472 protein-coding genes, 12 tRNA genes, 3 pseudogenes, 4 riboswitches and 3 other annotated features (2 of these 494 only partly in view) are annotated in these 454047 nt (G+C 55.8%); of the genes and pseudogenes, 257 read left to right on the top strand and 230 right to left on the bottom strand.

The window, feature by feature from the left end:
* Window positions 1–89 carry the 5' end (the start) of a ribonuclease III gene (gene rnc / locus DEALK_RS04270; protein WP_058439032.1) on the bottom strand. Its footprint begins 640 nt before the window's first position, so the window shows 89 of its 729 coding nt (coding positions 1–89); it begins with the start codon at window positions 87–89; its stop codon lies beyond the left edge, outside the window.
* 347 nt (window positions 90–436) lie between these two features.
* Here rnc and DEALK_RS04275 point away from each other — a divergent pair.
* From DEALK_RS04275 to DEALK_RS04295, 6 genes are all read left to right on the top strand, one after another.
* A tRNA-Gln gene (locus tag DEALK_RS04275) sits at window positions 437–510 on the top strand.
* Between the two features lie 8 nt (window positions 511–518).
* Window positions 519–595, top strand: a tRNA-Glu gene (locus DEALK_RS04280).
* A complete protein-coding gene (locus DEALK_RS10120) occupies window positions 585–752 on the top strand; it encodes a hypothetical protein (RefSeq protein ID WP_186007576.1) in 168 nt (55 codons plus the stop codon). Before DEALK_RS04280 ends, DEALK_RS10120 begins: the two co-directional genes overlap by 11 nt.
* A gap of 17 nt (window positions 753–769) precedes the next feature.
* The gene (locus tag DEALK_RS04285; protein ID WP_058439033.1) at window positions 770–1153 is read left to right on the top strand and encodes a DUF302 domain-containing protein; all 384 of its coding nucleotides are present in this window, start codon (window positions 770–772) and stop codon (window positions 1151–1153) included.
* A gap of 40 nt (window positions 1154–1193) precedes the next feature.
* The gene (locus tag DEALK_RS04290) at window positions 1194–3203 is read left to right on the top strand and encodes a thioredoxin domain-containing protein (protein ID WP_058439034.1); all 2010 of its coding nucleotides are present in this window, start codon (window positions 1194–1196) and stop codon (window positions 3201–3203) included.
* Window positions 3204–3306: 103 nt separating this feature from the next.
* A tRNA-Thr gene (locus DEALK_RS04295) sits at window positions 3307–3381 on the top strand.
* A gap of 462 nt (window positions 3382–3843) precedes the next feature.
* Here DEALK_RS04295 and DEALK_RS04300 read toward each other — a convergent pair.
* The 14 genes and pseudogenes from DEALK_RS04300 to DEALK_RS04355 all read right to left on the bottom strand — a co-directional run bounded on the left by DEALK_RS04300 (window position 3844) and on the right by DEALK_RS04355 (window position 12763).
* The gene (locus tag DEALK_RS04300; RefSeq protein ID WP_058439035.1) at window positions 3844–4089 is read right to left on the bottom strand and encodes a thioredoxin family protein; all 246 of its coding nucleotides are present in this window, start codon (window positions 4087–4089) and stop codon (window positions 3844–3846) included.
* A gap of 22 nt (window positions 4090–4111) precedes the next feature.
* Window positions 4112–5140 (bottom strand): permease, encoded by a 1029-nt coding sequence (locus DEALK_RS04305; protein WP_058439037.1) that lies wholly within the window; start codon window positions 5138–5140, stop codon window positions 4112–4114.
* 149 nt (window positions 5141–5289) lie between these two features.
* Window positions 5290–7050, bottom strand: coding sequence for an arsenical pump-driving ATPase (gene arsA / locus DEALK_RS04310; RefSeq protein WP_058440033.1), 1761 nt, complete (start codon window positions 7048–7050; stop codon window positions 5290–5292).
* A 22-nt stretch (window positions 7051–7072) separates the two neighbouring features.
* The gene (gene arsD, locus DEALK_RS10465) at window positions 7073–7420 is read right to left on the bottom strand and encodes an arsenite efflux transporter metallochaperone ArsD (RefSeq protein WP_058440034.1); all 348 of its coding nucleotides are present in this window, start codon (window positions 7418–7420) and stop codon (window positions 7073–7075) included.
* A gap of 120 nt (window positions 7421–7540) precedes the next feature.
* Window positions 7541–7894 (bottom strand): annotated as a pseudogene (locus DEALK_RS10470) (DUF2703 domain-containing protein); the annotation flags it as partial.
* Between the two features lie 226 nt (window positions 7895–8120).
* Window positions 8121–8264 (bottom strand): FmdB family zinc ribbon protein, encoded by a 144-nt coding sequence (locus DEALK_RS10125; protein WP_165802728.1) that lies wholly within the window; start codon window positions 8262–8264, stop codon window positions 8121–8123.
* Window position 8265: 1 nt separating this feature from the next.
* Window positions 8266–8490: a hypothetical protein gene (locus DEALK_RS04320; protein WP_058439039.1), complete on the bottom strand. Its 225-nt coding sequence runs from the start codon at window positions 8488–8490 to the stop codon at window positions 8266–8268.
* Window positions 8491–8622: 132 nt separating this feature from the next.
* Window positions 8623–9699 (bottom strand): ACR3 family arsenite efflux transporter, encoded by a 1077-nt coding sequence (gene arsB, locus DEALK_RS04325; RefSeq protein ID WP_058439041.1) that lies wholly within the window; start codon window positions 9697–9699, stop codon window positions 8623–8625.
* A complete protein-coding gene (locus tag DEALK_RS04330) occupies window positions 9699–10175 on the bottom strand; it encodes a universal stress protein (RefSeq protein WP_058439043.1) in 477 nt (158 codons plus the stop codon). Before DEALK_RS04330 ends, arsB begins: the two co-directional genes overlap by 1 nt.
* Before the next feature lie 19 nt (window positions 10176–10194).
* Window positions 10195–10887, bottom strand: coding sequence for a cytochrome c biogenesis CcdA family protein (locus tag DEALK_RS04335; protein WP_058439045.1), 693 nt, complete (start codon window positions 10885–10887; stop codon window positions 10195–10197).
* Window positions 10887–11279 carry a thioredoxin family protein gene (locus DEALK_RS04340; protein WP_065128820.1) on the bottom strand — a complete coding sequence of 131 codons (393 nt, stop codon included), beginning with the start codon at window positions 11277–11279 and terminating at the stop codon, window positions 10887–10889. The genes DEALK_RS04335 and DEALK_RS04340 overlap by 1 nt, the downstream gene beginning before the upstream one ends.
* Window positions 11280–11290: 11 nt before the next feature.
* On the bottom strand, window positions 11291–11860 hold the full coding sequence (locus DEALK_RS04345) for a permease (RefSeq protein ID WP_058439049.1): 570 nt from the start codon (window positions 11858–11860) through the stop codon (window positions 11291–11293).
* Window positions 11857–12339, bottom strand: a complete 483-nt coding sequence (locus DEALK_RS04350; protein WP_058439051.1) for a permease — start codon at window positions 12337–12339, stop codon at window positions 11857–11859. The genes DEALK_RS04345 and DEALK_RS04350 overlap by 4 nt, the downstream gene beginning before the upstream one ends.
* 19 nt (window positions 12340–12358) lie before the next feature.
* A complete protein-coding gene (locus DEALK_RS04355; RefSeq protein WP_058439054.1) occupies window positions 12359–12763 on the bottom strand; it encodes an ArsR/SmtB family transcription factor in 405 nt (134 codons plus the stop codon).
* 414 nt (window positions 12764–13177) lie between these two features.
* Here DEALK_RS04355 and DEALK_RS04360 point away from each other — a divergent pair, with 414 nt between their 5' ends.
* From DEALK_RS04360 to DEALK_RS04385, 6 genes are read left to right on the top strand one after another with little or no spacing between them, the layout of a single operon-like run.
* A complete protein-coding gene (locus tag DEALK_RS04360; RefSeq protein WP_058439055.1) occupies window positions 13178–13573 on the top strand; it encodes a Rieske (2Fe-2S) protein in 396 nt (131 codons plus the stop codon).
* Between the two features lie 9 nt (window positions 13574–13582).
* On the top strand, window positions 13583–14296 hold the full coding sequence (locus tag DEALK_RS04365) for a hypothetical protein (protein ID WP_133240204.1): 714 nt from the start codon (window positions 13583–13585) through the stop codon (window positions 14294–14296).
* Between the two features lie 42 nt (window positions 14297–14338).
* Window positions 14339–15157: a 16S rRNA (cytidine(1402)-2'-O)-methyltransferase gene (gene rsmI / locus DEALK_RS04370; RefSeq protein WP_083496344.1), complete on the top strand. Its 819-nt coding sequence runs from the start codon at window positions 14339–14341 to the stop codon at window positions 15155–15157.
* A 35-nt stretch (window positions 15158–15192) separates the two neighbouring features.
* Window positions 15193–15408: a hypothetical protein gene (locus DEALK_RS04375; RefSeq protein WP_058439059.1), complete on the top strand. Its 216-nt coding sequence runs from the start codon at window positions 15193–15195 to the stop codon at window positions 15406–15408.
* Window positions 15409–15411: 3 nt separating this feature from the next.
* A complete protein-coding gene (metG, locus tag DEALK_RS04380; protein ID WP_058439061.1) occupies window positions 15412–17088 on the top strand; it encodes a methionine--tRNA ligase in 1677 nt (558 codons plus the stop codon).
* Window positions 17089–17099: 11 nt separating this feature from the next.
* Window positions 17100–18071, top strand: coding sequence for a polyprenyl synthetase family protein (locus tag DEALK_RS04385; protein WP_058439063.1), 972 nt, complete (start codon window positions 17100–17102; stop codon window positions 18069–18071).
* A gap of 152 nt (window positions 18072–18223) precedes the next feature.
* Here DEALK_RS04385 and ftsH read toward each other — a convergent pair whose 3' ends face one another.
* The 3 genes from ftsH to DEALK_RS09935 form a co-directional block, all read right to left on the bottom strand.
* Complete coding sequence (gene ftsH, locus DEALK_RS04390) at window positions 18224–20176, bottom strand: ATP-dependent zinc metalloprotease FtsH (RefSeq protein WP_058439065.1); 1953 nt, start codon at window positions 20174–20176, stop codon at window positions 18224–18226.
* Between the two features lie 59 nt (window positions 20177–20235).
* Window positions 20236–21072 carry a TIM barrel protein gene (locus tag DEALK_RS04395; protein ID WP_058439067.1) on the bottom strand — a complete coding sequence of 279 codons (837 nt, stop codon included), beginning with the start codon at window positions 21070–21072 and terminating at the stop codon, window positions 20236–20238.
* 499 nt (window positions 21073–21571) lie between these two features.
* Window positions 21572–21907 (bottom strand): hypothetical protein, encoded by a 336-nt coding sequence (locus DEALK_RS09935; RefSeq protein ID WP_133240205.1) that lies wholly within the window; start codon window positions 21905–21907, stop codon window positions 21572–21574.
* Between the two features lie 530 nt (window positions 21908–22437).
* On the opposite strand from DEALK_RS09935, the gene DEALK_RS04410 reads away from it, so the two are divergent.
* The 7 genes from DEALK_RS04410 to DEALK_RS04440 all read left to right on the top strand — a co-directional run bounded on the left by DEALK_RS04410 (window position 22438) and on the right by DEALK_RS04440 (window position 28299).
* Window positions 22438–23088: a PD-(D/E)XK nuclease family protein gene (locus tag DEALK_RS04410; RefSeq protein ID WP_058439073.1), complete on the top strand. Its 651-nt coding sequence runs from the start codon at window positions 22438–22440 to the stop codon at window positions 23086–23088.
* 205 nt (window positions 23089–23293) lie between these two features.
* Complete coding sequence (gene thiL / locus DEALK_RS04415) at window positions 23294–24283, top strand: thiamine-phosphate kinase (RefSeq protein WP_058439075.1); 990 nt, start codon at window positions 23294–23296, stop codon at window positions 24281–24283.
* Between the two features lie 74 nt (window positions 24284–24357).
* Entirely contained in the window at window positions 24358–24840 is a 483-nt protein-coding gene (gene tsaE, locus DEALK_RS04420) for a tRNA (adenosine(37)-N6)-threonylcarbamoyltransferase complex ATPase subunit type 1 TsaE (RefSeq protein ID WP_058439077.1), read from the top strand.
* A complete protein-coding gene (tsaB, locus tag DEALK_RS04425) occupies window positions 24837–26201 on the top strand; it encodes a tRNA (adenosine(37)-N6)-threonylcarbamoyltransferase complex dimerization subunit type 1 TsaB (protein WP_058439079.1) in 1365 nt (454 codons plus the stop codon). Before tsaE ends, tsaB begins: the two co-directional genes overlap by 4 nt.
* A gap of 76 nt (window positions 26202–26277) precedes the next feature.
* Window positions 26278–26697: a nucleoside-diphosphate kinase gene (gene ndk / locus DEALK_RS04430; RefSeq protein WP_058439081.1), complete on the top strand. Its 420-nt coding sequence runs from the start codon at window positions 26278–26280 to the stop codon at window positions 26695–26697.
* A 95-nt stretch (window positions 26698–26792) separates the two neighbouring features.
* A complete protein-coding gene (locus DEALK_RS04435; RefSeq protein WP_058439083.1) occupies window positions 26793–27677 on the top strand; it encodes a diacylglycerol/lipid kinase family protein in 885 nt (294 codons plus the stop codon).
* 37 nt (window positions 27678–27714) lie between these two features.
* The gene (locus tag DEALK_RS04440; RefSeq protein WP_058439085.1) at window positions 27715–28299 is read left to right on the top strand and encodes a YkgJ family cysteine cluster protein; all 585 of its coding nucleotides are present in this window, start codon (window positions 27715–27717) and stop codon (window positions 28297–28299) included.
* Window positions 28300–28311: 12 nt separating this feature from the next.
* Here the strand turns inward: DEALK_RS04440 and rsfS are convergent, their stop codons facing one another.
* The gene (rsfS, locus tag DEALK_RS04445) at window positions 28312–28686 is read right to left on the bottom strand and encodes a ribosome silencing factor (protein WP_058439087.1); all 375 of its coding nucleotides are present in this window, start codon (window positions 28684–28686) and stop codon (window positions 28312–28314) included.
* A gap of 75 nt (window positions 28687–28761) precedes the next feature.
* On the opposite strand from rsfS, the gene DEALK_RS04450 reads away from it, so the two are divergent.
* From DEALK_RS04450 to nadC, 7 genes are all read left to right on the top strand, one after another.
* A complete protein-coding gene (locus DEALK_RS04450) occupies window positions 28762–28959 on the top strand; it encodes a hypothetical protein (RefSeq protein WP_058439089.1) in 198 nt (65 codons plus the stop codon).
* Window positions 28960–29049: 90 nt separating this feature from the next.
* A tRNA-Ser gene (locus DEALK_RS04455) sits at window positions 29050–29141 on the top strand.
* 199 nt (window positions 29142–29340) lie between these two features.
* Window positions 29341–30081 (top strand): hypothetical protein, encoded by a 741-nt coding sequence (locus DEALK_RS04460; protein ID WP_058439091.1) that lies wholly within the window; start codon window positions 29341–29343, stop codon window positions 30079–30081.
* A gap of 253 nt (window positions 30082–30334) precedes the next feature.
* Complete coding sequence (gene miaB, locus DEALK_RS04465; RefSeq protein WP_058439093.1) at window positions 30335–31597, top strand: tRNA (N6-isopentenyl adenosine(37)-C2)-methylthiotransferase MiaB; 1263 nt, start codon at window positions 30335–30337, stop codon at window positions 31595–31597.
* 17 nt (window positions 31598–31614) lie between these two features.
* On the top strand, window positions 31615–31899 hold the full coding sequence (gene yajC, locus DEALK_RS04470) for a preprotein translocase subunit YajC (protein ID WP_058439095.1): 285 nt from the start codon (window positions 31615–31617) through the stop codon (window positions 31897–31899).
* A gap of 34 nt (window positions 31900–31933) precedes the next feature.
* Window positions 31934–33466 (top strand): L-aspartate oxidase, encoded by a 1533-nt coding sequence (nadB, locus tag DEALK_RS04475; protein ID WP_083496345.1) that lies wholly within the window; start codon window positions 31934–31936, stop codon window positions 33464–33466.
* 10 nt (window positions 33467–33476) lie between these two features.
* Complete coding sequence (gene nadC / locus DEALK_RS04480) at window positions 33477–34337, top strand: carboxylating nicotinate-nucleotide diphosphorylase (RefSeq protein WP_058439099.1); 861 nt, start codon at window positions 33477–33479, stop codon at window positions 34335–34337.
* Window positions 34338–34391: 54 nt separating this feature from the next.
* Here the strand turns inward: nadC and DEALK_RS04485 are convergent, their stop codons facing one another.
* Both DEALK_RS04485 and DEALK_RS04490 read right to left on the bottom strand, forming a co-directional pair.
* Entirely contained in the window at window positions 34392–37730 is a 3339-nt protein-coding gene (locus DEALK_RS04485) for a diguanylate cyclase (protein WP_065128693.1), read from the bottom strand.
* Window positions 37731–37925: 195 nt separating this feature from the next.
* Window positions 37926–39023, bottom strand: coding sequence for a type IV pilus twitching motility protein PilT (locus tag DEALK_RS04490; protein ID WP_058439101.1), 1098 nt, complete (start codon window positions 39021–39023; stop codon window positions 37926–37928).
* A 141-nt stretch (window positions 39024–39164) separates the two neighbouring features.
* On the opposite strand from DEALK_RS04490, the gene sso10a reads away from it, so the two are divergent.
* The 4 genes from sso10a to DEALK_RS04510 all read left to right on the top strand — a co-directional run bounded on the left by sso10a (window position 39165) and on the right by DEALK_RS04510 (window position 42272).
* On the top strand, window positions 39165–39446 hold the full coding sequence (sso10a, locus tag DEALK_RS04495) for an Sso10a family chromatin protein (RefSeq protein WP_058439102.1): 282 nt from the start codon (window positions 39165–39167) through the stop codon (window positions 39444–39446).
* A 12-nt stretch (window positions 39447–39458) separates the two neighbouring features.
* Entirely contained in the window at window positions 39459–39881 is a 423-nt protein-coding gene (locus tag DEALK_RS04500; RefSeq protein ID WP_058439104.1) for a hypothetical protein, read from the top strand.
* A 167-nt stretch (window positions 39882–40048) separates the two neighbouring features.
* On the top strand, window positions 40049–40630 hold the full coding sequence (locus DEALK_RS04505; RefSeq protein WP_058439106.1) for a methyltransferase family protein: 582 nt from the start codon (window positions 40049–40051) through the stop codon (window positions 40628–40630).
* Window positions 40631–40634: 4 nt separating this feature from the next.
* A complete protein-coding gene (locus tag DEALK_RS04510) occupies window positions 40635–42272 on the top strand; it encodes a GH3 family acyl-acid amido synthetase (protein WP_058439108.1) in 1638 nt (545 codons plus the stop codon).
* A gap of 48 nt (window positions 42273–42320) precedes the next feature.
* Here the strand turns inward: DEALK_RS04510 and DEALK_RS04515 are convergent, their stop codons facing one another.
* The 7 genes from DEALK_RS04515 to DEALK_RS04545 all read right to left on the bottom strand — a co-directional run bounded on the left by DEALK_RS04515 (window position 42321) and on the right by DEALK_RS04545 (window position 49711).
* Window positions 42321–42620, bottom strand: a complete 300-nt coding sequence (locus DEALK_RS04515; protein ID WP_058439110.1) for a Smr/MutS family protein — start codon at window positions 42618–42620, stop codon at window positions 42321–42323.
* The gene (locus DEALK_RS04520; RefSeq protein WP_240608211.1) at window positions 42613–44091 is read right to left on the bottom strand and encodes a DUF2779 domain-containing protein; all 1479 of its coding nucleotides are present in this window, start codon (window positions 44089–44091) and stop codon (window positions 42613–42615) included. The genes DEALK_RS04515 and DEALK_RS04520 overlap by 8 nt, the downstream gene beginning before the upstream one ends.
* 98 nt (window positions 44092–44189) lie before the next feature.
* Window positions 44190–44963 (bottom strand): ADP-ribosylglycohydrolase family protein, encoded by a 774-nt coding sequence (locus tag DEALK_RS04525; RefSeq protein ID WP_058439112.1) that lies wholly within the window; start codon window positions 44961–44963, stop codon window positions 44190–44192.
* A 15-nt stretch (window positions 44964–44978) separates the two neighbouring features.
* A complete protein-coding gene (locus DEALK_RS04530) occupies window positions 44979–45962 on the bottom strand; it encodes an HNH endonuclease (protein WP_058439114.1) in 984 nt (327 codons plus the stop codon).
* A gap of 53 nt (window positions 45963–46015) precedes the next feature.
* Window positions 46016–46843, bottom strand: a complete 828-nt coding sequence (locus DEALK_RS04535) for an adenosylcobinamide amidohydrolase (protein WP_058439116.1) — start codon at window positions 46841–46843, stop codon at window positions 46016–46018.
* Window positions 46844–46860: 17 nt separating this feature from the next.
* A complete protein-coding gene (locus DEALK_RS04540) occupies window positions 46861–48279 on the bottom strand; it encodes a B12-binding domain-containing radical SAM protein (protein ID WP_058439118.1) in 1419 nt (472 codons plus the stop codon).
* 16 nt (window positions 48280–48295) lie between these two features.
* Window positions 48296–49711 (bottom strand): B12-binding domain-containing radical SAM protein, encoded by a 1416-nt coding sequence (locus tag DEALK_RS04545; RefSeq protein WP_058439119.1) that lies wholly within the window; start codon window positions 49709–49711, stop codon window positions 48296–48298.
* Window positions 49712–49933: 222 nt separating this feature from the next.
* On the opposite strand from DEALK_RS04545, the gene DEALK_RS04550 reads away from it, so the two are divergent.
* From DEALK_RS04550 to DEALK_RS04565, 4 genes are read left to right on the top strand one after another with little or no spacing between them, the layout of a single operon-like run.
* A complete protein-coding gene (locus DEALK_RS04550; protein ID WP_058439120.1) occupies window positions 49934–50701 on the top strand; it encodes a basic amino acid ABC transporter substrate-binding protein in 768 nt (255 codons plus the stop codon).
* Between the two features lie 52 nt (window positions 50702–50753).
* On the top strand, window positions 50754–51578 hold the full coding sequence (locus DEALK_RS04555; RefSeq protein ID WP_058439121.1) for an amino acid ABC transporter permease: 825 nt from the start codon (window positions 50754–50756) through the stop codon (window positions 51576–51578).
* Window positions 51579–52319 (top strand): amino acid ABC transporter ATP-binding protein, encoded by a 741-nt coding sequence (locus DEALK_RS04560; protein WP_058439122.1) that lies wholly within the window; start codon window positions 51579–51581, stop codon window positions 52317–52319.
* Window positions 52320–52331: 12 nt separating this feature from the next.
* The gene (locus tag DEALK_RS04565) at window positions 52332–52868 is read left to right on the top strand and encodes a DUF6512 family protein (protein ID WP_058439123.1); all 537 of its coding nucleotides are present in this window, start codon (window positions 52332–52334) and stop codon (window positions 52866–52868) included.
* Here DEALK_RS04565 and DEALK_RS04570 read toward each other — a convergent pair.
* Together DEALK_RS04570 and DEALK_RS04575 are read right to left on the bottom strand one after the other, a co-directional pair.
* Window positions 52865–53065 (bottom strand): helix-turn-helix transcriptional regulator, encoded by a 201-nt coding sequence (locus DEALK_RS04570; RefSeq protein WP_058439124.1) that lies wholly within the window; start codon window positions 53063–53065, stop codon window positions 52865–52867. The genes DEALK_RS04565 and DEALK_RS04570 overlap by 4 nt on opposite strands.
* 4 nt (window positions 53066–53069) lie before the next feature.
* Window positions 53070–53453, bottom strand: coding sequence for a DUF2178 domain-containing protein (locus DEALK_RS04575; RefSeq protein ID WP_133240206.1), 384 nt, complete (start codon window positions 53451–53453; stop codon window positions 53070–53072).
* Window positions 53454–53581: 128 nt separating this feature from the next.
* Here DEALK_RS04575 and DEALK_RS09775 point away from each other — a divergent pair, with 128 nt between their 5' ends.
* Together DEALK_RS09775 and DEALK_RS04580 are read left to right on the top strand one after the other, a co-directional pair.
* Window positions 53582–53812 (top strand): MerR family transcriptional regulator, encoded by a 231-nt coding sequence (locus DEALK_RS09775; RefSeq protein WP_165802729.1) that lies wholly within the window; start codon window positions 53582–53584, stop codon window positions 53810–53812.
* A 33-nt stretch (window positions 53813–53845) separates the two neighbouring features.
* Window positions 53846–54532 carry a DUF998 domain-containing protein gene (locus tag DEALK_RS04580; protein ID WP_058439126.1) on the top strand — a complete coding sequence of 229 codons (687 nt, stop codon included), beginning with the start codon at window positions 53846–53848 and terminating at the stop codon, window positions 54530–54532.
* Here DEALK_RS04580 and DEALK_RS04585 read toward each other — a convergent pair.
* Window positions 54505–54963, bottom strand: a complete 459-nt coding sequence (locus tag DEALK_RS04585) for a GNAT family N-acetyltransferase (RefSeq protein ID WP_116632781.1) — start codon at window positions 54961–54963, stop codon at window positions 54505–54507. The two genes, DEALK_RS04580 and DEALK_RS04585, sit on opposite strands and share 28 nt — an antisense overlap.
* Before the next feature lie 128 nt (window positions 54964–55091).
* Window positions 55092–55356, top strand: a binding site (T-box leader).
* Window positions 55357–55388: 32 nt separating this feature from the next.
* On the opposite strand from DEALK_RS04585, the gene trpE reads away from it, so the two are divergent.
* The 7 genes from trpE to trpA are packed head-to-tail and all read left to right on the top strand — an operon-like array spanning window position 55389 to window position 61809.
* On the top strand, window positions 55389–56819 hold the full coding sequence (trpE, locus tag DEALK_RS04590) for an anthranilate synthase component I (protein WP_058439127.1): 1431 nt from the start codon (window positions 55389–55391) through the stop codon (window positions 56817–56819).
* Between the two features lie 11 nt (window positions 56820–56830).
* Window positions 56831–57403 carry an anthranilate synthase component II gene (locus DEALK_RS04595; RefSeq protein WP_058439128.1) on the top strand — a complete coding sequence of 191 codons (573 nt, stop codon included), beginning with the start codon at window positions 56831–56833 and terminating at the stop codon, window positions 57401–57403.
* On the top strand, window positions 57400–58425 hold the full coding sequence (trpD, locus tag DEALK_RS04600) for an anthranilate phosphoribosyltransferase (protein WP_058439129.1): 1026 nt from the start codon (window positions 57400–57402) through the stop codon (window positions 58423–58425). The genes DEALK_RS04595 and trpD overlap by 4 nt, the downstream gene beginning before the upstream one ends.
* Entirely contained in the window at window positions 58415–59194 is a 780-nt protein-coding gene (gene trpC / locus DEALK_RS04605) for an indole-3-glycerol phosphate synthase TrpC (RefSeq protein ID WP_058439130.1), read from the top strand. The genes trpD and trpC overlap by 11 nt, the downstream gene beginning before the upstream one ends.
* Window positions 59191–59853 carry a phosphoribosylanthranilate isomerase gene (locus DEALK_RS04610; protein ID WP_058439131.1) on the top strand — a complete coding sequence of 221 codons (663 nt, stop codon included), beginning with the start codon at window positions 59191–59193 and terminating at the stop codon, window positions 59851–59853. Before trpC ends, DEALK_RS04610 begins: the two co-directional genes overlap by 4 nt.
* Entirely contained in the window at window positions 59843–61027 is a 1185-nt protein-coding gene (gene trpB / locus DEALK_RS04615) for a tryptophan synthase subunit beta (protein ID WP_058439132.1), read from the top strand. Before DEALK_RS04610 ends, trpB begins: the two co-directional genes overlap by 11 nt.
* Complete coding sequence (gene trpA / locus DEALK_RS04620; RefSeq protein ID WP_058439133.1) at window positions 61027–61809, top strand: tryptophan synthase subunit alpha; 783 nt, start codon at window positions 61027–61029, stop codon at window positions 61807–61809. The genes trpB and trpA overlap by 1 nt, the downstream gene beginning before the upstream one ends.
* 9 nt (window positions 61810–61818) lie before the next feature.
* Here the strand turns inward: trpA and DEALK_RS04625 are convergent, their stop codons facing one another.
* From DEALK_RS04625 to DEALK_RS04665, 9 genes are all read right to left on the bottom strand, one after another.
* Window positions 61819–63930 (bottom strand): DUF4129 domain-containing transglutaminase family protein, encoded by a 2112-nt coding sequence (locus tag DEALK_RS04625; RefSeq protein ID WP_133240208.1) that lies wholly within the window; start codon window positions 63928–63930, stop codon window positions 61819–61821.
* Complete coding sequence (locus tag DEALK_RS04630) at window positions 63927–65156, bottom strand: DUF58 domain-containing protein (RefSeq protein ID WP_058439135.1); 1230 nt, start codon at window positions 65154–65156, stop codon at window positions 63927–63929. The genes DEALK_RS04625 and DEALK_RS04630 overlap by 4 nt, the downstream gene beginning before the upstream one ends.
* A gap of 24 nt (window positions 65157–65180) precedes the next feature.
* Window positions 65181–66176 carry an AAA family ATPase gene (locus tag DEALK_RS04635; RefSeq protein ID WP_083496348.1) on the bottom strand — a complete coding sequence of 332 codons (996 nt, stop codon included), beginning with the start codon at window positions 66174–66176 and terminating at the stop codon, window positions 65181–65183.
* 110 nt (window positions 66177–66286) lie between these two features.
* The gene (locus DEALK_RS04640) at window positions 66287–66691 is read right to left on the bottom strand and encodes an SRPBCC family protein (RefSeq protein WP_058439136.1); all 405 of its coding nucleotides are present in this window, start codon (window positions 66689–66691) and stop codon (window positions 66287–66289) included.
* A gap of 29 nt (window positions 66692–66720) precedes the next feature.
* A complete protein-coding gene (locus DEALK_RS04645) occupies window positions 66721–67263 on the bottom strand; it encodes a peptidylprolyl isomerase (RefSeq protein WP_058439137.1) in 543 nt (180 codons plus the stop codon).
* Window positions 67264–67298: 35 nt separating this feature from the next.
* Window positions 67299–67877 (bottom strand): peptidylprolyl isomerase, encoded by a 579-nt coding sequence (locus tag DEALK_RS04650; RefSeq protein WP_058439138.1) that lies wholly within the window; start codon window positions 67875–67877, stop codon window positions 67299–67301.
* A gap of 126 nt (window positions 67878–68003) precedes the next feature.
* Window positions 68004–68744: a DUF502 domain-containing protein gene (locus DEALK_RS04655; protein WP_065128695.1), complete on the bottom strand. Its 741-nt coding sequence runs from the start codon at window positions 68742–68744 to the stop codon at window positions 68004–68006.
* A 122-nt stretch (window positions 68745–68866) separates the two neighbouring features.
* On the bottom strand, window positions 68867–69112 hold the full coding sequence (locus DEALK_RS04660) for a glutaredoxin family protein (RefSeq protein WP_058439139.1): 246 nt from the start codon (window positions 69110–69112) through the stop codon (window positions 68867–68869).
* Between the two features lie 169 nt (window positions 69113–69281).
* Complete coding sequence (locus DEALK_RS04665; protein WP_058439140.1) at window positions 69282–69536, bottom strand: Smr/MutS family protein; 255 nt, start codon at window positions 69534–69536, stop codon at window positions 69282–69284.
* Window positions 69537–69643: 107 nt separating this feature from the next.
* Between DEALK_RS04665 and DEALK_RS04670 the strand changes: the two genes are divergently transcribed.
* The 3 genes from DEALK_RS04670 (at window position 69644) to DEALK_RS04680 (ending at window position 70772) form a co-directional block, all read left to right on the top strand.
* Complete coding sequence (locus DEALK_RS04670) at window positions 69644–69907, top strand: SemiSWEET family sugar transporter (protein ID WP_058439141.1); 264 nt, start codon at window positions 69644–69646, stop codon at window positions 69905–69907.
* Between the two features lie 67 nt (window positions 69908–69974).
* Window positions 69975–70199: a hypothetical protein gene (locus tag DEALK_RS04675; RefSeq protein WP_058439142.1), complete on the top strand. Its 225-nt coding sequence runs from the start codon at window positions 69975–69977 to the stop codon at window positions 70197–70199.
* A 69-nt stretch (window positions 70200–70268) separates the two neighbouring features.
* A complete protein-coding gene (locus DEALK_RS04680) occupies window positions 70269–70772 on the top strand; it encodes a hypothetical protein (RefSeq protein WP_058439143.1) in 504 nt (167 codons plus the stop codon).
* Between the two features lie 197 nt (window positions 70773–70969).
* On the opposite strand, the gene DEALK_RS04685 is transcribed toward DEALK_RS04680, so the two are convergent.
* The 4 genes from DEALK_RS04685 to DEALK_RS04700 all read right to left on the bottom strand — a co-directional run bounded on the left by DEALK_RS04685 (window position 70970) and on the right by DEALK_RS04700 (window position 74051).
* Window positions 70970–72052, bottom strand: coding sequence for a D-alanine--D-alanine ligase family protein (locus DEALK_RS04685; RefSeq protein ID WP_058439144.1), 1083 nt, complete (start codon window positions 72050–72052; stop codon window positions 70970–70972).
* A complete protein-coding gene (locus tag DEALK_RS04690; RefSeq protein ID WP_058439145.1) occupies window positions 72045–73061 on the bottom strand; it encodes a putative zinc-binding metallopeptidase in 1017 nt (338 codons plus the stop codon). The genes DEALK_RS04685 and DEALK_RS04690 overlap by 8 nt, the downstream gene beginning before the upstream one ends.
* Before the next feature lie 79 nt (window positions 73062–73140).
* Window positions 73141–73554 carry a hypothetical protein gene (locus tag DEALK_RS04695; protein ID WP_058439146.1) on the bottom strand — a complete coding sequence of 138 codons (414 nt, stop codon included), beginning with the start codon at window positions 73552–73554 and terminating at the stop codon, window positions 73141–73143.
* 17 nt (window positions 73555–73571) lie between these two features.
* A complete protein-coding gene (locus DEALK_RS04700) occupies window positions 73572–74051 on the bottom strand; it encodes a hypothetical protein (protein WP_058439147.1) in 480 nt (159 codons plus the stop codon).
* A 178-nt stretch (window positions 74052–74229) separates the two neighbouring features.
* On the opposite strand from DEALK_RS04700, the gene DEALK_RS04710 reads away from it, so the two are divergent.
* Window positions 74230–74508 (top strand): hypothetical protein, encoded by a 279-nt coding sequence (locus DEALK_RS04710; RefSeq protein WP_058439149.1) that lies wholly within the window; start codon window positions 74230–74232, stop codon window positions 74506–74508.
* A 44-nt stretch (window positions 74509–74552) separates the two neighbouring features.
* On the opposite strand, the gene DEALK_RS04715 is transcribed toward DEALK_RS04710, so the two are convergent.
* From DEALK_RS04715 to DEALK_RS04725, 3 genes are read right to left on the bottom strand one after another with little or no spacing between them, the layout of a single operon-like run.
* Window positions 74553–74906, bottom strand: a complete 354-nt coding sequence (locus DEALK_RS04715; protein ID WP_058439150.1) for a c-type cytochrome — start codon at window positions 74904–74906, stop codon at window positions 74553–74555.
* A gap of 30 nt (window positions 74907–74936) precedes the next feature.
* A complete protein-coding gene (locus tag DEALK_RS04720) occupies window positions 74937–75323 on the bottom strand; it encodes a c-type cytochrome (RefSeq protein ID WP_058439151.1) in 387 nt (128 codons plus the stop codon).
* Entirely contained in the window at window positions 75320–76093 is a 774-nt protein-coding gene (locus DEALK_RS04725) for a nitroreductase family protein (RefSeq protein ID WP_058439152.1), read from the bottom strand. Before DEALK_RS04725 ends, DEALK_RS04720 begins: the two co-directional genes overlap by 4 nt.
* 90 nt (window positions 76094–76183) lie before the next feature.
* Here DEALK_RS04725 and DEALK_RS04730 point away from each other — a divergent pair, with 90 nt between their 5' ends.
* Window positions 76184–76435 carry a hypothetical protein gene (locus DEALK_RS04730; protein WP_058439153.1) on the top strand — a complete coding sequence of 84 codons (252 nt, stop codon included), beginning with the start codon at window positions 76184–76186 and terminating at the stop codon, window positions 76433–76435.
* Between the two features lie 244 nt (window positions 76436–76679).
* Entirely contained in the window at window positions 76680–78704 is a 2025-nt protein-coding gene (locus tag DEALK_RS04735; protein ID WP_058439154.1) for an immune inhibitor A domain-containing protein, read from the top strand.
* Window positions 78705–78774: 70 nt separating this feature from the next.
* Here DEALK_RS04735 and DEALK_RS04740 read toward each other — a convergent pair whose 3' ends face one another.
* Window positions 78775–79368: a zf-TFIIB domain-containing protein gene (locus DEALK_RS04740; protein ID WP_144437075.1), complete on the bottom strand. Its 594-nt coding sequence runs from the start codon at window positions 79366–79368 to the stop codon at window positions 78775–78777.
* Window positions 79369–79479: 111 nt separating this feature from the next.
* Between DEALK_RS04740 and DEALK_RS09780 the strand changes: the two genes are divergently transcribed.
* From DEALK_RS09780 to DEALK_RS04755, 3 genes are read left to right on the top strand one after another with little or no spacing between them, the layout of a single operon-like run.
* A complete protein-coding gene (locus tag DEALK_RS09780; protein ID WP_058439156.1) occupies window positions 79480–80013 on the top strand; it encodes a ferritin family protein in 534 nt (177 codons plus the stop codon).
* Between the two features lie 28 nt (window positions 80014–80041).
* Complete coding sequence (locus DEALK_RS04750; protein WP_058439157.1) at window positions 80042–80371, top strand: pyrimidine dimer DNA glycosylase/endonuclease V; 330 nt, start codon at window positions 80042–80044, stop codon at window positions 80369–80371.
* A gap of 11 nt (window positions 80372–80382) precedes the next feature.
* Window positions 80383–80703, top strand: coding sequence for a hypothetical protein (locus DEALK_RS04755; protein ID WP_058439158.1), 321 nt, complete (start codon window positions 80383–80385; stop codon window positions 80701–80703).
* Between the two features lie 34 nt (window positions 80704–80737).
* Here DEALK_RS04755 and DEALK_RS04760 read toward each other — a convergent pair whose 3' ends face one another.
* On the bottom strand, window positions 80738–81103 hold the full coding sequence (locus DEALK_RS04760) for a PAS domain-containing protein (protein ID WP_058439159.1): 366 nt from the start codon (window positions 81101–81103) through the stop codon (window positions 80738–80740).
* A gap of 167 nt (window positions 81104–81270) precedes the next feature.
* Here DEALK_RS04760 and DEALK_RS04765 point away from each other — a divergent pair, with 167 nt between their 5' ends.
* Complete coding sequence (locus tag DEALK_RS04765) at window positions 81271–81753, top strand: hypothetical protein (protein ID WP_116632792.1); 483 nt, start codon at window positions 81271–81273, stop codon at window positions 81751–81753.
* A 97-nt stretch (window positions 81754–81850) separates the two neighbouring features.
* Here DEALK_RS04765 and DEALK_RS09940 read toward each other — a convergent pair whose 3' ends face one another.
* The 6 genes from DEALK_RS09940 to DEALK_RS10130 all read right to left on the bottom strand — a co-directional run bounded on the left by DEALK_RS09940 (window position 81851) and on the right by DEALK_RS10130 (window position 85658).
* Entirely contained in the window at window positions 81851–82255 is a 405-nt protein-coding gene (locus DEALK_RS09940; protein WP_133240211.1) for a hypothetical protein, read from the bottom strand.
* Between the two features lie 412 nt (window positions 82256–82667).
* Window positions 82668–82928, bottom strand: coding sequence for a type II toxin-antitoxin system HicA family toxin (locus DEALK_RS04775; protein WP_058439162.1), 261 nt, complete (start codon window positions 82926–82928; stop codon window positions 82668–82670).
* 17 nt (window positions 82929–82945) lie between these two features.
* Entirely contained in the window at window positions 82946–83275 is a 330-nt protein-coding gene (locus DEALK_RS04780; RefSeq protein ID WP_058439163.1) for a type II toxin-antitoxin system HicB family antitoxin, read from the bottom strand.
* Between the two features lie 454 nt (window positions 83276–83729).
* Window positions 83730–84020, bottom strand: a complete 291-nt coding sequence (locus DEALK_RS04785) for a hypothetical protein (RefSeq protein ID WP_058439164.1) — start codon at window positions 84018–84020, stop codon at window positions 83730–83732.
* A 500-nt stretch (window positions 84021–84520) separates the two neighbouring features.
* Window positions 84521–85315: a phage replisome organizer N-terminal domain-containing protein gene (locus tag DEALK_RS04795; RefSeq protein WP_058439166.1), complete on the bottom strand. Its 795-nt coding sequence runs from the start codon at window positions 85313–85315 to the stop codon at window positions 84521–84523.
* A gap of 187 nt (window positions 85316–85502) precedes the next feature.
* Window positions 85503–85658 carry a hypothetical protein gene (locus DEALK_RS10130; RefSeq protein WP_186007577.1) on the bottom strand — a complete coding sequence of 52 codons (156 nt, stop codon included), beginning with the start codon at window positions 85656–85658 and terminating at the stop codon, window positions 85503–85505.
* Between the two features lie 403 nt (window positions 85659–86061).
* Between DEALK_RS10130 and DEALK_RS04800 the strand changes: the two genes are divergently transcribed.
* Window positions 86062–87342 (top strand): tyrosine-type recombinase/integrase, encoded by a 1281-nt coding sequence (locus DEALK_RS04800; protein WP_058439167.1) that lies wholly within the window; start codon window positions 86062–86064, stop codon window positions 87340–87342.
* Entirely contained in the window at window positions 87339–88910 is a 1572-nt protein-coding gene (locus DEALK_RS04805; RefSeq protein WP_058439168.1) for a recombinase family protein, read from the top strand. Before DEALK_RS04800 ends, DEALK_RS04805 begins: the two co-directional genes overlap by 4 nt.
* Here the strand turns inward: DEALK_RS04805 and dnaN are convergent.
* From dnaN to DEALK_RS04840, 7 genes are all read right to left on the bottom strand, one after another.
* The gene (gene dnaN, locus DEALK_RS04810) at window positions 88877–90007 is read right to left on the bottom strand and encodes a DNA polymerase III subunit beta (RefSeq protein WP_058440039.1); all 1131 of its coding nucleotides are present in this window, start codon (window positions 90005–90007) and stop codon (window positions 88877–88879) included. The two genes, DEALK_RS04805 and dnaN, sit on opposite strands and share 34 nt — an antisense overlap.
* Before the next feature lie 491 nt (window positions 90008–90498).
* Entirely contained in the window at window positions 90499–91776 is a 1278-nt protein-coding gene (locus DEALK_RS04815) for an ABC transporter permease (RefSeq protein WP_058439169.1), read from the bottom strand.
* Window positions 91766–92455 carry an ABC transporter ATP-binding protein gene (locus tag DEALK_RS04820; protein ID WP_240608217.1) on the bottom strand — a complete coding sequence of 230 codons (690 nt, stop codon included), beginning with the start codon at window positions 92453–92455 and terminating at the stop codon, window positions 91766–91768. Before DEALK_RS04820 ends, DEALK_RS04815 begins: the two co-directional genes overlap by 11 nt.
* Window position 92456: 1 nt before the next feature.
* Window positions 92457–93896 (bottom strand): pyruvate kinase, encoded by a 1440-nt coding sequence (gene pyk / locus DEALK_RS04825; protein WP_058439170.1) that lies wholly within the window; start codon window positions 93894–93896, stop codon window positions 92457–92459.
* Between the two features lie 63 nt (window positions 93897–93959).
* On the bottom strand, window positions 93960–96503 hold the full coding sequence (gene mutS / locus DEALK_RS04830; RefSeq protein WP_058439171.1) for a DNA mismatch repair protein MutS: 2544 nt from the start codon (window positions 96501–96503) through the stop codon (window positions 93960–93962).
* A gap of 106 nt (window positions 96504–96609) precedes the next feature.
* Window positions 96610–97266 carry a thiamine phosphate synthase gene (thiE, locus tag DEALK_RS04835; RefSeq protein ID WP_058439172.1) on the bottom strand — a complete coding sequence of 219 codons (657 nt, stop codon included), beginning with the start codon at window positions 97264–97266 and terminating at the stop codon, window positions 96610–96612.
* Window positions 97238–98299, bottom strand: coding sequence for an AIR synthase family protein (locus DEALK_RS04840; RefSeq protein WP_058439173.1), 1062 nt, complete (start codon window positions 98297–98299; stop codon window positions 97238–97240). The genes thiE and DEALK_RS04840 overlap by 29 nt, the downstream gene beginning before the upstream one ends.
* 54 nt (window positions 98300–98353) lie before the next feature.
* Window positions 98354–98460, bottom strand: a riboswitch (TPP riboswitch).
* 200 nt (window positions 98461–98660) lie between these two features.
* On the opposite strand from DEALK_RS04840, the gene DEALK_RS04845 reads away from it, so the two are divergent.
* The 3 genes from DEALK_RS04845 (at window position 98661) to DEALK_RS04855 (ending at window position 99719) form a co-directional block, all read left to right on the top strand.
* Window positions 98661–98930: a YtxH domain-containing protein gene (locus DEALK_RS04845; protein ID WP_165802731.1), complete on the top strand. Its 270-nt coding sequence runs from the start codon at window positions 98661–98663 to the stop codon at window positions 98928–98930.
* A gap of 31 nt (window positions 98931–98961) precedes the next feature.
* Window positions 98962–99282, top strand: coding sequence for a YtxH domain-containing protein (locus DEALK_RS04850; RefSeq protein ID WP_058439175.1), 321 nt, complete (start codon window positions 98962–98964; stop codon window positions 99280–99282).
* Window positions 99283–99356: 74 nt separating this feature from the next.
* Window positions 99357–99719, top strand: a complete 363-nt coding sequence (locus DEALK_RS04855) for a nitrous oxide-stimulated promoter family protein (RefSeq protein ID WP_058439176.1) — start codon at window positions 99357–99359, stop codon at window positions 99717–99719.
* Here DEALK_RS04855 and DEALK_RS04860 read toward each other — a convergent pair.
* The 5 genes and pseudogenes from DEALK_RS04860 to DEALK_RS04875 all read right to left on the bottom strand — a co-directional run bounded on the left by DEALK_RS04860 (window position 99716) and on the right by DEALK_RS04875 (window position 103257).
* Window positions 99716–100243: a GNAT family N-acetyltransferase gene (locus tag DEALK_RS04860; RefSeq protein WP_058439177.1), complete on the bottom strand. Its 528-nt coding sequence runs from the start codon at window positions 100241–100243 to the stop codon at window positions 99716–99718. The genes DEALK_RS04855 and DEALK_RS04860 overlap by 4 nt on opposite strands.
* A 32-nt stretch (window positions 100244–100275) precedes the next feature.
* Entirely contained in the window at window positions 100276–100644 is a 369-nt protein-coding gene (locus DEALK_RS10235; RefSeq protein WP_338032945.1) for a PDZ domain-containing protein, read from the bottom strand.
* Window positions 100624–100752: pseudogene (locus tag DEALK_RS10370) on the bottom strand (glutaredoxin family protein); the annotation flags it as partial. The gene DEALK_RS10235 and the pseudogene DEALK_RS10370, both read right to left, overlap by 21 nt.
* A 118-nt stretch (window positions 100753–100870) precedes the next feature.
* Window positions 100871–101458, bottom strand: a complete 588-nt coding sequence (locus DEALK_RS04870) for an indolepyruvate oxidoreductase subunit beta (RefSeq protein ID WP_058439178.1) — start codon at window positions 101456–101458, stop codon at window positions 100871–100873.
* Window positions 101455–103257 carry a thiamine pyrophosphate-dependent enzyme gene (locus DEALK_RS04875; protein ID WP_058439179.1) on the bottom strand — a complete coding sequence of 601 codons (1803 nt, stop codon included), beginning with the start codon at window positions 103255–103257 and terminating at the stop codon, window positions 101455–101457. Before DEALK_RS04875 ends, DEALK_RS04870 begins: the two co-directional genes overlap by 4 nt.
* Before the next feature lie 125 nt (window positions 103258–103382).
* Here DEALK_RS04875 and mobA point away from each other — a divergent pair, with 125 nt between their 5' ends.
* From mobA to DEALK_RS04900, 5 genes are all read left to right on the top strand, one after another.
* Window positions 103383–104060, top strand: coding sequence for a molybdenum cofactor guanylyltransferase (gene mobA, locus DEALK_RS04880; RefSeq protein WP_058439180.1), 678 nt, complete (start codon window positions 103383–103385; stop codon window positions 104058–104060).
* A complete protein-coding gene (locus DEALK_RS04885; RefSeq protein ID WP_058439181.1) occupies window positions 104057–104785 on the top strand; it encodes a DUF362 domain-containing protein in 729 nt (242 codons plus the stop codon). Before mobA ends, DEALK_RS04885 begins: the two co-directional genes overlap by 4 nt.
* 217 nt (window positions 104786–105002) lie before the next feature.
* Window positions 105003–105542: an ECF subfamily RNA polymerase sigma factor, BldN family gene (locus tag DEALK_RS04890; RefSeq protein WP_058439182.1), complete on the top strand. Its 540-nt coding sequence runs from the start codon at window positions 105003–105005 to the stop codon at window positions 105540–105542.
* Window positions 105539–106393 (top strand): DUF5667 domain-containing protein, encoded by an 855-nt coding sequence (locus DEALK_RS04895; protein WP_058439183.1) that lies wholly within the window; start codon window positions 105539–105541, stop codon window positions 106391–106393. The genes DEALK_RS04890 and DEALK_RS04895 overlap by 4 nt, the downstream gene beginning before the upstream one ends.
* Before the next feature lie 141 nt (window positions 106394–106534).
* A complete protein-coding gene (locus DEALK_RS04900) occupies window positions 106535–107668 on the top strand; it encodes a coiled-coil domain-containing protein (RefSeq protein ID WP_058439184.1) in 1134 nt (377 codons plus the stop codon).
* Here DEALK_RS04900 and DEALK_RS04905 read toward each other — a convergent pair.
* The gene (locus DEALK_RS04905) at window positions 107662–108651 is read right to left on the bottom strand and encodes a tagatose 1,6-diphosphate aldolase (protein ID WP_058439185.1); all 990 of its coding nucleotides are present in this window, start codon (window positions 108649–108651) and stop codon (window positions 107662–107664) included. The two genes, DEALK_RS04900 and DEALK_RS04905, sit on opposite strands and share 7 nt — an antisense overlap.
* Before the next feature lie 147 nt (window positions 108652–108798).
* On the opposite strand from DEALK_RS04905, the gene DEALK_RS04910 reads away from it, so the two are divergent.
* The 10 genes from DEALK_RS04910 to DEALK_RS04955 all read left to right on the top strand — a co-directional run bounded on the left by DEALK_RS04910 (window position 108799) and on the right by DEALK_RS04955 (window position 119156).
* Window positions 108799–109050, top strand: a complete 252-nt coding sequence (locus DEALK_RS04910; protein ID WP_058439186.1) for a helix-turn-helix domain-containing protein — start codon at window positions 108799–108801, stop codon at window positions 109048–109050.
* Window positions 109037–109726: a response regulator transcription factor gene (locus DEALK_RS04915; RefSeq protein ID WP_058439187.1), complete on the top strand. Its 690-nt coding sequence runs from the start codon at window positions 109037–109039 to the stop codon at window positions 109724–109726. Before DEALK_RS04910 ends, DEALK_RS04915 begins: the two co-directional genes overlap by 14 nt.
* Window positions 109727–109798: 72 nt before the next feature.
* A complete protein-coding gene (locus DEALK_RS04920; RefSeq protein WP_058439188.1) occupies window positions 109799–112258 on the top strand; it encodes a GspE/PulE family protein in 2460 nt (819 codons plus the stop codon).
* Window positions 112259–112383: 125 nt separating this feature from the next.
* On the top strand, window positions 112384–113589 hold the full coding sequence (locus DEALK_RS04925; RefSeq protein ID WP_058439189.1) for a type II secretion system F family protein: 1206 nt from the start codon (window positions 112384–112386) through the stop codon (window positions 113587–113589).
* Between the two features lie 23 nt (window positions 113590–113612).
* The gene (locus DEALK_RS04930) at window positions 113613–114098 is read left to right on the top strand and encodes a type IV pilus modification PilV family protein (protein ID WP_058439190.1); all 486 of its coding nucleotides are present in this window, start codon (window positions 113613–113615) and stop codon (window positions 114096–114098) included.
* Window positions 114098–114655 carry a PulJ/GspJ family protein gene (locus tag DEALK_RS04935; protein ID WP_058439191.1) on the top strand — a complete coding sequence of 186 codons (558 nt, stop codon included), beginning with the start codon at window positions 114098–114100 and terminating at the stop codon, window positions 114653–114655. The genes DEALK_RS04930 and DEALK_RS04935 overlap by 1 nt, the downstream gene beginning before the upstream one ends.
* A gap of 17 nt (window positions 114656–114672) precedes the next feature.
* Window positions 114673–115839 carry a DUF7305 domain-containing protein gene (locus tag DEALK_RS04940; RefSeq protein ID WP_058439192.1) on the top strand — a complete coding sequence of 389 codons (1167 nt, stop codon included), beginning with the start codon at window positions 114673–114675 and terminating at the stop codon, window positions 115837–115839.
* A 28-nt stretch (window positions 115840–115867) separates the two neighbouring features.
* Window positions 115868–116464, top strand: coding sequence for a hypothetical protein (locus tag DEALK_RS04945; protein ID WP_058439193.1), 597 nt, complete (start codon window positions 115868–115870; stop codon window positions 116462–116464).
* Between the two features lie 4 nt (window positions 116465–116468).
* Window positions 116469–117929: a pilus assembly protein PilM gene (gene pilM, locus DEALK_RS04950; RefSeq protein ID WP_058439194.1), complete on the top strand. Its 1461-nt coding sequence runs from the start codon at window positions 116469–116471 to the stop codon at window positions 117927–117929.
* A 102-nt stretch (window positions 117930–118031) separates the two neighbouring features.
* A complete protein-coding gene (locus tag DEALK_RS04955; RefSeq protein WP_244881579.1) occupies window positions 118032–119156 on the top strand; it encodes a type IV pilus twitching motility protein PilT in 1125 nt (374 codons plus the stop codon).
* Window positions 119157–119253: 97 nt separating this feature from the next.
* Here DEALK_RS04955 and DEALK_RS04960 read toward each other — a convergent pair.
* The 4 genes from DEALK_RS04960 to DEALK_RS04980 form a co-directional block, all read right to left on the bottom strand.
* Window positions 119254–120368, bottom strand: a protein-coding gene (locus DEALK_RS04960; RefSeq protein ID WP_099092355.1) for an IS3 family transposase whose coding sequence is annotated in 2 segments (ribosomal slippage) — window positions 119254–120104 and window positions 120104–120368 — 1116 coding nt in all. Because the reading frame shifts where the segments join, the coding sequence is not laid out codon by codon here.
* 123 nt (window positions 120369–120491) lie between these two features.
* Window positions 120492–120830, bottom strand: a complete 339-nt coding sequence (locus DEALK_RS04970; protein ID WP_058439195.1) for a DUF190 domain-containing protein — start codon at window positions 120828–120830, stop codon at window positions 120492–120494.
* A complete protein-coding gene (crcB, locus tag DEALK_RS04975) occupies window positions 120830–121216 on the bottom strand; it encodes a fluoride efflux transporter CrcB (RefSeq protein ID WP_058439196.1) in 387 nt (128 codons plus the stop codon). Before crcB ends, DEALK_RS04970 begins: the two co-directional genes overlap by 1 nt.
* A gap of 90 nt (window positions 121217–121306) precedes the next feature.
* A complete protein-coding gene (locus DEALK_RS04980) occupies window positions 121307–121609 on the bottom strand; it encodes a zinc-ribbon domain containing protein (protein WP_058439197.1) in 303 nt (100 codons plus the stop codon).
* Window positions 121610–121858: 249 nt separating this feature from the next.
* Here DEALK_RS04980 and DEALK_RS04985 point away from each other — a divergent pair, with 249 nt between their 5' ends.
* The 3 genes from DEALK_RS04985 (at window position 121859) to DEALK_RS04995 (ending at window position 124719) form a co-directional block, all read left to right on the top strand.
* The gene (locus DEALK_RS04985; protein WP_083496358.1) at window positions 121859–122485 is read left to right on the top strand and encodes an adenylate kinase family protein; all 627 of its coding nucleotides are present in this window, start codon (window positions 121859–121861) and stop codon (window positions 122483–122485) included.
* A gap of 121 nt (window positions 122486–122606) precedes the next feature.
* A complete protein-coding gene (locus DEALK_RS04990; RefSeq protein ID WP_058439199.1) occupies window positions 122607–123146 on the top strand; it encodes a response regulator in 540 nt (179 codons plus the stop codon).
* Between the two features lie 49 nt (window positions 123147–123195).
* The gene (locus tag DEALK_RS04995) at window positions 123196–124719 is read left to right on the top strand and encodes a PAS domain-containing sensor histidine kinase (protein WP_058439200.1); all 1524 of its coding nucleotides are present in this window, start codon (window positions 123196–123198) and stop codon (window positions 124717–124719) included.
* A gap of 3 nt (window positions 124720–124722) precedes the next feature.
* On the opposite strand, the gene DEALK_RS05000 is transcribed toward DEALK_RS04995, so the two are convergent.
* The gene (locus DEALK_RS05000; RefSeq protein ID WP_058439201.1) at window positions 124723–124989 is read right to left on the bottom strand and encodes a DUF167 domain-containing protein; all 267 of its coding nucleotides are present in this window, start codon (window positions 124987–124989) and stop codon (window positions 124723–124725) included.
* Window positions 124986–126278 (bottom strand): hypothetical protein, encoded by a 1293-nt coding sequence (locus DEALK_RS05005; protein ID WP_144437077.1) that lies wholly within the window; start codon window positions 126276–126278, stop codon window positions 124986–124988. Before DEALK_RS05005 ends, DEALK_RS05000 begins: the two co-directional genes overlap by 4 nt.
* A 208-nt stretch (window positions 126279–126486) precedes the next feature.
* Between DEALK_RS05005 and DEALK_RS05010 the strand changes: the two genes are divergently transcribed.
* On the top strand, window positions 126487–126972 hold the full coding sequence (locus tag DEALK_RS05010; RefSeq protein ID WP_058439203.1) for a CinA family protein: 486 nt from the start codon (window positions 126487–126489) through the stop codon (window positions 126970–126972).
* Here DEALK_RS05010 and rph read toward each other — a convergent pair.
* Together rph and DEALK_RS05020 are read right to left on the bottom strand one after the other, a co-directional pair.
* Complete coding sequence (gene rph / locus DEALK_RS05015; RefSeq protein WP_058439204.1) at window positions 126959–127681, bottom strand: ribonuclease PH; 723 nt, start codon at window positions 127679–127681, stop codon at window positions 126959–126961. The two genes, DEALK_RS05010 and rph, sit on opposite strands and share 14 nt — an antisense overlap.
* Window positions 127682–127723: 42 nt before the next feature.
* Entirely contained in the window at window positions 127724–128995 is a 1272-nt protein-coding gene (locus tag DEALK_RS05020; protein ID WP_058439205.1) for a glutamate-5-semialdehyde dehydrogenase, read from the bottom strand.
* A 152-nt stretch (window positions 128996–129147) separates the two neighbouring features.
* Between DEALK_RS05020 and DEALK_RS05025 the strand changes: the two genes are divergently transcribed.
* Window positions 129148–129756 carry a YkgJ family cysteine cluster protein gene (locus tag DEALK_RS05025; protein WP_058439206.1) on the top strand — a complete coding sequence of 203 codons (609 nt, stop codon included), beginning with the start codon at window positions 129148–129150 and terminating at the stop codon, window positions 129754–129756.
* Between the two features lie 125 nt (window positions 129757–129881).
* A complete protein-coding gene (locus DEALK_RS05030; RefSeq protein ID WP_058439207.1) occupies window positions 129882–130721 on the top strand; it encodes a prephenate dehydratase in 840 nt (279 codons plus the stop codon).
* A 30-nt stretch (window positions 130722–130751) separates the two neighbouring features.
* Here the strand turns inward: DEALK_RS05030 and nhaA are convergent, their stop codons facing one another.
* Window positions 130752–132104 (bottom strand): Na+/H+ antiporter NhaA, encoded by a 1353-nt coding sequence (nhaA, locus tag DEALK_RS05035; protein WP_058439208.1) that lies wholly within the window; start codon window positions 132102–132104, stop codon window positions 130752–130754.
* A gap of 148 nt (window positions 132105–132252) precedes the next feature.
* Between nhaA and DEALK_RS05040 the strand changes: the two genes are divergently transcribed.
* Genes DEALK_RS05040 through acpP form a run of 6 tightly spaced genes read left to right on the top strand, consistent with a single transcriptional unit; the run spans window position 132253 to window position 135498 of the window.
* The gene (locus DEALK_RS05040) at window positions 132253–132678 is read left to right on the top strand and encodes a YceD family protein (RefSeq protein WP_065128699.1); all 426 of its coding nucleotides are present in this window, start codon (window positions 132253–132255) and stop codon (window positions 132676–132678) included.
* A gap of 27 nt (window positions 132679–132705) precedes the next feature.
* Window positions 132706–133089: a 50S ribosomal protein L32 gene (rpmF, locus tag DEALK_RS10430; protein WP_065128701.1), complete on the top strand. Its 384-nt coding sequence runs from the start codon at window positions 132706–132708 to the stop codon at window positions 133087–133089.
* Between the two features lie 48 nt (window positions 133090–133137).
* Window positions 133138–134070, top strand: coding sequence for an ACP S-malonyltransferase (gene fabD / locus DEALK_RS05050; protein WP_425479144.1), 933 nt, complete (start codon window positions 133138–133140; stop codon window positions 134068–134070).
* Window positions 134061–134810 carry a 3-oxoacyl-[acyl-carrier-protein] reductase gene (gene fabG / locus DEALK_RS05055; RefSeq protein WP_058439211.1) on the top strand — a complete coding sequence of 250 codons (750 nt, stop codon included), beginning with the start codon at window positions 134061–134063 and terminating at the stop codon, window positions 134808–134810. The genes fabD and fabG overlap by 10 nt, the downstream gene beginning before the upstream one ends.
* A gap of 4 nt (window positions 134811–134814) precedes the next feature.
* Window positions 134815–135225 (top strand): transcription antitermination factor NusB, encoded by a 411-nt coding sequence (gene nusB / locus DEALK_RS05060; RefSeq protein ID WP_058439212.1) that lies wholly within the window; start codon window positions 134815–134817, stop codon window positions 135223–135225.
* Between the two features lie 15 nt (window positions 135226–135240).
* Window positions 135241–135498: an acyl carrier protein gene (gene acpP / locus DEALK_RS05065; protein ID WP_058439213.1), complete on the top strand. Its 258-nt coding sequence runs from the start codon at window positions 135241–135243 to the stop codon at window positions 135496–135498.
* A gap of 67 nt (window positions 135499–135565) precedes the next feature.
* Here the strand turns inward: acpP and DEALK_RS05070 are convergent, their stop codons facing one another.
* Both DEALK_RS05070 and proB read right to left on the bottom strand, forming a co-directional pair.
* Window positions 135566–135892, bottom strand: coding sequence for a hypothetical protein (locus DEALK_RS05070; RefSeq protein ID WP_058439214.1), 327 nt, complete (start codon window positions 135890–135892; stop codon window positions 135566–135568).
* Between the two features lie 49 nt (window positions 135893–135941).
* Entirely contained in the window at window positions 135942–137060 is a 1119-nt protein-coding gene (gene proB / locus DEALK_RS05075) for a glutamate 5-kinase (RefSeq protein WP_058439215.1), read from the bottom strand.
* Between the two features lie 118 nt (window positions 137061–137178).
* On the opposite strand from proB, the gene mfd reads away from it, so the two are divergent.
* Window positions 137179–140613, top strand: a complete 3435-nt coding sequence (mfd, locus tag DEALK_RS05080) for a transcription-repair coupling factor (protein WP_058439216.1) — start codon at window positions 137179–137181, stop codon at window positions 140611–140613.
* A gap of 409 nt (window positions 140614–141022) precedes the next feature.
* On the opposite strand, the gene DEALK_RS05090 is transcribed toward mfd, so the two are convergent.
* The 4 genes from DEALK_RS05090 to DEALK_RS05105 are packed head-to-tail and all read right to left on the bottom strand — an operon-like array spanning window position 141023 to window position 143032.
* Entirely contained in the window at window positions 141023–141592 is a 570-nt protein-coding gene (locus DEALK_RS05090) for a DNA-3-methyladenine glycosylase I (protein ID WP_058440042.1), read from the bottom strand.
* 11 nt (window positions 141593–141603) lie between these two features.
* Window positions 141604–142422 carry an AAC(3) family N-acetyltransferase gene (locus tag DEALK_RS05095; RefSeq protein ID WP_058439218.1) on the bottom strand — a complete coding sequence of 273 codons (819 nt, stop codon included), beginning with the start codon at window positions 142420–142422 and terminating at the stop codon, window positions 141604–141606.
* Window positions 142423–142426: 4 nt separating this feature from the next.
* Window positions 142427–142807, bottom strand: a complete 381-nt coding sequence (locus DEALK_RS05100) for a metallopeptidase family protein (RefSeq protein ID WP_058439219.1) — start codon at window positions 142805–142807, stop codon at window positions 142427–142429.
* A 6-nt stretch (window positions 142808–142813) separates the two neighbouring features.
* Window positions 142814–143032 carry a hypothetical protein gene (locus DEALK_RS05105; RefSeq protein ID WP_133240214.1) on the bottom strand — a complete coding sequence of 73 codons (219 nt, stop codon included), beginning with the start codon at window positions 143030–143032 and terminating at the stop codon, window positions 142814–142816.
* Window positions 143033–143153: 121 nt separating this feature from the next.
* Between DEALK_RS05105 and DEALK_RS05110 the strand changes: the two genes are divergently transcribed.
* Entirely contained in the window at window positions 143154–143948 is a 795-nt protein-coding gene (locus DEALK_RS05110) for a hypothetical protein (RefSeq protein WP_058439221.1), read from the top strand.
* A gap of 69 nt (window positions 143949–144017) precedes the next feature.
* Here the strand turns inward: DEALK_RS05110 and DEALK_RS05115 are convergent, their stop codons facing one another.
* Together DEALK_RS05115 and DEALK_RS05120 are read right to left on the bottom strand one after the other, a co-directional pair.
* A complete protein-coding gene (locus DEALK_RS05115; RefSeq protein WP_244881580.1) occupies window positions 144018–144281 on the bottom strand; it encodes a TfoX/Sxy family protein in 264 nt (87 codons plus the stop codon).
* A 3-nt stretch (window positions 144282–144284) separates the two neighbouring features.
* On the bottom strand, window positions 144285–145277 hold the full coding sequence (locus DEALK_RS05120) for a TerC family protein (RefSeq protein ID WP_058439222.1): 993 nt from the start codon (window positions 145275–145277) through the stop codon (window positions 144285–144287).
* Between the two features lie 135 nt (window positions 145278–145412).
* On the opposite strand from DEALK_RS05120, the gene DEALK_RS05125 reads away from it, so the two are divergent.
* The gene (locus DEALK_RS05125; protein WP_058439223.1) at window positions 145413–145742 is read left to right on the top strand and encodes a cupin domain-containing protein; all 330 of its coding nucleotides are present in this window, start codon (window positions 145413–145415) and stop codon (window positions 145740–145742) included.
* A 21-nt stretch (window positions 145743–145763) separates the two neighbouring features.
* Here DEALK_RS05125 and DEALK_RS05130 read toward each other — a convergent pair whose 3' ends face one another.
* The 3 genes from DEALK_RS05130 to DEALK_RS05140 form a co-directional block, all read right to left on the bottom strand.
* The gene (locus DEALK_RS05130) at window positions 145764–147134 is read right to left on the bottom strand and encodes a sensor histidine kinase (protein WP_058439224.1); all 1371 of its coding nucleotides are present in this window, start codon (window positions 147132–147134) and stop codon (window positions 145764–145766) included.
* Entirely contained in the window at window positions 147131–147820 is a 690-nt protein-coding gene (locus DEALK_RS05135; protein ID WP_065128703.1) for a response regulator transcription factor, read from the bottom strand. Before DEALK_RS05135 ends, DEALK_RS05130 begins: the two co-directional genes overlap by 4 nt.
* A 100-nt stretch (window positions 147821–147920) precedes the next feature.
* On the bottom strand, window positions 147921–148415 hold the full coding sequence (locus tag DEALK_RS05140; protein WP_058439225.1) for a hypothetical protein: 495 nt from the start codon (window positions 148413–148415) through the stop codon (window positions 147921–147923).
* Between the two features lie 233 nt (window positions 148416–148648).
* Here DEALK_RS05140 and DEALK_RS09955 point away from each other — a divergent pair, with 233 nt between their 5' ends.
* Window positions 148649–148846: a hypothetical protein gene (locus DEALK_RS09955; protein WP_144437078.1), complete on the top strand. Its 198-nt coding sequence runs from the start codon at window positions 148649–148651 to the stop codon at window positions 148844–148846.
* A 67-nt stretch (window positions 148847–148913) separates the two neighbouring features.
* Here DEALK_RS09955 and DEALK_RS05150 read toward each other — a convergent pair whose 3' ends face one another.
* Entirely contained in the window at window positions 148914–150020 is a 1107-nt protein-coding gene (locus DEALK_RS05150) for an aminopeptidase (RefSeq protein ID WP_058439227.1), read from the bottom strand.
* Window positions 150021–150401: 381 nt separating this feature from the next.
* Between DEALK_RS05150 and DEALK_RS05155 the strand changes: the two genes are divergently transcribed.
* The 3 genes from DEALK_RS05155 (at window position 150402) to DEALK_RS05165 (ending at window position 156329) form a co-directional block, all read left to right on the top strand.
* A complete protein-coding gene (locus tag DEALK_RS05155; protein WP_058439228.1) occupies window positions 150402–151172 on the top strand; it encodes a prepilin peptidase in 771 nt (256 codons plus the stop codon).
* 149 nt (window positions 151173–151321) lie between these two features.
* Window positions 151322–155074 carry a PAS domain S-box protein gene (locus DEALK_RS05160; RefSeq protein WP_058439229.1) on the top strand — a complete coding sequence of 1251 codons (3753 nt, stop codon included), beginning with the start codon at window positions 151322–151324 and terminating at the stop codon, window positions 155072–155074.
* A gap of 112 nt (window positions 155075–155186) precedes the next feature.
* Window positions 155187–156329 carry a GuaB3 family IMP dehydrogenase-related protein gene (locus DEALK_RS05165; protein ID WP_058439230.1) on the top strand — a complete coding sequence of 381 codons (1143 nt, stop codon included), beginning with the start codon at window positions 155187–155189 and terminating at the stop codon, window positions 156327–156329.
* A gap of 49 nt (window positions 156330–156378) precedes the next feature.
* Here DEALK_RS05165 and DEALK_RS05170 read toward each other — a convergent pair whose 3' ends face one another.
* From DEALK_RS05170 to pdxS, 5 genes are all read right to left on the bottom strand, one after another.
* Complete coding sequence (locus DEALK_RS05170) at window positions 156379–156729, bottom strand: c-type cytochrome (RefSeq protein WP_058439231.1); 351 nt, start codon at window positions 156727–156729, stop codon at window positions 156379–156381.
* A 108-nt stretch (window positions 156730–156837) separates the two neighbouring features.
* Window positions 156838–157305, bottom strand: a complete 468-nt coding sequence (locus DEALK_RS05175; RefSeq protein WP_058439232.1) for a c-type cytochrome — start codon at window positions 157303–157305, stop codon at window positions 156838–156840.
* A 67-nt stretch (window positions 157306–157372) separates the two neighbouring features.
* Window positions 157373–158146, bottom strand: a complete 774-nt coding sequence (gene purQ / locus DEALK_RS05180) for a phosphoribosylformylglycinamidine synthase I (protein WP_058439233.1) — start codon at window positions 158144–158146, stop codon at window positions 157373–157375.
* Entirely contained in the window at window positions 158140–160983 is a 2844-nt protein-coding gene (gene purL, locus DEALK_RS05185; RefSeq protein WP_058440044.1) for a phosphoribosylformylglycinamidine synthase subunit PurL, read from the bottom strand. The genes purQ and purL overlap by 7 nt, the downstream gene beginning before the upstream one ends.
* 156 nt (window positions 160984–161139) lie before the next feature.
* Window positions 161140–162033, bottom strand: coding sequence for a pyridoxal 5'-phosphate synthase lyase subunit PdxS (pdxS, locus tag DEALK_RS05190; protein ID WP_058439234.1), 894 nt, complete (start codon window positions 162031–162033; stop codon window positions 161140–161142).
* A 146-nt stretch (window positions 162034–162179) separates the two neighbouring features.
* Between pdxS and DEALK_RS05195 the strand changes: the two genes are divergently transcribed.
* A complete protein-coding gene (locus DEALK_RS05195; protein ID WP_240608224.1) occupies window positions 162180–162887 on the top strand; it encodes a CDGSH iron-sulfur domain-containing protein in 708 nt (235 codons plus the stop codon).
* A gap of 51 nt (window positions 162888–162938) precedes the next feature.
* On the opposite strand, the gene frr is transcribed toward DEALK_RS05195, so the two are convergent.
* The 6 genes from frr to DEALK_RS05225 all read right to left on the bottom strand — a co-directional run bounded on the left by frr (window position 162939) and on the right by DEALK_RS05225 (window position 166997).
* Window positions 162939–163499, bottom strand: a complete 561-nt coding sequence (gene frr, locus DEALK_RS05200) for a ribosome recycling factor (RefSeq protein ID WP_058439235.1) — start codon at window positions 163497–163499, stop codon at window positions 162939–162941.
* Between the two features lie 4 nt (window positions 163500–163503).
* Window positions 163504–164229, bottom strand: coding sequence for a UMP kinase (pyrH, locus tag DEALK_RS05205; protein WP_058439236.1), 726 nt, complete (start codon window positions 164227–164229; stop codon window positions 163504–163506).
* Between the two features lie 69 nt (window positions 164230–164298).
* Window positions 164299–164802, bottom strand: a complete 504-nt coding sequence (locus DEALK_RS05210; RefSeq protein WP_083496361.1) for a translation elongation factor Ts — start codon at window positions 164800–164802, stop codon at window positions 164299–164301.
* 25 nt (window positions 164803–164827) lie between these two features.
* Complete coding sequence (gene rpsB / locus DEALK_RS05215) at window positions 164828–165598, bottom strand: 30S ribosomal protein S2 (RefSeq protein WP_058439237.1); 771 nt, start codon at window positions 165596–165598, stop codon at window positions 164828–164830.
* 141 nt (window positions 165599–165739) lie between these two features.
* Window positions 165740–166150, bottom strand: coding sequence for a DUF4064 domain-containing protein (locus tag DEALK_RS05220; protein ID WP_058439238.1), 411 nt, complete (start codon window positions 166148–166150; stop codon window positions 165740–165742).
* A gap of 55 nt (window positions 166151–166205) precedes the next feature.
* Window positions 166206–166997 carry a CPBP family intramembrane glutamic endopeptidase gene (locus tag DEALK_RS05225; protein WP_058439239.1) on the bottom strand — a complete coding sequence of 264 codons (792 nt, stop codon included), beginning with the start codon at window positions 166995–166997 and terminating at the stop codon, window positions 166206–166208.
* A gap of 82 nt (window positions 166998–167079) precedes the next feature.
* Between DEALK_RS05225 and coaE the strand changes: the two genes are divergently transcribed.
* A complete protein-coding gene (coaE, locus tag DEALK_RS05230) occupies window positions 167080–167673 on the top strand; it encodes a dephospho-CoA kinase (protein ID WP_058439240.1) in 594 nt (197 codons plus the stop codon).
* Here coaE and DEALK_RS05235 read toward each other — a convergent pair.
* Complete coding sequence (locus tag DEALK_RS05235) at window positions 167663–168553, bottom strand: complex I NDUFA9 subunit family protein (protein WP_058439241.1); 891 nt, start codon at window positions 168551–168553, stop codon at window positions 167663–167665. The genes coaE and DEALK_RS05235 overlap by 11 nt on opposite strands.
* Window positions 168554–168698: 145 nt before the next feature.
* On the opposite strand from DEALK_RS05235, the gene amrS reads away from it, so the two are divergent.
* The 20 genes from amrS to DEALK_RS05330 all read left to right on the top strand — a co-directional run bounded on the left by amrS (window position 168699) and on the right by DEALK_RS05330 (window position 186233).
* Window positions 168699–169715 (top strand): AmmeMemoRadiSam system radical SAM enzyme, encoded by a 1017-nt coding sequence (gene amrS, locus DEALK_RS05240; protein ID WP_058439242.1) that lies wholly within the window; start codon window positions 168699–168701, stop codon window positions 169713–169715.
* 59 nt (window positions 169716–169774) lie between these two features.
* The gene (amrB, locus tag DEALK_RS05245) at window positions 169775–171097 is read left to right on the top strand and encodes an AmmeMemoRadiSam system protein B (protein ID WP_240608226.1); all 1323 of its coding nucleotides are present in this window, start codon (window positions 169775–169777) and stop codon (window positions 171095–171097) included.
* A 2-nt stretch (window positions 171098–171099) separates the two neighbouring features.
* Entirely contained in the window at window positions 171100–171651 is a 552-nt protein-coding gene (locus DEALK_RS05250; protein ID WP_058439243.1) for a hypothetical protein, read from the top strand.
* Window positions 171620–172966 carry a replication-associated recombination protein A gene (locus DEALK_RS05255; RefSeq protein WP_058439244.1) on the top strand — a complete coding sequence of 449 codons (1347 nt, stop codon included), beginning with the start codon at window positions 171620–171622 and terminating at the stop codon, window positions 172964–172966. Before DEALK_RS05250 ends, DEALK_RS05255 begins: the two co-directional genes overlap by 32 nt.
* 326 nt (window positions 172967–173292) lie before the next feature.
* On the top strand, window positions 173293–173475 hold the full coding sequence (locus DEALK_RS05260; protein ID WP_058439245.1) for a hypothetical protein: 183 nt from the start codon (window positions 173293–173295) through the stop codon (window positions 173473–173475).
* Window positions 173476–173625: 150 nt separating this feature from the next.
* Window positions 173626–175173 carry an acyl-CoA carboxylase subunit beta gene (locus DEALK_RS05265; protein ID WP_058439246.1) on the top strand — a complete coding sequence of 516 codons (1548 nt, stop codon included), beginning with the start codon at window positions 173626–173628 and terminating at the stop codon, window positions 175171–175173.
* 45 nt (window positions 175174–175218) lie between these two features.
* Window positions 175219–175509 carry a GIY-YIG nuclease family protein gene (locus DEALK_RS05270; protein WP_058439247.1) on the top strand — a complete coding sequence of 97 codons (291 nt, stop codon included), beginning with the start codon at window positions 175219–175221 and terminating at the stop codon, window positions 175507–175509.
* Window positions 175510–175600: 91 nt separating this feature from the next.
* Window positions 175601–175777, top strand: a complete 177-nt coding sequence (locus DEALK_RS10140; protein ID WP_186007579.1) for a hypothetical protein — start codon at window positions 175601–175603, stop codon at window positions 175775–175777.
* Between the two features lie 12 nt (window positions 175778–175789).
* Window positions 175790–177793, top strand: coding sequence for a pyruvate carboxylase subunit B (locus tag DEALK_RS05275; RefSeq protein WP_058439248.1), 2004 nt, complete (start codon window positions 175790–175792; stop codon window positions 177791–177793).
* Window positions 177794–177909: 116 nt separating this feature from the next.
* Entirely contained in the window at window positions 177910–179160 is a 1251-nt protein-coding gene (locus DEALK_RS05280) for a 3-isopropylmalate dehydratase large subunit (RefSeq protein WP_058439249.1), read from the top strand.
* A 60-nt stretch (window positions 179161–179220) separates the two neighbouring features.
* A complete protein-coding gene (locus DEALK_RS05285; RefSeq protein ID WP_058439250.1) occupies window positions 179221–179730 on the top strand; it encodes a 3-isopropylmalate dehydratase small subunit in 510 nt (169 codons plus the stop codon).
* Between the two features lie 62 nt (window positions 179731–179792).
* Entirely contained in the window at window positions 179793–180866 is a 1074-nt protein-coding gene (locus DEALK_RS05290) for an isocitrate/isopropylmalate dehydrogenase family protein (protein WP_058439251.1), read from the top strand.
* A 66-nt stretch (window positions 180867–180932) separates the two neighbouring features.
* Complete coding sequence (gene mdh, locus DEALK_RS05295; RefSeq protein WP_058439252.1) at window positions 180933–181853, top strand: malate dehydrogenase; 921 nt, start codon at window positions 180933–180935, stop codon at window positions 181851–181853.
* A gap of 128 nt (window positions 181854–181981) precedes the next feature.
* On the top strand, window positions 181982–182830 hold the full coding sequence (locus DEALK_RS05300; RefSeq protein WP_058439253.1) for a hypothetical protein: 849 nt from the start codon (window positions 181982–181984) through the stop codon (window positions 182828–182830).
* Between the two features lie 58 nt (window positions 182831–182888).
* Complete coding sequence (locus DEALK_RS05305) at window positions 182889–183734, top strand: fumarate hydratase (protein WP_058439254.1); 846 nt, start codon at window positions 182889–182891, stop codon at window positions 183732–183734.
* On the top strand, window positions 183731–184288 hold the full coding sequence (locus DEALK_RS05310; protein WP_083496362.1) for a Fe-S-containing hydro-lyase: 558 nt from the start codon (window positions 183731–183733) through the stop codon (window positions 184286–184288). Before DEALK_RS05305 ends, DEALK_RS05310 begins: the two co-directional genes overlap by 4 nt.
* A gap of 69 nt (window positions 184289–184357) precedes the next feature.
* Window positions 184358–184699, top strand: a complete 342-nt coding sequence (locus DEALK_RS05315) for a histidine triad nucleotide-binding protein (protein ID WP_058439255.1) — start codon at window positions 184358–184360, stop codon at window positions 184697–184699.
* Between the two features lie 20 nt (window positions 184700–184719).
* The gene (locus tag DEALK_RS05320; protein WP_058439256.1) at window positions 184720–185214 is read left to right on the top strand and encodes a GNAT family N-acetyltransferase; all 495 of its coding nucleotides are present in this window, start codon (window positions 184720–184722) and stop codon (window positions 185212–185214) included.
* Window positions 185207–185917 (top strand): AzlC family ABC transporter permease, encoded by a 711-nt coding sequence (locus tag DEALK_RS05325; protein WP_058439257.1) that lies wholly within the window; start codon window positions 185207–185209, stop codon window positions 185915–185917. The genes DEALK_RS05320 and DEALK_RS05325 overlap by 8 nt, the downstream gene beginning before the upstream one ends.
* Entirely contained in the window at window positions 185907–186233 is a 327-nt protein-coding gene (locus DEALK_RS05330; RefSeq protein ID WP_058439258.1) for an AzlD domain-containing protein, read from the top strand. The genes DEALK_RS05325 and DEALK_RS05330 overlap by 11 nt, the downstream gene beginning before the upstream one ends.
* A gap of 27 nt (window positions 186234–186260) precedes the next feature.
* Here the strand turns inward: DEALK_RS05330 and DEALK_RS05335 are convergent, their stop codons facing one another.
* From DEALK_RS05335 to DEALK_RS05350, 4 genes are read right to left on the bottom strand one after another with little or no spacing between them, the layout of a single operon-like run.
* Window positions 186261–186779 (bottom strand): NUDIX hydrolase, encoded by a 519-nt coding sequence (locus tag DEALK_RS05335; RefSeq protein ID WP_058439259.1) that lies wholly within the window; start codon window positions 186777–186779, stop codon window positions 186261–186263.
* The gene (locus DEALK_RS05340) at window positions 186772–187242 is read right to left on the bottom strand and encodes an N-acetyltransferase (protein ID WP_058439260.1); all 471 of its coding nucleotides are present in this window, start codon (window positions 187240–187242) and stop codon (window positions 186772–186774) included. Before DEALK_RS05340 ends, DEALK_RS05335 begins: the two co-directional genes overlap by 8 nt.
* Entirely contained in the window at window positions 187239–188081 is an 843-nt protein-coding gene (locus tag DEALK_RS05345; protein WP_244881582.1) for an NAD(+)/NADH kinase, read from the bottom strand. The genes DEALK_RS05340 and DEALK_RS05345 overlap by 4 nt, the downstream gene beginning before the upstream one ends.
* A 39-nt stretch (window positions 188082–188120) precedes the next feature.
* Window positions 188121–188441, bottom strand: a complete 321-nt coding sequence (locus DEALK_RS05350; protein ID WP_058439261.1) for a hypothetical protein — start codon at window positions 188439–188441, stop codon at window positions 188121–188123.
* A 176-nt stretch (window positions 188442–188617) separates the two neighbouring features.
* Between DEALK_RS05350 and DEALK_RS05355 the strand changes: the two genes are divergently transcribed.
* A complete protein-coding gene (locus DEALK_RS05355; protein ID WP_058439262.1) occupies window positions 188618–188836 on the top strand; it encodes a hypothetical protein in 219 nt (72 codons plus the stop codon).
* 20 nt (window positions 188837–188856) lie between these two features.
* Here DEALK_RS05355 and DEALK_RS05360 read toward each other — a convergent pair whose 3' ends face one another.
* From DEALK_RS05360 to DEALK_RS05375, 4 genes are read right to left on the bottom strand one after another with little or no spacing between them, the layout of a single operon-like run.
* Window positions 188857–189591 carry a GNAT family N-acetyltransferase gene (locus DEALK_RS05360; protein WP_186007580.1) on the bottom strand — a complete coding sequence of 245 codons (735 nt, stop codon included), beginning with the start codon at window positions 189589–189591 and terminating at the stop codon, window positions 188857–188859.
* The gene (locus DEALK_RS05365; protein ID WP_058439264.1) at window positions 189536–189874 is read right to left on the bottom strand and encodes an FmdB family zinc ribbon protein; all 339 of its coding nucleotides are present in this window, start codon (window positions 189872–189874) and stop codon (window positions 189536–189538) included. Before DEALK_RS05365 ends, DEALK_RS05360 begins: the two co-directional genes overlap by 56 nt.
* A 2-nt stretch (window positions 189875–189876) precedes the next feature.
* Window positions 189877–190266, bottom strand: coding sequence for a RidA family protein (locus DEALK_RS05370; protein ID WP_058439265.1), 390 nt, complete (start codon window positions 190264–190266; stop codon window positions 189877–189879).
* 9 nt (window positions 190267–190275) lie between these two features.
* Entirely contained in the window at window positions 190276–190626 is a 351-nt protein-coding gene (locus DEALK_RS05375; RefSeq protein ID WP_058439266.1) for a hypothetical protein, read from the bottom strand.
* A 70-nt stretch (window positions 190627–190696) separates the two neighbouring features.
* On the opposite strand from DEALK_RS05375, the gene DEALK_RS05380 reads away from it, so the two are divergent.
* The 4 genes from DEALK_RS05380 to DEALK_RS05395 all read left to right on the top strand — a co-directional run bounded on the left by DEALK_RS05380 (window position 190697) and on the right by DEALK_RS05395 (window position 195191).
* Window positions 190697–191065: a zinc ribbon domain-containing protein gene (locus DEALK_RS05380; protein ID WP_058439267.1), complete on the top strand. Its 369-nt coding sequence runs from the start codon at window positions 190697–190699 to the stop codon at window positions 191063–191065.
* Between the two features lie 295 nt (window positions 191066–191360).
* A complete protein-coding gene (locus DEALK_RS05385) occupies window positions 191361–191813 on the top strand; it encodes a GIY-YIG nuclease family protein (RefSeq protein WP_058439268.1) in 453 nt (150 codons plus the stop codon).
* An 18-nt stretch (window positions 191814–191831) separates the two neighbouring features.
* Complete coding sequence (locus DEALK_RS05390) at window positions 191832–192074, top strand: hypothetical protein (RefSeq protein ID WP_058439269.1); 243 nt, start codon at window positions 191832–191834, stop codon at window positions 192072–192074.
* A 474-nt stretch (window positions 192075–192548) separates the two neighbouring features.
* On the top strand, window positions 192549–195191 hold the full coding sequence (locus tag DEALK_RS05395) for a valine--tRNA ligase (RefSeq protein ID WP_058439270.1): 2643 nt from the start codon (window positions 192549–192551) through the stop codon (window positions 195189–195191).
* Here the strand turns inward: DEALK_RS05395 and DEALK_RS05400 are convergent.
* From DEALK_RS05400 to ruvA, 5 genes are all read right to left on the bottom strand, one after another.
* Window positions 195188–196297 carry a sensor histidine kinase gene (locus DEALK_RS05400; protein WP_065128705.1) on the bottom strand — a complete coding sequence of 370 codons (1110 nt, stop codon included), beginning with the start codon at window positions 196295–196297 and terminating at the stop codon, window positions 195188–195190. The genes DEALK_RS05395 and DEALK_RS05400 overlap by 4 nt on opposite strands.
* Window positions 196278–196976 carry a response regulator transcription factor gene (locus tag DEALK_RS05405; protein ID WP_058439271.1) on the bottom strand — a complete coding sequence of 233 codons (699 nt, stop codon included), beginning with the start codon at window positions 196974–196976 and terminating at the stop codon, window positions 196278–196280. The genes DEALK_RS05400 and DEALK_RS05405 overlap by 20 nt, the downstream gene beginning before the upstream one ends.
* Window positions 196977–197098: 122 nt before the next feature.
* Window positions 197099–197710 carry a GyrI-like domain-containing protein gene (locus DEALK_RS05410; protein WP_058439272.1) on the bottom strand — a complete coding sequence of 204 codons (612 nt, stop codon included), beginning with the start codon at window positions 197708–197710 and terminating at the stop codon, window positions 197099–197101.
* Between the two features lie 81 nt (window positions 197711–197791).
* The gene (locus DEALK_RS05415; RefSeq protein ID WP_058439273.1) at window positions 197792–197986 is read right to left on the bottom strand and encodes a zinc finger domain-containing protein; all 195 of its coding nucleotides are present in this window, start codon (window positions 197984–197986) and stop codon (window positions 197792–197794) included.
* A 17-nt stretch (window positions 197987–198003) separates the two neighbouring features.
* The gene (ruvA, locus tag DEALK_RS05420) at window positions 198004–198585 is read right to left on the bottom strand and encodes a Holliday junction branch migration protein RuvA (protein WP_058439274.1); all 582 of its coding nucleotides are present in this window, start codon (window positions 198583–198585) and stop codon (window positions 198004–198006) included.
* A 578-nt stretch (window positions 198586–199163) separates the two neighbouring features.
* On the opposite strand from ruvA, the gene DEALK_RS05425 reads away from it, so the two are divergent.
* On the top strand, window positions 199164–201113 hold the full coding sequence (locus DEALK_RS05425) for an ABC transporter ATP-binding protein (protein WP_058439275.1): 1950 nt from the start codon (window positions 199164–199166) through the stop codon (window positions 201111–201113).
* Between the two features lie 70 nt (window positions 201114–201183).
* Here the strand turns inward: DEALK_RS05425 and DEALK_RS05430 are convergent, their stop codons facing one another.
* The 7 genes from DEALK_RS05430 to DEALK_RS05460 all read right to left on the bottom strand — a co-directional run bounded on the left by DEALK_RS05430 (window position 201184) and on the right by DEALK_RS05460 (window position 206752).
* Window positions 201184–201396, bottom strand: a complete 213-nt coding sequence (locus DEALK_RS05430) for a hypothetical protein (protein ID WP_058439276.1) — start codon at window positions 201394–201396, stop codon at window positions 201184–201186.
* Between the two features lie 132 nt (window positions 201397–201528).
* Window positions 201529–202830 (bottom strand): APC family permease, encoded by a 1302-nt coding sequence (locus DEALK_RS05435; protein ID WP_058439277.1) that lies wholly within the window; start codon window positions 202828–202830, stop codon window positions 201529–201531.
* Window positions 202831–202929: 99 nt separating this feature from the next.
* Window positions 202930–203619: a cysteine hydrolase family protein gene (locus DEALK_RS05440; protein ID WP_058439278.1), complete on the bottom strand. Its 690-nt coding sequence runs from the start codon at window positions 203617–203619 to the stop codon at window positions 202930–202932.
* Between the two features lie 36 nt (window positions 203620–203655).
* Window positions 203656–204087: a Fe-S cluster assembly scaffold protein NifU gene (gene nifU / locus DEALK_RS05445; RefSeq protein WP_058439279.1), complete on the bottom strand. Its 432-nt coding sequence runs from the start codon at window positions 204085–204087 to the stop codon at window positions 203656–203658.
* Between the two features lie 9 nt (window positions 204088–204096).
* A complete protein-coding gene (gene nifS / locus DEALK_RS05450; RefSeq protein WP_058439280.1) occupies window positions 204097–205269 on the bottom strand; it encodes a cysteine desulfurase NifS in 1173 nt (390 codons plus the stop codon).
* 12 nt (window positions 205270–205281) lie between these two features.
* Complete coding sequence (gene cysK, locus DEALK_RS05455; protein ID WP_058439281.1) at window positions 205282–206292, bottom strand: cysteine synthase A; 1011 nt, start codon at window positions 206290–206292, stop codon at window positions 205282–205284.
* 16 nt (window positions 206293–206308) lie between these two features.
* Window positions 206309–206752, bottom strand: a complete 444-nt coding sequence (locus tag DEALK_RS05460) for an RrF2 family transcriptional regulator (protein WP_058439282.1) — start codon at window positions 206750–206752, stop codon at window positions 206309–206311.
* Window positions 206753–207069: 317 nt separating this feature from the next.
* Here DEALK_RS05460 and DEALK_RS05470 point away from each other — a divergent pair, with 317 nt between their 5' ends.
* Window positions 207070–208347, top strand: a complete 1278-nt coding sequence (locus DEALK_RS05470) for a 4Fe-4S binding protein (RefSeq protein ID WP_165802741.1) — start codon at window positions 207070–207072, stop codon at window positions 208345–208347.
* A gap of 58 nt (window positions 208348–208405) precedes the next feature.
* Here DEALK_RS05470 and DEALK_RS05475 read toward each other — a convergent pair whose 3' ends face one another.
* From DEALK_RS05475 to DEALK_RS09785, 4 genes are all read right to left on the bottom strand, one after another.
* Window positions 208406–209350 carry a hypothetical protein gene (locus DEALK_RS05475; protein WP_058439285.1) on the bottom strand — a complete coding sequence of 315 codons (945 nt, stop codon included), beginning with the start codon at window positions 209348–209350 and terminating at the stop codon, window positions 208406–208408.
* A gap of 541 nt (window positions 209351–209891) precedes the next feature.
* The gene (locus DEALK_RS05485; protein WP_058439287.1) at window positions 209892–210086 is read right to left on the bottom strand and encodes a hypothetical protein; all 195 of its coding nucleotides are present in this window, start codon (window positions 210084–210086) and stop codon (window positions 209892–209894) included.
* A gap of 246 nt (window positions 210087–210332) precedes the next feature.
* The gene (locus DEALK_RS05490; RefSeq protein WP_058439288.1) at window positions 210333–210647 is read right to left on the bottom strand and encodes an RNA recognition motif domain-containing protein; all 315 of its coding nucleotides are present in this window, start codon (window positions 210645–210647) and stop codon (window positions 210333–210335) included.
* A 92-nt stretch (window positions 210648–210739) separates the two neighbouring features.
* A complete protein-coding gene (locus tag DEALK_RS09785; RefSeq protein ID WP_083496364.1) occupies window positions 210740–211048 on the bottom strand; it encodes a CxxC-x17-CxxC domain-containing protein in 309 nt (102 codons plus the stop codon).
* A gap of 366 nt (window positions 211049–211414) precedes the next feature.
* On the opposite strand from DEALK_RS09785, the gene DEALK_RS05495 reads away from it, so the two are divergent.
* The 3 genes from DEALK_RS05495 to DEALK_RS05505 all read left to right on the top strand — a co-directional run bounded on the left by DEALK_RS05495 (window position 211415) and on the right by DEALK_RS05505 (window position 215213).
* Complete coding sequence (locus tag DEALK_RS05495) at window positions 211415–212818, top strand: reductive dehalogenase (protein ID WP_058439289.1); 1404 nt, start codon at window positions 211415–211417, stop codon at window positions 212816–212818.
* A 124-nt stretch (window positions 212819–212942) separates the two neighbouring features.
* Window positions 212943–213974, top strand: a complete 1032-nt coding sequence (locus DEALK_RS05500) for a methyltransferase (protein WP_058439290.1) — start codon at window positions 212943–212945, stop codon at window positions 213972–213974.
* Between the two features lie 24 nt (window positions 213975–213998).
* Entirely contained in the window at window positions 213999–215213 is a 1215-nt protein-coding gene (locus DEALK_RS05505; protein ID WP_058439291.1) for a hypothetical protein, read from the top strand.
* Between the two features lie 77 nt (window positions 215214–215290).
* Here DEALK_RS05505 and DEALK_RS05510 read toward each other — a convergent pair whose 3' ends face one another.
* The 15 genes from DEALK_RS05510 to DEALK_RS05575 form a co-directional block, all read right to left on the bottom strand.
* Window positions 215291–216778, bottom strand: coding sequence for a B12-binding domain-containing radical SAM protein (locus tag DEALK_RS05510; RefSeq protein ID WP_058439292.1), 1488 nt, complete (start codon window positions 216776–216778; stop codon window positions 215291–215293).
* Window positions 216775–217644: a radical SAM protein gene (locus DEALK_RS05515; protein WP_058439293.1), complete on the bottom strand. Its 870-nt coding sequence runs from the start codon at window positions 217642–217644 to the stop codon at window positions 216775–216777. Before DEALK_RS05515 ends, DEALK_RS05510 begins: the two co-directional genes overlap by 4 nt.
* Window positions 217641–217808 carry a hypothetical protein gene (locus tag DEALK_RS10145; RefSeq protein ID WP_165802744.1) on the bottom strand — a complete coding sequence of 56 codons (168 nt, stop codon included), beginning with the start codon at window positions 217806–217808 and terminating at the stop codon, window positions 217641–217643. The genes DEALK_RS05515 and DEALK_RS10145 overlap by 4 nt, the downstream gene beginning before the upstream one ends.
* Window positions 217809–217822: 14 nt before the next feature.
* Window positions 217823–218956, bottom strand: a complete 1134-nt coding sequence (locus tag DEALK_RS05520) for a radical SAM protein (protein WP_065128707.1) — start codon at window positions 218954–218956, stop codon at window positions 217823–217825.
* Window positions 218957–219034: 78 nt separating this feature from the next.
* Window positions 219035–219328 (bottom strand): hypothetical protein, encoded by a 294-nt coding sequence (locus tag DEALK_RS05525; RefSeq protein WP_058439294.1) that lies wholly within the window; start codon window positions 219326–219328, stop codon window positions 219035–219037.
* Between the two features lie 24 nt (window positions 219329–219352).
* Complete coding sequence (locus tag DEALK_RS05530; protein ID WP_058439295.1) at window positions 219353–220879, bottom strand: reductive dehalogenase; 1527 nt, start codon at window positions 220877–220879, stop codon at window positions 219353–219355.
* A gap of 173 nt (window positions 220880–221052) precedes the next feature.
* Window positions 221053–222468 carry a reductive dehalogenase gene (locus DEALK_RS05535; protein WP_058439296.1) on the bottom strand — a complete coding sequence of 472 codons (1416 nt, stop codon included), beginning with the start codon at window positions 222466–222468 and terminating at the stop codon, window positions 221053–221055.
* A gap of 170 nt (window positions 222469–222638) precedes the next feature.
* Window positions 222639–222899, bottom strand: a complete 261-nt coding sequence (locus DEALK_RS05540; RefSeq protein WP_058439297.1) for a DUF2795 domain-containing protein — start codon at window positions 222897–222899, stop codon at window positions 222639–222641.
* Between the two features lie 12 nt (window positions 222900–222911).
* On the bottom strand, window positions 222912–224690 hold the full coding sequence (locus DEALK_RS05545; protein WP_058439298.1) for an adenosylcobalamin-dependent ribonucleoside-diphosphate reductase: 1779 nt from the start codon (window positions 224688–224690) through the stop codon (window positions 222912–222914).
* Between the two features lie 191 nt (window positions 224691–224881).
* A complete protein-coding gene (locus DEALK_RS05550) occupies window positions 224882–226282 on the bottom strand; it encodes a reductive dehalogenase (protein WP_058439299.1) in 1401 nt (466 codons plus the stop codon).
* Between the two features lie 269 nt (window positions 226283–226551).
* Window positions 226552–226821, bottom strand: coding sequence for a DUF2795 domain-containing protein (locus DEALK_RS05555; RefSeq protein WP_165802800.1), 270 nt, complete (start codon window positions 226819–226821; stop codon window positions 226552–226554).
* Between the two features lie 151 nt (window positions 226822–226972).
* On the bottom strand, window positions 226973–227353 hold the full coding sequence (locus tag DEALK_RS05560; RefSeq protein WP_058439301.1) for a response regulator: 381 nt from the start codon (window positions 227351–227353) through the stop codon (window positions 226973–226975).
* Between the two features lie 220 nt (window positions 227354–227573).
* Window positions 227574–228257: a winged helix-turn-helix domain-containing protein gene (locus DEALK_RS05565; protein WP_058439302.1), complete on the bottom strand. Its 684-nt coding sequence runs from the start codon at window positions 228255–228257 to the stop codon at window positions 227574–227576.
* Between the two features lie 188 nt (window positions 228258–228445).
* On the bottom strand, window positions 228446–229129 hold the full coding sequence (locus DEALK_RS05570) for a response regulator transcription factor (RefSeq protein WP_058439303.1): 684 nt from the start codon (window positions 229127–229129) through the stop codon (window positions 228446–228448).
* Entirely contained in the window at window positions 229126–231924 is a 2799-nt protein-coding gene (locus DEALK_RS05575) for a sensor histidine kinase (protein ID WP_058439304.1), read from the bottom strand. Before DEALK_RS05575 ends, DEALK_RS05570 begins: the two co-directional genes overlap by 4 nt.
* Window positions 231925–232188: 264 nt before the next feature.
* Here DEALK_RS05575 and DEALK_RS05580 point away from each other — a divergent pair, with 264 nt between their 5' ends.
* Window positions 232189–232377 (top strand): CsbD family protein, encoded by a 189-nt coding sequence (locus DEALK_RS05580; protein ID WP_058440050.1) that lies wholly within the window; start codon window positions 232189–232191, stop codon window positions 232375–232377.
* A 198-nt stretch (window positions 232378–232575) separates the two neighbouring features.
* Here DEALK_RS05580 and DEALK_RS05585 read toward each other — a convergent pair whose 3' ends face one another.
* Both DEALK_RS05585 and DEALK_RS05590 read right to left on the bottom strand, forming a co-directional pair.
* Window positions 232576–233043 carry a HEAT repeat domain-containing protein gene (locus tag DEALK_RS05585; protein WP_133240245.1) on the bottom strand — a complete coding sequence of 156 codons (468 nt, stop codon included), beginning with the start codon at window positions 233041–233043 and terminating at the stop codon, window positions 232576–232578.
* 366 nt (window positions 233044–233409) lie between these two features.
* On the bottom strand, window positions 233410–234807 hold the full coding sequence (locus DEALK_RS05590; protein WP_058439306.1) for an MATE family efflux transporter: 1398 nt from the start codon (window positions 234805–234807) through the stop codon (window positions 233410–233412).
* Here DEALK_RS05590 and DEALK_RS05595 point away from each other — a divergent pair.
* The 3 genes from DEALK_RS05595 to DEALK_RS05605 all read left to right on the top strand — a co-directional run bounded on the left by DEALK_RS05595 (window position 234796) and on the right by DEALK_RS05605 (window position 238080).
* Window positions 234796–235038: a hypothetical protein gene (locus tag DEALK_RS05595; RefSeq protein ID WP_133240244.1), complete on the top strand. Its 243-nt coding sequence runs from the start codon at window positions 234796–234798 to the stop codon at window positions 235036–235038. The two genes, DEALK_RS05590 and DEALK_RS05595, sit on opposite strands and share 12 nt — an antisense overlap.
* Complete coding sequence (locus tag DEALK_RS09790) at window positions 235025–235843, top strand: SDR family NAD(P)-dependent oxidoreductase (protein WP_083496366.1); 819 nt, start codon at window positions 235025–235027, stop codon at window positions 235841–235843. Before DEALK_RS05595 ends, DEALK_RS09790 begins: the two co-directional genes overlap by 14 nt.
* Before the next feature lie 662 nt (window positions 235844–236505).
* Window positions 236506–238080: a reductive dehalogenase gene (locus tag DEALK_RS05605; protein ID WP_058439309.1), complete on the top strand. Its 1575-nt coding sequence runs from the start codon at window positions 236506–236508 to the stop codon at window positions 238078–238080.
* Window positions 238081–238554: 474 nt separating this feature from the next.
* Here DEALK_RS05605 and DEALK_RS05610 read toward each other — a convergent pair whose 3' ends face one another.
* The 6 genes from DEALK_RS05610 to DEALK_RS09795 form a co-directional block, all read right to left on the bottom strand.
* A complete protein-coding gene (locus tag DEALK_RS05610; RefSeq protein ID WP_083496367.1) occupies window positions 238555–239520 on the bottom strand; it encodes a TerC family protein in 966 nt (321 codons plus the stop codon).
* An 84-nt stretch (window positions 239521–239604) separates the two neighbouring features.
* The gene (locus DEALK_RS05615) at window positions 239605–240279 is read right to left on the bottom strand and encodes an LOG family protein (RefSeq protein ID WP_058439310.1); all 675 of its coding nucleotides are present in this window, start codon (window positions 240277–240279) and stop codon (window positions 239605–239607) included.
* Between the two features lie 218 nt (window positions 240280–240497).
* Window positions 240498–240815, bottom strand: coding sequence for a type II toxin-antitoxin system HicB family antitoxin (locus DEALK_RS05620; protein WP_186007582.1), 318 nt, complete (start codon window positions 240813–240815; stop codon window positions 240498–240500).
* A 5-nt stretch (window positions 240816–240820) separates the two neighbouring features.
* Entirely contained in the window at window positions 240821–241057 is a 237-nt protein-coding gene (locus tag DEALK_RS05625; RefSeq protein ID WP_144437081.1) for a toxin HicA, read from the bottom strand.
* Window positions 241058–241231: 174 nt separating this feature from the next.
* Entirely contained in the window at window positions 241232–242557 is a 1326-nt protein-coding gene (locus DEALK_RS05630) for a radical SAM protein (protein WP_058439313.1), read from the bottom strand.
* A 732-nt stretch (window positions 242558–243289) separates the two neighbouring features.
* Window positions 243290–243994 (bottom strand): peptide arginase family protein, encoded by a 705-nt coding sequence (locus DEALK_RS09795; protein ID WP_083496368.1) that lies wholly within the window; start codon window positions 243992–243994, stop codon window positions 243290–243292.
* 296 nt (window positions 243995–244290) lie between these two features.
* On the opposite strand from DEALK_RS09795, the gene DEALK_RS05635 reads away from it, so the two are divergent.
* From DEALK_RS05635 to DEALK_RS10150, 3 genes are read left to right on the top strand one after another with little or no spacing between them, the layout of a single operon-like run.
* Window positions 244291–244539 (top strand): hypothetical protein, encoded by a 249-nt coding sequence (locus tag DEALK_RS05635; protein ID WP_058439314.1) that lies wholly within the window; start codon window positions 244291–244293, stop codon window positions 244537–244539.
* Between the two features lie 58 nt (window positions 244540–244597).
* Window positions 244598–245041, top strand: coding sequence for a ferritin family protein (locus tag DEALK_RS05640; RefSeq protein WP_058439315.1), 444 nt, complete (start codon window positions 244598–244600; stop codon window positions 245039–245041).
* Between the two features lie 24 nt (window positions 245042–245065).
* Entirely contained in the window at window positions 245066–245242 is a 177-nt protein-coding gene (locus tag DEALK_RS10150; protein WP_186007583.1) for a hypothetical protein, read from the top strand.
* A gap of 179 nt (window positions 245243–245421) precedes the next feature.
* On the opposite strand, the gene DEALK_RS10435 is transcribed toward DEALK_RS10150, so the two are convergent.
* Both DEALK_RS10435 and DEALK_RS05645 read right to left on the bottom strand, forming a co-directional pair.
* On the bottom strand, window positions 245422–245880 hold the full coding sequence (locus DEALK_RS10435) for a c-type cytochrome (RefSeq protein ID WP_083496369.1): 459 nt from the start codon (window positions 245878–245880) through the stop codon (window positions 245422–245424).
* 215 nt (window positions 245881–246095) lie between these two features.
* Window positions 246096–246467, bottom strand: a complete 372-nt coding sequence (locus DEALK_RS05645; protein ID WP_058439316.1) for a PAS domain S-box protein — start codon at window positions 246465–246467, stop codon at window positions 246096–246098.
* A 191-nt stretch (window positions 246468–246658) separates the two neighbouring features.
* Here DEALK_RS05645 and DEALK_RS05650 point away from each other — a divergent pair, with 191 nt between their 5' ends.
* From DEALK_RS05650 to DEALK_RS05665, 3 genes are all read left to right on the top strand, one after another.
* Complete coding sequence (locus tag DEALK_RS05650) at window positions 246659–248767, top strand: BTAD domain-containing putative transcriptional regulator (protein ID WP_186007584.1); 2109 nt, start codon at window positions 246659–246661, stop codon at window positions 248765–248767.
* A gap of 675 nt (window positions 248768–249442) precedes the next feature.
* Window positions 249443–250180: a hypothetical protein gene (locus tag DEALK_RS05660; RefSeq protein ID WP_144437082.1), complete on the top strand. Its 738-nt coding sequence runs from the start codon at window positions 249443–249445 to the stop codon at window positions 250178–250180.
* A 183-nt stretch (window positions 250181–250363) separates the two neighbouring features.
* A complete protein-coding gene (locus tag DEALK_RS05665) occupies window positions 250364–250576 on the top strand; it encodes a superinfection immunity protein (RefSeq protein WP_244881583.1) in 213 nt (70 codons plus the stop codon).
* A 242-nt stretch (window positions 250577–250818) separates the two neighbouring features.
* Here the strand turns inward: DEALK_RS05665 and DEALK_RS05670 are convergent, their stop codons facing one another.
* Window positions 250819–251901 carry a hypothetical protein gene (locus DEALK_RS05670; RefSeq protein WP_144437083.1) on the bottom strand — a complete coding sequence of 361 codons (1083 nt, stop codon included), beginning with the start codon at window positions 251899–251901 and terminating at the stop codon, window positions 250819–250821.
* Window positions 251902–252409: 508 nt separating this feature from the next.
* On the opposite strand from DEALK_RS05670, the gene DEALK_RS05675 reads away from it, so the two are divergent.
* The 5 genes and pseudogenes from DEALK_RS05675 to DEALK_RS09805 all read left to right on the top strand — a co-directional run bounded on the left by DEALK_RS05675 (window position 252410) and on the right by DEALK_RS09805 (window position 262757).
* Entirely contained in the window at window positions 252410–253198 is a 789-nt protein-coding gene (locus DEALK_RS05675; RefSeq protein WP_058439321.1) for a zinc metalloprotease, read from the top strand.
* A 384-nt stretch (window positions 253199–253582) separates the two neighbouring features.
* Window positions 253583–255262 (top strand): histidine kinase N-terminal 7TM domain-containing protein, encoded by a 1680-nt coding sequence (locus tag DEALK_RS05680; protein WP_058439322.1) that lies wholly within the window; start codon window positions 253583–253585, stop codon window positions 255260–255262.
* Window positions 255263–255276: 14 nt separating this feature from the next.
* Window positions 255277–255960 carry a response regulator transcription factor gene (locus DEALK_RS05685; RefSeq protein ID WP_058439323.1) on the top strand — a complete coding sequence of 228 codons (684 nt, stop codon included), beginning with the start codon at window positions 255277–255279 and terminating at the stop codon, window positions 255958–255960.
* A gap of 1181 nt (window positions 255961–257141) precedes the next feature.
* Window positions 257142–257408: pseudogene (locus DEALK_RS10440) on the top strand (Ig-like domain-containing protein); the annotation flags it as partial.
* Between the two features lie 51 nt (window positions 257409–257459).
* Window positions 257460–262757, top strand: coding sequence for a beta strand repeat-containing protein (locus DEALK_RS09805; protein WP_244881584.1), 5298 nt, complete (start codon window positions 257460–257462; stop codon window positions 262755–262757).
* An 828-nt stretch (window positions 262758–263585) separates the two neighbouring features.
* Here the strand turns inward: DEALK_RS09805 and DEALK_RS09620 are convergent.
* The 9 genes from DEALK_RS09620 to DEALK_RS05730 all read right to left on the bottom strand — a co-directional run bounded on the left by DEALK_RS09620 (window position 263586) and on the right by DEALK_RS05730 (window position 270305).
* Window positions 263586–264527, bottom strand: coding sequence for a tyrosine-type recombinase/integrase (locus DEALK_RS09620; RefSeq protein WP_065128709.1), 942 nt, complete (start codon window positions 264525–264527; stop codon window positions 263586–263588).
* Between the two features lie 62 nt (window positions 264528–264589).
* A tRNA-Val gene (locus DEALK_RS05695) sits at window positions 264590–264666 on the bottom strand.
* 22 nt (window positions 264667–264688) lie between these two features.
* Complete coding sequence (locus DEALK_RS05700) at window positions 264689–265321, bottom strand: biotin transporter BioY (RefSeq protein ID WP_058439325.1); 633 nt, start codon at window positions 265319–265321, stop codon at window positions 264689–264691.
* A 16-nt stretch (window positions 265322–265337) separates the two neighbouring features.
* Window positions 265338–265571, bottom strand: coding sequence for a hypothetical protein (locus DEALK_RS05705; RefSeq protein ID WP_058439326.1), 234 nt, complete (start codon window positions 265569–265571; stop codon window positions 265338–265340).
* Between the two features lie 120 nt (window positions 265572–265691).
* The gene (gene ribH / locus DEALK_RS05710) at window positions 265692–266132 is read right to left on the bottom strand and encodes a 6,7-dimethyl-8-ribityllumazine synthase (protein ID WP_058439327.1); all 441 of its coding nucleotides are present in this window, start codon (window positions 266130–266132) and stop codon (window positions 265692–265694) included.
* 16 nt (window positions 266133–266148) lie between these two features.
* Complete coding sequence (locus DEALK_RS05715) at window positions 266149–267390, bottom strand: bifunctional 3,4-dihydroxy-2-butanone-4-phosphate synthase/GTP cyclohydrolase II (RefSeq protein WP_058439328.1); 1242 nt, start codon at window positions 267388–267390, stop codon at window positions 266149–266151.
* Window positions 267391–267402: 12 nt separating this feature from the next.
* Window positions 267403–268026 carry a riboflavin synthase gene (locus DEALK_RS05720; protein ID WP_058439329.1) on the bottom strand — a complete coding sequence of 208 codons (624 nt, stop codon included), beginning with the start codon at window positions 268024–268026 and terminating at the stop codon, window positions 267403–267405.
* Window positions 268027–268029: 3 nt separating this feature from the next.
* On the bottom strand, window positions 268030–269127 hold the full coding sequence (ribD, locus tag DEALK_RS05725) for a bifunctional diaminohydroxyphosphoribosylaminopyrimidine deaminase/5-amino-6-(5-phosphoribosylamino)uracil reductase RibD (protein ID WP_058439330.1): 1098 nt from the start codon (window positions 269125–269127) through the stop codon (window positions 268030–268032).
* 98 nt (window positions 269128–269225) lie between these two features.
* Entirely contained in the window at window positions 269226–270305 is a 1080-nt protein-coding gene (locus DEALK_RS05730; RefSeq protein ID WP_058439331.1) for a type IV pilus twitching motility protein PilT, read from the bottom strand.
* A 228-nt stretch (window positions 270306–270533) separates the two neighbouring features.
* On the opposite strand from DEALK_RS05730, the gene DEALK_RS05735 reads away from it, so the two are divergent.
* Window positions 270534–271082, top strand: coding sequence for a hypothetical protein (locus DEALK_RS05735; protein ID WP_058439332.1), 549 nt, complete (start codon window positions 270534–270536; stop codon window positions 271080–271082).
* A 4-nt stretch (window positions 271083–271086) separates the two neighbouring features.
* On the opposite strand, the gene DEALK_RS05740 is transcribed toward DEALK_RS05735, so the two are convergent.
* Window positions 271087–271932 carry an ATP-binding protein gene (locus DEALK_RS05740; RefSeq protein ID WP_058439333.1) on the bottom strand — a complete coding sequence of 282 codons (846 nt, stop codon included), beginning with the start codon at window positions 271930–271932 and terminating at the stop codon, window positions 271087–271089.
* 153 nt (window positions 271933–272085) lie between these two features.
* Between DEALK_RS05740 and DEALK_RS05745 the strand changes: the two genes are divergently transcribed.
* The 6 genes from DEALK_RS05745 (at window position 272086) to DEALK_RS05765 (ending at window position 277660) form a co-directional block, all read left to right on the top strand.
* Window positions 272086–273756, top strand: a complete 1671-nt coding sequence (locus DEALK_RS05745; protein ID WP_058439334.1) for an ABC transporter substrate-binding protein — start codon at window positions 272086–272088, stop codon at window positions 273754–273756.
* A gap of 90 nt (window positions 273757–273846) precedes the next feature.
* Window positions 273847–274764: an ABC transporter permease gene (locus DEALK_RS05750; protein WP_058439335.1), complete on the top strand. Its 918-nt coding sequence runs from the start codon at window positions 273847–273849 to the stop codon at window positions 274762–274764.
* A complete protein-coding gene (locus DEALK_RS10250; protein ID WP_244881585.1) occupies window positions 274757–274978 on the top strand; it encodes a hypothetical protein in 222 nt (73 codons plus the stop codon). Before DEALK_RS05750 ends, DEALK_RS10250 begins: the two co-directional genes overlap by 8 nt.
* Before the next feature lie 60 nt (window positions 274979–275038).
* Window positions 275039–275686, top strand: a complete 648-nt coding sequence (locus DEALK_RS05755; RefSeq protein ID WP_244881586.1) for an ABC transporter permease — start codon at window positions 275039–275041, stop codon at window positions 275684–275686.
* A 1-nt stretch (window position 275687) separates the two neighbouring features.
* Window positions 275688–276689, top strand: coding sequence for an ABC transporter ATP-binding protein (locus DEALK_RS05760; protein ID WP_058439336.1), 1002 nt, complete (start codon window positions 275688–275690; stop codon window positions 276687–276689).
* Window positions 276668–277660, top strand: a complete 993-nt coding sequence (locus DEALK_RS05765; protein ID WP_058439337.1) for an ABC transporter ATP-binding protein — start codon at window positions 276668–276670, stop codon at window positions 277658–277660. The genes DEALK_RS05760 and DEALK_RS05765 overlap by 22 nt, the downstream gene beginning before the upstream one ends.
* Before the next feature lie 32 nt (window positions 277661–277692).
* Here DEALK_RS05765 and DEALK_RS10380 read toward each other — a convergent pair whose 3' ends face one another.
* Window positions 277693–277806 carry a hypothetical protein gene (locus DEALK_RS10380; protein WP_338032941.1) on the bottom strand — a complete coding sequence of 38 codons (114 nt, stop codon included), beginning with the start codon at window positions 277804–277806 and terminating at the stop codon, window positions 277693–277695.
* Between the two features lie 44 nt (window positions 277807–277850).
* On the opposite strand from DEALK_RS10380, the gene DEALK_RS05770 reads away from it, so the two are divergent.
* The 15 genes from DEALK_RS05770 (at window position 277851) to DEALK_RS05835 (ending at window position 286206) form a co-directional block, all read left to right on the top strand.
* The gene (locus tag DEALK_RS05770) at window positions 277851–278852 is read left to right on the top strand and encodes a GNAT family N-acetyltransferase (RefSeq protein ID WP_186007586.1); all 1002 of its coding nucleotides are present in this window, start codon (window positions 277851–277853) and stop codon (window positions 278850–278852) included.
* Window positions 278849–280060 (top strand): glycosyltransferase, encoded by a 1212-nt coding sequence (locus tag DEALK_RS05775; protein WP_058439339.1) that lies wholly within the window; start codon window positions 278849–278851, stop codon window positions 280058–280060. Before DEALK_RS05770 ends, DEALK_RS05775 begins: the two co-directional genes overlap by 4 nt.
* A gap of 7 nt (window positions 280061–280067) precedes the next feature.
* A complete protein-coding gene (locus tag DEALK_RS05780) occupies window positions 280068–280760 on the top strand; it encodes a PIG-L deacetylase family protein (protein WP_058439340.1) in 693 nt (230 codons plus the stop codon).
* 178 nt (window positions 280761–280938) lie between these two features.
* Window positions 280939–281011: transfer RNA gene (locus DEALK_RS05785), tRNA-Thr, on the top strand.
* 12 nt (window positions 281012–281023) lie between these two features.
* A tRNA-Tyr gene (locus DEALK_RS05790) sits at window positions 281024–281108 on the top strand.
* Between the two features lie 52 nt (window positions 281109–281160).
* Window positions 281161–281236 (top strand) — tRNA-Thr (locus tag DEALK_RS05795).
* 33 nt (window positions 281237–281269) lie between these two features.
* Window positions 281270–282472 carry an elongation factor Tu gene (tuf, locus tag DEALK_RS05800; protein WP_058439341.1) on the top strand — a complete coding sequence of 401 codons (1203 nt, stop codon included), beginning with the start codon at window positions 281270–281272 and terminating at the stop codon, window positions 282470–282472.
* A gap of 3 nt (window positions 282473–282475) precedes the next feature.
* Window positions 282476–282640 carry a 50S ribosomal protein L33 gene (rpmG, locus tag DEALK_RS09810; protein ID WP_083496372.1) on the top strand — a complete coding sequence of 55 codons (165 nt, stop codon included), beginning with the start codon at window positions 282476–282478 and terminating at the stop codon, window positions 282638–282640.
* A gap of 17 nt (window positions 282641–282657) precedes the next feature.
* Complete coding sequence (gene secE, locus DEALK_RS05805) at window positions 282658–282909, top strand: preprotein translocase subunit SecE (RefSeq protein ID WP_058439342.1); 252 nt, start codon at window positions 282658–282660, stop codon at window positions 282907–282909.
* Window positions 282910–282938: 29 nt separating this feature from the next.
* Window positions 282939–283472 carry a transcription termination/antitermination protein NusG gene (nusG, locus tag DEALK_RS05810; protein WP_083496373.1) on the top strand — a complete coding sequence of 178 codons (534 nt, stop codon included), beginning with the start codon at window positions 282939–282941 and terminating at the stop codon, window positions 283470–283472.
* Between the two features lie 22 nt (window positions 283473–283494).
* Window positions 283495–283917 (top strand): 50S ribosomal protein L11, encoded by a 423-nt coding sequence (rplK, locus tag DEALK_RS05815; protein WP_058439344.1) that lies wholly within the window; start codon window positions 283495–283497, stop codon window positions 283915–283917.
* A 1-nt stretch (window position 283918) separates the two neighbouring features.
* Window positions 283919–284632, top strand: coding sequence for a 50S ribosomal protein L1 (gene rplA / locus DEALK_RS05820; protein ID WP_058439345.1), 714 nt, complete (start codon window positions 283919–283921; stop codon window positions 284630–284632).
* Window positions 284633–284833: 201 nt separating this feature from the next.
* Complete coding sequence (gene rplJ, locus DEALK_RS05825; RefSeq protein ID WP_058439346.1) at window positions 284834–285373, top strand: 50S ribosomal protein L10; 540 nt, start codon at window positions 284834–284836, stop codon at window positions 285371–285373.
* A gap of 30 nt (window positions 285374–285403) precedes the next feature.
* Window positions 285404–285784: a 50S ribosomal protein L7/L12 gene (gene rplL / locus DEALK_RS05830; RefSeq protein WP_083496374.1), complete on the top strand. Its 381-nt coding sequence runs from the start codon at window positions 285404–285406 to the stop codon at window positions 285782–285784.
* 173 nt (window positions 285785–285957) lie between these two features.
* Window positions 285958–286206 (top strand): hypothetical protein, encoded by a 249-nt coding sequence (locus DEALK_RS05835; protein ID WP_058439347.1) that lies wholly within the window; start codon window positions 285958–285960, stop codon window positions 286204–286206.
* A gap of 2 nt (window positions 286207–286208) precedes the next feature.
* Here DEALK_RS05835 and DEALK_RS05840 read toward each other — a convergent pair whose 3' ends face one another.
* A complete protein-coding gene (locus DEALK_RS05840) occupies window positions 286209–286877 on the bottom strand; it encodes a DUF502 domain-containing protein (protein WP_058439348.1) in 669 nt (222 codons plus the stop codon).
* A complete protein-coding gene (locus DEALK_RS05845) occupies window positions 286874–288400 on the bottom strand; it encodes a YifB family Mg chelatase-like AAA ATPase (RefSeq protein WP_058439349.1) in 1527 nt (508 codons plus the stop codon). Before DEALK_RS05845 ends, DEALK_RS05840 begins: the two co-directional genes overlap by 4 nt.
* Before the next feature lie 243 nt (window positions 288401–288643).
* Here DEALK_RS05845 and nusA point away from each other — a divergent pair, with 243 nt between their 5' ends.
* From nusA to DEALK_RS05910, 14 genes are all read left to right on the top strand, one after another.
* Window positions 288644–290125: a transcription termination factor NusA gene (gene nusA, locus DEALK_RS05850; protein ID WP_058439350.1), complete on the top strand. Its 1482-nt coding sequence runs from the start codon at window positions 288644–288646 to the stop codon at window positions 290123–290125.
* Window positions 290112–290402: an RNase P modulator RnpM gene (rnpM, locus tag DEALK_RS09625; RefSeq protein ID WP_065128713.1), complete on the top strand. Its 291-nt coding sequence runs from the start codon at window positions 290112–290114 to the stop codon at window positions 290400–290402. Before nusA ends, rnpM begins: the two co-directional genes overlap by 14 nt.
* Window positions 290395–292173: a translation initiation factor IF-2 gene (infB, locus tag DEALK_RS05855; protein WP_058439351.1), complete on the top strand. Its 1779-nt coding sequence runs from the start codon at window positions 290395–290397 to the stop codon at window positions 292171–292173. Before rnpM ends, infB begins: the two co-directional genes overlap by 8 nt.
* A complete protein-coding gene (rbfA, locus tag DEALK_RS05860; RefSeq protein ID WP_058439352.1) occupies window positions 292170–292532 on the top strand; it encodes a 30S ribosome-binding factor RbfA in 363 nt (120 codons plus the stop codon). The genes infB and rbfA overlap by 4 nt, the downstream gene beginning before the upstream one ends.
* 17 nt (window positions 292533–292549) lie before the next feature.
* A complete protein-coding gene (truB, locus tag DEALK_RS05865; RefSeq protein ID WP_058439353.1) occupies window positions 292550–293494 on the top strand; it encodes a tRNA pseudouridine(55) synthase TruB in 945 nt (314 codons plus the stop codon).
* 160 nt (window positions 293495–293654) lie between these two features.
* Window positions 293655–294773 (top strand): inositol-3-phosphate synthase, encoded by a 1119-nt coding sequence (locus DEALK_RS05870; protein ID WP_058439354.1) that lies wholly within the window; start codon window positions 293655–293657, stop codon window positions 294771–294773.
* Window positions 294774–294814: 41 nt separating this feature from the next.
* Window positions 294815–295966 (top strand): glycosyltransferase family 4 protein, encoded by a 1152-nt coding sequence (locus DEALK_RS05875; RefSeq protein WP_058439355.1) that lies wholly within the window; start codon window positions 294815–294817, stop codon window positions 295964–295966.
* Window positions 295963–296547 (top strand): CDP-alcohol phosphatidyltransferase family protein, encoded by a 585-nt coding sequence (locus DEALK_RS05880; protein WP_058439356.1) that lies wholly within the window; start codon window positions 295963–295965, stop codon window positions 296545–296547. The genes DEALK_RS05875 and DEALK_RS05880 overlap by 4 nt, the downstream gene beginning before the upstream one ends.
* A 95-nt stretch (window positions 296548–296642) precedes the next feature.
* A complete protein-coding gene (locus tag DEALK_RS05885; protein WP_058439357.1) occupies window positions 296643–297929 on the top strand; it encodes an adenylosuccinate synthase in 1287 nt (428 codons plus the stop codon).
* A gap of 112 nt (window positions 297930–298041) precedes the next feature.
* Window positions 298042–299400, top strand: coding sequence for a dihydrolipoyl dehydrogenase family protein (locus DEALK_RS05890; RefSeq protein ID WP_058439358.1), 1359 nt, complete (start codon window positions 298042–298044; stop codon window positions 299398–299400).
* 74 nt (window positions 299401–299474) lie between these two features.
* Window positions 299475–300263, top strand: a complete 789-nt coding sequence (locus DEALK_RS05895; RefSeq protein ID WP_083496375.1) for a sensor histidine kinase — start codon at window positions 299475–299477, stop codon at window positions 300261–300263.
* On the top strand, window positions 300260–300958 hold the full coding sequence (locus tag DEALK_RS05900; RefSeq protein ID WP_058439360.1) for a response regulator transcription factor: 699 nt from the start codon (window positions 300260–300262) through the stop codon (window positions 300956–300958). Before DEALK_RS05895 ends, DEALK_RS05900 begins: the two co-directional genes overlap by 4 nt.
* An 86-nt stretch (window positions 300959–301044) precedes the next feature.
* Window positions 301045–302253 carry an NAD(P)H-dependent flavin oxidoreductase gene (locus tag DEALK_RS05905; protein WP_065128715.1) on the top strand — a complete coding sequence of 403 codons (1209 nt, stop codon included), beginning with the start codon at window positions 301045–301047 and terminating at the stop codon, window positions 302251–302253.
* On the top strand, window positions 302253–302972 hold the full coding sequence (locus tag DEALK_RS05910) for a carbon-nitrogen hydrolase family protein (protein WP_058439361.1): 720 nt from the start codon (window positions 302253–302255) through the stop codon (window positions 302970–302972). The genes DEALK_RS05905 and DEALK_RS05910 overlap by 1 nt, the downstream gene beginning before the upstream one ends.
* On the opposite strand, the gene DEALK_RS05915 is transcribed toward DEALK_RS05910, so the two are convergent.
* A complete protein-coding gene (locus DEALK_RS05915; protein ID WP_058439362.1) occupies window positions 302969–303868 on the bottom strand; it encodes an amino acid--tRNA ligase-related protein in 900 nt (299 codons plus the stop codon). The two genes, DEALK_RS05910 and DEALK_RS05915, sit on opposite strands and share 4 nt — an antisense overlap.
* A 5-nt stretch (window positions 303869–303873) precedes the next feature.
* Window positions 303874–304431 carry an elongation factor P gene (gene efp / locus DEALK_RS05920; RefSeq protein WP_058439363.1) on the bottom strand — a complete coding sequence of 186 codons (558 nt, stop codon included), beginning with the start codon at window positions 304429–304431 and terminating at the stop codon, window positions 303874–303876.
* 137 nt (window positions 304432–304568) lie between these two features.
* On the opposite strand from efp, the gene DEALK_RS05925 reads away from it, so the two are divergent.
* Window positions 304569–305333, top strand: coding sequence for a fumarylacetoacetate hydrolase family protein (locus DEALK_RS05925; protein ID WP_058439364.1), 765 nt, complete (start codon window positions 304569–304571; stop codon window positions 305331–305333).
* 42 nt (window positions 305334–305375) lie between these two features.
* Here the strand turns inward: DEALK_RS05925 and DEALK_RS05930 are convergent, their stop codons facing one another.
* Window positions 305376–305750, bottom strand: coding sequence for a hypothetical protein (locus DEALK_RS05930; protein ID WP_058439365.1), 375 nt, complete (start codon window positions 305748–305750; stop codon window positions 305376–305378).
* A gap of 171 nt (window positions 305751–305921) precedes the next feature.
* Between DEALK_RS05930 and DEALK_RS05935 the strand changes: the two genes are divergently transcribed.
* The 5 genes from DEALK_RS05935 to acs all read left to right on the top strand — a co-directional run bounded on the left by DEALK_RS05935 (window position 305922) and on the right by acs (window position 311533).
* Window positions 305922–306485: a cob(I)yrinic acid a,c-diamide adenosyltransferase gene (locus DEALK_RS05935; protein WP_240608179.1), complete on the top strand. Its 564-nt coding sequence runs from the start codon at window positions 305922–305924 to the stop codon at window positions 306483–306485.
* 18 nt (window positions 306486–306503) lie between these two features.
* On the top strand, window positions 306504–307595 hold the full coding sequence (fbp, locus tag DEALK_RS05940; RefSeq protein ID WP_058439366.1) for a fructose-1,6-bisphosphate aldolase/phosphatase: 1092 nt from the start codon (window positions 306504–306506) through the stop codon (window positions 307593–307595).
* Between the two features lie 91 nt (window positions 307596–307686).
* Window positions 307687–308301, top strand: coding sequence for an RdgB/HAM1 family non-canonical purine NTP pyrophosphatase (rdgB, locus tag DEALK_RS05945; RefSeq protein ID WP_058439367.1), 615 nt, complete (start codon window positions 307687–307689; stop codon window positions 308299–308301).
* Window positions 308302–308441: 140 nt separating this feature from the next.
* Window positions 308442–309530, top strand: coding sequence for a nucleotidyltransferase family protein (locus DEALK_RS05950; RefSeq protein ID WP_058439368.1), 1089 nt, complete (start codon window positions 308442–308444; stop codon window positions 309528–309530).
* Window positions 309531–309547: 17 nt separating this feature from the next.
* Entirely contained in the window at window positions 309548–311533 is a 1986-nt protein-coding gene (gene acs, locus DEALK_RS05955) for an acetate--CoA ligase (protein ID WP_058439369.1), read from the top strand.
* An 80-nt stretch (window positions 311534–311613) separates the two neighbouring features.
* Here acs and DEALK_RS05960 read toward each other — a convergent pair whose 3' ends face one another.
* The 7 genes from DEALK_RS05960 to DEALK_RS10155 form a co-directional block, all read right to left on the bottom strand.
* Window positions 311614–312240, bottom strand: coding sequence for a GNAT family N-acetyltransferase (locus DEALK_RS05960; RefSeq protein ID WP_058439370.1), 627 nt, complete (start codon window positions 312238–312240; stop codon window positions 311614–311616).
* 45 nt (window positions 312241–312285) lie between these two features.
* Window positions 312286–313188, bottom strand: coding sequence for a 4-hydroxy-tetrahydrodipicolinate synthase (gene dapA, locus DEALK_RS05965; RefSeq protein ID WP_058439371.1), 903 nt, complete (start codon window positions 313186–313188; stop codon window positions 312286–312288).
* A 1-nt stretch (window position 313189) separates the two neighbouring features.
* Window positions 313190–314209, bottom strand: coding sequence for an aspartate-semialdehyde dehydrogenase (locus DEALK_RS05970; RefSeq protein WP_083496458.1), 1020 nt, complete (start codon window positions 314207–314209; stop codon window positions 313190–313192).
* 130 nt (window positions 314210–314339) lie between these two features.
* Window positions 314340–315125: a 4-hydroxy-tetrahydrodipicolinate reductase gene (gene dapB, locus DEALK_RS05975; protein WP_058439372.1), complete on the bottom strand. Its 786-nt coding sequence runs from the start codon at window positions 315123–315125 to the stop codon at window positions 314340–314342.
* Between the two features lie 157 nt (window positions 315126–315282).
* Window positions 315283–317478, bottom strand: a complete 2196-nt coding sequence (locus tag DEALK_RS05980; RefSeq protein ID WP_083496377.1) for a polyribonucleotide nucleotidyltransferase — start codon at window positions 317476–317478, stop codon at window positions 315283–315285.
* A 73-nt stretch (window positions 317479–317551) separates the two neighbouring features.
* Complete coding sequence (gene rpsO / locus DEALK_RS05985; RefSeq protein ID WP_058440058.1) at window positions 317552–317815, bottom strand: 30S ribosomal protein S15; 264 nt, start codon at window positions 317813–317815, stop codon at window positions 317552–317554.
* Between the two features lie 489 nt (window positions 317816–318304).
* Entirely contained in the window at window positions 318305–318451 is a 147-nt protein-coding gene (locus DEALK_RS10155; RefSeq protein ID WP_165802719.1) for a hypothetical protein, read from the bottom strand.
* A 198-nt stretch (window positions 318452–318649) separates the two neighbouring features.
* Between DEALK_RS10155 and fabF the strand changes: the two genes are divergently transcribed.
* Genes fabF through DEALK_RS06000 form a run of 3 tightly spaced genes read left to right on the top strand, consistent with a single transcriptional unit; the run spans window position 318650 to window position 322242 of the window.
* The gene (fabF, locus tag DEALK_RS05990) at window positions 318650–319912 is read left to right on the top strand and encodes a beta-ketoacyl-ACP synthase II (protein WP_058440059.1); all 1263 of its coding nucleotides are present in this window, start codon (window positions 318650–318652) and stop codon (window positions 319910–319912) included.
* A 9-nt stretch (window positions 319913–319921) separates the two neighbouring features.
* Window positions 319922–321601 carry a single-stranded-DNA-specific exonuclease RecJ gene (gene recJ / locus DEALK_RS05995; RefSeq protein WP_058439373.1) on the top strand — a complete coding sequence of 560 codons (1680 nt, stop codon included), beginning with the start codon at window positions 319922–319924 and terminating at the stop codon, window positions 321599–321601.
* A gap of 14 nt (window positions 321602–321615) precedes the next feature.
* The gene (locus DEALK_RS06000) at window positions 321616–322242 is read left to right on the top strand and encodes a glycerol-3-phosphate acyltransferase (protein ID WP_058439374.1); all 627 of its coding nucleotides are present in this window, start codon (window positions 321616–321618) and stop codon (window positions 322240–322242) included.
* A gap of 36 nt (window positions 322243–322278) precedes the next feature.
* Here DEALK_RS06000 and DEALK_RS06005 read toward each other — a convergent pair whose 3' ends face one another.
* The 4 genes from DEALK_RS06005 to DEALK_RS06020 all read right to left on the bottom strand — a co-directional run bounded on the left by DEALK_RS06005 (window position 322279) and on the right by DEALK_RS06020 (window position 326534).
* Entirely contained in the window at window positions 322279–322974 is a 696-nt protein-coding gene (locus tag DEALK_RS06005; RefSeq protein WP_058439375.1) for a hypothetical protein, read from the bottom strand.
* 141 nt (window positions 322975–323115) lie between these two features.
* On the bottom strand, window positions 323116–325422 hold the full coding sequence (locus tag DEALK_RS06010; protein WP_058439376.1) for a DEAD/DEAH box helicase: 2307 nt from the start codon (window positions 325420–325422) through the stop codon (window positions 323116–323118).
* A 1-nt stretch (window position 325423) separates the two neighbouring features.
* Window positions 325424–325708, bottom strand: a complete 285-nt coding sequence (locus DEALK_RS06015; protein ID WP_058439377.1) for a DUF503 domain-containing protein — start codon at window positions 325706–325708, stop codon at window positions 325424–325426.
* Window positions 325709–326273: 565 nt separating this feature from the next.
* On the bottom strand, window positions 326274–326534 hold the full coding sequence (locus DEALK_RS06020) for a hypothetical protein (protein WP_058439378.1): 261 nt from the start codon (window positions 326532–326534) through the stop codon (window positions 326274–326276).
* Window positions 326535–326697: 163 nt separating this feature from the next.
* On the opposite strand from DEALK_RS06020, the gene mobB reads away from it, so the two are divergent.
* The 7 genes from mobB (at window position 326698) to DEALK_RS06055 (ending at window position 333119) form a co-directional block, all read left to right on the top strand.
* Window positions 326698–327360 carry a molybdopterin-guanine dinucleotide biosynthesis protein B gene (gene mobB / locus DEALK_RS06025; protein WP_165802718.1) on the top strand — a complete coding sequence of 221 codons (663 nt, stop codon included), beginning with the start codon at window positions 326698–326700 and terminating at the stop codon, window positions 327358–327360.
* Window positions 327361–327420: 60 nt separating this feature from the next.
* A complete protein-coding gene (locus tag DEALK_RS10335) occupies window positions 327421–328707 on the top strand; it encodes a peptidylprolyl isomerase (protein WP_058439380.1) in 1287 nt (428 codons plus the stop codon).
* Between the two features lie 111 nt (window positions 328708–328818).
* A complete protein-coding gene (locus DEALK_RS06035) occupies window positions 328819–330120 on the top strand; it encodes a homoserine dehydrogenase (RefSeq protein WP_058439381.1) in 1302 nt (433 codons plus the stop codon).
* A gap of 64 nt (window positions 330121–330184) precedes the next feature.
* On the top strand, window positions 330185–331240 hold the full coding sequence (thrC, locus tag DEALK_RS06040; RefSeq protein WP_058440060.1) for a threonine synthase: 1056 nt from the start codon (window positions 330185–330187) through the stop codon (window positions 331238–331240).
* A gap of 129 nt (window positions 331241–331369) precedes the next feature.
* On the top strand, window positions 331370–331933 hold the full coding sequence (locus tag DEALK_RS06045; RefSeq protein ID WP_058439382.1) for a flavin reductase family protein: 564 nt from the start codon (window positions 331370–331372) through the stop codon (window positions 331931–331933).
* Window positions 331934–332033: 100 nt separating this feature from the next.
* Window positions 332034–332597 carry a GTP cyclohydrolase I FolE gene (gene folE / locus DEALK_RS06050; RefSeq protein WP_058440061.1) on the top strand — a complete coding sequence of 188 codons (564 nt, stop codon included), beginning with the start codon at window positions 332034–332036 and terminating at the stop codon, window positions 332595–332597.
* Window positions 332598–332696: 99 nt separating this feature from the next.
* The gene (locus DEALK_RS06055) at window positions 332697–333119 is read left to right on the top strand and encodes a rhodanese-like domain-containing protein (protein WP_240608177.1); all 423 of its coding nucleotides are present in this window, start codon (window positions 332697–332699) and stop codon (window positions 333117–333119) included.
* Between the two features lie 52 nt (window positions 333120–333171).
* Here DEALK_RS06055 and DEALK_RS06060 read toward each other — a convergent pair whose 3' ends face one another.
* From DEALK_RS06060 to DEALK_RS06070, 3 genes are all read right to left on the bottom strand, one after another.
* Window positions 333172–333951: a carbon-nitrogen hydrolase family protein gene (locus DEALK_RS06060; protein ID WP_065128830.1), complete on the bottom strand. Its 780-nt coding sequence runs from the start codon at window positions 333949–333951 to the stop codon at window positions 333172–333174.
* A gap of 77 nt (window positions 333952–334028) precedes the next feature.
* The gene (locus tag DEALK_RS06065) at window positions 334029–334730 is read right to left on the bottom strand and encodes a response regulator transcription factor (RefSeq protein WP_186007587.1); all 702 of its coding nucleotides are present in this window, start codon (window positions 334728–334730) and stop codon (window positions 334029–334031) included.
* 2 nt (window positions 334731–334732) lie between these two features.
* Window positions 334733–335923 carry a PAS domain-containing sensor histidine kinase gene (locus DEALK_RS06070; RefSeq protein WP_058439384.1) on the bottom strand — a complete coding sequence of 397 codons (1191 nt, stop codon included), beginning with the start codon at window positions 335921–335923 and terminating at the stop codon, window positions 334733–334735.
* Between the two features lie 62 nt (window positions 335924–335985).
* Between DEALK_RS06070 and DEALK_RS06075 the strand changes: the two genes are divergently transcribed.
* Window positions 335986–336267, top strand: a complete 282-nt coding sequence (locus tag DEALK_RS06075) for a hypothetical protein (protein WP_058439385.1) — start codon at window positions 335986–335988, stop codon at window positions 336265–336267.
* Here the strand turns inward: DEALK_RS06075 and DEALK_RS06080 are convergent.
* The 6 genes from DEALK_RS06080 to DEALK_RS06105 all read right to left on the bottom strand — a co-directional run bounded on the left by DEALK_RS06080 (window position 336264) and on the right by DEALK_RS06105 (window position 342810).
* Window positions 336264–336740, bottom strand: a complete 477-nt coding sequence (locus DEALK_RS06080; RefSeq protein ID WP_058439386.1) for a GNAT family N-acetyltransferase — start codon at window positions 336738–336740, stop codon at window positions 336264–336266. The genes DEALK_RS06075 and DEALK_RS06080 overlap by 4 nt on opposite strands.
* Complete coding sequence (locus DEALK_RS06085; protein ID WP_058439387.1) at window positions 336737–337750, bottom strand: D-alanine--D-alanine ligase family protein; 1014 nt, start codon at window positions 337748–337750, stop codon at window positions 336737–336739. Before DEALK_RS06085 ends, DEALK_RS06080 begins: the two co-directional genes overlap by 4 nt.
* Window positions 337747–338754, bottom strand: a complete 1008-nt coding sequence (locus tag DEALK_RS06090; protein WP_058439388.1) for a D-alanine--D-alanine ligase family protein — start codon at window positions 338752–338754, stop codon at window positions 337747–337749. Before DEALK_RS06090 ends, DEALK_RS06085 begins: the two co-directional genes overlap by 4 nt.
* A complete protein-coding gene (locus DEALK_RS06095) occupies window positions 338726–340024 on the bottom strand; it encodes a KamA family radical SAM protein (protein WP_240608175.1) in 1299 nt (432 codons plus the stop codon). Before DEALK_RS06095 ends, DEALK_RS06090 begins: the two co-directional genes overlap by 29 nt.
* Window positions 340025–340127: 103 nt before the next feature.
* A complete protein-coding gene (locus DEALK_RS06100; RefSeq protein ID WP_058439390.1) occupies window positions 340128–341555 on the bottom strand; it encodes an MFS transporter in 1428 nt (475 codons plus the stop codon).
* 1 nt (window position 341556) lies between these two features.
* Window positions 341557–342810 carry an ArsB/NhaD family transporter gene (locus tag DEALK_RS06105; RefSeq protein ID WP_058439391.1) on the bottom strand — a complete coding sequence of 418 codons (1254 nt, stop codon included), beginning with the start codon at window positions 342808–342810 and terminating at the stop codon, window positions 341557–341559.
* A gap of 309 nt (window positions 342811–343119) precedes the next feature.
* On the opposite strand from DEALK_RS06105, the gene DEALK_RS06110 reads away from it, so the two are divergent.
* The 11 genes from DEALK_RS06110 (at window position 343120) to DEALK_RS06160 (ending at window position 353147) form a co-directional block, all read left to right on the top strand.
* Entirely contained in the window at window positions 343120–343680 is a 561-nt protein-coding gene (locus DEALK_RS06110; RefSeq protein WP_058439392.1) for a manganese efflux pump MntP, read from the top strand.
* Between the two features lie 296 nt (window positions 343681–343976).
* Window positions 343977–344441: a 4Fe-4S dicluster domain-containing protein gene (locus DEALK_RS06115; protein ID WP_058439393.1), complete on the top strand. Its 465-nt coding sequence runs from the start codon at window positions 343977–343979 to the stop codon at window positions 344439–344441.
* 7 nt (window positions 344442–344448) lie between these two features.
* A complete protein-coding gene (hisH, locus tag DEALK_RS06120) occupies window positions 344449–345063 on the top strand; it encodes an imidazole glycerol phosphate synthase subunit HisH (protein ID WP_058439394.1) in 615 nt (204 codons plus the stop codon).
* Window positions 345063–346355, top strand: coding sequence for an NAD(P)/FAD-dependent oxidoreductase (locus DEALK_RS06125; RefSeq protein WP_058439395.1), 1293 nt, complete (start codon window positions 345063–345065; stop codon window positions 346353–346355). The genes hisH and DEALK_RS06125 overlap by 1 nt, the downstream gene beginning before the upstream one ends.
* A gap of 69 nt (window positions 346356–346424) precedes the next feature.
* Window positions 346425–347567: a class II glutamine amidotransferase gene (locus tag DEALK_RS06130; protein ID WP_058439396.1), complete on the top strand. Its 1143-nt coding sequence runs from the start codon at window positions 346425–346427 to the stop codon at window positions 347565–347567.
* Between the two features lies 1 nt (window position 347568).
* Window positions 347569–348327, top strand: a complete 759-nt coding sequence (gene hisF / locus DEALK_RS06135) for an imidazole glycerol phosphate synthase subunit HisF (RefSeq protein WP_058439397.1) — start codon at window positions 347569–347571, stop codon at window positions 348325–348327.
* 10 nt (window positions 348328–348337) lie between these two features.
* Complete coding sequence (locus DEALK_RS06140) at window positions 348338–349843, top strand: glutamate synthase-related protein (RefSeq protein ID WP_058439398.1); 1506 nt, start codon at window positions 348338–348340, stop codon at window positions 349841–349843.
* 1 nt (window position 349844) lies between these two features.
* Window positions 349845–350609 (top strand): GltB/FmdC/FwdC-like GXGXG domain-containing protein, encoded by a 765-nt coding sequence (locus DEALK_RS06145; protein WP_058439399.1) that lies wholly within the window; start codon window positions 349845–349847, stop codon window positions 350607–350609.
* Between the two features lie 127 nt (window positions 350610–350736).
* Window positions 350737–351399: a response regulator transcription factor gene (locus DEALK_RS10340; RefSeq protein WP_058439400.1), complete on the top strand. Its 663-nt coding sequence runs from the start codon at window positions 350737–350739 to the stop codon at window positions 351397–351399.
* 203 nt (window positions 351400–351602) lie between these two features.
* Complete coding sequence (locus tag DEALK_RS06155; protein WP_058440064.1) at window positions 351603–352808, top strand: ammonium transporter; 1206 nt, start codon at window positions 351603–351605, stop codon at window positions 352806–352808.
* Entirely contained in the window at window positions 352809–353147 is a 339-nt protein-coding gene (locus tag DEALK_RS06160; RefSeq protein WP_058439401.1) for a P-II family nitrogen regulator, read from the top strand.
* Window positions 353148–353215: 68 nt separating this feature from the next.
* On the opposite strand, the gene DEALK_RS06165 is transcribed toward DEALK_RS06160, so the two are convergent.
* Window positions 353216–354094: a PrsW family intramembrane metalloprotease gene (locus DEALK_RS06165; RefSeq protein ID WP_065128718.1), complete on the bottom strand. Its 879-nt coding sequence runs from the start codon at window positions 354092–354094 to the stop codon at window positions 353216–353218.
* A gap of 173 nt (window positions 354095–354267) precedes the next feature.
* Between DEALK_RS06165 and DEALK_RS06170 the strand changes: the two genes are divergently transcribed.
* From DEALK_RS06170 to glnA (DEALK_RS06180), 3 genes are all read left to right on the top strand, one after another.
* The gene (locus DEALK_RS06170) at window positions 354268–355494 is read left to right on the top strand and encodes an ammonium transporter (protein ID WP_058440065.1); all 1227 of its coding nucleotides are present in this window, start codon (window positions 354268–354270) and stop codon (window positions 355492–355494) included.
* The gene (locus DEALK_RS06175) at window positions 355494–355832 is read left to right on the top strand and encodes a P-II family nitrogen regulator (RefSeq protein WP_058439402.1); all 339 of its coding nucleotides are present in this window, start codon (window positions 355494–355496) and stop codon (window positions 355830–355832) included. The genes DEALK_RS06170 and DEALK_RS06175 overlap by 1 nt, the downstream gene beginning before the upstream one ends.
* 107 nt (window positions 355833–355939) lie before the next feature.
* Window positions 355940–357376 carry a type I glutamate--ammonia ligase gene (gene glnA / locus DEALK_RS06180; RefSeq protein ID WP_058439403.1) on the top strand — a complete coding sequence of 479 codons (1437 nt, stop codon included), beginning with the start codon at window positions 355940–355942 and terminating at the stop codon, window positions 357374–357376.
* 83 nt (window positions 357377–357459) lie between these two features.
* On the opposite strand, the gene DEALK_RS06185 is transcribed toward glnA (DEALK_RS06180), so the two are convergent.
* The gene (locus DEALK_RS06185) at window positions 357460–359523 is read right to left on the bottom strand and encodes a bifunctional mannosyl-3-phosphoglycerate synthase/mannosyl-3 phosphoglycerate phosphatase (RefSeq protein ID WP_058439404.1); all 2064 of its coding nucleotides are present in this window, start codon (window positions 359521–359523) and stop codon (window positions 357460–357462) included.
* Between the two features lie 211 nt (window positions 359524–359734).
* On the opposite strand from DEALK_RS06185, the gene glnA (DEALK_RS06190) reads away from it, so the two are divergent.
* The 3 genes from glnA (DEALK_RS06190) to DEALK_RS06200 all read left to right on the top strand — a co-directional run bounded on the left by glnA (DEALK_RS06190) (window position 359735) and on the right by DEALK_RS06200 (window position 363950).
* Window positions 359735–361087 (top strand): type I glutamate--ammonia ligase, encoded by a 1353-nt coding sequence (gene glnA, locus DEALK_RS06190; RefSeq protein ID WP_058439405.1) that lies wholly within the window; start codon window positions 359735–359737, stop codon window positions 361085–361087.
* A 163-nt stretch (window positions 361088–361250) separates the two neighbouring features.
* Complete coding sequence (locus tag DEALK_RS06195) at window positions 361251–362150, top strand: Hint domain-containing protein (protein ID WP_116632730.1); 900 nt, start codon at window positions 361251–361253, stop codon at window positions 362148–362150.
* A gap of 33 nt (window positions 362151–362183) precedes the next feature.
* Window positions 362184–363950 carry an NAD+ synthase gene (locus DEALK_RS06200; protein ID WP_058439407.1) on the top strand — a complete coding sequence of 589 codons (1767 nt, stop codon included), beginning with the start codon at window positions 362184–362186 and terminating at the stop codon, window positions 363948–363950.
* Between the two features lie 75 nt (window positions 363951–364025).
* Here the strand turns inward: DEALK_RS06200 and DEALK_RS09975 are convergent, their stop codons facing one another.
* On the bottom strand, window positions 364026–364337 hold the full coding sequence (locus tag DEALK_RS09975; protein ID WP_144437088.1) for a hypothetical protein: 312 nt from the start codon (window positions 364335–364337) through the stop codon (window positions 364026–364028).
* A gap of 44 nt (window positions 364338–364381) precedes the next feature.
* On the opposite strand from DEALK_RS09975, the gene DEALK_RS06205 reads away from it, so the two are divergent.
* On the top strand, window positions 364382–365464 hold the full coding sequence (locus DEALK_RS06205) for a prenyltransferase/squalene oxidase repeat-containing protein (protein ID WP_144437089.1): 1083 nt from the start codon (window positions 364382–364384) through the stop codon (window positions 365462–365464).
* Here the strand turns inward: DEALK_RS06205 and DEALK_RS06210 are convergent.
* The 5 genes from DEALK_RS06210 to DEALK_RS06230 all read right to left on the bottom strand — a co-directional run bounded on the left by DEALK_RS06210 (window position 365461) and on the right by DEALK_RS06230 (window position 375678).
* Window positions 365461–367299: a Maf family nucleotide pyrophosphatase gene (locus DEALK_RS06210; RefSeq protein ID WP_058439409.1), complete on the bottom strand. Its 1839-nt coding sequence runs from the start codon at window positions 367297–367299 to the stop codon at window positions 365461–365463. The genes DEALK_RS06205 and DEALK_RS06210 overlap by 4 nt on opposite strands.
* 12 nt (window positions 367300–367311) lie before the next feature.
* Window positions 367312–369147: a translational GTPase TypA gene (typA, locus tag DEALK_RS06215; RefSeq protein ID WP_058439410.1), complete on the bottom strand. Its 1836-nt coding sequence runs from the start codon at window positions 369145–369147 to the stop codon at window positions 367312–367314.
* Between the two features lie 249 nt (window positions 369148–369396).
* Complete coding sequence (locus tag DEALK_RS06220; RefSeq protein ID WP_058439411.1) at window positions 369397–370032, bottom strand: response regulator; 636 nt, start codon at window positions 370030–370032, stop codon at window positions 369397–369399.
* A complete protein-coding gene (locus DEALK_RS06225; protein WP_058439412.1) occupies window positions 370025–373210 on the bottom strand; it encodes a histidine kinase N-terminal 7TM domain-containing protein in 3186 nt (1061 codons plus the stop codon). Before DEALK_RS06225 ends, DEALK_RS06220 begins: the two co-directional genes overlap by 8 nt.
* 116 nt (window positions 373211–373326) lie before the next feature.
* A complete protein-coding gene (locus DEALK_RS06230) occupies window positions 373327–375678 on the bottom strand; it encodes an endonuclease MutS2 (RefSeq protein ID WP_058439413.1) in 2352 nt (783 codons plus the stop codon).
* Window positions 375679–375884: 206 nt separating this feature from the next.
* Between DEALK_RS06230 and DEALK_RS06235 the strand changes: the two genes are divergently transcribed.
* Window positions 375885–377534 (top strand): S8 family serine peptidase, encoded by a 1650-nt coding sequence (locus DEALK_RS06235; RefSeq protein ID WP_058439414.1) that lies wholly within the window; start codon window positions 375885–375887, stop codon window positions 377532–377534.
* Window positions 377535–377617: 83 nt separating this feature from the next.
* Here DEALK_RS06235 and DEALK_RS06240 read toward each other — a convergent pair whose 3' ends face one another.
* Both DEALK_RS06240 and DEALK_RS06245 read right to left on the bottom strand, forming a co-directional pair.
* Window positions 377618–379087, bottom strand: coding sequence for a hypothetical protein (locus DEALK_RS06240; RefSeq protein ID WP_058439415.1), 1470 nt, complete (start codon window positions 379085–379087; stop codon window positions 377618–377620).
* Window positions 379088–379124: 37 nt separating this feature from the next.
* A riboswitch (cyclic di-GMP riboswitch) is annotated at window positions 379125–379207 on the bottom strand.
* A 274-nt stretch (window positions 379208–379481) separates the two neighbouring features.
* Window positions 379482–379558 (bottom strand) — tRNA-Asp (locus DEALK_RS06245).
* On the opposite strand from DEALK_RS06245, the gene rpsF reads away from it, so the two are divergent.
* The 10 genes from rpsF to ileS all read left to right on the top strand — a co-directional run bounded on the left by rpsF (window position 379520) and on the right by ileS (window position 387728).
* A complete protein-coding gene (gene rpsF / locus DEALK_RS10445; protein WP_425479162.1) occupies window positions 379520–380071 on the top strand; it encodes a 30S ribosomal protein S6 in 552 nt (183 codons plus the stop codon). The two genes, DEALK_RS06245 and rpsF, sit on opposite strands and share 39 nt — an antisense overlap.
* A gap of 33 nt (window positions 380072–380104) precedes the next feature.
* Window positions 380105–380506 carry a single-stranded DNA-binding protein gene (locus tag DEALK_RS06255; RefSeq protein WP_058439416.1) on the top strand — a complete coding sequence of 134 codons (402 nt, stop codon included), beginning with the start codon at window positions 380105–380107 and terminating at the stop codon, window positions 380504–380506.
* Window positions 380507–380541: 35 nt separating this feature from the next.
* Window positions 380542–380958, top strand: coding sequence for a 30S ribosomal protein S18 (rpsR, locus tag DEALK_RS06260; RefSeq protein ID WP_058439417.1), 417 nt, complete (start codon window positions 380542–380544; stop codon window positions 380956–380958).
* 31 nt (window positions 380959–380989) lie between these two features.
* Window positions 380990–381130, top strand: a complete 141-nt coding sequence (gene rpmH, locus DEALK_RS06265) for a 50S ribosomal protein L34 (RefSeq protein ID WP_058439418.1) — start codon at window positions 380990–380992, stop codon at window positions 381128–381130.
* A 37-nt stretch (window positions 381131–381167) separates the two neighbouring features.
* On the top strand, window positions 381168–381500 hold the full coding sequence (gene rnpA, locus DEALK_RS06270; RefSeq protein ID WP_065128722.1) for a ribonuclease P protein component: 333 nt from the start codon (window positions 381168–381170) through the stop codon (window positions 381498–381500).
* Window positions 381501–381502: 2 nt separating this feature from the next.
* Window positions 381503–381721, top strand: a complete 219-nt coding sequence (gene yidD / locus DEALK_RS06275; protein ID WP_058439420.1) for a membrane protein insertion efficiency factor YidD — start codon at window positions 381503–381505, stop codon at window positions 381719–381721.
* An 11-nt stretch (window positions 381722–381732) separates the two neighbouring features.
* Window positions 381733–382812 (top strand): beta-alanine-activating enzyme beta-propeller domain-containing protein, encoded by a 1080-nt coding sequence (locus DEALK_RS06280; RefSeq protein WP_058439421.1) that lies wholly within the window; start codon window positions 381733–381735, stop codon window positions 382810–382812.
* A 66-nt stretch (window positions 382813–382878) separates the two neighbouring features.
* On the top strand, window positions 382879–383778 hold the full coding sequence (locus DEALK_RS06285) for a YidC/Oxa1 family membrane protein insertase (protein WP_275477474.1): 900 nt from the start codon (window positions 382879–382881) through the stop codon (window positions 383776–383778).
* Complete coding sequence (gene jag, locus DEALK_RS06290; protein ID WP_058439423.1) at window positions 383666–384355, top strand: RNA-binding cell elongation regulator Jag/EloR; 690 nt, start codon at window positions 383666–383668, stop codon at window positions 384353–384355. The genes DEALK_RS06285 and jag overlap by 113 nt, the downstream gene beginning before the upstream one ends.
* A gap of 60 nt (window positions 384356–384415) precedes the next feature.
* Window positions 384416–384658 (top strand) — a binding site (T-box leader).
* A 31-nt stretch (window positions 384659–384689) separates the two neighbouring features.
* Window positions 384690–387728: an isoleucine--tRNA ligase gene (gene ileS / locus DEALK_RS06295; RefSeq protein ID WP_058439424.1), complete on the top strand. Its 3039-nt coding sequence runs from the start codon at window positions 384690–384692 to the stop codon at window positions 387726–387728.
* A 51-nt stretch (window positions 387729–387779) separates the two neighbouring features.
* On the opposite strand, the gene DEALK_RS06300 is transcribed toward ileS, so the two are convergent.
* On the bottom strand, window positions 387780–389144 hold the full coding sequence (locus DEALK_RS06300; RefSeq protein WP_058439425.1) for a TrpB-like pyridoxal phosphate-dependent enzyme: 1365 nt from the start codon (window positions 389142–389144) through the stop codon (window positions 387780–387782).
* A gap of 107 nt (window positions 389145–389251) precedes the next feature.
* Window positions 389252–389515 (bottom strand) — a binding site (T-box leader).
* Between the two features lie 133 nt (window positions 389516–389648).
* Between DEALK_RS06300 and DEALK_RS06305 the strand changes: the two genes are divergently transcribed.
* The 10 genes from DEALK_RS06305 to DEALK_RS06350 all read left to right on the top strand — a co-directional run bounded on the left by DEALK_RS06305 (window position 389649) and on the right by DEALK_RS06350 (window position 401789).
* A complete protein-coding gene (locus DEALK_RS06305) occupies window positions 389649–391157 on the top strand; it encodes a class I adenylate-forming enzyme family protein (RefSeq protein ID WP_058439426.1) in 1509 nt (502 codons plus the stop codon).
* Between the two features lie 75 nt (window positions 391158–391232).
* On the top strand, window positions 391233–391844 hold the full coding sequence (locus DEALK_RS06310) for a P-loop nucleotide/nucleoside kinase family protein (RefSeq protein WP_133240196.1): 612 nt from the start codon (window positions 391233–391235) through the stop codon (window positions 391842–391844).
* A gap of 9 nt (window positions 391845–391853) precedes the next feature.
* Complete coding sequence (locus DEALK_RS06315) at window positions 391854–393353, top strand: leucyl aminopeptidase (RefSeq protein WP_058439428.1); 1500 nt, start codon at window positions 391854–391856, stop codon at window positions 393351–393353.
* A gap of 188 nt (window positions 393354–393541) precedes the next feature.
* Entirely contained in the window at window positions 393542–395464 is a 1923-nt protein-coding gene (locus DEALK_RS06320; protein ID WP_275477472.1) for an AMP-binding protein, read from the top strand.
* The gene (locus tag DEALK_RS06325; RefSeq protein ID WP_058439429.1) at window positions 395464–396348 is read left to right on the top strand and encodes a branched-chain amino acid ABC transporter permease; all 885 of its coding nucleotides are present in this window, start codon (window positions 395464–395466) and stop codon (window positions 396346–396348) included. Before DEALK_RS06320 ends, DEALK_RS06325 begins: the two co-directional genes overlap by 1 nt.
* Window positions 396349–396384: 36 nt before the next feature.
* Window positions 396385–397437, top strand: coding sequence for a branched-chain amino acid ABC transporter permease (locus DEALK_RS06330; RefSeq protein WP_058439430.1), 1053 nt, complete (start codon window positions 396385–396387; stop codon window positions 397435–397437).
* A 69-nt stretch (window positions 397438–397506) separates the two neighbouring features.
* Window positions 397507–398784 (top strand): ABC transporter substrate-binding protein, encoded by a 1278-nt coding sequence (locus DEALK_RS06335; RefSeq protein WP_058439431.1) that lies wholly within the window; start codon window positions 397507–397509, stop codon window positions 398782–398784.
* Between the two features lie 49 nt (window positions 398785–398833).
* Window positions 398834–399625 carry an ABC transporter ATP-binding protein gene (locus tag DEALK_RS06340; RefSeq protein WP_058439432.1) on the top strand — a complete coding sequence of 264 codons (792 nt, stop codon included), beginning with the start codon at window positions 398834–398836 and terminating at the stop codon, window positions 399623–399625.
* A gap of 15 nt (window positions 399626–399640) precedes the next feature.
* Complete coding sequence (locus DEALK_RS06345; protein ID WP_058439433.1) at window positions 399641–400924, top strand: phenylacetate--CoA ligase family protein; 1284 nt, start codon at window positions 399641–399643, stop codon at window positions 400922–400924.
* 1 nt (window position 400925) lies between these two features.
* The gene (locus tag DEALK_RS06350) at window positions 400926–401789 is read left to right on the top strand and encodes an ABC transporter ATP-binding protein (protein ID WP_083496381.1); all 864 of its coding nucleotides are present in this window, start codon (window positions 400926–400928) and stop codon (window positions 401787–401789) included.
* Window positions 401790–401803: 14 nt separating this feature from the next.
* On the opposite strand, the gene DEALK_RS06355 is transcribed toward DEALK_RS06350, so the two are convergent.
* Window positions 401804–402064 carry a hypothetical protein gene (locus DEALK_RS06355; RefSeq protein ID WP_058440069.1) on the bottom strand — a complete coding sequence of 87 codons (261 nt, stop codon included), beginning with the start codon at window positions 402062–402064 and terminating at the stop codon, window positions 401804–401806.
* Between the two features lie 117 nt (window positions 402065–402181).
* On the opposite strand from DEALK_RS06355, the gene DEALK_RS06360 reads away from it, so the two are divergent.
* Window positions 402182–402415, top strand: a complete 234-nt coding sequence (locus DEALK_RS06360; protein ID WP_133240195.1) for a hypothetical protein — start codon at window positions 402182–402184, stop codon at window positions 402413–402415.
* 5 nt (window positions 402416–402420) lie between these two features.
* On the opposite strand, the gene DEALK_RS06365 is transcribed toward DEALK_RS06360, so the two are convergent.
* Together DEALK_RS06365 and DEALK_RS06370 are read right to left on the bottom strand one after the other, a co-directional pair.
* Window positions 402421–402831, bottom strand: coding sequence for a PaaI family thioesterase (locus DEALK_RS06365; RefSeq protein ID WP_244881588.1), 411 nt, complete (start codon window positions 402829–402831; stop codon window positions 402421–402423).
* Window positions 402828–404363, bottom strand: a complete 1536-nt coding sequence (locus DEALK_RS06370; RefSeq protein ID WP_058439435.1) for a cobyric acid synthase — start codon at window positions 404361–404363, stop codon at window positions 402828–402830. Before DEALK_RS06370 ends, DEALK_RS06365 begins: the two co-directional genes overlap by 4 nt.
* A 103-nt stretch (window positions 404364–404466) precedes the next feature.
* Here DEALK_RS06370 and DEALK_RS06375 point away from each other — a divergent pair.
* The 4 genes from DEALK_RS06375 to DEALK_RS06390 all read left to right on the top strand — a co-directional run bounded on the left by DEALK_RS06375 (window position 404467) and on the right by DEALK_RS06390 (window position 408126).
* Window positions 404467–404539: transfer RNA gene (locus DEALK_RS06375), tRNA-Gly, on the top strand.
* Window positions 404540–404661: 122 nt separating this feature from the next.
* Complete coding sequence (locus DEALK_RS06380; RefSeq protein ID WP_058439436.1) at window positions 404662–406560, top strand: PAS domain-containing sensor histidine kinase; 1899 nt, start codon at window positions 404662–404664, stop codon at window positions 406558–406560.
* Between the two features lie 106 nt (window positions 406561–406666).
* Window positions 406667–407026 (top strand): response regulator, encoded by a 360-nt coding sequence (locus tag DEALK_RS06385; RefSeq protein WP_058439437.1) that lies wholly within the window; start codon window positions 406667–406669, stop codon window positions 407024–407026.
* Between the two features lie 95 nt (window positions 407027–407121).
* Window positions 407122–408126, top strand: a complete 1005-nt coding sequence (locus tag DEALK_RS06390) for a uroporphyrinogen decarboxylase family protein (protein WP_058439438.1) — start codon at window positions 407122–407124, stop codon at window positions 408124–408126.
* Here DEALK_RS06390 and rsmG read toward each other — a convergent pair.
* Window positions 408118–408834: a 16S rRNA (guanine(527)-N(7))-methyltransferase RsmG gene (gene rsmG / locus DEALK_RS06395; protein WP_065128836.1), complete on the bottom strand. Its 717-nt coding sequence runs from the start codon at window positions 408832–408834 to the stop codon at window positions 408118–408120. The two genes, DEALK_RS06390 and rsmG, sit on opposite strands and share 9 nt — an antisense overlap.
* Before the next feature lie 56 nt (window positions 408835–408890).
* A riboswitch (TPP riboswitch) is annotated at window positions 408891–408994 on the top strand.
* On the opposite strand from rsmG, the gene thiC reads away from it, so the two are divergent.
* The 5 genes from thiC (at window position 408989) to DEALK_RS06420 (ending at window position 413858) form a co-directional block, all read left to right on the top strand.
* On the top strand, window positions 408989–410290 hold the full coding sequence (thiC, locus tag DEALK_RS06400; protein ID WP_058439439.1) for a phosphomethylpyrimidine synthase ThiC: 1302 nt from the start codon (window positions 408989–408991) through the stop codon (window positions 410288–410290). It overlaps the preceding riboswitch by 6 nt.
* Window positions 410291–410310: 20 nt before the next feature.
* Complete coding sequence (locus DEALK_RS06405) at window positions 410311–411408, top strand: site-2 protease family protein (protein ID WP_058439440.1); 1098 nt, start codon at window positions 410311–410313, stop codon at window positions 411406–411408.
* Between the two features lie 103 nt (window positions 411409–411511).
* The gene (gene greA, locus DEALK_RS09815) at window positions 411512–412318 is read left to right on the top strand and encodes a transcription elongation factor GreA (protein WP_058439441.1); all 807 of its coding nucleotides are present in this window, start codon (window positions 411512–411514) and stop codon (window positions 412316–412318) included.
* A 26-nt stretch (window positions 412319–412344) separates the two neighbouring features.
* Window positions 412345–413457, top strand: coding sequence for a site-2 protease family protein (locus DEALK_RS06415; protein ID WP_058439442.1), 1113 nt, complete (start codon window positions 412345–412347; stop codon window positions 413455–413457).
* A 65-nt stretch (window positions 413458–413522) separates the two neighbouring features.
* On the top strand, window positions 413523–413858 hold the full coding sequence (locus DEALK_RS06420; RefSeq protein ID WP_058439443.1) for a DUF4870 domain-containing protein: 336 nt from the start codon (window positions 413523–413525) through the stop codon (window positions 413856–413858).
* Window positions 413859–413936: 78 nt separating this feature from the next.
* Here the strand turns inward: DEALK_RS06420 and DEALK_RS06425 are convergent, their stop codons facing one another.
* The 6 genes from DEALK_RS06425 to DEALK_RS06450 form a co-directional block, all read right to left on the bottom strand.
* Entirely contained in the window at window positions 413937–414497 is a 561-nt protein-coding gene (locus DEALK_RS06425) for a DUF6812 domain-containing protein (RefSeq protein WP_133240193.1), read from the bottom strand.
* 16 nt (window positions 414498–414513) lie between these two features.
* Complete coding sequence (locus tag DEALK_RS06430; protein ID WP_133240192.1) at window positions 414514–414756, bottom strand: hypothetical protein; 243 nt, start codon at window positions 414754–414756, stop codon at window positions 414514–414516.
* A 63-nt stretch (window positions 414757–414819) separates the two neighbouring features.
* On the bottom strand, window positions 414820–415506 hold the full coding sequence (locus tag DEALK_RS06435) for a response regulator transcription factor (protein WP_058439446.1): 687 nt from the start codon (window positions 415504–415506) through the stop codon (window positions 414820–414822).
* The gene (locus DEALK_RS06440) at window positions 415503–416552 is read right to left on the bottom strand and encodes a sensor histidine kinase (RefSeq protein ID WP_083496383.1); all 1050 of its coding nucleotides are present in this window, start codon (window positions 416550–416552) and stop codon (window positions 415503–415505) included. The genes DEALK_RS06435 and DEALK_RS06440 overlap by 4 nt, the downstream gene beginning before the upstream one ends.
* 89 nt (window positions 416553–416641) lie before the next feature.
* Window positions 416642–417658: a type I glyceraldehyde-3-phosphate dehydrogenase gene (gene gap / locus DEALK_RS06445; protein ID WP_058439448.1), complete on the bottom strand. Its 1017-nt coding sequence runs from the start codon at window positions 417656–417658 to the stop codon at window positions 416642–416644.
* Between the two features lie 55 nt (window positions 417659–417713).
* Window positions 417714–418709, bottom strand: a complete 996-nt coding sequence (locus DEALK_RS06450) for a 2-hydroxyacyl-CoA dehydratase family protein (protein ID WP_065128724.1) — start codon at window positions 418707–418709, stop codon at window positions 417714–417716.
* 170 nt (window positions 418710–418879) lie between these two features.
* Here DEALK_RS06450 and DEALK_RS06455 point away from each other — a divergent pair, with 170 nt between their 5' ends.
* A complete protein-coding gene (locus DEALK_RS06455) occupies window positions 418880–419395 on the top strand; it encodes a nitroreductase family protein (RefSeq protein ID WP_058439450.1) in 516 nt (171 codons plus the stop codon).
* 70 nt (window positions 419396–419465) lie between these two features.
* The gene (locus DEALK_RS06460; protein WP_058439451.1) at window positions 419466–419906 is read left to right on the top strand and encodes an META domain-containing protein; all 441 of its coding nucleotides are present in this window, start codon (window positions 419466–419468) and stop codon (window positions 419904–419906) included.
* 4 nt (window positions 419907–419910) lie between these two features.
* Here DEALK_RS06460 and eno read toward each other — a convergent pair whose 3' ends face one another.
* On the bottom strand, window positions 419911–421191 hold the full coding sequence (gene eno / locus DEALK_RS06465; RefSeq protein ID WP_058440072.1) for a phosphopyruvate hydratase: 1281 nt from the start codon (window positions 421189–421191) through the stop codon (window positions 419911–419913).
* A 91-nt stretch (window positions 421192–421282) separates the two neighbouring features.
* Complete coding sequence (locus tag DEALK_RS06470) at window positions 421283–421771, bottom strand: TIGR00725 family protein (protein ID WP_058439452.1); 489 nt, start codon at window positions 421769–421771, stop codon at window positions 421283–421285.
* A 637-nt stretch (window positions 421772–422408) separates the two neighbouring features.
* On the opposite strand from DEALK_RS06470, the gene ligA reads away from it, so the two are divergent.
* Genes ligA through DEALK_RS06485 form a run of 3 tightly spaced genes read left to right on the top strand, consistent with a single transcriptional unit; the run spans window position 422409 to window position 426410 of the window.
* Window positions 422409–424475 (top strand): NAD-dependent DNA ligase LigA, encoded by a 2067-nt coding sequence (gene ligA, locus DEALK_RS06475; protein ID WP_058439453.1) that lies wholly within the window; start codon window positions 422409–422411, stop codon window positions 424473–424475.
* Window positions 424472–425068 (top strand): aminoacyl-tRNA hydrolase, encoded by a 597-nt coding sequence (gene pth / locus DEALK_RS06480; protein ID WP_058439454.1) that lies wholly within the window; start codon window positions 424472–424474, stop codon window positions 425066–425068. Before ligA ends, pth begins: the two co-directional genes overlap by 4 nt.
* 40 nt (window positions 425069–425108) lie before the next feature.
* Window positions 425109–426410 (top strand): DUF1015 domain-containing protein, encoded by a 1302-nt coding sequence (locus DEALK_RS06485; protein WP_058439455.1) that lies wholly within the window; start codon window positions 425109–425111, stop codon window positions 426408–426410.
* A gap of 87 nt (window positions 426411–426497) precedes the next feature.
* On the opposite strand, the gene pdxT is transcribed toward DEALK_RS06485, so the two are convergent.
* From pdxT to DEALK_RS06515, 6 genes are read right to left on the bottom strand one after another with little or no spacing between them, the layout of a single operon-like run.
* Window positions 426498–427106 carry a pyridoxal 5'-phosphate synthase glutaminase subunit PdxT gene (gene pdxT, locus DEALK_RS06490; protein ID WP_058439456.1) on the bottom strand — a complete coding sequence of 203 codons (609 nt, stop codon included), beginning with the start codon at window positions 427104–427106 and terminating at the stop codon, window positions 426498–426500.
* Entirely contained in the window at window positions 427103–427606 is a 504-nt protein-coding gene (locus DEALK_RS06495; protein ID WP_058439457.1) for a GNAT family N-acetyltransferase, read from the bottom strand. The genes pdxT and DEALK_RS06495 overlap by 4 nt, the downstream gene beginning before the upstream one ends.
* A gap of 11 nt (window positions 427607–427617) precedes the next feature.
* Complete coding sequence (gene serA, locus DEALK_RS06500; protein WP_058439458.1) at window positions 427618–429195, bottom strand: phosphoglycerate dehydrogenase; 1578 nt, start codon at window positions 429193–429195, stop codon at window positions 427618–427620.
* 19 nt (window positions 429196–429214) lie between these two features.
* Window positions 429215–430306: a pyridoxal-phosphate-dependent aminotransferase family protein gene (locus DEALK_RS06505; RefSeq protein ID WP_058439459.1), complete on the bottom strand. Its 1092-nt coding sequence runs from the start codon at window positions 430304–430306 to the stop codon at window positions 429215–429217.
* A gap of 25 nt (window positions 430307–430331) precedes the next feature.
* Window positions 430332–431564, bottom strand: coding sequence for a tyrosine--tRNA ligase (tyrS, locus tag DEALK_RS06510; RefSeq protein WP_058439460.1), 1233 nt, complete (start codon window positions 431562–431564; stop codon window positions 430332–430334).
* Window positions 431555–432490 (bottom strand): bifunctional riboflavin kinase/FAD synthetase, encoded by a 936-nt coding sequence (locus tag DEALK_RS06515; protein WP_083496384.1) that lies wholly within the window; start codon window positions 432488–432490, stop codon window positions 431555–431557. Before DEALK_RS06515 ends, tyrS begins: the two co-directional genes overlap by 10 nt.
* A gap of 173 nt (window positions 432491–432663) precedes the next feature.
* Between DEALK_RS06515 and DEALK_RS06520 the strand changes: the two genes are divergently transcribed.
* The gene (locus tag DEALK_RS06520; RefSeq protein WP_058439462.1) at window positions 432664–433641 is read left to right on the top strand and encodes a sodium:calcium antiporter; all 978 of its coding nucleotides are present in this window, start codon (window positions 432664–432666) and stop codon (window positions 433639–433641) included.
* 33 nt (window positions 433642–433674) lie between these two features.
* Here the strand turns inward: DEALK_RS06520 and purN are convergent, their stop codons facing one another.
* The 7 genes from purN to DEALK_RS06555 form a co-directional block, all read right to left on the bottom strand.
* Window positions 433675–434508, bottom strand: coding sequence for a phosphoribosylglycinamide formyltransferase (purN, locus tag DEALK_RS06525; protein ID WP_058439463.1), 834 nt, complete (start codon window positions 434506–434508; stop codon window positions 433675–433677).
* Between the two features lies 1 nt (window position 434509).
* Window positions 434510–435166 (bottom strand): PHP-associated domain-containing protein, encoded by a 657-nt coding sequence (locus DEALK_RS06530; RefSeq protein ID WP_058439464.1) that lies wholly within the window; start codon window positions 435164–435166, stop codon window positions 434510–434512.
* A 13-nt stretch (window positions 435167–435179) separates the two neighbouring features.
* Entirely contained in the window at window positions 435180–436250 is a 1071-nt protein-coding gene (locus DEALK_RS06535) for a M24 family metallopeptidase (protein ID WP_083496385.1), read from the bottom strand.
* Window position 436251: 1 nt separating this feature from the next.
* Window positions 436252–437223: a tyrosine recombinase XerC gene (locus DEALK_RS06540; protein ID WP_065128726.1), complete on the bottom strand. Its 972-nt coding sequence runs from the start codon at window positions 437221–437223 to the stop codon at window positions 436252–436254.
* Between the two features lie 5 nt (window positions 437224–437228).
* Window positions 437229–439436 carry a type I DNA topoisomerase gene (gene topA / locus DEALK_RS06545; protein WP_065128728.1) on the bottom strand — a complete coding sequence of 736 codons (2208 nt, stop codon included), beginning with the start codon at window positions 439434–439436 and terminating at the stop codon, window positions 437229–437231.
* Between the two features lie 11 nt (window positions 439437–439447).
* Window positions 439448–440554: a DNA-processing protein DprA gene (gene dprA, locus DEALK_RS06550; protein ID WP_058439465.1), complete on the bottom strand. Its 1107-nt coding sequence runs from the start codon at window positions 440552–440554 to the stop codon at window positions 439448–439450.
* 71 nt (window positions 440555–440625) lie between these two features.
* Window positions 440626–440715: transfer RNA gene (locus tag DEALK_RS06555), tRNA-Ser, on the bottom strand.
* 146 nt (window positions 440716–440861) lie between these two features.
* Window positions 440862–440986: riboswitch (molybdenum cofactor riboswitch) on the top strand.
* Between the two features lie 32 nt (window positions 440987–441018).
* Between DEALK_RS06555 and moaA the strand changes: the two genes are divergently transcribed.
* From moaA to DEALK_RS06570, 3 genes are read left to right on the top strand one after another with little or no spacing between them, the layout of a single operon-like run.
* Window positions 441019–442008 carry a GTP 3',8-cyclase MoaA gene (gene moaA / locus DEALK_RS06560; protein WP_058440075.1) on the top strand — a complete coding sequence of 330 codons (990 nt, stop codon included), beginning with the start codon at window positions 441019–441021 and terminating at the stop codon, window positions 442006–442008.
* Window positions 442009–442011: 3 nt separating this feature from the next.
* Window positions 442012–442488, top strand: a complete 477-nt coding sequence (moaC, locus tag DEALK_RS06565) for a cyclic pyranopterin monophosphate synthase MoaC (RefSeq protein ID WP_058439466.1) — start codon at window positions 442012–442014, stop codon at window positions 442486–442488.
* Entirely contained in the window at window positions 442481–442921 is a 441-nt protein-coding gene (locus DEALK_RS06570; RefSeq protein ID WP_058439467.1) for an MOSC domain-containing protein, read from the top strand. The genes moaC and DEALK_RS06570 overlap by 8 nt, the downstream gene beginning before the upstream one ends.
* Window positions 442922–442949: 28 nt before the next feature.
* On the opposite strand, the gene DEALK_RS06575 is transcribed toward DEALK_RS06570, so the two are convergent.
* From DEALK_RS06575 to DEALK_RS06605, 7 genes are all read right to left on the bottom strand, one after another.
* Window positions 442950–444161: a molybdenum cofactor synthesis domain-containing protein gene (locus tag DEALK_RS06575; RefSeq protein ID WP_058439468.1), complete on the bottom strand. Its 1212-nt coding sequence runs from the start codon at window positions 444159–444161 to the stop codon at window positions 442950–442952.
* Window positions 444158–444661 carry a MogA/MoaB family molybdenum cofactor biosynthesis protein gene (locus DEALK_RS06580; RefSeq protein WP_058440076.1) on the bottom strand — a complete coding sequence of 168 codons (504 nt, stop codon included), beginning with the start codon at window positions 444659–444661 and terminating at the stop codon, window positions 444158–444160. Before DEALK_RS06580 ends, DEALK_RS06575 begins: the two co-directional genes overlap by 4 nt.
* Before the next feature lie 45 nt (window positions 444662–444706).
* Window positions 444707–445789 (bottom strand): type IV pilus twitching motility protein PilT, encoded by a 1083-nt coding sequence (locus DEALK_RS06585; protein ID WP_058439469.1) that lies wholly within the window; start codon window positions 445787–445789, stop codon window positions 444707–444709.
* A 1-nt stretch (window position 445790) separates the two neighbouring features.
* Window positions 445791–446033 (bottom strand): MerR family transcriptional regulator, encoded by a 243-nt coding sequence (locus tag DEALK_RS06590; protein ID WP_058439470.1) that lies wholly within the window; start codon window positions 446031–446033, stop codon window positions 445791–445793.
* Window positions 446034–446156: 123 nt separating this feature from the next.
* Entirely contained in the window at window positions 446157–446888 is a 732-nt protein-coding gene (locus tag DEALK_RS06595) for a UPF0280 family protein (protein WP_058439471.1), read from the bottom strand.
* A 41-nt stretch (window positions 446889–446929) separates the two neighbouring features.
* Entirely contained in the window at window positions 446930–447352 is a 423-nt protein-coding gene (locus DEALK_RS06600) for an NIL domain-containing protein (RefSeq protein WP_240608168.1), read from the bottom strand.
* A complete protein-coding gene (locus tag DEALK_RS06605; RefSeq protein WP_058439472.1) occupies window positions 447339–448553 on the bottom strand; it encodes a homocysteine biosynthesis protein in 1215 nt (404 codons plus the stop codon). Before DEALK_RS06605 ends, DEALK_RS06600 begins: the two co-directional genes overlap by 14 nt.
* 243 nt (window positions 448554–448796) lie before the next feature.
* Here DEALK_RS06605 and DEALK_RS06610 point away from each other — a divergent pair.
* The 7 genes from DEALK_RS06610 to DEALK_RS06640 form a co-directional block, all read left to right on the top strand.
* A tRNA-Arg gene (locus DEALK_RS06610) sits at window positions 448797–448869 on the top strand.
* Between the two features lie 54 nt (window positions 448870–448923).
* Window positions 448924–449487: a 2-oxoacid:acceptor oxidoreductase subunit gamma family protein gene (locus DEALK_RS06615; RefSeq protein ID WP_058440078.1), complete on the top strand. Its 564-nt coding sequence runs from the start codon at window positions 448924–448926 to the stop codon at window positions 449485–449487.
* Window positions 449480–449776 carry a 4Fe-4S binding protein gene (locus tag DEALK_RS06620; protein WP_058439473.1) on the top strand — a complete coding sequence of 99 codons (297 nt, stop codon included), beginning with the start codon at window positions 449480–449482 and terminating at the stop codon, window positions 449774–449776. The genes DEALK_RS06615 and DEALK_RS06620 overlap by 8 nt, the downstream gene beginning before the upstream one ends.
* The gene (locus DEALK_RS06625; RefSeq protein WP_058439474.1) at window positions 449776–450954 is read left to right on the top strand and encodes a transketolase C-terminal domain-containing protein; all 1179 of its coding nucleotides are present in this window, start codon (window positions 449776–449778) and stop codon (window positions 450952–450954) included. Before DEALK_RS06620 ends, DEALK_RS06625 begins: the two co-directional genes overlap by 1 nt.
* Window positions 450954–451874: a pyruvate synthase subunit PorB gene (gene porB, locus DEALK_RS06630; RefSeq protein WP_058439475.1), complete on the top strand. Its 921-nt coding sequence runs from the start codon at window positions 450954–450956 to the stop codon at window positions 451872–451874. Before DEALK_RS06625 ends, porB begins: the two co-directional genes overlap by 1 nt.
* A complete protein-coding gene (locus DEALK_RS06635) occupies window positions 451871–452341 on the top strand; it encodes an NADH-quinone oxidoreductase subunit NuoE family protein (RefSeq protein ID WP_058439476.1) in 471 nt (156 codons plus the stop codon). The genes porB and DEALK_RS06635 overlap by 4 nt, the downstream gene beginning before the upstream one ends.
* On the top strand, window positions 452342–454047 hold the 5' portion of the coding sequence (locus tag DEALK_RS06640; protein WP_058439477.1) for an NADH-ubiquinone oxidoreductase-F iron-sulfur binding region domain-containing protein. Its footprint extends 169 nt past the window's final position; the window shows 1706 of its 1875 coding nt (coding positions 1–1706); its start codon is at window positions 452342–452344; its stop codon lies beyond the right edge, outside the window. It begins immediately after the preceding gene.

The following is a 454047-nucleotide window of genomic DNA, read 5'->3' on the forward strand; positions in this document are numbered from 1 at the left end:
AAGGAGCTGTGGATCAGGGCCAGTTCCAGAAGTGCCGGGTCCTTGAATTTGATGCCAAGGGTGGATTGAACTTGTTCCAGGTCGGCCATTCAACTAGGATAGACGGGCGCCGCGCCGTTGTCAATTGAAAAAGGTATTAATTCTTTAGGTCTAAAACCCTTGACGATAACGGCTGATGCGGGTATTATATAGGCATTAACGTCTCGGAGGCGGACCTTGCGAAGCTTGATTGATAACCTGGTAGCGCTTGCCGTCATAGCCGGCATGGCTTTCGTAGCCTTCGGCATCTCCTATGTCCTGTTCTGGGGTTTCATGAATCATAACCCCGCCTAAAGGCACCAATCTAATCGGGTCTACACCACCGGTCGACCGTATTGGCGGTTGCGGTGGTGTAGCTATTTGGGCTATAATCTCCTCCGCTCGTCACGGAACCCGCTGGGGATTCGTCTAGCGGTAGGACAGCAGACTCTGGATCTGCTTGGCCAGGTTCGAATCCTGGATCCCCAGCCAGTTTTCAGGGCGCATTCGTCTAGCGGCCTAGGACGCTGCCCTCTCAAGGCAGAGACCACGGGTTCGAATCCCGTATGCGCTACCAAATGATAAGACAAGAACCGGTTGATACCGGTTCTTTTTTTTACCGAATCGAAGCCGGTATTCAAATCAGGTTCCACCGGCGCATCGAACTGGACCTTCGGTTCCCTTCTTTCGACGTTTATGATTTCTTGAAACAGCCGCCGCCGCTGTATTATTGAACTTGAGGAGGGTTCAAATGGAATACGGATATAAAAGACAGGCATCCGGTAAATTTGACGATATCGTCTTAAAAGTCAGGGCGGAACTCAAGAAAGAAGGCTTCGGGGTCATAACTGAGATCGATGTTAAAAAAACGGTTAAAGAAAAGCTCGGGGCTGATTTCGAGAACTACCTCATCCTGGGCGCCTGCAACCCGCCGTTCGCCCACAAAGCGCTTCTGGCCGAGCGTGACATAGGGTTGTTCATGCCGTGCAACGTCATTGTCTACGAGGACGGCGGGGCGGTTTTTGTGTCGGCCATACGGCCAACACTGGCGATGAGCATGACCGGCAACCCGGCCTTGAAACCGCTGGCCGATGAAGTTGAAAACAGACTTAAAAAAGCCGTGGACAGTATCTAGGCGATCCGGGACCGTCTAAATTCAGCATCGGGAGGCAGCAATGCCAAACCGTCTGGCCTCATCATTCAGCCCTTATCTCAGGCAGCATGCCGAGAATCCGGTCGACTGGTATCCGTGGGGAGACGAGGCGCTCAACCGGGCGCGTTCCGAAAATAAACCGATACTCTTAAGCATCGGCTACTCGGCTTGTCACTGGTGTCATGTGATGGCTCATGAAAGCTTCGAAAATCCTGAAACCGCCCGGTTGATGAACCAACATTTCGTGAATATCAAAGTTGACCGCGAGGAACGGCCGGACCTGGACAGCGTGTATATGGCAGCTGTCCAGACCATGACAGGCCACGGCGGCTGGCCGATGACGGTCTTTTTGACCCCTGACGGACGGCCTTTTTATGGCGGTACTTATTTCCCGCCGGAGGACCGCCATGGCTTACCAGCCTTTCCGAGGGTCCTTGAGGCGGTTGCGGATACCTTCCGCAGCCAGCCGGCCCGGATCGCCCAAACCGCCGGTCGGCTGGAATCGGCACTGAAACGCAGCGAACCCTGCGGCTCAGGTTTAATTGCGCTGGCTCCGGACATACTGCACCGGGCTTATCAGGCGCTGGCCCAGGATTTTGACGTTAATCATGGTGGCTTCGGGGACGCGCCCAAATTCCCTCAGCCCCTGGCCCTGGAATTCCTGCTGCGCTACTTCCATAACACGAGATCGCCCGGGGCGCTTGGCATGGTTGAACGGACTCTAGCCGAAATGTACCGCGGCGGCGTTTATGACCACCTGGGCGGAGGTTTTCACCGCTATGCCACCGACGCCGCCTGGCAGGTACCCCATTTTGAAAAAATGCTTTACGACAACGCGCTGCTCAGCCGGGTCTACCTTCACGCTTTCCAGGTCACCGGCAATACCGCATACCGCAGCGTTGCCGAAGAAGTGTTCGCCTACGTCCTCCGGGAAATGACCGACCCTGCCACAGGCGGCTTTTTTAGCTCACAGGATGCCGACAGCGACGGCGAGGAGGGGAAATACTATACCTGGACCGCTGATGAAATTGACGAGGTCCTCGGGCCGGCTGGAGAGACTTTCCGAGAGCGCTTCGGCGTCACCCGTGGCGGCAATTTCGAGGGCAGAAATATTCTTCACCTGACCGATGAATTTTCGGAGGCTGCCATCGCTCAGGATCGGGAGGCGCGGGAGGCATTGTGGCGCCGCCGCCAGTGGCGCAATGCCCCGGGCAAAGACACGAAAATCATCGCTTCCTGGAACGGCATGATGGCCGGGAGCCTGGCCGAGGCTGCCTGTGTTCTGGGGCGGCCGGACTACCTGTCCGCCGCTGCGAGGGCGATGGAATACGTCTTGAATGAAATGGGTAACGGAGACCTGTTGCGGCATACCATTTCTGCCGAGATAGGCTTTTTAGAGGATTATGCCCAGATCATCGACGCTTCGCTCTGGTTGCACCAGGCATCCCTGTCTCCGCGGTGGCTCCGCAGCGCGCTCAAGCTGTCAGAACGTATGGTTGCCGAGTTCTGGGACGAGAGCGACGGGGGATTTTACGATGCCCCAACGGATACAAAGGGACTGTTCATACGGCCGAGGAACCTCCAGGACGGCGCCGTGCCTTCAGGCGGCAGCACAGCCGCGATAGCGCTCCTGAAACTCGCCCGCATTACCGATGACCAGAGGTACCATCAGATCGGCAGCCAGGCTTTAAAAACAATAGGAGACATAATGGGCAGGCATCCGCTGGGGTTTACCAACTGGCTTGCCGGTCTTGACATGTACCTTGGATCTGCAGAGGAAATAACTATTATTGGCGGCAAGGATGACCCCGCCGCAATGGCGTTAGCTCGGGCTGCCTGCCAAAGGTTCAGACCAAACAGGCTGGTTGTCGGCTTAGACCCGGAGGAACCTGGAACAATTTCAAACCTGCCGATTTTTACCGATCGCCCCCAGCGTAACGGTATGGCCACAGCCTACGTTTGCCGCGACTTCAGCTGCCGGCCGCCGGTAACCAGTCCTGAAGACCTGGAACAACTGTCGGCTGCCGAATAAAGAATCCCGATATCCGGAAATCCCAGAGTGGAGCGATTCGCGAAAGTGCAGGCGCCGTTGCTGAGCTGAGAGGCTGTGGTCTATAATTACACTTCATTAAAGCGCCAGCGTAGCTCAGTGGTAGAGCAGCGGTTTCGTAAACCGCTGGCCGGAGGTTCGAATCCTCTCGCTGGCTCCAGAAAATAAAGCTAAAAGCCCCCAAAATGGGGGCTTTTCTATTTACCATAATCCGTGACTGCTAACAAAACTTTAACGATTCCTCAAAGGCAAAGCCTGCCATTTTTCCGGTTGTTTCATTGGATTTGTACCCGTGTTCAGTGTTGTTTTTCAGAATGGCCTCGAATGCGTTAGAAACATCTCGGTCACCAGAGCTTAAACGCGACAGCCCGATTCTGGAAGGTTGCTGACGAGGAACTCGTCGTTGGGGTGAGGATCTCCGGAAGCGTAACGGTTTAACAAAACCTGAGTCGGGCGACTTGATTCAACTGTCGGCTGACGGCGGTGAATAAGAGCAGATTCAGTTAACCTTACTCTGGTTGATTAGAATTTGAGAGGAATCAATACTCACCGACATATCGGTAACATCAAGCATTGTGATGATTCTTTGGTATTCCCCCGGCACCCTTTTGAAGTAAAGCCACTATCTCGCGGAGGCGTTTTTCAACAAGGTCGAGACTTCAGTTTTAGTTGGCACTTTGCCCGAGAGGACCACTTTTTCATCGATTACTAACGCAGGCGTCATCATCACCGGGTAGGCCATGATTTTGGCGATATCCTTAACTTTTTCGATCTCGGCATCAATGCCCATTTCTTTTACCGCATCGCGAGTGATGGCTTCCAGTTGCTGACATTTAGGGCACCCCGTGCCCAGAATTTTGATTTTCATCGATCAATAACTCCCTGTCCGTTTAAAGCATTCCAAATATCAGTCCCGCTAACGTAGATGATACTACTACGAGGCAAATATAGGTAAAAGCCCGTTTATTGCCCATGATCTTGCGAATGACCAGCATGCTGGGCAGCGATAACGCGGGTCCGGCCAGCAACAGCGCCAGCGCAGGGCCTTTGTCCATGCCCAGTTCTAAAAAGGCCTTGAGAATCGGCACTTCGGTCAGGGTGGCGAAGTACATCAACGCGCCGAAAACCGAGGCGAGCGCATTCGATATAATATTGCTGCTGCCTACGGCGCCGGTGATGATGTCCGCGGGAATGACCTCCTTGATGACCCCGGCCAGGAAGACGCCGCCGATCAGCCACGGGAAGATGAGTTTTACGAAAGCCCAGGTTTCCCGAAGCCAGTGTTTGATCTCATCAACATTGAAAAAGCGCCAAAGCACGACTCCCAGCGTGGCCAATAAGATGACAGTTGCCGGCCAGTTTGCCGTGGAGGCGAAGATGAGTATACCGACCAGTGTGCCGAAAAAGAGAAGCGTCTGCCACAAAGGCCTGGAATCTCCGCCATCGGCGGTAAAAAGTTCGGGATTCGGTTGGGATTCATGGTCCTTGCGGAAAAAGTAGGCCATGATCAACCCGATGACGATAGCCAGCGATACCGCGGCGACAGCCCTGGCTAAGCCGATATCCCAGCCAAGTAGGCGGGCTGAATAGACGATCGCCAGAATGTTGATGGCCGGGCCTGAGAACAGGAAGGTGGTTGCCGGACCGATGCCGCCGCCGCGTTTGTAGATGCCGGCAAATAACGGCAATACGGTACAGGAACAAACGGCCAGGATGCTGCCTGAAACTGAGGCGACGCCGTAGCTTAGAAACTTGTTGGCTTGCGGTCCGAAATACTTGAGAACGGCCGGCGCCGAGATGAACACTGCGACGCCACCAGCGATGAAGAAGGCGGGTACCAAACAGGTGAGCACGTGCGCCGACAGATAGTCAAAGAGAGCGGCGACACCGCTGGAGAACAGGTTTAATACGAAATCCACTTATATTTTCCTTTACCGGCAGCCAATAGAATATATGCATATATGCGCATATTCTATATTCTATTGGAAAGCCTGTCAACACCACATATCATGGTCTTGCGCCAATTGGCTCACAAGGAAGCACCAGTATGGTTAACTGGAGGTCAGGGTTATTCCACCATATCCGCATATTTCCCTATGTTTTGGATCGACGAGTCTTGAAGCCAGGGGATCACCACAAAATTTTCACTGCTTATCTCTTTGACCCTATCGATCCAAGGTTTTTCAGCTTCAGCCCGGGCGACGAGCATCGGATCGAGCGTATCGGTCAACGACAAGCTTTGGTTGATCACCCACCATCGGTTAGTGATACCGGCGCGGCACAGATCCTCCCGCAGGCGCTGCGCTTCAAAGACCGGGGTCGCCTCGGGCAGGGTGACGATGATGATTTCCGTCTGTTTTTCATCACGCAACCTGGGCAGCAGCCTTCGGACTGAAACGGGGACTTCTCCTTTGGTTCGCTGCACCTCGCGGTGGTAGCTCTGGGTAGAGTCCAGAAGTAAAAGGGTATGCCCCGTCGGCGCGGTGTCGATAATCACTACTTCGTTCTCGGCCCGGTCGACGATCTCGGCAAAAGCCCGGAACACGGCGATTTCCTGAGTGCAGGGGGAACGCAGGTCCTCCTCAACGTATGCTATATCTGCCTCACACATGGTTTCGCGGGCTTTAGTCAAGACCTCGGTCTGGTAGTTCAATAATTCTCGCTGCTCATCGATCCGGCTTAAGGTAATGTTTTCGGTCTTTGCGATGACGTGCCTCAGGTTGTCAGCCGGGTCGGTCGAAGTCAGGTGCACCTTCACCCCTTTTTCGGCTAACGCCAGGGCGACAGCGGCGGCGACCGCCGTTTTACCTACGCCGCCTTTACCCATGGTGAAAATGACCCTCTTACTAGTCCGATGCAGGTCGTCGACTAAGTCGGCCAGGGGTCTCAATGCCGGAAGTTGGTTTTTTGGCTGGCTGCTGCGATAGGCATCATCCTGGAAAAAAGCCCTGATTCGATCGAGACCGATGATATTATAAGACCGGAGCGGTACGGTGAAGGTGCGGAAATCCCGCAGCTGCAGCGACATTTCGTCGAGTGCTCGCCGTTGCTTGGCAAGAATACTCTGGGACACCGTGTCCGAGGCTGTACTCAATACGCCGTTAATAATCAGTATCTGATTATTGATACCCAGATCACGGAGTTCAAGGCTGGTACGCCCGACTTCGATCAAGGGGAGTTCTTCCGGCCGAGACACCAGCACCAGGGTCGTTTTGGCTCCATCGGCAAGATTTAATACGGTGTCTTTGTATATCCCTTTTTTGGCTTCAAGTCCTGCAAGTTGACCTAAGCAAGATGCGCCATGGGTGCTTTCACTGATGAAATTACTCCAGGCAGAAGGCAGTTGCAGCATGCGAAGGGTATGACCGGTAGGTGCGGTGTCGAAGATGATGTGGTCGTACCGGGCGCCGATCTCCCGATCGGTGATGAACTTTGAGAACTGATCGAATGCGGCGATCTCTACGGTGCAGGAGCCGGAAAGTTGCTCCTCCATGTTGGCGATGACGCTTTCCGGCAACTTGCCACGATACGGCGCGACGACCGATTCCCTGTAGTGGCGGGCGGCCTCCACCGGGTCAAGATTGGCCGCTACCAGTCCCGGTACGCCTTCGATGGATACGCCTTTGCCATCGAGGGCGGTATCGAAGACATCCTGCAGATTGGATGCCGGGTCGGTACTTATTAAAAGTACCTTTTTGCCCCTGTCAGCCAAGTTCACGGCAACGGCGCAAGCGATTGAAGTTTTACCCACTCCGCCTTTACCTGTGAAGAACAGGTACTTGGTTGGATTGAGTTTGTCCAGGGTGAATGGTTCCGACCCGGTCGTGATCACTTTAAAACTCCCCTTTTTGTCAGCAACATCCGCTGCGTTTCGGCGGTTTAACGGTCTCCAATTTCGTCTTCAGCCAACCCGTGAACTCTTGGTCGGTGGGGTAGGATTTTGTTTTTACCACTTCGCCATTAAGCAGGGTGACAGGCAAGACCCCGGCCCCCTCTTTTTCCAGAAGGTCGCTGACCACCGGGTTGGAGATGAAGCGCTGGGTATCGGTTGAAAGACCGTACCTCTGGACGATGATCCCCTTCTCTTTAAAGCTATTGATAGTTGTTGCCACTCTCATCAGTTCCGGGTCAATTGACGGGCCGCAAACTCCGGTTGAGCAGCACATAGCGGGGTCATAAATCTCAATTTCCTTCGCCATGAGGCCTTGTTTCTTGTTATCGAAGTACCGCTGCAAATTGACCGGCAGTTCTTCAAGGGGAGCCGGAACAAGCGGTGGCATCTGATCAATATTCAACATTGCTTCCATGATTGCTTCGATCAACAATGGAAGCGGAACGGAAGAGAAAACCTGGCCACGGTAATGCCACTCACGACAATCAACAATGGTTTCATTTTCAGTAAGATCTCCACAAGACTCACAAACAGATTCATGAATATCCTGATCGATATCCCGACCGTTGAGCCTGATGGTCGGCGAGCTTACCAAAGCATTCAACTTTGCTTCGGCCGCAGTTTGTACAACAATCTCATGGTGACGTAATTCAATCCCCAGGGCATCGGCCGCTGGCTCAAGGATTTGGACCGCCGTTTTGAGTTCGTCTCCGGTCGGCACGCATCGTTTACAGGTTTCCAGGTCGATGACCAACAGATCGATGTTTAATACCTTCTCCATCTGCTGTTTTCCCTTGTTCCCTTTCGGACCAGCTTCAGGTTTGGTACCACATCCGCAATTTATTCCATTCACCGGTTTACAACAGTCCAATTATTCTTTCTCCCGTTTTAGATTTAGCGCTAGCCAATGGCAATCAATTCATTCAATTTACGCCAGCAGCTTCCATCATGAAAACATTTCAACCGCAGCAACCAGCCTCGCCGTCCACCGGACGGCAGGATAACGATCAGACTGGCCCGTCGGTATTTGCCAGGGCCCCAAAGACCTGTACCAGGTTGACACTGCCGCAGACCAGGCAGGTCGCTTCGACTTCTTCGTCAGCGTCTGTTTCGACCTGTTCGCCGCAGTCTAAACACTTGTAGGTATCCAATCTACTTTGCCTCTGTTCTTTTCCTGAGCTCCCGCTCCAGGACCGTCACTATCTGGGAAGGATAGATGGTAGCCATGCATACGGGCTTACCATTCAAGGTGATTATGGGTAACGCGCCGATACCGTAGGTATTGAAAGCCTTGATGACCGGGGCGAATTTCTCGTCTTCGGTGTCGATCTCCTGGATGTCGACAACTTCCGCTGGCTCCTTCAGTACTTTCTCCACGGCCGCTTTGATCGCTTCAATCGTCTCCGACGATTGCCCCTTGGGCCCTCAGCAGCTTGACTGGGGACCGCAGGGATTGCTTTCAGGGAATACGACGATGGCGGCTTTAAGATTGTCCATGTTTTCTCCTTTCTATTTGTACACAATTTCGAAGGGTTTATCGAAATAGCGCCGCTTGAAGTAGAGCGCTACGTTGACCAGGATGATAAGCGCCGGCACTTCGATCAGAGGCCCGATTACAGTGGCGAAGGCTTCGCCGGAATGCAGGCCGAAGATGGCGATAGCCACAGCGATAGCTAGCTCGAAATCATTGGAGGCCGCGGTGAATGATACGGCAGTCGTCTGTGGGTAGGTCGCCCCCATCTTGCGGGCGATGAAAAAGGTTGCGAACCACATGATGCCGAAATATAGCGCTAACGGCAAGGCGATACGGGCCACATCCAGCGGCAATGCGATGATGTTCTCGCCTTTGAGCGAGAACATGACGATGATCGTGAATAGAAGAGCCGCCGGAGTGATGTAGCTGATTTTGGGCAGATACGATTTTTCCAGCCACTCTTTGCCTTTAACTTTGATCAGGGCGTACCGGCTTATAACACCGGCGATCAACGGTATGCCAAGAAAGATGAATACCACTCGGGCGGACTCAGCGATCGAGATTGACGCCGATATCTCTTCAACCAAGCCTAATTTGGGCAGGAGGAACGAAATAAAGATGAAGATATAGACGGCATACAGAAGCATTTGGAACAGGGCGTTGAAAGCCACCATGCCTACCGCTAACTCCCGGTCGCCTTTGGCCAGGTCGTTCCAGACGATGACCATAGCGATGCACCGGGCCAGCCCGACCAGGATGAGGCCTACCATATACTCCGGCATATCGCGTAAGAACAGGATAGCCAGGCCGAACATCACCAAAGGGCCAATAATCCAGTTCTGTACAAGTGAAAAAGCCAGCAGTTTCAGGTTTTTGAGCACTTTTGGCAGCTGATCGTAATTAACTTTGGTCAGCGGCGGATACATCATCAGGATGAGACCTATGGCGATGGGAATGGATATGGCCCCAGCCTGGAGGGAAGTGATGGCCTCGGTGACGCCGGGGGCTATCTGCCCCATCAGAATACCGAAACCCATAGCTAGGAATATCCATAACGTTAGGAACCGCTCCAGAATGGGAAGCTTGGCGGCGATGGATTTTCCTTGGTTCATCAAACGTGTCCTCCCTGACGGGTGTCCCTTTTGATTATCAGCACCGGCTGACAACTACGCTTGATGACTCCTTCCGATACGGAGCCTAAGATGGTCTCCTGCAGATTGCTTTTACCCGTCGAACCGATCACGATTACCGAGACCGCTTCGTCTTCGGCCGTTTTCAGTATTTCGGCTAAAGGATTGCCTTCACGTACAATACCTTTGGCGCTGAAACCGGCTGTCTTCAATTCATTGACAATATTCCGTACGTTCTCCAGGTGTTCATTCTCGAGGCGCTTGAACTCCGTGTTGAGGTCGATAGGGTAGTTTCCGGTCACTCCGCCGAGAAGTGCTAAATTTCGGAGTTCTTTCCGGTCGAGAATATGCAATATCACCACCTCCTGCGCGCCGGCTGGTTTTAATTGTTTAATATATTCCAGTGCCCTCGTCGCAACCTCGGAGAAATCCGTTGGGTATAGAACCTTTCTGAACATCGATTTTCTCCTTCCAGCCCTAAATCCAAAACGTCAAAGCAAAATATATCCCGGCTCCGATCATGAGGACTCCCGCCGCTTTTTTGAAGTAAAGAGATATGTTCCCGATTCCTTTTGAAGCAAGAACTCTTTGAGCAAATCCCACCGAGATTCCAGCGCCAAGCACCAGCATCCAGTGTCCGAGCGCGTATGTTAGAAGAAGACCACTGCTGAAGGCAATATTGTCTTGAGCCGCCGCCATGACCAGGATCACCGCCAGTACCGGCGTAGCGCATGGCGAGGCAATAATGCCGAAGAAAAGGCCCATGAGCAACGCTCCCCACAGCGCTTTCTGTTCAGGCACTATCCTCTGGGGGATATTGATTGAGAAATTGAATACACCGAGAAGAAGCAGTCCCAGGACGATAGCCGCCGGCGGCAGCAGGTATTTCCAAAAGCCGCCGACATCGCCAAACAAACGCCCCAATGTCCCTGCCACGACTCCCAGTAGGGTGAAGGTGATGGTTAGACCAAGAACAAAAACCACAGAGTACTGCACGGCCTTGGTCCTGGAACCTTCGGCATAGCCGCCAACGTAACCGATGATAAGGGGTATCGTCGGTAGAACGCAGGGGCTGGCACTGGAAGCAATCCCTCCGGCGAAAGCAGCGGGAAATGCCAGCCAGCTTTGAGCCTGGATAGTCTCGCCAAGCCCGCTTAGTAATCCTTCCATCAGGTCAGCCCCAAACTCCTCAGTTGCACTAATATCGAACTCAGCGACCAGACCCCGACATGACGGGTGACTTCCTTGCCGCTCGAATCGAAGACGATCTGGGTCGGGATTCCCAGGATACCGTATTGTTGAGTCAGCGCTTTTTGCTCGTATACATCGATAATGACCACGTTGAGTTGGCTATCGTACATGTTAGCCAGGTCTTCCAGTATCGGTTTCATCTCCCTGCAAGGTATACAACTATTCGATCCGAATTCAGCCAGGGTTATTTTTCCGTTTGACAGCGCCGCTGGTAATGCGATTGTGATCGGTGCCGGCTCAGGGGTCTTTTGGCAGGCAACGGGTAAAGCCAGGATTCCAAGGGCAAGCAATACTGCCAACAGGTGTCTCATCTTAAGCAGCCTCACGCCCTATTTGGCACTTTCGCCCCGGCTGGAACAGCCTCGCCCGGGTTCAACACCTCGAAGTTCTTGCTTTCGAGGTATTTTTCCATGAGCAGGCCGATGCCGATGAACAAAGGCAGGGAGATGAGCGTTCTCGCCAGTGTGAATTCCAATCCGAGGTAACCGATCTCAATGCCCAGCATGGGCAACTTCATCGAAGAGAAAGCCCCTAGGTAGATAAAGATGTTGCGGACGCTGGTGCCCTTTTTATAAAGGACATAGGCCACGGGGAAGGCGCCGTACAGTGGCCCGGCTTGGAGCATGGCCAATAGTACAACAAGGAACATCCCCTTGATCCCTGACTCCTTGCCGAGGTGCTTCTGGATCTGTTCCTTAGGCACCCAGACATCGAACAAGCCAACAATGATAAACAGGAAGGGTACGAACGATAGTAGTTCGAAGACCGACACTCGGAAATTGGTGAACACCGTCTTGCCCGGGTCAAAGCCGATGGCGAAAGATAATAAGGTGGCGACAGCAAAGGCGGCTAACCATACGTACGGCTGATACCTTTTGGCGAACTTTTTCACAGAATGACTCCGATCGCCAGGCCGATGATGATGGCGGCGAAGAAATTGAGGACATTTCGGGCGATGGCGGCCCGGCGGCCGAGATACTGGATCTCCAATGGCAGGGTAACGATTCCGACCATGATCAGCGTGGTCATCAACGTAGCAACCACGGCATAGCTAGCCCCCTGCTGGAGCAAGCCGGCGGCAATCGGGTAGGAGATGAACGGCGGGATAAAGGCGATTGAACCGACGATCGCGGCGATGAAGAAGCCGCCAACGCCTGATCCTGCGCCGAGGTATTCCTCGATGGCGCTGGGCGGAATGGCGAACAAGGCAATGCTGACGATGATCAGGATATTCAGAAGAGGCAAGAGAATCCGCTTGAACATCTGCCAGCCCCTCTTGAAGCCAGCCATAGTTTTCTCTTTGTCGAGAAAAAAGGAAACTGCCGACACTGCGACGGCCACGGAAATGAAGATGAGAGCGTTACTGCTCAAGCGGGCTCCTTAAGTTTGTTTAATTTCGGGAGTCGATAACCTGAGATTCGGGGCGAGAGACAGCGCTGGTTACAACAGCTTTACTTCCCTGAGGGCAAAGCCGGGAGCTTTCTCTAAGTCGCCGGCGATCTTCGACGGCCAATGTAGTGCCCGAAAGAGACGCTTCGGCGGCGGATATTATTAGCCGGCGAAAGTCGTTATTGATCATCGGTGAAAGATAATATATCGTCCAAAGTCCTTCACGCCGCTGTTCGAGCAGTCCCGCTTCATAGAGTTGCGATAGATTTCGTGAGGCTCTCGTCTGTGAGATGCCTAACGCCTGCATCACCTCGCATACGCAACACTCGCGTTCAATAATCAAATTGAGGATGCGCAGCCTGGTCTCATCAGACAGCGCCTTGAAAATCCTGATTAGCTCCTTCATATATCACCTGCTTATATGCGAATGTATGCATATTAACAGGTAGATAAGTATACGTCAAATAAAAACTGATATAAGGTACAACCACTCCCATTGGCTCCGGGCCTCGTCGGAAAGTTGCGTTACGAAATCCGTGGAGGTTGTCGATACCAGAGAATGCCCGGAGATCGAAGTGGATACATCAATCGGCGGCGCCAGGATGGTGAGCGTCCCCAGCACTACCAATAGTTTTATTCTGAGCTTATGCTGAGCATGGCGGCAATCATACCGCTATGATAAGATAATGCGCGAGAGATGTTGCGCGAGCCATTCAGATAAACCGCTAACAATCCTGCTAACCAATTTTCAAACGGGCAGCGTTTTTACGATTGCAGGAGGTTCGAATCCTGTCGCTGGCTCCACCGGTCAGGAGGTCATATGAGTATCTTTAAAGCTATTCTGGGTATCTGTGAAACCAAACCGCTGGCCGAGGCGGCCTGGGAGAGAAGAGACGGCAAGGTCACGATAGATCTCAAGGCGGCGCCGCAGCTAGCGGCCAAAGGCGGGGGAGTCTATTTGAGAGGCAAGGGACTGACTAAACCGGTCTTGGTGGTCCGCGGAGACGACAACAAGCTTTACGCCTACGAAAACAGCTGTACTCATGGCCACCGTAAGATAGACCCGGTGCCCGGGGAAGGCAAACTTAAGTGCTGCAGCGTCAACCATTCCACTTTCAGCTACGACGGCAAGCCGCTGTCCGGCCCGGCGAAACATGACATCAAGCGCTATGAGGTCAGGGAGAACGGCGGCCGGCTCGAGATTAAGATCGTATAGGATAAGATGATGGCTAACCGATTCAGCGAGGAACTTGATAAGATCGCCCGCGGCAGCCGGCCGCAGATGGGTTTCGGCAAGTACGCACAGGCCGCCAAACCTCGCCTCTTCATCATGGCTGAGGCCTCGGGCATGGTCAAGGGCACCGTTGTGCCCGGCGTGGATGCCGTGGTCGTGGCGGCGCCCTGCCGCTGCGAGTTTGACAAATCCGCCATTCTTCGCGGGTGCGCCGTCGGCCGGGAGACGGAGCATACCGGCTGCGACTTCATCGTTCTCGACCTCGACGGATCAATCGTCGACACCGCTGATGATATGGCGCGGCTGTTTCGGATCTGCGGCGACCTCTCCGACGGCCAACTACGAGCGCTGGGCGGCCTTGACGCCGCGGCTTTCATCGCCGAAGCCGAGCTGGGCGAGAGCCTGGTCTACCGCGATCTTCTCTTCGTCCAGCGTCTGACCGACCTGTGCGGCAAGCCGCTTCTGCTGCGGTTGCCGGTAATATATAATAAGGCTGAACTCCAGGCGCTGTGGGATCGAGGCATCACCGGCATCGTCGTTGACGCCAACAAGATCGATACCGCCGCCCTCAGGAATGTTGTCGACGAACTTGAGCCAAAAAAACGGGGCAAGGAACGGGCGGCGGCTATCGTGTCCAACCCGCCGCCTGCCGCAGCCCAGTCAACTGAAGCCGAACCGGATTTAGAGCCCGACGAAGCCGAATAATTTGCCCGCCGTATCTCCCTGCTGCCCGGGCCGGAGGTAACCGTGCCGACGCTCTACGTGGTGGCCACGCCTATCGGCAACCTCGAAGATATCACCGTCCGCGCCATGCGGGTGCTCAAAGATGCCAGCCTCATCGCCGCCGAGGACACCCGCCACACCCTGAAGCTTCTAAACGCATTGGGCATCAAAACAGCGCTGACCAGCTATTACGAGCATAACAAGCTGTCCAAGCTGGATTACATCCTCGGCCAGCTCGAAAAAGGTGATGTGGCGCTGGTATCGGACGCCGGCACGCCAGGTATCGCCGATCCGGGGGCCGAGCTGATCGCCGCGGCTATCGGCCGAGGTTTCCGGGTAGAAGCGGTGCCGGGCCCTTCGGCGGTCATGGCGGCGCTTTCGGTATCCGGCCTGCCCACTGCGGAGTTCAGGTTCGTCGCCTTCCTGCCGAGAAAGGCCGGAGAGCGCTTAGCAGTGCTGGCAAGGCTGGTGTCTGATCCGGCGACGCTGATCCTTCTGGAGGCGCCGCACCGGCTGCGGGCGACGCTCGCAGCCCTGATCGAGTCGCTAGGCGACCGCAAAGCGGCCGTCTGCCGCGAGCTGACCAAGCTTCACGAGGAGGTCTTCCGCGGCCGGTTGTCGGAAGCACTCGGACATTTCACCGAGCCTCGAGGAGAGTTTGTCCTGGTGATCGAAGGCGCGAAAGCTGCCGAGCGACAGCCGGTACTCGACGAGGCCGTCATTGACCGGCTGCGGCTGATGAAAGGGAGTGGAATTACCGCCAGGGACGCGGTCGACGAAGTGGCATCGGACACGGGCCTGCCGCGCAAGCAAATCTACGGTGCTTGGCTTAAATTGGGCTAAACGTTTATAATACAGGGATATTTTCGGAGGACATAATGCGACGCGGATGTATTTCATTGGGCAATATCAAATGTGACGTTTGCGGCCGGATCGTCGGCTACCCCGAACGCTACCTGGTGGTGGATGAGAAGGACGGCGAGGAAGTGCCCAAGGGTAACTCGGTGCGCTACTGCGTGGAGTGCGCTCTGACCAAGGGCTACGCCCACTACCGGGATGAGAAGGGCGAACGTACGCTAACTTTCCTGCCGTAAGATATGTCGGAACGCATCTTTATCGGCGTGGCCTGGCCTTACGCCAACAACCGCCTGCACCTGGGGCACGTGGCCGGGGCTTACCTGCCCCCGGACATTTTCGCCCGGTATCATCGGACCAAGGGCAACGAAGTGCTGATGGTCTCCGGATCCGATCAGCACGGCACGCCGGTAACCATCAGGGCCGAGGCCGAGGGCAAGTCCCCGGCTGAGGTGGCGGCCTTCTTTCACCAGAAATTCGTGGATAGCTGGGCAGCCCTGGGCATCACCTTCGACCTTTACACCAACACCGGCACAGCCAACCACGCCGCGGTGGTCCAGGATATTTTTCTGAGGCTGCTCGACAAAGACTATCTCTACAAGGATACCGTATCGCAGCCGTACTGCACCAAGTGCAAGCGGTTCCTGCCCGACCGATATGTCGAAGGTGTCTGCCCGTCGTGCAAGCTGCCCGGCGCCCGAGGCGACCAGTGCGATGCCTGCGGCAAGCCGATGAACCCGGCCGACCTGCTGAATGCCTGTTGCAAGCTGTGCGGCACGCCGCCGGAATTCCGGCAGACGGAGCATTTCTTTCTGAGGCTATCGGCCTTCCAGCAACCGCTGCTTGAGTGGGTCAATCAAAATGTTGACCACTGGCGACCCAACGTCCAGCGTTTCACCCGGCGCTACCTCGAAGAGGGCTTACGCGACCGGGCCATCACCCGGGACATCACCTGGGGCATCCCGGTGCCGCTGCCGGGTTATGAAGATAAGCGCATCTATGTCTGGTTCGAGGCGGTCATCGGCTATCTTTCAGCCAGTAAGGAATGGGCCCAGGGAACGGGCGACCCAGAGGCGTGGCGGAAGTTCTGGCAGGAAGAGTGCAGGAGCTATTACTTCATCGGCAAGGATAACATTCCCTTCCATACCATCATCTGGCCGGCCATGCTCATGGGCTACGGAGGATTGAACCTGCCTTACGACGTGCCATCGAACGAGTTTTTGACTGTCGAAGCGCAGAAGTTATCCAAGAGCAAGAATATCGCCATCTGGCTGGAAGACTTCCTCTCCCGCTACCGGCCCGACGCGTTACGCTACGTTCTATCGGTCAACATGCCTGATACGTCGGATACAGATTTCTCCTGGCGCGAGTTCGTCCGGCGCAACAACGATGAGCTGGTGGCTACCTACGGCAACCTGGTCAACCGGGTGCTTTCCATGCTCCAGCGCCATTTCGAGGGAAAAGCGCCGCAGCCAGGCGATCTCGATGAACGGTCGGCGGGTATCATCGACCGGACTGAAGAAACGCTCCGGACAATGGACGAACTGCTCTATGCCTGCCGTTTCAAGGAAGCTATCAAGACGGCTATGGCCCTGGCCGCCGAGGCCAACCGCTACCTTGATGAGAAATCACCCTGGAAGGCGGTCAAGACTGAAAAGAACGCTGCGGCTGCGGCGCTGTATACCGCGCTCTGTGTCATCTCCGGCCTGCGTACCGCTTTCTATCCCTTCTTGCCATTCAGTTCGGAGAAGCTGCATCGGTTTCTGGGCTTTGACGGCAGCGTCGAGGCCGACGGCTGGAAGCTGCGGCGTCCGGCCCCGGGCGCACAGCTGAATCCGCCGGAAGCTCTCTTCATCAAACTTGATGATTCGATCGTTGACGAAGAGATGTCACGCCTCGGCCTGATGCCGCCTAAGTAGCGAGTGACGATTTGGATCTGAAGACACTTTATGCTCCGGTTGCCCGAGACCTGGCCGATGTCGAGACCAACTTCAACGAGCTGGCCGACTACTGGAAAGCCGAGTTTCCCGAGCTTCACGATATGCTGCGCCATATCCTGGTCGGCGGCAAAATTCTCCGGCCGGCACTGACCTTCATGGCCGGACGCTGCATTGACGGGCAGTCGAAAAAGATACTCAATATGGCCACCGCCAACGAACTGATGCACATAGCAACGCTGGTCCACGATGACGCCATAGACCGGGCCGACACCCGGCGGGGGCGGCTGACAGTGAACAAGCTTTGGGGGACCGAAAAAGCCATCCTGTTGGGCGACTTTCTTTTCGCCCGGGCCAGCGAGTTCGCCGCCTCGACCGACAACCTGCGGGTTACCAAACTCTTTTCCCAGACGCTGGGCATCATCGCCGTGGGAGAGCTGCGGCAGGCGCGCGATATCTATTCATCGGACCAGGGAATGGAGAAATACCTGCAGCGCATCGCCGGCAAGACAGCGGCTCTCCTCAAAATGTCAGCGGAGTCAGGCGCCATACTGGCCGGCGGAAATGAGGCGCAGATTGAGGCTCTGGCCGGATACGGTTACAACTTAGGCATGGCTTTCCAGATCGTCGACGACATCCTGGATTTCATCGGCACCGAGGCCGAACTTGGCAAGCCGGTGGGCTCCGACTTGCGGCAGGGCACGGTGACGCTGCCGGCACTGCTTTTAATCCAAAAACACCCGAGCGACAATCCGGTATCAGACTTTTTAGCCGGCAAAGACCGGGAAGGCAATATCGCCCGGGCAATCAAATTGATAAAATCCGAAGGTTTGATCGAAGAGAGCTACAAGCTGGCGGAGAGCTTCTCCGGCAAGGCGATCAGCCTTCTCGAAGGCCTGCCCGACAACGCCTGCCGCCGCGGCCTCTCGGCGCTGGCTGATTATCTGGTGCGGCGGCGGAATTAGACCGCTGCCCAGGGGGAGATTAGCCGTTCTTTCACCGGGCACGGCCCAGTTCTCTACCAGGCAGGACTGAACGACCGGTGGCGTATCGGTAGAACGTTATTTGAAAAAAGGCGCCCCTTCGGAAAGGGGCGCCTTTTTTACTTACGGACCGGTCAGGCGGGGGCGAAACCGGGGGCGGCGGTACCGGGTTCGGCTGGTTTCTCCTTCGCCTTAAGTGTCGGTTCGGCCTGTTTTTCCACCGCAGGTTCGATTGTTTTCACCGCGGCTGGAGCGGCGGGTGGCGGCGAGCCGGGCGGCGGCAGAGGCTCGGTGAATAGTTTTTCCAGGCCGTCGCCTTCCAGGGTTTCCTCGGCCATCAGGTGTTCGGCGATGTATTGCAAACGGGCTTTGTTATCCACCAGAATGGTGCGCGCGGTCTGGTAAGCGGTTTGAATGATGGATTCGACTTCCTGGTCAATGAGATCGGCGGTTTTTTCACCGTAGTCGCGCTGTTCGTGAATTTCCTTGCCCAGGAAGACCATCTCTTCCTTGCTGCCGAAGGTGCGCGGCCCGAGTTTTTCGCTCATGCCGTAGGAGGTGACCATCTTCTTGGCCAGGTTGGTGGCTTCTTTGAAATCCTGGGAAGCGCCGGTGGACATCTCGCCGAACATGATCTCCTCGGCAATGCGGCCACCCATGGAGATGGCGATCTTGGCCTTGAACTGGGAATCGGTGGCGATATAGCGGTCCTCGGCGGGCAGCTGCTTGGTGTAGCCGCCGGCCATGCCGCGGGCAACGATGGTGATTTTGTGCACCGGGTCGGCGTGGGGCAGCATCCGGGCTACCAGGGCGTGACCGGCCTCATGATAGGCGGTGATCTCTTTCTCATGCGCCGAGACTTTACGGCTTTTACGCTCCGGTCCGGCGATGACCCGGTCGATCGACTCCTCGAGGTCTGACATCTCGACGGCTTTTTTATCGGCGCGGGCGGCTAAAATGGCGGCCTCGTTCATCAGGTTGGAAAGATCGGCGCCGGAGAAACCGATGGTTTGCTTGGCCAGGTTCTCCAGGTTGACATCGTCCGCCAGGGGTTTGCCCTTGGCGTGGATCTTGAGGATGGCCAGGCGCCCGTTCAGGTCAGGCATGTCCAGCACCACCCGCCGGTCGAAGCGGCCGGGCCGCAGCAACGCCGGGTCGAGGACATCCGGGCGGTTGGTGGCGGCGATGACGATGATGGTGGTATTAGCCTCAAAGCCGTCCATTTCCACCAGGATCTGGTTAAGTGTTTGTTCGCGCTCATCGTGACTGCCGCCCAAGCCGGCGCCGCGCTGGCGGCCGACGGCGTCGATCTCATCGATGAAAATAATGCACGGGGCGTTGCGTTTGGCCTGCTCGAACAGGTCGCGGACGCGGGAGGCGCCGACGCCGACGAACATCTCCACGAACTCCGAACCGGAAATGGAGAAGAAGGGCACGCCGGCCTCGCCGGCGATGGCCCGGGCGAGCAGCGTCTTGCCGGTGCCGGGGTAGCCGATTAAAAGGACGCCCTTGGGAATGCGGGCGCCGAGGGCCTGGAACTTCTCGCGTGATTTCAAAAACTCGACGATTTCCTGGACTTCCTGCTTGGCTTCGTCAACGCCGGCCACGTTTTCGAAGGTGGTCGTCGGCTTATCCACGTTGAAGAGCTTGGCCCGGGAGCGGCCGAAGCTCATAGCCTGGTTATTGGCGCCGCGCGCCTGGCTGAACAGGAAGATTATCATGCCGCCGATGAATAGTATCGGGATGAGGTTGATCAGGATCGAACCCCAGTCGAAGCCGGAGGAACCCTTGATATTAACCTCAGCGACGCTGCTTAGGTCGATGCCGGGGATGTCGTAGATCGAGGTCAATTGCTCCTTATAGGTGAAAAGTTCCCTGGGCGGGTTGTCCCGGGTGATGAAGTCTATGCGTTCACCTTCGACGGTGATCTCAGAGACGTTATTTGCCTGGGTTTCGGCGACGAGGACGCTCTGCGCCACCTCCTCGGGCTGGTCCTGGGTATTGGGGAGGAGGATGGCGAAGATAATGATGCTGGCGACCAGCATGACGACATAGGCAATGGTGGTGCGCTTCCAGTTAAATTTCATGTTGCCTCAAACCGGAATCTAAACTTTGAAAAAAGTTTACAGAATATTATACCAAAGCATTATACTTTTGGCGACAAATCACGGAAAACGCTTTGCAGCAGCAGGGCGTCTTCCTCGATATTGGGGCTTTCACAGATGAGCAAGCCGCCGGCTTTGACGTCGGCGAGAGCTTGCAGCAGTTCTTCGTAGCGAAAGTCCGACTCCTGGAGGTTGAGATGCCGCCGCTCGCCGCTGCCGCGGTATTCGATCCCAGAGACGTGAAGGTGGAGATCGTCAAGGGATTCCCTGCCCAGCGCCTCCCCAAGCCGCTCCAGCACCTCCGCGAATTCGGCGTAGGAGTTGTACCGGCCGGTGGCGGCGTGGAGGTGGGCGAAATCCACCGCCGGGGCGACGCCTGACAGTTCCTTAGACAGGCGGATGATCTCGGCCAGATTCCCAAACTGGGAGGTCTTGCCCGCCAGTTCCGGCCGCAGGGTAATTTTCACCGCCTCGTCGCGCAACTTGCCCAGGACTGTTTCGATTTCGGCCTTGATGGCGTCGTAAACCGTCTCCGGGGAGTCCTTCAAATAGTAGCCGGCATGAAAAACGATAGTCTCGGCTCCGGCGGCGGCGGCCATCCGGGCGGCATGGTGCAGCACGCCCCCGGCCTGGCGCCGGCGCGTTTCATCGGCGTGGTTCAGGTTCAGGTAGTAGGGCGCGTGGCAGGACAGCCTCAGGCCGAGTTTCCTGGCGACATAGGCCACCGGCGCGGCGGTTTTGTCCTTCAGGTAGACACCTCGGACAAACTCGATCTCCATACTCGAGAGACCAAGTTCAGCGACGCGCTTGAGGCCGGCCACGGTGTCGCCGGTGGCTTTGGTGGAGGCCGGGATACCGGCGGTGCCGAAGCGAAGCATATCCAAGTATATCAGCTTTCAGATGTATCCTATCAGGCAAGTCCCAGCATTCCGCCGGAAAGACCATATTCGAAAACGACTGGAACGACTCCTGTCGCCCTGGTGGAGACTTCGATGATTTGATTTTTGTTTCGTCCAATATACAAAAAGTGTGAAACGATTCTTCTCCGAAGACGTTCAGTTTCAACGTAAGATTCGTTTTTGGAAACGAATGATACCCGAGAGCGATTCAGCCCGCTAAGAAGCCAATATCTGGAAGCGATGCATTCCATGGTAGCCTAACCTTCACCACGCTGACACTTCCGGCACAGGCCTGAGACCTGACTTGGGAGGCAATGAATATAGCACAAAAGTTCATATCACTGTCAAGCGTTTCGTGTCGTTTTTGGTGGGGGAAGAAAAATATTTCCTGTCAAGTGGTCTTGCCATAGCCCATTACTAAACATGTTTGAAAGGAGGGGGAGCTTGAGCTTACACATGTGCATTGAGATGTTAATGGCTAAAAGGGTTTTCTGTGAGTTGATATATACAACGTGAAGCTGCCAAAAAAATATAACGCAGCTAAGACGACAAGTGTAAATTTGAACGAACGAGCAAAATCGAAAGGAGCGAACGCGATAAACACCAATACAGCTAAAATAATGGCAGATAACGCAACTGCCGGTTCACTCAAATCCCGGGGGTGGCGAAATACCCCGACAAAGAAAGTCACGCTGATCAAAAAGAATGACAGAGCCAAGGGAAAACCTATTGCCATCAATACTACGGACGTTATGAGGCTGGAGGTTGCCATCAACACATATCCAACGGCTGATAAACTTTTAGAGTACTTCATTTTACTTTCGCTAACCACTGGATTGCTGAACTTCCATTGTCGGGTCAACGCACAATGTATTGTACACTAACGATCAAGACCATGATTTCATCCAAGATGCACAGCAAGAGATCATGACGATTTCATTCGAGGATTAACCAACAATCCTTGCGGAGTATGCCATTGAGGCACGCAGTTTTCAGTGTTACAATTTGTCGGCAATGTCCGAGATCGTAGTCATCATCGTCGGTGAAGTTCTGATAATCGGGATATCGGCCGTTATGGTATTCCGCAACGGGAAAGCGATAACGGGGGTCCAGCGGCTCGGCAGATTTATTATTTACTTCCTCACGATTAACGTAATGCTAATCGTTATAATGTTCACAGTAGACAAAATCGCTCTTCAATTAAACTAAGGCAAAGGCTTTATTTGTCGGGATGAATGACTCCCGATGGCGAGGCATACCTTGCCCACAACGCTTACCCTCACCGTCTTATCCCTCTCCCACTCGGGGAGAGGGAGGTTGGAGAGTTAGTGATATAATCCGGCTATGACCGTCGCCCGTCCCGGTTTGTACGTCTGGGTGACCTGGCTTGCCAAGCTGATGGCCGGCGAGGTCCAGTGCCACTGGGCGGCTTATTTCCGCGCCCGGTACATGGGCTACGCTAAGGCGCCGTCCGATTTCCAGGCGGCGGCCTGGATGGTGGCCCACAACCAGTGCCTTGACGAATTGTGCCGGGAATACTCAGAGGCGGCGGCGGTATTCAGGGAAGACCAGAACCAGTTTCGCGTTACCCGCAAAAGCGGTACCGTCGTTTCCGGCAAACCGGACGTTATCGCCCTCGATGCCGGCGGCGGGGCGACGGTGTACGACATCAAAACCGGCGCGCCGAGGCATTCAGACATTATCCAGGTGATGCTCTACATGCTGATGCTGCCTTACGGCTCTCCGGTATACAAGGGCAAGAAGATCTCCGGCTGCGTGGTCTACCATGACTCCAGGACGCCGATTCCGGCATCGGCAATCGATAAAGAGTTTCAGGATCGGGTGACCTATTTCCTCAACATCCTGGAGGCTCAAGAGCCGCCGCGGCGAACGCCATCCGCCGCGGAGTGCCGGTATTGCGACCTGACGAGGGGCGACTGCCCTGAGAAAATCGAGCGGGAGGATGAGAGGGAGGGCGGGGAGTTGCCGTTTTAGACGAGCGACGGTGCCTGTTAAAGCCCGGAGATTATCGCCGTGCTCAGGATGATACCGAGGGGCCTGCACGATTTATCACGCCCAATATAGCCCAAACAGTAGATTACCGCGCCTTTCTTTCAGGGAAAGTCTCTTCGCAACGACCGAAGGCGATGGCATGCGTACGACACTTCCGGTAACGAACGATATGATATAATCCGGTGGTATGAAAGCTTCCAAAACGGGCGAATTCGGGTTGATCGACCGGATTATCGAAGAGATCAAAAAGGTCGAACCGGGGGACTGGGACAGCCTGATATCAGGTATCGGCGACGACGCCGCGCTCATTGAATTCAAGAGCAAATACCAGCTGGCGACGACTGACAGCCTGATCGAAGATATCCACTTTGAGATGAACTTCCTGGACTGGGAGGCGCTGGGCTGGAAGGCGCTGGCGGTCAATCTTTCCGACATCGCCGCCATGGGCGGGACGCCTAAATACGCGCTGGTATCGCTGAATCTGCCGGCCTCGACTGACTTCGACGACGTGGTCAGGCTTTACCGGGGGATGCTGCAACTGGCCAAAGCTTCAGGCACGATTATCTCCGGGGGCAACATCTCCCGCGCCGAAAAACTGGCGGTGCACGTCACCGCGGTGGGCGAGGCGGCCGGCAAATCCAAAACGCTGCTCCGCGGCGGGGCGCGGAACGGCGACCTGATCGCCGTCACCGGCATCCTAGGCGGGGCGGCGGCGGCGCTGGAGACGCCTTACCGATCGATTAACATCGACCGGCAGGATGCCGAGGCGCTTAAGAAAGCCTTCTGGCGGCCGCAGCCGCGGCTACAGGCAGGCAAAGTCATGGTCAAACACGGCATCCGCTGCGCCATCGATATCTCCGACGGGCTGCTGGCTGACCTGAGCCACATACTTGAGGCCAGCGGGACGGGGGCGAGGATTGAAGCCTCGAAGATTCCGGTTAACCCAGCCGCCGCCGCGACCTGCGGCACAAAGTCGCTGGAGTTGGCGCTTACCGGCGGCGAAGACTATGAACTACTCTTCACCGGCAAGTCTGGAGCTATAAAAAAGGTGGCCATTGACGCCGGCTGCCCGGTGACGGTCATCGGCAAGATGACCCGCCATGCCGGCAAACTGGAAGTGATAGACGGCCGAGGCCGCAGGATGAACTTCGAAGGCGGCGGGTGGCGGCATTTTTAGACCAGAACCACAGATTCTGAAGCATTTGGGCGGGTTTTTGACCCGCCCTTAGGATGTAAACGGGCGAATCAGGAATGAAATCGATCAGCATTGAATCGAAGACGGCAGCGGTGACGCGGAAGATCGGGCAGGCTATCGGCCAGGGGCTGCGGCCGGGAGACGTCATTCTTTTAGCCGGGCCTTTGGGCGCGGGCAAGACGACGCTGGTGCAAGGAATTGCCAAAGGGCTTGGGGTCATGGGCAGCGTCATGAGCCCGACCTTTGTGTTGATGCGGGAATTGGATGGACGCCTGAAGCTTTACCACCTGGACCTCTACCGCCTCGAAAAGATGCCCGAGATCGCCGACCTGGGGCTCGATGATTATCTCTTCGGCGAAGGGGTGACGGTGGTCGAGTGGGCCGACCGGGCGACGGCGCTGTGGCCGGAAGCCCATTTGCGCATCGACCTGGAATACGGGGAAGGCGCCAGGGGGCGGAGGCTGCGGGCTGAGGCGCATGGGGAACGATACCGCAAACTACTCGACAATTTGGCGGCCAAGTTCGGGGACTGGCGATGACGACGATTTTGGCCATAGACTGCGCCACCAGCCGCTCCGGGCTAGCCCTGGTTAAGGGCGGCGAGGTTATCGCTGAGACGTGCTGGTTGACCAGGCACAACCAGACGGTCGAGATGTACCCGAGGCTCGATGCCCTCCTGAAGGATGCGGGAATCGGCTTGAAAGAAATTGATGCCCTGGCCGTGACCAGGGGACCGGGCAGCTACAACGGGGTGCGGGTAGGGATGGCGGCGGCCAAAGGGTTTGCTTTCGCCCTGGGCAAGCCGCTGATCGGCGTGTCAACGCTGGAGGCTGAGGCGCGGCGGTTCATGGGCACGAACCGGCCGGTTACCGCAGTCCTGCCGCTCGGACACGATTATGCCGTCGCTGTTTTCGAGGAAATCGATGGTACCTGGAATAAAAGTATCGGCGAACAGGCGATGACAGCCGGCGGACTCATTGCCGCGCTTAAACCCCTAACTATTTTGACCGGGGATATCCCCGAACGCCTGATCTCAGCGCTGCGCGAGTCAGGAAACGATGCGGATATCGTCTGTGAGGCAGAGGTATCCCGGGCGGCGGCGCTGGGGCGGATAGCGAAAGAACGATTAGAAAGGGGCGAAACTGGCAGCGCCGCCTCGCTTCAGGCGCTGTACCTGCGGCGGCCGCAGGTAACGCCTCCCAGGACACCCAGGGACATGACCGGGGTGCCGGGCCGCGGTGTCATCTGGGATATGGACGGTGTTATAATCGACTCCGCCGACCTGCACTACCGGTCATGGAAGGACGCCCTGGAAAAGCGAGGCATCCAGATGAGCCGGGCGCAGTTCGACGAGACCTTCGGGCGGCGCAATGACGACATCATCGAACATGTCACCGGGAAGCGGCCGGCGGGCTCTGAAGTTGCGAGGATAGGCGGCGAAAAAGAAGACGCCTACCGGAAAATGGTGCGCGGCGGCGCCCGGTTTTTCCCGGGGGTGCTGGAACTGATGCGCTCTCTTAAAGAGGGCGGTTTCAGGCAGGCGATCGCCTCTTCGGCGCCGGCGGCCAACGTGGCGCTGATCATCGAAGAGATGAAACTCAGCCCGTTTATCGAAGCCGCCGTCGACGGATCACAGGTTTCCACGGGGAAGCCGGACCCGGAGGTCTTTATCAGGGCGGCATCAAAGCTGGGGCTGGAGGCCGGGGCTTGCCTGGTCATCGAAGACGCAGCGGCCGGAGTCGAGGCGGCGCGCCGGGCCGGCATGGCAGTCATTGCCGTATCCAATACGCTGCCGGCGGCGCGGCTGATGGCAGCCGATCTGGTGGTCGGTTCGCTCGAAGAAGTCGAAGCGGCGAGAGTGCTGGAACTGATCAATTCAAGAGCGGAAAGGCCAGCCTGAGAAAGTCGCCCCTGGAAAAAAGCCTTCGCCGTTCATCCGAAGGCTTCAGAATGACAGTATAATTTAAGGAGCATAGATGGAAAGAACCCTGGTACTGGTCAAACCCGACGCCGTGGCTAAAGGCTGTTCCGGCGCCATCCTGGCGAGGCTGGAGGCTACCGGCGCCAAGCTGGTGGCAGCCAAGATGCTGCAGATACCCAGAGCTTTAGCGGAAAAGCACTACGAGGCGCACCGGGCCAAGCCCTTTTTTGCCGGCGTGGTGGGTTTCATCACCTCCGGGCCGGTGGTGGCCGCGGTCTTTGAAGGCGAAGGCGCGGTGGCCAAAGTGCGCAAGGCTATGGGCGCCACCAACCCGGCCAACGCCGAGCCGGGCACTATCCGCAGGGATTTTGCCGAAAGCATCGAGCGGAACGCCGTTCACGGCTCTGATTCCCCGGAATCGGCGGCGATCGAGATCAGCCTGTATTTCAAACCCGAAGAAATTATCTCCCGCTGAAAGAAACGGGATAAAAACGGTTTCGGCGGAGGAAGCCCGCAGCTTCCTCCGCTTTTTAGCCGGAGACCGGAACGCTGCTATAATCATCCACAGAGATGAACGGTAAAGGCTACCTGGCGCTGGTGTCCAAAAAAGCCGGCGGCTTCCGCCCCGGGGTCTGCCGCCAGTTGACCCGCACCTTCAGCAGGGCGGGCATCCCGCTGCGGTTTCATTTTATCGAAGACGCGGCGCAGCTGGCGGCGGAGATGGACTGGGCCCTCGGCTCCGGCTACCGCGACTTCATAGCGGTGGGCGGCGACGGCACGGTCAGCCGGGTAGCCTCTTTTTTGTACGGCCATCCGCACCGGTTGGCTATCATTCCGGCCGGTACGGCCAACACCCTGGCGCGGTTGCTCAGAGTGCCGCTGACCACCGGCCGGGCGGTCAGGCTGGCCGCCTCATCGAACCGGACGAAAGCGGTTGACGGCATGGACGTCGGCGGCAGATTGTACCTCTTAAATGTCTCGACAGGGCTGTCTTCGGCATCGCTGGACTGTCTGGATGATAAAGAAAAGGCGGCGCTGGGCATGGCTTCTTACGTTGTCGGTGTGGCCAGGGCGACGCTGAAGACGTCGCCTCAGGACTACGAGGTCAGCATCGACGGGCGGCCTTCGGCTACCCGGGCGGTCGAGATCCATGTTACCAACAACGGCGTGCTGGCGACGCCGCAGTACCACCTCCACGAAGGCTCGCGCATCGACGACGGCAAGGTGGAGGTGCTGGGGTTGTCCCGGCTGTCTCCGACCACTGTCGCCGGGGCTGTCCTGGACGTGCTGCTGCGCCGGAAAAAGCGTGCCATCAGGCTTCTCGGCGAGGGGAGGGCAATCCGGATCTCCAGCGAGCCGAGGATGGCGGTCCAGGGCGACGGCGATATTATCGGCCCGACTCCGGTCACCATCCTGGTGCGGCCGCAGGCCATTAACTTTATCGTACCCGAATGAATACGCGAATTAACACCCGGTCGGAAGGCATCGCCGCATGAGTCCTGAAGATAAGGCAAGCGAATTTAATCTGGCTCCGGTGCTGGCGCTCATCGAGCAGAAGCGCAAGCGCCACGGGGAAAAATATCAGCGGTTTATCGGCGCAGTGGCGGCGCTGCTGCGGGCCGAGTTTCCGGAAGCATTTGGTAAAATGCCCGATGACCGGCTGAGTGAGATGATCGCATTTGTCGATGTCGTCGGCGAGGATTCCAAGGCGATGATGAAGCGCCTCAAGGAGGGTTGTGCCGGCTGCGGCTGGTGCTGCTCCCAGACCTCGGGCATTATTGTCTCCGCGGAGGACGCCGAGCGTATCAGCCGAGAGTTGAAGCAGAAGAAAGCCGACCTCTTTGTCTTCAGGGAGGGCGTCTGGTGGATCAAAGAAGCTCATCCGTGCCGCTGGTGGAATCCACGCAACGGGCGGTGCCGGATCTATAATATCAGACCGCAGACCTGCCGCAACTGGCCGACTATAGACAACCATGACGGCGTGGCTTGCCTGCAGCCGGTAGCTGAATGTGCCTACGCCGTCAGAGTGACGGCGGTCAAGGTGCTGGATCTGCTGGATCCGGCGAAACCGCGTTAGCGCTAGGAGCGGTTATTGAAGAGCCAGGACGGTTTTCGCCTGCGGCCACAGCCGGTCGAAATCGTATAGGGCGCGCTTCTCCGGAGTGAAGACATGCATCATCACCGGGCCGTAGTCAACGATCAGCCAGTCCTGGTCAGGTCCGAGACCTTCGGTATGCAGCGGGCGGACGCTTTCCTTCTTGAGCTTGTCCGAGACTTCATCCAGGATGGCTCGCGCCAGGCGGGTATTGTCTGCAGAGAGCACTACCTGGTAGTCGGTGATGGACGACAGGCCGCGTACGTCGGTGACGACGATATCGGCCCCCTGTTTTTCAGAGGCGATATCGGCGATGCGGCGGGCGATCTCAATAGTTTCCAGCGGGGTACCTCCAGCGTGGTCAGTCAACGTTCGTTTATTATATCATAGGGTACCCGGGACGAAGTACTGCGGTACACCCGCCCCGGAGAGGAGGCACTTCCTATGGTTTTTATGAGGGTTTGTGGCTTGATCCTGATAGTGGCGGCGATTATCTGCATGTTTGCCGCGGTTATCGCCGGCGATTCTGTGGCTTTATTCGTGGCAGCGCTGGTGAGCGGCGTAATCGGCAATATCCTGTTCTGGATGGCCAAACAGCGGCAAGGCCGAGATGAGTCCGACTCCGAAAGCGAGGCGCCGTAGGTGCGCTCCGGCGGCCCCTGGCGCCAACCCTAAAGCCCGCCGGTTGAGGCGCCCCGCCCTGTGTGGTATATTACAATCCTTGCCTTTCCCGGAGGGATCGCATAGTGGTCTAGTGCGGGCGCCTGCTAAGCGCTTGCCTCGGGTAACCGGGGTCGGGAGTTCGAATCTCCCTCCCTCCGCCAGCACATCCCGCTGCCATCAGCCTCTCCAATAAGTGCCAGGGTTGGCGTATCCATACTTCGCCCAGCTTTTTCACAGGAATCATAACCAGCCCGTTTCACGGTACTATTTTCTGCCGGATTCGGTACTAAAGGGGGATTGTGGCATTTCCGGTTGGGGGCTAGGATAGAGACGGTGACAGAAAGTTTGTTGGAGTAAGGTATGGTTAAGAAAAATGCTGAAAAAGTCGAAGACGCCAAAGAGGAAGAACTCGAGGCTGTTGAAGTGGTCCGGCCTCCGGCCAAGATAGATGTAACCGAGCTGATGAAGGCATCTACCGAAACGGGGCCTAAGCAAACTGAAGAAAAGACCGAACAGATCAATGTTGATGAGGTCGTTAAGGCAGTCGGCGGCGCCGAAGTCGCCGAGGCCATCAAAACCACAGATATTGAAGCCGCGGTCAAAAGCGGTCCATCGATGATCGAACAGATCGCTACCCAGGCGCGTTTAGAAGCCCAGCGGGCGTCGGAAGCGGCAATGAAAGAATACCGCAACCGCCTTCAAGGGATTCTGGCCGATTTGCAGCGTAACGTCCGAGATGAAGGTGCCCGGGTAGCCGACGAAATTTGTTCCGCTATTACCGAGAAGATACGGCGGGCGATGGCGGTCCAGACTGAAAAGAAAGCTCAGGCTATCGCCGATGAGTTGATCCTGAACTGGCAGATTGAAGCAGAAAGCTTCCCGCAGCACCTCTTCCCAGCCATCACCGGGATGCCGGAGGAGGCCGAGAAGCATAAAAGCGAAATGCCCCCGGTGAAAGCAACCGCCGAGTCCGCCAAAGCTGAGGCTCAGGATGAAACCGCCAGCGACGATTCAGTTGATGATGCCGAACTCCCGGATTCGAAAACGGTATTCGATTTCGCCTCGTTTATCTCCCGGTCAAAAACCCCGGTCAAGTCATAAACCTTCGCCCTCCCTGAGCACCGCCCTGCTCCGTCGGAGCAGGGCGGTTGCTTTTCTGCCGGATTGTCGCCGCCCGGTTCGACGTCTATAATGACGGCTGGTTTGTCTCGCAAGCTCCCTTAAACCGGTACCGTGCAAAAGGCGTTTTGGGTTATGGTGGTAGACATAAATATTCAATTTGCAGATAACAGGTTGAGGCGGATTCAGACATGGGATTTGTCTCTGCCTGTGACTGATTGGTTTACGATCCCTGATGCCTAGCTATCATATCTTCACCATCGGTTGTCAGATGAACCAGGCCGAGGCTGAGAGGCTGGAGAGCCTGCTGGCGCAGAAAGACTTTTTCCCCGTCGGGTCGGCCGAAGCGGCTGATCTGGTACTGCTGGTAAGCTGCGCCGTGCGCGGCAGCGCCGAGGACCGGATCACCAACCGCCTGGCGCTGCTGCGACGGATAAAAGAGCGACGGCCGGCGCTCAAGATCGCCTTGACCGGGTGTATGGTCGAAGACAATCTTTCGGCAATGAAAAAAAAGTACCCCATGGTAGACCACTTCTTCAGCGCCGGGTCGCTGCCGGATTTCCTGGACAAACTGCCAGAGGACATTCTGCCGGCGTCTCCAGCGGTGGCCGAGTGCGTGCCTATCATTCAGGGCTGCGACAACTTCTGTTCCTATTGCATTGTGCCTTACCGGCGCGGCCGGGAGAGGTCGCGGTCGCTTGAAAACATCGTTGCTGAGGTCAGGGAACTAGTGCGCCGCGGCGCCCGCGAGGTGACGCTGCTGGGGCAAAACGTTAATGCCTGGGGCCACGACCTGGCAGGGAATCCGGACCTGGCCGATCTCCTGGCGGCGGTGGATGCTGTCAGCGGGCTGTACCGTATCCGTTTCCTGACCAATCATCCCAAGGATATGAGCCAGCGGCTCATTGAAGCGATGTCAAACCTCCCGAAAGTATGCCCTTCGTTGAATTTGCCGGCGCAGGCCGGCGATGACGCCGTCCTTGAGCGCATGCGCCGCGGCTATACTATCGGTGAATACAAACGCCTCGCAGCCGCTATCCGGCAGGCGGTGCCGGAAGCTGGCCTGACCACCGACGTCATCGTCGGCTTTCCCGGCGAAACTGCGGAACAGTTCGGCAATACCCGTAGGCTGCTGGAAGAACTCAGGTTCGATGCCGTCCATCTAGCGGCATATTCGCCGCGGCCGGGCACAGAGGCGGCTGAAAAATACCCCGACGATGTCGGTAAAGCAGAGAAAGGGCGGCGGCTGGCTGAACTCGAAGCCCTCCAGGAGAGTATCGCCCGGCAGATAAACGAAGCCTGCATCGGGCAGACCGTCGAGGTGCTGGTCGAGAGCTTGCATAAAACACAGTGGCGAGGCCGGGAACGGCGTGGTAAACTGGTGTTCTTCAAAGGCAAAGCGGATCTCAAAGGGCAAATTGTAAACGTGAAGATCACCGGCGCCGGTCCCTGGTCGCTGCGCGGCGAGGCGGCGGATCCGGCTGAAATCCAGGCCTAATACTGCAAGGAGAATAAATGACCAACGACACGGTAACTTTAATCGGCTTCATGGTACTGATGTTCATCATGTTTTATTTTCTGATCATCCGGCCGCAGCAGAAGCGTCAGAAATCTCAACAGCAGATGTTGTCCGAGCTCAAGCGCGGCGATAAAGTCATCACCATCGGCGGCATCTTCGGGGTGATCGAAGCCATCGACGAGAAGAGCGTGGTCATCAAAACCGAATCCGGAAACCTGCTGCGCCTGGTCCGGGGCGGCATCGCCATGAAACAACAGGAAGAGGAAACCGCCCAGCCATAACCGCCGCCTGCTCAGGCAGCCCAACGGAGGCCTATTGGCGTCATACGACTTCATCATCGTCGGTTCCGGCATCGCCGGACTGTACAGCGCCCTGTTGGCTCACCGCCGCGGCAGCGTGCTGATCGTCACCAAGGGCAGCATCGAAGAATGCAACACTCGTTATGCCCAGGGCGGCATTGCCGCCGCCATTGGCCCCGGTGATTCAGCCGCTCTCCACTTTAAGGATACGGTCAGCGCCGGCGCCGGGCTGTCCGACGAGGCGATGGTGCATATCCTGGCCGAGGAGGCGCCGCTGCGGATCAGGGACCTCATTGAGCTGGGCGTGCCGTTCGACACCGTCGAGGGAGAGGTTGCTCTGACCCTCGAAGCGGCTCACAGCGTGCCCCGGATTCTCCATGCCGGCGGCGACGCCACCGGCCGCCACATTGAAGAAACGCTGTCGGCCAGGGTGCGGGCCGCCGGGATCAGGGTAGCCGAGCACACCCTTGTCACCGAGATCCTGGTTGAAGGCGGCCGGGCTGCCGGCTTGAAGACGCTGTCGGCGCTCACCGGGGAAGTTGAGACCTGCGCCTGCCGGCACCTTATCCTGGCTTCGGGCGGCGCCGGCCAGCTATTTTCCCTGACCACCAATCCGGCAGTGGCAACCGGCGATGGCGTCGCCCTGGCCTACCGCGCCGGAGCCGATGTCATGGACATGGAGTTTTTCCAGTTCCATCCCACCGCTTTGAAGCTGGCCGGGGCGCCGCCTTTTCTTATCTCCGAATCGGTCCGCGGGGAGGGCGGCCTGCTTCGCAACGTTGACGGCCGGCGCTTCATGACCGATTATCATGAGAAGGCTGAACTGGCCCCGCGCGACATCGTTTCCCGCGCGATCGTCTCTGAAATGACCCGGACCGCGGCGCCAAGCGTTTTTCTTGATCTCAGCCACCTTCCGGCGGCGCTGGTGCTGACCCGCTTTCCGCAAATCTACCGCCAGTGCCGCGAATACGGGTTGGATATCACCCGGGACTTGATACCGGTGGCCCCGGCGGCTCATTACATGATCGGCGGCGTCAGGGTGGACGCCTGGGGGGCGTCTTCCCTGCCGGGCTTATACGCCGCCGGCGAAGTGTCCTGCACCGGCGTTCACGGCGCCAACCGCCTCGCCTCCAATTCGCTGCTTGAAGTCCTGGTATTCTGCCACCGCATCGTCGAACAAACGGGCCGCCCCGGCAGGGCGGCCGCCATGGCCCCGGCGCAGCGGCGGAGGCTTGCCCCGGCCGAACTTAATGATGTAACATCACTACCTGACAAAAGCCGGCTGCAGGACTCGATGTGGCGGTACGGCGGCATCGTCAGGAACGGCGCGGGGCTCAAAGAGCTGGCGGCCATCCTGGCAGCATGGCAGGCGGCTGCGGGTGAACCGGTCGACCGGGAATCACACGAACTGCGCAACCTGATAATCTGCGGCCGGCTGCTGGCTGAGGCGGCGCTGTACCGCGAAGAAAGCCGCGGCGCGCACTTCCGCGCCGATTTCCCCTGGACTTCAGAAAAATGGCGCCGGCACATACTCATCGGCATCGGGTAAGGAGGTAACAATGGCAACCCAGGTTCAAATAGAACAGATCATCGACACTGCGCTGTCCGAGGATCTCGGGCGCGGCGACAAAACTACCGAACTGGTCATTCCGCCGAGCCTCGGCGGCACCGCCGGCATCATCGCCCGGGAGGCGGCGATGGTCTGCGGCGCCGAGATCATCCGCATCGCTTTCCTTAAAGTGGACAATACTCTTCAGATCAAGGTCAACGTGCCCGACGGCGGCAGAGTCAAGCCGGGGGATGTCGTCCTGGTGGTCACCGGCCGGGTCAGTTCCATTTTAAAAACGGAGCGGGTGGCCTTGAACATCCTGTCCCACCTCTCCGGCGTGGCTACGGCCACGGCACAGTACATCGAAAAGGTCAAGGGGCTGGATGTCAAGATTTCCGACACCCGCAAGACGCTGCCCGGGCTGCGCCTGCTTGAAAAGTATGCCGTTTACGCCGCCGGCGGGCAGAACCACCGGCCTGATCTGGCCAGTGGCATCCTGATCAAAGACAATCACCTGACGGCCCTGTCGGCCCGCGGCATCTCCATAGCCGATGCCATTGCCAAGGCCAAGCAAGGGGGGAGGGGGATGAAAGTTGAGATCGAGGTTCAGAACCTTGATCAGTTGAAGCAGGCTATCTCCGGCGGTGCGGATATTATCATGCTTGACAATATGTCCATCGACGATATGAAAAAGGCGGTCAAGATGGTGCCGGCATCGATCAAACTGGAAGCCTCAGGCGGGATTACTCTGGATAACATCCGGGCAGTAGCTGAGACCGGTGTGGATGTCATTTCGATCGGCGCCATCACTCACTCGGCCAAAGCGATCGATTTCAACCTGTCTTTCGTAACCGGGCGCCCGGCGCAGTAGAGACCTATCCTGGTATCTAGAGAAGTCCCCGCCGGATGACGGCGGGGACTTCTGTTATTTAGGTCCGGCTTGATTTGAGGGTCCATATTCGGCGCGGCGTTCGATTCCCGGAACGGCGCCGGCTCCCGGCTGCATCAGTTCGCAGAAGACCGGAACGAGGCTGGGGTCGAATTGAGTACCGGCGCAGCGGCGGAGTTCTGCCAGGGCGTCCTTGAGCGCCAGCTGGTTGCGATACGGCCGGGGTGAAGTGATGGCGTCATAGGCGTCAGCCACTGACAGGATGCGCGCCTCCAAAGGTATGGCGGGGCCTTTGAGCCCCTGAGGATAGCCGGTACCATCCCAATTTTCATGGTGGTGCATGATAGCCGGCAGGCATTGGGACAGATCGGTGACGTGGCGCAATATTTCGACGCCCAGTTCCGGGTGAGTGCGGATAGGTTCCCACTCCTTCTGCTCCAGCGCCCCCGGTTTGGTCAGGATCGAGTCCGGCACGCCGATTTTGCCGATGTCATGCAGCAGCCCGGCGGCGCGGATGGTATGGATGGTATCCTGCGGCAGCCGCAGCGCTTCAGCCAGGGCGACGGCATATTCTGAAACCTTGCGCGAATGGCCGTAGGTGTAGTGGTCTTTGGCGTCAACGGTAGCTGCCAGAGCATAAATAATCGACAGGGCTTTGGGTTGGGAATCCCCTTCAGCTGCGGCCGCCGCCGGCTGGGCGATGGGCTGCTGGACCTCAGAAGCTAGGCAGGTGCGGTTGCGCCCGGTCTGCTTGGCGCGGTAGAGGGCGGTATCCGCCCGGTGAATGACCTCTTCCTTCATCACCCCGTCCGACGGCCAGGTAGCCACGCCGAGAGAAGCGGTCACCGGCATCTCACGGAAGCTGGATTTAGCCTCAACCGTTTTTCTTAACCGTTCCGCCACCCGGTAGGCGTCTTCGATCCGGGTTTCAGGCAGGATGATGGCGAATTCCTCGCCGCCGTAACGGAAGGACAGGTCAATGGACCTGACGGAACTCTGAATGATCTTGCCGACTTTTCTGAGCAGTTGATCGCCGGCTAGATGGCCGTAGATGTCGTTGTAAACTTTGAACAGGTCGAGGTCGAGGATGATGAGCGAGAAAGAGATGCCGAAGCGGCTGCCTCGGGCGATCTCCTGTTCGATGCGCTCGTGGAAGTGGCGGTGGTTATACAGGCCGGTGAGCTCGTCGGTGTTGGCGCGGGTGGTAGCCTGAACATAAAGCTGGGCGTTTTCGATGATTACCCCGGCCTGAGAGGCGATCCTGGAGATGAGTTCCAGGTCCTCGGTGTTGTAGATGCCGCCGCGTTTCTTCTGACCGACGGCGATCAGGCCGATGAGCTTGCCGCGGCTCTTGATAGGATGTAGCAGGGCCAGGTTGGCGCCGGTAAGCTGTTCGCGCTCAGTCTGCCACAGGCCTTTGAACTCCGGGATGGACTCGACCTGCGACGGCGCCAGGGGGCGGCCTTCGCGGTCCATCCATTCGATGATGGGGTTATCGACCGGCAGGCGCAGCGTCCCGCGCAGTTCATGATTGTCCGGGAAGGTGTACTGGACGGTGAAATCGGCGGCGCTGTTGTCCTGGAAAAGCAGGGCGGCATGGGTGATGCCCAGGGCTTTGGTCAGGGGCGGCAGGAGCGCCTGGGACAACTCGTCCAGGTTGAGTATGTGGCTCATTTTGGTGGAGAAATCTAATAGCTCCAGGCGGTGGCGGTAAGTGTCGCGGTAGAACAGCCGGTCGATTGAAACCGAGATAAAATGGGCCAGCGACCGCCCGGACAGCGCCAGCATGGTGACAGCAATCCCGGCGATGAGAACGATGGTGGAGTTGGGGGCGCCGGGAAACAGCCGGGAGACAATGAAGACCAGCCCGCCGTAACCGGCGCCGATGGCAGCCACCAGAGCGATTAAAGTCAGGCCGCGGCGGGCGACCAGCTTGATGTCGAACAAATGGTAGCGGGACATGGCATAGGCGATGAGACCGGCGTTGGCGATATTGCCCAGGTGGTCGGTGGTCAGTCCAGCCAGAGCCGGCGTGAACGGGGTGATGTAGCTGAACAGGATCAGCGCGCCGGAGCCGATAATGAGATAGATGGTGCGGTTGCGGTCCACCGGGTCTGTTGAGGTGCGGTAACGGCGGATAAGCATGATCATGCCGGCAGCGATGAAGGGGGCGATGAAGCCGCCGACGATCAGGTCCCACGGCCGGATGTCATGGAACAGGTAGCCGTCTACCAGCCTGACGTTGCTGACCACCTCGCCCGCCAGCGCCAGGCCCAGCAGGATGAGGGTAAAGGCGTAGCCGATCCAGATCCAGATGCCGCCGCTCTGGTTGTTGTAAGCCCGGACGAAATGAAAATAGGCGATGCTGACCCAGGCGATGGCGACCACCACAATTTCGTTCCAGAACTGAAGGTAGCCGGGGCTTGCTGCCGAGTTGAATACCAGCATGAAGGAACTGAAACTCCAGAAAGCGCCGACGCCGAGAAAATAGGCGAAGAAGCGGTTGGCGCGGCGCTCCGAATCCTGGGCGACCATGAACAGCAGGATGATATAAACCACGCTGGCCACCAGCGGGATGACCGCCCAGCCGTTGAAGCGCCCGATTTCCGGCACGGCGCCGTTAATGCCGAAGGTCACCGAAATAATACCGGCCAGCGAAATGACCACGGCGGGGACGATAAGCACGTAGGTCAATCCCCGGTGCGGATCGCGGAACTTGAGGTTGACGAAGCGGAAGCGGGAGACAATCAACCCGATGAAGGCGGCGTTGATGAAGCTGGCGAGCTGGTCGATCGGCAGCCCGGAAATATTGGGGTCGCCGCTGAGATTAGAGAAACCGGCGGTAACGGTAATGAGGAGTCCGCCGAGCAGGAACAAGACACTCTGCCGTTCGAGTCCCGGCGCCAGGGAGCTGTACTTCCGCAGCAAGCCGGCGGCGATAAGTCCGGCCATGACCGCGCTGGCGGCGGCAATGAGATAAACCGGCGCCCCGATTTCCGAGTAAACGATGCCATCCTCGACGCGGGCGGATTCAACCAGCTTCCCTGCAGCGGCCAGCCCGGCGACAACAGCCAGCACGCTGTAAGCCGCCACCATGCTGGGACCCGCTTTGTCATAGACATAAACGCGGACGAAATGAAAATAGGCGACCAGCGCCCATACAAGGCTGACCGCCAGCAGGTTGTTCCACAGCAGGGTTTCCGATGCCGGGGCATCCAGGTGGATCATGAAGGAGCAGAAGCCCCACACCGAAGCCGCCGCCAAAAAATAAGCCAGGTAGCGGCTGACCCGTTGCTGAGCGTTGGGCAGGACTAAAAGCAGCAGAAGCAGGTAGGCGAGGCATGCGGCCAGCGGTATAGCGGCCCAGATATTCAATCGTTACCGGCTCCGGAAGAAAATACCGTTTGTTGCCACATTATGGCTGTCGCCAGTTTGGATGTCAACGTAAACCATCGTAAGACCGGGTAAAATGGTACTTATTTACTATACTCAGGCCGGTTCGGAACGTTTCTACCCGTCCGGAGACTACGACCTGAGCCGAGGGCGTCCATACCAGAACTGGCAGGCGGTTCAGCGCTTGAACGGGTCCGGACCGCGGACATTGCGCTTGGCCTCTTCGATGAGGCGTTCCAGCCGGTCCGGGTTGTCCGATTTCATCAAGGCTTCGTCCTTGGAGATAACCCCGTTGGCCGCCAGTTCGGCCAGGTGCTGGTCCAGCGTCTGCATGCCCATCTGGCGGTTGAGCTGCATAATGGATTGGAGTTCGAAAGTCTTACCCTCACGGACCAGGTTGCGCACGGCGGTCGTGGCCAGCAGTATTTCATAGACGCCTACACGGCCCCTGCCGTTGGCCCGGATAACCAGAGTCTGGGAGATGACGGCCTCCAGCACCTGTGACAATTGCAGCCGGATCTGGTGCTGCTGACCCGGCGGGTACATGTCAATGACACGGTCGACCGTCTGGACGGCGTTAATCGTGTGCAGAGTTCCCAGCACCAGGTGGCCGGTTTCGGCGGCGGCGATGGCGGTGGTCAGGCTCTCGACGTCGCGGATTTCGCCGACGACGATGACGTCCGGGTCATGGCGCAGGGCATGCCGCAGGGCGATAGGGTATGACGCGGTATCGCCGCCCAGTTCTCGCTGGGCGATGATGCACTTATTGTCCTGGAAGACATACTCGATTGGATCCTCAATGGTGATGACGCTGGAGTGGCGGTTCTCGTTCAGGTGCTGCAGCATGGCGGCCATGGTGGTTGATTTGCCGGAGCCGGTTGGCCCGGTGACCAGGATCATGCCGCGCGGCTTCATGATAAGGCTCTTGAAAGTAGCCGGCTGGTTGAGCATATCTATGGTCATTATTTGGAAGGGGACCATGCGCACGCAGATGGAGATGCTGCCGCGCTGGTACAGGATGTTAACTCTGAAGCGGGAGACATCGGGCACCGAAATTGCGAAGTCCAGCTCTTTGGTGCTCAGGAAGGTCTCCTGCTGCTGCGGGTTGGTCATTTCCCGGAACAGCCTCTCCATATCACCGGGGGTGACGCAGGCGTACTGGGACTGCCTTTTTAATACGCCGTCGATACGGAATACGGGCGGATTGGGTACCTTGAGGTGCATGTCCGAGGCTCCAGCCTTGACCATTGCCCTTAAAAGTTCGTCAGCCCTCATGCCGGTCTCCTATGCCGAACTGATAATATTGGGGATATTGTACACCAGAACTCTTGACTTGGGTAGTATAATAGTACTATCTTCATAAAAGATAACCTGAAGCTAAGCCTAAAGTACTGATAGTCTGAGAAGCTGACAGAGATGAGATTAGACCGCCGACGGTCCAGCATAGAGATCATCGCCGACATGCTGCGGCTGGGTGAAGCAGGCAAGACGGAGATCATGTATTCCGTCAACATGAGCTATTTCCAGCTTCAGAAATACCTAAACTTCATGGTTGAGCGGGAACTCATCGACAAAGTAAAGCTGGGCAATCCTTCAGTCGCTTACCGGGTGACTAAGAAGGGGCTGACTCTGCTGCGGCACATTGACGAGATCCTCGACACCCTCAATCTCAAAGACGACGGCGAAGACACGCCCTAAACAGGAGCCCGTATGACCGAAAAGCGCATGCTCATCTTGCCAGCTGAACTGGTAAAGAAGATCGACGACAACCGCGGCGATCTGCCGCAGGCTGAATTCATCGACTTCCTGATTGAAAACCAGTTAAAAGGCCCGGCGGCTGCCGCCGGCGGCGTTTCCCGCGCCGACCTTGACGCCCTGAAGGCCGAATTCGCCAAGATGCTCAACAAAGAGAGCTACAAGTACGCCCTCAAAGACGAGATGGCCGGTTTCCAGGAAGACACCAAGAAGCTGCTCAAGAGTTTTGTTGACTTCTTCATCGGCTATGGCCTGGAACTGGGCAAAGACGGGCCGATCGACCTGAAAGAGATCACCAGCAAGATGGCCGGTCTGGATAAGGAAGCCGACAAGGACATTCCTGAAGAAGGGCGCGAAGTCAAGATCAAATGGAAGTAGCCCCGGCACGGTCGGACCAGCCGGCCGCGGATCTAACCCAAAGTACTCTCCCCCAACCCGGGGGAGAATTTTTTTATTCGTGAGCCAGCTTTGACTAGAACATTGTTCTAGTACTTTATACCTTCCAACCTCCCGGCGACGGTGTCATAGTATCCGGCGAAAGTACTATGAAATACATCTTGCTGGGCGCCGCCGGGTTCCTCCTGATGCACCTTATGGACTTTGCTTCCATGAGGCGGCTGCCTCTGCTTAAGCCCTTCCTGTCGGTCTCCGGCACCACGATGATAATTGTGGCGGCGACCGCGGCAGCCTTTGAAGAGGTCAAATTCAATCTGCCGCTGTGGCTGTCCGTTGCCGGCTGGAGCCTGACGGCGGCGGCATCGGCGGGCATGGTCTATGCCCTGTACATCGCTTTGCCGGCCGGTAAGACCTATATCGCCCCGGGGACGAGCGGGCAGCTGGTCACCGGCGGCATCTACCGCCTGGTCCGCCACCCCTGGCTTCTTTTCTTCGCTCTGACTGTGGCCGGCCTGGCGCTGGGATCACGATCGGTATTGGCCGCTCAGGCCGGCGCCGTCTGGACGCTATTTTCCGCCGCTCTGGTATGGTTCCAGGACCGGAAGGTCTTCCCGAAGATGTTCCCGGGCTACGCCGCATACCAGAAGTCCACCCCGATGCTCCTGCCCAACCGCAACAGCCTGTCCGCCTTCATCGAAGGCTTGAAACAGAAAAAATATTCGGAGGTATAACCAGGTGAGCCAGTTATCAGAGCTATTCCGCCAGGGTAAATACGAAGAAATGTGGGACCGCTGCTGCGGCTTCATCGACCTGTCGCTGCCGGAGTTCATGAATGTCCAGAAGCGGCTGCTTCTGGAGCAGCTGGAACTGCTGAAAAACTGCCAGCTGGGACGCGGCATTCTCAAGGGCGCCAACCCGACCACGGTGGAGGAGTTCCGCAAGATGGTGCCTCTGACTTCCTATGAAGACTACGCGCCTTACTTATTAAAGCGCCGCTGGGAAGTGCTGCCGCGGAAGCCTATCCTGTGGCAGTACACTTCCGGCAAAAGCTCCGAGTACTCGTACCGCTGGGCGCCGGTGACGGCCCGGATGCTTGACGAAACCGAAGCCCTGGTCTTTGCCCTGTCATTTTTCTCCTCGGCCACCAAGCGGCGCGATATCAAAATCCGCCCCGGCGACCGGGTGCTCTACGGCATGGCCCCGCCCCCCTACGCAACCGGCACGATGACCCGCGTCTTCCCCCACGAGATGTTCGACTTTCTGCCCCCGGTGTCGGAGGCGGAGCAAGCTTCTTTCGAAGACCGCATCAACACCGGTTTCAAGATGGGCCTGGACCGGGGCATGGATTACGTCCTGTCCATGTCCAGCGTGGCTTACGCCATCGGCGAACGGTTCAAGCACAACGGCGGCTCGGTTGATATCAAGAAACTGGTCAGGAAACCCAAGACGCTGGCCAGGCTGGTCAAAGGCAAGCTGGCGGCCCGGCTGGCCGGCCGCAAAATGCTGCCCCGCGACCTGTGGAAACTCAAGGGGCTCATCACCTACGGCATCGACGGCGAGGTCTTCCGCGACAAGATCAAGGAGATGTGGGGCCGGTACCCGCTGGACTTCCACGGCTGCACCGAAGCCCCGGTGATCGCCATGCAGACCTGGGACCACCAGGGCATGACCTTCATCCCGCACCTGAATTTCTTCGAGTTCATACCGGAGGCCGAGGCGATCAAATGCTGGCAGGATCCGGCTTACCAGCCTCAGACGTTCCTCATGGACGAACTCAAACCAGGCAACTACGAACTGGTCATTACCAACCTTCACGGCGGCGCTTTCGTCCGCTACCGATTGGGGCACCTGGTGCAGATCACATCCATGCGCAACGATAAGCTGGACATCGATATCCCGCAGATGCGCTTTCTCGCTCGCGTCGACGATCAGATCGACATCGCCGGTTTCACCCGCCTGTCTGAAAAGGTCATCTGGAAGGCGCTGGAGAATTCCGGGGTCGAATACGAAGAATGGACAGCCCGCAAAGAGGTGGTCGCCGGCAAACCCGAGCTGCGGATCTACGTCGAGCTCAAGAAAAACGAAAGCCGCGGCACCGCCCAGATCGCCGATGCCGTTCATGCCGAGTTAAAACAGCTGGATACCCCCTATGCCGAATTGGAAGAATTCACCGGCCTGCGGCCGATCGAAGTCACAGTGCTGCCACACGGGGCGTTCAAACTCTACAAGATGAAGCAGCAGGCGGCCGGGGCCGAACTGGCGCACCTCAAACCGCCGCACCTCAACGCGAATGACGCCATTATCGAGTTCCTGACTTCGACTGCCAGGACGGTCAGAGTCGCCGAGGCCGCGCCGGTGGCTGCGGCAGCCTAACCGCCACGAAATCCGGTTTGCAGCAGGGGCGCTAGCGCCCCTGCTGTTTTATTTATCGCTTAAATCAACTTCAGTGGCGCCAATGCCGCCGTGATAGACGTCTGAGGCCCGATATCCGATGACGAGGGGATGGGTGGAGAGATACCGGGAGACCTCTATCTTAAGGACTCCGGTGCCCTTGCCGTGGACCACCCGCACCCTGTGGTAGCCGGCCCGGTAGCAGTCGTGGAGGAACAAGTCCACCCTGGGCAGGGCCTCGACGACGGTCAGGGCATGCAGGTCGAGCGACGGCACAGCTTCCGGCGCCCAGGCGCTGCCGGTTGAAGCCCGGCGGACTTTTTTAGCCACCGGATATCTCCCGCAGCCGCCCGACGATGCGTACCATGCCCCAGGTATCCTGGCCGCAATACTCCAGCAGGTTGGAGAAAACCTTCCGGCGTTCAGCCTCCGGCAGGCCGCCGTAAGCTGCGGAAAAATATTTTAGAGAAGCCACCTGGCCGTCGCAGATCTCCAGGCTGTCGTAACTGATGCCGGTAAGCGCGGGCAGCACCTGCTTCAAAGAGGCGCTGCCGCCCTGAGCCGGGTGGTAGTAGTGGAAGCTGCGGAAGGGGATGAGCAGGTCGGCCATCCGGGCAGTGATACCGTTGACCCATTCGGTGTATTCCGGGAAAGCCTCGGCCAGCTTCTTGAGGACACCTTCCTCGAAGCCCTGGTTATAAACGATGATGGTGCCGGCCTCGACGAGGTCGCGTTTCAGGGCGCTGATAAACTCCGGGCGCGGGTCGGCGTTGCCCTGGTACAGAAAGTAGCGGTGTCCCGCCTCCGCGCTCGGTGCGGCGATGGTATGCAAAGAGTACTGGAAAGGAATATTCTGGTAAGGCCTGGTGCCGTCGAACATCGGAACGGCGGTGGCGAAAGTTTCAAAGTCCAGGTATTGGTGGGGAAATTCCAGGCTTGACAGGAATTTGGAAATCTCGCCTGATTCTACATGGGGCTGGCCGCACTCCACGCAGCTCTTCTGGATAGCCTGTTTGTCGTTCAGCTTGAAATGGGCCGGGATGTCGGCGATAGCGGTCACGCCGAGTTTGAGCAGGTCATCAGACCTGGCCCCGATGCGGTAGAGACCGGTCACCGGGTGCTGCGGCATATCTGCCCAACACTCGTCTTTCAGCGGGCAGCCGTAGGGGGAATCGCACAGGCGGCCAATGACCGAATCCGGGCAGTCGCCGGCGACGGTCTGAAGCATATCCTCGGTCATGTCCGCGACGCCGCCGTACACCTCCGCGACCTGATCGGTAATGTCCGCGGACTGCAGCAGGCCGGCGGGGTCGATCTCGCCTTGCTTTACATAATCGCGGTTGATATGGATGAGATGGCAGCGGTTGACAGCCAGGCCGCAGCGCTCGACGACATAGCGCTGAAAAGCCACGTCGGCGATATTTTCGTCTTTGACGTCGGTGGAGCTCTTGACCTCGACGATGTCCCAGCCGCCGTCGGCGGAGGGATTGAGGATATCCACGCGGGCGTAAAGCTGGCCGCACTGGAAAGCCGCTTCGAAGATGGGCTTGCGGTCGCGGAGGCGGGCCGAGGTCTCGGTCAGCATTTCCCGAAAGCCGAGGCCGGACATGTCCAGGCCGCCGGGAAACAGCTCCTTGGCGATCTCGCCGACTTCATGCCCCTGGTCGAAGGTGTGTTGGGTGACCAGGTCCGGCTGCGGAATGCGGCCGGGATCGTTGACGTAGATCCACAGATAGCGCGGGCACTGGAGACCGGCCATGAATTTGGATTTGGTGAGAAGCTTGCCAGAGCGGTTTTTCACGGTCTTATTTTAGACCGTTCGCCCTAAGCCTGTCGAAGGGGAGCGAGGACGATGGATTCCCCGCCATAGCGGGGAATGACAAAGGAATCAGGCCGAATTCAAGCCACAAGGTATTTTAGGTTGAACTCGTCGATGACAGCTAGAAGGGGAGGGTCAAGGTGTTTCCTGACCTCGGCGACGATGTGTTTTGGCACACCGCCATAAAAGGCCTGGGCGATGCCGCCGGTGATGCAGGCGATGGTATCCGAATCGCCGCTGAGGGTCACAGCCTTGCGGATGGCGTCTTCGAAGTCCGATGACTCGAGGAAGACGGTGATAGCCTCCGGCACCGAGCCCTGGCACGTCTCGTCGAAGGTGTAGGTCGGCCGAATCTCGTCGAGGGTGCGGCTGAGGTCGTAGCCGAAGGTCGAGGTGATGTAACTTCTAATACGTTGCTTGGACTCGCCGCGGCGGGCGAGAAAAATAGCCGCTGCCACAGACTGGGCGCCCTTGATGCCCTCCGGGTGGTTGTGGGTGACCTCCGCGCTGCGGCGGGCCTCGGCCAGGGTATCCTCCAGAGTCCCAAAGGCAAAGCTTACCGGTGAAACCCGCATGGCCGACCCGTTGCCGAAGGAGTTGTAGGGCTTCAGGTCTTTGGAACTGAGCCAGTGGAGGAAACGGGTACCATAGCCGGCATCGGGATAGCGGTTGCCGTATTCCCAGATGGTGCGGGCGTAATCTTTGCCGTGCAGGATGCAATCCGCCACGGCCACGGTCAGGACGGTGTCATCGGTGAAAGTGGAGCGGGGTGTGAAAAGCTCAAAGTCAGACTGTTGAGTGTTGTTGAACTCATACACTGACCCGATAATGTCCCCTGCGACGGCACCGAGCATCCTTGGACTCTTATTTCAACCGGGTTTTGACGAATTATCGGACATTAACCACATATTCTGTCCTTGATCACAGCGAGATAAATTACATAGTTTCTGATCCTTAGTGTATTCAAAAAAATAGCTTCTAAATTCCAACGTGTCTCCATAAGGGCCAAGTATCAAGAAAAATTTGCCTTTAGTTGCGTAGAACAATGGATTAATATCCCGTCTGACTACATCGGCTAACCAGTTTATGGCTTTAGTCGCTTCGATAATATGGTTTTCACATTTGGTATGCCAGCATTTATATTCTTCAAATAACTCATCATATTCTTTTTGGGGTAACCAGCCTTGTGTCTTATAGAATACATCCTCAACCATATATTCTATTTTTGTAGTGCTTGGTTTGCAATGAAGCGCGAACGTTTGAACGGCTTCATATAACTCATATGTGACCATTTTAATGGTACATTCCAATTCGGGTAAGGTTTTCGGCCAGATTGCGCCTATAATCTTATTCTTGAATCTAAATAGCCTATCATGCGCATCTTTATCCCAGCGGATTGTTAATGCTGCGGCTCTGCTTGCCCAAGTGTCCCAAGTATCAAGCTGGCAGGCTTCAACAACAGAGTCTATCAAGTTTCCGTAAATCACAGCTTGGGCGGTTTCTAATGTGTCCTTCTTGCCGACTAAGGAACGCTCAACCCAGTATTCGTGTTGATCTTTGAGAAGGTGAAGCTTTTCTATCGTATAGTCATTCACATTTTTATCAATTAGCGTATGATGAGTTGGGCAAAGGAGTATTAAATTGAAATATGAATCTCTATCCACTAGGGATAAGTTACTATCTCCCCTCGGTGCGTTCTCAGACTCTCCAACGATATGCGCCATCTCGCCTAAAGGGAATCCTTCATGAGCTGTTTTTTTATTCTCAGACAACACTCTTTGGCAATCCGGAAAGGCACACCTTTGGGCTGCCCTGCCCCATAATAATTTGATGTCTTGCGTAGAAATTGTCATTGTTCCTCCTTCCTATCCAATCCGGATCTTGAACAATGAAAAGACTAACCTAATCACCCCTCCCCCCGCACCTTGTTGATCGCCTCGGTGACACCGCGGGTGACGGCCCGGGCAATCATTTCGCCCAGCTTGACCTGCCCTGATACATAAAAGCAGCGGTCCCCGTTGCCCGGCACGATGCACACCTGGTCGGTGCTGGTGCCGGTGGCTTGCCACTTGGGATTGTAGGCGCTTCGGATGTCCAGGTCCTGGAGGGCGGCGGTCTTAGCCTCGGTGATGGTAATGAAAGAACTTGCCATGGCCGCCTGGCCCAGGTCGGACGAGGTCAGGACGATGATGTTGATGGTGCCGGGCTGGGGCGGGGCTTTGTGGTTGAATGGCTGCCATAGGCCGTGGCGCTCGATGCCGTAGGCGGCGTCCCGGCCGATTCTAAGGGCGTTGGTCTTGACCCCGGCGGTGACCCAGGCTTGAACCCACAGCTCCTCGAAGGTCTCCTCAACCATGACATGCTTGTGCATATCCACGCCGGTGAAAAGAAGCGCTGTCTTTTCGCCCGGGGCCACCTGCTTCAGCATTTCCCGGTGGATCCAGCGGGTATATTCCCAGTAGGTGCGGTCGGTATTGTCCACGGCATGCCAGGACTCCGGCGGGTGGAAGCAGTTAAGGACGGAGGTCACCTTGCGGTAGCCCTGGTAGGCGCACAGCACCCACTTTGGCTGCGGCAGGCGGAGGGCCAGGGTGTTGGCCGGGAAGTCCCAGACGCGGTGGCCGACGATCTCGGCCTTGACGCCGTGGAACTCCCCGAGCGGCTCTCGATAAGTGACTTTCGAGACCGGCTTGCCGGTGTCGGCGGCGCAGTTTTTTGTTTTTGTTTTGTCCATCTTGATTCTCAGCTTTATTAGTGTCCCGTTATCGGGCGGGTGACGTAGTAGCGCCACCAGAAGCGTATGACGCGGAAAAATTCCTTCGGGCTGGGGTTTACCGGTATGTAGAAGGAGAACATCCCGTGCCGCAGCGCGAAGAAGGTCCGCCGCCAGAAGTAATATTTTACCAGCTTCTGCTTGAATTCGGCGGTCATTTCTTTGGGCACTTCCGACCATCGGATGCCGCAGTCCGGCTGGGAGATAAAAGCCGCCCATTCCTCGGTCGTTTTTGGGGGCTCAAGGCCGCGGGCGACGCAGTAATTATAGAGTTCGGTGCCGGGGTATGGCAGGAAGGAAACGTACTGGTACGGCGGGTTGCCGAGTTCCTTGATGAGGGTCTTGGTGGCTTCGAAGTCCGCGACGGTCTCGGTCGGCAGCTCCGAGATGAGATAGAGCTTGGGCAGTATCTTGTGCTTGACCAGGAGTTTGAACGTCTGCTTGATGTCCTCGAGCTTGGCCGTCTTGCGTATGAACTTCAAAAGCCGCGGCGAACCGCTCTCAACTCCGAAGCCCACCGAGGCGCAGCCGCTTCGCTTCATCAGGCTGACGTCTTCCTCGGTCAGGCCGGCGCGCGCGTCGCAGTCCCAGCGGATCTTCATCTTTTTCTCGATGACCAGTTTGCAAAAAGTATGCAGCCGAGGTCGGTTGTGGCAGAAATCATCCTCGAAGAAGCGGAACAGGGTCACGCCGTAGCGGTTCTTTAGCGTCTCCATCTGAGATACGATGCGTTCCGCGGAAAACTCGCCGAGCTGCCCCTTGTGGAACGGCGGGTTGTAACAAAAGATGCACTTTGACGGGCAGCCGCGGGAGGTATTGAGGGATTTCTCCCAGTAGTCTTCCATGGGCACCAGGTGCCATGCCGGGTCCGGCAGTTCGTCCAGGTTCTGGATGAAAGGGCGGTCGGGGTTGACGATAATTTTGCCATTGTCCCTGAAAGCGAGTCCATTGATCTCCGCGAGTGTCGCCGGCGTGCCCTTTTTTCCTAGGTGGTCGGTCAGTTCAAGGAGGGTGTACTCGCCGGGACCGATGACCACGAAGTCAACGTAATCCTCGGCCAGCGTTTGTTCCGGCAGCATCGAGGGGTGGACGTTGCCCCAGACGATTTTGATCGAGGGATCGAGGCTCTTAAATTCCTTCGACTGCTCGATGGCCTCGTAAATGATGCCGCCGACAGAGACAGAGAAGCCGACTATTTGGGGATTGAAGGCGGCGAAGAAATCGGTGGATTTGCGATCATCTACCTGCTGGTCCCAGATCATGACCTGATGGCCGCCGCGCTCCAGCACCGCGCCGATATAGAGAAGGGAATTGGGCAGCACCGTCGGCTGCAGCGACCTGGTTTTGCCCAGGAAGCCTTTAAAGCGCTTGGCGGGGTTGACTAACAGGACGCGCATCGGTGAAAGTCCGCAATCATCGCAACTGTCCCCGGATTCTGCCCTCCGGCAGCGGCCGGGTGCTGAAATACAGCCAGAAACGCTTCAAGCCCTTTAGCAGATTGCCGGGCGTCGGCGCCAGGCGGGTGAAGTAGAGCGGCATGTGGCGCAGGGCGAAGCGCAGCGGGCGAAGGAAATACATGTCCCGCAGGTCGTCAAGGGCTTTGTCCAGCATCTCCGGCGGCACTTTGAGGTAGCTGGGGTTCATCGATCTTAGCGTCAGCACCCCGGCCCATTCAGCCAGGTGCTTAGGTTCCTGGATCAGGCCTTCTTTGATGATGTAATCGTAAAGCACCGTAGCCGGGAATGGCATGTACGGCATGTACTGGTACGGCGGTTTGTCCAGCCGCTTGATGAGGTCCTGGGTTTCCTTGAACTCCTCGACCGTCTCGGTGGGCAGTTCGGCGATGAAATACAAACGGGGCATGATTTTGTGGCGGGCCAGGCGCTCGATAGTCTCCTCCACCGCCTTGACGGTGATGCCCTTCTTGATGAACTTGATGACGCGCGGCGAGCCGCTTTCTATCCCTAAGCCGACGCTTAAACACCCGGCTTTCGACATCAGCCCGATGTCCTCGTCAGACAGGCCGATTCGGGAGTCGCAGTCCCACTGCACCGGCACTTTGCGCTCAATCATCAGCTCGCAGAACTTCCGCAGCCGGTCGCGGTTGCAGGTGAAGGTGTCCTCGAAGAAGCGCATGAACTTCACGCCGTAGGCGCGGTAAAGGTGCTCTATCTGTGAGACGATGCGCTCGGCGGACAAATCGCCGGAGTAACCCTTGTAGAACAGCGGCGAGTAGCAGAAGGTGCATTTTGACGGGCAGCCGCGGGATGTGTTCAAGGACTTTTCCCAGTATTTGGGCACGTCGATGAGGTGCCAGGCCGGGTCCGGCAGCTCGTCGAGGTTCTTGATGAACTCGCTCGGTTCATTGACTACAGTATTGCCGTTGTTCTTCCAGACCAGCCCTTTAATCCTGTCGATTGACGGCGCGCCGGTTTCGAGGTGGGATGCCAACTCTGACATCATATATTCCCCGGCGCCGATACACAGGTAATCTATATAATCTTCAGCCGCGGTCTGTTCCGGCAGGACGCTGGGATGAACATTGCCCCAGACGGTCTTTACCCCAGGCAGCAGCGCCTTGAATTCTTTCGTCTGTTGGATAGCCTCGGCGATGTTCGGACCGGACAAGACTGAAAAGCCCACGAGCTGGGGGTTAAACTCGACGAAGTCTTTCGGCTCGCGCAGGTCTACCTGGTTGTCATAGATGCGCACGTCATGGCCGGCCTTCTCCAGCACCGCCGCTATATAAAGCAGGCTGTTGGGGAAAACGCTGTGATGGCCGAAGGTGGCCAGGTGTTTCCGGGCGGGATTAACCAGGAGAATTTTCAAACAAGATGCTCCGGCGGCCAGGATAGTTACTGCAGATGCCGGTATACTCCGGCGATAACCCAGATTATGAGATAAACGGCTGCGGCGGCGGCAATGAAGATAAACATTTGATGAGGCATTATGCCGTAAGGCGCGATGCCGGCGCAAATGGGTGATTTTTGGACATCCCGACAACCGATGCTGTAAACTTGGACATTCAAATCTCAAGATAGGAGACAAGGCATGAAAAAATTCCTCTGGATCCTGGTTGCCCTGGTTGCTGTCTTCGGCCTGGCGCTGCCCGGCTGCGGTGACAGCAGCGCCAATCCCACAACTTCAGCCCCCCCGCTGAAGATCCGCGTCGCCACAGATGCTACCTGGGCACCTTTCGAATTTGTGGACACGGCATCCGGTAAAATTGTCGGTTTCGACATCGACCTGTTCAACGAGATCGCCAAGAAGGCCAATATCGAGGTCGAATACGTCAATGTTGAATGGGATTCACTGCTGGCCGGCATGGCTCAGGGTACCTACGACGCCGCCATCTCTTCCATCACCATCACCGAAGACCGCAAGAAAGAGATGAATTTCACCAATCCATACTATGCCGCCGGTCAGATCATCGTCGTTCGCTCCAATAACACCACCATTACCGGCGCGGCCAATATCAAGGGCAAGGTCGGCGTCCAGTCCGGCACCACCGGTGATACCGAGGTTTCCGCTATGACCGGGGTTGAAAAGGTCGCCTACGATGAAATCGGCCTGGCCTTCGCCGCCCTTTTGACCAACCAGATTGATGCCATCGTGTGCGATACCCCGGTAGCCGCCGGCTACACTAAAAAGAATCCCACCCAATTGAAAACAGTTGGCGCCATGCTCTCCGCCGAGGAATACGGCATCGCCGTACCCAAGGGCAAGGAAGACCTGCTGGCCAAGCTCAACACGGCTTTGGCTCAGGTCAAAGCCGCCGGGACCATCCCGACACTCCTTGCCAAGTGGGAAATCGAGTAAGGTTAATTGAAAAGAGGGGGCGCCCAGCGGGCGCCCCCTTCTGTTTTACCGCATGACAGAACCGATCAAAAATACTCCAGACCAGGAATTAAGCTTTGTCACCGGTGGCGAGGTCAATATCCGCCAGGACCCCTGGTGGTGGCTGGTTGCTGCCGTGGCCGCCCTGATCCTGGTGCTGGTCGTTGCCCAGCCTGACCCCTTCAAAGATATCGTCGTTTTCGCCCGCGACGGCATCGCTATCACGGTACTGGTGACGGTGGTGTCATATATTCTGATGCTCGTCGCCGGGCTTTTTGGCGGTCTGGGGCGGATGGCCAAGAACAAGATCCTGTTCACCATTTCCACCCTCTATGTCGAGATCGTCCGCGGCATTCCGCTGCTGGTTCAGCTCATCGCCTGGTATTTCGCCTCGCCGGTCATTATCCAGCAGGTCGGCACCTGGCTCAACCTTGCGCCGCTCATCGAATACCGGGCCAATCCCATCGTGACCGCCATCATCGCCATCACCGTCTGTTACGGCGCCTATATGTCGGAGATCGTCCGCGCCGGCATCCAGAGCATTCCCAAGGGCCAGATGGAAGCTGCCCGCTCCCTGGGCATGAGCCATTTCCAGGCGATGCGCTTCGTGGTGCTGCCGCAGGCCTTCCGTGTCATCCTGCCGCCCATGGGCAACGAATTCATCGCCTTGCTCAAAGATTCGTCGCTGGTTTCCGTCGTCGCCGTGGCTGACCTGACCCGCCGCGGCCGGGAGTTCATGGCAGCCAATTTCAATCCCATCGAGACCTGGACGATGGTGGCCTTGCTCTACCTCATCATGACCCTGTTCGCCGCGCGCATCGTCTCCTTCATCGAGAAAAAGACACGGTACGAGAGATAAATGGCCGAGCCGATTATACAGATAGAAGATATCCACAAGCGCTTCGGCCGGGTGCAGGCCCTGCGAGGCGTCAGCCTCAATGTCGAGAAGGGCGAGGTCGTAGTCATCATCGGCCCGTCCGGCTCAGGAAAATCAACCCTCCTGCGCTGCATCAACAGGCTGGAAGAATATAACTCCGGCAAGATAGTCGTCGACGGCATTCCGCTGGATACCACCGAGAACATTAACGCCGTCCGCCGCGAGGTAGGCATGGTCTTTCAGCAGTTCAACCTCTTTTCCCATCTCTCGGTGCTGGACAACCTGGTGCTGGCCCAATGCCAGGTGCGCAAGCGCTCCAGGGAAGAAGCCGTTGAGACGGCGCGCCAGCTTTTAAAGAAGGTGGGCATACCGGAGAAGGAAGGCGCCTTCCCGGGCCAGCTTTCCGGCGGCCAGCAGCAGCGGGTGGCCATTGCCCGGGCGCTGGCCATGAATCCCAAGATCATGCTCTTCGACGAGCCGACCTCGGCCCTTGACCCGGAAATGATTAAAGAGGTCCTCGATGTCATGGCCGCCCTGGCCGCTGAAGGCATGACCATGGTGGTGGTGTCCCACGAGATGGGCTTTGCCCGCGCCGCCGCCGACCGCATGATCTTCATGGACGAAGGTCGGATTGTGGAGATGGCCTCGCCCAAAGAATTCTTCACCAACCCCAAAGAGGAGAGGTCGCGGGCATTTCTGTCCAAGGTGCTGCATATCCACTAGTTATCCAAAAATATGAAACGCATCCTTAGATGGGAACTCCTCGGCATCCTCTTCGTCTTCAGCCTCGGCGCGCTGCTGCATTTTGTTTTTGAATGGTCGGGTGAATCCCTGCTGGCTGGCGCCTTTGCCTCGGTCAATGAGAGTGTCTGGGAGCATTTCAAGCAGGGTTTCTGGCCAATGGTGATCTGGGCGGCGATCGAATATCCGGTCTTTCGAGGCAAAGTAAACAACTTCTTTGCCGCCAAGGGCACGGCTGTTTACCTTATTCCCGCCGTAACGGCGCTGATCTTCTACGCCTACACCGCGGCCACCGGCGAGGAAATCCTCATCGTCGATATCCTGATCTTCGCCGCGGCAGTCGCTATCGGGCAATTAGTCAGCTACAAGATTCTGACGTCGGGCAAACTGCCCGGTTATATGAATTGGGTGGGGCTGGCTATGATTATAGCCCTCGGGTCGGCGATGATATTGTTCACCTTTAACCCGCCGGAACTGCCCATTTTCCTGGACCCGAACGGCTTTTACGGCATCCCCTTCGGCGCCCGCTAATCGGCATCTTCCCGGGAAAAAACGTCCTCGATTTTCACCTTGAACAACCCGGCGATCTTGAACGCCAGCCCCAGAGAAGGGTCGTAGCGGCCGCTTTCGATGGAGATGATCGTCTGCCGCGTTACCCCCAGTTTTTCAGCTAGAGCTTCCTGAGTCAGATCATGCATCGCCCGGTAAACTTTAAGTTTGTTGCGCATCGGGCTATAACTTCCCCGAATAATACTTGATGACTGCCAGATGCAGCAGCATCAGAGCGCAAAGGGCAAAGGCGACGGCCTGACCGGCGATGAAAGCCCACTCCGGCAGGCTGCTGCGCAGCATCATCACCAAAAGGACTCCCAAAGCGGTCACGGTGGTGAAGACACGGTAGGTTAAGACCGTGGCCTTCTCGTCGACACGGCGGCTGCGTTCATCAGCCAGCACCTCTTTAACCCCTCGGCGGAAGATATTGGCTGCGACCAGCGCCAGCATCACCGCCAATAACGGCACCCACACCGGCAGCTCGGCGACGATAGCGAAAGCGATCAACGCCCCCAGGCCTAGAGCGATGATGCTCATTAATTTCCTGAAACTGTCAGCGCTCAAATCTCTCCTCCATAGTAAATTTAACTATACATAGTGTAAAATAAACTATACACAATGTCAATATCTATTTTCACTGACGCCGGCGTCCTGACGTTTTTAGCCGCTGTCCGTTACAGTGAGTGATGAATATGACACCAACCCTAGATGGCCACAGGCTGCTTAGCACCCGGGACGCATCCGAATTGCTGAAGGTGTCCCCGGATACGCTGCGGCGCTGGGGGGATGAAGGCAGGATAGAGTGCTGGCGCATCTCCCCGAGGGGCGACCGGCGCTTCCGGAGAGAAGACATCGAACGCCTGGCCTGGCTGCAGTTCAAAAATGCCGGCGGCGGATCCTCGGCTGCTGTTTCCGCGGTCTAACGGCACGCCAGCCCCGGGTGTATAATCCTCTCCATGACCCGGCGCCGGTTCTATCTGGCTATCGCGCCTGCCCTGCCGTTTATTTGCGGCGCGGCGGCGGTCATCATGATCACCTGCGATGTCATCGCCATTTCCCTTAATCCCGGATATGATCCCCTGCGCGAATCCATCAGTGATCTGGTGCTGCTGCCCAACGGCTGGATGGAGGAATGGGGCATGGCCGCGGCAGGCATAGCCAACGCATTTCTGGCCGGCCTGATGCTTTCCTCCGACGCCGGCAGGCGGCACCGGGGACTGCTGGTTTCCGGCGGGCTGTTTGCCGTCAGCACCGCCTGTTTTGGCGTGATCATCATTTTCAATACCGACCCCGGAACGGCCGTGACCACCGTCGCCGGGGGCATCCACGTGGCCGCGGTAATCCTGCTGGCGGTGTTGTTTCCGGTTACCGGATTGGTTCTGGCCAGGTCCGTCCGGGGGTTTCATGATGCCGTCGCGGTGGGCAATCTGGCCAGGATTATGGCGGTGATCGGGGCTGTGGTTGCCTGGCAGGTACTGCCGATCCACCAGGATACTTTTATCGGCCTGAGCGAACGTTTCCTATCCGGCGTCGGCCTGGCCTGGATGGTTTTTGCCGGCAGCCATCTCCCCGGATTGCTCGAAGGATTGGACCGGGCTTCCCGCGGGGCTGCGGATCAGATATCGGCTTCGTATAAAAGATAGCGGCTCGGCATCATACCCAGCGCCTGATAGGTTTGCCGCGCGGCGGTATTGTCCTGGTCGACATACAGCCGCAACTCTTTCACCCCGCCGTCCTGCGCCGCCAGCTCCCTGACTTGTTGATAAAGCTTGCGGTACAGACCGAGGCGCCGCCAGGCGGCACTGACATAAACGCTCTGGATCCACCAGATGACGCCGTTGCGCCAGTCACTCCATTCGTATGTAATCATCGTCTGGGCCACCGGCTCGCCGCCTGCCTCGGCGATGATATAAAAGCCGTACTCCGGGTGTTCTAAAAAAGCGGTTACGCCCGCGGTTACGGTGGCCTGGTCAAGATGCCGTTTTTCGGTTTCCGCCGCCAGAGCCATGTTGTAGTGGACGATTACAGGGATATCCCTGCTTTCGGCGCGGCGGATGGCAGGTTCGACTGTCACATGTCTGTCCTTTGTAAAAATTTTCCAGGGTGAATCTTAACCCATCGCCGCGGCGCTGTCATCCTCGCCGGCTGCCCGGTTTGACAAGAGTTTGCCTTATGCTGTATTTTGAAAGGCAATTTAACAACTCAAAAGCGTTGATCCAGACGAGTAAGCGTCAGGCGGACTCCAGAGAGCCGGGTAAGGTGTGAGCCGGCAGTTGCGCGGGCGTTGAATGGACTGGGAAGCTGCGGACCGAAAGTTTTGCGAGTAGGCTCCGCCGGGAAGGGCGCCGTTAACCGGCCCAGGGTATCGTTTTGATAACCGTACCCGACAAAAGATGGTTCTTGAGCCGCAGGGCTTTCGAGCCGAACCAGGGTGGCACCGCGAAGTATTTTGACCTTCGCCCCTAGGGGGCGAGGGTTTTTTATTTTCGCGGAGGCACGATGTACACGCCAACCCTGGAACAAATACGAAGGTTGACCGGTGAGGGCAACCTCGCCGCCGTCTCCCGCGACCTCATGGCGGATCTTGAGACCCCGGTTTCCGCCTTCCTTAAAATTTCCCGCGGGGGGCCTTCCTTCCTCCTCGAGAGCGTCGAGGGCGGCCAGCGTATGGCCCGCTACTCCTTCATCGGCACTGAACCCAGACACCTCCTGGTCACTCCGTCCGGCTCGGCGGAAGACTCGATCAAGTCCGTCGAGGCCGCTTTAGCGGGCCGGAAACTGGCTGGACAGCCCGACTTGCCTCGCTTCTGCGGCGGCGCCGTGGGCTATCTGTCGTACGAGGCGGCGGGCAAGTTCGAGAGGCTGCCGACGCCTGGGGCTGATTCCCTCGGCTTGCCGGAAGCCGTCTTCATGCTGGCCGAGACCTTTCTGGTTTTCGACCATGTCTCCCACCGCATCCGGGTGGTCTCGCTGATGCCGCTGGACGGCGACCTCGATACCGCATACTCCGAAGCCATCGCCCGAATCGACGAACTGTGCCGCCGCCTGGCAGGACCGTTGCCGCCTCGGGCAGCCGGGGAAGCACCGGAGGTTGCGCCCGCCTTCATCTCTTCGGTCAGCCGGCAGTCGTTTGAAGCCAGCGTCGCCGATATCCAAGAGGCCATCGCCGCCGGCGAAGCCATTCAGGTGGTGCTGTCGCAGCGCCTGTCCAGGGTCACCGGGGCCCGGCCTTTCGACATCTACCGCGCTCTCAGGAGCATCAACCCGTCTCCCTATATGTTCTATCTGGATTTCCAGGACTTTCAGATCATCGGCGCTTCGCCCGAGATACTCGTCCGCGTTGAGGGCGGCGAGGTAATCACCCGGCCGCTGGCCGGCACCCGGAGGCGGGGAAAGACTTCAGAGGAGGACCTGGAGCTTGAAGCTGAACTCAGGGCCGATCCCAAGGAACGCGCCGAGCACATTATGCTGGTGGACCTCGGCCGCAACGACATCGGCCGCGTTTCGATGCCCGGCTCGGTGGAAGTGTCCGATCTGATGAACGTCGAGAGGTATTCTCACGTCATGCACCTGGTCAGCCATGTCAAGGGCAGGCTGCAGCCTGGGCTTTCCGCCGGCGACGCGCTGCGGGCTGCCTTCCCCGCCGGCACCGTCTCCGGCGCGCCGAAGGTTCGCGCCATGCAGCTTATCGCCGAGCATGAGCCGGAGCGGCGGGGACCTTACGCCGGGGCAGTCGGCTACTTCAGCTATAGCGGCGGCATGGACATGGCTATCGCCATCCGTACTATGGTTGCCGCCCGCGGCAGGGTTTACGTCCAGGCCGGCGCCGGCATCGTCTATGACTCCAACCCGGAGTCGGAATATTTAGAGACGCTGAGCAAAGCCCAGGCGCTGTTTAAAGCCGTCGAGCGGGCTGAGGCTGGAGTCTAGGGGGGACCGCGATGATACTGCTTATCGATAATTACGACTCCTTCACCTACAACCTCTTCCAGTACCTGTGCGAACTTGGCGCCGACGTCTGCGTCCGGCGCAACGACGAGATTGATATTCGCGGCATCCAGCTGCTCAATCCCGAGCGGATCGTGGTCTCCCCCGGTCCATCGTCGCCGGAACACGCCGGCATCTCCAATGAGGTCATCCGATATTTCGGCCCAACGCTGCCGGTCTTGGGGGTTTGTCTGGGGCATCAGTGCCTGGGCCACGTTTACGGCGGCGACGTCATCAGGGCTAAATCGGTGATGCACGGCAAAACGTCTGCCATCGAACACACCGGGAAGGGCATCTTTGAGGGTGTTCCGTCGCCTTTTACCGCCGTCCGCTATCATTCGCTTGCGGTGGCCGGGGACACCCTGCCTGATTGCCTGGAGGTGACTGCCTGGGCAGCCGATGGTGAAATCATGGGGCTGCGGCACCGGGAATTCCCCGTCCAGGGCGTCCAATTCCACCCGGAGTCTTTCATGTCGCAATACGGCAAGGAACTGCTGAGAAATTTCTTGAACGGGGGCGGGCGATGATTAAGGAAGCGATTCAGAATCTGGTATCCGGCAAATCCCTTTCCGCAGATGAAGCCTCGGCGGTCATGGGGGAGATCATGGACGGGGCAGCCACCCCGGCCCAGTTCGGCGCCTTTGTTACCGCCTTAAGGTGCAAGGGCGAAACAGTGGAAGAGATGGTTGGTCTGGCGCGGACGATGCGGGCCCGGGCGCTGCCGGTAAAATCGGCCAGCCCGGTGGTGGACACCTGCGGCACCGGCGGCGACGGGGCGGGCACCTTTAATATCTCCACCGCCGCGGCCATCATCGCCGCCGCCTGCGGCGTCAAGGTGGCCAAGCACGGCAACCGTGCCATGTCGTCGCGCTGCGGTTCAGCCGATGTCCTGGAGGCGCTGGGCGTTCGTATTAACCTGTCGCCCGAGGAGGCTGCAGAATGTCTGGAGCGTGTCGGCATCGTTTTTATGTTCGCACCCATGTTCCATCCGGCCATGAAACATGCGGGGCCGCCGCGGAAAGAGATCGGCATCCGCACCGTCTTCAACCTGCTGGGGCCGCTGTGCAACCCGGCCGGGGCTACCGCTCAGGTCATCGGCGTGCCCGGCAAGGACCTGGTGCTCAAGATGGCCGCGGCGCTGCGAGCTCTGGGCGGCGCCCATGCTCTGGTAGTTCACGGCGACGGACTGGACGAACTTACGGTCACCGGACCGACTCAAGTATGCGAGCTTATCGGCGATGAACTGAACCGCTACACCGTCGCCCCCGAGGATGTCGGTCTATCCCGGCACTCGATTGACGCAATAAAAGGCGGTGACGCCGGGTCGAACGCCGCCGCCATGCTGCGGCTGCTCGAAGGCGCGCCCGGGGCGCTGCGTGACGCCTCCGTTTTGAACGCCGCCGCAGCACTGCTCGTCGCCGACCGGGTAAAAACCATGACTGAGGGCGTCATCATGGCCGCCGAAGCCATCGACAACGGGTGGGCGCTCGCCAAACTTGAAAAATTCGTCGAAATGACTCAGATGCTGGAGGCCAGGCGTGCTGCTTGATGAAATTGTCGCGGCGACGCGGTCGGCCGTCAGTGAGCGTAAGCGGCGGGTACCCCTCGACCTGCTTATCAGCGAGATCGAGAAGCGGCCGCCGCCGAAAGATTTCGCCGCCGCCATCGCCGGTGGCGGAGTGAAGATTATCGCCGAGGTAAAAAAAGCGTCTCCATCGAAAGGAGTGATCAAGGCTGATTTCGACCCGGTGGTCATTGCCCGGGAATACGCCCGCGGCGGCGCGGCGGCTATTTCGGTGTTAACTGAGGAAAAGTACTTCCATGGCAGCCCTGCCTATTTAAGTGACATCGCAGAGTATCTGGATGATACCCGACCGCCGCTGCTCCGTAAGGACTTCATCACGGATGAATACCAGGTCTACGAGGCGCGGGCCTGCGGCGCCGATGCGGTGCTGCTTATCGTCGCTGTATTGACTGCTCCGGAGCTAACCTCGCTGCTTGAATTAGCCCGCCGCCTGGGTATGGCGGCGCTGGTAGAGGCGCATGACGAAGCCGAGGTCAAAGCGGCCGTCCGCAGCGGCGCCAATATTATCGGCATCAATAACCGCGATCTCAAGACATTCAGGGTTGACCTGGCGACAACCGGCAGGCTCAGGCGGCTGATACCTGCCGGACGGCTCACGGTGAGCGAGAGCGGCATCACCTGCAGTGATGACATAAAGTACCTTCAAAACCTCGACATCGACGCTGCGCTGGTCGGTGAGGCGCTGGTGACAGCGCCCGATATCGGGCACAAACTGAGGGAACTGCTGGGATGACGCGCATCAAGATCTGCGGCATCACAGATGTGGAGACAATTGGCCTGTGCGCCCGTCTGGGGGCGGACTTCATCGGGCTGGTCTTCGCCGAGAGCCGTCGCAAATTGACGCCGGAACGGGCTCTGGAGTTGACCCATCATCTTTTTACCATGCCGAAGCGGCCGAAACTGGCCGGCGTCTTCGTCAATGCCCCGGCCTACGAGGTCAACCGCATCGCCGAATACTGCCGTCTTGACCGGGTACAGCTTTCCGGCGATGAGGACGAGGATTACTGCCGCCGCATCGAGCGGCCGCTGATCAGGGCTACCCGGATCGACGGCGACACTGGCGCCGAGGAGATCGAGAGCCGTATCGCCGCCGCCCGGCCGCGAACCATCCATCTGTTAGACCGCCGCGGCGATGACACTTACGGCGGCTCCGGCGAAAAATTCGACTGGACCATTTTGGGGGGGCTTGAACCTTCGCTGCCGTTGATGGTGGCCGGGGGACTTACCCCGGAAAATGTCGGGGAACTGATACTGCGCTACCATCCCTGGGGGGTGGATGTGTCATCAGGCGTCGAGAGCCGCGGCATCAAGGATCCGGCCAAAATCCTGGCCTTTATCCGGGCTGTAAAAGCCGCGGACGCCCGCTTGAAAGGAGTTAGGAATGCTGCCTGATAACAGGGGATATTTTGGGGGTTACGGCGGACGCTATGTCCCGGAGACGCTGGTGCCGGCGCTTACGGACTTGACCGCCGGCTATGAAGGGGTCAAAAATGACACCTCATTCCAAAGTGAACTCGACGGGCTGCTGGCTCACTACGCCGGCCGCGCCACGCCGCTGTATTACGCCGCTAATCTGACCCGCCGCTGCGGCGGGGCAAGAATCTTTTTGAAGCGCGAGGATTTAGCCCATACCGGCTCGCATAAGATCAACAACGCCCTTGGCCAGGGACTGCTGGCAAAACGCCTGGGCAAGCAGCGGATTATCGCCGAAACCGGCGCCGGGCAGCACGGCGTGGCCTCCGCCGCCGTCTGCGCCATGTTTGGGCTTGACTGTGTCGTTTATATGGGTGAAGACGACGTCAAGCGGCAGGCCTTGAATGTCTTCCGCATGCGCCTGATGGGCGCTGAAGTCAGGCCGGTGGCTTCAGGGTCGCGGACGCTGAAAGACGCCATCAACGAGGCCATGCGAGACTGGGTATCCCACCCGGAGGACAGCTATTACCTGATCGGCTCGGTCGTCGGGCCGCACCCGTACCCGATGATGGTACGGGACTTCCAGTCGGTCATCGGGCGCGAGGCTCGGACGCAAATGCTCGACGCCGCCGGGAAACTCCCGGACTACGCCGTGGCTTGTGTCGGCGGCGGTTCAAACTCCATCGGCCTGTTCTATCCTTTCATCACCGATTCGTCGGTAAAGCTGATTGGCGTTGAGGCCGGCGGCTCCGGCATCGATACCGGCAGACATGCCGCCACCCTTTCAGCCGGGCGGCCTGGAGTGCTTCACGGGGCGCGGTCCTACCTGATGCAGGACGCCTGCGGCCAGGTGGCAGAGACACACAGCATCTCTGCCGGTCTGGACTACCCCGGCGTCGGGCCGGAGCACAGTTTCTTGAAAGATTCCGGCCGCGCCGAGTACGTGGCGGTGACCGACGAGGAAGCCCTGGCCGCCTTCCGGCTGCTGTCTGAGACCGAGGGCATACTGCCGGCTATGGAATCGTCGCACGCCATTGCCCTGGCGGCCAGGCTGGCGGCGGCGCTCGACAAGAGTCAAACGATCCTCGTCTGCCTGTCCGGCCGCGGGGATAAAGATATGGATATCGTGATGAAGGCAATGGGAGTGAGCTGATGAGTGATATATCCAGGGCTTTCGGCGGCGGGCGCAAGGCGCTCATCGGCTACCTGACCGTCGGCTATCCGGACATCGAGACGACGTTAAAAGCGGCGGTTGTCCTGGAGAGGGCCGGCTGCGATATCATCGAACTCGGGGTTCCCTTTTCCGATCCCATCGGCGATGGACCGGTCATCCAGGCGGCCAGTTTTCGGGCGCTGCAGAATGGAGTCACTCCTGCGGATTGTATCGAAACCGCCGCCGAACTCAGGCGGCGGGGTTTGAATGCGCCGCTGGTCTTCATGGGCTACTACAATCCCGTTTTGAGCTACGGGATCGAGCCTTTCTGCCGCGACTCGGCCGCCGCCGGCGTTTCCGGCTTGATCATGCCGGACCTGCCGCCGGACGAGTCCGGAGATCTTGATGCGGCAGCAGTAAAACATGGCATAGATTTGATATATCTCCTGGCGCCGACCTCGACCGCCGCGCGTGTCGCTCTGATAGCTGAGAAAGCGCGCGGCTTTATTTATTTGACCTCAGTGGCCGGGGTCACCGGCGCCCGCGACGGCGTTCCGGAGTACCTGCCGGATTTCGTCGCGAAGGTACGGCGGCAGGCCAGTCTGCCCCTGGCGGTGGGTTTCGGCGTGTCGACGGCCGAACAGGCGGCAGCCATCGGATGCTACGCCGACGGCGTGATCATCGGAAGCAAGCTTCTTAGGCTCATCGAGGAAGACCCGTCGCTGGCATCTCTCGAAGAATTCACCGCCGGGGTGCGGACCGCGCTCGACGGAACGGGTTAAGCGGGGCGGTCAGTTTTCCGGACTGGCCAGTCCGAATCTAAGTCTAATGAGGCGCAGGCTCAACTGCCGCCACTCGTACCGCAACCCATCATCGTCCTGTGCTGACCGGGTCTTGGCCGGCCCGTAGCGGACCCGGGCATAGGCGCCGGCAACCGCGCTGATGCCGGCGGCCTCGGACGGCAGGCGGGCGCTCAAGCGGCGGGCGTATTCCAGGGGTGTTTCGGCGGGATTCGGCCTCAGGCGGAACAACCTGCCTACCAGTCCCAGCCGGGCGTAAGCCGAACCCGCGGAAGATGCGCGTGATAAATACAGGGTCCCGCCGCCGGCGGCCAGAGCGATACTCGGTAACAGGAAGGCAAGTGCCAGCACCCAGCCGCCGGTCTCGGGCATTCCCCCGCCGGCCGGATCCAGAGAGGCCGCCCCGGCGGTATCTTCGATCTCGCCGCCGGGCAGGAAGGGATTCGTTGATGGCGGCGGCGGCAGAATGTCTCCGGAGATGACTGCGGCGGAGTTTTCCAGGCTGTCGGCGGGGCGTCCGGGAGTAGTTTCCAATACAATCCAGCCGTAATCAGGAAAATAAACTTCAGCCCAGGTGTGGGAATCATGGCCGCGGATGATCAACCGGTTGGTATCGGCATCGCGCTCGATGCCCAGATACCCCTGACAGAAGCGGGCCGGGATGCCTGCGGAACGCAGCAAGACTACTGCGGCTGACGCGAAGTTGACGCAATTGCCTTGACGTGAGGCGATAAACTGAGCCACTCCGTCCGCGCCTGTGGCCACCGCCGTCCCTGAGATTTCGTATGAGAAGCTCCCCAGGTATTCTTTGACCGCCATGACCTTCTCGTAAGCCGTCACCTTGTCCCGCGTCAGGAACCGGCTGAGTTGGGACACGGACCTCGGCAGATTACTCGGCAGCTGAAGGTAACGCTCAGCAATCCAGTCAGGGTACTTTCCCGCAGCCAGCGCCAGTTCAGCCGCCGTTACAGCCGGCAGCCGGCCGGTCACCTGGTAGGTCTGGTACACAGCAAGCAACCGGGGAGAAATGAGCGTCATGATGTCGTTGCCTTCAGGGGAGAGTAGGCTCCGGGATAAAACCGGAATGGAAACGGATAACGGATACCCGTTGACCAGTATCAGGTCCGTCTTGACCTGGTTTTCTACCTGGTAACTGATGGCTATGGACCGCGCCGGCGGTGCGGCGCCGATTATCGGCTGATTAGGGGTGATCTCGGTGGCAGCTGACTGGCTCACGGTCCAACCGGCGGCGGAGTACGTATCGTAATAGCGCGTTGTGAAGTAGCCGGACGTAGGAAAATCGATGATGAATCTGATTGCATCGCTCTGGTCGGGCGCAGCGCTGAAAGACACTGAGTCCTGATTGGAGCTTCGCACCGTTTTTACCTTCGAAGGGACAGCCGAAAAGATGTTTAGGGTATTATCCTTGAGTGCCGCCAGGATTGACTCGCCGCCGACCTGCAGCTTCAGGTCTGCTGCCGGGGATTGCGGCAGGGCGAACGCCGCCAGTACGATCAACAGGCATAACGGCAGACCTGCCAGCAAACGGGTTCCCCTCCCATTGGAGGCCGAGGCGGCTACCATCACCAGCCCTGCAACCAGGTAGAGCGGAATTATGAACTCGAATTCCCGGGTCAGATTGGCGACGTTTAAGCTGACGATAAGTGCGCCGATGATGAATGCCGGCCAGCCATTGCGCCGGCGCGCGGCGAACCAGGCGCCGGTGACACCGGCTAGCCAGCAGACAGCCACCAAAAATACGGCGAAGGCAATCTGGTTGTCGGAAGGCCGGGACAGCGCCTCCAGCCAGCGGTCCCATTTACTCAACCCGGCCAGGTCCGAGAAAAGCGACAACGACTGCCAGACTGCCATGCCGGCGGCGCCGATGAGCGACAGGCCGGCCGCGATAGCGCCAGGCAGGCGGGAAGCGCCTAGCAAGCTGCCGGCGGCAACACCGAGGAGGAACGGCAGGAGCAGAGAGGGCTGAGGATTGATCCACCGGGCGGCTTCAAGAGAGTATACCGCCACCCCCAGCGAGAGCAGCACCAGGGCCAGGTTCAACCAGACAAACCCTGATCGGCTGGTGACCGGAGTGACGTTCACGAGCGGCTCCAGTCCCTGACCCACCCCGGCGCGCCGGCGGCCTGCTCCAGGGACTGAGCGCAGCTGTCTGCCTTCCGCAGCAGATAAACCGGCGCCCCAAGCTGAATAAGCGATCGACCGGCAGCGGCGGGTGAAGGTCCGCCGAAGTCGGCGCCGTCGATAAGAAAGAATGCGGCTGCCCCGCCGCGTGAGGTTAACTGGTGATAGGCCTCCGTCAAAGCGCTGGAGTTGGACGGGGAAATGGTCACTACCGTCGAGTCCGAACCGAATAATCCCTGATGCCTGGCGATAAGTTCCGCAACCGGCATTGCCCCCCGAGGCTCGATGACCGCTAGAACGTCCAGGATATCGGTCAGGTGTTTTTGACTGGCAGCTGCGGGCATAACGACAGGTTCGTGCTGGCTGGCGATTAAGCCGAACTGGAAACCGCCGGCGATGTATTTTCTGGCCAGCGCCGCCGCCAGGGTAACCGCGTATTCTGCCGTGGACTGGCTGCCCTCACCGGAGTGGGCCGGCGCGGCCATATCCAGAATAACCCAATAGTTCTTGGCGCGGTGGCGGGAGCGGTCGGCGTCGAAAACCTTGACCATGTATTGTCCGGTGTGGGCGGTGCTTGTCCAGTGGACATGGCGCAGCGAATCGCCCGTGGTGTATTCACGGATGCTAGAGGCTGAAGCTGAAAGAGCTTCCGGCAGCCTCCTCGACAACCCCGATCCGGCCAGTCCCAGCAGGCTGAAAGGCGGCAACGGCACTGCCTGGGGATGCACGGTGATTTGCCGCGCCTCGCCCAATGAGGTTCGGGAGTGGAACAATCCAAAAGGATCAGTGGCGGTAAGCCGGAATCTCCCCAGATGGAAGCGGCCGCGCTTTACCAGCAAGTAATTGGTCTGCAGGGATGCGCCTCGGCCGGAAACGATTTCGTGTACGGGAGCGCTATCCGCACCCGGGAGATCGGTCTCTGCCTGCAGCGTCAGGCCGAACCGGGGCAGGCGGCTGGCTGAGTTGAGACTGACCTCCTGTTGGATTGAAGATCCGGCGCAGGCACGTTCCGGAATGGCACCGGACTCTAACGAAAGGCCGCGGATTGACAGCCTGACCCAGAGCCATCCGGCCGCCAGGACCAGAATCCAGACATAGAACAGCCGCAGCGCCAGCACTGAGCCGGTAACCGCTACCGCCCCTGCCAGGACCAGCGTCGAGACTAATAGTCCCACACCTGGGCGCATTCCCCCTCCCCAATTTACCCCAAATCAGCTTCGGCCGGACATGGCGCCCGGCACCGGCAGGCTGTTAATTATCTCGGTGACGATATCGCGGCTGGAGGTCTTGTGGGGTACAGACGGGTCAAGAACCATCCGGTGCGCCAGGACCGGCACCGCCAGGGCTTTCACGTCGTCAGGCAGGACATAATCCCGGCCGCTGACCAGCGCCAGCGCCTGGGCGGTGCGGTATAGGGCCAGCGAACCCCTGGGTGAAACTCCCAGATACAGCGACCGGTGATTTCTGGTAGCGCCGGATAGGGCGACGATGTATTGACTGACCAGACGGTCGACGAAAATATCCTTGACCGCCGCCTGAAGGCCGATGAGTTCCTCAGCGTGGACCACCGGCGTCAGGTCTTCGATGGGATGACGGAAGCGCTGGTTTTCCAGGATCGTCAGTTCCCCGGCCGGATCGGGAAAGCCCAAAGACAGCCGAAGCAGGAAGCGGTCGAGCTGAGTTTCGGGCAAGGGGAAGGTGCCCTCATATTCCACAGGGTTCTGGGTGGCCAGTACGTGGAAGGGCACCGGCATCCGGTGGGTTACGCCGTCGACCGAGATCTGGTGCTCCTCCATGCATTCCAGCAGGGCTGACTGCACTTTAGGCGTGGCGCGGTTGATCTCGTCGGCCAGCACGATCTGGGCCATCACCGGTCCGGGACGGAATTCAAAATCTCCGCTTTTTTGGTTATAGACGGTCGTGCCGGTGATATCCCCGGGAAGCATGTCAGGGGTGAACTGGAGGCGCTTGAAAGAACACTCCAGCGACCGGGCCAGTGACCGGGCCAGCATCGTTTTGCCGACGCCGGGAGCATCTTCGATGAGTAAGTGCCCGCCGGCCAGAATGGCAACTACCGCCAACCTGATTGCTTCCGCTTTGCCGACGATGACCTTGCCGACGTTTTCGATGATCGCCGAAGCGGATTCATACGCCTGGGCTAGCGGCTGGCCCGACGCCTGGGTTTCTGCCTTATGCCGGGTAAGCATGACATTACCATTATATGTCAAGTTTTCATTTCTGGAAAGTTGACCGGGGGATATCCGCTGATGTATCTGCTGTTGACGGGTAGTATCCAGGGACGGAACAGGTGGCGGCGCTACCGGCCGGGAGGTTTTTCCAGGTAAAGCCGCAGCCGGTCCCAGTAGAAATCATGCCAGCCCTGGGCAATTTCCTCGGCGAAGGCCTCAGGCACGCCCTGCTGGGTGAACCTTAAAGTGGACACGCCCCTTTTTTCACCGAGCTCGACCGAAACGGTCGAGAAAACACCTTCCGGCCAGTCAGAAGCCCGCCACCGCTGGACGTACCTTGCGCCGGGCTCAAGCTCGAGAAACTTGCCGCTGATGTAGCCGTCGTAGGCGCTGAAGCTGCCGCCGGGCCGGGCGTCGATGGATGCCGCCGCGCCGGTGAAAGCTGAATGCTGCGCCGAATCCGTCAGCGCCTCAAAGACGCGCCGCGCCGGAGCCTCGAACACTGCCAGCTGCACAATCGTTTTATCGGCCATTTATCAAACGCCCAGCATCCCCGGAGACATCAGGCCTCGGTTAGGGAGATTCCTTTGATCACCGGCGGATCAACTGGCATGGACACTTCACCGTGAGGGGAGCGGCCAACCTTGACCCCGGCGATCTTCTGAACCGTGTCCATACCTTCGGTAACCCGCCCGAACTGGGTGTAGTTGGGGCAGCCGTTCAAGCCGCGGGCCTGGGGACCGGTGCAGATGAAGAACTGGCTGCCGTTGGTGTTGGGGCCCGCATTAGCCATGGCTACAATCCCGGGATCGTAAGAATGCTTCGCCGGGAGTTCGTCGTTGAAGCGGTAGCCCGGGCCGCCGCCGCCGGTACCGGTGGGGTCTCCGGTCTGGATCATAAACGGGGCGATGATGCGGTGGAAGATAACGCCGTCGTAAAAACCCTCGCCGGCCAGAAAGACGAAGTTGTTTACCGTTTTGGGGCTTTCCTTGGCCAGCAGCTCGATCTTGAAGCTGCCAAGTGAGGTGTCGATGGCGGCGGTGTATTTTTTATTGGGATCGATCTGCATCGGCGGGGCGGCGGTCCAACGTTTGGTTTCGGGCATTATGATTTCCTTTCTTGTTGAGCACCAATTTCAAATCAAGGCTTTTCGATGGTGATCCGGATGATATAGGGCGGGTCGACAGGCTTGGAGAGTTCGCCGGTTGGGGTCAGAACTACCGGTACCGAGGCGATCGCCCGGACTACATCCATTCCCTCGACGACGATGCCGAATTGGGTATAAGCCGGGTTCTGATCGAGGTTTTTAGCCTGCGGGCCGGTACAGATGAAGAACTGGCTGCCGTTGGTGTTGGGTCCCCGGTTGGCCATGGCGACGATTCCCGGTTCGTACGACCTTTTAACCGGCAGCTCGTCGGCAAAAGTGTACCCCGGACCGCCGGCGCCGGTGCCGGCGGGGTCGCCGGTCTGGACCATGAACTCCTTCATGATGCGGTGAAAGATGATTTTGTTGTCGGCGCTCTGGTTGTAAAAACCCTTTTCGGTCAGGGAGATGAAATTTTCCACCGTCTTGGGCGCGTCTTTGGTGAAAAATTCTATCTTGAAGCTGCCCAGATTGGTCTCGATGGTGGCGTAAGTGGGTTTGGGATCGCCGCAGCCTCCGGCGGTCAGGATCGCCAGCAGAGGCAGCACGACCAGCAGTTTTCTATATAAGTTCATTTCTTCCTCGATGCAAAAAGGCCGGTCTCTATGATACGGGATAACGCGCCGTTCTGCCAAGCGGAGAACCTGGCTGTCGGAAGGCCGCGCGGCGTTTTGGCTGCTATAGGCTGCGTCCCGTTTTTATCAGAGCTGACAGGACGGCGGTTCTATGGTTGCGGGCTGGCGGTCCAGGTGTATCGGTGACTGCAAAGCGGCTGCCGACTCCTCATCGGCCGGTGCTGTTGTTCCGCCGCCCGTGCCGGCGCCGTCGGCCAACTCAACGCCCTGGCATTTCTCAGGCGTGACCATGCCGCAGGAAATAATCATCCTCATGGCGCAGTCGACGCTCATGTTCGGGCGGGATATCTGGTGTTCCCGCAGCAGCTGCAAAAAGCCGGAAGTCGGATTGGGTGATCCGGGGACATAGACCACATAGATCTTCTTGCCGTTTTCATCTTCCATGTCGTTGGTGATGAAGGCCAGCGACTTGACCCCTTTCTGAGGGAAGTCGACGATGACGACTTCTTTGAAAGCGCTGCGTTTGACGCCGCCCAGAGAGTCAACCACCTGCTTGGCGCCGGTGTATATCTGGGAGAATAGGGGCAGCCTGGAAAATACCCTGTCGGCGGTTTTCAGTATGCTGCGTCCCACCACGTTGTGCCAGATGATCCCGACGATCCAGATAAGGACGATGGTGCCGGCCAGGCCGAGCCCCACGATCTCCCGGCCGAAAAATAGCTTGATGACCGGCTGCAGGATGCCGTCGATGGTGTTGAACATCCACATCAGGATCAGGACCGATGCCAGCAGGGGCACCAGGAACAGCAGCCCGGCAAGGAATTCCTTTTTAAGAGTGGCCTTGAACCAGGTGGCTATTCTTTTCATTCAGGCCTTTCCAGTATCAACCACAAACCGGTATTAAGAGGAGCATTGAAGGAATCGGGTTGGGGCATTATTCTTCCGGCACTCGATGGCGTCGGTGTTATAAAACAACCGATGCAGCCGGCTTACGCCCGGCTCAATTTCTTTTCGAGTTCAGCTCGGGACGGTTCAACCAGAACGGCGCCGTCCGGGAAAATGATGGTCGGCACGCTTTTGAAACCTTTGTTGATGCGTTCCACCTCAGCCGCGGCGCCGGCGTCGGCGGCAATATCAACCCATTTATAGGTCACGCCCAATTGCTTGAAGACTGATTTGGCGCGCACGCAGTCGGGACACCAGGTTGTGCCGTACATGATGATTTCGTCAGCCATTCGGACCTCCGTGCTCCGAGCGTTCTTCCGGCAATAATGAGGCAGGGGCCGGCCGGCCTCCGCTCATCGCCGCGAGACGATGTCCGCCCTCCTCCAGGCTTCCACCATGGCCGCACCCCTGCCGAGAACAATTCTATGCCGGATAAGGGCGCGGGTCAACGCCGCGGGGCTAAAACCTGAAGTGAACGAAGATGCGTCCGAAATTTTTATCGTCCTTCTCAATCCGGTGGTACTGCTGCTTTATCCCCGGTTGAGCTAAAAACCTGAGAACATGCTTTTTAAGGGCGCCCGAACCCTTGCCCGGGATGATCTCGATGAGTTCTATCCTCTTTTTTACCGCATCGGAGATGATCCGGTTCAACTCCGTTTCAATAGCCGCCCCGCGGTTATAGATTTCGTGCAGGTCAAGCACCAGTTTCGCCATTCGGCACCCCTGTTCGATGCCTCGAATCGCTCACTTCGCTATAATGATGACACAAACGGGCGATATGGTCGAACCTTGCCGTCAGCGGCAGGTTGAGGGGTGCCGGAATGTGGTATCTGGTAGGCGCTGCGGCGGCTGTACTTACGACTTTTGGGTTTGTGCCTCAGATTCTTAAAATGAGACGGACCAGGTCGGTAAAGGATATCAGCCTGCTGACCCTGGTTCAGTTTTCCGTCGGCGTCGCCATATGGGGTATTTACGGCTGGCATTTGAAAGACCCTGTCATCGTCGCGGCGAACCTCATCAGCCTTCTCATTCTGCTTTCAGCCATAGCTATGTATCTGAAATACCGTCGGGCGACCCTGCGCTGATTAGAGATCGGTACCGCCTGTCGGCGATTGACCCGAGGGATATAATTAGTAAGGTGTTTGAGAGGGAATGGCTGGGGTGTTGAAATTCGTCCTGTCGTTAGCCGCCGTCGTCGCTCTCGCCCTCACCGGCGCGGGCTGCGGCCCGGCGGAAACTCCCGCCACCGAGTCTCCGTTTACCGCGTCGGCTTCGCAGCCTCCATCGGCATCGACAACGACCAGCCTGCCGCCGCCGGCTACCGCGGCGGCCCAAACCAGAGTTGTGCTGGCCGAGATGTTCACCGGGGACTGGTGAGGCTACTGTCCGTTCGCGTCGCGAGCGATCGAAAAACACGCCGCCGAGCTTGGGCCGGGAAAACTCCTGGTGCTGCAGTACCATTCGGGGGACAAATACGCCACCCCGGCCACCGAAGCTAAAGCCGCCGAATACGGCGTGAGGGGCTTCCCGTCAATCTATTTCGATGGCGGTAATCCAGTCATCGGCGCCGGCAGCGAACTCTCCGCCTACAACGCCCAGACATCCAAAATCGCCGCCGCGCTGGCTAAACCGCCGGCGGTCGCCCTGAGCGCTACCGTCAGTTTTTCCGGGGGCATTACCGTGACAGCTGCCGCAACCAACACTGGGTCAAGTACTGTTTCCGGCTTGAAGCTATATGTCGTCATCTATGAGGATCTGGGCACCGCAGAACACCACTACACGGTGCGCGACGTTCTTTCTCCGGTCGCTATCGTGAGCCTGGCTTCCGGCGCCGTTCAACAATTTTCAGTCAAATCTAGCTACGGCGGCAGCCAGAGTAATCTGCAGGCCGTTGTTTTCATCAAATCCGCTTCCGGTGAAGTGCTGCAGGTGGCTCTGGCCGGCAAATAACCGCTCGTTAGAGATGAATCACTTTTTCTTTGGGGCGGGCGCTGCGGCGGCTTCTTTTTTCGCGGGCGCCGGTTTGGCGGCCGGCTTATCGGCGTACAGTTCCGGATGGTGTGTCCGACAGGTTTTGCACATAATTAGCGCCTCCTTGCGGTATTGATTATACCCCTCGAGCGGTTATCCCCCAATCATCGGGGTTTTCAAACCGGTTTGATATCGCATTTTTCGATCAGTGCGGAAAGCGCCCGGCGCGCCTGCGCCCGCTCCGCCCGTGCCTTTTGAAGGCTTTCCAGGAAAGGCGTCGGCTCATTCCGCCGCCAGGCTGCCTCGACGATGCGGTCAATCAGGCTGGCAAATCCCAGTCCGGACTGCAAAGCCGCCAGGGCAAAAGCGCTGGTGCGTTCCAGATACGGATTGGCGTTGACTTCCACCACCACCGGCGTCCCGGTGGCAGGCAGCCGGATATCGACTCGGGCGTAATCACGCACTTTTAAGGCGAAGGCTGCCTCGCGGCCGGCGGCGATGATGCGGGCCCGGGTTTCCGGCGCCAGATCGGTGGCCACCTGGACGTTGATGAACTGGTGATCCGGGTCGGAGTCGTCTTTCAGGGCTCGGCTGAAGACGCGGGGCGTCCCGGGCGGCAGGCTGGAAAAATCCAGTTCCATCAGCGGGAGGGCTTCGGGAGGGTCGTTGCCCAGGACGCCGACGTAAAATTCCCGGCCTTCGACATATTCCTCCACCAGAGCCTGTTCCTTCAGTTGGCTGTGGATGAAATCAATCCGCTCTACCAGCTTTGGATACTCGGTGACCAGCGACGCTTCCCCGATACCTAGCGAAGTATCGCCCCTGAGAGGTTTAACGAACAGCGGGAAGTGCATTTTCCCGGCGAACTCGATGTCGTGCCGATCGAAAACCGCGTAGTTGGGATAGGGCACGTCGTGAAACTGGAGCAGTTTTTTGGTCAACACTTTATCCTGGCGCGCCGCCATGCCCTGGGGCCCGGTGCCGGTAAAGGGCTGTCCCAGCATCTCAAGCACCGCTGTGACATTCATTTCAAAGTTGTCGTTGTCGGCAAAGCGCTCGCAAAGGTTGAACACCAGGTCCGGGCGGTATTCGTCCAGCTTGTCCAGCAGCTCCCGCAGGTCGTCGCACAGGCCGATGGCCGAGACCTCGTGCCCGGACCCGCGCAGGGCTTCGGTGACCTGATCAACCACCTCGTCATGGGTGGTTGCCTCCGGGCCGCGTTCTTCCCAGAACAGGACGCTGATTTTCAGCTTATCCATGCCTGTCTCTCCTGCCGCTTTTTTCAACGAACCGGCCCCGACTGGTGAAATTCATCGCCAGGGCTGCCGTCATGACAGCGAAACCGCTCATCCGCTCTTCGATACGGCTTTGATCCATCTGGAGGTTAAGCCGCTGGCAGCGGGCGGTCAGATCGGCCAGCAGGCCGGCGGCGACATGCCGTTCCAGGCCGGTCCAGCGGTTGATTTCAAGCACCAGATTACCGCGCCTGGCTTCGACCGCTTCCGATGCCGCAATCCCGCGCCCGTCAGGGAAAGCCCGGCGCAGGTCTTCGTCAAGAATCCGGTGTGTCGCCACCGGCGCGTGCCGGTGTTCGCCGCAGCTGCGGTACCACGAATCGAGAGTCATGGTGAGTTCGCCGACCGGGGTGTCGAGCCCGCCGGCTGGCGACTGTACCGGTCGCCGGCCGTAAATCCGCGCCGCCCGTTCGGCGTATTCCAGCTTTTTAAGCGCCGGGGTGCCGGAATAAACCTCGCGCCAGGCCGCGCCTGGGGTCAGCCACACGGCGAAAGTCTCGGCAAAGTCATCGTCAGGATGCTTTTGGGCGTACCAGCCCGGGATATGCCGGACAAAAGCCGGGCTGAAAGGGACTACCGGGTAAACTTCGCGGTAAGGCTCGCCGTAATCGCCGAAAAGCCTCTGCCAGAGGCGGTACCGGTACAGCCGGTGGGCGTAGTTGAAGGCATGCCCGGCCTCGTGGCGGAGGTACATCATTATTTCTTCGTCGGTTTCGGCCTCGATGCCGGTCATGCTGCCTTCCAGCCGGCACAACTCGCTACTGGCCAGGTAAAAAGGGATGCCGATAACCGGCATCCCGGCGGGGCATCCCCATTCATCGGAAAAATAAGCCTCCGGTTGGAACCCGGTAAGGCCTGCTGCCTGGAGTTCGGCATGCAGCCGGCCCAGCAAGGGTTCCAGCCGGCTGCCGCGGATTTCCAGCCCGAGGTCGGCGATGCGGCGGGAAAGCAGTGTCTGGTCAGCCCCGGTCACGTTTTACCTCAAAACGAGGATACTAACAATGTAACCTATCGCTTAACTTGGGGCAAATCTTATTCGGGCCCGAAGAGGATCAGGGCACGGTGACTTCGACGGTCTGGGTCCAGTCACCGCCCTTCCATTTGAGGGGGAAAGTCAGGCGCAGTACCTGGGTTTTATCCTTGTTCAGGTTGGTTATCATCTCGTTGGTTTGAGTTACCCCGCCCTGGGTGAGGCTGGCGGTCACCACGACGGTGCCGTCGGTGCCGCGGTTATCGATAGTGATCTCCAGGATGGCGAAATAGTGGTCGCCCATGCCCGAAGTCGTCGCTTCAACCGATTTAACCACCGGTTTGGGTTTGGCTGCGGTCACCGGCGGCGTGGTTGAAGGCGATGAGGTTTCATCGGATTTGAAGGGGTTGCTCAGGCTGTCGCATCCGGAGGTGAAAAGAAGGATGAAGATGATGAGAGAGGCAAATACCGTCCCGGCCAGCCGCTTCCGAATCACGGCAGCATACTAATACTTTACTGGTTGCCAGTCAAATGGCGCCGCTTGCGGTTCCGGAAGAGCAGCACCGCCACCGCCGCCAGCAGCAGGTTGAGTCCGGCAAAGCCGACAATGACCCACTCATCGCCCCTCTGGCCGGTCATCCGGTCGAGCGAATCATTGATCGCCTGAATAAGAGATTCAGCCTGATCGTAGTCGCCGGCCGCCCAGGCCTCTTCAGCGGCGGACAGATCATTTCTGTTTCTGTCCAGCACCAGCAGCGGCCCGAGACAGCCGAGGTTGGCGGGATCTTCGTAGTGCCGCGCCGTTTCTTCTATCCGGGCAGCCGTTCGGTCGAGTTGATCTCGAAGCGCCGCCCGCTGATCGGAACAGGCCGCCGGAAAGGCCAGTAACAGCGTGAGCACGGTTGCTGAGATTATCCAGGCGGCTGGCTTCATGAAGCGTTGTTTGATCAAATCGATCTTGATTTCCTGTTTTTGAAACACGTCATTATACATGGCGGTAGGTTCTCTCGGCCAGGCCGAACCTCCAGGGCGGCAAATTGAAATGATACCGGCAGACATTCAGACATAAATCGTCGGATTGGGCGTTATAGTGGTGATAAAAAAGAGTGAGGCTATTGTCCGGCCGGCAGCCGGAGATTATAATGAAACCATAGCTTGATGGAGGTATCAAATGTGCTGCCCCGCCGTAATTGCCTTGCTCATCGGTCCCAGGGCCGCTATCCTCATCTGGTGGCTGCTTGATCAGGCGCGCTGGCAAGCCGCTTTCGACACTTTCCTGATCCCGCTGTTAGGCTTCTTCCTGCTGCCCTGGACCACGTTGGCTTACGTGCTGGTTTTCCGCGGCGGGGTGGAAGGCTTTGATTTCATCTGGCTGATCGTCGCCGTGCTGGTGGACCTGGGCGCTTACAGCGGCGGCTACCGGAGCCGGCAGAAGATGGGCAACGGCTAATCCTGCCGGGGCGGACTAAGGTTTGCCCTCACTGAAAATCCGGATTACTTCAGGTCTTGTTTCAGATAATTTGCCAGTGAGGTTATTTGCTCATCGCTCAGGTTAAGCCTGGAGCGGTGGTATTTGATCAGATTGGTCAGCTCTTCCAGGGTGCGGCCGGCGCTGGCTTCGGAGTCGCGGTTGACCGGATTTCCTTTATTGGTGCCTTCGCCGTTGGCTCCGTGACATTCGGCGCAGGACGCCAAATATAACTGAGCCCCCATTAACACGGCGGAAGTTGACGGTGCCGGGTTGTTTCCGATCGATGCCGCCGTCTTGCCGCAGCCGGCGGCGGTCAGCGTCAAAATCAGCAGAGTGGATAATAAAAGAAGAGCGGCGTTACGGTTCGGCAACCTCATCTGTCAGCTTCCTCAGTAAGTGGATAAAAATTAACGAAAGTAATTTATCATAATTTTCGGCGCCGCTGCAAACGCCAAAAACCGCATCGCCTGGTGGTCTCTTAGAAAGCTGGCCAGGGCGGCGGCCTGCTGCGGTGACAACCCGAGGGCGGCCCGGTGAAACTGAACCAGGGAAATCAACTGCTCTTCAGTCCGGTTTAAGATTGCCGGGCTGTCCGGGGTGATGCGGCTGCCGCGGTCCGTTCCTTCCGCGTTAGCGCCGTGGCACTCGGCGCAGTAGGCGGCGAAAAGGACTGCGCCGTCGAGCGAGGTCGGGTTCGGGGTGGTTGGGGTCGGCTCCTGAGCGGGGCCGCAGGAAGCTGCGGTCAGAAACGTGGTTAAGATAGTCGCGGCCAGAAGGAGACTTCTAGTTTTCATTTCCAGTTTTCCAGCATTTTCCCAACCGAACGGTTCAGTTCCATCGAGAAACCGGCGGCAAACTTGCGGCAATATATCTCCTGGCCGGCGTTTTCGTATTGAACTGCCCTTGCGGTGCTGCGGAATGTATTCTCCAGGTCCCCAAAGCAATGGTCCATTGCCGCAGCATCAAGCGGGCGGTATCTGTCTTTATGGACGATACTCTCTCCGGGGAAACGGCTGGTCAATTTTCTCTTCGCCGCCGCCGCTGTCGGGTAGCCGAAGCATAACAGGGTGACCGGCAGGGTGTACGGCGGCAAGTCGAACATTTCCCGGTGCGTCTCGTACTGCTCCAGTATGTCGCCGATATAACATGAACCTATCCCCAGGGATTCGGCGGCGATGACCGCCGTCTGGGCCGAAATGAGCGCGTCGCAGCAGGCCAGCATCAGGTCGCCGGTTTGAGGCCTGCGGTTGGGCAACCCGGATGCCTCGGCCCGTCCGGGAGCGCCGCATTTGATGAAGTAGTCCCACCACCGCTGTAGATCCGCCAGGAACAACAGCACGTACGGCGCTCTGGCGATGAACGGCTGGTGGTCGCAGCTGACCGCAAGGCGGTCTTTGAGGGACTGGTCCTCCACCTCGATGATGGAATATAGCATCAGATTGCCGGCCGTGGGCGCTCTGAAAGCCGCGGCCAGGATGGCGTCTTTATCGGCACGGGTAACCGGTTTCGGGCTGTAGGCGCGCACCGAGCGGCGGTTGTGGATGAGTTTAAGCGTCTCGTTCATCGGCATCTGCCTCGTCAGGTTTTCATTGAGTTCAAGGTTGTCTATTGGTAGAATACCCCCTGATTTGGTTTAAAACAAGAAAGTTGGAATATGTCGGACAACCTGGAAAGCCTGCAGCAAGCCCTGGTTCTCTGGACGAACATCGCGCATAAACTCTGGGAAGCCAGATCGGCACTGCTGCCCCGCAACCCGGATCATTCCCCCGGCGCCCCTGGCGATTCGCCGGTTTTTTCCAAAGAGATCCTCGGCCTCTACGACGGCCTGGACAGTTTGTACATGGAAGCCGAGCAGAAGAAACGTCAGATCTTAGAGCGCATCGCCCGGATTTCACCTCCGGTTTAGAAGCTTTCCTCAAGTCAGTTTCGCAGGTTCCTGCCCTGCGGCGAAGCGTGAAAAATATACCTCTAACCTATTGACTTCAATAATATAGCAGCCTTACACTAATCCCATAACTCTTTATCATCAAACAGGATGGCTGTGACCTGCCGTCTGTAACTGGTCACCTGGACTGGCAGCTAGCTAATGGTGAAACCGGCCTGGAAAGCGGCCGGTTTTGTTTTTACATGTAAAAGGAGGAGGGAAAACCATGTTGAAAAAAGCGGTCTCACGGTTCACTGCGGTTCTCCTGGCGCTCGGTGTTCTGGTGCTGTTGTTACCCGCGGCGATTCCGGCCGCGGCGGCGAAAGTCGATTACGTACCCACAGACGTCGGCCCCAAGATCCGGCAATGGGAGGCCACGGTTGACCGAATCGTTAAAGATGACCAACCAACTGGATCAAGCAATGTTAATGCGTCATCGCTTACAGTTTTGGATACTAAAATATTCCTAATTCTTAATGACTATTTTGGTAGTTACCAAGCAACCTATTTTTATTTGGTCTCAGAGTCATCGAAGACACAAGTTTGGGTTCAAGTGAATCTGGCTTGGACGTCTGGAGATCCACGCACCACACCTTCTATTGACGACACTCAAATCTCCTACATTCTCAACCAATTTGATAATGTTATCTTGCCGACGGAAACAGACTTTTTCGGAGGGGCTGATCCTCATGATGGTTCGACAGCCTATTTGCCAGGGCTGCTTGGTTTGCCATCGGACTATTACTTTGATTCTGGTGGTCGAAATATCGTTCTTATCAGCAATATCCGCGATGAGAATTACTATGATTCAACGTACCCAATCTATATTGCAGGTTTTTACTCTCCCTCGTTTGAGGTATATTTTGACCGAAATGTTATCACAATAGACGCTTATGACTGGGCAAATCGCTTAGGTCCTGACGGAACTCGTGCGTATCTTTATGAGGGTGTGGTAGCTCATGAGTGGCAGCATCTCCTTCATGATGACTATGACCCTGATGAAGAGACATTCATCAATGAGGGTATGTCCGAATATGCGGAGATCCTCTGCGGATATACGCAATCACTGCAAGGTCATCTTGACGCAGCTGCCGAAAATCCAGAGAACTCGCTTGTTGTTTGGGGTGACCAGGGCGACGAAGAGATACTGACGGACTACGGGCAGGCCGCCCTCTTCCAGATCTATCTTAACGAGCAGTTTGGTAGAACATTCACCCAAGTTTTGTTCCATAATCCTGGGAACGGGATATCCGGCGTAAACAGTGCTTTATCCCAAATGAGGATAAATAAGACTTTTTCCGACCTGTATCACGATTTTTCGGTTGCCTTGTTGATCAACTCTGTTAAAGCTGGTAGTAAGTACGCGATTAAAACGTTCCCCGGTTTTAAACTTGATATTGGATCGCCGGCATCGCCAAATCTTGAATCTTATTCCCTGGAAGGTGCTCCGCCATGGGGTACCGACTACATCTGGTTGGATGGGAATGCCAAGGAATTGTTGAAATTCCAGTTCAACGGCGTGCCGTATTCCATATTCCCGACCCGTTGGAGTTCCGATGATGGTTGGCTTTGGAGCGGCGTCGGTGATCTCATTGACAACTGGGCGATTTTTGAGACAACCGGTGGTGGTACCCTGAGTTTCGACACAATTTGGAATCTTGAAGACTATTGGGACTTCGGTTTTGTTCAGGTTTCGGTCGATGGTGGATATACTTGGTCAAGTTTATCCAATGCCTATACTACTTCTGATCATGATCCCAACGCCCACCCCACCGTAATCGCTAACCTTCCGGGATTGACCAGTTACATCAGTGCTCCAATAAATATGAGGTTCGACCTCTCTGCCTATGCCGGTCAGGATATCCTTATCGCATTCCGCTGCGTCACCGACTGGGCGACGTATTATGGCGGGTGGTGGGTTGATAATGTATATGTTGATGGGGAATTGATCTCTGATGGGACAGACGCCTCGGTATTCAAGGACATCAGCCAACTATTCCCAGTCGACAACGACTATACCGTTACATTCGTCGCCATGAAAAACTCAGGAAAGAACAAACCCGGGGAGTACAAGGTTCTCACCTTAAGGCTGGACAGCGTCACCGATACCGGTTTGTTTGAACTGAACCAAATTTTAATTTGGGCAGACCAGGTTGTTATGCTGGTGACCTACGACGCGCCGGAAGGAGTGACCTTTTATTCGGATTACAGTTACGAATTTGGCGTGAAGAATTCCAAGCTCAAAAAATAACACTCAAACAGTGGGTGATTAGAATAAAGGGGCGGGTACAATCCGCCCCTTTATTCTTGTGTTATCTTCCCTACCCCCGCAGCACCGCCACCCGCAGCAGCGTCATCAGGATGCTGATGAACGTATTCACCGCCCGCTCCGCTTCGGCGCTGGGCGCCTCCCCAGGCCCCATCGGCGTTGACAGGAACTCCCCCAGCTTGCGCATCGTCTCCGTTGAGTTCCCCTGCCTGTGCTCCGCCGCCAGCCGCTTCAACTCCTCGCTGAACTTCAGGTCGCCGGCTGACTCGATAACGGCGGTGAACTTCTTCTCCCGGTAGCGCTGGTAGCCGCGGAAATGCCCCCGGTTGAGCCACAGCCCGCGGCAGGCCGGGCACCGCTCGAGGATGACCTCGCTCGGGAAATGCCGGTCGGTGAACCTTTGCAGCCTGGTCCCGTCCCGGGGGCAGGCCAGGTCATGCCGCGCCGCAGCCGTCGGCCGGGCCAGGCTTGCCTCGTCAAGCGCCTCCAGCCTGGCCGCTTCGCCCTGCCGCGCCCGGAACAATTCCGACTCGTCGAACCAGATGCCGCCGCATTCGGGGCACTGGTCGAGGCGCAGCGGCAGCCCGTAGTGGCAGGCCGCCGCCACGCCGCGGAGCTCGGCCTGGTCATGAGGGCATCTCATCATATCGGAGCTGATACTAAATCCGCCGGCGTTTGCCTGTCAAACCCGGAGTCTTTGGCGGAAACGCCGCCGCGGGGTATCATAATAGGACATCTACTGTGGAGGAATACCGACATGCCCGCCTCAGAACAGCAAAGAATGATTCAGGCTATCAGCGCCGCCATTGAGCTTGAGACCGAAGGCCGCGAATGCTACCTGGCCGCCGCCCGGAACTCCGCCAACGAAGCCGGCCGCAAGCTGCTAAAGTCCCTGGCCGAGGAGGAAGACGACCACCGCCGCCGCTTTGAGTCGCTTTACCAGTCAGTCAGCCGGGATCACGGCTGGCCGGCCGCCCCGCTGCGCGCGCCGTCCTCACGCCAGATACGCCAGAACCTGGCCGCCGTCTGCCGCGAGATCGGCGTCAAGGTCGCCGGCGCCGCCGGCGAACTGGAGATGGTCAACATCGCCATCGAAAAAGAAAAGAAGAGCCACGAATTTTACCGGGAACACGCTGAAAAAGCCGCCTTCCAGACTGAAAAAGAGTTTTATACCGTCCTGGCCGATGAGGAATGGGAGCACGCCCGGGCGCTGCTGGACTACGCCGAATATCTGACCAATCCGGAGGACTGGTTCGCCGAGACGGAGCACCCGTCGCTGGACGGCGGTTAACCCTTGCCGCCTGGAGTATAATCTCCGTATGCGGATGTGGCTGGTTGACCCGCGGCTGATGTGCCGCAGGCACCTCCTGGGTGAACACGTCGAGCTTCACATGCTGGCCGGATGCCTCCGCCGCGGCAAGAGCATTGACGGCTACTTGCAAGGCCTGGTAGACCCGGCGCTCATCGCCTGCCGCCATGAGCAGCTGGTACGGGAGATGAATAATCGGGGTTTTTCTCACCGCTCGCCGCTCGATGCGCCGGAGTGCCCGCAGCCTGCGGCCAGCATTTCGCCGGAGCGCAACCTGGCCGAACTCCGCCGCCGCTGCCCCGATTGCGCGTCAATCGCCGCGCCGCCGGCTGAATGCTGAAGGAGGCGTATATGCTCCTGGCGCTGATAACCCTGCTGGTTTGGATCGGGTTGGTCTGGGAGTACCGGAGAAAGAAGGCGGCGCTTTTCGCCAGGGACGAACCCGCCGCCGCCGCCGTCTGGCTGAGGTTGCTCAGGCGGTTCCTGTGGACTGGCGGAATCTCCGCCGCGGTTTTTGCCGCCGCGGCTGTCATTCACAACGCCGCCTCAGCCCTGATAGGCATAGAGGAGGCGGTCTTTTTCACTCTCGCCCTGGCCGCCCTGGTCGCCTTCGTCATCGCCACCGGTGTTAGCCTGCTGCTCTATGTCCGGGGGCGTCTGACCAGGGGATAGACGCCGGCGGGATCGGCTGAACTCACGGCCGTTGCTAGTTCTTGTAAGCCGTGATATCGGTCACCACGCCCAGGACGGCCGTCTGATTGTTGTGGTCAATCATCCGCGGCGTCAGTCGGATCCACCTGGTTTCGCCGCCCTTGGGTACAACCCGCAGCTCAGGCTCCTTCGGCAGGTGGTCCAGTTTACCGGAAAGGGCGGAAACCGTCTGGCACATGAAGGTACTCCGGTCTTCCGGATGCACCAGTTCCATTACGTTCATATTTTGAATTTCATTCCGGCTGTAGCCGGTGTAATTTACAAAAGCCTGATTGAAATAGACCAGGTCGCCGTCCTGGAAGACGTACACTGGCAGCGGAATCTCATCGATGATCTTGCGGTAAAAGTATTTATCGTCCATGACGTGTCCTTCACGGCGCCGGATTTTAGCGCTCAAATTATACAAATTACACTGAATGGAAGACAAGATTGGCATACTGAGGCGGGCGTTGACGGCGACCAATTTTACTAAGGGGTACCGGCAGACTAAAATGCGGCAGCCAGGCCTTTCGGTTGGAGAAAACGGATATGACCGGCATCGATACTGCCCCCTCGGACACCCGGAAAGCCCTGCTCGCCCAATTGAATGGCGTCGCTTCGGAGCTTCTGGAGTTCGGCCGGAGTGTGACTGATCCGGACATTCCCATGTATGAAGGCTGGACTGTCAAACGGACCCTGGGGCATATCCTGTTCTGGCATGAAAGCTTTGCCCGCAACGTCCGGGACCTGGCGGCTGGCGTTAAGCCTGCACCTGTTTCAGGCGCTTATGCCGACTTGAACCGCCGCTGTTTTGAAGAGCTGGAAACCGTCACTTTCATTGAAGTGCTGGACAGGTTTAGGGCAGCGCAGGATATGATTAACCGCAGTATTCTGGATGAAAAGGTGGTAGTAATCCCGTACCGGGTGGGTTCCCGCAGCTATTCCCCGGAGGAACACCTGGAAATTGTCTCCAAACATATCCTGACTCATCTGAAGGCGTTGAGGGCCGCGGTCAGAAGGAAAGCAAAGTAGCTGTCTGAAGGCTCTCCTTGTCATTCCTGTCCTCGCGAAAGCGGGGACAGGCCGGAATCTGGGATGGGAGGTTAATCCAGCTCCCTTACCATGCCAGTCAACTTTCCGAGGCTGATGGGTTGTTTGAAGCTCGTGAGTTCAGGTAGGTTGAAACACTTCCCCCGAACAACAATGCATATGACAACATTCTGCTTATAAACTGGGCAGACGAACCGGCAGCGTTTATCATTGAAGAGATTAGACTTAAAGCCAACCAGATTGCGAATAATAGAAAATAAATGGGCTTGGCTCTATCGGGTGATTTCGCGGCAATAAAAATCAAAGTGACGGTAATGATCAGAGTCACCCCGCTGGTGGATAAAACGTAATAGAAAAGACCTGAGAAGCCATTCGCATCTGCGTAAAGTTGTGATAGCCGAAGAAAGATATAAACTAAAAGTGCAATCGCTCCGGCTGTCATCAACAAAAGGCCTGTGCGCTTTCTACTGTTGCTTCTTGCCATTTCTCCTCCGAGCGGCTAATTTCCGCTAAAAACTAGATAATCCCGCAGCCAAGATTTAATCTACCAGTCCCGACAAGGATGGCAATGCTGCAGAGTGTGATCCCGGCGATGGCTAGCCCGCGGTCTTTGTTCCTGCTCAAGCCAATTGCGCTGAATACTAAACCAATGATCGCGAGAGGTATGTTCAGCCAGTTGAATCAGCCTAGGAAGGGAATCAAACCCAGTAGAAAGCCAAGAAACACCAGTACGCCGATAACGAATCCTGCGATGCTCATATGTTTACCCTCTGACAAAGATGCCTGGCTACAAGGCCAGGCATTTTATTTGCATTCCTTTTGAATTCAGTTTTTATTACCACTGCACAAACATCGGTATAACGTGCCAAATGTGCGTAGATAACTTCGTTCGACACTCAAAGCCCGTATCGATTGATCAATGAAAGTAGGCCATTCTTGCCAATCTTGGTTTGTTTTGAACCCAAAATAGCCTGTAAAGTACCTTCTGGCAACGAGTCATTTTTCGTTGGTACGACAGTGACTAGATTGATTCCGCCAATGTTTTTGAAGAGAGATACACCGTGATCACAATGTTTTTTAATACTCCAACCATCCTTCTGGAGCAACGCAATTAATTTGTTTCCAGATATGGCTGGGATCGAGGTGTATACCTTCATCTGCCTGGCATGAATCCCTATCTTCCAGCCAAAATCGGTATTCGTTGAACATGTGGTTTGAACAATTTGTCGGTTTCAGCGGGCATGGTAATGTCAACAGGTCTCATGTGGGGGTGACTTTTACTAGGTCTTTCGGTAAGAACCGTAATATCATTCTCCTCGAAAAACCGAGCGGCCTCACCGAGTTCTTCCAAGGTATTGACGTGGCAGATAATAGCAGATTTTAGACTTGATTCAGCCTCTTCCATGGTCTTGCCATAAGCTGAGGTTCCTAATTCTCGACAATAGCCAACCCACTTCCGGCCTTCTTTTTGGAACTCAAAGGTGAGTTGGATATACTGAGTCATTCCAACTCCTTTCATTCTGCGGTTAGGGGGGTACAACCGCAAGTTTCAATAATTGACATTGACTCCCGTCAATTCGTGCCATATTAAACAGCAGAGGATTGACGCTGTCAATAGGGGTTAACCCTTAATTTTCATCGCCACCTAAAATGGATAATCCTAGGATTGGATTCTAGGGCATTTTCAAAGCTACTAGATGATTCTATACCCCTTGTTTGTTGCTGTGCAAATCCCTCCCCCTGAAAATCAGGGAATCCAAATACGGCAATGGCTGCCGGAAAAAGACTTAGCAAGAGAGGTGTTTTGTCTTTCCAAAAACCACCCCCGCCCGGGACAGTAAATTGTCCGTTTGGCGGGGGCTCACTTTTTCCACTTCCAAAAAGGAATGTTTTTAGAAAATCGGCGGGGTTGGTAAGGCGTCTTATAGTAATTGGGGAGGAGTAATCCTTCAGCTAACTTACTCAGCACTACCACACGGCGCTTGTAGTGCGTCATGTGCCCGAGAAATCCGGGCGGCTACCCCTTCAACGCGGTGTTTTAATGAATCTATCTGAGCGGAGACTGCTTGGATGTTACTAAACTCAGTAGCCTTGATCTCATAATCCACCATGAACTTCAGGGCGCCGGAGAGTGTATTGAAATATCCGATAACATCATCGACTACCTTCCCACTCTTCAGTGTTGATCGCTTGGCTATGATGAATTGCAGGCCATCGCTTTTGAGAATCAAATTATTTCCGAGATCCATTACTTTGTACTATCTCCTCCTCTTCATTCTGTCCTTCATAAGAAGCTTGATTTGAACTTATTCTGTAACCCCCCAAGTTTGCCGATAGCATGACGCCGCAAAGGAGACAATAGGTGTCCCCATCTGCGTTCGGTATACTCTGAGATGATTGTTGACACTTAGGGCATATCATTACCGCCGTCCCCCCGAACTTGTGCCGCCCAGGCAGCAAGAACATCGACGATAAATAGACCCGGTTCCCGTAGACCTCGTTGCCACCGCCAGATCTGTACTCTTGATACCCCGATAGAACGAGCGACCGCAGTCCTTGTGACTCCGCTTTCCATGATAGTGCGGATGTCTTTCCCTACTCGACCCCGTTTCTCAAGTGCGTATTTCATAGCGAATCTAAGATCAACTTTCTGTGTTATCCTCCTATGCCGCCGCTCGACCTCTTGAGTGACCACATAGTGTTTATTAATATCACCTGTCGAATTTGTTACCATATCAGCAACGCATCCTCAGTTCACCACCACGAGATTACTGCTGGATTTAGGGTGTCCCCCGTTGCCGCGGCAAGCAGAATCGCGCAGCCCGTTTTCCAAAGTTTTCGCCATATACCTGACCGGGTTTCTGGCTTCGGCGAGAGCGGCCACTTTAATGGATTCACGGACTTTGCCGGCGCCATACTTTGCGGTCAAGTCTTTCAGGGTCTCGGCAATACCGGGAGCGACGGAACGTCCGGTTTGTGACTCGTAAAACCTGATAATCCCATCATCGTCATCATCATCCGATCCCTTGGGGGGTAGGGGGGAGGTTTTATTTTCTTTTACTCTTTCTTCTACTCTCTTAATAAGAGGTGTCCTTGGACTGTCCGTGGATGTGTCCACGGACAAGCCTATTTCCGGGAGAAGATTTTGCCTGATTTTAGTCACGAGTAGCTTCTTTTCCGCCCGTTGCTGCCTCTTGCCCCGGGCTTCTTTCTCGTGCAATGTCAGGAGGCGCTTCGATTGGTATTTGTCCCAGTTGTTTAAGCAGATGACCCCTTCATGTACCTCAATCATTTTGAGATCATGAAAGAGTTTCATAGCCTCTCGGACTAATTGCGGTTGGAAATGAGTGACAGCGCTGAGTGTTTCATCGTCATAGGGCACACCTTCGGCAAGATAGATAAGACCGCCGTTATTAACCTTCCCGGCCAAGAGCAACAATTTGACCCAGAGGTAGGCCATGGCGGTCCCGTTTGGCTTCGATTCAATAATAGCCACCTTGTCATCTTGGAGAAGACAAGTGTGAAGCATGATCCAGTTAGCCATCTTTCCCTCCCCCGGCTGCCGCCAGGCTGTCGAAGTAAGCCGCCCACTCCCGCAGATCCGCGTCGGTCCCGGACCGGACTGTCACCCGAAGGGAAACAGTTACCGGCCCGGGTCGACGGAAAGGGGGTGAACCCGCCTTGGGTCTAGGCGGCAGCATAATGGAGCGGGAGGCGGCCATGGCATCGGCCTACGAAGAGGCCGCCCTCCGGGCTTCGTTGACTTTCTTGAGTGCGATCAGAAGCGGATTGCCGCCTCGGCGCCCCCAACGGCGATAACAATCATCGCCGTGCTGACGCTTGATTTCAGCAACTCTCTCAGCCTGTTGTTGTGTTTTTGCTGTCATCCTTTACCTCCAGCGGTATGAATAGGTTTCTATAGTTAACTATTGACAGTGTAACCTGTAGTCATATACTATATGTTCACAAATGGTTACTGAAAGAAAAAATATTTTTAAACGCACCCGCAAAAGAGGAAAACCAGTCCAAGTACTAGGGCTGAAGATATCTGTTGATATTGTGCTTTCGATTGAACAAGATGTTAAATACCTGTGTGCATTGTATGGACCATTATCAGTATCCCGATCTCTGGGGATATCGAGAACTGCGCTGCACTATTACAAAACTGGGAAACGAAAGCCTAAATTGTTGATCTCCGTGGCAATACAAAACTGGGCGAAAGAAGAAAGGGACAACGAAAATAAAAAGTCCGGCCAGGTGCGCTAACACCCGGCCGGGAAGGAGACGACAATGGTACAAGCATCGCCGCTCCCGGAAGGTAGTCTAACAAAAACCCGCCCGCTAGTCGATGGATTCCTTGAGAGTTGCGACAAACGCGGCCTCAGCCCCCGAACCGTGACCTATTATCGGTCCTTCTTGAACGCCTTCGCCGGCCAGTATCCCGCGATCCCCTCGGCGGTTGAACCCGTTGAAGATTTCATATCCAGCTACACCTCGAGCGATGAACGCCGGCATGGTTGCTTCCGGACCCTCCGGGTTTTCTATCACTTCCTTGAGGACCGCTACAACCTGGCTAATCCCATGAAGAAGGTTACGGCGCCGCGGCGGTTGCCTAAGGCCAAGCGAGGCCTGTCCAGGGAAGAGATCAAGCGCCTTCTGGAGTTCCCGAGCCACTCACCCGTAATCCGCGCTCTTCTCTACTTCCTGGCTGACACCGGCAGCCGGATCGGGGAAGCTGCCAATCTTACCCGTGAAGATGTTTTCGAGAGCACCGTAAGGATCAGCGGCAAGACCGGCGAGCGGATAGTACCGGTCAGCCCACAGGTCCGCGCCATGCTGCTGAAACTCGGGCCCGGGCGATTATGGGATCACACTCCCTGGTGGCTGACCCGGCAGGTGTCCGCTGCGTTTAAGACGGCCGGGTTCCCTGGCTTGACCGCCCATTCCCTCCGCCATAGCTTCGCTCAGAACTGGCAGGGTTCCGATCTGGCGCTCAAGGCTATGGGCGGCTGGCGGTCGATGACGATGGTGGAACACTACGCCGGGCAGCGGCCGGCAATGGTGGAGAAGGAGCATGGCCAGTATTCTCCCCTGGCGCCGGTAAAACTCGAGGCCGGAGGTGGTACCGGTACTGCGGAGATCAGAGACATGCTGCAGGGATTAGTCAAAGAGCGGCAACGCGGCGATCTCTCTCAGTTTTTAACCTTCGCTGAGGGTATGCCTGGCGTTTTCAGTATGGCCATGGCGAGATACTTTTTCCACTCGTTGATGTACAACGTCTCGAGGATGATTCGGGATGAAAATAGCAAGGTTCTCCCGTTGGGATCGGTCAAGGCGGCGGCCTATATGCTGTTGCATGGTGTCTACGGCAAGGATAAAGACGGTGAGATGGATCCAAAGACCCGGGCGGAGATCAGTAGATTCGCCGACGTGATGATGCACCAGGTCGATGCCATGTTCAAATCATTTGTATCCGAGCAGTACGCCGCGGCGATGAGTTATAAACAAGTTGCTGAAATCGAAGAAACTCCGGAATTCTTTGACCTCTTTAGATGGGAGGAAGACATTTGACCATCGCGGCGGTCTATTGTCGGGTTAGCACCGAAGACCAGGAGCGGGAAGGGACCTCCCTGGACACCCAGGAGGCGCTTTGCCTGGAGAAGGCGGCGCAGATCGGGTATGACGTGCCGGCTGAGTTCATCTTCCGGGAGGCGGCCTCCGGGCTGACCACTAATCGGCCGCGGCTGACGGAGCTGCGCGCCGCGGCGGCCGTAGCCGGCAAGTTCAAGGCTATCATTGTCCTTAAGCCGGACCGCTTAGCCCGCAACGGCGAGGACATCCTGTCCCTGTTCAAGGAATTCAAGATCGGCGGCGTCAAGCTCGTATTCGTCAAAGAGGAATTTGAGGACTCGCCGGCCGGCAAGATGTTGGCTTTCGCCATGGGATGGGCTGCAGAAATGTACGTCCATGCCACCAAAGAGGCCACCAAGCGCGGCAAGGCGGCGCGGATGGCGGAAGGGAAGATCGCCCAGGGCACCGGTCCCGGGATCTACGGCTACACCTGGGACAAGCTCAACAAACAGCGTGTCATCGACGAAGCGCAGGCGGCGGTTGTCCGGGGAATCTTCGACCTGATCTCTCAGGGTAAAGATTGTTTCACCGTGGCCAAGGAGATCAACGGCCGCGGCATTCCAGCGCTCAAGGGCGGTCCGTGGCATGCCCGGACCATCCGCAATGTGGCCACCAACCCGGCATACATGGGAGTGACGTACTACGGACGGACTCACCGGGAAGGGAAGAAGACCATCCGGCTGCCGGAAAGCGAATGGAAGACCATCGCCGGCGCAACGCCGCCCATCGTCTCCCCGGCAGCGTTCAAGGCGGCGCAGGACGCCCTGCAGCGGCCGAAGGGGAGGACCGGCAAACTCAAATATGCCCCGTATCTCCTGACCGGCTTCCTCCGGTGCGGTGAGTGCGGTAGCCCGATAGTCGGCGGCGCTATGGACCGCGGCCGGTACCGGTACTACCGCTGCAGGGGGACTTTCCCGCGGGAGACAGGCGATACGGCGATCTGCCGCGCCCGCTACATCAAGGCTGACGAAACGGACGCCGCGGTATGGGCGCAGGTCAAGGAGATCCTCAAGCATCCGGACGTGCACGCCGCCATACTCAAACGGAAGATGGACGCCGCCAAGGATGCCGGCAGCATCGAGTCATTGGAGAAGACGATCAAGAAGCTGGAAGGCCAACTCAGAGCATTTGGCGGACAACACCAACGGCTTATGAGCCTGTTTTCTAAGTTCTCCACCGGGGAGATTGATACTTCGGATGCCTTGTTAGATCAAATTAACCAAGTGAAAAAGGACCGGGAGAAAGCCGAGAAAGACCTAGCCACAGCCCGCTACGCCCTGGAACAGCTGCGGGAGATGGAACAGGTTGAATTACAATTGCCGGCCTTCTGTGCCCAGATACTGCCGAACATAGAAAACGCCACTTTTGAAGATAAGAGGGCGGCACTTTCCCTATTAAAGTTTGCCGGGACAGTCACCAATGGGCACGTCGATGGTGAGACGATTATCCCCTTTAGGATTCAGTCTAAAGCTACTCACCATTGGACAAACATCGGCATCACTACGTGAACGTAATTGTCCGTTCCAACCGGCCGGATCACGCCGGGGCTTGACGGCCCCGTGACCTCCAGCGCCACCTGGCCTTCGGAAATGACGCCCAGCACGTCCAGCAGGTACTTGCCGTTGAAAGCTATCTTGGCTTCCTCGCCGGAGACCGCGGCGTCCAGTTCGGCCTGATCCTCGCCGATCTCCTCGGAGCGCGCTGTGATGGACAGCCGGCCCGGCGTTTTGCCGCCGCCCGGGGTCATGATCAGCCTTACGATGCCTCCCCCGTCGCGGGCGAAGATCTGGGCGGTGCGCGCCGCCATCAGGAAAGCCGGCGTCTCGACTACGGCGCGGGTGGTGTGGGACTGCGGGATGATCTGGCTGTACTGCGGGAAGGCGCCCTGCAGGAGCTGGGACACCAGCTCGACGTTCTTGAGCTTGAACAGTATCTGGCTCTTCTGGGTATCCACGGTGATGCCGATGCTTTCGTCGCCGTCGCTCAAGAGTCGGCTGACCTCGGACAGCGTCTTGGCCGGGATGATGGCCTTGACTTTCTGGGAGGCGGCTTCGGCCAGGGGCATCTTGTAAACCGCCAGGCGGAAGCCGTCGGCGGCGGCCAGCGTCAGGACGGAGCCCTCGAACAGCGCGTCGATGCCGGTCAGCACCGGGCGGGACTCGTCGGTGGCCGCGGCGAAGACCACCCGGGCGACGCCCTTCTTGAACTCGGCGACATCGACTTTGACCGCCACGCCGTTCTCCACCCGGGGGATGGGCGGGAAGTCCCGGGCGTCGACGCCGGTCATCCGCGCCTCGAAGCGGGCGCATTTCATGGTCAGTATCTTCTTGGCCGAAAGGGCCATCTCGATTTTGTCGTTGGGCAATGAGCCGATAAACTCGGTCAGCAGCTTCGCCGGCACGGTGGTGGCGCCTTCTTCCTCGATCTTGGCTCCGATCCAGCACGACACCGCGATCTCCAGGTTGGTGGCTGAAAGCTTCAGCCGGCCTTCGTCGGTAGCCACCAGCACGTTGCTGGTGATCGGCAGCGTGGAGCGTGAGGCGGCAGCCCGGCCGACAATAGCCAGCCCTTTGCTCAGGTTCTCTTGCAGACAGGATAGGCGCATATGGGGTTCCTCCGGTTTCTGGTTAGGTAGTGAAAGATTATACGCCGGTGCAGGCGGGGAGGCAATCATTTTTTTAGCTATTTTGCCTTCGCCCGAAAGGCGGAAACCGGCGCCCGGCCGCGGCGGCGGTTGTGCCTTGACATAATAAAATAACGTCCCAAAAACGACAAAACCCACTTGACGATTACGAAGAACTCATGTGCTATAATCCCCACATGCCTTTAAGGACTCTTGCCTTGCCGGAGACTCTTCTTCCGTTCGTGGTGAGCCTGTCGAACCATGAACGGGGGCGGCGCGTCGACGGTCGTCTAATCCCGTTCGCGGTGAGCCTGCCGAACCATGAACGGAAATGTAGAACCGGAGTGAAAGCGTATGCCGGAGAAATCGTTCTCAAAATCCACGAATATCGAATCCCCCGATTGGCTCAACGCGGCAAAATCGGTTCGTTCCCCGAAAAACATGTTATTTATCGAGGAAACAAAAACAAATAGCTATTCGTACCGCAGCGCCTCGACCGGGTCGAGCCTGGCCGCCCGGTTGGCGGGATACAATCCGGCCAGCAGGGCGATGACGGTGGTTAGGGCGATGACGCCGGGAATGAGCCACCAGGTGAACGATGAAAGCTGGAAGCCGGGGAAATCGGACAGGAACGTCCTCGCCCCGATGACATTGAGCGCTTGTCCGGTCAGGAGCGCCAGCACCCCGCCGGCCGCTCCGCCCAGAAAGCCCAGGGCGGCGCCCTCGGCGGTGAACATCAGCCGGATGGTGCCGCGGGTGGCTCCCACCGCCTTCATCACCCCGATCTCCCGGGTGCGCTCGTGGATAGCCATCAGCAGGGTGTTGATGATGCCGATAGCCGCCACCACCAGGGCGATGATGCCGAAGGCGGACAATCCCACCTGGATAACGTTGAATACGGAGTTGATCTCCGCCAGGATGTCGTCGGAGGTGAGGGCGTTCCAGCCCTCGGCCTTTACCGCCGCGGCGATAGCTTTGACATCGGTTAAGGCCGCCGCCTTGAGCTGCACGGTGAAGCCCGGCTGCTGCTCGGAGTATCTCAGGGGGTTGCTCTGGTAAAAGCGGGCCATCTCGATGGCGTCGGACTGGGTGATCAGGAGTTCGGCGGTGGAGATTTTCTTATCGATGACGCCCTTGATGGTGAAGGTATAGTCGTGCGTTTCAGTCTCGTAAGCCAGCTGTTTGCCCACCGACACGGTAACCTGCCGCCCGATAACGCTCTCGTCGTCAGGCCAGCCGAAAGTGGTCAGGTAATCGTAGGCGATCAGGCACTGCCCGGCGTCGCCTTCAGTGATGTGGCTGCCAAGGAACAGCGGGCGGATGGCAGCCTCGTACTCCGGCACCCCGTCGACGTTCACGGTGTAGATCTTGGAACTGCCCTGGGGCTGGATGTAGCGGGCGGAGACGCTCACCAGGTAATCAACCCGCTCGACGCCGGGAATGGCCCGCAGCTTTTCGAGGTCGGCCGCCGTGAAGGGCAGGATGACGACAGTCTCGATGCTGGAGATTTCCTGAGGCCGGCCGCCGCCCTGGAAGACATTTATGTCCCGCCCGGAGGAGACTATGATCGCGTCCTCCGGGAAGGTCTGGCCGAACTGGCCGACGATAAATCCCTTGAGCCCGGTGCCCAAACTGGCCATCAGCGCCACCAGTGTCGCCCCGATGACCACGGCGGCTACCGTCAGCAGGGTGCGCATCTTGCGCCGCCACAGATTGGAAAAAGCCATAGCTATAATTTCGTTAAACGGCACGGCTGTCTCCGGTAATCAGTCCGTCGCGCAGCGTCACCACGCGGCGGGATCGGCGCGCCAGTTCGACGTCGTGAGTGGCGACGATCAGGGTGATGCCCTGTTCCTGGTTGAGGCGCCCCAGCAGGTCCATGATCCGGGCGCCGTTGGTGGTGTCGAGGTTGCCGGTCGGCTCATCGGCGACGATGATCGCCGGGCTGGTCACCAGGGCGCGGGCGATCGATACCCGCTGGCGCTCGCCGCCGGACAACTGGTTTGGCCGGTGACCGGCGCGGTGTCCCATACCGACGGCCTCGAGAGCAGCCCTGGCCCGTGCCAGGCGCTCTGTTTTCCCGACGCCGGCGAAAAGCAGCGGGATGGCGACATTCTCCTCGGCGGTATAAGTGGGATGAAGGTGAAAAGACTGGAAAACAAACCCGACGTTTTTGTTGCGGTACTCAGCCAGTTCCCTGTCCGAAGCCCTTGACAGGTCGCGGCCGTCGACGGTGATGCTGCCCTCGGAGGCGGTGTCCAGCCCGCCGATCAAATGGAGCAGCGTGCTTTTACCTGAGCCGGACGGCCCGACGAACGCGGCGAAATCCCCCTTTTCCAGGTCGAGCGATACTCCGGCCAGAGCGTGGACCGTTTCTTCGCCCAGGCGGTAGTCCTTTTTCAGGTCGCGAACACGGATGAAGATCTCCACGTTACGTGATTTCCTGGACCTTGAGGAGGTTGGTGGTGCCGGCGACGCCCAGCGGCACGCCTCCGGTGACCACGATATTATCGCCGGTCCTGGCGAGTTTGAGTTTCCGGCACAAACGCACCGCAGTGGAGAAGAGGTCATCCACTGTTTTAGGCGTCGGTATCTGAATGGCCTGGACGCCCCAGTTGAGGATCAGCCGGCGGCAGGTATCCCCGTTGGGAGAGATGGCCAGGATCGGCGTGCTCGGCCGGTATTTGGCGACGCGCCCGGCGGTCGAACCGGACGACGTGAAGGCGACAATGGCGGCGGCTTTGAGGCGCCGCGCTGTCAGGCAGGCGTTGTAACTGATCAGTTCCTCGGTCTGGTTGACCAACCATGTGTCGCGTTCAGCGATCCAGAGGTCGTACGGCAGGACTTTTTCGGTCTCCATAGCTACCGCTGACATCATCGCAACAGCTTGCACCGGGTATTTGCCGATTGAAGTTTCAGCCGAAAGCATCACCGCGTCGGTGCCGTCAAATATGGCGTTGGCAACGTCGCTGACCTCTGCCCGGGTCGGTCGAGGCGCCGCAATCATGGATTCCAGCATTTGAGTGGCGGTTATTACAGGCTTGCCGGAGCGGTTAGCCTTATGGATGATTTCCTTCTGAACCAGAGGCAACTGTTCCAGCGGGATATCAACCCCCAGGTCTCCCCGGGCGACCATTACGCCGTCGGCTTCAGCCAGGATCGAATCGAAAGCCGCTACCGCCGTACCCCGCTCGATTTTAGCAATCAATGGAATCTCGGCGCCGGATTTCTTGATTATGCGGCGCACCTGGATTATGTCCTGCGGCCGGCTGACGAATGATAAGGCGATGAACTCCGGGCGCTGGCTGACGGCGAACCTGATATACTCCTTCAACTGTTCGGTCAGGAACGGCATGCTGGATTTGCGGCCCGGCACGGCAATCCCCCGGCCGGGGGTAAGTTTCCCGCCGACTATCACCGTACAAACAGCACTGGTTGGAGTTACATCCTGGCATTTGAGCTGAAGGGCGCCGTCGTCAAGTAGAATGATATCCCCGGCCCGTACATCGCGGGGCAGCGTCGGCAGATTCACCGGCACTAGCCTTTCGTCGCCGATTACCTGCTCGGTGGTCAGAGTGACGGAGGCGCCTTGTTCCAGCCATACCGACGCGGTCTTCAGCTGGCCGGTCCGGTATTTAGGTCCCGGCAAGTCGATCAAAACTGCTATCGGCAGCCCCAGCCGTTTACTTTCAACGCGAATTTGTTTGATATATTCCGCGTGCTCGTCAGTGCTCCCGTGGGATAGATTGAGCCGGGCGATATTCATACCGGCGGTTAGAAGCGCCGATAACTGTTCCGGCGATCCGGAGGACGGGCCGATGGTCGCGACAATTTTTGTCCGGCGAGGACAGAGAGGCTTTTTGGGTTTCATACCGGCATTATCACACAAGATGGAGGTGCGCTCAAAACATCAGCTTCGATGTGAACGGACCGGTTATTCCAGCATTTGTTTGAGGGTGTACAGCATTTCCAGCGCCTTCCTGGGGGTCAACGAATCGGGATCCATTCCCCTGATTAGTTCGATTGCTGGAGACGGCGGATTCAGGAAAGAAAGTTGAGCCGAAACAGGTCTGGCGGACGCTGGTGTTTCGGTCTTCAGGTTTTCCAGTTCGGCCAGAATTTCGTTGGCCCGGCGGACAACCGGTTTGGGCAATCCGGCGATTTTAGCGACGTGGATGCCGTAGCTGCGGTCTGTCCCGCCGGGCTGGATTCGATGGAGAAAAATAACTTCTCCCTTGTCCTCAGTGACCGCCACGTTGAAATTTCGCACCCTGGGGAGGCGTTCAGCCATGGAGATCAGTTCGTGATAATGAGTAGCAAATAACGTTCGGGCACCAAGTCGCTGATGAATGAATTCCACTACCGCCTGCGCTATGGCCAGTCCATCACTGGTGGAGGTGCCTCGCCCGATTTCATCCAGGATAAGCAGGCTGCTGGACGTCGCGCTGGATAAAATCAACGCCGTCTCCACCATTTCCGCCATAAAAGTGGATTTCCCTGAAACCAGATCCTCCCTGGCGCCGATTCGGGTGAAGATCCGGTCGCAAATGCCGATTTCGGCGCTGGTGGCGGGAATGAACGACCCTATTTGTGCCATCAGCACGATAATTGCCACCTGCTTCAAATAGGTGGATTTCCCGGCCATATTCGGCCCGGTAAGGATGATGATCTGGCTGTCGCCGGTCTCCAAGTCAATATCATTGGGAACGTAAGCGCTGTGATCGAGTGTCTGCTCGATGACCGGATGGCGGCCGCCGACGATTTTTATCACCGGCCCGTCAACCATGATGGGTTTAACATAGGCATTTTCAACCGACATTGACGCAAGAGCGCTCAAAACATCAACGCGGGCGATTGCTTCAGCCAGGCTTAGTAAAGAATCGGCTGACTGCCCGATTTGCTGCAGAACGCGCCGGTATAGAGAAGTCTCCAGGTCGGCCAGCCGCTCCTTCGATGACAGTACCCGCAGTTCAAGTTCCTTGAGTTCCGGGGTTATGAACCTTTCAGCATTGGCTAACGTCTGCTTGCGGATATACCGAATCGGCACCTGAGATAGATTGGGATTGGAGACCTCAAGATAATATCCGAAGACTTGATTGAAACCGACTTTTAGCGTCTTAATGCCGGTTTGGGAACGCTCAGTAGCCTCAAGCTGGGCGATGAATAACCTGGAGTTGGCAGCCAGATCTGTAATCTTGTCAAGTTCAACCGAAAATCCAGCCCGGATCACGCCCCCTTCGCCAGGGCTGGCCGCCGGTTCAGGCTCAATAGCTTCATGGATCAATCGCACCAGGTCTGGTAACGGATTTAATCCGCCCCTGAGTCCTTTCAGCGCCTCACCCTCCAGCGCGCACGCCAGTTCAGGGACTGTTTCCAGGCTGCGCTTCAATGCGATAAGTTCCCGCGGCATGGCGGTCAAGGTCTTTATCCGGTTGGCTACCCGCTCGACATCGGCCACCTGTTTCAGTTTTTTCTCGATCTCTTTTAACTTCAGATGCTGGCTGCGCAGAGCCTCAACACATGCCTGGCGTTCCATGATGCGCTGGCGGCTGAGAAGGGGCTTCCCCAGCCAGCGCCGCAACATGCGGGCTCCCATCGCCGTTTTGGTCCGATCAACAATGCCTAACAACGAACCGCGGACGCCGCCGGTGGTGGCGTTTTGGAAAACCTCCAGATTGGTCAGGGTATTATCATCCAGCGCCATGTACTCTGCGGTTGAATAATTTGAAATGTGGCTCAATACGCCGAGAGCACTCTGATTAGTCTCCCGAAGATAGGTGATAATAGCCCCCGCTGCAGCAATGGCAAGCGGTTGGTTTTCAAGGTTGTATCCTTCCAGCGTTGATGTCCTGAAAGCAGCTTTAAGAGTATCCGCGGCAGATTCCGGTTCAAAAACACTGGGGTCTAGTTCGGTTATCGACATGCCACGAGAGAGGCAAGTTTCGGCGCCAGTTGGCAGAATAAGTTCGGCCGGGTGGATCCGTCCCAGTTCGGTTTCTAGCCGCTCGGCAGGAATCTGGGCGGCGGCAAATTCGCCGGTCGAGATGTCGATATATGCCAACCCGCAGGACGTCCCGCCAGGTGCGATTGAAGCCAGGTAGTTGTTTATTCGGACGTTCAAAAGGGCTGGTTCGACGATTGTCCCCGGGGTGACCACCCGGACCACCTCACGCTCCATCAAACCTTTGATTTCACCTGGGCGGGTAGTCTGTTCGCAGACGGCGATCTTGTAGCCTCGCCCGATCAGTCTCGCGATGTAATTCTCGGCAGCATGGTAGGGTATGCCAGCCATAGGCACTTTGATGCCTTTGCCCATCTCCCGGGCGGTCAGGACTATCTCCAGTTCTCGGGCGGCCAGTTCGGCATCAGAGTCGAACGTCTCGTAAAAATCACCAAGGCGGAAAAAGACGATTGAATCCGGGTAACGCTTTTTGATACGCAGGTATTGCGCTCGCAGCGGAGTCAGGTTCTCAGTCATAGTGGCTATTGTAACCCAAGATCATAGGCGGCGCTATCCCCAGATCAACCGCCGCCGGTCCAGACACCAAGCTCCGGCGTCAAATTTGCCCGGCACCCGGAGAGGGTTATCCATGGGCTTTACCGATTGCTGACCTGATCTCCAGGACCCTTTGACCTATATCTTCCGCGCCGATCAAGCCGGAAATCATCGCCAGGATGACTCGGCCCCGGGCGGCCACTTCGCCTGCGTTCTCTAGACCGATGCCGCCGATAGCGACAATTGGCACCTTTGACCTAAAGAGAGAATAATCCAGTAGCTCAAGATTGCCCGGCGGCGAAGCATCAGGCTTGGTCGTCCTGGCTTCGAAGATTGGCCCGACACCAAGATAGTCAACTTCCGTTTGGTTGACGGCCGCGTCCACTTGTGGAGCGGTTGATACCGACAGGCCGATGAGCATTTGCCCGCCGACAATGGTGCGCGCCGACTCCGGAGCGATGTCATCCTGGCCGAGATGCAGGCCGTCAGCTTCGACCGACCTGGCCAGCAAAGCGTCGTCGTTGACGATGAAGCACGCCTCGTGTTGCCGGCAAAGATCGCGGATGGCACGGCATTCACTGTAATTCTGCGCCGAAGGGAAATCCTTCTCCCGGTATTGGATGATTTTGACTCCGGCTTCGAGCAACAGCCGGGCTGTCTCCACATTGCCGCGGCCGCGGCAATGTGAGCTTGAAAGAACAGCGTAAATATCGGTCTCAGGCAGCCTGTTTCTTGGCAGCATCATAAAAAGCCCGCCAGAAAGGATCGACGATGGGATGCTTGAGTGGCTTCTCATTATCGCCTTCGGCAAGGATCATGCCGTATTCGGGGTCGGTCAACTCCCCGGCGATTGATGACTTTATACCTCTGGCACTCAAAGCATTCACCACGGCAGCCGCCCGGTGCGGACGGCAGGTAATAATGAGGCTGCCTTCGGAAATGGCAGCGTAAGGGTCATCAATGCCGAACATACGGCAGATCTCGGGCACGCCGTCCTCGATGACTATCTTATCCTTTTCGATTCGGGCGCCGCATCCGGCAGCCTGGGCCACCTCATATAACCCGCCCCAGAGGCCGCATTCGGTGGCATCATGCATCGAGCTGATGCCGGCGTCCCGAACTCCGACAGTGACGGCCGTAAGCGCATCTTCCACGACTGACATCTGGAAGAACAGGCTTTCAGCGCGGCGGGCGAAAGGTTCGCCGTACCTTTGGGCGATGAGGTCAGGGAACATGGCGGCAAAAATGCCGCATGCCTCGATCGCCGGACCTTTGGTGATGATGATTTTGTCTCCCGGCCGGGCAAATCTTGGTGAAACGTACTCATCCAATCCGCCGACCCCCAGCATCGTCGCCCCCCCGACCATAGGGTAAGCGCAGCCGTCATATCGGGCGGTGTGGCCGGTGATGACGTTGATGCCCATTTTTTCGCACTCCTTGTGCATCACATCCCACATCGTGGCTAATTCTTCCTTGGTCATGCTCATCGGCAGGTTAAGGTCGATGGACAGGAACTTCGGTCTTAACCCGGAGGTCACCGAATCCGAAGCGATGATGTGTATGGCAAACCAGGCCGCCCGTTTGAAACCGTATTGTGGGACGATGAAGACCGGATCGGTGGTGAAAGATACCGCCTGGCCGCCGATGTCGGCGATACCGACATCGACCCCGTGTTGCGGCCCGACCAGTACTTTATCGCTTTTGGCGCCCAGTCTGGGAAAGATGATCTCCCGAAATATTTCAGGCGAGATCTTGCCGATTTCAGGTAATTCAGTCATATGGTTCCCCTTACGTTCTCGATTACAGAAAGAAAAAACCAGAAGACTAGCTTCTGTTGGAGTGTGGTACTTCCCTTCGCTCGAATTACCGAGACCAGGTTCCAAGGGTCTTCCCGGTGTTGCCGGGAACTCTCAGCCTTTCAGCTCCCCCAGTAACGATATTGAATTGTAGTCATAATAACAATTACTTGAGCGCGGGGGCAAATCCCGTCGAGAAAATAGGGGCTGGCTTTCATCGGAACAAGTAGTTTTACGGATTGTTTAAATTTGTGGATGTAGTATCCTATAAATACACAGCTAAATACACAGCCGTGCTATCCTGAGACGGTGACAAACGATGTATAATAGTGGAGGTGTGAATATGGAACGCGAAGCTGATGTTGGATTGGTTGCCGGACTCCTTTTTGGGGCGGCTATAGGCATCAGTCTGGGGTTGTTGTACGCGCCCAGGGCTGGTAGAGAAACGAGGGAATTGCTGCGCCTGCAGGCTGATCAGTTCAAATGCCGATCCGAAGCGCTCGGCGGAGACTTGAAGCAGACAGCTGAACAGTTCGGCAGCGTGGTTCGTGAACAGGCCAGGGAAGTGGTACATGTCTTAAAGGGCAATGGCGCGGGGAAGATCGAGGCTTAGATTCAGCCTAATTTACATAAGGAGGAATAACATGGAAAAAGGAACATTGAACGGACTGGTGGTGGGGATGGTAGTCGGAGCCGCCATCGGCGCCGGGTTGGGGCTTCTATACGCCCCTCAATCGGGACGAAAAACCAGGCGTGATATTCAAAAGCAGGTTGAAGACATTAAAGAAAAAGCTGAGGACCTGGGGCAGAACGTGAAAGGGCGGGCAGAGGAATTAAGCCATACGGTCAAGGATCGAACCGGCGATTTCACCCACTCGCTCAAAAAGCGGGCTGAGGACGCCGGGACAGCCTTTACCGAGACCGCGGAGAAGTATCGGCGGAAGATGATGGACTCCATCACCTGAACTGATTCTTGTGATACTCGCAGCGGTGCAGTCACTGACTGCACCGCTGCGCTATTCGTAATATATTGATATCAATGCAGATAAATACCCTGTTTGATCGTTCCCACCACCGCCTGAAGCGGGAAGCCCTGACTGTGCGGACGATGATCGCGATGTACTGCCGGGATCGACATCCTGGTGATGACCTCTGCATCGAATGCCGTGGCCTGGAAAAATATGCTCTTGATAGGCTCCGTCATTGCCCGTTCGGTGAAGGGAAGACGGTTTGTGCCCTGTGCCCGGTCCATTGCTACAGGCCGGTAATGCGACAAAAGGTGCGCGAGGTGATGCGCTACGCCGGACCGCGGATGATGACCCGCCACCCGCTCATGGCAGTCTCTCATCTGATCGATAAAAGGCGCAAGGAACCATTAAAAGCCCTGAATCCCAGCGCTTAGACCGGCACTCCCCGGGCGGACCATTCTCCCCGCTCGACCTTGAAAATGAGTTCCTGGTGAACGCTTTTACCGGCTGGCTTCAGGCCGAGCCTTTTTGCCAGTCTGAGCGATGGCGCGTTGTCTGGGTCAATGGTACAGGATATACAGCTCCGGTTCGGCGATCTGAAAAGCCAGCTGATCACCGCGGTTGCGGCTTCGGCGGCATAACCTCGTTTCTGAAAAGACGGGGTCACGGTGTAGCCCAGCTCGGCTTCGCCCCGGGGCAGAAAGTGGACACCGATATCGCCGATCAGTACCTGGCCTTCGCGGAGGAATATGCCCAGTTGAAACCAGGTGCCGGGGATATCTGGCCTGTCGGCTGTACCGGCGATAAATGCCGCGGCATCGGCGACGGCGGCTGGGCGAAAAGACTGGAAGCGGCAGATCTCAGGCAGCGATCGATAGGCGAACACCGCCCCGGCGTCTCTGATTGTCAGGCGTGTTAGCCTGAGCCGGGTGGTTTCGATGATAAGCTCGGCTGTCACCGGGCTATTGTATCAAAGCTCCAAATACCCGGCTACAGCATCCCCTCTGCCTGGCGCGGCGAGCCGTCCCGGACGAAGGTGATGCGGATGCGGGCGCCCTTTTCCAGCCCGGACAGAGCCTGGTCGAGGTCGGCCGCGCTGGATACTGTCGCAGTGTCGATGCGGGTGATAATGTCGCCGGGTTTCAACCCGGCAGCGGCGGCCGGTAAACCGGGTTTGACCGCCCCGATATAGGCACCGGAAACGGCCGGCAGGCCGCGGGAGGCAGTGATCTTGCGGGCGTCGGCCACCGAGGCTCCGAATGGAGGAGCGGCGGCGTTGCGGGCCTGGGCCAGGTAGTGCTCCAGTTGCTCCGGGTCGAAACCGACCACCAGATTGCCGTCTATGTCGGTCACCGGCACTGCCAGACGTCCGGTGCGCCGGGCTAAATCCTGGGCAGCGGCGGCGTCACGGGAAACGTCAATTTCGGTGAAGGGGATACCGCGTTGTGAAAGGAACCCTTTCACTGTATGGCAATGGGGTCAGGTCTGGGTAGTGTAGACAGTTACTTTCATAGCCAGCTCACCTCTATATCAGTATAACCCCGGAATCCCGCGGATCAAAAAGTCGTCGCCGCTCCGAGTTTGATTATCTGAGATACATGCTGCGGCCGGTTTCAAAAGCAACCAGATTGGGCTGCCGCAGCTTCGGCGGCAGCCCCGCTTCGATGGTTGACGCCAGCTTCTCGGCTTCGATGGGTAGGAATTTTGACGCATAGCCCAGCAGTACTGTATTAACCATCTTGGCGTTGCCCAGGCGGGATGCTGCGGCTGTGCCGGGCACCAGGTGCACTTCCGGGGTGAACCGCTCCAGCGCCGCGACGATCTCGGCGTCACAGGGGTAAACATCGCTGCCCAGAGTGACCGACAGCGGCGGCATAGCCAGGTCGTTGACCACGGCCGCGCCATCGGTTTTCAAGAAGTGGCCCCAGCGGATTGCCTCCAGTTTCTCGAAGGCGATCAGCACATCAGCCCCGCCCGCGGGAATGAGCGGCGAGGCGACTTGTTCACCGAATCGCAGGTGGGAAACCACCGAACCGCCCCGCTGGGCCATGCCCAGGGTGTCGGTCTTCTTGACGTCGTAGCCGGCTGCCAGGGCGGCCTCGGCCAGCAGGTTCGACGCCAGTACCACTCCCTGACCGCCGACGCCGACGATGAGGATGTTCTGGGTCTTCACGCCGCCACCCCGATGCTCTCGGAGATAGCCTCTTTCGGGCAGATTTGTTGACATAACGTGCAATATTCGCCAACGCAGACTCCGGGATCAACGATGATCCCGCCGCTCTCGCTCTTTTTGATGGCTGAGCAGCCGATTAGCAGGCAGGCGCCGCAGTCGTCGCATTTTTCGGTGCTGATTACTCGCGGCCGGCCGCGTTTCCGGGTCAGTGTCGGGCAGTCGCCGCGGACGATGATTACCTCGAGTTCAGAGGAGGCCATAGCCCGGCGCAATTCAGCGCGCACCGCCTTCAGGTCGAAGGCATCGACCACTGAAGCGTTCCGGACCCCCGCGCCGCGCACTAATTCCTCGATAATTACCCGCGGCGCCGGCTGCCCGGTGGCGGCCACGCCGCTGCCGGGATGTCCCTGGTGGCCGGTCATGGCAGTGGTGCCGTTATCGAGTATCAGGACGCAAATTTTAGCCTGGTTATAGACGGCGTTTAGAAGGCTGTTGATGCCTGAGTGCATGAAGGTGGAGTCGCCGATGACCGCCAGCGGTTTTTCGGCGGCGCCGGCCTTGGCCATGCCTGCCGCCTGGGAGATGCCTGCGCCCATGCAGCCGCAGGTGTCGATAACGCCCAAAGGTTGGTAGGCTCCCAGGGTGTAGCAGCCGATATCGCCGCAGATGGTCATCTTCGGCGTCCGCGGTTTCTTGCCGGGCAGCGTCGAACGGTGACCCAAACTCGATAGGGTGAAAAAGACTCCGGAGTGGGGACAGCCGGGACAGAGCAGAGGCGGCCGCCTGGCCAGCCCGGCTGCCGGCAAACTTTTCGCCGGAGCGTTGCTGATTATGCCGGCTTTAACGGCGCTATCGCGGATGATATCTGGGGAGAACTCGCCGGTGCGGGGGAAGATTTCCTTGCCCAGGGCGGCGATGCCCTGGGACCGCAGGGATTGTTCAATGAAATCTTCGAGTTCTTCGATGACCAGCAGTGTCTTGACCCGCCCGGCGAAGTCACGGAGCAGTCTGCCCGGCAGGGGGTGGGTCATTCCCAGCTTCAGGAATGAAGCATTGGGGAAGACCTCCCGGGCATACTGGTAGCCTATGCCGGAGGCGACGATACCCAATTCGGCCGAGCCTTCAACGACGCGGTTGAGCGCTGACGTTTCAGTGTAGGCGGCTAGTTTCTCCCATCGTTCCAGGACTTTGTGCCAGCGTTCGCGGGCGGCGCCCGGCAGCATGACCAGCTTACCCGGCTCGTGGCGGAACTCCGGTGTCCTTGCAGGTTCCAGTTTTGGCGACGGGATGACCACGCTTTTACTGTGGCAGACGCGAGTCGTCGGCCGCAGCAGCACCGGGGTGTCGAACTCTTCGGAGAGCTGGAAGGCAGTCCGGGCGAAGTCATAAGCCTCCTGGGAGTCCGACGGCTCCAGGCAGGGAACTTTGCCCAGCCGCGCATAGTTTCGGCTGTCTTGCTCGTTTTGGGAGGAGTGGATGCCCGGGTCGTCGGCGGCCACAATCAATAGCCCGCCGCGGACACCCGTTGTTGAGGCCGCCATGAAGGCGTCGGCGGCCACGTTCAGGCCGACGTGCTTCATGCAAGCCATAGCCCGCACCCCGGTGTAGCTAGCCCCCAGCGCCACCTCCACCGCCACCGCCTCGTTGGACGACCATTCGGAGTAGATGCCCGGGAATTTGGCGATGGCTTCTAGGATCTCCGTGGAAGGAGTACCGGGATAGGCGGCGGCCAGTTTCAAACCGGCGTGACAGGCGCCCAGAGCGATGGCCTCATTTCCGGATAACAGCAGGCGTTCCAAACGCACCTCGCCGACAGGAATAATTCAGGATAGATTACAAGTTGTTCAAAGTCAAACAGAGGGCGGCTATTGACTGTTATGTTAAAATTAATGTATAGGAGGGGCTGAACTAAGCCTACACAGTTTTGGAATTAAGTTGCATCGTTCTGGCCGGGGGCCGCGGCTTGCGGTTCGGCCGTAACAAAGCGCTTGAGACGCTCGACCACCAAACCCTGATCCATCGAACAGTCTCGAGCCTTTCTATTTTAGGCACCGAAATCGTCGTCGTCACCGGTCCGCATAACACGGAATTGGGGCTCGATACAATGGAGCGCGTCCGGATCGTCCTTGATGCCTGGCCCGGGCGCGGGCCGCTGGTAGGTATCTACAGCGGGCTGCTTAACTCTCGTTCCGAGATGAATCTGGCGGTGGCCTGCGATATGCCGTTCCTGAACCTGGGGCTGTTGCGTTATATGGCGGCGGCCTCATCAGGCTACGACGCTGTCGTGCCGCGGCTGGGTAAGGGTATTGAACCGCTTCATTCAATTTACAGCTGCCGTTGCCTGCCCAAGATCCGGACCATGCTCGACGAAGGCGTTTACAGCGTCAGCGAACTGCTCCGCCGTGTCAGTGTCCGCTACATTGAAGCAGATGAAATCGACCGGTTTGACCCGGAACGGCTGTCTTTTTTTAATATCAATACCGAAGCCGATATGAAACGCGCCCGCGAACTTGTCCGGCAAGGGGCGGAAAATAAGCTGACCACAGGGGCCGCAACCTGGTCGCCTGGTTTTGAAGTTCGGATGAAAGGGTTCCCGATTTGATTTACAGCGCATCCCAATTCACTTTCAAGGCTCCTGAAGCGATTTCCCGAGCCCGCCGCGTCCTGATTAAGCCTTCAGCCCATTTCGCGGCAGGGTACCCGGTCACCACCAGCCGGGATATGATCACCAGGATCATCAAGGGCATCCGCTGGATTTCGGACGCCGATATCATCATTCTTGACGGAACCCCCGGCGGCGAACCGGTCAAGCCTGTTTTCCAATCCCTGGGTTATGATTTCCCTAGAGTGTTGACTTTGGACGTGAAGGATTCCACCTGGGTGGAGGTGGATAATCCGCTGCCAAAGCCGTTTATCGTGCCGACCTTCTGGATACCCAACATAATTCTGTCGTCTGACTATCTAATTTCGGTTACGCCGCTGAAAGTGGTCAAGGGTCAGGGGCATTTCACCATCGCCAATCTTATGTCGCTGCTGCCGATAGTAAAATACGGCGGCGGCAAGGACGGTTGGAAAAACCTCCACGCGATGGGGTTAGATAAGGTGCTGGCGGACTTATATTTCACTCTACCCTTCGACATGGGGATCGTCGAAGCCCGTCAGAAGTTCATCACCGACGAGGACCCGTTGCACGGCACTGCTGAAGAGGTCGGCAAGATCTATATGGGCAAGCCTTTCGATGTTGACCTGGAGATCTCCGAGACCATGGGCATCAAAGCCGACTACCTGGAGAATATCAAGCTCGGCCGCCAGGAGATCGAGATCTAGGTCGCTTCCTCCGCCCACCCGTTTTACGCACCGCTGACCCTCGTCACCATCCTGCCATTGTTTCAACGCGGCAAAACGCCATTATTCCGTTAGTTTTTGTCATTACCCGGTGCTATCCCCGGCACAGCCCTTTCGTTATAATTATTGCACCGACCAAAAACCGGACAGTGTCGGTAAACTCTCGACACTCCGATGCCGACAAGGGGGTTTTTCCAAGGTGCAGGATGAGCACAGTCTAATAGCGCGGGCTCAGGCGCGTGACGCGGAGGCTTTCGGCCGCTTATATGAGGCCTATTTCGACAGGATCTACCGCTACGTGGCGCTCAAGATCGGCAGCCGTTCCGAAGCGGAAGACCTTACGCAGCAGGTGTTCATGAACGCTCTGGAATCGATTACATCCTACAAAGTGCGCGAGGTGCCCTTCTCCGCATGGCTTTACCGCATCGCTCACAACCAGGTGGTGGACTGCCTGAGAAAAAGGTCGCGCCGGCCGACGCTGGAACTGGATGAATCGCTGCCGCTGCCGTCGGAGGAGGATATCGCCGCCGAGACCGAACTGAAGCTGGAAACCAGGGAATTGATAGAGGCTTTGAAGAAACTGACGCCGTCTCAGCAGGAAGTGATAACCCTGCGCTTCGGCGCCGAGATGCCGATAACCGAGGTAGCCCGACTATTGGGCAAAACGGAAGGCGCGGTTAAGGCCATGCAGCACAGCGCCGTGGCCGCCCTGCGCCGGATAATGTGTGAACCGATATGAAACAGAACATTGACATAGACCAGATTTTCAACGACTGCCTGGAGGAAGTGACCAGCGGCCGGGCCACCGTGGCCGGCTGCCTGGAAAGATATCCGGAGCACGCCGCTGAACTGGAAAGCCTGCTGTTGACCTCGCTGGATATATCCAGGGCTGCCGCCGTAGCTCCGCCAGCCGGCGCCAGAATGCGCATCCGGTACGCTCTGAACGAACGCATGGCTGAATTGTCACGCCGCCAGGCCAGGCCTTTCTGGCGCTTCGGGTGGGCCAACGCTGTCGCCACTTTCGTACTGGGGCTGACGCTGGCCGGCGGGGGTGTAGCCTATGCCGCCTCCGGCGCGATGCCGGACCAGGTCCTTTATCCGTTGAAATTGTCTCTCGAAGAGGCGCTGGTCAGCCTTCCCATCCCGTCCGGCGCCAAGCTGGATTTGTACACCGCGCTGAATGACCGGCGCGTGGCAGAAATCGTATACCTCGCCGGCAAAGGCGATGCCCACACTATTATTGAAGTTGTTAGCCGCATCGAAAATAACTTCGCCGCCGCTGCCGCAATCAAAACCGGCAGCGCTGACTCGGGAATGCTCACCATGCCGTCTTTCGGACCTGAAAAATCTCAGGACGCGACTATCGCCGGGAGTCCTGAACCGCCGAATGTTGTTCAACCCCCCGGAGCCTCCGTGCCGGTTACCGCGCGTTCCTCGCAGGATGCGTCGCTTGCCGATTATGCCAATCAGCAGCTTGACACCCTGTCCAACACCCCGGCCGGCGGTTCCGCCGCCGTTCAGGCGGCTCTGGAGAAGGCTATCGCTGCGGTCCGCAACGGCTATGACTGGCTACTGTCGATAGAAGATTGATCCCTTACCGCCGGACTGTTCCGGAGTCACCCCTTTCTATTTGATTTCGGCTTAATCGCATCACTACTGATTGACACTGCCCGCTTGTCGCCATATACTTTCGCTGGGGAAAGCCCTCATAAACCCGCCAGGGGGATTATTTTGGATCAGAGCCGCGATGACAATCCCAGCCTTCCACCGACTGAAATAACCGATGAAAACGCGGTCCGCCGTGAATCCACGGGATTAAAGGCGGAGATCCGCACCGCTGCCCAGGCGGCTGCCCGGGAACAGAAGGAACTGCTTCGCCGGCAGGCTAAGGAAGAAGAAAACGCCCGCCGCCGCGCTGAGGCTGAGGCTGCGGCAAACCGGTTGCGGGAGCAGGAGCAGGCGCGTATCGCCGAACGAGAACGCCGCGACGCTGAAGCCCGGGCCAGGCGGGAGTCCGCCGAGAAGGCCAGGGAGGAAGAAGCCGCCAGAATCAGAGCCGAGCGTGAAGCCAGGCATCAGGCGGAAGTTGAAAAACAACAGCGTCGTGAAGCTGAGAAGCAAGCCCGGGAAGAAGCTAAAGAAAGGGAGCGCCAGGCTATTCATCAGGCTGAAGCGGAGAAACGAGCGCGTTTGGAAGCTGAAGCCAGGGCTCGTTCTGAAACCGAAGCGCAGCGCAAAGCCGAAGCTGAGGCGAAAAAACTGGCGGAACGTGAAGCCAAACAAAAGACTGAGCTTGAAGCCCGGGAGCGCCGCGAGGCTGAAGCTCAAGCCAGGCTGGAAGCCCGCCGGAAGCTTGAGGAAGAAAAGAAGGCAGCCGAAGTCGAGAAACGGCGGCAGCAAGAAGCTGACCGAATCGCCCGCCTGGAAACCGCAGCCAGGGCTAAAGAGGAAGCCGCGTCCCGGGCCGCCGCCGAGGAAGAAGCCAGGCAGCAGGCGCGGCTGATGGCTAAAGAAAAAAAAGCCGCCCGCACCAAAGAACAAAAGAAAATCGAGAATCAAGAAGCAGAGTTAGCCTCCGCAGAGGCAACAACGGAGTTACCGTCGGATCTCGGGGAATTTTTACCGGGTGATTACACTCTAAAGTTGAGCGGCTTCAGCGCCGGTGATGTGACTGCCTTCCGTGATAATTTAACCCGCACATCAAATATCAGCCTGCTGTTTATCAGCGGCGGGCCGGCGGGTATTGAAATCCGGCTGCGGCTGGGAGAAACTATCCGGCTGTCTGAAACCCTTGTTGAGATGACCCTGGTCGGTGGGGCTGAACGCGATGGCGAGGTCGTCAGGGTTCTGCGGCGCCGTCAATAGTTACGGTACCATTCGGCATCGACTTCAAATAATTGATCCTTGGCTGCTCCCATTTTCTGATACCATGGCCGGCCGAAGGTCTCGGCAATAGCGGCGATCTCAATGAGCCTCCGGGCTGCAACCGTTTCCAGGAAGCGCCGGCGCTCGATGCGGTTGTCAATGGCGACGGCTTCCTGCCACAGGGCCCGCCCGGCCAAGAACCCGGAAGCCCCGGCGCGGCAGGCGAATTCAACCTGGCGCCGGAACACCTCGTAACTCGCTCCGCCTGAGAGTATCACCCAGGGTTTGCTTGAGGCGGCGTCAAGCCTGCAGCAGGCGTCAGTTAGAGCCTCGTCGTTGGAAATCAGGCCAACGTCGGCGGGGAATTCAGCTTTCAGGACATCTATCGGCAAGCCGGTCATCAGGCGGGCTGTCTCGACGACGATAGATGTCTTCTTCGAGGCAAATGTCGCCGCGTTCTCGCCATGCAGTTGATAAGATACCGGTTCCACCAAAAACGGGATATCCAGTTGCCGGCATTCCGCCGCCACTTTCGCCACCAGCGCCAACTGGTCTGCGGCTAAATCTCCGGAATCCGGTCTGAAGTAAATCAGCATCTTGACCGCTGAGGCCCCGAGCCGTTTGATTTTAGCCACCCCCCAGCCGTCAAGTAGACGGCTCCTGCGGGCTGTTTGATCGCCCTGGTACCCGGTGGCTTCAATGCTAACCAGTAAGCCGGCGCTTTTCGGCAGGACATCGCGGCTGATCGCCTGGGCGGCGCCGTAAATAGGGTCAAGCAGAACGGCGCTGGCATGAGGCGCCAGGGCGGCGCACAAGTCCATTTTGAAATCCACCATATCGTTGTAGCAGCCCTGGCCGGAGACGGCGCAAAGTTCGTGTTCCAGCGAGCCGCGATGGTCCATAGCGGCCATGGTGAACCTGCCGCCGGCTCCGGAGATCAGCTGGAGCCCTCTAACCTTACCTGCGCTTAAACTAAAGTACATGGTTCCATTATGCCCCGCCGAACGTGAAGACGCAAACATCTTTGGAAAAATAGTACTAAAGAGGTATTGTTAGGTAGTATTCGTTGAGGTACAATGCGCAATAGTACCGAATAGTGATATATAGTTAGGTAAAGAAAGGTTTAGATTATGGTGAATGCCAACCGGGCGCCGGTCGTGCCAATGCTTACTTCGTCTGAGGTTGCCGCCATACTGAACGTGCATATCAACACCGTTCGGCGCTGGAGCAATCAGGGCACGCTTAAAGCCTACCAGCTCGGCCCCAGGGGTGACCGCCGCTTCCGCCGGGAGGACATCGAGGAGTTTTTAGCCGGCCACAGCAACCAAAACGGAGAACCCGAGTCCCAGGAGATGAACGGAGCCGCTGATGAACAGAACTAAGGTTATGATCTGCGATGAGCAGCCCTTTTTCCGCGCCGGGGTGGCGCGGGCGCTGGAAGGGCGGCCGAACCTGGAAGTCCTGGAATGCGATCCCAACCAGGATCCGCTGGAGGCGATTGAAGCCGTCCTGCCGGAGATCGTGCTTCTCGGCTCAGACCTGACCACCTCCAACGGCCTTGAACTCGGCCGGAAAATCGTCCGCTATTTTCCCAATACCCGCGTCATTATCCTGTCGCCTGATCCCAACGACACTGAATTGTTCGATGTCATCCGCACCGCCGCCGTGGCCTGCCTGAAGAAAAGCACCACCGCCGTTGAACTGCTGGAAACCATCGACCGGGCATCCCGGGGCGAATATCCTATCAATGAACTGTTGACCACCCGGCCGACGATCGCCGAGCAGGTGTTGAAGCAGTTCCAGGAACTGAATGAGATTGACGCCGGGCTCGACGTAGTCGCCCCGCTGACTCAGCGCGAGCGCCAGATTCTCATCCATGTCACCGAAGGCCATACCAACAAACAGATCGCCGCCGCGCTCAAAATATCGGAGCAGACCATCAAGAACCATATTTCAGCCATCCTGCGCAAGCTGAACGCTAACGACCGGGCGCACGCCGCCGTCCTGGCCATCCGCCGAGGCTATATTCCGCTGGGCAGAGAGCCGGCGGCGGGATGAGCCAATCGCAACAATCAGGCAATTACAGTATAATCAACTGATGTTTGATTATTAAGTTGAAGGAAAGCCTGAATGCCCGCCATTAAAACTTCAGAAAACAAAAATATCGGAAACCGCCTGGCCAATTATATGCGCGGCCAGGGCTATGAGGTCACGGAGCAGGCTAAGCTTCAAGGCCGCTCCGGGCTGGAACATTCTTTTGACCTGCTGGCCCGCCGCGATGATGGTTTTGCCAGCCGCACCATTGCTTTTGCCGTTCTGAACGGCATCACCGACCGCTCTTCGGCAGAAGCGGCGGTTTTCACCTTCGCCAATAAGACCTATGACGCCGGCATCTCGGAGCGGGCCGTCATTCTGCCGACCAATCTGGCCAAGCAGGTCCAGGAATTCGCCGACAGCCAGAAAGTGCAGATGTTTGATGAAGCCTCGCTGCAGGTGCTGCTCCAGGAAGATACGGGAGCGCCGGAGCCGCCCATTGTCCTCGACCGCCCTCTGAAATTCACCGACCGGGCTGACCTCATCAAGACGCTGAAAAAAACCGGTTATAAGGTCGAGGAGCACGCCAAGCTGACCGGCCGCAGCGGCATCCAGCATACTTTTGACCTGGTTGCCAGGCAGAACGGCACCCAGGAGCATCGGCTCGGCATCGATGTTTTCGAACATGGTCCCACTCTGAACCTGGAAGAAATCGCGCTCTTTGATACCAAGGCTTACGACGCCCGCATCAATTCCAAATTCATCGCCACGCCGGCGATCCTGTCTGAGGAAGCCGCCCGGTTTGCCGAGAGCCAGAAGATCCGCATCATTGAACTCGGCGCCCCGGCAGCAAAGGCGAAATCCGAAAGCCCAGCTGAGGCTGTGGAGAAAGTTAAAGCCGTTGCGGTAGAGCCGGCCGCGCCGGCCGAGGTTAAAACAAACGGAGACGCCGCCGAGGCTGCAAAACCCGAGGCGGCTGAGACCAAGCCTGCCGCGCCGACGTCTGAAGTCAAACCTGCCGCCAACGGGGAAGCCAGGGCGTCTGAGAACGGCAAGCTGGGACGGGAACTGCGGCAACTGCCCTCAGCCGAGGCTTTAAAAATCATCCCCGAAATCATGGCCCGGCGCTACAACGCCATTCCGGTCAGGATCTCCGGCAATACCATTGAAGTTGCCATGGCCAACCCCTCGGATATCTTGGCTCTGGAAGCCCTCACCGCCTACTCCAAGCGGCGGGTCAAGGCGCTGCCGGCTGATGAAAAAGAACTGCGGGAAGCCATCGACTTCAACTATAAGGGCTACGGCGAGGTCGATAAATTCCTGTCTCGGATGTCCTTCTCCGCGGACGCCACCGATGAAAAGCTGGCCATGGACGCCGCCGTGGACGCGCCGCTGGCCCAGGCCCTCAACCTGATTATCGAAGAGGCGGTCAAGGCGCGGGCTTCAGACATCCACCTGGAACCGGATGAAGAACGGATGCGGGTGCGTTTCCGTATTGACGGCTCGCTCCAGGAGATGATGAGCCTGCCCATATCGGTGCAGCGCGCTATCATCTCGCGCATCAAGATTCTTTCATCGCTTAATATCGCCGACCATCATCACGCCCAGGACGGCCAGTTCTCCACCCAGGCCGGCGGCCGCACCATTGATATCCGCGTCGCCACCGCCCCCACTGTCCACGGCGAGATGTCGGTGCTCCGGCTTCTGGATAAGTCCCGAGGGCTGATGCAGCTGTCCCAGCTTGGTTTCAACAAGGAGTCGCTGGCCAAATACGAGAACATGCTGCGGATACCCTACGGCATGATCCTCATCTCCGGCCCCACCGGCGCCGGCAAGACGACCACTCTCTACGCCTCGCTTTCCTCGATAGATACCAAAACCAGGAACGTCATCACGGTGGAAGACCCGGCCGAATACCGGTTTAAGGATATTAACCAGATCCAGGTCAATGTCCAGGCCGGCATCACCTTCGCTTCCGGCCTGCGCAGCATCCTCCGGCTTGACCCGGACGTCATCCTGGTCGGCGAGGTCCGCGACGCCGAGACGGCCAACATCGGCGTCCAGGCGGCCCTGACCGGTCACCTGATGCTGTCCTCCATCCATGCCAACGATACCGTCGGCGTCCTTTTCCGGCTGATTGACCTTGGCGTCGAGCCCTTCCTCATCTCCTCGGCCATCATCGGCGTCGTCGCCCAGCGCATGGTGCGCCGCATCTGCCCCTACTGCTCGCACCAGGTCGAGGCCCCCGTCATCGAGCAGGTGGCTTATGAGCGGGAAACCGGAGAAAAACGCGCCAAGTTCACTTACGGCACCGGCTGCAAGTCCTGCGCCTATACCGGCTATCTGGGCCGGGTCGGCGTCTTTGAGATCATGTATTTTTCTGAGACACTTAAACGGATGCTGCTGGACGGCGCCGGCTCCGCCGACATCCGCGCCCAGGCCATCCGCGAAGGCATGGTGACCATGATGAAGGACGGTATGCTCAAGGTGAAAGAAGGCATCACCACGCCGTCGGAAATATTAAGGAGCGCTTATTCGCCGGAAGAGCAGTACTAATTACTTCTGTAGTAATTTTGACTACATCGTAAAAACGATTGCGGCGCGTTGTATAATAGATTGAATGGTGACATTCCGCTAGTTGAAACGTTGTTAAATGATGAAGACCATCGAAGGGTGAACAGATGAACTTCGCTTACGTGGCCTATTCTCAGGACCGCAAGCTGGTGCAGGGTAAAATCTCGGCCGTTGACCGCGACGCCGCCGCCAAACTGCTGCACCACAACGGCTACCAGGTGCTTTCGCTCAAATCCCAATCCAGGCTGTTCTCCGCGGCCGGCTCCTCGATGTTCACCCCCAAGGTCAAGCTGGGTGAAATCATTCTTTTTTCCCGCCAGCTGGCGCTGCTATTAGAGTCCGGCACCGATATCGTGACCTCTCTGGAACTGCTGCAGGAACAAACCACCAACGCCACCTTCAAAAAAGTGCTCTCGGCCGTCGCCAATGACATCCGCGGCGGCTCCTCCCTTTCCGCCGCCATGAGCAAGCATCCCAAGGCCTTCTCGCCGCTGTTCCACCGCGTCCTCTCCGCCGGCGAGCAGGGCGGCAACCTTGAAACCGTCCTCCGCAACATGGCGGACTTCATGTCCCGCATGAACGAAACCCAGAAGAAGATTAAAAGCGCCATGACCTACCCGGTGGTCGTCGCCGTGGTGGCCGTGATCGTCGTCTCCATCCTGATGATCTTCGTCCTGCCCACCTTCACCGACCTCTACCGGCAGCTCGGCACCGAGCTCCCCACCGCCACCCGCATCCTCATCGCCGTGACGGATTTCTCCACCCAGTGGGGCATCTATATCCTCGGCGCCCTGGTCCTCGGCGTTATCGCCCTGATCATGTGGATGCGCACCCCCATCGGCCGCTACAACGTAGACAAAGCCCTGCTGAAGATGCCCGTCATCGGCCGCATCATCCAGCTTTCGGAGCTTTCCCGCGCCTCCCAGACCATCGCCTTGCTCTTCCGCGCCGGCCTGCCGCTGCCTGAGATCATGGTCCAGGCCGGGAATGCCACCTCCAACAAGATCATCGGCGAGGCCATTGGCGAGGTCCAGAAGGAACTCATCCGCGGCGAAGGCCTCTCCGGGCCCATGACCCGCCGCAAGGTCTTCCTGCCGATGATGGTGCAGATGGTCGGCGTCGGTGAGGAAACCGGTAAACTGGACGATACCCTCTCCACCGTCGCCCACACCTATGATATGGAAGCCGACGACCGCATCAAGGGCGCCATCGGCCTCATTCAGCCCGCCATGACCGTCATCATCGGTCTGATCGTCGCTTTCATCGCCGTCGCCCTGGTTTCCTCTATGTACTCCATGTACGGGCAGCTTTAATGCGTAGAAGGAGAGGTGGCCATATGGCCGCCCCGGTGAACAATAGAATAAGGCTCAAGAAAAACGGCTTCAGCTTCATCGAAGTGCTGATAGCGATGTTGATTCTCACTGTCGTGGGTGTAGCCTTTTTGATAACTCTTCAATACGCTTTAAGGGCCAATATGCTGGATGACGCTAAGTCAACCGCTGAAAGTCTTGCCCGGAGCCAATTGGAAAGCATAAAAAAGGAAGCCTACCTGGATTTCTCTAAAGTGCCGGTTGATCCGCTAAGGCCTAAAGATGCTTACGATATTGTGTCGTTTACCGGCGATTTTGCTATAACGGTAACTATCGAACCCGTAGACCCTACTGCTGGTACCCCTAATACAATAATTCAAAATTCCCCAGACGTTTGGTCTTGGGATAGGGGCATCCAAAAAATTACTGTTTTCGTCCAATTTGATGTCAGTAACAATCCTAATGTGTGGGACGGCAGCGTCACCATCGAAGGTTATAAGGTGAACCGGTGATGAACGCTCGGCGTATATTGAATAAATCAAAATCCGCCCGCGGTTTTACTCTCATTGAGATTCTTGTCGCCATGGCTATTCTGACTGTGATCATGGCTGCTGTGGCTATGACCACCATGTCTATTTTCAATACCAATGATCTTAGCCAAAACCGCACCCTGGCGATAAGGAACGTACAGAATGCCGGCCAATGGATGAGCCGTGACGCTTTGCAGGCGACAGGTATGTCATTTGGCGGCGTGAATGGCTTCACGCTGACTCTAACAGAAGACCTTACAACCTACATCGGCAGCCCAAGCGTAAAGGTGATAACCTATCAGATTGTTGGCAACAATTTGCAGCGAACAGAAACCCTTAATGCGGGAACCCCCTCAACACAGACTATCGCCTCAGGTGTACAATACTTTGCGGATATTGCTGACGCCACTGCGCCAACCTGGTTTCGTCAGGCCGGAGCTGTGTTTGAATTGAAGATTACCGTGGTTGTTGGTACCGGGAAAAATGCCGCTACAGAAGTTCGTTTTTATAAGATAGAGCCGCGCCCTGACAACGTATAGGGCAAGGGGGTAGGGAGATGAAAAAACTGATAAGGTTCGGCAGACGGCAAAACGGTCAGGCGTTGATTCTCGCCATGATCATGCTTGCAATAGGCGGGCTCATTATTGGCCCCTTGGTCGGGCTGGTCACCACCAGTTTGAACGTCGGGCGGCATGTTGAAATCCAGGTTGAGGACTATTATGCCGCCGATGCCGGCGTTGAGCACGCCCTTTGGGAAATCCGGCAGGATCCCCAGGACTCATCCAGGGTGCCGGTGATGGTGACAGATTTCAGGGAATTCAACTTACTTACACCGACCAATGGTGAGACCGTTCACGTAAAAGTCACTAAACAAGCCTCCAACCTTTATAAGGTAGAGTCATCCAGCACCGGCTCAGGTTCTAATACGCTGATTACGGCCTTTATCATTAGCACAAACCTGAACATTTTCGATGGAGCGATGGTTGCCAGTAACGATATCACTCTGAAAAAAGATGCGACAATAGATGGTGATGTTTTCGCATTGGGTGAGTTTGATGCCCAGGGTGGCTTGATACATACAGACACTGCAGATGGTGTGCCGGAGGTAATTGAAAACGCCACTGGTTTAGTGTTCCCGACCGCTCAGGAAAACGCAGCTTTCGCTCTTGGGTTTAAGACAGAGGCAAAGGTCGGCGGGACAATAACTGGCAATTATAAGATTAACGATCCGCCCGGTGCCAGCATCACGGTGGATTTTGGTCCGAAATACATAACCGGGAACCTCACCACAGACAAAAATATTATTATTAACCTGCATGGCACAATATATGTCGAAGGGACTATTGACATTGGACAAGATACCCTTATACAAGGCACAGGCAGCATAGTTGCCGTCGGTAATATCGGGTTTGAGAAGGTCGGCAACTACGGCACGAATCCCACCGGCAACGATGTGATCTTTTCCGTCAACGGCAGCATTGATTTCCGTAAGGAAGCGGATCTGGAAGCCCTGATCTATGCCCCCAACGGCGGCATATCCTTTAAGAAAGAAGCGGAAATCATTGGCAGTGTAATCTGCGGCCAGGGTATCGATGTGCCGGAAGATATCAGTGCGGATAAGAACTTTTCTATTACTTACAATCCCGAGTACAAAGATACGATGTCTCTTCCGGGTTTCAATCCAACCGCCGTCCGCGCCTGGAACATCACCGCTGCGCCCTAACCCCCAACAACCAAAACAAGGAGCTTGAATGAGAATCAGCAAAGTTTTCATCACCATCCTCTTCCTGGGGCTATTCATCATCGCCGGCGTTCTGCTCTATATGCTGTGGCAGGATGAGCTTGACCGCCGTGAAACCCAGGAGGCCAGCCTGACCTCCACCCAGGCGTTGCTGCCGCCCATTCAGGCTAACGTCGCCGCCGCCCAGGCGGACCTTACCGCCGCTCAGGCCAAATTGGCCGCCGCCCGTGAATCGCTGGCGGAGTGGCAGGCCGTCTGGCCCACCCCGCCGCCCGTGGCCGCCATCCAGACCATAGACTACGGCTCCAAGCTGTTCATCCTGGCCGCCAACAACCAGCTCAACCTGGTGGAGTTCCGCGGCAATGAGCCGTCCTCCGTCACCATCGGCGGCATCAAGTACCAGTCCACGGACATGGAGATCAAGGTCTCCGGCGCCATCCTCAAGATCAATGATTTCATCGGTAACCTGGAAACCTCGGATCCCTACCTGACCGCCACCATTGACGCGGTCAACATCACCTTCTACACCGAGTTCGATCCTGAGATCGGCGGCGTGCCGCTGCCGGATGCCGCCATCACCATCAACATTCTGGCGCTGGAAAGGTAAGCCGATGGCAAAGAAACTGACTACTATCTATATCGAAGATAACGAGATCAAGCTCATGGTCACCGCCGGTAAAACGGTGGAAAAATGGGCTTCCATGATGCTGGATTCCGGCATGGTCAACGAGGGCGTCATCATGCAGGAAGACGCCGTGGCGGAGCGCATCCGCTCCCTGGCCTCTTCCCACGGCGTCAGCGGCGAAGTCACCGCCGCCATCTCCGGCCTGAACTCCATCTTCCGTCTGGTCAACCTGCCGGAAGTCCCTAAGAACATCCTCGACGATGCTATTATGGCCGAAGGCGCCCGGGTCATCCCGGTGCCCATGGACCAGGTCTATCTCTCCCGCCAGGAGCTGCAGACCAAAGCCCCTCACGAGATGCGCTTCTTCCTGGCCGCCCATCCCAAGAACGCTACCGATGCCCTGGTGCGCACCATCCAGAAGGCCGGCCTCAAGATGAAGATTATGGATATCGCGCCGCTGGCCCTGGGCCGCAGCGTCCACGTCCCCCGGTCGGTGGTCGTCAACACCTGGCTGTCGTCCATTGACATCATCATCCTGGTTGACCGCGTGCCGGAGGTCATCCGCTCCTTCTCCATTCCCATGGACGTCGGCTCTGACGCTGAGCGGCTGATGTCCATCGCTGAGGAAATCTCCCGCACCGTCACCTTCTACAATTCCTCCCACTCGGAAGCCCCCTTCGGCGCCGATGTCCCCGTCCTGGTCGCCGGCGAACTCGCCCGCAATAAAGATGCCTGGACGGTGCTCGGCGGCGATGAAGGTCATCCGGTGGAAGCCATGACCAGTGGTTTCACCATGCCGGAAGGCTTTGACATGACCCAGTACATGGTCAACCTGGGCATGGCCGTTCGCCTGGCTGGCGACGGCGAATACGGTTCGATGATTGACCTTAACGCCATGCCCGCCGCCTACCTGCCGCGCGGCGTCAACTGGTTCAACATCCTGGCGCCGGTCGCCGGCGTTCTCCTCCTCGGCGCGCTCTATTACGGCTGGACCTATGTGGAAGACATCAAGACGGAAACTGACACCATCCAGCCCAAGATTGATGCCCTGATGATTCAAATCGGGCAGGAGCAAGCAAAACTCACCGGTCTTAAACAGCAGACTGAAGAGGTTACTACACTCATTCCACCAATTGATAAAGAGGCTTTAGCCTTACGATCTGCTTACGAAAACCTGAGGGAACAGCGCGAATTTGCTTCCGGCGCAGTGCGAAACGCGTGGATCCAGAAACCGTTACTTACGGTTACTCTTGAAAGTGTAGTATGGAGCGGCGACACGCTCACCATAAAAGGAATAGCTTCAAAATCTGAAGCCGAGGTCTTCCTCTACGCCACCCAGCTCCGCAACACCCTGCGTTTTGAGAATGTCGTCGTCACCGAAATTATCAAAGAACTCACTGTAGATACCAAGGTGTATGTCTATAAGTTCACCCTGACGGTTTACTGATTCGTTCGTTACTGATATCGAGCCCCGCTTCAGGGGCTCGATATCGGCGGGTTTCTCATCCAATCGGCGTCGTCCAAATACCGGAAGGTAGCTCGTTGTCTTATGATGGATATCTTTGACCTCATCACCCAGGCTAAAGACCGCGGCGGGTCTGACCTCCACATGGTGGTGGATTCGCCGCCCTTGGTGCGCGTCCGCGGCTCTTTAGAGCCCCTGGACGGCGCCGCGCTGACCCCGCAGGACAACATCGCCGCCCTGTCGCAGTTGGCGGAACCGCGTGACCTGGAGACTTTCCAGCGTGAGCTGGAGCTTGATTTCGGCTTCACCATGCCCGGCGTCGGCCGCCTGCGCTGCAACGCCGCCCAGCAGCGGGGCGCGGTATCCTTGGCCATCCGCCTGCTGCCGCCGGACATTCCCACCATAGATGAGCTTGAGCTGCCTCAGATCTGCAAGGAACTGGTGATGCGCCCCCGTGGTCTGGTAGTCGTTACCGGCCCCACCGGCTCCGGCAAGTCCACCACCCTGGGCGCCATGATCCAGCACCTCAACCACAACGCCGCCAAGCACGTCGTCACCATCGAGGATCCCATCGAATACGTCCACCCCTCCATCCGCTGCGCCGTCACCCAGCGCCAGCTCGGCACCGATACCCGTTCCTTTTCCCAGGCCTTGAAGCACGTCCTGCGCCAGAACCCGGATGTTATCATGGTCGGCGAGATGCGTGACCTTGAGACCGCCGCCGCCGTGCTGACCGTGGCCGAGACCGGCCACCTGGTGCTGACCACCTCCCACGCTCCCTCCACCCATCAGGCGCTGGAGCGCATCATTGACCTCTTCCCGCCGCATGAGCGTCACCTGGCCTATACCCGCCTCGCTTCGCTCCTAATGGGCGTGCTGTGCCAGACTCTGGTGCCCCGCGCCGCCACCAACGGCCGCATCGCCGCCGTGGAGATCATGCTGGCCAACACCGCCGTCCGCAACCTCATCCGTGAGGAAAAGCTCTACCAGGTGCCCAATGTGGTGCGCACCAGCCGGGATGAGGGTATGCTGACGCTGGATGAGTCGCTGGTGGACCTTTACAAGCATGAGAAGATCACCCGTGAGACGGTCTATGACTACTGCGCGGATACCGAGGAGATTGAGCGCCTGTTGGGCGCCCGGCCGAGGGCTGCGGCTAAGCGGAAGGCTGGCGGCGGTGGTGGGATGTACGCCTGTTTTCTAAGTTAGTCCATCCGTTGTTATTGTATCATGGTTCTAGCTCGGGCGATCTACGGAGTTGCTCGTCTGATTGATAATGACCTGCCCCCGATAGCGATACCACTTCTTAAGTAGTTATTGCAGCTATCTTGGCCTCTGGCGCCGGTGGACGGTAGCCGAGTGAGCTGTGGGGCCGGATCTGATTGTAGTCCCTCCTCCACTGCTCAATCAATACCTTCGCCTCAGTTAACGTACTGAATATTTCCCGGTCCAGGAGTTCATCACTGAGCTTGCCATTGAAGGACTCAATGTAGCCGTTTTCCCATGGGCTCCCTGGCTCGATGAATAGCGTTTTAACTCCAATCCTGGCCAGCCATTTGCGTATCTGCCTGGCGGTGAATTCGGTTCCATTGTCGGAGCGGATGTACTCAGGTATTCCCCGGAGCACAAAGAGTTGGAAAAGCTGGTCTATGACATCATGAGAAGGGATACTGCGGGCCACCAGCAGCGCCGGGCACTCCCTAGTGAACTCATCGATAATGGTCAGTATCCTGAAAGCCTTGCCGTTCTCTGTCCTACGTTTAACAAAGTCGTAGCTCCAAACGTGGTCCTTGTGTTCCGGCCTCAAACGGATGCACGAGTTGTCGTTAAGCCATAGTCTTTTACGCCTTGGTTGCTTCTGGGGCACCTTTAAACCTTCCTGCCGCCATATTCTTTCCACCCTCTTGTGATTTACCATCCAGCCTTCCGATTTGAGCATAGCCGTAATACGCCGGTAGCCATACCGGCCAAACTTGGTGGCCAGGGAAATGATATCGTCCGTCAGACTCTCCTCTTCGGCACTTGAGTTGTGACTCCGCCGTTGAGTAGATCTCGTCTGACCTAATACCATACATGCCCGCCTCTGGGAGATATGAAGTGCATCCGATATTCGGATAATCACCTTCCTTCTCCTGGACGGGCTTAGGAGTTTCCCCGGGCGGCTTCGGCCAGGATGGCCTTATCGAGAGATAGATCAGCCACCAGGCGCTTCAGGCGTGCGTTCTCTTGTTCGAGTTCCTTAAGTCGTTTTGCCTGCTCGATGCGCATGCCACCGAACTCCTGGCGCCAGCGATAATAGGTGCAGTCGCTGACTCCGATCTTCTTGAGCATTACGGAGAGGGTAGTACCTTGGCTGATAAGGACCTCAGCCTCTCGGAGCTTGTTGATGATCTGCTCTGGCGTGAAAGATTTCCTGGGCATCTGCTTCCCCCTTTCTTATTTTCCAGTCTAACATGAAACTGGACTCGTTTTAGGGGGTCAGGTCATCAGCCCCTGGCGGCAGTGAATCGTTTCAATCGTTTTTACAATGTAAAATTTAAGATATCAACTGCTGGCGCCGTAGCGGATAACCCTGACCTTTTCCATCGTGATCAGCCCGTCGCCCATCAGCTTCTCGACCTCCGGCAGCACCCCGTCCAGGTGCTCCTGAGAATCCACCACCTCGATGACCACCGGCAGGTCCTGGGACAGCCTCAGCAGGTGGGTGGTGTGGATGTGGCTGCGAGCTCCAAACCCGCCGATACCGCGGAGCACCGTCGCCCCGGCCAGGCCGCGGCTCTTGAACAACTCCAGCAGCGTCAGGTACAGCGGCCGGCCGCTGTGGGTATCAGACTCGCCGATGAACACCCGCATCAGGACCTGTTCGCCCTCTATCTTGCGCATCAGGCGCCTCCCGCGATTAATTTACCCGCTGCCATCCCGGCCACCACCCCGATAATACCCAACACCACTGACCCCGCGATGTTCCCGGCGGCGGCTCCCCAGGCGCCGTCCTGGATCATCCGCACCGTTTCGTAGCTGAACGTGGAGAAAGTGGTGAAAGCGCCCAAAAACCCGACCGCGGCGGCGGTGCGCAGGTGGGGCGGGATGAGGTCGGTATTCAACCCGAGGTGCATTAAAAAACCCAACAGAAAGCTGCCCAGGAGATTGACCGCCAGCGTACCCCAGGCAAAGCTCTGTCCTAGGGCGGCATGGACGGCGCCGGACACGGCGTATCGGGATAAAGAGCCCAGAGCCCCGGCCGCGGCGATCAGCAGAATAGTAGTCACGGCGCTATTTTAAGAGGAGAAGTAAAAGAATACAAAAAACACGGAGCCTTGCTAAAGGGCTCCGTGTTTGATTCAATTGTCTGGCGGCTTTTAGTAGGCGCTTTTGGACTTGGCGAAACAATCGCTGCAGTAAACAGGGCGGCCGTTGCGCGGTTCGAAGGGGACCTGGGTCTCGCGGCCGCACGCGGCGCAGACAGCGGGGAACATCTGGCGGGGACCGCCGGCGGAAGCGCCGCCGCCACCACCGCGGGTCTGTTTCCGGGTTTGGCGGCAGGAAGGGCAGCGTTTGGGCTCGTTGGTGAAGCCCTTGGAGGCGAAGAACTCCTGCTCGGAAGCGCTGAAGGTGAAATCAGCGCCGCAGTCTGCGCATTGGATGATTTTGTCCTGGGCCATGGGATGACACTCGCTCCTTTTTTTATTATACTTTGGTTTACGGTTAGGTCATCCGGACCTCGGGACAAACCTGGGTTGGGATACCAACTTTCAACCGCACTAGAGTATGCCATTACCCTGTCGACGCTGTCAACTTGTTATCAGGATTATCCGAACGCAATTCCTGAACTCCCGCCCTTATCGGCGATTGCACCAGCCTGGGGAGTAATGATGAAATCGGGACGTTATTCAAGGTATCGGGTGTATTAGGTGAATAATTTTAAACGATTGCCTCAGGCTGTTTTGCTGCTGGGTCCTACCGGCTCCGGAAAGACGCCGCTCGGCGAGGCGCTGGAGAAAAGCGGGTTTCGCGGCAGGCGATGTCGCCATTTTGATTTTGGTGCCAGCCTGCGTAGCTGCGCGGCGGGGCTCGGTCCTGAATTCACTCCCGCCGAGCTCCAGGTAGTACGAGAGTCACTGGCTACGGGCGTGCTGTTAAAAGACCAACAATTCCCGATCGCCGCAAAGATTCTGAACGAGTTCATTTCCAGAACAGATAGGGACAGTCTCATCATCCTGAATGGCTTGCCGCGGCATACCGGTCAGGCGGCGGCGCTGAACAGCCTGGTTGAAATGGCTGGGGTAATTGTCCTGGAATGTGACGCCGCAACGGTGATGAGGCGAATTGCAAGCGATACAGGGGGTGATCGGGGCGGTCGCAGTGATGACGGCGCTTCCATGGTAGCTAGAAAACTGACGATATATGAGCAGCAGACGACGCCCCTGATAGAATATTACCGGAGCCTCGGGGTACCGCTTCTATTGGTGGCTGTCGGCAAGAACGACGGCGCCGAAACATTAAGGCTTGCCGCTGAAGCGGCTCACGAAGTCATTTGACCGGTCTTGGACAATTTCTCCGCCGGTATTAGAACTCCATAAATCCTTGACTAACAATGTCCATAATAATATACTTATGCCGTTTTTCGGGTTAAAAGCATTTGATTAAGGAGATAACTTGATGCCGGAATTACTGACTGTGCGTGAAGTTGCGGATTACCTTAGGGTGACCCAGAAGACGGTCTACAGACTGCTGCAGCAGGGATCGATTCCGGCGCTCAAGGTGAGCCACAGCTGGCGGTTCGACAAAGCCGCCATTGACGAATGGCTGCGCTCGACAGCGGTCGGTGCCAAAGCCACTATACTTGTCGTCGACGACGACCAGACAATCCGTGACCTGTTCCGGGATATCCTCGAAGACGCCGGTCATCGTGTCATCACTGCGGGTTCAGGCGCTGAGGCGCTGGAATATATTAAAGCCAAGGATTTCGCCCTGGTCTTCCTTGATCTCAAGATGCCGGGTATGAGCGGCGCTGACGTCCTGCGTAAGATCCGCGCGTTAGATCCGGATTTGCCGGTGACCATCATCACCGGATTCCCTGATTCCGAATCAATGGCTCAGGCGCTGTCGCAGGGTCCGTTTGGCGTAATGAACAAGCCTTTCGGAGAGGCTGATGTTCTTAACGCGGTGAAAAGCTTCATCCGCATCGGCCGAAGCTAATACGCCAGCCAATCTGAGATTATGATCGATTTTTTATCGGACGAATCAGATGCCCGGTCGTGAAAACGGCAAAAACCAGATTTCCGTTAGAGATTCAATTGAGCAGCGTCTGCTGGCTAATGCGACTTCGACCTTCCGGACTATGTTCGAACGCAGTGGCACCGCCAAGGCTGTCCTTAATGAGCATGGCATTATCGTTATGGCCAATGAGACGCTTGCCCGGCTAGTTGATCTTTCGGTCGCTGAGATAGAAGGAAAGCACTCTTGGTTTGAGTTCGTCGCCGAGTCTGACCGGAAAAAAGCTCAGGAATACCACCGGCTGCGCCGTAGTCATCCGGGTACTGCCCCGGAACTCTATGAATTCCGTTTACTCGATCATAATGGCAGCATCCACGAGATAGAAATCAATGTAGCCATGTTTCCCGGGACAGAACTTTCGCTTCTTTCGTTGATCGATAATACCCATTTGAAAACGGCGCAGGAGATGGGCCGTCTGACCCGGTTTGCTGTCGAAAACGCGCCCGAATCGATTTTCTGGCTCAACGAAAGCGGCGCTCTGTTGTATGCCAACGCCGCTGCCTGCCGCCTTCTCGGTTATAACCTCGGGCAGATCATGTCGCTGTCTATTCATGAGATAGATGCCGGCCACGCGAAGCGTGACTGGCTAAAGCTGTTCAAGGAACTCAGGCAGGCTGGTTCAATGGTCTGGCAGTCGGAGTACCGGCGTCAGGACGGGCACGTACTGCCGGTGGAACTCATGATTACGTATATCCAGTTGAATGATAAGCATTATTACTGGGCTTTTGCCAGGGACGTGACGGCTACGCGGCAGGCCGAAAAGAGGGAACAGCAGCTTCAAACCGAGTTAAATGTATCAGGACGGCTGGCCTCTGTCGGCGAGTTGGCAGCCGGCGTCGCCCACGAGATCAACAACCCTTTGACTGGAATTATCGGCTTTTCGGAAAGGCTGCTCCGCAAGGCAACCGATGAAAAATTGGCCGCCGACTTGAAAAGGATCCATTCTGAAGCGCTCCGGGCTGCCAGGGTAGTCCAGAATCTGCTTACCTTCGCCCGTCAGCGCCAGCCCAGTAAGGAGCCTGTGGATGTTAACAGCATAGTCAAGGAGTCGTTGGCTTTACGGGAGTATGAGCTGCGCCAGAGGGGGATTCAGGTTGTGACTCATCTGGCGGAATTACCTTGCATCATGGCAGACCAGTATCAGTTAGAGCAAGTGCTGGTCAATCTGATTGTCAACGCTGAACAGGCTATCGCTATCGCCAACAAAGGCGATAGATTGACCGTTACTACCGGCGTTCTTGATGAGTTCATCGTGGTGACCGTGGCTGACAACGGACCGGGCATCAAACCGGAGAATCTGGACAAACTGTTTGATCCATTTTTTACCACTCGCGTCGACAGCGGCGGCACCGGCCTCGGCCTGTCGATTTGCCATGGCATAGTTGCGGAGCATGGCGGCCGGTTGACTGTATCCAGCGAGCTTGGCTCCGGCGCGGTTTTCACCGTTGCTCTGCCGCTAAAAGAAAACCGGTGCCCCCCTCCGGATGAATCCTAGGCGTCACGGGATTAGGCGGCGTTTCACTTCCTCCGGTGTCAGACCTTCAAAAGCAACGGACTTATTCCGGCCGAAATGCCCTCGAATTATCTGAATGGCGTCTTTTGGCAGGCCCAATTCCCTGGAAAGGTATTCGATTAGCGCCGCATTTGCGGCGCCTTTTTCCGGAACCGCTGCTACCTTTATTTTTATGGACCCGGCATAAAAACCGACGGCCTCGGTCTTTTTGGCGCCTGGCTGGACCCGGAAATTAACGTATGCTTGACTCACGAACGCACCATGGTGGTGGAGGTTTGAAATGACTCGTCAGTTAATGCTTTGCGCTCGTATTCAATGAGCAGGGCTGCGATTAATGCCAGGTCTATCAAGAAAAAATAAGTGTTGAAACTCCGCCAGGCAAAAAATATCGGCATGACTGAAAACAGCAGGCCGGTTTGAGGATAACGGCCTCCTCTCAGCAAATACCAGATTAATCCCCCAACAAGAGCGGTAATTTCTAATCCTGTGAATAGGAATGGAAAGTCAACATTAACTATGCCGGTCTGTACCAGGCTTACCAGACCGACGCCGAGTGGATAAACTCGATCGAATATGGGCGCTGTGACTGAGGCCAACCATAGCGCCGGATCATCGACAAGAAAAGGCAGATTAATGGCTATGAAGATAGTGGCGGCAACCACGGAATACCGGAGTGCGCGGCTAAAACCCCAACAGTGAAACACGTATACGCCCGCGAAAGGCAATAGGAACCAGACTGTCTGGTAAGTAGCCGCAGCCGCTCCCAGTAACAGGGCGGAGATTAAAGGTTTCCTGGGAATCAACAGCCAGCCGGCAAGAATGAACGGGAAGAGCAGCAGCCGTTTTTCCAAACCGATAAGGCCGCCGACCCACAATTCCAGGCTGATTGCAACCGCTAAGACAAACACCATCCAAAAACGGCGCGGCAACAGCCACAACCCGGCGGCGATGCCAATCAACAAGAAGAAAGCGATGACGTATTGCATATTGGCGATTCCGACAGAGACAAAAGGCACCTGGATTAAAAAAGAACCCGCGGGGTACGAAAGACGGGATTCCAACTCGACAGGTATATTTTCCGGGGTCAGCCTGGCTTGTTGCCACAGCGAATTAAGTTGTTCTTTGGCTGGGTACGGGAAGACATCGGCGAACCTTCCTTCTTGCAGCGGCGTAAGGTTGATGTAAGGTCCGAGATTTTCCTGGTGACTGTCATACTCCTCCATTGCGGTGATGACATTGGCCGAAGTATAGGGATTTTGGCCTTCGATGAAGTTAACAGTGGCCTGTTGAACGAGTGCCGCGCCGTCGGAATAGCGGGGTTGTGACTTGAGATAGGCAAGCATACCGTCAACCGGCGGATTGAAAGAGGTGGGCTCGATTAGGCCAGTTTTTAACCCGGCGAACAGCATGCCCGTAGCCAGACCGAGGCTCAGCAGGAACAGAATGGCTATTTTGGCTATTTTTTTTAGGCCCCAAGCCCAACACGATGCAAAGACATCAGTCTGCGGTAAGGCCACAAGCCACAGACTGATAAACCACATGAGCCATAAAATAATTCCCAGGACAGCTTTGCCCTGAGTCACTATATAGGGACTGCCGGTCGCGGCAGTGAATCCGAGTTTGCATAATACGCTGATGAAGAATAGGCTGAGTCTTGGAGTTGAAAAAGTGATCACGAGTCTGATAATAATTCTTACCGCCGGGAATTATAACACAGGTTTAATTTTTCCATCAGAAACCGGGTGAAGATTGGCCGCAGAAGAACAGAAGATCGCCGAATCGCTCGTCCGTAGAGGTCTTTCGATAGCTACGGTGGAATCCGCCACTGGCGGACTTATGGCGGTCAGATTGACCTCGGTGCCCGGAGCCTCCGAATTTTTCAGGGGTGGGCTGATTACTTATCATAATGAGATCAAGCTGCGTTTAGCCGGCGTAAAATACGAAACCCTGATGAATTACGGTGCTGTCAGCGCCCAGGTGGCTGAAGAAATGGCTGCCGGCGGGCGCCGGACTCTCGGGGTTGATATTTGTCTTTCGGATACCGGCATCGCCGGGCCGGGAGGAGAAACCTCAGCCAAGCCCGTCGGTCTATTCTACATCGGGTTGGCTACTCCCGAAGGGACATGGAGCCGGAAATTCATCTTCAAGGGCGATCGCGACAAGAACCGGGAATCGGCAGCGGCGGCAGCGCTGAAGTGGGCAGCGGAATATTTGGGGAATTTTAAAGGCTCTTAACCGCCTCTAATTGTATCTCGAACAATCTCCTGATCCCCGCTTCTGCCAAATCCAAAACACCGTCCAGCACCGTTTTTGAGAAAGCCTTTTTTTCCGCCGTGCCCTGAACCTCGATAAACTCACCATTGCCGTTCATCACCAGATTGAAATCAGATTCAGCCGAACAGTCCTCCTCGAAACAGGGGTCAAGCAATATATTGCCCCGGTTGACCGCCACACTAACTGCCGCCACCTGAGTTCTCAACGGCATCTGTTTGATGACGCCAAGGCGCCGCAGTTTTTCAAAAGCGATGAAAAGCGCAATATAACCACCGGTAATTGCGGCCGTTCGGGTACCGGCGTCCGCATGGAGGACATCGCAGTCAACGACGAAACTTCGCTCGCCGAGAGCGGACAGATCGGTAACCGCCCTCAGGGAACGGCCGACCAGCCGCTGTATTTCCTGGCCGCGGCCGGACAGTTTGCCCTGGACTGATTCACGCTGGGTGCGTGTTGAAGTCGCCCGAGGCAGCATGGCATACTCCGCGGTCACCCAGCCGGTGCCGGTGTTCTTAAGAAACTGCGGCACCCGTTCTTCCATTGAGACGGATACCGCGACTCTGGTATTGCCTTGCTCAATCAGCACCGAACCTTCGGCATATGGCTGGAAGCCGGGAGTGATTTTTATCGAACGCAGTTGATCAGGACCGCGGCCATCTATTCTGGGCATGTGTAACCTTTCAAGCTCGTTGCGATCGACAAAGACGCAGTTTTAAGGCCGGACGTGACCCGAACCGTAGACCAGCCATTTGTACGAGGTGATCTCCCTGAGGCCCAGCGGGCCGCGGGCGTGCATCTTCTGCGTGGAGATGCCGACCTCCGCCCCCAAGCCGAACTGGGCGCCGTCTGTAAAGCGGGTGGAGGCGTTGACATAGACCGCCGCGGCGTCCACCTCATTCATGAAGCGCGAAGCGGCGGAGTAATCCTCGGTGATGATGGCCTCTGAGTGGCCGTCGCCGTAAGCGGCAATATGGTCAACAGCTTCGTCAAGCGAGTCGACCACCTTGACTGCGGCGGTCAGGGACAGGTACTCCCGGCCCCAGTCATCCTCGACGGCCGGCACCAGCTTTAACCCGGGACTTTTCGATAGGACTCCCATCGAGCGCGGGTCGCAATGCAACTCTACGCTCATTCTGTTTAACTCGGCGGCAGCTTTGGGGAGGAAGTGTTCAGCAATATCCTTGTGGACTAGAATGGTATCCAGGGCGTTACAAGCCGAAGGCTTTTGAATCTTGGCGTTGTAGACAATAGCCACGGCATTCTCGATCTTGGCTGAAGCGTCAACGTAGGTGTGGCAGACGCCGGCGCCGCCGGCGACTACTGGAACGGTTGAGTTTTCTTTAACGAAATTGATCAGGCCGGTACCGCCGCGAGGGATAACCAGGTCGATCTGGTCGCTCATCTTCAGGAGATGCGATACTAGGGCTCGGTCCGCCGTGTCGAGGAACTGGACGGCGTTACTGTCGATACCTACGGATTCTATGGCGGCGATGATGACCTCGACCAGCGCCTTATTGGTATTTAGCGTCTCCTTACCGCCGCGCAGGACGACGGCATTGCCGGATTTGAGGCATAGGGCGGTGATGTCCACCGTGACGTTGGGTCTGGACTCGTAGATAGCGGCGATGACCCCGAGCGGCACGCGCTTTTTGCCGATGACGAGGCCATTGGGCAGAGTGCGCATGTCGAAAAACTCGCCCACCGGATCGGGCAGAGCGGCGACGCAGCGGACGTCGGCGGCTATAACTTCAAGACGATGTTCGGTCAGGATGAGGCGGTCAAGCATGGCCGGGTTCATGCCGGCGTTCCTGGCCTCGATCTGGTCAATGGCGTTGGCCTCCAGTATCCGGTCCTTATGGGAAATCAGCCCGGCGGCCATGGCCTCAAGCGCTGCGTTTTTTACCGGCGTGGCGGCATACGACAACCTTCGGCTGGCCTGCCTGGCGCGCCGGCATTTCATTTTCAATTCGCTGAGAGCGTCCATAGGTTCACCTGTAAAAGAAATCACGGCCAGTATAGATGAAGACCGGCGGAGGGGCAAGGCCGTAGCGCCCGTCCCGGTAGTATAAGATATTCAAGCCTGGAATCCCATAGATAAGGGCTGGCGGCGGATATCGAGTACCTGTAAGATAGATAATGTCAAAGCGCTCGGGAGGTTTCGGCGTGTCCCAATCAGCTTCAGACGACCGGTTGGAACAGGACTTAGCCGCAGTCCAGGCTATGGTGGCTGACAAACGGCAAAAGGTGGGCATTAAATACGACCGTTTTATCACCCGGGTGGCTGAGGTGTTGCGGACGAATTATCCTTCGGCCTTCCCGATGCCCGATGACCAGCTGAAGGAATTGGTGGCCGCGGTTGATGTCATCGGCGAAGAATCCCGCGGCCTGATGAAGAAGCTGGGTGAATACTGCGCTGGCTGCGGCTGGTGCTGCTCCAGGACCAGTAAGATCGTGGTCAACCAGAAAGATGCTGAGCGCATCAGTCGGGAACTGCGGCGTAAGACAGAAGACTTATTTTCCCATGAAGAGAATGAGTGGACGATCAAGGACGCCTGTCCCTGCCAGTGGTGGAACCCAAGAAACGGCCGATGCACCATCTACAACATCCGCCCGGAAACTTGCCGTACCTGGCCGCTGGCGATAAATGAGCGCGGCCAGAAAATGCTGCACCCTGTGCCGGAATGCGCGTTTGCCGTGCTGGTGCTGGCTGACAAGGTGCTCAGGCATCTGCGGGGGATCCGATAAGGCAGGTGCCGGGCCACAGACGTTTTATTCCTGCGTGCCGGTTCACAATAAAGCTATTGCCATTGCCCGGGTTTATGGTTATCATTAGTTTAAATTGATCTGATCTAATCTTCGAGGAGTCTGAAATGATTAAAATCTCGATTCAGGGCGCCCGGGGTTCATTTCACGATATCGTTGCCCGCAAGAAATTTCCTGGAGACTCCGAGATAATCGAGAGCGAAACTTTCAAACAGGTCTTCGAAGACGTCCATAAAGGCCTGACTGACTACGGCGTTGTAGCCATTGAGAACTCGCTCTACGGCTCGTTTCTGGAAAACTACGATTTCCTTTTTAAATACGATACGCGTATTGTCGGTGAAGAATATATGCGCCTGGTGCTTAACCTGATCGCCCTTCCGGGAACAAAGATGGAGAATATCACCGAGGTTTACACCCACCCGCTGGCCATGAGTCAGGCGGAGGAATTTCTGGACAAACATCCCAAAATGCGCCGGATTGAAGCCGAAGATACCGCCGCCGCTGTACGCCTTATTAAAGGTCAAGACCTGCATACCGCGGCGGCCATCGGGTCCACGCTGGCTTCCGAGATCTACGGCATGAAGATACTTGCGCGAGATATCGAGACCGAAAAAAAGAACTATACGCGTTTTTTGATCATCGCCAGGCCTGACACGCCTTACGACCTGGATGCCGATAAAACTTCGCTGGTGGTTCACGCTAAAAACATTCCAGGCGCCCTCTTCCATGTCCTGAAGTGTTTCAACGACGAGAACATTAACCTGTCCAAGATCGAGAGCCGTCCAATCGTGACCAGCCGCGCCTGGGACTATAACTTCTATCTGGATTTTGAGAAAGGGCTAAACTCACCGGCGACGCAGCGGGCTCTCAAGGAATTGGAAAAGGTAGCCGACCGGATAAGGGTTCTGGGCAGCTACAAGCGCGACGACAAAGTTGACGAGCAATAAGTACAGAGGGTCCAAAAACACTCGTCTGGGTTATTTAACTTTCGGCTCTTGTTTTTCGTCGAGCTTACACGTCGGCGGCGGTAACCGCCTCAGATAGAAGACACCGGCGGACCCCGCTACCAATGACGCGCTCACAACTGCCAGCTTGGCGGAATCGATAAGTCCGGGCTCATCGAAAGCCAATCCCGTGATGAATATTGACATGGTGAATCCCACGCCGCCGATGATTCCGGCTCCGATAATGTGATTCCATTGGCACGAATCCGGCTTTCTTATCCAGCCCAGTCGGCTGATCAGGAATGTCATTCCAACAATGCCGAGTGGTTTACCGATAATTAAACCGGCCAAGACCCCCCAGGCCACAGGCTGCATCAGGTTGACGTCGCCGCCGCCGAGGGCGACACCAGCGTTAGCCAGGGCGAAGACCGGCATGATCAGGAAAGCGCTGAACGGGTGGAGTGAATGCTCCAGCCGCAGCAGGGGATTTTGGACTTGCTCGTAGGCTTCGCCGATTTTCTCGACCGCCTCCTGCTGCTCAGATGTCAGCAGCATGTTTTTCCTTTTGCCTTCCGCCCCACCAAAAGTATCCAGTTCCAGCCTGCAGGTGTCGACAAACTGTTCACTGGTGATTTTTTGACGTACCGGGATTGTCATAGCGAGGATGACTCCGGCGATTGTCGCGTGGATACCTGACTGGAATACCAGATACCACAACACCATTCCCAGTGCCAGATATGGCACGAGTTTCTTGACGCCCCCGGCGTTCAAAGCGATGAGCGCGCCGGCAACGACCGCCGCGCCGCCTAAAGCCGCCCAATCTAGATTGGAAGAATATCCGATGGCGATAACCAGAATAGCCCCCAAATCGTCGATGACCGCCAGCGAAACCAGGAAAACCTTTAATGCAACCGGCACCCGATTGCCGAGAAGCATGAGAAAGCCGAGCGCGAAGGCAATATCTGTGGCCATTGGAATGCCGAACCCGTGGGGATTTCCGCCATCGGCCATATTGAAAGCCAGGTAGATGGCGGCAGGAACAATCATCCCGCCAAGAGCGCCTAAAGCCGGGAAGGCTGCCTTGGCCGGGGATGACAACTCGCCGACTAAGAGTTCGCGTTTGATTTCCAGCCCGATCAATAGGAAAAAAAGCGCCATCAAGCCGTCGTTGATCCAGTGGGCTAGTGAAAGTTCAAGATGGAAGTTGCCGAAGCTAAAGCCGGCTTCGGTATGCAGGAAGTGGAAGTAAGACTCTGAAATCGGCGAGTTGGCGATAATCATGGCGGCAACAGCCGCTCCAAAGAGCAGGATGCCGCCGGTTGATTCCCTTTTTAGAAAACGTTCGATGGCGCTGATAAATTTGAGATTCCCGAATGTTGTACTCATATTCTGATTATTCCTTAATAAATGACCGGCTATTTTAACAATTAATGCGGTTGCGTGCTACTGAGCCTAAGACTTGAACACGTGTTCAGCTTGAACTTGCTTTAAAACAGGTCGTTGTCTATAATACAACGCTTGTGGAGGATGCGGCGTGCTAAGTTTTAATGTGGCGCAGCTGGAAAAAGGGCCTGTTGGCGCCACGCGGGACTATCAAATTGACGACTCACTGACGGTGGAAGGCGTCGGGATCAACGTTAAAGGCGACATCAAATTCACCAGGACGCCGCGTTCGGTGTTAGTCAAGGCGGCCTTCAAGACGATTTTGCCCCAGGAATGCTGCCGCTGCCTTAACGAGTATCAGTGTTCCCTGGATGTCAGGTTCGAGGAGGAATTTTTACCAACCCTGGATGTGGCCAGCGGCCTGCCGCTGGATATTGAAGAGGCAGAACAGAGCTTTACCATTGACGAACATCACATTCTTGACATTTCGGATGCTTTACGTCAGTACATCATCCTGGCCCAGCCGATGAAACCCCTGTGCCGGGCGGATTGTCCGGGCATTAATACCATGCAGTAACGCTAATAAGGATAAATGGAGAAATAAATGGCCCCGCTACCTAAACGGAAACTCGGTAAATCACGCCAGGGCGAACGGCGCAGTCACCTGCACCTGGAACCCAAGGAATTGATGGAATGTCCTCAGTGCCGCCAGCCGATGCTGCCGCATCGCGCCTGCCCGTCCTGTGGTACCTACGACGGCCGCGTCATTCTGGATCTTGAAACCAAAATTAAGAAGAAGTCGGAAAAGACCGACAAAGCCGCCAAAGAAGCCGCCGAAACCGCCAAGGCTGAAAAACCCGAGAAATCAAAGAAAACCAAGCCTGAAAAAGCGGAGAAGGCCGCTAAGTCTGATAAAGACAAGAAGGTCAAGGCGGAAAAGCCTGCGAAGCCGGAGAAGCCGGCCAAGGACAAGAAAAAAGCCGAGTAGTTTTGGCGCAAGCTTTGATATCGCTTGACAACGGTGGAGGGGCGACAGGTGGTTAAACCGATGCTTGCCTTCGTGTTTCCCGGCCAGGGTGCCCAGGCGCCGGGTATGGGTTTGGATGTCTATGAAGAATACGATTCAGCCCGGGCGGTGTTCAAAGCAGCGGATGAGCGATTGGGTTTCTCCATCTCCCGCCTGTGCTTTGAAGGCCCGGAGGAAAAACTCAGAGAAACGGCTATTGCCCAGCCCGCCATCGTAACGGCCAGCCTGGCTTATTTAGCCGCCCTCCGTGACATGGATATTCTGCCGGAACCTGATTTTGTGGCCGGCCATTCTCTCGGTGAATACACCGCGCTGGCGGCCGCCGGCGCGCTTGATGTTGCCGATGCCGTTCAACTGGCCGCTCTGCGAGGCCGGTTGATGCAGCTGGCAAGCCAGCAGTCGCCAGGCGTTATGGCTGCGGTGATGGGGTTGGATGAAGCCGTCATCAACCAGACTGCCGCCGAGTCCGGCATCCTCATCGCCAACTTCAACTCGCCAGGCCAGATCGTTATTTCAGGTGACCGCGATAGGATGGCTACTGCCTCTGAAATATTAGTCAGCAAGGGCGCCAGGGTAGTGCCGCTTGCTGTCTCCGGCGCCTTCCATACGCCCTTGATGGCGCCGGCTGCCGAAGGTTTGAGTAAAGTTGTCGAGCGCCTTAATTTCAAAGACACCGCCGTCCCCATTGTAGCTAATACCACTGGCTTGCCGATCACCGGCGCCGAAGATATCCGGGCCGAACTCCTCAAACAGTTGACAACCTCGGTTTATTGGCAGAAATCGGTGGAGTATATGATCGGCGCCGGAGTCAGCACATTCATTGAGGTCGGCCCGGGCAAGGTGCTGTCCGGGCTTGTCCGGCGTATCAACCGCGACGTCAGGACGATTAACATTTCCGAGGCGCAGGCAATCAAGAACCTGCAGGCTAATCCATGGAACTGAGGCGGCTGGAAGGCAAGGTCGCCGTCGTCACCGGCGCTGGCCGTGGCATAGGCGCCGCAATCGCCCGCCGCTTCTCCGTCGAAGGGGCGTCGCTGGTCCTGAACAGCCTGTCCGATTCGGCTTTCAGGATCGCTGACGAAATCAACGCCGCCGGCGGCAGGGCCGTGGCGGTACAGGGTAACGTATCAGTCGCCGCCGAAGCGGTCCGGGTTATCGAAACCGCGGGTGCCAGCTTCGGTCGCCTGGATATCCTGATCAACAACGCCGGCATCACCCGCGACGGCCTCCTCTTGCGGATGAGCGAGGAAGACTGGGACGCCGTCCTGGATACCAATTTGAAGAGTGTTTACCTCTGTTGCCGCGCCGCGCTGCGTCCAATGCTCAAGAGCCGCGGCGGCGGGCGGATTATCAACCTGTCCTCAGTAATCGGTCTTTCCGGCAACGCCGGTCAGGCTAACTACGCTGCTTCTAAGGCCGGCATCATTGGCTTTACCAAGTCATTGGCCAAGGAACTGGCTTCCCGGCAGGTGACGGTCAACGCTATAGCGCCCGGTTTTATTGTCACCGACATGACCGCCGGTTTGACCGGCGAGGCTAAAGAGGCGCTCCTGGCCCGCATCCCGCTGGGAAGTCTCGGCGCGGCTGAGGATATCGCCGCTGCCGCCGCCTACCTGGCTTCCGAAGAAGCGCGCTACATTACCGGCCAGACCCTGACCGTCGACGGCGGAATGACCCTGTAAGTCTATGACCAAGCGCCACGAGGCCCGGGTCCTAGCCCTTAAGGTTCTTTATGAAGCGGATATCGTCCGGCATGACGCCGCCGCGGTGCTTGACCGCCAGATGGCCGGCGCCGACCTGCCAGCCGAGAACGACGTTTTCGCCCGGGCGCTTGTCGAGGGGACGCTGAAACACCAGGCCGAGGCCGACGGCATCATTACCAGGCTGGCCCCGGCTTACCCTGTGTCACAGCTTTCACCCATTGACCGCAACGTCCTGCGGCTTGCAATCTACGAGCTTTTCCACGATAATAATGTCCCAGTTCGAGTCGCCATCAACGAAGCGGTGGAACTGGCCAAGGAGTTCGGCTCGGAAAGTTCCGCCAAGTTTGTCAACGGAGTGCTGAGTTCAGTGGCGACGCTGGTTCAGCGAGACTGATTCAGGAGGGTATTAGTGGCCACAGTTTTGGAACGCGTCAAGAAAATCGCCGTCGAGCAGCTCTCGGTGGAGGAAAAGGACGTCATCCCGGAGTCCAAATTCACCGAGGACCTGGGCGCCGACTCGCTCGACCTGGTTGAGCTCATCATGGCCCTTGAGGAAGAGTTCTCCACCCCGGAAGCCAAGCTGGAGATCCCGGACGAGGAAGCCGAGAAACTGCTCACCGTCAAGGATGTCGTCGATTACGTCAAGGCCAAAGGCGTTAAGGACTAGCCGCCCTTTTTTTCACCATTTTCGCTGGTCGTACGTTCATTCAATAATTAAAGGCACGGTGGCTGGGCTATTCTTCAGCGGTTTTGCCGTGGGAACGAAAACTCCCTCCGCCAAGCCGGCCGCGGCCGTTGAAACTGTACTGAAAGCGGCCGTTCTTATTTGATGCCGCTCCGCTGGCAAAGACGACAATCTCGCCGCGGGTGCCGTCATCGAACTCAATGATGAACTCCCCGAGCGTTTTGAGTTCTTTGCCGGAGGAGAAATCCCCCCACCACTTCATGCGGGTGAATTTGGTGGCCTGGGTCAGCATCATCTGGTAACGCACATCGGCCACCGGTTTTTCAACGTCCTTGGCGTATAGCCTGGCCGAACCCCCCTGATATCTGACTGTCATTCCTGACCGGTGACCTGTTTCTTGATCGGGTTGCGCCAGCAGACCATTGTTAGCAAACCGCCAGGTTGTTACGGTGAATAATCTCGTCGCCATAGCTGTGGCCTAGCTTCCCGGCGATGGCGTCGGAATGCAGGCCTTTGATCTTATCGATCTCGGCGGCGTCGTAGTTGACGATGCCGAATCCCAACTGGGAGCCCCCCGGGGAGATCAGCCGGACAATGTCGCCGCGTTTGAAAACACCCTCGACAGCCTTTATTCCTGCGGGCAGCAGGCTGGAGCATTTCATCACAGCCCGGACGGCACCTTCGTCAATCAGTACCCGGCCGCGGGTCGAAAGCCCGGAAACCAACCAGCGGTGACGAGCATCCGGAAATGCCTGGGGAAGGAAGTGGGTCCCAGGGCAGCCTCCGACGGCAATCTGCTCGATGACTTTATCCAGCCTTCCGGAAGCAATGATGACATGGACGCCTGAAGCCGTGGCCAGTTTAGCGGCTTCGATTTTGGTGATCATGCCCCCGGTGCCGGCCGCACTGCCGGCGCCGCCGGCCAGCGCTTCGATCTCGGCGGTGATCCGCTCGACAACCGGGATGAGCCGGGCTTCAGGGTCGGTCCGCGGATTGGCGGTATACAAGCCGTTGACGTCAGAAAGAATAAGCAGCAAGTCGGCGTCAACCAGATTGGCCACCATTGCCGAAAGGCTGTCGTTATCGCCGAACTTGGCTTCCTGAATCTCGTCCACCGCCACCACGTCGTTTTCATTCACAATAGCAATGACGCCCAGTTCCATTATCGCCAGCAGTGTGTTGCGGGCGTTGAGGTAACCGGAACGGTCGCTCAGGTCGGTCCGGGTTAAAAGCGCCTGTGCCACGGTCAGATCATGGGCGGCAAATAACCCTTCATAAACATTCATCAGCCGACTCTGCCCAACTGCGGCTAAAACCTGCTTGTAGGGAATGTCGCGGTGCTTTTTGTAAGCACTCAGTTTCTCTTTGCCGGCGGCGATGGCGCCTGATGTTACGATGATTGCCTGGCTGCCTTGGCGGATAACGGCGGCGACCTGCGCTACCAGGCCGGACATGACCGTTTGATCAAGCTTGCCGGTACCGCCGGTGAGGAGGTTTGTACCCAGTTTGATGACAATGCGGCGGTATTGAGGCTTTTCGTTCATAAGGTTCCCGCCATTATAGCAACGGCCTTTACCTTTGGACAACCGGTGCCGGCGCGTGTAAAATGCCCCAAGGGCAGGCGCCGGTCTGGCCCGGGGTATTTTCAAAAATAACATACATATGAATCTTAACGGGCTGTTCCCACTGATTACCGAATCTCAGCCTCTCCGTGACTGGCTGTCTGATAACCGGCGAAAACGGCAGACCATCAGCCGTTTTTCGGTTACCGAGGCTGCCAGGCCGTACCTGATCGGCGCATTGTTAAACCAATTGCGCCGGCCGGGACTGGTGATCGCAGCCAACGCCGAAAAAGCCCGCAATCTAACCGAACAGCTTGGTTTGTGGCTGAACGAAGATGCTGTCCGGTCGTTTCCCGGGCCCGATCTCCTGCCCTACCAGCGGGCAGCTGTCGACAGGGGGACTGAACTTGAGACGGTTCGCGCGCTGGCTGAAATCGGCGGGCAGCCGGTATCGAAACCTTTAATTACCATCGTCGCTGCTGATGCCTTGCTGCGGCTTTTGCCTGATCCGGAGACTTTCAGAAGCAGCTGGATCACTGTCGCCGCGGGTACCGAAACACCTCCGCTGGAGTTGGCGCGAAAACTCGCAAGCATAGGGTACCGGGCTGAACATCTGGTTGAAACTCCCGGGACATATGCCCGGCGGGGCGGCATTATGGATGTTTTTTCGCCCGCCGGAGACAACCCGGTGCGCCTGGAGTTTTTCGGGGATGTCATCGACAGGATCCACGTATTTGACGCCGCCACTCAGCGTTCGCTGAAATCGCTGGATCACGTGAGTTTCAGCCCAGCCACCCTGGTGCTCGAACCGGAACTGCTGCCGGGGATTGACCTGAGCGGGATTGTCGACGAAATGCGCACCGAGCTGGCTGAAGAACTTGACGGATTGAAGTGCGGCATCCGGCCGGAAACAGCGGCTTTCTGGGCACCATACCAAAACCGGTCTTCGCTCCTGGATTTCCTCTCTCCGGATTCCCTGGTAATTATTGACGAGCCGGTCGCGGTCGAACAAGCCTGGGAGATTTTTAGCCGGGAAGCAGAGACCCTCCGCGCCGAGAAGACCGCCGCGGCCGAACTGCCGGCCGATTTCCCTTTGCCTTATCTCCCTTGGAAACCAATACGTGAAAGCATGGCTTCGTTTCAGACCGCTGAATTGTCTTCGTGGGGATCCGGGGAGGGCGGCGTTATCGAACTGCCGCTTATGCCGGCTCCCAGTTATGCCGGGCGGCTGAATTCATTTTTCACCAGGGTTAATGAGCTTAGAGATCAAGGTTTGCGTCTGGTGGTAGCCAGTTATCAATCCGACCGGCTGAAAGAGCTGTTCTCTGAGGCAGGTATTTCTTACCACTTCACCAGCAGTCTTGCCGCGCCGCCGGCCGCTGGCACCGTTACCTTGGTCCACGCTTTGCTGGATCGGGGATGGGTCCTGGCTGGAACAACCTTCTTTTTTACCGATGCCGAGTTGTTCGGTTTCGTCAAGGAACGCTCTCGCCCGCGCCGGCGCGCTCAAACGCAAAGGCTCTTCCTGCCTGAATTGACTCCGGGAGATCATGTCGTTCACATCGATCATGGCGTCGCCAGATTCGGCGGCATCGTCATTATGGAAGTTTCCGGCGCTCGACGCGAATATCTGCAGTTGGAATACGCCTCCAGCGATCGGTTGTATGTGCCGACGGATCAGGTTGACCGGGTTAGCCGCTATGTTGGGGGTGACGGCGAAGCCCCGGTTCTGAACCGTCTGAGCACTCAGGAGTGGGCGCGTTCCAAAGAACGGGCCAAAGCAGCCGCCGAAGAGGTGGCTGCTGAGCTCATTGAGCTTTACGCCGCCCGCCAGATCGTCCCCGGCTACGCCTACTCACGCGACACGATGTGGCAGCGGGAATTAGAAGGTTCCTTTCCTTACGTGGAGACGCTGGACCAGTTCCGGGCTCTGGCCGACGTCAAGGAAGACATGGAAAAGCCTGTACCGATGGATCGCCTGATCCTAGGCGATGTCGGCTATGGTAAGACCGAGGTGGCGCTGCGCGCCGCCTTTAAAGCGGTCATGGACGGCAAGCAGGTGGCTGTGCTGGTGCCGACCACCGTCCTAGCCCAGCAGCATTACTCAACCTTTAAGAGCCGCCTGGCTGCCTTCCCGGTGAAAGTGGGGGTGATTTCCCGCTTCCGCAGCGATAAAGAACAGAAAGCCATCCTGGAATCTCTGGAGCAGGGCGGCATTGATATTCTGATCGGCACCCACCGCCTGCTGCAGCCTGATGTCCATTTCAAGAAGCTGGGTCTCCTCATCATTGACGAAGAACAGCGTTTCGGTGTGATGCATAAGGAGTTTTTGAAGCGGATGAGGCAGGAAGTTGACGTGCTTACCCTGTCGGCTACCCCTATCCCCCGCACCCTGCACCTGTCGCTGGTAGGGGTGCGCGACCTGAGCGTCATCGAAACACCGCCGAACGAGCGGCTGCCGGTCAAGACTTTCGTCTCCGGCTACGACGACCACCTGGTACGCGAAGCTATCCTGCGGGAGAAGGAGCGGGGCGGCCAGGTTTTCTTTGTCCACAACCGCGTTCAAAGCATCTACTTCATCGCCGAGCGGCTCAAGAAACTGGTGCCGGAGGTTTCTTTCATCGTCGGTCACGGCCAGATGCCGGAGGGCGAACTTGAGGCGGCCATGGCCCGCTTTGCCGAGGGCTCGGTGGACGTGCTGGTCTGCACCACCATCATCGAGAGCGGGCTGGACGTGCCCAACGCCAACACCCTGATCGTCAATCAAGCTGACCGTTTCGGTCTGACCCAGCTTTATCAGCTAAGAGGCCGTGTCGGCCGCGGCGCTGTACTGGCTTATGCCTACTTCCTGTATGAGAAGGGTAAGCGTCTCACCGGCGACGCCGAAAAGCGCCTCCGCACCATCTTTGAGGCGGCAGAATTGGGAGCGGGCTACGGCATCGCTATGAAAGACCTGGAGATCCGCGGCGCCGGGTCGCTGCTCGGCACGCGGCAAAGCGGCCACATCTCGGCGGTGGGGTTTCACCTTTACACCCAGATGCTCTCCGAGGCGGTGGCTGAACAGAAAGCCAAAAAAACAGGCAAAGAAACCGAACTGCTTAAGTCCAGCCGGATACCGCCCCCGACAATCGAACTGCCGCTGTCAGCCTATATCCCTGACAGTTATATTCCCGAAGAGGCGCTTCGGTTAGGATTGTATAAACGCCTGGCGGCGATACAAAATGAGAAAGAATTGTCCGATTTCGAACGGGAGCTTACCGACCGGTTCGGCCCGCCGCCGCCCGAGGCGCAGAACCTATCCTACATCATTCGCATCAGATTGCTGGGTCTGAAGGCTGGGATCAAAGCAGTAGGCATGGAGAGCGGCCTTATCGCCATTTCGTTCCTGGCGGGGATCGCGCCTGATCTTAAGAGAATCTCGCCTCTGAAGGACGGCCTCCGCGCTTCGGCCAGCAAGCTGTGGCTGGACTACCTCCGCCTCGGCCGCCGCTGGCGCGACTTGCTGGAAGAAACAGTGTGGCGGTTGGGTAAATGAGCCTCAATTTCGTACGCGGCGCACGGGCAACGGGTTGACAGATCCGGAATTTCTCTGGTATATAACTTTGCCGAAAAAAGTAAATGGAGGTTGAGTATCGTGGCTTTCCTTGACAGCCAGGTCAAGCAGACTGTACTGGAAAGATCGGGCGGCAGGTGCGAGTGCACTGAAACCGAACACGAGCACGGAGAAACGTGCGGCAACCCATTGGACGCCGAATGCCAGTATGTATTTGCCCCGGACGCGCCCAACAGACTTAAGGTGATCTGTTATTCCTGCTATCGGAAAAGAAAGGCACTGCGGAAAAAACAATATTGATCTGGGGGTTAGCCTGCCGGGTTTTATGAGGCGCTGTATGGAGTCTCATATCTTTTTAAGCTGTCCGGGATCGGTCACACCCTGTTCGGTTTTAAGTTCCAGTTAGTTCCTTGAATCGGAAGCAGTTTACCAGGTGGTCGTTAACGATACCCACCGCCTGAAGGTGGGCGTAGATAATGGTGGAACCGACGAACTTAAAACCGCGGCGCTTCAGGTCAGCCGAAATTTGGTCTGACAACCCGGTTCTTGCCGGCAGTTCTGCCAGCGAAGTCCAACCGCCGATAACAGGCTTACCCCTGGTGAAATGCCAGAGATAAGCGTCAAAGCTGCCGAATTCGGCTTGGACTTCAAGAAACCGCCCCGCGTTGTTTACTGCCGCCCGGATTTTCAAACGGTTGCGGATGATGCCCGGGTTTGACAGCAGTTCTTTGATTCTCAGGTCATCGAAGGCCGCCACGGCGGCGGCGTCGAAGTCGGCGAAGGCCTCTCTGAAGGCGGCCCTCTTGCGCAGGACGGTCAGCCACGATAACCCAGCCTGAAAGGCTTCCAGTACCAGGAACTCAAAGTGCTGAGCATCGGTGTGAGCCGGCGCTCCCCATTCCTCGTCATGGTACCTGATCATTATCTCGCCGCCGGACAGGGGCCAGGGACAGCGCTCGATGTTGTCGTTGATCATTTCCGGTTGGCCTCCAGCCATGCCGTCGCGAAATCCACGAGGTCGCGCACCGGCATTAACCTGGCTTCAGCTAGACCGATTCGGCCGGTCGTAACCTTGTGAGGGTGTGCCGCCTCAAAGGCGGCTCCGATTTCCGGAAACCTGTCGGACTCCTCCGAAAAATCTTCCAGGATCTTCCAGATGCGCCGGCCGTTTTCGTTGACTGCCGCACCGCCGCGCTCGACCTTCTTCCCCGGGAAATTAGCTCGGAATTCGGCCAGGTGCAGGGCGGTATTGTTCTCATAACCTACGCCGAGCAACAGTATAAAGCCGCCGATTTCGTACAATCGGCCAAGCGGAGAGGCGTCCCCCAGCGCATAATTCAGGCTGTGATCGGATACGATCCTCGCCGCCAGCGGGCCGCGGGCGGCGAACGACACCTGGGGGTGGTTGCTCCGGACGGTCCCTGGCTGCTTGCGGAAAGTCTCCGGTATCGCGCCCATCTTGCGGGTCGGCGTCAATTCCGGATCAAAGGCCGGCGTCTCGGCGCGAATGATGTCCCACCACTGGCTCGGTACCGGCGGGCGGCTCCAGAAAGCGGGGTCGGAGTTATCGCTGGTGTGGGTCGGCATGACAAGGGTACCGGTTTCGCCGATAGCCGCCTCCAGCGCCATGATGACCGACTGGGCGTTGCCGCATACCCAACCCATGGAGGAGAGAGATGAGTGGACAATGAGGGTCATCCCCGGACGCACTCCGATCCGCCGGAAGTCGTCGGTCAATGAGCTTACGGTCAATGGCAACGGGTTGTATTTGACCCGGTCGGTTTCAGCCAACGGACTACTCTTCTTCCCCTTCAAGCCAGCCGGCCTCGATGTCGTCGAGTTCGTCGTCCGACATGCCGAAGAAATGGGCAACTTCATGTTTAACCGTTTTCTCGACCTGATCAATGATTTCGGAGTCGGTGCGGCAAATGGCTTCGATCGGTTTTTGGAAAATGGTGATTTTATCGGGTAACACCAGGCTGTAGCGTGAATCCCTCTCGGTCAGCGGAACGCCTTCATACAAGCCCAGGAGTTCCGTTTTCTTAGCTCCGGCGCACTGGGATTTGGTGGGGTAGTCTTCGACCAGGACCTCAACGTTATCCATGATTTCCAGAAATTCATCGGGGAGTTTATCCAGAGCCTGTTCCACGAGGTTTGCAAAGCGGTTCTTGTCCATCGGGAGTTAATTATTCCGGTAGTTGTCGCCCAGGATGTTGCGGATTTCGGTTATGCGGCGTTCCAGCTCGGCGACGGCTTTTTCTAATTCGGCGCGGCGGCGGGAAGCCTCGGTGGTGAACACTCGGGAGATAAGCTGCTTTTGACCCAGGAGCTTGCGGCGTTCCGCCAGCAGTTCTTCCTCTTCCTTGCGGAACTCCCATTTGTAGTCTTCAAGGTTAGGCATGGCGTCCTCGTCCGGGGGAATTATACAGCAATCCACCTCGGCCATGACAACGCGACACTTACAGTCCGTTTCAGGAGGCTATTGACACTTGGCGGGGGGGGTATAATGGGTCGAGGGGTAAATGAAAAAAGCCGGGTTTTTAAGGACAAGCTTCACATTTGCCGGTATAGTGCTATTGGTCGCCGTACCTGGCTGTGACAGCTCAGTACCCAAAAACATCGTCGTTAAGCCGTCAACCTTTGCCCTCTACGCCGTCGAGGGTTTTGATCCAATGCCGGCAGAGTGTCGGGTGACGGTCGGTGGTGGTGAGCTCGAATGGATTGTCTCCTCGGACCAGCCGTGGCTGTGGGTTTATCCGTCATCCGGGAAGGCCACGGAGTCGATTGCGGTTCTTGCCGATACCGATAACTTCGAGCCGGGCATTTATACAGCGAACTTAACCCTGCGCGCCTTTGAAGGCCAGGGCGCAATCCGGAAGTTTCCGGTACAGGTCACGGTTTTTAAGATGGACCAGCCGCTTAGCACAGGGTTTAAGGAAGGAACCGGGACGGCTTGGGGCAGCGGTGGTTTTACCTTGTCCCAGGGGCGGCTCGAAGTCGGAGTCTTAGAGTATGACGTGATGTCGCTTTCGTTGAACCGGGTAGTTAAAGCCGGCGAAATATGCCTGTTTGCCAGCCTGACCCTGAATAATACGACCGACGAAGAATGGCAATTGCTTTTCGATGTCGGGGGATATACCGCCTTGGGCGGGCAGGCATCCTGGATGCTTGTTAACGGGCCTGTAATAGGGAAGGCGGCTCTCAGCGTGCCGGCTGAACAGAGCAGGGAAATCAGGGTGCCCATCAGCTGGAGCCCGGGCATCGACAGCGTCCAGGTGAATGCGGTGGTCTACCCGGCCTATCCTCCGATTCCGTGAAGCGGGCGGGATTACTGTTTTTTCTTCTTCGGAGCGGTATGGGCGATGTTTACTGACTTCTGTCCCCACTTAGTGAGTTCGGCGGTGTCCTCGAAGACATCGGCAGGAACGGCCCAGTAAGGCATCGGTTTGTATTGCCGGCTGCCGGGTCTTTACATAATCTTCGCGGTTGGAGTCGTCGGCTTTCAAATACAGGACGTCGTTGGAGATCAGTCCGAACATTTCGCCTTCATGGAAGACACCGAAACCGCCGAACATGCTCCTGCCGGTGACGGCGCCCAGGGGCGCCAACTTTTCCAGGACCAGCTCGAGGAACTCTTTTGAGGCGGGCATTGGCTATTCCTCCTTCCTGATTTCATCAATGACGCACGTCGCGCCATCTTCCTTCGGCGGGCAGGACAGGTCGGGCACCGGCCGGGGCTCCGGCGGCCGCCGCAGGGAAGCGATGACCGCCGCGGCCAGGATTGAACCAATGATAAGAAGCGACAGGAGTGTGGGGATATGCAGTATATCGGAAAGGACCATCTTGATGCCCAGGAAGATCAGCACCGCGGACAACCCGTAGTGGAGGTAGTGCAAGCGCTCGGCAAAGCCCGATAAGGCGAAATAGACTGAGCGCAGGCCCATGATGGCGAACATATTTGAGGTATAGACGATAAACGGGTCGTCGGTGATAGCCAGGATAGCTGGAATGGAGTCAACGGCAAAGATGATGTCGGTCAGGTTAATGGCGGCAAATACCATGAACAGCGGCGTCGCCACCCGCCGCCCGTTTTCTTTGGTGAAGAATTTACCGCCGTGGTATTTGGGCGTCATCGGCAGGAATTTACATAATAATTTCACCACCGGGTTGGCTTCCGGATGAGGATTGTCTTCTTTTTGCATGCCCATGCGGACGCCGGTGAAAATCAGGAAAGCCCCGAATACGTAAACCATCCATTCCAGGGCATGGAACAGGGCAATGCCGCCAACGATGAACGCCGCCCGCAGCACAATAGCGATCAGGATACCCCAGAATAAGACGCGGTACTGGTGTTCCTTCGGCACACAGAAATAGGTGAAAAGCATCAGGAAGACAAATAGATTGTCTACCGAGAGCGATTCTTCGACGAGATAGCCGCTGAAGAAATCCAGGGCGGAGCCTGAGCCTTCAAAGTACCAGATGCCCAGGCCGAAGATGATCGCCAGGCCGACCCAAAAAGCCGTCCACCGCAATGATTCCTTCATTTGAATCACGTGCGCCTTTCGGTGGAAGACAAACAGGTCAAGCATGAGCATTGTGACCAGGAAAACATTGAATCCGACCCAGTGCCAGATAGTTACGTCCATTGCCTTCCTTATGTTCTCAAACCCGAAGTGGGGTAATCAGGGCGTGCCGAAGGCTGAGTATATCCCAGCCTGAGATTATTGTAAATCGGGTGATGTGGTAAACTTTAGGTCATCATAACTGTTGAGGAGATAAATATGGCGGAAACGCAATCGATCATCGGCCACGCCGCGGCCATGGCCAAACTGGTGGCATACCAGCCCGGCGCCGTGGTCAGCCGCACCCTGACTGACCGGTCCGCCGGCACAATAACGCTGTTTGCCTTTGACGCCGGCCACGGACTGTCTGAGCATTCGGCGCCCTTCGACGCTTTTGTATATATCGTTGACGGCGAATCTGAAATTAGCATCGGCGGCGAGAAGCACCGGGTCATTGAAGGCCAGGCGATCATCATGCCGGCAAACATCCCTCATGCCCTGAAAGCGGTAACGGCGTTCAAGATGCTGCTGGTGATGATCCGTTCGTAGTGAGCCTTATGTTTTGGCTGTTCAGCCCGCCGCAGGCAGGGTGATATGGAATGTCGAGCCACGGCCGGGGCGGCTTTCGACCCTGACCCGGCCGTGATGGGCGGCCACCATCTGTTTGACAATTGCCAGCCCCAGTCCGGCGCCATTGCCCTCGGCGCGGGCGCGAGAATCTTCGACGCGGTAGAACCGGTCGAAGATATGTTCCAGTTGCTCGATGGTCATACCCTCGCCGGTATCCGTCACCGCGGCGGTGACCGCCGGAGTTCCTTCGAGCGTGTCGGGATTGAAAGAGACAGTGATCCGGCCGCCAGCCGGGGTGTGGCGGATGGCGTTGGAAAACAGGTTGGCGAAAACCTGTTCCAACCGCACCCAGTCCCCCGGTACTGAGGGCAGGGCTTCAGCCGCTTCTGAAATCAGGGAGATGCCTTTAGCTTCGGCCAGTGGCTTGAACTGTTCCGCTTTTCGGCGGACCAGGTCTGCCAGGTCAACCGATGACAGTTCCAATTTCAGCTCGCCGGCTTCGGCCAGAGACAGGTCGCGGAGATCAGCGATCAGTCTGGTCAGGACTTGAGATTCGCTTTTAATGATTTTTAACTGCTTCTCATCGGCGGGCAGGACGCCGTCGCTGATCGCGTCAACCGTACCGCTGATGATCGTTAAGGGTGTTCTTAGTTCGTGAGCGACATCGGCAAGCAGCCGCTTGCGGGCTTCCTCGCTCTGCTGCAGCGAACCCGCCATGGCATTGAAAGATTCCGCCAGCCGACCGGCTTCGTCGCCGCTGTCGATCTTCACTCTATAGCCGAGGTTGCCGGAGGCAATTTCCCTGGCGCCGGTGTCAAGCGCCCGGAGCGGCCGGATGAAATTTCGGGCTAGGATGACGGCGAGTACGACAGCGAGGATGACGGCGATACCGCCGGAAAGCCACAACCAGCGGTTGGTTTGATTCAGGAAAGCCTGTTCGGCGGCGACCCCGGTTTGCCCGACGTAGAAAGCCTGACCCACGATCTGGCCCCCGCCGCCCATGCCGCCCTGGAATCCCATCATGGTGCGGATGGTATAGCCGCCGGTCAAATCAGTCTGGCTGAGATTAACCCCGGATAATTCGCCGGCGGTATCGCCGACAATCTGCCCTGAACTGTCGGCAACAACCAACCGGTCGCTGGTGTTGGCCACCAGCTGCGGCAGCAGGTTTTCAACGCCGGCCCACGACCGGTTCTGAGCGTAAAAAACAGCCAGCGTCCGGCTGACTGTTTCAATAAAAGCCGGGCTGGTTTCGATATAAGATTGGAACTGCCGGCTGGTGTTCAGGTTGGTGATAACCGCCATAATGCCTATGGCGATTACGGCTACCATTACAAGCGCCGCGCCCAGCTTCCAGGCCAGGCTTCTCATTTCGGTTCCTCTAATTTGTAACCGGCGCCGTAAATAGTGTGGATGTACGAAGGTTTGGATGCGTCGGGCGCCAGTTTACGCCGGAGATTCTTAATATGGGAGTCTATAGTCCGTTCGTAAGCCTCGTATGAATCGCCCTGGAGCCGGTCTAACAGTTCGCTCCGGGAGAAGACCCTCCCCGGGTGGGCGGCCAGGAGGCGCAGCAGTTCAAATTCGGTGGTTGTCAGTTCCACCTGCCGGCCGCCGGCGGTGACCTGCCGCCGTTCAAGGTCAATAGTCAGGCTCCCTGCCTGGATGAGGCGATTTTCGGATTTGGGCTCTGACCGGCGCAGTATGGCTTTGGCCCGGGCCACCAGTTCCCGGCCCTCGAACGGTTTGGTTAGATAATCGTCGGCGCCCAGCTCCAGCCCCACGATTTTATCGGTCAATTCATCCCTGGCTGTCAGCATGATAATGGGGATGTCGGACTCCTTGCGGATCGCCCGGCAGACCTCATTGCCCGAGAGGCGCGGCAGCATCAGGTCCAGGATTATGAGGTCAGGTTTTTCCTGGCGAAAAGTTTTCAAAGCCGTTTCGCCGTCGAACGCGGTGATCACCCGGTAGCCTTCTCTTTCGAGGTAAGCCCGGACGATGTCCACAATCTTTTTTTCATCATCGACGACCAGAACTTTTCTAATCACGTTCATAATATTAGCCCCGGTTAGACATAAGGGCAAATAAAATAGACCGGATGCCGGGCGGTTGATCCGCCCGGCATCCCCAACGTAAAAACAGTCGGGAGGAAGATTAACGCCGCATTCCGCCAAAGCCGTGCATGCCGCCTGAGGCTGGAGTGGCGCCGTCATCGGCCGCAATGCCGCAGCCGAAACCGCGGGGGCCGAGGCTCGACTTGATCTGCAGGCGCATGTTGGCCTCCATGTTCTGCAGCATCAGGTTAGCCTGTTCCTGAGTTAGCCTGCCAGCGGCGACCGCCGCGGTCAGGGCTTCTTTACGGGGTTCGAGCAGGGCGCTGATCAAGGCGTCTTCGCTGATACCCTTGGAGGCAGCGATCTCGGCCAGCGTCTTACCGTCGGTACGGAGCTGGTGCAGTTCTTCAGCGGTTATGCCCAGCAGGTCGGTAAGGACGCCGGAGTTCCCGCCGAAGCCGCGCATGCCGAAACCGCCGCAAGTCCCAGCGCCCGGCGCCGGGTCGGTGGTCTGAGCAAAGGCGAAGGTGCCCGCTCCGGCAATCAGGGCGATGCTCACTGCCACAATGGCTGCTGTTTTCCAGGTTCGTTTCATTTTTCTCATCTCCTTCCATTATTTGGTGGTAATTCCATGTTATCAAGGCTTTGTGGAGAGAGTATGAATTTAATCTGATGATATTAAGGATCAAAGACATCAGCAGCGGGTCAGGGCGGGCTGGCGCTCTGAGTCAGCCTCTGACACGAGTGATGTAAGTCACTTACATAAAGAAACTTTAACTGTACAATATGGCCGTCTCAGAACTGCATGAGACATCGGAGGTAACTAAATTGTATAGAATAAAAAGCTGCCCGCGTTGCCATTACGGCGATGTTTACGAAGACACCGATGAATACGGGGCTTACGAGCAGTGCTTCCAGTGCGGTTGGGTTAACTATCCCAATCGGCATGTGACTCAGGCGCAGGCCGAAGCCGAGAAGCGCCAGACTGCCTCCAGTTCGCGGGGTGAACGCCGCCGCGTCCGGTAGGCCGTGACCGCAAGTAAAATGCCCCCTCGCAAGAGGGGGCATTTGTTTTTGGTGGACAGCCGGTCATTTAAAAATCGATAACGAACTTACTGTCCTTGTACAGCAGGTCGCCATCAACGGTGATCTGCCCGCCCTGCCGCAGGTCGCAGACCATGTCCCAGTGGATGGCTGATTCATTGACCGATCCCGTCTCCGGGTAGCCGGCGCCGAGCGCCAGGTGGAAGCTGCCGCCGATTTTTTCATCGAAGAGGATCTCGCCGGTGAATTTGGTGATGCCCTCGTTGGTGCCGATGGCGAACTCGCCCAACCGCCGGGCCCCCTCGTCAGTATCGAGGGTCTTCAACAGGAATTCCTCGTTTTTCTCGGCAGTAGCTTTGATGACTTTGCCGTTCTCGAACCACAGCCTGACGCCGGTGACCTCGCGTCCGCTCTCGATGGCGGGGTAGGAAAAATAGACGTGGCCGTTGGCAGAGTCTTCCACCGGGCCGGTGAAGACCTCGCCGTCGGGCATGTTGTTCTCGCCGTCGCACTTGATGAACTTGCGGCCTCTGATGGACAACCTGAGGTCGGTCTCCCGGCCGGTGATATGGACGTTTTTGCGGCCCTTCAGCCAGTCAACTACCTTCTGCAGCCGGTCGCTTTGCTGCTTCCAGTAGCCAATAGGATCGGAGGGGTCCGGCATGCAGGCGCCGTAGACAAAGTCTTCGTATTCCTCCAGGCTCATCTCGGCGTCCTGGGCCATGGCGGCGGTGGGGAAGGGAGCTACCACCCAGTTGAACTCGCCCTGGGCGGCGCGCTTGAGCATGGTTTTCATCAACCCGGAGCGCGCCCGGTCGAAGAGGACCATCTTTTCCGGGGCGACCGTGGACAGCTTCTTGGTATTGTCGTCGGCCAGGATGGCGAAGCGGGCGTTGTACTCCTCGGCGACATAGCGCTGCGGCTGGTGGACATACTGGAGTTGTTCGTCAGAACCGTGCCGGTATAAAAGGTCTTCGAAGTCGCCGCGCTGCATGATGAATGGCAGCCCGCCGGCCTTCAAAACCTCCAGGTAGATAGCCCGGGTCAGCGGCAGAGCGGCCGCCGGGGCGTTGATGATCACCTTGTCGCCGTCCTTGATTTTGGTGGAATACCTGACTAGAAGCTCGGCCAGTTTCTGGATGCGGGGGTCGGCCATGATTTTCTCCTTATAATTCTATATGGCAGATATTCTAGTCCCCCGGGGTGGTTGAAGCAAGGCATTCCGGTCAGGTGAGTCGTGGGCTAGGCGTTTGTGTGGCGCGCTGATGATGTAAAAAACGATTGAAACGACTCGCTGCGGCGAAGATTGACGAGGAGGAGCGGCGCCGCAACCGTGGCACACCTGTGCTGATAATCATACGGGTATTATAGCACTAGTGTTCCCAGTTCTGTCAATCGAGTTTTGTCGTTTTTGGTGCCATATTTTGTACCGTCGGTCATGAGCCAAATATTCCTGAGCCGCGCCGATATTCTCGACCTCCGCCCTGCTCACCTCAAGGTTTGACTTAACACCTTGAACCCGCCACAATGTGCGCCAATGGAAATTGCCTATGCTGCCGTCTTCTTTCTCTTCGGCGCCGTCATCGGCAGTTTCCTGAATGTCCTGTGCGACCGGCTGCCGCAGGAGGAGTCGGTCGTTGCCCCGCCTTCGAGATGCCCCGGCTGCGGCCGCCGCCTGTCGCCGCTGGACATGATCCCCATTGTCTCGTGGCTGGTCCTCCGCGGCCGCTGCCGCACCTGCGGCAGCCAGATACCGGCAAGGGTGTTTTGGGTTGAACTCGTCACCGCCGCGGTTTTCGGCGGTCTGTACCTGCATCTGGGCTTAAACCTGACGCTGGTTGCCGCTCTCATCTATGCCTCATTCACCATCGTTATCTTCGTCATTGACATGGAACACCAGCTGATATTAAACGGCATACTGCTGCCGGCCATAGTGCTGGCTCTGGGAGTCAGTCTTTTAAGCAGCCGGATTGAACTGGCGCCGTCGCTGCTAGCTGCCGCCATCGGCGGCGCCGCGGGATTCGGTATCTTCCTGCTGGTATATATCCTGTCCCGGGGCGGCATGGGCGAGGGCGATGTCAAACTGGGCGCCTTCGCCGGGCTGGTCACCGGCTGGCCGAACGTCATCGCCGCGGTGATCTTGTCCTGGATTCTCGGGGGTCTGGTGGCGGTTGGTCTGCTGGCTTTTAAACGCAAAGAACGGCGGCAGGCCATCGCCTTCGGCCCTTTTTTAGCGCTGACCACCTTCATCACTTTCCTGTGGGGCGGGCCTATCATTGACTGGTACCTGGACGTATTTCTTCCCTGAACCAGAGTAATTACATTTTTTGACTGAGGTGTAAATAAAGCTTATACTTGGGTCTTAATTTCGGTATTAGTACCTGATCGGCAAGGGGGATTCACACCACAGGCTAAAGCCTTAACGGTTCTTCTAAGTGATCGGTCCAACGGCTTAAGATGACAGTCAGCAAGCAAAAAATTCTGCTCGTCACTCCGCTCGCCGCCGACGCCCGGGAGGTCAACGACCTTCTGGCGCGATTTGGCGGCGAACGTTTTATTATCGAATCGGTGTCCCAAATTGAGACCGCTCTGGAAATGATCGAAAACGGCGCACACCTGGACCTGCTTATCTTCGACGCCGCCATAGCCGATGGAGCCGCGCTGGATATCGTCCGGGCAGCCGTCCGCCGGGCGCCTCAAGTGCCTCTGGTAGTCTTGAGCGGCGAATCCGGCGGCGCTATCGCGGCCGAATACCTCAGAGCCGGCGCCGGCGAAGTCGCGGCGCTAAAGGACGGCGGCGCGTCTCTGGTGCAGGCGCTTGACGCGGCTTTCGAACGCCATCGCAAGGAACAGTCACTGAGGCAGGCCCAGCGGCGGCTGGAAGCCATGGGTGAAGTGCTGGGCCTCGGGCGCTGGGAAATCCTGCTTGATGAGATGAAAGTTGTCGCCTCGGAAAGCGCCCGTATCATATACGGGTTGGAGGGGACCGAATGGACGCTGTCCCAGGTGCAGGCGGTGCCGCTGCTGGAGTACCGGGCGATGCTGGACCGCGCCCTGTCCGAGTTGATCAGCGGCGGCCAACTTTACAACGTGGAGTTCCGCATCAGGCGCCCTAATGACGGGCAAACCGCCTGGGTCCAATCGGTGGCTGAATATGACGCGGCCGGGCGCCGCGTTTTAGGCATCATCAAAGATATCACCCAGGCCAAAAATGCCGAAGAGGCGCTGCGGGAATCGGAACACCGGTACCGGCTGCTGGCGGAAAAATCGACAGATGTAATCTGGACCATGTCTTTTGACGGGCGGTTTACCTACGTCAGTCCATCTGTTTACCAGCTCCGGGGCTTCACGCCGGAAGAAGTGATGCGGCAATCCATTGAAGAGGCGGTTTGCCCGGACTCGGCGGTGGTGGTGCGGCAGGGGTTGGCTCAGGCGATTGCCGCGGCCGCCACGGCCCGTACCCTGGGACCGGCATATCTGGAAATAGAACAACCGCGGAAAGACGGGGGTACCGTTTGGACCGAGGTGTCCGTCAGCGTCGTTAAAGATGAAGGCCGGCCTTCCCATATCCTGGGCGTCACCAGGGACATCACCGAGCGGCGCCGCATTCAGGCCGAACTCAAAGAGCGTGAAGCGGAGCTGGCGGCTATTTTTATGGCCGAACCGGTGGGCATCGTGGTTTCGGTAGACCGGGTGATCTGGGAGGTCAACGACGCTGCCTGCAATATGTGCGGATACCAGCGGGAAGAATTGGTCGGCCATTCGTCCAGGATTCTTTATTCCAGCGACGCCGACTACCGCAGGCTGGGCGATGAACTTTACGCCGGGCTTGAAAGCGCCGGGCGCGTTACTCTGGAGATGCCGGTAAGGCGCAAAGACGGATCGGTATTCCAGGCTGTTGTTTCAGGCGCCGTTCTGGAGAGAACCGACCTGTCGCGGGGTATTGTCTTTGCCATCCAGGATATCACCGAAAGAAAACTATTTGAGACCTCTCTCAAGGAGAGGGAAGCCAAACTGGCGGCCATATTCCGCGCCGCGCCGGTGGGCATCGCCGTCGCTGTCGGGCGGGTGATCGTAGAAGCCAACGACACTATGTACCAGATGGCGGGCTACAGCCGGGAGGATTTTATCGGCCGGAGTACCCGGATCTTATATGACAGCGACGCTGAATATGAAAAGGTCGGCGCCGAGCTGTATTCGCGGCTGCAGGCGAACGGTCACATGACCGGGGAAATAACCGGCCGGCGCCGCGACGGCAGCCATTTCCCGATGCTGCTCTCAGCTTCGCCTCTGGATATGGCTGACCTTTCCAGGGGTATCGTTTTTACTGCAATGGATATCTCTGAACGGAAAGCAGCCGAAGAAGCGATCAGGCTGTCAGAGCAAAAGTACCGGCTGTTGTTCAACAGCTCCAACGACGCCGTGTTGTTCCACGATGAACAGGGCCGCTTCATCGAGGTCAACGACCGGGCCTGCCAAATCCTTGGCTACCGGCGCGATGAATTACTGGGAATGACTGTGGCGGACATTGATGACCCGGCGGTTATACTTGATTCCGGGGTGGTGGAACAGATGGCCGCCTGCGGTTCCGTCGTTTTTGAGCAGGTGCATGTAGCTAAAGACGGGCGGCGCATCCCGGTCGAAATCAGTTCCCGGCAGATACAGCTCGGCGGGCGGCAGATGGTGCTGTCGGTGGCCCGAGACATTACCGAGAGGAAAAAAGCCGAGGCGGAGCTCCGGCGCTCGATGTCCCTCCTGGCGGCCACTCTCGAAGCTACCGCCGACGGCATTCTGGTGGTCGGCCTTGACGGCAAGGTTCAGCGGTATTCCAGCCGTTTCGCCAAGATGTGGGGCATCCCCAAGTCCCTGCTGGCCAAGGGGGATGACAATGCCCTTCTCGACAACGTGCTTAGCCAGCTGGCGGAGCCCCAACAATTCCTGGATAAAGTTCACGAACTCTACGCTCACCCGTCAAGGTCCAGTTTCGACACCTTGCTCTTTAAAGACGGCCGCGTCTTCGAGCGTTATTCCCGGCCGCAGAAAATCGGAGAGCAAATCGTCGGCCGCGTCTGGAGTTTCCGCGACGTCACCCAGCATCAAACAATGGAGGACCGGCTGCTGCGGGCCGCCGAAGAGTGGCGGGCGACATTCGACGCCATTTCCACCCCCGTTTCCATTCAGGACCGTGATTTTAAAATCCTCCGGGTCAACAAAGCCTACGCCGAATCGCTGAACACGACGGCGGAGGAACTCATCGGCAAGACCTGCTTCGAGGTTTCACACGGCACTGGCGAGCCGGTAGAAAATTGCCCTCACCTCCGGACTCTGGACAGCGGTCAGCCGGCCGAGGTCGAAATACACAACGCGGCAAAGGGAACTTATACCGTTGTTTCAACCTATCCAATGTTCGGTCCCGCCGGAGAGGTGGTTGCCACCGTCCACATCGCTCAGGATATTACCGAACGCAAGAAGATGCAGGAAAAGCTGATGGTGACCAACCGGCTGGCTTCGGTCGGCGAGCTGGCGGCGGGCATTGCCCATGAAATCAACAACCCTCTAACCGGCGTTCTGGGGTTCTCAGAGCTGGCGCTTTCGGCTGATTTGCCTCAAAGCGTCCGCGCCGACATTGAAGTCATTCATTCCGAGGCGCGCCGGGCGGCTGATGTAGTCAAAAACTTGTTGATTTTCGCCCGGCGGCACCAGCAGGCCAGGGCGCCCCTTTCAATCAATGACGTCATTTCCCGGACGCTGGCGCTGCGGGCTTACGAGCAAAAAATCCACAACATAGAAATGATCACCGACCTTGAGCAGGAGTTGCCGGAGATCACCGCGGACTATTTCCAGCTTCAGCAAGTGTTTTTGAATATCATTATAAACGCCGAATTTTTCATGATCCAGACCCACAACCGCGGCCGGCTGGTGGTAACCACCCGCTTCCTCCCTGGCGAAAGGGTGATCCGCGTCAGCTTTGCGGATGACGGTCCGGGGATACCCGCGGATGTGCTGCCCCGGCTCTTCGATCCCTTCTTTACCACCAAAGAGGTGGGTCAGGGCACCGGTCTGGGACTGTCCATCAGCCATGGCGTGGTGCAGAGCCACGGCGGCAGGATATGGGCTGAAAGCCAGCAGGGCGCAGGCGCTACTTTCTTTATTGATTTGCCGCTTCGACCGCCGGAATCTTCTCCGGAACAGGCCGGGATTATCGTCTAGCAATCTGACGGCGCGACGGCGCGGCACCAGGTCGGAGGCGGTTTATTACCCGTTTGTCTTGACCCTCCGGACATCATTTGTTATAGTTACCCTTCAAACAAGGAGGCCAGAAGTGACCCACCCCCAGTTCAAAGAATTACGCCGTTCATATGGATTCGATGAGGTCGCCATCGTCCCCGGCGATGTGACCATTAATCCCGAACAGACCGATATCGGCTTCAAGATCGGCGAGGTGGCCTTCAAAATACCTGTGGTCGCCTCGGCGATGGACGCTGTCACCGATGTCAGGATGGCGGTCAGGATGAGCCAGCTCGGCGGCCTGGCGGTGCTGCACGGCGAGGGCATCCAGGCCCGCTACCACGACGCGGAAGCGGTTCTGGCTGAGATCGCCGAAACGCCTCAATCCGAAGTCACCGCCCTGCTCCAAAAGATCTACACCGAACCTATAAAAGACGATCTGGTCGCCGACAGGGTCAAGGCCGTCAAAGCCGCCGGCGGCACCGCCGCCGTGGCCGTCATGCCGGCCAACGCCAAGCGGCTGGCCCCGGTCATCGCTGAAGCCGGCGCCGATATCCTGGTCGTCGCCTCCACCGTCACCACCGCCCGCCATATCTCCAAAAGCTACCGCGGCCTCATCTTCTCCGAACTTTGCGCCAGTCTCAAGATTCCGGTCATGGTCGGCAACTGCGTCAGCTACTCCGCCAGCCTGGAGCTGATGCGCCAGGGCGTGGCCGCGATCCTGGTCGGCGTCGGGCCCGGCGCCGCCTGCACCTCCCGTGAAGTTTTAGGTCTGGGCGTGCCGCAGATCACCGCCACCATGGACTGCGCCGCCGCCCGGGAGGCTTATCTGGCTGAAACCGGACGCTATGTTTCGATTATTACCGACGGCGGTTTCAAGAAAGGCGGCGATTTCTGCAAGGCCATCGCCGCCGGCGCTGACGCCGCCATGTTCGGCTCCATCATCGCCCAGGCCAAAGAAGCGCCGGGTCACGGCTACCACTGGGGGATGAGCCATCCGCACCCGTCGCTGCCCCGCGGCACCCGCATCAAGGTCGGCACCACCGCGCCGCTGGAGCAGATACTTTTTGGCCCCACCTCAGTCGTCGACGGCTCCCAGAATTTCGTCGGCGCTCTGCGGACGGTTATGGGCGTCTGCGGCGCCGCCACCATCCGCGACATGCAGCGGGCGGAAATGGTTATCGCTCCGGCCATCACCACCGAAGGCAAGAGCTACCAGCTGTCTAAATGCGTCTAACTCGATAATCGGGATAAAACTGAAGAGGGGCGAAAGCCCCTCTTCTTATTTACGGCGTCTTCAGAAAGGTGGCCAGGAGGTTGCGTTCGGCGGAAGACAGCGGTACCGGGGAATGGGTTGAAATCCAGACCACCAGGGCGTTTTCAGTCTTGCCGCTGATGCGCGGAGAATTGACACTGATATCTGGAGCTAAAGTCGTGCCGGTACGGTTGACGCCGTGGCAGGAGGCGCAGGTATTGGAATAAATGAGGGCGCCTCCGGTGAGGGTGCCGGTCGGCGGGTTTGAAGTCGTCGGTTGGGTAGTGGGCGTGCCGCCGCCGCAGGCTGACAGCCCGATGCCGGTTAATATCAGACCGGCGGCGGCTATTGAACGCAGTCCCGTGTTTTTCAGGTTATTCATTGGTTCCCTCCGCAAAATAGCTCTCCCACTTAATGTAGCAATAAAATATTCCATCTCAAAACAAAAAAGAGGCTTTTTAAGCCTCTTTTTTATATCAGGTTTACGCCTTCAGGGGTTTTTCAGGAAAGTTGCCAGGGCAGCCCGTTCAGCGTTGGTCATATTGATGCTCGTGGCGTGGCCGGAAAGGAACATCGCCAGCTGGGCTTCGGTCCGGTTGACGATGAAATTCAAGGTAGGCGGAATTGCGGGTCCCAGCACGGTTGTCCCGGAAACCACCCCCTGGCGGTTGGCGCCGTGGCAGGCCGCGCAGCTGTTGGCGTAAAGCGCGCTGCCGCTAACCGCCGCCGGAGTGGTTGTCGGGGCTGGCGTGGTAGCCGGCGTGGTAGTGGGCGTGGTAGTCGGCGTGGTGGTGGCCGGTGTGGTGGTTGGCGCCGATGTCGTCGGGTTTGTCGTCACGGATGGCGGATGGCTGGTGGTTGCGGCCGGATCTCCGCCGCCGCAGCCTGAAAAGGCGACGGCGCAGGTTAAAAGAATCGCGGTCAGGCGCCAAGCAAGCCGAAAATTATGCTTATTCATCGAGCGTTACTCCTGGATGCGGCACCATTGTACATCCCGGATGCTCAAAAATAAATGGCTGCGGGCGTCAACTGCGCCTGGCGGCGTCGACGCCGTTTTGGAAGATCCTTAGCCCAGCGCCGGGTTCCTCGATGTTCCGGCGCGTCCAACCAGGGTGCTGGGAGGCTCGGACAAACCGTTCCGGGTGGGGCATCAAAGCAAAGACGCGGCCGGTATCGTCCGTCAGCGCGGCGATATTGCCCACCGAGCCGTTGGGATTGGCGGGGTATTCAGCGGTCGGCCGCCAATTATTGTCGGCATAATAAAAAACAGCGCGCAGGCGGCACAGGGTGGATGGCGCGGCAACCAGTTTGCCTTCTCCATGGGCCACCGGCGCTTCCAGCTGCTCGATGCCCTCAGTCCAAACGCAGCGGTTGCCGGGGGTGCTGGACAGTTTCACCCAACGGCATTCAAAACGCCCGGAATCGTTATTGGTCAGAGTAACGTGGGGCAGTTCCTGCCTGGCCGGCCCGGGCAGGATGCCGGTTTTGATAAGCACCTGAAAGCCGTTGCAGATCCCAATAATCAGACCGCCGCGGTCGATAAAAGCGGCAAGCTGTTCAAAAAGGCGCAGCCGCATCTCGTTGGCCTGCACTTTGCCGGCGCCGAGGTCGTCGCCATAGGAGAAGCCGCCCGGCAGTCCCAGGATATGGTAATCGGACAGCGTTTGCGAGCCGCCGATCAGTTCGTTCATGTGGGTTATCCTTGGTTTACCTCCGGCGATCTCGAAGGCATGGGCCAGTTCCCGGTCACAGTTGGTACCCGGCGCCCGCAATACCATGACGCGCACTTCTGTTACCATTTCAGCGGCCTCTGCCAGGCGTTTTTCAGCTCGGTTAACGGCTGGTCGATGACCAGGCTGCCGTTAAGCCCCTGGACCTTCAGGCGCGGGCTGCTGGTCACTTCGCCGATAAGACCGAAGGCTGAACTTTCCATAATCAGCTCAAAATCAGCCCGGTCAGCGGGCGCCACCTCCACCAGAAGTCGGGAATTGGACTCGGAGAAGAGGAGGTAGTCATCCCGAATGATGTCGCCGGGCTGTGGTACCCGGCTCAAATTTATCCTGGCGCCAAGCCCGCCGGCAAAAGCCATCTCTGCCAGGGCGACCCCCAGACCGCCTTCCGACAGGTCGTGGCAGGCGCGCGCCAGGCCGCGGGCGGTAGCGGCGGACAGCCGTTGGTAAGACGCCTTCGCCGGCGCCGGAGCCACTGCCGGGGCCGAATTCCCTATAAAGCCGTGGGCGGCGTAATAAGCGGAACCGCCGAGTTCGGCTTTGGTTTCGCCCACCAGGTAGATCAGGTTCCCTTCGCCTTTAAAGTCCATAGTCACCGCCCGTTCGGCGTCGGGCATGATTCCGATGGCCGAAACCAGGAGGGTGTGCGGGATGGAAACCACTCTGTCGCCGACCCGAAATTGGTTATTGAGCGAGTCCTTGCCGGAGATGAACGGGGTACCGTAGGCCAGGGAAAGGTCGGCGCATGCCTGCGCGGCTCGGACCAGCGCGCCCAGGCTTTGCTCGTCCTTGACCGAGCCCCAGCAGAAATTATCCAGCAAGGCCAGTCTGCCGAGCGAACCGCCGGCGGCGACGGTGTTCCTGACGGCTTCATCGATGGCTGAGGCCGCCATGCGGTAGGTATCGATCTCGGAGTACGCCGGGTTAATGCCGCAGGCCACAATAACGCCGCGCCCTGAATCCAGCACCGGGCGGATAACGGCGGCATCGCCCGGACCGTCGGAATTATGTCCCACCAGGGGCTTCAGCACGCTGCCGCCCTGCACTTCATGGTCGTATTGGCGGATGACCCACTCTTTGGCGCAGGTGTTCCAGCGTGACAGCAGTCTTAGAAGGTCGTCATCAAGCCGCGCCGGGCAGGGGAAGGTCGGCTCCGGGAAAGCCGCCGCCTTATAGCTTGCCCTGAGTTCGAGCTGCGGCCGGCCGCCGTGCAGGAATTCCATATCAAGGTCACAGACAAGGTTCTCGTCATAATAAAGCTTGAGTTTTTTATCGGAGGTGAATTCGCCGATGGCGGTTGCTTCCACGCCTTCGCCGCGGCAGATTTCCAGCAACCTGTCGAAATTTTGCGGCGGCACGGCGAGGACCATGCGCTCCTGAGACTCGGAGATCCAGATCTCGGCGTAGGACAAGCCGGAGTATTTCAGCGGCACCCGATCGAGATAAACCTTTGCCCCGGTGCTTTCGCCCATTTCGCCGACGGCTGAAGACAGGCCGCCGCCGCCGACGTCGGTAATCCGGGTGAAGAGTCTCTCATCCCGGGCTTTCAGGATGGCTTCGGTCATCCGCTTCTCGACAATGGGATTGCCGATCTGCACCGAAGAGAAGGACTGCTCGTTTGACTTATCGGACAATTCCTCCGATGAGAAGGTGACGCCATGAATGCCGTCGCGGCCGGTCCTGCCGCCCATGAGGACGATGAGATCGCCTGGAGACTGCCTGCCCGGCCTGGCCGCCCAGGCCGGCATGATGCCGGCGGTGCCGCAAAAAACCAGCGGGTTGCCGGTGTAGCGGTTATCGAACAGCACGGCGCCGTTCACCGTGGGTATGCCCATGCGGTTGCCGTAGTCCGCTACCCCTGAGCGAACACCTTTAAAAACACGGCGCGGGTGGAGCGTCCCCGGCGGCAACTCCTCATCAGCCATGTCCGGTTCGCCGAAGCAGAAAACATCGGTGTTGAAAATTGGCCGCGCTGCGAGGCCGGTGCCGAGCACGTCGCGGATGACGCCGCCCAGGCCGGTGGCGGCGCCGCCGTACGGCTCGACAGCCGATGGGTGGTTGTGGGTCTCGACCTTGAAACAGACGGCGTTCTCGCCGTCGAAATCGATGACGCCGGAGTTGTCCACGAATACGGACAGGCACCAATCCTTGTCAAGCTGGTTCGTCGCCCGCGCGATGGTTGTTTTGAGGAGGTTGTCGATGACCTGGCCGTCGAAATCATACCTGGCTTTGAAGGTCTTGTGGACGCAATGCTCACTCCATGACTGGGCCAGGGTTTCCAGTTCCACGTCGGTCGGTTTACGTCCTGCCTTGGCATAATATTCAGCGGCAGCTCTTACCTCGTCCGGCGACAGGCAGAAAAGTTTACCCACGTCGCACAGCGCGGCATCTCCGTCCGGCAGGTCTATTTGGCGGAGCTGGAAATGATAAGCGGGATTTTCCCCGAAGATGACCGATTGCTCGTTTACCGCGTGCTGGACGATGGGGTTAAGCAGCAGGCGGTTGGTGACCAGATCGAGCGTCGGCCGGCTGAAAGAACCGCCGAGGAGATACAGCCGCCCGGTACGGGCGGCTTCGAGCGCGATGCCCAGATCGGCGGCGGCTTTCAGAATGGTTTCTTCGACCGGGTCGGTGACCCCGGGGTTGTGGGCGACCAGTACGGCGCGGCCGGCGGTGGTTTTTTCCCCAGGCTCGTCGATTCGGAATGTTTCGGTCACCGGATCGGTCAGCGCTTCGCGGGCAATTGTCTCCGCCGCCGCCCGGTCGATGTTGCCCTTCAGCCAGTAGACTTCAACTACCCGGGCGGAATTCACCCCGGACAGGTTCAGGTCGGCGATGTCCTTGAGGAGAGCGGCGCCGCGGCGGTCCGGCAGCCCCGGCGCTGGCATAACTTCAATGCGGTAAATCAAGGCAGCCTCATTATAGCTAAAAACGCTTGAGGGGGCTAGGCAAATTACAGACCGTCCGTACAACCGGAATCCGTCATTCCAGGGAAAAGGCCGCCGCAGAACTCGCTTTAAACAAGATTGATGGATTCTGCTTCGTGAAAAACGAGCATTTGGCTACCAGCCCCGTTTGGCCAGTAATTTATCCGGGGCGATCTGTCCGATCTCGATACCCGGCATGGCATCGCCCAGGCTTTCCGAGACTTCAGCGACGATCACCGGGTCCTGGTAATGGGTGGTCGCTTTGACGATGGCATGGGCCCGGCGCGCCGGATCGGAACTCTTGAAAATGCCGGAGCCGACAAAGACGCCTTCGGCGCCGAGCTGCATCATTAAAGCGGCATCGGCCGGGGTGGCGATGCCGCCGGCGGCAAAGTTGACTACCGGCAGTTTGCCGGTCTTATGAATCTCAAGCACCAGTTCGAAAGGAGCGCCCAGTTCTTTAGCGATGGCCATGAGCGTCTCTGGCGGCGCCGCGGTGACGCGCCGGATGCCTTCCTGCACGGCGCGCATATGCCGCACCGCCTCGACGACGTTGCCGGTGCCGGCCTCGCCTTTGGTGCGGATCATGGCGGCGCCTTCGCCGATGCGGCGCAGCGCTTCACCCAGATCGCGGCAGCCGCAAACGAAAGGCACCTTGAAATCATGTTTCCAGACGTGGTGAGCCTCGTCGGCCGGGGTCAGCACCTCTGACTCGTCGATAAAATCGACGCCCATGGCCTCGAGCACCCGGGCTTCGACAAAATGACCGATGCGGCACTTGGCCATGACCGGGATGGTGACCGTTTTCATAATGGCTTTGATCACCGTGGGATCAGCCATTCTGGCGACGCCGCCCTCGGCCCGGATATCGGAGGGCACCCGTTCCAGAGCCATTACGGCGCAGGCGCCTGCCTCCTCGGCGATGAGCGCCTGGTCCGGGGTAGTGACATCCATGATCACGCCCCCCTTCAGCATCTGGGCCAGGCCGCTTTTAACCCTGAAAGTTCCGGTGGTTATTTCCTGTTCCATAAATGATCCTTCTTTCAATCGGTGAACTATTATTCTACATTCCCGGGGCTGGTGTCGGCAACCGGGGTTTTATGCCTCAGCCGGATTGCGCCGACAGCGTCAGGGGGCTACCATATTATCATACCGATTAGTAAAGGAGGCGGCCTGTGAGTGAAGAAACCCCGATGCCGGCGGCTCCCGGTTATAAGATCAAAGTGACAGCCAACGGACCGTATATTGTCACCGGCGGCGTACCGCTTTCGGAGTGGATCATCTGCCATGACCCGGACGGGCACAGCCACGGCTGGCGGGAAGGCCGAAAATTCGGGGCCCCGTCAGCTTACGCACTGTGCCGCTGCGGCGGGTCAAAGACCAAACCGTTTTGCGATGGGTCACATTTCAGCAACGGTTTTGACGGCACGGAAACCGCCAGCCGGGAACCGTTCGCCGCCCGGTCGATGGAGCTTGCCGGCCCGGAACTGACCCTGTCGGAGGTACCGGTACTATGCTCCCAGGCCAGGTTCTGCCAGCGAGCCGGCGATACCTGGCATCTGGTGCAGAAGTCTGATGACGCCGTATCGAAGGAAATCGCGATCGAAGAAGCCGCCGAATGCCCGTCGGGGCGGATCGTGCTCAGAGATAAAAGCGGCAAATTACTGGAGCCGCTCCTTCCGCCTTCAATCGGCCTCGTCGAAGATCCGGTCAAGGGCAGATCCGGTCCTATTTGGGTCCGCGGCGGCATCGCCGTTGAAGCCGCTGACGGCTTTGTCTATGAAATCAGGAACCGGGTCACCCTCTGCCGCTGCGGCCATTCCAATAACAAGCCCTTCTGCGACGGCCGTCACGTTAAAGTTAAGTTCAGGTCGTCCGAATAAAAAAGAGACGCCCCGCCCGGGGCGCCTCTTTTTTATCCAGTTCAGGCGTCTCTAAACGGTAAGGAGTTCCTGCTCCTTGTCTTTGCCGAGCTTGTCTGCCTTGGCGATATATGAGTCGGTCAGCTTCTGAAGCTGATCCTGGGCTCTCTTGCAGTCGTCCTGGGATAATTCCTTATCCTTCTCCAGCTTCTTAATATGCTCCAGCGCGTCGCGGCGGAGGTTGCGGATGGCCACCTTATCCTCTTCCACCCGTTTGTGAACCATCTTCGTCAGCTCAACGCGCCGTTCCTGAGACAGCGGCGGGATAATCAGTCGGATGACCTGCCCGTCGCTCGAAGGCGTCAGCCCCAGGTCGGATTTCATAAGGGCTTTTTCAACCTGGCCGACCATAGTGCGGTCCCACGGCTGGATCAGGATCTGGCGGGCGTCCGGAACCGAAATGTTCGCCAGGTGGTGAATCGGGGTCGGCGTGCCGGCATAGTCCACCCGAACGTGTTCGATAATGTGGGAAGAGGCGCGCCCGGTGCGGATGGCGGCCAGTTCCCGGTGCAGCACCTCGATGGATACCGTCATCTTCTTTTCGGCGCCTTGCAGGATCTCGTTGACAGTCATAATTCTAGGCCTCGCTCGAAATTAGTGTGCCGACACTCTCGCCGCCGACGGCCCGCTCCAGGTTGCCCGGAGCCGTCATATCGAAAACGATAATCGGCAGCTTGTTCTCCAGGCACAGCGACAGGGCGGTGGCATCCATCACCTTGAGGCGTTTGGACAGGGCTTCAAGGTGAGTCAGCCGGTCGAACCTGGAGGCGTCCCGGTGCTTCTGGGGGTCGGCCGAATAAACGCCGTCCACCCGGTTCTTGGCCATGAGCAGCACCTGGGCTTCGATCTCGATCGCCCGGAGGGCGGCGGCGGTGTCGGTGGTCATGTAGGGATTGCCGGTGCCGCCGGCAAAGATAACGACGCGGCCCTTCTCCAGGTGGCGGATGGCGCGCCGGCGGATGAACGGCTCGGCCACCTGCTGCACGGTGATGGCGGACTGGGTCCGGGTGGTTACGCCTTCTTTCTCCAGCATATCCTGAAGGGCCAGGGCGTTGATGACCGTGGCTAGCATCCCGGCGTAATCAGCGGTGACGCGGTCGATGCCGTCTTTGGCTACGGCCGCGCCGCGCCAGATGTTGCCGGCGCCGACGACGATAGCGACCTGGATGCCGTTCTGGGACAGGGCTTTGATCTGGAGGGCGATGCCGCGGACAGTGGGAATATCGATAATGCCGCTGCCGCTGCCGGCAAAAGCCTCCCCGGAGAGTTTGAGGAGCACCCGGTGGTACTTTAGTTCGGTCAAGTCAACTCCGGTCCCGTCGTTATTAAGCCGCGGCCTAATCCGGAGGGGCGCCGCAGCGCTGGCGGATTTTTAGCCGCCGAGTTCGAAACGGACAAACCTCTTCAGCCGGATATTCTCCCCGGTGCGGGCGATGGTATCGGTGATCAGGTCCTTGATCGTCTTCGAAGGATCCTTGATGAACGGCTGCGTCATGAGGCAGGCGGCGCTGGCTTCCGCTTCACAGTCGGCCGGCCGATCGGCCTCGGTGAGATACAACGGGCACATGGCGGCAACCTGCATGGCGATGTCATGGGCCAGTTTTTTGAATTCCTCGGTGCGGGCTACGAAATCGGTTTCGCAATTGAGTTCAATCAACGCGCCGACACGGCCGCCGGTATGGACGTATCCCTCAACCAGTCCCTGGCCGGTTACCCGCTCCGCCTTTTTGGCGGCTTTAAGGAAACCCTTGGCCTGAAGGGTTTCGAAGGCTTTATCTATATCCCCCTGGCTCTCGATCAGGGCGTTGCGGCACTCCATGACTCCGGCGCCGCATTTTTCGCGCAGTTGTTTGACGGCTTCGGCTGATATCTGCAATGTCGTTTTTCCTTTGTAATCTCGTTTAGGCGGCGTCCGCGTCGGCGGCCAGTTTCTCGTCGAGCTCGGCGTCGGGGGTCACCACCTGATCAACCTCAATCTTGGACAGGTTTTCGCGGGCGGCGATAGCCACATCGGCTACCCGGGAAAGAATGAGCTTGATAGCCCGCATGGCATCGTCATTGGACGGGATGGGATAGTCGATGCCCACCGGGCTGCAGTTGGTGTCCACCATGGCCACAATCGGTATGCCCATGCGCTGGGCTTCGGCCAGGGCGATTTTTTCCTTGGTTGGGTCGACGATAAAGACGACATCCGGTAAAGCGGTCATCTCTTTGAAGCCGCCCATCATTTTGTTCAATCTGGCCATTTCATCGGTCAGCTGCTGCTGCTCTTTTTTGGGCAGCCTGGCCAGTTCGCCGCGGGCTTGCTGGTCTTCCAGCCGTACCAGGTAATCGATGCGGTTCTGAATCGCGGCGAAATTGGTCAGAATGCCGCCGATCCAGCGCTGGTTGATGTAGTACAGGCCGGCGCGTTTGGCTTCCTCGGCCACGATTTCCTGGGCTTGTTTCTTGGTGCCGACAATCAGGATCTTGCCGCCCTCGGCCACGACCCTCTGCAGGTACTCAAGCGCTTTCTCGAGCATCACCACCGTTTTTTCCAGGTCAATGATGTGGATGTCGTTGCGCTTGGTGAAAATGTACTTCTTCATTTTGGGGTGCCAGCGGCTGGTCTGATGGCCGAAGTGCGCCCCTGACTCCAGTAATTCCTTAATGGTGGTGGTCGTGGTCGGCAAGTGAACTCCTCCTAAAAAATGCGCGCGTTTTTGCCAAGTTGCTAGTATAACACAGCAGTATAGCACAACGCCAAAATCCGGAGCAACGTTCGGAAGCTGCCGGCGGCTGCCCGGATAATCACGGGATGGGGCTTCTCACCGTCAGCCGGCCGGTTCGACTGAGTCAGGTTGTTGGGCGGTCGCGGCAAACTCCGGCCGCGCCAGCACGGTCAGGATCAAAGCCGGCACGCCGGTGGGAAAAAACAGGAACAGGCTGACGATGGAACCGGCCAGTCCCAGGCCCCAGGCGCGGCGGCGGGTGGTATATACCCCGGCGACGATGGTGAAGACTGAAAGAATCAGCCCGAATACGCCCCAGAAACCGACGAAAGCAGTGGTGAAGTCAATCAGCAACTCCATTTCGGAAGGCGTCAGCGACGGGTCCTGAAACTGCGGGTCGTTGAGGATGGTTCTGATCATCGGCAGCAGGGCGAAAGCCAGCAGCGAACCGATTATTCCAATGGCCCCGGAAACAATCGTCAGTATGCCGGCGGTAGTCGATTTCTGGTTCATTTTCTTGTCCTTAATACACTTTTTTGGAGCTATCCGAGAAGCCCTGGGACAGCCCTCAGGCGACGCTGACCTGGATCATGGCAACGGCGTTCCATACCGCGTGCACTGTTATCGGACCCCAAAGGGATCCGGTTTTCCATCTCACGATGCCGAGTATGATCCCCAGGGCGACAATTACCGCCTGGTCGAATCCGCCGTACTGGACGTGCAGCAGCCCCCACCACAGGGCAGGCAAACCTATCGCCAGGGCGGCGCCGTAGCGGGTGCCGCTGAAGCCCCGGAACATGAAGCCGCGGAACAAAGCCTCCTCAAATAACGGGGCAACGCCTACGACAGCCAGCCAGACGAATACCGGCCACACTCCCTGAAAAACCGCTCCGGCGGAGCCGCCCGGCGCCTCCCGGAACACCGTATCGATCAACCCTGAAAGCAGCGCCAGCCCAAAGGTCAACAGAACGAGTTTGCCGATAGTTCCAAACGGCAGAGGCCTGATTGCCAGATACTCTTTGATTGAGGCGCCGTGCCTGGCTTTGATAAGCGCACCGATAAGTAACAGCGAGACCGCGCCGGAAAATATGATGGAGAAAACGATAACGGCGTTGAACTCGGTGCCGAACTCGGAAAAAATGTAATCTGTCCAATTAAGGTCCGGGTCTGAGAGCAGCGCCACGTCCAGGGCAATGAACACCGCCAGCATCGAGGCCATGGCGTTGACCATGCCGATGAGGACGCTAAATCCCATCGTCGGCCAGAAGCCCCAGGCGGGTATGGCTTTTTCCGAAGCCGGCGCCGGCGCGTCAGCCGCGGCACCGGCGCTGTCGAATGGGTTGGATCCGGTTTCAGCCATTGATTCAGGATAGCCTTAACATAGGTGGGTGTCAATCGCGTCTTGACTTTGAACTGCGCCGCCCCTAGACTTGAGCCTTGCTATGATAGTCATTGGCTTGACCGGAGGTATCGGCAGCGGCAAGACCACTGTCGGCGCCATGCTCAAGGAACTCGGCGCCGCTTTTATAGACGCAGATAAAGTCGGCCATCGGCTGCTGCGGGAAGACCACGACCTCAAATGGGCCATCGTCGCCGCTTTCGGCGAGGGGATCCTGGACGCCGATGACGCTATTGACCGCCGGAAACTGGCCCGGATCGTTTTCTGTGACACCGCGGCGCTTGAGACCCTCAACGCCATCACCCACCCGGCCATCAGCCAGGCTGTTTCCGAAGAAGTTGCGGAGTTCCGGTCGCAGGGCTATAAAGTCGCCGTTGTCGAGGCTGCCCTGCTCATCGAAGCCGGCTGGATGCGGCAGACTGACGTAATCTGGCTGACGGCGGCGCCGCCGGAGGTAGTCCTGGACCGGCTGGTCAATAAAATGGGTTACACTGAAGCCGAAGCCCGGGCCCGCATCGCCTGCCAGACCTCTAATGAGGTGCGCCGGCGCTACGCCTCGGCGGTCATCGACACCGATCTCCCGATGGCCGATCTCAGGCACCGGGTCGAGGAGCTCTGGCGGGCGCTTAAGTCTTGATTTTAAGGTAGCCCAGGCCGTCCCGGATGGGCATCGGCTTAAAGCCGAATTCCTTCTCCACCGCTTCCGGATCGGTGATGTTGGGGATTTCCATTGATTTAAATTCAACCATGGTGATCGGCGGATTGCTGAGCAGCGCCTCCATGACCGCCACCCCCGGTTTCATCAGCCATCTCGGCACGTGAAGGCGGAAACGTTTTTCTCCCAGCGCGGCAAGGATATACCCAATCAGTTCATCGTAGGTCATGATTTCCGGGCCGCCGATTGCTACGCTCTGGCCTATTTTTTGGCCTTCCAGCAGCTTCAACACGCAGTTTGCCACATCTCCCACCCAAATCGGCTGCAGCATGGTCTTGCCGTCGCCGGCCACGGGCACGATGAACGGCGCCATGTGTATTGACCGGAGCAGCGAGGCGATAAATCCGGCGCCTTCGCCGAACATAACCGAAGGCATCAGGATCGACCAGTCCAGCCCGCTGGCTTTAACCGCTTCCATGCCCAGCCATTTGGAGTTCAAGTACTTGTAGGCCGGATCAGGGGTGGCGCCCAGGGCGCCCATGTGGATGAAGCGTCTCACCCCGGCCTTTTTGGCCGCTTCGACGACGTTTTGCGTCCCCTCAACATTTACTTTCCGGAAGTTGAACGGGCCTTTTTCCCTGATGACCGCCACCAGGTGGATGACGGTCTCAACACCTTCCATGGCATCGGGCAGGGAAGCCGGGTCGGTGACGTTGCCGATGGCCAGCTCAGCCCCGGGGGCTTTGATCCGCCCGCCCTCGGCGGCGTTGGTTACCAGGCAGCGCAGCCGGTGCCCCTCTCTCTGCAGCCTTGGTATCAGATGGCTGGCCACGAAACCGCTGGCGCCTGTAACAAGAATCATCTCTCAACCTCTTTCGGTAGAATTCGGCATCCAAAGTATAGCGCGCCCGGCGACCCGCCGTAAGGTGTTTTACCGGAATATTTTGGCGCAAACGCCGGCAACCGTTTCATGAGCCAGGTGCTATAATTTACCCAGGAGAATCTTGATGCGCCCTGCGCTTTTGTGGGAAAAGCTGGCGGGAAACCGGGTGAAATGCCGCACCTGCCAGTGGTACTGTGAGATCAACGCCGGCAAAGCGGGCGTCTGCCGCAAGTATTTAAACCAGAGCGGCGAATTATTCAACCTGAACTACGCCAAGATTTCATCCGCGGCTGTCGATCCTATCGAAAAAAAGCCGCTTTACCACTTCCATCCCGGGACTAAGGTCTTCTCGCTAGGTTCATGGGGCTGCAACTTCCACTGCCGAGGCTGCCAGAACTGGGAGATCGCCTGCCCGGAGGACGGCGCCTGCCTGGAGCGTTCCCGCGAAATGCCGCCGGCTGAAGCCGTCGCCGCGGCGCGGAACTCCGGCTGCGGGGGCATCGCCTGGACTTATAACGAGCCGTCGGTGTGGCTGGAATACACCTTTGAATCCGCCAGACTGGCTAAGGCCAAAGGCCTGTACACTGTATATGTCACCAACGGCTATGCCTCGGAGGAACACCTTGATGCCGTCGGTCCCTACCTGGACGCCTGGCGGGTGGACGTCAAAGGCTTCCGCGACGACACTTATCAAAAGATCGGGCGCATCCCCCATTTCGAGGGCATTCTTTCGATCGCTGAACGGGCCAGGCACAAGTGGGGCATGCATGTTGAGGTAGTGACCAACGTCATCCCCGGCATCAATGACGATGACGCTCAGATCTCCGGCATCGCCGGCTGGATCGCCGCCAGCCTGGGCAAAGACACGCCGTGGCACATTACCCGTTTTCACCCCCGCCGGCAAATGCTGGACTGCCCGGCCACGCCGCTGGAGACGCTGGAACGCGCCTACGGGCACGGCAAGGCCGCCGGCCTTAACTTCGTCTACCTGGGCAACGTGCCCGGCAACTGTCATGCCAATACCGTCTGCCCCGTTTGCGGCCAAACGGCTGTCGAACGCTCCGGTTTTTACGCCCGGCTGGTTGGGCTCGAAGGGGACAGGTGCAAATATTGCGGCACAGCCCTAAACATCCGGGTTTAGATAAGCCATGATAAAAGGTAGAATAACCGAACACTAACCTGAGAGTGAGGAGGGGGACTATGGCAATGATCAGGCAGCCCATCGCCTCCGGCCGTTTTTATCCCGGCGCCGCCGGCAGCCTCCGGTCGCTTATCGAGACATTCGTTGAGGAGGTCGAGGATAAAATCGACGCCATCGGCATCGTCTCGCCCCACGCCGGCTATATTTATTCCGGGGCGGTCGCCGCCTCGGTTATCGCCCGCATCGAGCCGGCCGACACCTATATCATTCTCGGTCCCAACCACACCGGCATGGGTAAGCCGTTCTCGATTATGACCGTGGGCTCCTGGCAGACGCCCCTTGGCGAGGTGCCAATTGATTCAGCCCTGGCGCAGAACATCCTGGCCACCTCCAAGTACCTTCAGGAGGACCGCACCGCTCACCAGGGGGAGCACTCCATCGAGGTGCAGCTGCCGCTGCTGCAGTACTTCAAGCCGGATCTTAAGATTGTGCCTATCATCCTGGCTGTGGCAACTCTCGATATCTACCGGGAGATCGGCGCCAGCATCGCCCAGGCCATAAAGGAGGCGCCGGGCAAAAAGGTCGTCATCGTCGCCTCGTCCGACATGTCGCACTATGAGCCTCAGGAATCGGCCTCGGCCAAGGACCGCCGCGCCATCGAGGAAATCCTCAATATGGACGAAGCGGCCTTGTTGGACCGGGTGATCAGGGAGCGCATCTCGATGTGCGGCTACGCCCCGGTGGTGGCCATGCTGGCCGCCGCCAGGGCGCTGGGAGCCAGGAGCGCCGAACTGGTCCGCTACCAGACCTCCGGCGATGCCTCTGGCGACTATTCCTCTGTGGTCGGTTACGCCGGGGTCATCGTCCGCCGTACGGAAATGTCGCCGCTGGTGAAGCTGGCTAGAGACACCGTCGAGGCGTATGTCAAAGAGCGCAGGATTATTAAGCCGCCGGAGGGCCTGGTGCCGGAGATGCGTGAGCGAGCCGGCGTGTTCGTGTCCATCAAAAAAGACGGCCAGCTCCGCGGCTGCATCGGCACCTTCGAGCCGTCGCGGCCGAATGTGGCCGAGGAAATCATCGTCAACGCAATTTCCGCCGCCACCCGCGACCCTCGCTTCCTGCCCATCACGCCGCAGGAACTTGAGCGCCTATCTTACAGCGTTGACGTGCTGACGGCGCCTGAGCCTGCGGTGTTCGCCGAACTCGATCCTAAAAAATACGGCGTCATCGTCGAACGCGGCTGGCGCCGCGGCCTGCTGCTGCCTGACCTGGAGGGGGTGAATACACCCCAGGAGCAGATAGATATTTGCTGCCAGAAGGCCGGCATTTCCCCTGGCGAGCCGCTTAAGTTGTCCAAGTTCCAGGTGAAGAGGTACCGCTAGAGGTGCCCGTCGTACCCCCGCGGGGTGAAGAGCTTTACCGGGAAGAAATTTCGATCACGCCCATGAAGTTCCTGGCGGCGTTTGAGGTGCTTCTCGGCATCCTCTTTTTAGGCATGGCGCTGGTACAGGTTTTTTCGGGTCCCGTTGTGTCCAATCCCCCTCCGGCGTTTGTCTGGTTTTTAATGGCTGCGGTTTTCCTGGGGACGGCATGGTTCATTACAAGTTTCATTACCTACAGTCTCACCGTAGAACCGGGCGCCGTCAATCTGGCCTTCGGCCGCTTCAAGACCGCCGTCCGCTATGAGGATATCGAATCTTCCGAACAGGACAAGCGGTCAGGGTTGGCCTACGGCGGCTGGGGTTACCGCGTCAATCTGACTAAAGAAGGCTGGGTCAAAGCCTATACCCTGGTCGGCAAGCATAGGATAGACCTCAAGTTGAAAACCGGCCGCTACCGGCATATAGTCTTTTCCACCGACCAGCCGGAAACGGTTATGGAGATTCTCCGCGGGAGGCTGAAAAATGCCCCGGGACATGTTCGAAGCCCATTTTGAGAAACTGCGCGATCAGTCGGCGCCTTTAGCCGCCCGGATGCGCCCCAGAACCCTGGACGAGTACGTCGGCCAGGAGCACCTGGTGGCCGAAGGCCGGGCTCTGCGGCGGGCTATCGACGCCGGGGAGTTACCCAGCATCATCTTATGGGGGCCGCCGGGCTCCGGCAAGACGACGCTGGCCAATCTGATGGCTAAAGCCACCAACGCCCATTTCGCCCAGGTGAGCGCCGTATCCGCCGGCGTTGCCGACCTTAGAAAGATCATCGACGAGGCCAAGCAGCGGCGGTTGGCACAGAACCAGAAGACCATACTCTTCATCGACGAGATCCATCGCTTCAACAAGGGCCAGCAGGACACAATCCTGCCCTACGTCGAGGACGGCACGGTGACCCTTATCGGCGCGACGACGGAGAACCCGTCGTTCGAGGTCATCTCGCCGCTCCTGTCGCGGGCGAGGACCTATGTATTAAAAGGCCTGACCGAGGACCAGATGCGGGTCATCCTCGACCGGGCGATTGCCGACGCCGAGCGCGGCATCGGGTCATCGAACGTCGTCCTGTCTGACGAGGCCGCCGCCCAGGTCATCAATCTTGCCAGCGGCGACGCCAGAATCGCGTTGAATATCCTGGAGTTGGCCGCCCGCACCACGCCGCCCGACGCCGAGGGCCGGCGGCAGCTTACCAACGAGGCCATCGATGACGCCGCCCAGGCTAAAACACTGCTCTACGACCGGGCGGGAGAGCAGCACTACGACATCATCTCGGCTTTACATAAATCTCTCCGCGGCTCCGATCCGGACGCCTCGCTCTACTGGCTGGGACGGATGCTGGAGGCCGGGGAGGACCCGCTGTACGTCGTCCGCCGCCTGATCCGCTTCGCCTCGGAAGACATCGGCATGGCTGACCCTCAGGCGCTGGTGCTCGCCATGGCGGCGCAGCAGGCGGTCCATTTCGTCGGCATGCCGGAGTGCAATGTGGCGCTGGCGCAGCTGGTGGTTTACCTGGCCGCGGCGCCCAAGAGCAACTCGCTCTATATGGCCTACAAACGGGTGCAGGAGACCATCGCTAAGAACCCCATCGAACCGGTGCCCCTCCACCTCCGCAACGCCCCGACAGGCCTGATGAAAGACCTCGGTTACGGCAAGGGCTACAAATACGCCCACGATTTCCCCGGCGGCTTCGTGAAACAGCAGAACCTGCCTGACTCGCTCAAGAACAAGCGCTTTTACTTCCCGTCGGAAATCGGGCAGGAGAAGATTATTAATACCCGGCTCAAGAATTGGTTCCCGGAACGGGAAGACAAGAAGCCCGAATAATATTTGTCGTTACGGGACTTGCCGGCGACAGGTCATGGCAATCGCCCGGGTTGGTCCTCCGAAGGCGCTTCTCCCTTTCGTAAAGGAGAATGATAACGGGTTTTGCGGTGGCGCGCCGGGCATGTCTTTTGGTCGTCGCCCCGATCAGGCATCTTGTAAAACCACGTAGTAAAATCGCCCGTCACTAAGTACAAATACCTATTGACATTGTTCCCGCCGGTACTATATAATGCGGTCACTTCCCCACACCGGTACTAGTCCTTAAGTACACTGGTATCGTACCATCGGTCTGGGGCATGTCCAAATAGATCGGGAGGAACAGGCAGATGACGAAATCAAGTTTCCAGGTCGCCACTCAGCACTGCGGTCTATGTCACTACTCGGGCTTTTCCAACCGCTGCACCTTCTTTGACGACGGCTACTGCCCCTACATCCAGTCCGTCAAAGAGATCAAGAAGAGCAGCCGCGCCGCCGATGAGACCGAAGCCCGCATCTCGGTCGCCGTCTAGAACTGTTCCGGCGCCTTTAATCGAATATCGCCGTAGCCCTTCGCAAGGAGGGCTACGCTTGTTCTGGCCCGTTGTCGCGGGCTTTTTTATTGCCTGTCTGATACCCCTGTGCTAAGATAGCGGCATCCTGTTTAGGTGAATGATTGTTCAATGAAAGAAAAACTGACCGAACTTGAAGCCAAAAAGCAGCAGATCGCCTGCGGCGGCGGCGAGGCGCGGATCAAGGCGCAGCACGCCCGCGGCAAGCTGACCGCCCGGGAGCGCATCGAAAAACTGCTCGACCCCGGCTCTTTCACCGAGTTATCCGCCTTTTGCTCGCACCGGTCCGCCGATTTCGGCCTGGCCGATGCCATCCACCCCGGCGACGCCGTGGTGACAGGTTGCGGGACTATTGACGGGCGAAAGGTTTTTATCTACTCCCAGGATTTCACGGTTCTCGGCGGTTCCATCTCTGAGGTGGTCGGCCAGAAGGTGCGCCAGATCGTGGATATGGCCATTGACCAGGGCGCGCCGCTGCTGGCTATCAATGACTCCGGCGGCGCCCGCATCCAGGAGGGCGTGGCTTCCCTGTGCGGCGTCGGCGATATTCTGCTCCTGAATGCCCTGGCTTCGGGTTCCATCCCGCAGATCTCGATCGTCGTCGGCCCATCGGCCGGCGGCGCGGTTTACGGCCCGGCCTTGACCGATTTCGTCTTCATGGTCAAGGGCCTGGGACAGATGTACATCACCGGCCCGGACGTGGTCAAGGCGGTCACCGGCGAAGAAGTGACCCACGAGGCCTTAGGCGGTGCCGACGTTCATGCCAAAAAGAGCGGCGTGTCCCATTTCACCTTCAACTCCGAGGTGGACTGCTTCGCCGCGGTGCGGCGGCTGCTGTCCTTCATCCCGTCGAGCTTCAAGGAAAGCCCGCCGAAACTGGCGGTAAAGAAGACCCACGCTCCACAGACTGACGAGTCTCTTAACTCCATCGTCCCTGACGACCCCAAGCGGCCTTACGACATGAAGAAGATCATTACCGCCGTCATTGATGGCGGCGACTTTATGGAGGTCCACGCCGGTTTCGCCCCCAACATGATCGTCGGCTTCGGCCGGCTGGACGGCCAGAGCGTCGGTATCGTCGCCCAGCAGCCGAACTACCTGGCCGGTGTCATAGACATCAACGCCTCGGTCAAGGCGGCGCGCTTCGTCCGTTTCTGCGATGCCTTCAACATCCCGCTGGTCAGTTTCGTGGACGTGCCCGGCTTCATGCCCGGCGTCGACCAGGAGCACGGCGGCATCATCCGCCACGGAGCCAAGCTCATCTTCGCCTACGCCGAGGCGACGGTGCCCAAGATTACCGTCATCACCAGGAAAGCCTACGGCGGCGCCTACATCGTCATGAGCTCGCGCCATCTCCGTGGCGACATCAACCTGGCCTGGCCCTGCGCCGAGATCGCCGTCATGGGGGCGGAGGGCGCGGTGGCCGTCATCCACCGTAAAAAGATCGCCGAAGCCGCCGAACCCGATGCGGAACGCCAGCGCTGCGTCTCGGAATACCGGGAGAAATTCGACAATCCGTACCAGGCCGCGGCCTTGGGCTACATCGATGATGTCATCGTCCCCGCCGAAACCCGCCCCCGCCTGATCCAGGCCCTGAAGGTCCTGGCCGGCAAGCAGGGTAAGAACCCGGCCAAGAAGCACGGGAATATCCCTTTATAACCAAAACCATTGTCATTCCCCGCTATAGCGGGGAATCTATAAGCCATGCATGAGTATTATGTCTATATAATGGCAAGCAAACGCCATGGTACTTTATACATCGGAATGACGAATGATCTGGTCCGCCGGGTTTGCCAACACCGGAACGATCTGATTGAGGGATTCACTAAAAGATACGGCGTTCATTTACTGGTGCATTATGAGCAGACCACCGATGTCGCCGCGGCTATATGGCGGGAAAAACGCCTAAAGAAATGGAATCGCGCCTGGAAAATCGAACTTATCGAGACTCAGAACCCCGAATGGCATGACCTGTACCCGGAACTAGTTTCGTGAATGGATTCTCCGCTTTGGCGGAGAATGACAAATACAATACTCCGCCTTTCCCACCGCCGCCCTTTTCCGCTAGAATAGCATGGGTTTTTGTTTGGCATCGCCGATGATGATGAATTACCCTGAAATCGCTATAATAAGCGCTGCCGTTCTGGCTTATCTTGAGTCGGAGGGCATTAGCGCGCCGCCGCCTGACATGACGCGGCTCAAGACGCTCATCGCCGCTGCCGTGGCCGCCTACCTGCAAACTGAATCGACAGCCTCGGTATAGAAGGGGGAGAACATGCCGGCTCAGCCACTCAAGATTACCGACCTGACGCTCCGCGACGGCCACCAGTCGCTCTTCGCCACCCGGATGCGCACCGACGACATCCTGGGCATCATCGGCGACATGGACCAGGCCGGCTTCCATTCCATGGAGGTCTGGGGCGGCGCCACCTTTGATGTACCCATCCGCTTTCTCAACGAGGACCCCTGGGACCGGCTGCGCGAGATGAAAAAACGCGCCACCAGGACGCCGCTGCAGATGCTGCTCCGCGGTCAGAACCTGGTGGGTTACCGCAACTACGCCGATGACGTGGTCACCGCCTTCGTGGAGCACGCCGCGGACTGCGGCGTGGATATCTTCCGCGTTTTCGACGCCGTCAACGACGAACGCAATTTCGAAACAGCCCTTGCGGCCATCAAGTCCAGGGGCAAGCACGCCCAGCTGGCCATTTCCTACTCGCTGACCGAACGGACGATGGGCGGCCCGGTCTACAACCTCGATTATTATATTGAAAAAGCCAAAAAGTTCGAGGCTATGGGTGCCGATTCCTTCTGCATCAAGGATATGGCCGGCATCATCGCCCCGAACGACGCTTACACCCTGGTCAAGGCGCTCAAAAAAGCGTTGAAGATACCGGTTCAGTTCCACACCCACTACACCTCCGGCATGGCCTCGATGAGCATGTACAAGGCCGTTGAGGCAGGCGCCGACATCGTCGACACCTGCCTGGCGCCCTGGGCCCTGCGGACTTCGCACCCGGCGGTCGAACCTTTTGTTGCCGCTTTTTCCGGCCAGCCGCGGGACACCGGCCTCAACCTGCACCAGCTTCTCAAGCTGGGTGACTATTTCGAGTCCATCACCCCCAAATACCGCGATTTCCAGGACACCACCAGGATGTCGGCTATAGATACGGCGGTGCTGGAGCACCAGGTGCCGGGCGGCATGATCTCCAATCTTGTCTCGCAGCTGCGCGAGGCCGGCGCCCTCAACCGCATCGACGAGGTTTATGAAGAGATTCCCCGCGTTCGCAGGGAGATGGGTTTCCCGCCGCTGGTCACGCCGACCAGCCAGATCGTCGGCATTCAGGCAGTGCAGAACGTCCTCTTCGGTCGGTACAAGGTCATCTCCGCCCAGGTCAAAGACTACTTCTATGGCCTCTACGGCCGCCCGCCGATGCCGGTCGACCCGGAAATCCAGAGGTTGGCCCTCAAAGGCTACGAGCGCGGCGAGTCGCCCATCACCGTCCGCCCCGCCGACGTCCTGAAACCGGAGCTTGAGGCGGCCAAAGAAGCTACCAAGGGCATCGCCAGGGACATCGGCGACGTTTTGACCTATGCCCTGTACCCGCAGGTCGGCCTGCGCTTCCTGAAATGGAAGTATGGCCTTGAAACCCCGCCGGCCGACGTCAAAGCTAAAACCCTCGACGACGTCAAGCGCGAGGACGAGCTTATCGCCAAAGCCAGGGCCGGAAAGCTGGCCGAAAAGACCGCCGAGAAGCCCGCCGCCCCGGCGCCCTCTCCGGTGTCTGTCCCCGCCAGCGGCCTGCGGCACTTCAACGTCCATCTGGACGGCAAGGTGTACTGCGTCGGCGTAGAACCGACGGCCACCGCCGCGCCGGCAGTCTACGCCGCTCCTCCGGCCCAGCGTTCGGCCGCAGCCCCGCCCCCGGCGACGGCTGTTCGTCATGAGCCTGTCGAAGGACCGAAAGCGGTTGAACCGCCCAAACCGGTCGTGACGCCGAAACCAGTCGAGTCCCCGGTGGCCGAAGCCGAGGCAAAACCCGCTGCCGCCCCGGAGCCCTGCGGCGAAGACGTGCTGGCTCCTATGCCCGGTGTCGTCCTGCGCTATGAAGTCAAGGTCGGCGACAAGGTCAAGTCCGGCGATACCGTGGTTGTCCTGGAGGCGATGAAAATGGCCATCGACCTGCCGTCGCCGGCTGACGGCACGGTGGCGGCGGTCAAATTCGGCGTCGGCGACCGCGTTTCTCGTGACGACGTCCTGGCTATCATCGTCCCTTGACCTCCTCGCCCGCGCGGACTCGCGGGAGAGGATAAGAGGTGAGGGCGATGTTTCTGGATTATGATTTGGAATTTGTTTTCGGATTTCGCACTTCGATATTCGGATTTTGAGGTTGTATGGCTAAAACTTTAACTGAAAAAATCCTCTCGATGAAAACCGGTCTTGAAGTTAAGCCCGGAGACATCGTCGTCTCGCCGGTTGATTGGGCTTTAGTTCAGGACACCACCGGGCCTTTGACAGTCCGCGAGTTCTTAAGCCTCGGCCTGCCGAAACTGGCCAACCCGACGCACACCATCCTCTTTATTGATCACGCCGCGCCGTCGCCGCAAAAACAGCTTTCGTGCGACCACACCTTCCTGCGCAAGTTCGCCAAAGATTACGGCGCGGTGCTGTCCGATGTCGGCGAAGGCGTTTGCCATCAGATCATGGCTGAAAAGTACGCCCGCCCCGGCGATGTCATCGTCGGCGCCGATTCGCACACCGTTACCGCCGGCGGCCTCGGCGCCTTCGCCACCGGCATGGGCTCGTCGGACGTAGCCGCGGCCTTCGGCCTGGGCAAGACCTGGTTCCGGGTGCCGGAGACCTACTTCATCCGTCTGACCGGGAAATTGCAGCGCCATGTCACCGCCAAGGATGTTATCCTGCATCTTATAGGCATGATCGGCGCTGACGGGGCGACCTACAAATCGCTGGAGTTCGGCGGCCCGGGGGCCGCTGCCATGCCGGTGACCGACCGGCTCACCATCGCCAATATGGCCGTTGAGGCTGGCGCCAAGGTCGGCCTGTTCCCGTCAGACGACGCGACCCTGGAATATCTCACCCAGCAGGGCCGGTCTCAAGACCACATCCGCCTCTTTGCGGATGAGGACGCGGTCTACGAGCGCGTTATCGACATCGATCTTGCGGCTCTCGAGCCAACCGTCGCCCGGCCGCACACCGTTGACAACACCGCCGCTGTCGGCGAACTGAAGGGTATAAAAGTTGATCAGGTCTTTATCGGCACCTGCACCAACGGCCGCCTCGAAGACCTGAAACTGGCCGCCGATATCCTGCGCGGCAAGCGACGCAACCCGGCCACCCGCCTTTTAGTGGCTCCCGCCTCCCCCCGGGTAATGCTGGCTGGGATGAGGATGGGCTACATCCAGGACCTGGTTCAGGCCGGGGCAACGATTCTGCCTCCGGGTTGCGCCGGCTGTCTGGGCGTTCATCAGGGCGTATTGGGCGACGGCGAGACCTGCCTGTCTACCGCCAACCGCAATTTCCTGGGCCGCATGGGCAATCCTGAAGGACTGATATATCTTGCCAGCACGCCGACAGCCGCCGCCTCGGCCGTCACCGGCGTCATCACCGACCCGCGGGAGGTCTAGCCCATTTTCCTCTCCCTTTGTGGGAGAGGAACTTAAGGAGAGGGGTATTTAAACACCATTATGGATAATTCCCGAGTATTAAAAGGCACAGCCTTCAAGTTCGGCGACAACATCTCCACCGACCTGATCGCCCCCGGCCGCCTCGTCCATCTCCGCAGCAACCTGCCGGAGCTGGCCAAGCATGTCCTCGAGGATGCCGACCCGACCTTCGCTTCGAGGGTCAAGAGGGGTGATTTCGTCGTCGGCGGCAGCAATTTCGGCCTCGGCTCGTCGCGGGAGCACGCGCCGGTTATCATCAAGATGGCCGGAGTCTCTGCCGTCCTGGCCAAGTCCGTCGCCCGCATCTTTTTCCGGAACGCCATCAATGTCGGCTTGCCGGTGTTGGTCTGCGACACCGACCGCATCGCTGACGGCGACACACTCGAGGTTGACCTGGCGGCGGGCGTCATCCGCGACCTGACCAACGGCGAGACTTTAACTTTCGGCAAGATACCGGACGCTATGCTGGCCATCCTGAACGAAGGCGGATTGATGCCCTACATCAAGAAACACGGCGATTTCAAGCTGTAGCCATCAAATTATTTTGAGCACAGCCAGTAAACCCTATCCGTGATTGTCATTAAAGGAGCGCCATGATTCACAACGTAACCCTCATCCCCGGCGACGGCATCGGCCCGGAAATCTCGGACGCCACCCGCCGCGTCCTTGAAGCCACCGGGGTCAAATTCAACTGGGAAGTGGTGCATGCCGGCGTTGATGTCATCGCCCAGTACGGCACGCCGCTGCCGGACAACGTTTTAGACTCCATCAGGAAGAATAAAGTAGCCATCAAAGGCCCCATCACCACCCCCGTCGGCTCCGGCTTTCGCAGCGTCAACGTCGCTATTCGTAAGGCCCTCGATCTCTACACCTGCCTTCGTCCGTGCAAAACCTATAAAGGCGTTCCCTCGCGATACGAAGATGTCGACCTCGTGATCGTCCGAGAAAATATGGAAGACCTCTACGCCGGCATCGAGTTCGAGCGCGGCACTGAATGGGCCGAGAAGCTCAAGCGGATGCTCAAAGACAAGGGAGAGAAGCAGATCCGCGAGGACGCCGGCTTCTCCATCAAGATGATCTCAGAAACCGGCACCCGCCGCATCGTGAAGTACGCCTTCGAATACGCCCGCCGCTACGGCCGTAAAAAAGTCACCGCGGTACATAAAGCCAACATCCTGAAATTCTCCGACGGCCTGTTCCTGGCGGTAGCCCGGGACGTGGCTGCCGCCTACGCGGACATCGAGTTCGAGGACCGCATCGTAGACAATATGACCATGCAGCTGGTCCGGAATCCGCAGCAATTTGACGTCATCGTCTGTCCTAACCTCTATGGGGACATCCTGTCTGATTTATGCGCCGGGCTGATTGGCGGCCTGGGCGTCGCTCCCGGCGGCAACATCGGCGATGACTTCGCCGTCTTCGAGCCAACCCACGGTTCGGCCCCCAAGTACAAGGGCTTGAACAAGGTCAATCCCATGGCCATGATGCTCTCCGGCGTGCTGATGCTGCGGCACCTCAACGAGACTTCCGCGGCTGACCGGCTGGAAACAGCCATCGCCGCCGTAATCGCCGAAGGCAAATCCGTCACTTACGACCTGGCTGCCCCGGGCGCAACCCCGGTCGGGACGTCGCAGGTGGCCGACGCCATCATCGAAAAACTGCGCTAGTAATCTTCCCCTTTGAAAAAGGGGGACTAAAGGGGATTTAATCCCCGGTTGGAGTAGGAATCTAAGATGAAAATCACCGTTGTCGGCGCCGGCAATGTCGGCGCCACCCTGGCCCAGCGTCTCATCGAGAAAGATTTCGCAGATATCGCCCTGGTAGATGTTGTCGAAGGTATCCCCCAGGGCAAAGCCCTTGACCTGCGGCAGTCGGCCAATGTCCTTGGCTTCACCCATAAACTGATCGGCTCGAACTCTTACGAGGTGACGGCAGGCTCTGACATCGTCGTCATCACTGCCGGCATAGCCCGCAAGCCGGGTATGACCCGCGACGAGCTTATCGGCATCAATGCCAGGATCGTCCGCGAGGTGGTGGAGAAATCGCTGGCCGTGTCCTCCAACGCCGTCTTCATTATCGTCACCAACCCGGTGGACGCCATGACCTACCTGGCTCTGAAGGTCTCCGGCCTGCCTCGGGAGCGCATCTTCGGCCTGTCCGGCGTTTTGGACGGCGGCCGCCTGGCCGCCTTCATCGCCGAAGAACTGAACGTCGATGCCAGGGACGTCGTCCCCTGCGTCATGGGCGAACACGGCGGCAGCATGGTGGTCTATCCCCGCTTCACCACGGTGAAAGGCATGCCTCTCTCCGTCCTGGCCGACGCGGCTAAACAGCAGGCCCTGGCCGAGCGCACGGTAAACGGCGGCGCCGAGATCGTCGGCTTCCTGAAGACCGGCTCAGCCTTTTATGCTCCTTCGGCTTCTGTTGCTCATATGGTTAATGCCGTCGTCAACGATTCCGGCACACGGATGAACTGTGCCGCCTATCTCGACGGCGAGTATGGTCTATCGGATGTGGTCCTTGGTGTGCCGGTGAGGCTAGGCCGCCGTGGCATCGAAGAAATCGTCGAACTCCCCCTGAACGATGATGAATTAGCGGCGCTCAAAGCCTCATCCGAAGCCGTTCGCAAGCTGATTGCCGCTTTGAACTTGTGAGAGCGGGTTTCTGACCCGACCGCCCCGTGCCAGGGTCGCCGCATGGTCTGGCGAGGGTGAACAGAGTTGTTATTACCTGAAATCTGGTTAATTGCACTTGGGTGTAGAATATAGACGGGTCAGGCTCGATGCTTATCTACATCCCGTTTTATATCCTCTTTATTTTCGGTAACATCCGCATTCTGGACATGCTTGGCATGCCCAGGGGGATAAGCGTTTTTACCGCATGCGCCTTGTTCGGTTTAGGTGCAGGATTGATCTCATCGGTGTTCATGCCGGGGTCGGAGTTATGGTGGGGCTTCAACTTCCTTTCCGCGCCGATAGCCGAGCAGATCAGCCTCGAAGCCCTCCAACGGTTCGGAAACACCCATTCCTTCTTCGTTTCTTCGACGGTGCCCTGGGTCTTCCGCCAACCGCAGATTGGGTTTTTTATGGCCACCTTTATTTGGAGCATTATCGGTTTGATCGCCCAGGTGTCGGTGAATTTCAGAAGCGGCCGCGCTAGCGAGGCTAATGAAGGAAAAGGTGGCAAGCTTAGCAAGCCCTCCTTTATCATAACTGGTTTGGTGACCATGGTGCTTGTCTCGACCGCGTTCCTTTACATCCGCAGCGGCGAACACCTCGGTCCGCAGCCTTACGCCGTTGCCACTCTACCGTCTGCTTTCCCGGTATACGCTCAGGTAGCTGATTCGCCCAAGATCGATACCTGGCAAGTTACGGATATTATGTTTGAAGATGCTATTATCGCCACTGATAGGATGCATAAAGTCATTTTCTTCGTCGAACACACGGGGGATATCGCAGGGTTGGTTATGTTTGAAATCAAGATTGACGGTGTCGTCCGCGCCTTTAATCAAGGGTATATCAGTCCGGGACAAAGAGGTCCTGTCAGTTTCATGATAGCCTTTCCGTTCCCTGGTGAATACACCATTTCTTTGAAAAACCTATCGCAAAAGATAGAAGTTCAGGCAAACTAATCTTGAAGTGCAGTCATCCCAATGACAGCCCCTTCCACTCTGCCCTATAATATACCCCATGCGTGAAATCCAGGCCGTCGCCGTCACCGCCGCCGTCGCCCGCCTTGCCGAGGAAGCCAATTATGAAATGTCGCCCGACGTTTTGGTGGCTCTAACCCGGGCGCATGATGTTGAAAAATCCTCGCTCGGCCGTGAAATGCTGGAAATGATCATTGAAAACGTCCACCAGGCGATGTCGCACCGCAAGCCGCTCTGTCAGGACTGCGGCGTGGCCGTGGTCTTCGTCGATGTCGGGCAGGAGGTTCACGTCACCGGCGGCGACCTCGAAACGGCGATTGTCGACGGCGTCCGCAAAGGCTACGGTGAAGGTTATCTGCGCAAATCGATGGTCGCCTGCCCCTTCACCGAGCGTACTAATACCGGCGACAACACCCCGCCGGTCATTCATTACCGCGTCGTTCCGGGCGATGAAATTAAGATCAGCCTGATGGCCAAGGGGTCAGGCGCCGAGAACATGAGCCGCCTCTACATGCTCAAGCCGGCCGAAGGCCGGGGCGGCGTCATCGAGGCCGCCGTACGCGCCGTTGAGGAAGCCGGCGGCAAACCTTGCCCGCCCCTCATTATCGGCATTGGCATCGGCGGCACCGCCGAGGCAGCTATGCTTTTAGCCAAGCGCTCGCTTCTGCGCAAGGTCGGAAAGCCCAGCCCGGAGGCCGACGCCGCCGCGCTCGAGCGGGAAATCCTGGAGAAGGTCAACAGGTTGGGCATCGGGCCGCTGGGGCTGGGCGGCAGCGTTACCGCCATGGCCGTGCATATCGAGAGCATGCCCTGCCACATCGCCAGCCTGCCGGTGGCGGTCAACCTCCAGTGCCACAGCGCCCGCCACAAGGAGGCGGTGCTGTGAACGAGTGGCGCAGGATAAGACTGCCCATGCCGGCTCAGACTATCGCCGAGCTTAAAGCCGGCGACAGAGTGCTGCTCTCCGGCACCATTTACGCCGCCCGCGACGCGGCCCACAAACGCTTCATCGAGGCGCTCGACCGCGGTGAGAGCCTGCCGATTGATCTTGCAACGGCGGTGATTTATTACATGGGTCCTTCGCCGGCTCGTCCGAGACAGATCATCGGTTCTTGCGGCCCGACGACGTCGGCCCGCATGGACAAATACACGCCGCGCCTTATTGAAGGGGGCCTCCGGGTAATGATGGGCAAAGGCGAACGCTCGCCGCAGGTCGCCGAAGCCATTAAACAACACGGCGCCGTATATCTGGCAACCATCGGCGGCGCCGGGGCGCTGCTCTCCCTGAGAGTGAAATCGGCGGAGGTTGTGGCTTACCATGACCTCGGCGCCGAGGCGGTATTGAAGCTTGAGGTGGAGCATTTTCCGGCTGTTGTCGCCATTGACGCCCAGGGCAGCGACCAGTTCAAAATCGGGCAGGCTCGTTATCGTTCTAAATAGCGTGCTATTCTGACATGGGCGATAAGAGTCGAATCTCAAAGCCCCGCGAATATAGAAGGAGAACCAAAAATGAGCTGTATTTTCTGCCAGATCGCCGCCGGGACTATTCCGGCGGATATTTTACATAAAGATGACAAGGTTATTGCTTTCCGTGATATCCGCCCCCAGGCCCCGACACACGTACTGATCGTGCCGGTGAAGCATATTGCCTCTTTGAGCGATATCCGCGGCGATGATTTCGGCCTGGTCGCTTATGTCTTTGACCTGGCTAATGATCTCGCCCATTCAGAGGGTATCTCTGAAAAAGGGTACCGGGTAACGGTCAACTCCGGCAAAGAGGGCGGCCAGGTCGTCCAGCACCTCCACTTCCACCTTCTGGGCGGGCGGCAGCTTTCGGGGGAACTTGGATAGGGCGGGTTGTCCCGGTAACTATGGCTGATTCATCTGCGACTTTCATCGAAGGCTTCCGCCCGGGGTATCTCGGCCGCATGATCCAGATGCAGGGTGAGTATTACGATGTCGTCTGGGCGCGGCCCGGCGTTTCCTTCGAGGTGATGATGGCCCGCCAGATGTGCGACTTCCACGATACCTACACCGAAGGCCGCGACCTGTTGCTTTCAGCCCACATCGATAATCTCCTCGTCGGTTACATCGCCGTCGTCGGCGCCCCGGCGGAGCGTCCCGGCGCCCGGCTGCGCTGGTTCCATGTGGATCCGGCCTGCCAGGGCCGCGGCATCGGGCGGGAACTGCTGACCCGCGCCCTGGACTTTTGCCGCCGGGCGGGATACCAGACCGCCTGGCTGTGGACTATGGACGGCCTGGATGCCGCCCGCCGCCTCTATGACAGCTGCGGTTTTAGGCCGGCCGCCGATGTTGCCTCAGCGCTGCCCTTCCACGGCGTTACCTTAGAGCTTTTAATTGACTAGAGACATCCGCCAAGGCATCAAGGCCGCCCTGCCTGTCGTTCTGGGCTACCTGCCGGTAGGCATCGCCTACGGCGTGCTGGCCCGCGCCGCCGGGCTGTCGGCGCTGGAGACCGGGGCGATGAGCTTTTTCGTCTTCGCCGGCGCGTCTCAGTTCATCGCCGTCGGCATGCTGGCTTCCGGCGCCGGTGTGCTGCCGATTATCCTGACCACCTTCGCCGTCAACCTGCGCCACCTGCTGATGAGCTCGGCCATCGCTCCGTTTTTCAAGGGTCAGTCGATGAACAAACTCGTCCTGCTGTCTGCCTTCCTCACCGATGAATCCTTCGCCGTGGCCATGCATGACACGTCAAAGATCGCCGGCCGCCCGACATACCTCATCGCCCTTCAGGCGACGGCCTACACCGCCTGGTTGTCCGGTTCGGTCATCGGCGCCGTGTTCGGCTCGCTCATCGACAGCGCCTCCTTCGGCATCCCTTTCGCCATGACGGCGCTCTTCATCTGCCTGCTGGTGCTCCAGCTCAAGAGCCGGGCTCATCTGGCTGTGGCTTTGGCCGCCGGGGGGCTAGCGCTCGTCTTCAAGGGTTTCATGCCCAACAATTTGTTTATCCTGGCCGCGGCGGCGGCGGCGCCGCTGGCCGGTCTGTGGCTGTCGCCGCGGCAGCCCGCTCCGATCGAGGCGGAGGTGAAAACCGATGCGGCCTGAAATGCTGCTGCTGTTTCTGGGAATGGCGGCGGTGACTTTTCTGCCGCGGTTCCTGCCGATGGTCCTGGTCAGCCGTCTGACGATACCGGACCGGGCAAAGGTCTTCTTAGAGTACGTGCCGGTGGCGGTGCTGTCAGCGCTGGTCTTCCCGGCGGTCTTCGCCGGCGATGGCGGAGCGGTCGGCGCCGAGCCGCGGCTGTTACTTTCCGCCGCGGCGGTGCTTTTGTTCGCCTGGAAGGTTAGAAACCTCTTCGGGTCGGTGGTGCTGGGGATGGCGGCCTACTGGGCGCTGGGGCTCTTGCCCGGGTTATCGTAAGAATGACGAAAGATGATTTCGGGGGAGCTATCTCAGGTTAAAATAGAACAGCAGCCCGGCGATGCTCTTGCCGTCTATGATTTGTCCCTCGGCGATAAGCTTGAGCGCTTCTTCCTTTGACACCGGCACCAGGGTGATCTCGCCGCTGTCCTCGGCCGTCAGCCGGTCCTCCACAAGGTCCTTCACCAGGTAAAGGTGCAATAGCTCGGTGGAATAACCCGGCGCCGAATAAAAGCTGGTAAGTTTTTCAACGCGCCGCGGCCGGTAGCCTGTCTCTTCCTGCATCTCGCGGCAGGCCGCCGCTTCCGGCGTCTCGCCGGGATCGATGCCGCCGGCCGGTATCTCCAGCAATTCGCGCCCGGCGGCATGGCGGTATTGCCGCTCCAGGATAATCCTGCCGCTGTTATCGACGGCTATCATCGCCACCGCTGAGGGGTATTCGACGATGTCGCGCGTACTTATCCTGGCGCCCGTCCGGATGGTGTCCTGGCGCACCCGGAAATGCCCGCTGAAAGCCGTGCGGCTGGAGATTATTTTTTCAGGCATTGACCGCCGCCGGGATGCTGAAAGTCATGGCGCTTTCATCGCAGTCGGGGAATTTCGGGCAGCGGTAGCACTCGCCCCAGACCTTGTGCGGCAGTTCCTTCTTTTCAACCTCTCTGAAGCCGCAGGTGGAGAAAAACACCGGCTGGTAGGTCAGGCAGAACACGGTGCTGATGCCCAGTTCCCGGGCTTCCTTGAGGCAAGCCTTGACCAGGGCGCTGCCGAATTTCTGCCGCTGGTGGGATGATTCGACCGCCAGCGACTTGACCTCGGCCAGGTCGGCCCAGGAGATGTGCAGCGCGGCGCAGGCCACCACCAGGCCGTTCTCCCGCACCACGAAGAAATCGCGGATATTTTCGTAGATTTCTGAAAGCGGCCGCGCCAGCATGGCGCCCCTCTCGGCGAAGGAATTGACCAGTTTATGTATCTGGGTTACGTCCTTGATGGTGGCTTTTTCAACTTTCATGTCAGTCTGTTGCCTTTCAATTTGTGGTCCAGTTCGGCGTAGAAGGAGTTTTCCGGCCGCAGCCTGATAAACCGCAGGCGGCGGCCGCTGGTACGCGCCTGGATGACATCTCCGGTCTTGAGCTCGACGTTGATATGCCCGTCGATGCACAGCGTCGCCTGGTGATTGGTGGACACTTTCATCCCGATCGTCTTGTCCCCGGTGACCACCAGGCTGTAGCTTCGCCCCAGGTGGGGCAATATCGGCGTCAGCAGCATATCGGTAGAATCGGGATGCAGCACCGGGCCGCCGGCGGCGAAGTTGTAGCCGGTGGAGCCGGTGGCCGTCGCCACCAGCGCGCCGTCGCCCTTGAAAGTAGCAAAATGGGCGTCGCCGATCCGGCACTCGACGCAAATGATCCGGGCGATGCCGCCCCGCGCCGCCACCACGTCGTTGACCGCCAGGAATTGCTGCTCCGGCCGGCCGCCGGAAGCCAGGCTGACCTCGAGGACTGACCGGCAGTCATCCCAGCCTTCGCCCCCGAAAATGCGCTGCAGCTGGACCATGGCTTCGTCGGCCGGTATCTCGGTCATGAAACCCAGCTTGCCCAGATTGACCGACGCGATGGGGATATCCAGCGGCAGCACCGCCTGGGCGGCGCGGAGGATGGTGCCGTCGCCTCCGGTGGTGATGACCAGCTCGGTGCCGTCCATCCGCTGTTTAAGCTGGTCGCTCTCCCAGGCGGAGCCCAGCCAGCAGTCGGCGCCGGAACCCTGGAGGTAATCGGAAATCTGTTGGCCCAGGTCGAAAGCCGCTTTGTTAAGCGGATGATAAATAATGCCGATGCGGTTGAAAATCATAGTGTTTGCTCGCGCTCCGGTTTCCCGGCCGGCGGCGCGCTACCGGCGGCGCGCCAGGATGATGAAGGCGATGCCGAAGACCAGGACGGCGATACCCGCCACCGACAGGGTGGAGATGACCCCCTCCTGGAGCAGGTAGCCGATGGCGGCCATGGCCACGCCTACCAGCATCACCAGGATGCCTAAAAGCTGGAGCTGGGGATACTTGATCGGCGGTTTAGCCGGGACGGCTTTGCGGGCCGGACGCGCCGCCTCGGTTTCCCTTTTGACGTCCTGGACCGTTTTCTTGGCGCGCGACAGCGCCACCAGAATCACGATGATGAGCACGACCAGGAGGAGTTCCCCGGCACCGAGTTTCATATGTTTGCATTCGCCTCGCTAATTTACGTAATGATAGCACAAGCGGCGCGCAAGGTTAAATCAGCCGCCGGCCGCAGCTAAAAAATAATATGTCAACTGGAAAAATAATTCTTGCCCGGCGGCGGTTTCTGCCATACAATTGGCACAATTTAGTGGGTGTGGTGTGAGGTGTTTTGATGGTGGATGGTCTGACCGGCGGCTCAGAGATACTCTGCGACGTCTGCAACCGCAACCAGTTCCCCTGCCGCTGCCGCCTGGCCAAGGATGACCTCGTCATCGGCTGCCAATACTTCATCCGGGCGCTCAACCCCCGCCGCGCCCGCCGCCCCCGGCCGGAGACCGGCGCGGTGAAATCGGAGGCCCCGGCTGAGCCCGCGCCGGATGACCTGTTCTAGCCGCCTGCTTCCGGTCAGCGTCAGTACCTGAGGCTGACCAGGGTCATGAATTCCCGCTGCGACTCCGTTTCGGCTTTGTCCTTTGGAGGGAACCGGGCGTCGAACTTCATAAGTTCAGCTTCATCAATGGCAAACGCGCCGCTCTCGATAAACCGGCCCGGCGCGCCCCTTAGCGCCCCCGGCCGCAGCTCCAGTGCCAGCAGGGCCGCGGCGAATTTACCGTCGGATGTCCTGATATCGTACTTTTCGGCGCACCTGAAGCCGAAACGGCTGTAATATCTCGGGTCGCCGTAGATGCAGGCAGCGGTATGACCCATGTCCCGCGCCAGGCTTAGGGCATGCCGTATCAAGGCGCTGCCGACGCCCTGTGTCTGGAATTCCGGCAGTACGCTCACCGGCCCGAAGCTGATAACTTTTTTTTCCTCGCCCCGGTCGTCTCTGATGGCGCCCCGGCTGAAAGCAATCTGCCCCGCCATCTTCCCGTCCATTTCGGCGACGAGGTCGAGTTCGGGTATGAAATCGGCGTGTTTCCTGAGGTTATGGAGCACCAGATGCTCGCTGCAGCCCGGGATATAGCGGTTCCAGAACGCCTCGCGGACCAGGTTTTCGACTGCTCTGAAATCCTTTTTCCGTTCTTTTCTTATTACCAGGCCGCCGGCGCTTGATGTCATGGTGATAGTTTTTCTTGGGCTTTCGCCGTTATTTTTCCGGCGCCGCCGGGCTTTTACTCTCGGCCGCGGCTGGTTTACTGCCACCGGCATCCGGCTCGGTCTTCTTGGCTTCCGGCTCCGCGGCCGCTTTTTCGGCTTTTTCGGCGGCTTCTTTTTCCTTCTGGCGGTGTTCCAGTTCAGGGTCTTTCTCGGTCCGGCTGTCCGTAACGTAGAAGCCCGGGCCCTTGAACACCAGGTACGGCGCGCAATACACCCTGCGCCCCTCGCCGCCGCACTTCGGGCAGGTGCCGCCGCCGGTTTCGCTGAATTTGCGGGTAACTTCGTATTTGGATTGGCAGGTCGGGCAATCGTATTCGTAGGTCGGCATGGCTATTCCCTGTCTCCGATAACCGCCACGGCCTCTATCTCCACCAGGGCGCCCCTGGCCAGCCCGGAGACCTCGACGGTGCTCCTGGCCGGAGGCCGGTTCGGGAAAAATTCGGCGTAGACCGCGTTCATCGCGGCAAACTCCTTGAGATCGGTGATGAACACTGTCGCCTTGACCGCGTCCTGAAGCGTCCCGCCCGCCGCCTCGATCACCGCCTTCAGGTTTTCCAGCGTCTGGCGCGTTTGGGCGGTCATGTCGCCTTTAATCTCCCCGGTCGCCGGGTTGATCGGCAACTGACCGGAGGTGAATACCAGGTTTCCGGCTTTCACCGCCTGGGAATAGGGGCCGATGGCTTTAGGTGCTTTATCGGTATGAATGATTTCTCTGCTCAAGTCGCCACCTCATGATTTAATGCCGGGTGATTGTAGAGCATCCGGGACTCCTGGTTCAATTATCTCCGCCACTGTCATTGCGAGCGCCGGCAGCGCGTGGCAATTCGCTGAGTCAATGTTGCTGTTTTGCATTACCGTGTTTAATAAGTCATACCCTTCAGGAATATTTGCCGTGAGGATTTCGAATCCCATTTTTACATCTGGAAACCGATAGCTTTCTATAATTCGTTGAAATACTTCCTCGGCTTGATCGTCTTCTGTGAGCACAACTTGGATACAGGCGAAGCAATAGATAAGCGGCAGCATCTCAGGGGGATAATAGCGGGTTTGAACTTTCGACGCAGGATTGGCTTGACCCATGGGGTATAATTTACCATGTGCCTGTTTTCAACGCGAAAATTGCGTTCGTCGAGTACCTCATGGAGGGAATATGACCACCGTGATTAAATGCGGAAATTGTGGTGAAATCCTTTATGAGGGAGTTAGGGTGTGTCCAAAATGCGGCTCTTCGAAAAAGGACTATTCTGTTTCAGCAAAGTCTGGGATATCAGTCAGCACCGACATGAAGATGAAACATAAACGAGTTGGCAAAGGTACAATCCATGAGGAAGTCAATCGACATAAGAAAAGCGCAGATTCAAAACTTACAAAAGGCGTAAGAGAGATCATCACGATTGATAGAGAAAAGAAACCGAGCACATGGGATCAAACAGTCACAGATGCTGAGAGTGGTGAAATTACCCATGAAGAACATACTACTCTGAAAGAGCATAACGAGAGTAAAAAGCACCGCAATTGATGGCTTTCTCATTATTTCGATTTATGATTCGATAATCTAAAACGGAGGCGTGGAAAATGTCGATCATCGTTCCTTGCAAAGTGTGCAATGGGAGCGGCATGGTACGTGTACCCGATCCCAATATGCCCCGGATCACTGGCGCCACAGTAAAAGTCCCTTGCAGCAATTGTGGTGGTTCGGGTAAGGTTAGAATTTAATCCCTAGAATTATAATCTCATTTTTATTGAGCTTATATATACACCCATGCATTGAAGGGACGCGATCCCCGCTTTCCTATAAGCTTGAGGAGATGATCATGGAGTGGTGCAAAATTGATTGGAAGGGCTATTATTCAATCGGGGCGGTGAAAACAAAGGCTGAATCTCTAGATGATTTTGGAATATATGCTATTTATGAGACGACTTCTTCAGCACCCCAAAAACTATTATACATCGGTGAAACTTACTGGCAGACCTTCGGGAAACGCTTGAGGCAGCATGAACGGGAATGGCTTGATAAAGTCAAAGGTAAATTGCTTATTGCATTCGGAACCGTAACCCTTCCCGAAGGAAATAAAATTTCACAAAGTCGCATTTTCGATGTCGAATGCAGCCTTATTGATGAATATCGTCCCCCATACAACACAATCGGGAAATGCGGATACGACGGCCGTCATCTCGTAATTTTCAATTCTGGGAAGATAGGTACGCTTGATAAAATCGTATCTACAGATCGAGAGTTCCTTAAACTACTTAAAAAACATGTTTAATGAATATGAGTTGAAGAGATGAGCATAGCAGGATTTGTTATCGGCATCCTGGCGTTCCTTGGTTTTCTGTTGGGTTTGATCCCGTTCCTGGGCTGGTTCAACTGGCTGAACATACCTTTCGCGATCATTGGCTTGATATTCAGCGCAATTGGCTTGAGCAGGAACAAGGACCGTGGGCTAGCAATCGCCGGTATCACACTTTGCAGCATTGCCATCTTAGTTGGGACTGGAAGACTCAACCTTGGCTGCGGGATTATCTAGCCAAAAAATACCCATGGGATGGCAATGATCCCCCTGAACATACGGACGTTCTGAATTATTTCGTAGTTTAGAAAATATTCTCTTACCTCCTAATGTCCGTCACCAAAAACGACAAAACTCCCTTGACAGAATAGGGAACACCCGTGCTATAATATCCGCCCATGACCCCAAACTATCGCCCCAAAGTCCGCCTTTCCCCGCCGTTTGACGGAGCCGGTTTTTTTGTTTAATGCTGGCACCATGCTGAATTCGAATGCTCGAAGGGTATTCCGCATCGCAGGAAGGTGTTTGTTTCCAAAACTGACGAATATCGAACCCAATCGTGCGCTGCGGCGGTTTGAACGCGGTCAGTGGAATCGTCCCGGTGAAAACACATTTTTTGGGTCGGAATCAAAAACAAATCGCCCCCTTCAACTGAAAACTGATGGCTGAAAGTGCTAGAATACCAGTCACTATTACTTCAAGGACAACCTGATGACCGATATTCCCTCTCCTGAACTCCCCAAAGCCTATGACCCCTCCCAGGTGGAAGAAAAGTGGTACAAGTTCTGGATGGAGCAGGGCTACTTCAAGCCCGCCATTGACCGGAACAAGAAACCCTTCGTCATCATCATGCCTCCCCCCAACGTCACCGGCGAACTGCACCTGGGCCATGCCCTGACCGCCACTCTTGAGGACATCATGATCCGCTGGCACCGCATGAAGGGCGATCCCGCCCTGTGGCTGCCCGGCGTTGACCATGCCGGCATCGCCGCCCAGGTGGTGGTGGAGCGCATGCTGGCCAAAGAGAAGAAGACCAAGTACGACCTGGGCCGCGAGGCCTTCACCCGGCGGATGTGGGAGTGGGCCAACTCCTGCCGCGATACTATCAGAAAGCAGCACATGAAGCTGGGCGCCTCCTGCGACTGGGACCGCGAGGTCTTCACCCTGGACGAAGGTCCCAGCCTGGCGGTGCGGACGACGTTTAAAAACCTCTATGACAAAGGCCTCATCTATCGCGGCGAGCGCATCATCAACTGGTGCCCCCGCTGCCACACCGCTATCTCCGACCTCGAGGTTGATCACAAGGATTTAGCCGGCCACCTGTGGCACATCAAGTACCCTCTGGCCGACGACCCGACGCGCTTCGTCACCGTGGCGACGACCCGGCCGGAGACAATGCTCGGCGACGTCGCCGTGGCGGTCCACCCGGACGATGAGCGCTACCGGGATCTGGTCGGCAGGACTCTGCTGCTGCCGCTCGTGGACCGCGAGATCCCCATCGTCGCCGATTCGGTGGTTGACATGACCTTCGGCACCGGCGCGGTCAAGACCACCCCGGCTCATGACCCTACTGACTTCGATATCGCCCAGAGGCACAATCTGCCGCTGCTGAACATCTTCAATGACGATGCGACACTCAACAAGAACGCCGGGCGTTTTGCCGGCATGGACCGCTACGCGGCGCGCAAAGTCATCGCCGAAGAACTGGCCCGGATGGGATTACTGGCGCTGGTTCAGGATTACAGCCATTCGGTGGGGCATTGCCAGCGCTGCGCCACCGTGACCGAGCCGCTGGCTTCCCGCCAGTGGTTCGTCAAGATGGAAGGCCTGGCCAAACCCGCCATCGAGGCGGTCACTTCCGGCCGGATAAAGATCCTGCCCGAAAGATTCATCAAACAATATCTCAACTGGATGGAGAACATCCGTGACTGGTGCATCTCCCGCCAGCTGTGGTGGGGCCACCGCATCCCGGTATGGTACTGCCGCTCCTGCGGCGAGGTAGTCGTTTCAGTCGATTTTCCAGAAGCATGCACCGGGTGCCGCTCGACGGACATTGAGCAGGACCCGGATGTGCTGGACACCTGGTTCTCTTCCGGCCTGTGGCCTCACTCTACCCTCGGCTGGCCGCAGCAGACCGCGGACCTCGAGTATTTCTACCCCACCGCCGTCATGGAGACCGGCTACGACATTTTAACCTTCTGGGTGTCCCGGATGATCACCATGGGTCTCGAAAATACCGGCAAGATTCCCTTCGACACGGTGTATCTCCACGGCCTCATCCGCGACGAAAAGGGCGAGAAGATGTCCAAAGTCAAGGGCAACGTGCTGAACCCGCTCGCTTTGATAGATAAATTCGGCACCGACGCCCTCAGATTCGGCATCACCACCGGCAATTCGCCCGGCAACGACATCAAACTGTCGGAGAACCGGCTGGAAGCCGGGCGCAACTTCGCCAACAAGCTCCATAACGCCGGGCGCTTCGTCATCGCCGCCCTGACCAAGGCCGAAGGGGTGCCGCCGGTCTACCCGCGTGACCTACCGGCCGAGGACCGCTGGATACTTTCCCGCCTGTCGCGCACCATCTCCCAGGTGGCGGCATACATGGAGGACTTCCAGTTCGGCGAGGCCGAGAGAACCGTCCACGACTTCATCTGGGGCGAGTTCTGCGACTGGTATATAGAGCTGGCCAAGATCAGGCTGCAAGCCGGGACCTTGCCCTCTCCGCTGCCGGTGCTCTTAAAAGTCCTGGATGAGTCGCTGCGGCTGCTGCATCCCTTCATGCCTTTCGTCACTGAGGAACTGTGGCAGCACCTGCGGAAGTACTTAACGAACCCGCCCGCATCCATCATGGTCGCTCCCTACCCGAAAGCGGATGAGGCGGCCGTGGATGCCGCCGCCGAGGCTTTCGTCGAGGGGCTGATCGAGGCTGTCCGGGCTATCCGCAACGTCCGGGCCGAGCACAAGGTGGAAGCCGGGCGGTGGATCGCTGCGGAGATCCATGCCGGGGAGCAGAAAGCGCCTCTTGACTGCTACAAGGCGGCCATCGAAACGCTGGCCAGGGTGCGACCCTTTGAGATTATTGCTGACCGCTTCGTCGGCGAGAGCGATACGGCGCGTATTGTGCTGGTACTGAAAGACCTCGAAGTCGTGCTGCCGCTGTCCGGTATGATTGACCAGGAGGCGGAGTCGAGACGCCAGGCCACAGAACTGGCCGAAACCGAAAGTCAGGTTGCCCGCCTTTCGGCGATGCTGGGTAACCCTGATTTCCTGGCGAAGGCGCCGCCTCAAGTCGTAGCCAAGGAGAAAGCCAAGCTTGAAGCCCTTGAGGACAAGCTTAAGAGGCTGAAGAGCTAGCTTCTCAGACGGCGCTCCAGCTCTTGAGACGGCGTCGGCATTTCGCAGCGGTTGCCCTGATTGGGCACTTCGACAGTGACCACCGCACCGTGCCCGGGATCGCTTTTGAGGTCAACATGCCCGCCGATCAGCTGGGCGCGTTCCTGCATGCCCGCCAGCCCCAACTTACCGCCGGCAGCCAGGTCGCTGATGCGCAGCGGCACTGAGAAGCCCTTGCCATTGTCGGCGATAGACACAACGGTTTTCTCTTCCCCGAAAGTGACGGTGATTTCCACCTGGGAAGCGTCCGAATGCTTGCGGACGTTGTTCAGGGCCTCCTGGGCGATGCGGAAGAGGAGTAGCTGCACCTCCGAGGACAGCGCCTGCTCCCGCCCGACGATGATGACCTTGGCTTCAATACCGTGTTTTTTGATCAGGTTGTCGGCCATCCATTCCAACGCGGCAATGAGTCCCAGGTCGTCCAGGATGCGCGGCCGCAGGTCCTGGGCGATGCGCCTGGTGCTCTCCAACGCTTCGACGGTCTGGACTCTCAGGTCTTCCATCTTTTGCTTCATCACTTCGGACAGCTTGAGGCGGCTGTTGCTTGAAATGGCGTCTATACGCTGGATGAGAAGCAGCAGGGAAGGCGATACTTCGTCGTGGAGTTCCCGGGCGACGCGTTTGCGTTCATCCTCCTGAGCGCGGAGGACTTCCTGGACATAGAAACGCATATTGTCCTGGAGCTGCCGTTCAGCGGTCACATCCCGGGCGATATGCTGGAATCCGGTGACCTCGCCTTCGGTGATCACGAGTGAGCTGGCCATGCGCCAGATCGCCAGCGAACCGTCCCTGCGGACAATGCGCTGCTCATAAGGCTGGTGAAAGTCTTCTCCTGCCAGCAGTCGGCGGCGGACTTCCCTGGCGATATCATGAGAATGAGCGTCCGGCAGGAACTTGCCGACATCCTGATCAAGCAGTTCATCCTGATCGTAGCCGGTAAGCCGCTCGGCAGCCCTGTTGGCGTAAAGGATCCGCCCGTCCAGATCTTGAACCCAGATGGCGTCAGAGGCGTTTTCGAATAAGTAGCGGTAGTCCTGGTCGGGGAGGCTAGATTTTCTCTTTTTCATAGTTCTCGATGCCCTGAGGCACGTCGTCAAGGGTGACGTAACCTTCCCGGAAGCCCTTGACGATGGCCTCGGTGCGGCAGCTGCAGCGCATCTTGTTGAAGATATTTGACAGATGCGCTTTGACGGTACGCATCGACAGTTCCAGCTTTTCAGCAATATCGCGGTTGCTCATACCGCGGGCTGCCAGGCGGAGGATCTCGATTTCCCGGGGAGACAACTGGCCGCGGCTCTTGTCCTCCGGCGTTTCCTTGGACAAGTTGACGACCCGCTCCAGAAGCTTGCGGGTTGCCATGGAATCAAGCACCGATTCGCCGCTTCGGACAGCCCGGATGGCGCCGACAATCTCGTCGGCACGGGCGCTCTTCAAGAGGTAGCCGCTGGCTCCAGCCTCAAGCAGCCCAAGGATATAACGAATGTCAGAGTAGGCGGTCAGAATGAGGATGCAGGTAGACGGATTGGCTTTTTTTATCAGTTTGGTAGCTTCGACGCCGGTGAGCTTGGGCATCACGATATCCATCAGGACAACGTCCGGCTTCATCTCATCTACGAAGCGGACGGCTTCCTCTCCATCGGAGGCTTCGCCGACAACCTCCATGTCCTTCTCCTGCTCCAGCAGGCGGCGCATGCCCTCGCGGAGCACCGCGTGGTCATCGGCAATCAAGATACGCGTCTTGGCCATATTATCCTCGCTCTCGCCGGTTATGGTTCTTACCGGCCATTGTAATATAACTAAAGGCCAATATCAATGAGTCTGACTAGACCCAACGATATAAAACCGGCGCCGGTTTCAGGTTAGATCCGTTAAGTGACCGGCTGGCGGATAATGGTTTTCATTTTCTCCGGCGCGGTGCGTGCCGGATCCGAAAGATATATCTCATGGTGTTTCCGCTTTTTGCCGTCGAAGGCGTAGCCGGTTTCAGAAATGAACCGGTGCAGTTTGGCTATATTCGGCCCTTCATCTGCATAGGGGCCGATATGCATCATCTGGGCTGACCGTCCTTCTGCCAGCGCTTCGAACTTGACCCGACCGATAGCGGCGGGATTCTTTTTACGCCGGACCTCGGCGACGGCTTTTTCGACCATCTGCCGATTCACTAAACTTGGCTGCATGATCATATAGGTCCACTGCCAGTCGTCCTTATTGCCGTTGGTGAAGTCAGCCATATCGTCGGACCACCATAAGCCTTCCAGCGGCAGGACTCCGAAATCGAGCAATCCGGCGTTCTTTACCATGAACTTGATCGTGTAAGCCACGGAGTAGACAGCCCCGATGGCACAAGCGGCATCCGAACTATCCGGCCGGCCGCGGCCGTCGACCATGAGGTAATTCATTTCAGGGACTTCTACGAAGACCGGCTCCATCGGGGCGTTAAAAAGATACTTCAGAGTTTTTTTAAAATCGATTTTCTCCATTGTGCATCCTTTTAAACATCAGACACGGGCTCGCAAATCGGCTCTCACCCACTGGATCGGGGGAACTTAGAGTCTAAGGGTTTAACTGTCGAATTTCACGGTGCCGGTGCCTGAGCAGGCATGACAGCGGTTTTTACCGGTGCCTTTACAGGCTGGGCAGGTCCGGCGCTCTTCTTCAAAATCACCAGGGTGGGTGATGATCCCGGTTCCGCGGCAATCCGGGCAGCCGATCTGCCCGGAACCTTCGCAGCGGGCACATATTTCATGATGCGCCATTTGGCCTTCCTATCTGGCTACGCTGTGCCTAAACCAGCCAGGGCGAGCCGTATCTTTTCTTCCACGGACAGGGTGGTGTCCCGGGGCAACCCGACCACCGCCCGAGCTGCTTCAGCCTGGGTGTAGCCCAAAGCCGCAAGGGCTGATAAAACCTCGGCGTCCTGGGTTCCAGCCAGGGATTGCGGCACGGCCGCCCAGGCGCGCGAAACCTTATCCTTAAGTTCAAGAATAATGCGAGACGCCGTTTTCTTGCCGATGCCTGAGACAGTGCAGAGCATGGCCTCGTTGCCGGTGGCAATGATGGCGGCGAGTTCTTCTGCCTTAAATGCCGAGAGCAAGGACAAAGCCAGCTTGGCGCCGATGCCAGTGACTCCCAGCATAGTCTCGAAAATACTCAGGTCCTCGAAGGTGGTGAAACCGAAAAGGGTCAGGGCGTCTTCGCGGACCTGGAGGTGGGTGAAGAGCCTTACCTCTTTGGCGTTCTGTATTTGCGACAACGCGGCTGAGGTGAGAAAGACCTTGTAACCGACGCCGGCGACATCGATCACCGCCCAATCGGCGCCGAGGAGGGCGATTTTACCATTGAGCGAAGCGATCATCGATGTTCCTTGCCGGATTTTTCCGTATTCTAGCACGTTTGAGGTGAGCTTTCAGCAGACTAATTTGTTTTTGAATCTTCGCATAATAATATATTTTTGCCCAAACGATTCCGCTGTCCGCGTTCAAACCGCCGCACCGGCACGATTGGATTCGATATTCGTCGGTTTTGGAAATAAACGCCTCACCTGCGATGCAGACAACCCTTCGAGCATTCGAATTCAGCATGGTATGGACACAAAACAATAATACCGCTCCGTCAAGCGGTCGGGAAAGGCGGACTCCGGGTGAAAAGTTGGGGTTCATGGGCGGATATTATAGCACGGGTGTTCATTGCGGCTGTCAAGCGACTTTTGTCGTTTTCGGCACCCTCGGGAAAATATATTTAAGAAGAAAGATTGTCAGCTGCGCCCTCACCTTACCCTCTCCCGCCGGGCGGCGGGCGAGGGGATAATAGATTGCCGCGCGCCTGCGGCGCTCGCAATGACAGCGCTTCGGTGGAGCGGCTCAAGCGGTAATTGTGCTAACATAAAGCCGTCAAGCCAGTTCCAAATCAACAGATTCCAAAGGTGAACTCATAATGTCAATGGTGCACGGCTTTCCGTGGGCAGGGCATGATAGCCCGGATATCAAACCCCGCATTAGTCGCGGCCTGGTGCGGCGGGTACTTGGCTACGCCAGACCGTACCGAGGCCTGATCGCCGGGATGCTTCTCATCACCATGGCGATTTCCGGCCTTTCGCTCTTGACGCCGCTGATTTTAAAAGATCTGATTGACAATACGCTGCCTGAAGGCAACATGGATCGCCTGTGGCTGCTGGTCGGCGGCCTGGTACTGGTGCCGATATTAAGCAGCGGGCTGACGGTATGGCAGCGCCGCCTTAACGCCACTGTCGGCGAAGGCGTGGTTTACGACCTCAGGGTAGCGCTGTTCGCCCATTTACAGCGGATGGCCCTCAATTTTTTTACCAACACCCGCGTCGGCGAACTGATGAGCCGGCTGAACAACGACGTGGTGGGCGCCCAGACGGCTATCTCCAATACTTTCGTCAGCATCGTCGCCAGCTTCATCCAAACGGTGGCCGTACTTTCGGTGATGTTCGTTCTGGAGTGGCGGCTGACATTACTTTCGATTGTCATCCTGCCGCTGCTGCTGACAGCGGGGCGCAGCCTCGGGCGGCGTCTCCAGCGGGTCGCCCGGGAGCAGATGAGCCTGAACGCCCGGATGAACGCGGTGATGCACGAACTGCTCAATATCTCCGGTGCCCTGCTGGTTAAACTTTTCGGGCGGGCGGCAAACGAGGACGAACGGTTCAAGGAAAAAGCCGGCGCGGTGAGGGACGCCGGCGTCCGCCGGGCGGTGACCGGCATGGTCTTCTTTGTCAGCATCGGCCTGATCAGTTCGATCGGCGTCGCCCTGGTTTACGGCGTCGGCGGCTACCTGGTGATCGAAGGCGCGCTGACCATCGGCACCATCGTGGCCCTGGCGGCTTTACTGGCCAGCCTGTACAACGCGCTGCAGAACCTGACCAACGCCCCCGTGGATTTTGCGACCTCCATGGTCAGCTTCGAGAGGGTGTTTGAAGTCATCGACCTGCCTCACGAGATCGCCGACCGGCCGCAGGCGGCGGCGCTGGAGAATGTGCGCGGCGTTCTGGAATTCCAGGATGTGAGCTTCAAGTACAATGTCAACGAAAACAGCCTGCTCAAAGACGTCAGGCGGGTCGGCGACATGAACGATGTCGGCGCGGTGCTGTCAGGCGCGGTCAAGCCCGGCGGCGAACCGGCGGCGGACGGACGGGAAAAAATCAGCCAGGCCAGGGAACTGGTGCTGGACCGGGTGTCCTTCCGCGCCGAGCCCGGGCAGCTGGTGGCGCTGGTAGGCCCGTCGGGCGCCGGTAAAACATCTTTAACCTACCTGATCCCGCGCCTTTACGATCCCATCGGCGGCCGGATCCTTATCGACGGGCATGACCTGCGGGACGTGACGCTCGATTCCCTTTCGGCGCAAATCGGCATGGTGACCCAGGAAACATACCTTTTTCACGATACCATCCAGGTGAACCTGCTTTATGCGAGGCCCGACGCCACCCAAATCCAGATAGAAGAGGCGGCGCGGGCGGCCAATATCCATGATTTCATCATGGGTTTGCCGGCGCGCTACGATACGGTGGTCGGAGAACGCGGCTATCGATTGTCCGGCGGTGAAAAGCAGCGTTTAGCCCTGGCCAGGGTGATCCTGAAAAATCCCCGCATCCTGGTGCTGGATGAAGCGACCAGTTCCCTCGATTCGGAATCGGAAGCCCTGATCCAGGACGCGCTGAAACGGGTAATGGCCGGAAGGACCAGCATCGTTATCGCTCACCGGCTGTCGACGATACTGGCCGCGGATCTGATCCTGGTAGTTGACCGCGGCCGCATTGTCGAGCAGGGGACACACGACCAGTTGATGGCCAGATGCGGATTATACGCGCGGCTGTATGAAACTCAATTCAGGCACAGGCACGCCGGCCCGGCAGGGGTTGAGTAACCGGATTTGCCCGGCGCCCGCGCATTTCAACGGCGCCGAATCACTCAGCCGGGTGACAATTAACCGCTGATTACTTTTGCGGACCGCGGAAATGAACGTTCCAGGTCACGCACAGGTGGTTGATGAACTCTCTGGTCACCGGATCAGGGGCGTTATTCAATCCAGCCAGAAAGCCGTGAAGCAGTTCGCCGCCGGACATGGACGGGCTGGGTTCCACCGGCCCCGGCAGATTGATCCAGACGATTTCACTCATCACCTTTTGATAGTCGATTGCTGTCCCCATTAGTTCCCCCGTTCAAAACGTTCCAGAAAAAGTTGCCGCTGATGTTCCTGAGATACTCCTATTGTAAGCGATTTCAATGACGCGAGGCAATTAATCAGGCAGAATCGGGAATGGCGGGACTGATACCGGGGGCTACGGCGGTGATTCGTCCCGATCCGGACGGCTGCTCCATGCCCGGGCGACAAAGGCCTGGTAATAAACCAGCCCGGCGGCAGCCAGTATTCCACCGAATAACAGGGCGGCGGTCCCCGTATTCCATGCCAGCCACAGGCAGGCAGCGATCCCGGCCGCCGGCGTAATCCTCTCCCAGGCCCGCGGTTTCGAATTAGCTGCCTTGCCAATGGTTTTCGACAGCCGGATGGCCGCGGCGTTGATGCCGGTAAAAGCCAGGAGCACGGCTATATTGGTAAACAAAGCCACAGTCTCTATGTTTCTTATGAGGATGAATATGATGGAAAATAGACCTACCCCAACGATGGCGACCCAAGGCGTCCGGCGTTGACCGATGGTACAGAACGGCAGCGGCAGAACGCCGTAACAAGACATCTCCCAGACCGCCCTCGACGCTGAGAGCAGGAGAAAAAAGGCGGTGCTGCCGGTGGCAGCCATAGAGATGATGGTGATGGCGCCGGCCGAAGAGGAACCGAGCCCGAGCCTGAAAACATCGGTCATAGGCGCGCTGGACGAACTCAGGGCTTCCCAACCCAGGACGCTGACGGCGGCCAGGGCGACGAGGACATAAAACACCACGCTGACAGCCAGCACCAGGAGCATGGCTTTGGGCAGGTCCCGGCCGGGATCCTTCATCTCACCGGCCAGGTTGGCCATGGTTTCAAACCCGAGGTAGGCGAAAAATACCAGGGCGGCGGCGCCGAAAACCCCGGTCAAACCCTTTGGCGCCTCCAGCAGGTCCACCGAGCCGAGGTGAGGCACCCCGATCACGATCACCGCTACCAGTCCGAACACAGTCACCGCCGTGAGGATGCCCATGAGCGCCATCGATTGGCGGGTGCCGATCAGGATGATCAGCGTGGACAGGCCGACCAGTGCCGCGGCGATGGCGGCGGCCGGGAAGTCAATGAACTGTTGAAGGTAGCCCGCGAATCCCAGAGAGACCACCGCCGCCGAGACGACCATGGACCATAGAATCAGCCAGCCGGCTAAAAAACCCAGCCGCTGGTTGAAGGCTAACTTGACATAATGAAACTCCGGGGCATTGACCGGCTTGAACCGGGCGAGGCGGGCGTAAGACAGGGCGGTAAAGCCGGAAATCACGGCGGCGATGACGAATGAAAGCCAAACCGCGTTGCCGGCACTGCCGGCGCCGGCGCCGATCAGGACATATATGCCGGCGCCAATGGTTACGCCCAGACCGCTTAAGACCGCCTGACTGAGACCGATGCGTTTTTCAAGTTTCGGGGGCACAGATGCCATCAGAACATTATAACTGTTGTTATCGAAATCCGGGAAACATCACGGGCACCCGCGCGACGCCCCGTGAAATCGGCATGGAGCCTGACAACCCGGTCAACCTCAACTCTTGCCATGGCTGGCATCGGGAGCGATCCGTGAAACGATCGATCCGGAGGAAGTGACATAGGCGAATCCGAAGGCCAGGTTTATCAAGCTGGCCAGATGCATATCTTCGTTGATCGAACCATTGGCGTCGGCCGGGAAAAAGACCCGGTAATCTCTGAAGTAGGCATCCCTGGCAGTGGATTCACAGCACATATTGGTCATGACGCCGGTAATTACCAGATCCTCAACTTTCAGGCAGCGAAGGACGGTTTCCAGATCGGTGTTGTAAAAAGCTGAGTAGCGGTGTTTCAGCACTACTTTTTCGTTCGGCAGCGGGGCCAGCTCCGGGTGGATTTCACTCTCCGGGCTGCCTTCAAGGCACATTCCTTCCCACCACCACTGCATGATGCCTGAATCCAAATTAGAGGGATGATGAACGTGGCGGGTGAAAATGACCGGGCGGCTGGCGCGGCGGAAGGCCGCTACCAGGCGTTTCACCGCCGGCAGGATGGCAGTCCCGCCGCAGGTGAAGGAAGGAGACGCCGGATCAAGAAAAAAATTCTGCATGTCGATGACCAAAAGGGCGCTGTCCCCGGGCTTAAGTTCCATGACGTGGCAGTTGTAGGGGTCAACCCGCTCCAGCCACTTAGCGGCCCTGGATCCGATGTTTTGCTCCGTCACGTATGGTTCGGTCGTTTCGGTCATACCGATTTTTCAGACTCCCTTCCGGTTTATCGGCGCTTAGTGGTGATGCTCCTTCACCGCCGTCCCAAACGGCGGCTTTTCGCCGCGGCGCTCGTAGTAGTTTTCGACAGCCTTTTTGAGGGCTTCCTCGGCCAGCACCGAGCAGTGCATCTTGACCGGCGGCAGGCCGCCCAAGGCTTCGGCGACGGCCTTGTTGGAGATCTCCAGCGCCTCATCAACGGTTTTGCCTTTGACCATCTCCGTCACCATCGAAGAAGTGGCGATAGCGGCGCCGCAGCCGAAGGTTTTGAAGGAGGCGTCGGTGATAATCCTGTCCTTGACCCGGATGTAAAGCTCCATGACGTCGCCGCAGACAGGGTTGCCCACCCTGCCGACGCCGTCGGGACGGTCCATTTCGCCGATATTGCGCGGATTTTTAACGTGGTCGATAACCAGGGGGCTGTAGGCGGCCGGTCCGGAATGGGTCATGGAAATCTCCTATCGAGCCGCCGCCCTGGGGGCCAGGGGGGACATGGCTCTAAGTTTTTTCACGATACGGGGCAGGGCTTCGATGACGGCGTCGATATCCGAATCCCGGGTGAACTTGCCCAGGCTGAAGCGCAGCGAGCCGTGAGCCTCCTCGGCGATCTTGCCGCAGGCCAGGAGGACATGCGACGGTTCCAGGGACGACGAACTGCAGGCCGAGCCGGTGGAGGCGCAAATGCCCTCGAAGTCCAGATTGAGGACCAGAGATTCACCCTCGACGTAGCTGAACGAGATGTTGACGTTGTTGGGCAGGCGCACGGCAGGGTGGCCGTTAAGCTGGCTGTCCGGAATACGATCCAGCAGCTCCGACGACAGACGGTCGCGGAGCAGGTACAGTCTTTCGGTCTCGGCGGCCATTTCCGTTCTGGCGATATCCGCCGCCTTGCCGAAGCCGACAATACCGGGCACATTCTCCGTGCCAGGGCGCTTGCCCCGCTCCTGACTGCCGCCGGAGAGCAGCGAGTCAATCCTGGTGCCCTTTCTGATGTAGAGGGCTCCGGTACCCTTGGGCCCGTAGAGCTTGTGGCCGGAAACCGACAGCATATCGGCGTTCAGGCTGTTGACGTTGACCGGCAGGTGGCCGGCCGTCTGGACGGCATCGACGTGAAATAGGACGCCGCGCTCGCGGGCAATTTTGCCGATCTCAGCCACCGGCTGGATGGTGCCGATCTCATTATTGGCGTGCATTACTGATATAAGAATGGTTTTGGGAGTGACGGCTTTACTCACATCCTCGGGGTCGACCATGCCATATCTATCTACCGGCAATAGAGTGATCTCGAAGCCATGTTTCGAGAGATAGTGGCAGGCCTCGATGACGGCATGGTGCTCAACAGAGGTGGTGATGATGTGATTGCCCTTGTCGGACTTAGCCCAGGCGGTACCCTTCAAAGCCCAGTTGTCGGCCTCGGTGCCGCCGCTGGTGAAATAGATCTCATCGGCGCGGCCGCCGATGAGGGCGGCGACGCTGCCGCGGGCCTCCTCCACGGCGTGACGGACGGCTTGCCCGGCGGAGTGGACGGACGACGGGTTGCCGAAATGATCCTCGAGATACGGCAGCATGGCCCCTTTGACTCTTGGATCGACCGGCGTGGTGGCGGCGTTATCGAGATAGACGAGTTTCATAGCAGAGCCTCTCTAGAGATTCGTTGGAGGGGCGGCAATTGCATCCTGGAACAGCCAGGTCGACAGGTAACGCTCGCCGGTGTCCGGCAGCACTGCCACGATGAGCTTGCCCTTCATATCCGGCCGTTTGGCTACCTCGGCGGCGGCCCAGACGGCGGCGCCGGAAGAGATGCCGGCCAGGATACCTTCTTCTTTCGCCAGGCGGCGGGCCATGGCGCCGGCGTTTTCGTTAGTCACCTGAATTATGTCATCGATTAGTTCCGTCTTCAAAATCCCGGGGATGAAACCGGCGCCGATGCCCTGAATCTTGTGGGGGCCGGGCTTGCCGCCGGACAGTACCGGAGAAGCGGCCGGTTCCACGGCGAAGGCTTTGAATGACGGCTTTTTCTTTTTAAGCGCTTCGGCGACGCCGGTGACAGTGCCCCCGGTGCCGACGCCCGCCACCAGGGCGTCGGCGCGGCCTTCGGTGTCGCGCCAGATCTCCTCGGCGGTGGTCAGGCGGTGAATCTCCGGATTGGCCGGGTTTTGAAACTGCTGAGGCATGAAATAGCCGTTACTGTCAGCCAGTTCCTGGGCGCGCCGGATGGCGCCGGGCATCCCCTCGGCGCCCGGGGTGAGGATTATTTCGGCGCCCAGTATCGCCAGCAACTGCCGCCGCTCTATCGAAAACGTATCCGGCATGGTCAGAATGAGCCGGTAGCCGCGGGCGGCGGCGGCAAAGGCCAGGGCGATGCCGGTGTTGCCGGAGGTCGGCTCGATGATGGTGACGCCGGGTTTGAGTTTGCCGGAAGCCTCGGCGTCGGCGATCAAGGCCACGCCGATGCGGTCTTTGACCGAATGAAGCGGGTTAAAGGACTCCAGCTTGGCCACGACGTCGGCGCCGGCGCCCGCCGTGACCCGGTTCAAGCGCACCAGCGGCGTGTTGCCGATGGTCTCGGTGATGTCGGCGGCGATGCCGCGGGTCAGGGCCGGGAAAGACTTCTTCCGGAAGGTCACTTTTTCGATCTTACGCTCGACGGCCATGGCGTTCTCCTCGGGTTCAGATGTAGTACATTTCAGCTTCGGGAGACATTTTGGCCCGCTGTTTAGCCACCAAGTCGGCCAAGGTGGTTTGCTCCAGCACGGAGGTCATCGCCTTACCTACATCGTCCCAGATATCCCTGGTGGCGCAGAACCGGGAACGGTGGCACTTGTCCGGGCTGTGAACGCAGTCAACCGGCTCGATGGAGCCTTCCAGCAGGCTGACCACCTCGCTCAACCTGATGCTTTCGGGGGATTTGGCCAGTTTCAGGCCGCCGCGGGCGCCGCGAACCGATTGGATGAGCCGGGCATCGACCAGCGGTCCCACCAGATGCTCCAGGTAGGGTAATGAGATCTGCTGGCGGCGGGCGATGTCCTTCAAAGGGATCACTTCCTCGCCGTAGTGCTGCGCCAGGTCGAGCATGGCGCGGGTGCCGTAGCGGGCGCGGGTGCTGAGTTTCATACTTTTGCTTCCGAATAATAGTTGACTAAAAAGATATACATAGACATATTAACAGTGGGGTGCCGCAGTGTCAAATCGACCCCCAGTTGCGCCTGTCGCTGCCTGTTTACCCACGGTGACTTGATAAGCCGGTTACCGGTGAAATAATTCCGATCTTCATAAAAAACGCATAGTTTCTCTATAGGCGCCATATATTCGTCAATTACAATGAACATATGCCATTTGCCAGGAGTTTGAAGAGGCTTTCCGTCAGTCTGCTGACCGGAATGGCCGCGTTTTTAATTGTTTCATCATCTATTTTGGCCTGTGAGATCACCTTGAAGCCGGATAAAGCATCAGGGAGTGTCGGGGATATTATCAAACTTGAAGTCACGGTGGCGCTGACTCATCGCAACTGTCCGGTACCCATTGCCGATACTAAATTTAAACTCACCAGCAATATTAAAGTGACCGAACAGACCCAGTGGGTTTTAACCGGTCGGGATACGTACAAAGCCACCCTCAGCGTTCAACTTATCTCGCCGGGGACCGGGAAACTGGAGGTAATCCGGGATTGCGTTAAAGAAGGCGGATACGCCTCGATAACCATAACCATCGGCGCCGCCGGCGCGGCAGCGGTTCAACCATCTGAAAGCCAACAATCCTCAGGACTGCCAGCCAGCGAGACCGAACCGGCCATCGAACCCTCCGGGCAAGCTGATGATGAACCGGAAATGTCATGGGGTGAAGCCTTCAAAGAAGCTTTTGCCCAACCTTTTATCTGGGCTTATCTCGGACTGGCGGCTTTCGCTTACGCCGGTTTAATGATGAGGAAGCGCCGCTGGCGTTATATTTCGCTTGCTTTTTCGATGGTGTACCTGGGTTTTTTCCTTGGGTTGTGTCCCTGCTCTATCGGCGCGATGCAGAACTTCGTTTTGCATCTGGGAGACGCAAAACAGTACCTGGCCCAATTCATTGTGCTGGCGATTCCGATTGCTCTCACTCTCTTTTTAGGCAGGCTCTACTGCGGTTGGGTCTGCCCGATGGGCGCGGTGCAGCAATTTCTTTATCGGAAGGATCTGGCGATAAAGTTGCCGGATGGGTTAGGAGTCAGGTTAAGGAAACTGCGTTTTGTGGTACTCGGCGGCATATTGATCGCCGCTTTGTATACCGGGACTACCGCTTTTGCCGAGATTGATCCTTTCAAATCGCTCTTCAACGCGCAGATCGCGCCGGTACCGACCACGCTGCTCGCGCTGCTCATCATAAGTTCAGTGTTCATCTTTACGCCGTGGTGCCGTTTCCTGTGCCCGATGGGAGCGGTACTGTCGGTAGTGGCAAAATTGGCCCGGCGCCAGGTCGCTTTCACGGCAGAGTGTAAAAACTGCGGCGCCTGCGCCAAATCCTTCTGTGATTACAAAGCTATCGTACCCGGGAAACCTCTGCCGGTAATCGCTCAGAATGAATGCGCTCGATGCGGTGAATGCCTTTCCCGCTGCCCTCGCGGAGCGATGGAATACAACCGGCCTGAAGGAGGCACTTCAAACGCGCCGGCGCCTTCAATTCCGGTTCCGGGACTAGGGGTCGTTCCGGGTGTTTCACTCGCGAACGAATGAATTGCCCTGGGCCACCAATTAATCTGGCCCGGAGGCGCATCAGCCCGCGCGATCGAAATTATACAGCCTGCCTATTTTGCGGCGCGGCCGGCTTTATCCGCCTATCACTACTCCAACTGATCCAAATATAGTAGAGGATTCCGCTGATCAGGCCAAGGGTGCTGGGCAAAGAGGCTGCAGGTCCAAACAGGTTAAGGGCAATTATTCCAGCGCCAGACCAGTTTTTCATAGTACCCAGCAGCTGATAGCTGGCCACCTGCGGGGCGGATAGCCTGGTCCGGCTGAGGATTGTTTTCACCAGGGTGCCGTACCCAAAAGTCGCCAAAAGGGTAATGCTGAAAATTACCATGACAAAGTCAGGCCGTGAAAACATCACATCATGATTTAACCCGATAATACTGAAGGTGGTCAGAAAGAAGCACCAGTTTATAACCGTGCCGAAATGTTTCTCTGTTCGAGGAACGACCCCCGAAGACCTGACGATTCGAGACAGAACAAAGGGAACCGCAATCAACACGAACAATGTCCTGAACATCACCCCAAGCTCAATTTCCGTTTGAAAAAACAGACTCGCGGCTAACGGCATCAGCGCAAAAGTTAACAGGTAACCGCTGAGGGTGCCCAGAATAGAAAGATTGATATTGGCTTTCAGAACGTAGCTGAACGGTATCACGGCGACGGCCGGGGGCGCGGCGGCTAAAACGACAAAGCCATAGATGATATTCGGATCGTCAAGCAGCAGTTTGGCCAAGCCTATGAAAACAAACCCTGCCGCCAGGAAACTCACCAGGAAGGTTCCGCCAAGTGGCAAGAGCGGGTTGGAATTGGTAAATACGGCTTTGAAATCTATACGACTGAGCGAAAGAGTGATAGCCAGGATTATGGCGAAATCAACCAGATATCTGGTGTATTCTGCGGCCGGCCAGAGTATCAAGCCGAGAACGACTGCCAGGAAAAGAATGGAATTTCGGTTTTGAAGAAAACCTTTGACGAAGGCTCTCAATCGTGCTCCAGATATTGAGGCAAGCCGCCCGCGGCTTGCCTCTGCCGCGGCGTATCTGTAAAAATATCTGCGAATTCTACTGGTTTAGGTGACAGTCATCAAGAGGCGACGCTCGACTAATGGTTTACTTAAGCGGCTCAGCGCTTCAGAATCAACCAGAAGCGGAGCATACGGAGGGAATCTATGTCATGCTACTTTCGGCACCTGCAGGCGGTTTTCAAGGATGCCAATATCACCGTCAGTCCCGATAACAAGAAAATAATAGACCAAACCATACACGAAATTCTTGGTACTACCTATAAGGATTGCCCTTCCACCTGGAAAGCTTTGAAGCCGATATTGGCGAACGACATCAGAAAGACTGAGTTAATTGAGAAGCTCAAGTCTATAGCCCAATAGAGCCGCAAACCGCCGGAAGACCAAGGCATCGAAAAGAGCCCGATTAAAGCCCGGGGGCTCAGCGGCCGACAGGACTGTTAAGTTCTTTTTCGGATTCTTGCCAATCCTTTTAGGACAAGGATAGGGTTAAAAGCCGGACTATTCAGCAGACGTCAACGTGTCTTTCGGTTTCCAATAGTTCACAGGCCAGCAAAGCTTCGGCCTCTTTTTTTATCGAGTCTATTTCGGTTTCGGAACAGTGATGCTCGGCCTTAACCGTCTTCAAAATCTCGTCCAGGTGACTGCTTGAATCTCCCTCAAACAGTTCCACTACCTCTTCAACGATACCGTGATCCACTTGATTCTCCTTGTGTTGATACGCTTAATTATTACCTAACATAAAATTATATCACGAAACGGCGGCACGTCAACGTACCAAAGGCTTAATCAGGATTGTACTTTATGCGTATTTACTTGCGGGCTGTCTCCGGTTGACCACCGGTGGGGGAGAGTCTTCTTGCGTTGAAATCACGGCACCCGGCAAGGTTAAGCTCGTTCGAGCGCCGGCAAACTGCCGGCGCCGCCGCGGGTTAAATTAATCAGATCAGCGAATGAAGCGGTGAGATCTTATGCCCTGAGTCCGGGTTCTTCGACCGTCATGCGCTTCAGGTGAAATGGGCATGGCTTGAATTACGTTCATTATCCTGCCCTGCAGACTTTTGCCATTCATGACTGATACAGCCAACTCCCCTTCGTTTTTCGAGGGCATTTCGACATAACAGTAAGCCCGCGGTTGGCCGCTGCCAAAATGAGTATCATTCATCATGGTCACCGCAGTGACAGTGCCGAAGGCAACGAACTCCTGCCGCAATTCAGCCTCGGTAACAGATAATGCGAGGTTGCCTACATAGATATTCATGGTTCTCCCGCGTCTCCTGACTGTTTGAACGCCAGGGTAGAAAGTAGACAGGCTGGGAATTACCCAGCCTGTCTACGGTGACCGGTATTAGATTACCGGTTCGCGCTTACTTTGCGATAGCAGTCGCTACAATAAACGGGTTTACCGTTACGGGGTTCAAAAGGAACCTGTGTAGCTTTGCCGCAATCGGAACACGTCGCCGGAAACATCTGGCGGGTGTTGTAGCTGCTGGTGTAGTTCGAAACCCCGGTGCGTTCAGTCTTGCGGGCTGACCGACAGGCAGGGCAGCGCTTGGGAGCGTTGGAAAAACCCTTAGTCTGGAAGAACTCCTGATCTTCAACACTAAAGATAAAATTGGAACCACAATCGCAGCAAGAGATTGTTTTTGCTTCAAAAGCCATTTGGATGACCTCCTCTCTTCGTTATTTGTTAGAGCTGGTCACCCAAATGTTGAGAATCGGAGAACGATTCAGATCAGTGAAATAACCGCGGCTTTAACCTTACCCACTATACACCCATTGGGATTGAATAGCAAATGGACGCGATTGGGAAATAGTAAGTTTCAAATTAGCTGAGGCCGGCAGGCGGCGTTTCCATGAAGTGAATCTTCGGGAAACAAATATTATTAGGAAATATTGTTACACCTTAACTAAAGATTAACCATAAATACGCATAGATGCGTATTTACACGGAATATTCCGGATAGTAGCATATACTTCCAAAGATTGAAGCAGGTGTAACCTGGTTCAAACAAGAAAGGAATAAAGATGAAGGGTTTCCATTCAACAATCAGCCGCCGGGACTTCATGAAATCGCTCGGAATCGCCGGAGCGGGAATCGGCGCCGCGGCGGCTGCCGGGCCGGCCTTCCACGATCTGGATGAAATGGCCAGCGCCGGCAAACAGTCTCATGCCTGGTGGGTTAAAGAGCGCGACTATGAGAATATTACAACTGAGGTTGACTGGCAGACATACAAGAACTTCGATGCTGTTGCTCATCCGGCTACCCCTGTTTCCGATGAAGTCAAGGCGGTCACAGCCGCCAGGGTAGCCAAGGATAAGGCCGACGGTCTGGCCGGTAAGGTTCCCGGCGCCGACCGACGAGGTTTTGCCTGGTACACGGCTGCAGGCCGCGGCGGTACAGCGCCGGCCTGGGATGGCGAGACCTCGTTCTGGAAACCTTCAGAAGGTGACGTCACTTCCCCTTACAATGAATCGCCCGAATACAACACCCAGGTCATGAGAGCCGCCCTTCACTCTTTCGGCACCCCGGCGGTGGGGGTCGTCGAACTCACGCCTAACATTAAAAAGTTGTTCAACAAAGATCTTATCTCCTGGGAAGACCGGAACGATGCCGTTCTTGATGGGAAAGTGTACCGGTTCCCCAACAAGTACAAATACATGCTGGTCTGGGAAACCCAAATGTCTGCTACCCAAGCGACCTATAACTACAAGGCTGACGATTCTAATCCCTCCGGCTACGGCTCATCGGTTCCTATCGGCCGTATGGATGCTCAAGGCTACAATTACGGCCGCGTGGTGATGGCTCAGGCGACGTCGTTCTTAAAGGGCCTAGGGTATGCAGCCGTCCGGCCGGGGTCCAGTTTCTTCCTCCAGAACTCCGCCTACGGCATCTTTGCCGGCCTTTCAGAGCAAGCACGCCCTAACTACCGCATGAGCCCGGGCTACGGCTTGTGCAGCCGGCAGGCTGACATTACCATTACCGATATGCCGCTGGCGCCGACCAAACCGATTGATTTCGGTGGCCATCGTTTTTGCAACACCTGTAAACGATGCGGCGAGGTCTGCCCCAGCCAGTCCATCGATATGAGGGACGAGCCTTCATGGGATACGGTAGTACCCAAAAACAATCCGGGTATCAAGGCATTCTGGATGAACTGGGACACCTGCGCTGGCTTTGGCTCCCCGGTTAACTGCGGCATCTGTCAGCCGACCTGCCCGTTCAACCATCCGACCGAAGCCATCATCCACCCGGTGGTACGAGCAACCGCGGCAAATACCGGCATTTTCAACAAGTTCTTCGCCGATATGGATAGGGTTTTCGGCTACGGCAAAGTCCGCTCCGCCGAGGAGATGGAAGCCTGGTGGACCCGCGATCTGGCCACCTATAAGGGTGATACCATCTTAGGCTCCGGCAAATACATCTGGTAAATCCACCGACAGCAGCTACTAGGTGGGGGCAGGCGCAAGCCGCCCCCACCTTTTTATAATAAGTGGCCTCGCAAACAATGGAGCGATATACTGTGGGATCCACACTTCTTTTTTAAAAACGCGTATGGAAAACAAGCAGAAACACGATCTATTTAATTTGCCATTTATCACTGAAGCCGGATTGGCCATCGAACTCGGCTGGGTGTTTCGGAATTCGCGGGTACTTCTGGCAGCCTATCAGGCCGGGTTTTTCGAAGCGCTTCGCCAACCAAAAAGCGCCGGCGAGTTAGCCGCTGAATGCAGTACCGACGCCGAAGTAAGCGAGAAAGTGTTGATCGCGATGTGTGCCCTTGGCGTCTTGAAACGGACAGGGAGCCTGTTCGATCTGACACCGCTGGGGCGTGAAATCCTGCTGCCCGAGAGCCTGCGATATATCGGCGGGGCGCTGGACTTCAGCGAGTATATGTGGTGGGAATGGTCGGTTCTACCAGATATGCTTAAAGGCGGGGAAAAATACGCCCGGCGTTTCCGCCAGATTAAAGAACTCCAGCGGGATGCCGAATATATAATCAAGACCGATTATTTCCCGCTGGCGATGCACACCAAAGCGATCAACGGCGGGGTGCAGTTCGTTGCCGCCCATGTCGATCTGAGTAAAAGGCGCCTGCTGCTGGATATCGGCGGCGGCCCTGGGACGTACAGTGCCGGGTTGTGCCAGCGCTTCCCCAACTTGAAAGCGATCGTTTGGGATGCGCCCGGCCCACTGGCTGTTGCCAGGCAGGTAATCCGGAATCTGGGTTTGGAAGATCGGATCAGGCTGGAAACAGGCGACTGGGAAACCGACGAATTCAGCCCCGGATGCGATGTCATACTACTGTCAAATGTGATGCACGGCCCGGACAGCGGCGCGGCGGAAAAGCTGGCCAAAGTTTTCCGAGCGCTGGATCCGGGCGGGGTGATTATTGTCCAGGAATTCCTGCTTGATGCCGATAAAAACGGGCCGCTGGAGGCGGCAGTGTTCAACATCATGGTCGGTGCTTTTTCCGATATCGAACTGATAGGGTTGATCGGAACGGCCGGGTTCAGAGAGGTAGCATTGGTTGCCCGGAACCCATTGACAGGCAGCGGTCTCATCACCGCCGTCAAGCCAGGTTGAGGAAACTGTTTGGGAGAAGGGTCAATGGAGCTTGAAAAACGATTCTCGATAGCTCATTTCGACAGTTGGCCTGGGGACCTGACTTATTACGAAGCAATCAGTAATTCATCCCCGGAGTTCCGCCGGGAGATTCATGACATCTACTTCGGGAAGATATTCCGCTGCAACTATCGCGAACAGGAACAGTGGGACGACCGCCAGAAGCTGCACGAAGTTACCTACGGCAACGTCATGGGGGTTGAAGCCACCGATGCGCAGGTCGCCCAGTTATTCCGCATCCAGTCCGAGTTCGGCATCCAGGTGTCGCTGACCATCAACCAGTTGAATGTTCCCGTAGAAATATTTTATAGCCGCGGCGACCGGGTGGCGCGGGATTTCATCGAGTGGTTGGGCGGCTACTACGATAGGGGCTTACGGAGCTGTACCCTGGCTAACAATCACCTGATGCGCACCGGCATGCTCCGGAAAATGTTCCCGGAGATGACCTGGAAAAACACTGTTAACCAGCAGGTGACGACAGCGCAGCAGGTCATTGATTATCTCTACCTGGGATATGACACCATTCAACTTGACCGGTCATTGAACCGCAACCTGGGCGAGCTCAGGCGGATCCGCCGGGCGGTCGAAACCTTCAGACTAAAACACCCTGAACGAAATGTCCGAACCTGCATGCTGGTGTGGGAGGACTGTCTGCCCTCCTGCCCGTTTAAACGGGAGCATGACGATTTGCAGCCCTATCATCGAAGGGTCAATTACTGGAAGAGCGGCCCTGGCGCCGGCACATGTTCCCGATGGCGGGACAGCGCAACGGGAAAAAGCCTGTTACCACGCGCCGGCAATAACTGTTATTGGGTCACGCAGCAGACATTCCAGGAGTACGCAGCGCTGGTGGATGTGTTTAAGTTCAGCGGGCGCCTGACAGAATATACACCGCTGAGCGGCGACGGGAAGCTTCAGTTCGGGTGGAGCGCGCGGAACAACGCCGTGTCTTCATTCGGCGAGATCCTTAACCACTCCCTCCTGCCGGTGAGCGCCTGGTCTCTGGGTGCCTTTAAAATGGCCCCGTTTGAGCGGAATCCCGAGAAAATCAGGCGGGACCTGAGCGGCAGCCTGTGGCTGACGGACGCCGGGTTGAAACTTGAAGAGAAGCTTACCACCTGCCGCAGCCAGTGCCTTGAGTGTCATCTCTGCGAACGTACTTTCGGGATGCCTGATATAGATTCGCTGGTAGCAATTTAGAACGCCCCGGCACGGCGATATCGAAAAATAAAAAGAGGAGGGGATTAGCCCCTCCTCTTCTTATTAGCCGCTTGGACTCAGGAAATCTTCGGTTTAGGCGCGATGCCGAGCGGCAGGCTGGAATCCTGGCTGCTCGATGAGAAGCCGGACAGTTTCCGCTGCACCGTCTTGTAGAACTTGTTGACCTGGCCGTGGAACTTGATCAGCTCCCCGACCTCCCGCAGGAACTTGAGCGGGTTCTTGAAAAGGGTCAGGAAATATTCGGGGTTGTGCTTCAGGGTGAACCTGATGCGCTGGGCGGCGTAGTTGGCGCGCCAGTTGGCCGCGGCCTCGGTCATCATTTCGGTGGGCACGTGGCTCAAGTTGATTTTATTAGCATACTCGATGAGGAATTCCGGCCAGTCGTCGAGGCGGGCCGGCGGCGTCACCACGCCCTGCGACACGCAGTAATCATAAAGGGCGCTGCCGGGGAAGGGGACGAAGCGGTTGTACATGTAATAGGGATTGTCCAGCCGTTTCAGCATTTCATGAGTGGCGTTGAAGTCCTCGACAGTTTCGGTGGGGTAGCCGTAGATGATATAGACCGAGGTGCGGATCTTATGCTTGACCAGCGACCAGAAAGTCCGCTCCATCTCCGGTACGGTGATATCCTTCTGCATGAAGTCCAGGCCGCGCTGGCTGCCTGACTCCAGCCCCAGGCCGACGGCGACGCAGCCGGCTTTGGCCATCAGAGCGACATCGGCATCTGAGAGGTCGGCTCTGGAGTCGCAGTTCCAGGAGATATTAATCTTGCGCTCGATGAGGAGGTTGCAGAATTCGCGCAGTCTCTTGCGGTTGAAGGTGAAGTTGTCCTCGTCGAAGCGGATATATTTGGCGTCGTAGTGCTGGCGCAGGAATTCGATCTGGGAGATGATCCGTTCGGCGGAAAGGTAGCCAATGTAACCCTTGTTGTAGGCCTTGTTGTAGCAGAAGGCGCAGCGGTGGACGCAGCCGCGGGAGGTGTTGATGCCGATCATGGAGTACTTCTTCACCGGCACCAGATGCCAGGCCGGGTCCGGCAGCGCTTCCAGGTCCTTGATGAACGGGCGGGGCTCGTTAATGACCATCTGGCCGTCGATCTTGAAGCCGAGGCCTTTGATGTCGTTGAGTTTCCGATCGCCCTTTTCCAGGTAATCGATCAGTTCGGCCAGGGTGTACTCGCCGGCGCCGATGACGACGTAGTCGATATACGGCTCGGACAGGGTCTGTTTCGGCAGAACGCTGGTATGGACGTTGCCCCAGACGATCGGCACAGCCGGGAACAAAGCCCGAAACTGCTTTGACTGGAGAATAGCGCCTTCCAGGTTGGGGCCGGTGATGACCGAGAAGCCGATCAGCTGCGGTTTGAAATCGATGAAATCTTCAGGCTTACGTTCGTCCACGAAGCCGTCGTAGACCTTGACCTCGTGGCCCAGCTGCTCAAGGTACGAGGCGAGGTAGAGCAGTCCCTTGGGCAGGTTGGTGTAAGCCTTAGCGTAATACGCGGAATAATTGGGATTGGGTGAAGTCACTAACAGGACTCTCATGGGGCGGATACCTCCTCGGGTTCTAGAATTTGATGCAGGATTTGGTCCGGACGGCGGTTTAAGCCCTCGGCGGCGGCCAGATATCTGGCTGAATCGGCGCCGGCGCCGGGGCAGGCTTCGGCGGGGAAGACGTTGTAGATGGGGTATTTGAGGGCTTCATCGCCTCGGAAGTGAAAAACGCGGGAGAGGTGCTTCCTGACCAGGCCGGCAGCCTGGTCCATCTCTTCAGCAGTAGCCCGGCGCCACGGGTTGTTGCCGACCGGGAAGTAGGGCAGCAGGATGAAAGGGATGTTTTGATCTCGGGAGGCGACAAACTCGGCGACGCGCTCGACCTCGGCGGCGTCGATATAGCCCGGGATAAGCACTGTATCCACGACTATTTTTTTAGCCATGGCGATCAGCCGGTCGAAGTTCTCAAGGGTGGGGCGGTTGGAAGCCCCGGTGTAATCCAGGTGCAGCCGGTCATCCATCGCCTTGAGGCCGACCTCAACGGTGTCGGTGAAATTGAGGTCGGGCAGCATCGCGGCGTTGGTGACCAGGGTCACCCTGGCGCCGTAGCGGCGGCGCAGCATTTCGGTGAACGCCGGGTAAGCGGGGTCCAGGCCGGCTTCCTGACCTTCGATGACCACCGAATGGAAATCGAGCTTATCGAGGATAGCCTCGACTTCAGCCAGCGTCAGGAACTTTTCCGGCGGGCTGGCAAGGACTTCGGGCTGGCGCTTCAGCATGCCGCCGAAGTCCAGCATCGGGCTGTAGATTTGGGTAGAGCAGTAGCAGCCGCGGCACTGGAAATTGCAGCCCCAGAAATGGACGCAGACATCCTTCTGCTCCGGCGTGTAGGTGATATGGTAGATGCAGGTCTTCATGACCGGCGTCCGAAACCGCCTTCAAGGTAAGGTTCTATAGGCGGGCAGGCATCGGGCCAGGGCGGCACGGCGCGGTTATAGGCGGCAGCCTGGCGTTCCAGCACCAGGTATAACGCCGAGCCGAGGATCGAGGCTATGCACAGTATCCAAAGCAGAATCATCATTACGCCGCCTCCGGCTACTTCATTCCTACGGAAGATAAAAGGGCGTTGAGGTTGGGTTCGTACGAAGCGCCGCCGGCACCCTCGGGGAAGGCGGAGAAGACTTCATACTTAAGTTCTTCGTTGCCGCGGAAGAAGAAGACATTTTTAAGGTGCTTGCGGGCGGCTTCGGCGGCTTTTTCCATTTCCTCGGTGGTCGGCCGCCGCCAGGGGTTGTCGCCGGCTTTGAAGTACGGCAGAATGACGAACAGCATGTCCTTCTTGACGCCGGCGATGAATTCGGCGATGCGCTCAATCTCATCCACCTCTATATAGCCGGGGATGTAAACCGATTCCACGAAGGTATTCTTGCCTGACTGGACGAGTTTCCGGAGGTTATCAAGCACCGGTTTGTTGGAAACGCCGGTGTAATCGATATTGAGTTCATCGGTCACCGCCTTGATGCCGACTTCGACCCGGTCGATGTGAGACAAATCGGGCAGCTCTATGCCGTTGGTCAGCAGCAGGTTGTGGCTCTTGTAGCGCTCGTGGAGCAGCCGGGCGATGTTGGGCAGTTCGGGGTCCATGGCGGCCTCCTGGCCTTCGAAGACCACGCTGGTGAATTCATACTGGTCGAGAATGGCCAGCAGTTCGTCGATAGTCAGGAACTTTTCCGGCGCCGGCGCGATGCCGGACGGCTCTTCGACGTGTTTGCCGAGGAAATCCTTGAGCATGGGGCTGTAGACGCGGCGCTTGCAGTAGCAGCCGCGGCATTCGATGTTGCAGCCCCAGAAGAAGAGGCAGATCTCTTTAAGTTCCGGCGTGTAAGCCACGTGGTAGACGCGAGTCCTGGCCCAGCCGTCGTGGTAGACGCCGAGCTTTTTGAATTCGTTGATGATGATCTCGGCGTTCTGGTTGAAGCTGACCATCGGCTCGACTTTGAACTCCGAGAGGCAGTACATCGGGAAGTCGATCAGGTGCTTGATGAGCTCCTCGTGCGATTCGACGTTGAAGACGAGGAAGCCGCCGCCCGCGGTGAAGCTGTAAGCCGATTCGAGGATGCCTTCGGCGATCTTGCGGTCGATCCACTCCTGGCTCTTGCGCAGGAACATCACCTTGGTCTTGTAGTCCGGGGGGTAAACTATCTGTTTGCCGGTGGCGTAGTATTTCATTTTCTTTCCTCTATGCGCGACTGTTGCGTGAACCGGGGTCGAGAAGGAGGAGAAGTCTCCTCCTTCTCGAAGGACCAACTAGGCGGTTGCCTTGCGGCGCATGATCAGGGCGGCGGCGACACCCAGCAACAGGAGGGCGGGGATGCCGACGACAACCAGGAACAGGGAAGCGGCTTCTTCTTCGAACTCGGAAAGGGAGCCGAAGTAGTTCTGGATGGCGAAGAAGCCCATGAGCAGGGCGATGCCGATGATGACCCAGTCATACCACTTGGTCACCTTGCCCTTTTTGCTAAGGAACATGCCCAGAGCAATCAGCAGGCCGACGGCGACGGCGGCCATGAGGAACCAGAAGGGACCCTGATAAACAGTCATTTTGCCATTACTCCTTTCTCTGACCTACCGGCCTTTCCAGGCGGTCTTGACGGTATCGATGCCCATCATTGGCAGGGACATATCCCACCACTCTTCAGGGCTGTCCATGTTGCCGTAGCCGAAAACCTCGCCCATGGTGGCGAAGAAGCTGTTGAACAGCGGGGTGACGGAGATAGTCTGCTTGACCAGGGCATGGACCATGGCGGCCTGATCGACGGAGAAGGTGCAGTAGCCCCAGCACTGGCTGCAGCCGGAGGCCTCGGAGCGGTACTCCTGGCAGAGAATGAAGTTGTTCCAGAAAGCTTTGATGCCTTTGTTGTGGAAGGTAACTTCCTTGCCTTCATAAGGCGGGATCTCCCAGGTGGGCTCTTTGTGGGACTCGATGCAGCCGGGCGGGCAGTTGATGGCGCAGAAGCCGCAGGTCTTGCAGAACTTCCACATGCCGGCGTCGACCGGCGGGGTGGGCGCCAGCGGCAGGTTGGTCTGGAAGGTAGTGGGGTAGGTGGCGTTGCCGTATTCGGCGTTCAGGCCGTAGTTCTGCTGCCGGGACTGCTCATTGATGCCGGTGAGCTGGTTGGCCATGTTCTCGTTGAACGGCGAACTCTGGTGGCCGGTGTCGGAGTAGCATTCGTAACCCAGAGAACGCAGGAAGCGGAAGGTGCCGCCGTAGACGAACGAGCTCAGCGTGCCGCCGGTGCCGTTGGGTCCGGGGAAGCTGGAGCCGTATCCGGCTTCGGCATTGGGGGTCTTGAGGAACTGGCTGGCGACGGGGCTGATGGTGGTGATGATCCACAGGGGCTTGTTGGGGAAGACGTACTTGGAGCCGTCAGAAGTGGCGTAACCCTTGTCGACATTCTCGAACTCATAGCGCAGCGACTCGGCGTCGGACGGCAGGGCGCCGTTGTTGCTGCTCCATTCCTTGGTGGCGCCACGGGTGGTGTACTTGACGAGGACTTTGTCCTTCCAGGTTTGATCAAACTCAGCATAGCCGTTAAGGACAGAGCCGTAGTAGCGCATGGCAGCGTTCATCATCTTGGAGGCTTCTTCCGGAGTGCCGGTCCACTTTGGGAGACCGAGCTCTTCCGGCGTCTTGGACTCAGTGTAGCTGTTGGAGCCGGACTTGACCGGGCCGGTCCAGGTCTTGGACCAGGTGAAGTTGTGGAGGTTGGCGCTATGGAGCATGCGGGTGCGGAGGGTATAACCGGGGGCCTGTTCAGCCTGGCGCTTGGCCGAAATTGCGGCGCCCTTGGCGGAAGCCGCTTCACGGCGGTTCCAGGTCTCGGTGAAGTAGGACTTGATGCGGGTGGTCTGCGACTGCCAGCGGCGGTCGTAGCGGTTGATGGCGCTCCAGTCATGCTCGACGGCGGGATCCAGGAAAGCGCGCTCCTTGACGAACCAGGGGCGCTTCTGAATGGCGGCGGTGGAGGACATCAGTTCATCCACGTCGTGGAAGTTGGGCGCTACCAGGCTGGCAGCCCCGATGCCCGCACCGGCCAAGCCGAGATTTTTCATAAATTCCCGGCGGGATACCGTGCTGTGGAAGATAGACATAGTGTTCCCCTTTCTTTATATTCATCGGTCTGTCCCGATTGTCTTTCCGGTCTTTCCCGGCGCCGTCCGGTCTCTCCCGGACGTCACTGTCATTTTGCCTCCAAAAATACTTTCTTTCAGAACACCCTGTGTAAGCTCAGAAATCGAGGATACAGGGCGGAGATAGCACCTTTTTATCTGTGTTTTAACAGCTCCACATCCACGACGCCGGTGTTGGCCGGGTTGTCCCAGAATTCCTCCGGATGCCGGGTTCCGAAGCCAAACTGCTCGTGCATGTCCGCGAAAAAGCCATTGAACATCGGTGTGATCGTCGAGGTAATGCGAACCAGATCATGGACCGACGCATTAGTGAAAGAGTTGAACGGGCAGGTGGTATGGCAGTTCTTGCAGCGCGGACATCTGAAGTTGTACAACCGCCACCCTTTGTAGCCGGGTGTGTAGTTTTTAGCCGCTTCTTCCTCCGGGTCCTCATGGTCCCAGCGTTTGTCACCAAGGGGCATTGATTCATAAGGGCACATGGTGGCGCAGGTGGCGCAGTTGACGCAGAAACGAGCGATGCCGGCGTCGAACGGTTTGGTGGGGGCTAGCGGCATATCGGTGATCATGCGGTGCATGCCGCGCTGCATATTGCCGTAGCGGTAATGGGTGGCAACCATGCTGGCGCGGGAATGTTCACCTAAGCCAGAGAAGGCTGAGAAGGAATCCGAGGCGCTGGCGCCGGCGATTTCCAGGTGCTGGTAACCCAAGGCGCCGATAAAGTAGTGCGCCAGGTTGATAACCCTGTAGTAAAGATCGTAGCCGTTCCAGTTCGGGGCCGGGGCGCAGCGTGTCTGCGAGGCTTCCAGAGTGCTGAAGGTGACCACGTATTTGGCTTTGTTGGGGATGGCGAACTCGGATTTGGTGTCTTCGGCAACATCTACATCTTTGAAATTGTATGGTTTACCCGAGGTGTTGTTGAGATAAATGAGCCTCTTGGTTTTTTCAGTGAGTTCGACGACGCCAACCTCGGAAGCGCCATACATTCGGAGCGCATTCTGCAGGGTGAGGAAGTTCTCTTCAGGAGTCCCCTGCCACTTGGTCATATTGCGGCTTTCCGGGGTCGGGATAGTCACTGAGGTGGTGACACCGAGGAAGTTGGGCGTGGGGGTAAACGGATGGCCGATACCGCCTGAAGCAGCGGTGGCGCCGGTAAGCGCATAATCCCGGATAGTCGGGCCTTTGTATGACGGATACAGGTTTTTCATGTACTGGATATCCCAGCCTTCCGCCTTCATCTTGACGGTTTTGGCAACTTTGGGATTGATGTCAGCATGGGCGGCAACGGTGGCGGTTACCGGGAAGGTAACGCCAAGCACCTTACGGGTGCGGTCAACCCGCTGGAAGACGTTCCAGTCAATCTCGACGGTGGGATCCTCGAGTTCGCGCTCCTTCACGTACCAGGGATGGCGCTGCGGGTTGGCGGTTGCGGTCAGTTCATCGATGTCATGAAAAGCCGGAGCGACAGCGGCGGCGGCTCCCAAACCGGCTCCAGCCAGACCGAGTCCCTTCATGAACTCGCGGCGGCTGAACGTAGTGTGGAATTTGGACATTAGGCAACTCCTTTTTCGTTTTTTTTATTTAGATGCAAGTGGAAACGTTTCCAACCGGTCTCTCCCGGACGCCATTTTCATTCGTACCCCCTGATTTAACATAATTTACAGTTGCTTAACCTCGAAGGTTACAAGAGAGGCACGCCGCATCGGCGTGCCTGATTACTGCTTCAAACCAGCAAAAACGACCAGGCCATGAAGGCGATGTCATGGAACTGGGGGTATTTGTTTTCCGGCAGCAGGTGAAGGAAAGCCAGGACATCCGGTTTGGCCTCATTGCGGCGGGCCTGGCACACCAGATCATGCTTGCTGGCAGGGTAGGAGATGCCGTCGAGGCAAGTTTCCAGATCGGCGACGGACATATCCAGGCAGCGGCGGAATCCGGGCGGGGTGGCGCTTTCCGGTGATTTTCGGTCCAGTGTAATCGTCATATGCATTCCTCCTCATGGGCTTTGAAATAATGCTTTGACCAGTTCCAGCCCGGTCTGGCTGGTGCACAGGGGCTGCAGTTCCCGGCTTTCGTCGCGGTAAACGGTGATGCCCTTGAGGCCCTGCTCCCAGGCCATCTCGAATACCCTGGCGATATCCTCCCGCCTGGCGTCATGGGGGAAGTTAACCGTCTTGGACACGGCGTTGTCGGTATGACGCTGGAAGGCGGCCTGAATGCGCACGTGCCACTGCGGCGATACCCGGTGGGCGGTGACGAAAACCTTACGGACATCCTCCGGGACGTCTTTTCTATCCTGGAGGTGGTTGGAGGTGACCAGCTGCTCGATCAGCTCCGGGGTGAAAAAGCCCCGCTCTCTGGCGACTTCCTCGAAGTAAGAATTGACCTCAAGGAGGTTCTCGCCGTCGAGGATGTTTCTCACAAACACGGTAGCGAAGATCGGCTCGATGCCCGATGACACCCCGGCGATGATCGACAGGGTGCCGGTGGGGGCGATGGTGGTGCAGCAGGCGTTGCGCATGGGGAGGTCACTCTTCTCATAGACGCTGCCCTCCCAGGCAGGGAAGGCGCCGCGGGCAAGCGCCAGTTCACGGGAAGCCTCATGAGCTTTATCGTTAATGAACTCCATGACCTCTTCGGCCACCGAGATAGCCCGGGTGGAGTTGTAGGGGATGCCCAGGCGGATGAGCATGTCGGCAAAGCCCATGACCCCCAGGCCGATCTTCCTGGTACGCCTGGTGGCCGCCTCCACAGCGGGCACCGGGAACCTGTTGATATCGATGACGTTGTCGAGGAATCTGACGGCGGTTTTAACCACCCGCGCCAGCCGGTCGTAATCTATGGACAGTGTCCCGCTGTCCCGGCCCAGCATGCGGACGAGGTTGATGGAGCCGAGGTTGCAGGACTCGTAAGGCAGTAATGCCTGCTCGCCGCAGCCGGTGACCGTCTCCATGCGGCCGAGGCAGGGGGTGGGGTTGTCGCGGTTGACCCGGTCGGTGAAGACAAGCCCCGGATCGCCGGTGCGCCAGGCCTGGTCGATGATGCGGGCAAATACCGACCGGGCGTTAAGGTTTCCGGTTTCCTCCCCGGTATTGGGGTCGATTAATGCGTAATCCGATCCGGCTCTAACCCGGTTCATGAAGTCATCGGTGACCGAGACGGAGTTGTAGAAGTTGGTCAGGACGTTGGGATCGGACTTGGCTTTGATGAAATGGAGGATGTCCGGGTGGGTGACGCTCATGACCACCGAGTTGCAGCCGCGCCGGACGCCGCCCTGGCGGATGTAATCGGCCGCGCCGGCAATAACGTGAATGAGGGCTACCGGGCCGCCGGCGGCATCCAGGTGCTCGCCGACAGCGGCGCCCCTGGGCCGGACTCTGGAGACATCGAAGCCGATGCCGCCGCCGCTTTTATGGATGAGAGCGGTGTACTTCACCGCGTCGAAGGTCTCTTCAATGGAATCCGGTACCGGCAGGACGAAGCAGGATGACAGCTGGCCGACCTCGGTGCCGGCGTTAAGGAGGGTGGGGGAGTTGGGCAGGAATTCAAGCGAGGTCATCAGCCGGTAGAACTCGCCGGCCATGATGTCGGTGTCGACCAATGGGTCATAGATTAGTTCAGCGGAAGCAACGGCCTGGGCGACGCGGCGGAACATCTCTTCCGGCGTTTCTATAAGCTCGCCCCGGCGGTTACGCCGGAGGTAGCGCTTCTCCAGTACCCTGAGGGCATTGGGAGTAAGCGCCGGGCGGGTTTCTTTAATTATATCGATGACCATTTTCTCTCCTATGAAGGAAAGGCGTTCTAAAGAGTGGGCAAGCCCCGCGGTGAACCCCGATTACACCCAGGGAGCCCACGGGAGGGGTTTCACAGCATATTAAGCAGGCTGGTCGCAACAGCCGGCACCCTGGTTTCCCCCACCGTGAGGCTTGCCCGAGAACGACTTATTGAGTTGTTAAGCTGCCAGGACTAGTAAAGGTAGGTCGGGTCGAACTGGAAGGTCGGAACGTCGTGCTTCCACCATTCGTCCGGGTTGCGGGTGCCGAAGCCGAAGATATCGTGCATATCGGCGAAGAAGCCGTTGAACAGCGGGGTGACGGCCTGGGTGTTCCGGACGATGGAGTGAATCAGGGCTTCGTCGCCGCCATTGAAGACGCACTGGCCGTGGCAGGACTTGCAGCGCGGGCAGCGGAAGTTGTAAAGGCGCCAGCCCTTGTAGCCGGGCAGGTAGTTCTTGACCTTCTCTTCTTCCGGGTTCTCATGATCCCAGCGTTTTTCACCCAGGGGCATGGACTCGTAGGGACAGCCGTGGGCGCAGGTCATGCAGTCAACGCAGAAGCGCTCGATGCCGGCTTCGATCGGCCGGGTCGGGGCCAGCGGCATATCGGTGACGACGCGCCCCATCCAGCGGAAGAGGTTGCCATGGGAATAGGAAGTGCCGACCATCGCCGAGCGGGAGTGCTCGGTGGCGCCGGCGAAGGAACCCACGCCGGAAGCCGGGGTGAAGCCGCCGGCTTCGATGTGCATGAAACCCATCGAGCCCAGGAAGTAATGAACGTTGGCCTGGACTTTATGACCGTGACAGTAGCCGGAATATGTCGGCGCCGGCGCCTGGCGGACGTAGTCGGTAGCTTCAAGGCAGGAATAGAGGATCAAATACTTGGCCTTGTTGGGGATTACGTACTCGGTTTTGGCTATTTCTTCAGGGGCTTCGACATCCTTGAAGTTGTAAGGCATGCCGCTGGTGGTGTTCTTGTAGAATAGTTTCCTGGACTTGTCGGTGATCTCCATGACGCGGACGCGGGTGGCGCCGAAGAACTTGAAAGCGTTGGTGATGGTCTGCAGGTTCTCTTCCGGCGTGCCGTTCCATTTGGCCAGGCCGCGGCTTTCCGGGGTGGGAATGGTGACGCCGGTGGTGGCGCCGACAAAGTTCGGTGAAGGCAGTTTATCCGAAGCGCTGGAGGCGTTGGCGACCGAGTAATCCCTCAGGGAAGGCCCCTTGTAGGTGGGGAACTTTTCTTTCATATAATCGATGTCACGGCCGTTGGTCTTCAAATCAATATACTGTTTGATTTCCGGGTGCAGCGCGCCGTGAGCGGAGTTGGTGGCGGTCAGGGGTAAGGTGCTGCCAAGTACCTTGGTGGTGCGGTCCCAGCGCTGAAAGACGTTCCAGTCAATCTCCACGGTGGGATTGTCGTACTCGCGCTCTTTGACGTACCAGGGGTGTTTAAATTGCGCTGAAGAAGCGGTTAATTCATCCATGTCGCGAAACGCCGGAGCCAGAGCCGCCACGGCGCCCAGGCCGGCACCGGCTAGACCGAGACCCTTCATAAAGTCGCGGCGGGATACGGTGGTGTGGAACTTACTCATTGGCTGTATTCTCCCTTCGTCGATATGTATTTTTCGCCAGGCGCTATTCCGGTCTTTCCCGGAGGTCACTGTTCGAATTTTCCCCTCCTGAATTCGTTTTTGCTTGATCTTTAATAAAGGCAAGCCCCGCGGTGAACCCCGATTACACCCAGGGAGCCCACGGGAGGGGTTTCACAGCATATTAAGCAGGCTGGTCGCAACAGCCGGCACCCTGGTTTCCCCCACCGTGAGGCTTGCCCGAGAACGACTTATTGAGTTGTTAAGGTGAGCTAGTCCTGACCGAACATGTAAGAGCTGACGAAAACAGTGAAACTGATGTCCGCCGCCGACCGGAATTGGCGCGACGGCAGGCGGTTGATGAAGAAATCCATGACATAGCCCGGCGCGCCGCCGGCTTCGGCATGGGCGATGATTTCACCTTTTACAGCGGGGTAATGAAGGCCACGAAGGTAGTATTCCAGAGTGACCGAGTTCATCTTCGGCGGCTCAAGCAAGGCCTCGGCGGCGCGGGTCTCAACCTTGACGGCCGGCTTTTCCATAATCATCATCGCGTTATTCCTCACTGTCTTTTATTTCCGGCTAGACGCCGCCGCGGCGGGTGGATTCAGTACGGATGCGGCCGGCGGCCACCATTGAAACACCGATCATGAAACAGGCCAGTACCATTTCGACTATCATTGGCGCCTCCTTTTAGCCGCGGGCTGAATGCTTGATGCCCGCGACGGCTTCGATGTGAAAAATAAGCTCTATGATTTCGACTGGTTTAAAGATGTAATCGTCGGCCCCGTTGGCCAGCGCCCTGGCGGTGACGCCCTGGTCGCCTTTTGAGTTTGAGAGCGCCAGCACCGGGACCTCGGAGTCCCGGCGGATCTGGTGAATGATTTCGTTGGCATCAACGATATCGAGACAGGTATCAACGATAGCCAGGTCGCACCCTTTAATCTGACTGGGGGCTTCCTGATCCGATATATCCGGTACGATGAGACTTCCGGAGTTGGGCCAGCGCATCCGGATCGCGGTGTTCAACAGGTCAATGACCTGGCTGTCTCTGGTGGCCGCCCATACCTTCATGACGTTATTAGTTTATTTCACGACGGTGACTATTCGACCGGAGGCAGGTTACAATAAGTGATAAACACAGATGTCGGCGAGTTACAGTTTCCGGAAAACCGGTGACGAAAAGTTACAGACCTAAAAATGCTTAAAGACCGCGGTCACGACCTGATGTCGAGGGGATTACAACAAAGAAGCGCTCCGTCGGAGCGCTTCTTTAACAGGGCAGCGTGGAGGCTTAAACCGGCTTGACCAGCCGGTAGCCGAGACCGGTTTCATTAAGGATCATCGAAGGCCGTCGGGAATCATCGCCGAGTTTCTGGCGCAGGCGCTTAATGTAGACTTTGAGGGTCGAGCAGGCGTCGGGGTAATCATCTCCCCATACCTGCTGCGCCAGCGAGGAGTAGGTGACAATGTGCCCGACATTCTCCATCATGTGGCGCAAGATGTTGTTTTCGGTCGGGGTCAGGGAGACTTCTTTATCACCGACATACACCCGGTGCAGCAGAGCGTGCAGCCTGAGCAGGCCGACGACCATCGATTCGCCTTCACTCGTACCGGTTGCCCGGCGGACGATGGCCTTGACGCGCAGCACCAGTTCCAAGGGTTTATAAGGTTTCAAAAAATAATCATCCGCGCCGAGTTCAAACGACCTAACCATGGTGGATTCGTTGGGGTCGTTGGAGACAACCACCAGCGGCACGGAAGAGAACAGCCGGACATCGCGGATCAGATCAAGACAGTCACTGGACGGCGGGGCCATATTCAGGAGGAGGAAGTCCGGGCGGCGCTTCTCGACCAGTGACAGGGCTTCCTGGCTGCAGTTAGCCCCCAGCACGGCGGTGCCGGGCCACAGCATTTTGAAAACGGCGGTAAGGGACTCGATTTCCTCTCGGTTGGACGCGACGGTTAAGAGGTTCATTCACCTGCCACCCGGTTATTACTTATAACCGGATTATAGCCGGCAACCCGGGGCAGGGGAATCCGCCATCGCACGTATTTATAATGACGGTCTATTTACCGAAACAGACAGGATACCTTAACGCCAGACAACGAGCTTAACAAATACATACGCCGGCAATTTACCGGACGGATAACAAGTGGCGCGGGTTACCCGGGTTTTACCAGAAAGTAGCCGACTCCGAAGCGGGTCAGAATGATCCGCGGATTGCCCGGGTTATCTTCAATCTTCTCTCTCAGGTGCCTGATGTGGACCTTGATGGCATCGGCGGCTTCAGGATAGCTGGCGCCCCAGATCCTTTCAGCAAGCGCGGCATGAGGAACGATGACCCCTTCCTTGCTGATGAGGTGTTTGAGGATGATGGCTTCGGTGCTGGTCAGAATCGCTTCCTTAACACCGATTCTGGCGATACGCTTGGTGAAATCGAGGCTCAATCTGCCGCAGACCACCGGGGCATCATCCGGCGGAGCCTGGTGACGCCGCATCAGGGCCCGGATGCGGGCGATGAGTTCCATCTGGCCGAATGGTTTGACGACGTATTCATCGGCGCCGAGTTCCAGACCGCGGACAATATCCCGCTCTTCTCCCCTGACGGTCAAGACGATGATAGGGACCCTGGAAAAGGTACGGATACTCTTGATCGCCTCGAAACCGTTCATGCCGGGCAGCCCGAGATCGACGGTTACAACATCGGGGTGGTTTTTACCGACCAGCTCCACGCCCTTTTCACCGGATTCGGCAAGTTCGATTTCAACGCCTGGCCAGCCGATGCCGAGGGCCAGGGTGATGAATTCGGCCACATCCGGATCGTCTTCAATAACCAGTACTTTCACGAGCGTGTTTCTCCTTTTTCCTGTTTTGGGTGAATAACCGGTAGCGTGAACCGGACGGTCGTACCTTTGTCTTTTTGGCTTTCAATCCAGATGCGGCCGCCGTGAAGTTCGATGATATTTTTACATAAAGACAAGCCCAAACCAAGGCCGGCGAATTCGGTATCATCTGACGCGACGCGCGAATACGGGACAAACAAGCGCTCCTGTTTCTCCTTGGGAATGCCGATGCCGGTATCGCTCACCCAAACTTCGATCGCGTCACCCGATACAAAGGCTTTAATTGTTACCTGCCCGCCACTGGAGGTGAATTTCAGCGCGTTGTCCAGCAGGTTCAAAATAACGCGGTAGAGATAATCCCTGTCGCCCTCGATGGGCGGCAGCGACGGCGGCAAATCCAGCCGGATTGCCAACCCCTTTTTTACCGCTGAAGGCGAAATGAAAGATACCAGTTCTTTAAGGAGATTCCCAAGGTCAACCGGGGCAAACTTCAGTTTTAACAGGCCGACTTCGCCTTTGGCCAGGTCGAGCAACTGGTCAATACGCTTGCGAAGTTTGACAGCTCCGCTCTGGACGTTGCGGCTGAGGCTGATCAAAGGCTCTTCCCGGGCCAGATTGACCAGCATTTCCGATGAACCCAGAAGCGGCGTCAGCGGGGTTTTCAGCTCATGGACCAGGGCCCGGGTAAAGAATACGCGTTCATCCATCTGCTTTTTAAGGGCATAACTCAGCGATTTTTCATGCTCGTACAGCCGCTGCAACTCCGCCTCCGCCCGATGCCTTGAGGCGATTTCTTCGGTCAGAGATCGGGTCCGCTCCTCGACCATCGCCTCCAGCCGATCCTGGTATTTCTCTTTTTCGGCTTCGAGCCTTTTCCTCTCAGAGATGTCACGGACTACGGCCAGAATTACAATATCTCCATTCAGTTCGAACTGGTGGCCATATACTTCAACCGGGATAACGACTCCTTTTTTGGTAATATGTTTGAGTTCGTATGTAGCATATCCGGTGCGTCTCATCTGCTCAATCGCGGGACTTAAAGAAGAATAGGAACCGGGCGCATTGAGCTGTTGCCCGGTAAGCGCAAGCATCTCATCGCGGGAATAGCCGTAACGCTCGCAGGCAACCCGGTTGGCCTCAATAATCTGCCAGGTGTTGTTACCAATGGATTTCCACAGAATCATGGCGTCGGAGGCATTGTTGAACAGCATCCGATAGTTGGCTTCACTGATCTCCAATTCACGGGCAATTTTTTTCCGCCTGGAAATATCGATGCCGTAGAGATTCAGGGCTCCAAGCTCGAAGTTGGGGTAGAGTTTAATATCATATGTCTGCTCGCCGACGGTGACCTCCAGATTCCGGACCAGACCAGAGGAATAGGCTTCAGTTATTTCTGCCCGCAATTCCTCCGGGAGCAGGCCGCCGATTCTGGCGTGCCAGTGCTCCATCAGCGGGCGGCTGGCGTTATTGGCAAAGAGGAGTTCGCCCTGGGGAGAAACACGCATTATCGGATTGGGGTTGACAAGGGGGAATGAGGCCAGGCGGTAAATCTCCTGCTCAATGCGACGGCGCTCGGTGATATCGATGATCAGGCAGTGAGTTTTTCGGACAGCGCCTAAGGTGTCATAATCAATCCTGCCGGTTACTGAGACAAGGGCATGAGAGCCGTTTTTCCGCACCAGGACGAATTCAGTTTCGACTTCACCGCGCTCCTTGAAACGTTTGAATTTCTCCCGAAAATCACTGGCCTGGTCCCCGGCCAGGAAATCACCGAACCACCTGCCTATGACCTCTTCTTTGGCATAACCCATGGTCTTGAGCCAGGCCGGATTCACCTCCAGGAAACGAGCCTCGGCATCAAGCGATTGGTAACCTACCGGGAGTTTTTCGTATAGAGAACGGAAATGAGACTCGCTCGCCTCTAAGGCTCGTTGGGCAAGGGCACGCTGCTCGATTTCCTGGGTCAGCTTCAGGTTGATGTCGTTGAGCTCCTGGGTTCTTTCGGCAACCAGCCGCTCCAGCAGCATTCTCTCTTTTTTACGTTCTGCGATGTCCCGGACTATCGAAATCACCATTTTATTCCCGTTGACGTCGGCTATCCGGCTGCTGATCTCCACGGGTATTCGGGTGCCATTTTTGGCGATATGAAACCGTTCAAAAACCACACTGCCGTCGGACATGAGCCTGTCGATCACGGGGATTTCGTCAGGATTTTTCGGCGCGTCAATATCGGCTGGACTCATCTTCAGAAGCTCGGACCTGGAATACCCCAGCATTTGACACGCCGACTCATTGACCTCAATAAACGGCTCGGGCTGACCATCGGGAGTCATTCCATGGACCATTATCCCGTCATTGCTTAACGCCAGGAGCAGCCGGGCTTGGGCGTCACTGGCGGCAAGGGCTTGTTCAGTGAGTTTACGTCCGGTGATGTTTTCAAAGATGGCCACGAAATGTCCTCTTTTGGGACGATATGCCGAAACGGCAAGCCATCTTTTAAGGGGTTTGACATATATTTCGAACTCCGCCGGTTCACCCGTCAATACGACCCGCCCGTAGGTGTCAAAGAGTTCGGGGTTTTCGGTCTTGATGCCGGGGATGGCATCGGTCACTCTTCTATTGATGATAGCAGCCTGTTTCAGCCCGGTTATTTTTTCGAAAGCAGGATTGACGTACAGGTAAACAAAATCCACCGGATTATCCTTTGTATCGAACACCATCCGGCAGTAGGCGACGCCGTTAAGCATGTGCTTAAACAGGTCATGGTACGGAATAACGGGTTGAATGGGTGCTGACATGTTATCAGTCTTTATTGGATCGAAACCTGGATGATTGTAAGCTTTGAAAAGCGCGATTACAAATAATGAGGCTTATTGTCGAAGGGGTAATTGCGGTTAAGGACTGTAAACTTTTTAGAATTTACCGGCGGTGGTGTTGGCTTGAAATGGTAAGCAAGGGAAATATGGCAAAAACGTTTCCGGCATCAGAGTCAGGGTAATATCCACTTGTCTTAAGTCTGATTCCGCAGTATAAAGGACATATACTGGTAAGGAGGAAAGATGATGGAAAAGAATGAAATCAAGGGAAAGGCCAAGCAGGTAAAGGGGAAGGTGGAGGAGACAGCGGGCAAAGTAACCGGTAAAAAATCTCTCGAAGTAAAAGGAAAAGCTGACCAGGTGGTCGGAAAGGTTCAGGAAACCGCTGGCAAAGTCCAGGGCACGGTAAAAAAGACGGTTAAGAAGTTGAAATAGCAGCCCCTTGCCAGCCCGAGCCACCGTCTTTCAGGTGGTTCCAGGCAAAGAGGAATATAAGATCCATTTAATAAACGAGCCTCTGGATTCATCGTCCAGAGGCTCGGCTGTGTTATTAAGAGCTGGTTCGATGTGGTGAAAACCGGGCTCGGCCAGGGGGTAAGCCACGCATCTGGTAACATCACCCACTCTTCTTTTTCAGCGCACCAAAGTCTTCAAAGCTTTACTAGTTGTCTCATGAACTTGGCTGCTGGAGTCGTTTAGCATCGTCCGAAGCACTTTTTCGGCCTTTGGTCCGCCAATTTTGCCCAGAGATTCAGCGACCTGGACACGCACACGAACCGGCCAATGAGCGCTGTTGCTTGCTAAAGCATCTACCGCCGAGGAGTCCCCGATTTTACCCAGCGCCTCAACCGCCTTTTCCTGGGCACCCATATCTCGGCTGATTTTAAGGAGATGAACAATCGGTATAATGGCTTCTGATGCTTTAAGTTCACCCAGAATCCAGGCAGCCCTCTCGACGGTCATCGGTTCAGGATGAGATAACGCCTGGATAAGCTTGGCAATATAAGTCCGATTATCTGCCTCGAGCTTTGATCCGCACCGAGGACATACTTCACTCCCTGCAGGATTGTCTTTCCAGCATCTAGTGCAGTAGATGACCACTTACAAAACTCCTGCCTTTCTTCGGATTAACAGGGCATAGAGGGTATGTTCCTAAGCCGGGATACCCTAAACCGTTGGATATACTTTCGGCCAATTGGGATTCCAAAGAGACGGCCGGGTTCTGACAGACTCATCGCAGCATTTGCCAATCGATTCTATGGTAACTCTATATCCAACCGTACACCTTAAAGGTATTCTAATTCTATTCCATTCCCTATGTCACGGTGATGGTGACTCTTCAGGTTCGTCCTCTTCGAAGAGTCGGACTCTGCTTTGAACGAAGGATGTCCTGGGATGGATCTCGGCAAGAATGGCCGAGGGACTGATGAAGTCCCTCGGATGTTTTTAGGGCTTACAAATTCTTAGTTATTCAGTCACAGGAGCTCGGCTTGAAACAAGCTGAGCTCCTGTCTGGTTAAAACCCAGTACGCGGAGAGCAAAAAATACGGTCAGAATCGAATCAACCAGAATGCCAAGCCCGAAAAGTATCAATATCGAAGTGAAGGTTGAATTCCAGAGGCCTGCCAGATAAGCAATGAACGCCGCAACGTAGACTGTCCCATTGGTGATGGCTGACTGATAAGCCTGGTATTGAGTCTTACCGATGCCATAGAAAATAGCATCTGTCACCATATTGAGTGCGAAAAGGATATAAGGCAAGATCAACAACATCATTGCATGAACCGAATAATTGACGATTTCCGGATTTGAGTTCAGGAGTCCGGCAAACGGACGCCACAGTGGAAGCAATATCAGCCAGAGTACGATTACACTTCCCCCTATTGCCATCGACGAGTACCACAATTTACGTACCTTGGTGAGATCAGCAGAGTGATTGGCTATGAGTACCTTGGAGCACTCGGCAAGAGCTAGAATCGGGACAAGCAGGAAGCTCCAGAAGATGTGCATTGAGAGGTAATAGCCACCGATATAATCTTCACCAAGAAGGTTCAACAGCCTCAGAATCATGAGGATGTAAAAGACATTTCGGATAAGACTATCGAGGCCTGACCAACTGCCGACCTTGAGGTATGTCTTCCAATCGTGGAATGAAAAAAGCGAGGGAAGCGATTTTACTTTTGACGAAATATAAGGTCGAAGCAACAAGATCGCGGTGATCAGCAGGGCAAGGCTTGAGACCATGTCTGCCCAGGCGACCCCGAGTACACCAATATCCAGGGAGAATGAATAACCACCGTAGAAAACACTGTCAAAGATGAACCGGTAGACAACCTGCATAATCGCCAGGGTCAAGATAAAACGTTTTCGGTTGACGGTCTCAACGATCACTATCGAAGCCGCACTTAGCAGGAAAACGGGTATGGCGGCTGTCTTTATTTTCAAAAAGGCCGCTGTCGTTTGCTGCAATGGCTCAGGAGTGCCGATTACCGAGACGAACTGGGACGAAAAGGTGAACAAAAAGACAGCTAATACCGATGAAATCGCGAGGATCATGGTGAAAGCCGTTCTGATTCGAGAATCAGGCCCGGCGTCACTCTGCAGCCCTTTACCTATGAAGAAGAACAAAGCCAGGACAAAGGTTTCTTGAATGATTTCAAGGAATAAATCGACGAACTGCCATTGAGCTACGATTGATAGTGCGCTTGAATCGGGGATCGCATTCCCGATGAGGTAGACACTGTATGAACGGTAGAACTGTGGCAACGCCATGAAGAGGAAGATAAGCCCATACAGGCCCCAGTCCCACTGGCGAAAAAGAGGAGCTAGGAAACTTCGTGCAGAGGATAAGGTGTGCAATACCATGGCGGATCCTCTTTAGTGAGTGGTCAAATTATGGGAATTTTAGCTGGCTTTAAGTGGAAAATCCAGCTTCAGCGCTTTTCGATCTTGGCGGAAAACCGAGGGGTTGATGAGGCCCCTCGGTTACAATACAACGAATGTATGAAGACTGAAGGTGAATTAGGACCAGAAATTTGTGATAGAGTTTACCCCGAAAGCATTCAAATGAAAGGGCTCTGGATTGAAGTCACTTAACAGTAAAACAGTAGTTGTCACTGGATCTAGCCGAGGTATTGGACTTGCAATCGCGAAAGCCTGTGCGGTTGCTGGGGCTAACGTAGTACTATCATCGCGGAATATCAATAACCTTTGGAAGCCGATTAATGAACTTCGTGGAAGGGGATTCTCAGTTCAAGGGTTTCAAGCAGATGTCAAAAACGAAGCCGAGATTTCAAGTTTATTTGAAAGTAGCAAGTTAGCATTCGGGAAAATCGATGTATGGATAAACAATGCGGGAGTTGCTGGTGGCTACCGAACTCTGCAATCTATGACACCTACCGAAATACAGGAAGTCATCAATACTAATCTAATGGGTACCTTATATGCTTGCAGGCTTATGATACCCTATTTTGTATCCATGGGTGGCGGAACAATAATTAACATCGGTGGGCGTGGGGGACATGGGAATCCAAGTCCCTTCCAGGCTCCTTACGCCGCAAGCAAAGCGGCGATTACCAGTCTTACGAGGAGCCTAGCTGCTGAGAACAAAGGTAAACCTGTATCGATTAACTGTTTCTTTCCTGGGATGGTTGAGACGGACATCTACAAGGATGTAATGACCTGTCCAGAAACTGATTCTAAAATGGGTCTCATGCCGATATTACTCAAGGCATTCGCCACGCCAATAGATCGGGTACAAAAAGTGACTTTAGAAATGTGTTGCTTTAGGCCTGGGAAAATTACTGGAAAGTGTTATTCCGCTGAACGTCCAGAGCGTTTCCTTCGAGCCTTGCGGGCTTTGCCGGATTTTTTAAGTTACTCGAAAACAAAGCCCCGCTAGTGGAGTCACATAGAGCCCTGCTATTTGTCATAGTCTCGTCCTCCTCGGAGAGTCGGACTCTCTCTGAAACAATGGATATCCTGGAGTTGTTAAGATCAAGACAGATAGAGAGGCTTTAAGGCCTCTCTATCTGTTATTAATCGTCCTCCTCGTAGTGTCGGACTCCATCAGAAACGCGGCTTCGATAGTCAGAACGGGGAGTTCGAGGTTGTTCCTAACTCGAACTCCCCGTCCTATTGATTTTCGAGCAAATTATCTTAAAAAGGCTGGTGATTTCCCGCCACTAGCCTTATTTTAATCGTGGTGGAGACGGGGGAGAGTCGGACTATACCTGAAACAATGGCGGAGGTTTGTTCGTGGCTGGATAAGACATTAACAACCGAGGGGCTGATGAAGCCCCTCGGTTGGTTATTGGGACTATTATGAAGCCCCTTTAAATAACCTCTCCCAGCATGATGAGATTAAAGTTTATTAAGGATTAAGTTCACCTTCACATTAACGAAAAAAAATCAGTACAAACACGTATTCACATGGTTTTCTCCCAGTTTTAAGATATCGTTAAAAGCAAATATCTGATAGGAGGTGCAGATAACGATTTGACATCTGGGAGAGACCAGAGTTTTAGAGTCTTTCTCTACCGAAATCGTAACAGGAGGAGACATATGTCGATTTTCCATAGCACGATGAGCCGCAGAGAATACATGAAAAGTCTTGGACTTTTAGGAGCTGGGATAGGTGGCGCCAGCCTGGTAGCGCCGGTATTCCACGATCTAGACGAATTGATGGCTTCAGAGTCTGCTCAGATTAAACGAGCCTGGTGGATCCGAAATACTGAACATCCGACTGTAGATATAGATTGGAACCTGATGAAACGACATCACGGTTTCCATAGCACCCAATCCGGCGTCATCCTTGCCCGTTATGCCGGCGGTCCAGCGGAGTATCAGGCGATTCTCGCTGCCGGAGATAAAGGGGTTACTGACGGCATCAAGAACAACACCCCTGGTTTAACGTTGAGGGATAACGCTCTTGGCACTGTCGCGAGGGGCTTGGGTTTCACAGCCGCGCGGACTGATAAATTCGCTGACACGCGCCTTGTTGGCGTTAAAACACCGGAGCAATTTGGAGTGCCCAAGTGGCAGGGAACACCGGAGGAGAACTTCCGGATGATGCGAGCGGCGATGGTATTCTTCGGAGCTTCACATATCGGCGCTTCGGAACTCGATGCCGATCACAAGAAACTAGTCGGTTTGTACGGCGATAACATCGCCGAATCATACTGGCCTTTTGGTTCAGCTCCAAAATGGCCGCCGCCGACGACAGTGACACAGCCCATCGAATTCGCTAATCAGTCGACCTTTTCGTTTGATAACGCTACCGGTTTAACAAAGATTCCTTCTAACATCCCGATCTTCAGTATCAGCTACACGATCCCTCAATCGCATGAGATGTTCCGAACGACGCCGTCTTCGGCGCTTTTCGCCGCTGCCAATATCACCAGGTACCGCCTGCGCGAGAACATGCGCATCTCCACCCAGGGCTTTGTCCGAATGCTTGGTTATCAAATGATGTATGACGAGCCGTACAGAGGCATTCCGAGCATTGCCGGTGCCGCGTTGACCGGCTTGGTGGAAAACTCACGCCACACTATCATGGGTATCAGTCCCGAGCACGGTAATACCGTCGGTTTGTACGAAGTATTGACCGATCTGCCAATTGCCCACTCTCCAGCGATTGATGCCGGCATTTGGCGCTTCTGCCAGAGCTGCGGTATCTGCGCCAAGCACTGCCCGCCTGAAGCAATCGAGAAGAAAGGTGAGAGTGAGCCTTCCTGGGAGACCAGGCCTTCCTCGGTAACTCCGAAATTCGGTCAAATTCCTGGACTTGGTTTTGACACAGAGCCAGAATTCTTCAAGGCTGGCCGCAAGACATACTGGACGGATATGATCAGCTGCCAGCTGTTTGCCCGCGGTTTGCCGAACCGCTGCCAGTTATGCTTCGGTGTCTGCGTCTTCAACAACCAGTACGGTGCGATGATCCACGACCTGGTGAGGCAGACGGTTTCGGTAACCCCGCTGTTCAACGGCGTGTTTGCCACAGCTGGTGAAACCTTCGGTTACGGCCTTAAAGAAGGCGAGAAGAAAGAAGAATGGTGGGATATGGAGCTACCAGCTTATGGCTATAGCACTGGCTTCTATTCCAAGCATGGTGGATACAGTAGGGAGCGCCCATCATAATCGGTTAGACACTTTTTCCATATCGAAAAATAGACAATTGAGGGGCTTCTGAGCCCCTCAATTGTTCATAAAATTCCCTTGATCGTCCTCCTCGTAGAGTCGGACTCTCTCTGAAACGCGGGCGGACACATTTCTAGGGCTTGAGTTCATCATTGTTCTTTTAGCCGCCTATCTCGGCGGTATGATGGCACGCCGCCTAAAACTGCCAATCTTCCTTGGTTATCTAATTGGTGGGATATTAATCGGACCGGGTGGATTCGGATTAATCGCCGAAACTTCAGTCATCAATGCACAAGCCTTATTCTAATCGTGGTGGAGACGGGGGGCTCGGGTCTGCCTGAAACAACGAATATCCTGGGGTAGCTAAACTCCAAACAAACCGAAAGGACCTTTCGCCTCTCGGTTTGTTGTTAGGTATCGTCATATTGAGATTTTTGGCACTGATCCCGTTTTCAGCCATAACCAACGTCTTCATTAGGTTTCTCGGTTGCCAAACTTAGAGTTGCATGCATGATCGGGTGGCATGTTCGTTCGAGAAGGGCGCTTAAGGGAGGCAATAATGGCTATGACTAGTATCGAGGTGATGATAAGGAGCGATAAAAATGTTGGGACATGATAGATACCGGACAGGAGCATCTTAGTACCCAGGAAGACTAATACCGCTGCCAAGCCGTAATGCAGGTAATAGAGCCGGTTAGCGAAGCCTTCAAGAGCAAAGTACATAGAGCGCAAGCCCATGATGGCGAACATGTTTGAAGTGTAAACAATGAAAGGATCAGTGGTTATCGCCAGTACCGCCGGAATTGAATCGACAGCAAAAATTATGTCTGTGGTCTCCACGGCGACGAGCACAGCTAACAGCGGGGTGGCAATGCGGCGACCTTTCTCCACTATGAAGAACTTGTCACCGTTGTACTGATGGCTCATCGGCAGGAATCGGCGAAGTAACTTAAGAACGGGATTAGCCTCGGGGTGGGGGTCTTCTTCCTTTTTCATCCCCATGCGAATGCCGGTGAAGATAAGGAAGGCGCCAAAGACATAGATTATCCAACTGAAATTATTAATCAGTGCAATGCCGCCGAAGATGAAAGCGGCGCGCATTAGGATGGCGCCGACGATACCCCAAAAAAGTACCCGATGACGGTATTCCCGCGGCACGCAGAAGTAGGTGAAGAGCATTAAAAAGACGAATAGGTTATCAACGGAAAGAGATTCCTCAACGATATAGGCGCTGAAGAAATCAATGGCATGCGTTGAACCTTCAAGTACCCATATGCCGATGCCGAAGAGCACCGCAAGACTTACCCACAAAGCCACCCAACCGAGGGCTTCCTTCAGTTTGATGATGTGAGCATGGCGGTGGAAAACAAAAAGATCCAGGCCAAGCATGGTGACTAAGAAAAGGTTGAAAAGTATCCAGGGCCAGATCCCAACGTCCAACTTAAAATCCTTTGCTACCTATGATGGCTATAAAGTAATCTAAGGATGCTCTTATTTTCTCGTCAAGTGGTCTAGCTTATAAGCCTAGAGTGCTCTGTTTCCGACGCATTCGTGACACTCATGCCATTTATTGATTATTCTCATAATCTCATCTACATCATCAGTAATACGCAGGAGATCGAAATCGCTTTCAGAGATATAAGCAAGAGGATGAACTACATCGCGTAACCATTTCAGCAAGCCTTCCCAGAACGCACTACCGAACAAGATTACCGGGAAGGGTCTTATTTTTTCTGTTTGCATCAGGGTAAGTAACTCTGTGAGTTCATCCAGGGTTCCAAGCCCGCCTGGCATAATAACGAAGGCAGTCGCATATTTTACCAGCATGACCTTTCTGGTAAAGAAGTGGTCGAATAGCAAGGATTTGGTAGCATATTCGTTATGTGGTTCCCCAGGTAAGGTAATGCTGATACCTACTGAATTGACTCCAGCTGCTGTGGCTCCTTTGTTAGCTGCTTCCATTACCCCAGGTCCGCCACCCGTAATGATATTGAAGCCATTTTTGCCAAGATTCAAGGCGATTTCTTCAGCCTGTAAATAAATTGGATCATCCGGCTTCACTCTTGCAGAGCCAAAGATGGTCACTGCCGGTTCAATACTGTCAAGCCGATCAAAGCCAGTGACAAATTCGCCAATGATTCTGAAAAGACGCCAAGACTCGTCTTTGCTGAGATTATTGATCTCGTAATTGTTGGCCATCTAGAAAGCTCTCACTTAGGATTCAGGTAGCCAAGCTAAAAAGAAGCATGTGGAATTCCAACGGGCATTATACAAGAGTCTGTAAAAATTCGTCGACTCGGTTTGTCTCAGGTCGTCCCACTCCTAGAGTCGGACTCCATCAGAAACAACGGATATCTGGTCGTGGCTGGATGAGACAATGACAACCGAAGGACTGATGATGCCTCTCGGTTGTTAATCTAAATTGCTAACTTAGCACTGATAAGACGATTGACACTGACCTTTTCTTCAGCTGCCTCGATATACAATTTACGATGCAGTTCTGGTGGGATTCTGACCTGAAATTTACCTGAAAACTGCCTGATAGCAAAAGGCTCTGGTATTTTCTCGCCAGAGGCTTTTAGATCCCTGACAGACTCAGCAACAACAGTTTGAATGCCAGCCAGAGCTTCGGCCTGATTCTTAGCCAACCAGCTGAGGCTGGGAAACTCAGCGCACAATCCCACGTACTCATGGTCCTCTTCAGACCAGGTAACCCGATAAGTGTATTTATCCATCTTCACTATCCCAACCTTTCTATGGCTTTAAGAACCTGTTTAACTTGATAGACTTTAGCTTTACCATTATCATCCTGAATATTCACCCTCGGATCTCCCTGCCATGGCATTTTGTAAATTCGATGGCTTCCGCCTTTTCGCGGTTCGCCAAAGTAGTGAGTGCACACTCTAGACAACTCATCAAAGCTGATATCGGCAGGGTTGGATTTCATCTGGCTGACTATTTTCTCTATCGCTTTCACAAAGTAATAGTATCAATAATGATACTGTATGTCAATAGGTTGACAGAACAACATCTCCAATCGATCTATTCTGCCTGAAACAATTGCGGATGTATCTACCTGTTCAGGCTTTTATCCTATTGTTGGGGGAATTACAAAATATTTTCGGGAAAATATTGCTCCGGCATATGGGTACTACTGAAGTGATTCGACCAGTTGATCCAGTGTCAATTCTTTGCTGATATAACAGCGATAAGCGCTAACCTGATCAATTGCCCCAGATTGACTGAGGCACCCGCCGGCGCAATGGTAACGGCAGAAGCAGTTTCGGCATTCACTGAGACTATCGATGTTTCTTGATCTCAAAATAGATTGTGTTTCAGAGTTGAAAATAAAGTGCCTCGTGTCGTTCTCATAGCTGCCATGGAAAAACAGTCCATCCTGAGGATTCTGTGGGTTGGTTCTCATATAACAGGCAGTGACCATCCCGGAGGGAGTTACGTTAAAGGCCGGATCGGTGGCGTAACAATAGCTTTTTCGAATGGACCCAACTCGTGCACTGCTGAATTCGATTCTAATACCATGTTCCTGCCCCAACTTCTTTACTGCTCTGAATGCGACGAGGAAACGATCGGCATCTAAGATATCAAGATCATTTCCCCTGCCTTGTTGATAAAATGGCTCGAGGTAAATGGCCTCAAAGCCCGATCGACCGGCCAGGATATTTATTATTCCAGGGAAGTATTGAAGGCTGTCTGCGGTAACTGTGGATAAGATCCAATACTTTTTGCCGATTTTATCGAGATAGTTGAAGGTTCTCAGAACATCCTTGTAACTGCCCTGTCCATTGCGCTTCGGCCTATGTTTGTCATGAATTTCTTTTGGGCCGTCCCAGGAGATACAGAACTCATCAACATGTTCAACCAGCCAGGCTAATCTATTTATTGAAGTTACACCGTTGGTGGTTATGCCGATATACTTTTCGATGCCTTCCAGTTTCACTCTGGATTCAAAATACTCGACCGTTGTCTGTAACATAGACCAGGCACATATCGGTTCACCTCCGCCATGGAACTGGAGATGGGCGATGGAATGATCTTCGGAGGCGTTTTTAATTATTAGGTCAATTGCAGCGCGGGCAACAGGCTCACTCATGGTTTGGGGTACTTTGTTGTTATGGGAATAACAGTACACGCAATTTAGATTACAAACATCTGTGAGCAGCAACCCCACTCGTGTAGGACGATAATCTGATGGTTCTTGAACATCAGGACTGTCAAGAATGGGCTCGCGGATTAACAAGCCCTTGGTTGACAGCGCATTGATGAATTCTCGGTCCTCAGAAGTCTTGGGAGTAAAACCCTTTTCGTTGAGAGCTTGCATAATCGGTATTGCAGCCTGATTCAGGCTTAAGACCTGATGACTCTTAGGAAAATAGGCTATTAGAAGTTCATCATGTTCAACTAGAAAGCACTTCTCAACAAAATGCCCCGCATTTTGTCCGGCAGACAAGCTTTTCATTAAAAGACGTCTAAATTCGATTAGAAATGGCAGCTATATAAAAAAGGTACGCAAACAAATTTTTCTTGTGGATCTTCATGTCACCTTAAAATCAGGGACCGGCAGTAGCTGCGCCTTTTGGGTTAATCTCGGATTTCTTCACCGGACCAGCCTTTATAACAGCCGGCTTTACGACTGGTTTGATGGGTTTTACTGGTTTCTTTTCCATATCAAGCCTCCATATTCGATTAGATGCCAATTATACGCCTCCGATTTAAATGATGCTAGATGAATAGAACCATAAGTCGTAGACCGTCATTGATATTGGAACCGCGACAGTACTAGCAGAAACGACTTCGAGTGAGCACAGTTTTGCGCTTCATCTACGCTTACAGGAGGCAAATGGTTGATCACGATTACTGGTAGTTACTCTGAAGATGGTGGCACTACCATCGCTACCCGCACCTTGACTCTTGATTCTCCTATCAATATGTCTGGAAATGAGACATGGAGCTGGAGTGGACCTGGAGCCGATTGCACAGGTGGTTTGGCGACAATGACTGCGACTAAGATACCATGATGCTAAGCCTAGCGAAACATCAGCGGTCACTTTTTTACAACGTATCACAAAAGCCAGGCTAGGATCTTACCTGGCTCTTGTGTCGTCCTCCTCGTAGAGTCGGACTCTGCCTGAAAAAACGTATATCCTGGAGTGGATCTACCGGGAAATGACCGAGGCTGGTGAGCTTCGTTCTATAACCCTTGAAGGGTTAGATTATTCACATACTGTGAAATAAGCGGAATAAGCTCATCGCTTTTTCGTGGTGTGTACTCGGGCGACTGGCTTAGAAGCACGTAGTCGAAAGGTTCTGTTGCGCGGAAATTTTGCCACTGTACGATCTTAAATTCAGCCCCTTTATTAGGTTCCACTGCAAGGCCACATGATGTATTGAAGGGTACTGATTTTTTGCTTACTGGATCATACTCTGGTAAATGGCTAGGAACCCAAGTTAATGAAGCGATCCAACCATAAGCGATCGCATAGGTCAAGTAATTGCCGGCGTTAATATATCCCTCTTCTAAAGGATTAGTCTGTTCTAATTTTTCAAAACACAGTTTACCCGAGATCAAGCGGAGACCGCCGCGAATTGTTAGGTCCGGGTGAGCGTCTACATGGATTACATCAAATGGTGTGTGTAAGGCTCCTGATTCAATCAACTTCCGCCATAATTCCAGCACCTGATGATGGCTCTCGACAATCGTTCCGGGAATTCGGACATAGCGTGAGAGGCCACATCGGCTTTCAAGGAAATGCCGCACCATGTCCTTCGGCCATGGCTTGTAACTGGAGCCTAAGCGTTTATTTTCGGCTCCAGAATAGTAGGGGTCTTTGTTCAGAAAAAGTCTAGATCTAGATCCAGAAAACGCATAGTCGTTCCTTTTGGTGACATACTTCAATCGATCTTTTTAAGGTAACGCCAGGTGTATCCCGAAAAAGTCCAGAGAGGTCGTTTACATTTGGGGCAGAGCAGTTTCAGCTGGTTGCCGTTCTTTTCCTGAACCCCCATGACCAGACACTTACAATCAGTGCAATATGTCCTGTGAGTTACCAGTTTCATCGCCATGCACCTCCTCCTTATTATTCTAATCCCTAAAATCAATAGAGGAATGGAATAAAACGGTTTGAGTAAAGATATTGCAGGGTGAGTCTGGCAGGGCTAAAATCAAACCAGTTAGGAAGGAGGGCGACGATTATGGAAGCCAAGAAAGCCCCGGGTCTAGTAAGCAGGATGTTTGGTACAGGTGAGGTTAGTCTGCTGGATACCAAAACCGGATACAGATATTCATTGGTTGCATATTGTCCTAAAGATGGTGACTATTCCTATGTTGACCGGGTTGACCGGTTTGAGAAAGCGGGCAAGTCGCTAAAAACCGTAACTTTCAAATGCCCAACCTGCTCGACCACTTTTGAAGTCCCAAAGACCAAGATCATGGTGATTTGAGTCACATCTCTTACTGGTTGTTAATCACTTTAGCCAATGGTATGATGGCACAACTCCCATGATCAAGTCTAATTCAACATCTGTAATAGAAGCTTTGGCCCAGAATGAAGAACTCATAGGCGAACTGTACCAAACTTATGCTGATCGATTGCCAATAAGAAAACAGCTTTGGCAGTCTCTTGCAGGTGAAGAGAAGATGCACGCGGCTTGGTTGCGCCAATTCGGTCAAATGCAAGGTGATGTCAAGGTAAGTAACAGGTTTTCGATAGCGGCGATATCAACATATCGTGCTTATGTGCAAAAAGAGATTAAGTCTGCAATTTCAGGGGTGGTTAACGATAGACAAGCTCTGACGACTAGCTTGTACATCGAGGAGAGTTTGATCGAAAAGAACTTCTTTGAGGCTTTTTCCGGTGAAGGGCAGTCGTTTAAAGCAGTTCTGAAACAGCTTATCGCCGAGACAAATATCCATATCTCGAAAATCAAAGCACAGCTCAATTGAAAGAGCCATGAAAGGATAAATTAGATGAAGAACATCAAGCTTTGGACACTGATCTCGGCAGGCTTGGCAGTAGTGGCGGTTGGCGGTGGTTTCATGGCCCAGGGAGAAGAGGGCACAATGGTACAGATCCACGCTTTGATAGGGGTAGTGACTCTTGCAGCAACAGTTATTGCCGCCTATATTGGCGCAAAATCGACTTGAAGTTGCCCCCATTACCCCAATAAGAAACAGGGTACCGAGAGGCCACTTACAGACAAGGAGAAAAATCTGTATCTGGCGGATTGGCGGTATCGACTCCATCAACGGGACGTTGATGGGGAGCTTGCGGGACTACCTGAAACGCGGGGGGATTTCGGAGTAGTTGGATGCTCAATTCAGGGCTATCTTAGAATAATGCTGCTTAACTGAGCCTCGCTATATGGCGCACTACCTGTTACTGCATTATTTTGGATAAGCAGGTAACAGACTATATCAATGTGATTCTGCCGCGAAAGGCTACTTGCTGAACCCGGCGGCATCGCGCTCGAGGTGTAGTTAAGCAGTAGTTGAGCATTACCAAGATCAGATAAATGGGAGTTCGGTCCCCAAAGCGCGGGAGCTCTTACACCTTGTCCATTATCACCGTGGCAACTGGCACATTTGGCGGCATAAATCACTTGCCCACTTTGAGCTAGTTGAGCAAAAGTGGCAGCTACCGTGGTCGTGGTGGGTTTGGTAGTAGTAGTCGTCGTCGTAGGTGGAGTTGAACCGCAGCCAGAAAATGCCATAAGGAGAGATACTACCGGAACAACTATTAATCCCCGATAAATAAGTGACGGTTGCATAGATGGTGTTCTCATTTCCCCTCTCCTCAATGATGCGCTATCTAATCCACCATTCACATTATAATGGGATTTTTTATTCCGCCAAACTCAGCTTTACCTGGTCCCGCCCTGATCAAAAGATTCATCTTAATAGGAGAGTTGGATTCTACCTGAAACAATGGGCAGAGATTGATAAATGTTTGCGGGAAAAATCATCGAGTGCCCCACCCCCAAACCATAATACCTTATCCTTAATGAGTTCTGGTGGACGGAAAATTTTCCCTTGCTACGCCCAAGATTGCTGGCTGGCAATTGTGCTCGATTAAACGCGGCCGGATGCGAACGAGTTTGACCTCGCCATCCTTTCGGACAATCCTGAATTCAGGTTCTTGCGGAAGGTTGTCAAGTTTGCCTGATAGAGCAAGTTTTGTCATCCTTATTACGTCGTCTTTATCCTCAGGATGGATTAAATCGATAAATAGCATTTTAGAGATTTCATCACGGCTATACCCCGAAAAATCAACAAAAGCCTGGTTAATAAATTTCAGCTCACCATCCTGAAAAACATATAGGGGTAAGGGAATTTCATCGACAATCTGACGATAAAAGTACTTATCTTCCATTTCAATCACCTTGACAAGCAGAGTGAAATTATATCACGAGCTGGTTCTTGGGGAATATTCCTGGTACACAACAGCAGGCTAGTCCATAAAAACACAGAGATCAGTACCCATATTGCCCTTGTTGTCACTTTAGGTAACGCCTATAATGGTGCCAATTTTTCCAAGCAATTATGTATTCCGAAAACACCACCATGGAAATTGAGTCGCTCCTGAATTCAGGGCAATTCGCTGAAGCCGCTACCCAGGTAAAAGCGATCGCTGGTGAGCTGTTGCGTAGGGGCGAATTCGCTCCTCTTGTTGATATTCTAAGCAGAATCCCATCTAGCTTGAAACAAGCTGATAATGACCTGGGTTTGATCTTGGCGCAGAGTCTAATCCACACCGGGGAGGTTCATCAGGCTGGCATCATTTTAACCCGGATTATCGACAATCACCCCGAAGACGGCCGAGTCAATGAAACGCTTATAAACGCCTATATTTGGCGGAGTGCGGCGCATCGGTTGGCTGGTAATTTGCGCAATGCCATCATTGACGCCGAATTAGCCTTATCGAGGCTAAGAAAAACAAAGAACTACCCATTCATCGCCAGCGCGCAGTTCAGGCTTGGGAATGCGCTGTTCTATTCTGGCAACCTTGAAAAAGCAATCAAACACTTTCAACTCGCATTAAAGTATTCTGCCGATGGCTTTGACCTAGACCTTATCGCCAGAATTCAGAATTCCCTTGGTGCGGCATATCTTAGACGCGGTGATATGACTTCAGCAGCCGTCCATTTTGAACACGCCTGCGCTGGATGGGCAAAGACGAAAAACTTCGGAGCCTTGGCAGCCACACAAATCAATCTTGCCTATTTTTGCCAACGTCAAGGGCAATCAGAACGGGCTTTAACGATCCTTGTAACGGCCTTAGGCCATGCCCGGGCTGCCGGTTCGAAGCGCATCGAGGCTAATATACTCACTGCAATGGGGATTGCCCAGCGGGACCTCGGTGATTTCGTTAATTCCCTTTTATCACTTGATTCAGCTTTAGCGGTTGCACTTGATGCAATGGAACAATACTTTATCTTATGGGCTAAGGCGGAAATGGGTGATACATATCGTCGGATGGGACAATACTCCAAAGCCGTCCAGATATTAACTGAAGCAGTGTCTCAGGCTAACGAGCAGTCTCAAACTTCTGATGCTGATATTTTCAGTGTCAGTCTGGGTATAGCAAAATTCCAGGAAGGTGACAATATCGGCGGAGTTGAGATTTTGTCTAGCACCGCCTCGAGGCTGGAAAGTGGTGGCGACCAGGATGCCTTAGCTCGATGCTATCTCTTTTTAGCTCACTGTTCATTCGTCGGAAAGGATTTCGACTCCGCGAAAACCTGGTTGGGGAAAACAGCTGTTTTGGCGGACAAACTGGAATATGATGGATTCTTATCAACCGATGGCGCGGATTTCCCATTATTGCTCCATTTCGCCGCTTCTAAACAGATCGGTGGTGAGCATTTTGTTCGAGCTCAGCACCAACTTCGTAAAAGAATGGCTTCACAGATCAGCGTTATAACGGATCCCGCCACCGATCCGAACCGGAGCAGTATCGAAGTATATGCCTTTGGGAGTACAAGAGTCTGGATTTGTTCTAATCCAGTTGGTGAGGCGGAATGGCGTAGTGTCCGGGCTAAAGAACTGTTCATCTACCTGTTATGCCATCCAATGCAAACGGCAGATCAGATTATGACTGCACTGTGGCCGGAACTCTCACCAAGCCGAGCTCTCGGTAACTTCCATACGGCTCTGTATCGAGCACGTAGGGCAACTTCCCCCGGCGTCATCACTACAAACGGCGGCCGCTACAGTGTATGTGAAGACCTCAATGTTTACTGTGATTTCATTGATTTCCTGAAACTCTCCACCCCAAAAGTATCGACTGAAACCGAGGCAATTTACCTGGAACGCCTGGCACAAGCGATCAATCTATATCGAGGACCGTTTATGGAAGGATTTCAGGCTGAATGGATTGAAGAGCTTCGTCGAGAGTACGAGGCAAAATACCTACAGTTGCTTAGCACTGTCGCTGGTCATTACCGCCTTCGTGGTGATCACCATAAGGCAATCCCTATGCTTGAAAAGGCAATCGCGATAGATAGTTACCAGGATGATCTATACTGCGAACTGGCCGAAAATCATATCGCTTTAGGTGACCGGCTATCAGCTCTAAAGGTATACCAGCAGTACAAATCGACGGTCGCCAACGAGATCGATTCTGACACTCCGTCTCGAATCTTAGAGATCATCAAACCAGTTTCTGTATAAAGTTAGAAGGCTTCCCCTCTCGAAGAGAAGGCAAAACGCCTTCTCTTTTTTGTTGGTCAGAATTTGGTAAGAGACGGTGTTTTATGATGTTACCAAGCTAACGATTTGCCAAAATTGTTTATAAAGGGGGTGAAAAAATGAAAAACTTCTCTGCGCGAGCCGTAATCGCAGTTGTCATTACTCTTATAGCCTCTTTTGCTTCAGCGACGATAGTTGCCGCCGGTCCTATTGCTACCCTGCCATGAAGACAATTAGCAGGCAAGGCTGCGGTTTAACATTCAGCGCAGCCTTGCCTGTAGCCCACTGGGACAGGTTTGAAAGGCTCTAACTAAATCATATGGCAAAATACATTGAAATATCCGAACTAACCGAAGCGGATTTCAGCCAGTTTCAAGAAATCGAACTCCTGGAGTTACTGTTGGGGCTTTTTACTACGGATGAACGAAGCCATGAGTTAGCTCGACTTTGCCAATGCCGCTTTGGATCTTTAGTGAATCTCGTTGGGACTTCGAGCAAGACCCTTCGTGAGGCGGGGCTTCCAATGAAAGCAATACTGTCAATAAAAACAATCGGAGCCTTGAGTAGAAAAGTAACTGAAGAATCCATAGCTCCAATAATAAACCGGAGTAACTTATCCGCTAGCAACAATTAATGATCGTTTATGAAAGGCTTGACATGATCACGTTCAACGAGTTGGCCTGGGCAGCTTTGTTCAACTATTATAAAACTAACGGTGACAAGCGATACATGAAATTGATGGCTGATAAGTCATTTGTTTCTCGTTTGCGTACCAATCCCTCAGAAATTGAACCTGAGGAACTTGAACAGAAGCTCATTTTGGACCATGTGAACGTGATCAACTTCGATCTTCTAATGGGTTGCCGGTTAGCCGAAAATATCCTTGAGAAAGTCACCAAGCTGCAGCCAGAGATCAAAGCCATCCAACCATATTCCATTATCGATATCGACCTTGACGACACTCGAATTATTGAATGCATCCAAACAATCTACCGGCAGCTGTCTTCAGTGAACGGATTGTGGCTTACTGGTGTATCTAAAATTGCACACGTGTTGAACGATCAATTGTTGCCGATCATGGGTTTAGATGTTATTGACCGATTCCCACAGATCAAAGAGGAAGGCTATAAAGGTGTTACTCCATGGTTAAAGCAGATTCATCTCGATGCGGAATCGGTAATCAGAAACTTCGAGGAACAAGGCCATTCAGGCTCGCCTAATGCATTTCTATCCGAGAGTTTAAATTACACTGCGAAGGGAGTTATCAAATCCCTGGTGAAATTCCTAGACGAATACTATTGGCTGTATTACGGCGAACAGCTCCCCATCCCGCCGAAATGGGTTCCTACATTCAAAGAGCTAGGATATGTTGTTCCTTGCCTAGAAGTAAACTGATGTCTGTTTGTTGAACAGACATATCTGATTTTTGTTAGATCAAGCCTGAATGAAAGGCAACGATCCCGGTGTTTGCATCGAAAAAACAAAACCTACAATGGCTAGGCTAGCTCTTATAGTCCACATACGCTTGGAACGCTTATAATCCCGATGAGTACCGGTAAATGAAGGAGGTGCTCCTGTATGCGCTGGGAATGGGCTCCCATGGGTTGGTTCTTCGATAGCTGGTTTGGCATTATAGTTTTTGTTATCAGTCTAGCAGTGTATGCTTTACCCACAATAATCGCTGTCGCCCAGCATCATCACAACGCCTTAGCAATTATTTTGGTTAACTTTTTCTTGGGTTGGACTTTCCTCGGCTGGGTGGCGGCTTTGATTTGGGCGGTAAAGAAATAGTCCTTTGTTTTTAGGAAGGGCAGCAATTACTTTTTTTGCACCGATGAAGAACGATCAGATGCTGCGAACTCACACATTTTTGACGGATTATGCATTTAGGTGGGGGACGGTGGAGAGTCGAACTATACCCGAAGTAAAGGATGTCTTGGAGTGTATCTACCAAAAAAAAATAAACGAAGGGCTGATAAAGACCCTTCGTTTATTTTTTTGGGTAAACCTTCGACCCAGTTTGGAATTCTTATTTACTCGATAAACGTTGTAGTATCGACAGGGTAAAACCTGACCTGCAGCAATTTGGTGCCGTCATTAACAAGGCCTTGTTCAGTGATTACCAGATCTGCGATGTTAAGTATCCATTCTGAATCGTAGTACCAGGACATCGGTGAATCGCCTAGAGAAAGGGCTGTCAACCAGGCTTCGACATCCAGTTCATCCTCGACACCGTCGTTGTTGTAGTCCCTATTAGCCGCGGTGAGGTCATCGTTATCGTAGTCACCGATTGGTACATCGAAAAGGGAGATTATCCCATCCGGCACACCTTCAGGACCATTTGTATCGAGGCGGGCGTCCACGACCCATCCGGTGTAGGTGAACAGGTCTGTGATGTTGGTGGCTTTTGATTTGCCTTTACCGACAGTAGAATCCGGATCAAACCTAACGAATGTTTCTTCCTCGGCAACATACAGGTTTGGGCCTACAATCAAGCCTAAAGCCAGCAGTGGGTCATCAATTGGATCAGTATAGTTGGGGAATTCCGTATTTGCAGGATCGATATCGTTGTAGGCTGCGATTACCTGATTAGGGTAAAGAATAATGCTGCTGACAGGCTCGATGCTACCGTTATTTGGCTTGCCTAAGATTCTTCCAAAAACGAAATAGCCTTCGGCTTCATAGGGAAGTTGAACCCGGGCAGCATCGCCATCGAAGGCTTCTGCAAGTGGATCGAGGACGTAGAGTTCGGTTTGAGATGACTTTTTGTTAGTTACGTACTCGATCGTTGAAGCTCCAAATTCGAGAATGAAAACCGAATTGCCACCCGGAGTGGGATCGCCAATATAATCCGCCGTCTTCCCGAGTATGTTGAGATTGAAATGCTCACCACTGGGGAACCCATTGCTTCGTGCTATCACATCATTGGTGCCATTTGAACCATCTGGCTTTGCCGCCGCAATCTGTGTTACACCCGTCATAATCAAGACTAGTGTAAGAGCAAGTGACAGCCTTACTGCTTTTCTGCCTTTCATACCTTCCTCCTCTGATGCGCCTGGGTCTTCATTCGCATCAATCAGAAGATAAGCCTTGGCTTGTTGATTAACAATCACCAATTAGTACCTTATTAGGCTGGTAATAAAGTAATATTAACGTACTAAAATGAGAAACACGGTGGGTTGAAAAGGTGCTCGTTGAAAATCATCTTCCGAGTGGAGTCTTTTCTAGATAGACTATTTCGAAAACAAGTGAGACTGGTGGGTAAAATACCTAACTCTAGACAGTTTAGGTTAGGAAAATGCATCTTGTTTTAAGGGAGTTATCGGCCCAAAATATGATCATGGTATTGAAGGGGACCTGCCTGAAGTGTGGTGTTGAAGTCTATGGCTGGGGTTTGTCGTTACCACGGCACCAGACATGTGCCACCTGTGGGGTAGGTTACATTATCACTGAGAATGGCAAGTTCGTTGCAAGAGGGTATTCTCCTTTCCAGGCCCCAGAAGAAGGTCGAATCAAAACCAGAATCAATCCAAATTCTCCGACTCAGCGAAATAAAGCTAATTGACATAGACCCAAATGGGTGTTAAATATGGATTGGGTTATCGAGATTTTAGGAGGTGTTAGATGTTCCATTCCTTGAGACGCGTGCTAATAGTCTTTAGTGTTCTGACCCTTATTATTTTGCCTTCCTCTGGTGTTGTGGCTGCAGCCGACAATGGCCAGGGGAAAGGTCCTCCAATTCTTGATCGAGTGGTCTTTGTTCATTATCCGAAAGACCTTCCTGCAAAAGGGGGTCTCCCGGGCAAACCGCCGACTGATGGTGGGGATGCCACTAAAGAGTGGTACAAATATAGCGGAATCCACTGGAATATATCTGATATCCCCGTAACTTACAAAGTCAACATTCTTAATTACTCAACTGACTTTCTTGATGGAATCCAGGCAGCATTTCAAGAATGGGAAGCTGATTCGCAATCGTCTATAGATTTTGAATATTATGGCGATTTCACTGGGTTTCCAAGTAGCTTTCAGAGCGGGGGAACCACAAACGGAACCAATGAGGTCGGCTGGGTTGATATCTCTAACCAGTACCCCAATGCAATAGCAGTTACTATGATTTGGTACAACTCATTGACCAAAGAGATAACCGAAGTTGATATGGCAATGAATAGCTATCTACCTTGGGCTCAATCGGTTATTTCAGGCGACCCAGATCAAGCAAGTGGGGTAACTGGGCACTACGACGTACAGAACATTGCGACTCATGAAGTAGGTCACTGGCTTATGCTTGGAGATCTGTATAATAAGCCGACCATGACACAAACGATGTACGGATATGGTTCTCTCGGAGAAGTAAGTAAACGCAGTCTTGAGAGCGGTGATTTGGCAGGTTTGCGGGCCATATACCCATAGATCTTGATAACGGATTTAAGGGTCACAATGCGATGAGCCAGGCAAGAATCTTGCCTGGCTCTTGTATCGTCCTCCTCTGATATCCAACGCATATGTCAAGAATTTTTTAGATTGCTATTGAACTGAGCACGATCTACCGCTACACTTAACCATATTTGAATCAACAGTATAGGCATATTTCTTTGAATCTGATTATATTTGAGCTGAGCCTGCTGAAGAAAATTAAACTGTTCTATGCGAGATGATCTGGTCTTTTACCTGTAGCTCTGTTATCCTGACCACCTTGATTGAGAACGGCAACCTATCTGAGCAGCCGGTCCGTCAGATTTGGAAATTGGTATTAAACATGGATACCGCTGACCTGAACTCCGGAGATAAAACTTTATGAGTGGGGCATATTCCTACAACCCGGAAGCTTGGCCTGCACTCGTTACGGTTATCCTGACAGGTATTCTCGGTTGGTATGGCTGGCAAAGACGCAAATATACTATTGCCAAACCCTTCATACTGTTGTGTTTGTTTTCTTTTTTATGGGCGGTAGGCTGCTTACTTGAAATATTAGCAATCGAATTTTCCGACAAAATATTCTGGATTAAATTCCAGGGAGTCTGGCAATTACCTGAAGCAACCACTTGGTTGTGGTTTGTTCTGGAATTTGCCGGCTTTAACCGATGGCTGACTCCCCGCACCTTGTGGCTCATGTTCTCGCCTAGCCTTTTCTTTTTCTTGGTGATAATCACGAATTCTAATCATCATCTTCTCTGGAAGGATTTCCTGATGGGAGATCACGTTGTACAGGTGTTTGGCATAGCCAATTGGATTGTTATTGGTTATGCTTGTGTTTTAGTTCTGATTATAGTTGCAATCCTAATAGGGTTGGCGATCCGGTCTCCACAACTTCGCCTGGCGGCGACAGCTATGTTGTCGGGTATGGTCATCGCCTTTGGAACCTATATATGGTTTAACATAAATACTGAGATTTTTGGCCCCGGGGAACGAATTTTGTCTACAATGGGGATCCTATCCTTGTCATTCTCCTTAGCTCTTTTTCAGTTCCATGCTTTGGATCCCGTCCCCTTGGCGCGTTCCACCGTTATTGAGCAAATGGACGACGGGATGCTTGTACTTGATGCCCAGGGAAGAATCGTCGACCTAAATGAATCGGCAGCTCGAATTTTCGATAACCCACCGCAAAATTTACTCTTAAGCCCGGTCGTCGACTTTTTACCAGGTTATCCAACATTAACGGTCGCATCCAGCGGTGTTTCACCAACGGAAATTAGAACGAGAGATGGTACTTCTCATTATTTCAATGTTGGTCTGACACCTTTAAAAGATAAACGCGATAATATTGTGGGGCGATTGTTGCTGTTTCGCGATATCTCAGCACAAAAAGAAGCTGAAGACCAACTCCTGGATCAACAACGACTAGTGGCTACGCTTCAAGAGCGTGAACGCTTAGCTCGTGAACTGCACGATGGCGTTGCGCAGGTATTGGGATACATGGGTATCCAGGCGCAGACAGCGTTAAAATTGTTGAACGAGGGCAACACCGAAAAAGTAAGCCCGATATTAAGACGGTTAGTTGAAGTCGCCAAAGATGCCCACGCAGACATAAGAGAGTCCATTTTGAACCTGAGGCCGAATTCGGTGGGGGAATGGTCTTTCGTTTCTGCGCTAACCCAATATCTGCGCAACTTCGAGAATAATTATGAAATCCGCACTGAACTTATACTTCGGGAAACCGATAAACTTTCAATCAAGCCCCTTGTAGGAGCGCAAGTGTTAAGAGTGATACAGGAGGCGCTCAATAACTCTCGCAAGCACGGCGATGCCAAAAACATAAAAGTTACAATCCAAACAAACAGGGACGGCAAAATCGTTATTCATGTTACCGACGACGGAAATGGGTTTGATATTAATATGCTGAACCAACAGTCGGGTACCCACCTTGGCCTGGCTTTTATGGTAGAACGAATGCGATCGATCGGAGGATCAATGGCGATCGATTCTAAATCCGGATCAGGCACCTTCGTAAAGCTCGAAGTGCCGGTAACAGCTTAACTGAGGTTTAGCAAATGAAAGTGTTGCTGGTCGATGACAACCGGTTGATGATTGAAGGGCTGCAAAATATGCTCGACGCCCATGGCATCGAAGTTGCTGGTACAGCCACTGACGGACTTCAGTCACTGGAACTTGTCCGCCGGCTCAAACCGGACGTCGTTCTCATGGACATACGTATGCCTCTTTGCGACGGGCTTTGTGCCACCCGCCTGATCAAAGCAGAGATGCCCGAATCCAGGATAGTCATATTAACTACCTCCACAGAAGAGACCGACCTGTTTGAGGCCATTAAAGCCGGGGCTTGTGGTTACCTGTTAAAAAGTATGGACGCATCGGAGTTGGTGGAAGCGCTGGAACAAGCAAACCTTGGAGTGCCCCCTTTTTCTCCCAATATGGCCATGAAACTCCTAAATGAATTTGCTAGGCTTAGCAATAAAGCTCAACCAGAAATTCCAGCGAGCCAGATGCCTAAAGCACCGATACCTGAGTCGAAGTTGAATCCCAGGGAGATTGAAGTTTTAAAGTTCGTTGCGGCTGGATTGACATACAAAGAGGTCGGAGCAAGGCTTAACCTCAGCCCCCGTACCATTAAATACCATATGTCTGAGATTATGGCCCGTTTGCATTTGGAGAACCGGGCTCAAGTGCTGGCCTTTGCCGGGCAATCAAACCTGTGGAGTGCCCAGCCTAAGAAGTAAAATGTACCGTATCTTCTGCCCAAGGGACAGCCTCCTTTGTACTAAGAGGCTGTCCCTTTTCTGTCCCTTGAGACATGTTCAACCAGTACTTCAGTCACTAAGATGATTGATTGAGGACAACATGTCTATTCGAAAAATCTGCCTGTGTGGAAATTCCGTCATCATGGGGACACTTAACTCGAGGCTTCGGCAGCAAGTCGATTATGAAGTCATTTCGTTGAAAACGTCACCGGCTTCAACGGAAATAAGCGCTGTAAGACCCGATGTCATTTTCTTCGACCTAGATTCTCCCAGCCCCCGGGCAGCCTTCGATTTACTCGAGACCAGGCCTGAAGTGACCTTGGTTGGGGTAAGTCCTGATGCGAATGTCGTCAGAGTTTGGTCTGGTAAGCAACTGAAAGAGATATCGACTAAAGATTTGATAAGAGTAATAAATGAATCGTCGACCGTCTGATTAAAAAGACCAGAACGTTTATAAAACGTTAAAAAGATATTCCAGAACAGGAATACAGGAGGAGGAATTTGTGAAAACCGTGAAAGTCAACGGGCAAGGATGGTGGAAACGATATTACAGAGTAGTATATTCTGCAATATTTCTTCTTCTTTCAATTACTATGGCCATCGGGTTGGCAGTACCGTTAGCGGCTTCAACAACCGACACCTACCGTCCCAATAGTGATGTTAGCATTAGCTCGTATATAAATGGTAACGGCGGTGGCACTCATTCTGCCCGAGTCAGTGATTTGGATAACAACACATATGTTTTCACAACCAATGAAAATTGGCATTACGATCTATATGGCCTTCCAAACCATAGTTCTTCCTTGGACGGCATTACCACCATCAATTCGGTGACGTTGTGGGCAAAGGTTTGGAGTGAATATTGTGAGAACGACAATTCCAGACAATCAAGCGTAAGGACAAACCTCAAAATAAATGGTGTCAATTATTATGGGACAGCTCTATCTCCTACCCCTGACACTCGGGTCGACATATCCACAACATATGATCATGTTCCCGGCACTACATCTACCGCTTGGACTTGGGCCAATATAGATGCCTTGGAGGTTGGCATCGGGCTAAGATCACCCGGATATGATAGTTGGTGGACTCAGTATTGGAAGGAAGCCATGTGCCTCGAGGTCTGGGTGACTGTTAATTACAGTTTCAATACTACTACCATGGTGACATCAAATCTCAATCCTTCAAATACTGGTGACTCAGTAACATTTACTGCAACCATAACCAGAGCGGGTGGGTCTAGCACCCCTACTGGCAGTGTCATATTTATGGACGGAGCAACTATTTTGGGCACTAGAACACTATCGGGAACGGGTGCTTCGGCAACAGCAGCTTATACCACATCCGCTCTTTCTGTCGGCAGTCATTCCATAACTGCGGCATACGGCGGTGATGGAAATTTAGTTGGGAGTATATCAGCGCCTCTGACGCAAGTGGTGAAACCTTACAATATAATCACTACAGGGAATGCCACCGGAGTGACTCTGACTGGCGCGACATTGAATGGTTCAATTAGTAACTCAAATGGTTCGTTGGTAACCTGCTCATTTCAGTATGGAACGAGCACTTCATATGGAAGCACCACTTCACCTTTGATATCGATGTATGACAATGGGAACTTTTCCGCGACAATCACTGGTCTGACCGATGGGGTTACGTATCATTACCGGGCGCGAGGATATGATTATTCAATACAAGGCTACGTTTACGGGGAAGATAAAACCTTTACTCCGCGGCATAACTTTTTGACCACGGACAGCGCAACGTTAGTGTTTAATACTGGGGCAACGCTGAACGGTTCACTCAACAACGCTGACGGTAGTAACGTTGCCTGCTACTTCCAGTATGGGACAACTACTACATACGGTAGCAGCACACAGTCATTTTCCCAAGGCCTATACGCCAATGGCAGCTTTTCTCGTGCCATCACCGGCCTGATTGAAGGAACTACCTATCACTACAGAGCGGCTGCTTACATTTACGGAACAGGTGAATACGTTTATGGGCAGGATATGACATTCGTTGCGGAAGGGCCTCCAATTTATACAGTTACCTTTAATGGCAATGGCGGTGGCACTCCTGACCCGACAAGCAAGTACGTTACTTATGGTGCGGATTATGGCACCTTAGCCACGGTAAGCCGAACCGGTTATAGCTTTGCAGGCTGGTTTACAGACCCTAGTGCTGGCAGCCAGGTTACCACTACAACCACCGTAACGATCACGGTCAATCAAACTCTCTACGCTCACTGGACACCCAATACTTACACCGTTACCTTCAATAGCAACGGCGGCAGTACGCCATCTCCAACATTCAAGAACGTGACCTATGGTTCCACCTACGGCACACTACCTACGGTAAGCCGCACCGGCTACACCTTTGCTGGCTGGTTTACTGATCCAAGCGGTAATGTCGAAATTACAGCGTCAACTAGCTTAACTATAGCGCTTAATCACACTCTTTACGCTCACTGGACAGCCAACAACTATACCGTTACTTTTAATGCCACCAGTGGCGGTACACCTTCTCCTGCTAGTAAAACCGTAACTTATGGCTCGCCCTACGGTACTCTAGCCACTGTCTCTCGCACTGGTTATACATTCAATGGTTGGTTTACCGATGCGACTACCGGTACAGAAGTTACTGCTGCGAGCACCGTAACTTCTGCGGCCAACCACACCCTTTACGCCCATTGGACGGCCAGCACCTATACGGTTACCTTCGACAGCAATGGTGGCGGCACACCTTCTCCTACTAGCAAGACCGTAACATACGGCTCGACTTATGGCACCCTAGCCACTGTCTCCCGCACTGGCTATACATTCAATGGTTGGTTTACCGATGCGACCACCGGTACCCTGATCGAAAGCACCACCTCCGTTGCCATCACCAGCCCGCAGACCCTGTACGCCCATTGGACGGTTACCAACTATACCGTTACCATAATCTGTAGCCCCACTGCAGGCGGCAGTGTCAGCCCGGCGGGCGGGACCTATACAGCCGGGACTTTCATCTCCCTCACGCCTATCGCAAGTACCGGTTGGAGCTTCAGCGGCTGGAGTGGGGACGTCGTCATCGCGTTTCCTATGTCTAGCCCCCTGACATTCACTATGCCGGCAAGGGATGTTACTCTCTATGCCAGCTTTACTCAGAACGACTACGTGGTCTATACCTCTGTTGGCACCGGGAGTGGAAGTATCGTGCCGAATATGGCGGTCAAACACTACGGTGACTCGGTTTCTATGACGGCCGTGCCGAGTGTCGGTTACCATTTAGTAAACTGGAGTGGAGACTTCACCGGCACTGAAAACCCCATTAGCTTCAGCATGCCCGCAAGTGATGTCCATATCACCGCCAACTTTGCCATCGATACCTATACCGTAAGTTTCGACTCTACGGGCGGAAGTCCCGTCACCAGCCAGACACTTGATATCGGCTCGCTGGTAACTAGGCCGGCCAACCCCTCATGCAGCGGTTATGTCTTCGCTGGCTGGTATAAAGATGCTGATTGCACCGATGATTGGGACTTCGGCACAGATACGGTGAGTGATAATATCACCCTTTACGCCCGCTGGGCGGTCTTCGACCAAGGGATCGATGCTACCGGTAACTCTTTTTACATGTGGGACGGCTCGCTTGCCCAGACCTTCACCGCGGGCAGGACCGGGGGGCTCTATATGGTTTCCTGTTTCTTGTCAAACGGTTCTGCTTTTACACTGAATGTTGAAATCCAAGGAGTGACCGGCAGCAAACCAAACGGTACGGTACTTACATCTAGCACGGCTAACGTATCAGCCAGTCCAACTACCCAGCGATGGGTGGAAGTGGTATTCGCAACGCCATATCCGGTGACCGCCGGACAGCAATATGCCATCGTCTGGAAGAACCTTCCTTTCAGCGCGAACATCAATTTCTATTACTCAAAAACCGACGCATATACTGGAGGCGAAGCACTTGTGCTGAATGGCTCAAGTTGGGAAAGCGCAACCGGTCCAGACTTCGTTTTCCGTACGTTCATCCTCTCAAGCCCGGGCATCAGCGTGAGCCCTACTTCTGGACTGGTGACTACTGAATCCGGCGGCACGGCTTTCTTCACTGTTCGTCTTGGCAGTGAGCCCACAACGGATGTGACTATTGCGCTATCCAGCAGCGATACTTCAGAGGGTGCGGTGTCCCCCGCGAGTCTGACCTTCACCCCAGCCAACTGGGATACGCCACAGGTGGTGACCGTGACAGGGGTGGATGATACGACAATAGATGGTGAGGTTGCCTACCAGATAATTACTGCCACGGCAGTTTCCACCGATCCTGCCTATAACGGGCTTAACCCAGCGAATGTAAGCGTCACCAATACCGATAACGACCTCCCGAGCTACGATTTGACCATCAATACTACCGGCAGCGGCTCGGTGATCCGAAACCCGAACCAGGCAGCCTATGAAGAAGATACATCCGTACAGCTTACGGCAGTTCCAGCTGTGGGCTGGCACTTCGTAGGCTGGACAGGTGACCTAACCGGCACCGATAACCCCAAGAGCGTCACTATGACCAGCAATAAAACCGTCACTGCTAGCTTTGCCATCGATACTTATACAGTGACCTTCGACAGCAACGGCGGAGGAACGCCTGACCCGACGAGTAAAACCGTAACCTACGGTTCCACCTACGGCGCACTGGCTACGGTAAGCCGGGGTGGCTACACCTTCGACGGTTGGTTCACCGCTGCTAGCGGCGGCACCGAGGTTACCGCTGCAACCTCGGTTGCCATCACTAGCCCACAGACTCTATATGCCCATTGGACGGCAAACAATGTTGCACCTGAGGCGGTTAATGACACCGCAATCGTCAACGAAGACAGCTCTGACAACATCATCAACGTCAAAGGCAACGATATCGACGTCGAGGGGAACACACTCACTGTAACAGCAGTTGGTGCCGCGGCTAATGGCACCGCCACCCTGGATACAGGAGTCGTAAAATATACTCCAACAACCAACTACTTTGGCGCTGACTCCTTTATTTATACTATCTCCGACGGCAACGGCGGCTTCGATACTGCTACCGTCAGCATCACGGTCAATTCGGTCAACGATCTGCCGACCATTTCAGATATCACCGACCAGACGATCAACGAGGACGCCAACACTGGTGCGCTGGCTTTCACAGTCGGTGATGTCGAGACCGCCGCCGGCAGCCTCACGCTAGGTGGCAGCTCCTCCAATACCGGGCTGGTACCAAATGCCAATATCGTCTTTGGTGGCAGTGGTGCCAATCGCACTGTCACCGTGACCCCCGTCGCCAACGGCTTTGGTACGGCTACGATAACCGTGACTGTCACCGATGCCAACAGTGGCACTGCCCAGGATACCTTTGTACTGACGGTCAATTCGGTCAACGATCTGCCAGCTTTATCTGGTACATTTGCCTCACAGACCGTAGACTACAGTGACCCCATCACAAGCGGCACTGTTATCGCCACTGATGTGGATTCTATGGAGCTTGAAATCAATGGCCTTCCCGCCAATGTAACTGCCTCAAGCCCGACAATCAGCGGTACTGGAACATGGACCGATCCAAGAGTCTACACATGGACCATAAGTGGACTAGCAGATGTGGCATCCGGATCGTGCCAAATCAAGGTAACTGATGGCTCAACACCTGTGAATGGCCCAACGATCACTGTGGACAAAGAGGACGCCACTATCTCATTCGATCCGAACAACATCGTTGCTAACTTGGTACACGAAGACGGTGGAGATAATTCAGCTTTTGTGTGGCATATAACTATTACTCAAGCCAATGATGGGCACCTCGGTGAGTTGAGTAAAATCGCGGCTGCAGACATCAGTCTGTCGTTTAAAGCTGTGGGAAGTGGAACTGGTTATACCATGACTGCAACTGACTTCAAACCATCAACTGGTATCGCAACATTCAATGTTCCAATCAGTGTGTTGAATGTTGAAACCTATACCGGTGAGGTGTCGCTTTCAAACAACTGGTTCAAAGCCATAACGGCTGAAAATGTTCTTGTCGTCTACGATCCAAGTCTTGGCTTCGCATCTGGCGGTGGCTGGTTCTATTGGCCAGGTACAACCGATAAGACCAACTTCGGCTTTACCATGAAATACAATAATAAAGGTCAGCAGGTCCAAGGTAGCCTCCTGCTCATCCGCCACATGCCCGATGGCTCAATCTATCGCATTAAAAGCAACGCACTTTACGGGTTGGCTTTGAATACAGTCACTGGAGTTGCGACCTTCAGTGGCAAGTGCACTTACTTATACCCCAATCCGATTCCTGGAGCTGACCCAATCAATGTCGGTGGTCAAGAGTTCATGATCTATGTCGACGACAACAATGACCCCGGTGACGGTATCGATCGGATCTGGTTCACAGTGCTTGGACAATCCTTCTCCCTGGATAATGGGAATAATCTAGCTGATGTGAGCGAGATCCAACCAATCGTCAGCGGCAACATCGTTGTCCCGCACATCGCCGCTGGACAATCGACCAATCCAACGGTGACATCGATTACCCCCAATATCGGAGTTAAAGGCGCAACAATAACTGTAGTTATTACAGGTACGGGTTTTACTGAAAATGTTAAAGTGAGTTTTGGATCAGGCATAACCGTCACTAATCTTGTGGTGAATAGCGATATTCAGATAACAGTCACTATCACCATCTCTTCTAAAGCTAAATCAGGCACTAGGGATGTGACAGTAACTACAGCTAGCGGCTCAGGTACTCTCGCTGAAACATTTACAGTTACCTAGTATCACAATTCCAAAAAGTCAACTAAACTGGCTTGCAACAGAGGGCGGGGAGAAATCTCCGCCCTCTGTATTCGGATTGGAAGTCAGCGTCTCGCTATGAATATCCCAAACCCAGGGTGAGCAGAGGATGTTCTCATTGAAACGCGGTAAACTGCCAAAGAACTACACTGATTGGGATGGGACATAACGGTCTCTTAATATGACGAATCAAGCCTTTTGTTACTTGACACTTTTTGTTAAATTGTGTGAACCAGCAACAAATAGTATTTTCTTTCGATTAGAACGCCGTTCTTGAGTTGTTTTCAACCATTGAAATCACCGAGGCTTAGGGTGATTGAGCCCGCTTCCAATCTGTGTAATAACGACCAATCGTGTGTGAAATATTCTTCATTTCACTACCGCTTGAGTCCCTCCAAGTATTAAGGAGATACCGTACTTCCCTAGGTGTGAATTTTGCGTCGAACAGAAGGAATACTTCACACTTCAGGGTGCCGGGTTTCAAATTGTACTTCCATGAAGTTTCTATAACTTTTCGTTCATGTTGCGATAGGTCTTCCATTACACAATTATATCACGTGGTCCCATTCAATTTGTCAGGGCATCTTAAGACTGGGTGGCTTTTGTATTAGAAATGCTCTTGTGGCATTACTTACTACATCAGAGCATTTGAGTAGCAATTAGCTTCATTTCACGGCACGAGATGAGGAGTAGTAGACAAGAAGGCTAGTTGAAGTAGGTACTAGGATTAAGTGGCGATTTACTAACGATTAAGTAGGGATCGAGAAGAGACCATACTAGTCCCTTGCTTTTTTGAGAAGGACATGGCGCTCATTCATCCCGAACCGAAACATGTTCGACGCCCTTGTCACTGGCAACGGTGTATCGCCAACCTTTAATTGTTTCATCGCCATTCATGTTTGTCTTAGGCTTCTTTCCCAACAAAGCTATTGTATCTCTTAATCCTTTGTCGGCGACCCCGAGATAAACCTGAGTTGTGTTCAGGTTTTCATGTCCTAGGAGTTGTTGAACATTGGTGACGTTAGCTCCCCGTTCTACTAGATCAGTCGCAAACTTATGCCGCAGACTATGAGCATGAATTTCTTTGACCCCAGCCTTTTTAGCGAATTGGGCGACCTTGTCTCCTATTGCTGTTGCTTTTAACCCAAACACCGTTTGCTCAGGAGTCATGTTTTTGGTGAAGTTCTGCAAACGCATGACCATTGTTGGTACCAGAGGAATGATTCTATCCTTGTGATTCTTGGCGTCTCGGACGACCAGGAAATCGGCATTGATATCTTTGACCTGCAGGTTGGCGAGTTCAGAGCGCCGCATCCCTGTATTTAAAGCGAGTTCGAGTAGCAGCAGGTCTCGAACTATCGTAGATTTATGAGTCTTCTTTTCTCTAATGGCTTTAACCAGCTTCTCGATCGCTTCTTGTTGAGTGTATGGCGGTAGAGTTTTGGGGATTTTGATCTTCACATCGAGAGGCTCACCATACCATTTGAAGAATTGACGCAACATCTGGGCATAGCGGTATAGAGTGCGTGGCTTTCGATCGGTGTATTTAGCGAGGAAGGCTTTAGCCAGATCTGGCGATGGAGGGAAATTGCCTAGTTCAGTCTGGAATTTGGTCAGAATTGCTCTAGTGTCGCTCAGGTTTTTAACATTCCGTAAACGTAAAATGATCTCGTTGTCGTAGAGCTTGAAAAGCTCCTCGTTGGTCATGTGCCTGAGCTTGAGTTTGCGCTTACCTTCTGGCCCCAAGAGCATCTCCAAGAGTTCCCTTAAGGGGAGTTCTTCAAAAGAACTATCACTATTAGAACTGACGTGGATGGTGGGCGGTAGTGGTCTCGAACCACTGACCTCTGCGATGTCAACGCAGTGCTCTAACCAACTGAGCTAACCGCCCGAGAAGCAGCTTGGATTGTAGCTTAAAAGGGGCGTGACGGCAAACTAGTTCCGTCTGGCGCATTTCTTTTCGGAGTGATAACCATGCCAATTAACGCGGCGATAAAGATTTTGATGATGTCCCCGGCAATGAAAGGCAGTACACCCATGGATATAATCGACGAGAGATTAACCTCCCGTCCCGATAGTCCAAGCCATGAACCAAGCCACAAGCAACCGGGGACATAAATGAGGAACAGGCAGGCGACCGCCATTAAACCGAATATGCGAGAAAAAGAAAATCCCTGGCTGACCCTGTCGGTTAAGTAGCCGATCAAGGTTGCCGCAAGGATAAATCCGAATAGGTATCCAAACGTGGCGCCAAATCCACTACCGCCGTTGGCAAACCACGGTATTCCAGCAATACCTAAACCTGCATATAGTGCCATTGACGCACCGCCCCACCACCGGCCTAGCGTGACGCCTGCAAGGAGCACAGCGAAAGTCTGCATCGTAACCGGCACCGGTGTGAACGGGAGATAAAATTTGATCTGGGCTAGTAGACCTGTCAGGACCGCGAAACCTAAAGCTAAACTTAATTTAGCCGGAATGGACAATGCCGTTCGGCGTTGGAAAAGGTCATATTTGAAGCTTTCGAAGCGGGCTGACAGTTCCATGGCGCACTCCGGGGTGTTATTTTCTGATGGTTGGCTTTTCGCAGGCGAGAAGCGTGTAGGTACTGGTCTTGCCGCAGCCTGAGCAGGTTACCGATAATGTTATCGGTTGGCTCATGACGCGCTCGGCCACGTTGGTGAGGATGGAATCCATATTATCCAACCGTTCATCCAGCACAGAAAGTTGCTGCGAAAGATTTTCCAGTGTCGGTTCGACGATTGCGTGGGTATGCTGTTTGGGTTTTTCTGCCAAAATACGCTCCGGGGAATTGATGCCGTATTATAGGTATTCCAGCCTGCAAGTGTCAAAAACCGTATAATAAAATGCAGCACACTCTCGCCGCTGGAGTGAAGCCAAATAGTTTGAGCCGGACTAAATTAGGTTTTTGATCAGGTTGGCCATTTCGATCGCCTGAACAGCGGCATCGAAACCTTTATTGCCCATCTTGGACCCGGCTCGTTCGATAGCCTGTTCTAAGGTTTCGGCGGTAATAACCCCGAAAATTACCGGCAGACCCGTTTCCATATTTACCGCGGCAATTCCCTTGGCAACTTCGTTGGCTATGTATTCAAAATGCGGGGTGTTGCCTTTGATGACCGCTCCAAGACAAACTATGGCATTATATCGGCCTGAAACGGCAAGCTTCTTAGCTACCAGGGGAATTTCGAAAGCCCCTGGCACCCAGGCTAAATCGATATCGGATTCAGCGACACCGTGTCGGAGGAAGGCATCCTTGGCACCGGCAACCAGCTTGCCGGTCATGAATTCGTTGAAGCGTGACACTACCACGGCAAATTTGAGCCCCTGCCCCATCAATGAACCTTCGTAGCTAACCACCGCTTGCTCCTTCAGCCTTGACGGCTTCCTTAAATAATAGATGCCCCATCTTTCGGCGCTTGGTCTCGAGGTATTTTTCGTTATGCGGGTTGGGTGGCATTTCTATCGGTATAGTTTCTACCACTTTCAGCCCGTACCCTTCAAGACCAACAACTTTTTTGGGGTTATTGGTTAGTAACTTGATCTGGTGCAAGCCAAGATCAGCGAGGATCTGGGCGCCGATACCATAATCACGCAGGTCCGCTTCGAATCCGAGTTTTTCGTTAGCTTCAACCGTATCCAACCCTTGGTCCTGGAGTGCATAGGCGCAAATTTTATTGTGGAAACCAATACCCCGGCCTTCCTGGCGCATATAGAGGAGGACACCAGCTCCCGCAGCGGCAATCTGCCGGAGCGCAAAATCAAGCTGCTCGCCGCAATCGCATCTCAAACTTCCTAGGACATCACCGGTCAGGCATTCGGAATGAACGCGGGTTAGAATCGGCTTGCTTTCGGTGGACAAGTTGATCTCGCCATAAACCAGGGCTAAGTGTTCCCCGGGATCGACTTCACTCCGGTAGCCGATGGCGGTGAACTCACCGTAGCGGGTGGGGAGCCTGGCCTCAGCTACTCTCTTAACGAGCTTTTCCGTACGCCGCCGATAGGCAATAAGGCCGGCGACGCTGCCTATCTTGAATCCCCATTCATCCGCCAGTTTTTCTAATTTGGGCAGTCGAGCCATGGTGCCGTCGTCATCCATGATTTCGCAGATAACTCCGGCAGGATAAAGGCCAGCAAGACGCGACAGGTCGACTGAAGCTTCGGTATGTCCGGCGCGCACCAGTACGCCGCCGTCGCGGGCTCTCAACGGAAATGTGTGTCCTGGTTTGAGCAGATCTCCCGGAGATGTTCGGGGGTCTATCAGCGTTCTTACCGTTTCGGCACGGTCCGCTGCAGAAATACCCGTTGAAACTCGGTGCCGGGCTTCCACCGAAATAGTGAAAGCGGTGCAGTGTTTGGATGAATTCTCCTGTACCATCAGCGGGATGCCGAGTGCGTCCAGTCTGTCGCCGGTCAGCGAGACGCAAATAAGTCCGCGGGCGTTTTTGGCCATGAAATTGATCGCTTCCGGTGTTATCTTCTCGGCTGCGATGAACAAATCGCCCTCGTTTTCCCGATCGTCGTCATCGACGATAATCACGAATTTTCCCGATTGAATATCGGCGATGATCTCGGGTATTGTAGCTATGCCCATTGAGATATGCTCCTAGGCGAAACCGTGTTCGGTCAGGAAAGCCTCGTTTATCGAGGCCGTCTTTTTAGAAGTGAATTTTTCGACGTATTTGGCGATAATATCGGCTTCGAGGTTAAGGCGGTCGCCCTCTTGTTTCCCGCCGATCGTGGTATGACTCTGGCTGAAGGCGACTAGAGATACGGAAAAATGATGTTCCGCCAGATTTGTGACCGTGAGGCTGAGACCATCGACTGTAATGAATCCTTTTTCAACTATATAACGCATCACTTCCGGTGGAGCGCTGATGGTCATGAGTTTAGCGTCACCATCCTGGATGATTTTATTAACCGTGCCGGTGGCGTCGATATGCCCTTGTACCAGGTGACCTCCAATCCGTCCAGAGAGGGTGAGCGCACGTTCTAAGTTAACTTGATCGCCTGGACGGAGCTCGCCAAGATTGGTACGCCTCAGTGTTTCCGGCATAACGTTTGCTTTGAAGACCCCATCTATTATCTCAGTGGCAGTCAGGCATACTCCATTTACCGCTATCGAATCGCCTGGTTTGAGATCGACCATTATAACGCGCGCTCGTACGATAAGACGGCTGTGCGAAAGGCTGACAACAACGCCGATTTCTTCGACGATACCACTGAACAAAGGCTACTCCCTAATGAAATATCCGGATATCACGGTGTCCGGTCCATACTGGGCGACTTTAACATTCTCCAGGCGGACGGCATCGGCGATCTTTTCCACTCCGGAACCACCCACCGGCGTTCCGGCTTGAGACCCTCCGATTATCATCGGAGCGATTATTGCGACCACTTTATCAATCAATCCAAGATCGAACAAGGTGCCGAGTAGCGTGCCGCCGCCCTCAACCAGGAGGCTGGTCACCTGGCGTTCGCCCAGATGCCTCATGAGCGCCTTGAGGTCCACTCGACCATCGGCATCCGGCAACCGCAGCGTATCAGCGCCGGCTTTAAGGTAAGCTTGCTCCCGATCTCGGGATGCTTGTTTTCCGAGAACGATCAATGTCTTCCCCGGCTCGCTGAACATACAGGAATCCAGCGGCGTACGCCCGCTTGAATCCACAATAACCCGGAGGGGTTGCTTGTGGGAGGTGCCGCCCCGGCCGGCGCAGCCCCGAGCGGTAAGGTGCGGGTTGTCCGCCAACACAGTGCCAATACCTACCATTATGGCGTCGGAAGCGTGGCGCAGGGTATGAGCGTAATTGCGGGAGTCCTCACCTGATATCCATTTAGAGTCCATCATCCGGGTAGAGATCTTGCCGTCAAGACTCATGGCGTACTTGGCAGTGACCAGCGGCAGACCGGTGTTGATATATTTGAAGTAGGCTTCGTTGAGTTCCCGTGCCGCTTCCCGCCGATTGCCCACATGGACTTTGATACCTGCGGCTTCCAGTTCCGCTTTCCCTTTACCGAAGACGACCGGATTATCATCCAGTGTCGCGATATGGACCTCCCGGATGCCCGCAGTGATGATGGCATGAGTACAGGGTGGGGTTCGACCGAAATGGCAGCATGGCTCCAGAGTAACGTACATCGTGGCGCCGCGGCTCTTGTCCCCGGCCTGTTTCAAGGCGCCGATTTCAGCGTGGTCGCCGCCGGGCGGTTGGGTAAATCCCTCGCCGACAATCTCATCGCCCCGCGCGATGACGGCACCCACAGCCGGGTTAGGCGAGACTTCGCCTAGGGCGAGACGCGCCAGCTTTAAAGCCTGCTCCATGAAGTCCATCGTAACGGCAATTCTAACACCCGCTACTGAAGAGGCGCAAACGGAGCAGACTTCTTACCTTGAAACCCACCGGCTTGTAAATGAGAAAGTTTGACGGATTAATAAACGGTTCCGCGTTCGGACTGGAGCAGTTGCTGCAATCGTGCCGATGAGGTGCAGTGTAGTAATGCTTCGTCACGGGTAATGACTTTACGTTTTATAAGATCGGCTAGCGCCTGGTCCATTGTCTGCATGCCTTCTTTGTGAGACACTTCAATGTTGCTCTGCAGATCGAAGACCTGCTGCTCCCTGATAAGCCTCGAAATGACCGGGTTGTTGAGCATGATCTCAAATGCGGCGATCCGCCCGCCCCTGGCGCGGTGCGGCAATCGCTGTGACAATACCGCCAGCAGGACCTGAGACAACTGGTATCTGATCTGGCGCTGTTGCTCCGGCGGGAAAATATCTACGATGCGATCGATTGTCTGCGCGGCATCGACGGTATGCAGCGTGCTGATCACCAGGTGCCCTGTCTCCGCGGCGGTCAATGCTGTCTTCATCGTGTCCAGATCCCGCATTTCCCCAATCACCAGTACATCGGGGTCGTGGCGCAGGCAGTGTACCAGGGCGGATTCGAAGGATCGGGTGTCGTCTGCCATATCACGTTGTCGAATAAGGCACTGTTTGTTGGAAAATAAAAACTCGATTGGATCCTCAATTGTCACCACATTGCGCTTGGCTGTCTCATTCAAGTGATTGATCATGGCTGCCAGGGTAGTGGATTTGCCGGTACCGGCGGCGCCGGTGATCAGGATCAAGCCTCTGGGTTTTAAGATAAGTTCTTTACAAATCTGGGGCAGTTCAAGCTGATCGATGGTAGGCACCTTGAACGGTACCGGACGTATGGCTAAGGAGATCGAACCCCGCTGGCGAATTGCGCTGACGCGGAAGCGCGACAGGCCGCTCATCGAATAAGTGAAATCGAGCTCGCGGTTGACCTTAAAAGCTGCCCTTTGGTCCTCGGTGGTGATCTTATTGAACATGTTTTCAACTTCTTGAGGGGTGAATGGAGGTACTTCGGGAAGAGGAATCAATTCTCCATCGATCCGTAGCACGGGCACGCTGGGTACGGTGATATGCAGGTCGGTGGCATTCCGTGCCACGATGAACTCCAGGAATTTTTCGATAGGTATGCTCATAGTTACACTCCCGCTACTAGAAATTAACATTCTGCGGGGTGATTAGCAATGGTACTTAAGTATATTTAAGCCATACCAATTAGTACTACAGGAATTCTTGGTCCGTCAAGGACAATATTATGGATATTTAGATAAAATATTGGTAAACCTATTGAAAACACCATCTGTCGGAGGTACAATCCTAGCACTTCCCCAGCTTGTTCCAATTCGGAAAAAAGGAGAACCGCGATGAGCAAGGTGTTTTCGGGAGTCTTCGCTGTTTTATTTATTATTTCGATGCTAATGGCCGGAGGCTGCTCCGGTGAGGAAAAAGCGCTGCTCGCGCAGGAGCGGGACGCCGCGAATTCACAACTGCAGCAGACCCAGGCTGAATTAAACATAGCCTGCGCCGATCTTTCTGCCGTCGAAAACGAACTCGCGGCGCTAAAGGCTTCTTTTGAAGCCGCCCAAAAAACAATAGCCGAGTTGCAGGCCAAATCAAGCCCAAGGTATTTTTCGTCACCAATCGAACTAGCAAACTGGCTGGCCAAGGATCCAGTTTCCGAAGAGCCGGATGCCGTGACATACGGTGCGTGGTATGCCAAAGCGCTCAGGGTGCAGCAGAACGCCGCTGCTGACGGATTCCTTGTTTCGGTGCAATATCATTATTGCGACGAACGCCATATTATTGAATACATCGCTTGCTTGACCGTGGTTAATGGATATATGTTCATGTGGAACCCTGAGACCGATGATGTCGAATTGGATCCGCTCTGGGGCACCAGTAAAGTAATTTAAATGCTCACCACAGCCCCGCCGCCGCGGGTATTGCCGCGCGGCTGACCAGTTTGATGGCGCCGGACGGGCAGGCTGCCCTGCAGACACCGCAGCCGTAGCAATTGCGTGTATTTACTTTCGTCATCGCTGAAGTGCGGCTGTATTCAAGCGCGCCGAAGTGGCAGACGCTGAAGCAGTCACGGCACCCGGTACAGGATTCCTCATCAATGGTCGCGGAGTATTCAGCCCGGAACATCACCTTCGTGCTTAGATTCAGGCTGATGTTGAGCGCCTGGCAATCGGCGCGGTCGCAGTTGCAGATGCCGCCGATAAACGGCGTCTGGAAAGTCCAGATGGTATGACACAAGCCTTCGTCATCGTGCCGGGTTATCGCGGCTAGCGCCTCTTTCGGAGACAGGACTTCAAATCCGGAGGTATCCGGCCCGTTAAGGAAAGTTCCATCGAGTTCCGACAGGATCTCAAGGATCCTGCCCCCGCCGGGGGCCATTGATAAACCGTAACAGTACCGGGCTTCGGTTTTAAGCTTCGAATAGCGGCAGATGCAGGCTAATCGAACCACCGATGTTGTCATGTTCAACACTTCGGCTACATCTTCTATCGGCAGCACCTGACCAAAATGACTCGATTTTTGGCGTCCGGAAAGAACCGGCCGGATGATGTTTTTAACCAGTGCCGGTGTTTTGTCGAGAGCAGCCAGCCGCTCGGCGCCGGAAGCAATGCCTTCGGGGTGCCGGAAAAATTCTTCTATATAACGGCGCCGCTTGAGATCGGCCAGCAGCTCTTCGGAATAGTTTTCAGCCCTGAGATACCACTTTTTCCCTTCACCGTGCTGATGGCAGAACTGGCACATAGGCAAACTGTAGAGTAATGGCCAGGTTTGGTCAAGGCCGATCCAATTACTTCAGCTATATTGACATATCAGAAAAGAAAGATATAATAGTTCTTATTCTTATTGGACAGTGAGCCACCTGTCCGAATTCTAAAAATTGTGAAGGAGGTAGTCATGGATCCAACCCGTATCTCGAGGCGTGATTTCACCAAACGGATGGCAGTCGTTGGCAGCGGCATCATGGTGTTCGGGGTAATGAGCGCCTGCGACAACGACGAACCAGCTCAGACCACAACTCCAACGGCAACCCTCCAACCGCTACCTGCATTGAAATTCCAATTCTCGGACACTGCGGGCAACCGGACCATAGCCCAATACCTTCAAGGCCAGATGTCTCAGAATATGGGGATCAATATCACTCTGGAGCCAATGGAGTCGGCCGCTTTCCAGAAATTTGTTAACGAGGAGAACCATACCTGGGCATGGTTTGGCTGGGGAGCCGATTATCCCGATCCTGAGAACTTCCTGGATTCCGTGTTCATGACCAAGGCCGGTAACAATCACACCCTTTATTCCAATCCTCAATTTGATACCCTTATGACCAACGCGTTGAAAGAACTGAACAACACCACTCGCCTCCAGATGATTGACCAGGCTCATCGTATGGTGGTCGAAGACATGCCGATGGTTTTCATGTTCAACCGCGAGCGCTTCAACCTGGTCAAACCAGCCCTCAGACCCACCCTCAAGCCCACCGGCCAGGATGGCCAGATAATGGGCGACCGCTTCTTCCGGCAGGTCAGCATGCCCAATAACATTCTGCGGGTCAACAGCAGCGGCGATCCCCCTACCCTCGATACCAACGCCGCCTCATGGGCAAGCAGCCTTTCCTGCCTGTATCAGATCTATGACGGCCTGTTTACCTTCGACCAGAACCTCAACGTTCAGGCGATGGTAGCCAGTGAGATCCCGACCACGGCCAACGGCGGCATTTCCGCTGACGGTAAAACCTACACCTTCAAATTGAAGTCAAACGTTACTTGGAGCGACGGCAAACCTGTTACTGCTCAGGACTTCGAGTACAGTATCAAACGCATGCTGGCACCTGCCACCGCTGCGGAATACTCGTTCCTCTATCTCGCTATCGCTGGCGCCGAGGCATATAACGCCGGTACTGGTCAGGAGAGCGCTGTTGGTGTGAAAGCCCTCAACGCGACTACTCTGGAGATTAAGTTGGCTCAACCGCAGCCGACCTTCATTTCCAGGATGGCGTTGTGGCCGTGTTACCCGGTGCGCAAAGACATTGTTGATGCCAAGGGCGCCGACGCCTTCCTGCCGCCCAACTTGATCGGCAACGGTCCTTTCATGTTGACAGAATGGGTACCGTTGGACCACATGACCTTCAAAGTTAACCCGAACTACTGGGGCACTAAGCCTACTTTAACCGAGATTCGATTCCGCAATATTCCGGATCCCCAGGCGTCGCTGGCGGCATACCAGAATAATGAACTGGATATGTCCGGTGTTCCGGTCGGCACCGAAAAAGCCACCATGGCCGACGCTACTCTGGGAGCTCAGGTCTTCCGCAACGCTGATCTGGTGACCTTCGGCTTCCAGTTCAACGTCAAGAAAGCCCCGTTTGACAACAAGAAGGTACGCCAGGCTATCTCCTGCGCCATTGACCGCGACACCTTTATCAACAACGTCAGAGGCGGGGTCGGTCGCGCTACCACTTCGTGGATACCTCCGGGAATGCCGGGCTTCGACGCCAATATCGGCGCCGACTACAAGTTCAACGTTGCCAAGGCTAAGCAGTTGCTGGCCGAGGGCGGTTATAAAGTCTAGAATAAGTCGCTATTGTTGGAAAAATTCTGGCAGTGACGGGAGCAAGGGATTGGGGACTTCCAATCCCTTGCTCTTTATGAATTGAGGTAAATGGGAAAATATATCCTCCGCCGGCTGTTGTGGATGATGCTCACCCTCTTCGTGGTGGCTTTCATAACTTTTGTCCTGATGCACCTGGTGCCCGGCGGCCCCTGGGACCGCGAGAAAGAACTGCCTGCGCAGGTTATCGAAAACCTGAACCAAAAATACGGTCTTGATAAACCGCTTTTCGTTCAATTCGGCAGTTATATTTGGAATGCCTTGAACGGCGATCTGGGAATCTCATATATTTACCAGGATCGGGGTGTGACAGAAATTATCCTTGGCGGATTGCCGGTAACCGCCACTCTTGGCCTGGTGGCATTTGCGCTGGCGATTGTGCTTGGCGTATCGCTGGGAGTTGCCGCGGCGTTAAAACAGAATTCGGTTATAGACTATTTTTCAGTAGCTTATGCCACAGTTTTTGCCAGCGTGCCCGCTTTTGTGCTAGGTATTTTCTTAATGTACACCCTGGCGGTCCAGTTCCACTGGTTCCCAACGGGTGGGTGGGGTACTTTACAACATATAGTTATGCCTGCGATCGCCCTGGCGGCACTACCTGCCGCTTATACCGCCCGCATCACCCGGGCTTCTATGCTTGAAGTTATCAGGCAAGATTACGTTCGCACAGCAAGAGCTAAAGGTTTATCTGAGCGAGTTGTATTATGGCGGCACATCAGCCGCAACGCTCTTATCCCGGTGGTCACTGTAGCTGGACCCGAGTTGGCGGCCCTCGTTTCAGGATCATTCATCATTGAGACTCTGTTCTCGGTACCAGGCATCGGCCGGCTGTTTGTTCAGGGTGTTTTCCAGCGAGACTACGGACTTATCATGGGCGCCATCTTGTTTTATGCTTTCATTATCGCTATCGTCAACCTGGTAGTTGATATTGTTTATGCCATGATCGACCCGAGGATACGCTATGACTGAAGCGGCTGCCGAATTCATACCTGCCTCAACCAAAACGAACGTGTCGGCTCGTCCGCACCACACCTTGTGGGGTGACGCCTGGATACGGCTTCGGCGCAATAAGCTCGCCGTTGTCGGCGGCATCATTATTATCATCATTGCTCTGGCGGCGGTGCTCGCCCCCTGGATTACCGAATATGATTTTGCCTTCCAGGATTATAGCGCAATACTCTAGCCTCCAAGCGCTGAGCACTGGTTCGGCACTGACGAACTGGGACGCGATGTCTTCGCCAGGATGATCTACGGCGCGAGAACTTCCCTGGCCGTGGGTTTGTTTACTCAGTTCATTGTTATTTTTGTTGGCTTGCCAATCGGCGCTTTCGCCGGTTTTATCGGCGGGAGGGTGGACAACCTTCTGATGCGGTTCGTCGATGTGATGTACGCCTTCCCTGACATACTCCTCATCATCCTGCTCTCCGCCGTCATGCGGGAAACAGACTTCGCTCGTTTTGGCGGCGGCATATTCGTTATCTTCCTCGCCATCGGATTGGTAAACTGGGTGGGGATTTCTCGACTGATTCGCGGACAGATACTCTCGTTGAAACAGCGTGATTTCGTCACCGCCGCCCGCGCTATGGGAGGAGGTAGCCGCTACATCACCTTCCGGCACTTACTGCCCAATGCCTTGGGGCCGATAATTGTCGCTGTGACTTTCGGTGTGCCAAGAGCCATTTTCGCCGAGGCAGCGTTGTCGTATATCGGAATCGGTATTCGACCACCAACCCCGAGCTGGGGCGCTATGATACGTGACGGATTCAACGTGATGAACGCTTATCCTCACTTAGTCATTATTCCTGCCATCGCTATTGCCGTACTTATGCTAGCTTTCACCTTCCTCGGTGATGGTCTACGCGACGCGCTGGACCCGAGGCTGAGACGTTAAAATGTCCCTATTGAACGTTCAGCACCTGACCACGGAGTTTCACACTCAGGACGGCATTGTACATGCCGTAAATGATGTGTCTTTTTCGGTCAACCGGGGCGAACTCGTGGCGCTCGTTGGTGAAAGCGGCTGTGGCAAAACCGTTAGTTCGCTGTCCATCATGCGCCTGATTCCAGAACCGCCGGGTAAAATTACCAGCGGCAGCATTCTTTTTGAAGGCAAAGATCTTCTAAAGCTGACCAAGGATGAAATGCGCCGGGTGCGCGGCTCCAAGATTTCAATGATTTTCCAGGAGCCGATGACTTCATTGAACCCCGTTTTAACCATAGGACGGCAGCTCACCGAGGCGTTGATACTGCACAAAGGCATGGATAAAAAAGCCGCCGAAGCTGAAGCGGTCGACCTGCTGAACAAAGTAGGCATTCCGCAGGCGGAGAAGCGAATCAAGAGTTACCCGCACCATTTTTCCGGCGGTATGCGCCAGCGGGTAATGATAGCCATGGCTATTTCATGCCAGCCGAAACTGGTGATTGCCGACGAGCCAACCACCGCGGTGGACGTTACTATCCAGGCGCAGCTTCTTGAATTACTGAAAAGTATTATCCGCGATCTCAACAGTTCGCTTATCCTGATCACTCACAACCTTGGGGTAGTCGCCCGCTATGCCCATCGTGTATATGTAATGTATGCCGGACGGGTTGTAGAACATGGCACCGCTGCCGAAATCTTTCACAATCCTCTCCATCCTTACACCGCAGGTTTGTTGGGTTCAGTACCCAGGTTGGATGAACCCCGGAAACTCCGCCTGCGTTCCATCGAAGGGCAGCCGCCCGACCTAATTAGTCCGCCGAAAGGTTGTGCCTTTGCCGCCCGATGCGCTTACCGGCGCGAAGGCCGCTGTGAAACCCTTGAGTTCGAGATGGTGGAAGCAATCCCAGGGCATTTCACCAGTTGTCTGGTAGCTTTTGAGGGAGAAACGCCTTGGCGCAAGACAATGTCCTAGTCGAAGTAACCGGACTGACTAAGTATTTTCCGATCGCCTCAGGTGGGCTGTTCCGCAAAAAGGTGACCGAGCTGAAGGCTGTTGATGGGGTGACCTTCGCTGTACACCAGGGAGAGACGCTGGGACTTGTCGGCGAATCCGGCTCCGGCAAGACTACGGTCGGCAAATGTGTCCTGCAACTTCATCGGCCAACCTCCGGCGAGGTCATCTTCAAAGGACATGATTTGGCCTCTTTATCAGAAAAGCAGCTGCGGGCGTATCGTCCCAAGCTTCAGGTCATTTTTCAGGACCCTTACGAATCGTTGAACCCCCGTTTCACCGCCTACGATATCATCTCCGAACCGATGAAACTTCACGGGGCTACCCGTACCGAATGCCGGGAGAGGGTGGCGGAACTGTTGAACATCGTCGGTCTGGCGCCTTATATGGCCGAACGCTATCCTCACGAGTTCTCCGGCGGCCAGCGGCAAAGGTTAGGAGTGGCTAGGGCTCTGGCGCTGCAACCGGAATTTATCGTATGTGACGAACCTTTGTCAGCTCTCGATGTTTCCATTCAGGCTCAGGTACTTAATTTGCTGGATGACTTGCAGCGGCAGTTCGGCGTGGCCTACCTTTTCATTTCACATGACCTGTCGGTGGTGCGCCACATCTCCCATCGGGTGGCGGTGATGTACCTGGGTAAAATTATGGAGATTGCCCCGCGCGATACCTTATATGAAAAACCTCTACACCCTTATACTCAAGCGCTTTTATCAGCAGTGCCGGTCCCAGACCCCAGGGTGGAAGCTAAACGGCAAGTCATCCTGCTGCCTGGAGAGCCGCCGTCCCCGTTGAATCCTCCATCCGGCTGCGTTTTTCATCCCCGATGTCCCAAAGCCTTCGAGGCTTGTTCATCGGTCGTGCCGCTTTTGAACGATGATAGAGATGCGCATTTTGTAGCCTGCCTTTTGTATAAGTCCTCCTGGCCGTAGCGCCGTCATTAACAGAAAGATCCAAGTCGGGGTTAGAGCTTATTCTTTATCTTGGCGATGAGGCTGGACATTCCCGGCACTTTTCCCGAGAAGACCACCTTCTCGTCGGTTTCAATGGCCAGGGTCATTAGTACCGGGTAGGTCATAATCTCGTTTACGAACTTGACCCTCTTCAATTTGGCTGGAATCTGTGGTCGTGTTATTCTTTGGCTATATGCCAATCTCCGTCACGCCGCTCACTATCGAAGACCTCAAGGCCAAATGGCCTAGCTACCAACAGTCTCTCCAGTCTCCATTTCCTTTTGTCATGCCGCAATGGCTGGAAGCCTGGTGGGCAAACTTCGGCAGGAATGACGGACTCCGGTTATTTTCAGTCGAAAGCGACGGACAGCCAATCGGGATTGCTCCTCTCAGGGTCCGCGAGGGAGTCGCCCGCTTCATCGGCAGCGCCGATGTCTGTGACTATCTTGACTTCATCGTAAAACCCGGCGCTGAATCCAGTTTCTTCGCCGCCGTCATCAACGACCTGAAGGCTGGGGAAGTCAAAATGCTGGAACTGGAATCGCTGCGTCCGGACTCGATGGTAATAAGACATTTACTGCCAGCGGTCCGATCCATTGGCTTCGCGATCGAAACGACGGATACCGACGTAACCCTGGAAATGCCGCTGCCCAAAACTTGGGATGAGTACCTGGCAGGACTGTCCACCCATCAGCGACACGAGATCGGACGTAAAGGGAGACGATTGGTCGAGGCCGGCGACATAACATTTGACATAAAGCCACCTGAAAACGTGGAATCTGAACTTTCGACGCTCGTTCAACTGCTACGCATAAGCCGGGCTGATAAAGCCGAGTTCATGACCACGCAGATGGAACTGTTTTTTAGGCAATTAGCGGCAGCCATGCATGAGGCAGGATTGTTGCGCTTCGGCCGCCTTAGCCTCAACGGAGTAGCGGTAGCCAGCATTATGTGTTTCGACTATAATGGAACACGATACCTTTATAACAGCGGTTACCAACCGCAATACTCATCTCTTTCGGTAGGGCTGTTGTCCAAGGTGTATTCAATAAAAGATGCTATCGAGCAAGAATTGACTATATACGATTACCTGAAGGGTGCCGAGGTCTACAAGTACCATCTGGGCGGTGTCGAGTTGCCCATTACTAGCGCCATAATCAGGATTGTATGAATAATAATTTACGTATTGCTATGCTGTCTGTCCATTCCTGTCCTATTGGGCAGCCCGGCGGCCGGGACACCGGCGGGATGAACGTTTACATCAGGGAACTGGCCGCCGCTTTGGGCCTCCGCGGTCACAACGTTGACATTTACACCCGGGCTCATGACCCCCGGGATGCCCAGAGTGAGATCTTATCGACTGGAGCCCGACTTATCCATATCAGAGCCGGCGCCGTCGAGGAGATGGGCAAGTTGACCCAGTATAACCATCTGCGGGAGTTCTATGACAACCTCGAGGCTTTTCGCGCTGCCGAAGGCGTCCGGTATGATCTTCTGCACAGCCACTACTGGTTGTCCGGCGAGGTCGGATTGCGGCTGTCTACAGAATGGAGAGTTCCCCAGGTTTTTGGTTTCCATACTATCGGCGCCGCCAAAGATGAACTGGGCTTAGGTGATGGAGAGCCGGCCATCAGGCTGTTGACCGAGCGCGATATCGCCCAAAACTGCCACCAAATCACCGCTGGTACCGAGGGCGAAAAGGTATCCCTCCTCAAACACCACGGCTGCGCCGGAAACAAGATCACCGTTGTGCCTTGCGGGGTCGACCTGAAACTATTCCGGCCGCTAGACCGGGGTGAGGCCCGCCGCGACTTAGGGCTGGACGGCTCGCCGACAGTGCTCTTCGTGGGCAGGTTGGACAAGCTTAAAGGCATTGACCGGCTGGTGCAGGCTATGGTCATGATCGATATCCCGGAAAGCCGCCTCATCGTCGTTGGTGGTGACGAATATTCGAAAGCTACCCTCGAACGGCTTAAAAATCTGGCCGCTGGTCTTGGGATCGCCGACCGGGTGAAATTTATCGGCGCGGTACCTCAGCGGGAGCTGCCGCGTTATTACAGTGCTGCCAATGTTGTAGCCGTGCCGTCATATTCGGAGACCTTTGGCATGGTGGCTTTGGAGGCAGTCGCCTGCGGCACGCCGGTGGTGTCTGCCGATGTCGGCGCCGCCCGGCAGATTATCAAAGACGGATTCTCCGGCGCTGTTGTCTGTGGGAACGAACCCCAGACGCTGGCCTGGGCGATAGAAAGTTGGCTCCAGCGGACGGTTGCCAACCGGATGCAGCTACATGATAGCGTCTCAAGCTATGGCTGGAGCGCCGTGGCCGAACAGGTGGAGAAAGTTTATTTTAATGTACTGTCCAAAGTTCCGGCCGGGTGAGTCGCCGATGCCTAAGGCCGACGTCCTGGTCATTATGGCCCATCCCGACGACCCGGAGTTTTCCTCCGGGGCTACGATTGCTCGATTGGCGCGCGATGGCAAGAAGGTAGTCTATGTTATCTGCACTGCGGGTGACAAAGGTTCCTCTGACCGGGAGATGACGCCGGCGAAACTCGTCCAGATCCGGATGGGGGAGCAGCGGGCGGCGGCGGCTGTTCTTGGAGTAGAAGACGTGATCTTTCTGGGTCATCCAGACCAGTCGCTTGAAGCTGACGATGTATTGCGCAAAGAGCTTGTGGCGCTGATTCGGGAGTACCGCCCCGATCTGGTGATCACCCATTCACCCTATCAGCGCTATATATGGTGGCACCGCGACCACCGGAAGTGCGGTGAAGCGGCTATGGACGCCGTTTTCCCTTATGCCCGGGATCACATGGCTTATCCGGACCTCCTCGCCCGCGGCCTGGAGCCTCACAAGGTGTCCGAGATATGGCTGGCTGGTGCCGACGACGCCAACTACAAGTCCGACATCACCGGCACCTTTGGCGTGAAGATCGAAGCCATCAAGTGCCACAAGAGCCAGGTCGAAGAAGACTTCTTGATCCGGCTCGACCGCATAAAAGCCAGGGCTTCGGCGGCGGCCGAGGGTGAGGAGTTTTTACTGGCAGAAGCCTTTCGGCGGGTAGAGATACCCTGGTAGTCCCTGAGAGGGAATCTTCAATCTATTCACGTTCTCCATTTAAGCTTGGTAGTGTATCAGTTTGAAAAACTGGCATACTACTTTAGGCTCAGCGTTCTTGACTTAAATGTTGGCGATTACATATAATATCTCTCTGTTTGAAAGCAGGACTGGGAATTCACCAGAGTTACCAGCTTCTGCCCGAGTGGCGCAATGGCAGCGCAACCGACTTGTAATCGGTAGGTTAGCGGGTTCGAATCCCCTCTCGGGCTTGGTCACCGCGTGGAGAGGTGCCGGAGTGGCTAATCGGAGCAGTCTGTAAAACTGCCGCTCGAAAGGGCTTCACTGGTTCGAATCCAGTCCTCTCCAGATTTATAAACTGCTGGACAATGCATGATGGAAAACCTATAATAGCAGGGTTGCCCACATAGCTCAGCAGGTAGAGCACGTTCTTGGTAAGAACGGGGTCATCGGTTCGAATCCGATTGTGGGCTCCAGAGTGAATTTAAAAAAGGGAGATATAAGTTCAAATGGCTAAGCAGAAGTTCGACCGCAGCAAGCCGCACGTAAACGTCGGCACCATCGGGCACGTTGACCACGGCAAAACTACTTTGACCGCCGCCATCACCACGGTGCTGGCATCTGCTGGTCTGGCTGAGAAGCGCAGTTTCGATTCCATCGATAATGCGCCGGAAGAAAAAGCCCGCGGCATGACCATCTCCATTTCTCATGTGGAGTATCAGACGGCTACCCGTCATTATGCCCATATCGACTGCCCCGGTCACGCTGACTTCGTTAAGAACATGATCACCGGCGCCGCCCAGATGGATGGCGCCATTCTGGTCGTGTCCGCCCCGGACGGACCCATGCCCCAAACTCGCGAGCACGTACTTCTGGCTCGCCAGGTTAGGGTGCCGGCCATAGTTGTCGCCCTGAATAAGGTCGATGTAATGGAAGATGAAGAACTGCTGGAACTTGTCGAAATGGAAGTCCGCGAACTGCTGAATAAGTACAAGTTCCCTGGCGATGATACCCCGGTTGTTCGCGTCGCCGCCGTCAAAGCCCTGGAGTGCGCCTGCGGCAAGAGAGAGTGCCCTTGGTGCGGTAAGATCATGAAACTCATGGATGCCGTCGACACTTTCATTCCGCTGCCGGAACGCCCCAAGGACAAACCGTTCTTGATGCAGGTTGAAGATGTATTCTCGATCAAAGGCCGCGGCACGGTAGCCACCGGCCGCGTAGAGCGCGGCACCGTTAAGGTCGGCGAAGAAGTCGAGATTGTTGGTTTGCATCACGATATTCGTAAGGTCGTGGTCACCGGCGTTGAAATGTTCCATAAGTTGTTAGATTACGCTGAACCCGGTGATGCCGTCGGCCTGCTGTTGCGAGGCGTTGAACGCGAGGATATTGAACGCGGTCAGGTTTTGGCCAAACCCGGTTCCATCAAACCCCACACCAAAGCTGAGGCTGAGGTCTATGTTCTGTCCAAAGAAGAAGGTGGCCGCCATACGCCGTTCTTCAACGGCTACAAACCGCAGTTTTATATTGGCACAACCGATGTTACCGGCAATATCGAACTTCCGGCCGGTGTTGAAATGGTTATGCCCGGCGACAACATCAAGATGAAGATCAGCCTGATCTATCCCGTGGCCATGGAAGCCGGTCTTCGCTTCGCTATCCGGGAAGGCGGCCGAACTGTGGGCGCCGGCGCTATCTCGAGCATTCTGGAGTAATTAATGCCAAAAACGGAAAACCGGATTGTCATCACCTTCGCTTGCCCGGAGTGCAGTGAAAGGGTATATACTTCATCTAAAAACAAGCGAAACGACGCTAGGCGTTTAGAAATTAAGAAGTATTGCCCGCGCTGCCGTACTCACCGTTTGTTTAAAGAGACGAAGTAACGGGCTAAGGATATATAATGCCAACGGAAAAAGCAGCGAACAAGCCGCCGGCCGCAAAGCCGGCGGCACCATCGAAGCCAGCAGCGGCTCCTAAGCCTAGCTTCTTCGGTAATATCATTGCCGAACTCAAGAAGGTTAATTGGCCAACCCGCGACGAAGTCCGAAAACTGACCGTGATGGTGTTGGTAGTGGCGTTTACTGTGGGCTTGGTTTTAGGCGCTTTGGACTACGGACTTTCTTTCCTTGTCGATCAGTTCTTGCTTGACTGACGGACTCAGCGTTTTAGAGGATCAGAGTTTTGCCAGAGAACAACAGCAAATGGTACGTGGTGCACACTTACTCAGGGCATGAAGAGCGGGTGAAAAAGAACCTGGGTGAACGCATTCAGACTCTGGATCTCGGCGCGGAGATACCAAGGGTTGAGGTACCTACTGAGGAAGAGGTTGAAGTCAAAAACGGCCAGCGCCGGAGCATCCGGCGCAAGATACTTCCAGGGTATGTCATCGTTCAGATGGTTATGAATGACCGTAACTGGCAGATTGTCCGCAATACCCCTGGGGTAACCGGCTTCGTCGGCACGGCGGGCAAACCGACGCCGCTTCACCAGCAGGAAGTTGACCGTATCATCACCCAGATGGAAGCCGAAGCGCCGCGGGTTAAGGTGGGCTTCAAAAAGGGTACCAGCGTTCGAGTCATCGACGGTCCTTTCATTGATTTTATAGGTGTTATCGACGAAGTTAATACAGAAAAAGGCAAGGTCAAAGTGTTGCTTTCGCTTTTCGGGCGAGAGACCCCGGTTGAGCTTGACTTTTTACAGGTAGAGAAACTTTAACAGGCATCCGAGGAGATAGGATTTGGCTAAAAAGATTAAGGCAATTGTCAAACTGCAGATTCCGGCCGGCAAAGCCAACCCGGCGCCCCCCATCGGGCCGGCGCTTGGTCAGCACGGCGTCAATATCATGGGTTTCTGCAAAGAGTATAATGAACGAACCGCTTCGATGGCGGGCACCGTCGTTCCGGTGGAAATCACAATCTTTGACGACCGGTCATTTACCTTCGTTACCAAGACCCCGCCCGCAACAGACCTGCTGAAAAAAGCAATGGGCATCGACAAGGGCGCTGGTAACGCCGGTCATAACGCTCCCGTCGTGCTGACTCGCAGTAAGTTAAAGGAAATCGCCGCACTTAAATTGAAGGATCTTAATGCTGTTGACCTGGCTGGTGCTGAACGCATTATTGAAGGCTCGGCTCGAAGTATGGGGATAAAGGTAGAATAACATGGTTGACCATGGCAAACGTTACATCGAAATTAAAAAGTTAGCTGAACCCGGCAAGGTCTATACACCGGCGGAGGCAGTTGGTCTGGCAAAAAAAGCGGCAACCTGCAAGTTTGACGAGACCGTTGAGTTGCATCTCCGCATGGGATTAGATCCGCGGAATTCCGCCCAGGTGGTGCGCGGTGTAGCCCTCATGCCAGCAGGTCTGGGTAAAAAGGTCCGTGTTTTAGTCTTCGCCCAGGCCGATGCCGAAAGGATTGCGCGCGAAGCCGGGGCAGATTTTGTTGGTGCTGATGACCTTATCGCCAAGATTAATGAAGGCTGGACGGAATTCGACATCGCCATCGCCACCCCAGATATGATGGGTAAAGTGGGTAAACTGGGTAAGGCGCTGGGCCGTAAAGGTCTCATGCCCAATCCCAAGGCCGGCACGGTGGTTGCCGCTGGCGATCTGCCGCAAACTATCAAAGAAGCGCGCATGGGCCGCGTCGAGTTCAAGCTGGACCGTACGGCGATTATTCATGTTACACTTGGGAAAGCCAGCTTTGAGGAAAACGCGCTGATGGAGAATCTGACCTCCCTTATGGAAGCGGTAGTGCGCGCCAAGCCGGCCGGCGCCAAGGGTCAATATATTAAGAGCGCTTGTCTGACCACCACTATGGGTCCTGGTTTCATGCTGGACCTGAGACCGACCATGGCTTTAGCCGGTGCCTAACGGACCAGTTTGTGTTGAATGGCGCGCCGTGGTAGTATAGCCAGCGAAAAAAGAATATCCGAAGACAGCCGGCGTCCCGATGATCTTGGGACTTAATAAATGCCAGCCGAGGAAACACTGAGACCCTTAAGAAGAGTCGCTTTGAGTCCTTGCGTCTGGCGCGAGGACTCAAGTATTTTTAAGGAAAGGAGTTGAGATCACATGGTAAACGCTAAAATTAGGCTTAAAAAGCGGCAGACTATCGACGAACTCGAAAAGATAATTGCCGAATCCAGTGTCGCCATCATTGCCAATTACCGCGGCATTAAAACCGAAGAACTTACCGGTTTGCGCGTCAAGCTGCGTCAGAAGCAGATGGGCTTTAAAGTTGTTAAGAACACGCTGGCGCGAAAGGCTGCCGGTGGGGCCAGGAAAGACAAGCTGGTGTCGGTGTTTGACGGCCCAATCGCTATGGCTTACGGCTACGGTGATGACGTAGCCGCTCCGGCCAAACTTCTTCTGGAGCATATTGTCGCAACTAAGTCCGCCATGACTGTCGCCGGCGGCTTCCTGGGCGATCGGCCGTTAACCTCGGACCAGGTAACCGAATTATCAAAGTTGCCTCCCAAGAATGTGATGGTTGCCAAAATGCTGGGTAGCATTCAATCCCCACTGTACCGTTTAGTCGGTACCCTGAACGCCCCCCTCCAGGGGCTAGTGACCGTACTGAATGGACAATTGGAAAAACTGCAAGCCAAATAAAACTGAAAATAAAAACGGAGGGATATCTAAGTGACCACTACTGAGATCATTGCTGCGATCAAAGGCTTGAATGTCATGGAACTGGCGGAACTTGTCAAAGCTCTGGAAGCTGAATTCGGCGTGAGTGCCGCGGTGCCCATGGCCGCGGCGGCCCCGGCTGCCGGCGGAGCTTCCGCTCCGGCAGCTCCTGTCGAAGAGAAGACCGAATTTGACGTCATCCTCAAAGACATCGGCGCCAACAAGATCAACGTTATCCGCGTCGTTCGAGAACTGACCAACCTGGGACTGAAGGAGTCCAAGGACTTGGTTGAAGCTGCGCCAAAAGCCGTAAAAGAAGCCGTCAGCAAGGAAGAGGCGGCAACCGTTAAATCCAAACTGGAAGCTGTCGGCGCTACTGTCGAAGTAAAATAACTGTTAATTAAATATTTCGGCAAGGACTCCCCTCGCAAGAGGGGAGTCCTTATTTATATCTGATGCTTCTGCCGTATCCAGGTCCAATTGGGACACGTCTTGATAACATCGGGGCAACAAACTATAATTTCGCCAGGATAAACCAGACCGCTGGCTCAGGAGGAGTCTCCTTCATGGGTGAAAACGTGATCATCCTTGGCCTGGGGCTCCTTTTCATGATTATTGGTGTCATTCTGCTTTTTTCCGGTCACGGTGAAGAGCGATGGTATTATGACAGGCTGGCGCGAAAACGTGATCTCAGGGAGTTTGTGACTCATGACCCGGAACGTCCCGAACCCGGCTCGCTCAGAACCGGCGGCTGGATAGCTTTAGCGGTTGGTTTGGTGATTATCGGCGTTTGGGTTTTTTTCGGCGCCGGATAATCTCACCGGCTATCCGGAATAGTTATATCGAGATCATGCGGCGCGGCGATGCCTCCGGAAATCACCATTTTCATCGCCGTATCAACCGGCATATTGATGCGGGTTATCTCCGACTCCGGCACCACTATCAACCATCCGGAGGTGGGCACTGGCGTGGTCGGCAAATAAACCGCCACAAGTTGCTTCCCTGCTGCATCGGAAAGCTCACCGGTGACAAACCCGATTGTGCGCAGTCCTTTACGCGGATATTCCACTAGCACGACTTCCCTGAACGCCGCCCTGCTTCGGGACATGCCGGAAAGGCTGGTAATTGCCTGTTTGGAGGCATTATAAAGCTGGCCGAGCACCGGCATTCGGCCGACTAACCACTCGCCGAATTGGATGATGCGGGCGCCGACGATGTTGCTGGCCAGAATTCCTGCCAAATAAATCAAAACCACTGTAATCCCGAACCCCAGCCCAATAATCTCCCGCCCGAAGACAATAGCGATTATCGGCTGAAGTATGCTGTCGATCGTATTGAAAAACCATATAAGTGCCAGGGTGACCAGAGCGGCCGGCACAATCACCAGCAGCCCGGTGATGAAATTGCGACGCATATTCCGGATCAGCCAGTGCTGGTTTTCTTTACCGCCTGGTGTTTGCTGGCGGTTCTCCATCGGATATTTCATCCTCCCTCGACGACCAACCGCGGTCTGTATTGCAGGGCTTCAGCCATGTGATGAGCCAGAATTGATTCGGCTCCTTCCAGATCAGCAATCGTCCGAGCCAGGCGCTGGGTCCTGTGGAAAGCTCTGGCTGAGAGGGAAAGTTGGCGCATGGCAGTGCGCAACAGGCTTTCCGCCGCCGGATCCAGTTTGCAATAACGCTTGATTTCGGGCGCCGTCATATCGTTATTGGCTACCAGGTGGGTACCGCTGAACCGCCTGGTTTGTATCTGCCGTGCCGCGGTTACCCTGGAGCTTATCGATTCCGAAGTCTCGCCCTGATGCTCGCCTGACAATTTATCGTAATTAACCCGGGGCACATCAATAAAGATGTCCACTCTATCCAGGAACGGGCCTGAAAGCCTTGCCTGGTATTTTGTAATTGCAGAAGGCGGGCACCGGCACTCTTTCAGGTTATCTCCGAAATAACCGCACGGGCAGGGATTCATAGCGCCGACCATCATGAAATTAGCCGGGAAAGTTACCGAACCCTGGGACCTGGAAATGGTGACCAATCGATCTTCAAGGGGTTGTCGGAGCACTTCGAGCATGTTGTGGCCAAATTCCGGGAGTTCATCGAGGAACAGCACCCCGCGGTGGGAAAGTGTGATCTCTCCAGGCCGTGGCCAATGGCCCCCGCCGACCAACCCGGCGGCGGAAGTAGTATAATGCGGCGATCTAAAAGGCCGTTCCCGAACTAAAGCCGTACCGGGCCGGAGGCAGCCGGCGACGCTCATAATTTTGGTCACTTCCAGTGCTTCAGCGTTAGTCAACGGCGGCATAATGGTGGTCAAGGCCCGAGCCAGCATGGTTTTGCCGGAACCGGGTGGACCGGACATAACAACATTGTGAGCCCCGGCAGCCGCCACCTCAAGGGCGCGTTTTACATGTTCCTGACCTTTAATGAAAGACATGTCAACCCCTTTAGCCGGCAGGTCCGCAGCCTCAGCCGGCCGGGGCGGGCATTTCGGAGCCGGGATATTCCCAGCCAGGAATTCCGCCAGTTGTAACAGGCTTTCAACCGGAATAATTTCTGCGCCTTCAACCAAAGATGCTTCGAACGCATCTTCAGCTGGAACCACGACGCGCCGGTATCCTTTCTGAAGGGCGAGCGCTACCATTGGTAAAATTCCCGTGGTGTGTCTGAGCCTGCCTTCAAGAGATAATTCTCCAAGGACGATCAGGCCGCTGACATCAACGTTTAGCTGTCCGGAACTCATGATTATGCCCAGAGCGATAGGCAGGTCGTAAGCAGGGCCGGACTTTTTAAAATCTGCCGGGGCCAAACTGGCCACGATGCGTTTTGTTGGAAATACGAAACCAGAATTCCGCACCGCATAACGCACCCGTTCGCGGGCTTCCTGAATAGCGGTATCAGGAAGCCCGACGATAAAAAAATTGGGTAATCCGGGGGCAATATCAACCTCGACCTCGACAATGGTGCCTTCGAGGCCGAGCAGGGCGCAGGTCATGACGCGCGCTAACATAGAGCCGCTCTATGTTAACCACACGATGGGACGGTGTCAAACGGAAATTCACTAATTCAACGATATCTTGCCGAGTCCGATACAATTGTTTAAGAATACGATTTGACCGTTATCAGGTATAACATCTGTTGCATTCTTTTGCTTGCCGTGTTATACTCGTCAGCAGTCGAAGAGAACCTGCGAAGTGGGTTAAATCCCACTTTTTTATTGCCGCGATTTTATAAAGGAGGGTGCAAAACCGGGATGAAGAGCGATTTCCTGCTCGCCATCACACAGCTCTCCGCCGAAAAAAACCTCTCCAAAGAGGTAGTTCTGGCGGCTGTTGAAGCAGCTCTGGTTTCCGCCTATCGCAAGGAGAGTTTTGCCCCCAACCAGAATATTCAAGCCAAGATAGATCCGCAGACAGGCCGAGTCAGGGTCTGGGCTGAGAAGACGGTTGTCGAAGCCGTTGAAGATCCCCGCAAGGAAATCACCCTGGCTGAAGCCCGAAAAGTCCAACCTGGCATTCAGATGGGGGAGCCCGTTATCGTCGAAGCGACGCCCCATGATGCCGGCCGCATCGCCGCTCAGACCGCCAAGCAGGTTATTTTACAACGGCTTCACGAAGCTGAGAACACTGCCATCGTCGATGAGTATGCCGGCAAGGCCGGGGATATAGTCTCCGGCTTAGTTCAGCGTATCGAGCCGAAACAGACCATAGTTGACCTCGGCCGGGCTGAAGCGGTGATGCCGTCCTCAGAGCAAGTATATTCGGAACGACACCGTCCCGGGCAGCGCATACGGGCTTACCTTGTTGAAGTAGCCAAGGGAATTAAGGGACCGCTGGTGATACTGTCCCGTTCCCACCCCGGGCTACTGCGGCGTCTGTTCGAGATGGAAATCCCGGAGATATTTTCGGGCATGGTCGAAATTAAAGCAGTTGCCCGTGAAGCCGGCGCCAGAAGCAAAGTGGCGGTTTCAGCCCGTCAGTCGGGCATTGATCCAGTCGGTTGCTGCGTCGGTCTGCGCGGCATTCGCATCCAAAATATTGTTTCTGAATTAAACGGGGAAAAAATTGATGTGGTGCCCTGGAGCGGGGATTCTGCGACGTTTATTGCCAATGCGCTGTCTCCGGCTCAGGTAGTGCGAGTTATCTTAAATGAGAGTGAAAAATCCGCGACAGCTATTATTCCTGACCGGCAGCAGAGCCTGGCTATCGGCAAAGAAGGGCAAAACGTCCGTCTGGCAGTAAAACTAACCGGCTGGCGGATTGATATTAAGAGCGTTACAGAATACGAAGCCACACACCCGGCAGTTCCCGAAGCGCCTCCGGTCAAGACGCCGGAACCGCTTGTCATAGCACAACCGAAAACCCCGGAAAAACCGCCGGAAAAAGCGGTGGAAAAAGCTCATGAAAAGCCCGCCGCTAAACCGGTGGAAAAAATTGAAAAACATGTTGAGACTCCGGTTCCGGTGGTTATCGAACCTGTGGTCTTCACTGCGCCGGAAACAACCCCTGCTGCCGCTCCGGAAGAGGTCGGCGTGGCATTATCGCTTAATGTTCCTGAAAAGACGCCGGCTGCCGCCGGAAGCAAGTCAGGAGTACGTTTCGCTGAAGATATCCTCGGGCGGTCGGCCGACCGTGTGGACCGGAAGAAGAAAAAGAGCCGGGATGATGACGGCGGCAAGGGCAAGAAAAAGCGTCACGGCGGCGCCGGTGAATTCGATACCGATGAATACGACTAAAAAGCAGCCTCAGCGGACTTGTGTTGCCTGCCGTTCGGTCGGCGGCAAGCGCGGTCTGCTCCGCGTCGTGCGTACTCCGGAGGGGAGAGTATTACTTGATCCTTCGGGGCGTTTGCCGGGCCGCGGCGCTTATTTCTGCCGCGAAAACGCTTGTCTAGCAGCGGCGGTTAAAGGCGTTCAGTTGGAACATATTTTGAAAGTAAAAATGATTTCGGAAGATCGTGAAACCTTGAAAACCGCGCTGGGCGAAATACTTAAGGAGCAGGCCGTTGTCTGAGGAACGAAAAGAAGCGCCGGTTCGGGCAAGCCTACCGCAGGGCGGCAAGATCGTCGAACTGCCGGCCGCTGTCAGCGTGCGCCAACTGTCTCAGGCTATCCGCCAGAATCCCATCGAAGTCATCAAGCAATTGATGCGGAATGGCTTGATGGCAAATATTAACGAAGTCATTGACTATGAAGCCGCCGCCAAAATAGCCGCGGATTTCGGCATTGAAGTCAGGCCGCAGGCTATCCGTTCGGCGGCCTCTCGGCGCAAAAAGCCGGAACATGAGGAAACCAAGCACCTCCCGCTGCGCCCGCCCGTCGTCACCATAATGGGTCACGTCGACCATGGAAAAACCCGCTTGCTTGATGCGATTCGACAGACCCATGTTATGGAATCAGAAGCCGGCGGCATCACCCAGCACATCGGAGCTTATCAGGTAGAAGTCAAAGGCCAAAAAATTACTTTTTTGGATACTCCGGGTCATGAGGCTTTTACCGCCATGCGCGCCCGCGGCGCCCGAGCTACCGACATCACTGTACTCGTGGTTGCTGCGGATGACGGCATCATGCCTCAGACGCTTGAGGCAATAGATCACGCCCGTGCGGCCGGTGTACCGATTATCGTAGCCATCAATAAAATTGATAAGCCCGGAGCCAATGCAGACCGGGTCAAGCAGCAGCTGGCTGACCATGGTTTGGTGGTCGAGGATTGGGGCGGTGACACCATCGCCGTTGGAACCTCAGCCAAGGAACGCCTGGGTATTGACGACCTGCTGGAGAACATCCTTCTGGTTGCTGAGATGGAAGACCTGCATGCCGATCCGACCCTCCCCGGTACCGGAGTCGTTATCGAGGCCGAGATGGACAAAAGCCGTGGAGCGATGGCCACGGTCCTGGTGCAGAACGGTTCGCTTAAGGTAGGCGACATCGTCGTCGTCGGCGAAACCTTCGGCAAGGTCAAAGCCATGTTCAATGATCAAGGCAAACACCTCAGAAAGGCCGAGCCAGCCACACCGGTAGTGATCATGGGCCTCCCGGTCGTTCCCGGCGTCGGCGATACCCTGGCATCGGTAGACTCTGAACGGCAGGCGCGCCAGATACTGTCGGAGAAGAAGGCAGTCAAAAAACCGGTTTCGGTCAGCTTGGCCAGCCTGCATGAGCAGATCGCTTCGGGTAAGGTCAAAGAACTCAATATTATTCTTAAAACCGACGTTCAGGGTTCCATTGAGCCAATTCGTACCTCACTGGAGAAACTGGCAACCGATAAATTAACCGTTCACATCATTCACTCGGGTACCGGTAACGTTACCGAAAATGATGTTATGCTTGCTATCGCTTCCCACGGCCTGGTCATCGGCTTTTCAACGGGAGTCGAGTCCGGCGCCACCCGCCTGGCTGACCAGGAAAAAATTGACATCCGCCGGTATGACATCATCTACAACCTCATCGAAGATGTCGATAAGGCGCTTAAAGGCTTGATTGAACCGGAGATCGTTGAAGTAATAGAAGGCCGTGCCGAGGTGCGTGCCGTTTTCCCGGCCGGCAAAAAGGCTAAGGTCGCCGGGGTTTATGTCACCGAAGGCAAAGCCGCCCGTGGAGCCCGGGTTCGGGTACAGCGCGGCAAAGACACGCTGGCTGAAAGCCCCATCGTTTCCCTCCGGCGCTTCAAGGATGATGTCCGTGAGATCGCTGCTGGTTTTGAAGGCGGAGTAGGTTTAGAGACATTCAACGAATTTCAACCCGGCGATGTGCTTGAGTTCCTGCGCAAGGAAAAGAGTGCTTGAGCCACCGCATAGAACGCATCAATCAGTTGATCCGCAAGGAAATCAGCGAGCTTTTACAGCGCGAAGTCCGCGACCCTCGCCTGTCAGGTTTGATTTCAGTCACCGCCGTTGAGACTGCGGCGGATCTGCGTTTTACTAAAGTATTTGTTAGCCATCTGGCAGGCAGTGAACATAAAGAAGAGTTACTCAGAACTTTGAATGCCGCCGCCCGCTTTTTCCGGGGCGAATTAGGCAAGGTCCTCGAACTGCGCTACGTGCCTGAAATCGCCTTTTATTGGGATGATTCCATTGAACGCGGTGACCAGTTGTCCCGTTTGATAGATCAGGCCAACAAATCCGACGCCAATATCGCGGGCTAACGGTGGCGGTGCAGCCCATGCGACAGGTCTCAGGTGCCAAACAACTGCCTATAAGCAAGCTTGACGGGTGGCTAAACATCGACAAGCCATCTGGCATGACTTCCTATCAGGTGGTAGCCAGGCTTAAATACTTGACCGGTCAACGGCACGTCGGCCACGCCGGAACCCTTGATCCCGCGGCAACCGGGGTCCTGCCAATCGCCTTCGGTAAAGCCGCACGCACCATAGAATTCCTCCATCGGGTCTCCAAGACCTACCGGGCCGTCATAGAACTTGGGGTAGAGACCGATACCCTTGATGCCGAAGGTAAAATTATTTTTCGCCACGATCCATCTGGAGTCAGCCGTTCTGATATGCAAGCAACACTCGGACAATTTATCGGCGATATCCAGCAGGTGCCGCCGCTATTCTCGGCTCTCAAGAAGAATGGCCGGCCGCTGTACGAACTGGCCCGCCGCGGCGAACCAGTCGAGGTGGTTCCGCGGAAAGTGACTATTTACGGCATTGAACTGATAGAATTCACCGCACCGCTGGCCACTATTGAAGTCGAATGCGGTTCGGGGACTTACATCAGGTCTCTGGCCCGCGACCTGGGGCAGACCTTAGGAGTGGGTGGCCATCTAAAATCTCTGTGTCGTACCCGCTACGGGCCGTTTGACATAAAGAACTCTATCGCCTTTAACGGTCTGCAGTCCGCTTCCGATGTCGAGGCGTTTCTGCTACCCGTTACCGCTGGCATTGGATATCTCCCTGCGTTGACACTTAATGAGGATATCGCAAGGAAAGTTGCCAACGGCATTCTGCCGCCGGAAGTTCTTTCCCAGCTGAACTGTGAAACAGCCTACAGCCTGTGCTGGCCGAACGGTGGTTTACTGGGGCTTATCGATATAAGTATAGCCGGAAAGTATCGTTTAAAAGTGCTTGAAAGCTTTAATAACCTACCTGGCCGGGCGGATTCTTGACATTATCCTGCCAATGAATAATGATATGGGGCTGAAATTACGAACTATTTTTCCGGTATCGGATGGAATATCGAGGCCTGCTATCTCTTTTAACACGGGGACAAAATTTCCCCATCCAACCAGCGCGTAAAACGGAATCTGAAAAAGGAGTTCTCAAAACTTGGGTAAAATTAACGTAGCCATTATCGGAGTCGGCAATTGTGCCTCATCATTCGTTCAGGGTGTTTATTACTACCGCAAAGCTAAAGAAACCGAATTCGTCCCCGGTCTCATGCACGTCAACCTGGGCGGCTACCATGTTTCCGATATTGAATTCGTAGCGGCTTTCGACATCGACAAAAATAAAGTCGGCAAAGATCTGTCAGAAGCCATTTTCACCGCCCCCAACAATACCTTCAAATTCACCGATGTACCCCTGTCGGGTGTTAAAGTTGAACGCGGCATGACCCACGACGGCCTGGGCAAGTACCTGTCTCAGGTCATCGAAAAAGCCCCTGGGCCTACAGCCGATATCGCCGGCATCCTGAAAGCCAAAAAGGTTGATGTCGTTATCAACTATCTGCCGGTTGGATCCGAAGAAGCTACTAAATGGTATGTCGAGCAGGTTTTAGAAGCCGGCTGTGCTTTCATAAACTGTATTCCGGTATTCATCGCCCGGGAAAAGTATTGGCAGGACAGGTTTATAAATAAAGGGCTGCCGATCATCGGGGACGACATTAAAAGCCAGGTAGGAGCTACCATCGTTCACCGTGTGCTGACCCACCTTTTCCGAGAACGCGGAGTCAAACTCGAGCGCACCTATCAGCTTAACTTCGGCGGCAACACCGATTTTCTAAACATGCTGGAAAGGGAGCGCCTGGAGAGTAAAAAGATCTCCAAGACTAACGCTGTTTCTTCTCAACTCGATTACAAGATGAGTCCCAATGACATTCATGTCGGTCCCTCCGACTACGTTCCCTGGCTGCAGGACCGGAAATTCTGCCATATACGCATGGAAGGCCGCACCTTCGGCGACGTTCCATTGCTTGTTGAATGTAAACTCGAAGTCTGGGACAGCCCCAACTCCGCTGGCGTGGTTATCGACGCGGTGCGCTGTGCTAAACTGGCGCTGGATCGCGGTCTCAAAGGGGCGCTTTTTGCGCCTTCGTCTTACTTTATGAAATCGCCGCCGGAGCAGTATACCGACGCACAGGCTCACGAAGCCACTGAAGCTTTTATTTCTGAAAGCGTCGCCGAACTTCAGTCCGCCAAGAAAACGCCTTCCAAAGAGGCTAAATAGGCATTCGCCGGCCTTATAATGAGTGATAGGGGCAGGGGTCGGTGAAGATAGCCCTGGTGGCGCCTTATGATTTCGCTTATCCAGGCGGGGTGGCTAATCATGTTGCCGCGCTGGCAAATCAACTCACCGCACTGGGGCATGAAGTACGCATCATCGCCCCGGCTTCCGGTCCGGTGACGCTTTTCGGCGACCGCTTTATCCGGATCGGCACGCCCCGTCCGCTGCCGATGTCCGGTTCTGTGGCGAGGGTGACTCTTTCAGTCAGTCTGGCTAATACCATCAAAGCCACCCTGGCCAAAGAGCGATTCGACATCATTCATCTCCACGAACCCTTCATGATCATGTTGTGCTCGGCCATGCTCCGTTTTTCTAATTCGACGAACATCGGGACCTTCCATGCTGCTGAAGCCAAGCCGGGTTACAATTTCGCCTGGCCTATAAGCCGGCTGATGCTCAACCGCCGTGCACGTAAACTTCACGGACATATCGCTGTATCTCCTGCGGCACAGAATTACCATTCGAGATTCGTCAAAGCTGAATATACCATCATCCCAAACGGCATCGACCTTGAGCATTTCAACCCTGCCGTTAAGCCGATGGAGCAGTATTGTGACGGCAAGATAAATATCGTTTTCGTCGGACGTCTTGAAAAAAGGAAAGGCGTCAAATATCTGCTTGACGCCTTTAAAACTGTGCATAAACACTTCCCTGCCACCCGTCTGTTGATCGTGGGTCCGGGTACGCGTCTTCGGCCGAAATTCGAAAAAGTCGTTCGCCGAGCGCACCTGGAGGATGATGTCAGCTTCACCGGCGGGGTATCTTTTGCCGATCTCCCGCGATATTACCAGACTGCCGATATCTGCTGTGCCCCGGCCACCGGGCAAGAGAGTTTCGGGATTGTCTTGCTCGAGGCGATGGCTTTGGGCAAGCCGATCGTAGCTTCCAATATTCCGGGGTACGCCGGGGTTCTGACCCATGAAGGCGAAGGACTGCTGGTTAAGCCAAAAAATGCCCGCGACCTGGCCTCCGGCATCTCCCGTCTGGTCGAAGATAAGGCATTGCGGGAAAAACTGGGACGTCAGGGATTGGTGACGGTACAGAATTATACTTGGGATAAGGTTGCCCGCCGCGTTGAGTCCTACTACCGTCAGGTGCTGAATAAATGCGGTAAACCGGAGGCTGGCGGCTCATGACGCTCAACGATGCCCGCCGCAGCCTCGGCGCCAGGTTGACCGGTAGAATTTCCCGAATACTGGTGAAAGGACGCATCAGCCCAAACTTTATTACCTGGGCTGGATTTCTCGTTACCGTCGGAGCCGCCGCGCTAATCGCCTCGGGACAGTTACTTACCGGCGGTTTGGTATTCTTGTTTGCCAGTTTTTTTGATATGCTTGACGGTGCGGTAGCCAGAGCATCAAGCAGGATCACCCGTTTTGGCGGCATCCTTGATGCCACACTTGACCGCCTTTCTGAAGCAACTGTATTCGTTGGAATCATGGCTTACTTCGCCCTCGCCGGCGACGTTTTTCCGGTGGTGCTTACCGGGGCCACTCTGGCCGGCTCGCAAGTTGTCAGCTACCTGCGAGCACGCTCCGAGGCCAGCGGCCTGGAGGGGAAGGATGGCATATTTACCCGGCCGGAGCGCGTCATTGTCTTGAGCCTGGGATTGCTCACCAACTGGCTGGTGCCGGCTCTAGGCGTTATCTGTATCTTCTCCTTCATCACCGTAGCTCAGCGTTTGACCAGTGCTTACCGCCAACTCGGCGGTCAGTGACTTGACCGGTCAATTCTGCTAAAATGCTTTTTCGGCTTCCCCCCATGTCTTGAATGGGGAAGACGTGCCGAAACAGTTCTTGGGAGGGGACCACCATGCCAGTGACAATCATCGTCGGCGCCCAGTGGGGCGACGAGGGCAAGGGTAAAGTCATCGACATGCTGGCGGAACGCGCCGATGCCGTCGTCCGCTTTTCCGGCGGTGATAATGCCGGACATACGGTAATGAATTCCCAGGGTACCTTCAAGCTTCATCTGATTCCGTCCGGCGTTTTCAACCCGGACTGCGTATGCGTTATCGGCAACGGCGTCGTGGTCAATCCTGAGATTTTTATCAGCGAGCGCCGGGAACTCAACGGACGGGGTGTCAGCACTGATAACGTTTTTATCAGCGACCGGGCTCATCTGGTTATGCCATATCACATTCAGTTGGACGGACTTGAGGAGCGGGCCCGGGGCAATAAGTCTTTGGGCACTACCCTTCGTGGCATCGGCCCGGCGTTTGCTGATAAAGTCGCCCGCATGGGCATCCGTGCCGGAGACCTGCTGGATCCGGAGATCCTGCGCAGCCGGCTGGAATATGTCCTGGAGTACAAGAATAAAATACTGACCAAACTTTATGGAGAGCCCTCTTTAGAAATTGAATCGCTTTACCGGCTTTGCATCGGTTATGCCGAAGCGCTTAGAGCTAATATCAAAGAGACCTCGTCACTTTTGAACGAAATGGTGGATCAAGGCAAGTCCGTTATTCTTGAAGGCGCCCAGGGTGCTCTCCTGGATACCGATTTCGGGACTTATCCTTACGCCACCTCTTCCTCGCCGCTATCCGCCGGCGGTTGCCTCGGCGCTGGCATCGGCCCTACCAGGGTTGATAATGTGCTGGGTGTTTTCAAAGCTTATTGTTCGCGTGTCGGCGCCGGGCCTTTTCCCACCGAGTTGCTGGACGCCACAGGTGATCGTATCCGCGAACTGGCGCACGAATACGGCACCACTACCGGCCGGCCCCGGCGTATTGGCTGGTTCGACGGCGTGGCGGCGCGTTTCTCCGCCCGCATTAACGGCATGACCGGGATGGCGGTCACCCGGCTCGACATCCTGGATTCATTCGATGAAATCAAGGTCTGCACCGCCTACCGGCTTGATGGTGAAACTTTAACTGATTTCCCCGCCGAACCCGGAGCCCTCAACCGATGCCAGCCTGTTTATGAGACATTACCCGGATGGAAACAGCAGACCACCGGGCTTACAAGCCTAACTGAACTTCCGCGTCAGGCTCGTGAATTCCTCAGCCGTCTCGAAGAACTGGCCGGGTGCCAGGCGTGCTACGTTTGTATCGGTCCGGTGAGGGAACAGACGATCGAACTGAGATCTCTGACCCGATAATTTATCCCGTCAGGCAACTTCAGAGGGGCGCGAATAAAGCGCCCCTCTTGTTTTTCGTTTTTCAAACCATTGTTGAGTGTTACAATGTGATGGAGGCGTGAAACGGAAACGTATGAAAGAATACGATGTCATTATCGTTGGATCAGGGGCAGGCCTGGATATCCTTGAGGCCGCTGTAGAACACGGCTTGAAAACCGCGCTGATCGATGACGGACCGGCAGGCGGCACCTGCCTCAATGTCGGCTGCATTCCATCAAAGATGCTCATCTTCCCCGCGGATCGCGTTTTGGAGGTCCGGGAGGCGGCTCGTCTTGGCATCGCCACAGAAATCACCCAAATTGATTTTGCATCGATAATGGACCGGTCGGCCCACCTGGTAGAAGCTGAACACCTAAATGTTGAAGAACAATTGAGAAAATCCAGGGCGCTGGATTTTTACCAGGATACCGCTGAGTTTGTCGACCGCAATACTTTTAAAGTCGGCAACCGCATGATCAAGGCCAATCTGATTTATTTGGCTTCAGGCTCCAGACCGCTGATTCCTTCTATTCCCGGACTGGATCAAGTAGATTACCTGACCAATGAATCTCTGCTGCAACTGCGCGAACTTCCAAAAAGTCTTATCATCATCGGCGGCGGATACGTCGGAGTTGAATACGCGCACTTTTTCCAGGCAATGGGCTCTGAAGTCACCCTGTTGGAAATGGGACCCCGCATCGTTCCATCGGAAGAACCGGAAATATCAGAGTTGCTGCTCTTCTCGATGTCGCGGAGGCTTACGGTGCGGACCGAGAGCGTCGCTGTGTCGGTCAGACCGGCTGCCACCGGCGGCGTTACTGTTGAAATTAAGCATAAAGGGAAAAACGAAACATTAGTTGCTGAAAAACTCCTTATCGCAGCCGGGCGGCGTTCCAACGCTGACCGGCTTAAAGTAGAAAAGGCTGGCATCAAAACAGATTCTAAAGGTTATATCAAAGTCAATGCCCATCTAGAAACTAATGCCAAAGGGATTTATGCCATCGGCGATGCCAACGGCAGGGAGATGTTCACCCACACCTCCCACGCCGAAGCGGCAGTAGCCGCGGCCAACGGCATACACGGTCAGAAAAAAACCATGAACTACTGGGCGGCGCCACATGCTGTCTTCACCCACCCACAGATAGCTTCGGTAGGGCTGACCGAACACGTGGCGAGGCAGAAATACAATGTCTCTGTCGGACGGACGGATTACGCTGACATCGCGCTGGGCGGCGCTATGATGCAGCAGGAGGGGTTTGCCAAGATCATCCTGGAGCAGGAAACCGGCAAAATCCTCGGCGGGCATGTCATTGGCCCGTGGGCGTCGGTTGTCATCCAGGAGGTGGTCAACGTAATGGCCCGCCGCGGCGGGGTAGAAGATATCGGGCGGGGAATTCATATTCACCCGGCTCTATCGGAATTGATCATCAAGGCTGTCTATAATGCCGCATGAAGCGCTCGCTTATTCGAGGTGATCAGCGCTGGTGGTATTCACAACGACCAGACTAACGATTATAATCAAACTATATGAAAACCTCTGCAGTCAAAAGGCTTGAAAGGCAATCGGAAAGTGACGGAAACACCGACATTGGCGGTGGTATTATGGATTCGGAACTCTCGAGTCCGGAAGATCAGTTAAGAAGGTTACGGCAGTTCATTCCGGTTCTGGTTCATGAATTGAGGACACCGCTAACGCCTTTACTGGGAGCATCGGAGATGCTTTCGAGCGGAATAACAGAGCAGCCGTGGGCAAACCTCGCCCGGAGCATACAGTTAAGTGCCGAAAAAATGGTGCGGATGATTAATGACCTGGCTGATTTGGGGAAGTGTGAGTGCGGCGAGCTGATTTTGGAAGTTTCCGACATTGACCTGTCCATGATGTTTGGCGAGGTGGTTGAAAGCCGGAGAGTTCGCGCTGTACCGTTGGGGCTAGAACTGGTCATTGATATTCCACAATCGTTGCCGCGAATTCGAGGCGATGCCACTCGGTTGCGACAGGTTGCTTTAACCTTGCTGGAAAGCACTTTGCGACAGGTTCCCGAAGGGGGTTCCGTCCGGGTTAGCGCTCGATCAATAGATCAGAGCGTTATGGTCACCGTAACGGGTGAAGACTCGAGTCCCCGACCTCCTGACGACCTTTCCAGTCACTTCAGTGAGGATAATACGCTTGGGAAAGCTCCCAGCCTGGGCCTGTTACTTGCCAGTTATCTGGTCCGGCTTCATGAAGGGCGGGCAGGCGTTGTTATTCAAGCTGGTATGAATAGCATGTATTGGTTTAGCGTTCCGGTTAATGGACCTCAGAGGAGGGCGGCATGATTAAAATCCTTATCATTGAAGATGATGCAGAAATCGTCGAATACCTGCGGCTGGCTTTTCAGGTCAACATACCGGAAGTTGAGTTTATTTCAGCCCGCCTCGGCGCGACAGGGTTACAAAAAGCCTCCGAAGAAATGCCGGATCTAGTCATTCTGGACCTGGGACTGCCGGACATCGATGGCTTCGAAGTGCTTAAAGCGTTACGTAAGTTTCAGCGTATGCTGATTGTTGTGCTTACCGCCCGCGGCGATGAGAGGGACATTGTAAAAGGGCTGGAACTGGGCGCCGATGACTATGTTGTCAAACCATTCCGTCAAATGGAACTGATCGCCAGAGTAAGAACGCTGTTGCGGCGCCAGCCCGGCATTCCTGAACGAGAGATTTTACATTGCGGTCGGCTGGTACTCGATACGGCCCGAAACGATGTCTCCATGCCTGACGGGCGCCAGGTTGAACTTACCCGAACAGAAAGCCTGATACTTGCTCGACTGATTCGGGACTGCGGCCGGGTCGTTGAACATTCCAGGCTGGCTGAGATAATCTGGGGGGAAGATTACCCCGGATCGGTAAACGCTCTCAGGGTGTACATCGGGCGGCTGCGCCGTAAACTTGAAGCTGATGCCGCTTCGCCGTCCCTCATCGTGTCTAAACCGGGCCATGGCTACTATATTCCAGCCGGGGGTTTGACGGGATAATTTCATCGTGTCGCCGAGCGTTTCTAACTTGACGTAAACGTAAAAATAAGTTACCCTTCATTAGGTTTTCGTTCCGTGGAGAACAAATGGACATTCCCTTCGGCCGCGCCGCCGTCGCTGAGATAGAAGAAATCCTGAAATGGCACCGTCCGCCGCCGCTGCGCATCGGCCAGCATACAGCACGCCTGCCGATCGTCCAGGGAGGAATGGCGGTCGGTATATCACTTTCGGGTTTAGCTTCTGCGGTTGCTAATGCCGGCGGTATTGGGGTGATTGCCGCGCCGGGTGTCGGCTTATTCGAGCCGGATTTTTTCCAGAACTTCTTCCAAGCCAATATCCGCGGATTACGCCGTGAAATTCAAAAGGCCCGGTCAAAAACCCGCGGCATCCTAGGTGTCAACATCATGGTGGCCTTGACCGATTTTGCCGATTTAGCCCGAGCAGCCATCGAAGAGGGCATAGACATCATTTTCGCTGGCGCCGGCCTGCCGCTTAAACTTCCGGAACTGCTTGGCGAAAACCGTCACACCAAGTTGGTCCCCATTGTGTCATCAGCTCGGGCTGCCCGTATTCTATGCAAGAAATGGCAGGACGATTTTAACTACACGCCCGATGCCTTCGTCGTCGAAGGCCCCATGGCTGGCGGGCACCTGGGTTTTAAAGCTGAAGAATTAGATTCGTCTGAGAACCGGCTGGAGAACCTGGTGCCGGAAGTCATAGCGGCGGTCCAGCCGTTTGCCCAGGCAGCCGGGAGGCCTATTCCGGTCATTGCCGGCGGCGGTATTTTTACCGGGGAAGATATCTACAATATGCTTCAAACCGGTGCCGCCGGTGTCCAGATGGCCACCCGTTTTGTGGCTACCGATGAATGCGACGCTTCACCGGCATTCAAGCAGGCTTACATTGAATCAAAAGAGGGCGACGCCGTCATTATTAAAAGCCCGGTTGGCATGCCGGGGCGCGCGCTTCGTAACGAGTTTATAGATAGCGTCAATGCTGGTGCCAAAAAGCCGTTTAAATGCCCTCAGCACTGCGTCAAGACCTGCAATTACCTTGAAAGTCCTTACTGTATTTTCGTCGCATTGCTAAATGCCCAGAGGGGGCACCTGTCTGGCGGTTTCGCTTTCTGTGGAGCTAACGTGCACCGGGTGAACGAAATTGTTCCGGTCAAGAAGCTTGTCGACACCCTTGTCAAAGAGTACAAGACCCGGGCTGTCCAGGCACTGATTGACGCTATGACCCGCTATATGAATGGGCTAATGGCTTCTCCGGCACTGGGTCGCGGTCTGGCTTGATGAAGGTCGCTGTCTACCAGATGGCCGATTCCGGGGACCCGGTTCAGAATATTGCCCGAGCATACCAGGCCATCGTTAATACAGATGCCGATTTTTTTGCTTTGCCGGAGTTTTTCACAATTCCCGGCGGTGACTTTCGCCGGCCTTATACCCTCCAGACTTGCCTTGAAGAAACCGCCTTGCCTGCCCTGGAGATGTTCCGTCAGGCCAGCCGGCAGTTCCGAGGTTATATTATCGGCGGCAGCATCGTCGAACGCGATGCTGACTGCTATTACAACACCTGTTATGTATTTAAAGAAGGGGAAGAAATAACCAGGTACCGCAAGATCAACATAACCCACGAAGAAGTCGAGCTGAATATCTGTCGCGGTACGCAACCGGTGACTTTCGAGACGGAATTCGGTAAAGTCGGCTTGATGATCTGCGCTGACTGTATTTCGTGGGAAGTGGTCGAGGCTACCTGCGCCGGCGCCAAGCTGGTTTTTTTGCCGGTATCTTTAACCGATCCTAACCATCCCCCTTTTACCGGCCATCCGGTATCGGATATTATTGCCAGAAAATATGGCTCAACTGTGATTAAAATAACCCGGGTCGGCACCTTTGGCGGCAAGACGCTTTCATCCAGGAGTGCTATTACCACCCCGAGGGGCACCTATTGGGAGGCCCCGGACGCCCGGGAGCATTTCGAAGTCATTGAAATCTCGGAAACAGCCGCTTAGAACGCCACGACCTCATCAATCGAGGCGGCGTCACAGAACAGCATCACCAGGCGGTCAATTCCCAATGCCCCTCCCGCCGCCTCCGGCAGGCTTTTCAATGACTCCAGAAACTCCTCGGGCAACGCCGCTGACCGGTTCTGTTTCTCTGCGCTTTTGATCTCGATCTCGAATCTTTTACGCTGCTCCCCCGGGTCGGTAAGCTCGGAAAAAATGTTAGCTATCTCCAGCCCGCCGATGAAGATTTCGGTACGTTCTGCCAGTGACGGATCCTCAGGTTTAAGGCGGGCCAGCGAGGCCATTCCGGCAGGGAAATCATAAAGGATTAACGGCCGCTCACGGCTCAAGCCAGCCACGCCTGTTGCCAGGTCCAAGTCAAACCGCTCCAGGTCGTCGACTGTGATCGGGTTCCAGCCGCAGGCCGACATATATGCCTCGGCGACGGACAGCCGCCGCCAGGGTGGCGAAAGGTCAATGGACATGCCCTGGTAGTTTATCCGGCTTGAATTTCGAGTCGCTTCAGACAGACCGATGACCAGGGCTTCGGTCTCGGCGGCCAGCTGGAGATAGTTTCCCCCGACGCGGTAATACTCCAGCAGGGTGAATTCTTCTCGGTGTTGGCGTCCCTTTTCATTTTTTCTGAAGCTGTGACAGATTTGATATATATCTCCGCTGCCGGCTGCCAGCAGTTGCTTCATATAAAGTTCCGGAGAGGGCAGCAGCCTGCCGCGCGTAGTTTCAATTGGCTCGATGCAGGCTTCAGGAATAGGGCATTCCGCCAGCGCCGGAGTTTCAATTTCAAGATAGCCGCGTGAATATAAAAAACTCCGGGTGAGACGCAGTATCTCAGCCCGGAGTTTCAGATTGTCGAATTTTTCGGAAAGTCGCCAGATGTCCATCGGCTCTAGCCGACGCGCTCCACGTACGCCCCGGTGATGGTGCTGATCCGCACCGTATCGCCTTCTTTGATGAAGGCCGGCACGCCGATTTCCAGGCCGGTTTCCAATCTGGCCAACTTTTGCTGGGCGGTTACCGTGGCGCCTTTCATCGCCGATTCTGTTTCGATGATTTTAAGTTCAACCGCTTTGGGCAGGATAAGGTCAATGGGGCGGTCCTCCCACATCATAACCTGCACCCCCAGCGAATCCTTCAGGTAGAGCTTCTTGTCGCCGACGTTCTCCTCGTTCATGATGTGCTGCTCGAAAGATTCGGTATCCATGAAATGGTAATGGCCGTGCTCTTCGTAAAGGTATTGCATGTCCCGGACGGTAATGGTAGCCTCGTCGAACTTATCTCCTGAATGATAGGTAGGTTCGGAAAGGATTCCGTTCAGCAGGTTGCGCAGCTTTAAGTGATAAATCGCCCGGCCTTTGCCCGGCTTGACGAAATCCACGCTTTCGACGTTAAAGGGCACCCCATCAATAAGCAGTTTTTTATTCTTTGAGACTTCAGAGACTTCCACAGGTTTTCGGATATTCCTCCGTTAAACTATATATTACAAACCAAGTGAACATTATAGGCGCTTCAAATAGGCGGCGCAAATACTATTCCGACCCTGAATTCCGTGACTCAAAAGCCCAAGAGTGTTAAAATGCCGGGATGAAAATCGTCAGATTTGCTGCTCCTGATTGCCCAGAACGGTATGGTGTGCTCGAAGGCGATATCATCAAAGCCCTGGCCGGCACTCCGTTCAAAACTATGGATTACTCCGGCGAAACCCTCCCCCTGGCCTCGGTCAAACTTCTGGCGCCTTGCGCCCCTTCAAAGATAGTTTGCTTGGGGGTTAACTATCACGGGCATGCCCGCGAGATGGGTCATAATATTCCTAATGTGCCATTGATCTTCTTGAAACCTTCGACCGCTGTCATTGGTACCGGGGCTGATATTGTCTATCCGCCATCGTCTTCAAGGGTAGACTACGAGGCGGAGCTGGCGGTGGTTATCAGGAAATCCGGCTGGCGCATTTCCCAGAAAGCCGCCCGTGACCACGTGCTTGGTTATACCTGTTTCAACGATGTCACCGCCCGGGACTTGCAAAGAATAGACGGCCAGTGGACCCGGGCGAAAAGCTTCGATACCTTTGCCGCTGTCGGCCCGTGGGTCGAAACCGATGTCGATCCCTCCAGGTTGGAAGTGGAGACTTTTCTAAATGGTGAGCGCAAGCAGCACGGCAGCACCTCGGATTTGATCTATCACATCGATTTTCTGATCCACTTCATCTCCCATGTGATGACCCTGCTGCCAGGAGACGTCATCGCCACCGGCACTCCATCGGGCATCGGCCCTATGAAAATCGGTGATACCGTTGAAGTGCGCATCGAAGGAATCGGTACTCTGCGGAACAAAGTCGTCAGGCAGGATTAAGCATACCGTCCGGTCTAAATGGTTGAACACGTCTGTTTATGATTAATTCTTAAAGAAATCCCTGACATCAGCTCTCGTCAGGTACACGATCTGCAGCACCCCGATAACGGTTCCGATAGGGAAAAACAGCAGGCTGATGACCCCGTGTGCCAGGCTGGTAACCCGCCCGAAATCACGGTTGGCCAGTAAGCCCGCCGCTCCCGTAACGGAGACAATCAGATACGCCAGCAGTGTCAGAGCCCCAACCGCCAGCCCGAAATAAAAAAATGGACCGGAAAAATTGAATTCGAGATCCTGGAGGAACAGCGCCTCAACCTGAAAACCGATCATCACCAGCACAGCAAGACCAATGAGTGTGAAAAAAGCGGTCACCAGTTCCCACACAGCGATAAGCACTAGCAGATCTGGTTTTTTCATTATGATCCTTCAATACGCTATTTTCATTCTATTTACGCAGCGGTCTGCCGTCAAGACAACAGGCTTTCCTCCGGCTTTAGAATGCCTTGACACTACTTTCCGGCCTTGTTAAACTTGGCTGTTGTCCTCTTATTTTGACCCCGCATCGGCGCTCGCGTCCCGGAGGGATTGTTGATCCAAACTGAACCGCTTAGCCAACGCTGCAGGCTGGAAAAAGGGCTGGTGTCCATCTTCACCGGCCACGGCAAGGGTAAGACCTCCGCCGCCATCGGCATCGCCGTCAGGGCGGCAGGGCACGGACTCAGGGTATATATGGTCTTCATGATGAAAGCCAACGAGTTTTTTGAGCACGGCGAATTTACCGTATTGAAAAGCCTGCCCAATGTCCACGTGGAAGCATTCGGCTACCGCGGCTGGTCAAGAAAAGGCAATATAACCCCGGCGCACAAGGCTGAGGCTGAAAAGGCGCTTGAAGACGCGGCAACAGCCATGTCCAGCGGCGAATACGACGTTATCGTTCTGGATGAGATCAACCACGCCGTCTCCGGAGGTTTAATTGACCTTGAAAAGGTCATCGGTATGATTGATAAAAAGCCGGAGTGTGTCGAACTAATTCTCACCGGCAGAAACGCCGATCCCCGGCTGGTCGCCATGGCCGACCTGGTTTCAGAGATACTTATGATTAAACATCCGTTTAACGAGGGCATCCGCGCTCGTAAAGGTATTGATTATTAAATTCAGAAGGAGTTATTTATGAAAATCACCCTGAGCGTCATTAAAGCCGATATCGGCGGTTTCGTCGGACATTCAGATTCCCATCCGGAATGTCTTTGCGAGGCTGACAACAAGCTGGCTAAAGCTAAGCAAAACGACCTGATAATAGATTACCATGTCACCAAATGCGGCGACGACCTGCAGCTGATCATGACCCACCAGAAGGGTGAGAACAACACCGACATCCACGAGATGGCCTGGAATACCTTTGTCTCCTGCACCGAAGTGGCTAAAAGACTGAAGCTCTATGGCGCCGGCCAGGACCTGCTGGCCGATGCTTTCTCCGGCAATATCAAGGGTATGGGACCCGGTGCCGCGGAGATGGAATTTGAAGAACGCATTTCAGAGCCGGTCGTCATCTTCATGGCCGATAAGACCTCGTCCGGTGCCTGGAATATGCCTCTGTACAAGATGTTCGCCGATCCCTTCAACACCATCGGTCTGGTTATCGCCGAGAATATGCATCAGGGTTTTAAGTTCGAGGTGCATGACGTCAAAGATTCAAAGAAGATCATTTTCTCCACCCCGGAGGAGATCTATGACATGCTGGTTTTCATTGGCGCTCCCAACCGGTACCCAGTTAAAGCGGTCTACACCAGGAACGGCGAGATCGCTGCCTCCTCATCCACCCAGAAGTTGGCTTTCATAGCCGGTCGCTACGTCGGCAAGGATGATCCGGTGTGCATCGTTCGCTGCCAGGGTGCCTTCCCGGCCGTCGGTGAGGTGCTGGAACCGTTTGCCACGCCGTATCTTGTCGAGGGCTGGATGCGCGGTTCCCACTGGGGACCGATTATGCCTACCGGCGTCGCCGACAGCCTGCCGACCCGCTTCGACGGCCCGCCGCGGGTTATCGCTCAGGGTTTCCAGCTGTCGCAAGGCAAGCTTGTTGGACCGAGGGATTTCTTCGCTGATGTATCTTATGATCAAGCCCGGGAGATGGCTAACAAGATGGCTTACATGATGCGCCAGCACGGTCCCTTCGAACCGCATCGCCTGCCGCTGGACGAGATGGAATACACCACCATGCCGCAGGTTTCCCGAAAACTGGCCGAACGTTTCAAGCCGCTCTAATAGTGCGATGGATATGATAAGCAGGGACACGGCCGCACGCCGTGTCCCTGCTTATTTCTGCTGGTATTGAAAGAGAGCAATGTGAGTGACTATGGCTGAACTGTTGCTCGCGACCAACAACCAGGGTAAGATCCGGGAGTACCGGGAACTACTATCTGGTTGCGGGTTTGAACTGGTCACTCCCGCCGGGAGAGGCATCGATATCGCAATTGCCGAGACCGGCGACACTTTCGCCGAGAATGCGGCCATCAAAGCTCGGGCATTCGCTGCCGCCTCCGGACTGGTGACTCTGGCCGATGATTCCGGCCTGGAGGTTGATGCCCTTTGCGGCGCGCCGGGGGTACGCTCAGCCCGTTATGCCGGCGAGGGCGCTTCGGACATCGAACGGAATGCCCTTCTGCTTGAAAACCTGCGGCACGTACCGTTGCCGCTGCGGACCGCCCGGTTCCGCTGTGTTATTGCTATCGCTGAACCATCTGGCGGCATGCACCTTGCTGACGGCGTCATTGAAGGCCTGATTGCTGTTACGCCGCGGGGAACTTCTGGTTTCGGTTATGATCCGATCTTTTATTTGCCTGAGCGCCATCTGACAATCGCAGAGTTGGAGCCAGTTGAAAAAAATCGGATCAGCCACCGCGCCGCCGCCGCGGCGAAGGCCTGTGCCATACTCCGCTGCTTATTCCCAGAGAGTAATAAAGTTAGTTAGAATACCAGAATGGATTGTATTGACCAGGTCTTAGCCTGGACTTGATTTAGTGGTACTAGTTCCGTTAAGATTAACATCACTCCTGCAGGTTTGATCAATCCCGCCCAACCGACATTGAAAGCGAGTGCCGGTATTTTTTTATGAAAGCCCTGATTCTCGTAGGCGGCCTCGGCACCCGGCTGAGGCCTTTGACAATCAACACCCCCAAAGCGATGTTACCGGTACTGAACCGTCCCTTCATGGCGCATGTTGTTGAAAATCTGACGCAGCATGGCATCACTGAAATCATATTCACCCGCGGTCATTTAGCCGGGCAGATGGAATCGTATTTCAATGAGAGTTATTCTTCCGGCATAGAATTCGCTTTTGTTGATGAGGCGCAACCACTGGGAACCGCCGGTGGCATTAAGAATTGCCAGTCTTATCTTGGTAACGAAGCATTCTTTGTCCTGAACGGTGACGTTTACGCCAATATTGATCTCACATCAATGCTGCGTTTTCATAAAGAGAAGGGTGCCTTGGCCACTATCGCCCTGACGCCGGTGGCTAATCCTTCCGCATTCGGGCTGGTAGAGACTGAAACAGACGGCCGTATCCGGCGTTTCGTGGAAAAGCCGCTGCCTGAAGAAGTCACCACCGATATGATCAACGCTGGTTGTTACATCCTCGAACCAGAAGTGCTCGAGTTCATCAAGCCTGCGACCAACGTCAGTATCGAAAAAGAGACCTTCCAATTATTCCTCAAAGACAAGCAGCCGTTTTTCGGCTGGAGCGACCGGACTTCTTATTGGATCGACATAGGTTCCTGCGATAAATATATCCAATTGGTTGCGGATATGCTGTCCGGGCGCTGCACCTGTTCCACCGCGCCGCCGCCCGGGGTACACCTCGGCGAAGGTACGGTGGTTGAACCTTCCGCCCGCATTGAGGGTCATGTTGTTATTGGGCGTCACTGCCGCATCGGTGCCGGGGCAGAAATCACCGGGCCGGCGGTCATCGGGGATAACTGCCTGACTGGAGACGGGGCTGTTATTTCAGCTTCTATCCTCTGGGACGGCTGCCAGGTGGCCGGCGGGTCGAGCGTCCTTGACTCTGTGGTAGCCGAAAAATGCTGTTTATCGCCGGGAAGCCGTGTATCAGGTTCCATCCTGGCAGATGGAGTGTACGTTCCCTCAGGAGCGTTCCTGGGAAATTGCCGGATTTGGCCGGGTACTATCATCACGAATTAATAGAAAGGAAGGAAGAAATGACTCAAGCCGATTCTCGTGTCGCCCATTTACCCACCACCAGCTATTACTGCCCGTCCGGGAAATATGATGAACTCTGGCGCCGCGCCGATGAAGACCCAGAAGGGTTCTGGGCGGAGCAGGCGCTGGAACTGGACTGGTTCAAGCGCTGGGACAAGGTCCTGGACTGGAAAGCGCCCTATGCCCGCTGGTTTGTCGGCGGCAAGCTCAACCTGTCAGTGCAATGCCTTGATCGGCACATGAAGACCGACGTCCGCAACAAAGTCGCCTTCTACTGGGAGGGCGAGTTGGGTGATTCTCAGGTGCTGACCTACGGCGAAATGTACCGCCAGGTCAACAATACCGCCGGCGCCCTCAAGAGGCTGGGCGTCAAGCGAGGCGACCGTGTAGCCATATATTTGCCGATGATACCGGCATTGCCGGTGGTCATGCTGGCCTGCGCCCGCATCGGCGCGCCGTTTACCGTCGTCTTTTCAGCCTTTTCCGGACAGGCGCTGGCCGACCGGGTTGAGGATACCGGTGCCAAAGTAATCGTCACCGCTTCCGGCATGCACCGCCGCGGCAAGATCCTGCCGCTGAAGGAAAATGCCGTCGAAGCTGCGGCCAGGTGCGCCTGTGTTGAAAAAATCGTCGTCGTCAAGCATACCCACCATCAGGTAGAAATGGATCCCAACCGTGATGTCTGGCTGTCGGATATCCTTTCCGGCTGCGACGAATATGTCGCCCCGGAAGACATGGATTCCAACGACCCGCTCTTCATCCTTTATACCTCAGGCTCGACGGGCAAGCCAAAGGGCATCCTGCACGGTACCGGAGGGTACTCGCTGTGGATCGCAAAGACCATGCAGTGGGCTTTCGATACCGATGCCCAGACCGTCTGGTGGTGCACCGCGGACGTCGGCTGGATTACCGGCCACTCTTATGTCGTTTTTGCCCCGATGATCCTCGGCTTAACCTCTGTTATGTATGAAGGCGCCCCGGACTACCCTGCGCTGGATCGATGGTGGGCCATCATCGCCAAATACGGCGTTACCGCCTTCTACACATCGCCCACCGCCATCCGGATGTTCATGCGCCATGGCGAGGAATGGCTGTCCAGGCACGATCTTTCCTGTTTGAAGATACTTGGTTCGGTCGGAGAACCGATCAATCCGGAAGCCTGGCTGTGGTATTACCGAAATGTCGGCAAGGAGCGAATCGGCATCTCCGACACGTGGTGGCAGACAGAAACCGGCGGTTTCATGATTTCACCCACGCCCGGCATTCAAATGCACGCCTTAAAGCCGGGTTCAGCCACCAAACCCATGCCCGGTGTGGTGCCGGCGGTGGTTGACGCCGATGGCAAGGAACTGCCTAACGGGGAGACCGGGTTCATCGTCATCAAGAAACCCTGGCCTGGGATGCTGCTGGACATTTACCGCAATCCGGATCTGTACCATAAGACCTACTGGTCGCGCTTCCCCGGCTATTATCTGCCGGGTGACTACTGCATGAAGGACCAGGATAACTTCTTGTGGCTGCTGGGCCGCGCCGACGAAGTCATAAAAGTGGCTGGCCACCGTATATCCACCGCCGAGCTTGAATCGGCCATTGTCGGTCATTCTGCTGTGGCTGAAGCCGCCGCCACCTCCCGACCGGATGAGATCAAAGGCGAGGCCATCATCCTGTTCGTCACCCTGCGTAAGGGTACGCCGCCTTCTGTGGAAATCAAGAACGAACTTACCCGGCATCTCCGGGCCACCATCGGCACCCTGGCCACTCCCGAAGAGATTTTCTTCGTGAACCTTTTACCCAAAACCCGCTCCGGTAAGATCATGCGCCGTCTGCTGAAAGCTGTGGCTACCGGCGCCGCCGTCGGCGATACCACCACTCTTGACGACGGGGCTTCGGTGGATGAAGCAAAAGCCGCATTCGCGGAGTTAACTGAAAGTTCTCACCATTACAAGTCAGCTGAAAAGAAACCTGAGACGAAGCCGCTGCCTTAAACCTTTTTCTGGGCTGAAATAACAGGAGGGCGGGTTGGAAAACCCGCCCTCCTGTTTACATAATCCGGTTAGCATGCCCGTCAGGGGGAGTGGATGAGCCGCTCCTGCGCTGTTCTTTTCGGCTGGCGTGACATCAGGTATAACTTGAGATCTGAACCCGGCATCGATTCTTCCCTGAGCAGTTCGAAACCCCATCTCCGATACATTTCTACGTTGCGGGGAGTTTGGGTTTCCAGATAGGCCAGTAATTGACGATCGTCAAGGTGGCCCAGCATGGGCCGCATCAATTTGGATGCGAAACCCTGCCCGTGGTATTCGGGATCTACCGCCAGGACCGCCAGGTACATGTGGCGTGTCGGAACCAGTTCCTTTCGCAGGCGGCTAAAGTGCAGGTCCAAAGCCGCTTCACGGAACAGGTACCGCCAGCCGCAGCGCAGCGGCAGAAACGGGAAACCAGCGCGAAGGTGGTTAAAAAAGTTGTCTTTTCGCTCGGAATCAATCCACATCGCAAGCCCTTCGCATTTCTCCGAGGTGACGAAGGTGCCGCCGCCAGAAATCAGTGAAAGTCTCAAATAGTATTCCTCGGCGAATCGCAGGTTTGCCCGCTTGTTCGCGTCAGGGATCAGGTAATCAGTCGTCGGGTCATCGGCGAAAGCCCTGGCGCAAGCGACCGATGCCGGCAGTACCAGCTCAGGCTTCAGCGGCATCAGGCCGCCTAAAGCGCGAGGTAGAAACGGCTGTTCAACCATTGATCAATTCAAAGGCAGGTCGATGCGGTAACCCTTGAGGGTCTCCCGGATGAAAGCCGCTGTCTTCTCATCCGGTTCGACCAGCGGTAATCGCGGCGCCCCGACGCGGAAACCGATGTAATTCAAAGCATATTTCACGGGTATCGGGTTCGCCACCACGAACAGGTTGTTGAAGATAGGCGTCAGGTGGCGATGCAGCGCCGCCGCCTCATCCAGTTTGCCGGCGGCGAAACTTTCCATCATCTGCTTGATCTGCAGCCCGACAAGGTGAGAGGCCACCGATATGACGCCGTGAGCGCCTATAGCCATCATCGGCAGGGTATCCGAGTCATTGCCGCTCCAAACGGTGAAATCAGGCCTCATCTTCTGGGTTTCATCGATAATCCGGGCGATCTCGCCCAGGTTGCCGGAAGCCTCTTTGGTGCCGACGATATTGGGAATTTTTGATAACCGCACTGTCGTTTCGGCAGATAACGAGGTGATGGTGCGTGAGGGCACATTGTAAAGGATGATGGGCATGGTGGTGGCGTCAGCCACTGCCTTGAAATGGCGGTACAACCCCTCCTGAGTGGGCTTGTTATAGTAGGGCACTACCAGGAGGGCGGCGTCAACCCCCAGCTTTTCGGCTTTAATCGTGTTCTCGACAGCCTCGGCGGTGGAATTGGAGCCGGTGCCGGCAATAATCCTGGCTTTGTTGCCGACAGCCTCTTTGACGGCTTTGAACAGGGCATGTTCTTCTTCCCAGGTAACGGTGGGTGATTCGCCGGTGGTTCCAGCGACAACGATGCCGTCGCTGCCGGAGGCCACCAGCGCCTTGGCCAGCCTTTTCGTCTGCTCGAAATCGATGCTGCCGTCGTCTTTGAACGGTGTCACCATCGCGGTAATAAGGCGCCCCAGTTCTTTCACGCTACCCTCCCAGCCAGCCTCTCTTAAGCATTTCCTCGGCAATCTGGACTGCGTTTAGTGCAGCTCCCTTGCGGACGTTGTCGGCTACAATCCACATCACCAGCCCGCCGGGGTGCGAGGAGTCCTCCCGAATGCGCCCGACGAAAGTTTCATCAGTGCCGGCAGCCATCCACGGGTGGGGATAGAGGTTGACTGTTGGGTCATCCAGGACCCGTACCCCGGGGGCCTGGACAAGAATTGCGCGGGCTTCGGTCGGGGGGAACGGCCGCTCAAACTCGACGTTCACCGCCTCGGAATGGCCGATGTACACCGGAACTCGGACGCAGGTGGCGGATAAGGCTATGGCCGGAGCATGCATTATTTTGCGCGTCTCAACCAGCATTTTCCATTCTTCTTTGGTATAGCCGGTGTCGAAAAAGACGTCGATTTCGGGTATCAGGTTGAAAGCTATCTGGTGAGGATAGATATGAGGTGTCACCGGCTCGCCGGCCAGCACCGTCTTGGCTTGGGCGGTGAGCACCTCCATGGCGGCGCTGCCGGTGCCGGATACCGCTTGATATGTCGAAACGACAATTCGTTTGATAGGATTGACCTTGTGCAGAGGGTAAAGCGCGGTCACCATCTGGATGGTTGAGCAGTTGGGATTGGCGATGATGCCCTTATGGTTTTTTGCATCCTCGATGTTGACCTCAGGTACCACCAGCGGTACATCGGCCTCATACCGGAAGGCGGCGGAGTTGTCGATGACCACCACGCCTTTCTGAGCGGCGATGGGCGAAAAATGCCGGGAGATGTCGGCTCCGGCTGAGAAGAGCGCCAGGTCGATGTCGTTAAAGCTGTCAGGAGAAGTTTCTTTGACTTCGATCTCCTCGCCTTTGAACATCACCTTCTTGCCGGCGCTGCGGTCCGAAGCCAACAAAGTCAGTGATTTCAGCGGGAAATTGCGCTGGGTCAGGATCTTGACGAATTCCTGTCCCACCATACCGGTGGCCCCGACGATGGCGACTCTAAGACCGTTCAAATCGATCTCCCGCTGGGACACAGCAACTCGTGTCCTTTTCAAAAATTTGGCATCAATTCTAAAGCATCAAAGGGTAAAAATCCAAAGAGCGAACCGATAATAGCTAACAGACGCAATGATTATTGCCCGGTCAGAATCCCAGTAGCTTATTCAGCCCGAAGATGAACTGGCCGCGGCGTTTGGCTATTTCACGTACCGCTAACAGCACTCCGGGCATGAAGCTGTCACGGCTGATCGAATCGTGTCGAATAGACAATGTCTGGCCCACGGTGCCGAAAATGACTTCCTGGTGGGCTACCAGGCCGGGCAGCCGGACGCTGTGGATGGGTACGCCGTAAAATTCCTCGCCGCGGCTTTTGTGCTCAGTTTCGTCTTTCGGTGATTCAAACGGCGTTTCCCGGGCTGCCTGCATCATCCTTGCCGTGGCTATGGCTGTACCGGACGGCGCGTCGGCCTTCTTCTCATGATGCAGTTCAATGATTTCCGCCCAGTCGAGGTATTTAGCCGCCGTGCGCGCCAGTTCCATCATCAACACCGCCCCCAGAGCAAAATTAGGGGCGACCACGATGCCAATATTGAACTCGCGGGTCAGTGTTTCGAGCCGCGCCAATACCTGTGGGGTGAGACCGGTTGTGCCTATCACCAGAGAAACGCCGGCCCGCGCCGCTGTCTCCGCCGTCTGCGGCACCGCTGAGGCCAGGCTGAAATCGACAACGACGTCCGGTTTGGTTTTAACGAGGCACTTATTTACGTCAGCAGTGATGAACAACTCGACTCCGTCGAAGGACATGGTGTTTTCTGGAGCTCTGGCGTCGCAGCCGCCGGTCAGGGTCATGTCTGGTGCCGCGGCTACCGCCTTGATAACTTCCCGGCCCATCTGGCCAAGCGCTCCCTGCACAGCGACTCTGATGCTCATTTCTCTTCTCCTCCGCGCGATGGTATTTACGATAACCGAACGCCCCGCCTAAATCAAGCAGGGACACAGCTTGCTGTGTCCCTGCTATCAATTTTGATATCTCAGTATTCGGTTATTAGGCTATGCCGAGGATTTTGGGTTACCGCCCTTGAGAGATCTAACGCCGGAAAGGCGGTCGGCCGCCGTGATCCATTGGCGCGCCGGGACCGGAACGGCGGAAACCGCCTGGCGCTGCCTGGCGCATTGCCTCGGCCTCTTCCGGCGTCGGCGGCGCCAACAGGGCGCGGCGGGAAAGGTTGATCCGCCCCTGGGAGTCGATTTCAGCCACCTTGACCTGCACCATGTCGCCGATCTTGACGACATCTTCGACGCGGTCAACGCGGCGGTTGGCCAGTTCAGAGATATGTACCATGCCTTCCTTGCCGGGCAGTATCTCGACAAAAGCCCCGAAACTCATGATGCGCGTCACCTTGCCGGTATACACGGTACCGGGTTCGATATCCTTTGTCATGCCCTCGATGATGGCAATCGCCCGGTTGGCTGAATCGGCGTCGGTGGCGCCGATGATCACTGTACCGTCGTCTTCGATGTCGATGGTCGTTTTAGTTTCCTCGATGATGCCGCGGATAACCCGGCCGCCGGGACCGATAACGGTGCCGATCTTGCCCGGGTCGATCTTCAGCTTGTACATCCGCGGCGCGTAAGGAGAAAGTTCGGCTCGGTTGCGGGAAATGGCCCTGTCCATCACCTCAAGGATGATGCCCCGGGCCTCTTTGGCCTGCTTCAACGTCTGCTCGATGATGGCGAAGCTGATGCCTTTGAGTTTGATATCCAGCTGGATGGCGGTGATGCCGTCGCGGGTGCCGGCCACCTTGAAGTCCATGTCGCCGTAATTGTCTTCCAAACCTTCGATGTCGGTCAGGGTGACAAACTTGTCGATGTTGTCATCTTCAGTTACCAGGCCGATGCTGATGCCGGCCACCGCTCTCTTAATGGGCACGCCGGCGTCCATCAGCGACAGGCTCGAGGCGCAGGTGGAAGCCATGGAGGTGGAGCCGTTAGATGACACGGCTTCGGAGACCAGCCGGATGGCGTAGGGGAACTCGGCCTCACTGGGGATTACCGGCAGAAGCGCCCGTTCCGCCAGAGCGCCGTGCCCAATCTCGCGCCGGCCGGTCCCGCCGACACGCTTGACTTCGCCGGTGGAATAAGGCGGGAAGTTGTAATGGTGGATGTATCGTTTCGATAACTCGGGTGAAATGTTGTCAAGCTTTTGCTCCATCTGTAGCGAACCCAGGGTGGTGATATTGAGGATCTGGGTCATGCCCCGGGAAAACAGGGCGGAACCGTGGACTCTGGGCAGGATACCGACCTCGGCAGACAGCTCGCGGATTTCGTTAATGCCGCGGCCGGAAACACGCTCGCCTTTATCAAGAATGCTGGAGCGGACCAGCTTTCGAATCTTCTTATCGTACGCGGCTATGACGGCACCGGCTTCATATTCACCGGCCAGGCCATCCATGAGTTCCTGCAGGATGGCGTCGAGATTGGCGGCGCGCTGGGTTTTATCGGCCTGGAAGAAAGCGGCGGGCAGCTTGTGGTCAATGGCTGCGGCCACCTTAGCCCACAGGCCTTCGTCAACGGCCGGCGGGTCGACATGCCATTTAGCCTTGCCGACAGCGGCGATAACCTCTTCCTGTAAAGCGATGATCTCCTGATTAGCGGCGTGGCCGAATTTGATAGCCTCCATCATCAGGGCCTCGTCGGCCTCGTGGGCGCCGGCTTCGAGCATGGTCACCGCCTTTTTGGTGCTGGCGACCACCACGTCTAACTTGCTTTCAGGCATCTGAGAGAAAGTCGGGTTGATGACGAACTCGCCGTTGATATAGCCGACGTGAACCGCTGAAACCGGTCCCTCGAAAGGCATCTCGGAGATGCCCAGGGCGCACGAAGCGCCGATAACCCCCAGAACGTCCGGGTCGTTCTCCTGATCAGCAGCAAAAACAGTTACTATGACCTGAATCTCTCTGCGCCAGTGTTTGGGCAGCAGCGGGCGGATCGGCCGGTCAGCCAGGCGAGAGGCCAAAGTTGCCGCTTCGGTGGGCCGTCCCTCGCGGCGGATGAACCCCCCGGGGATCTTACCTGCGGCATACATCCTTTCCTCGACGTCAATGGTCAAGGGCAGGAAATCCACCCCCGGTCTAGCCTCTTTGGCGATAACCGCGGTGGCTAAAATCTGGGTATCGCCGTAGCGCAGGGTGACGGCGCCGTTGGCTTGCCAGGCAAGTTTGCCGTGTTCGATGACAAGCTTGCGCCCGCCGATTGTGCGTTCAAATGTGCGTATCGATGCCAATGGATTCTCCTTAAGCAGTTATTGGGGTTCAACCAGAGAGGTCGACCCGTGAAGACGCCGTTGAGTCGGTGGGTTACTTGCGCAGACCGATCTTGGCGATAAGGTCCTGGTATCGGGTCGCGTCCTCGCGCCGCAGATAAGCCAGCATCCGGCGGCGCTGGCCGACCAGCCGCAGCAAGTTGCGTTTGGTATGGGCGTCCTGCTTGTTGGCAGCCAGGTGAGTGGTCAATTGGTTGATCCGGGCTGAAAGGATGGCCACCTGGACTTCGGCGGAACCGGTGTCCTTGGCATGCCGCTTGAAGGCATCGATGACGTTGATCTTGTCCTGTTTTTCCAAGTTCTCGTTCTTCCTCTTTCTTTTATCAAAGGTGAAGTATATCACAACCTGCTGTCTTGTAAAAGACTCATCCCCTCCGTCTTTGCGGGGAGCGCCGCGACGCCGCAATCTCTTGTGCGGTCTTTTCTCACTTTCAATAAGAGAGAATTAAAGGGCGGATTCGGGCCGGGTCTGAGACACACCCGCCCCCGTGGTTGTGTCGTTCCGGCGAAAGCCGGAATCCATCGGGGGAGTAACCTGGTTGGTGGGAAATGATATCTAAAGGAAAGTTCCCCATCCCAACTGGCAGGGGGATCCATCGTAGGGGCTTCCTTCCGCTGAACGACGCCTTGCCAGCCGGGGTGGCTAATCGCTGATTGCTGAAAGTTAAAAAATATCGCACCAAAAACGACAAAACTCGCTTGACAATCACTGGGAACCCCTGTGCTATAATAATCGCATGATTATTAGCACATATGTACCTTTTTTCTTGGCCTCCCGCGCTCTTCATCATTGTTTGGCGGCGTCGGCCACCCCGGTATTCCCGAAATCAGCGTTTCGGGCTCTGAAAAGCTGGCTGAGGCTGTATCTGTTTCCAAACCTGACGAAAGCCGTTCCCCACTCCTGGCCGATCGCGGCTTTTTGGTATCGTTTCACCAAAAAGGACTCTTTTCGCAGATGAACAAAAACAACCCTCTTCTCCCGGCTCTGGCGGCGAGTCGTTTCAGTCGTTTTTCAACACGCCCCACGACACCGGAACCCGCGACTCTGGAGAGTCTTGAAATCGTTGAACTATCATTCAAAAAGTGCTATAAATAGGCCAGTTTGGCTATTGAGGTGAACGTAAACACGATGATGGACACCCGTTTCAAACCTGATTATTCCCGCCGCGTGGTCATTACCGGCATCGGAATGGTCAGCCCCCTCGGCCTTGACACTCCGACCACCTGGGACGGTTTGATAAACGGCCGCAACGGCATCGAGATGCTGACCCTGTTCGACGCCTCACCCCTGGAAACCCGTTTCGGCGGAGAATGCAAGGGATTTGATCCGGCCAACTACATCAACAAGAAAGACATCAGGCGGATGGACCGCTTCGCCCAACTGGCGGTAGCCGCCGCGCGCATGGCCGTCGAAGAGTCCAAATTGGATATCGCCGACGGCAAGGGCGACGACATCGGCGTCATTGTCGGCTCCGGTATCGGCGGCCTGACCACCCTGTTTGACCAAGCTAGAGTCTGCATCGAAAAAGGGCCGTCTAAAGTCACCCCTTTCCTCATCCCGATGATGATCTCGGACATCGCCGCTGCCCAGATCGCTATCGCCATGGGCTTAAAAGGACCCAACTTCTGCACCACCTCCGCTTGTTCTTCGGGCTCCGATGCCATCGGCACCGCCTATGAGGCAATCCGTGAAGGCCGCGCCGATACCATGCTGGCCGGCGGCACTGAGAGCGGCATGAATGTCCTGGCGTTCGCCGCGTTCAACGCATTAAACGCCTTATCAACTAACAACGACGACCCGCACCACGCCTCACGGCCTTTCGATGCCGGACGCTCCGGCTTCGTCATGAGCGAGGGTGCCTGCGTCGTTGTCCTGGAGGAGCTCACGGCAGCCCTCAAACGGGGCGCTCACATCTACGCCGAAGTTTTGGGCTACGGCAACTCCTGCGATGCCTTCCACATTGTCCAGCCCATCGAGACCGGGGAGGGCGCTGCCCGTGCCATGAAGATGGCCGTCAAACGAGCCGGGATCGAGCCTGGAGAGATTGACTATATCAACGCCCACGGCACCTCGACCCAGCTCAATGACAAGATGGAAACGTCAGCTATCAAGCAGGTACTGGGTGATCACGCTTATAAAGTCCCCATCAGTTCGACCAAGTCAATGCTCGGGCATCTCATCGGCGGCGCCGGGGCTATAGAGTGCGCTATCTGCGCGCTGGTCATTAAAAATGGTATAATCCCGCCGACAATCAACTACACCACGCCGGACTCTGATTGTGACCTTGACTATACACCCAATACGGCAAGAATTAAGAAAGTGGCCACTACGCTGTCGAACTCCTTTGGCTTCGGCGGTCATAACTCTGTTATCATCCTGCGTCAGTACGAATAAGGCTAAGGCATGCGCGGCGCCCGCTGGCAGGTAGCCCCGGCTGACATCCCGCCCGGGCTGACCGGAAAATACCCGGTGCTCATGGCTCAAATCCTGGGTAACCGAGGACTGCGTACCGCAGAAGATGCCGAGCTTTTCCTGTCCGGGGACAACCGTCTGTCGCATGACCCGATGCTCCTGCCGGACATACAACCGGCGATGGCCCGCATCTACCGGGCGGTCCTTTCCGGCGAGAAATTCGCCGTCTACGGCGACTTCGACACTGACGGGATCACGGCTACCGCGCTCATGGTCACCGGCCTCCGCCGCCTGGGGGCGGATGTTGTGCCCTACATCCCCCACCGCCTGACCGAAGGCTACGGCCTCAAAACCGAAGCGCTCAGGAAACTGGCCGCCGAGGGTGTATCGCTGGTTATCTCCGTTGACTGCGGCGTCACCGCTGTGGCCGAGGTGGCTGCCGCCCGCGGTTTCGGACTGGACATCATCGTCACCGACCATCATCTGCCGCTCCCTGAGCTTCCGCCAGCGGTGGCAGTGATCGATCCCCGCCGCTATGATTCCGCATATCCCTTCCAGGAACTGGCGGGGGTCGGCGTCGCCTTCAAAGTAATCGAGGCGCTTTTTTCCGGAACCGCCCGGCCGCTGCCCAAGGAGCATTTTCTGGAACTTGGGGCTATCGGCACGGTGGCCGACATCATGCCCCTTACCGGCGAGAACCGCTACCTGGTCAAAGAAGGATTGAAGCATCTAAACGATCACCCCTCTCCGGGACTTCTTGAGATCGTGACCTTGTCGCGTCTGAAACCCGGCCGGCTCGACGCCGAAAGCATCTCCTGGACGGTGGCGCCGCGTCTTAACGCCGCCGGACGGCTGGAGCATGCTATGGTTGGCTATAACTTGCTCATGGCTGCCACCGCCGACGAGGCAGCGGCACTGGCATCAGCGCTGGAAAACAGCAACGCCGAGCGCCAGCGCCTGACAGCCAAATACGTCGCCCGGGCCCGCGAGCAGGTACTGTCCGGACCAATATCACCGCTGCTCTTCGTTGAGGATGAGGAGTGTCCGCCTGGTATCCTTGGGCTGGTAGCCGGGCGTCTGACAGACGAGTTCTACCGCCCCTCCATCGTCATCCGCCGGGAGAAAAGCGTCTCCACCGCTTCATGCCGCTCCATCCCAGGATTCAACATCACACAGGCAATAGACCGCTGCGGCCACCTGCTGTGCCACTATGGAGGCCACGCCCAAGCGGCTGGCTTTAGCCTCAAAACAGCCGACCTGCCGGAGATGTCGTCGCTTATCGCCGACATCACCGCCCGCGAACTAGCCTCGCTTGACCTCCAACCGGTACTGTCTATCGACGCCGAGGCGCGCTTTCATGAACTTGGCGGCGGTCTTTACGAAATGCTGAGCCAGCTTGCCCCATTTGGCGAAGGCAACCGGCCTCCTCTTTTCGTCAGCCGTTGCGTCACAGTGTTGGATTACCGGTTCATGGGTACAGCCGAAGAACATATGAAACTTAGGTTGACGCAGGGCAATTCGGTTTGGGAAGCCGTCGCTTTCCGTCAAGCGAGCAGCCTTAAAAAAATTCTCCCCGGTCCGCTGGATGTGGTGTATAATCTTGAACTGGATCGGTACAACGGGCGCGAGACTCTTCGAATGAACATCGTTGATTTTGCACCATCAGTCTGACCATAGATATGCCTATGAATGAAACATTATCGATCGTAGCTGCCCTCATCGCTGCATACCTGGTCGGCAGTATTCCCCTGGCTTACCTCATGGGACGCTGGCTGAAAGGGATTGATATCCGGCAGGTTGGCACTAAAAACATGGGCACGATGAACACTTTTTATGAGGTGGGATTTTGGCCCGGTATGCTCGTTCTAACGGTAGATATTTCCAAGGGGGCTGCAGCGGTAGCCGTTGCCCGGGTGCTCGAAACACCTCAAATTATAGAATTCCTGGCCGGGATGGTGGCGGTAATGGGTCACGTTCTCCCGGTCTGGTTAAAATTCAAAGGGGGCAAAGGCGGCGCGACCTGCATAGGAGTTCTGGCATTCCTGATGCCATGGGGTATTCCCATCTATGCCGCGACTTTCGGCTTGATACTCCTGATAACCCGTTTCCCTACTTTCAGCTACAGCGCCGCTTTCATCATCTTCCCCATTATCGGCTGGGTGATATACCATTCTACCGCGTTTATCATCTACCCTATGGCGCTGCTGATGATACCGGGTCTGCAGTACATCATGAGAGTCAAGCAAATCGGCGAACGCTCCACCAGCTTCAAGGACGCCGTGTTCCGGAAAAGTCTGCGGGACAGACGCTAGACACATCTCAATGGCTGAACGCCATTCGGCGGACTGTTATCCTGCCGGTTTCTTCTTTCCCGGACCGTAATAGCTTGGATAAAGCTTTTCCAGGCAATCCGGACAGATACCGTGGGTAAATTCGGCTTCGGAGTGGGTACTGATGTACTTTTCGACGCTGCTCCAGTAGCCTTTGTCGTCCCGGATCTTCTTGCAGTTGGCGCACATCGGGAGCAGACCGGTAAGGGTTTTCACCTGTGCCAGGGCTTCCCGGAGTTCACCTTCGATACGCTTCCTCTCAATGATATCCCTTTCCAGGGCCAGGTTGGCTCTGGTGAGGTCGACAGTCCGCTCTTTCACCCGGTCCTCCAGGTGACGCTGGTACTCAAGCAGCTTTTTCTTGCCCTGCTCATAGGCGTTGATGAGACCGACCTCAGCCAAGCCCACCAATCCAATTACGATCATTTCAAGCAGCAAGTTCGGATGCCAGTTAGCGGTTAGATAGATGGCAGCGTATGGAATGGTCACAGCGCCAAGAGCGCCCCAGAAAAAGAATCCGACGGCGAAGCCGAAACGCCACGTGGCAATGGCAATAACCGAAAGGAAGAAGGCTTGCTGCAAGGCGAACAACACGAGCTGGAATTCATCTCCGGACAGTTGCTGTCCTCGCAGAAGATCCGCATAGACGGTGATAACGAATAGCGCACCGAGGAGTGTAACCACCCAGAACTCCGGGCGGCGGAAAAGCTTCAAGGGTATACCCGAACGGATATAACTCAACATACAGGGCTCAAATCAGGTCGTAAATTTACAGTCGGGTACCTGATTAACACCGGCGTGATAACTACGCGTAACTTAATGATTAAAAAGTATATCATCGGGGCTACGTTTTTCCTAATCCGTTTGTTTTCCGGATACGGTAACACCGAGCAATCCATTCAGAAGCGCAGTTGCCCCGGCCTTATCAAGAGGTTCGTTATTGTTGCCACACTTAGGAGATTGAACGCAGGCGGGGCATCCAGAATTGCAAGGGCATTCAGTGATAATGCTTAGAGTAGCTTCCCACCAGTCTAAAAGGATCTCATAACCCTTTTCGGCAATGCCGACGCCTCCCGGGTGGGCGTCATAGATGAAAATGGTAGCCTCACCGGTGTCCGGATGCAGCGGTGTCGAGAGCCCTCCGATATCGTTACGATCACACAGGGCGAACAGAGGCAGAACGCCGATGGCGGCGTGTTCAACCGCATGTATGGCACCTGCCAGATCCAGACCGGAAGAAAGTCTATCCGCCAGATGGGCAGGTATCTCGAACCAAACAGCCACCGTCTCGAAACGCTGGGGCGGCAGCGAAAGCGCTCCTTCTCCCAACACCTCCTCGGTATATTGTGCTTTACGCTTAAAACCGACGACGGTCACCGAGACTTCCACTTCTCCTAGCTTCACAGCAGTGCCTCGGATGAAAAGCGACTTCAGCACCCGCTGGACTCTAAGTTCGGTAATGTCTTTGACCTCGGTATAATAACTGCCGTCGAATGGTTCCGCGCGCACGATCCGGGTTTCCAAATCCAAATCGCGGACAATGTAACTCTCACCCTGGTGCAGATAGACAGCCCCGGGAAACAACTGGAACATGGCGGTAGCAGAGTCTAGCACCTCCAGCAGAACGCCGCTGCCGCCATCAATGACCGTGTACTCCTTACCGCCGATGCCCCTGATGCTGATCTCCCCGGCCGGGTAAGATATATCTGCCGAAGGATAATAACGACCGAGCCGCTCCTTCAACAGACCGCGGCGAACCAGCGAATCCAGATTCACCCTGAAAGAAGGCCCGAACAACTCGAATTCCTTGGGCGAAAGCGGCATTTCCCATGCCGCACAAAGCAGGTGGGCGCCTGAAATATATGGATTCTCGGGATTGAGCAAGGCGTATTCAGGCAGCCCTTCAAAGAAAAATTCCGGGTGGCGCATGTAATATTGATCCAACGGGTCATTGCGGGCAACCAGTACCGACAGCGACCTTTGCCGCCGCCGGCCGCTTCGGCCGGCTTGTTGCCAAACGCTAGCGGATGATCCCGGATAACCGGTTATTAAAGTGGCATCCAGCGAACCGATGTCGACGCCAAGTTCCAGCGCCGATGTGGTCACGGCTCCTTCCAGCCTTCCCGCGAACAACTCTTTCTCAATAAGGCGGCGATCTTCTGCCAGATAGCCTGCTCGGTATGGCTTAATAAGTAAGACTTTTTCGGGTGCTGTTTTCAAGAGACGCTCCCGGGCATGGACGAAGATGACTTCAGCCAAACGCCGGGACCGGGCGAACGCAAGCGTTCTGATACCATGGGCGATGAGTTCGGCAAAGAGAAAAGTGGCCTCCGCCGAGGCGCTTCGACGAGTAGATTGGTTCGGGTCGATCAGCGGCGGATTCCAGAAGATGAAATCTTTGCCTCCGTAAGGTGAGCCGTCAGCATCGACGACTGAAAAATCGAGCCCCGTCAGGAGAGCAGCCAACTCTAAGGGGTTGCCGATGGTCGCTGAGGCCATCAGGAACTGGGGTTTTGCGCCGTAACGGCGGCAGACGCGCCGCAGTCGCCGCAACAAGAGCGCCAGGTGAGAACCAAAGACGCCGCGGTACAAATGGGCTTCATCAATGATGACGTACTTAAGGTTAGCCAGGAAACGCCGCCAGTTCTGGTGATTGGGCAGGATACCGACGTGAAGCATGTCCGGATTGGAAAAGATCAGCCTGGCGCTGGCGCGTATGGTTGTCCGGTCGCTTGCCGGCGTATCGCCGTCAAAGGTAGCGAAATCACCCCGGCCAATGGCTTCCGGGGCGAACAGGTCTTTGACGTGTTTCAACTGATCCTGGGCCAAGGCTTTGGTCGGCGACAGGTACAGGGTGGTGGCGACGTCATCGGTCAGCAAGGTTTGCATGACCGGGATGTAATAACCCAGGCTCTTGCCTGAGGCAGCCGGTGTAGCGATAAAGACATTATCGCCGCGCCGGGCGGTGTCAACCGCCTGAGCCTGGTGGCTATAGAGCGGCCACAATCCCTTTGCCCTGAGGCAGCCCTCCAGGCGGGAATCCAGCGGCTGCTCAAGATCCGCATAGACCGCTTCTCTCGGCGGGATTTCCTCAAGATGAGCGATCTGGCCGGCCATTTCCGACTTGGTACGAAGATACTCGACGAACTCCCGGACGTCCATGTCAGTAGTCGATGATCTCGATGTTGGACTCGAGAAGCTCGAAGTCGTAAGTAGTGGTGAAGGCTAAGGCTTTGGACAGCACCTCGTTGGTGTGCTTCTTGTCGTTACTGATGCAGGCGACGCCGACGACAGCCGTCTGCCACAGGTCCTGGTCTTCTACCTCCGCCGCCGAGACGTTGAAGCGATTGTGGAGCTGGGCTACCAGCGACTTGACCACCTGGCGCTTCTCCTTGAGGGAGTGGCTCTCCGGGAGCCGAATGCTGAACTGCAGGACGCCGATATTCATCGCGTTACCTCATCATCGTGATAACTCTAGGCCAAGACCGGCGGCGGGTCAAATAACGTTGTGCGTCCTGGGTCGTGAGTCATATGGAAAACGACTGAAACGACTCGCTCCCGCCGCGGTTTGTTTTTTGTTTCCCAAGCGCATTCCATTTATATTTGGAACGAACCTTGATTTCCACGATTAAGCCTATTGTAGAATCATTTTGCAAAACGAAGGGTTCCCGAAGCTGCCGTTCCGGTAAAAACGAACCAAAAAAAACAACGGGTTTCCCATCGGGGGACGGGCGGACAACGGTTCCGACGACGCCGCGAAACAAATCCCGGCTGAACGCGGGACATCATTACACTGCAGCTCGGGCAGTGCAAACAATTGGTCAGGCGGTATGAACTCGTGGCGGGAAGCGAGCAGGTTACAACGAGCCCTGTAAAACGGCAGGCGGCTGGCAAGCAAGTTGACATCAGGCGCGTATTATAGCACATGTGTACGTTAGGGCTGTCAAACGATCTTTGTCATTTTTGGGGAAAAATTATATCGAGTTGACGGCAGCCGGCGGTACCGGCCGGGTTCAGCCGCCGATTTTGAATTCAAGCTGGGGATAAACCACGGGCACCAGTTTTTTTGTCTCTTCGACGATCTCCTCCAGCCTTTCAGCCAAAAGAACCGACTGCATCTGTCCGTGATGCTTGTTGAAAGCCGAGGGGTCCAGAGCCATGCAGTGATACTGGTCGCGCAGAACGTAATATTCTCCGGTCAGCTCGATCAGCCGCGCCTGGGCTGCCTCCCGGAGCATATCCTCAGCCGGCGAAACTTCAACATCATTTTCCATAAAATCCTCCGCTGTCTTATCGGATTATATGACTGATATGCCGACATGTCACCGGTACCTTAGTAAGGGTTCGCTTGAGCCGGGCCATTCGTTGCACAGCACCGATGCAACAACCTATAATTAAGGCTCACAGAACGACTTGCCTATTATCCGGAGGATGCAGTTGACGGCACCCATTATCGCCTTTGTCGGGCGCTCCGAATCAGGAAAAACAACCTTCATTGAGCGACTGGTGCCGGAACTCAAAGGCCGGGGTTATAAAGTCGCCACCGTCAAGCATGTGCCGCAGCATTTTCAACCGGCGGCACCGGTCCGAGATACCGAGCGGCATCTGGCCGCCGGAGCCGATGCCACTATCGCGGCGACGCCTGGGGCGTTAATACTAACAAAGCCGTGCTCATCCGAGAACCCGCTGGATGAGATCGCCCGACTGCTGGGCGACGAATACGACATTATCATTGCCGAGGGATTCAAAAGCTCAGGGATACCGAAATTCGAGATCTGGCGCCGCGGTGCCGGGACGCCGCTGGAGGACATTAAAAGCCGGGTAGCCGTTATTACCGACGACGACTACCCCGGTGAATCAGCCCGGAGGTTTCGCTTAAGCGAAGTCGGAGAAGTGGCGGACTTGATCGAAAAAGGATATATTCTGCCCAACCTGGAGAGGATCTCGCTCAATATTAACGGCGAATCGGTAGCCCTTTCCGCTTTTCCAAGAGAATTTATGACCAATATAGTTAACGCTTTAATCGCCAGCCTTAAAGGCGTGCCGCCGGTGAAGTGGCTGGAGATCAGATTGCGGCGTGGTGACAACAAATCTGCATAATGCCTTCACATTTTCCTGATAACATGACGAGGACAACTTTAAAGAACGGAGAGTACCTGATTGGCGAAAAAGAAGCATAAATCACATTCCCACGCGACGCATACGCTTTCGGTCAAAGCTCAATCCAAGTTGGCCGCCCAAAAAAAGCGCCAGAAGATAACCCGATGGATCGGCTTTGGCATTATCGGCGCGGTGGCGGCTCTCTTGGCGGTGGGCGGCGTCACCCAGTGGCTGCTGCCGGTCTACCTGCCGCTTCAGAAGACAGTGCTGACAGTAAACGGCACCAAATTCAACGCCCAGTATATTGCCCGCATGGTGAATTATTACACCGGCGGAGATCCGACCTACTCATACCTTTTTATCGACCCGGTGATCGATCAAATAACCCAGAACGAACTCATGAAACAGAAAGCCGCCGAACTCGGCATCACCGTAAGTAATGACGAGGTCGCCGAGACCATAAAAACGGCCGGCATCAAGAGCAACCCCACCACCCGCGATATCGTTTACAGCTCGCTGCTGGCGGAAAAGCTGACCGAGCAAAAATTCAAGGTGGAAATCGGCAGCGCCGGCCCGCAGCGCCAGGTCCTGGCAATGCTTCTTGAGAGCGCGGCTCAAGCCGAGGCGGTCAAGGATCGGCTTGAATCCGGTGAATCGTTTGCCGATATCACCGTTGAACTGTCGCTGGATTCGACCACCATCACCAATAAAGGCGATATGGGTTTCCACCCGCAGGGTATTCTGGACAGCCTGCTTTTTGCCGCCGGACTGGATGAAGCGGCATTCAGCGCCGCCGAGGGCGGCATCGGCGTGCTGTACGATCAAGCCAAGAGCAAGCAATTAGGCTACTGGGTAGTTAAAATTACCGAAAAAACAACGACCGACGAAGCGTCCACGGCCAAGGTTCTGGGCATCCTGGTGCCGACGATAGAGAAGGCTGAAGAAGTTCGGACTAAACTGGCGGAAGGCGGCGATTTCGCCGCGCTGGCCGCTGAGTACTCTCAGGACGCAATGACCAAAGATACCGGCGGCGATCTTGGCACTCTGACACTCGGCACTTCCACCGGGCCGGTAGCGGTTTACGCCTTTTCCGAAGGGGCGACGGTCAACGAAATCAGCCAGCCGATTCTTACCAAGGACTCCAACACCACCGGCGCCTACTGGCTGTATCAGGTCAAGGCGGTTGAATCCAGCCGCACCTTTACCGAAGACGACCTGGACAAGCTCGTCAACGCCGCTTTCTCAGAATGGCTGACGGTCATTAGAGACGACCCGGCAAATGAAATTGATAGAGTGGAATTGACTGACGAGCAGCGCGACCTCATAGCCGAGCAGTCGCTGGCATAACCGGACCGCGGGGTTTACCACGATTACCCGCCCCGGGCAGACGCCTCGGGCGGGTAATTATTATATAATAGGGCAGTTGACCAACCGGAACGTCTAGAACAAGGAACAACGATGAGAAAAACCAGCATCGGAATCGGACTTATCGGTATCGGCATTATCGGCGGCGCCGTAGCCCGGGTGCTGCGCGACCGGGCGGACCGGCTGTCAGCTCAGGTCGGCGTGCCTGTTGAACTGAGGCGGGTGAAAATCGCCGACATCGACCTGACCCGGCCTATCATCGCCGAATTCCCACGGGAGCTATTCACCACCGACGAGGTCGACTTCTGGGCCACGCCGGGCATCGACATCGTCGTCGAAGCTATCGGCGGCGAGTTTCCCGCCTTCAACTATCTGGAAAAAGCCCTCCGGAGCGGTAAACACGTCGTCTCCTCCAACAAAGAGGTCATCGCCAAGCACGCCGCCGAACTACTGGACCTGTCGCGGAAAAACAACGTCGGCCTGCGCTTCGAAGCCGCGGTCGGCGGCGGCATCCCGCTGCTGCAGCCGTTCCAATACGATCTCTCGGCTAATGAGATTAAAGGCATCTTCGCCATTATCAACGGCACCACCAACTACATCCTGACACGGATGGCCCGCGAGGGAATCGAATTTTCCGAGGCTCTGAAACAGGCCCAGTCGCTGGGCTACGCCGAGCGCAACCCGGCAAATGATATCGAGGGTTTCGATTCGGTCTATAAGCTGTCCATCATGTCCATGCTGGCTTTCCAGACCGAGGTGAAGCCGGATGACATTTACCGCGAAGGCATCACCAAACTCGAAGCGCGCGACTTCAAGTACGCCGAAGAACTTGGCTTTGTCATCAAGCTATTGGCTATCGCCAAGGAGTCGGAGGGGGAGATTGAACTCCGGGTGCACCCGGTGTTCCTGCCCCGGGACTACTTCCTGGCCAAGGTCGACGGCGTCTTCAACGCCGTGCTGACCACCGGGGATCTGGTGGGCGACGTCATCTTCTCCGGCCAGGGCGCAGGCCCGGCGCCGACCTCCTCGGCCGTAGTCGCCGACGTACTAGCCTCAGCCCAGGAGGCGGCCTCGGGCGTGGGCAACCGCATGAGGTGGCGGCTTGACGGAGGCAAGCGGCTGCGGCCGATGGCGGACATTACCACCCGCTACTACTTCCGGCTGAATGTGGCGGATAAACCGGGCGTGCTGGCCCATATTGCCGGCATTTTCGGCGACAACAACATCAGCATTTCCTCAGTTATCCAGAAAGAAGTTGACGAAACCACCGAATCAGCCGAGGTGGTTATCATGACCCATCCAGCCAGAGAATCGGCTGTCCGTCGGGCCGTGGAAGCACTCGACCGTCTGGATACTATCAAGGCGGTCAACAATTTCATTCGCGTAGGAATATAACCCAATCCGAAATCCGAATGTTGAAAATCAAAGGCAAATTAGAATTCAAAAGGACAGGATGAATATGGCGAAACCGGGCGTGCTGGCGCAATACGGCAAATTCCTTCCGGTAACGGACAAGACGCCGCTCATCACCCTGGGCGAGGGCGACACCCCCCTTGTCCGGTCGCCGCGGCTGGAGAAGGAATTCGGCGCCGGCGAGTTGTACTTCAAGCTGGAAGCCTGCAACCCGACCGGCTCCTTCAAGGACCGCGGCATGGTGATGGCGGTGGCCAAAGCCCTGGAAAACGGTTTCAAGGCGGTCGCCTGCGCCTCCACCGGCAATACTTCGGCTTCAGCGACAGCCTATGCCGCCGCGGCGGGCATCGAAAGCATCATTGTCATTCCCAAGGGCAAAATCGCCCTGGGTAAACTGGCTCAGGCCATCGTCTACGGCGCTAAAATTGTCATGGTAGACGGTAATTTCGACGACGCCCTCCGGATGGTGCGCGAACTTTGCGACAAGCAGCCGGTGGCCCTGGTCAACTCCGTCAACCCCAACCGCATCGAAGGGCAGAAGACAGCGGCCTTCGAGATCTGCGACAGCCTCGGCGGTGCTCCGGAGCTGCTGTTCCTGCCGGTGGGCAACGCCGGCAACATCACCGCTTACTGGAAAGGATTCAAGGAGTACCGCGGCCGCGGCATCATCGCCGCGGCGCCTAAAATGATGGGCTTTCAGGCGGCCGGCGCCGCGCCCATCGTTCTCGGCCACAAGGTAGACAAACCGGAAACCATCGCCACCGCCATCCGTATTGGCAACCCGGCTTCCTGGAAACAGGCTGAAGCAGCCCGCGACGAGTCCGGCGGCGTCATCGACATGGTCAGTGATGACGAAATCCTTGAGGCCTACCGCATTATGGCTGAAAAGGGCGGCATCTTCGGCGAACCAGCCTCCGCGGCATCTTTAGCCGGCCTGATCAAGATGAAGCGCCGGGGTACTGATTTCGGCGGCCAGAAAGTGGTCTGCGTCGTCACCGGCAGCGGCCTCAAGGATGCCGATACCGCCATCAAGGGCTTCTCAGGCCAATTTATTGAAGTGGCGGCGGAGCTGGCGGCTATGGAAAAGGCGCTCGGGTACTAGCAACGGGTCAAGGGTCTCGGCTTGAGGCGGCGGTGGTATAATGAACCCGGGGCAACGAACTAAAGATTGCTTTGTCGTCTTCCTTGGAATGAGGCCCGGCAGCGGCGGGAAAGAAACGAGGTCGGCAGGATGAAACAGGTATCAGAAAGCGTCGGCGCCTATTACCAGCACTATCCGCGCATCGCCGTGGTGGTATCGGCCTACCACGACGGCAAGGCTGATGCCATGACCTGCACCTGGCACACACCGCTGTCTTCCAAACCGCCGCTGTTCGGCGTGATGCTGACGCCGCGGCGTTTCACCTATCAGCTCATAGTTGACAGCAAGGAGTTTGCGGTCAATTTCCTGCCCGCGGAGTCGGCCCGGCTGCTGGCGGCGGTGGGCGGCAGCAAGGGAGCCACAGTGGACAAGTTCGCCGCCTATAACATCGCCCGCGACATACCGCTGAAAACCAACGCCCCGGTGCTGGCGGACGCCTACGCCGCCTACGAGTGCAAACTGGTGGAGGACCGGCCGTACGGCGACCACCAGCTGCTGGTGGGGGAGGTGGTGGCGGCCCACTGGCTGGAAGAAGCCTTTACCGAAGGCGGATCACTGGACTTAAAGGCAGCGGTCCCGGCGTTTTACCTGGGCAACGATTCTTATGTCACCAGGCTGAAGCCGACGGTGGAGAAGATAGACCGAGGCCGGTAGCTGTCGTCCAAAACAATCAACCCCTGGTCAAATAAAAATACTAACGGGAGATTTGCTCCATCCCGGCCGCGGCCGGGGTCAAGGAGCGACGGTGTTTATGATGATCGATGAAGAAGCCATAAAGGCGGCGGTCGAGAGCATATTAAAAGCCATTGGCGACGACCCTGCACGCGAAGGCCTGGCGGGCACGCCGCGGCGGGTGGCCCAGATGTACTCCGAGATTTTCGGAGGCATGCCGCAAAACCCGGTTGACGAGCTGCAGGTTGGCTATGAACTGGGCCACCGCGAAATGGTCATTCTTCGCGACATCCCGTTCTATTCCATGTGCGAGCATCACCTGCTGCCGTTCTCAGGCGTGGCGCATATCGGCTACGTGCCGGGCGAGGACGGCCGGGTTGTCGGCATCTCCAAACTGGCGAGGGTGGTCGACATCATCGCCCGGCGGCCGCAGATCCAGGAGCGCATGGCCACCGAAATTGCCGACGCTATTATGGAAGGCCTTAAACCCGACGGCGTGGGCGTGGTTATCTCCGCGGAGCATATGTGCATGACCATGCGCGGCATCAAGAAGCCGGGGGCCAGGGTGGTCACCAGCGCGCTGCGCGGCATCTTTGCCAAGCGCGCGGCGACACGGGCGGAGTTCATGGCACTGATTCAGGATTAACGTTTCCATCAATCGCAAAGGGTATCGAATACATTTGTAAGACAGGCGTCCAGGCGCCTGAGCATGCCAGGTTCACATTATCCAATCTGGAGGACCGATTTGCGTAAATTCATTGGGGTGATAACCGTCATGGCATTAGCGGCGGCGTTCGCCGGGTGTTCGGACGAGCCGTCCGTTACCCTACCGGGGCAGATCATCAAGGAAATCTCAGCCGCCGAGGCTTACGCCATGGTTCAGCAAAACGCCGGCAAGGCAGATTTCATCATTCTGGACGTAAGAACACCGTCGGAATATACCGGCGGGCACCTGGCCGGGGCACTTCTGATTGATTTCAATTCCGGCAGTTTCCGCACCGAGGTCGATAAACTGGATAAGAGCAAACGCTACCTGGTTTACTGCCGAACGTCCAACCGCTCTGGGCAGGCGGTGGCGGTGATGAAGGAACTGGGCTTCAAAGAGGTCTACGATATGGACGGCGGCATTGTGGCGTGGGAAGCGGCGGGCTATCCTACGGTGAAATAACGCGCATAATTATATTCACTCTCTCCTGTCGCCTGACGGGAGAGGAGATGCGTCAGGTCACCGGCACCACTTCGAATTCGGTTTGAAGCGGTGTTTTCTTTTCCAGGTCCCAGTCGAAGAGCAGGATGACGGAGTCCGGGCCGCAGTGGTTGAGCAGGCGTTTGCCGCCGACGACTACGACCGAGGCGGCATCCTCGAAATTGAGGGCGTGTTCAGTGCCGGTGCGGTTGCAGACCCAGACCGGCAGACCTGTTTCCAGGCTGCGCTTTTCCCAGCAACTCTCCGGCGGGCAAGGCGTCTCGCCCCAGTTGGCGGGCGAGATAATGAGTTCGGCACCTTTTTCGGCCAGTTCTCGGGCGATATGCGGCGGCCAGGAATCGGCGCAGATCATAACGCCAAGTTTGAACTGGGGCAGGACGATAATGTCGGCGGTTTCGCCTTTGCGGGCCCAGGATTCGGTGGTATGGGACTCGTGGATGTTGACTTTGCGGTATCTGCCGGCTGTTTTACCCGCACCGGTCAGGGCGAATACGGTGTTATGCAGGTGCCCGGTGGCCTGATCACGCTCGGCGGTCGAGAGCAGCAGGGTCACTCCCAGGTCAGAGGCGACAGCGGACATATGGTCTATCCAGGCTTTGGACTCCTCGCCGATCCAGCCGGTGCCTATATAGTCTTCGAAGTGATAGCCGCTTTCGGCCAGTTCTGGGGTGACGATAAAATCCGCTCCCAATGCCGCGGCCCTGCGTACCGACCGTTCAATGAGGGCGCGGTTGGCCTCAAGTTTTCCGGGGCGGGGGTCAAGGTGGAGCAGGGCGACTCTGAGTACGGGCATCTTTTTATCCATTCGAGTTCGATTAACGGCAGTAAAAAAGGGCGGGTCAATGACCCGCCCTGCTGGACGAGGGTATTTTATTCCGGCTTGGCTAACTGATAACCGGCGCCGATGCGGGTGAGCAGCAGTTTGGGGTCGGAGGGGTTATCCTCTATTTTTTCACGCAGGTGGCGGACATATACCTTCAGGCTTTCCGCGGCGCCGGGATATTCTTCGCCCCACAGCGCTTTCGCCAGGACGGCGTGGCTCACCGGGTGACCGACATGACGCATCAATTGCCCGAGGACGATGCCCTCAGTGCGGGTGAGGCTGATGCGCCGGTCTTTAAGTTTAAGATCGCGAATGGAAGGCCCCAGCGTCATTGAGCCCACGGTCAGCGGCAATTCCTCGGCAGAAGTTTCCTGGCGGCGCATGACCGCCTTGACCCTGGCCAGCAGTTCCATCTGCCGGAACGGTTTGATGATGTATTCATCGGCGCCGAGTTCGAGACCGCGGACGATATCGGTTTCGTCTCCCCGGGCGGTCAGCACGATGACCGGAACGTGGCTGAAACGCCTGATGTCCTTGAGCACATTGAAGCCGCTGGTGTCCGGCAAACCCAGATCAAGAATGACCAGGTCCGGGTTGTTTTTATCCACCAGTTCCACGCCCTCCTGGCCGGAGTTAGCGGCCAAAAAGGTGGCCTGAGGCCAGCGGATCTTGAATGTGAGGGTTACCGCTTCGACGATTTCAGCGTCATCCTCGATCAGCACCACGGTCAACTCGGGTTTATTCACCATCTCTACTCCATTTCAGCCGTCAGCGGCAAGGTAAAATAGAATGTCGTGCCGCAGTCTTTTTCGCTTTCAAACCAGATATCGCCGCCCTGCAGCGTGACCAGCATTTTACATAACGCCAGGCCAATGCCCATGCCGTCGTTGGGATCGGCATCATCGACGATACGGTAATAGGGCTTGAAAATATGAGCCTGCTCCTGCAGGGTCATGCCGCGGCCCGTATCGGCGACGCTTAACCGCAGCATTTTACCACTAACCGCCGCGCCGATGGTAATCTGCCCGCCGCGCGGCGTGAACTTGCCGGCATTGTTGAGCAGGTTAAGCAGGATTTGCCGCAGCCGGTCCTCATCAGCCATAACCAGAGGGATGTCATCGTCGATCTCCAGTTCTAGAGACTGATTTTTGCGGTCGAATTGGGGCGATACCTGAGCGGCCAGGTCCAGGAGCAGCGGCGCGACATCCAGCGGTTGAGCGCGGACTTTCAGGACGCCCATTTCGCCGCGGGCGAAGTCCAGAAGGTCGTTGATACGCCGCTCAAGGTTCATGGCGCCGCGGTAAATGTTGCCAGCCAGCCGCAGTTCATCCTCGCCCTCGAGAATCTCTAGCAGCGCTTCGCCAGAAGCGATGAGGGGCGTCAGCGGTGTCTTAAGTTCATGAACCAAGGAGCGGGTAAAATCCACCCTTTTACTGATTTCGGTCTCGAGCGCCTGCCGCAGCGATTTTTCCCGGTTATATGCCTCCGTCAGCGTTGAGGCTTCGGCTTTGCGGGCCGAAATATCCCGGGCAATCGACAGCATGAATCGCCTGCCGTCAATGTTGAACGTACTGTAACTGATTTCAACCGGTTCATTCAGGCCTGATTTTGTTCGAAATGCCGATTCCAACACCCCGAATTGTCCGTCCGACGGTTGTTCGATAACGGCGGTTAATTCAGCCGGCGGCGACGGAAAGATATCGGCGAAAGCCAGGCCTGTCATCGCCTCAGGGGGGTAACCAAGCCTTTGGGCGGCCAGTAGGTTAGCTTCAGCAAGCACGGGAGTTTTGCCGGAACGGAGCTCCCAGAGGAGCATGGCGTCTGCGGCGGTTTGGAATATCAGGCGAAACTTGCCTTCGGCTTTTTGCGGCCCCCGCTGTTTGACGGCGTCGCCGGGGCAGCCTGACTGGGTTTTGCCCGCTGCTTCTATGCTATTATTCATACTTGATATCATTAACATTATACCGCCGTTGAAATCCTAATGTCAGCAAAGGAAACAATGGATTGGCTATACCGGAAACCGGGCAGGATGAGCCGCTTGATGAAAAGATGATGGCATGCCGCTGCGGTGAATGCGAGTCCGGGCGGCGCCGAGGCTGCAACAGCAGCCGTTTGAGAGAGCTGGTCGGAGTTTTATTCGATGAGAAGCTGCCCGGGCTGTATTGCCGGCGGCCGCCCAAGCCGGCCAAAACCGATGCCGCTACGGTGGCTGAAGAGTGCCTCTGCGAGGGATGCAGTCTGAATATCGGCAACGCCTTATTCCATTGTAACCGGCGTACCGCCTAGCCGAGCTTTTTATAGAAGACGACCAGGTCATCGCCGCGGTCGTAAAAGTCCGGGATTCGGGCTATCTCGGTATACCCGCAGCTGGCGTGAAAACGCCTCGTCCTGGCGTATTGGGGTGTGGAAGATGTTTCAAGGGTGATTTGCCAGCCGCCGCGCTGCTTGACCGCTGTCTCGCAGCGATTCATCAATTCCCGCCCGATGCCGCGGCCCTGGACTGCCGGGTCCACGGCAGCCCAGTAGATTTCCCAGTTGCCGCGGGAAAGAGGAGTGTTGCCGTAAGTCGCGTAGCCGACAGGGCTGCCTTCCAACTCGGCGACTACGGTATAGTAACCCGAATCTTTCGGATTTGCCGCCGAAGCCTCAAGCACTTCATCCGCCACCGGCAACTCATCAGGGGCGAATTCCTGAATCCGGCGCAGTATTGACTTCAGGACGGGCAGATCTCCCGGGACGATCTCCCTGTAAACGATCATCTTACCTCCAGAGCGAAGCCGATGATTTTTTCAACCATGCTTTGATACGACAGCCCGGCGGCGCCGGCCTGCCGTGTCATTCCGGCGTCGGGGGCTAAGTCCGGATTGGCATTAACCTCAATAACCACCGGACGGCCGGAGGCATCGAGGCGCATATCCACCCGGGCATAACCGCGGCAGCCGGCAGCGGCACTGGCAGCTAAAGCGGTTTTTCTGAGGGCAGCATCCAGGAGCGGGTCGATCTCCGCCGGGCACTTGACGCTGGTGTTTTGAAAATAGGCGCTTTGAGGCTCCCATTTGGCGGCGAAGGTCAGAATCGGGGGCAGGCCCTGGGGCAAGGTATAAAGAATTTCCGAAATCGGTAAAACCTCCCGGCTGGCGGCGCCAAAAACAGTCGCGTTAAATTCCCGGCCCGGTAGGAACTCCTCAACCAGGGCTGGCGAACCGTCGTACCTTTCCACCATCGATTTCACTTCGGCTTTCAGAGCCGGCAGATCAAATACCACGCTTGTTTCGGACAAGCCATGCGAAGCGTCATCAGAACGCGGCTTGACGATACAGGGAAAATCCAGACTGAAATCCGAGAAGTCTGTTCCATCGCACAGTTGCTGGATCGGCGTTGGAACACCGGCCTGGCGCAGGACGGCGGCGGCGTCCGATTTATCGAGCGTCAACGCCAGGGCGGCTGACGGCGAACCGGTAAATGGTATTATTAAGGCCTCAAGGGAAGCGGCGACCTCCGCTTCCGTCCCAGGCATGCCGGCAAATCCTTCGAACAGGTTGAAAACGATATCAGCTTCGATTGACGCCAGCGTTTTTCCCGCCCTGCCGACCGGCGGCAATAAAGGGTAACTGATCCAGTCGTGACCGAGACTGGTTAGCGCCTGTCCGACACAGGCTACGGCATCCATCACCCCGGTTTCAGCCCTTGATTCGCCGCGGGCGTCATAGAGCGAAGGCACCGGCGCGTTGAAGATCAAGGCTACCCGCAACGGCTTGAAGGGGATCATCGGAGCCCGGGATACCGGCTGATTGCGGCGGTAAGGATGGACCGGATCATCATGGCGTGACTCCAGCCCATCGCCGTGGCAATGATAAAAAGGTCGCTGTCGAGCGATAGACCCGGCAGAGGGTTGACCTCCAAAAAATACGGAGTGCCGTCAGCGGCGACGCGGAAATCCATGCGGGTGAAATCACGGCAGCCGAGCGTGCCGAAAACAGCCAGCGCCTGTGACTTGATGCGGTCGATAACCTCCGCCGGAAGCCTGGCCGGGTATTCGTAATCGACCAGGTTCTTGTAGTCACGTTTGACTTCCAGCGAATAGATGAACGGACCGGCTTTTTGCCGGGGTACGATCCGCATCGGCATTACCAGCGGCGGGGCGGCGGCACCAATGTTGCCGATGATGCCGCAGGTCACCTCGTCGCCGTCAATGAATTCCTCAGCGATGACCGGAGAGCCATAGTTCTTGAACAATGCCTCGGCGTGGTCGGCGACCTCGGCCGGGTTGGTGGCCAGCGAGGTCAGACGGATACCCTTGCTCGATCCTTCGAAGGCGGGCTTGACGAAGGCCGGGAATCGGAAGCCGTGCCAATCAGCCGAACGGGCTTGACCCGGGGCATCGAAAAAGCGCCAACCGGGCGTGGTCACGCCGGCAGCCTGGACGATTTGTTTGGTCAACGGCTTATCAAGGGCGATTGAAAGCGTCTGAGGATCGGCGCCGGTATAAGGAATACCGAGCATCTCCAGCACCGACGGAACCTGCGCTTCACGCGAACGATAGGCACCTCTGCCTTCGGCGATGTTGAAGACGAAGTCTATCGGTTCACGGAGCACGCTCAACAGGAACTGTTTGCCGCCGCCAAGCAGTATCGGAGTATGACCCGATCCTTCAATAGCCGCCGAGATGAGACTCACCGTTTCGGCGGAGTCATATTCCTCAAGGGCATCGGCGGGTGCATCGGGGCCGGCGATGACGGATTGTTTAAGGTCGTATGCCAGCCCTATCTTCATTCTTTACCTCAGTGACGGTCCAGCCAAACGGAAGCTGCGGCGGCGCCGTAACTCCAACTTTCGGTTTGCGGGGTAGGGGCGCAGATTTAGGGTTGGTGAAGTGACTGATATGCCCTTCATAGTTGCGTACCACCAGCTCGTGGTCGGTACGGGTGAGGACATAGTTCGGCGTCAGGGGGATTTTACCCCGGCCGTCCGGCAGGTCGATGACATAATTGGGGATGGCCAGGCCGGAGGTATGGCCGCGCATGCCTTCGATGATACGCAAACCGACTTCCACTGGCGTCCAGAAGTATTCAGTGCCCTGGACCTGGTCGCACTGGAAGAGGTAGTAGGGGCGGACCTTGGCCCTGAGCAAGCCGTGGCAAAGCTTTAACTGGGTATCTACGGTATCGTTGACGCCGCGCAGGAGGACGCTCTGGTTATTGACCTGGACGCCGGCGCGCAGCAGTCGGTCGCAGGCTCCGGCAGCCTCGGGCGTAATTTCGTTGGGGTGGTTGAAATGGGTGTTGAGCCAGATGGGGCCGTATTTGGACAGCATGGCGCAAAGCTCTTCGTCGATGCGCTGCGGCAGCACCACCGGGAAGCGGGTGCCGATACGGATGATCTCGACGTGCGGGATCTGCCGCAAAGCGGACAGGACTTTTTCTAGCTGCGGCGTGGACAGGGTCAGCGGGTCGCCGCCGGAGATGATGACGTCGCGCACCTGAGGGGTTCTGCGGATGTAGTCCAGCATCCGTTCGATCTCGGCCGGGGTGTGGATCCAGCCGCCGTGGTGCCATTCGCGCTTGCGGGTGCAGTGGCGGCAGAGCATGGCGCAGATATCGGTCAAGACCATAAGTACCCGGTCCGGATAGCGGTGCACCAGGCCGGGCACCACCGAGTCGCGCTCTTCAGCCAGTGGATCCTCGTGCCCGGCGCCGGCGGCTACTTCCAAGCTGCTTGGCACCGCCTGGAGGCGAACCGGATCGCATGGATCGTCCAGGTCCATCAGCGACAGGTAGTAGGGGGTGACGGCCAGCGGGAAACGCGCGGAAACCAGCTTGAGCCTGGTGCGTTCCTTGACGGTAAGAGGGATAAAGCGGGAAAGGTCTTCTACGGAGGTGATGCGGTTCCGGAAGTGCCAGCGCCAGTCGTTCCACTGGGCATCGCTGACATCGGGGTAGAACTTACGGCGGAAAACGGACGGACTAAGGGGAGGTTCGTCAGCTTCGGGCGAGCACGAGGGGGGTTCGGCCTTGTCTTCGGCAATCAGAGATTCTTCGGTCACCTGTTTATTCTCCTTGGGCATCTAAGTGCTATTAATTGTAGCAAACCTGCAAACGGCGTCAATATTCATGTAGCTTTGACCCAGCTATAAAATAAAAATATTTTTAAGGCGGCCACGGCGGGTAGGGCTCCGGCGGCCGCTTGACCTCCAATGGAAGAACGGCGGCAGCTGTCAAGATACCGGCGGCAGCCGGCTGAAACGGCGCCGCCGTCTCGATCAGCCGCAGCTCAACCGGCGACGGCACCAGTCTTGCCGGGAGCGGCGAAAACTGAGGAGAAGACGGCGAAAGCTTGAGATCGGCGGCTTTGGCGTCGTCCACTCGCGGCAGGAGCAGCGCCGAAGCCAGCGCCCGGGCAAGGCCGGAGAGCAGGAACAGCGTCAGAAAGCCGTGGCCGAAAAAATCCGGCATCCGCGGGGCGATGAGGCCTCCCAGCAGCGCGCCCGTACAGATAGCCAGACCGGAGGCGGCGTTATAGATAGCGATAGCCCGGGTCCGGCGCTCCGGCGCCGCTGCTTCGAACAGGAAGTTGGGCGCGGCCAGGTTAAAACCGCTCCAGGAAAAACCAGAGAAGACTTGGATAACCAGCAGATAGGGCAGCGAATGCCCGCCCAGCCACAGGATAGGGTTCAGGGGCACCAGCCACGCGGTTAAGCGCACTATCTTGATGTGACCGATCCGGTCGGCCAGGCGGCCCCAGAATCCAATGAACAGAAAATTGGCCACCGCCGCGGCCGCGGTGACGACCACGAATGTCCAGTAGCTGAAACCCAGCTCCCGCAGCATGTAAACGGCGAAGAACGGTCCCGCCAGGTGGGTGGACAGCATCATGGCGGCAACGAACAGGCTGAAGCGGCCGGCCCGCGTGCCGGAGATGTTTTTAATTTCGCGCAGCGGCTGCCACGGCTCGGCGCAGCGGCGCGGCGGCGGCTCCTGCATGCGGGAAAGGAAGAAAGCCGAGGCCAGCCGGAAGATGGCGGCGGCGCCGAAGAGCAGCCCGAAACCGAAGAACACGTGGCTGCTGGAAAGCTGTAAGGATGCCCCGCCCAGGATGAAACAGGCCAGAAGGGTCATGCCGCCGATCTTGTTGCGCCAGCCGAAGTAACGCCCGCGCAGGCCGGCGGGCACCAGGTCGGCCATCATGCCGCCCCAGGCTGGATTACCGAGCGCCCCAAGGACGCTGCCTATTGTGAACAAGCCGATGAGCCACCACACTGCGGCCCCATGGAAGAGCTGCGGCATCAGAAAAAGCGGCAGCCACAGCACCGCCTGGGCTAAGGCCAAAGGCACCAGCAGGCTCTTACGACTGCGCAGCCGTTCGGAGATGAACGGAGCGCCAAGCTGCGACAGCGCCAGCGCCAGGTTGGGCAGGCTGGAGAGAAGGCCGATCTGGGCGGTGGATGCCTTGAGCGCCAGGGCGAAGGGCGCCATGAAGTCCTGGGTGAGCCCCAGCATGGCGTTGTAAGAGGCGCCGTCAAGTACGGAATAGCGAAGGCTTTTGTTAACGGCGGGGTCCGGCGAATACTGTTTCATATTAAGACAAGAGGTATAACGTCAAACTGCCCAAAAGGAGAGCCGCCGGGGTGACCAGCATCCCCAGCCTGAAAAAGGCCCCGGCACTGACAAAAAGGCCGCGGCGGCGCAGCAGCACCAGCCACAGCATGGAAGACAGCGAGCCCATAACGGCGATGTTGGGTCCCAGGGCGGCGCCGAGGATAGCCTGGTAGGGCAGGCCGGGGTTCTGGGCCACGGCCTCCGGGGCGCCGGAAAGGGTGGTCACCGAGACCATCATCGCCGGCCAGTTGTTCATAACGTTGGAAGCGGCGGCGGTGGAAAAAGAGGTCGCCAGGCCGGCTGCCAGCCCGCCGTTGCCCAGAAGTCCATCGTAAAGGCCGGCTAACGCCGCAGTAGCGCCGCCGGCTTCCAGTCCCTTGACCAGCACCGCCAGGGCGGCGACGAAGGGTAAGATCGACCACGAGACCGAGCGCGCCAGCTCCGGCCATTTGAGGCGGCTGCCCATCGATCCCATGGTCAGCAGCACAGCGGCGCCGGCCAGCACCGGCAGCGACAACGGCCAGCCGTTTAAAGAGAAGATGACGTAGCCGGCAACAATGCCGAACAATACCACGATAACAAGCCGCAGCATCGGACGGCCGGGCGGAGGCGGGGCGGGGACGGCAAACGTCCGGCCGGTCTCGCGGCGGAAGATGAACAGGAATATTGCGGCGGTCGCGCCGATGACCACCAGACCCGGCAGCAGCAGGTGGACGAGATAGTCGCCGAGACGCAGGTCGAAAGCGTCAACGGCCAGCAGGTTTACCGGATTAGCCACTGGCAGCAGGAAAGATGCGGCGTTAGCGATAAAAGCGCAGGCAAATACATAGGGCAGCGGGTCGAGGCTCAAGCGCCGGGCCAGCAGGAAGACCACCGGCGTCAGCATCAGCGCTGTGGCGTCATTGGATAACAGGCTGGTAGTGACCACGCCAACGCCGAACACGATGAGCAACAGTCGCCGCCCGCTGCCGCCGGACCAGGCCGCCGCCCGTTGAGTGACGGCTTCCACCAGGCCGGCGGATTCGGCTACGGCAGCCACCACCATCAGGCCGAGGAAGAAACCCAGGACGTTAAGGCTGCCGGAGAGGGCAACGGCTGCGTCGCTGAGAGTGATTATGCCTAGAACGACCATGGCCGCAGCGCCGAGGCAGGCCATGAAAGCCTCCGAGCGGCGGAAGGGTCGGAAGATGATTCCGGCAATAGTAAGGCCGAATACGACCAGGCTGGGGAGCATAAAAGATCGGCGTCGGGATGAGAAGGCAGCCCGGGGCGTCTTCTCAATAGCGGGACCTGCTATGGCGTCTGCGGCTTAGCGCCGATGGGGCAGTATGTCGGCGGAGGGAGTCCGGTTGCTGCTTACCACGGGGGGCAAGTGCGCGAGGCGTTTATCCTTTTGGCCTTAACTCCTCGATTACCACAGAACCTGTCACCCCCGGCAGCCGGGGGCCTCCTCCGACAGATGGGAAGGATATTAGCACTATTCATGTGCCCTTGCAATAGGGATTTGAGCGCCTGCCGAAGGGTCTGTTACACTGGTGAATCTATGGATTTCCTTGCCGTTTTTCTAATCGCCCTTGGACTGTCCGCCGACTGTTTTGCCGTGTCAGTATGCGGCAGCATCAGTATGGGCGCCGCCCTCGACCGGATCAAGGCACTCAAGGTAGCCGTATCCTTCGGTTTTTTCCAGGCAGGTATGATCCTGGCCGGGTTCTTGGCCGGCAACACCGTGGTTGAACTTATCGAGAACTTCGACCATTGGCTGGCTTTCGGCCTGCTGGCTTTCATCGGCGTCCGGATGATCAAGGAATCCTTCGAGAAAGAAGCCGAATGCGAGGTGGTAGATATCTCCCGCGGCAAAGCCCTCCTCAGTCTATCGGTGGCCACCAGTATCGACTCGCTGGCGGCCGGGCTGACTTTCGCTATCGTTGAGACCGGCATTCTCGGACCTGCCGTCGTGGTCGGTATGACCGCCTTCGTTGTTACTCTAATAGGCATCGCAATCGGCCGCCGGGTGGGCGACCTCGCCGGCAAACGCGCCGAGCTTTTCGGCGGGCTGGTGCTTATCGGCATCGGCGTCAAGGTACTGCTCGAAGGCCTATTTTAAAATATAGAAAACAAAAGATGTCCCAAATCCCACTCGAGGGCTGTTCGGCAAATTAACATAACGCTCCGGTACCAGGCACGCATCTTTCATTAATTAATACGGCATAATAACTAATGCCAATGCCGTATTACAGCACCATCAGGCCATCTCCCGGATGATCCGCTTCACAATATCCACGCCTGTAAAACGGGAAACAAGTTTGAAACATTAGCGTTGACAGGCTATAATATCTTTGATATCATCCTTAATTACCTTTTGGTAAATGACTGCCGTATTTTCGGCACCGCAGGTGGAACGTGAAGAAGCTTCAGATCAAGAAAGAAATCTGCATCGGATGCGGACTGTGCCGCGTCTACTGCGCCACCCAGCACTCCAATTCAAAGGATATACTGAAGGCCTTCCGCAAGGAAGCTACCAAGCCGGTACCGCGCCTCAAGGTAGAGCGTCAGAACGAGACCAGCTTCTCCGTGCCTTGCCGCCACTGCGACGAACCGTGGTGCGTCTATTCCTGCCTGACCGGTGCCATGACCAAAGACCCGGTCACCGGCGTAGTCACTTCCGACCCGGATAAGTGCATCGGCTGCTGGACCTGCGTCGTTTCCTGCCCAAACAGCGCCCTGGTCAAGGACAAGACGACCAAGGTGGTCAAGAAGTGCGACTTCTGCCCCGGTCTCGAGACCCCGGCCTGCGTGGCCAATTGCCCCAATGAGGCCATAGTCCTTATCGAAGTTCAGGGCCAAACGGCGGCCACCGAGAAGTAACAAAACCATGATCGCCATTATCGATTACGGTGCCGGCAACCTGCGCTCGGTGGCTAACGCCGTCGCCTTATTGGGTTACGACGGCAGAGTTACGAGTTCGCCTCGCGATGTCATGTCAGCCCAATCGGTTATCCTGCCCGGCGTCGGAGCAGCCGCCGATACGGTGGTCTCGCTCAAGTCCCACGGGCTTGACCAAGCAATTAAGGAAATCATCAGCAAGGGCACGCCGTTCTTGGCCGTATGCGTCGGGCTGCAGGTACTGTTTGAGGAAACACAAGAGGGCGGCGGCTGCCAATGCCTGGGGCTGCTGCCGGGCAAGGTTAAAAAGCTGCCATCCAGTGTCAAGGTGCCGCACATAGGCTGGAACAACGTCCGCCAGGCCAATCCGCACTACCTCTTCGACGGCATCGCCGACGGTGCCTTTTTCTATTTTGTCCACAGCTATTACGCCGAACCTGCATCCGATGGCAACGTTATCGGCGCCACCGATTACGGTCTGAATTTTGCCAGCGCCGTGGCCTTCGGCAATACCGTGGCAACCCAATTCCATCCGGAAAAATCCGGCGCCGCAGGCCTAAAAATGTATGACAATTTCCTGAAAAGAGCGATTAGGGGAAACTGATGAAAACGAAGTATCTCATCATCGGCAACTCGGCCGGGGGCATCGGCGCCGCCGAAGCCATCCGCGAGGTGGACAAGGAAGGCATCATTACCATCGTCGGCGAAGAGCCCTATCCGGCTTACTCCAGACCGCTTATCTCCAAGTTCGTCTCCGGCGAGCATACCCCGGAAACCATGGGCATCCGCTCGGCCAGTTTCTACGAAAATAACCAGATTGATGTCGTTCTGGGCCATAAAGCCTACAAGATGGATACCGCCGCGAAAACGGTAACGCTTGACGACGGCACCGAGATTGGATATGCCAGGCTGCTGCTGGCCACCGGCGGCAAACCCATAGTACCCAAGATGGAGGGTATGGGCAAGGCCGGCATTTTCAACTTCATCAACCTGGCCGACGCCAAGAAGGTCGAGGAGTACCTGCCCAATGTCCGCCGCGCCGTGGTCATCGGCGGCGGCTTGATCGGAATTTCAGCCACCGAAGCGCTGGTCAAGCGCGGCGTCAAGGTCACTGTCGTCGAAATGAAATCATACCCCTTAAACACCATCCTCGACGAACCGGCCGGGCGTATCGCCGAGTATGCCATCAAAAAATACGGCGTCAACATGATGACCGGCCGCACCGTGGCTAAGATACTGGGCGAAGATCGGGTAACCGGCGTGGTTTACGACGACGGCCACGAGATGGTCTGCGATATGGTCGTCGTCGCCGTCGGCGTTTTCCCCAGGGTTGAACTGGCCCAGGGGGCCGGCATCACCGTCAACCGCGGCATTGTCGTTGACAATCACATGATGACCAGCGTGCCGGATGTCTACGCCTGCGGCGATGCCTCGGAAGCTTTCGACTACGTATACGGCGCGGGCAGGCTGTCGCCGGTTTGGCCTAACGCTTATATCGGCGGCCGGGTTGCCGGCTACAACATGGCCGGATTACCAACCCGCTATCGCGGCGGCACCGCCATGAACTCCTTAAATTACTTCGGCCTGGAGATGGCCACCGCCGGCATGGCTTCGCCGCCGTCGCCGGAGGGTTACGAGGTCCTGGTCAAGAAGAGCGAGGACACCTACCGCAAGCTGGTGATTAACGCCGAGGACAAACTGGTGGGCATGATCTTCCTGGGGGATATCGACAAAGCGGGCGTCTATTTCGGGCTGATGCGCGACCGCATCCAGGTCACCGCTTTCAAGAAAAAACTCCTGGCCGAAGACTTTGGCCTGGCCCTCCTGCCCAAGGAAGTCATCGAGGAGCGCCTGACCGGCGCCACCGCCGGGCGGGTCAAGGTCGGCGAAGCCTAAACCTTTGGCTGAGACACGGGTTGCAAATAACCAAACGGCGCTGACGGCTAAATATCGGAGACTTCGAAAATGAAAAATTTAACCAAGGTTAGCAATTACTTCGGGGACGGCAAGGTCATTGACGCCTGCTCCATCTTCGGCATGATGGACACGTCAGGAAAATGCTTCTCCGGGCGGGACATAACCCGGGCTATCGCCAACATGCACGACCGCGGCAACGGCCTGGGCGGCGGCTTCGCCGTCTACGGCCTGTATCCGCAGTATCCGGATTATTACGCCTTTCATATCATGTACGACTCCAAGGAAGGCAAGAACTGCACCGAAGCTTTCCTCAACGAGAATTTCAACGTCCACCATTCCGAGGAAGTGCCCACCCGGCCGGTCGCCGCCATCAAGAACCCGCCGATGGTCTGGCGCTACTTCCTGGACGCCGACCGCAGCCTGCGGGAGGGGAAACTGTCCCGGGACGATTACGTGGTCGAAAAAGTCATGTACATCAATTCCGTTATCGAAGACTCTTACGTCTTTTCCTCCGGCAAGAACATGGCCGCCTTCAAAGGCGTAGGCTATCCCGAGGAGATCTCCGAGTATTTCTGCCTGGAAAACTACAACGGCTATCTCTGGACAGCCCATGGCCGTTTCCCGACTAATACCAAGGGCTGGTGGGGCGGCGCCCATCCGTTCAACATTCTTGACTGGACAGTGGTTCACAACGGCGAAATCTCCTCTTACGGCATCAACCGCCGCTACCTGGAGCAGTTCGGCTATCACTGTACCCTGCAGACCGACACCGAAGTGGTGGCCTATGCCGTCGATTTACTCGTCCGTAAACATAACCTGCCAATTGAACTGGTGGCCGAGATCTTTGCCCCGCCGCTGTGGAGCGAGATCGAGCGCCGCCCCGCCAGGGAACAAGAGCTTTTAAGGGCACTGCGCCAGGTCTATGGATCATTACTTATGAACGGCCCGTTCACCATCATCCTGGCCCACGAGGGCGAGATGATCGGACTGACCGACCGTATTCGGCTGCGGCCGCTGACCGTCGGCGAGAAGGGCAGCATGCTGTATCTGTCTTCCGAGGAAGCGGCCATCCGCCTCATCTGCCCGGATCTGGACCGTGCCTGGATACCGATGGGTGGCGAACCAGTCATCGGTTCGCTCAAGCATCCGCTCGGCACCGCTAAAGAAGCCGTCGCCGGAGGGGTGGCTTAAGGTGCTTACCCGCCGCATCATACCCTGCCTGGACGTCACGGGCGGGCGGGTGGTCAAGGGACAGAGCTTCCTCAACCTGCGCGACGCCGGCGACCCGGTGGCCCTGGCCAAATATTACTACGAACAGGGAGCTGACGAGCTGGCTTTCCTTGACATCACGGCAACTGTAGAAAGCCGGAAAACGATGGCCGGGATCATCGCCGAGTTGTCTAAACACGTCTTCATGCCGCTGACTGTCGGCGGCGGAATACGCACTATCGCCGATATGCGGGAGATGCTGCTGTCCGGCGCGGATAAGGTTGCCATCAACACCGCCGCGGTAGCCCGGCCGGAACTGATCACCGAGGGGGCGCTAAAATTCGGCAGTCAGTGTATTGTGGTAGCCATCGATGCCAAGCGGGCCGGCGCCGGCAAGTGGGTGGTGCGCACCCATTCCGCCACCCAGGCCTCCGGGCTGGACGCCGTTGCCTGGGCCAGAAAGGCGGCGGAGATGGGCGCCGGCGAACTGCTGGTTACCAGCATTGACAGCGACGGGCAGAAAACGGGCTACGACAACGAACTCAACCGGGCTATTTCGGAATCAGTGCCGGTTCCGCTAATCGCCTCCGGCGGCGCCGGGACGCTGGAACATATTTTTGACGCCTTCGATTCCGGCCGGGCTGATGCCGCCCTGGCCGCCAGCATCTTCCACTACGGGACTTATTCCATATCACAGGTCAAAGACTATCTCGCCCAGAAGGGCATTGCCGTCAGGCGCTGAGGAGACAATTATGAGAACGTTAGTACCCGCCAGGTTTATTGTCGAGCGCGACGCCAGCAAATGCATCAAGTGCCAGGTATGCGTCAACCAGTGCAGTTTCGACAGTCACTACTGGGACGCCGAAGACGACGAGGTCAAGGTTCGCCCGGGCAAATGCGTCGGCTGCCACCGCTGCGTTATGTTCTGCCCAACAGGAGCCATCAATATACGCCGCAGCCCGCTGGAATATCGGGAGAACTACAGCTGGGCGCCGGAATATATTGAGGACATCCAGAAACAAGCCGAACAAGGCGGCATGCTGCTCACCGGCATGGGCACCGACAAACCTCACCGCATCTACTGGGATCACCTGGTGCTGAATGCTTCCCAGGTGACCAACCCGTCCATTGACCCGCTGCGCGAGCCGATGGAGCTCACGACCTATCTGGGCAGCAAGCCTGACAGGATTGAAATCGATCCTTCAACCGGCAACCTGGCGACGCGACTGGCGCCCCAGGTTAAGCTCAACGTGCCGGTGATGTTTTCAGCCATGAGCTACGGCGCCGTGTCCCTGAACGTCCAGCAATCGCTGGCCCGCGCCGCCGCCGAGATCGGCACCATGTGGAACACCGGCGAAGGCGGCCTGCACCCCAGCCTGGTCAAGTATGCCAATAACACCACTGTTCAGGTGGCCTCCGGCCGCTTTGGCGTCTATTCAGAATACTTGAAAACCGGCCGCATCGTTGAGATCAAGATCGGCCAGGGGGCCAAGCCGGGCATCGGCGGCCATCTTCCGGGTGAGAAAGTGTCGGCCGAAGTGTCCTTAACCCGCATGATCCCCCAGGGTACCGACGCCCTGTCGCCGGCGCCCCAGCACGATATCTACTCCATCGAGGACCTGTCCCAGCTTATCTATGCCCTTAAGGAAGCGACCAATTACCAGAAGCCCATTTCGGTCAAGATCGCCGCGGTCCATAACTCGGCAGCCATCGCCTCCGGCATGGTCCGGGCCGGCGCCGATATCATCGTCCTGGACGGCATCCGGGGCTCCACCGGCGCTGCGCCTAAAGCGATCCGCGACAATGTCGGCATCCCCATCGAGCTGGCTCTGGCCTCAGTTGATACCCGTCTTCGGGCCGAGGGTATCCGCAACCAGGCTTCGCTGGTCATTTCCGGCGGCATCCGCTCCTCCGGCGACGTGGCAAAGGCCATCGCTTTGGGCGCCGACGCGGTCAACATCGGTACCGCTGCGCTGGTGGCTCTGGGCTGCCGCGTCTGCCAGCAGTGCTACACCGGCAAATGCGCCTGGGGCATCTGTACCTCGGACCTGAAACTGACCAAGCGTGTCAACCCGGAACTCGGGGCGCGGCGGCTGGTCAATATGCTGCGGGGTTGGGCGTTGGAGATTGACGATATGCTGGGCGGCATGGGTGTCAATGCCATCGAAAGCCTGCGCGGCAACCGGCTGCATCTCCGCGGCATCGGCCTCAATGAAAAAGAACTTGAGATTCTCGGCGTAAGGATGGCAGGTGACTAGCATGACCGAAACCATTGCGACCCCCAAGATTGTAAAGATTGACACCGCCGGCATCTACTACCGCGATTTGAACGCCCGGCTGCGTAAATTGGTCGACGAAGGCGTGGAACAGATCGTGCTGCAAAATGTCTGCGGCCAGCGCTATATCGCCTCCGACCTGTCGCGGCCGGTTGACATTAAGATCTACGGCACCCCTGGCAACGACCTGGGCGCCTTCATGAACGGCTCGCGAATCGAGGTGTTCGGAAACGCCCAGGACTGTATGGCCAACACCATGAACGCCGGTGAGATCATCATCCACGGCCACGCCGGGGATATCTGCGGCATGGCTGCCCGCGGGGGAAAAATCTTCATTCGGGACTATGTCGGCTATCGTGCCGGCATCCACATGAAGGAGTACCAGGACAAAAAGCCGGTTATGGTCGTCGGCGACACCGGTCAGGACTTTATGGGCGAATACATGGCCGGCGGCGTGCTGGTGGTCCTGGGCCTGGGTCTTAAAGATGGCGAAAAACACAGGGCCAACTTTATTGGTACCGGCATCCACGGAGGCGTCATTTACATATCGGGCGAGGTAGAGCAGCACCAGCTTGGCAAAGAAGTCGGCGTGGCGGAACTCGACGAGCATGACCGGGAGATTCTCGGCGGACTGGTGGTCGAATATTGCGAACATTTCAAGCGCGACGCTGCGGCCATCATGCGGCGGCCGTTCCAGAAACTCTATCCCAAATACCTGCGGCCCTACGGCCGGATGTACTCCTACTAACAGCCCGAGGCACGAAATACGAAATCCGAAAAATAGGATTGAGAGTATCAAAAGCACTAAGATAAATTGACCGCTAGAATTTTGGTGATTAGAATTTGCTTCGTGTTACGATATTCGGATTTCGATCTTGTTTAACATCCTGATACTGGCCGAGGAGAACGACAAGACCCGGGAAATCAAGAACCGGCTGTCCCGTGAGGGTTATGTTTGCCTGCTGATGCCTCCCGGCGAAGAGCCGGAGAAGCTGGCCGCCCAACACACGGCGCGGTTGGTAGTCGTCGACGTAAGTGCCGAAGATGATATCCCGACCCTGGACACCGCCGGCGAAGGCAAGGGGCCGATGCTGGTAGCCGCCGTTTTTCGCCAGCGTATGGCAGAGCTTGGCGCCCGGGATGACGTCGACGACTTCGTGTTGAAGCCCTTCGACGTTGATGAACTCTTGACCCGCATCCGAAAACTTGCCGCCCGGGCCAAAGCCACGCCGCCGTCTGATATCATCGTCGCCGGCGATCTCATTATCGATACCGCCCGCTGCGAGGTCTCTTTAGCCGGCGCCCCCATAGAACTGACTTTCCGAGAATATGAGCTGTTAAAATTTCTTGCCACCAACCGGGGCCGAGTTTTTTCCCGTGAAGTGCTCCTCAACAAAGTCTGGGGGTACGAGTACTTTGGCGGCGACCGGACAGTGGACGTCCATGTCCGCCGCCTCCGTTCCAAGATCGAGGAATTCGGCCAGGTGTACGTAGAAACCGTAAGGAACATCGGATACCGCTTTAAACGGAATTTGTAATTATCCCCGTCCAAGCATCCGCAGTCCCCTTTCGTTAATTCCAAACTTTTAGCGAACGCTAAATCAGCCGGAACTCGTGTCAAACCCGATCTTTCTGAAACATATCCGAAATATACTGTTAATCCCTTCGTAATAACATCGAAATCAGCACTTAATACTGCGCTGGTAGACTGGTAGTAATAAACGAAGGGAGGTACATGTCCTTGAACTCAGGTGATACAGCCTGGATTCTGGTTTCAACAGCCCTGGTGATGCTTATGACCCCCGGGGTAGCCCTGTTCTACGGCGGGATGGTGCGGAAAAAGAACCTCATCTCAACGCTGATGATGAGCTTCGCCGTGCTGGCACTGGTTTCCATCCTGTGGGTCGTCTTCGGTTACACCCTGGCCTTCGGCCCGGATATCGCTGGATTTGTCGGCGGCCTGGACTTTCTGGGGCTTAAAGACGTCGGTATGGAAGCTACCAGTTACTCCATCCCCGATTTGCTCTATATGATGTTCCAGGGCGTTTTCGCCGTAATTACCGTAGCCCTCATCACCGGCGCGGTAGTGGAGCGGATCAAGTTCTCAACCTTGATGGTTTTTGCCGTCGCCTGGCTGGCGCTCATTTACGGGCCGGTAGCTCACTGGGTCTGGGGCGGCGGCTGGCTGGCGCAGCTCGGTGCTCTGGATTTCGCCGGCGGCACAGTGGTTCACATCAACGCTGGAGTTTCAGCGGCGGCCCTGGTGGTCCTGCTCGGAGCCCGCAAAGGTCTCGGCAAGGAACCCATGGAACCAAACAATATTCCCATGGTCATGCTTGGCGCCGCCTTGCTGTGGTTCGGCTGGTTCGGCTTTAATGCCGGCAGCTCTTTGGGAGCTAACGGCGGAGCGGCCAACGCTTTCGTCACCACCAACACCGCGGCGGCCGCGGCGGCCCTGGTCTGGATCATGCTGTCATGGCGCACCCGGAAACCCACCCTGCTTGGCGCGGTGACCGGCGCCGTGGCCGGTCTGGTGGCGATCACCCCGGCCGCCGGGTTCGTTTCGCCCATGGCGGCTATCGCCATCGGCGCGGTGGCCGCAGGCGTCTGCTACTTCGCCATGAACTTCAAAGCCAAGATTGGTTTCGATGACTCCCTCGATGTCATGTCGGTGCACGGCGTGGGCGGCATCTGGGGCGCTCTGGCCACCGGCATTTTCGCCACCGCGGCTATCGGCGGCGTGGACGGAGCCTTATCCGGCAACCTGGGGCAACTCTGGAACCAGATTATCGCCGTCGGGGCTGTTATGGCCTACTCTTTCATAGGTACGCTGGTCATCGGCAAAATCCTGGATAAGACCATGGGCTTACGGGTCAAGGAACTTGAAGAGGTTGTCGGTCTTGACCTTTCACAGCACGGCGAGCGCGCTTACGGGGGGATTAAATAAATGAAAAAGATTGAAGCCATCATCCGTGAAGAACGACTGGACGCCGTCAAGAAGGCACTGGAAGAAATGGGCCTCATCGGCATGACGGTTACCGAGGTATCGGGCCGAGGCCAGCAAAAAGGCATACCGCTTCAGTGGCGGGTCGGTGAATACCGGGTGGATTTCCTGCCCAAGCTCAAGGTAGAGATCGTCTGTCATGGCGATGACTGCGGCGCCGCCGTCGAGGCCATCATGAAAGCGGCAAAGACCGGACGTATCGGCGACGGAAAGATCTTCGTCCTGCCAGTGGAATCCGCCCACCGCATCCGGACCGGCGAGACAGGTCAAGCAGTAATATGACCGCTTAGTGCTGTCCGGGTAGAGAAATGTTATGGATGGCTCGGGTGTTAGCCCGAGCCATCCACTTTTTATTTTTTCGAATTACCTTCCTGGTGCAACAGGGTTGCTTGTTCGTCACCTTCAGCCGCCAGGTCCAACAAATTTTCCAGCGCCACCGGTACCGCCGGTGTGAGGCGAGCCTGATGGTAAAGCGCCAGCAGCGTACCCAGGCTTAGAATGCCAACGGTTATCATTCCAGTGTAGGTCAGTGCGTCGGGCAGCCGGAAGAGGCTGAAAGCATTCCAGGCTGTATGTAGAACGACTGCCAGTACAAAGGCACCCAAAACCCTGGCATTAATTGTAACGCGGCGGAATTTGACTCTTTCGCCCCACAGCACGGCGCAAACAATACCTGTCCAGGCGGCATGACCCGCCGGAGACAGTAAACCGCGGATAAGTAAAACTTGTTCCACCGCCGCCGGATCTCCCTGGCTTTCGATCAGGGCGGCCAGACCGTAGCCCATTGTTTCTAAAGCCGCAAAACCCATGCCAGCCGAGATACCGAAGAGAAGGCCGTCAGCCTGGTGGTGAAAACGCCAGGCGAGAAACAGCAATATGGGCAGAATCAGTTTTGAGGACTCTTCAATGATTCCTATCTTCAGCAAGCCGAGCAGGTCAGCTTCCCGGAGAACGGCGTAATGCAGAAAGCCGGCGGCAATAATTCCCAGCGCCCCGCCGACCAGGAAACAAACCCCCAGGAGAAGAACCGGTATATTCCGATCCCGAACATGCTCGTAAAAGAAGACCACGTATGCCAGGGGGACGATAAAAGCGCCGAGCATGATGACGGTCGGGAAAAAATTCGGGTTCCCCGTCCAGCGCAACGCAGCGTTGGCGCCGAAGAAGAGCAATACGCCTACCAGCAGGATCCAAATCCAGGCCTTACGGAAAATATACGAACTTATCAAAGCGTCCTCCGGGCGACAATTATACAGGGTTAATCTTGAACCAAAAACCCGCAGCAAGTCGTTTATGAATAGGCAAGCGGGGATTCTTTCGACCGGGGAAATCATGTGTAATCTGTTTGAAACACTTCCGCAGTAAAATCCAGCGCATATTGTTGCAGGGAGGTTTCGATATGGTGAGCGCCGGCGATACCGGATGGATACTCGTCTCAATAGCCCTGGTGATGCTGATGACACCCGGCGTTGCCCTGTTTTACGGAGGCATGGTCCGTAAAAAGAGCGTTATTTCAACTTTAATGATGAACTTTTCCATGCTTGGAGTCATAGGGCTTCTATGGGTTGTTTACGCTTACTCACTCTCATTCGGCCCGGATATGGGCGGCATCATCGGCAATTTGAAGCATGTATTTCTAACCGGTGTCGAAGCTGAACCTTCGGGGGTGTACGCCACCACCGTTCCTCACCTGGCATTCATGATGTTCCAGGGCATGTTCGCTATCATAACGGTGGCTTTGATCACGGGTGCTGTGGTCGAGCGGATTAAATTCTCGGCTCTTATGGTGTTCGCCGTCGCCTGGCTGACTCTGATATACGCTCCGGTTGCCCACTGGGTTTGGGGCGACGGGGGCTGGCTGCTGAAATTCGGTGCGCTTGATTTCGCCGGCGGCATAGTTGTCCACATTAACGCCGGGTTATCGGCTCTGGCGCTTGTCCTGGTATTAGGCGCCAGGCGCGGATTCAAACACGAACCGATGGAACCTTCTTCCATCCCGCTGGTGATGATAGGCGCCGCGCTATTATGGTTCGGCTGGTTTGGATTCAACGCCGGCAGCGCACTGGGCGCTTCAGGGCTGGCTTCTTCGGCTCTGGTAGCCACCAACTCGGCCGGGGCAGCGGCAGCGACCACCTGGATGCTGCTGGCCTGGAACCAGCGGAGGCCGACTCTCCTGGGCGTGGCTACCGGCGCTGTCGCCGGGCTGGCGGCGGTCACCCCGGGCGCCGGCTTCATTCCGCCAATTTACGGCGCCTTCATTGGCATTATTGCCGCGATAGTCTGTTATTACGCCATGATCGCCAAGATGAAACTTGGGATTGATGACTCGCTGGATGTGATGGCGGTTCACGGCATCGGCGGCATTCTCGGGGTTCTGGCGGTTGGCCTATTTGCCTCAGCGGCGGTCAATCCCGCCGGAACCGATGGCCTGCTTTTCGGAGGGGGGCTGTCCTTACTGGGAAAGCAGCTGGTCGGAACAGTATCAGTCGGCGCGTTCGCTTTCGGCGGCACCTGGATCATCGCCAAGGTTATCAACGCGACGATCGGATTACGTGTTAAAGAGATGGAAGAAGTCGTCGGCCTGGACCTGTCGCAGCACGGCGAGCGGGCTTTCGGAGGAATAAGGTAATGAAAAAGATCGAAGCAGTAATTCGCGAAGAAAAACTGGACGCTGTTAAAAAATCATTGGAAGAGATGGGTATCCACGGCATGACGGTGACCGAGGTTTCCGGCCGGGGTCAACAGAAAGGCATTTCGCTGCAATGGCGAGTCGGGGAATACAGGGTCGATTTTCTGCCCAAGTTGAAAGTCGAGGTTATTTGTCATGATGACGATTGCCAATTGGCGATTGAAGCGATCATGAAATCCGCCAAGACCGGAAGAATCGGAGACGGCAAGATTTTCGTGATGCCGGTTGAGGCAGCGTACCGTATCAGAACCGGGGAAACGGGCGAAGCGGTAATTTGACAGCGGGTTGAATCTTAAAACCGGCAGGCGTGTAATCCTTTGGAAATATACCGCCGGTAGAATGATCTAAAATAATCCGGCGAGAGCGCTGGAATGGAAGGAGATTTATGAATCCGAAAGAAGTGCTCAAGTATTGTCAGGACAACAGCATCCAAATTGTGGACTTCAAATTCAACGACCTTCCCGGTCTGTGGCAGCATTTTTCAATACCGGTGAGCGAACTTGATGAAGATATCTGGAAAGAAGGAATCGGGTTTGACGGCTCCTCCATCCGGGGTTTTCAGGCGATTAACGAGAGCGATATGCTGCTGATGCCGGATGCCGGCACCGCCATCCTGGATCCGATGCTCGAGGTGCCTACGCTGTCTATAATTTGTGACATTTATGACCCGACTTCGGGGAAGCCCTATACCCGCGACCCGCGTTTTATCGCACGGAAAGCAGAAGCGTATCTGAAGACCACCGGCATCGCCGACACCAGTTACTGGGGTCCGGAAATGGAGTTCTTTATCTTCGACAACGTCCAGTTCGAGCAGAACGAACACACTGCCTTCTATAACGTCGATTCAGTTGAAGGTTCATGGAACACCGCCCGGGCGGAAAATATTGACAGCGACGGCAATCCTCATAACCTGGGGTACAAACCCCGCTACAAAGAGGGCTACTTTCCGGTTCCGCCCCATGATTCTTTGCAGGATCTGCGCAGCAGGATCATCCTTAAGATGATGGAAACCGGCATTCCAATCGAGGTCCATCACCATGAGGTTGCCACTGCGGGCCAGTGCGAGATTGATATGCGCTTCAGTACCATGGTCAAGATGGGTGACCAAATGCAGTGGTACAAATATATCGTTAAAAATATGTGCCGGAAAGACGGCAAAGTCGCTACTTTCATGCCTAAACCGCTTTTCAAAGACAATGGCTCCGGTATGCACGTCCACCAGTCTTTGTGGAAGGATGGCGTGAACCAGTTCTTTGATAAAGACGGCTACGCTCTTTTATCACAGACTGCCACGTACTATATCGGCGGTTTATTGAAGCACGCCGACGCCCTGATGGCTATCTGCGCCCCGACAACCAACTCCTACAAACGACTGGTGCCGGGTTATGAAGCCCCGGTCAACCTGGTGTACTCTGCTCGCAACCGGTCAGCGTCGGTGCGCATCCCCATGTATAACGCTAACCCGAAATCCAAGCGTTTGGAGTTCAGATGCCCGGATAATACCGCAAACGGCTACTTATGCCTGGCGGCGATGATGATGGCAGGACTGGACGGCATTCAAAACAGGGTTGACCCGGGCAAGCCCCATGACATGAACCTGTATGAATTGCCCAAGACCGAAGCTAAAAAGATCCGCACCGTGCCGTCGTCGCTGGACGCCGCGCTTGATGCCCTTGAAAAAGACCACGATTTCCTGCTGCAAGGAGGCGTGTTCACCAAGGATGTCATTGAGGTCTGGTTGGACTATAAACGTACCCAGGAAGTGGATGCCATCCGGCTGCGGCCGCACCCCTGGGAGTTTCATTTATATTTCGACATCTAGGTCGTGCTTAATGAATAAGCCCTCTCGAAAGAGAGGGCTTATTTTATGCCTGGGATGTTTATAGAAGCGCGAACAAATAGTAACTATGTTGCCAGATCGGCCAGGGCTCGGCTCCAGCCCTCGGGGCCGACCCCTTTGGCAAATACCAGATTGGCCAGCTTTACTTTTGCCCAGCGCAGAGATTGGTTCTGAACCAGAACCGGGCGATCAACAGCAGCCAGCATCGACACATCATTGTCGGAGTCACCGACGCCGGTAGTGATGACCGCCCCGTAATTCAGCTTAAACAGTTCAGTCAACAGTTTCACCGCCTTGCCTTTTTCGTTGCCGCCGGAGACGGTGTAAAAGCGGCCCCCGAAAGCATGCGACAAGCCCGCTTTCTTAAGTTCGGCGAGCAAGAATTCGATAGCCTGGCGTCCCCCGTGCAGCTTCATAGTCTCTGTGTATTCGCGGTGCTTCGCCGCCTCGGCTGCTTTCAAACCGAGGCCGGTTTCCCGGGCGATATCTTCAACGGTCAGATCGCCAAAGCAGGCGATGTCAAGCGTTCCCATCCAGGCGTTTTTCGTGAGTCTGGCCTTGACGTTTTCGATCACATGATTCAATTTTAATTTCAGTTCCTGATAAGGCACTCCCATTTCAATGACCAGATAATCGTCGCATACCCGATCGTACGAAAACGGTAAGCGGAAATATGACTTGGGGATAAAAACCGCCGATCCGTTTTCGACGATAAATGGGTCAGTAATCCCAAGCTCCTGCCGCAACGCGACCTGCTCTTCACGGGTTTTGGAAGAGCAGAAAACAATAGGGATATCTCTGGCTTGCAGCCGGCGAAGCGTAGTCAAAGCAGGAGCGTAGGAGTAAGAAGTGGGATGCAGGAGAGTTCCGTCAAGGTCTGAAAAGACCACCAGCCGCGCCGCTACGTTAGGCCCTCGCCCGCCGATTATCGGCAGCGGCTGACCTTCGGGCACGAACAACCGGGGATATTCCTGGGATAGAGATGCCGAAAATTTGGACAGATCCGCTTTTTGGGGCGGCGGCATCAAGCGCACCTTCGTCGGTTCTTCATCCGGTTTAATGATTCCCGCTTCCACAAGCTCAGTAAGGATTGCCTTTTTAGTTTTTTCCTGGCACAGCGGACTATGATAGATTACCGACAGACTTGGCAACATCATCTCCAGCACCACATGCTCATCCCCTTTGTCAGCGTGAAGGTGCGGGTTGACTGTCTCGGTTTGAAAGACTTCAACACCTTTCTCAGACACTTCTTTGTCGGTGATGGGCAAAAGCCCGCTGAACAGTTCGAAAATGGAGATCAGCTCCTGAGTTTCTACGGCATAACCTGTACCGTAGGTAAGCCGATCAGCTAACGCGACGCTCATTGCGTGCTCTCCGGCGTTGCCGGTTTTAATCACTTCGGTCTCAAAACGTCCCATCGCTGAGACAAGATTGTTCAAATGCTTGTTGGTGATCTCAGATACCCGGCCCCATTTTTTAAAATACAGCTCTCCCATTATCTTGGGTTTGTAACGCCATTGAATCCGCGTCATGGCGTAGGGTGATTTAGCCAGGCTGAAAGCCGCAGCATAGTGTTTGACGTATTCCAGGGCTGATCCGGGTATGTAATTGTCGGTGTCAATGAATCCGATATACTCCTTGCCCAGAAGTTTAGCCAGCAGGATACCAAGAATCATGCCCTCACTCTTACCATTCCGGATCAACTTATCGTCTCCCAGAATGTGATGATAACCAGCATCGGCTAATGCCCTGGCTACAGAAGGATCTTTCTGGTGCACTATCATTGCCTGGCGGCGAGTCACCTGGCAAAAACGGTTCAGGATTTCGTGCTCAATCCTGAAGGTATCTATCTCGCCTCGCTGAGAGTTGGATAGAACGATGATAAACGAGTCATGAGGGATAGCCGAGAGCACACCTTCGAAGACTTTCAGGTCTTCGTTTTTTATAGGTAGAACTATAGCCAGCTTCTTTTCGATTTCATCGATAGATTCTCGCTCGATCTTCTGGACCTCGGCGGCTTCGTTGATCTGAGGGTTTTTAACGCCTGAATCCAGTTCGAGCACTCGGCGGACGCCGTACAAGGAAATCGAACCCATGTGTTCAGTCTGACGGGTGCGTTCTAAACGCATTGCGATACCTCCGGTTGGTTGATTGAACAGGCCGGCTGATCAGGAGCCGGATTAGACGAAAGGAGGAAAGGAACGTTGATCCTGATTTTTGAACTCCCAATTATAACACCGGGGTGAACGATGGTAAACCAGTTGCCGAATAAAGATGCCCAAGTTTGTTTTAAGACGCCAGGTTGTTATAATCGGCGTGAAGAACTCAGGAGGGGTGTCAATGGTAAAATCGCGCAGCGATTCCGTCGAATATGTCCTGAAACGCGTCAAAGAGGATAAAGTCAAATTTATCCGTTTGTGGTTCACCGATATCCTTGGGCAGCTTAAAAGCTTCGCCATCACGGTTGGAGAGCTTGAGGGAGCTCTGGAAGAGGGCATGGGGTTTGACGGGTCGTCTATCGAGGGTTATGCCCGTATTGACGAAAGCGACATGATCGCCTTGCCGGACCCGGATACATACAAGCCGCTGCCCTGGAGACCTAAAGACGAGGCGGCGGTGGCCCGCATGTTCTGCGATATCAAGAAACCAGGCGGCGAACAATTCGAGGGGGACCCCCGCTACGTCCTCAAGCGGATGCTTAAACGCGCCGCTGAGGCCGGCTATGTTTACTACGTCGGGCCGGAACTGGAATATTTTTACTTTAAAGACGAGAACCGCGACCAGAAAAGTACCGAGTTTCTAGACCAGGGCGGGTATTTTGACTTAACACCGCTGGACGTAGCCACCGACCTGCGCCGCCAGACAGTCCTGACTCTGGAGAAGATGGGTATCGCCGTGGAGTACTCTCACCACGAGGTCGCCCCATCCCAGCATGAAATCGATATACAATACACCGACGCCTTGACCATGGCTGACAATGTCATGACCTACCGGTTGGTGGTAAAGGAAATCGCCAGGCAGAACGGCGTCTACGCCTCATTCATGCCTAAACCGGTCTTTGGCGTCAACGGCAGCGGCATGCACTGCCACCAGTCGTTATTCAAAGGAGAGAACAACGCATTTTTCGATTCCACCGATCCCTATCACCTCTCGGCGACAGCCCGCCACTATATCGCTGGTATTTTGAAACACGCTCCGGAATTTTGCGCCGTAACCAACCAGTGGATCAACTCTTACAAAAGGTTGGTTCCTGGCTATGAAGCTCCGGTCTATCTCTCCTGGGCCCGCCGTAATCGTTCCGATCTGGTTCGAGTACCGGAATACCGCCCCGGAAAAGAGAAATCAACCCGCATCGAATTACGCTCGCCTGACCCGGCATGCAATCCGTATTTGGCTTTCGCAGTAATGCTGGCCGCCGGCCTGGAGGGCATCGAGAAGAAGTACGAAGCGCCTCAACCGGTGGAGGAGAATGTCTACGAGATGACCGACCAGGAGCGACGTGAGCGCGGCATCGCAACGTTGCCTGGCAGCCTCGACGCGGCGGTCTGCCTTCTGGAGAACAGCGATTTGATGCGCCAGACTCTCGGCGATCATGTCTTCAATGCGTTTATTGAAAACAAACGCATTGAATGCGACAAATACCGCATCCACGTTACCGACTGGGAGCGCGAACGGTACCTGCCGATACTCTAGGACCCGGAGAGAATTAAAGGGGACAGCCAGAGCGGTCGTCCCCTTAATTTTAGCTTTGGCAGCGGTCGCAAACAGCCGCCAAATTTTTGAGAATACTTTCCGGTTACAGCGTTTAACTGGAAGAAGGGTATAATGGGGCTGGTGCGTGCCGGAAGCAAGGCCAATGAAAAGAACTCTCCTAGTCGCGTTAACCGCAATCCTTATGACGGGCGCTGCGTCATGCGCCGACCCTCCGCCTTCTCCAACGACTTTAACGCCTACTGAACTCCGCTACCGACTACTGGACGCGTTTCCCGACTTTTTCTGGTGCGACCCTGATTTCTTTCCCATCGGCAGCTTGGAAAGAGAACTGCAAAACGCCCTCAACCAGTTCGAAGGTATTCGTTCCAACGCCGAAGAATTCGATGCTATCGTCAAGCGCATCGGGCTGAAACAAAAGCTCAATTACACCAGTGAGGAGCAGCTGTTGGTCTACCGACAGCACAAACTGCTGAATCTGGCTATTGTTGAATTTCTGCCAGCAAGCCACGGTTTTAATTTCGTTATTCTGGTTGGGCAGGAAGGACAAGGCGAGCGAATATCCGGCATTATTGCCACTGACGGCCGGACCAGTGTGACACGGCGAGAACCGAGTTACAATACCTGCCCAATTTGTCTCGCTCAAGGTACACTTGTTGGCACACCCAATGGTTTGGTGGCGGTCGAAGACCTCGCGGTTGGCATGGAGGTCTGGACGCTGGGCGATAATAACCAGAGGGTGGCCGCGCCAATTCTGGAAATCGGGATGACGCCGGCTCCGGCGTTCTTCAAATTGCTGAAATTCACCCTTGCCGATGGCCGCAGCCTGACTGTTTCGGCGGGCCACCCGGCAATTAACGGCGACGTACTGGGAGAGTTTGACGACGGCGACGTTTTAGATGGATCGGTCATCGTTGGCATTCAGGTCATTTCTTATCACGGCAAAACCTACGACATACTACCCGCCGGTACAACGGGTTATTACTGGGCTGACGGGATACTTCTGGCCTCCACTCTAAAAGATCAAACTCCTCCTGTCTCTTGACAACCGTTCTGGAGCCTCATACGATAGCTGTATATGAGACAGCTACGAATCGCACTCGCCCAGATTAACTCCACCGTCGGTGATTTCAAGGGGAACGTCCGGCTGATAGTAGATAATATCGAAAAAGCTCGGGCTGCCGGCGCCGATCTTGTTGCCTTCCCGGAGCTGGCCGTACCCGGTTATCCGCCTGAGGACCTGCTGCTCAAACCCAGTTTCATTCAGGCTAATATCAAGGCGCTGGACCAAGTCATAGCCGCAACCCGCGGCATTACCGCCGTTGTCGGCTTCGTCGACCGCAAATCGGATTTGTATAACGCAGCTGCCATCATCCATGACGGGCGGCTTGTCGCTATCTATCATAAAGTTCACCTGCCCAACTACGGGGTCTTCGACGAACAGCGCTACTTCAACGCCGGGAAAGCCTGCCCGGTATTCGGGGTGGCTGGCGTAGGGGTAGGTTTTAACGTCTGTGAAGACATCTGGTTCGAAACCGGACCGGCTACCGCCCAGGCAAGCGCCGGCGCCGAGGTTATTTTAAATATCTCGGCCTCGCCTTACCACCACGGCAAGCATCATTTCCGGGAGCGCATGCTCAGCGCCCGCGCCATTGATAACGCGGCTATCGTGGCTTTTTGCAACATGGTCGGCGGCCAGGATGAACTGGTTTTCGATGGCGCAAGTGTCATTTTCGACGTGCGCGGCAACACCATCGCCCGGGCACGCCAGTTCGAAGAAGAGTTGCTGGTAGCTGACCTCGATGTTGACGGTGTGCTCAATAAACGGCGGCAAGATCCGGTGCCGCCTAAAAAGAATAGAGAATTAAGTTGCGACTGCATCGAGAAGCGTATCGAAATAGTTGGGTCAAAAGCGAGTGCCGGGCGCACGGCGCTGGAAAAACAGGTTTCGGTATTACTCGAACCCGAGGCTGAAGTGTACAAAGCCCTGGTGCTCGGCACCCGGGATTATATACATAAAAACGGGTTCAAAGGTGTCATCATCGGGCTATCCGGGGGCGTCGATTCATCGATCGTTGCTACCATCGCCGTCGATGCCCTCGGGCATGACGCCGTCCATGGGCTGATTATGCCCTCGCGTTTCTCGTCGCCCCTTTCCGCTGAGTACGCTGAACAACTGGCGGCAAATTTGGGTGTGGAAACCCAAACAATATCCATCGAACAGGCTTATCAGGCCTACCTCGACAGTCTTTCAGGGGTCTTTTCCGGCGTCAAGCCGGATGTCACTGAGGAGAACATACAGGCCCGTATCCGCGGCAACCTGCTGATGGCATTGTCCAACAAATTTGGATGGCTGGTACTTAACACCGGCAATAAGAGTGAAGTCGCCACGGGCTACACGACTCTTTACGGCGATATGGCTGGAGGCTTCGCTATTATCAAAGATGTACCCAAAACCCTGGTTTACCGGCTTTGCCAATATCGCAACCGTTCGGCCGGATTCGATCTGGTACCTCAAGGCGTGCTGAAACGCGTCCCGTCAGCCGAGCTGCGGCCGGAGCAAACCGACCATGACTCTTTGCCGCCCTATGACCTGCTGGACCCGATACTCCTGGCCTATGTCGAGGAGGACAAGAGCGTGGAGCAGATTGCCGCCCAGGGGTACGACGAGAAAACAGTCAAAAAGGTTGCCAGGCTTGTTGACGGCAGCGAGTATAAACGGCGGCAGGCGCCACCGGGAATAAAGATCACTCCCAAGGCATTCGGCCGCGACAGGCGGCTGCCCATCACCAACAAATTTAGGGAATGGGGAGACTTAGATGAGAATCCAGAGTATTGGTATTAAACGGGCTCTTTGGTTACGGTTAGCTATTATAGTGATAGGCATTATCTTCTCAGGTTTAGCGCTTATGATTTTGGATCATAGCGAAATACTTGCTTTATTTTTCGGGCTCGCAGGTTTTATTTTGACTTGCGCTGGAGTAGTACTTTCTTTTTCGTGGCTGTGGCGGAATGATGAAAAATAATAGCAGGCGCGACTGTCTGTTCGGAAGTGCCGAAGTGCAAGATTATTGGCAGGTCTGCCGAAAGCTCGATTAATCATGATCAAGCCAGGTTTATGGCTAAGACTGGGTGTAATATGGATCGGCGCTCTCGTCTTCAGCGCCTCTTCAACAATGGTGGTATCAGATTTCGACAAAGCGTTGAGGGTAGCATTCGTCGGTTTCGTCACGATGGGATTCGGATCAATCAGCGCCTTTTTTTGGATGCTTGATCATGACGGAGAAGAAGCGCCGAAACGTCGGGATTAAAGTATTGCCAACGGAGAAACAAGTGGCATTATGGCGCGTTAAAGTCAAAGCCGGGTCTCTTGCCTGGCTCCTCGAACCGGACGCCGAGAACCCCGCAGTCAGATACCTGGCACTTCGTGACCTGACGGGGTTGTCGTGTACCCATCCTGAACTGGTGAAAGCAAAGGAAAACGGATTTGCCACCGGACCCATTGCCAGGGTGCTTGAGGCTCAGCGGCCGGCTGGCTACTGGGTGAAACCAGGTGCAGGATACAGTCCAAAATACACCGGCACAGTCTGGTCGCTGGCTCTTTTAGCGCAATTGGGAGCCGATGTGTCCGAACCCCGGGTGTTGCGGGCGGCAGAATATGTTTTGGAAAAAACGGTGGCTCCGGTCGGCTGGTTCAGCTACAACGGGACCAATTCAGGAGTAATACACTGCCATGCCGGCTATCTTGGCGAATCTATGCACATGCTTGGGCTCGGGGATGATCCCAGGGTGAATAAAGCGATCGAACTTCAAGCCCGCTTGATTACGGGTGAAGGTATTGCCGAGGGCGGGAGTGATAACCCGCTCAGGTATTACCGCTATACATTCGGGTCAAATTTTATTTGCGGTGCCAACGGGGGCAAACCCTGCGCCTGGGGCGCAGCGAAAGCAATGAAAGCCATGACCGCGGTCCCGGAGCACAAACGAACCCCGATAATGGTTGAGGCTATAAACAAAGGAACCGCCTTCTTTTTGGGAACAGATCTGACAAAGTGCAATTTTCCGTACCGGGAAGGAGGAAAAGTCAGCGCAAACTGGTTGAAATTCGGCTTTCCGAACTTTTATATCTCCGATATGCTCGAGGTGCTTGAAATTTTATCCCGTTTTGGCCGGGGCGGTGATCCTCGGCTTGAGAACGCCTGGCAACTGGTAATGGATAAACAGGATGCCGCCGGACGCTGGCCTATGGAGTACTCTTACAACGGCAAGATATGGTCGAACATAGAGGCGAAGGGCAAACCCAGTAAATGGGTGACGCTGCGGGTGTTGAGGACTTTGAAGGCGGCTTTTCCCGGTTAGGCGCACTGCCACTTCCGGCAATCGGGGCAGTTTCCGTCGGGCCGCCAATTCGTTGAGATAGTCGGGTGTACGCCGAGCTTGAGAAGAAGTCCCTGCATCAGGCAAACAGGCAAGCCGACAACGTTTAAATAACAACCTTTGATATGGGAAACAGGATTAAAGCCTTTATCCTGAATACCGTAAGCCCCGGCCTTGTCCAGCGGACTGCCAGTCTTTACATAATGCTCTAGCTCTTGATCCGTGTAGTGCCTCATTGTGACCAGGGTGGTGCTTGAATCGGCTATCGTTTCCCCGGTCGCCGCGTCGGTGACGGCGACACCGCTGACGACGCGATGAGTTTTCCCGCGGAGCTTCCGCAGCATTGCCGTCGCTTCTTCCGCCGAAGCTGGTTTGCCAAGAATTTCATCGCCCGAGACGACGATAGTGTCCGCGGCGATGATGGTGCCGGCACCATACCGTTCGGCGACGGCCGCGGCTTTGTTTATAGCATGAGCCTTTGCCTGCTCCTCCGGCGACAAGCCTTCGGTCAGCGCCTCGGCGATTTCAGACGCGGCCGCCTCAAATTTAAGCCCCATCGCTGTCAATACTTCACTGCGCCGCGGCGAGGCTGAAGCGAGCACCAGTTTCTGTCGGGCGAGAAAATTCTTTTCTTTATTCTCGGCGAATGTCAGCGTCGCCACCGTTTCCACGTGGTAGGTCTGGGGAAACAGGTCGACCGGAGATATGTCTTTTACGGCATAAGGTCCGCGTGTCAGCACCCGCAGGTCGCGGGCCAGGGCTTCCGGGTTGCAGGAGACATACACCAGACGCTTTGGCGGGTAGAAGCTAAGGGTTTTCAGGGCGGCCGGATGACAGCCGGTGCGTGACGGGTCGATGATGACGGCATCAGCCAGCCGGCCGAGGTGAGGCAGCACTGATTCGGTTTTAGCTTCCAATAGTTCGATATTTGGGATGTCGCGAACATTGACCCGAGCGTCCTTGACCGCTGCTCCGGACTCCTCGATAGCGATGACCTTCTTAACGTAGGGCGCCAGCAGAGCGGCGAAAGTGCCGACGCCGGCGTAAGCGTCAATAATCGTCTCGCTGCCGGACAGTTCCAGCCTGGCGCGGATGAGGTCAGCCAGTCTTTCTGCCTGGGGAGTGTTGACCTGAAAGAAGGCGGGTGAAGACACCCGGAATTTACGTCCGCCCATAACATCAAAGTAGTAAGGCTGACCGGTGATCACTGTAATCTCCGGGTTCAGCATCCGCGGCTGGATAAGATAGTCGTCGGTGTTGACGCCGTAGCGGATGGAGAACTGGGTGGTCTCCGCGCAGCGGCCGGAAAGAGCAGCCATCAGGCTGTCGATCCCTTCAGCCATGATGGGGCACTGGTCGATCGGCACAAAACGGTGGGTGACCCGGTTGATAAAACCGAATTGGTTGATACGGCGGCGTACCGTTAACCGGGCGTGGTTGCGGTAGCCGAACTCATCAGGAGAAGCCAACACCGGTTGGACGCTTGCGGAGTCCAGCCCTTCCGACTCAAGCGCCCGGCGGACCTGTTCTTGCTTGAGTTCAAGCTGGTGGGAATACCTGATGTGCTGCCACTGACAGCCGGAGCATTCGCCGAATTTATTACAGACCGCGGACCGCCGGTGGGGTGAGGCTTCGATGACGTTTTCTACGATAGCATCGAGTCCATCGTGGCTGATGCGGATGACCCTTGCTTCGACCGTTTCACCAGGGATACCGCCGAAAACCGAGACCCGGAGCCCCTGGTATTCCGAAGCAGCATCGCCGAATTCTCCAATACCTTCGAGTTTGACCTTAATGATATCGAATTGTTCGACCATCAGACAGTCATGCTACTCGTCGGCTTCTTCGGGACTGCCGCGGCCGGCTCGCTTGCGGTCATGCGCTGACAGCAACTTCTTGCGCAGGCGGATATTTTTAGGTGTAACTTCAACCAGTTCGTCATCCTCGATGAAGTCGAGTGATTCCTCCAGCGACATCTTGACCGGGGTGGTTAGTTTCAGGGCGATGTCGGAAGTTGACGACCGGATGTTGGTCATTTTCTTTTCTTTACAGACATTGACCACCAGGTCGGAGCCTCTGGCGTGAAGACCGACGATCATCCCTTCGTAAACCTCGGTCATCGGGTCGATGAATGTCAGTCCTCGGGCCTGGGCGTTGTTCAAACCGTAAGTCACCGCGGTGCCGGCCTGGGCGGCGATGAGCACGCCCGAACGGGTGGTGCCGATCTCGCCCTGCCATGGTTCATAGTTAAGAAATAAAGTGTTCATCACGCCCCGGCCGCGGGTGGTGGTCAGGAATCCGCTGCGGAATCCGATGAGGCCGCGGGTGGGTATATGATATTCCATGCGCACGTTTCCCATGTCGTCATGGTGCATATTGGTCATCCGGCCTTTGCGCTTGGCTAGCATTTCAGTCAGGTCGCCGATGCACTCCTCGACAGTGTCAACGGTCAACGATTCCATCGGCTCCATCACTTTGCCGCCGACCGTTTTGGTTATCGCTTCCGGCTTGGATAGCTCCAACTCATAACCCTCGCGTCTCATGGTCTCGATGAGGATTGATAAGTGAAGCTCGCCGCGTCCGGAAACCAGGAAGACATCAGGCGAATCCGTATCCTCGACACGAAGCGATATGTTGGTCTCGAGTTCGCGATACAGACGAGCTCGAAGCTGTCGTGAGGTGCAGTATTTGCCTTCACGGCCGCCGAACGGTGAGGTGTTGACACCAAAGGTCATTTTCACCGTAGGTTCGCCGATGGTAATGCCGGGCAGGGCTTCCGGCTGCTCCTGGCTGGCAATGGTATCGCCGATGCTGACATCTTCCATACCGGTCACCGCCACAATATCGCCTGCTTCGGCTCTTTCGACTTCCAGCCGGCCGAGGCCCATGTGAGTGAAGACCTCATTCACGGTGTAGCGATGGTTTACGCCGTGCTTATCGATGACCACGACCGAATCCCGGGGAGAGATGCTGCCGCGGTGGATGCGGCCGATGGCGATGCGTCCTTTGTGGGTGGAATAGTCCAGATTGGAAACTAAAAGCTGCAGCGGGCCTTCCTCGATTTCCGGCGGCGGTATGTTTTTCAGGATACATTCAAAAAGCGGGACCAGGTCGGCGCCTGCGGCATCAGGATCGGTAGTGGCGTAGCCGCCTCGAGAGGTCGAATAAATGACCGGGTAGTCCAATTGAGAATCCTCGGTCGCCAGTTCCAGGAACAGATCCTGGGTCATCGCCAGCACTTCCTTGATGCGGCGTGTCGGCCGGTCCATCTTGGTGATGACCACGATGGGTTTTAATTTCTTGTCCAGCGCCTGCTTCAGCACGAAACGCGTCTGGGGCATCGGCCCGTCGACCGAATCGATAAGCAGAAGGCAGCCCTCGGCCATATTCAAAACGCGCTCCACTTCGCCGGAAAAATCGGCATGGCCGGGAGTGTCGATGATGTTGATCTTGTGGCCGCGGTATTCCACCGCGGTATTCTTGGCCAGGATGGTGATGCCTTTTTCACGCTCCAGGGCGTTGCGGTCCAGGATAAGTTCGCCGACCTCCTGGTTCTCGCGGAAAACGTGGCTCTGTTTCAGCAACACGTCGACCAGGCTGGTTTTACCATGGTCGACGTGGGCGATGATGGCTATATTACGGATATCGTCGCGGTACTTGGGCACAAAATCTCCTTATAAAACGGCACGGCAGAATACTCGGTGGACGCAAAAAACGACGCCTGTCAAAAGCGTCTAGAGTCGGAAGCGGCGGCGCCGCAGCGAGGCAACAGACCGAAGCAGGTACATCTAATCTATATTTTAACGTTTATTAGGCAGGATGACAACCTATCTAAGTTGACTGCTCTGGTTGCAGTATTAACCGAACCGGTTGTTCGGGATATGTATTTGGCCTCCAGCTTGCGTGTAAATCGATTATTCCGGTGCGCCGCCGCTGCCTTTCCCATATAATTGATCAAAATATTCCGGATAGAGTTTTTTGGCACAGCTAGGGCAGATGCCATGGGTGAAGTCGGCGCCTGAATGTTCGGATATGTAATTCTCCACAGATTGCCAGAAACCCTTGTCATTGCGGATTTGCTTACAGCTGGCGCAAATTGGTATCAGACCCGAAAGCACTTTAACCTTATCCAAAGCCTCCTGAAGCTTACGGATAAGCTCCTGCCTCTCCGCTTCAGCTCCGGCTTTATATAAAGCCATTTCCACTGAAGCCCTCAGGTCAGCTTCGTTGAAGGGCTTGGTCAGGAATCCCAGAGGCTCGGCGAGTTTTGCTTGAGCGAGGGTTGCCGGGTCGGCATACGCGGTCAAATAGACCGCCGGAACCGAGAACCGGCGGCGCAGCTCCCCAGCCGTGGCTATGCCGGAATGCCCGCCTTTAAGAACGATATCCATAAGTACCAGATCAGGTTTAAGTTTTTCGGCAATCCGCAGCGCCTCTTCGCCGGTGGCGGCCACCGCGACCACATCGTACCCCATGCCTTCAAGGCTGCTCCTGATATCCTCCGCGGTGATGGCCTCATCCTCAACCACCATTAACCTGGCTTTAGCCATTATTGGGTCCTCCCTGCTCAAACACGAAACTGAATTCGGTGCCTGCGTCCCTCTTAACGGTCATTTTGCCGCCTAGCGGATGCTCGGCCAGCGCCGTAACCAGTCTCAAGCCTAACGAGCGGCCGCCGCGGGCGTCGAAGCCTTCCGGCAGACCGATCCCGTTATCCTTGACTGAAAGCGAATAGCGGCCGTTTTCAAGTTTCAGCGATACTATAATTTCCCCCCGGCGGCCGTCCGGGAAGGCGTATTTTAAGGAATTTGTAACCAGTTCATTGATGATCAATCCAATCGGCACGGCGGTATCAAGGTCGAAAGCCGCTTCGGTAATCTCCGTGGATATCCTGACTATGCCTGGCGACATAGCGTATGCGTGGCTTAGATTGTGGACAAGTTCCTGAGCATAGTCCCGGATGTTGATGTGCGCCAGGTCGGCGGATTCATATAGCTTGTTATAGACGAGGGACATGCTCTTGATCCGCTCTTCACTCTCGCGCAGCATCTGGCGTGTTGGTTCGTCGGAGACGAAACGGCTTTGCATCTTAAGCAGACTGGAGATCACCTGCATATTGTTCTTGACGCGGTGGTGGATTTCCTTGAGCAGCAGTTCTTTTTCTTCCAAAGCCCTTTTGATTCTTGCGGCCGCTTTCTTGCTTTCGGTGATGTCGCGGGCGATTGAGGAGAATCCGATGACTTTACCGGCAGTGTCGTTGACCGGGGAGATGGTGACGGCAACATCAATGACGGTTCCATCCTTGTGGTTTCTCAAGGTTTCAAATGAAACGCTCTGGCCTGACCGCCGGATTTGCTCCAGCACGTTATCAATCGAAGTAATATCGCCATACGGCAGCAACAGCTCGCTGGTATGGCCGAGCATTTCCTCCTCCGAGTATCCAAAAATCCTCTCCGCGGCTTTGTTCCAGCTGGTTATCCGGCCTGCCAAATCTCGGCCAATCATGGCATCGGCGGAGAACTCAACAATGGTTGCCAGCCTTGATTTCGCCTCCCAGGCTCTTTGCCGTTCCGTCGCGTCGGTAAAAATGGTCGCGAAACCCTGTTGACCCCACGGAGCGATGGAAATATCAAAATAGCGGTCGAGCGGCGGAAAGTACGTCTCCAAACGTGCCGGTTGCCCTGACAGAGCCACCCCGGCATATTCGGAAAGGTAAGGCGCTTCTTGAACCCCGTAGGCTTCAGTTGCTGTTTTACCCAATATTGCCTCGCGGTCTATACCCAGGATCCGCTCAAACTGGAGATTGGCATCGATGATCCGGTAGTTTACCGGATGCCCGGAATCGTCAAATATCAGGTGGTGAAGCGCGACGCCCTCAGCCATATTGTTATACAGCGACCGCAGGCGCGATTCGCTTTCCTGCAGGGCAGTTTCGATTTTTTTACGTTCGGTGATATATTTGATGATATGGACTGAACCGATACTGTTTCCGCCACTTCCCAGGAGCGGCGATGTTGAAATCTCGACGTGGCGGCCGAGCGCTGGTTCGGGAAATTCAGCCGTGGCCTGGCGGCACTCCGTCAAAGTGCACATGTGCGGGCATCCGGGTAGCGGCTTATCAGTGCCATGGATAATCTCATAGCAATGCCGGCCAACTAAAGAGTCGCCGGACACTCCGGATATTGCGGCGAGGGACCGGTTCGCCCTGACGATCCGATGGTCGGCGTCGATGATAGCGATAGCGTCGGTAATTGAATCAAATGTCGTTTCCCAATCGGAGGCGGCTTTTTTCAATTGCGTTTCGAACCGTTTCCGCTCGGTAACCACATCAAAAACGGCAACGAAATATCCGGTTTCCGGACTATACACTGAGATATCAAACCACATGTCGAGACCCGGCAGATATGTTTCAAAAACTTCCGGAATGCCTGTGGCGGCGACTCTACCGTAAATCTCAAGTAATTCCGGGTTAGTTTGATGTATTCCCGGAATTACCTCGGTAACCCGTTTTCCTATGACATTCTTAAGCCCGGTCAGTTCAGTAAAAGTTCGGTTAACGTTAAGGTAGACAAAATCAACCGGTAAATCATCTTCGAGAATAATGCGGCAGTGAGAAAAGCCGTTCAACATATTTTCGAACAGCGAGCGATACAGCTCTTCACTCCTGGTCAGGGCTTGCTCCGCTGCCTTGCGTTCGGTGATATCTTTAAGAAAGATCACGCGATTTCCGTTGGAGCCATTTTCGCCACCCAGGTCTGTAATCCCGGCTTCCAAATGACGGCCGGTGGGCGTCTTGAGGCACAGTCCGGCTGGAGTTGAAATATTTTCGGTGACGGCAGCAAACCAGGACGCTTCACTCGTCAGAGACTCCAGCCGCTGGCCGAGGGAGATCGGCTGGCTTGTCTCAATCATCATCACGGCTGCCCTATTAAAATCAACAATCCGGTTATGTTTGTCGATTATCAGCATGCCGTCAGGGATCGCGTCCAGGACAACGTTGTAGGCAACCGGCATGATATCCAGCAGGCGCCACCGTAAAATCGCAAAGAGAAACAGCAGGCCGGAAAATGAGAAGGCGACTCTGGTCAGATCGAAGGCAGGCAGAGGATTAATGTCGAAAACGTAAAGAAACCCCATTACCCAAGGCACTATCGCGCCAATAACCACCAGCGCGGTACGCGGTTGGAAATCCTTGTTTGCGTTAAACGCGAAACGGACGACGAGCAGGCTTCCAGCGAGAACGCACAGGCTCGTGTAGCCAATATTGGAGAACCAAAACCAGGGTCCATGAATATAATAAATCAAATTTGAGCCTGCCGGCCCCGGCTCGAAGGACGTCCAGATCAGGCTGTGGGCTTCATTGGAGGCGGTCAATATAAGAGTTAAGACGGGTATGATAAATGCCAGGCTGACATTTCGTCTGGTGATCCAGCGCTGCTGCCCGGTGTAAGCCAGCGCAAATATGACGAAAAACACCGGCACGCTCAAACCGCCGATGTACTCGAATTTGGAAAGGAGAACCTTCACATCGGTGGCTGTTGCCGACACTTCCAGCATGCCGAAAAAACACCATAAGGAAGCGGCAGCCATTAACCATGAAAGCCAGTAACCGGCGTCTGTTTTGCGCCGTCGCCAGGCCGCCGTACCGGCGATGGCGCAAATGACAAAGGATAGGAAGTATACAACGGTATAAGGAGTGAGGATGAACGCAGCTGAAACAGGCGGCATGTTCAAACCTTCATGCCGGTGGCGGCTGTGTGATATCAGGTTGATAATTCATTAATCTGCCTAATATTATCATAGCCCGCCAAACTGTCAATATGCCGGCCAAGCATGAAAATTGATTATTTCAGACGCAGCATTGTAGCCCCGTCGCCGCCCTGATCACGCGGGGCGGCGGAGAGTGAGGCCACCAGTGGATGCCTGGCTGCCAGTTCACGGACAATGCTTCGCAAAACCCCGGTGCCGTGCCCGTGAATCACACGAACTTCCTGGAGACTGGCGGAGGCGGCATCGTCTAAGAATTCGTCGAGCATGGGTGACACGTGTTCGGCCCTTCTGCCTCGGAGGTCAAGTTCCAGCCTGGCGTTTCTGCCTGAAGAAAGGACCTGGACCGCCGGCCTGGGATCCTTTGATTTTCCGGTCAACCTGGTAACGCCTTCCCTGCCCAACTTAAACCGCAACGGGCCGGAAGACACTTCCACCTGGCCGGTTCTCTCATTTTGTGAAAGTACCACCGCTTCGACCTCGGCTTCTTTCAACCAGACGCGGTCGCCTGCTGTGAGTTGGCCTTCGTCTGTATCCGGTTTAGCGGAGTCCGGCGCCTGCCAGATCCCCTTCTTCAACCGTTCCCTGACGTCTTCTGACACATTCCGCGCCATTAAAAGAGCCGCTTCAGATTTCTGGCGCTCCAATGCGTTCCGGGCCTGCTTCAGATCTTTTTGAAGCGCCGCCACTTCTTCGATGACATTATCTCGGGCTTGCTGGATGATGGCCTGTTTTTCTTCTCTATGTGTTTTCAGTTCCAACGCTAATGCCTGGTTCTGCTTCTGAAGAAGTTCCTTTTCACGTTCCAGGGTTTTTTCAATATCGGTTAGGCGCTTTTTTTCAACCTGCAGTTCAGCCAGAAGTTGTTCCAGCTGGCGGGTACCTTCAGTCAGCATCGCCTCGGCCTGCCCGATGACCTCGGCTGGAATTCCGAATCTGGCGGCGGTTGCGATGGCGTTGGAGCCGCCGGGCATTCCGAGGGTCAAATGGTAAGTTGGAGCCAGCGTTTGAGGATTGAAATCAAACGAGGCGTTTTGCATACCTGGAGTCACGTGGGCGAATACTTTTAGGTCGGTAAAATGAGACGTCGCCCCGCCGATCACTCCTTTAGCCAGAAGATGCAGCAAGACCGCTCGGGCGATCGCCGAACCTTCCTGGGGATCGGTGCTGGCGCCGAGCTCATCGAGCAGTACCAGGCTTTTTTCCTTCAGGTTGTTGAGGATCCGGGCGATATTGCTCATGTGGCCGGAGAAGGTAGATAACGCCGCCTGAACGCTTTGTTCATCGCCAATATCGGCGAAGATACCCCTGAAAACCGGCAGCCTGGTTTTCTCTCCGGCCGGTACAGGCAGCCCTGCCTGGGTCATGAGGCACAGCAGGCCAATCACCTTCAGCGCCACCGTTTTGCCGCCGGTGTTGGGGCCGGTGATGACTAAAATAGAAAAATCTTTGCCTAACTCGATTGACAATGGAACCGCCCCGGCTCCCAGCAGCGGGTGACGGGCGGTGTCAAGCCGAATCATAGCCGGGTCGGTCGCTGAAGGCTCATAAACCTCGACCTCTCGGGCTCCGGCGCGCTTGGCGTATCCGGCTTTGGCCAACGCGAAATCGATTTTGGCCGCGGCGCCGAGGCCGTTTTCAATGGCGGGCGCCAGTGCCCCCACCTGAGCCGAGAGCTCGGTCAGGATGCGCTCAATCTCCCGCATCTCCTCGATTTCAAGTTCTTTGAATTCATTGCCGAGATCAAGCGTGGCGAAAGGTTCGACGAAGACTGTTGCGCCTGAATTGGAAACATCATGGACGATGCCCTTGATTTCACCTTTATGCTCCGCCTTGACCGGGATGGCGAACCGGCCTTCGCGTTCAGTGATAATGGGTTCCTGGATAAAACGGCGGGTATTATCCGACTGGATGAAATCCTGGAGGCGTTCCATGACCTCAGATCGTTTCGTCCGCAATCGGAGCCGGATAAGGCTCAATTTTTCGGAGGCGTGCGGTAACAGGCTGCCCTCCGGCGAAATGGCTTTGTCCAGGTTCTTTTCCAGATGGGCAAAATCACCGATGTCCAAGGCGGCCTGGTTCAACAGCGGAGTTGAGACTGCGGTCTCATCCAGTTTGCTTTTCAACCGGCGCAGAAGACCGAGGGATTTTCGGATTTCTGCCAGGATTTTCGGCTCCAACACCCGTCCCAGCGCGGCATAGCGCGCTGGTTCTGCTATGTCGGACAATCCGTAAACGGAGAATCCAGGCTCCAGTTCCAGGAGACGCCGCGCTTCCGCGGATTCGGCCAGGCGGCGTTTGATTTGGTCAAGCTCCGACGACGGCAGTAGTTCAAGCGCCTGGGCGCGGGACATCGTGAAAGAACAATAGCCGGAGACGATTTCCCTGATACGGGGGAATTCGAGGAGGGTCAGATCTTTCTCATGCACGGCCGTATTGTATCACCATAGATAACCCTGTCGAAACGGCGGGGTCAATTGGGCAATTATCATAGTACTAAATACTGGCCAACATGCGGCGCAAACGGTACCAAATGGTGATTATCAAGCGCCCGCCGCTGCGTTAAACTCCTATCTGACTATATCCGAAGCGTGTCAAACCGGTTAACGCTTCGCATCCTGCCAGGAGGAATAAGATGAAAATTCTCAAATTGGCCATCATGGCGGCTTTGGCCTTGATCCTCTCAACGCCCGTCGCCGCACTTGCCGCGGCACAGCAATACGATGGTGAAGACCTTGTTGGGCAGGACACAATCCTGGTAGCTTTCCGCCCCGGCGCCGCGGCCTCCGACATCGCCGCGCTCCACCGCCAGTCCGAAGCTCATGTCTCCGACACCATCCCCGGCATCGGTGTCCAGGTCCTGACCTTCAGCCCCGGCAAGGCCGCTGGCATGCTCAAGGTCTACCAGAACAATCCAAACGTCCTCTACGCCGAATATGATTACACCGCCGCTGCAGAAGATGTTCCCAACGATCCTTCGTTTCCCAGCCAGTGGGGTCTGGCTAAGGTCAACGCTTCCCAAGCCTGGTCGGTGACCACCGGATCGGGCGCAGTGGTTATCGCCATCCTGGATACTGGCATTGACATGAACCACCCGGATCTGGCTGGCAAGATCAAAGGCAGCATCAACTTCTCCACCAGCGCTACTGAATCAGATGTCAAGGGACACGGCACCCATGTCGCCGGCATCGCCGCCGCCATCACCAACAACAGCCTGGGTGTTGCCGGATTGGGCTACAATGCCTCGCTCCTTAACGTCAAAGTACTGGGCGATGACGGCTACGGCTCTTATTCCGGCATGGCCAAGGGTATCATCTGGGCGGCGGACAACGGCGCCTGTGTCATTAACATGAGCCTGTCCGGCACCTCCGCCTCCTCTACCCTGGAATCCGCCGTCAATTACGCCTGGAACAAAGGCGTGATGGTGGTCTGCGCCGCCGGAAACAATGGCAATTCGACGCCGGTTTACCCCGGCTATTATGCAAACGCTGTCGCCGTGGCCGCCACGGATTCGGCGGATAGACTGGCTTCCTATTCGGATTACGGCAGCTGGGTTGACCTGGCCGCGCCGGGTTCAAACATCTATTCCACCTTAATGAACGGCGCTTACGGCTATAAGAGCGGCACCTCGATGGCGACGCCTTTTGTTGCCGGTTTGGCCGCTCTGGTTATGTCGGGGGTTGCCGATACCAACGGCAACGGTCGGCTCAACGACGAAGCCCGTGACCTGATCGAGGCAACCTGCGATAATATCGGCGTCAGCGGCATCGGCGGCGGCCGGATCAACGCTGCCCAGGCTGTCGCCGGTTTGAGCCAACCGACAAATGCGGCACCGCCACCCGCCACCGAACCTGAACCCGGGACGTCACCAGCGCCAGGCACTGAACCCATCGAAGAAGGACCTGTCAGCGAACCTGAACCGGCGCCCACACCCGCGCCAGTCCCTGAGCAACCTGTGGTGAAGCCCATGTGGGTGGACGCAGTAACCTTCACCGTCAGTGGGAAGAATCTGGTCATCAAAGCCAAGGTTATTAGTGAAGCCGGTACTGTTGCCGGGGCAAGTGTTTCGGTGACAATTACCACTGGAAGCCAGTCGTGGCAGCTCAAAGGCACAACTGATAGTGCCGGATTGGTGACTTTCACCTTGTCCAAAGCCGTCGCCGGGACATATTTAGCCAGCGTAACCATGGTCTCCACGGATGGATATGAATGGGATACGGATAACGGCATCAATCTGGCGTCCTATATTCTCACGTCACCAACTAACGGAAAAAGCAATAAGTAGCTAACAGCTGAGATACCAAAGAAGAAGCAGGGAGGCCGAACGGCCTCCCTGCTTCTTTAGTCTGAATCGTGGATTTTTACCTGTTAGGGCTTTTTACCTTTGCCGGGATTGTCTTTCTCATAGCCGGGGGTAGGATCAGCCGGTCCTGGATCCTCAACCTCGCCGCCCTGGTTGTTGGCGTCATCGAGGTCGGACTGGAGATCTCCCGTATCGCCGCTGACGAGGGCGCTGTTGACTTCGTCGATGATGTCCTGTTCACTCATGCCGTAGTCTTCGCCAAAATAAGCGGCGTTCAAAAGGGCTGCTACCGCCTGCCGCAGCAGGGTCTTGGCCCTGCCATACTCACCGGAGCCCCCGAAATTCAAAGCTTCGAGCAGGGTGCTGTCGCCGAGGTTGCCGAAGTCGCCGAGATCGAAAATACCGCCTAAGGCATCGCCGGTGGAATAACCGGTCCAGGCATCAGGATGGGTCTTCCAGAATCCGGGGCTGAGACCCTGACCGTCACCGGGTTCCTCGTCATCACCGCCGCCGCCGCCTACGACAGTCACAGTGGCGTCATCTGACTGCTCGGTTTCAACAATTGTAGCTGTATTCGGATAGGTTCCTTCTTCATAGAAGGTCCTCTGGTAGGTGACGAAACCACTAGCGCTGAAAGCTCCCAAATTGCCGGCGTAGCTATCGGTTACGTGGATCGTATCGTTGATTATAGTGGTGGGAGCGCCGAAAATCACGCCCGCGGTGGCTGACCCGCCTCCGACCGTACCGGTGGTCGTCACGGTCGCGGTGTTGACACGGGAGGCCGCATCCGGCAGAGCGGTGCTATACGTACCTTCAAGAGTGGCGCCTGATGCCAGAGCGTACGGGAAGGTGACCCCGAAATCGACCGTCACATTGCCGAAGCCGCTGATTACATCGGTGGCGCTGGTAATAGTGGCGGTGAACGGGGTGTTATTAGCGATGGTCACGGTGCCACTGACAGCCCAATCGCTGTCTACGGGTTCGCTCTTAGTGAGCGTGACGGTGTAAGTGGAAGTGGCGGTCTGGCCGACCTCAAGTGTGTCGAGGTCCCAATTATCCTCGTCTACAGTCTTGACAATTTCCCAGGTGAAGGTCCGGGTGAATGAAGTCACTGCGGTTTTGGTTACGGTCACTTCATAGTCGAAGCAGAATTCTATATGGCTTAGATTTGCCCACTTGCCGCTGGGAACCACCGGAGCATGGAGACCGGTATCACCAAAGGATTCCGGATCGTAATAATATACGTTGGCATCCGGGCCACCCTTGACGATAACCGCATCCATACCAAGAGTTGAAGTCCAATCGAATGCCTGTCCGTCCGGAGTGTCGTAAACCGTGATGGTTACGGTATTGAAGCCATCAATGTTGTATGTCCCGGAGTTTGGCGGGTCAACCTTAAACCCGAAATCACATCCGAGACTAACCGCAGTCGGGTTGCCCTCCGTAAATGTCGGGTTTGCCAGTGCCGGCACAGCCACAGCAACGGCCAGTATAGCGGCAATGCCGGGGATCAAGAACTTCTTTAGAGCTTTCATAAAACTCCTCCTTTTTATGAAAATAAAAACCGGCCATATTTCCACAAGCCGGTTTCACTACTTGCTCCCCGCCGTCCAAGTGATCCAAATACAGACGGCGGTTCAACGCTTCCTGATCATCAGAATTAATCTAAGACTTTATACTCGGTTGTTCGTACCTCCGTTTTGACCCTGCGATGCTCACATCCCCTGAAGGTCCTGTCCATACGTAAAAATACGTAATTTCCATTCAACACAGGGGTGCGCATTTCCTCTTCATCAATGTAAGGCCAAATATGGGTTGAGTCAAGATAACCTAAACTTACTAAACCTTACCAGAAGTAGGTATACAAGTAGACATAAAAAATTAAGTGGAAACTTGGAAGATATTTGCTGATCAAAGACCTGAAAAGAATGGCGACCCCGATGGGATTCGAACCCACGATCTCCACCGTGACAGGGTGGCATGTTAGACCGCTACACCACGGGGCCGCGCGAAAAAAGAGTGTACCAATTCACGCCTCCAGGTGTCAACAAGTTGGAGGCTGTCTTCCTTCCAATGAATCGGTATCCGGGTTGTTGTTTGCCCATATACCTTGTGCTATAATACCCAAGTTCTTGCGATTACAAGCAAAAATTGGGAGGAACAATACTATCGCTGTTAAAGAAAAGAAGGTCCAGCCGGTTACAGAGCTTTTACGCTCCAGGACTGAGCCGGTCCGCAATTACGAATTGGTAGTCATTTACCGCCCTGAATTGGTGAAAGAGAAGCTCGACGCCGGGCTGGATCACATCGCCAAGCTGGTGGCCGAAAAAGGCGGCTCTATCGCTTCGACAGAGCCGTGGGGCAAACGGAAACTGGCCTATCCCATCAAACACCAGACCGAGGGCATCTATTTTCTGGTGAAGTTCAGTGCCGTATCTTCTCTAACGAAGAAGATCAACAATGACCTTCGTCTTTCAGAAGACGTGCTGCGCCATTTGATTATTTGCCCTGGTAAATAGGTGTACTCGTCGCGCAGCTGAGGAGACGTATTCATGGTCAGTCTAAACAAGGTCATGATTATCGGCAACGTTGGCGGAGATCCGGAGATGCGGTTTACGCCCAGCGGACATCCGGTGACTTCGTTTCGTGTGGCTGCCACCAGAAGATGGGACTCTCCCGATGGGGAGCGCAAAGAAGAAACCGAATGGTTCAGCGTGGTCGCCTGGAACAAGCTGGCTGAGCAGTGCAACCAGCTACTGGCAAAAGGCCGTTTGGTTTATGTTGAAGGCCGATTGCAGACCCGAACCTGGGACGGCCAGGACGGTCAGAAGCATTATAAGACCGAGGTAATCGCCAGCACCGTCAACCTCTTGGATAAAAAGCCCGCCGCTGCCGATGAAACCAGCAGCGCCGAACCCGCCGGTGATATTACGCCGGAAGATATTCCCTTTTAATAAGTAAATTACAGATCGGATATAGGAGTAAATAATTGGTAACTTCACGTGATTCAGGCGCTCGGCCTCAGGGACGTCCGGGCGGACGTTTTGGCGGGCGCGGCCGTTTCCAGCAGCGGCGTAAAGTGTGCGCTTTTTGCGCCGATAAAAACATCATCATTGATTACAAAGATACCGCCAGGCTTTCGCGGTATATCTCCGAGCGTGCCAAGATTGATCCGCGCCGGCGCAGCGGCACCTGTGCCAGGCACCAGCGGGCGTTGTCGGAAGCCATCAAGCAAGCTCGGATCATAGCCTTGCTGCCGTTCGTTCCGGAGCATATCAGAAAATCCGGCACCTCCTGGATGATGAGCCCATCGGCTCCGAAAGTTGCCGAAGCCGCTCCAGAAGCTAAGACAGAAAACGTCGCGCCGGCGGTGACTGCGACAACCGAAAACCCGGCAACGGCGTAAACCACTCCTGAACATCAAGTGAGGATATAAAGTGCCCAAAAGGACTTACCAACCGAAAAAGATTCCCCGCAAGCGGGAACATGGTTTTCTTGCCCGAATGTCCAGCCGGGGCGGCCGCGATGTCCTGAAATCGCGCCGGGCTAAAGGCCGCAAAAGGTTAATTGTCGTCTAGCTTCCACCTTTCTCCGGTAATAGCTGGCGGAGGGTGCATGATTCGTGAAACACGTCTTAGAAGACGGGAAGATTTTCAGAGGGTGCTGTCCGCCGGGCGATCCAAATCCGACTCATTGCTGATACTAAAAACAGCGCCGGGCAGCACGGAGTCAAGCCGCATCGGTATTGTGACCAGTAAAAAACTCGGTTGCGCCGTGGTCCGGAATCGGGTTCGCCGGCGGCTTCGGGAGATATTGCGGAAGGCTGAGATTAAAAACAGCATCGACGCAGTATTTATCGCGAGATCATCTGCCGCTTCTGTGCCTTTTGCCGAGCTGGAGGCCAGTGCCTGTAATCTGATGAAGCGGGTTGGGCTGGTTAGCAGTTGACGATGAAAAGAGTGGCCCTGGGATTGATCAGGCTATATCAAAACAGCCTTTCAAAGGTATTGCCTCCGTCTTGCCGTTTTCAACCAACCTGCTCCCAATATACCTTTGAAGCTATTGAACGTTTTGGTCTTTTCAAAGGCGTTTGGTTGGGCCTGAAACGGTTGGGGCGCTGCCATCCTTTTAACAAAGGCGGTTACGATCCGGTGCCGGATCGCGCTTGAAGGAGACTAGGTTGCGGAATATTTGGAAAATCGGTTTGATTATTGCCCTGATCGCCGCGCTGGCCGTCGGCGGCAGCGGGTGCACCGGAGGGCAGAGAGCTCTGGGTTGGAGCGGGGTGACTCTGGCCGGCAGCGAATTATATTGTGGCACCACTGACGGCCGGTTGATCTCGCTTAATTCCAGCACCGGGACGGTTCGCTGGCAGGTGAATCTGGAAAAGGCTACCGGTATCTACGGTTCTCCGCTCGTCGTCGGTGATACTGTTTATGTGACTTCATACGGAGGCAGGGTATTTGCTGTCAACGCCGCCAGCGGAGCTCTAAAATGGTCGTCGCCGACGCCTGAAGAAGTAAAATTACCGGACGCGGTTATCAGCGGGCTGGCTGAAAACAACGGGCGGCTTTTCTACGGCAGCACCGACGGATCGGTATATGCCATCAGCGCGGCCGACGGCAAGATTGTCTGGAGTTTCAAGAACGGCGATAAAATTTGGGGTACGCCCGTGGTCGACAGGGGTGTGGTATATATCGGTTCGTTTGATAAAAAAGTCTACGCCATCTCAGAGGCCGACGGGCGGGAGTTATGGGTTTTTGAGGCTGGAGGCGTCTTTACTTCAGCCCCGGTTATTTTTAACGATACGGTGATTATCGGCTCACTCGACCGTAATCTTTATTGTCTGGACAGCGCTACCGGCGCCGAGTTATGGCGCTTCACCGCCGGCAAGTGGTTCTGGGGCAGCCCGGCAGTCATTGGAGATCAAATCTACGCGCCAAACACCGACGGGAGCGTTTATGTCCTCGGAGGCGAGACGGGGCAGTTGATCAAAGAACACGATTTCGGAAGCTCGTTTGCTGCTTCGCCATCCATTGTGAACGGCCAGTTAGTCGTGGCGGCCGCGGAGGATGGTAAAGTCGTTGTTATCGACGATGATTCGCAGCAAACCCGCGAACTTGCTTTACTGGATACTACGGTCAGAGCGCCCCTGGCATCATCCGGCGAGATCGTCTTTATTCACAGCCAGACGAACGAAACAATTTTTGCTGTTAACGCATTGACCGGCGCCCGTGTATGGGAATACCGGGTGTCCTAAAGAGGTAATTGAGTGAGTATTGGAGATATCTGGGATCTAACTATTCTTGACCCGTTGATCAACGGGATGATCTGGCTTTCCAGTATCCTTTTCAACAATTTCGGGTTGACGGTTATCGTTTTGACCGCCGTTATTTTCGCGGTGATGTATCCGTTGACGATGAAGCAAATGCGCGCGGCCAAGGCGATGCAGGAATTGCAGCCGAAACTCCAGGCTCTTCAGAAGAAATACGCCAAAGACAGGCAAAAGCTAGCCCAGGAACAGATGCAGCTGATGCGGGAGTCCGGCGCCAGCGCCACCGGCTGCCTTGTCCCGATGGTAATACAGATGCCGATCTGGATCGCTTTGTATCAGGCCATTATCAGGGTGTTAGCGGTAACGCCAGAAGATTTCCTGAGCCTTTCCAGGCATTTATACGACTGGTCCGTGGTCTATGAGACCCTCCCGCTGAACAGTACCTTTCTTTGGATAGACCTCTCCACTCCGGATTACATTCTGGCGCTTCTTGTGGGCGCGGTGATGCTATTACAGCAGAAAATGACCACGCCGCAGTCTGCGGACCCAAAGGTTGCGGCGCAGGGCAAAATGATGCTCTTCATGATGCCGGCGATGTTTGTCTTCATTTCGATCACTTTCCCGGCCGGCCTGGCGCTGTACTGGCTGACATCAAGTATATTGAGGGTTGTGGTCCAGTTCTTCGCCACCGGTCCCGGCGAGTTGAAGCCCTGGTTTCAGGGTTTAATGAGCAGGTTGGAGCGGGATCGGGGATACAAAGACCGTGTTTTGAAAAATGAAAAATCACCTGAACCAGCCACGCCTAAAGTGGTGGTTGAACAGGCTGAGGAGATTGTGAATGAAGGAAATCGAGGTAAGGGGGCGGACGGTGGAAGAGGCGGTAGCCCGCGGCCTGGAACGACTAAAAATCAGCCGGGAAGAGGCGGAGATCGACGTCGTAAACGAAGGTAGCCACGGACTTTTCGGTATCCGAACTGAAGAGGCCATTGTCGTGGTCAGGACCAGACAACCCGCGGCGCCCGTATCGGCTACCCGTGCCGCCGATGCCGTAGCCGTTACCACCCGGATCATTCAAGATCTGATAGACCGCATGGACCTCGATGCCGGCGTTGAATACTTGCCTGACGCGATGGTCACCGAAGAAACGGGAAATGAATCGGGAATGGTTTTCGATATCCTCGGCGAAGACCTGGGTCTGCTGATAGGCCGCCACGGTCAGACCCTGGCAAATTTCCAGTATCTGGTAAGAATCCTGGTGGCTCAACGTATTGGAGACTATTTGCCTATCGTGGTGGACGTTAACGGCTACCGGCAAAGGCGTTTTAAGTCCCTTGAAGTTTTAGCTCGGCGGACGGCGGAGCAGGTGCGCCAGCGTCGGATGCCGTACTCGCTGGACCCAATGCCGCCTTTTGAGAGGCGCATTATTCACATGGTGCTGGCCGGTGATCCCGAAGTGACCACTCAGAGCGTCGGTTTCGGGGAAGAGCGAAAGGTCGTTGTTGTCCCCCGGGAAGACTCTTTGAAATAGCAGTTGTTATCCATTTGGCTTGTTTCTTGAACGCAGGTTTATCCTGTGATATGCTTCCTGTTAACAGCTTTGACGGAGAAGAGTAAGCCCGGCGCTTTCCATCAGCGAGCCTGATACGGTGCGAGCAGGCTGGAAATAGGGCGGAAAATCCCTCCCGAGCTTCCAGGCGAAAATCCGGTGTGTCTGGGTGATTAGTTTTGGGCGGGTGCCAGCCGTTATCCTGGCATGGCATGGTTGTGCCAGAATGAGCGCCCCGATTCATCGGGGAACAAGGGTGGTACCGCGGTTAATCCCGTCCCTTATGGGCGGGATTTGTTTTTTATAAGGAGGCGCAATGTTTTTACCAGTGAGCAGCCGGGTCAGCTTTCCAGAAATCGAAGAAAAGATCCTAAAGCTTTGGACGGCTCGGGATATTTTTAAACGCTCGGTTGAAAACCGGAGCGGGCGGAAACGCTTTACCCTGTACGAGGGTCCGCCTACGGCTAACGGCAGACCCGGCATTCATCATGTCCTGTCGCGTGTTTTCAAAGACGTCATGCCGCGCTATAAAACCATGAAAGGGTATTATGCACCCCGCATCGGCGGATGGGATACCCATGGACTGCCGGTGGAACTCGAGGTTGAGAAAGCTCTCGGTTTTAAGAGTAAGACTGACATCGAGCGTTTCGGTATCGCTGAATTCAACAAGAAGTGCCGGGAAAGCGTCTTCAAGTATGTCGAAGACTGGAACCGATTGACCGAGCGCGTCGGCTACTGGGTCGATCTGGAACATGCCTACATAACCATGAACAATGAGTATATCGAAACCGGGTGGTGGGTGGTAAAACAGTTGTGGGATAAGGGACTCGTTTATCAGGGGCATAAAGTTACCCCTCATTGTCCCCGCTGCGGTACATCGCTATCCTCGCACGAAGTTGCCCTCGGGTATGAGGAGAACACCGAGGACCCGTCTGTATATGTGAAATTCAAAATCGAACCAGCCGGGATGGCTGGCCCTCTCGCCGCGTTCACCGACAAGCCTTTCTCGCTGCTCGCTTGGACAACGACGCCCTGGACGCTGCCGGCTAACACCGCGCTGGCCGTCTGCGGTACCGCGGAGTACGCAGTCCTGGATATGGGGGAAGAATACCTGGTTTTAGCAACGGAAAGACTTGAAGCAAACGGTCTTCATAATGCCCACCAGGCTGGGCGGGTATCAGGCTGCCATCTGGTGGGGCTGCAATATCAACCACTATTCGACCCTTTTGACAGTGGGGTGCCTGTCTACCGATTGTCCCCGACGGGCATGACGGCAGCAGAGCCGGGTGAGATATTTTATCCGGTTATCGCCACCGATTACGTGTCGATGGAGGACGGTACCGGAATTGTTCATACCGCTCCGGCATACGGCGAAGTGGACTATGAGTCAGGTGTCAAGCACGGGCTCTATTTTATTCATCATGTCGATCTTCAGGGCAAGATAACCGGCTCTTATCCGGGCGCCGGCAAATTCGTGAAAGCGGCAGATCCGCTAATAACACGCGCCCTGAAAGACCGCCACCTGATTCAAAAGGATGAAAAAATCCACCATACTTACCCGTTCTGCTGGCGCTGCGCCACGCCCCTTCTGTACTTTGCCAAACAAAGCTGGTATATCCGCACCACCGCGCGCAAGGCGGACCTGATTGAAAACAACGAGAGGATCAACTGGTACCCTGAGCATATCAAACGGGGCCGCTTTGGCGACTGGCTGCAGAACAACGTCGACTGGGCTTTTTCGAGAGAACGTTACTGGGGCACCCCTGTACCGGTATGGCGCTGTGACACATGCCAGGCTTCTGACTGTATCGGCGGGGTTGACGAACTCAGATCTAAACCGGGATTCACCGGCTTTCCTGAGCCCCTGGACCTGCACCGCCCGTTTGTTGACGAGATAGCTTACGATTGTCAAAAATGCGGCGGCCGGATGCGTCGGGTGACGGATGTCATCGACTGCTGGTTTGACTCCGGCGCCATGCCGGTAGCCCAGCAGCATTACCCATTTGATCCCGACAGCCGCTCCATTTTTGAGGACGGGCGATTTCCGGCCGACTTCATCTGCGAAGGTATTGACCAGACCCGCGGCTGGTTTTACAGCCTGCATGCCCTTTCGACCTTACTTTTTGGCCAGCCATGTTTTAAGAACGTTATTTCCCTCGGGCTCATACTTGACGAAAAAGGGGAGAAAATGAGCAAGACCCGGGGAAACGTCGTCCTTCCGGAGACGGTGATCAATAAACACGGCGCCGATGCGGTGCGGTGGTATTTATTGACGGCTTCGCCGGCCGGAAATACCCGGCGTTTTTCGGAAAAACTGGTCGGTGAAGTTACCCGGTCGTTTATGTCCACCTTGTGGAACACATACTCCTTTTTTGTCCTTTATGCCAACATCGATAACTTCCGCCCAGGTACACAAAAACACGATCTCGCTTCTGAATTGGACAGGTGGATACTATCTGAACTGAACCAATTAATCGCTGAAGTGACCGCTGACCTGGATGCCTATGACCCGGTTGCCGCCGGCCGCGCTATTGAGGCTTTTGTTGACTATCTGTCAAACTGGTATGTCCGGCGTTCAAGGCGGCGTTTCTGGAAGAGCGAGAGCGATGCCGACAAACTGTCGGCTTACAACACCTTGTATGAGTGCCTGGTTAAGCTTTCAAAGCTGATAGCTCCCTTCATGCCGTTTCTCGCCGAAGAGATCTACCAGAACCTGGTTGCGGGCAACGGGACCGAAAAAGATGACAGCGTTCATCTATGCGATTATCCCGAGGCCGAAATGACTAGTATAGATAATGTCTTGTCCGGATCGATGCGCCTGGCGATGAAGGCTTCCAGTGTCGGGCGCGCCGCCAGGGCCCAGGCCGCCATTAAAGTGCGTCAACCCCTGGCCGACGCGGTAATTGCCGGTTTGTCCCAAACTGAGCGTTCCGGACTCGAAAAACTGGCCGACGCGATCGCCGAGGAACTCAACGTCAAGTGCTTAAAGTTCACCAGCGATGCCGATTCATTGAGTGCCGATGAATATTCCACGGTTTCCGACGGGCCGGTTACGGTGGGTATCAACAAGCGGCTGACGCCGGAACTCGTCGACGAGGGATTAGTCCGGGAAATCACCCACCGCATTCAGGGTTTGCGCAAGACTGCCGGTTTCGATATCGCTGACACTATTTCGACCTTTTTCGAAACCGACAGCGTAACCGAGCGGGTGATGGAGGCCTGGGGAGAGTACGTCGCCAAAGAGACGCTTTCCCGGGATCTTGTCAATGGCGTTCCGGATGATCCCGGAATAACGGCCGAAACGTTCAAACTTGAAGGGCATGCCATAAAGCTGGGAGTGAAAAAGACAACTTAAATTGAAGGCGGGAGCCGGTCAAGACTCCCGCCTTCTTTAGTACCGGATGAATTACCCCACGATACAGCGGGGGAGGTCTTTCAAGGCTTCTCTGACCAGAGATTCCGGGTATTCGTAGTCAGTGAGTTTGCCGGAAAGATAAGCATCGTAGGCGGCCATGTCGAAGTGGCCGTGGCCGGAATGGTTGAACAGGATAACCTTCTTTTCGCCCGTTTCGCGGCATTTTAACGCTTCATCGATCGCGGCACGAATGGCGTGGTTGGTCTCCGGAGCGGAGATGAAACCCTCGGTTCGAGCGAATTGAAGACCGGCTTCGAAGGTGGGCAGTTGGTTGACAGCCTTGGCTTCGATCAGTCCAAGCTTGTAAAGGTGGCTGACGATAGGCGCCATGCCGTGGTAGCGCAAGCCGCCGGCATGAACCGGGGGCGGCATAAATTTATGACCCAGAGTATACATCTTGGCGATCGGTGCGATGCCGGCAACATCGCCGTAGTCAAACTCGTAAAGCCCTTTTGTCAGGCTGGGGCAGGAAGACGGCTCCACCGCCACGATACGGGTCTTTTTGCCGGCGGTAAGGTTCTGGTGAACGAAGGGCAGGGCCATGCCGCCAAAGTTGGAGCCGCCGCCAACGCAGCCGATCACCACATCCGGATACTCTCCGGCGTGCTCCATTTGCTTGATGGCTTCCAACCCGATAACCGTCTGGTGCATCAACACGTGATTTAGCACGCTGCCCAGGGAATAATGGGTATCAGGCTTGGGCGCGGCATCTTCGACGGCTTCGGAAATGGCCAGTCCGAGGCTGCCCGGGTTGTTGGGGTCCGCCTCCAGGGCGGCGCGGCCCGAATTGGTATCCATGCTGGGACTGGGTACGCATTTTGCCCCCCAGGTCTCCATCATCATGCGCCGGTAGGGTTTTTGCTGATAGCTGACCTTGACCATGTAGACTTTAAGATCCAGGCCAAACTGGCTGCAGGCAAAGGCTAATGAAGACCCCCATTGGCCGGCGCCAGTCTCGGTGGTCAGGCGCTTGATGCCCTCTTTTTTATTGTAAAAAGCCTGGGGCACCGCGGTGTTCGGCTTATGCGAGCCAGCCGGCGAAGATCCTTCATATTTATAGAAGATCTTAGCCGGTGTCTGCAGCGCTTTTTCCAGGCGGCGGGCCCTGAACAGGGTAGTCGGCCGCCACGAGCGGTAGATATCAATCACCTCTCCGGGCACGTCGATATAACGCTCCCTGGAGACTTCCTGCATGATCAATTCCATAGGGAATAAGGGCGCCAGGTCAGGGGGGGTCAACGGCTGTTTGGTGCCCGGGTGGAGCACCGGCGGCAGCGGTACCGGAAGGTCGGCCTGGATATTGTACCAGGCGGTAGGCATCTCTTTTTCAGCGAGCAGATATTTGACCCGATCCATCGTTATTAACTCCTTTCAAATATATCCCGGGGGATTACTAAGATTTGCGCTTTCCCTCAAAACATGGCGGCACCTCGTCAGTGAAAATAAAAAACCCTCTGCCTTATTCAAGGGGCAGAGGGCTCTGCGGTGCCACCCTTATTAATCTGAAGTCACCAAGACTTAAGATCATCTCGTTGGGGGGTACGTCCCGGAACTCGGGATGATACCCTGGGATGATAACGCTTCCCAAGCGGCCGCGCCTACTCGTCATAAACTTTAGGGCGGCGGCTCCCGGGCCCATTCAAGCCCCGCTCAGGCACCGGTTTTCAGCTTTCCCGGCTCTCTGTGGTCTGGCAGGAGGATTTACTATTCCCGTTCACGGCCTTTGGCTATTCGATTGACCGAACTATATTCCAAATACCCCGTCTTGTCAAGACAACCGGTATTAATACTTTGGTCTTAAGTTGGCAGGCGGGTGGGTTTTTGATAGACTTCAATGCGAATCCATCATCGAGGAACTGCATGAACTTAGTCGATTTCATCGCCGAGGCCGCCCGGCGTCACGGCCAGCGCACCGCTTTTAAGCTGGGCGACCGGCAGCTTTCATTTGAAAATCTGGACAAATTATCCAACGGTCTGGCCAGGAATCTGGTCAACTTGGGGATTAAGCCCGGTGACCGAGTCGCCTTGCTGCTTGAGAACAGCCCGGATTTTCCCATCTGCTACTTCGGCATCGCCAAAGCCGGGGCTATCGCCATCCCGCTGGATACAAAATACAAGATACTGGAGATTAAGGCAGTCTTCGATCATTGCCGGCCCGCGGCCCTTATCGCCGAGACGGCCATTTTGAAGACGCTTGGCGGCGAGTTTGCCCGCTTTGACTGCCTGAAAAGTATCATCGGTATGGGCTGTACCGAGGGGCTGGTTTGCATACCATACTCTTCGCTTAGCGAAAGCTCAGATGCGCCTCCGGAAGTCGCCATGTATTCTGAACTGGCTCACATCGCCTATACCTCCGGCCCGACGCTGAGGCCGCACGGCGCCGAGATCACCCAGGAGCACCTGATCGAAGCAGCCGCCGGGTCAGCAGCCGGATTCGCTCAGACGGAGGCTGACACCGTCATCCTGTTCGCCCTGCCGCTGCACCATACCATCGGTATCGCCGTGATCATGATGACCTCTCTTTGGGCCGGCAGCCGGGTGGTGATTGTCAACGGCGTATCTATGGACGCGGCGCTGTGCGCTATCGAAAAAGAAAGGGCGACCATGTTCCACGGCGTCCCTTTCATCCACGCTATGATGGTCAATCACCTGAAAACCAACGGGTTAAAGTTCAATCTTTCGACGCTGCGATTTTGCGGCAGCGCCGGCGCGCCGATACCGGTCAACGTCATCACTGATTTCGAAGAGCTGACCGGCAAGAACCTTGTGCAATACTACGGCCTGACCGAGTCTACCAGCCACGTTACCTGCCAGGAGGTTACCGGCTCCGGGCGTAGCGGCGGTGTCGGCAGAGCCATACCTGGTTTTTCCATCCGGGTTGTCAGGGATGACGGCAGCGACGCTGGCATCGGCGAACCAGGCGAGGTCATCATCAAAGGTCCGATAATGAAGGCTTACCACCAGCTGCCGGAATTGACCGGCGGCTATATCCGTTCCGGCTGGCTTTATACCGACGACATCGGTGTCATTGACAGGAACGGCGAGCTTTTTATCAAGGGCATCAAAAAGCCGATGCTTATCACCAAGGGGCAGAACATATACTTCTCCGATATTTCTGACCTGCTTGTCACCCATCCCTCAATCGCCGAAGCCGCCGCGGTCGGCATTCCCGATCCTGACGGAATGCGCGGCGAAGTTGTACTGGCTGTGGTGAAGCTAAAAGACGGTGCCGATATGACCGAGCAGGAAGTCAAGAAGTACTGCCTGGAAAAACTGGCCAACTATAAGTGTCCCAAAAAAGTGCTGTTCGTCGCTGAGATTCCACGGAAGCCGGGTGGTGATTTGGACGCTTTTGGGCTGCTCGACTAGACTTTAAGATACGAGAAACATACACCAGACAGTCTCCAGCGCAATAGCCAAATCGCATCCTTTGGTTGTGGCTTCGTGGGGTATAATAGCCTGGTGAAAGCCGACGAGTTACTGGCCTGCGACGTGTCACGGCTGCGGCAGGCGGTTTTCAAACAGCTGCCGCAGAACGTAGAACGACCAGCCTTCATCATGCTGGTTGGATTGCCCGGCTCGGGCAAGAGCTTCTTTGCATGTAAACTTACCGAGCGCATCCCTGCGGTCGTCCTTGAAAGTGATTTCCTGCGCAAGTTGTTGGTACGGCGGCCGGTTTACTCCAAATCAGAAAGTTACCGCCTGTTCCGCGCCATCCACGTAATAGCGCGTGAACTGCTTCTGGGAAAATATAATGTTGTTCTCGATGCCACCAGTCTGTCCGAGGACTCGCGTCAGCCGCTATACTCCATCGCCGCGGCTACCGGGGCAGAGGCCATCGTCGTTTATCTGAGCACGCCTCGGGAGACCGCCAAAACCAGGTTGATTGATAGAATATCACGGCGCGACGGCTACTCCGATGCCGACTGGGCGGTGTACCAGAGGCTTGAAGCCGGTTATGAGCCGATCAGAGAACCTCATTATGAAGTCAATAACGCTATGGACATTTCCGCTGTTATTGATAGAATAATGGCGCAAACGAGAGGGAATAGTTGAAGGAGTCTAATGGACATCAAACTTATCACCGGAGACATAAACAAAATCAAGGCTGACGCCGTAATTGTCAGCATATTCGAAGATGCCGAAGGCAGCGAACTCGAAAAAGACCTGGACAAAGCCCTCGCCGGGGCAGTGGCCGAGTTACGGAAAAAGAAAGAGATCAGGGGCAAGGCCTCGGAACTCACTGTCATCCATTCGCTGGGCAAGATCAACGCGGCCAAAGCCGCGATCCTCGGTCTGGGTAAGAAAAAAGAACTGGACGCCGCCCGGCTGCGGTCGGCGGTCGCCGACGCCTGCCGGGGGCTGCAGCGCAAGAATAATGTCGAGTTAGCTTTGGCGCTGCCAGAGACCAGCCTCAGCGTTAGCGACATCGGCCGGGTGACGGCTGAAGCGGCTTACCTTGGCAGCTACAGCTACCGCCGGCACCTGACCAAAGAAGCTGAATACGGCGATATCAAGTCTCTCGTTGTCCTTTTCGAGACGAAACTCGACAAAGATGAATTCGACAGGGGCGCTCGTAAAGGCGAGATTACCGCCCAGGCCATCAGGCTGGCCCGGGACATGGCTAACGAACCTTCAAATCACATGGCGCCGGAGGATATGGCGGACATCGCCGAGAAAGTCGGCCGGGAATCCGGCGTCAAGGTAGAGGTTCTTGACAGGAAGGACATGGAGAAACTGGGCATGGGCGGTTTGCTTGGGGTATCCCAGGCATCGTTCGAGAAGCATCCCCCCAAACTCATCATCATGCGGTATAAAGGCGGCGACGGCGAGAGTTGGGATTTAGCCCTGGTCGGCAAAGGGCTCACCTTCGATACCGGCGGCATCTCCATCAAGCCGGCTGATAAAATGGAAGACATGAAGTTTGACATGAGCGGCGGAGCGGCTGCCATCGCCGCCATGAGCGCTATCGGCAAGCTGAAACTGAAGATCAACGTCATAGCCGCGGTACCGGCTACGGAGAACATGCCCGGCGGCGGCGCTTATAAACCGGGCGATGTCCTCAAGATGTTTACCGGCAAAACAGTGGAGGTAATCAGCACCGACGCTGAGGGGCGTCTCATCCTGGCTGACGCCCTGGGCTACCTCGTCAAGGAAGCCAAACCCAGGGCTATCATCGATATGGCGACGCTCACCGGCGCCTGCGTCATCGCCCTGGGCGGCATCACCACCGCGGCCATCACTAACAACCAGCCCTTATGCGACAAGGTGATCAGGGCGGGCTCGGTTGCGGGCGAACGGATCTGGCAACTGCCGGCCTACGACGAGTACAAAGAACAATATAAGAGCGACTACGCGGACATCAAAAACGTCGGCGGCCGACCGGCTGGCACAATCACCGCCGGCCTGTTCCTCGGGGAATTTGTCGGCGAAACGCCCTGGGTGCATCTGGACATTGCCGGCACGGCTTATGGCGAGAGAGAGAAAGGACACCTGACCAAGGGCGGCAGCGGGGTGCCGGTGGCGACGCTTGTCAGCCTGGCGGAGATGCTGGCGGGAGAGTAGAAGTCCTAGTCCTAAAGTCCGACTCGCCTTGACATGGTTTTAATCGTTATGATAATCTAACCCATCATGTTCCAAGGCAGGTTCGGCCATACATTCTCCTTTACCCGGCGCACTAGGGTGCGCTTGGGTAGGTCGAATACAAACTAGAAACTTAGAAGGCGAAAATTAAGACCACCTCCCAAGCGGGGGTGGTTCTTATTTATGGGGGTTTTCCGTATTTGGAGCCGCAGACCATACCGGGCCTCATAAAACGCAATGCGGAACAATGGCCGGATAAGGCGGCCATGTGCTACAAGAACCTTGGCGTGTGGCACCGATATACCTGGTCGGACTACTTCAACAAGGTCAAGCATTTTTCGTTAGGTTTAATAAAGTTAGGTCTTAAACCCGGCGACATCGTTGCCATCATCGGCGATAACGAGCCTGAGTGGTTCTGGGGGGAATTCGCGGTCCAGGCTGCCGGGGCAATCCCAACCGGCATTTTTGTCGATGCGGTTCCCGATGAAGTGAAGTTCGTGGTGAACCATTCAGGAGCGCGGTTTGCCCTTGCCAACGACCAGGAGCAGGCTGATAAGTTCTTAGAGATTCGGGACGCCGCGCCGCAGCTGAAAAAAGTCATCTACTGGGATCCCAAGGGCTTGAAGAACTATGACGACCCGCTGCTCACCGGATTCCGTGAAGTCGTCGAAATGGGTATGGAGTTTGAAAAAGAACACCCGGGCTTGTTCGAGGAAAACCTGGGAAAAATAAAACCCGCCGACACCGCCTTCATCTACTATACCTCCGGCACCACCGGTACCCAAAAAGCCGCCATACTGACTCACAAAGCTCTTATCGCCACCGCCTCCGGCTTTGTCACCCGCTACCCGCTCGATCAAAAAAGCGACCTGATATCCAACTTCCCGGCTGCCTGGGTCGGCGACAGTTTTTTCGCCACTGTTCCGCATATCCTCTCCGGCGCTCGTCTAAATTTCCCGGAGGAGCCGGAAACCATCGCTTCGGATACTCGGGAGATAGGGCCGCACTTTGCTATTTATGGACCGCGGCAGTGGGAAGGGATTGTCTCCGATATCCAGGTCAAGATGATGGACGCCCACCCGTTCAAACGATTGGCTTACAAAGCATTGCTGCCGGTAGGCTACAGAATGGCTGAGGCCAGGTTGTCCGGCGTAGAGCCTTCTGCGTTCTGGAAAGCGCTCGGGAAAGCGTCTGACGGCGTGATGTTCCGGCCGCTGAAGGATAGATTAGGTCTCTCGCGCGTCCGCTGGGCGGTCACCGGTTCATCCGTGCTGGCGCTTGATACTTTCAAGCTAATTCACGCCATCGGCATTGAACTGAGGCAGAACTATGCGTCTACCGAGGCAGGCTTTATCTCCTCCCACGGTCAGGGTGACATCGCCTTCGAGAGCGTCGGCCGGCCGGCCCTTAATACCGAAGTGCGGCTGACCGGTGAAGGTGAACTATACGTCCGGTCTGACTGCATGTTCTCCGGGTATTACAAAGACGAGGCCAAAACCAAAGAAAGTTTCGCCCCGGGCGGCTGGTTCCGCACCGGAGATGCGGTTAATATCAACGAGGCCGGTCACATCGTTTTCCTGGATCGATTGAAGGACATGGGAGAACTGAGGAGCGGGGTGAAATTTGCCCCGCAATATATCGAAGGCCGCTTGAGGTTTTCGCCGTATATTAAAGACGCCATGGTCCTGGGTGACAAAGAAAAAGATTTTGCCGCGGCCATCATCAACATCGATTTCGCTATGGTTTCCAAATGGGCGCAAAATCACCATCTGAACTTCACGACCTATGTCGACCTATCGCAGAGGAAAGAAATCGCGGATCTCGTGAATAAGGACATAGCCAGGGTCAACAGTTTTCTGCCGGAACACTCACGGGTAAGGAAGTTCGTAATACTGCACAAAGAATTCGACCCCGATGAAGCGGAGCTTACCCGCACCCGGAAACTCAGACGCGGAGCCATGTACCAGCGCTACGCCGACCTTATCGAGGCGATGTACGCCGAGAACAAAGAGGTCAAGGTGGAGGCGCCGGTGACCTACCGTGATGGGCGTAAGGGCGTAGTGACTACTTCGATAAAGGTGAGGTCACTCTAATGGCTGACCTGATGCAGTTTGTCCTTACCGGCATCACGGTGGGCCTGGTGTACTCGCTGATTGCCCTGGGCTTCACCTTCATCTGGAAATCCTCGTCTGTGGCCAACCTCGCCCTCGGGCAGATGGTGTTGCTCTTTTCCTGGATCGCCTATGGCACTATGGAGCAGGCTGGACTGCCGTTCTGGGCCGGACTGCCGGTGACCATCGCCGCCGCGGCCGGATTGGGCTGGGTACTCGAGCGCGTCGTGCTGCGACCGTTAATCGGTCAACCCATACTCTCACTCATCACCGTTACTCTTGGAGTAGCCTTCCTGTTTGAAGGCCTGGTCGCCATGTTCTGGCCTATTTCCACCGCCGCAATGCCGGACTTCATCCCGGACGAGCCGGTACAGATACTTGGAGCGGTTGTCTCCCAGGAATACCTCTGGGCGGCCGGCATCGCCCTGGTACTTTTCATACTGGTCAGCATCTTCTTCCGCTATCACAAGATGGGCGTGGCTATGCGCGCCACCGCCGACGACCAGATGGCGGTCTGGGCTTGCGGCATTCCGGTGACCAAAATATTCTCCGTTTCCTGGATGTTCGCCGGAGCGCTGGCGGCTATCGGCGGCGTACTGATGAGTTCCATCGGCGGCATTACTCACGGCCTCGTCGAAACCGGGCTTAAGTCGTTTTCGGTGGTCATCCTCGGAGGGCTGGACTCTTTCCTCGGGGCTATCGTCGCCGGTCCAATAATCGGACTGGCGGAAAACCTGGGCGGCGGCTATTTGACCGAATTGACCTGGTCAGGCGTTAAAGATGTCATCCCGTTTATCATTATCGTCATCGTACTCTTCATCAAGCCTTATGGTTTGTTCGGTCAGGAACGCATCGAGAGGATATGAGGTTTTGTCAATCGTTTTGAAACGGCGGGATGTAATATGAGCGGCGGGCTGCCCTGCGGGACTCGGAACTTCAGCTATGCCGCCGATATGGCCATTTTCCGGACCAAGACCCATTGGGCCCTGCTGATTATCGGCCTCATAGTGCTGTTTACCGCGCCGTTGTACCTGTCAGTCTATTGGCTGGGCGTGGTCAATCTCATCGGCATCACCATCATCGCCGCCACCGGCCTCAACCTCCTCACCGGTTATTGCGGCCAGCTCTCGGTCGGTCACGCCGGCTTCATCGCCGTGGGCGCCTTCACCTCAGCGGTGCTGACCTCCCGCCTGGAACTGCCTTTTCTGGTCGCCCTGCCTGCCGCGGGGCTGCTGGCAGGCGGCATCGGTATAATTTTCGGCGTCGCTTCTCTGAGGGTCAAGGGTTTTTATCTGGCGATTTCGACCATCGCCGCCCAGATCATCATCATCTGGGTGATAAATCACCTAAGTATCACCGGCGGTTTCCTGGGCATGAGTGTGCCGCGTGCTGAAATCTTCGGAATCACTTTCCGGTCGCCGCAAAGCCTGTTTTTCCTGATCATGATTGCTGTTGTTATAGTAATCTTTTTCGCCAAGAACCTGGCGAGGACGCGCATTGGCCGGGCTTTCGTGGCAGTGCGGGACAATGATCTGGCCGCTGAAGTCATGGGTATCAACCTCTTCCGCTATAAACTTATCGCCTTTTTCATAGGCTGCTTTTTGGCCGGTATCGCCGGCTCGCTGACCGCTCACTGGATTGGATTTGTGTCAACTGAGCATTTCTCAATCACCGACTCCATTTTGTATGTAGGCATGATTATTATCGGCGGGGCCGGGACAACACTCGGCCCGATACTGGGTGCCGTTGCCATTCGCTTGCTTCAGCAGGGCGTTACTTATATTTCCACGCCTTTAGCCGGAATCGACTGGTTGCCGCCCGGCTTCACTGCAGGTTTGGCGCCTTTTACCTTCGGCCTGGTTATCGTGCTTTTCCTGGTACTTGAACCGCGGGGATTGGCCCATCGCTGGAATCTCTTCAAAGCCTCCTACCGGCTGTGGCCTTTTTCATACTGACGGTAGGGGAGGATAGGTATATGTGAGGCGTAAAAAGCGGTATTCGGGGAAAATATACGGAGGGATGAGATGAAAGGAAACAGTTTAGCGCGTAAACTCTCGGTCATTTTACTTACGGTTATTGTAGCCGGCCTGCCGGTACTGACGGCCGGTTGCGACGACAACGGCGGCGGTCAAACAACCGCGCCTACCAGTACTGTCAAACAGCCGCTGAAGATCGGCATCATGTACCCCCAAACGGGCGTAGCGGCGGCCAAAGGGCAGCCCATGGCCGCCGGCGTTCTGGATGCCATCAAATATATCAACGAGGAAAAGGGCGGGGTTCTCGGGCACCAGATTGAAGTCATCTCCCGCGATAACGGTTATGACGCGGCTAAGGCAACCACCATAATCAACGAATTCATTTCCAGCAAGGCCTTGCTGTTCACCACCCAGGCCTCGGCAATGATGTCGGTGGTGATGGGCATTGCCAACGAAGCGAGTCTGCCCGGTTTCACTGTCTTCTCAGCCCCGTCGATCACGCAACCGGCCAAACACATTTACGCCCAGATGCCGGACTACGGGGACGGCTGGGCGATCTTTGCGGACTACTACATGAAGAACGTTTGGAAGGGCACCGGAAAGCCCAAAATGGCGCTGATGCTCCTTAATAATTCTACCGGGTATGGCGCCAAAGACGCCGCCGATAAACTGGCGGCCACCATGGGTATCGAAATAGTAGCCGTCGAGGAGCATACTTCGACCACAGCCAACGAAATTGAGGCCCTCACCCGCATCGCCGCCAAGAACCCGGATGTGATCTTCATCTCCAGCACGCCGCAGCCCACTTCTATAATTGTCAAAGGTATCCGCGACATCCAGGCGACCGGAAAATTTGCCGGATTAACCATCGGCTGCGGCCACGCTTCCTATACCAGTCAGCTCGTCGACCTGGCCGGCGCGGCCAAAGTCGAGGGCGTCTACGGCGTCTTCCCCACCGTGAGCTGGGGCGAGAACGTTGCCGGCATGGCCAAGATGACAGAGTATGTCAACAAATATCATCCGGACTTCAAAAACAACATGGACTATATTACCGCCTGGGCTGAGGGGCTTTTGATCGCCAAAATCCTGGAAACGGCCATTCAGAATACCCCCGGCGGGGCGGCCAACCTGACTCCGGCCAATGTGGAGAAGTACGGTTTCCAGATGCTAAACTACGACGTTGAGGGGTTGCACGGCCCGGTTAAATACACTCCCGGCGACAACCGCCTCTCCAAAGGCATGCGTGTTTTCCAGGTCAAGAGCGGCGTCATCACCGCTATCTCCAACTGGATTAATGCCGCCTACATCGACTACGGGTTAAAGTAAGATTTACATCGGCGGTGGGGGCGAAAGTCCCCACCGCCGAAAGGCAGCAATGCTCAAGCTCAACAATATCGAGGTCGCTTACCTCAACGTCATCCGTGTGCTGCACGGGGTGTCACTCTCGGTGCCTGACGGGCAAATCGTCACTTTGCTCGGCGCCAACGGCGCCGGTAAGACGACGACCCTGAAGGCTATCTCCGGCTTGCTGCACGTGGAAGAAGGCGATGTCACCGACGGCAACATTGAATGGAACGGCGAGCGCATTGACAGGAAAAACGCCGAATATATCGGGCGGCTGGGCATCGTCCAGGCGCTGGAAGGCCGCCGTGTTTTTGAGCACCTTACCGCTGAGGAGAATTTGCTTGTGGGCGCCTTCCACCGCAAGGACCGCAAAGAAGTTAAAAACGATCTGGAGATGGTCTACAATTACTTCTCGCGTCTCCGCAACCTGCGCAACAACACCGCCGGCTACCTCTCAGGCGGCGAGCAGCAGATGGTGGTTATCGGCCGGGCGATGATGGCGCGCCCCAAGCTCATGATGCTGGACGAACCTTCTTTGGGCCTGGCGCCTCTAATGGTGGACGAGATATATTCCATCATCCGCCGGTTCAATGAAGAACAGCAGACATCGGTGCTCCTTGTCGAGCAGAACGTCCGCATCGCCCTGTCCATCGCCCATTACGGGTATGTCATGGAAAACGGGCGGGTGGTGCTGGACGGCACTGCGGACTTTCTTAAAAACAACGAGGATGTTAAAGAGTTCTATATGGGCCTGTCGGCGGTGGGCAAGCGTAAGAGCTACCGCGACGTCAAACACTATAAGCGGCGCAAGCGCTGGCTGTAAATTAGAAAAACAAGAATGACAGTAACAAAAACAGACCTGCATTACGATAAATTAGAATCAATGACCGCGTCCGAAAGGCAGGCGTATCTCGATGCCCGGCTGGTCAAGGCCGTGGCTCGCGCCTACCGGGGGGCGCCCGGAGCTCGGGAGATGTTGAACCAGGCCGGGGTTAAGCCGTCGCAAATCAAAACCGCGGCTGACCTGGAAAAACTGCCGATCACCCGCAAGACCGATCTCATTGAAAAACAAAAACAAAATCCGCCGTACGGCGGCTACTACATCGGTCAGCTCGAAGAGATCGAGCGCGTCTTTATCTCACCGGGTCCCGTTTACGAACCGCTTCATTCCTCGCGTATCAAGTGGTTCGCCAGGAGCTTTTGGGCGGCTGGCTTTCGCCGGGGCGACGTGGCTATCAATACCTTCACCTACCACCTGTCACCCGCGGGTACCCTTTTCGGCGAGGCACTGCGGCACTGCGGCGCCACCGTAGTCGTAGCCGGCGCCGGCAATACCGAGATCCACTTGAGGACGATGAAAGACCTCGGCGTGACCGGATTCGTCGGCACCCCCAGCTACTTGATGGGCTTGATCAATAAAATCGAAGAAACCGGCGGAAATTTCAGGAAGGACTTCAAAGTCAATAAAGCCTGGTTTACCGGCGAGATGCTGTCGCCTTCAGTGCGCCGAATTCTGGAACAAGACTATTGCGTGGATACTCGCCAGGCTTACGCCGTAACCGAACCCGGAGGGGCGCTGGCATATGAATGCTCTCAGAAATCAGGGCTGCACTTAATGGACGACTATCTGATCGAGATAGTCGATCCGGCCACCGGTAAACAAATGCTCCCGGGTGATGTGGGCGAAGTGGTGGTGACACCTTTACATAATCCGCACTGGGGCCTCCTGCGTTTTGGTACAGGAGATCTGTCGCGACTGGTCACGGATAAATGCGCCTGCGGGCGTACGGCGCCCAAACTGGCCGGTTTGCTGGGGCGCACCGGCGAGGCGGTCAAGGTACGCGGCATGTTCATCGTGCCCAAGCAGGTAGAAGCTGCTTTGGCGGCCGTCGACCACGCCGGGAAATTCCAGATTATCGTCCGGCGCGAAAGCAATCGAGATCTAATGACCCTCAGGTTAGAACTTAAACCTGGCACCATCGATTCCAACGAACTGCGCCAGCGCATCGGGCAGGCTTTCCAAAACGCCTGCGTTGTGAAGCTGGATCATTTGGAATTGGCCCCAGCAGGGTCCATTCCAACGGACGCTAAAACCGTTGTGGATGAACGGAAGTGGGATTAGAATGACCGGACCTGCCGAACAGACTGCAGTGGAAACTGAAAAAGCGATTGAAAAACCGGTTATAGTAAGCCTGAAAAACCTGACACTGTCCTTCGGCGGCATCACCGCGTTGAAGGACGTTTCGGTAGACATCCGGGCTAATGAAATACTGGCCATTATCGGCCCTAACGGCGCCGGCAAGACCTGTCTCCTGAACTGTCTCAACGGCTTTTACAAGCCCCAAAAGGGGCAGATACTATTCGAAGGCAAGAACATCACCCGCATCCGGCCGGACAGGGCGGCGCAGATGGGGTTGGCCCGAACTTTTCAGAACATCGAACTGTTCTCCGGGCTGACCACGCTGGAAAACGCCATGGCCGCCCGCCACGTCTTCATGAAGCAGAATTTACTGACCGGGGGGATATACTTCGGCCCGGCTCACGTTGAAGAGATCCGCCACCGGCGCATTGTCGAGGATATCATTGATTTCCTGGAAATCGAGGCCGTCCGCCATCATGTGGTAGCCACACTGCCGTACGGCATGAGGAAGCGCATCGAACTCGCCCGCGCCCTGGCCTTGGAACCAAAGGTGTTGCTGCTGGACGAACCTATGGCTGGCATGAATACCGAAGAAAAAGAGGACATCGCCCGTTTTATTGTCGACATCTTCGAGGGGCAGGGCGAGACTTATCCCGACACCCCGGTCCTCCGCGACGGCGTGCGCGCCATCGTCCTGATCGAGCACGACATGGGCGTGGTCATGGATTTGGCTGACCGCATCGTGGTGCTGGATTTTGGGCGCAAGATCGCTGAGGGAACGCCTGAAGAAATCCGGAACAATCCGCAGGTGATCTCGGCTTATCTGGGTGAGAGCGCTACAAGATAGATTCCTGCCGTGACCTAGGATTTGGGCAGTTCTTCAGCCATTATTTTATCGCGGTAATCGGTTACCTGCCGGCAGAGCGGGCCGCCGCATTCGGGCATGATGCCTGTTTTCCTGGTTCTTTTCTTGGTCCCGGCCTGTGTCCCGGCGTCGGCGCTGAATCTGGGGTAGCTGGCACAGCGGGCTGAGCCGTCCGGGTAGACCATTATGGTGATCTCTTCTCCCACGGCGTCGCATTTAACAGTGGTGGCAGTTACCTGCCAGTCTGGCTGGGGCATGGCACGCATTATATCACACCGACGTTTGCCGTAGGAATTGTGCTGCGAGCTAACGTTTGCCGGGCAGAAGCGTTATAGATATTGAAAACATTTTCATAACTGGCTATGGAAAACGCTGTGAAACGTACCGGATCAAACTCTCAACAGGCAATCGCTGCGCCGGTGGCGGACTTTGAAAACAGCGTGTCAGCAATGATCGGCGGGCTGCTGGCGTTCGGTCTGGCGCTCGGCGGTTACACCCTGGGATATGCCTCCCCGGCGGTACAATGGATCTGTACCGGCGTCCTTGGATTGCTCGGTTCAGTTCTATTGGGGTCGGGGCTGCGGGGGATCCTTAAGAGCAGGCGCTAAGTCCGCTATTTGTCTTCAACCATCGGAATTCCGGTACCCGTCGCCCGGGCGATGATCTTTCCAGCCGAGGTGGCAACCCGGATTTCAGCCATCACGGCGCGCCTGCCGGCTTTGATTACCTGGCACTCTGCCTCAAGTTCGTCGCCTGGTTCGGACGGATTCAGGAAGTGGGTATTGAACTGAGCGGCGACGGTCGGATATTTTACGGAATTAACCGCGTAGCCGAAAGCGGAATCAGCCAGCGTCATGATGATTCCGCCGTGTATCGTGCCGACAAAATTACAGAATTCGGGCTTGACACGCAGCCGCACCCGGGCGAATCCCTCGGCAATTTCAACGAGCTCGATTCCCAGCACCCGCCGGGCCGGTTCCGCCGCGGCCGCCTGAAGCATCCGCTGGATGTTTTCCTGGCTCACGAACCAGCGCCTTGTTCCAAGATCCGGTACACAGCCTTCATGTCCAGCGAATTCCGAACCAGATCGGCCAGAGCGTCATAGTGTTTCTCTTTATCCAGCGGTGCGTCGTAGGTACGCTCTGGAATTCCTTTGCGCCGCCGCAGATTGTTTAGCAGCCCCCGGCGGAAACCATGACTCTGGAAAATGCCGTGAATATAACTGCCCATAACCGTGCCGCTTTCGTTGATACTCCCGTCCGCATAGTCGGCCGCGCCGTCCTGGGTCAGAGTGATTTGAAACGGCTGGTGACGGCTCTCGGTCCGGCCCATATGGATCTCGTACCCGTATATTGCCTCTCCCTTGAGGCCGGCCAGCAATCCGCGATCCTCGGTGATGACACCTTTGACCTGGGTGGTAGCCTTTTCACGGGCAAAGGTTGTCTCGGCTTCAATCAGTCCCAGGCCTTCAACCGTGTCCCGGTCGGATTCAACGTGGTCCGGATCATGAATCAGGCGCCCCAGCATCTGGTAGCCGCCGCAAGCGCCGAAGACCGGCGTACCAGCCCTGGCTTTCCGGACAACAGCGCCGGCGACGCCGGACTGAGTAATCGCCAGCAGATCGGGCACCGTGGTTTTTGAACCCGGGATAATAATCAGATCGGGATCGCCTAACTCCTCCGGGCGGCTTACATAACGCAAATTGGCGCCGTCTTCTTCGAGCGGATCGAAGTCGTCGTAATTGGAAATCCGGGGACTGCGTATCACCGCGATTTCCAGGTCGGCGCTGGATTGGCGGTTGCGCCGCTCATCGAGATATACAGAGTCCTCCTGTGCCAGTAAAATGTCACGGTAATAAGGCACCACTCCCAGGACCGGTAGGCCGGTACGCTTCTCAAGGAAATCATTGGCGTCTTTAATCAGGCTGACATCGCCGCGGAATTTATTGATGATGAAGCCCTTGACCAGTTTGCGTTCATCTTCATCGAGAAGTTCCAGCGTACCGACCAGAAAGGCATAGACGCCGCCGCGGTCGATGTCGCCGCACAGCAGCACCGGGGCCTCAGCCAGCTTGGCGATGCGCATGTTGGCTATCTCGCGAGGTTTGAGGTTGATTTCCGCCGGGGAGCCGGCTCCTTCGATAACCACGATATCGTATTTTTGTCTCAGGTAATTCAGGGATTCCTCGACTTTTTCCAGCAGGAAAGAAGTGTGCTGGTAATAATCCTTGGCTGAGGTAGTTTGATAGACCTTGCCGTGGAGCACGATCTGTGACCTTGAGTTTGCCTCAGGTTTAAGGAGCACCGGATTCATATGTATGCTGGGGGCGATGCCGGAAGCCTCGGCCTGCATCGCCTGGGCGCGGCCGATCTCGCCGCCCTCCGGGGTCACAAAAGCGTTCAGCGCCATATTTTGCGACTTGAATGGAGCCACTCGGTAGCCGTCCTGTTTGAAGATCCGGCACAGCGCGGCGACCAGGACGCTTTTACCGACATTGGACGAGGTACCCTGTACCATGATGACTTTGGCGAGGTTGACCGATGCGTTCGTTTCCATGTCAGCTATTATAACAACTGGATTGTTTCAGGGCTATCTGCATAACCCGTCTTCGGGTTTGCTTTACAAAGCGGCACCCCGAAGCTAAAATATCCTCGTTCATGCGGGTGTAACTCAGTTGGTAGAGTGCCTGCCTTCCAAGTAGGTTGTCGCGGGTTCGAGTCCCGTCACCCGCTTAGTACATTGTATTGTGACCAGTAAAACATTGCCGCTGCCAGCTGGCGTTTTTCGTCTTCCCCGGTTCCCCATTTTTTCAGGGGCGTCCGTGGCGTGTCTATTAAATACAGGCGTGGCTTGATTGGATAATTACGCTCTTTTCCTTCTTGACGAGACTGGCTTTATAGAGTGCAACCAGAAAGCCGAAGAACTCTTTGGGGCAGTCCGGGAAGAGCTTATCGGCCGCACCCCCAGCGATTATTCTCCTCAGAGGCAGCCTGACGGGCGTATATCCCGGGACAAAGCCCGGGAGAAAATACGCGCCGCCATGGACGGCGCTCCCCAGTTGTTTGAATGGAAACATCTTAAAGCCGACGGCACGTGCATTGACACCGAAATCAGCCTGAACCGCATCGGGGACGGCGACCGGCGGATAGTCATGGCGATCGTCCGGGATATCAGTGACTTGAAAAAAGCCGAAGAGTCACGTCTTGAATCGGAGCAGATGTTCCGTTCCATCGTTGAGAACTCCCATTCCGGCATTTTTACCGTCGATGAAGCCTTTACCATCACTTACGCCAATGATATGGTCAGTTTATTGCTCGGACTTCCTAATGACCGGATAGTCGGGCGTGATTTCCGGGAGTTTCTTGATGAAGAAAGCGCAAATCTCGTGGTTGACAACTACCTGCGCCGTCAGCGGGGCGAAAGCTTGCCCGCAAGATATGAGTTCAATATCGTCACCGCCTCCGGTGACAGGCGCCGGGTCGAAATAAGTTCAAATATGATCCGGGATACCGCCGGCCGCCTGAAGACCGTGGGCCAGGTCCTGGATGTGACCGACCGGCATCGCGCCGAGGATGCCCTCAGGCGGGCGCAGGAAGACCTTGAATCAAGAGTTATCATACGTACCCGCGAGCTCCAGCACGCTAATGTCCGTCTTGAGGCCGAGATTTCCCGGCGGGAGCAGATCGAGCAGGCTCTGCGACGGAAAGAACTTAAATACCGGCACCTGGTGGACAGCGGGAATGCTATTATCCTGGAACTGGATACTGCGGGCCGGATCATTTTTTTCAACCATTTCGCCGAACGTTTTTTTGGGTACACCGAATCCGAAGTCATCGGCAAGAGCGTCGTCGGCACGATCGTACCGGCCAGGGATTCAGCCGACGCCGATCTTGAAGCCATGATCCGTGACATCATCCATCGGCCTGAAGACTACCGGCTCAATGAAAACGAAAACATGAAAAAGAATGGCGACCGGGTTTGGGTGGTTTGGACCAACCAGCCTGTTTATGATGAAGCCGGGAATCTAAAGGAAATACTTTGCCTGGGCATTGACAGGACTGAACAAAAAAAGATTGAAGATACTCTGGCCGTTCAAACGCGGCTGCAAGCCGCCATGGAGGAGCGGGCCAGACTGGCGCGCGACCTGCATGATGCCGTCAGCCAGACCCTTTTTTCGGCCAGTATCATCGCCGAGGTGTTGCCCCGAATCTGGGACCGGAGCCCGGACGAAGGTTTTCGCCGGCTCGAAGAGGTGCGGCAGCTGACCCGGGGCGCCCTGGCTGAGATGAGGACGCTGCTCTTCGAACTTCGGCCGGCGGCTTTAGCCGAAGCAGAATTGCCCCAGCTTCTAACCCAACTCGGCGAATCGGTGACCGGCAGGGCGAGACTGCCGGTTAACGTCTCCATCACGGGCGGCTGCGAGCTGCCGGCTGAGGTGAAAATCGCCCTCTACCGCATCGCCCAGGAAGCCCTCAATAACGTCGTCAAACATTCCGGGGCGACGCTGGCTGAAGTCTCGTTGTGCTGCCAGGGCAGCGGCATCGCCCTGTCCGTAGCTGACAACGGAAATGGTTTTGACGCCGCAGCCGAACCCCAGGGACGTTTAGGTTTGAGCATCATGAAAGAACGCGCCGCGAGTGTCAACGCCGGGATTACCATTGATAGTTCTCCTGGGAAAGGCACCGAGGTTACGGTAAACTGGCCGATGAACAACCCGGATGACCCGTTCGGTGACCCTCGCAAAAACAACTGAAAACTATCCTTTCGGCTAGGGTAAATCCCCCCATTAGCCCGATACCGCCCGGCCGGTTTTCGAGTATCATAATTGCAAGGCCTACTGTTACCTGAAAGGCAGCTGCATGCATTTTGTGATCGCTGACCGGCAGCATAGCACCAGGTCCGCATTGAAACTTTTTCTCGGACAATACCCCTCGCTGGAATTTGCCGGCGAATCGGGAGACCTTGAAACGACTATCAAACTCTCCGCCCAGCCAGGTGTCGGTTTGGTCCTGATCGAATGGGAAATACTGGGCCCCAACCAGAAGGACAGCATCGCTAAAATTAAGGTTACCGGGAATCCGGCGGTGTTGGTTCTTGGCTGTTGCCTGCAGCGCAGCCTGCCGATCGATGCCGGCGCCGATTTCTATATTTCCAAGACGGATAAGCCGGACCGGCTGGCCTCCATCATCCACCAGATTCAATCACAAGCCAGGCAATAGTATTGAACCGGTCCGGCGCCTCTCATTTGCCATCTGCCCAGCCCTTGCATATTTATCAGGCGTCGCGTACTATCCGCCATAGGGATGATGACGGCATGATGACCAAGCGTGATCGTATCAAAGCTTCTATCGAGGGCAAGGCAGCAGACCGCAGCCCGGTAGGCTTCTGGAGGCATTGGCCGGGTGATGACCAGTCACCCGGTTCCCTCGCAGGTGTCGCACTTGCGTTTCAACGCCGCTATGACCTGGATTTCATAAAGCTCCCGGTGTCATCTGTTTACTGCGTAGAGGACTATGGCATCACCCATGCCTACAAAGGCAGCATCATGGGCGACCGTGAATACCTGACGCGTGTTGTCGTTAATGCCGGTGACTGGCTGAAGCTGGAGCCTCTGGACATTAACCGCGGCACGTATGGATGGCATCTTGAAGCGTTAAAGTCTTTGATCCAAGATAAGGATGAACACACTCCGGTGATCGTGACCATGTTCCATCCCCTGGCCATGGCCGCCTACCTTTCAGGCGATGATACACTGATCGCCCACCTGCGGCAGCACCCCTCAGCTGTTCAGGCTGCTTTAAACGCGCTCGCGGAAACCTCAGCCCGTTTCGCCCGGGCCTGTATCGAATTGGGAGCCGACGGGATTTTCCTTTCGGCCCGGTTCGCCAGTCACGAATTGTTGAACGCCGCAGAATACCGGCGTTTCGGGCGTCCTGCCGATCTTAAAGTATTGAATGCCGCTTCAAAAGGTTGGTTCAACGTTCTGCATCTGCACGGTCCGCATCCGATGGTGCACGAATTAGCAGACTATCCGGTTCAGGCGCTGAACTGGCACGACCGCACTTCAGACATCAATTTGAAGCAAGCCGCCGGTTGTTTCGCCGGCGCTCTGATGGGCGGCATTGAGCAGACCTTGATGGCGCAGGGAACGCCGGATCAGATCGCTGCCCAGGCCCGCGAAGCCATCGCCGCCATGAACGGACGCCGGCTGATATTGACGCCGGGATGCACTTATTCGCTGGCCGTACCGGAAGCTAACCTGATGGCGGTGCGCCGTGCGGTTGAAGAGCTGCCGGAATCATCAGCCGGATCAGCATAAGGGTTTCTTCGCCGGCAAACCGCTGCGGCGGGGATATTCAGGAGGCGTGAGCGAGGATTTTGCCGCGACAATGAGTTTGCGTTCTCCGCCCAGAATTTGCGCGTCGATTTCGACAATCTGGCGCAAATCACCCCCTAATATACGGAGAGCAAGGCCGGCGGCATCGGTTTCTGCGGTGATATCCCCCTTCTTCCAGGCTACAAAGCGGCCGTTCAGGGCGCAGAAGGGCAGGCATAATTCGCATAGAACATTCAGCGGAGCCAGCGCTCTGGCGACTACCAGGTCATAGCGCTCACGGTGTTCGGGCTGACAGGCCGCGTCTTCAGCCCGGGCGTTTATTATCGCCACGTTCTTGAGTTGAAGCTGCGCCGCGGTCTCGGTCAGGAAAGCGGCTTTCTTCCCGGTCGCTTCGAGCAGGGTTAGCTCAATCTCTGGGAAAGCAATCTTCAAAGGAACGCCCGGGAAGCCTGCTCCCGTGCCGACATCGATGACCCGCCGGCCGTTGAGGCTGATGCCTGCAGCCGCAATCGAAAGGGAATCCAAGAAATGGATGGATTGGACGGCTTCATATTCGATCACGCTGGTAAGGTTGATCCGGCTGTTCCATTCCGCCAGCAGTTGAAAATATCTTTCGAATTGTTCCAGTTGGCCTTCACTCAGCTCGATGCCAAGCCTGGAAGCGCCCTGTTTAAGAATGGACAGATTCATCGGCGGATTATAGCATTTTTTGGCCACTTTGAAGCCGTTGTGTTATGCTAATGACACCAGACCGCTAGGGGTGCGCAAAGCTGAGAGTCCTTCAGCTGAAGGACAACCCTGGCACCTGAACTCGATAATCCGAGCGTAGGGAAGGCGGTATAATATGACAACACAACTATCGTGCGCCCGGGACGGCGTTATTACCCCTCAAATGGCGGCAGTCGCCGTCGCGGAAAATGTTACTGCTGAGCATATCAGGGAAAGCATCGCCTCCGGCGTTACGGTCATCCCGGCTAACAACGGGCATGCCAACCTGCAGCCGCGCGGGATCGGCCGGGGTCTGCGAACCAAAGTCAACGCCAACATCGGCACTTCCCCTGATTGCGCCGACGTTCAAATAGAGCTGGACAAGCTGGCCGCGGCGCTTCAGGCCGGCGCCGACGCTGTTATGGATCTTTCGACCGGCGGCGATTTGACCGCCATCCGCCGTGCCATTCTTAACCGCTGCCCGGTTCCGCTGGGCACCGTGCCGATTTATGAAGCCGGTGTCCGAGCCCGGGCGGAGCACGGTTCAATCATCGAGTTGACCCCTGAGGGCCTGTTCGATGTCATCCGCGGCCATGCTGCGGAAGGCGTGGACTTCATTACCGTACACTGCGGCGTCACTTCAGGGGTGATTCAGAGGTTAAAATCCCAGGGCAGGGTGACCGATATCGTTTCGCGGGGCGGCGCATTGATGGCCGGTTGGATGGTCTATCATAACCGAGAAAACCCGCTGTATGAGCAATTCGATCGTTTGCTTGAAATCGCTCTGGAGCATGACGTCACCATTTCTTTGGGCGACGGGCTGAGGCCTGGCTGCCTGGCCGACGCCACCGACCGCGCTCAGATTGAAGAACTGCTTGTTCTTGGTGAACTGGTCGATCGTGCCAGGCAGGCCGGCGTCCAGGTTATGGTTGAAGGTCCCGGTCACGTCCCGCTGAACCGCATTCAGGCTAATATGGAGCTGCAGAAGTCAGTGTGCCGCGGCGCCCCGTTTTATGTCCTCGGGCCGCTGGTGACCGACATCGCGCCGGGATATGATCACATTACCTCAGCCATCGGCGGCGCGCTGGCTGCGATGTATGGGGCCGACTTTTTATGCTATGTCACTCCGGCTGAGCACCTCTCGCTGCCGGAACCGGAAGACGTGCGACAGGGGGTTATCGCCTCTCGTATCGCCGCCCATGCCGCCGACATCGCTCGGGGTCTCCCCGGCGCCGCAGACTGGGATCTTAAGATGGCCCGGGCGCGCAAGAACCTCGACTGGGAATCCCAGGCTAATCTTTCGATTGATCCCGAGTTATCGCGCCGGCGGCACGCGGCTCGACAAACCTCCGGAGCCGCCTGCACCATGTGCGGTGAATTTTGCGCCATGGAAATGGCGGAAAAATACCTCGGCATTCAGACCGCCCGATGCGAATAGACCGAGCTTAAGGCAAATATTTGGATTCAGCTTTCAAAATTGGCAGATTCCTCGATATTGATTTTCGTATCCATTTCAGCTGGTTTCTCATTTTCATACTGATGGCTGTCTTCCTGGCCCGGGATGTGTTTCCAGGCGCTGTTCGCGGCGAGAGCACCCTCTCTTACTGGCTTATGGGAACCGGCACCGCTTTCCTGTTTTTCATGTCTGTTCTGGGTCACGAGTTAGGACATACTCTGGCCGCCAGGTCAGCCGGAATTCCCATCGGCGGCATAACCCTGTTTTTGTTCGGTGGAGCGGCCCAGATGAATCGAGAGCCGGCCTCGGCGGGCGCCGAACTGAAAATGGCCCTGTCCGGCCCCGGCGTCAGTCTGCTGCTGGCAGCTTTATTCTGGGCGGCTTATCAAATATGCCTTGGTTCCCTGAATACCCTTGCCGCCATGTCCCTGTGGCTTTCACAGATAAATTTGATCGTCGCCGGGTTCAACCTTCTGCCCGGATTTCCCCTTGACGGCGGACGGGTGCTTCGCGCCTTATGGTGGCGCTTAACCGGCGACCACCTCCGGGCAACCAGGGTATCTGTAGCCTGCGGTCGTATCACCGGCCTGGCGATAGCCGCTGCTGGTATCTTCGTCCTCGTTCAAAACCGGGACTGGCTGGCTGGGGTCTGGCTTATCCTGATAGGCGCTTACCTTGAATACTCCGCCCGTCTCAGCCTGCGGCAGTTTAATCTCCAGCAGTGGATGAAGGGGCGGAAAGTCTCGGAAGTCATGGAAACCCGCTGCCGGGAAATACCGCCGGAGACTACGGTGAGTGAATTACTCGTTGATCCCGGTATTGAACGCTGCCTGTTGGTTAAGCTCGGTGACCGGCAGGGTGTGGTGTTCGCGCCAACCCTTTCAGCTCATTCAGGCACAGCCGGCCTGGGCCGCATCGCCCTGCCGGTTGACGGCGCCCTTCAGATCTCACCCGGTGATGACCTCCTGGTGCTGGCGCAGCAAATGAACGAAACCGGGCGTGATTACGCAGTGGTTAAACAGGACGGCCAGACGGTCGGCTTCGTCTTTCTGGACGCACTGATCGACTTGGTAAACAGCTCAAGAGGCGGAAACACCTGAGCAACACTCTTTGCTCCATGCGCAGTGGCGGTATATACTTGGATTTGGCCATTGAGCAAAGCATACTTTGCTTTCTAAAATAACCAGCGCTCGAGAGGAACGAATGACAGAAATCCAAAATGATCGTCCGGCTGATCTGACGGACGCCGCGGTTGCCTACCTCGGCTCCTTGTCTTCCGGAAAACGTGAGGCAGTGACGCCGGCGGTGATGAACTTCGTCAGATGGTATGGGGCTCACCAGAGTATTGACAAAATTGCCCCGCCGAAGCTCGGCGAATACGCGGAAAGCCAGCCCTCAGGTGAAGACGGCGCCGCCAAGATTAAGGCTGTACGAGAAATGCTGGCTTATGCTGCCCGTCAAAATTGGATTTCATCGGAAATGTCCGGTCACCTGAAAGTCAGAAAAGTTGTCGCCAGGGTCAGGTCGGCCAATTCTCGCCCGGCTGTTGAGAAGCTGGTTCTTACAACTGAAAAACAGGCAGAGATGACGGCGGAGTTGACCGGGTTAAAAGAGCGCCGGGTACATGTCATTGATGATATTAAACGCGCCGCAGCGGACAAGGATCTGAAAGAGAACGCGCCCTACCACGCCGCCCGGGAAGAGAAAGCCCGCCTGGACGGCAAGATCAAAGAACTGGAAACTCTCCTTAAGCATGCCGTGATAGGTGAGCAGGAGTGTGCTGCCGGAACTGTGGCTGACCTTGGCCGTAAGGTCACTCTGAAGGAAACCGCGTCCGGTGCTCAAAGAACCTATCTACTGGTAACACCTCGTGAAGTAAACCCCAAGACCGGCCGGATCTCTCCGGTATCACCCATCGGTAAAGCCATCATGGGGCGGTCGGCGGGTGAAATCGTCGAGGTTGTCGCACCGGCATGTACCGTGAAATATCTGATAGAGTGCATTGAATAAAGCAATTAGTCTCGATCGGAGGCGGCATGAGGTCATCATTCAAGATCGGGCGCATTCTGGGTATCGAGATAGGTATTCATGTCTCGTGGCTCCTGATATTCGCCTTTTTGACCTGGTCGCTTGCCGCCAGCTACTTTCCTTCCATTCTCCCCGAAGAAAGCCCCGCGACTTACTGGTTGCTCGGGGCTGCCTCCAGCCTTTCGCTATTTGCCTCGGTCCTGGCTCACGAGTTGGGTCACTCGGTAGTCGCCCGGCGTAACGGCATACCGGTAAAAGATATCACCCTGTTTATTTTCGGCGGCGCGTCCAATATCAGCAAGGAAGCCGATACTCCCGGCGCCGAGTTCCGCATGGCGGTGACGGGGCCTCTGATCAGTTTCGCTTTGGCGGCCATATTCTACTTTGCCTATTCCGCCGGCGGGCCGGTCGAGACCGCCTTGAGCGCTGTCACCCTTTATCTCGCCCAGATAAATTTGATTTTAGGCATTTTCAATTTACTTCCCGGATTTCCTCTCGACGGCGGCCGGGTATTCCGGTCGCTGGTCTGGAAGATAACCGGCAACGTCACCAAGGCGACTCGAATTGCGGCCTCAACCGGTCAGGTAATCGCTTATTTGTTTATCTTCGGCGGCATCGCCTTAGCCTTCAATGTCGGGATCAGCGGCTTGTGGCTGGCTTTAATCGGCTGGTTCTTAGCCTCCGCGGCTTCGGCAAGCTACCAGCAGTCTCTGCTCTCCGAGGTCCTTAAAGGGATTAAAGTGAGCCAGGTCGCCAGGCTGGATTTACACACCATTGCTCCGACATTGACGGTTGAGTCCGCTTTGAATGAGATGCTGGAGAAGCGGCAGCGCGCCTTTCCGGTAGTTGAAGGCAGCCGCATGATCGGGCTTTTAAGTATGACCGATATTAAACGCTCTCCGAGACACACCTGGTCGTCTGAGACTGTCAGCAGTATCCTTACGCCGATGAATGAAGTTAAGACCGTTTCCCCTGATGACGACCTGGCGGCGGCTCTTGAGCTTATGCAAGGCGGAGGATTCAACCAGTTACCGGTTCTGGAGGGCGGCGCGCTGCGCGGGATGCTCTCCCGCGCTGACCTGCTGAACTATATTCAGATTAAGCAGGAACTCGGCCGTTAGGGGAAATTGACACCCCGGTGCTTCTGTAATAACCTTATCGGCATATTGAATCAAGGAGGATTCCTGTGGACAAGACCTCTACCGGCCTTCAAGAAAACGTCGCCGGGTTGCTGTGCTATCTTGGAACCTGGATAACTGGCATAATTTTCCTGATTATCGAGCCAAAAAACAGATTTGTGAGATTTCACGCTTTTCAATCAATAGTCGTCTTCGGATTTATTCAAATCCTTGGGTTGATACTGAGTGGACCGTTTGCGCTGTTTAATTTACTTTTTGCCTGGCTTATATGGGTTGCCGGAATAATACTCTGGATTGTTCTCATGGTGAAAGCCTATCAAGGGCAGCGCTACAAACTGCCGGTGGCCGGGGATATCGCCGAAAGCCTGCTTGGCAAAGGTTAGGCTTAAACTAACTGGCCTCCGCGCCCATTTCAGGAGACGGTCCGTCGGTTTGGAGAAGTGTCTCGGACAGAACGAGAGTTATTTCCCCACGTAGATGATGTGGTCCTTGTTCACCGCCACGAAATCAGCGTGTTCAAGCCCGCCTTGAAGCGCCGGGTTGAAAATCACGTCGGTCACCGGGATAAACTGGTCGCTCCGGTTGAGAGCGTCCTGAAGTTCTTCCCACATTTCACTGTGCATATTGCCAGTCAGTGTTGTCTGGGCGAGGCTGATGGCCGCCTGGACAGGTTTTTTGCGCCGGATCGGGTAGGCAGCGCTTGGCGCCGCCGCGGACTCGCTTTGTCCTTCGCCAACGAACAAGATGTTACTTTTGCGGATGAACGCGATATCCATGCGCCGGGGTTCACCAAGAGAAGACACCACTTCGGCTTCAACGAGGGTCAAGAAATCTGAAGTGGGCTGCAGCTTGCCGCTGAATCCGCCTTTGTTCAAGGCGTCCAGAAGCCGCTGCTGCTGCTGGCACAGGGTATAGCCGGAAAATAATCCGTTGGTTGTTTGGATAAAGATCTTAAGCTTGCGGAACCGCCCGGAATCCAACCCTGAAACCGGCATTCCTGATGACTGTTTTTGTTCTTCCATCATCTCTCTCTAATAGTTAGCTGATACCTCTGTTCACGCCTATCGCCACCGCGGATATTATCGCGACCAGACCGCCAGTGACCAGCCCGGCGATTCCGGCGGCATACTGGCGCCGCCTGACCGCTGCTGTCAGACCGAAATACACCCCGCAAAAAGCCAGAATAAGAGCCAGCCAGAGATAAAAAGTCCCTCCGGCCAGCAAACCCGCCAGCAGCCCGATAAAGCTGGTAATAGCAGATGCCAGACTGGCTATTCCCATCAGACTTTCCCGGATGACGAATTCCGCCGCCCGGCGCCCCGGCACCTTTTCATGGATGAACCTTTACTCCTGTGGCGTCGCCAGCATGTAGCCGACGCCGTGTTTGTTCAGAATAATCTTGGGATTGTCTACATCGGCCTCAATTTTCTGCCGGAGCTGCCGGATGTAGACGCGCAGCGCCGCCACGCAGTCAGGATAAAAATCGTTCCACAGCGCCTCAGCCAGGGCGGCGTAGGTCACCACCGCGCCCGGGTGTTGTATCAGCTTGCTCATGATAATTTCTTCGGTCCTGGTCAGCGGGATCTCCCGGTTATGGTAATGGAGGATTCCGGTTGATGGAGACAGCCGCAATTCGCCCGCGGCCAGAGTCGAGTCCGGCGCCGGCGTGGCCGATCTCCTGAGCAGCGCCTTGATTCTGGATAAAAGTTCCATCTGCCGGAACGGCTTTACCAGGTAGTCGTCGGCCCCGGCTTCAAGCGCTTTAACGATGTCGAATTCGTCCTTTCGGGCGGTCAGGATGATGATGGGGTAATTGGCAAACTGCCTGATGCCTTTGAGGACCTCAAAGCCTGAAATATCGGGCAGCCCCAAATCCAGAATGACTAAATCCGGCTTCAAGTCCCTGGCCTGGGACACCGCCTGGGTTCCTGAGTCGGTGGACAAAAACTCCACGTCCGGCCAGCGCATGCGGAACGCCCAGGCCACTGAATCGACAATCTGGGCGTCATCCTCAACCATGAGTACTTTCATACACTTCCTCTATCTGCGGCCGCCGGCAGCGCCAGGCCGAAGGTCGCGCCATGTCCCGGTTCGCTCTCAACCCAAACGCGGCCGCCGTGAAGTTCGATGATCATCTTTGACAGCGCCAGTCCCAGGCCGAGCCCGGAGAGCTTTTCGCCGCCGCTTTGGGGCACCCGGTAGTACGGCTCAAAAAGTCTCTTCTGCGCTTCGCTGCTGATGCCCGGTCCGGAATCTTTGACCTCAACCCGCAGTTCGCCCGGAACGGCGTATGCCTTGAGTGTGATCTCGCCGCCTTTTGGCGTATATTTTACTGCGTTGGTGAGGTAATTATAAAGCACCTGACGCAGCCGGTCCTCATCGAGCCTCACCTTAGGCAAGTCGGCCGCCACGTCAACGATCAGTGATTGGTGTTTGCGGGCCGCCGCCGCTTTGAGGTTGTCGGCCATCCCGATTAAAAGCGGCCTGGCGTCGCCCGGCGACGGCGCGACGGTGAGCATGCCCACCTCGCCCTTGGCTACATCCAGAAGCTCATCGGTGCGCCGGTCAAGGTTCTGGGCGGCGCGATGGATATTTTTAGCCAATTCCTGGCGCGGATCCCCTGCCAGATCATCAACGAACAATTCGGCCGAAGCCAGCATCGCGGTGAGAGGTGTTTTGAGCTCGTGCACCAGGGCGCGGTTGAAATCGGCGCGGCGGTGGATCTCGCGGTCGAGTTCTTCATTCAACAGTTTAAGTTCAGCGGTACGCAGCGCCACCTCGTTCTCCAGCAGGGCTTTCTGGCGCGCCACCGCCCGCAGCCGCAGGTAGTAAACACCATAGGCGATCAGAACGCCGATGGCGGCGGCAACAAAATTGACCCACCAGTTGGCAGGCAGCGGCGGCAGTTCGATGCCGGGGTCGTCTGAAGGCTGCGACGATACCGCCCCGGCAGCGGCGGAGGGCAAACCGGTTGTTGCTGCCGTTGGAACCGCCGGGCCTGCTGAAAATAACAGCAGGCAGCCGGCAACGATTAAAATAAGGGAACATAAGCGGAGGAGCCTGCTGCGGGTCGGCATAAGGCATTTTAGTATATTGAGAATCTAACGGCAATTAAAAAGCGGCTCCGATTTTCCCGGAGCCGCTTCCTTTGGAGATGATTTATTTTCTATCCCAGGCCGATACGGCCCATGAAGGCGGCCAGGTCGCCGAGCCGGGTGGAGTAGCCCCACTCGTTATCGTACCAGCCCAGCACCTTGACCATATTGCCGGCCATGACCATGGTGCACGGCGCGTCGATGATGCAGGATGCCGGGTCTCCCTTGAAGTCGGAGCTGACCAGTTCTTCTTTGCAGAAGGTCAGGACGCCTTTGAGCCCGCCGCCGGCGGCTTCTTCCAGCGCCGCGTTGACCTCCTCGGCGGTGACGTTCCGCTTTACAATCGCTGTCAGGTCGGCGATGGAAACGCTGCCCACCGGGACCCGCAGCGAGATGCCGTGGATCAACCCCTTCAATTCCGGGATAACCTGGGCGACCGCCTTGGCGGCGCCGGTGGTGGTGGGGATAATGTTCAGCGCCGCGGCGCGGGCGCGGCGCAGATCCTTGTGGTAAATGTCCAGCAGGCTCTGATCGTTGGTGTAAGCATGAACCGTGTTGATCAGCGCTTTCTCGATGCCGAACTTGTCGTTAATGACCTTGACCATCGGGGTCACACAGTTGGTGGTGCAGGAGGCGTTGGAGATGACCGCGTGATCAGCCGGCTTGTAGGCCTTCTCGTTAACGCCCATGACCACGGTCAGGTCGGCGTTGGCCGAGGTGGTGGAGATGATGACTTTTTTGGCGCCGCCTTCCAGGTGCAGCGCCGCCTTGGCCCGGTCGGAGAATCGGCCGGTGGACTCGATGACGATATCGACGCCGTAGTCGCTCCAGGGGATCCTGTTGGGTTCCTTTTCGGAGAAGGCACGCACCGTCTTGCCGTCGACGGTAATGATTCCTTCCCCCGCCTCGACAGTGCCGGGATAGGCGCCGTAGCTGGTATCATGTTTCAACAGGTGGGCGTTGGTGGCGGTGTCGGCCAGGTCGTTGATGGCCACCACCTCGAGTTCATTGGCGTGATACTTCTTCATGGCGCGGAAAGTCAGCCGGCCGATGCGCCCGAAACCGTTGATGCCGATGCGGGTTACCATGAGGGATCCTCCTTATTTTTCACTTTCAATACTGGGTGGGAACCTGAATCAGAAATCATCCGGATTTTTTGAATCTGAGCATATCCATAAAAGCTTCAAGTCTTGTCTTAAGATGTTGGGAAAGACCGAAATCGGCGTTGCCCTCGACGGTTAAAATCGGGATATCCAGTTTCGACCGCAGTATTATATCACCGATGGCGCGGTGGCAAAACGATTGCACGTAATGAATAATCCCGTCCAGCCGCCGCTCCTTCACCGCCTTGCCGATGTCGGCAATCCGGTGTTCCGTGGCGTAAGGGTAGGTGTAGCGGCGGTATTGTTCGGTCAGGCTTTTAACCTGGTACGGCATCGAAAACTGCCGCTGGATCTCGTTGAAAACCACCCGGCCGCCGCATTTTTCCAGAAACGGGTACAACTCGGCGGCGTAGACCGGCGGCACGCCGGCGAAACCCAGGCGGATCTCGTCTGAAGGAAAGGCCGGGCGGTTCCGGGCCAATTCCACGGACGTTCTCAGATCAATGAAATAACGCTCCGTATCCTGATTGAAATCTGATGCTGAAACCAGCCAGTAATGGTTCTCGCTCCCGGAGACTGTATTCTCCTGCCAGGTCAGCCGGTCGATTTCGGAGGCTAGCTTCCTCACCGGCACCAAGCCCATTCTGACAGCCTCGGCTTCAGCGGCTGTTGTTCCCAGTTCCGCGGCCAACTCCCTGATAGCCCGGGACATCCGGCCAGTTTCCGGCGCCGCCGGGTAGGCGAAGGGGATAGTCTTAATGCCCTGGTGCCGAAGCACCTCCATCAGCATCAGCGTATTGGAGCAGTCGCCGCCGGTGACGCAGATGACCTCTTCGATACCACAGCGGATAGCCGCGCCGTAAATACCCTTGATCCAGGCGCAGGTATTGAGCGGAAATCCGGCTTTCTCGGCCACGGCGATGAGTGACGGCGGGTCGGCATCGCTGACGAAGAGGTTGTTGAGATCCGCGGGGACGGCGCCAGCCGCCAGAATGACCTCGACAGGTACGGTGGTGGTGATGCCGATGCGTTTCACAGCGGGCAATTATACCTAATTCCACCGGTCGTGTCTTTCCGGCCGGACGATGTTTGGGCCTTTAGACCCATCCCATTGATATTTAGCCGTTACACCGTTGTATAATCTCTTTTGTCGAGCCAGAATCTGTTCGCCGGCAAGAGTCGGAAAAATTTCCGAGAGGTAAGAGAATGGAGTTCGCCGAGGTTATTTCCAGCCGTTACAGCGTCAGGTCATACCGCCCGGACCCTGTGCCCGATGACCAGCTGCGAAAAGTACTTGAAGCCGCCCGGCTGGCGCCGACCGCCGCCAACCGGCAGCCATTTAAAGTTCTGATTATCCATACTGAAGGCCGGGCAGCTGAACTCCAGGGCATTTACCCCAGCGAATGGTTCACTCAGGCGCCGGTTCTCCTGTGCGTCTGCGCGCTGCCTGAGCGGGGTTGGGAACGCCACGACGGCAAGAATTATGCCGAGGTCGATGCTGCCATCGTCATGGACCACATTATCCTGGCGGCCACCAGTCTCGGCCTGGGCACCTGTTGGGTGGCGGCCTTTGATGTACCCACTGCCCGAAAAGTCTTGCGCATACCTGATGAATGGCAGCCCATCGCCTTCACGCCGCTGGGGTATGCCCACAGCCAGCTGCGGCCTAAAACCCGCCGCCCCCTGTCCGAACTGGTCGTCTACGACCGCCCGCCGCGGTAATCGGTTCTTCAGAGTGAGGATACTGTATTTTGCTCGCGATTGACGTTTTTGATAGCCGGAAGCGATTTCGATGAAGAAAAATGCCGCTATTCTTGCCGCCGGGCTAGTGCTCATCATTTTTCTTGTTTCGGCTTCGGCGTGCGCTGACCGCTATCCCCCCGGAGCTGAAGTGCCCCTGAAGGGCACCATCTGGGTGCTGGAGGAATTCGGCGATCCCGGGAAATTAAACTCGCCGATTAGCGGGACCAGGATTACCATCAGGTTCGATCCCGATGGTAAACAAGTCGGGGGCTCGAGCGGCTGCAACACTTACGGCGGCGGCTATGTACTTTCGGGGCAACATGGTCTGGATGTGAAGGACATTATCCAGACGGAGATCGCTTGCGGCGGCGGCATCAACGCCCAGGAGGCCGCGTATTTCAACATTCTGATCGCGGTGACCTCGTTCGACCTGGAACACCGCCGATTGACACTCTCGGGTCCCCGGGGAATCCTCGTCTTTGAGCCTTAATGGGTTAACTGATTCTGAACGCCGCCGCTCCGGTGTACCGCGCTTCGGCTCCAAGTTCCGCCTCAATAGCCAGCAGCCGGTTGTACTTGCAGGTCCGCTCGCTGCGGCAGGGTGCGCCAGTCTTGATCTGGCCTGTCGCCAGGGCTACCGAAAGGTCGGCGATGGTGGTGTCCTCGGTCTCGCCCGAACGGTGGCTGACTATGGTCGTCCAGCCCGCCCGGTGGGCCATCTCGATGGTGGCGATGGTCTCGGTCAGGCTGCCGATCTGGTTCAGCTTGATTAAAATCGAGTTCGATGACTTCTCGGCTAGGCCGCGCTTAAGCCTCTTGATGTTGGTGACATAAAGATCGTCGCCGACAAGCTGGACTTTATGGCCGATCCTCGCGGTCAAAGCCTTCCAGCCTTCCCAATCGTCTTCGAACAAGGCGTCCTCGATGCTGATAATCGGATAGTCGGCTGCCCATTTGGCGTAAAATTCGATAAGTTCGGCGCTGGAAAGCGCCCTGTTCTCTCGTTCGAGGACGTAACGGCCCTCGCGGTACAGTTCGGAGGCCGCTGAATCGAGGGCAATGGCGCACTCCCGGCCTGGGGCGTAGCCCGCCTTCTCGATAGCCTTGATGATGACCTCGATAGCCTCGGCGTTGGATCGGAGCGAAGGGGCAAAGCCGCCTTCGTCCCCGACATTGGTGCCGTAACCCAGTTTCTTGAGCAAACTCTTCAGGGAGTGGTAAATCTCGACGCCCATGCGCAGGGCATCAGAGAAGGTTGGCGCGCCCACCGGGGCGATCATAAACTCCTGGAAGTCGGTCGAGTTAGCGGCATGCCGGCCGCCGTTTAAAATGTTTAGCAGCGGCACCGGCAGGCTGTAAGGACCGGCCGGATTGAGGTATCTGAAGAGAGAAACGCCCTGGGAGTTGGCTGCCGCCCTGGCCGCCGCTAGCGATACCGCCAGTATGGCGTTGGCTCCCAGGCGGCTCTTATTCTGGGTACCGTCAAGCGCGATCATCGCCTCATCGAGAGCTTTCTGGTCGGCGGCGTCTTTGCCGGCCGCGGCTGCGGCTATCTCGGACTCGATATTGCGCACCGCCTTGAGAACGCCCTTGCCGCCGTAGCGGCGGGGGTCTTCGTCCCGCAGTTCGACCGCTTCATGAGTCCCGGTACTGGCGCCGGAAGGCACCGCCGCCCAGCCCGTGGTTCCGTCGTCGAGGGTCACCGTGGCCGCCGCCGTCGGATTGCCGCGGGAGTCCAATATCTCGTGTCCCTTGATGCTCCTGATAACCGGCATGTTAATCTCCTTTAATTTGTCATTCCCGCGCAAGCGGGAATCCACCGGGGAGGGATCCGGGGATATGTAGCGGCACAGCATGCCACGGCCATCATTCCGCCTTTTCCTCGATCCTGGCGATAGCCAGCCGCACCGCCTCTCTGGCATTGTCGACTCTCAAGATGAAATCCGCTTCCTCACTACGCCGTGACATCTTCCAGGTGTCGATGCCGATGACCGGCAGTCCGGAGATCCGGGCATAGGCGATCTCCGACAGCGTGCCGTAGCTGCCGCCGATGGCGATTACCGCCTGGCCGCTTTTGGCGACGATAGAATTACGGGTAAAACCGAGTCCAGTCACGATGGGTATCTGGACGTATGGGTTGGCCGACTCCCGGTGTTCGCCCGGCAAAATGCCGATAGTCAGCCCGCCGGCATCCGCCGCGCCCTTGCAGGCTGCCTCCATGACCCCGCCCAGACCGCCGCAGACCACCGCCGCGCCGGCTCTGGCAAGTTCGCCGCCGACTTCCTCGGCGATTCTCAGGTCGGCGGCCGAGGCTTTCGACCCGCCGATGACAGAGATGAAGTATTTAGCTTTCATGCCGGCGGATTATAACACCCGCTCCCCACTTTGAAAAAGGGAGAATTAGGAGACTATTGCCTGTGACTGATCCATGTCTTCACTCTGCCGGTTTTTTCCACTGCGATGTGCGGCTAAGCCATCCCGTGTTCAGGAGTGAGCGATTCTCTGAATGCTCTCAGCCCTCAATCCTGCCAGTATCGGTGCCATCCTTCGAAATGGCTTTTTAAGCTGAATTGGTGGGAAAGTGGGATTGTCCCACTTTCCCACCGGAACGCTGCCTCGTGAGGCGGCTACTTTATCCGGAACATCGAGCTAAAAATATTCGGTGAAAAACGACAGGAGTCGCTTGACAAACATAAGAACGTAGGTGCTATAATACCGTCATCATCTCACTTACGCCAGTCTGTTCCTCAGGAGTTCAACTCTCTTCGCTTAGAAATTCCCGGCTGGGTGTTGGTCCCGGTCGCGGCCGGGCTCGCTTCCATTCGCGGTTAATGTTTGGTTTGAAAGTAAAATGACAGATGTTTTTAACAAATCAGCGCGTTCGGCCAACCGGCGAATTGCCGGGAAAGTCGTTTCAATCGTTTTTACTGCACAACCTCATTATCACAATGAGCTGACAGCTTTTTATGAGTGTGATATAAAGTAGCTATCTATGACAGATCTTCTTCAGGCTCAGGCCCGGGCGCAGGAACTCCGCCGCCAGATAGAGCATCACAACCACCTTTACTATGTCATGGACGCTCCGGAGATCTCCGACCAGGAGTATGACGCGCTCCTGCGGGAACTCCAGGAACTGGAGAATGAGCACCCGTCGCTGGTCACCCCGGACTCTCCAACCCAGCGCGTCGGCGCCGAACCGCTGAAAGCCTTCGGAGTGGTCAAGCACCGCCGTCCGCTGCTTTCGCTGGGCAACGCCTTCACCAAACAGGAACTTCGAGACTGGCACAAGAAGGTCGCCAAATTGTTACCCGACGAGAAACTGTCTTTCGTCTGCGAGCACAAAATGGACGGCCTGGCCATCGCCCTGACCTATCAAGACGGCCAGTTCATCGTCGGCGCCACCCGCGGCGACGGCGAAAAGGGCGAAAACGTTACCCAGAATCTGCGCACCGTCCGCAGCCTGCCGCTCAAGATTCGCGGCCAGGCTCCGCCAGCCTTCGAAGTCCGCGGCGAGGTCTTCCTGCCCAGGTCCGGCTTCGAGAAACTGAACAAGCAGAGGGAAAAAGACGGCCTGCCGCTTTTCGCCAATCCCAGGAACGCCGCCGCCGGTTCAGTGCGCCAACTTGACCCTAAAGTCACCGCTAATCGGCCGCTGGATATCTTTATCTACATGCTGGGCTGGGTACAAGGTACAGAAATGCCTGAGACCCACTGGGAAACCCTGGAACTGATGAAAGTTTGGGGGTTTAAAGAGAACCCGTACAACCGGAAATGCCGTAGCCTGGACGAGGTTGAAAAGTATTACGACGAATGGCATGAAAAACGCGATACCCTGCCTTACGAAGCTGATGGCATCGTGGTGAAACTGGATTCACTTGATCAGCAGCAGCGGCTGGGGTCTGTCGGCCGCGAACCGCGTTGGGCTATCGCGTTCAAGTTTCCCGCCCACCAGGCAACGACGCAACTCAAAGACATCGGCATCTCCGTCGGCCGTACCGGCACGCTCAACCCCTACGCTATCCTTGAGCCTGTCTACATCGGCGGTGTGGTTATACGGCAGGCCACCCTCCACAACGAGGACGACATCCGCCGCAAAGACATCCGCCTCGGCGACAGCGTCGTCATCCAGCGCGCCGGCGATGTCATCCCACAGGTGGTTGGCCCGGTCATGGAAAAACGGAAGGGCAACCCCCCGGTTTTCAGTATTGAAGAAAAGCTCAGGGGTCCTGATGGAAAAGCCCGCTGCCCGGTCGAGGGCTGCGGCGCCGAGATCTACCGCCCGGAGGGCGAGGCGATGTATTACTGCCCCAACTCAGCCTGCCCCGCCCAATTGCAGGAAAGCCTAGAGCACTTCACCTCAAAGCCTGGGATGGACATCCGCGGCGTCGGCGAAAAACTGTCCACCGCCTTCTTGTCGGAAGGCCTGATTAAAAACGTCGCCGATCTCTATGATATCGAAGCTGACCAGCTGGCCAAGCGTGAAGGCATGGGCGAGAAGAGCGCCGCCAACATCATTGCTGCCATCGAGAAATCGAAGCGCCGGCCACTGCCCAACGTAATCTTTGCCCTTGGCATTCGCCACATCGGCGAGGAGAACGCCGCTTTGCTGGCGCGGGAGTTCGGCAGCCTGCACGCTTTGGCCGAAGCCAAAAGGGAGCAACTCGATGTTATCCCCGGCATCGGCGGCAAGATTGTCGAAAGTATCATGGCTTATTTTAGTAACGCTCAAAACCGGAACATCATCGAGCGGTTGGTAAAAATCCTGGACACTCCAGCGATACCATCGGCGAAAAAAGCCGGGCCGCTTTCTGGCGAGGAATTCGTCGTTACCGGCACCCTCTGCTCTATGAGTCGGGACCAGGCCTCGGAAAAGATCAGGGCTGCCGGCGGCACAACCAAGCCGAACCTGACCAAGAACACCCGCTACCTGGTGGTGGGCGAGGATGCCGGTTCTAAGTTGGATAAAGCCAGGGCGGCGGGCATCGAGACCATCACCGAAGAGCAATTGCTCAAGATACTGAATCCGCCGTCCAGCGGACAACCGAGGTTGTTTCAATGAAGCTTGTTGTCGGTCTGGGCAACCCGGGCCGAGAGTATTCCGGAACTCGACATAATATCGGCTTTGCCGTTTTGGGTGAAGTAGCCCGGAAAAACGGCATCAACTTTGATAAGCGCTGCTGCCATTCCCGAACTGGCGAAGGCCGCATCGTCGGACAGGAAGTCGCGTTGGCTAAGCCCCAGACCTACATGAACCTCTCCGGCGATGCCGTGGCCTCTTTGATGCGCCGCTACAGGGTAAAACTGTCCGACCTCCTGATCGTGCACGACGACCTGGACCTACCACTCGGTAAGATCCGCCTGCGGGCCAATGGCAGCGCCGGCGGGCACAATGGCCTCAAGTCCATTATCGCCTCAATCGGCTCAATGGATTTCGCCCGGTTGAAAGTCGGCATCGGGCGGCCGGAGTCTCCCGGCGTCGAACGGCGCGACGTCGTCGACCACGTACTGACCAATTTCGGAGGCGAGGAACGGAAAATCGCCGACGACGCAATCGGCAAAGCCGCCGAGGCCATCGAAATGGTGGTTGAGCAGGGGCTGGAGGCCGCCATGAATCGTTTCAACGGGGTTGAAACGCGCCCGGTTATCGAGTAAACTACTGGATTTCCATCACCCCATAAAAAAGAGGATTATTATGGCCGATATTCGTCCTTTCCAAGCCATCCGCTATAACACCGCCACCGAAGACATGGCGGCGGTCATCTGCCCGCCTTACGATGTCATCAGCCCGAAACAAGAACTTGAGTTGCTGGCAGCCAGTCCGAACAATTACATCCGCATCGAGTACTCCAAGACCTTGGCTAGCGACGATGACAACTGCAACCGCTACACCCGGGCCCACGCCTGCCTGCTTGAATGGCTGCGCGCCGATATCCTGATTCAAGATGGCAAGACGGCGTATTACCTGCATGAGCACAGTTTCACTCACGGCGGCGACACCTTCGTCCGCCGCGGCCTGTTCGCCAGGGTCCGCCTCGAAGAGTGGGATAAGATGATCGTCCGGCCGCACGAGCGGACTCTGTCCGGACCGAAGCGCGACCGCATCAAGCTGATCGCTACCCTTGAGGCCAACACCAGCCCGGTCTTCGGCCTGTACCAGGACCCGGGACGTTACATTGGCTCGTTGCTGGACCAGGTCGCCGGTTGGCCGGCGGCGCTGGACTTTAGCGGCGAGCCCGGCGAGTCCCACCGGCTGTGGGTCATCGACGACTCCGAGGCTGTCGCCGCCTTGGAGCGAGCCTTCGCCGAAATGCCCGTCTATATCGCCGACGGTCACCACCGCTACGAGAGCGCCCTGACCTACCGCAACGAGCGTTACGCCCTGGATCCCAACATCCCCCGCGATGCGGCGCTCAACTTCGTCATGATGTCCCTGACCGACATGGCCGATCCCGGCCTGCTAATTCTGCCGACACACCGCCTGATCAAAGGGCTGCGCAAGCACCAATTGTTCATTCTGCCTGAACGGCTCGGGGAGTTTTTTAATGTCGAGCATTTGTCGCTTTCAGGAGACGCCTGTCGGCAGATCGAAACACTGATGGCCGAGGACAGCTCAAGGTTTTTCATCTACGGTTTGAACGGGGAGGGGTTGTTGAGCCTGACGGTAAAAGACAAGGCGAAGATCGAAGGCTTGATGCCTTCCGGCCATACGGCCACTTACCGCGGCATGGATGTCAGCGTCGTCGACCACGTGGTGCTGGAAGATATCTTGGGTATGAACGCTATGGACGAGGATCGCATCGCCTACGACCACGACCGAGACTCCACAACATCCCGTGTTGATTCCGGCGAGTTCCAGTTCGCCTTTATCCTGAAGCCGGTGCGCCCGGAGACGATCCAGGCAATCTCGGACGCCCGCGACCGCATGCCCCGCAAGAGCACCTACTTCTATCCCAAGATACCGTCCGGCATCGTCATGTACCGCCTGCGTGATTAGCCGGTAGGGTCGGTTTCCAACCCAACCGTCCGGTGGTGTTCTAACAAGGTAGTGCAGTAGGGTGGATGGAGCGAAGCGCCCCCCCAATTACCCGGTTTGTTGATGCGTGCCCAGGTATTCTTCCGCCATCCGGAGAAAATAGCGGTGGAAACGGTCGTCCATCGATAATTCCGGGTGGAAACTGGTGGCCAGTAGGTTGTCCTGCCGCACCGCTACGATGGTACCGTTGCCTAGGCGGGACAGCACCTTGGCCGGAGGCAAGGCGCTCTCGATGATGGGAGCGCGGATGAAGACGGCCGGGAAGGGTTCGCCACCCAACTCATCCACCGGCAGCTTGACCTCGAAGCTGTCCACCTGCCGCCCGAAGGCATTGCGCCTGATCGATATGCACATCAAGCCCAAGCCGACCGGCATATTTGGTCCGGCGTTGGTCACTTCATAGGCCAGGAGTATCGCCCCGGCGCAGGTGCCCCAGATCGGGAGCCCTTTTTTGTCGTGGCTTTTAATGGCCTCATTTAATCTATAGATGTCGGTCAGTTTAAGCATTGTTGTGCTCTCCCCACCGGGGATGATAAGGCCGGCCAGGCCATCGAGTTGCTCCGCCCGGCGGACTTCGACCGCCTCGGCGCCGATTTTCTTGAGCATGGCGACATGCTCGGCGAAAGCCCCCTGCATAGCCAGGACGCCGATCTTCATTTCACATCTAACTCCATACCCAGCACCACCGATGTCTCGATCTGCCGCGGCGAGATACGCCAGTACCTTGCCAGCAGTTCGGTCCTATCCGGAAGGAGTTTGAAGCCGTACTTCTGGTAGAAATCTATGGCCCAATAAGCCGCCGCCCAGGTGCCCACCAGCAGGCTCCGGGTCCGCGTCAACGATTTCAGGTATTCCATTAGTTTCGACCCGATGCCCTGGCGCTGGTTTGCCGGAAGGATGTAGGCATGGCGGATGAGGGTGACACCAGCCACTGGCTGGAAGCCGGCCACACCAACCACCTTGCCATCTTGGAGGTAGCCGTAGAAGGTCATCGACGTCATTTCACACGCCAGTACGTCACCGGACATGTAAGGTTCGTGGTAGCAATCAGGCTGGATGATGCCGCCGTAGCGTTTTGCCGCGGCGTTGATGATATCCAAGATCACCAGTGCCTCTGTTTCGGCCAGCGCTATTATCGACGATGAATCGACGGCCATCGAACATTAGCCTATAACTTTACCAGTTTGGCCGTTTGCACGCCTTCCAACGCCCGGACCTGTTTCAACCCAGACTCCGGTAATGCCTCGTCCAGGGCCAGGATCATCAGCGCCTGGCCCCGCGGCTTGAGCCGGGACAGGTGCATATAGCTGACGTTAACGTCTGATTGCCCGGTAATGCTGCCCACTGCGCCGATGAGGCCCGGGCGGTCGCGGTGGTCGGCAAACAGGAAATAGCCGCCGGTAGGTACAATGTCGATCCAGTACTGGTCGATGCGCACGATATGTGTCTCGCCACGCATTATGGTACCGGCTACGGTGGTATTGCCTCCGCTGGTCACCGCTTCAACGGTGATCATACTGGCATAGTTGTCGCAAGCAGCCTCTTTCTGTTCGGTGATGTTCATACCGCGCCTGGCAGCCACGATATCGGCATTGACCATGTTTACCCGCTCTTCGGAGATCTGCTCCAGGATGCCGCCCAGCACCAGAGCCTTAAGCGCCCGGGTGTCGTAGCCGGCGATCTCGCCGGAGTATCTGATGTTGATAGCTGTCATCTGGCCTTCGGCGAGTTGCGAAAGCAAGCGGCCGACAGTATTGGCGACCTTGATAAAGGGGTTGATCACCGGCAGACTTTCAATGGCGATGAAAGGAGCGTTTACCGCGTAGCGGGCAGGTGCGCCGCTGAAGATATCAATGACCTGGTCGACGACGTCGGAAGTCGCCAGGTCTTGGGCTTCGGCGGTAGAAGCCCCCAGGTGCGGTGTGACCACAATATTCTCAACTGCGAAGCAGACGTTATCGGTGCACGGTTCCTTGATGAAGACGTCAATGGCTGCACCGGCCAATTTCCTAGCGTTGACGGCTGCTACCAGTGCCTCCTCGTCAATGAGTCCACCGCGGGCGGCGTTGATGATGCGGGCGGTGGGTTTCATCATCGCCAGTTCTTTAGCGCCGACCATGTTCTTTGTCTGGGCGGTGAGCGGAACATGGAGCGTGATGAAATCGGCTTCCTTGTAGATGCGCTCCAGTGTCGCCAACTCGATTTGCATATTCTTGGCGCGCTCTGCCGAGACGAAGGGATCGAAACCGATGACCTTCATCTCAAAGGCGCGGGCTCGCTTGGCCACTTCGGAGCCGATGTTGCCCAGACCGATGACGCCCAGCGTCTTGCCCCTGAGTTCGGTGCCCAGGAATTTGTTGCGCTCCCAAGCGCCGCCTTTAAGGCAGGCGTTGGCCCTGGGAATATGACGGGCTAAGGCCAGCATCAAAGCCATAGTGTGTTCGGCGGCTGAGATGGTGTTACCTGTGGGGGCGTTGACGACAATGATGCCGGCTTCGGTGGCCGCTTTCATGTCGATGTTGTCGACGCCGACGCCAGCCCGTCCGATGATCTGCAGGTTCTTGCCTGCCTTGATCACATCGGCGGTCACCTGGGTCTGTGAACGTACCAGCAGGGCATCATAGTCACCGATTGCGGCGATGAGTTCATCTGGCTTGAGACCGGTCTTGACGTCGACTTCGGCTACCGCCTTGAGGCGCTCGATGCCGGCGGGCGACAGCGCGTCGGCGACCAGGACTTTCTTCATTGACACAGGAAATTCTCCTTTATCCAACGAACCCGGCCTTGGGCAGGGCGACCTTCAGGGCGTCGAAAACCACCTGGATATCTTTCTCGTTAACCATACCAAGATGGCCTACTCGGAAAATCTTGCCTTCCAGCGGCCCCTGGCCGCCAGCCAGGACAATATTGAACTCGTCTTTCATGATCTTGTTGAGTTTCTTTGCATCAAGGCCTCGGTCGGCAACCACTGAAGTGACGGTATTGGAAGCGTGCTTTTCGTCGGCCAGAAGGGTCAGGCCTAGTGCTTTAATCCCTTCTCTGGTGAACCTGCCGATGCGCTGGTGGCGGGCGAAGATGGTGTCGATTCCTTCCTTGAGCATCATATCCAAAGCCACCTGGAAGGCGAACACGACGGACACATTGGGCGTCCATGGCGTCTGGCCTTTTTCCAAACCAGCCTTGGCCTTGGCTAGGTCCCAGTAGAAGCGTGGCATCTTGGCTTGGGCGTATGCCTGCCAACCGGCCTCGGAGACGGCAACCATGGCCATGCCGGGCGGCACCATCCAGCCTTTCTGCGAGCCGGAGATGGCCACGTCGATGCCCCACTCGTCGACCGGGACATTGACCGAGCCGAGCGAGGAAATGCAGTCCACCAAAAGGAGTTTGCCGGCGCTCTTGACCACCTTGGAAATGATTGCCAGGTCATTGGTAACGCCGGTTGAGGTCTCGTTGTGAGTGACCAGGACGGCCTTGATCTGCGGGTTCTCATCCAACGCTTTCTTAATCAATGCCGGATCGGCAGCCTTGCCATGTTGGAAATTCAGAGGGATGACCGTTGCGCCAAAGGTCTGGGCAATCTTGGCAAAACGCTCGCCGAAGACGCCAATAGCCACCCCCAGCACCGTGTCGCCGGGTGACAGCATGTTGACAACCGCCGCTTCCAGACCGGCGGTGCCGGAACCGGTAAGGAGCATCAGGTCGTTCTTTGTCTGAAAAACCTGCTTCATTTTGGCAGTGACGTCCTTGATGATCTCAGCGAACTCGCCGCCGCGGTGGTTGATCATCTGGCGGCCCATGGCAGCCAGAACTTCGGGAGGGCAGGGGGTAGGACCGGGAATGCGTAAATTCTGAACCATATGTCTCCTTTAATATTAAACGCACTTAAGAGGCGCCGAGGATGTCGGTATCGACGACGCGGGTGAACTTGCGCTTGCCGGCCTTAATAACGCAACCGCTCCTGAGGGTCACTTTTTCCCCGGTCACTTTCTCACCTTCGACAGACACGCCGCCTTGTTCGATGAGCCGTTTGGCCTCACTTTTACTGCCCGCCAGACCGGCGACTACCAAAAGGCAGGGGAGATCGATTTGGGTGCAGTCCCCGGCTCTCATCGATCTGAAAGATACTTGGCATTCCGGCACCTCAGCCGGCAGTTCCCGCCGTTGGTGGACACGTTCGAAGGCAAGCTCCGCCCCTCCGGCGTCTGAAGCTGAATAAAGCTGGCTGACAATTTCAAGGGCTATCCGCTTCTTAAGCAGCATCGGGTTGGTCCGGCCGGAGAGCATGTCGCGCTCAAAATGTCTTAGTTCCTCTTCGGTGACATCAGTTAACAAATCGAAGTACTGGATAATGAGGTCATCGCCGATGGACATGACTTTGCCGAAAATGTCTGCCGGGGTTTCAGCCACGCCGATGTAATTCCCGAGGCTCTTGGACATCTTCTTGGTCCCGTCGGTGCCGGTGAGGATGGGCGTCAGGAAAACCTGCTGCGGAGCCTGACCGATCATGGCTTGCAGTTCACGACCTACAAGCAAATTGAATTTCTGGTCGTTGCCGCCGAACTCTACGTCCGATCTTACCATGACCGAATCGTAAGCTTGAAGCAGGGGGTAAAGGAATTCTGTAATGGTGATCGGCCGGTTGGACTCAAAGCGTTTCTTAAAATCCTCCCGTGCCAGCATTTGGGCGATGGTAAAGCGGCTGGCAAGTTTAATCACGTCCGCCAGGGTGAAGTTCCCGAACCATTCGCTCTGCCAGCGGACTTCGGTCTTGGATTTGTCGACGATTTTAAAGAACTGTTGCATGTAAGTCTCGGCATTGGCTTTGACCTGTTCGGCGGTGAGCATCGGACGGGTTACTGAGGCGCCGGTGGGGTCGCCGATCCGGGCGGTCCAGTCTCCGACGATGAGCACCACTTGGTGCCCTAGGTCTTGAAATTGACGCAATTTCCGCAGGCCGACCATGTGGCCTAGATGGATGTCGGTAGAACTGGGATCGAAACCTTCTTTTAGGCGCAGCTTCTGGCCGGAAGCCAGCAGCTTCTGCAGTTCGTCCTCGGAGATGATCTCACTTACAGCGCGTTTCAGGATGAAATTCATGTCAGGCATCAGACGCATTCCGTTTTCTTTAAGACCTGCCGGGCTTTGGCAACGTCTTCTTTGATCTGCTTGAGCAGTTTATCAGGCGAGGCGAATTTTTCTTCCGGACGGATCTGCTCTATTATAGCAATTTCCAGCCTGTGGCCGTAAAGCTGACCGCTAAAGTCCAACAGGTGGGTTTCAACCGTCCGGTTCCCGGCGCCGAAGGTGGGCCGGGTACCGATGTTGGTGATGGAGGGTATTCTTTGCCCGTTGATGGACGCGATGGTGGCGTAAACGCCGTCTGCAGGCAGCGCCTGGTCCGCGGCGATCTCCAGATTAGCAGTTGGAAAGCCCAGTTTCGCGCCCCGGCCTTCCCCTCTTATCACATTGCCTTCCAGGCTGAAACAGCGTCCCAGAAGGTCGTGGACCTTTTTCATGTTGCTTTCGGCCATGGCTTTACGCACCAGCGTTGAGGACACTTTATGGCCGGCCTTGAGCTGCGGTGGTACCACGATAAGGTTAAAGCCATACAATTCGCCCATCGCTCTAAGGGAAGCTATATCCCCTTCCCGCCCCTTACCCAGAGCGAAATCCGGCCCAACCACCAAGCCGGTCAACGACAGGTATTTCTTTAGAAGCCGGATGAATTCCAAAGCCGGCAAAGACGCCAGTTCTTCGGTGAAGACCAGCGTGATGACCAAGTCGACACCAGTGGATTTCAACAGCGTGATGCGCCGGTCGAGAGAGGTCAGGTGTGGTAATTCTTTGTGCATGCCAAGTACCTGACGGGGGTGGCCAGCGAAGGTAACGACTCCTGATAGAGCCCCGATTCTCTTTGCCTGACTAATAGTCTCGGCGATGAGTGCTTGATGTCCCAGGTGTACGCCATCGAAAACGCCGATGGTCAACACCATCGGCCGGGGTGGGTGGACTTTTGAGAGTTCAGACTCGATCTGCGTCACGGTCTTAAAATTCGAAGAGGGGATCGATGTCCCCTCTAAAAAATACGTTCAAGTTGGCGCTATATTAACATCACTTAGGGGGAGTGTCAATCGCGGTAGCATTGGGAAAATATATTAAGGTACAATTAAAATCCTAAAATATTAATCTGGTCTCATCGACTTGAAGGCATTGAATGATCTGGATCCAGTTGGCAATTTGTTTCGCGATATTAATCTACGCTGGTGCCCGTTTAACGAAATACGCCGATACGCTCGCCCAAAAAACTAAACTCGGAGGATTGTGGATTGGGTTAGTGCTGGTAGCCACAATCACTTCGATTCCAGAGACCATTGCTTCAGCCAGTGCCGCCAGTATATTTAATGATGATGATTTGGCTTTGAGTACCCTCTACGGTGGAAATACATTTAACCTTTTGATGATAGGAGTCATGGACCTCTTAAATCAGAAGTTACCGCTATTAAAGGCTGTGAACCGGCGCCAGGTATTCATATTGTTCAGCGGCATCATTCTGCTCACGGTTTCGGGAATCGCTATTGTCATGGGCTCAAGAGCAGCAATACTTCTTGGCACAGTTAGTCTGACAAGTATATTTTTATTATTGTTATATTTTGTACTGTTGCATTATCAGCAAAAAACGGCAACAAAAGAAGAAACTCAAGACGGGTATTTACCATCAGTTTGGCGGAGTTTCATCCTTAAATTAATACTCGCATCATCAGCCGTTGTGATTGCCGGCGTTTGGCTATCATATATTGGAGAACAAATATCCATAATCACCGGATTCTCTTCGAGTTTTGTGGGCGCGTTAGTTCTCGGTATCACTACCTCGGCCCCGGAAGTTATCGTTAGCCTTACCGCTCTCAGGATTGGGGCTATTGATCTTGCGGTCGCCAACATGGCCGGAAGCATTATGTATCGAGCGTCTATTATCATTATTCCGGACATATTCGGACGCGGGTCAATATTAACTTCTGTCTCGGGAGACAATCTGGTGCTGATAGCAGCTGCGATAATTATGGCGATTGTAGCGATAATCGGTATCAATTACCCGGGCCGAAAACAACTTCGTGGCTTATTCAGCTGGTATACGCCGGTGATTATCGGAATATATCTGCTTAGCGCGTTTGTCGTGTTTTCATCAATGGAATAGCATCAAAAGAACTGTGATAATCGGGAATTGACCCTATAGGGTGAGTTGTTTCTGAATCTCGTAGTCGATTTCCGCGGAAAGATTGTATCCCTTGATAGGCTGCCCCACACAGTTTACAATCACCTTGCGGGCGACTCTAATCCTTCCCTGGCTGAAAGCTTTAATCGTCAAACAGATTAACGGCAGTTCCCGGATAAATCCCTGCCTGCGAATTTCCTTAAAGAGTTGATTATCTTCGCCTTCACCTTTTACTATCGTTTCCGACGTCTGGTCGTCTATTTTGTTCCATAACTCGTCGAACGAAGGGCCGCGAACCGGATACCGGCAATAACTGACTACGGGTCCTCTATCGAGTTCAGGCGTTACTAAATGCATCATTACACCGGAGCTTTCAGCCCTCGAGTCGATCAGTTTCCAGATCACTTCCTGCCAGGTACCGGTAGGCCCGTCAGGAGCTGCCGGATGCAGATTAATCATATCTAAGTTTGAACACAACTCAGGGCCAATTACAAGCATATAACCTGCCATGACACATATGTCAGGTTTGTGGAATTGGGAAAGGATATTAATTATCTCCCTGTCGTAATCTAACCGCCATTCGGGAAGAGCTTCTACATTGGTTTTATCGGAGATACCTCTTGATTGCCGATATTTTTTATATGAAAAATGAACTACCGGAATCTTGTATTCACGTGCTAAATTAATAAAAATGTCTGTTTCCGGAGATTCGCCGGGATCCCTTGAGATAAAGATAAATTCAATCCTTGCGTCGATATCCCCCGATATGATCTTTTGTTGAACTGCGGAGAGCAGGTTGCGTGATCCTGGCCCCTTTGCTGTTGTAAACCATCCGATGGAATATTTCATTTTAGCCTGTGAACTTTCGTTTGATACGTTGGGCGGTGGAATTAAGATGAACAAGCGGGCTGTTGCACCGACCGTGGATAGTCGCATTTTTCAGGGATGACAAAAACTCATCTCGATTGTTGAATGGCTGCATCAAAACATAAGCTTTGCCGAGTTCATCGGGCGAATGGGCATCAGAGCCGGCACTCTGCGCCAGACCGTATCTGGCGGCAAAATCACGTGCTTTGTTAACAAATGATGGCAATACAATTCGGGCATTCAGCACTTCAAGAATATCAATTTGTCCGGATTCTACCAGCTGGTCAGTTATTCTGGGATCCAGCGCTGAACCTCGCAAGGAATCAAAAGGGTGGGGGATACAAACTAGCCCGCCTTGGTCTCGTATTGACTTGATCGTTGCTTCAACGGATTGACCAGATGGGATTGTCTCAGTTAAAAATAGCCCAATAATTTCACCGCGGTCAGTCAATATCTCTTCGCCAACAATTATTGGTATTGGAGAGAGTTTTTTAAATTCCAAAGCTCCTTCCGTGGTCCCGTGGTCAGTGATGGCAATGGCCCCCAATCCCACTTCATTACAACGGGCAGTCAATTCCTCGATAGTGGTCGAGGCGTCCATGGAATAGCGGGTGTGGATATGTAAATCTACTTTTATCATTGATAATACCAACCTATTTCGGAAAATGGGTCAATACCTTGACTCTGCCATTTTCCAGAACGACGTCATCTTCAATACGAATACCACCCCAGCCGGTTACATAAATCCCCGGTTCCAATGTAAAGACCATACCATCATTTAGGATGCCCGTTGAATTTGGACCGATGGTAGGTTTCTCATGGACTTCCAATCCAATCCCATGCCCCAAACTGTGTCCGAAACATTCACCATAGCCAGCAGATGTGATGCACTCGCGGGCTAACCTATCCGCTGAAGTAGCAGACATCCCGGATTCGATCCCGCCAATCGCGATTTGCTGCGCCTGAAGGACGATATTGTAAAGTTTCATGAAGCGCTGATCCAGATCCCCAAGCCAAAAAGTCCGCGTAAGATCTCCGCAGTATCCATTAAGTTTAGCTCCAAGATCGATGACCAGCGGTTCGTGTGGTTGGAGGGGGCGGTCAGATGGCGTCGCATGAGGGAGAGCAGAAGCAGGTCCGCCCGCGACGATCACCGGGAAAGCCAGCTCACCCCCAGCTTCCCGAATATACTTCTCCAATTCCCAGGCTAGTTTCTTTTCAGAAATTCCGGGGCGCATGTACTGTTCTGACACCTGACTTAAAGCTTCGCAGGTAAGACGAGCAGCGCTTTCAATTCGGAGAATTTCATTTATTCTTTTCGAGGCTCTGAAGTCTTCCACCGTGTCGTTTAAAGGGATGAGTGTTGCTGAGGAAGACGAGTTTTCTAAAGCACACTTAAACCGATCAAACTCCGCGACGGTTATGAATCCGGCCTCGATTCCGAGCACATTTACTCCCGTGTCGTGAATAAGAGCCGGGAACCATTGACTTACCGGTCCTTCAATTTTTCTTACGCTAAAAAGATCAGGTACTTCACTATTTGCCTGTTCGACGTAACGGAAATCAGTCGCAAGTATCGTATGAAACGGAGTCAGAATGACGTATCCATTCGACCCTGTAAACCCGCTGATATACCTGATATTCTCAGGCTTGTTGACTAAGAGTCCGTCAATGCCAAACGCTTCAAAACGCCCTCGAAGTTCCGGGATAATGTCGGTTCTCAAGTTATTCTCTCTCCGGATGCGCGAATGGATGAGCAGAAAGGTATATTTTTTTTGCCTGGTGGCGACTTACGTGAGTGTATATTTGTGTCGTTTGAAGTGATGAGTGGCCTAATAATTCTTGGACAACCCTAAGATCAGCTCCGCCGTCGAGCAGATGGGTTGCGAAACTGTGACGCAGTAAATGTGGGTGAACCTCCTGGCGGATTTCGGCTTGTTTAGCATAATCCAAAATCTTCTCCTGAATAGAACGAACCGACAGTCTTCCGCCTCGATAGTTTAAAAACAGGGCGTTTGACCGGTGTTTTGACAGAAATGAAGGTCTCCCAAACTTAATATACCGCTTGATTGCTGCCACGGCAGGTTGACCGATCAATACAAGGCGCTCTTTATCGCCTTTGCCGATCACCTTTAATTCACGGCTGTAAAGGTCAAGCTGATTGAGGTCAATCGAAGCCAACTCAGACACTCTGAGACCAGCTGCATAAAACAGTTCCATAATCGCCCGATCGCGCAATCCTTGCGGGGTCATTGGATCAGGGGTATCCAGCAGTCGATTTATTTCTTCAGTGGTTAAGAATTCAGGTAACCGCCGGTCCAGTTTCATTGAAAAGGCCGAAAGCCGGTTCCTGCCTCTTCGAGACAAAGGGAATGGACATTCGGTCACAAGCGTTTCACGGAGCATGTAGCGGAATAATGAGCGGATAGCGGAAAGTTTGCGCGCGACAGAACCTTTCACAATACCCTGTGAGAAATTCCATGCCATGAAATCTCTGACTACATATTTGGTGACCTGGCTCGGGAATTCGATATTTTTTAATCTGAGATACTGGAAAAATCCTTTTGGCTCGCCTTCCTCTAAATTGCCGTTAAGATCGCCGAGATAATTCCGAATAGTTCGTGGTGAAAGATGCTGTTCGGATTGGAGATAGTTCACGTATCCCGCGAGCCAGTTTGGCGGCAATGTCGTGTTCAACGTTGTTACCCGCTCGCTTGTTGCATACCGGTGCCAGCCTTCTTAACGGAAGTGCGACGCTTTCGGACAGGCGGCTTATGACTTTTGGATGAGTCGGGTTTAGGAGAACGCCGTCGCAAAGGTTTAAAAGCTTCGCAGACAGGATTTTGACATGCGTTCACACCTGGTTTTACTTCGACAACCAGGCCTCCGCACAGTGGACAAGGTTCAGATAACGGTTTGGTGTTAATTGCAAAGGCATGTTTCGGGAAAGCGCTGCATCCATAAAACAACTTTCCCTTCTTGGTGAACCGTCCAATTAACTCCCCGTTCTCAGGGCATCCGGGACAGGGTACTCCAGTACGAATTCGGAACGATTGACGAAAGGAGCAAGAAGGGCACTCCATATATTTTCCGAACCTGCCGATTTTTATTAACAGGAGACCTTTCGAACATTGAGGGCAATACTCCGTGGAAACTTCAACCGGAAGGGGCACTCTTTCTAACTGTTCTTCGGCTGCAGTTAAATTATTACTAAAAGGAATGAAGAAATCACGGACTACCCCCACCCAATCAATTCCTTCAACGGCGACCTTGTCTAATTTGCTCTCCATCTGGGCGGTAAACCTGGTATCGATCAGCTCGGGAAACTGCTGTACCAACATGTCGGAGACTGTCATTCCCAGGTCGGTGGGTTTGAACAATCCTTTCTCCTTGGTTACGTATTCGCGTTCCTGGACTACGCTTAAAATAGGAGCGTAAGTTGAAGGCCGGCCAATACCATATTGTTCCAACGTTTTCACTAAAGTTGCTTCACTATAACGCGGTTGCGGTTGGGTAAATCGTTGCTCTTTGTGAATCCCCTTGACGTGCAGTTCTTCATTTTGCACCAGTTCCGGTATCGGCGGTGTTTTGATCTCTTCTGCGTCGTCGCGGCTCTCAACATATAGGCTGATGAACCCTGAGAATATATGTTCAGTTTGCTGAGAACGGAGAATATACGCCCCTTTCGATTCAGCAATTTTTGCAGTAATATCGACAGTGGTGTTTCTAAATTTGGCCGCGGTCATTTGAGATGCAACCATTCGCTGCCAGATAAGCTGGTATAATTTGAACTGATTGGTTTCAAGATATTCTTTTATCAGTTGAGGTTCGCGCTCGACGCTCGTTGGCCTTATGGCTTCATGTGCTTCTTGCGCTCCTTTTACGGAACTAGTAAAAGATCGAACGTTTTTAGGCAGATAAGCGTTGCCAAATTGTCTCTCGATATATTTTCTTGCCTCGGAGATCGCCGATCCGGAAACCTGAATCGAGTCGGTTCGCATGTAGGTTATTAAACCTACACTGCCCTCGGTTCCTATCGGTAAACCTTCATACAATTGCTGTGCAATTGCCATTGTTTGACGTGCCGTGAACCGCAACTTACGATAAGCTTCTTGCTGGAGCGTACTGGTAATGAAGGGGGGGGAAGGCTGCTTCATTACCTCCTTGACTCCCACGCTGGACACCGAATATTTAGCGGACCCAAGATCCTTCTCAACCGCCAGTGCTTGTTCTTCTGTCTTGATGCTTATTCTTCTTTTATCACCCTGCCCGATGAGCGTAGCTTTGAACTTCTGAGTTGAATTATGTTTTATCAAATCAACTTCTATGGTCCAATATTCCTCAGGTTTGAAGGAAAGAATTTCGCGTTCTCTGTCAACGATTATTCGCAAGGCTACAGATTGGACACGACCGGCTGATAAACCGCGGCGGATCTTTTGCCACAGTAGGGGTGAAAGCTTATACCCGACTAATCGATCGAGTATGCGCCGGGCTTGCTGAGCGTTTACCAGATTCATATTGATTTCACGCGGTGAATTAAAAGCCGCAGTTATTGCTTCCGGCGTAATCTCATGAAAAGTCACCCGGTTGCATGACGCCCGGGGCGTACAAATAGATTCTTTCAGGTGCCACGCTATTGCTTCGCCCTCTCGGTCAGGATCTGTCGCTAAAAATACCGCAGAGGCTTTGGAGAGCCCTTCTTTTAATTCTGTCAGAATTGATGATTTGTCTCGCATCACTAAATACTGCGGTTTGAAGTCATTCTCAGTATCAACGCCGAGCTTGCTTTTCGGTAAGTCACGGATATGTCCCATCGAAGCCTTGACTATATATTTGGGACCGAGGATACGGGAGAGAGTCCTTGCTTTGGCAGGGGACTCAACAATAACGAAATTCGTGGGTGACTTCATTTTACTCTCGTTTACGACTCCTTAATCACCCTTGAAAGCGTATAGTTCATACCGCCAAGGTGTTTGACTGTGCCTTTTAATTCCATCATTGATAAAGTTGAGCTTACAACTGAAGCAGGTAGTTTGGATGTGCGGCAAATTTCGTCAATGTGTACTGGTTCCACACCAAGATATCTAATTAAGTTTTTTTCATTTTCAGTCACCGGGAGTGTTTCTTTGAATTCAAGTTGTGTAGCAACTGATTCGATATTGAGCTCTATTAAAATGTCGGATTCGGTTCTCACCAACTTTGCACCTTGTTGAATCAAACGGTTTGTTCCAGAACTCTTGGCTGAGAAAATGTTCCCCGGTATGGCGAAAACATCTCGGTTTTGGTCTAAGGCGTATTCGGCGGTAATTAAAGCCCCTGACTTTTCCCCAGCTTCAGTCACTAGTGTGCCCAACGTCAAGCCTGAGAGGATGCGGTTACGCCGGGGGAAATTTTCAGGCCTTGGTCCCATATCCATCGCATACTCTGAAATTAGAGCCCCATTTTCAATTATTTGCTTTGCGATAGCTGTGTTTTCTGGTGGGTATATTACATTAACCCCGGAGCCTAGTACCCCAATCGTACGACCGCCCGCTTTTAGGGCAGAAGAGTGGGAAATCGTATCTATCCCGCGGGCCAAACCTGAAGCGATGGTGACATTATTTCGGCTAAGCGCGGTTACGATCTCCTCGGTCACTTGCCTGCCATAGGCTGTTGGATTTCGTGTCCCCACCACCGCAATTGAAAGCTGGTCCTCAGGCAGAAGATTACCCTTGATATACAAAACTGGTGGATAGTCGTAAATCTCCTTAAGTCTGGAGGGATACTTTGGGCTTACTGCGGTGACGACGGAAACCCCGAAACGATCTGCTTTTTCCAGTTCACGCGCTGGTTCAACTTTAGATCGCCAGTAAACAATTGAATTAATCGTACCGCAATCGAGACCGACCTTCGATAATTCCGCTTCGTTGGCCTTCCAGGCGGTCGAAAGATCTCCGAAATATTTCTCCAACATTGTAAGCCGGACCCGGCCGATACCTGGAATAAGACTGAAACCCAGGTAATGGACAGTGTTACTCTGTTCGTTCAAAGCGTCGCAATTTTAACACAGGGCATTGCGAGAGACAATCGTTCAGGAATGACTGAGTGGAAAACTTGAATTGGCGGAGAGGGTGGGATTCGAACCCACGGTCGAGTTACCTCGACTCACGCTCTCCAGGCGTGCCTGATAGTCCACTCCAGCACCTCTCCGCAAAGTGGTTTGATTGCCTGAAGAACCCGCCAATGATAAATTAATGCGTCCGGTTAGTCAACAATGCAAACACTCTTGAAACGCTGACGTTCATACTACCATGTATGAGTATTTGCCCGGTACTAGTACCGCATGCTATAGTTTAGATGAATAAACCCTTCGAGCCGTCCCGGCCTAACTTTCAAAAGAAACATGGCAGACGGCCGGTCAGGGTGTCGCTGGAAACGGCGGCGCCTCCCGTTTTTGGAAAGGAGGGGTATGAGCGCTTACGCCGTCCTTCGTTTGAGGGACTGTTTGATCCAATGACCGAAGCTAATTGCGTTACCGGCACTTTTGATGCCTTCAATCGTCGCGTTAACTACCTGCGTATTTCGGTCACAGACCGATGCAATCTGCGATGCACCTACTGCAGCGACGGCGAAATCAACCACCTTCACCATGACGACATCTTGCGTTATGAAGAGATTGAGCGGGTGACCAAAGCTGCCGCTGCCCTCGGAGTACGTCATGTCCGGCTGAGTGGAGGCGAACCGCTGGTGCGGCCGTATTTGTGGAATCTGATCGAATTGTTGACGCCGATTCCGGGTATTGAAGACATTTCACTAACCACCAACGGCACGCTGCTAAAGGAGCAGGCTACAAAGTTGCGCAGCGCCGGCTTGAAACGCATCAATGTAAGTCTCGACTCGCTGAGGCCTGGCCGTTTTGAACGGATCACCGGCGGCGACAAGCTTGGCGACGTACTCGAAGGAATTCAAGAAGCTCATCGCGTTGGGCTTTCGCCGGTGAAGATAAACATGGTGGTCATACCCGGGGTGAACGACGATGAGGTAGAAGATTTCGCCTTGATGGCTAAGGATGAGGGATGGCACGTTCGTTTCATCGAGCATATGCCTTTCGGAGGGATTGGCAGTACTCCATCAATGACGGTGGCTGAAATCAAAGAAAAGATAGAATCGATGGTGAGCGACCTGTGGCCGTGCTGCCTCTCCGGCGCTGGTCCAGCCAGCTACTTCAGTTTCGGTGAAGGACAGGGAACGATCGGCTTCATTCGTCCGGTCAGCCATCGCTTCTGTGGCCAGTGCAACCGGTTGCGGCTGACTGCAGACGGTAAGCTGAGGCCTTGCCTGCTGAACGACCTTGAGATCGATATCAAATCTGCTTTGCGAAATGGCGCCGGTATCTCGGATTTGAAAGACCTGCTTAAACAGGCGATCATTGCCAAACCGGAGCGCCACCATTTGGAAACGGCCGGCATTGGCGGCCGCCAGATGCGTCAGATCGGGGGATAGCTCATGGAATTATCTCATGTCGATGAGCGTGGCCGAGCCAGGATGGTAGACGTGACCGAAAAGGTAACCACCAGCCGCCGCGCTGTGGCTATCGCTCATATCAGCATGAAACCTGAGACACTTGAGCTCATCAAGAATATGGAGATCAGAAAGGGCGATGTACTGGCAGCGGCGCGTATTGCCGGAATAATGGCTGCCAAGAAAACGCCGGAACTGATACCGCTGTGCCATCCGTTGACAATTTCCGGAGCCGCAGTCGAGTTCGAGTTTTACGGCACCGACCAGTTAATAGTATCGGCCGAGGTGAAATGCACCGGGCCTACCGGTGTTGAGATGGAAGCCCTCACCGCCGCCAGCATCGCCGTTCTTACGGTATACGATATGTGCAAGGCGGTGGACAAGGGCATGACCATAGAACGAATCTACCTTGAGACTAAAGAGGGTGGCAAGAGCGGGACTTACAGGAGGCTGGATGGCTAAGATTGTCGCCGTTTGCACTAGCATAAAAAAAGGCACTAAGAAAAAAGATATTGGCCGCGGCTTTCTGGAGGCGGATTACGGCATTCAAGGCGACGCCCACGCTACCAAAGGCTGGCACCGGCAGGTTAGCCTGCTGGACAATTCCAGCATTGACAAGATGCGCGCCAAAGGGCTGACGCTTTCACCCGGCGACTTCGCCGAGAACCTGACGACCGAAGGTCTCGAACTGATGGCACTGCCTGTCGGTACGAGGCTAAAGACAGGGCGGGGAGTTGAGCTGGAGATCACCCAGATCGGCAAGGAATGTCATCACCACTGCCAGATCTACCGCCAGGTGGGGATGTGTGTCATGCCTCTTGAGGGCGTCTTTGCCCGCATCATACAAGGTGGCGAGATACAAGCCGGGGATACCATTGAGGTTGTTGGAGCGTAACTCATTCCGGTGACGGCAAGGGTTTAATTCAGCCGTTAAACAAGAAAACCCGAACCGTCTCTCCTTTTTCCAGGATGTCGATGTTGGCCGGAATGTCCAAGTAACCGTCGGCCTCAGCGGTGGCGGTGATTGCGCCGGATTCTTTGAACAATGGCCAGGCTTGTCCGGCGACAAGTTTAACCGGAAGGAACTGTCGTCGGCCGACACTGCCAGGCACGCTCTGCGCCAGCATAGCTTCTGCGGGTCTTTTCGCTTCGACTGGTAAACGAGCCATTTTCCTTACCGCCGGGGCAAGTAGAACATGACCGTTAATGAGACACGACGTCGGGTATCCCGGCATACCCAGCACCGGCTTGCCGTCGATTACGGCGAACATGGTCGGCTTGCCCGGCTTGACTTGGATGCCGTGGAAAAGCACCTTCCCCAGATCTTCCAGTATGCTGAACATGAGATCACGCTCGCCGACCGACGAACCGCCAGAGATGACCACCATGTCATTTTCCAAAGCTTTTTCGATTGCAGTACGCAGTTTCAACGGTTTGTCCTCAGCGATAGGCATCTTCACTGGTTCTCCGCCATTTGAGCCTACCACCGCGGCCAGGGTGTGAGAATTAATATCGTAGATCTGCCCCGGTTTGAGAGCTTGCCCGGCGGGGGCGATCTCCTCACCGGTGGGCATGATGGCGACGCGGGGTTTTCTGAATACTGAAGCTTCGGAGAAGCCCTGGGAAGCCAGCACGCCGATCTTACCGGCGTCAAACTGAGTCCCCTGTTTCAAAATGATTTCACCCTGTTTGATATCTTCTCCGGCTTGGCCGATGTTGGCACCGGGATAAACCGCCTTGTAGATATTGACCTGTTCATCGACACGCTCGGTCTCTTCTACCATGACCACAGCATCGGCGCCGGCAGGCATGGGCGCCCCGGTAGCAATTTGGACAGCTTTGCCTTTTTCAGTAGTCACAAAAGGGGCGTCCCCAGCGAAGATTTGGTCTACCACCCGCAGAGACTTTGGGCTTCGCCGCCCGGCGCCGAAGGTATCCTCGGCAATAACGGCGTAGCCATCCATGGCAGCCCGGGAAAAGGGAGGAATTGACATAATCGCCCGGAGATCTTCGGCCAAAACGCGACCGAAAAGGTTTTTAATCGGTACAGATTCAGACGTGTCAACAGGTACTACGGCATTCAACACTATCGCGAGGGCATTATCGAAATCCAGCAGTCGTCCGAAAGGCTTCACCGCCCGGCCTCCCTCGCCAGGTGCCCAAGCTCGGGCAGAATTATCTTTTCTGCGGCTAGCTTAACCGCGTTGATAGAGCCCGGTAGGCACAAGATGATTTTGCCGGAAATGACACCGCCCAGCGCGCGGCTCATGATAGCCGGCGTGCCGATGCTTTCCCAGGTCAATAATCGGAAGAGCTCACCGAAACCCGGAATTTCTTTGTCAAGCAAACCGGAAACGGTCTCGACAGTGATGTCGCGGTGAGAGAGACCGGTCCCGCCGGTGGTTATAATGACCTTCACTGAAACATCGCCGGCGAACCCGGCGATGGCTTTATTAATTGCCGGAGCATCGTTCTTGAGCAGGCGGTAAGCGAGGACGGCGTGGCCGTTTTCCTTGAGTGCTGCTGTTAGATAGCGCCCGGATTCATCGGTGTCCTCAGTTCGGGAATCAGAAATGGTTATGACCGCACAGCCGACGGACTTGGGCGCTTCAGCCTTATGATCAATATGTCCCATAAGCCGCATTATAAGGCCGACGGCGGCTTTAGACAATCTTGGTCATTATCTAAAACCAGCAGTGGCCTGGTACTGCAGCAACTTCTGGAGTTTTTCAGGATGGCTGCTTTTCAGGAGGGCTTCCTCTTTTGATATCAGGTTTTTACGGAGTAAATCCGAGAGTGACTGGTCTAGAGTTTGCATGCCGTCTTTCCCAGAGAGTTGAATGACGTTGGTGATCTCGTGAGTTTTCTGCTCGCGAATTAGGTTTCTAACCGCCGGACTGGCAACCATCACCTCAAAAGCAGGTACTCTTCCTTTGGCGTTGAGCCTGGGAATCAGAGTCTGGACTAGTACAGCTTCAATCACCTGGCTGAATTGCAGCCGAATTTGCTGCTGTTGAGAAGGCGGGAAGATATCGATTACCCTGTCAACGGTCTGGGCAGCGTCGGTGGTGTGAAGCGTGCCAACGACGAGGTGCCCGGTTTCAGCCGCGGCTATGGCCGTAGAAATGGTTTCAAGGTCACGCATTTCACCGACGATGATTACATCCGGGTCATGGCGGAGGGCGTGTTTCAAAGCGACGGCGAAGGCTTTGGTATCATCTCCGAGATCCCGCTGGGCGATCAAGCATTTTTTATTCGAGTGCAGGTATTCAATCGGATCTTCGATAGTGATTACATTACGTGAAGCATTCTGATTCAGGTAGTCTACCATCGCGGCCATGGTCGTTGATTTTCCGGAGCCCGTCGGTCCGCACACCAGGATCATGCCACGTGGTTTTAAAATAAGTTCCTTACAGATTGCAGGTACCCCAAGCCGTTCCATAGAGAGGATCTGAAACGGCACCTGACGGAAAGCTAATGAAAGAGTACCCCTCTGTCGCATAACACTAACGCGGAAACGCGCGACCCCCGCTAAACTGTAAGCGAAATCAAGCTCTTTCTCTCGTAAGAAAGTTTCCTTCTGTTCCGGTTTGGCGATTTCATCAAGGACGGCTTCCAGATCGGATGTCTTGAGATTAGCGTATTGACCCTGAATGACGAGTTCGCCATCTACCCGTATAACCGGGGGGCTTGGTACTCGCAGATGGAGGTCGGAACCGCCGAGTTCAACCAGGAGCCTTAACCATTCATCTATTTGCGACACTTCATCTCGCTCCAGCGTGTGAAATATTGGGATTGTCGGATTCGCCGTCCACGCGATCGGCTTCAGCCTTCAGCATTTCGACCTCGGCTTCGGTAAATAACCGCCAACCACGGCGGTCGCGGGCGACGGCACTGCCAAGGAGGTTACTTTTCAGCCACCGAAACAGGGTCGTTCGGCTGATGCCTGCCAGATCGCAGACTTCTGCAGTTCGATAGTATTTTACGCCTTTAAGAATAACAGACATTGATTTCGGACCTGTATGGCTATATTCGGATATACTTTAACGTATCATTCAGTCCGAGTAAATGGGTATTTCGTTCGATGAGGATAACCGAAAGTACCATTTTCATCTGACGGAGAGCGCCCGTCAGTCCGATAAACGTACGAGCCGCACATCTCCAGCCGCCCCGATTCGGTCGGCCATAATAATGATGGCTCCGGATACACCCTCGATCGACTGAGCTGCTGAGAGCGCCTTGTTGATGTCATAAGGGGATTGGATACAATTGCAGCAAGCAGTGGCTGCGGCATCAGCCAGGCTGGCGGACGCAGCTACAATGGTCACCGCGTCTGCTTTACCGAATGAAAGAGAATGCCCCACTGTCCCTGATGAAGTGCAGATCCCGCAAGGAGTATCAGTTGGTTTAATCGTTAGGCCTAACTTGCCGGAGAAGAGCGAATCGCCTGCCTGAATACCCACAACTCTTTCGCGGGTTGTTCTAATGAATAAATCGCCCCCGTTCTCGACAATAATATCTGACGAGTATTCCAATAAATCACGGCCGACAGATTCAGCTATAGCCCCAGCCACGGCAGCCATAGGTCCCACGCCGGCTTTCTGAGCTGCTTCCGCCATGTCACAGATGATTGGAGATTCTCCCGGATCAACCTCAACGGGAGCCAGCGAAGTTAAAAATTCGGGGTGGCGAGCGATATACCCCTCGATGGTCTGCCGGTATTTTTGTACCGATCGGTATGCCTTACGCTCAAGGTTGCAGCGGGCGGCGATGAAAAGGTTGGTCTCCTTGATACAAACGGAAAAGGAGATGAGATCAGGACTGGAGTGTTGGCTGCGGTAGAATCTGGGTTGGTAACTCAACCGTTCCTCGGTGTCTCTTCCGGCAAGGGCGCCGGACTATTTTAGAAATGCAACTCCATCGATCGGGACGGGCAGGATAAAATGCACATGCCGCAGACGACACACTTATCCTCTTCGAACCTGACCTCACGTGTTGCCGGGTCAACGGTAAATGAGCTTGAAGGGCAGACAGTAACGCAGGCGCCGCAGTCGGTGCAGCGCTCCTCATTACGAGTGACTTCACGACACAGCGTGTCGATGATCAGTCCCGATTTGGTCAGGTATTCTATGCCTTTATCGAAGTCAGCCCGTTCACCCTTAAGTTCCAACACCATATGACCTTCTTCAGAGGTGATATTGGCTTTAAGTATATTGAGCTCCAGGTTGAAGTCTTTGATGAGGTGATATACCACCGGCCGGCTGACCAGGTGGCGGGGAAAACGCAACGAGATCTTTTTGGTGGCAGTCATCTTATTTTTCACCATTTATCGGCCTTTCATTAAGCAGCTTGAATTTAACGCCGCTTTCGATCCCGGGCAGGGCGGCGACCGGTGACGTAAGCTCAAATTTGCCGTTAGTAATCCTGTCTTTCAGAATCATGGCAATCTCTCGAGCTCTGGGATAGCTGGACAACGAGGCAGTAGGTACTTCACGGCCGTTGATCTTTACCTTACCGGTTTTAAGTTCGCCGTACGATACTTCGCCGACGACTTCCGGCTTGACATTGGGGTAGGCATCGGAGTAGTCCACCACGGCGGCGAAGATATCATCGTCAGTGACAGTGGTATATCTGAGAACATCCTCATCCAGGATAGGAATAGGTACGCCGATTCCCACCGAGACGGTCACGCCGTAACCCAGCATAGACGTGCCCACTAGATATCTGGAACTCATTTGTTTGAGATCGCCGATGACCGCGAGAGTACCGGCACCGCGCTTGGGAACGCCAGACTCAGTCCGGGGCACGGCGGGATTGAACTGCGTCCCATGCCAGGCGATGAAGCCCTCACCGCCGCCGAGGAAGATTTTTGTCCCGATGCCGATTGTCTTGTACATGGGGTCGTTCAATAGCGGTGAAAGCTGCCCTGCTGAACAGTAAGTGACATTGCCCATGTTTGCCTTCAAGGTGCCCATGTAAGTATAGATGGTCTTGTCGGAAAGATTGACCGCCACATTATAATTTTGATAAGCGTTGCGCATATTGAACAGCACTGCTTCGTTCATATCCCGAAGGTTGATCCAAGTCTCCAATTTTTTCCGGGGGTAGCAGTCGGTGCCGTAAGCGGTGGCAGTAAGCTTGATGTCCTTGCCGGCAACTAGCTCTTCTATGACATGGCCGCCGCCGTAGTTAAATTCGCCAGGGTGAAAGCGGTTGCGCGGATCATCTTCAGGTAGGGCATTAGCGCCGAGCATGACATCCACCGCTGCAAAGCCTGCATAGGCTGGCACGTCGTTCAAAGACACCTTGCCGCCACCAAGTTTAATCCGGGGTTTAGTGTGCCCGATATTGAAGTATGCCCCGCTGGAGCACATAGGTCCGAAAGTGCCCGTTGTGACGACGTCCACTAAAGCAGCTGTTTTCTTCAGACCATGTTCCTTGACCACACCTATGATTTCTTCAGCGGTGAAGACGACGGCTTGGCCGGAACGGATCTTCTGGTTGATTTCCTCGATTGTTTTAGCCATGGGCACCTCTGCTTGACTGCGTATTGGACATAAATATTAACACGTTACGCTGCTTGCGTCACCATGACCAGCATCCAATGGCGAAGACAAGGATTGAAGCTCTACTCAGTGCCGCCTGTCTCCTGGGGCATGAATCGGTCTGGCAGAGTATGATTGGTCGCACCGATCATTTCCCAGTGAAAACATCACTGGCTTGTAACTCAAGATCTAAATAAGATAGAATAAATCTCTGTTCCCATTTGCGCCCCTGTAGCTCAGGCGGATAGAGCACCAGCCTCCGAAGCTGGTTGCGAGCGTTCGAGTCGCTCCAGGGGCATTTCCTGCCATAGTAACTTTTTCAAAGATGGGAGGAGCTACTATCGACAGCGAACTGACCGAAATCAGGTGGCATGGACGCGGCGGCCAGGGAGCCGTAACTTCCGCTGAATTAATCGCCCAGGCGGCTATTAACGAGGGCAAATATGCCCAGGGATTTCCCAGCTTCGGTCCTGAACGTCGAGGCGCTCCGGTTATGGCATTCAACCGCGTCAACCAGTACAGACCGATTAGAAACCGTGCCGGGATTACGAAACCTGACGTGATGGTGATTCTGGATCCCAGCCTGCTTTCTATTGGCAACCTTACATCCGGGCTTAAAGACGGCGGGACGATCATCATTAACACCTCGAAACCATCCGATGCATACCCGGAACTGGTCAAGAAATTCAACCTGGCTGTCATCGACGCCACACGAATCGCCCGCGAAGAATTGGGTGTGCCGATTGTCAATACTACAATGCTTGGAGCCCTCATCAAAGCCACCGGGGTCGTCAGTGTAGACTCAATGATAGAGCCTTTGAAAGAACGATTTGGCCGGCTGGCTGAAAAGAATATCAAAGCTCTGTCTCGCGCTTACTCCGAGACCCAGGTAAAGGAGCTTCAGAACATTGGCTAAATCTGAAAACGAACTCACCTGGAAAGATATTGAGATCGGAGCCGCGGTCATCGAGCCAGGTTCGGCGGCGGCATACCGTACCGGCGACTGGCGGTCACAGCGGCCGACATACGATTTCTCAAGGTGCCTAAAGTGCGGCATCTGTTTCGTCTTTTGTCCCGAAGGCTGCATTCGACAGAACCAGAAAGGCTTTTTTGAAGCTAATCCATATTACTGTAAAGGCTGCGGCATTTGCGCTTATGAGTGCCCCACCCGGGTTATCGTGATGCGGGAAGAGGAGGAGAAGTGATGAAGGGTAAACGTCACGGTATTGAGGTCTCCATCGCCCTGGCGGACGCGGTAAAACTTTGTGATGCCGACGTCATCGCTGCTTACCCCATAACGCCGCAAACACATATCGTCGAACACCTCGCTGAGCTGGTAGCAGAAGGGGAACTGGACGCCGAATACATCCCGGTAGAATCCGAGCATTCCGCCCTGTCTGCCTGCCTAGGATCGGCAGCTGCCGGCGCGCGCACCTTCACTGCAACCGCGGGACAGGGGCTTGAACTGATGCACGAAGTCCTTTATGTTGCTTCGGGTATGCGGTTGCCCATAGTCATGGCGGTGGCTAACCGGGCTCTATCGGCACCATTATCTGTTTGGGGAGACCACTCCGACGCCATGGCCGTTCGAGACACCGGCTGGATTCAGATTTTTACCGAAAACGGCCAGGAAGTTGTGGACCAGATTATCTGCGCTTTCAAGATAGCAGAGCACCATAAAGTGCTGCTGCCGGTGATGGTCCATCTGGACGGCTTTAACCTGTCCCATGTCATCGAACCTATCGAAATGCCCGACCAGCAGGATGTTTGCAGTTTCGCGCCGCACAATCGCAGTCCACTAACGTTACACCCCAATCACCCGGTAGCCATGGGCGACTTCGCGCCGCCGGTAGTCTTTACCGAGGCCAAATGGGCACAAGAACAAGCGATGTTGTCGGTAAAGCCGACTATAATCGAGGTTTGGGACGAATTCGCCCGAAAATTCGGCCGGCCTTACAAACCGGTGGAATGTTACAAATGCGACGGCGCCAAGAACCTTTTATTCACTATGGGAAGCTTCTCTGAAACCGCGATGACTGCCGTAGACAAGCTGCGCCAGGCTGGTGTCGATATCGGCTTAGTCCGGTTACGCTTGTGGCGGCCTTTCCCCTTCGAAGAATTCCGCGCCGCGGTTAAAGATGCTGAAACGCTGTTAGTTCTCGATCGCTGTATTTCATCAGGCGGACCCGGCGGGCCGGTCGCCTCCGAGTTGAAGTCGGCACTTTATAACCTGGATAAAAAACCGAAAGTGGTCAGTTTCGTCGGCGGCCTCGGTGGCCGTGACATAACTGTGGCCGGCTTTGAGAAAATCATCGTTGACGGGCTGGAATTGGCCGAAAAAGGTCAGGAGCGGATCTTCGAAATCGTGGGGGTGAGGGAATAATGCAAAACCTGGGCATTTATGCTTCCCGCCTGGTGACGAAAGAAGAAAATTTTGTACCCGGGCATCGCGCCTGCATCGGTTGCGGCGAGGCTTTGGCGGTAAGACTGGCGGCTAAGGCTTTCGGCAAAAATACCATAGTGGTTAATGCTACCGGTTGCATGGAGATTGTTGCATCACAGTTGCCATATACCTCATGGAAACTGCCCTGGATTCATACGCTTTTTGAGAACTCTGCTGCTGTGGCTTCAGGAGTAGAAGCCGGCCTGAAGGCGCAAATGCGTAAAGGTAAGCTGCCCCAGGAAGATATCAAAGTTACAGCCATCGCCGGCGATGGCGCTACACTAGACATAGGACTGCAGGCCTTGTCAGGCGCCATGGAGCGCGGTCACGATTTCGTTTATCTTTGCTTTGACAATGAAGCCTACATGAACACCGGCATCCAGCGCTCATCGGCCACGCCTTTCGGCGCCTCGACCACCACCTCTCCCGCCGGCCGCGCCAAGGCGGGGCAGATGTCCTGGAAGAAGGACATGCCGGCTATTGCCGTAGCCCACAATATCCCTTACGTAGCCACCGCTTGCCCCAGCTATCCCTTTGATCTCATCGAAAAGGTCAAGAAGGGGCTGGAGACCAGGGGGCCGGCCTATATCCACATCCTCTCCGTCTGTCCCACCGGTTGGCGCTGCGATACCGAAATCTCGGTCATGCTGGGTCGCCTGGCAGTGGAGACCGGTGTTTTCCCGCTTTACGAGGTGGAGAACGGCAAATACAAGATGAGTATGGTCCCGGAAAAACTTAAACCGGTCAAGGACTACATGAAGCTGCAGCGCCGCTTCCGGCATTTAAAGCCGGAGGCTATCGACTCCATCCAGGCGCGGGTGGTCGAAGAATACGAGAAACTGCTGGAGAAAGCCGAATGACCCTCGATACCAGATCGACGGCCGAGGTAGTAAACGCCGTCCTAGCTAAATACCAAAACGACTCAAGCATGCTGGTCGGCATCCTGCAGGACATACAAGCCGAACTCAATTATTTACCGAGGGAAGCCCTTGAGATGACGGCCGAGGTGCTGTCCATCCCGCTGTCCCGAGTCTATTCGGTAGCCACTTTTTTCAAAGCCTTCTCATTAAAACCAAGAGGCCGGCACGGTATACACGTGTGCATGGGAACAGCCTGTCACGTCCGCGGCGCCGAGAAGGTGCTGGATCGTTTTCAGACCGAACTTTGCGCATGCGCCGGAGAAACCACTCCCGATATGAAGTTCACGCTTGAAACAGTTAACTGCGTCGGAGCTTGCGCTCTGGGTCCTGTAGTCGTTGTAGATGGCGAATACGAAGGCCAGGTGACTGCTGAGAAAGTCAAATCTATCATCGAGGGCTGCAAATAGATGGTAGTTGAAAAATCTGGGAAGCGTCTCAACTCGGCATCGGAACTCGAGTTGCTCCGTGAAGAAATAAAGCGCTCCGCTTCCGCCCGTACCCGGACGGTGACTATCTGCTGCGGCACGGGCTGTCTGGCTTATGGTGGCGCCAAGGTGGCGCAGGCGTTCCGTGACGAGATAATAAACCGCGGTCTGGCGAGCGAAGTTGAAATCAAGACCACCGGTTGCCACGGCTTTTGCGAGCGTGGTCCGCTTGTGGTTATCCGCCCGGAAAATATCCTGTATCAGCGGGTAAAACCTGCGGACGTCCCCCAAGTCATTGACGAGACGGTAAATGGCGGTAAAGTCATCGATCGCCTGCTGTATACTATTCCAGGCACCAAGCAGAAAGTGACCTATGAACACGACGTACCGTTTTATAAGAAACAGATGCGCCTGGTCTTCGGTGCCAACGGTTATATCGATCCCACTGTCATAGAGGACTACATCGGTTGCGGCGGCTACGCGGCGCTTTCGAAAACCCTTTTCGAAATGACGCCGGACGAGGTCGTCGACGAAGTGAAGAAGTCCGGCCTCCGCGGCCGCGGAGGCGGTGGTTTTGCGACCGGCGCCAAGTGGCAAAGCACAAGGGAGGCTCACGGCGACCCGAAGTATGTCATCTGCAACTGCGACGAGGGAGACCCCGGAGCTTTTATGGACCGCTCCCTGATGGAAGGCAATCCCCACGCAATAATCGAGGGTATGGTCATCGCTGCTTATGCCATAGGCGCCCATCTAGGCTACATTTATATCCGCAATGAATACCCGGTAGCCGTCAAACATGCCGAGAAAGCTATCGCCCAGGCCGAGGCAATGGGCTTGTTAGGGGAGAATATCCTGGGATCGGGTTTCAGCTTTAGCGTCAAGATTAACCGTGGCGGCGGCGCTTTCGTCTGCGGCGAGTCCACCGCTCTGATGGCTTCCGTTGAAGGACGGGTCGGCGAGCCGCGGGCTAAATATATTCACACCTCAGAGAAAGGCTTGTGGGACCAGCCAACGGTGTTAAATAATGTCGAGACATTGGCCAACGTACCGCTCATTATCAACCGCGGCGCACAGTGGTATTCTTCGATCGGCACAGCCAACTCCAAAGGCACCAAGATTTTCTCACTGGTGGGTAAGGTCAACAACACCGGTCTCATTGAGGTGCCTATGGGTATCACCCTCGAGGAGATTGTTTACGGCATCGGCGGCGGCATACCCAAGAACAAGAAATTTAAGGCTATTCAAACCGGCGGTCCGTCGGGCGGCTGCCTGCCGGCTTCAAAACTGGACATGCCCGTCGATTTCGATGAACTGACCCGCGCCGGTTCGATGATGGGTTCCGGTGCGATGATCGTCATGGACGAAGACAATTGCATGGTGGATATCGCCAGGTACTTCCTATCATTCCTGGAGGGTGAGTCTTGCGGTAAGTGCGTTCCCTGCCGCGAAGGCCTTAAACGTATGCGCCAGATTCTGGACCGGATAATCTCAGGCCAGGGCCAGCCGGATGATATTGAACTTCTGGAAAACCTCTCAGAGACACTCACCTGGGGGGCGCTGTGCGGCCTGGGCGGCGGCGCCGCCAACCCGATCATGTCTACTCTGCGCTATTTCCGCGAAGAGTACGAAGCTCACATTATTGAGAAACGATGCCCGGCCGGAGTGTGCAAACCACTGATAAGCTACAA

The sequence above is a fragment of the Dehalogenimonas alkenigignens genome (genome assembly GCF_001466665.1).
Lineage (GTDB): Bacteria > Chloroflexota > Dehalococcoidia > Dehalococcoidales > Dehalococcoidaceae > Dehalogenimonas > Dehalogenimonas alkenigignens.

What these genes read in the sequence shown, in the direction of transcription:
- DEALK_RS10120 (WP_186007576.1), top strand. Translation starts at nt 585, where the DNA reads ATGCGCTACCAAATGATAAGACAAGAACCGGTTGATACCGGTTCTTTT.
- DEALK_RS04285 (WP_058439033.1), top strand. Translation starts at nt 770, where the DNA reads ATGGAATACGGATATAAAAGACAGGCATCCGGTAAATTTGACGATATC.
- DEALK_RS04290 (WP_058439034.1), top strand. Translation starts at nt 1,194, where the DNA reads ATGCCAAACCGTCTGGCCTCATCATTCAGCCCTTATCTCAGGCAGCAT.
- DEALK_RS04300 (WP_058439035.1), bottom strand. Translation starts at nt 4,089, where the DNA reads ATGAAAATCAAAATTCTGGGCACGGGGTGCCCTAAATGTCAGCAACTG.
- arsD (WP_058440034.1), bottom strand. Translation starts at nt 7,420, where the DNA reads ATGGCGAAGGAAATTGAGATTTATGACCCCGCTATGTGCTGCTCAACC.
- arsB (WP_058439041.1), bottom strand. Translation starts at nt 9,699, where the DNA reads ATGAACCAAGGAAAATCCATCGCCGCCAAGCTTCCCATTCTGGAGCGG.
- DEALK_RS04330 (WP_058439043.1), bottom strand. Translation starts at nt 10,175, where the DNA reads ATGTTCAGAAAGGTTCTATACCCAACGGATTTCTCCGAGGTTGCGACG.
- DEALK_RS04335 (WP_058439045.1), bottom strand. Translation starts at nt 10,887, where the DNA reads ATGGAAGGATTACTAAGCGGGCTTGGCGAGACTATCCAGGCTCAAAGC.
- DEALK_RS04340 (WP_065128820.1), bottom strand. Translation starts at nt 11,279, where the DNA reads ATGAGACACCTGTTGGCAGTATTGCTTGCCCTTGGAATCCTGGCTTTA.
- DEALK_RS04355 (WP_058439054.1), bottom strand. Translation starts at nt 12,763, where the DNA reads ATGAAGGAGCTAATCAGGATTTTCAAGGCGCTGTCTGATGAGACCAGG.
- DEALK_RS04360 (WP_058439055.1), top strand. Translation starts at nt 13,178, where the DNA reads ATGAGTATCTTTAAAGCTATTCTGGGTATCTGTGAAACCAAACCGCTG.
- DEALK_RS04365 (WP_133240204.1), top strand. Translation starts at nt 13,583, where the DNA reads ATGGCTAACCGATTCAGCGAGGAACTTGATAAGATCGCCCGCGGCAGC.
- DEALK_RS04375 (WP_058439059.1), top strand. Translation starts at nt 15,193, where the DNA reads ATGCGACGCGGATGTATTTCATTGGGCAATATCAAATGTGACGTTTGC.
- metG (WP_058439061.1), top strand. Translation starts at nt 15,412, where the DNA reads ATGTCGGAACGCATCTTTATCGGCGTGGCCTGGCCTTACGCCAACAAC.
- ftsH (WP_058439065.1), bottom strand. Translation starts at nt 20,176, where the DNA reads ATGAAATTTAACTGGAAGCGCACCACCATTGCCTATGTCGTCATGCTG.
- DEALK_RS04395 (WP_058439067.1), bottom strand. Translation starts at nt 21,072, where the DNA reads ATGCTTCGCTTCGGCACCGCCGGTATCCCGGCCTCCACCAAAGCCACC.
- DEALK_RS09935 (WP_133240205.1), bottom strand. Translation starts at nt 21,907, where the DNA reads ATGAAGTACTCTAAAAGTTTATCAGCCGTTGGATATGTGTTGATGGCA.
- DEALK_RS04410 (WP_058439073.1), top strand. Translation starts at nt 22,438, where the DNA reads ATGACCGTCGCCCGTCCCGGTTTGTACGTCTGGGTGACCTGGCTTGCC.
- thiL (WP_058439075.1), top strand. Translation starts at nt 23,294, where the DNA reads ATGAAAGCTTCCAAAACGGGCGAATTCGGGTTGATCGACCGGATTATC.
- tsaE (WP_058439077.1), top strand. Translation starts at nt 24,358, where the DNA reads ATGAAATCGATCAGCATTGAATCGAAGACGGCAGCGGTGACGCGGAAG.
- tsaB (WP_058439079.1), top strand. Translation starts at nt 24,837, where the DNA reads ATGACGACGATTTTGGCCATAGACTGCGCCACCAGCCGCTCCGGGCTA.
- ndk (WP_058439081.1), top strand. Translation starts at nt 26,278, where the DNA reads ATGGAAAGAACCCTGGTACTGGTCAAACCCGACGCCGTGGCTAAAGGC.
- DEALK_RS04435 (WP_058439083.1), top strand. Translation starts at nt 26,793, where the DNA reads ATGAACGGTAAAGGCTACCTGGCGCTGGTGTCCAAAAAAGCCGGCGGC.
- DEALK_RS04440 (WP_058439085.1), top strand. Translation starts at nt 27,715, where the DNA reads ATGAGTCCTGAAGATAAGGCAAGCGAATTTAATCTGGCTCCGGTGCTG.
- DEALK_RS04450 (WP_058439089.1), top strand. Translation starts at nt 28,762, where the DNA reads ATGGTTTTTATGAGGGTTTGTGGCTTGATCCTGATAGTGGCGGCGATT.
- DEALK_RS04460 (WP_058439091.1), top strand. Translation starts at nt 29,341, where the DNA reads ATGGTTAAGAAAAATGCTGAAAAAGTCGAAGACGCCAAAGAGGAAGAA.
- miaB (WP_058439093.1), top strand. Translation starts at nt 30,335, where the DNA reads ATGCCTAGCTATCATATCTTCACCATCGGTTGTCAGATGAACCAGGCC.
- yajC (WP_058439095.1), top strand. Translation starts at nt 31,615, where the DNA reads ATGACCAACGACACGGTAACTTTAATCGGCTTCATGGTACTGATGTTC.
- nadC (WP_058439099.1), top strand. Translation starts at nt 33,477, where the DNA reads ATGGCAACCCAGGTTCAAATAGAACAGATCATCGACACTGCGCTGTCC.
- DEALK_RS04490 (WP_058439101.1), bottom strand. Translation starts at nt 39,023, where the DNA reads ATGAGGGCTGACGAACTTTTAAGGGCAATGGTCAAGGCTGGAGCCTCG.
- sso10a (WP_058439102.1), top strand. Translation starts at nt 39,165, where the DNA reads ATGAGATTAGACCGCCGACGGTCCAGCATAGAGATCATCGCCGACATG.
- DEALK_RS04500 (WP_058439104.1), top strand. Translation starts at nt 39,459, where the DNA reads ATGACCGAAAAGCGCATGCTCATCTTGCCAGCTGAACTGGTAAAGAAG.
- DEALK_RS04505 (WP_058439106.1), top strand. Translation starts at nt 40,049, where the DNA reads ATGAAATACATCTTGCTGGGCGCCGCCGGGTTCCTCCTGATGCACCTT.
- DEALK_RS04525 (WP_058439112.1), bottom strand. Translation starts at nt 44,963, where the DNA reads ATGCTCGGTGCCGTCGCAGGGGACATTATCGGGTCAGTGTATGAGTTC.
- DEALK_RS04530 (WP_058439114.1), bottom strand. Translation starts at nt 45,962, where the DNA reads ATGACAATTTCTACGCAAGACATCAAATTATTATGGGGCAGGGCAGCC.
- DEALK_RS04535 (WP_058439116.1), bottom strand. Translation starts at nt 46,843, where the DNA reads ATGGACAAAACAAAAACAAAAAACTGCGCCGCCGACACCGGCAAGCCG.
- DEALK_RS04540 (WP_058439118.1), bottom strand. Translation starts at nt 48,279, where the DNA reads ATGCGCGTCCTGTTAGTCAACCCCGCCAAGCGCTTTAAAGGCTTCCTG.
- DEALK_RS04550 (WP_058439120.1), top strand. Translation starts at nt 49,934, where the DNA reads ATGAAAAAATTCCTCTGGATCCTGGTTGCCCTGGTTGCTGTCTTCGGC.
- DEALK_RS04555 (WP_058439121.1), top strand. Translation starts at nt 50,754, where the DNA reads ATGACAGAACCGATCAAAAATACTCCAGACCAGGAATTAAGCTTTGTC.
- DEALK_RS04560 (WP_058439122.1), top strand. Translation starts at nt 51,579, where the DNA reads ATGGCCGAGCCGATTATACAGATAGAAGATATCCACAAGCGCTTCGGC.
- DEALK_RS04565 (WP_058439123.1), top strand. Translation starts at nt 52,332, where the DNA reads ATGAAACGCATCCTTAGATGGGAACTCCTCGGCATCCTCTTCGTCTTC.
- DEALK_RS04570 (WP_058439124.1), bottom strand. Translation starts at nt 53,065, where the DNA reads ATGCGCAACAAACTTAAAGTTTACCGGGCGATGCATGATCTGACTCAG.
- DEALK_RS09775 (WP_165802729.1), top strand. Translation starts at nt 53,582, where the DNA reads ATGACACCAACCCTAGATGGCCACAGGCTGCTTAGCACCCGGGACGCA.
- DEALK_RS04580 (WP_058439126.1), top strand. Translation starts at nt 53,846, where the DNA reads ATGACCCGGCGCCGGTTCTATCTGGCTATCGCGCCTGCCCTGCCGTTT.
- trpE (WP_058439127.1), top strand. Translation starts at nt 55,389, where the DNA reads ATGTACACGCCAACCCTGGAACAAATACGAAGGTTGACCGGTGAGGGC.
- DEALK_RS04595 (WP_058439128.1), top strand. Translation starts at nt 56,831, where the DNA reads ATGATACTGCTTATCGATAATTACGACTCCTTCACCTACAACCTCTTC.
- trpD (WP_058439129.1), top strand. Translation starts at nt 57,400, where the DNA reads ATGATTAAGGAAGCGATTCAGAATCTGGTATCCGGCAAATCCCTTTCC.
- DEALK_RS04610 (WP_058439131.1), top strand. Translation starts at nt 59,191, where the DNA reads ATGACGCGCATCAAGATCTGCGGCATCACAGATGTGGAGACAATTGGC.
- trpB (WP_058439132.1), top strand. Translation starts at nt 59,843, where the DNA reads ATGCTGCCTGATAACAGGGGATATTTTGGGGGTTACGGCGGACGCTAT.
- trpA (WP_058439133.1), top strand. Translation starts at nt 61,027, where the DNA reads ATGAGTGATATATCCAGGGCTTTCGGCGGCGGGCGCAAGGCGCTCATC.
- DEALK_RS04630 (WP_058439135.1), bottom strand. Translation starts at nt 65,156, where the DNA reads ATGCGCCCAGGTGTGGGACTATTAGTCTCGACGCTGGTCCTGGCAGGG.
- DEALK_RS04635 (WP_083496348.1), bottom strand. Translation starts at nt 66,176, where the DNA reads ATGCTTACCCGGCATAAGGCAGAAACCCAGGCGTCGGGCCAGCCGCTA.
- DEALK_RS04640 (WP_058439136.1), bottom strand. Translation starts at nt 66,691, where the DNA reads ATGGCCGATAAAACGATTGTGCAGCTGGCAGTGTTCGAGGCTCCGGCG.
- DEALK_RS04645 (WP_058439137.1), bottom strand. Translation starts at nt 67,263, where the DNA reads ATGCCCGAAACCAAACGTTGGACCGCCGCCCCGCCGATGCAGATCGAT.
- DEALK_RS04650 (WP_058439138.1), bottom strand. Translation starts at nt 67,877, where the DNA reads ATGAACTTATATAGAAAACTGCTGGTCGTGCTGCCTCTGCTGGCGATC.
- DEALK_RS04655 (WP_065128695.1), bottom strand. Translation starts at nt 68,744, where the DNA reads ATGAAAAGAATAGCCACCTGGTTCAAGGCCACTCTTAAAAAGGAATTC.
- DEALK_RS04660 (WP_058439139.1), bottom strand. Translation starts at nt 69,112, where the DNA reads ATGGCTGACGAAATCATCATGTACGGCACAACCTGGTGTCCCGACTGC.
- DEALK_RS04665 (WP_058439140.1), bottom strand. Translation starts at nt 69,536, where the DNA reads ATGGCGAAACTGGTGCTTGACCTGCACGAAATCTATAACCGCGGGGCG.
- DEALK_RS04670 (WP_058439141.1), top strand. Translation starts at nt 69,644, where the DNA reads ATGTGGTATCTGGTAGGCGCTGCGGCGGCTGTACTTACGACTTTTGGG.
- DEALK_RS04675 (WP_058439142.1), top strand. Translation starts at nt 69,975, where the DNA reads ATGGCTGGGGTGTTGAAATTCGTCCTGTCGTTAGCCGCCGTCGTCGCT.
- DEALK_RS04685 (WP_058439144.1), bottom strand. Translation starts at nt 72,052, where the DNA reads ATGGATAAGCTGAAAATCAGCGTCCTGTTCTGGGAAGAACGCGGCCCG.
- DEALK_RS04700 (WP_058439147.1), bottom strand. Translation starts at nt 74,051, where the DNA reads ATGTATAATGACGTGTTTCAAAAACAGGAAATCAAGATCGATTTGATC.
- DEALK_RS04710 (WP_058439149.1), top strand. Translation starts at nt 74,230, where the DNA reads ATGTGCTGCCCCGCCGTAATTGCCTTGCTCATCGGTCCCAGGGCCGCT.
- DEALK_RS04715 (WP_058439150.1), bottom strand. Translation starts at nt 74,906, where the DNA reads ATGAGGTTGCCGAACCGTAACGCCGCTCTTCTTTTATTATCCACTCTG.
- DEALK_RS04720 (WP_058439151.1), bottom strand. Translation starts at nt 75,323, where the DNA reads ATGAAAACTAGAAGTCTCCTTCTGGCCGCGACTATCTTAACCACGTTT.
- DEALK_RS04725 (WP_058439152.1), bottom strand. Translation starts at nt 76,093, where the DNA reads ATGAACGAGACGCTTAAACTCATCCACAACCGCCGCTCGGTGCGCGCC.
- DEALK_RS04730 (WP_058439153.1), top strand. Translation starts at nt 76,184, where the DNA reads ATGTCGGACAACCTGGAAAGCCTGCAGCAAGCCCTGGTTCTCTGGACG.
- DEALK_RS04735 (WP_058439154.1), top strand. Translation starts at nt 76,680, where the DNA reads ATGTTGAAAAAAGCGGTCTCACGGTTCACTGCGGTTCTCCTGGCGCTC.
- DEALK_RS04740 (WP_144437075.1), bottom strand. Translation starts at nt 79,368, where the DNA reads ATGATGAGATGCCCTCATGACCAGGCCGAGCTCCGCGGCGTGGCGGCG.
- DEALK_RS09780 (WP_058439156.1), top strand. Translation starts at nt 79,480, where the DNA reads ATGCCCGCCTCAGAACAGCAAAGAATGATTCAGGCTATCAGCGCCGCC.
- DEALK_RS04750 (WP_058439157.1), top strand. Translation starts at nt 80,042, where the DNA reads ATGCGGATGTGGCTGGTTGACCCGCGGCTGATGTGCCGCAGGCACCTC.
- DEALK_RS04755 (WP_058439158.1), top strand. Translation starts at nt 80,383, where the DNA reads ATGCTCCTGGCGCTGATAACCCTGCTGGTTTGGATCGGGTTGGTCTGG.
- DEALK_RS04760 (WP_058439159.1), bottom strand. Translation starts at nt 81,103, where the DNA reads ATGGACGATAAATACTTTTACCGCAAGATCATCGATGAGATTCCGCTG.
- DEALK_RS04765 (WP_116632792.1), top strand. Translation starts at nt 81,271, where the DNA reads ATGACCGGCATCGATACTGCCCCCTCGGACACCCGGAAAGCCCTGCTC.
- DEALK_RS09940 (WP_133240211.1), bottom strand. Translation starts at nt 82,255, where the DNA reads ATGGCAAGAAGCAACAGTAGAAAGCGCACAGGCCTTTTGTTGATGACA.
- DEALK_RS04775 (WP_058439162.1), bottom strand. Translation starts at nt 82,928, where the DNA reads ATGAAGGTATACACCTCGATCCCAGCCATATCTGGAAACAAATTAATT.
- DEALK_RS04780 (WP_058439163.1), bottom strand. Translation starts at nt 83,275, where the DNA reads ATGACTCAGTATATCCAACTCACCTTTGAGTTCCAAAAAGAAGGCCGG.
- DEALK_RS04785 (WP_058439164.1), bottom strand. Translation starts at nt 84,020, where the DNA reads ATGGATCTCGGAAATAATTTGATTCTCAAAAGCGATGGCCTGCAATTC.
- DEALK_RS04795 (WP_058439166.1), bottom strand. Translation starts at nt 85,315, where the DNA reads ATGGCTAACTGGATCATGCTTCACACTTGTCTTCTCCAAGATGACAAG.
- DEALK_RS10130 (WP_186007577.1), bottom strand. Translation starts at nt 85,658, where the DNA reads ATGACAGCAAAAACACAACAACAGGCTGAGAGAGTTGCTGAAATCAAG.
- DEALK_RS04800 (WP_058439167.1), top strand. Translation starts at nt 86,062, where the DNA reads ATGGTACAAGCATCGCCGCTCCCGGAAGGTAGTCTAACAAAAACCCGC.
- dnaN (WP_058440039.1), bottom strand. Translation starts at nt 90,007, where the DNA reads ATGCGCCTATCCTGTCTGCAAGAGAACCTGAGCAAAGGGCTGGCTATT.
- pyk (WP_058439170.1), bottom strand. Translation starts at nt 93,896, where the DNA reads ATGAAACCCAAAAAGCCTCTCTGTCCTCGCCGGACAAAAATTGTCGCG.
- mutS (WP_058439171.1), bottom strand. Translation starts at nt 96,503, where the DNA reads ATGACTGAGAACCTGACTCCGCTGCGAGCGCAATACCTGCGTATCAAA.
- thiE (WP_058439172.1), bottom strand. Translation starts at nt 97,266, where the DNA reads ATGATGCTGCCAAGAAACAGGCTGCCTGAGACCGATATTTACGCTGTT.
- DEALK_RS04840 (WP_058439173.1), bottom strand. Translation starts at nt 98,299, where the DNA reads ATGACTGAATTACCTGAAATCGGCAAGATCTCGCCTGAAATATTTCGG.
- DEALK_RS04845 (WP_165802731.1), top strand. Translation starts at nt 98,661, where the DNA reads ATGGAACGCGAAGCTGATGTTGGATTGGTTGCCGGACTCCTTTTTGGG.
- DEALK_RS04850 (WP_058439175.1), top strand. Translation starts at nt 98,962, where the DNA reads ATGGAAAAAGGAACATTGAACGGACTGGTGGTGGGGATGGTAGTCGGA.
- DEALK_RS04855 (WP_058439176.1), top strand. Translation starts at nt 99,357, where the DNA reads ATGCAGATAAATACCCTGTTTGATCGTTCCCACCACCGCCTGAAGCGG.
- DEALK_RS04895 (WP_058439183.1), top strand. Translation starts at nt 105,539, where the DNA reads ATGAAACAGAACATTGACATAGACCAGATTTTCAACGACTGCCTGGAG.
- DEALK_RS04905 (WP_058439185.1), bottom strand. Translation starts at nt 108,651, where the DNA reads ATGTACTTTAGTTTAAGCGCAGGTAAGGTTAGAGGGCTCCAGCTGATC.
- DEALK_RS04910 (WP_058439186.1), top strand. Translation starts at nt 108,799, where the DNA reads ATGGTGAATGCCAACCGGGCGCCGGTCGTGCCAATGCTTACTTCGTCT.
- DEALK_RS04915 (WP_058439187.1), top strand. Translation starts at nt 109,037, where the DNA reads ATGAACAGAACTAAGGTTATGATCTGCGATGAGCAGCCCTTTTTCCGC.
- DEALK_RS04920 (WP_058439188.1), top strand. Translation starts at nt 109,799, where the DNA reads ATGCCCGCCATTAAAACTTCAGAAAACAAAAATATCGGAAACCGCCTG.
- DEALK_RS04925 (WP_058439189.1), top strand. Translation starts at nt 112,384, where the DNA reads ATGAACTTCGCTTACGTGGCCTATTCTCAGGACCGCAAGCTGGTGCAG.
- DEALK_RS04930 (WP_058439190.1), top strand. Translation starts at nt 113,613, where the DNA reads ATGGCCGCCCCGGTGAACAATAGAATAAGGCTCAAGAAAAACGGCTTC.
- DEALK_RS04935 (WP_058439191.1), top strand. Translation starts at nt 114,098, where the DNA reads ATGAACGCTCGGCGTATATTGAATAAATCAAAATCCGCCCGCGGTTTT.
- DEALK_RS04940 (WP_058439192.1), top strand. Translation starts at nt 114,673, where the DNA reads ATGAAAAAACTGATAAGGTTCGGCAGACGGCAAAACGGTCAGGCGTTG.
- DEALK_RS04945 (WP_058439193.1), top strand. Translation starts at nt 115,868, where the DNA reads ATGAGAATCAGCAAAGTTTTCATCACCATCCTCTTCCTGGGGCTATTC.
- pilM (WP_058439194.1), top strand. Translation starts at nt 116,469, where the DNA reads ATGGCAAAGAAACTGACTACTATCTATATCGAAGATAACGAGATCAAG.
- DEALK_RS04955 (WP_244881579.1), top strand. Translation starts at nt 118,032, where the DNA reads ATGATGGATATCTTTGACCTCATCACCCAGGCTAAAGACCGCGGCGGG.
- DEALK_RS04970 (WP_058439195.1), bottom strand. Translation starts at nt 120,830, where the DNA reads ATGCGCAAGATAGAGGGCGAACAGGTCCTGATGCGGGTGTTCATCGGC.
- DEALK_RS04980 (WP_058439197.1), bottom strand. Translation starts at nt 121,609, where the DNA reads ATGGCCCAGGACAAAATCATCCAATGCGCAGACTGCGGCGCTGATTTC.
- DEALK_RS04990 (WP_058439199.1), top strand. Translation starts at nt 122,607, where the DNA reads ATGCCGGAATTACTGACTGTGCGTGAAGTTGCGGATTACCTTAGGGTG.
- DEALK_RS04995 (WP_058439200.1), top strand. Translation starts at nt 123,196, where the DNA reads ATGCCCGGTCGTGAAAACGGCAAAAACCAGATTTCCGTTAGAGATTCA.
- DEALK_RS05005 (WP_144437077.1), bottom strand. Translation starts at nt 126,278, where the DNA reads ATGTGGTTTATCAGTCTGTGGCTTGTGGCCTTACCGCAGACTGATGTC.
- rph (WP_058439204.1), bottom strand. Translation starts at nt 127,681, where the DNA reads ATGCCCAGAATAGATGGCCGCGGTCCTGATCAACTGCGTTCGATAAAA.
- DEALK_RS05020 (WP_058439205.1), bottom strand. Translation starts at nt 128,995, where the DNA reads ATGGACGCTCTCAGCGAATTGAAAATGAAATGCCGGCGCGCCAGGCAG.
- DEALK_RS05025 (WP_058439206.1), top strand. Translation starts at nt 129,148, where the DNA reads ATGTCAAAGCGCTCGGGAGGTTTCGGCGTGTCCCAATCAGCTTCAGAC.
- DEALK_RS05030 (WP_058439207.1), top strand. Translation starts at nt 129,882, where the DNA reads ATGATTAAAATCTCGATTCAGGGCGCCCGGGGTTCATTTCACGATATC.
- nhaA (WP_058439208.1), bottom strand. Translation starts at nt 132,104, where the DNA reads ATGAGTACAACATTCGGGAATCTCAAATTTATCAGCGCCATCGAACGT.
- rpmF (WP_065128701.1), top strand. Translation starts at nt 132,706, where the DNA reads ATGGCCCCGCTACCTAAACGGAAACTCGGTAAATCACGCCAGGGCGAA.
- fabG (WP_058439211.1), top strand. Translation starts at nt 134,061, where the DNA reads ATGGAACTGAGGCGGCTGGAAGGCAAGGTCGCCGTCGTCACCGGCGCT.
- nusB (WP_058439212.1), top strand. Translation starts at nt 134,815, where the DNA reads ATGACCAAGCGCCACGAGGCCCGGGTCCTAGCCCTTAAGGTTCTTTAT.
- DEALK_RS05070 (WP_058439214.1), bottom strand. Translation starts at nt 135,892, where the DNA reads ATGACAGTCAGATATCAGGGGGGTTCGGCCAGGCTATACGCCAAGGAC.
- proB (WP_058439215.1), bottom strand. Translation starts at nt 137,060, where the DNA reads ATGAACGAAAAGCCTCAATACCGCCGCATTGTCATCAAACTGGGTACA.
- mfd (WP_058439216.1), top strand. Translation starts at nt 137,179, where the DNA reads ATGAATCTTAACGGGCTGTTCCCACTGATTACCGAATCTCAGCCTCTC.
- DEALK_RS05100 (WP_058439219.1), bottom strand. Translation starts at nt 142,807, where the DNA reads ATGGACAAGAACCGCTTTGCAAACCTCGTGGAACAGGCTCTGGATAAA.
- DEALK_RS05105 (WP_133240214.1), bottom strand. Translation starts at nt 143,032, where the DNA reads ATGCCTAACCTTGAAGACTACAAATGGGAGTTCCGCAAGGAAGAGGAA.
- DEALK_RS05110 (WP_058439221.1), top strand. Translation starts at nt 143,154, where the DNA reads ATGAAAAAAGCCGGGTTTTTAAGGACAAGCTTCACATTTGCCGGTATA.
- DEALK_RS05115 (WP_244881580.1), bottom strand. Translation starts at nt 144,281, where the DNA reads ATGCCCGCCTCAAAAGAGTTCCTCGAGCTGGTCCTGGAAAAGTTGGCG.
- DEALK_RS05120 (WP_058439222.1), bottom strand. Translation starts at nt 145,277, where the DNA reads ATGGACGTAACTATCTGGCACTGGGTCGGATTCAATGTTTTCCTGGTC.
- DEALK_RS05125 (WP_058439223.1), top strand. Translation starts at nt 145,413, where the DNA reads ATGGCGGAAACGCAATCGATCATCGGCCACGCCGCGGCCATGGCCAAA.
- DEALK_RS05130 (WP_058439224.1), bottom strand. Translation starts at nt 147,134, where the DNA reads ATGAGAAGCCTGGCCTGGAAGCTGGGCGCGGCGCTTGTAATGGTAGCC.
- DEALK_RS05135 (WP_065128703.1), bottom strand. Translation starts at nt 147,820, where the DNA reads ATGAACGTGATTAGAAAAGTTCTGGTCGTCGATGATGAAAAAAAGATT.
- DEALK_RS05140 (WP_058439225.1), bottom strand. Translation starts at nt 148,415, where the DNA reads ATGAAACGAACCTGGAAAACAGCAGCCATTGTGGCAGTGAGCATCGCC.
- DEALK_RS05150 (WP_058439227.1), bottom strand. Translation starts at nt 150,020, where the DNA reads ATGGCCGACCCCCGCATCCAGAAACTGGCCGAGCTTCTAGTCAGGTAT.
- DEALK_RS05155 (WP_058439228.1), top strand. Translation starts at nt 150,402, where the DNA reads ATGGAAATTGCCTATGCTGCCGTCTTCTTTCTCTTCGGCGCCGTCATC.
- DEALK_RS05160 (WP_058439229.1), top strand. Translation starts at nt 151,322, where the DNA reads ATGACAGTCAGCAAGCAAAAAATTCTGCTCGTCACTCCGCTCGCCGCC.
- DEALK_RS05170 (WP_058439231.1), bottom strand. Translation starts at nt 156,729, where the DNA reads ATGAATAACCTGAAAAACACGGGACTGCGTTCAATAGCCGCCGCCGGT.
- DEALK_RS05175 (WP_058439232.1), bottom strand. Translation starts at nt 157,305, where the DNA reads ATGAATAAGCATAATTTTCGGCTTGCTTGGCGCCTGACCGCGATTCTT.
- purQ (WP_058439233.1), bottom strand. Translation starts at nt 158,146, where the DNA reads ATGGTAACAGAAGTGCGCGTCATGGTATTGCGGGCGCCGGGTACCAAC.
- pdxS (WP_058439234.1), bottom strand. Translation starts at nt 162,033, where the DNA reads ATGGAACAGGAAATAACCACCGGAACTTTCAGGGTTAAAAGCGGCCTG.
- frr (WP_058439235.1), bottom strand. Translation starts at nt 163,499, where the DNA reads ATGACTGTCAACGAGATCCTGCAAGGCGCCGAAAAGAAGATGACGGTA.
- DEALK_RS05220 (WP_058439238.1), bottom strand. Translation starts at nt 166,150, where the DNA reads ATGAACCAGAAATCGACTACCGCCGGCATACTGACGATTGTTTCCGGG.
- DEALK_RS05225 (WP_058439239.1), bottom strand. Translation starts at nt 166,997, where the DNA reads ATGGCTGAAACCGGATCCAACCCATTCGACAGCGCCGGTGCCGCGGCT.
- coaE (WP_058439240.1), top strand. Translation starts at nt 167,080, where the DNA reads ATGATAGTCATTGGCTTGACCGGAGGTATCGGCAGCGGCAAGACCACT.
- DEALK_RS05235 (WP_058439241.1), bottom strand. Translation starts at nt 168,553, where the DNA reads ATGATTCTTGTTACAGGCGCCAGCGGTTTCGTGGCCAGCCATCTGATA.
- amrS (WP_058439242.1), top strand. Translation starts at nt 168,699, where the DNA reads ATGCGCCCTGCGCTTTTGTGGGAAAAGCTGGCGGGAAACCGGGTGAAA.
- amrB (WP_240608226.1), top strand. Translation starts at nt 169,775, where the DNA reads ATGGCAATGATCAGGCAGCCCATCGCCTCCGGCCGTTTTTATCCCGGC.
- DEALK_RS05255 (WP_058439244.1), top strand. Translation starts at nt 171,620, where the DNA reads ATGCCCCGGGACATGTTCGAAGCCCATTTTGAGAAACTGCGCGATCAG.
- DEALK_RS05260 (WP_058439245.1), top strand. Translation starts at nt 173,293, where the DNA reads ATGACGAAATCAAGTTTCCAGGTCGCCACTCAGCACTGCGGTCTATGT.
- DEALK_RS05265 (WP_058439246.1), top strand. Translation starts at nt 173,626, where the DNA reads ATGAAAGAAAAACTGACCGAACTTGAAGCCAAAAAGCAGCAGATCGCC.
- DEALK_RS05270 (WP_058439247.1), top strand. Translation starts at nt 175,219, where the DNA reads ATGCATGAGTATTATGTCTATATAATGGCAAGCAAACGCCATGGTACT.
- DEALK_RS05275 (WP_058439248.1), top strand. Translation starts at nt 175,790, where the DNA reads ATGCCGGCTCAGCCACTCAAGATTACCGACCTGACGCTCCGCGACGGC.
- DEALK_RS05280 (WP_058439249.1), top strand. Translation starts at nt 177,910, where the DNA reads ATGGCTAAAACTTTAACTGAAAAAATCCTCTCGATGAAAACCGGTCTT.
- DEALK_RS05285 (WP_058439250.1), top strand. Translation starts at nt 179,221, where the DNA reads ATGGATAATTCCCGAGTATTAAAAGGCACAGCCTTCAAGTTCGGCGAC.
- DEALK_RS05290 (WP_058439251.1), top strand. Translation starts at nt 179,793, where the DNA reads ATGATTCACAACGTAACCCTCATCCCCGGCGACGGCATCGGCCCGGAA.
- mdh (WP_058439252.1), top strand. Translation starts at nt 180,933, where the DNA reads ATGAAAATCACCGTTGTCGGCGCCGGCAATGTCGGCGCCACCCTGGCC.
- DEALK_RS05300 (WP_058439253.1), top strand. Translation starts at nt 181,982, where the DNA reads ATGCTTATCTACATCCCGTTTTATATCCTCTTTATTTTCGGTAACATC.
- DEALK_RS05305 (WP_058439254.1), top strand. Translation starts at nt 182,889, where the DNA reads ATGCGTGAAATCCAGGCCGTCGCCGTCACCGCCGCCGTCGCCCGCCTT.
- DEALK_RS05315 (WP_058439255.1), top strand. Translation starts at nt 184,358, where the DNA reads ATGAGCTGTATTTTCTGCCAGATCGCCGCCGGGACTATTCCGGCGGAT.
- DEALK_RS05320 (WP_058439256.1), top strand. Translation starts at nt 184,720, where the DNA reads ATGGCTGATTCATCTGCGACTTTCATCGAAGGCTTCCGCCCGGGGTAT.
- DEALK_RS05330 (WP_058439258.1), top strand. Translation starts at nt 185,907, where the DNA reads ATGCGGCCTGAAATGCTGCTGCTGTTTCTGGGAATGGCGGCGGTGACT.
- DEALK_RS05335 (WP_058439259.1), bottom strand. Translation starts at nt 186,779, where the DNA reads ATGCCTGAAAAAATAATCTCCAGCCGCACGGCTTTCAGCGGGCATTTC.
- DEALK_RS05340 (WP_058439260.1), bottom strand. Translation starts at nt 187,242, where the DNA reads ATGAAAGTTGAAAAAGCCACCATCAAGGACGTAACCCAGATACATAAA.
- DEALK_RS05345 (WP_244881582.1), bottom strand. Translation starts at nt 188,081, where the DNA reads ATGATTTTCAACCGCATCGGCATTATTTATCATCCGCTTAACAAAGCG.
- DEALK_RS05350 (WP_058439261.1), bottom strand. Translation starts at nt 188,441, where the DNA reads ATGAAACTCGGTGCCGGGGAACTCCTCCTGGTCGTGCTCATCATCGTG.
- DEALK_RS05355 (WP_058439262.1), top strand. Translation starts at nt 188,618, where the DNA reads ATGGTGGATGGTCTGACCGGCGGCTCAGAGATACTCTGCGACGTCTGC.
- DEALK_RS05365 (WP_058439264.1), bottom strand. Translation starts at nt 189,874, where the DNA reads ATGCCGACCTACGAATACGATTGCCCGACCTGCCAATCCAAATACGAA.
- DEALK_RS05375 (WP_058439266.1), bottom strand. Translation starts at nt 190,626, where the DNA reads ATGGGTCAAGCCAATCCTGCGTCGAAAGTTCAAACCCGCTATTATCCC.
- DEALK_RS05380 (WP_058439267.1), top strand. Translation starts at nt 190,697, where the DNA reads ATGACCACCGTGATTAAATGCGGAAATTGTGGTGAAATCCTTTATGAG.
- DEALK_RS05385 (WP_058439268.1), top strand. Translation starts at nt 191,361, where the DNA reads ATGGAGTGGTGCAAAATTGATTGGAAGGGCTATTATTCAATCGGGGCG.
- DEALK_RS05390 (WP_058439269.1), top strand. Translation starts at nt 191,832, where the DNA reads ATGAGCATAGCAGGATTTGTTATCGGCATCCTGGCGTTCCTTGGTTTT.
- DEALK_RS05395 (WP_058439270.1), top strand. Translation starts at nt 192,549, where the DNA reads ATGACCGATATTCCCTCTCCTGAACTCCCCAAAGCCTATGACCCCTCC.
- DEALK_RS05400 (WP_065128705.1), bottom strand. Translation starts at nt 196,297, where the DNA reads ATGAAAAAGAGAAAATCTAGCCTCCCCGACCAGGACTACCGCTACTTA.
- DEALK_RS05405 (WP_058439271.1), bottom strand. Translation starts at nt 196,976, where the DNA reads ATGGCCAAGACGCGTATCTTGATTGCCGATGACCACGCGGTGCTCCGC.
- DEALK_RS05410 (WP_058439272.1), bottom strand. Translation starts at nt 197,710, where the DNA reads ATGGAGAAAATCGATTTTAAAAAAACTCTGAAGTATCTTTTTAACGCC.
- DEALK_RS05415 (WP_058439273.1), bottom strand. Translation starts at nt 197,986, where the DNA reads ATGGCGCATCATGAAATATGTGCCCGCTGCGAAGGTTCCGGGCAGATC.
- ruvA (WP_058439274.1), bottom strand. Translation starts at nt 198,585, where the DNA reads ATGATCGCTTCGCTCAATGGTAAAATCGCCCTCCTCGGCGCCGATTGG.
- DEALK_RS05425 (WP_058439275.1), top strand. Translation starts at nt 199,164, where the DNA reads ATGTCAATGGTGCACGGCTTTCCGTGGGCAGGGCATGATAGCCCGGAT.
- DEALK_RS05430 (WP_058439276.1), bottom strand. Translation starts at nt 201,396, where the DNA reads ATGGGGACAGCAATCGACTATCAAAAGGTGATGAGTGAAATCGTCTGG.
- DEALK_RS05435 (WP_058439277.1), bottom strand. Translation starts at nt 202,830, where the DNA reads ATGGCATCTGTGCCCCCGAAACTTGAAAAACGCATCGGTCTCAGTCAG.
- DEALK_RS05440 (WP_058439278.1), bottom strand. Translation starts at nt 203,619, where the DNA reads ATGACCGAAACGACCGAACCATACGTGACGGAGCAAAACATCGGATCC.
- nifU (WP_058439279.1), bottom strand. Translation starts at nt 204,087, where the DNA reads ATGACCCATTCCGGACCGGCCGCCTACAGCCCCCTGGTTATCGACCAC.
- nifS (WP_058439280.1), bottom strand. Translation starts at nt 205,269, where the DNA reads ATGAAACTCGTCTATCTCGATAACGCCGCCACCACGCCGGTCGATCCA.
- cysK (WP_058439281.1), bottom strand. Translation starts at nt 206,292, where the DNA reads ATGGCCGTCGAGCGTAAGATCGAAAAAGTGACCTTCCGGAAGAAGTCT.
- DEALK_RS05460 (WP_058439282.1), bottom strand. Translation starts at nt 206,752, where the DNA reads ATGAAACTCAGCACCCGCGCCCGCTACGGCACCCGCGCCATGCTCGAC.
- DEALK_RS05490 (WP_058439288.1), bottom strand. Translation starts at nt 210,647, where the DNA reads ATGAATATCTATGTAGGCAACCTCGCATTATCTGTTACCGAGGCTGAA.
- DEALK_RS09785 (WP_083496364.1), bottom strand. Translation starts at nt 211,048, where the DNA reads ATGGCTTTTGAAGCAAAAACAATCTCTTGCTGCGATTGTGGTTCCAAT.
- DEALK_RS05495 (WP_058439289.1), top strand. Translation starts at nt 211,415, where the DNA reads ATGAAGGGTTTCCATTCAACAATCAGCCGCCGGGACTTCATGAAATCG.
- DEALK_RS05500 (WP_058439290.1), top strand. Translation starts at nt 212,943, where the DNA reads ATGGAAAACAAGCAGAAACACGATCTATTTAATTTGCCATTTATCACT.
- DEALK_RS05505 (WP_058439291.1), top strand. Translation starts at nt 213,999, where the DNA reads ATGGAGCTTGAAAAACGATTCTCGATAGCTCATTTCGACAGTTGGCCT.
- DEALK_RS05510 (WP_058439292.1), bottom strand. Translation starts at nt 216,778, where the DNA reads ATGAGAGTCCTGTTAGTGACTTCACCCAATCCCAATTATTCCGCGTAT.
- DEALK_RS05515 (WP_058439293.1), bottom strand. Translation starts at nt 217,644, where the DNA reads ATGAAGACCTGCATCTACCATATCACCTACACGCCGGAGCAGAAGGAT.
- DEALK_RS10145 (WP_165802744.1), bottom strand. Translation starts at nt 217,808, where the DNA reads ATGATGATTCTGCTTTGGATACTGTGCATAGCCTCGATCCTCGGCTCG.
- DEALK_RS05520 (WP_065128707.1), bottom strand. Translation starts at nt 218,956, where the DNA reads ATGAAATACTACGCCACCGGCAAACAGATAGTTTACCCCCCGGACTAC.
- DEALK_RS05525 (WP_058439294.1), bottom strand. Translation starts at nt 219,328, where the DNA reads ATGACTGTTTATCAGGGTCCCTTCTGGTTCCTCATGGCCGCCGTCGCC.
- DEALK_RS05530 (WP_058439295.1), bottom strand. Translation starts at nt 220,879, where the DNA reads ATGTCTATCTTCCACAGCACGGTATCCCGCCGGGAATTTATGAAAAAT.
- DEALK_RS05535 (WP_058439296.1), bottom strand. Translation starts at nt 222,468, where the DNA reads ATGTCCAAATTCCACACTACGTTCAGCCGCCGCGAGTTCATGAAGGGA.
- DEALK_RS05540 (WP_058439297.1), bottom strand. Translation starts at nt 222,899, where the DNA reads ATGACGATTACACTGGACCGAAAATCACCGGAAAGCGCCACCCCGCCC.
- DEALK_RS05545 (WP_058439298.1), bottom strand. Translation starts at nt 224,690, where the DNA reads ATGGTCATCGATATAATTAAAGAAACCCGCCCGGCGCTTACTCCCAAT.
- DEALK_RS05550 (WP_058439299.1), bottom strand. Translation starts at nt 226,282, where the DNA reads ATGAGTAAGTTCCACACCACCGTATCCCGCCGCGACTTTATGAAGGGT.
- DEALK_RS05555 (WP_165802800.1), bottom strand. Translation starts at nt 226,821, where the DNA reads ATGGAAAAGCCGGCCGTCAAGGTTGAGACCCGCGCCGCCGAGGCCTTG.
- DEALK_RS05560 (WP_058439301.1), bottom strand. Translation starts at nt 227,353, where the DNA reads ATGAAGGTATGGGCGGCCACCAGAGACAGCCAGGTCATTGACCTGTTG.
- DEALK_RS05565 (WP_058439302.1), bottom strand. Translation starts at nt 228,257, where the DNA reads ATGAACCTCTTAACCGTCGCGTCCAACCGAGAGGAAATCGAGTCCCTT.
- DEALK_RS05575 (WP_058439304.1), bottom strand. Translation starts at nt 231,924, where the DNA reads ATGTCAGCACCCATTCAACCCGTTATTCCGTACCATGACCTGTTTAAG.
- DEALK_RS05580 (WP_058440050.1), top strand. Translation starts at nt 232,189, where the DNA reads ATGGAAAAGAATGAAATCAAGGGAAAGGCCAAGCAGGTAAAGGGGAAG.
- DEALK_RS05590 (WP_058439306.1), bottom strand. Translation starts at nt 234,807, where the DNA reads ATGGTATTGCACACCTTATCCTCTGCACGAAGTTTCCTAGCTCCTCTT.
- DEALK_RS05605 (WP_058439309.1), top strand. Translation starts at nt 236,506, where the DNA reads ATGTCGATTTTCCATAGCACGATGAGCCGCAGAGAATACATGAAAAGT.
- DEALK_RS05615 (WP_058439310.1), bottom strand. Translation starts at nt 240,279, where the DNA reads ATGGCCAACAATTACGAGATCAATAATCTCAGCAAAGACGAGTCTTGG.
- DEALK_RS05620 (WP_186007582.1), bottom strand. Translation starts at nt 240,815, where the DNA reads ATGGATAAATACACTTATCGGGTTACCTGGTCTGAAGAGGACCATGAG.
- DEALK_RS05630 (WP_058439313.1), bottom strand. Translation starts at nt 242,557, where the DNA reads ATGAAAAGCTTGTCTGCCGGACAAAATGCGGGGCATTTTGTTGAGAAG.
- DEALK_RS05635 (WP_058439314.1), top strand. Translation starts at nt 244,291, where the DNA reads ATGGAAGCCAAGAAAGCCCCGGGTCTAGTAAGCAGGATGTTTGGTACA.
- DEALK_RS05640 (WP_058439315.1), top strand. Translation starts at nt 244,598, where the DNA reads ATGATCAAGTCTAATTCAACATCTGTAATAGAAGCTTTGGCCCAGAAT.
- DEALK_RS10150 (WP_186007583.1), top strand. Translation starts at nt 245,066, where the DNA reads ATGAAGAACATCAAGCTTTGGACACTGATCTCGGCAGGCTTGGCAGTA.
- DEALK_RS10435 (WP_083496369.1), bottom strand. Translation starts at nt 245,880, where the DNA reads ATGAGAACACCATCTATGCAACCGTCACTTATTTATCGGGGATTAATA.
- DEALK_RS05645 (WP_058439316.1), bottom strand. Translation starts at nt 246,467, where the DNA reads ATGGAAGATAAGTACTTTTATCGTCAGATTGTCGATGAAATTCCCTTA.
- DEALK_RS05650 (WP_186007584.1), top strand. Translation starts at nt 246,659, where the DNA reads ATGGAAATTGAGTCGCTCCTGAATTCAGGGCAATTCGCTGAAGCCGCT.
- DEALK_RS05660 (WP_144437082.1), top strand. Translation starts at nt 249,443, where the DNA reads ATGATCACGTTCAACGAGTTGGCCTGGGCAGCTTTGTTCAACTATTAT.
- DEALK_RS05665 (WP_244881583.1), top strand. Translation starts at nt 250,364, where the DNA reads ATGCGCTGGGAATGGGCTCCCATGGGTTGGTTCTTCGATAGCTGGTTT.
- DEALK_RS05675 (WP_058439321.1), top strand. Translation starts at nt 252,410, where the DNA reads ATGTTCCATTCCTTGAGACGCGTGCTAATAGTCTTTAGTGTTCTGACC.
- DEALK_RS05680 (WP_058439322.1), top strand. Translation starts at nt 253,583, where the DNA reads ATGAGTGGGGCATATTCCTACAACCCGGAAGCTTGGCCTGCACTCGTT.
- DEALK_RS05685 (WP_058439323.1), top strand. Translation starts at nt 255,277, where the DNA reads ATGAAAGTGTTGCTGGTCGATGACAACCGGTTGATGATTGAAGGGCTG.
- DEALK_RS09620 (WP_065128709.1), bottom strand. Translation starts at nt 264,527, where the DNA reads ATGCTCTTGGGGCCAGAAGGTAAGCGCAAACTCAAGCTCAGGCACATG.
- DEALK_RS05700 (WP_058439325.1), bottom strand. Translation starts at nt 265,321, where the DNA reads ATGGAACTGTCAGCCCGCTTCGAAAGCTTCAAATATGACCTTTTCCAA.
- ribH (WP_058439327.1), bottom strand. Translation starts at nt 266,132, where the DNA reads ATGGGGCAGGGGCTCAAATTTGCCGTGGTAGTGTCACGCTTCAACGAA.
- DEALK_RS05715 (WP_058439328.1), bottom strand. Translation starts at nt 267,390, where the DNA reads ATGGGCATAGCTACAATACCCGAGATCATCGCCGATATTCAATCGGGA.
- ribD (WP_058439330.1), bottom strand. Translation starts at nt 269,127, where the DNA reads ATGGACTTCATGGAGCAGGCTTTAAAGCTGGCGCGTCTCGCCCTAGGC.
- DEALK_RS05730 (WP_058439331.1), bottom strand. Translation starts at nt 270,305, where the DNA reads ATGAGCATACCTATCGAAAAATTCCTGGAGTTCATCGTGGCACGGAAT.
- DEALK_RS05735 (WP_058439332.1), top strand. Translation starts at nt 270,534, where the DNA reads ATGAGCAAGGTGTTTTCGGGAGTCTTCGCTGTTTTATTTATTATTTCG.
- DEALK_RS05740 (WP_058439333.1), bottom strand. Translation starts at nt 271,932, where the DNA reads ATGTGCCAGTTCTGCCATCAGCACGGTGAAGGGAAAAAGTGGTATCTC.
- DEALK_RS05745 (WP_058439334.1), top strand. Translation starts at nt 272,086, where the DNA reads ATGGATCCAACCCGTATCTCGAGGCGTGATTTCACCAAACGGATGGCA.
- DEALK_RS05750 (WP_058439335.1), top strand. Translation starts at nt 273,847, where the DNA reads ATGGGAAAATATATCCTCCGCCGGCTGTTGTGGATGATGCTCACCCTC.
- DEALK_RS10250 (WP_244881585.1), top strand. Translation starts at nt 274,757, where the DNA reads ATGACTGAAGCGGCTGCCGAATTCATACCTGCCTCAACCAAAACGAAC.
- DEALK_RS05755 (WP_244881586.1), top strand. Translation starts at nt 275,039, where the DNA reads ATGATCTACGGCGCGAGAACTTCCCTGGCCGTGGGTTTGTTTACTCAG.
- DEALK_RS05760 (WP_058439336.1), top strand. Translation starts at nt 275,688, where the DNA reads ATGTCCCTATTGAACGTTCAGCACCTGACCACGGAGTTTCACACTCAG.
- DEALK_RS10380 (WP_338032941.1), bottom strand. Translation starts at nt 277,806, where the DNA reads ATGACCTACCCGGTACTAATGACCCTGGCCATTGAAACCGACGAGAAG.
- DEALK_RS05775 (WP_058439339.1), top strand. Translation starts at nt 278,849, where the DNA reads ATGAATAATAATTTACGTATTGCTATGCTGTCTGTCCATTCCTGTCCT.
- DEALK_RS05780 (WP_058439340.1), top strand. Translation starts at nt 280,068, where the DNA reads ATGCCTAAGGCCGACGTCCTGGTCATTATGGCCCATCCCGACGACCCG.
- tuf (WP_058439341.1), top strand. Translation starts at nt 281,270, where the DNA reads ATGGCTAAGCAGAAGTTCGACCGCAGCAAGCCGCACGTAAACGTCGGC.
- rpmG (WP_083496372.1), top strand. Translation starts at nt 282,476, where the DNA reads ATGCCAAAAACGGAAAACCGGATTGTCATCACCTTCGCTTGCCCGGAG.
- secE (WP_058439342.1), top strand. Translation starts at nt 282,658, where the DNA reads ATGCCAACGGAAAAAGCAGCGAACAAGCCGCCGGCCGCAAAGCCGGCG.
- rplA (WP_058439345.1), top strand. Translation starts at nt 283,919, where the DNA reads ATGGTTGACCATGGCAAACGTTACATCGAAATTAAAAAGTTAGCTGAA.
- rplJ (WP_058439346.1), top strand. Translation starts at nt 284,834, where the DNA reads ATGGTAAACGCTAAAATTAGGCTTAAAAAGCGGCAGACTATCGACGAA.
- DEALK_RS05835 (WP_058439347.1), top strand. Translation starts at nt 285,958, where the DNA reads ATGGGTGAAAACGTGATCATCCTTGGCCTGGGGCTCCTTTTCATGATT.
- DEALK_RS05840 (WP_058439348.1), bottom strand. Translation starts at nt 286,877, where the DNA reads ATGAAATATCCGATGGAGAACCGCCAGCAAACACCAGGCGGTAAAGAA.
- DEALK_RS05845 (WP_058439349.1), bottom strand. Translation starts at nt 288,400, where the DNA reads ATGTTAGCGCGCGTCATGACCTGCGCCCTGCTCGGCCTCGAAGGCACC.
- nusA (WP_058439350.1), top strand. Translation starts at nt 288,644, where the DNA reads ATGAAGAGCGATTTCCTGCTCGCCATCACACAGCTCTCCGCCGAAAAA.
- rnpM (WP_065128713.1), top strand. Translation starts at nt 290,112, where the DNA reads ATGAATACGACTAAAAAGCAGCCTCAGCGGACTTGTGTTGCCTGCCGT.
- truB (WP_058439353.1), top strand. Translation starts at nt 292,550, where the DNA reads ATGCGACAGGTCTCAGGTGCCAAACAACTGCCTATAAGCAAGCTTGAC.
- DEALK_RS05880 (WP_058439356.1), top strand. Translation starts at nt 295,963, where the DNA reads ATGACGCTCAACGATGCCCGCCGCAGCCTCGGCGCCAGGTTGACCGGT.
- DEALK_RS05885 (WP_058439357.1), top strand. Translation starts at nt 296,643, where the DNA reads ATGCCAGTGACAATCATCGTCGGCGCCCAGTGGGGCGACGAGGGCAAG.
- DEALK_RS05890 (WP_058439358.1), top strand. Translation starts at nt 298,042, where the DNA reads ATGAAAGAATACGATGTCATTATCGTTGGATCAGGGGCAGGCCTGGAT.
- DEALK_RS05895 (WP_083496375.1), top strand. Translation starts at nt 299,475, where the DNA reads ATGAAAACCTCTGCAGTCAAAAGGCTTGAAAGGCAATCGGAAAGTGAC.
- DEALK_RS05900 (WP_058439360.1), top strand. Translation starts at nt 300,260, where the DNA reads ATGATTAAAATCCTTATCATTGAAGATGATGCAGAAATCGTCGAATAC.
- DEALK_RS05905 (WP_065128715.1), top strand. Translation starts at nt 301,045, where the DNA reads ATGGACATTCCCTTCGGCCGCGCCGCCGTCGCTGAGATAGAAGAAATC.
- DEALK_RS05910 (WP_058439361.1), top strand. Translation starts at nt 302,253, where the DNA reads ATGAAGGTCGCTGTCTACCAGATGGCCGATTCCGGGGACCCGGTTCAG.
- DEALK_RS05915 (WP_058439362.1), bottom strand. Translation starts at nt 303,868, where the DNA reads ATGGACATCTGGCGACTTTCCGAAAAATTCGACAATCTGAAACTCCGG.
- DEALK_RS05925 (WP_058439364.1), top strand. Translation starts at nt 304,569, where the DNA reads ATGAAAATCGTCAGATTTGCTGCTCCTGATTGCCCAGAACGGTATGGT.
- DEALK_RS05930 (WP_058439365.1), bottom strand. Translation starts at nt 305,750, where the DNA reads ATGAAAAAACCAGATCTGCTAGTGCTTATCGCTGTGTGGGAACTGGTG.
- fbp (WP_058439366.1), top strand. Translation starts at nt 306,504, where the DNA reads ATGAAAATCACCCTGAGCGTCATTAAAGCCGATATCGGCGGTTTCGTC.
- rdgB (WP_058439367.1), top strand. Translation starts at nt 307,687, where the DNA reads ATGGCTGAACTGTTGCTCGCGACCAACAACCAGGGTAAGATCCGGGAG.
- DEALK_RS05950 (WP_058439368.1), top strand. Translation starts at nt 308,442, where the DNA reads ATGAAAGCCCTGATTCTCGTAGGCGGCCTCGGCACCCGGCTGAGGCCT.
- acs (WP_058439369.1), top strand. Translation starts at nt 309,548, where the DNA reads ATGACTCAAGCCGATTCTCGTGTCGCCCATTTACCCACCACCAGCTAT.
- DEALK_RS05960 (WP_058439370.1), bottom strand. Translation starts at nt 312,240, where the DNA reads ATGCCGCTGAAGCCTGAGCTGGTACTGCCGGCATCGGTCGCTTGCGCC.
- dapB (WP_058439372.1), bottom strand. Translation starts at nt 315,125, where the DNA reads ATGAGCATCAGAGTCGCTGTGCAGGGAGCGCTTGGCCAGATGGGCCGG.
- fabF (WP_058440059.1), top strand. Translation starts at nt 318,650, where the DNA reads ATGGACACCCGTTTCAAACCTGATTATTCCCGCCGCGTGGTCATTACC.
- recJ (WP_058439373.1), top strand. Translation starts at nt 319,922, where the DNA reads ATGCGCGGCGCCCGCTGGCAGGTAGCCCCGGCTGACATCCCGCCCGGG.
- DEALK_RS06000 (WP_058439374.1), top strand. Translation starts at nt 321,616, where the DNA reads ATGAATGAAACATTATCGATCGTAGCTGCCCTCATCGCTGCATACCTG.
- DEALK_RS06010 (WP_058439376.1), bottom strand. Translation starts at nt 325,422, where the DNA reads ATGGACGTCCGGGAGTTCGTCGAGTATCTTCGTACCAAGTCGGAAATG.
- DEALK_RS06015 (WP_058439377.1), bottom strand. Translation starts at nt 325,708, where the DNA reads ATGAATATCGGCGTCCTGCAGTTCAGCATTCGGCTCCCGGAGAGCCAC.
- DEALK_RS06020 (WP_058439378.1), bottom strand. Translation starts at nt 326,534, where the DNA reads ATGGAAAATGATGTTGAAGTTTCGCCGGCTGAGGATATGCTCCGGGAG.
- DEALK_RS06035 (WP_058439381.1), top strand. Translation starts at nt 328,819, where the DNA reads ATGAGAAAAACCAGCATCGGAATCGGACTTATCGGTATCGGCATTATC.
- thrC (WP_058440060.1), top strand. Translation starts at nt 330,185, where the DNA reads ATGGCGAAACCGGGCGTGCTGGCGCAATACGGCAAATTCCTTCCGGTA.
- DEALK_RS06045 (WP_058439382.1), top strand. Translation starts at nt 331,370, where the DNA reads ATGAAACAGGTATCAGAAAGCGTCGGCGCCTATTACCAGCACTATCCG.
- folE (WP_058440061.1), top strand. Translation starts at nt 332,034, where the DNA reads ATGATCGATGAAGAAGCCATAAAGGCGGCGGTCGAGAGCATATTAAAA.
- DEALK_RS06060 (WP_065128830.1), bottom strand. Translation starts at nt 333,951, where the DNA reads ATGCCCGTACTCAGAGTCGCCCTGCTCCACCTTGACCCCCGCCCCGGA.
- DEALK_RS06065 (WP_186007587.1), bottom strand. Translation starts at nt 334,730, where the DNA reads ATGGTGAATAAACCCGAGTTGACCGTGGTGCTGATCGAGGATGACGCT.
- DEALK_RS06070 (WP_058439384.1), bottom strand. Translation starts at nt 335,923, where the DNA reads ATGAATAATAGCATAGAAGCAGCGGGCAAAACCCAGTCAGGCTGCCCC.
- DEALK_RS06080 (WP_058439386.1), bottom strand. Translation starts at nt 336,740, where the DNA reads ATGATCGTTTACAGGGAGATCGTCCCGGGAGATCTGCCCGTCCTGAAG.
- DEALK_RS06085 (WP_058439387.1), bottom strand. Translation starts at nt 337,750, where the DNA reads ATGATCCCCTTCAAGCCGTTGCGGGTAGCCTTGATCTTCAACGCGCCG.
- DEALK_RS06090 (WP_058439388.1), bottom strand. Translation starts at nt 338,754, where the DNA reads ATGAAGATAGGGCTGGCATACGACCTTAAACAATCCGTCATCGCCGGC.
- DEALK_RS06100 (WP_058439390.1), bottom strand. Translation starts at nt 341,555, where the DNA reads ATGAAACAGTATTCGCCGGACCCCGCCGTTAACAAAAGCCTTCGCTAT.
- DEALK_RS06105 (WP_058439391.1), bottom strand. Translation starts at nt 342,810, where the DNA reads ATGCTCCCCAGCCTGGTCGTATTCGGCCTTACTATTGCCGGAATCATC.
- DEALK_RS06110 (WP_058439392.1), top strand. Translation starts at nt 343,120, where the DNA reads ATGGATTTCCTTGCCGTTTTTCTAATCGCCCTTGGACTGTCCGCCGAC.
- hisH (WP_058439394.1), top strand. Translation starts at nt 344,449, where the DNA reads ATGATCGCCATTATCGATTACGGTGCCGGCAACCTGCGCTCGGTGGCT.
- DEALK_RS06125 (WP_058439395.1), top strand. Translation starts at nt 345,063, where the DNA reads ATGAAAACGAAGTATCTCATCATCGGCAACTCGGCCGGGGGCATCGGC.
- DEALK_RS06130 (WP_058439396.1), top strand. Translation starts at nt 346,425, where the DNA reads ATGAAAAATTTAACCAAGGTTAGCAATTACTTCGGGGACGGCAAGGTC.
- DEALK_RS06140 (WP_058439398.1), top strand. Translation starts at nt 348,338, where the DNA reads ATGAGAACGTTAGTACCCGCCAGGTTTATTGTCGAGCGCGACGCCAGC.
- DEALK_RS06145 (WP_058439399.1), top strand. Translation starts at nt 349,845, where the DNA reads ATGACCGAAACCATTGCGACCCCCAAGATTGTAAAGATTGACACCGCC.
- DEALK_RS06160 (WP_058439401.1), top strand. Translation starts at nt 352,809, where the DNA reads ATGAAAAAGATTGAAGCCATCATCCGTGAAGAACGACTGGACGCCGTC.
- DEALK_RS06175 (WP_058439402.1), top strand. Translation starts at nt 355,494, where the DNA reads ATGAAAAAGATCGAAGCAGTAATTCGCGAAGAAAAACTGGACGCTGTT.
- glnA (WP_058439403.1), top strand. Translation starts at nt 355,940, where the DNA reads ATGAATCCGAAAGAAGTGCTCAAGTATTGTCAGGACAACAGCATCCAA.
- DEALK_RS06185 (WP_058439404.1), bottom strand. Translation starts at nt 359,523, where the DNA reads ATGCGTTTAGAACGCACCCGTCAGACTGAACACATGGGTTCGATTTCC.
- glnA (WP_058439405.1), top strand. Translation starts at nt 359,735, where the DNA reads ATGGTAAAATCGCGCAGCGATTCCGTCGAATATGTCCTGAAACGCGTC.
- DEALK_RS06195 (WP_116632730.1), top strand. Translation starts at nt 361,251, where the DNA reads ATGAAAAGAACTCTCCTAGTCGCGTTAACCGCAATCCTTATGACGGGC.
- DEALK_RS06200 (WP_058439407.1), top strand. Translation starts at nt 362,184, where the DNA reads ATGAGACAGCTACGAATCGCACTCGCCCAGATTAACTCCACCGTCGGT.
- DEALK_RS06205 (WP_144437089.1), top strand. Translation starts at nt 364,382, where the DNA reads ATGACGGAGAAGAAGCGCCGAAACGTCGGGATTAAAGTATTGCCAACG.
- DEALK_RS06210 (WP_058439409.1), bottom strand. Translation starts at nt 367,299, where the DNA reads ATGGTCGAACAATTCGATATCATTAAGGTCAAACTCGAAGGTATTGGA.
- DEALK_RS06220 (WP_058439411.1), bottom strand. Translation starts at nt 370,032, where the DNA reads ATGGCTAAAGCCAGGTTAATGGTGGTTGAGGATGAGGCCATCACCGCG.
- DEALK_RS06225 (WP_058439412.1), bottom strand. Translation starts at nt 373,210, where the DNA reads ATGCCGCCTGTTTCAGCTGCGTTCATCCTCACTCCTTATACCGTTGTA.
- DEALK_RS06235 (WP_058439414.1), top strand. Translation starts at nt 375,885, where the DNA reads ATGAAAATTCTCAAATTGGCCATCATGGCGGCTTTGGCCTTGATCCTC.
- DEALK_RS06240 (WP_058439415.1), bottom strand. Translation starts at nt 379,087, where the DNA reads ATGAAAGCTCTAAAGAAGTTCTTGATCCCCGGCATTGCCGCTATACTG.
- DEALK_RS06255 (WP_058439416.1), top strand. Translation starts at nt 380,105, where the DNA reads ATGGTCAGTCTAAACAAGGTCATGATTATCGGCAACGTTGGCGGAGAT.
- rnpA (WP_065128722.1), top strand. Translation starts at nt 381,168, where the DNA reads ATGATTCGTGAAACACGTCTTAGAAGACGGGAAGATTTTCAGAGGGTG.
- yidD (WP_058439420.1), top strand. Translation starts at nt 381,503, where the DNA reads ATGAAAAGAGTGGCCCTGGGATTGATCAGGCTATATCAAAACAGCCTT.
- DEALK_RS06285 (WP_275477474.1), top strand. Translation starts at nt 382,879, where the DNA reads ATGATCTGGCTTTCCAGTATCCTTTTCAACAATTTCGGGTTGACGGTT.
- jag (WP_058439423.1), top strand. Translation starts at nt 383,666, where the DNA reads ATGAAGGAAATCGAGGTAAGGGGGCGGACGGTGGAAGAGGCGGTAGCC.
- ileS (WP_058439424.1), top strand. Translation starts at nt 384,690, where the DNA reads ATGTTTTTACCAGTGAGCAGCCGGGTCAGCTTTCCAGAAATCGAAGAA.
- DEALK_RS06300 (WP_058439425.1), bottom strand. Translation starts at nt 389,144, where the DNA reads ATGGATCGGGTCAAATATCTGCTCGCTGAAAAAGAGATGCCTACCGCC.
- DEALK_RS06305 (WP_058439426.1), top strand. Translation starts at nt 389,649, where the DNA reads ATGAACTTAGTCGATTTCATCGCCGAGGCCGCCCGGCGTCACGGCCAG.
- DEALK_RS06315 (WP_058439428.1), top strand. Translation starts at nt 391,854, where the DNA reads ATGGACATCAAACTTATCACCGGAGACATAAACAAAATCAAGGCTGAC.
- DEALK_RS06325 (WP_058439429.1), top strand. Translation starts at nt 395,464, where the DNA reads ATGGCTGACCTGATGCAGTTTGTCCTTACCGGCATCACGGTGGGCCTG.
- DEALK_RS06330 (WP_058439430.1), top strand. Translation starts at nt 396,385, where the DNA reads ATGAGCGGCGGGCTGCCCTGCGGGACTCGGAACTTCAGCTATGCCGCC.
- DEALK_RS06335 (WP_058439431.1), top strand. Translation starts at nt 397,507, where the DNA reads ATGAAAGGAAACAGTTTAGCGCGTAAACTCTCGGTCATTTTACTTACG.
- DEALK_RS06340 (WP_058439432.1), top strand. Translation starts at nt 398,834, where the DNA reads ATGCTCAAGCTCAACAATATCGAGGTCGCTTACCTCAACGTCATCCGT.
- DEALK_RS06345 (WP_058439433.1), top strand. Translation starts at nt 399,641, where the DNA reads ATGACAGTAACAAAAACAGACCTGCATTACGATAAATTAGAATCAATG.
- DEALK_RS06350 (WP_083496381.1), top strand. Translation starts at nt 400,926, where the DNA reads ATGACCGGACCTGCCGAACAGACTGCAGTGGAAACTGAAAAAGCGATT.
- DEALK_RS06355 (WP_058440069.1), bottom strand. Translation starts at nt 402,064, where the DNA reads ATGCCCCAGCCAGACTGGCAGGTAACTGCCACCACTGTTAAATGCGAC.
- DEALK_RS06370 (WP_058439435.1), bottom strand. Translation starts at nt 404,363, where the DNA reads ATGGAAACGAACGCATCGGTCAACCTCGCCAAAGTCATCATGGTACAG.
- DEALK_RS06385 (WP_058439437.1), top strand. Translation starts at nt 406,667, where the DNA reads ATGCATTTTGTGATCGCTGACCGGCAGCATAGCACCAGGTCCGCATTG.
- DEALK_RS06390 (WP_058439438.1), top strand. Translation starts at nt 407,122, where the DNA reads ATGATGACCAAGCGTGATCGTATCAAAGCTTCTATCGAGGGCAAGGCA.
- rsmG (WP_065128836.1), bottom strand. Translation starts at nt 408,834, where the DNA reads ATGAATCTGTCCATTCTTAAACAGGGCGCTTCCAGGCTTGGCATCGAG.
- thiC (WP_058439439.1), top strand. Translation starts at nt 408,989, where the DNA reads ATGACAACACAACTATCGTGCGCCCGGGACGGCGTTATTACCCCTCAA.
- greA (WP_058439441.1), top strand. Translation starts at nt 411,512, where the DNA reads ATGACAGAAATCCAAAATGATCGTCCGGCTGATCTGACGGACGCCGCG.
- DEALK_RS06415 (WP_058439442.1), top strand. Translation starts at nt 412,345, where the DNA reads ATGAGGTCATCATTCAAGATCGGGCGCATTCTGGGTATCGAGATAGGT.
- DEALK_RS06425 (WP_133240193.1), bottom strand. Translation starts at nt 414,497, where the DNA reads ATGGAAGAACAAAAACAGTCATCAGGAATGCCGGTTTCAGGGTTGGAT.
- DEALK_RS06430 (WP_133240192.1), bottom strand. Translation starts at nt 414,756, where the DNA reads ATGGGAATAGCCAGTCTGGCATCTGCTATTACCAGCTTTATCGGGCTG.
- DEALK_RS06435 (WP_058439446.1), bottom strand. Translation starts at nt 415,506, where the DNA reads ATGAAAGTACTCATGGTTGAGGATGACGCCCAGATTGTCGATTCAGTG.
- DEALK_RS06440 (WP_083496383.1), bottom strand. Translation starts at nt 416,552, where the DNA reads ATGCCGACCCGCAGCAGGCTCCTCCGCTTATGTTCCCTTATTTTAATC.
- gap (WP_058439448.1), bottom strand. Translation starts at nt 417,658, where the DNA reads ATGGTAACCCGCATCGGCATCAACGGTTTCGGGCGCATCGGCCGGCTG.
- DEALK_RS06455 (WP_058439450.1), top strand. Translation starts at nt 418,880, where the DNA reads ATGGAGTTCGCCGAGGTTATTTCCAGCCGTTACAGCGTCAGGTCATAC.
- DEALK_RS06460 (WP_058439451.1), top strand. Translation starts at nt 419,466, where the DNA reads ATGAAGAAAAATGCCGCTATTCTTGCCGCCGGGCTAGTGCTCATCATT.
- eno (WP_058440072.1), bottom strand. Translation starts at nt 421,191, where the DNA reads ATGCCGGTTATCAGGAGCATCAAGGGACACGAGATATTGGACTCCCGC.
- DEALK_RS06470 (WP_058439452.1), bottom strand. Translation starts at nt 421,771, where the DNA reads ATGAAAGCTAAATACTTCATCTCTGTCATCGGCGGGTCGAAAGCCTCG.
- ligA (WP_058439453.1), top strand. Translation starts at nt 422,409, where the DNA reads ATGACAGATCTTCTTCAGGCTCAGGCCCGGGCGCAGGAACTCCGCCGC.
- pth (WP_058439454.1), top strand. Translation starts at nt 424,472, where the DNA reads ATGAAGCTTGTTGTCGGTCTGGGCAACCCGGGCCGAGAGTATTCCGGA.
- DEALK_RS06485 (WP_058439455.1), top strand. Translation starts at nt 425,109, where the DNA reads ATGGCCGATATTCGTCCTTTCCAAGCCATCCGCTATAACACCGCCACC.
- pdxT (WP_058439456.1), bottom strand. Translation starts at nt 427,106, where the DNA reads ATGAAGATCGGCGTCCTGGCTATGCAGGGGGCTTTCGCCGAGCATGTC.
- DEALK_RS06495 (WP_058439457.1), bottom strand. Translation starts at nt 427,606, where the DNA reads ATGGCCGTCGATTCATCGTCGATAATAGCGCTGGCCGAAACAGAGGCA.
- serA (WP_058439458.1), bottom strand. Translation starts at nt 429,195, where the DNA reads ATGAAGAAAGTCCTGGTCGCCGACGCGCTGTCGCCCGCCGGCATCGAG.
- DEALK_RS06505 (WP_058439459.1), bottom strand. Translation starts at nt 430,306, where the DNA reads ATGGTTCAGAATTTACGCATTCCCGGTCCTACCCCCTGCCCTCCCGAA.
- tyrS (WP_058439460.1), bottom strand. Translation starts at nt 431,564, where the DNA reads ATGCGTCTGATGCCTGACATGAATTTCATCCTGAAACGCGCTGTAAGT.
- DEALK_RS06520 (WP_058439462.1), top strand. Translation starts at nt 432,664, where the DNA reads ATGATCTGGATCCAGTTGGCAATTTGTTTCGCGATATTAATCTACGCT.
- purN (WP_058439463.1), bottom strand. Translation starts at nt 434,508, where the DNA reads ATGAAATATTCCATCGGATGGTTTACAACAGCAAAGGGGCCAGGATCA.
- DEALK_RS06530 (WP_058439464.1), bottom strand. Translation starts at nt 435,166, where the DNA reads ATGATAAAAGTAGATTTACATATCCACACCCGCTATTCCATGGACGCC.
- topA (WP_065128728.1), bottom strand. Translation starts at nt 439,436, where the DNA reads ATGAAGTCACCCACGAATTTCGTTATTGTTGAGTCCCCTGCCAAAGCA.
- moaA (WP_058440075.1), top strand. Translation starts at nt 441,019, where the DNA reads ATGACCGAAGCTAATTGCGTTACCGGCACTTTTGATGCCTTCAATCGT.
- moaC (WP_058439466.1), top strand. Translation starts at nt 442,012, where the DNA reads ATGGAATTATCTCATGTCGATGAGCGTGGCCGAGCCAGGATGGTAGAC.
- DEALK_RS06570 (WP_058439467.1), top strand. Translation starts at nt 442,481, where the DNA reads ATGGCTAAGATTGTCGCCGTTTGCACTAGCATAAAAAAAGGCACTAAG.
- DEALK_RS06580 (WP_058440076.1), bottom strand. Translation starts at nt 444,661, where the DNA reads ATGGGACATATTGATCATAAGGCTGAAGCGCCCAAGTCCGTCGGCTGT.
- DEALK_RS06590 (WP_058439470.1), bottom strand. Translation starts at nt 446,033, where the DNA reads ATGTCTGTTATTCTTAAAGGCGTAAAATACTATCGAACTGCAGAAGTC.
- DEALK_RS06600 (WP_240608168.1), bottom strand. Translation starts at nt 447,352, where the DNA reads ATGGTGAAAAATAAGATGACTGCCACCAAAAAGATCTCGTTGCGTTTT.
- DEALK_RS06605 (WP_058439472.1), bottom strand. Translation starts at nt 448,553, where the DNA reads ATGGCTAAAACAATCGAGGAAATCAACCAGAAGATCCGTTCCGGCCAA.
- DEALK_RS06625 (WP_058439474.1), top strand. Translation starts at nt 449,776, where the DNA reads ATGAAGGGTAAACGTCACGGTATTGAGGTCTCCATCGCCCTGGCGGAC.
- porB (WP_058439475.1), top strand. Translation starts at nt 450,954, where the DNA reads ATGCAAAACCTGGGCATTTATGCTTCCCGCCTGGTGACGAAAGAAGAA.
- DEALK_RS06635 (WP_058439476.1), top strand. Translation starts at nt 451,871, where the DNA reads ATGACCCTCGATACCAGATCGACGGCCGAGGTAGTAAACGCCGTCCTA.